Here is a 452,341-nt window from a genome sequence, read left to right on the forward strand (position 1 = left end):
CCCGAACTCAGCAGTGAAACGATGCATCGCCGATGGTAGTGTGGGGTTTCCCCATGTGAGAGTAGGTCATCGTCAAGATTAAATTCCGAAACCCCATTTGCGAGAGCAGATGGGGTTTTGTTTTGGGCGCTCGAAAAGTGCGCAAAGATGCACGACAAATTTGCACAGTTATTTCTGAACCAGACCACTAGAATAGGCACCTAACCTTTTTTAGAGTCAGAGCCCTATCTATGCCGGATCCGGTTGATGCCCTTGAGGTGTCGGATTTACCACTGGACAACTTGGTGGCATGCCATGAGTGCGACTTGCTGATGCGCAAACCCATGCTCGCCCTCGGTGAAAAAGCCCAATGCCCGCGTTGCGGTTATGAACTCTACGCTCACCGCCATAATGTCGTTGAGCGCAGCCTCGCCCTGGTACTCGCCGCGCTGTTGCTGTACGTCCCGGCGAACTTTCTGCCCATCATGCAGCTCAATCTGCTCGGGCAGTCCTCAGAGGACACTGTGTGGAGTGGCGTAGTCGGTCTATTCGATACCGGGATGCAAGGTGTCGCCGCCGTGGTGTTCCTATGCAGCATGGGTATTCCGCTGCTCAAGCTGCTTTGCCAACTGGTGGTGCTGCTCAGTATTCGTTGGAAGATCGGCCGTAGTTACGGCCTGCTGCTGTACCGCATTTACCACCATATGAAAGATTGGGGAATGTTGGAGGTCTACTTGATGGGCGTACTGGTGGCGATCGTGAAACTCGCCGACATGGCCTCAATCACCATCGGCCTGGGTCTGGTCTGCTTTGTCAGCCTATTAATGGTTCAGGTTCTGCTTGAGGTGGTGATGTCGCCGCACCAGATCTGGCAAGCACTGTCAGGAGAGGATGATCATGCGGGCGATTGATGCGGGCATTCTGATTTGTACTGAATGCCACGAGCTGAACAAACAAGAGCCTGACACCGATGAGCAAACCTGCACGCGATGCGGTGCGCTGATCCATGCCCGTCGCCCCAACAGCCTCACCCGTACCTGGGCCTTGCTGATCACGGCGGCCATTCTGTATATCCCCGCCAATCTGTTGCCGATCATGACCGTCAATTCCCTCGGCCAGGGCGAGCCCAGCACCATCATGGCCGGAGTCATCCAACTGGTGCAGCACGGCATGTTCCCGATTGCGGCTGTGGTGTTCATCGCCAGCATCCTGGTGCCGACGTTCAAGCTGGTGGGCATTGGCCTTTTACTGTTCTCGGTTCAGCGTCACCAACCGCTTTCCGCGCAGCAACGCATTATCATGTACCGCTTTATCGAATTCATTGGCCGCTGGTCCATGCTGGATATCTTCGTGATCGCCATCCTGGTGGCGGTCGTAAACTTCGGACGGCTTGCCAGCGTCGAGGCCAACCTTGGCGCCGCAGCGTTCGCCAGTGTGGTGATCCTTACGATGCTTGCCGCAGTAACTTTTGATCCCCGACTGATTTGGGATAACACGGAGTCGGACGACGACCATGAGTGATTTGCCTAAAGCTAAAACCCGCCCGGCCTCCAACTGGTCAGCCATTTGGGTTCTTCCCCTGATTGCCTTGATCATCGGCGGTTGGCTGGGGTGGCGTGCCTATTCCCAGCAGGGTATTGAGATCCAGGTGCGCTTTGAAAGCGGCGAAGGCATCCAGGCCAACAAAACCGAAGTGGTCTACAAAGGCATGTCCGTGGGTAAGGTAAAGACCCTTGCCCTTGACGACGAGGGCAATAATCGCGGGGTGATTGCCACCATCGAGATGAACAAGGATGTCGAGCAATACCTCAAGACCAACACGCGTTTCTGGCTGGTCAAGCCCAGTGTCAGCCTTGCCGGTATCACCGGCCTGGAAACCCTGGTCTCGGGTAACTACATCGCCGCCAGCCCCGGTGACGGTGAGCCCACACGCAAATTCAAGGCGCTCTCCGAAGAGCCGCCTTTGTCCGACGCCAAGCCTGGCCTGCACCTGACCATCAAGGCCGACCGCCTCGGCTCGCTCAACCGTGGCAGCCCGGTGTTCTATAAGCAGATACAGGTCGGCCAGGTCAAAAGCTACTTGCTCTCCGAGGACCAGAGCACCGTCGAGATCAAGGTCTACATCGAGCCGACCTACGCCAACCTTGTGCGCAAACACACCCGTTTCTGGAACGCCAGCGGCATCAGCATCGATGCCAATCTCTCCGGCGTGAAGGTGCGCAGCGAATCCCTCTCCAGTATCGTCGCCGGCGGCATTGCCTTCGCCACGCCGGAGAATCGCAAGGACAGCCCGCCGACCGATCCGAGCCTGCCGTTCCGCCTGTACGAAGACTTCGACGCAGCCGCTGCCGGTATCAAGGCCAAGGTCAAGCTCACGGACTTCGAAGGCCTGCAGGCCGGGCGTACACCGGTGATGTACAAAGGCATTCAGGTGGGCAGCCTGAAAACCTTGAAGATCGACCCGGACCTGTCCAGCGCCAACGCCGAGCTGACCCTCGACCCCTTGGCCGAAGACTACCTGGTTCAGGACACCCAGTTCTGGGTGGTCAAACCTTCCATCTCGCTGGCCGGCATTACCGGCCTGGAAGCCCTGGTCAAAGGTAATTACATCGCCATTCGTCCTGGTGACAAAGGCAGCGCCCCGCAGCGCGAATTCGTCGCCCGCGCAAAGGCGCCGCCGCTGGACCTGCGTTCCCCTGGCCTGCACATGGTGCTGTTCACCGACAACCTCGGCTCCCTGGATGTCGGCAGCCCGATCCTCTACAAACAGGTCAAGGTCGGCTCGGTGCAGAGCTACCAGTTCTCGCGCAAGAACAAGCAGTTGGTGATCGGCGTTCATATCGAGAAGGAATACGAAAACCTGGTTAACGGTTCGACACGTTTCTGGAATGCCAGCGGCGTGACCCTGACCGGCGGCCTTACCGGTGGTATCCAGGTGAAGAGTGAGTCCCTGGCCAGCCTGATGGCCGGCGGAATTGCCTTCGAAACGCCGCAGCCGAACGTACCGCTGAAAAAGCGCATTCCACGTTTCCGTTTGTTTGCCGACCGTGAGGCGGCCAATCAGCATGGCACCCTGGTGACCATCAAGGTCGAGCGTGCTGACGGTATGCGTCCAGGCACACCGGTACGTTTCAAAGGCCTGGATGTCGGTAAGATCGAGAGCGTGGACCTCAGTGCCGATATGCAATCGGTGTTGCTCAGTGCACGTATTACCCAAGTAGCGGACCGCATCGCGCGCGTCGGCAGCCAGTTCTGGGTGGTCAAGCCAGAGCTGGGCCTGATGAAAACCTCCAACCTGGAAACCCTGGTCACCGGGCAATACATCGAGGTGCAGCCGGCTGCGAAAAACGCCGGTCCGCAGAAGAGCTTCGTCGCACTGGGCCAACCCCCTGAAGCTGTCCGTCAGGAGGCTGGCCTGAGCCTGACACTCAGCGCCGCACGCCGTGGCTCGTTGAAAGAAGGTGTACCGGTGACCTACCGTGAAGTCACCGTGGGCAAAGTGACCAGCTACGAGTTGGGCCAGACCGCCGATCGGGTGCTGATCCACATCCTCATCGAGCCCAAGTACGCACCGCTGGTACGCAGTGGCAGCCGCTTCTGGAACACCAGCGGCTTTGGCCTCGACTTCGGTCTGTTCAAGGGCGCGACGGTGCGCACCGAATCCCTGGAGACGCTGGTGGCCGGCGGTATCGCCTTTGCCACGCCAGACGGCGAGCGCATGGGCAACGCCGCGCGGCCGCAGCAAACCTTCCCGCTGTTCGACAAATTCGAAGAGGAATGGCTGACCTGGGCACCGAAAATCCCACTCGGCAAATAAAGCTACAAAAAAAGGCCGCGATCCAATGGATCGCGGCCTTTTTGCATTTCAGCGCAAAACGTCAGACCTCATCCAGCTCCGGTTCATCCGCCTGCACATTCACTGTCGCCTTCACCACATCATGGCGACGGATGTACTTCCAGTCCGCCTCATCGATGTAGATCCCGTTCGGCCCGCTGCCGCCTTCCAGGTCGATTGCCACCTGGGCAGACACCTGCGGCTTCACACTGGCGAGGATCGGCACGAAGCCCAGCTGCAAACTGGTTTCCAGCAACGCCGCCTGGTTCTTCTCATCGATATCCGCTGCTTCGTCGAGGTAGTACGGCAAGCGCACACGCCCGGCCTGGTCACGGTCCATCAAGTGCAGCAACAAGTACATGTTGGTCAGCGCCTTGATGGTCATGGTGGTGCCGTTGGACGCCGCGCCATCGATGTCGGTGTGGATCACCGGCTGGCCGTGCACCTTGGTGATTTCGAAGGCCAGCTCGAACAGGTCCTTGAGGCCCAACTGGTTATGGTTGGCGGCCACCAGACGGGCCAGGTATTCCTTGGCCTCTTCGTTCTTGTTGTCCTGCTCGGCACTTTGGCTGAGGTCGAACACCGACAGGGTTTCGCCTTCTTCGTACTGGCCAGCACTGTGGATGATCTGGTCGATATGCTTGAGGGCTTCCTTGTTCGGCGCGAGTACGATGCGGAAGCTCTGCAGGTTGGACACCTGACGCTTGTTGATCTCGCGGTTGAACAGCGCCAGCTGGTGTTCCAGGCTGTCGTAGTCGCTGCGGATATTACGCAGGGTTCGCGCAATGTCAGTGACCGCCGCGCGGCGCGCCTTGCCCAGTGTCAGCGCCTCATCGGTGCGGTGCGCATAAGCGTTGATCAACAATTGCAGACGACGCTCTACATCATCCTCGCTGTCGAACTTGGCCACGCCCTTGAGGCGCACCTGAGCATACAGCGCCTCGATCTGGCCATCGGCACGCAGCAGGCCCTGCCAGCTGTCCTGATAGTCATTGAGCAGCGGCAGCAGGTTATCCATGGAGTCATCGACCGGGTCCATGAACGGCGTGCCGAACGGCAAGTCGGCCGGCAACAGCTGCCTGCGGCGCAAGGCGTCATCCAGCGTACGTTGCTTGGCTTCCATATCGCCGATCTGGCGGCCCACCAGTTGCAGCTTGGCGGACAGTTGCTGGACGCGCTCGGTGAACGCATCGCTGGAACGTTTCAATTCATCCTGGGCCGCTTCCATCTGTGCCAGGTTTTCCAGTTTTTCGCCTTCTTCGGCACTCAGGGTTTGCGCGCGACGGAAGTCTTCCAGCGCCTTTTGCGCGTCCAGCACCTGCTGGTACAGCGCTTCGGTCTGGGTCTTGCTCGCCGCGCGGTCGGAGGCCACGGCCTGCTGGGTTTTCAGCTGCTTGAGTTCTTTCTCCAGGCGTTCCTTTTGGTCGCGCAACGCCGCGCGATCCGCCAGGGCCTGCAGCGCCGGTGGTTCGATGTGGGAGATGTCGATGGACAGCCCCGGCACTTCAAAGCGCTCGCCCTTGAAGCCATCGAGGATCTGCTCCAGGGATTTGACCCACTGGCCGTCCTCGTCCAGGGTGATGCCGTGTTCACCTAATGGCAGGCTGAACAACGAGCTGTTGAACAGGCGCATCAGGCGCTCGACGTCCTGCTGCGAAAACTCTTCGCGCAGCTTGGCGTAGCTGTTGTTATCCGCGTGATCAAGCTGCTGCTTGACCGACTTCAAGCGTTTTTCCAGGTCACGCAGACGCTCATCCAGATCCTCGGCGCTGAACTGCCGCGACTGCGCCAGGGCGCCCGCCAGTTCATCGTGAGCATCCTTGGCCGCCAGCAGTTGCTGCTCCAGGACCTTGACGTCATCCACCAGGGCAAAGCGATGCTTGAGCACCGACAGCTCGCCCAGCCAACGCTGGATGCCGCTGATTTCCCGCTCCAGGCGCATCAGCTCCTGGGTGCCGCCACGCTGGTCGTTCTGCAGTGCGTCCTGCTCGTTGCGGTAGTGCTCGGCCTGGATGGTCAGCTCTTCCTTGCGCGCACTGGCATAGTCCGACCAGGTGCCGAGCAGCGAATCCAGCAGCGGCGACAGGCGATGCAGCTTGCCGCGCAGTACGTCGCGCTGGCGAACGCCGTTGGCCAGGGCTTCCACCAGCGGGCCGGCTGCGACCAGGGAATTGTAGTCCTGCTCCATACGTCGTACGTCGCGGAAGGCTTCTTCGCACGCTGCGATGTAATCCACACTGCCCGAACGCAGGCTGTGCTCGAACGCATCGAGGAACAGCTGCTTGAGCTTGGCCGCGGTGATTTCGCGCATGTGCAGCAGGTTGATAAACAACGCGCGGAAGGTTTTCAGGCTTTGCTCACTGGTGGAGCGCAGCGGGATCAGGGTCAGGTCCAGCGGGATCGACGTATGACCACCCACCAGCAAACGGCGCAGTTCATCCGGCTTGAGTTCGTAGGCTTTCAGGCCTTCGCGCTCAAGGTTGGTGAACAGCTCCTTCTGACGCAGGCAGGTGTCGTTTTTCTGATAGTGGGCCAGGTCCAGCTTGCCGGCGTAGGCAAAGAACTGGTGCCCGAAACCGCCGCCCGGGCCGCGCCCGACCACGCCGATTACGTGGGGGCCATGGGGCAGGGAGACTTCCACCAGGATGTAGCTGGTGTCGGTGGCGAAGTAGAAGCGTCGCGATTGCTCCAGGGTGTACTTGCCGAAACTCATGTCCGACATGCGCGCCAGGATCGGGAACTGCAAGGCGTTGATCGACGCGGATTTACCCAGGTTGTTGGCGCCATACACCGACAGCGGTTCTTCCAACGGGAACAAGCCCAAGCTGTAGCCGGCGGTGTTCAATAGGGCGAAGCGGCGGATGCCGTAGCGTTCCTTGCTCATGCGTCGGTCTCCTGTTCTTCGGCAATGGCGCGGGCCAGGGCGTCTTCTTCGCTTTCTTCCGCGAAGTCACTCAAGTCCAGCGGGTCATCGGTCTTCAGCAGCTTCTCATCGCTGTCTTCGTCGATGATCACCGGTGCCGGCAACGGCAACACGCTGTGCACGCTGGCCGCGAGGTCACGGTCTTGCTGCACCGACAGGCACACGTCGAGGAAGCGGTGCATCGGTGGCAGGAAGCGGTAGATGCCGTTGTCTTCGCTGGCAAAACCCAGCTGGGTCATGCGGCGCATGATCTTTTCTTCGAGTTCTTCCTGGGTCTGCACTTCGGCCTGGATAAACAGGTCGCGGTACTTTTCCAGCAGGGACGGCAGTTCATCGCGACCGAGGCTGCCACCGTCGAGCACGGCGATCGGGTCGCGGCCCTGGTCGGCCAGGTGCTCGACAATGATGAAGGTGAACAACGCCAGACGCTGGGCGGTCTTGTTGACCTGCGCACTGGCAATCGCGGAGTCCGGCACGAAGTAGTAGAAGCCACGGGTATCGCACACCAGCTCAAAGCCCAGGGCCTTGAACAGCGTGCGGTACTGGTCCTGGAAGTTCGACAGTTGCGCGTACAGCTCGGGGTCGCGGCGGCTGACGTGGTAACCCTTGAACAGCTCGCGAAAGATCGGCGCCAGCTGGGACAGTTCGGATAGATCAAGATGCATGAGGTGTACTCGCAGAATGCTCGGCGGCGTCGGTGCCGGCCGGGAGCAGGGCGAATGAGCGCAGGCTGACCTGGTGCTCGTGTGTGTGGTAGTCGCGGCGTTCCAGGCGCTCGCGCTTGAAGCGTTTCTCCCGCGAGAGCCGCGAGAACCAGTACAGCAATTCGTCGGTGGCACCGTCCGGTTCCTGCTCCAGCAGCCAGGTCATCAGGTCCGGCATCGGCAGCGCGTCTTCGCAGCGCTCGAGCATTTCCTTGACCGTCCGCGGTGCGCGCTGGGCTTCGCCCTTGTGGGACTTGTGCGCCTTGGGGAACCGGGCCGGTTTCGGCTCGAAGTTCGCCAGGGCATACACATAGGCCTCGACCTGGCTGGCACTGCCGAGGAAGGTGCTTTGCGGTCGGGTAAACATCGGCATCGCCGCCTGCGGCACCGCGTCCAGGCCTTTACGGCGGATGGCCGACAGCGCCAGCGCCGCACCGCGGGTCACGGCGTTGTGCCGACGCGCTTCTTCGCGCAGCGGCAACAGCAGCTCGCGGGCATGCCGCAAGGTCAACTGGGCGCTGGTCTGCATTTCGAGGATGCGCGCGTGGGTGCGCAGCAGCATGTCGTCGTCCACCAGGTGGCCGAGGCGCTGTTGCTCGGTGAGCATGCGCAGCAGCACGTTTTCCACTTTGCGCACGCCTTGCTCGAAGGCACCGTCGGCGTTCACCAGCTGGATCATCGGTTCGACGTACTCGTCCCAGGTCGCCAGGACTTCAGCATAACGCTGGCGCAGCGGGATCTGCCGGTCGCTGGTCTTGGCACGGTCGGCCACGGCCGCGAGGGCCTGTTCGTCGTTGGCGAGTTTTTTCAGTACGTCGCGTACGCGCATGTCCAGCAGGCGCAGTTGGCGGGCCAGGTCGTGGCCATCACGAATGTCGAAGGCATCCTGGATATAACCGGCCAGGCGCTCCAGATGGCGCAGGTAGGCTTCGATCTCCAGGCACAGGCCAAGCCGGTGCTCCTTGCGAAGATAAGCCAGGAAGTCGTGGATCTGCGCGTTGAGCTCGAAACGGTTCGGGCTCTTGGCGACAGGCACCAGGATATCCAGGCGAATCCACACGTCCAGCAGGCTGGTGATGTCCTGGGGCGTGCTGTCCAGTTGTTGGGCGGCCAGTTGTGCGCGCAGCTCGCCGAGGCTCAGGGTGCCTTGGTCGAAGTGTTCGCACAGTGGCTCAAGTAAGGCCCAGTGTTCGGCGAGGGCGCGCAGGACGCGCTTGGGTTCGATCATGGGAATGGCCGGCTGGTTGGCGATTAAAAGTCGCGATTGTACTGCATCAGGCGCGGGATTTATCCACAGCCGGTCAGTGCACAGTGGGCGATTGTTACCGAACAGCGGTAGAATCCCCGCTCTTTACTTATCCACAAGTGGCCGAGCTGTGCTTATCGAGTCCCGACGTCGCGCTTACTTGACCGCCATGCAGGTGGTCAACTGGCTGCCCCGCACCGAACTGCCGTTCGCCGCCCCGTCGCGGCCCGAGCTGTTAGCGGCGCTTGAGCCCTATGAGGCGTTCGAGGTTTCGGGGGAGGAGGCGGCTGCACCGGTGGCCGTGGTCAAACCCGTACTGGAAGCTCGTCCTGCGGTTGAACGCGTCAAGGTCGAGGTGCCGCGCCCGGGGCCAATGGCCAAGCCCGTGGTGGCCGAAGCGGCTGCGCCGGTTGCCAAGGCCCCCGTGGTGCCGCCGCCACGTTTTGCCCTGCAGTTATTGCGGGCCGGGCGTTGCCTGCTATTGGTGGAGTTACCCACCGGCGAGCGCTTCCAGACCCGCGACCCCGCCTACATGCTGCTCAAGGACATGCTGCGCGCCGCCGGCCTGCCCGACAGCCCGCAAATCGTCGGCGACCCGGTCCGTTGGCCGCTGCTGGTACGCGGCACCATGGACCAGGGCCCTGAAGCGGCGCGGGATTTCGTGCAAGGCTTCGTCTCGGCACGCCTGGAGGACGAGCCCTGCGTGTGCCTGTGGCTGATCGGCCTGCCCGCCGTACGATTTGCCGGTGAAGCGAACGCAGAAGCCTGGTACCGCGAACTGCAGGTCGAGGGCCTGGGTTCTGTATGGGCCCTGCCGGGCCTGGAATTATTAATGGAAGAGCCACAGCGTAAGGCTGATGTCTGGCAAGCCATGCGCCGGCTGATGGCGCGCTGGAAAACAACCGATGAGTGAGGCTTTATCCTTCCGCCCGATGACCGAGGCCGACCTCGACGCCGTGCTGAAAATCGAATACGCGGCGTTCAGCCATCCCTGGACCCGCGGGATCTTTCTCGACGGCCTGGGCAAGTACCAGATCTGGCTGATGTTCGAAGGCGAGCAGCAGGTAGGTCACGGCGTGGTACAGATCATCCTCGATGAAGCGCATTTGCTGAACATCACCGTCAAGCCGGAAAACCAGGGCCGTGGCCTGGGCCTGGCACTGCTGGAACACCTGATGTCCCGCGCCTATGCCGCCAACGCGCGGGAATGCTTCCTGGAAGTGCGCGACAGCAATACCGGCGCGTTCCGCCTGTATGAGCGCTATGGCTTCAACGAGATTGGGCGTCGTCGGGACTATTACCCAGCCGTGGGGGGGCGTGAGGATGCAGTCGTGATGGCCTGTACCCTGGTCGATTAAACACACAAGCCAACGTGGCAGGGGGCAGGTCGCCCCTCCCACATTTGGATTTGCGCAGTGTCAGCGGTTTCCGTCCACCGGGTCCAGATCAGCCAGTTCCGCTTCATCCAGGCCATTGCCGCCGCCAATGTCATCTTCATCGACAATGCTCAGGTCAAAATCCGCCGGGTTGTCTTCGCCCGCCTCCCGAGCATCCCGCGCACCGTCTTCATGGATCAGGGTTTCCGGGCTCATGTCATCATCGGTCGACTCATGATCCGCCGTTGAAGCCCCGGTCATTCCGGCCTCGCGCACCCGTTCGTCGGGCATCAGCTGTTCTCGCTCGCCACGGGGGATCTCATTGCCAATCTCCGCCGTCGGTTCTTCCTCGTCAAAATCCAGCTCGCGCATCGAGCCCATGCGGTCTTCGTTGTCGTCAATCGGTTCGGGCTGTGCAGCGCCGTAGGGACGTCGTGATTCAGTCATGGCCAATCCTCATACTGTGGGGCTTATAGTGTGTGGACAGGCATGGCCCCCCAAGATTCAAGTAATTGCCCGCCGGCTATCTTTATGATCGGCGTGACCCGGACGGGCGGTCGTCTGTCAAAGCTGCGCATCATTCCTGAGGCTTTCCCTGATGAACGAACTACAAGACCTGCTTGATAACAACGAACGCTGGGCGGATGCGATCAAACAGGAAGATCCCGAATTCTTCGCCAAGCTCGCCCGCCAGCAGACCCCTGAATACCTGTGGATCGGTTGTTCCGATGCGCGGGTACCGGCCAACGAGATCGTCGGCATGCTGCCCGGTGATCTGTTCGTACACCGCAACGTGGCCAACGTGGTGCTGCATACAGACCTCAATTGCCTGTCGGTGATCCAGTACGCGGTCGATGTGCTCAAGGTCAAACATATCCTTGTCACCGGCCACTATGGCTGCGGCGGCGTGCGCGCCTCGATGCAGGACCGCCAGTTCGGCCTGATCGACGGCTGGCTGCGCACCATCCGCGACCTCTACTACGAAAACCGTGACGTGCTGGCCCAACTGCCGACCGAAGAGGAGCGTGTGGACCGCATGTGCGAGCTGAACGTGATCCAGCAGGTGGCCAACGTCGGCCACACCAGCATTGTGCAAAATGCCTGGCACCGTGGGCAGAGCCTGTCGATCCACGGCTGCATCTACGGCATCAAGGACGGCCGTTGGAAGAGCTTGAACACCACCATCAGTGGCTTCGAGCAACTGCCGCCGCAGTATCGCCTGCGTCCGCTGAGCGAAGCCTAAGGCCGTTTGCGTTCGCGCCAATGGGTCATGAACGCCTGGCCCTCGGCGTTCAAACACTCTGTGCTGCCGGTGATCCAGCCCCGGCAGTTCAGCTCGCCGCATTGGCAGGCGAACTGTCGGAACAAGGTGTCCTCGGTACTGGCGTAGTCCAGGGTCAGCGGGGCGCCGGCGGGGATGGGCTGTACGGTCCAGAGTTCCAGGTAAGTGGTGTCGAAAAACACATTCGGGTTGCAGGAGTGTCGCAGCAGGCCGCAGAACCAGCTGTCATACAGGTGGATGCGGGCCGACAGCTGCAGCGTACGTGGGCGTCGCTCGTTCACGGCGTAACCGGACACCCGGGCAATGCGCACGCGGCCGTCAAAACCCACGCGAGCCCTGACGCCGCCGCCGTCGCGCTCAACCTTAAAGTGCTTGGCCGAAGGGTAGCCCTGTTCAACGAGCAGTGTCTTGAACGGGTACAAACCATCACCCACAACGGTTTTAGCCTGGTCCATGGCTTGAGTTTTCATAACTCTCCTTGGTTAGGCTGCATCGACCTGCGGGTGGTGGCTGACTACCAGTCTTGCAGCGGATGGGCCCGGCTCAAGACTCGCTGAACGTGGAGCCGATTTCTACTGTCAACTTTGACAGTAGAAATCGGATTTTTTTGCTGTCTACAGCGCAGGCGCCGTGATGCTGGGGGCGGGTGCTGCGTTTTTCAGCTGCTTGAGCTGCGTCTTGATCGAAGGCGTGGCGCATTTGGCGTTCGCCTGTTCCGGGGTCAGGTTGCGCACCGAGGTGTAGAACAATTCGCAGGTCTGCTCTTTGCGCGTGACCTGCCAGGTGTTCATGCAGGCCTTGAGCAGTACATTCGGATCGCTCGCGGGCTTCTGGCCCATTCCGGCCTGCCAGCAGGCGGCGCTCAAGTCCTGGCCCATCACTTTCAAGCCGGCTTCGTCGGCTTTCTGCTCGTTACCGTCATAGGTGTCCGGGCTGGCCGCGTACCAGATGTAGCTGGGGTGGTTGGCGCCCAGCACCGAGACGGTCCTGCCCGCGGCAGGGCTGATCTGCGCCAGGCCCAGCACACCCACGGTCTGCCCGTATTGCTGCTTGATCCAACTGCGCACCGGCGCGCCGAACGCGACCATTGGCAGCGAGCCGTTGGGGTGCAGGCTCAGTTCGCTGACCATGCGGGTCTGGTAGTCGGTGAAGTAGCCGTAGACGTTCTCCAGGTCCTTGCCCGCATTGGAAGGGGCGGCGATGGGGGCGATATCGATGATGGTCTGGTAGGCCGGGGTTTCGGTGGCCGGCACGCCGTTATCGGTGAGCAGGCTGGCCCAGCGGTCGGTGGTGGCCGACTCCAGGTAATCCTGGGCCTGGGTCAGCGAATAATCCGGCGGGAAATGCAGCAACTCGATGCTCTTGCGGTTTTCCAGGGCCATGCCCAGTGGCAGGAACAGGTACCAGTTGTACGCCCACTTGCCGTCGCTGTTGAGTCTGCTCGCGCCCTGGTAGGCCAGGTCAGCGGTATTGAGCAGCGCGGTCAGGGGCTGGCCGTAACTGTCGGGTACACCGCTGAAGGTCGCGGCGAGCTGCCCTTCATGGTTCTTGACGCTGACCTTGGCTCGGCTGTAGCCATCGCGCTGCAGGCTTTGGTTCAGGTAGTGCTCGGCGGTCTGCTCCAGCGTCCATGGCCGAAAGCAGATCACATTGCAGTTATTGGGGTAGGCGAACAACTGGGTCACCCGTTGAGTGCTGCCCAACGGTACTTCGATGTCGGCGTGTACGACCGCACTGGCCATCAGTGCGGCCAGGGTGAAGGATAACCTGGTCGGTTTGAACATACTTGATTCCTTGTCAGCGAAAGCCCGTCTGCGCGGGGTGAAAGCCCACCTCCTCACAGTAGCGGTTGGCCAGGAAAACCGCGTGCTAAATCGCCAGGCATGTCGCTATTGGATATGCGTCCTACACGCTGAACTGCAACGCGTTGCTCAAATCCCCCATGGGTTTCTGACCCCGGGCAATCATGGCGTCATCGCGTTGCTTGAGCCCGTCCAGGGTCTCCAGCTGGAAGACCCGCGTAATCAAGCGCAGGATCGACGCGGTGTCGTACACCGTATGGTCCACGGTGCCTTTACGCGCGAAGGGCGAGACCACCAGCGCCGGGACCCGCGTGCCTGGGCCCCAGCGGTCGCCTTTGGGCGGGGCGACGTGGTCCCACCAGCCGCCGTTTTCATCGACGGTCACCACCACCACCATGTTTTTCCACTGCGGGCTTTCCTGCAGCACCTTCAAGGCGCGGACGATGTGGCGGTCGCCCGACGCCACGTCAGCGTAACCGGCGTGCATATTCAGGTTGCCCTGGGGCTTGTAGAAACTCACCGCCGGCAGCTTGCCGGCCTGGGCATCGGCGAAGAATTTATTGGTGCTCGCCTCATCGCCCAAACCGCCATCGCGCAGGCGCTTGTCACGCTCGGCACGGTTCTCGGGGCCCTGCTGCTTGAAATAGTTGAACGGCTGGTGGTGGTACTGGAAGTTGGGGATCTTCGGAATGCCGCCCGAATCCTTGAACTGGTCCAGCGTCGCCTGCCACGCCCCGGCGTACCACGCCCAGTCGACGTTCTTTTTCGACAACTTGTCGCCGATATGTTCGTGGGTTTGCGGCACCAGCACGTTGGGCAGGTCGGCTTTTGCGTAGTCCGGGTTTTCCGGGTCACGAATCCAGGTCGGCCAATACGGCGGCGCCAGGGTGTTCACGCCGTAGCCGTCCGGGGTCAGCGCGCTGGGGCCGAACTGTGGCGGGCCGGTCATGGCGCTCGCCGGGGATTTATCCAGCGGTTTGAGACGCGGGTCGGTGGGGTCATCGCTTTGCAGCGTGGCGATCTGCGCCTTGGCCACCGACTGCGCGGCATTCGGGTAGAACGGCGCGGTGGCGCTGATCAGGTATTGATGGTTGAGGAACGAGCCACCAAACGCGCCCTGGAAGAAGTTATCGCAGAGCACAAACTCCTTGGCGACATCCCACAGGCGCAGGGAATAACGGCTCTGGGCGTAATGGCCCATGACCAGGCCGCCGGCGTCGGCCCAGGCGACGAAACCGTCGTTCTTGCCGCCGTTGATCTGCATCTGGTTCTGGTAGAACACGTGCCACAAGTCGCGGGTGACCAGGCTCAACGGCAGGTCTTCGGCGTTCGGGCCCTTGAGGGCGAACGGGGCGTTGGGCAGGTTTTCCTGGAATTGCACTTCGCTGGGGTAAGTCACCCCGTCCACGCTTTGCGGGCCCACTTGCAGCACACCGCCCCAGGCCGGGGGCAGGGTGGTCAACAGGCTGCCGTCGCGGTCGCGTTGCTGTGTGTCGGCGGCGGAAAGCGCCGACAGCGGTTTCTCAACGCCTGGGAAGTCCGCAAACAGATTGTTGAAGCTGCGGTTCTCGGCATAGATCACCACCACGGTCTTCACCTGGTCGTGCAAGGCCTTGTCCAGCTCCTGGGGCGTGAGTGGCCGCGCCACCGGCTTGCCCGGCGCCTCACCGCCATTGCCGCAGGCACTCAAGGTCGCGCCAACCCCCAACACCGCCGCGCCCCCCAGGAAGCGCCGACGGCCGGTGTCTACCGGCGGTTGGGCCATGGCATCAGGGGAAGGGCGGTCTTCGTGATCATCACTCATTGCGGGGAGTCCTTGCTGGCGAGATGTTGCAAGATATTTCGCAGGACGGTAGCAATGCAATGTGACGGAATTAAGGCAGCTGCAAGCTATGAGCCTCAAGCTTCAAGCTTGAGGCTTGCAACTGATCCTACGGCATGACGGGCGGCAAATACTTCAATGTCGTCCCCAGCGCCCACAGCAGGAACAGCACCAACGGTGTGTGTACCAGCAACTGCACAAACGAAAACCCGATCAAATCCCGCGCCTTCAACCCCAGCACTCCCAGCAACGGCAGCATGTAGAACGGGTTGATCAGGTTCGGCAGCGCCTCGGCCGCGTTGTAGATCTGCACCGCCCAGCCCAGGTGGTATTGCAGGTCATTGGCCACTTGCATCACATAAGGCGCTTCGATGATCCACTTGCCGCCGCCAGACGGGATAAAGAAGCCCAGCACCGCCGAGTACACGCCCATCAGCAGTGCATACGTGTCGTGGGAGGCGATGGACGTGAAGAAGGTCGAGATATGGTGCGCCAGGGTCTGGCCGTCGCCGCCCTTGACCACGGTCATCAGCGCCGCAATCGAGCCGTACAGCGGGAACTGGATCAACACGCCGGTGGTGGTCGGCACTGCACGGGCCACCGCATCGAGGAAACTGCGCGGGCGCCAGTGGAGCAGGGCACCGACCATGATGAACAGGAAGTTGTAGGTATTCAGCCCCGAAATCGCGCTGATCGCCGGCTTGGTCGAGAACTCATGGAACAACCAGCCCGCCGCCAGCAATGCCAGCAGAATGGTCAGCAACGGGCTGTGTTCCAACCATTCGCCGGGGCGGCCCGGTGGTTGCAGCTTGGGCAGGTTGAAGGCCGGGTCGACGCCACAGGCCTTGGCGTCACGGGCGCTGTTGGGGCCGGGCGCGGTGGCGTAGGCGATGATCAGCGACACCACGATCAGTGCCAGCAACAGCACACCGGATTGCCACAGGAAGATGGTGTCGGTAAACGGGATCACCCCGGTGATCGACAGGATCGACGGCGGCAAGCTGGCCGGGTTGGCCTGCAATTGTGCGGCTGACGACGACAGCCCCAGCGCCCACACCGCGCCCAACCCAAGATAGGCCGCCGCACCTGCAGCACGGTAGTCCATGCGCAAATCCGTACGGCGGGCCAGCGCACGCACCAGCAAGCCACCGAACACCAGGGACAGGCCCCAGTTGAGCAATGACGCCACCATAGAGATCAACGCGACCCACGCCACGGCGGAGCGGCCGTTCTTCGGGATGCGTGCCAGGCGGTCGATCAGCTTGACCGCCGGTGGCGAGCTGGCGACCACGTAGCCACCGATCACCACGAAGGCCATCTGCATGGTGAACGGGATCAGGCTCCAGAACCCGTCGCCAAAGGCCTTGGCGGCTTCGGTCGGCGCGGCGCCCATGCCCAGAGTCGCCACGGCGACGATGATCACGGCGAGGGCGGCGAACACCCAGGAGTCCGGAAACCAGCGCTCGGCAAAGTTCGAGCAGCGCAGGGCAAAGCGGGCATAGCGGCTTTCTTCGATAGCATCGGCCACGAGTCTTTCCTCTTGTAGTTATTATGGTGTCGGCAATTTTTCGGCATGTTCCTCCACGGCCATTGATATGGGAATGCAGTTATCTTCATCGATCCATGAGGAAAACAAATATATCTGCCGCGATTGCCATCAACCGGCTCAGCTCATAACCTGCACGCCATTTTGTTTGTCTGCCGAGCCTCAACATGACTGCCACCTCTGTGCCACAGGCGCAGCGTTTTTCCCGCTCCGACTACAAAACCCTGGGCCTGGCCGCCCTGGGTGGCGCCTTGGAAATCTACGACTTCATTATCTTCGTGTTCTTTGCGCTGACCCTCAGCCAACTGTTCTTCCCGCCGGAAATGCCCGAGTGGCTGCGCCTGCTGCAAAGCTTCGGCATCTTCGTCACCGGTTACCTGGCGCGCCCGTTGGGCGGCATCCTGATGGCGCACTTCGCCGATCACCTGGGGCGCAAGCGTGTGTTCAGCCTGAGCATCCTGATGATGGCGTTGCCGTGCCTGCTGATCGGGATCATGCCCACCTACGCACAGATCGGCTACTTCGCACCGCTGATCCTGCTGGTGCTGCGCGTGCTGCAAGGTGCGGCGGTGGGCGGTGAAGTACCCAGCGCCTGGACCTTCGTCGCCGAACACGCACCGCGCAACCATCGTGGCTATGCCCTGGGCTTCCTGCAAGCCGGCCTGACCTTCGGCTACCTGCTCGGTGCGCTGACTGCCACGCTGCTGGCACAGGTCTTCACCCCGGCCGAAATCCTCGACTATGCCTGGCGCTTCCCCTTCCTGCTTGGCGGTGTGTTCGGCGTGATCGGCGTGTGGCTGCGGCGCTGGCTCAGCGAAACCCCGGTCTTCCTCGAAATGCAGGCCCGCCGCCAGGCCGCTGCCGAGCTGCCGCTGCGCACCGTACTGCGTGACCATCGCGCCGTACTGTTGCCGGCGATGATCCTCACCTGCGTGCTCACCTCCGCCGTAGTGGTATTGGTGGTCATCACCCCGACCATGATGCAGAAAACCTTCGGCATGAGCCCCAGCCACACCTTTGCCTTGAGCGCCCTGGGCATCGTCTTCCTGAACATCGGCTGCGTCCTCGCCGGCCTGCTGGTGGACCGCATCGGTGCCTGGCGCGCGGTGCTGGTCTACAGCCTGCTGCTGCCGGTGGGTATTTTCCTGCTGTACGCCAGCCTGATCAGCGGCGGCATCTGGCTTGGCGCGGCGTACGCGCTGGCGGGCTTGAGTTGCGGGGTGGTGGGTGCGGTGCCGTCGGTGATGGTCGGCCTGTTTCCGGCGCAGGTGCGGGTGTCGGGAATTTCCTTCACCTACAACATCGCTTACGCACTGTGGGCGAGTACCACGCCGCTGATGCTGATCGCGCTGATGCCGACCAGCCCGTGGATTTGCGTGGGGTATTGCGTGGTAATGGGCGCGGTGGGGGTGGTGTGTGTGGTGCTGTTTGGTAAGCGCCACACCTTGGCGGCCTGAAGGTCAGGTCAAGAAGTGCCACAGCACCAGCGTACCCACCAAGCCGACCACCGAAACAATCGTCTGCAATACCGACCACACCCAAATCGTCTGTTTCAGCTGCAAGCCAAAGTACTCGCGCACCATCCAGAACCCGGCATCGTTGACGTGGCAGAAGAACACCGAGCCGGCGCCGATCGCCAGTGCCACCAGTGAACTTTGTGTCGCCGCCAACCCGGCCATCATCGGCGCGAGGATGCCGGCGGTCGTGGTGGTGGCGACCGTGGCCGAGCCGGTGGCCTGGCGCAGTGCCACGGCGATCAACCAGGCCAGCAGCAGGTACGGCATGTGCGCGCCTTCGGCGACTTTGCTGATGGTCTGGCTGACGCCGGCGTCGAGCAGGGTTTGCTTGAGGCCGCCGCCGGCGCCGATGGTCAGCAGCAACACGGCGATGGGCGCGAGGGCCTTGCGCAGGGTGTTGCCGACCTCAGCGCGCGGCATCCCGGCGGCCCAGCCCAGGCAGATCACGGCGGCGATCACCGCCAGGCCCAGGGCGATCAGCGGCTCGCCGAGGAATTTCAGAGTCAGGCCCACGCTGCTTTCCGCTGGCAGCGCGACTTTGGCCAGGGTACTGCCGAGCATCAGAATCACCGGCAACAGAATGATCAGCAATGACACGCCAAAGCTCGGCTGGCGCGGGGCCTTGGGCGGGGCGCTGAACAGCGCGCCGATGTCGGCCGGCTCATCCACATGCAGGCGTTTGGACAGCCAGTTGCCATAGAGCGGCCCGGCGAGGATCACCGCCGGCACCGCCAGGCAAAAGCCCATCAACATGGTCAGGCCCAGGTCGGCGTGCAACGCGCCCACCGCAATCAGCGGCCCCGGGTGCGGTGGCATCAAGGCGTGCAAGGTGGTCATGCCCGCCAGCGCCGGGATGGCGATTTTCAACAGCGGCTGGTTCGAACGTTTGGCCATCACAAAGATGATTGGCACCATCATCACCAGGCCTACTTCGAAGAACAGCGGCAGGCCGATCACCATCGCCACCAGCGCCATCACCCATGGCAACGACTTGCCCTTGCCCAGCCCGAGCAGGGTGGTGGCGATGCGGTCGGCCGCGCCGGATTCCGCCATCAGCGCACCCAGCATCGAGCCCAGGGCAATGATGATCCCGGCCTCACCGAGGATCGCCCCGGCGCCCTTGCTGAAGGCCCTGGCCACCTCTTCCGCTGGCAGCCCGGCGCCGACCCCGGCGATAAAGGTGCCGATCAGGATCGACAGGAACGGCGGCAACTTGGTCGCGCTGATCAGCACGATGATGCTGGCGATGGCCAGCAGTACGCAGAGCATGAGACGGGTGTCGTGAACCATCCACGCGGCAGTCGATAACGCCAAGGCGGGACTCCTTATCGAACAGGTTGGGAAAATTGTTTCTTTTTATTTCCTGCCCCAAAAGCATACCTGATAACGCCCGCCGTAGAGCCATTGCTGTCGGATTTGTAATCTTTGCTCCACCGCTCTGATAAGTCGCGAACGCTACATTCTCCCGGCTTTTACTTTATGGGCGTGGAACTCTCGTTATGGCAATTTCCGTTAGAAAGCTGGTGGGGGCGACGCTGTTGTGGGGCGCTGCCAGCATTGCCCAGGCACAAACCCTCACCCTCGACGCGGCCCTGCAAACCGCCTTCGCCAACAACCCCGACCTGGCGGCCGCGCAATGGGACATCGAGATCGCCGCGGGCGGTCGCCAGCAGGCCGGGCTGATCCCCAATCCGGTGGCGTCCTGGGATGCCGAAGACACTCGTCGCGATACGCGCACCACCACCCTCAAGCTCAGCCAAACCCTGGAACTGGGCGGCAAGCGCGGTGCCCGCATTGACGTGGCGGCGCGTGCCCAGGACGCCGCCGCACTGGCCTTGGAACAGCGCCGCAATACGTTGCGCGCCGAGGTGATCGAGGGCTATTACGGTGCCCTGCGCGCCCAGGAACGTCTCGACCTGGCCCAGCGTTCCCTGGCCTTGGCCGAGCGCGGGCTGGTGGTCGCCAACGGCCGCGTGACTGCCGGCAAATCCTCACCGGTGGAAGCCACGCGTGCCCAGGTGCAGTTGTCGGAGATTCGCCTCGAACTCAACCGCGCACACATGGGCCTCACCGACGCCTATCGTCGCCTGGCCGCCAGTACCGGCAGCGCGGCGACCGACTTCCAGGCCGTCGCCACGCCAAGCCACTCCACACCGCCGTTGCCGTCCGCCACGCACCTGTTGGCGCGCCTTGAACAGACCGCCGAACTGCGCCTGGCCGAACTGCAGATTGTGCAGAACGAAGCCAGCGTGGGCCTGGAAAAAGCCCAGCGTATTCCCGACCTGGATGTGTCCATTGGCAGTCAGTACGACGCCAGTGTGCGCGAGCGGGTGAACCTGGTCGGCGTGTCGATGCCGATTCCGTTGTTCAACCGCAACCAGGGCAACGTGCTCGCCGCCACGCGCCGTGCCGATCAGGCCCGCGACCTGCGCAACGCTGCCGAATTGCGCCTGCGTACCGAAACGCGCCAGGCCCTGGACCTGTGGCAAACCGCGAACAGCGAAGTGCGCGCATTCAACCAGCAGATTCTGCCCGCCGCCCAACGCGCGGTGGACAGCGCCACCCGCGGCTTCGAGATGGGCAAGTTCAACTTCCTCGACGTGCTCGACGCCCAGCGCACCCTGATCGCGGCGCGCACCCAATACCTTGCGGCCACCGCCCAGGCCACCGATGCCTGGCTGCGCATCGAACGGATTTACGGCGACCTCGCCCGGTTTTGATTTTTTCTGGAGTGCCTTATGAATAAACGACACGGCGTGGCGCTTGCCGTCGCCTTGGGCCTGATGCTGTCCGGCGTGGCCAACGCCGAGGAAGAAGAAGGCACCCTCGAGCTGACTGAACAACAAATCCAGGCCGCCGGCATCGAGCTCGCCGAGGCCCGACCCCGGTCGATCAGCACATTGCTTACGCTGCCAGGGGAGGTGCGTTTCGACGAAGACCGTACCTCGCATATCGTCCCCCGCGCGGCCGGTGTGGTGGAGTCGGTGAAGGTCAATCTTGGCCAGGCGGTGAATAAGGGCGAGCTGCTCGCGGTGATCGCCAGCCAGCAGATTTCCGACCAGCGCAGTGAGCTGGCGGCCAGCGAGCGTCGGGTTGAACTGGCGCGTATCACCTTCCAGCGTGAACGCCAGTTGTGGCAGGACAAAATCTCCGCCGAGCAGGATTACCTGCTGGCGCGCCAAACCCTGCAAGAAGCCGAAATCGCGCTGAACAATGCCCGCCAAAAAATGACCGCGCTCAGCGGCAACACCGTGCTGGCCGGCGGCAATCGTTACGAACTGCGTGCGCCGTTCACAGGCGTGGTGGTGGAAAAGCACCTCGGTGTCGGCGAAGTGGTGAGCGAGACCAGCAACGCCTTCACGCTGTCTGACCTGTCCCAGGTGTGGGTCACCTTCGGCGTATTTCCCAAGGATTTGAACAAGGTCCGGCTCGGCAAACCGGTGAAGGTCAGCTCCACGGAAATGGGCACCGACGTGCAGGGCACCGTGGCCTATGTCGGCAATTTGCTCGGCGAGCAAACGCGCACCGCCACCGTACGTGTGACGGTGCCCAACCCCGACGACGCCTGGCGCCCTGGACTGTTCGTCACCGTGCAACTGGCCACCGACACTTACCAGGCCAAGGTCACCGTGCCGCAAACGGCGATCCAGACCGTCGAGGAAAAACCCTCGGTCTTCGTACGCACCCCAGACGGTTTTATCACCCGCCATCTTGAGCTTGGCGCCAGTGAAAACGGCTACGTCGAAGTGCGCCAGGGCCTGGAGGCCGGAGCCCAGGTGGCCACCACCGGCAGCTTCATCCTCAAGTCCGAATTGGGCAAGGGCTCGGCCGAGCACGCCCATTGATCCTGCGAGTGATTTCCCATGTTTGAGCGCCTTATCCAATTCGCCATCGAGCAGCGCATCATCGTGCTGCTGGCGGTGCTGTTGATGGCCGGTGTCGGCATTGCCAGCTATCAGAAACTGCCCATCGACGCGGTGCCCGACATCACCAATGTGCAGGTGCAGATCAACTCGGCGGCGGCCGGTTTTTCGCCGCTGGAGACCGAGCAGCGCATTACCTTTCCCATCGAAACCGCGATGGCCGGCTTGCCGGGCCTGCAGCAGACCCGTTCGCTGTCACGCTCCGGTTTGTCCCAGGTGACGGTGATCTTCAAGGACGGCACCGACCTGTTCTTCGCCCGCCAGTTGGTCAACGAGCGCCTGCAGGTTGCCCGCGAGCAATTGCCTGTGGGGATTGAAACGGCGATGGGGCCGATTTCCACCGGCCTCGGGGAGATTTTCCTGTGGACCGTGGAGGCTGAAGAGGGCGCCCGCAAGGACGACGGCACGCCCTACACGCCGACCGACCTGCGGGTGATCCAGGACTGGATCATCAAGCCGCAACTGCGCAACGTGCCCGGTGTGGCCGAGATCAACACCATCGGCGGCTTCGCCAAGGAATACCAGATCGCCCCCGACCCCAAGCGCCTGGCGGCCTACAACCTGACCTTGAACGATCTGGTCACGGCACTGGAGCGCAACAACGCCAACGTCGGCGCCGGGTACATCGAGCGCAGCGGCGAGCAATTGTTGATCCGCGCGCCGGGGCAGGTGGCGTCCATCGACGACATCGCCAATATCGTCATCACCACGTCCGATGGCACGCCGATCCGCGTGCGCAATGTCGCCCAGGTCGAGATCGGCCGTGAACTGCGGACCGGCGCCGCCACGGAAAACGGCCGTGAAGTGGTGCTGGGCACGGTGTTTATGTTGATCGGAGAAAACAGCCGCACGGTGTCCCAGGCGGTGGCTTCCAGGCTCGAACAAATCAACCGTTCGCTGCCCGAAGGCGTGGTGGCGGTGACCGTCTACGACCGCACCAACCTTGTCGAAAAAGCCATTGCCACGGTGAAGAAAAACCTCTTCGAGGGTGCGCTGCTGGTGGTCGCGGTGCTGTTCCTGTTCCTCGGCAATATCCGCGCGGCGCTGATCACCGCGATGGTGATTCCCCTGGCGATGTTGTTCACCTTTACCGGCATGTTCACCCACAAAGTCAGCGCCAACCTAATGAGCCTCGGCGCGCTGGACTTCGGCATTATCGTCGACGGCGCGGTGGTGATCGTCGAGAACGCTATCCGCCGCCTGGCCCATGCGCAGCAGCGCCATGGCCGCCTGCTGACCCGCAGCGAGCGCCTGCACGAGGTGTTCGCGGCGGCCAAGGAAGCGCGGCGTGCACTGATCTTCGGGCAGCTGATCATCATGGTCGTTTACCTGCCGATCTTCGCCCTCACCGGTGTGGCCGGGAAGATGTTCCACCCCATGGCGTTCACCGTGGTGATCGCGCTGCTGGGGGCGATGATTTTGTCAGTGACCTTCGTACCGGCGGCGATTGCGCTGTTCGTCACCGGCAAGGTCAAGGAAGAAGAAAACCTGGTGATGCGTACCGCGCGCCGGGCCTATGGGCCGGTGTTGGATTGGGTGATGGCGCGCCGGCCACTGGTGTTCGGCCTGGCCGTGCTGACCATTGTTGCGTCGGGCGTGGTGGCCAGCCGCATGGGCAGTGAGTTTATCCCCAGCCTCAGCGAGGGCGACTTCGCCCAACAGGCCCTGCGCGTGCCCGGCACCAGCCTGACGCAATCGGTGCAGATGCAGCAGCAGCTGGAAAAAACCTTGATGGCCCAGGTGCCGGAAATCGAGCGGGTATTCGCCCGTACCGGTACGGCGGAAATCGCCTCCGACCCGATGCCGCCGAATATTTCCGACAGCTACGTGATGCTTAAACCGAAGGCGCAATGGCCGGACCCGAATAAATCCCGCGACACCCTGATCGCCGATATCCAGCGCGCCAGTGCGATTGTGCCGGGCAGTGCGTACGAGTTGTCGCAACCGATCCAGCTGCGTTTCAACGAGCTGATTTCCGGGGTGCGCAGTGATGTGGCGGTGAAGGTATTCGGCGACGACATGGCGGTGCTCAACACCACCGCCGCAGACATTGCCGAGACCCTGCAAGGCCTCGATGGCGCTTCGGAAGTGAAGGTCGAACAGACGTCCGGCCTGCCGGTGCTGACCATCAATATCGACCGTGACAAGGCCGCGCGCTTTGGCCTGAATGTCGGCGATGTGCAGGACACCATTGCCGTCGCCGTCGGTGGGCGCCAGGCCGGTACCCTGTATGAAGGTGACCGGCGTTTCGACATGGTTGTGCGCTTGTCCGACGCGCTGCGTACTGATATCGACGGCTTGTCGCGGCTGCTGATTCCGGTGCCGGCGCTGGCCGGGAATGCGGCGGGGCAGTTGGGGTTCATTGCGTTGTCCCAGGTCGCCAGCCTGGACCTGGTGCTCGGCCCGAACCAGATCAGCCGCGAGAACGGCAAGCGTCTGGTGATCGTCAGTGCCAACGTGCGCGGGCGGGATATGGGATCGTTCGTGGAAGAGGCCGAGGCGGCGATCACGGCGCAGGTGAAAGTGCCAGCGGGTTACTGGACCACCTGGGGCGGCCAGTTCGAACAGTTGAAGGAAGCCGCCGAGCGTTTGCAGATCGTGGTGCCGGTGGCGTTGCTGCTGGTGTTCGGGTTGCTGTTCATGATGTTCAACAACCTCAAGGACGGGCTGCTGGTGTTTACCGGGATTCCGTTCGCGTTGACCGGCGGGATCATGGCGCTGTGGATGCGCGATATTCCGCTGTCGATCTCGGCAGGCGTGGGCTTTATCGCCTTGTCCGGCGTGGCGGTGCTCAACGGCCTGGTGATGATTGCCTTCATCCGCAACCTGCGCGAGGAAGGACGCTCGCTGTCGGTGGCTATCCACGAGGGCGCGCTGACCCGCCTGCGCCCGGTATTGATGACCGCGCTGGTGGCCTCCCTGGGGTTTATCCCCATGGCCCTGGCCACCGGCACCGGCGCCGAAGTGCAGCGTCCGTTGGCGACGGTGGTGATCGGCGGGATCATTTCTTCTACCTTGCTGACCTTGCTGGTGCTGCCGGCGTTGTACCAGTGGGCCCATCGCCGTGAAGAGGAGGCTGCCTGAGTTCTTTAAAAACACCGCAAAACAATGTGGGAGGGGGCTTGCCCCCGATAGCGGTGGGTCAGTTGATACATGTGTCAGCTGACACACTGCTATCGGGGGCAAGCCCCCTCCCACCCTAGACCTGCGTTGTTTTCAGGCGCAGAGGAAACACCAGGCTGAACCGTGTAAACCGGCCTGGCTGGCTGCTGACGTCGGTGTGCCCCTGATGCAGCTGCATGATCGACTGCACAATGGCCAGCCCCAGCCCCGTGCCACCTTCGGCGCGGGTACGGCTGCTGTCGGCGCGGTAGAAGCGTTCGAACAGATGCGGCAGGTGGTGCGCTTCGATGCCACGCCCGGGGTTGCCCACCGACAACGCCACGCTCTGGTCGTAGGTCTCCACCAGCAGCAGCACGCTGGAGCCTTCGGGCGTATGGCGGATGGCATTGGACAGCAGGTTGGAAATCGCCCGCTGGATCATCAGGCGATCGCCCGTCACCCAGGCGTCGCCGCGCAGGTTGAGGGTCACGTGTTTGTCTTCGGCGCTGAGGGCGAACAGCGCCATCACCCGTTGTGCTTCTTCACCCAATGACACCGGGCCAAACCCGGCCCGCGCCGCCGGATGGCTGACCTGGGCCAGGAACAGCATGTCGGAGACGATGCGCGACAGGCGTTCCATTTCCTCGGTGCAGGATTCCAGCCCCGCCTTGTATTCCTCCGAGGGCCGTTCGCGGGACAGGGTCACCTGGGCCTTGCCCATCAGGTTGGTCAGCGGCGCACGCAGCTCGTGGGCGAGGTCGTCGGAGAACTGCGACAACTGCTGCACACCGGCGTCCAGGCGACGCAGCATTACGTTGATGCTTTGCGCCAACTCGCCCAGCTCCTGAGGCAGGTTGTCGATGGATAAACGGTGGGTCAGGTCCTGGGTCGTCACCTGGGCCGCGACATGGCTGAACTGCTTCAACGGCGCCAACCCACGCTGCACCAGCCACCAGGCGCCCATGCCGATCAGGACCAGCAGCATCGGCAGGGCGATGAGGGTGGCGCGCAGGTAGGCACTGAGCAGGGCCTGGTCATCCCTGCGGTCCAGCGACAGCAACACCCGTACGCGCTCGCCGCTGGCCAGGCGCATCAGGCTGGAGGCACTGAGTACCTGGTTGCCGTCCTGGTCTTGCCAGTTGAGGTAACCGAGGGTTTCCCGAGGGGAGAAGTCGGTCAGCAACGGTTCCTGGGGTTTGGCGCCGACACTGAGCAGCACCGCGTTATCGGGTGCGGTGCCGACGATGGTCAGGTAGAAATTGTCATGGCCCATCACCAGGTCCAGCAACGAGTGGGGGCGGGCTTTGATTGCGTGGGTGTCCAGGCCCAGCGCGAGGCTGTGCTGGAGCTGTTCCATCTTGCTTTCCAGGCCCTTGCGCGCGAGCTTTTCCAGCTCATGGGTCAAGGCCAGGTAGGCCAGGGTCGCCAACAGCACCACCAGCCCGGCGCCCATGAGGCTGACCGTCAGCCCCAGGCGCATCGACAGGCTGCTGGTCCTCATTGGCGCGCCTCCAGCACATAACCCACGCCGCGAATGGTGTGGATCAATTTGACCTCGCTCTGGTCATCGACCTTGCCGCGCAGGCGGCTGATGGAGACCTCGACCACGTTGGTGTCGCAGTCGAAGTTCATGTCCCACACCAGCGAGATGATCTGCGTGCGGGTCATTACCTCGCCGGCCTGGCGCATCAACACATGCAGCAGGGCGAATTCCTTGGTGGTCAGGTCGATGCGCCGGCTGCCGCGATAGGCGCGATGGCGACGCGGGTCCAGCTCCAGGTCCGCGACGCGCAGCACATCCGGCAGCGGGATATGTTCGCTGCGGCGCAGCAAGGTGCGCACACGGGCCAGCAGTTCGGGGAACTCGAAGGGTTTGACCAGGTAATCGTCGGCGCCCATGTCCAGGCCCTTGATCTTGTCGGCCAGGCGGCCGCGCGCGGTCAGCATCATCACGCGCTGGTTGCCGTCCCGGCGCAGTTGTTCCAGTACCTCCCAGCCGTCGGTGTTGGGCAGGTTCACGTCGAGGATCACCAGTTCGTAGGTGTGCTGCCGGGCCAGGTGCAGGCCGTCGATGCCGCTGGCGGCGCAATCGACGACGTAGCCACTTTCGGTCAGGCCTTGCTGCAAGTAATCGGCGGTTTTCTGCTCGTCCTCAACCACAAGGATACGCATGGGGATTTACCTTCAAGGAAAACGAAAGGAGATGGCCTCATAGAGGCTTGAATGGGCTGTAGGAAAACTCTGAAGCCTAAAGTAGCTTTAGGGTCAAGCCGCGTCAGGCCGGTGCGACGATTCGTCACTGACCGGGCACGCAAAAAAAACGCCCCGGCTGGGGCGTATAAAATTCATCTCTGTTCCAAAGGAGCTACACAAAAGCCGCAGAGATGAGAGGTGTTCGATGCGCAGTATAAAAAGTGCAACTTAACGAGAAGGTGAGGCCGATATTACAGTTCTGACAGACTTCAACCTGTGAACAGATGTAGGGCATCGGCAAGTGAATGTAAGCGCGTCTTAAAGCACCGCCAGTGGGTATTCGATAATGACGCGGACTTCTTCAAGGTCGGACTCGAATGAACTTGAGCGCACGGTGGCCTGGCGCAGTCGCAGCGATAAGTCCTTCAAGTTGCCGCTTTGCACCACGTACTTGGCTTCGATATCCCGCTCCCAGCGGCGTTGGTCGGTGAGCGGATCGCCGGCGGCATCGCGGCGCATATACACCGCGTTGGCGTTGCTGTAGTCGGCGCCGGTGCCCTTGCCGTAGCGGGTCATGAACGACAGGCCGGGAATGCCGAATGGCTGCATGTCCAGGTCGTAGCGCAGCATCCACGAGCGCTCCTTGGGCGAGTTGAAGTCGCTGTACTGGATCGAGTTGTTGAGGAAGATCGAGTCCGACTGGCGCAGGTAATCGAAGTCGTCATCGCCGTTGTTGCGCTGGTGCGAAACGGCCAGGCTGTGGGCGCCCACCTTCACGCCGAGCCGGGCGCTCCAGATGCTGTTATCGAATTCACCCAGCAGCTTTTTGCCTTCGTCCACGGCCTTGTAGTAGTTGATGTCGCCGAACAGCGAAACGTCTTCGTTCAGCGGGTAACTGGCGGCGCTGCCCACGTAGTACTGGTCCCAGGCGTCCTTCAGGCGGCTGCTGTACAGGCTCAGGCTCAGGTGTTTGTTGAGTTGGTAATCACCACCGGCATAGCCGATCCAGGGCGAGTCCACGGGGCCTGCGTAAAACGTCGCAAAGCCCTTGTTCATGCCGCTTTCGTTGGGTTGGCTCATGCCGCTCAGACGCCCGCCCTGCAAGGTCAGGCCTTCCAGGCTGGTGTTCTGCAGGGTCACGCCACGGAAGCTTTCCGGCAACACCCGCGAATCGCCGTAGGCCACCACGGGGGTCAGCGGGAACACGTCGCCGGCCTTGATCACCGTGTCCAATACCCGCAGTTTCGCCGCGCCGCCGACCTTGCTGTAGTTGTCTTCAGGATGGTTGTTGCTGTCCACCGGCAGCACGCCGAACGAGCCCTTGCCGCCGCTGCGGCCGGTGCCCGAGTCGAGCTTCACGCCGACCATGGCGAAGGCGTCCAGGCCAAACCCCACGGTGCCCTGGGTAAAACCGGATTCGAATTGACCGATCAGTCCCTGGGCCCAGGCTTCGGAATAGCCATTACCGGTGGGGCTGGATTGGCCCTTGCGGTCATCGCGGTTGAAGTAAAAATTGCGCGCCAGCACGTTCACGCTGCTGCCTTCGATAAACCCTTCAGGTTTGTCTTCTGCGGCCACGGCTGCCAGGGGCAATGTGGCGATCAGTGAAAGGGGAAGGGTGTAATAACGGATCCGCATGTTTCGCTCCTCGGTGTTGGCAGTTATCAGCTTCTTATGGAGGCGGGCGTTCTTATTGATCTGGCCCGGGCTGATAGTTGCAAACCGTGGATAACGATTGGGTGGCGTGAACATTACAATTCTGGAAGCTCGTCGCCACCTAACAAATAAGTAATGTTCTGGTGAACATCGCGTCAGGGTTCGTTCGTTAGTCTCGGCACTGAACTTTCAGTCGAGGAACAGGTGATGAACTTTTCTACCGCAGGCGTGGGTGTACTAACGGCCGTCCTGTCATTCGGCGCATTGGCCGAAGGCGGGGGGGACCGGACCTTTGCCCTGATGATGGAACGCAATGAAAAAGCCATGGCCGCCTACGCCGAGAGAAACGGTAAGCCGGCGCCCCAGGTCCAGGTGTATCGCTATGGCATGGACCTGGACATTGCCAAGGTGGTCAACGTGACGCCGCCGATCCGCGCGTGCAATACCGTGCCTTCGCGCATGACCTATGAAGACTCCAGCGGCAAGCTCACCACGTTGGAGTACCAAGTCATGGGCGTGTGCCGAAATAACGGCAGTTAATGGCGTCAAAAAAAGAGTGGGGTGTAGCGCCTGAGTTCGCTTCAGAAACAGCCCATAGGGCCGATGCAGATCTGATACTTCTCTCCCATCGACCTCGGTGCCCTATGTTTAACACCCGCTTGAAGCAGGAGCTGTCCGCTCTTCGCGAAGAACTGTCCAGCTTGCAACAGGTCAGGGAGAGCCTGGAAAGCGAAATGCTCTGCCTGACGCTGGACGCAGAAGGTCGGGTTGAATGGGCCAATGCCAACTTTCTGCAGGAACTGGTCTACCAGAGTTCCACGCTGCTGGGGCGCCCCATCGAAGACCTGGTGCCCGCCCATGTGCGCCAGGACGAATTCCAGCAGCGCTTCAAGAACGCCCTGCTGCGCGGTGAGCATTTCGCCGGCGCCGTACGCCTGATGCGCGGTAACGGGCAGGAAGCCTGGTTGCGCTCGATTGTGCAGCCGGTGCGCAGTTCCGATGGGCGCATCAAGCATTTTTCGATTTACTCCAGCGACCTCACCCGCACCATCGAAGCGTCGCGCGAGCATGAAAACCTGATCACCGCGCTGGTGCGTTCCACCGCCGTGATCGAGTTTGACCTGGATGGGCACGTGCTGACCGCGAACGACCGTTTCCTCAGCGGCATGGGCTACAGCCTGGCGCAGATCCAGGGCAAGCATCACCGTATCTTCTGTGAGCCGCAGGAGTACAACAGCGCCGAGTACCAGCATTTCTGGAAACGCCTGAACGCCGGAGAATTCGTCGCAGCGCGCTTCAAGCGTGTGGACAGCCATGGCCGCGTGGTGTGGCTGGAAGCCACCTACAATCCGGTGCTGGACGCCAATGATCGTTTGTACAAAGTGGTCAAGTTCGCCACGGTGATTACCGATCAGGTCAATCGGGAGCAAGCCGTCGCCGAGGCCGCGAACATTGCCTACAGCACCTCGTTGCATACCGACGACAGCGCCCAGCGCGGTACCACCGTGGTGACGCAGGCGGTGGAGGTGATGCGCGACCTGGCCACGCACATGCAGGCGGCGGGTGAAGGCATCGAGGCACTGAACGCGCAATCCCAAGTGATCGGCACCATCGTCAAGACCATCAGCGGCATTGCCGAACAGACCAATTTGCTGGCGCTCAACGCGGCCATCGAAGCGGCACGTGCCGGCGAGCAAGGCCGGGGCTTTGCGGTGGTGGCCGATGAGGTGCGCCAGTTGGCATCACGGACCAGCAAAGCCACCGAGGAAATTGTTGGTGTGGTGCGTCAGAACCAGGATATGGCCCGCGACGCGGTGGCCCTGATGACCGACGGCCGCCTGCAAGCCGAGCAAGGCCTGGCCCTGGCGGCGGAAGCGGGCACGGTGATCGTGGAGATCCAGGACGGCGCACAGAAGGTGGTCAGCGCCGTAGGACAATTCGCTAACCAACTGTCGAGCTGATCCATAGGGCTGATGCTTGAGGTATCGTAGGTTTTTTCGTTTGAAGAGCCGATCCTCCATGAGCCCTACCCACTGCCGCCCCGTTCCGTTGCCCAAGGCCTATCGTTTGCTCAACCACGGGCCAACCGTGCTGGTGAGTGCGGCCCACAACGGCCAGCGCAATATCATGGCGGCCGCCTGGGCCATGCCGCTGGATTTCGAACCGCCGAAAGTCGCCGTGGTGCTGGACAAGGCCACCTGGACTCGCCAATTGCTGGAAGGTGCCGGCAGCTTCGTGCTGCAGGTGCCCTGTGTGGCCCAGGTCGACCTCGTGCAGACGGTCGGCAATACCACCGGCACCGAGCGTGACAAGTTCGCCGCTTATGGCCTGCAAACCTTCAACGGTGAACACACTGAGGCGCCGTTGCTGGAAGGCTGTGTAGCCTGGCTGGAATGCCGCTTGCTCCCCGAGCCCCACAACCAGCAGGCCTATGACCTGTTCCTCGGCGAAGTGGTCGCAGCCTATGCCGACGAACGTGTGTTCAGCGAAGGCCGCTGGCACTTTGAAGGGCATGATCAGTTACGCACCTTGCACCATGTAGCGGGTGGTCATTTCCTGAGCATCGGCGAGCCCATCGATGGGCATTCGCTATAAGCGTACTCAACGCCCGAGCATCTTCACCCATCGCGACGGCGGCATACCGTAGGTGCTGCGAAATTGCCGGGTCATGTGGCTCTGGTCGGTGAAGCCGGCGGTCAGCGCCGCGTCCACCAGCGACTGCCCCTGTGCCAGCAGACTGCGCACCAGGTCCAGACGGCGCATCGTCAGGTAGCGATAGGGGCTGGTGCCGAACAGCACGCGAAAGTCCCGCGACAATGCCCAGCGGTCGCGGCCGGCGTGGTCGGCCATTTCGTCCAGGGTGATGCTGCGGCCCAGGGCGCTGTGGATAAACTCCCGGGCGCGCTCGGCGGCGACGTAATCGAACGCCTTGCGGCTGACGATGGCGCCCGCGGCGTTGCTCAGCGCGTGGGCCAGGTCGAACATCGCGTCCTGTTCCTGCAATGGGTCGATGGGGTTATCCAGGTTTTGCAGCAGCACATCGCTGGCGCGGAACAGCCTGGGGTCAGTGGACAAGCCGCCGGGGATAAACGGCAACGGCTTGCCGCCAAGTATCTGCTGGATCAGCGACGGCTCCACGTAAATCATCCGGTACTTGAAACCTTCCTCACTGCCGGCGTGGCCGTCGTGGGTCTCATCGGGATGAAGCACCATGGTCGTGCCGGGCAGGCTGTGGATCATGTCGCCGCGGTAGTGAAAACTCTGTACGCCAGACAAGGTACGCCCGATGGCATAGGTGTCATGGCGATGGGGGTCGAAGGCGAAACCGGCGAAGTACGCCTCGATACGGTCCAGGCCGCTGGCGTGGGGGGCACGGTGCAGCCAGTCGAAGTTGCGGGTCGGTTTGCCCATGGTGGCTTGTCACAAAAAGAGGTGGAAACACGTTAACCCAGTCTGCATCCCTTGTCTGCCGGGGTCTTGTACGATTGTGCAGGCGGCGGGCGAGGTCTATGCTCCCTGCTCGTGCCCTGCGCTGATGGAGCCGCCCCATGGAATTTATCAACCCCACCTATGTGGCGCCTCTGGTCTCGCTGGCCCTGCTGTGGACGGTGGCGGTGGTGACGCCGGGTCCCAACTTCTTCAACACCGCACAGTTGGCCGCCAGTTGTTCGCGCCGTCATGGCGTGGTGGCGTCGGCGGGCGTGGCCACCGGCACGATCATGTGGGGGCTGGCGGGTGGGCTGGGCATCAAGTCGCTGTTTACCGCCGCCCCCATGTTGTACCTGGCGTTCAAGATCATCGGCGGCTGCTACCTGATTTACCTGGGGCTGAAACTGTTCAAGCGCTCGGCACCGACGATGGGCCAGAGCCTGTTGCCGGACGAAGCGCGCCGCTCGTTGTTTTCCGCCTGGCGCCTGGGGTTGCTGGGCAACCTGTCCAACCCCAAGGCCGCGTTGTTCGTCGCCACCATCTTCGCCTCCACCATGCCGCCGTCGCCATCCCCCGCGCTGCTGGCCCTGGCGGTGATCACCATGGCCAGCTTGTCGTTCAGCTGGTATGCCTGCGTGGCGCTGGTGTTTTCCAGCGAGCGCATGGCCAACCTCTACAGCCGTTCGCGCAAGTGGCTCGACCGTTTTGCCGGCGGGTGCTACGTGTTGTTCGGCGCCCATCTGGTAGCGAATCGCTGACCGTCCGTGGTAAGAAGCCTTACTTTCAACAGTGAGGCCGGGTCATGAGCAAGGTGCGGGTAGGGATTATTTTTGGTGGCCGTTCGGCCGAGCACGAAGTCTCGTTGCAGTCGGCGCGCAATATTGTCGATGCACTCGACCGCACCCGCTTCGAGCCGGTTTTGATCGGCATCGACAAGGCCGGCCACTGGCACCTCAACGACACCTCGAACTTCCTGATCAACCAGGAAAACCCGGCGCTCATCGCCCTCAACCAATCCAACCGCGAACTGGCGGTGGTGCCCGGCAAGGCCAGCCAGCAGGTGGTGGAAACCTCCGGCAACGGCCTGCTGGCACACATCGACGTGATCTTCCCCATCGTCCACGGCACCCTCGGCGAAGACGGCTGCCTGCAAGGCCTGCTGCGCCTGGCTGACCTGCCTTTCGTTGGCTCCGACGTGCTCGGCTCGGCGGTGTGCATGGACAAGGACATCAGCAAACGCCTGCTGCGCGATGCCGGCATTGCTGTGACGCCGTTCATCACCCTGACCCGCAGCAACGCCGGGCGTACTTCCTTTGAAACAGCGGTGAATAAACTCGGCCTGCCGATGTTCGTCAAACCGGCCAACCAGGGTTCTTCGGTGGGCGTGAGCAAGGTTGGCAACGAGGCTGAGTACCACGCCGCCGTTGAACTGGCCCTGGGTTTTGATCAAAAGGTGCTGGTGGAGTCGGCGGTCCAGGGCCGCGAAATCGAATGCGCCGTGCTGGGCAACGAAAACCCTGTGGCCAGCGGCTGCGGCGAGATCGTGGTGAACAGCGGTTTCTACTCCTACGACAGTAAATACATCGACGGCCAGGCGGCCCAGGTGGTGGTGCCGGCGGACATCAGCCATGCAGCCAGTGAGCGGATTCGCCGCTTGGCCCTTGAGGCATTTGAGGTGTTGGGCTGCGCGGGGTTGGCGCGGGTCGATGTGTTCCTGACCGACGACGGCGAAGTGCTGATCAACGAAATCAACTCACTGCCCGGCTTCACCCGCATCAGCATGTACCCCAAGCTGTGGCAGGCGGCGGGGATGAGCTACAGCGAGCTGGTGAGCCGGTTGATCGAGCTGGCGTTGGAGCGGCATGCGGGGCGGAAGGGGTTGAAGATCAGCCGTTGATCCTCAGGGAGTGGCCAGTAACGCCATCAGGCGTTACTGAGGACTTCCCGAAAAACGTCTGGTCTTATGGCCGCAATATGCAGCAGTGAGCGTGCTGCGCCGGAGGGGGAACGACGCCCCTGTTCCCACTCCTGAAGGGTCCTTACCGAAACCCCCAAAAGCTCGGCAAATTTGGGTTGCGACAGTCCTGTCTTGCTTCTTGCTTCGGCAGCTTGAGTGATTTCGACCTGGTGCATGGCGCCGTAGCGTCCTGCTTTAACATCCTAAACAGCGCTCAGTAATTCTTCGCCGATATTGCGTTTGGCGTCACGTTCCTGCAGTTGTTTATCAGTGAGAGGCATGGTTCATCTCCTTCGCAATTTTGTACAGGATGTGCGCTGGAATATTCTCCGTAGCGCCCTTGCCGTAAATCTCTGAAGACATGTAGAGGATTTGAGAAAGAGTGTTGTAGGCCTTCTCCTATCAGTCTGTCCGAGCAATCCACGAATAAATCAATGTCTTCGCTTCCTCCGGCTGATGCGTCCTTCTGCGGTAGCTGGCAAACGTCGGCGACGTGCAGTAGGTACACACCTCGCTCACGTCGATCTGCTCACGCTTGACACCCGCCGCTTGCAGCAGCAACAACCCATACCCGCTCAAGTCAAACCACGCACTGCCTGCTTGCCTTGCATGGGGCGGACTGATTTGCGGGGACCGCAGCGGTGCCGGTTGCACGTAGCTCCACGGCGCCTGGGCGTGTTGCCACAGGTGCCCTTGGTCACTCTGGAACTCGGCGATAAAGCCTTCGCTCACTTCATAACAGCACGGCTTGATCGAGGGGCCGATAGCTACTTGCAGCTGGTCGGCTGCAATCCCTTCGGCGGCAAAGCGCTGCATGACGTTGGCAATAATCCCGCGTTGCAGCCCCTTCCAGCCGCCATGGACTGCGGCCACCCGTTCGCCGGTTTTCGACGCGAACAGAATGGGCAGGCAATCGGCGGTGATCACCGCGATCGGGTGAGCGTGGTGCGTCAACACACCATCGGCCTCGATCGTATTGGCCACCTGGCCGGCCTGCCATTCAATCACCGAGGCGCTGTGCACTTGCTTGCAGATGAACACTTCATCCGGGCGCCGTGGGTCATCGATCGAACAGAAACCGTGGTCGATGCCAGGGATGGCAGCGAGATTTTCAGCCTGATGCAAGGGCTTACCTCCGTTCAATAAAGTCAGTCGCCGAGCGCCTCGCCTTCGCGCCGAGGGTCGGCGCCGCCGCTGAGCGACACCTTACCCTGGGCGTCCCGCTTGAGCACGATGGCCTGGATGCCGCTGGTCATGTCGATCTCGCTCAGCTCATGGCCCTTGTCCTTCAATACCTGCTTCAGGCCTGGGCTGAACAACCCGGCCTCCAGCTCGGTTGCCCCATTGCGGCTGCCGAAGTTGGGCAGGCCGATGGCGGCTTGCGGGTCGAGGTTCCAGTCGAGCAGCGCCACCAGGGATTTGCTCACGTACTCGATGATTTGCGAGCCGCCCGGCGAACCGAGCGTAGCCAGCAATTCACCGCTCTTGCGGTCGAACACCAGGGTCGGCGCCATCGCCGAGCGCGGGCGTTTGCCGGGTTGCACGCGGTTGGCGACCGGCTGGCCGTTTTCTTCGGGGATGAATGAGAAGTCGGTCATCTGGTTATTGAGCAAAAAGCCCTGGACCATTACATGGGAGCCAAACGCTGCTTCCACCGTGGTGGTCATCGACACGGCGCCGCCCAGGTCATCTACGGCGACGACTTGTGACGTGGAGATGCGCAGCGGCGAACGGTCCGGTGCATACGCGACTTGAATACCGGCCGGTCGGCCTGGCTTGGCGATGCCCATGCTGCGCTCGCCGATCAGCGTGGCACGCTGTGCCAGGTAGTTCGGGGCCACGAGGCCGGCCACCGGCACCGGTGTGAAGTCCGCATCGGCCACGTACAGCGCGCGGTCGGCAAAGGCCAGGCGACCGGCTTCGGCGATCAGGTGCACGGCCTCGGGCGTGGGCTCAAGCCCGGCAGGCGAAGCGCTTTTTATCGGTGTCATCGGCGCGATGGCCAGGCGCGGGTCGCGGGCTTCCAGGGCCTGCAATGTGCCGAGCATCTGCGCGACCGCAATCCCGCCTGAGGACGGCGGCGGCATTCCGCAGACTTTCCAGCGTTTGTAATCGGTGCACAACGGCGCGCGTTCCTTGGCGACGTAGCCCTTGAGGTCGGCTTGAGTCAGGCTGCCGGCATTACGGTTGCCCTGCACCTTGCGCGCAATCTCATCGGCAATCGGCCCGTGGTACAAGGCGTCCGGTCCTTCCTTGGCGATGCGCTTGAACACAGCGGCCAGCGCCGGGTTTTTCAGCCGTGTACCGGCGGCTTTTGGCGTGCCGTCGGCATTCAGAAAGTAGGCCGCCATCTCCGGCGATTGCGGGATAAAGCGGTCTGCGGCGATCAGGCTGTGCAAGCGCGGTGAAATCGCGAAGCCCTGCTCTGACAAGCGAATCGCCGGCTCGAACAGCTTGGCCCATTGCAGGCGGCCGGTCTTCCTATGGGCCATTTCCAGGGCCCGCAGCACCCCGGGCGTGCCCACCGAACGCCCGCCGATCTGTGCGTCGGTGAAGGCCATCGGCGTGCCGTCGGCGTTCAGGAACAACCGCTCGGTCGCCCCGGCCGGAGCCGTTTCCCGGCCGTCATAGGCGTGCACGTTTTTCCCGTCCCACAGCATGATGAACGCACCGCCGCCAATGCCGGAGGATTGTGGTTCCACCAGGGTCAACACCGCCTGCATCGCAATGGCGGCGTCAATGGCCGAGCCGCCCTGGCGCAACATCTCGCGGCCGGCCTCGGCCGCCAGCGGGTTGGCGGCGGCGGCCATATGGCGCTCGGCATGGCGGGTGCTGAGGTCGGTGCGATAGCCCGAGCCCAACTCCGGTGCCGGTGGCTGGTCGTTGACCGGGGTGTGGCAGGCAGCCAGGGTCAGGGCTGCGGCCATGAGTGACAGTTGGCGGCGGGAAATCGAAAACACGTGCTGAACTCCGTTCATTGTGCGAATGATCTGTTGTCCGTGGGGCGCTGCGGTTTACAGGTAAATCGTGCCTTGCATGTACAACACTGCCTTGCCGGAAATAATCACGCGGTCGCCCTGCAGCTCGCAGTGCAACTGGCCCTTGCGCTGGCCCCCTTGCTCGGCCGTCAAGTGCGACTTGCCCAGGCGCTCGGCCCAGAACGGTGCCAGCGAGGTGTGTGCCGAACCGGTGACCGGGTCTTCATCGATCCCCACATTCGGCCCGAACCAGCGCGAAATGAAATCAAACCGGGTGCTCTTGGCGGTGACTGCAATCCCGCGCTTGGGCAGGCCCTTGAGCCGCGAAAAGTCAGGCGTCAGCGCGGCGACCTGGGCTTCGTCGTCCACCAGCACGATGTAGTCATCGGTGCTGAACACGTCGGCACTCTCGATCCCCAGGGCACTCAACATTCCAGCGGGCGGTTCGCAACGCTGTGGTTGCCGGGCGGGGAAATCCATCGCCAGCTCATCACCCTTGCGCGTCACCCGTAGCTCGCCGCTGCGGGTGGCAAAGCGCAGCATCTGGGGTGCATCCGCCAGCGCGTGAATCAACACCCACGCTGTCGCCAGCGTGGCATGGCCGCACAGGTCGACTTCGACTTGCGGGGTAAACCAGCGCAACTCATAGAACCCATCGCGGGGCACGAAGTAGGCGGTTTCGGAGAGGTTGTTTTCGGCGGCGATATGCTGCAGTTGCTCATCGGGCAGCCACTCGGTGAGCGGGCACACCGCGGCAGGGTTGCCGCCGAAGGCATGTTGGCTGAAGGCGTCGACTTGGTAGATGTCCAGTTTCACCGTGAAGCACTCCGTGCGTGGGGGAGGCTGGACACTAACAGTGGTAAGTGAGTGCGTCAAAAGCGGCCTACCCTCGGGATAGGCCGTGTGGCTCAGGCAATCAGAAGTCCCAGCGCGTGGTCAGCATGAAGTGACGTGGTGCGCCGTAGATGGCGGAGTTGTAGAAGCCTACGTTGGTGTAATACGGCTTATCGAACACGTTATTGAGGTTCAGCGTGGTCGACAGGTTTTTCGTGAATTGGTAGCGCGTCATCAGGTCCACCACCCAGTAGGACTCCTGGGAAAATTTCTCGGTGGTGTCTTTGGGGCTGTTGTAGATGTCCTGCCACACCGTATTCTGCCAGCGCAGGCCACCGCCGACGCTGACTTTGTCCAGCTCGCCCTTGAGCTTGTAGATCGTGAACATGCTCACTTGATCCTCGGGCTCGAAGGTCGAGATTTTTTTGCCGGCGTCGTCGCGTACCACCTTGTGGGTGTAGCCACCCTGCAACTGCCAGCCTGGAGCGATTTCGCCGGACAGTTCCAGTTCGTAGCCCTTGGTCGTCGCGTCGGTGCCCTTGAAGGCAAAGTTGGGCGGTGTCGGGGTCTGGTTGTTGTACGCATCGTCGGGCAGCGAGCGGTTGCTTTCCTTCACCTCGAAGTACGCCAGGCTGGCGTTCAGGCGACCGTCGAGGAACTCACCCTTGAGGCCCACTTCATAGTTCTCGCCTTCGTCCGGGTCAATCAACTTGCGGTTACGGTCGAGGTTGTAGCTTTCCTGGGGCATGAAGACATCGGTGTAGCTGACATAGGCCGACAGGTTGTCCGTGAGGTCATAGATGGCCCCGGCATAGGGAATGAAACGTCCGGTTTCACGGTAGGTATCGGTGCTGCCGGTCAGGGTGTAGTCGACCACGCGCCCGCCGAGCAACAGTTTCAGGTCGTTGCTGAGGTTCCAGCGGGTGGTGAGGTACATGCCGGTCTGGCGAATGGTGTCGTCGGTGACTTGGGAGGCCACGCCCCAGTCGGGCTTGGCCAGGTTGCCATGCCAGTTGACGTAGTCGACCAGGTTGGCGGTGGGGAAGGTTTCGTCCCAATAGCCCTTGCCCTTCCAGTGGGCGGTGCTGATGGATCCACCGATCACCAGATCATGTTCACGCCCGAGGAAATTGAACGGGCCGCTGATATACAGGTCGGCCGAGTCGCTGGTGGTTTCGCCCTTGTAGCGCTGGGCGTTGATATTGGCGGTGCCGTCCGCCGCCGGCTGGTAGAACTGGATCGCACCCATCTGGGCGTCGTAGCCGTTGAGCTTGTGGTCCAGTTGCAGTTTGGTCACCCAGCCGTCGCCGAGGTCGTGTTCCAGGTTCGCGAACACCGTGCGGGTGTATTGCTGCCAACTGCTCCAATCAGTGGCATTGCTGAAGGAGCGCTTGGCATTGTTCAACTCGCCGGCATGGTTGAACAGCGGGAAGCTGCCGGACCAGGTGGAGCCTTTGGGTTTGCTGTCCTGATAATCGGCGCCCACGGTGAGCAAGGTGTCGGGTGACAGGTCGAATTCGAGAATGCCGTAGAACACCGAGCTTTTGTTCGAGTAGCGGTCGATCCACGACTTGTTGTCCTGATAGGCCGCCACGGCACGCCCACGCACATTGCCGGTTTCGGTCAGCGGGCCGCTGACGTCCACTTCCGTGCGGTAGTGATCCCAGGTGCCCGCCGCCGTGGTGATGTGGCCGAGAAATTCCGCCGTAGGTTTCTTGCGCACCAGGTTGATGGTGCCGCCCAGGGAACCGGCGCCGCTGAGCAGGCCGGAGGCGCCCTTGAGCACTTCGACCCGGTCATAGATCGCCATGTCGCTCAGGGTGTTGCCCGCCGAATAGGCCACGTTGCGCACGGCCGAAGGGATACCGTCGTACTGGAAATTGTTGATCGAAAAACCGCGTGAGTAGTAATTGCTACGGTCGGTGTCGTAGGCCGACACGGTAATGCCAGGTGTATGGCGCATCACGTCGTCGACACTGTCGAGGGCGAAGTCATCCATGTGCTGGCGGGTGACGACACTGATGGACTGCGGCGTTTCACGCGGGGTCAGCACCAGGCGCGTGGCCGTGGCGATGGTGCCCGGGGTGTAGGAGCCGGTGCCTTCGGTGACGGTGCCCAGTTGGTTGCTGATCACGGTGGTGGTGCCCAGTTGCAGGGCCGCGCCGGGTTGTGCGGTGCGGGTCAGTATGACCGCGTTGGGACCATTGAGCTCGAAGCTCAGGGGCGTGCCTTTGAGTAACTGGGCCAGCGCCTCCAGGGCGGTCATGCGGCCGCTGACGCCAGGCGACTCGACGCCTTGGGCCAAGTCCGCCGCATAGGCAATTTGCAGCCCGCTCTGCACACTCAATTGATCCAGGGCATTGACCAGCGACTGACGCGCTATGGCAAAGCTGCGGGTATCTGCTGCTTCACGAATGGCCGGCTTGCCCGCCGGTTCCACGGCAACCGCAGTGCTGCACGCCAGGCAGACGGCAAGCGCAAGGATGCTACGGGCGTGGGTCGGATTGAGTGCTGGAAAGTACATGTGAGCCCCGTTAGAAATAGGAATGATTTGCAAAGGCAAAGTTCTTGACGGGTTGAAGCTTCGAAAGCCGTAAAACTTTTTGCGACGGTGTCAGGGGCTCTGTATCAGCGAATAATCAGGATGCCACCCGGCAGGCGCTGGATGTGGGTGGAAGTGACTTTACTCAACGCCTGCACGATCGCCTGGGGGTCATCCAATTGGTAATTGCCGCTGACCCGCTCACCGGCAGCGGTATCGTTCAATAGCAGGATCGGTGAGGGGTAATAGCGACGGATCTCTGACAACACCTGTGCCAGCGGCGCGTTCTGGAACGACAGCCGTCCGTTGATCCAGGCCATCTGCTGTTCGCCACCTTCCAGGGACAGCGGTTGCAGGTGCCCACCCAGCAACTGTTGCCAGTTGCCCGCCTGCAACAGGCTCTGTTCGCCCTTGCGGTTGGCGAAGCGCACGCGGCCTTGTCGCACGGCGACGGTGACGCCCGCGTCGCGCTGGCTGACGCTGAATTGCGTGCCGACTACGGTCACGCTGGCCTCGGCGGTTTCGATGCTGAGAGGGCGCTCTGAGTCATGTGCGGCTTCGACGTAGAGCTCGCCGCGCAGCAGCTTGATGCGGCGATGGGCGCCGTCGAAGGCGATGCTGATTGCGCTGTGGCTGCCCAGCACGATGTGCGAGCCGTCCTCCAGGTCAAAGCGTTCCAACTGCGCAACGTCGGTCATGTGGTCAGCCTGCAGGCGCATCGGCACATCGGTCATCCAACCGATGCCCAGCGTGATCAATACGGCAGCGGCGGTAGCCATGAAGCGTGTCTTGCGGTGCGTGGCAGCTTGCGGGGCAGGGGGCAATTCCAGGTCGCCGGCGAGGTTTTTCAAGGCTTGCTCGAAGGCGCGGCTTTCCCACATCGCGGCCAATTCCGCATACGCCGTGGCGTGCCGGGGATCCGCATCGCGCCACTGCTCAAAGCGCTGGCGGGTGATGGGGTTGCGCACCGTCTCATCGCGCTGGGCGAACCAGTCGGTCGCCTGCTTACGTATGGCATCGGGGGTGTCGGTGCGATCAATCATGGTCGGTCGTTTGCTTGACGCAGGCAATGAGGGCTTGGCGCAGATCTTTTTCCACCGTGCTCAACGACACCTGCAGGCGTTGGGCGATCTCGCTTTGGGACAGGTCATGCAATCGATGCAATACCAGGATTTGTTGCTGGCGTTTGGGCAAGGTAGCGAGCACCTGTTGAAACTGCAGCAGTTGTTGTTGGCCCTGGGCCTGGCTCTCCGGACCGGGTGCCGTGGTGGGCACCTCGACAACCAGGCTTTCGGCCAGATGGCACTCATAGCGCCTTTTACTGCGCACACTGCGCAGATGATCAAAAGCCAGGTACTGCGCAGTTTGATAAAGAAACGGCTTCAAGTGTTCGATAGGGCGAGCGTACAGCGCTTTCGCCACCTTCAGGTAGGTTTCCTGGGCCAGGTCCTCCGCCTGGCTCGAACAGCCGACGACGCGCGACAGCATACGGATTAACGCACTGCGCTGCCCGATAAAAACGGCGCTGAGTTTTTCCTGATCTCCTGGCGTCCCTGTCTCCATGGCCCCGATACCCTGATGCGGCGTTGCGCGAATAGCAGGCATACTAATGAGAAGTGGTCTCATTTGATAGGGTGGCGGGTGATTTGTTTGGAGAGCAGTCCTGCCGGGCATGTCATGGGTTCGACCGGCGCGTCAGCCCAGTCGCAACACCATCGCCCCGCCGGCAATGATGCACGCAGCCATGATGCGGCGGCGGGTCAGTTGCTCTTTGAGCACCAGTGCCGAGATCACCACGCCAAACAGGATCGACGTCTCCCTGAGCGCCGAAACCGTGGCGATCGGTGCCGCCGTCATTGCCCAAAGTGCCAGGCCGTAGGACACGACGGTGCCGAAGCCACCGATAACACCTGGGCGCCAGTGGCGCGCCAGATAGCGGCAGAATTCGCGCCGCCTGACGGCAAATGCCCATACGGCAAGCGCGAGGCCGGTGAGCAGGAATATCCACAGCGTATAGGCCGCCGGGGCGCCGGATTTGCGCACACCCACACCGTCGATAAGGGTGTAGCTGGCGATGACTGCCGCGTTGACCAGCGCCAGGAGCATGCCTTTTCGCTGACCGATGCTGGGGGCGGCAGCCATGCTCAAAATGCCGATGCAGATGATGGCAATACCGAGCCAGGCAAATGAGGACAAGGATTCGGACAACAGCCCTACGCCCGCTGTCGCCACCAGCAACGGCGCGGTGCCGCGCATGATCGGGTAGGTCTGGCTCATGTCGGCAATGCGGTAAGTCGAGGCGACCAGCACGAAATACACCACCTGCAAAATCACCGACGCACCGATGAAGGGCCAGCTTTCCTTGGCCGGCAACTCCAGAAACGGAATGACCGTCGCTGCGATCAGCGATGCAATGGACGCGATCATGCAGGTGGTCAGCAGCTTGTTGTCACCGCCCTTGACCACGGCATTCCAAGTCGCGTGCAACGCAGCGCCCAGCATGATGATTGCGAACACATCAAGGCTCATGAAGGGGCATCCTATTGGCTCAGTTCTGTATCCAGGAGGGGGCTGCGAGTATGCCCCAGGCACTTTCTTCAAGGCATAAAAAACGGTCTACCTTTCGGTAAGCCGTTATCAGTACCGGGTTACGCGTCAATTGAGGGCAACTGCTGTTCGATTACACCTGGCCACCTCATGCCCGGCGTTGTTTCAACGCCAGGCGTTATCGAGTAGCCCTGAATGAGATTTTTGCTCAGAACACCTGCAACAGTCGAACGTTGATGCGGGCGCTTTCCTTGAAGCCATTTTCCACCTCAAGATCGCGCCCGAGCGCCACCAGCACCTGCGTCTTCGGGCGGATGAAGTAACTGCCACCCACGCTGATTTTTCGTTGCCGAGCTTCGTCGTCGCTGTCAACGCCATTGACTCGGGTCTCACCGCCCCAGGTCTGTGACAGGCCGACGAAAGCGTTGGCGCCGGGGGTGAACTGGTAACGCAAATATCCCTGCCCCTGGTAGAGCTGTTTCTGCTTGAGCGTGTCGCCGGCAGCGCCGTAGTTGTCGTTCTTGCCGTGGAACATGACGTCGCCGGTCAAGTCGACATACCAATTGTCGGTCAGCCCTTTGACGAAACCTACCTGTAAATCAAACTTCCAGCGGTTTTCACCCAGATTGAGCGGGCGGTCGTGGCTATAGCTACCCGTTGGAAGGTACAGATAGGGCGCTATGGCTAGATAGGTGCGAGACGCTGCGTCGTTGATCAACCAGACTGGTGCGGCCAGGATAACGTCACCTACCCCGCTGGTCTTGCCCAGTGCACTCGTGTCGCGCCCGGCATCCAGCCGGCCAAACGGTACCAGGATCTGGGGGCCTACCGTCAGCCCGCCAATCGTGGTGTAGTGCACCAGCCTCCCGATGCCGACATCCGAGACCAGCCGAGGATCCCGCGCCGTCTGCCGTCCCTGGGCATAGAGTTTGTTGCGCTCGGCATGCTGCAGGTACAGCAACCCCGCCGTCGTACCCTCCGGCGCCGGGACGAAATCACCGATGTCCACATCGATGGCGCGCGCGGTCATCGGCACCATCGTGACCATCGGTAGACAGGCCAAGGCCAATACCTTGTTCATGCTGCTCAGGGGCGAGTGGGTACCGGCCTTTGACACGTGGCCGGTCCTGCGGGCGACGCTGGAGAATGCTTGGGTCATTACGGAAGTCCTCTCTCGAGTAGTCATCTGTCATTGATCGGTCGGCGAAGTGCGGCGACACAGGACAACGCGGCAGTGCGCATGACAAAGATAGGGGGGACGCGCCCCAAGTCGCTTTGTTGGGGCGGTCATTCGTTGTGCTGGGAAGGACAGCTGCTCGGCGCTTACGCCTCGTGGCACGGCGGCCGCTTCAACTGCGTGCCTCTGCACCGGCCATGGCGTCGTAGGCCGGCGAGCGCAGCAGCGCATGGAGTTGCCGGCGACGGACCCCCATGTTGCCGCCGTCGTACAGGGGAAAACACAGCGCGTCCTGCATCAGGCCGGCCAACGGGTAGAGGTCGGTATAGGCATCGACACCGACAACGCGCATGGCATCGTAGACAGCCTGAACGCACAGTTCCGAACAGTGAACCTTGGTGATGATGGCCAGTTCGCGGCTGCGTCCCTGGGTGATATCGAGCTGGTGACAGGCTTTCCAGGTCAGGTAGCGCGCGGCCTCGATGCGCATCTTGATATCGGCCAGCATGAAGCCAACGTTCTGGTGCTCAATCACAGGCACCGTGCCGGAGCGCTTGTCGGTGCGGGCAAACTTCAAGGCGACGTCGAAGGCCGCGCGCATCACACCTACGCAGGCCGCGCCGATGAGCGCCGCAGTCCAGGAGAAGGCATCTTCCACCATGGCAATGCCATCGCCCGGCTTGCCCACAATATTGGCCGCCGGCACGCGCACATTGTTGAAGTGGATGCGCGGCGAGATCGTCGCGCGATGGCCGACGGTATCGAGAAAGCCCGCGATCTCGATGCCCTGGGCGCTGCCGGGCACCATGATGACCGCCAGCGATTGCTGCGGCGGCAGGGTCGCATCGGTGCGGCATATGACGCTGTACAGGTGCGCGCCCTTGCCGTCCCAACCGGTGCCGTTGGTGGTGTAGTGCTTTGCGCCGTTGATGACCCATTCGTCGCCTTCGAGGCGGGCGAATGTCTGCACGCCGGCGGAGGGGTCGGGGTTGTCGTAGTTAGCGCCTCCGGTGACCTCAGTGAAGGCCAGGGCGGCCAGGCGCGAGCCATCTTCGACGAAGTCCGGCAGGAAGCGGCGCTTCTGCTCCTCGGTGCCGTGGTGCAGCACCGCGTGCAAACCCAGGCCGGTGCCCAGCAAGGCCGAAGGCAAGTTGACGTCGGCGGCGGCGAGTTCTTCGGCTGCCAAGGCAAAATCCAGCGTGGTCAGGGCGCTGCCGCCGCACGAGACGGGCAGCAACGCCTTGATGAAGCCGGCGTCGACCATTGCATCGTAGAACGGCCGCGTGGCGTAGAACCGGTCTTCCGGTCGCGCGATTGGGGCGATAGTGGGGGCGACCTTGCTGAGGACTTCGGCGGCGAAGGTTCGCGCGCTTGCCTGTAAAGCCTTCTGTGATTCGGTGAGCTGGAAATCGATAGCCATGGGAAGCGACCTTTCTTGCGGTGGGTTAGGTAACGGACAACCCATCGTAGGCAGCCGGACTGCCTCGGTCTCGCCGGAGCGTGCAAGCCCAATTGACGATTTGCGCAAGGGCACAGGGCTTTCCCGACTGAGGTCGTGCCTTCTGCAGAAAGAGCCTGTGGCGGGTGAATGCCCCCTTGGTTCTGGCGCGGACTTTGCGTCTTCCTGCCGCAGGTCACATGGGTTCAGTCCTGCGCCTGTTTATCCGGCGAAAACTGCACCGGCATGACGCATTCGCATTCCCGCCGTGCACAGCGCAGGCACAAACGAAAATGCCGTGCCAGGGTGCCTGAACGCCCATCAACCGACGACTTGCCTTTGCGTGCAAGACCAGTTGACGATCTGTGCAACAGGAGGACCACATGACACGTCTGAGCGGCCCGCCATACCGTGACATTGGCTCAGAAATCAGTCGCTGGCTTGCGCTCGCGATGATTGTCTTTTGCGCCACTGAGGGGTGACCGCAGGATGCAAATCTGGACTACCGAAGCGTGCGTGCAGCGCGAAAGATTCAGCTACTGGCGTGAGGTCCTCTGCGAAGCCTTCGTTTCGCTCAATCCCATCCTCAAGCAAGAGCCAGCAGGATCGGACTTCACGGGCGAGGTGAGCTCCCGGCCCCTCTCCATGAGCGCGCAGACCCGCGTGTTTTCCCGTGCGCAGTTCGTCCAACGACGCTGGGATGAAATCCGCCGCAACCCGGTCGAGTTCTGCTTCGCGAACTTCCAGTTGGAAGGGGCATGCGTGGTACGTCAGGATGAGCAGGAGACACTGGTGTTGCCCGGTGACTTCTCCGTCGTGGACTCCACGCGTCCCTACTTTCTCGATTTCAGGGAAGATTGGCGCGTGCTGTCATTCCGTATACCCAGGGAGCAACTGGTGTCCAGGCTCGCGGCACCGCGCCAGGCGACAGCGCGCTGCGTCAGCGGACAAGCGGGACTTGGACTGGTCGCGGCTCGCTTCGCCCGCTCACTTGAACAGATGGACGCCAGCGTCGGCCTACAGGCGCAGCACGGGCTCAGCGCCGCGCTCAACGGTGTCATCGCCGTCGCGCTGGGCGCCACGCTGGAGGCGCAGGAACAGGACCGGGTGCCGATGCGGACAGCCTTCCGCCAGGCGGTCGAGACCTATATAGCCGATCATTTATCTGAACCCGGGCTCGGGCCGGACCTGCTTGCGGCGCGATTCAAGGTCTCGCGCCGGACACTCTATGGCCTGTTCGAGGAAGAGCCATTTTCCGTCAGTGGCCTGATCCGGGAGCTGCGCTTGCGGCACAGCGCGCGCGATCTCTGCAGTTCCGGCCATCCTGGCGTGCTCGCCGTAGCGCTGCGCTGGGGATTTAACGATGCCTCGCATTTCTCCCGGTTGTTCAAGCAGCGGTTCGGGATTTCCCCAAGGGGGCTTGCAGCCAGCGTAGAGGGTGAAGCCAAGCCAGGAACGAACAGTTGTGGATCGGTCCAGGATCTTCTGATCAGGTGAAGACAAGGTTCAGGAACTACAAAGGCGATCAAGGTGCGAGGTGCCGGGACGGGATGCGGCGCAGGGTGACCTGGGGTCATCTGTTGGTAGTCCCCGTTCATCACGGCGCGTTTCGCCATGAATATGGAGCCAGCGGTACTCCCCGGACTGACTTGCGGGGGCTATTTCTGAAAAGCATCAACTACCTCCAGTTTTGCTCACGAGGTGTTGAGGTCGTTCTCGCTCTTGATGCCCCGAGCATTGCGGTCTTCGAATGCCCGGGGACAGTCTGGCTTGGACTGGCGTCTGTCGACTCAGGCGGCCTGGTACAGACGGCGCTCGACCAGCCGGCTGTTACGCAGGCGATGCGTTGCCTTGGCACCGGCCAGCACGGCCAGGTCCAACAGCGGCTCGAGGATGACGACGGTCATGTAGGCACTGCCGAAGGTCAGGACTGACAGTGCGTTCTCTGCCGTGAAGCCCTTCCCGTAGAAGGCCCAGAAGGCAACCCAGGCGACGATGCCTGACTGGAAGGCCGTCGACAGGCCCAGTGCCTGGCGATAGCCCAGATCAACATAGGGCGTGTTTGGCGCGATGATACGCCGCGCCAGGGCAGCAACTGCCAACAACGGTACCAAAAGGGTGGTGACGTTCATGCCGTACTGCGGCAGGTCGAATGGGGCGAAGAACAGACCCTGGATTAACAGCCCCAAAGCGAGACCTACTGCGGCAGGTGCTGCACCGAACAACAGGAACAGCGTCGAACCGAGTATGAGATGCACCTCCGAGACGCCAACCGGATGATGCGGTAGCAGTTCAAAGAAGCCAAACACCAGCGCCGTGGCGGCGACGGCGCGAACCACCAGCGAGACGGCACCGCGTTCGCCAATGGCGTCCGCAACGAGTTTGACGGTGTAGGTGCCGACGCTTGCGGCGGTAACATAGCTCAGCCAGAGTTTTCCGGCTTCCACGAGGCCAGGTTCGATATGCATGACGATGACTCCTTGGCCGCCTCTGCGGCTTGCTAGGTAAAAAAGGACAACAAAAAACTGCTCCGCCCTCAGTGAGAGGCTCGGCTGATCGCCACGGGCTCGCGATGCGGCAGATGCTCACCGGTGTGCCCGTGGGCCGGTGGACAGCTTGCATTGAGCAAAACCACCGGTTGTCCATGGGGAGTATTCAGGTAGGCCTGCCTCCATTCCTCGCCCCGCTGGACGATGTCCTCCATCCCGGTCAGGCCGAGGGTGGTGACCATTCTTTCCATGGCCGTGATCCATTGCCGGTAATAGGCGTCATTGACGCTTTCTCCGGGTTGCGCCGGGGCAGCCTTGATCTCTTCGCTGAATACCTGCACCCAGTCCTTCCAGGGGAACACGCCGGCTTGGTGCAAGTGCACCAGCAGGGAAAAAGCCTGAGCCTGCCAAGGCTTGTCGAACACCGGGCCTTCATCGTCGAGAGGGAGGCCGACGGCCTTGTAGTCGTGGCGCATGCTCGTGTTCATACGGCCTCCAGGTAGTTGTCCCATAGGTCGATGCACACACTGTCTGGTCGCCGTACTCCCCACAATTCCTCGGCACTGAAGCGTACGGCATAGACCTGCTGCGGCTGTTCGCCCAAACCGTGGGCCATCGTGTCCGGGGTAGCGAACGCGCCATGTGCAATCACGATTGTGCCGACCTTACCGCGCGCGTAGCGTGGCAGCCGGGTGTGATTGGTTGGGTTGAGGCACTTCGTCCGCACCCGGTCACCGACTTGGAATTGGCCGGGGACATCTTCTTTTGCCCGCGACGAGGCGCCGCCGAGCACGACGGCGTCGACGATATCCGGAGTTAAAACCGTGACGGGCTGTGTCGGTGGGGTTGGTTTGGCCGTACCCTGCAGTTCGGCGGCGCTAATGACGCCCTTTTCTGTCAGCAGGGTCTCGAAGGCGTGCAGCCAGTGCTCGTAGTAGCTCGACTGCAGGTATTCGGCCGGCTTCATGCGTTCGATGGCGTGGCGGAATTCGTCGACATTGAAGTACCCGCCGACGAAGAGCGAGGCGAAGAGCGGAAAAACCCTGCGCTCCCAATCATGATGGAAGATGGGTTCGTGCTCTTCCGTGAGCACTGGGCCGAAACCATGCATGCCGCCCAGGTCGTGTATACCATTCATGGGTTTTCTCCTTTTCAGGTTCAGGCTACTTGATCCGGATTCTTAGGCAGTCCGGTACCGATCATGGCGTCGCGAGTCACGAGTTCGACCAGTTGTTCCTCGTTCCAGCCATCAGTACCCGCCGGACGTTCCGGCAATACCAGATAGCGCAGCTCAGCGCTGCTGTCCCAGACGCGAACTTCCTTGTCATCAGGAATCGTCAGACCGAACTCCGCCAGCACGCCGCGCGGGTCAATGACTATCCTCGAGCGATAAGGTGCGGACTTGTACCAGACCGGTGGCAGGCCCAGGGTCGGCCACGGGTAGCAGGAGCACAGTGTGCATACCGTCACGTTGTGCACGGTCTGGCTGTTCTCCACGACCACCATGTCTTCACCCTGAACACCAGAAAAGCCCAGCTCGGCGATGGCTGCAGTGCCATCTTCCAGCAGCCTGTGTTTGTACAGAGGGTCGAACCAGGCTTTCGCTATGACCTGGGCGCCGTTTCTCGGGCCGACCTTGTGTTGGTAGGTGTCCACCAAAGCATCCATGGCGACGGGATCGACCAGGCCCTTTTCCGTCAGCAGGGACTCGAGCGCTTTGACGCGTAGCGCTATGGCCTCCGGTGGCTCAGTGTGGTCGTGATCGTGATGATGTTCGTGCGTATGGCTCATGTCTTTGCCCCCTCTGAAGTTGGTGAAATCGCTCCCTGCATTACTCGACGAGTGCAGCAATACCCGTATCCGGCGCCAGCTTTTTCACAGGTTACTTTCCTCGTTTCGGCCAAATTACCCCAACGCTTTTCATTCCTTTGGCGGGGTCCATTTCGGGGTGTGCGAGTACTACGTCGCGGTAGGAGGGGCTACCAATCACGGCGGGTTTAAACTTGATCAGAAAGTCATTGACCTCTTTGCGCAGGTCCGGTGCCAGATCGTAGTCGTTGTAGCATTCCTCAAGACAATCGAGCACGGCTTGCCAGTGCACCTCGGTAAGACCCATTCCGCGATGCGCGGTGACCATGTCCCTGCCCCGGTATTTGGCGCTGCCACCCCAATGTTCAGAAAGGAAATCGACAAAGTTGATGTGTTCCTTCTGGAATGTTGATTCGGACATGTGGGCCCAGATATGGCCGATAGCGGGATGTCCCATGGTCTTCCTCAAAACTGCACCTGCGAACTGATAAATGACGTCGTAGCCCCCAAGACGCGCATAGAGGGAGGGCTGTTGTTCCACGGATGGTTGCTGGTCGGTCATGATGCGGTTTCTCCGTTTCGGCTGGGGACGATCTGATTCGCTCAATGTCGTGTTCCGCACGGTTGATAAAGGGCGCGAGAACGTGCGACGAATACAAAATTAGAGCTGCTGTCGAGCGCACGCTTTGCTGGCAAGGACAATCGTTTGGTCTAGACGGACAACGGCTTAGGAAAACCGTGCTTGCAGCCGACGCAGAATGCTGACATCGGAACTGGTCCTGCGGCCATGGGGGGAGATATGGTCCGTGACTGGGGTTCCTTTATTTCTGTCTTGACCGGACGGTTCGCTGTTCTAGATCGCCGTGGACGTTGGTGTTTTACGATTGCTCCCATTCCATCGGCGTTGCAGCACCAAGGTCCCGAGTTGCAGCAGGTAAGTGGCAAACTCTTCGGGTGCCATGTCCCATCTGTGTAAAAACCAGGATGAATCGGATAGTCGCTGCTGTTCTCGTAGATGCATGAGACACCTCGTCATTTGTGTTTTTAGGGACACGGCGTGGAGTGAACATTATCTAGGGGAGATGAAGTGTGCTTGGCTCGAATGGACAACCGTTTGGTTAAAAAGGACAGGTATAGATGCCCGGCATGCCAGTGGGCAGCGATGGTGCGGGGTGGGGAGGGATAGACAGGGATAAACGGCCAGATACAAGAAAGCCCGCACGAGGCGGGCTTCTTGAGGTGATTCATAGACTGCTGTAGACATCTATGGATCGGTACTTGGTGGTACACAGTCATTTGAATTGGGTAGATAAGATATTGATTTTATTTGTTTTGTTTATATGTTGTGTGGTTAGGGATACATGTGGGGATACACGCGGCGCCCGATTGAACGCCGTAACGAAGTCTAAACATAAGAAATCTGCGTTGTACGCAACCAGTTGTGCTGATTTTTAATGTCTGCTTAGAGATCTGCTAAGCGAGCTAGCAGTGTTGGTTCAGCGCGTTGGGTTACGCGTCAATTGTGGGCAAATGTTGTTCGATGACGCCTAGCCATCCCATACCGGCATAGGTTTCAAACCCAGGCGTTATCGAGTAACCCTGGATGAGGTTTTTACTCAAGATGCTGTAACCACTCGTTTGGGCGGCTTTAGTTTGCAACTCAATTCGCTCGCCCAGCTGATTCTGTGTATCAGAGCTGGCAATTATCTTGTGATTGCCGTCGATGATCATCAATCGACTTCGCGAGCGTTCATCCTCGCTCAAGCGCACGCCTTTGAGCACCGAGTCAGCTTGATTTTTCCAGTCGAAAAAAATTCCGATAACGCCAATCACCGGGGTCTGTTTACCTGCCTTGCTGCGCACAGCCGCACTGAATGTGCAGGTTTGCGAGTCGTTCAACAGCGGTTCGGCCGTTATTTCTCCAGCGAAATACTGGTCACCTGAAGCGTGCTGCATTGCTTTCTTGAACCAAGGCTCCTTCGCAACATTGGCTCCGATCACTTTGCCAAAGGTTCCCGGTCGGCCCGAGGCCAAGATTCGCCCACTGTTGTCAGCGACCCAGATGTCCAGGTACACGGTGTAACTGTCGAGAATGATCCCAAGACGCTCGCTGGCGTGGGCGCAGCCTTCCGGGGAGTGACTCGTCAGCGCGTCTACCAGGGATGCATCAGTTGCCCACCAGCGCACGTCGCATGTGCGCTCGTAAAGGTTTCGATCGATGATCTCGATCATGTTAAGCGACAGATCAGCCAATCGCTGTCCGCGCACGTCAAAGCACATGCCACGACCGAGTGCCGTCAGTTCATTGACCGAAACCTGCAAGTCCTCGGTCAGCCCGCTGGCAATTTTCGAGATACGCTCGGAGATATTTTTGACTTCTTCCGCCACAACCGAGAACCCCATCCCGGCCTTGCCTGCATGCGCGGCTTCAATGAGTGCATTGATTGCCAGCAATCGAGTTTGGCGAGTGATCGCATGTATATCACTGACACCACGATTCGCCAGAGACTCCACTTCCCGTGAGAGGGAGACGATCCGTTCGGGTTCGATCATTTTCTTTCTGCTTCTACGAGTTATTGATGGCGGCAGTGGGTTGCTGATCAATGAACGAAGAAAATACAAAACTGGGCTATAGCTGCCCTCTAACGAATGAAGGTTAGGACCCCTCTAACAATAAGGTCGGCTGATTTCACTGGGCCATTAGGTGAATCCGAAAAATTAATTCAAATGTTCGAGGCCCGGATCCCTCTTGGCTTGGGTCGTAAGGAATGGGACACCAATGAGCGCTGGCAAGAGAGCCTAGAGACTCAGCAGTTTGATGCGGCTCATTGACAATACGGCATTCATGACGTAGTCAGGCTTAGGAGGGCAGGGCGATCGTAGTGGTTGTCATTGCCACACAGGGTCAACCCTGTACGCATCAAGGCGCCGAACCTAGACGGTTTCATTCAGAAAACTCAGCGCAGTAATGGGTGTTGCTTCGGTTGGGCAATCACATGAGCATCGTTCAGATCGTATAGATAGCTCTGGTTCTGGTTGTCAGTTGTATTGCTACCCTGAAATCCACGAAGGGCCGGTTTGGGTCCAGGCTGTGTGAAAACATTGCCGATGAATCAATAGCATTAGACAAACAACCTCAGGTCTTTCACATTCCATCTAAAGCGGGTCAGGAAAAAGACATGCCTTCACGTTTGGCATCCAGCTACCCAGATATTCAACATGCATTGGACGCGATCATTCCAAGCAAAAAATTGGACGTGGCTACTCGTATTGTCCTATGGGCGGCGAGTGACGCTGGGCTAGACCCAGCCGAAATTATGGTCACGCTGTCAAAACTAGATCCAGTGCTGTTCGACAACCTTTGTTCTGAAATGGAGGCGCAGTATTTCCGACTGTTCGAGCGCGGAGATGAGATGCATCTATCGTTTTTTTGCAAGGCTCGAGCCTACAGCGCCAGCGCTTGGTTGGCTCGTGAGGCACCCTACGAAGCAATTTACGAGTCAATCTTTGCCACAGAGAAACCCCTTGTGATTGCTGATTTTTTGTAGGTAAAAGAACCTCCCGAACAACATTACTTAGCTCTGAGGCCGCAACTTTCGGGGCTTTGAAGCCTACTATTGTGTGGGGCCGCTGAGTTTCAGCTGTAGCCTGATGACTCGCCCATCGACCTTGGCTGTGTGAAGCGCTAATGATTGTCTAACCTTCTGATCGTTGAGATCGTATCGGGGGCGATCATGAAGCGATTTATTGAAGGTGAGGCTCGCACGCAAGTGACGCTGCTGCCGGAGTGCCTGGACGATTACGTAACCGAAGAAAATCCAGTCCGAGTGGTCGACGTTTTCGTCGATGAACTCGACTTGGGGGCACTTGGGTTTGAAGGTGTTGATCCTGCTGCAACGGGTCGTCCGGCCTATCATCCAGCGGTCTTGCTAAAGATCTATATCTACGGCTATTTCAATCGGATTCAGTCCAGCCGCCGACTTGAGCGTGAGGCCGAGCGCAACGTCGAGTTGATGTGGCTAACGGGGCGTTTGGCTCCGGACTTCAAAACCATTGCCGACTTTCGCAAAGACAACGGCAAAGCCATTCGCAGCGTATGCCGCCAGTTCGTAGTTCTTTGCCGCAACCTCAATCTCTTCTCCCAGTCGATCATCGCCATCGACGGCAGCAAATTCAAAGCCGTCAATAATCGCGACCGCAACTTCACTCAGGGCAAGGTGAAGGCCCGTATGCAGCAGATTGAGCAGAGCATTGATCGCTATCTGGCGGCGATGGATTCGGCGGATCGGGCAACGCCCGTAGTGGCCGAGGCCAAAGCAGAGCGGCTTAAGGAAAAGATAGAAACACTGAAAAAGCAGATGCAGAAACTCAAGGACATCGAGGCGCAGCTTCACGAAAGTCCAGACCAGCAGATCTCCCTCACAGACCCAGATGCACGCTCAATGGCCACGAGCGGCCGAGGCACCGGAACGGTTGGCTACAACGTACAAACAGCTGTCGACGACAAACACCATCTGATCGTTGCCCATGAGGTGACCAACGTTGGTAATGATCGTGGGCAACTGAGCAATATGGCGAACCAAGCGCGTGAAGAAATCGAGGCTGAATTGCTAACGGTGGTGGCCGACCGAGGCTATTACAAAGGTCTGGAAATCCTTGCTTGCGAGCAAGCCGGCATCACTACCTTCGTACCGAAACCCCTCACATCTGGCAGCAAAGCCGAAGGCAGATTCTGCAAGCAGGATTTCATTTATCTTATTGCGTCGGACGAGTATCGATGCCCTGCGGGGCAGTTACTAACCAGGCGACATTCGTCGATGGAAGACGGCATGTTATTGCATTGTTACTACTTCTCGGGCTGTCAGTCCTGCGCAATGCACAAGCAATGTACGACGGGTAAGGAGCGCCGAGTGAAGCGCTGGGAACATGAGGCGGTAATCGACGCGATGCAGGTTCGGCTGGAACATGACCCGGGGAAGATGAAGGTTCGCCGCCAGACTGTTGAGCATCCTTTTGGAACGCTCAAATATTGGATGGGAGCCACCCACTTCCTGACCAAAACACTTCCGCGAGTAAGTACCGAAATGAGCCTTCATGTACTCGCCTACAACCTCAAACGAATGATGAGCATCTTCGGCATTGCAGGACTGCTTGAGGCGATCAGGGCGTGAATCCAGCCGCTTGGCTCGCCAGTTAGCGGCTGTTTGGGCCGCTAACGCGGCCTAAGCAGCATTACGAACGTCTATGTAGCTGACTAGTGCTATTCGCGCTTCCGTCTGCTGGTTTCGCAGACAACGCCCGTCGTTCTCAACTTTCGACGTATTTAGTGCGTTTTCACACAGCCTGGGTCGGAAGCCGCCGGTGACAACCGACCGCTTTCGGCCGAGGCTGTGTAAAAACAGTTTTGAGCGCGACAGCTACTCAAAACCGGACTGAAAATCGCGTTTCTACGCGAAATCCATATCTTCTGACGTGCCGATAAATTTCAGATTTAACGTAGACGCGCACACTTCAATTTTGGCGAAGCGTTTTTACACACTCTGGGCCAGAAGCGGGCGTTCGGTAATGGCTACTTTCGACCAAAGCGTTCATGATGGATAAATAACCTACTAACGACCCAGCTGTGTAAACGCAGGCACTATTTGGAAGTCTGCGTTGCTAGAAAATCTGTTAGCAATTGGCTACTATCGGCCAGACTAGAATGCTTGCTCGTCAGCAACCTATATACCTGTTGAGATAAACGTGGCTAGTGTGTAGGGAGCGGGCAAGGTAGAGATTGCCGGGACTAAACTAACATACCCTTAGGTAGAGTGTCGCCAGCAATCTCCGCATACTATATCGCACTCATGCTAACCAAGCGTCTTCGCACTTTCGTATTCTTCAATCTGAGAAACCCTTTCAAATATCGACCCGAAGTTTGAGAAATCAAAATCTTTTGCGAATTCTAAATTTCCCTCAACCAAATCTGCAAACCTTGCCTTGGAATGCGCTCCGGCCAACTCAGAAATATTGCTGTCGAAAATTTTTTTTATAGACTCCTCGGTTCCGTCGGGACTCTCTCTGAGCTGAGGTACAGGTTTACCTCTATTGGCAGAGGCAGACTGAAAGTAAAATATTTCATTATCGAAATGCAATCGCTTTCCATCATGACTTTTTTTAAGCTCATCATCTGTATAAAAAAATTCAATAGAAATATTCGAATATGTCTCTCGACCAGGAGGTACGGGCAAGCAAAAACCATAAACATTGTTACCATAATTTTTGAACGTTCTGCCATCGACTTCAATACCAGCAACGATTTTTTCTACGTCTCGATCAAATACCCCAATAACTGTGCAGCGTTGTTTAAGTTTAGACAATTGCTCCAAGAGTCTTTCAAGCTTCGAATCTCCCCAGTCTGCGGGCACATCAAAGTAGCTTAGTGAGCCTCCACACCCTAAAGACTTAGCAGCCGCCCTTAAGTGTTGGATATCAGTTTTACCTTCCGTTACTATTAGAGTTTTCTCGCTTTCCTCGCTCTTCGCCTTTAGCTTTAGGAATTGCTCTCGAAAACCTAAGCTATCACCAATCATCATATCGTAAACTTCAGTATAAAGATCGCTATTATAAGGATCCTTTGTAATTCCAAAGTTATCCAAATCAATAATTTTTGTGCGCTTTTTTGCTTCGTCGGCCAACCCCATCGCCATAAATGGCGAGTGTGAACTCGCTATAAACTGTACATTTGGAAAGAGCGAAAACAATTTTGGCATAACTTCTTTTTGAAGTCGAATGTGAAGATGTTTATCTGCTTCGTCAATGAGCACAATACCGGACACGCTCGATATTGGATTTTCACCAACAATAACATCGGCTTGCCGTATGATTTCTCCGGCCAAGCACAACGCTGAAGCCTCGCCTGCAGAAATATGAAATATCGCAGGGTAAAGACATTTTCCGGTTTCAGAATTTATTATTTGAATTCGCGTATTACCAAACCCTCGCGGACCAACGCCGAAACGAAATTTAGCTGGAATTTTTCCTTGCAAGATCAATGTGATTACCTGATCGAGCAATAACTTTATATTAGCTACGCCAGATTGTTGATACTGCATATCCAACACAATATCCATCAACCAGTTTGAAAAAGTTTGCAGTCCAGAAACCACCTCCAGCGGATTTGGAAGCCTCCCCTTGAAATTATTTCCCTTACGGAATGATAAATTTACCTCGTAAGGTTGATTGATATACCCAGGGGTTTCGTATCTGTATGAAGGAAAGTAGGTAATGAGGTTCGATTCGAAGATTGATAGCGCCTGAGTTTTTTCGATCTTCCAGTGCTTGATTTGATTGTTCTCACTAAGACCATGAGACAACGCATCGAAGCTTATTTTGTTCTCGATCATTAATTCTTGATATTCTGCCTCGCTCATGGCGCCGATAATATCCACATAATCAATTGTTTCGCCATTCATATTTAAGCGCATATAAAATATGGAGGGCCGGCTCTGGTCTAGATTATTCAAGCCGGATGTTACTCGGTAGTATTTATTTTCCTTTCCTTCAAAGGAGCCAGGAAACCAATTTTTTGCCAGTTCGTGAAAAGCGTCTACTATATGGGAAATTACAGTAGTTTTACCACGACCATTTGCTGCGACCAGTACTGCAATTTCGTTTTCTGACAAGCTAATATCTAGGTAGTCAAACGGTGATCTATTTTGAAATAGTAGCTTTTCTATAAATACTTTCATCGGTCCATTCCCTTAGCAGGTTGATATTGTTTTTAGCTTTCTGTTTACTGTCATCTGCTTAAGCTTTCCAGTAAATTTCCTAGGCCCTAAGCCCGAACTGTCGTTTGGAAAGCAGTAGTAGGACAGTTCTCAAGCTTTCCTCAGATACCAGCGGAAAACCACTAGATAGAGCGGCAATTGGCCATCCTCTATATCACAGGTCGCACACATCCATCGCAGAATTCGAGCCAGTTCGCAGTGACACACGAAGGCTGGAAATGAACGTGAATGGCAGAACTGTATACAAACATCTAGGGAGCTTGTGAGCGTCCCTATCTGGCCGACTGCCGCCCTTCGCAAAGGGCAGCTTAGGGTCGATGCTGCTTTTCGCGAAGGGCAGCTTTTGGCCGGTATCTGCCCTTCTTGAAGGGTAACTGTGTGGCTGTGGGTGAGCTTGATGGGACGAGCCTAAGGGGGGGCATGTTCCCCTTTCCTGCAACACGCTTAGCTGCTGGAATACGAGGTGTTCCGACTATTTCTATTCGGTGTAAAGCTCCTGAAAACCATATATTCCGTGGCCTTCAGCGTTTATGGTGCACCGGGAGCATGTGGAGCACCGGATTGAGGAGGGGTGAGTTATTCATTCATCCCGCCGCCCTTTATCTGGGGTACCAACAGCGGGTAATGGTGGTGACCACAGGGGCACCTCTTCCCCTGACACCTCAACAGCTTCAATGATAGCTGGGCAAGGGCTGGGGGGGGGCTGGCCGTCTACTGACCTACTACCCAACCGGAGACGGAACCCCCTATAGCCACTTGAATCTGCAAAAACATCGGGGTTCGAATTACCCCAATCCAAATAACCTCCCAAAGGACCCATGAACAGCGCGGAAAGGTGTTGTTTTGCCTGCTGTCTAGACGCTTGGCGGCAGGCGTGTGGCGACCCTCTGATGCTCGCTGAAGGCGCGCAATGCGATGGGGTGATGGGGGTTAAAAACCGATACCTTTCAAAAAACGGTGTTCCAGGTGTTCCAGGTGTTCCACTAAGGCTGAAAGCCACGAGTTACGGGGCTTGCAGAGTGGAACACCTTTTTATTTGAGCTGGAACACTAGGTGTTCCAGCGGCAAAAGGTGTTCCACGTTGATAGTCTGTTGATTCAGTCCGAGAGCCGCTCCTCAACGGTCGGCAAGGTTGCGTCAGGAGTGATTTGTGTGAGGATAGATGTAGTAGATTCGGTCTGGCATGTGCGTGGTAAACCCCGCTGCTGCCCACGTTGTATACGGCAATACTTTTCGTACAAAACCTAAAGAATATTGGCAGTGGCGTGTAAAAAACAGTGAGGTTGGTATGTCAAGCTTAGAGATGGTAAGGAGTCGATTTGAGTCGTTGAATGGTATTCGCGCAGTGGCCCCGGATTTTATTGAAAAGCTGGAGCATGAGTTGAAAGTATCACTTCCCAGTAGCTTCAAATTGGTGGGGGAGTTTTTTGACGGAAGTGGTATTTATGTTTTACCGCTGCACCAGATCGGTTGGGAATCTCCAACTAATGTTCTTGTTGAAACGAAGCGCTTGAGAAGCAGTGGCCCACTTTCTTCAAATTATCTTGTGTTGGGGGAGCCTGCTGAAGGTCTAATCGTGATGGACTGCAACTCCCAGTTGGGGCAGGTGTTCTGGTGTGATGCGATTGATGTTAACCGCATTGGTAAAGAAGCATTGATGACAGCACCTGAAGTATGGGGTTCCTACTTGGATTTTGTTGAGTATTTGGTGTCGGAGGAAGAGTCTGATCGGCTGTAAGCAGCGCGTAAAGGCGTGTTCGATGTCGACCCATCCTCTGCTCGGGAGAAACCAGATCCTTGATCAATTCCCAAGATGCATCGGAGAGTTCGTAACGCTTTGACATGCGGGCCTCCAGCCAATCATGGCGCGATTCTAACCATACGGACTTTTCGTACAGAACCTCGCTGACGGCGCCGAATGAGACGGGGTGACGGAGGTTAAAAACCAATACCCCTCAAAAAACGGTGTTCCAGGTGTTCCAGGTGTTCCACTAAAGCTGAAAGCCACGGAGTACGTGGCTTTCAGGGCGGAACACCTTTTTATTTGAGCTGGAACACCACGTGTTCCAGGGGAAAAAGGTGTTCCACGTTGATGGTGTGTCAATTCAGTCCAACAGCAGTTCCTCAACTGTCGGTCTCGTTGGGCCTGTCCTGATTGTATGAGGGCCGACGTAGTCAAACCGGTCCTCCCGGTGAGTGGGAGGTAAGGGAATCCGAATGTCCTGCAAAGAGCCTTGCAGCCCCATGAGATGCGCGACCTGCTGATACTGTTTGGCTACTGCCACCAACTCATTAGCGCTGCTTCTTATTTGCTCCGCTCGTTTGTACAGAATTGCTCTCAAGAGCTCCTTGTGTGAAGTCTCCAACGCTTGGTTACCCTGTTCAAGTCGTTGGTCGATCTCAGTGACTTCCTGTTCAAGTTTAGCGATGGCAGCAGTTCGAGCCAGGTGCTTGCCACGGCTTCTGTCCGACTCGCCAAGGATTGATTGCAGAGCTGTGTCTGCTTCGGCTTCAGCAGCTGTATCGCCAGCAGCAATGGCCGCACTGTAGGCTTTGAGCGCTTTGTCATGCGCAGATGCTTTGGCTTCCTTGTCCGTAGCGTCCTCAGCGACCAGGGACTTTAATTTGTGGGTTAGCTGTTCCTTGGTCCTTTCCAGTTCTTGGAGCGTTTTTTGGTGAGCTGCGTGTTTGGTTTGAGCCGCTTTGATTTCAGGGGTTGAAAGCGTGTTTCTTTTAAACATGGGGGTATCTCCATTTACATATGGTGCTGCGAAAGGCTTGCCGGAATGGCAGGCCGAAATGGATAACTAATTTATGCGGCCTCGATGGAGTGTCCGCTGTCATCCGCCATGAGTGCAGATGAGTTAAAAACGTAGGCACGGGCTTTAGGCATGCCTGGCAGTCTTACCGATTGAGCCGCTTTGCCATCGCTGCCAGGCTCTAAAATGGCGCGGCTCAATAGCTCTTTGTTAACGGCGTTCAGGTTCATGCCTTTGAAGACTTCGGAACACCAAGCCTCGGGCAGTACGTAGTAGGTAGTGGTGGTGTGCAACGCATCACCCAGGCCATGCTCCAGCGTTTTGCGAAAGCCCAGCCGGTCAATGGTGCGAGGGCCGTGCTCATCGATCTTGGCGGCGGCGGATTCCCAGCGGGTGAAACGGCTCTCTCCGAAACGCTCGATCACTTGGCGAAGGCGCGCGACGATGGCGTCACTTTCGAAGTTTCCGGCGCCGCCGCGCTCATTCAGCCAGGCATTGAGGCAGACCTTTGCCGCCGTGGTCGCTCCACCCTCAGGCCAGCCAGTTATCCCCAGGGCGGTGGCCAGCTCCCCAGCGGCAGCGGCCAATCCAAAACGAGTGGCGGCACGTTGGGCCTGTCCGCTTGCTGATTTAGGTAGTGACGTCGAGACAAACCGTTCAATGGTGTGGCGCAAAATGGTCGACCACCCCAGCGTCTTTCCGGGCTCACACAGGGCCGACAGGAGGGCGGTTAGCGGGGTGCCGTAGTACTTGGTCACCCGCGCTTTTAGAGCGTCTGAAAGCGCAGCCGCGTCCTCAAAGCCGTTGAGGGCGTCGAACATTCCAAGCCCTTTGCTGGCATCGGCAGGTACTGCGAGCATGCGCACTTCCATGCCCGCTTTAAGATCCTTGTTGGCCTCTGCCATGTGCTGCGCTAACGTCTTTTCCCCGGTCGAGAGAAACAACAAACGCCATTCCTGAACGTGCCGACCGGCCTGGCCTCGATCATTGGCGCGTGCTTTGCCACTGCCATTACCCAGCATGTAAACCGTTTCGCCAATGATGCGCGGATCACACATGCCGATTTCATCGAGCACCAATAAGCCATCTGAGTGCGCGGCGGCGATGGACTCGAGGGCGTTGTCAGTAGAGCGCCAGGAGCGTACGCAACGGGGACTCCCGTAGACCGATGCGGCCACCTGTAAATGGGTGGTCTTCCCGCCGGAGCTGTCACCGTAAAGGTGAAAGCCCCCTGACTCATGGCCCAGCATGTGCAGTAGTGGCCCCGCGAAAGCGGCACATACAACGAACGTCAGGCGGTGGTTGCCAACGCATAGGGAACCGATATGGCGTTGCCATTGTGCGAGTGTTCCGGCCTGACTGATGGGTGGAAGTTGAGCACCCGCATCGTAGAAATGCAGCTGCTCTTTGCTTACACCAATCTGTTGCTCCGGGAGTAGGTAGGCATCGTCATGCCAACCGAGTCTGTTAACCACTCGGGCGCGTTTGTCACTGTCATAACTTTGCAAGTAGCCCTGCAAATCGTTGCGAGCATTACGCCCTGAGCGACTTCCCGCCAGGCGCAAGCCCATGTCCACCAGCGGCCCCAACACTTCCTTGCCGAAGTCACCGGCCATGTTGCGAGCGGGGATGTTCCAGCGTTTTTTATCCCCGTCGGGATCATCCAGTTCAACCAGTAAGCCCCAGTTATTGCCCTTTTCGTCTCGGGTGCGGGCAAGGATTTCCAGGCGAGAACACACTGGCCTGGATTCACCGTCATCGCCGGCATAAAACACGCCTTCGGATGTGAGCCGAAAGCCACCGGGCAGCGTATTTGTTTTGGATTTCCTAGCGGGTTGTTTACTGGTGGTTTGCTTGGCTTTGGAGGGCTTGGCGGGCGGTGTTGAGAGGGGCAGAGAGAAAAGCTCTCCGGTGCGCTCTAGCTCGGCAAAGTGGGCGGGCGTCCAGCCCTTTGCCTGTGCATCGGCAGCATCATCGCCGTCGGCCCACACACCGCCCTTGGCAAAGGTCGGTGCTTCTCCATCAAGGCCGGGACGCTGACTGAACACAGCGAGCGCCAGAACGCGCACAGAGGCCGCTCCCAGCGTGCGCAGGTGCTCGGCCAGCTCATCCATGCACTTGAGTCCCGGCGCATCGTTATCAGGCCATAGCAGCACATCGCGCCCAATCAACGGACTAAAATCAGACTTGCGCCAAGAGTTCGTTCCGTTGAGCCAGCAGGTGGCCACGTACCCCGGCATTAGCAGTGCGGCGGCGTCGGCAGATTTCTCGCCCTCGGTCACCACGACGGGGGCTACGTCACGTTGCTTGAGGTGGTCGAGGTGCAACAGCGGACGCGGTTCCGGCAAACCTTGCCAGCGCCACTGGAGGACACCATTTTTGCCTTTGCACCAGGTCAGAGGAGCAAACACTTTGCGCGGATTTCCGCTGTCATCTGGGGACAGGTCAAAGCGGTAGAGCACCATCAAAGGTTGGGCGTCAGCGTCTCGATAGACCCACACTTTTGAGGGTATTCCGTGCTGGCGATGCTTGACCAAAATTTTCGCCATGGCCTCATCAGGAATGGGGCGGATCGCCACCCAATCCGGTGTTTTGCTTTGCGCCGATTTCGCAGCTGTTGAGACGCTATTTGAGTCGTTGGCCACACCCAGAAAATCGGCGAGTTTGTTGCACGCCTCGACCTCTGTTCCACCGTCCAGATAACGGATCAAATCAATCAGGTCGCCGCCCTTGTCGCCGGTGGCAAAATCTGCCCAGGTGCCCTTGGCTAAGTTCACCTTGAACGATCCGGCGTGTTTGTCGGCGCGAGTTGGATTCGGCGCTGAATACTCCTTGCCGCCGTCTTCACGTTTCCCGCTGGGTAGCCAGTGAGCCAATACTCGGTCAATAGCCTTAAGGGAGGCCGCTTTTACCTGGGCGAAGCTGGGGCGTTTGCCTGTTTTAGCGGGGCGCTCGGTCATTGGTCGGGCCTCGCAAGAAATAGCCCGTCCGTGGCGTCATCGATAAGTGCTTTCGCCATTTCGCCCAGGTAATAAGACGCCCAACTTAACCGCTCGCAGTTATCAGTCATGGCTGCATCGAGCGCGAATTGATTGGCGAAAAATTGCAGGTGGGATGCAGCCTCTAATGCCTCATCGATTGATATGCCTGGATTGACGCAAAACAGCTTCCTGCCCTCTTTATCGATCTTGGTGAACTGGGTATGGCCCGGTGTTCTTTTTCCGGCTGGCGAGGTCATTGGGCACCTCCATCGCGAGGCATTTTGCGAGTGGAATCATGGCCGTGTTCGGCCAGTGTTTTTATGAGAGCCAGTGCGCCGCGTACATCCCAAAGGGTGCCCGCCACTATCGCTGATGGAAGCGGCGGTCTGCCCTCTATGAAGTGTTCCTCAAGCAAGGCCAAGACCGAGTCGGCGCGAATGATGGCGCAGCTGATCGCATCGATCGGTATGCCTGCTTCGACGTCGCCGGAGACGGTCAAAAGCTCTTCTGGCAGAGCAAGGCATTTCGATTTCATTTCACACCCCCTGTGGCTTCCAGGGCGCGTGCTTTTTCCATGTGAGAGTTGTAACGGGCGAGGCGAGAACGGAGGCTGGAGTTTGCGTGTAGAGCGGCGCGAGCCATTGCCCGGTGGGCAGCAGCACGGATTTTGGACGGATTTAGGGCGTGCATGGTGGAGCTCCTTCTTAAGTGGAAGCTGCCACGGAACGTCGCCAAACGAATAAAGGTGGCAGCTGTACGCAGGTTGGCGAACCGGGTAAGAAGGAACCCGGCAGACCCGAAGGTCTCCCGCGCACAGCCGCCATAAAGCAGGAATGCGGGCACAAAAAAAGCGCCTGCAATCGATATGGTGGCGCCTGTGCGCCTTCTTAAACTCGGGTCGCCAAACCCGGTCGCTGAATTTGCAGCGACGGCCAGAGCATAGCGCTCAGTTTTCCGACGTGCAACCACAAGCGAAGCTTGAAGATTTGCCGGGGGCGAAATACATTGATTGGGCATCTAGATTTACCTCCAACGCCCCCGGTTGCAGCCGGGGGCGTTTTCATTTCAGGCATGAAATTCCCAGCGCAGGTTAAGCAGCGGTAGATAACCGTCCTCATTCATCGAGCGAGCATCCTCATAGGCCGCTGCTTTTTGGTCACTGTCGATAGCGACGAGGCTGAACTTCTCGGTGTGCATAGCGAGTACGCCCCAAGTGCCGTCAGGCCAGGTCATGACGACGACAGCCCGGCCCAGGCTTTCGTGCTTATTTCGATACCGGATGAGGCGTTGCATGGTCGCCGGAGATAGGCCGATTTGCCGGAGTAGGGAGAATGGATGTAACGCCGCCTTTTGGGCTACAGACGCTCTCATGCGGCCTCCTTGGCGCGTAGCGCGATGCGTGCTCGCACCCAGCTTTGAACCTCACTCAAAACCCAGGCTACCGGCGCTCCACGGGCGGTGCTTTCGCTGAGTTTGACGGGGAGAGGAAAGCCGCTTTCCGGTTGGCGCATAAGTTTGTAAATCGTGGGCCTTGCCAAGCCCACCATTGCTACGACTTCATTTATTCGAATCAACGTCGTGAGTGGGTCTAGTCTGCAAGGCGTTGCAACAACGTGGCTGTCTTGAGCTTTGGTCATTTGCCTGCCCTCACATCGTCGAGCTCCAATTGCTCAAGCGCCAAGACATCACGCCTTCTCATTTCGAGCCAGGCCAACACTTTTTTACGGCTATAAAGTGGACGACCCTCAACCCTAGTAAAGGGAATCCAGTGTTCGCGATGTCGCCACTCTGCGAGGGTACGACCAGGTATACGGAGGGCATATGCCAATTGGCCCGCCGAGAGAAGGTCGTCAGAAGCACTTGTTAAGTGCGAAGGGGGGAGCTCGGTTTTGGTAGTTACGGTAATTGAAACATGTGCGACACGGGTGTTCATGGCTGACTCCTGTTGTCTCTGTGATCAACAGGAGCGAATCTATTTACTCAATAGGAAGTGTGCACCGCTCACTTCCCGTTTTTTTTCTTCCGAGTCAGGACGCCGCCGGCGACCAAGATATTTCTGATTTGCTTTTCCTTCAGGCCAGCGCCTATTGCTGTGCCGACTATGCGCCCTGCAACACCGCGCTCCGTTCCGTTCCTAGATTTTAGCTCCTCCCCTTTTCTGCAAATAGCTGCGTCCCGATCTACGTGCAGGCCTTTTCTGACCTCGGCAGATTTAAGAATGCCTTTTCGCGATCTGGCATAGCGATCCGCAGTCACCGCGCCGCGACTAACTGCCACCCTTTCCTCTTCGGTGAGGTCCGGGTTCAGATATGCGATTGCGATAGTCATGTAGTTCCGAGCGTCACCCATGTAAATGGCGGCGGACTCTCTAGCTTCAATCTCTAAATGGGGGCAGCTCTGCCGATGATCGTTGACCGCTTCCAGGTAAATATGTGGCCATCTCATCAACTGTCGAGCGGCATGCGCCGGATCTCTCCTGCGTACATCGTCTTCAATCCGGTTAATCCATTCCCAAAGGATTTGGATTGATCGACAAGCGCGATCTATCGCGAGGGCGGCCACAAGCTGGGTGTCGGAAAAGCCCTTAGTATCGACACCGAGGCGGCTATCCCTTATAGCTTTCGCCAATCCATGGCTGGGATAGCTGTTGAAGCTCTGTCGGATGTTGAAAGCCATGTAGCTCACTCTAGAGGCAACCAGGCTCGCAACTGGATGCCAGCCTTGATCACTGACGTAAAATTCTTTCCAGAGATACCGCCCCTCATCGATCAGATCAAAAGCATCTGCGAAGCGCTCCGCGAACTCTGGATACAGAGCGCACTCCGTAAGTCGACTTGGAAGGTCGTCAGGATCTATCTCCAACGGATGCCCAAGAAGCTCCCTATAAGGCACTGATCACCCCCGCACCCCTCAGATAACTTGATGACCGCGCGATACACAAATCCCTCAAGAACCGCAGTGCAAGCGGCCTACAGCCGGGTATGGTGTGTGTGAGGTGTTCCATTTTTGGCGCTTTATGGGTGGAACACCTTTTTTGTGTGGAACACCAGGTGTTCCAGCTAAAACAAAAAGGTGTTCCACGTCTGTAGGCCACGTAATACGTGGCTTTCAGCGTTTGTGGAACACCTGGAACACCTGGAACACCGTTTTTTGAGGGGGTACGGAAATGCATCATTATTCAACCCCGCCAAAATGCCCTTCGATCACGTTACCTTTCTCTAGTCCATCGAGGTAATCGGCGTACCACTGCATCATCGTTGTACGCGGCGCCAGGTACTGGGCCTTGTTGTAAATTCCGCGCACGCCTGGTGCCTTGTGACTGAGTTGGGCCTCGATGTGGTCAGCATCAAATCGGTGTTCATTCAGGGCGGTGCTAGCGATGTGCCGAAACCCGTGGCCTGTCTGCCGACCTTCATAACCGAGACGGCGTAGAGCCATTAGAAATACCGTGTCGCTTCGAGGTTTGGTGCGGTCGCTTCTGCCAGGAAAGAGTAATGGGTAAGCGCCGGTCAGGACGTGCAGCTCTTTGAGGGCTTCAACGGCCTGACGGCTAAGTGGTACTAAGTGCTCGAGGCCTTTCTTACGGCCTTTGCGTTCCACTGGGATTGTCCAAAGTTTTTTATCAAGGTCGAACTCGTCCCAGCACGCTTCACGTAGTTCACTGGGGCGAACAGCGAGGAGTGTCAGCAAGCGCAAGCCCAGTTGCACATCTTTGGCGTGAGGGTAGGAGCGAATGGCGCGGAGGAGGGCGGGTAGTTCCTCAATGCTGACGTGGGCATAGTTTTCGGGCTTACCTGCCGAAAGGAATTTATGCACGCCATCAAGTGGGTTGTTTATCGCTCGGCCGGTTACCCGAGCCAGGTCATAGATGTCTTTGCAGTAGGCTCTGACTCGGCTCATCTGCTCAAGGATGCCTTGTCGTTCCATTCCGCGTAGCAGTTCCATCCACTCCATCGACAGAATGCCTGTGTATGGGCGATTGCCGAAGGTGGGGAACACATGGCGCTCCAACGCACCTAAGACCCGTTTGGCGGTACCGGTATCCCAGGAGTTGAGCCGCGAGCTATGCCACTCCCGTGCGAGTGGCTCGAACGTATTGTCATTTGCCGCTAGCTCAGCAGCTCGGCGAGCCTGTTTAGTCGCCATTGGGTTCTTGCCGTCGGCTGCGTCACTGCGCAGTACGGAAGCCTTCTGCCTTGCAAATGCGCCACTGACCTCTGGATAACCCCCGAGACCTAACCAGCTCCATTTACCAGCTGGCGTTTTGTAGCGCAGTTGCCAGGACTTTTGACCGTCGGGTTTTACGCGGAAGTACAGACCGTTGCCGTCCTGTTCCCGGTATTCCTTGGTGTCGGGCTCCAGGCTTGCCAGGACGGTGTCAGACAAGGGGCGGCGCTTGATTTCAGAACGCTTCATGGGCATGTATCCCCTGAGTTCTATTTTTTACCAAGGATACACAGGGGGATACACGGTGGGAAGGTATAGGGGTAGACAGAGGTGAACAGCCAGAAACAAGAAAGCCCGCACTAGGCGGGCTTCTTGAGGTGATTCATAGACTGCTGTAGACATCTATGGATCGGTACTTGGTGGCTACACAGGGACTTGAACCCCGGACCCCAGCATTATGAATGCTATGCTCTAACCAACTGAGCTATGTAGCCAAGTGGCGCGCATTATTCGCGTAGAACGGGAATGCGTCAAGCATTTATTTTGAATTTTTATCTACGCTTTCAATTGTTTATCGGAAATGAGCGAGTTGGGCGACGAGTGGTTGCTGATTCGCTTCTCCCGTGAAGAGACACCGATGACGCCGAGCAATCCTCGACCGCCGCGCAAACCTGCCTGCTGCTCCTGCTGGCAGCTGGACTGATCGCCCGAGAGGCGTGGGGCTGATGTTCGGTGTTGGTGGGATCGGTGCGGTACTGTCCGGAGGCTGGGCGATCTGCCTGGCACGTACGAAAGAGGTCTGGTTCGGTTGGGCAGATATCCCTGTCGCCCAACGCTTGGCCAGTCAACCGGATTTACGATTGAAACGGATTCTGGGTGGCGCGCTTGAGCTGTTCTCGTGCGCGCGACAGTCGCGAGCGAACGGTGCCGATGGGGATGTCCAATACGTCGGCTGTGTCCTGATAGCTGCCGTCGGTTTCCAGGGAGGCGTACATCGTCTTGCGCATTTCCGCCGGCAGGTGATCAATGGCGCTCAGGGTGTTCTCCAGGCGGCGGTTGATCTCAAACTCCCAATCCAGGTTGTTGTTTTCTTCCTGTCCATGCCACAACGATTCATCAAATTCGCAATGCACGGGTTTGGCATACATGCGCCTGAAGTGGTTGCGAATCAGGTTTTGCGCGATGCCGCACATCCAGGTGCTGAGCGAGGCGTTACCGCAGAAGCGCTCGCGGTTGCGCCAGGCCTCCAGGTACGTCAGTTGCAGAAGATCATCCGCATCTTCGGGGTTAAGTACGCGCTTGTGAATGAAGCGCCTGAGTTTTTTCTGCTGGTCGTCTGTCAGGTGATGCATGAATTGAGGCGAGCTGCCAACGAGGTGAGCTAAAGCTTCAATGGGGAGATTCATGTTTTTTTTCCTTAGGGTAGACGCAGTCGAGCGGGTGTCGACAGGTCCCCTTAGCACTCCCTGTGCCAATCGAAAAAAACACATAACTATATGATTTACATATATAAATATTTTTATTTGGTGGGTTTTTATGCAGTGATTTGCATGGGGCGCCTAAGGCTTTTGCAAGTTTTTTCAAATTCCTAGTGAGCACGGATTTTGATGGAACTGCATGGGGAGACGTTGCCACACAGGGAAACACTCTTCCTGTACTGGCGTGTCCATGGAACAAGTATCCAGTAAAACAACTGACCCTCGTAACGATGTGCGCACCCACCCCTCTGAGGGTGAAGCGGTTGTCAGCCATGCCTCAGCGCAAGTGCACACATCCGCGAAGGGCATCGATGAGCTTGCACATCTGTTTGGTCAGGAGGTGGAGCTCAACAGCCGGGCGCTGAACGAACGAAAGATGGTGGTACGCGTGCTCCCGGCCGAGCAGCTTGCGCAACTTTATGATCAGTTGGGCCATCCGGCCAAGAAAACCCTGGCTTTCCTCTCACTGCTCTTCAGGCAGCAATTGCAGGACAGACCGACTGTCGAAAAATTGCTGAAGCTTGCGGACGGGGACCCGGCGCGCGCGTTCGTGGTGCTCAAGCATGTGGTGGCCAAGGCAGACAGCGAGGGCCGCCCGTCCGACACTACGTTGGCGCGCGATGCAATTGCCAAGCTTGAGGCTCGTTTCAAAGGGGAGATCCAGGCCGGCCTGAACATTGCCTTGGCATTGCAGTCGGCCGGGGTCGACCCGCAGGAGCGCCAGGCACTGCGTGTGCTCTACTATGCCAGTGTGGTCACGCGCCAGTCCCTGTCGACGATGATGCAGGCTTTGCTGGGTGTATATGGTGGTGAGCAGTTCCACGTCGGGCTCAAGGTGATGCGTAAGGCTTTGGCGGATGACATCGCGGCCGCGGTGTCGTCAATGCCCACACCCCTGTTGCGCACTTTGCTGATGGGCCTGCGGGACTGCGGGCAACTGAGCAGCGTATTGGGCGGTTGTCACAAGCTGATCCAGCGCTTGAGTATCGAGCATAACGCCGTGAGCTTGTTGCAACGCCTGCTGGGGTATGCCGGCGCCGGTATCGCTGTCGATGAATTGCTGCGGTTGGGGGACGAACTGGGAGGCGGTCCGCTTGACCGTCAACTGATGTCCCTCAATGCCCTTTACCCTCTTTTTCAGCAATTTCCCCTGGCATTGTGGTCCGAAAAGCGAATACGTCTGGAAACCCTGCAGATCCTGCTGACGGTGATCGATGAACTGGACCGCGCCTTGCGTGGACCCACACGGTATGCCGGTGAACCGAGGCTGATGACGTGACCGCTCTGTCGGCCATCAACCGTGGGTTGCTCAAGGTGGCACAACGCGCCGAGGTGCTGGGCGCTGTGGTGGTCATGGCCATCGTATTCATCTTTATCGTGCCGTTACCCACCTGGCTGGTGGATATTCTGATCGCCCTCAATATTTGCATTTCGTGCCTGTTGATCGTGCTTGCGCTTTACCTGCCGGGCCCCCTGGCGTTTTCTTCGTTCCCCTCGATCCTGCTGTTGACCACCATGTTTCGACTGGCCCTGTCGATTGCAACCACGCGTCTGATCCTGCTGGAGCAAGACGCCGGCGATATCGTCGAGGCCTTCGGTAATTTCGTGGTGGGGGGCAACCTGGCGGTGGGAATGGTGATTTTCCTGATCCTGACCCTGGTTAACTTCCTGGTGATCACCAAGGGCTCGGAACGGGTGGCCGAGGTCGCGGCGCGGTTCAGCCTGGACGCCATGCCGGGCAAGCAGATGTCCATCGACAGTGACTTGCGTGCCGGCCTGATCGACGGCACGCAAGCGCGGGACAAGCGCGAGCAGTTGTCCCGTGAGAGCCAGTTGTTCGGTGCGATGGATGGGGCCATGAAGTTCGTCAAGGGCGACGCTATCGCGGGGTTGATCATCGTCGTGGTCAACCTGCTGGGTGGCTTCTCTACGGGCATGTTCCAGCACGGCTTGAGCGCCGCTGATTCAATGGCGTTGTATTCGGTGCTGACTATCGGTGATGGCCTGATTGCACAGATTCCGGCGCTGCTGATCTCCCTGACCGCCGGCATGATCATCACCCGGGTGGCGCCGGAGGGGCGCAAGGGCATCAGTAACATGGGGGCCGAAATTGCCCGGCAAATGACCAGCGAGCCCAAGAGCTGGATAATCGCTTCGGTGGGCATGCTCGCCTTTGCGATAGTGCCCGGTATGCCGACCGGGGTATTTATCCTTATTTCGCTGATAACCGGCACATTGGGGTATTACCTGATGCGCCAGCGTCAGCGAGAGGCAGCGCCCGCGGCCGAAGCCTCCGAAGCCGTGCGTCCCGAAGAGAACGGAAAAGAGGACTTGCGCGGGTTCGATCCGTCGCGCCCCTACCTGTTGCAGTTTCCCCCGGTTTTGCGTGGGACGCCTGAGGTGACGGAGCTTATTCATGGGATTCGCCAGTCCCGAAATGCACTGGTTGCCAATATCGGCCTGACCCTGCCGCCATTCGAGGTCGAGCTCGATGACTCGCTGGCCGCCGACGAAATGCGTTTCTGTGTGCATGAAGTGCCGATGGTCAAGGCCTCGGTTGTCAACTATCTGGCCGTTGAGCGTAACGCCTTGACGGTCGAGCCCGAGCATGGAATACCCGGGCTGGCCGAGCGTGATGAACAGGACTGGGTCTGGCTGGCACCGGATGATCCACTGCTCGACGATCCGCAACTGGAGCGCTTCACCGCGACCAGTCTGATCATCGAACGCATGAAGCAGGCCATGATGCTCAGCGGCCCGCAGTTCCTGGGGATCCAGGAGAGCAAGTCGATCCTCAGCTGGCTGGAGCACAACCAGCCGGAGCTGGTGCAGGAACTGCAGCGAATCATGCCGCTGTCGCGCTTTTCGTCGGTGTTGCAACGCCTGGCCAGCGAAGGTGTGCCGCTGCGGGCCGTACGGCTGATTGTCGAATCGTTGATCGAGTATGGCCAGCATGAGCGTGAACCGGAAGCATTGGCCGACTACGCGCGTATTGCGCTCAAGGCGCAGATTTTCCACCAGTACAGCGAGGCCGACGGCCTGCATGCCTGGCTGCTTTCACCGCATACGGAAAACATCCTGCGCGAGGCATTGCGACAGACCCAGACCGGGGTGTTTTTCGCGCTTGACGATGAGCACAGCGCTGCGTTGATCAGCCTGCTCAACCAGGCCTTTACCTTAAGGGCCAAGAGTAAAAGTGTGCTGTTGGTGGCGCAGGACCTGCGAAGCCCCTTGCGTACCTTGCTGCTGGAAGAGTTCAACCATGTCCCGGTGCTGTCGTTTGCCGAGTTGGGGAGCTCCTCCAAGGTCAAGGTGCTGGGGCGCATTGACCTGGGCCAGGACGAGCTGATGCGTGGTGCGGTGGCATGAGTATTCGGCCATGGCCAGCGTGGAGGTTGCGATGATGTTTGAGTTAAGGGTGCTTGATGGGCTGCGCCAGGGCGCTGCGTTGCCGTTATTTGGGGAGCGATGGAGTATTGGTGCGCACGCGGACGCTGACCTGATGCTGAACGATCCGGGAGTCGTCGAGCAGCATGCGTGCCTGCGGTTTATCGACGCCAACTGGTTGGTGCAGGCCGAAGCCGGACTGTTGCGAGACCCCGAAGGCCAGGTACTGGCGCAGATCGCCAAACTGGAACTGAATGTGCCGTTTACAGTGGGAGGGGTGCGGCTGTGCGTGACCTTGGCCGAGCAACCCTGGCCTCAACCCGCAGCCCCTGCTCCGGTAGCGCCGGTAGCGCCGGTAGCGCCGGTAGTGCCGCTAGCGGCCGATGTGCCTGCGCAGGTGATGACGTTATCGTCAATCTCGCCCTCCCAGCAGAAGCGCCTGATCAGCCTGGTGCTGGTGGTGACGGTAATCATTGTGGCAGTGGGCATGGTTTCCACTGGGGAGCGTGAGGCGCAGGCTTCGCTGATGCCGCCCGCGGTGCAGAAACAGGAATTGGCTTCGTCTTTTGAAGTACGCCAGCAGTTGTTGAAGATGCTCAGCGAGCGTGAGTTGAGTCAGCGGGTTACCTTGCAAGTGATCAATGACCAGGTGGCGCTCAATGGAGAGGTCTCACAGGACGAGGTGGAGCTGGTAGCACGCATGCTCAGCCGTTTTGGTGAGCAATTCGACAGCTCGGTGCCGGTGATCAGCCGTGTGCGTGTGCGCGACGGCACACTGCCATTCAGGATTGTGCAAATCGTCGGCGGGCCGAATGGTCACGTGGTCCTGGAAGAAGGCAGCCGACTGTTTGTGGGCGACGAAGTGGAAGGGCTGCGGCTGGTGCTGATCGACAACGGCAAAGTGGTTTTTGATGGTGCGCAGCGTTACGAGGTGCGCTGGTGAGTGCGGAACTGCAAGCTCGTCTGGACGCCTGGCAACAGCGTCAGGCCCAGTCACTGAGCACCTTTGCACCGGTGACGATGCGTGGCCGAATCCAGCGCGTCAACGGCATGCTGCTGCAGTGCCGGCTACCCCAGGCGCGTATCGGCGATTTGTGCCAGGTGGAAAAAAGTCCGGGCGACTACATGCTCGCCGAGATCATCGGCTTCGATCAGCAGGACGCGGTGCTCAGCGCCTTGGGTAATTTGGAAGGCGTGCGGGTAGGTGCTGGAGTGGAGCGCCTTGGGGTATCGCATCGAGTCCAGGTCAGCGAGGCCCTGTTGGGCCAGGTGCTGGATGGTTTTGGGCGGCCGATTACGGGGCAGGGCGTGAGTGCGTTTGTCGAGGCTGACTTACCGGATACCAGTGCGGTGTTGTGTGAAGCGCCGTTGCCCACTGAGCGGCCGAGGATTAACCGTGCACTGGCCACCGGCGTGCGTTCGATCGATGGCCTGATGACGATTGGCGAGGGGCAGCGTGTAGGCCTGTTCGCCGGGGCCGGTTGTGGCAAGACCACCCTGCTGGCCGAGATCGCGCGTAACGTCGAGTGCGATGTCATCGTGTTCGGCCTGATCGGCGAGCGGGGGCGGGAGCTGCGTGAATTTCTCGACCATGAGCTCGATGACCAGCTGCGCGCCAAGGCGGTACTGGTGTGCGCCACCTCCGATCGCTCCAGCATGGAGCGCGCCCGCGCCGCGTTCACGGCCACGGCATTGGCCGAAGGTTTTCGGCGCAAGGGGCAGCGGGTATTGCTGCTGATTGACTCCTTGACCCGTTTCGCCCGGGCCCAGCGTGAGATCGGCCTGGCTGCCGGCGAACCCCTGGGGCGCGGAGGTTTGCCTCCTTCGGTATACAGCCTGCTGCCACGACTGGTGGAGCGTGCCGGGTTGACGCGTGACGGTGTGATCACCGCGATCTATACGGTGCTGATTGAGCAGGACTCCATGAACGATCCGGTGGCCGACGAAGTTCGCTCGCTGCTCGATGGGCATATCGTGCTGTCCCGCAAGCTTGCCGAGCGTGGGCACTACCCGGCGGTGGATGTGTTGGCAAGCCTTTCACGGATCTTGAGCAACGTCGCGGAGCCGGAGGACATCCAGGCGGGTACGGCATTGCGACGGTTGTTGTCGGCGTACCAACAGATCGAGCTGATGCTCAAGCTGGGAGAGTATCAACCCGGCAGCGATGCCCTGACCGATCTGGCGGTGGACAGCCGTCAGGCGGTCGACGGGTTCCTGCGCCAGGACTTGCGTGTGCCTACGCCGATGGTGGCGACGCTGGAGCAACTTAAGGATCTGACCGCCCATGTCCCATTCTGATGTGCTTCTCGGTGAAGTCGAGACGTTGCGGCGCCTGCGCAGGCACAGGGCTGACCGCGCCGAGCGCGCCCTGCGTGAAGCCAGGCGCGCCCAGCAGGCCCTGCTTGCACATATCCAGCAGGCTAAGGATGCGCTTGAGCAGACTCGGCAGGAGGAGGCCCGGCAAAGTGCTGAATTGCTCAGTCAGCATCAGGGTCAGGTGCTGAGCCTCAAGGCCTTGAAATCCTGGGGCGCGCAGGAGCGCTCCCTATCTGCCAGTACTCAGCGGGAGATAGGCCAGTTGGAGGCGTTGCGGGGCCAGCAGGGGGAAAGCGAAAGTCGGGTTGGCAGCGCCCAGAAACACGTCACGGAGTGCCTGCGGCAGGTGGAAAAACTTCAGGAGTTATCCCTCTTACTGGCTCAGGAGCCGACATGACCCAGGTTTCAAATAAACCCACTGAGCGTCCGAGCCATCGCGAGCCGCGGGAGGAGCGTGAGCCGGGGGCCATGACAGCCGTGTCCATGGAACTCGGGCGATTATTCACTCAATTTTTTACTGGAGACGATGGCGGCGCTGGTGTGGGGACTGCCTTATCGGGCAAACAGGCGTCTACCGGTATAGCCCTGATCGAGGCGCTTGCCGAGCAACTGGCGCCTCGTGTGCAGGCTGCGTCGCAGTGGCCGTTGCAGGCGGTGCTGTACTTGCCTCGCCTGGGGCGGATCAACGCCAGCGTGCGCCGCGAGCAGGGCGCCTGGACGATCGAGCTGGAGGCGGAGCAGGACGCTACGGCGCGCTGGCTTTGCGGTGTACGCCAACAGTGCGAGGGTCGATTCGCGGGAGCGCTGGGGCTGCCGGTGAACTTGCTGATGCCCAGCGTCGGTTGCGCATGCTGATGCCGGCGCTGACCTTTCCCTTGATTAATAGCGATACGGTTGCCGCGCGCCGTCGATTGGGGCGCGGCCTGCGCCTGCCGTTCAAGGTGGCCGGGCAGGCCGGCGAGTTGCTGATTGAGCCCGGGCGTGCCCCAGCTGGCGGCAAGGCTTTGTGCTTTGAGACGGTGTGTGGCGTGCTGGCGCTTGTAGAAGCAGGGCCGTTGCTCAGTCTGCTGGGTGAGTGCCCGGTGACCCTGTCCCAGGTTGGCAACGATCCGGACTCCTGGTTCTGGGCCTTGTACCAGTACCACATGAGTCCCCAGGTGCGGGCGCTGCTGGGTTATGTGCGCTTGCTGGAAACGGATCGACCCAAGGGGTTTGGCTGCCGGCTCAGTGTGACCCAGGGGGCGTCCCGGGTTGAAGGCTACCTATGGTTGACCCCCCAGAGTTTCCTGGCCTTGTGTGAGGCAGGGCCTTGGCGCGCCACTGCGGCAGCTTTGCCGGCGCCGTTTCAACTGGCAATCGCCGTGACCCTGGGCCGCGTGCAGTTACCGATTGCGCAGGTGCGCAGCCTGCGTACCGGTGATGTGCTGGTGCTCGGCCCGTATTTTTTTTCCGCCCAAGGCAGCGGCTACGTGCAGGTTGGCAGGCAACGTTTGCATGGCCGCATTGACGATGACACCGGGCCGTTGTGCCTGACGCTTACTTCTATCGAGGACTCGTCTGTGGACGAACATTTTGCAGCGCCCCATTACTCGGCGCATGAGGATGATGAACCGGTCGTGGATGTATTTGGCCACGAACCATTCGATGAGTTGAGCATGGCGCTGAATGTGCGCTGTGGAACGCTGAACCTTACCTTGGGCGAACTGCGTAACCTCGCGCCCGGTTCGGTATTGGGCATTAGCGGTTACGCTCCCGGCATGGCCGGCCTGTATTACGGCGATCGGCCGATTGGCCAGGGGCAGTTGGTGGAAGTCGATGGGCGCCTGGGGTTGCAGTTGTCTCGCGTGATGTTCGGCCGATGAGTTTGCAGGGGATAGACCCCCTCATTCTGGCGGTATTCCTGGGGGCATTAACGCTGATGCCCATGCTGTTGATCGTCTGCACATCGTTCTTGAAGATCGTCATCGTGCTGATGATCACCCGCAATGCCATCGGTGTGCAGCAGGTACCGCCCAGCATGGCCATCAATGGCATCGCGTTGGCGGCCACGCTGTTCATCATGGCACCAGTGGGTTATGAGATCGCCGAGAGCGTCAAGGCATCGCCCCTGGACATGAGTAACGTGCAAACGTTTCTGCAGACGGGCAATGAGGCCATCACACCGTTACGCGCATTCATGCTGCGCAATGTGGACCCGGATATATTGACGCACCTGCTGGAAAACACCACGCGCCTCTGGCCTGCACAAATGGCGCAGGAGGTGCAACGCGAAGATCTGATCCTGGTGATTCCGGCTTTCGTGTTGTCGCAGCTGCAGGCAGGGTTCGAGATAGGCTTCTTGATCTATATCCCCTTCATCGTGATCGACCTGATTGTTTCCAACCTGCTGCTGGCGCTGGGCATGCAAATGGTCTCGCCGATGACCATTTCCCTGCCGCTCAAATTGCTGTTGTTCGTGTTGGTGTCGGGTTGGTCACGGTTGCTCGACAGCTTGTTCCTCTCCTATCTCTGAGTGGCGTATGGACCCGATTGTGCTGTTCAAGCAGGGCATGTTGCTGGTGGTGGTGCTGTCTGCCCCCCCATTGATTGTGGCGGTGGTGGTGGGGGTGCTGGTGTCTCTGGTGCAAGCATTGATGCAGATACAGGACCAGACGCTGCCTTTTGGCATCAAGCTGGTGGCTGTAGGGGTTACGTTGATCCTGACGGGGCGCTGGATTGGCGTGGAGTTGATCCAACTGATCAACTTGACCTTCGAAATGATTGGCCGCTCGGCCCGGAACTGAGGCCTCGCCCGTGTTGGCTTATCTTGATTTCCTTCCCAGTCTGATGATCGGCATGGCGCGAATCTACCCGTGCGGAATACTGGTGGCGGCGTTCTGTTTCCAGCATATACGCGGCATGCTCCGGCACATCCTTGTGATGGTCATGGCGCTGATGCCCGCGCCGGGTATTCATGCTGTGTTGACGGAGCATGATTACTCAGCGTTTGTGCTCGCTGCATTGGCGCTCAAGGAGCTGGCGCTGGGGGTGTTGCTGGGGATGTTGCTTGCGATGCCGTTCTGGCTGTTCGAGTCGGTGGGGGCTTTGCTCGATAACCAGCGCGGAGCCTTGGCCGGTGGTCAGCTCAATCCTTCACTGGGGCCGGATGCGACGCCGATAGGGCATTTGTTCAAGCAATTGGCGATTTTTCTATTGATGGCCACCCTGGGGTTAGGCGCGTTGACTCAGGTGATCTGGGACAGTTACCTGATTTGGCCACCCACCGTATGGTTCCCACTCCCGGCGCCTGATGGCATGAGCGTATTTGTCGGCCTGCTGGGCGACACCTTCACCCATATGATGCTCTACGCTGCTCCCTTTATCGCGGTGCTGCTGTTGCTGGAGTTCGGCATCGCACTGCTGGGGGTCTACAGTCAGCAGCTACAGGTGAGTACGCTGGCGCCACCGGTCAAGTGCCTGGCGGGGATCGGTATTCTGCTGTTGTATTTTGCGCTGCTGCAGGACTTGATCGTGGGGAGTATGAGCCAACTGAGTGACCTGAAGCACTCGCTGGGCCTTTTATTCAAGGCCCCGATGCCATGAGTGACTCGGGGGAAAAAAAGCACCCGGCGTCAGCCAAGAAGCTGCGTGACCAGCGCCAGAAAGGCCAGGTCGCTCAAAGTCAGGATGTGGCCAAGTTGATGGTGCTGGCGGCCATCAGCGAGATCGCCTTGTTCACCGCCGATACCAGCTTGCAACGTTTCCAGCAATTGATGGTGTTGCCGATCTCACGCCTGGACCAGCCCTTTGTACGGGCGTTGGAAGAAGTGCTGATTGAAGGCCTGGTGGTGTTCTTCTCATTCGGCCTGCTGATGGCCGGCGTGGCGATTGCCACGAAGCTGATCGCCAGTTGGATGCAGTTCGGATTGCTGTTTGCACCCGAGGCACTGAAGCTCGATTTCAATCGTCTCAACCCGATCAGCCAAGTTAAACAATTCTTTTCTGCCCAGTCGCTGATGAATCTGTTGATGAGCATCGCCAAGGCGTTTCTTTTGGGGCTGATCGTATTCCTGGTGGTCTGGCCCTCTCTTGGGACGTTGATCAACCTGGCCAACAGCGATCTGCAAAGTTACCTGCTGGCGTTGATCGCCCTGTTCCGCTATCTGCTGCATGCCTGTCTTGCATTGTTACTGGTACTGGCAGTTATCGATTTCACCTTGCAGAAGTACTTCTTCGCCAAGCGCATGCGCATGACCCAGGTCGAGGTCGTCAAAGAGTACAAGGATATGGAAGGCGACCCGCATGTGAAGGGCCAGCGCCGCGCGCTGGCGCAGCAATTGGCCCAGGAGGAACCGAAGGTCAAGCTGCCCAAGCTGGAGGAAGCCGACATGCTGGTGGTCAACCCGACCCACTTTGCTGTCGCCCTGTATTACCGCCCGGGCAAGACACCGCTTCCGCTGCTGGTCAGCAAAGGTACGGATGCCGTCGCCCGCCAGTTGATTGCGCAGGCGAAGGCTGCCGAGGTGCCGGTCATCCAATGCGTATGGCTGGCGCGCTTGCTCTATACCAAAGCGTTGGGAGCAAGCATTCCCCGCGAATCCTTGCAGGCTGTGGCACTGATCTATCGCACCTTGCGTGAGCTTGATGATGAAGCCAAGCGCGAAACGCTGGAATTGCCTGAGTTGGAACGTCGCTGATCAGCAGGTGGAGCGTGTGTCCAGGGCTTGGAGATTGGCCAGGGAAAGCATCCGGCTGAGGAGTCCGTCGAGCGCATCGTTTGCAGCCGGCAGCGCGTGCCAGATTACCAAGGCATCCTGCGCGTCCAGGTAGATAAAACAACCATCGAACACCACGGCAAGCTCAAAGCGCCGCTCCAATACCTGCTGCAACTGCCCTGCCTGTAATGCTGAACGAGCGACTTGCAAGGCCATGCCCGGGCGTTTGCCGGCGTGCAGTGCACATGCTTTGATACCGGGAGCGAGCATCAGGTGAGCGGCAGCGCCACTCACCAGATTGTCCAGAAATACCTGGCGTTGATTGTCGGGCATTTCCTGGCGGCTCATCGTTCCAGCGAGATAGTCTGGTAATCCGCACGTTCCCCGGCGGGACCAGGCTCGGCACGCATCTGCGGTGGCCACCAGATCACCATCTTGTCCTTGCTCGATTGCGGGCGTGAGCAGGAGTCCCCCTTGCAGGTGGGCGTGCAGCCGGCGACAAGCAGTGCCGTTGCGATCAGGGTGACGCACAATAAGCGGTGTTTCATGGCGTGGCCTTCTGAGCAGGAGTAATCAAGGAGGGGCGGGGCACGCTGAGGTGTTCATCCTTCACCACCGGGCGCATGGCGATAAACACCTCGGCTTCCTCACCCGGCTTGAGCCAGGCGCGCGGCCATACGCTGACGGCCAGGGTCTGCGAGTTGCTGCATTCCTTTTCGTCGATACGCACGTGGCGTTTGACCTGGTTACGCAGGACCACTACCGCCACGTTGTAGTCCGGTCCCGCATACCATTGGCTGCGTTCGGTGTTCAGCGCGAGCAAGTCGCGGGTGCTGCACAAACTGTTCAGCCCCAGGGGCATTGGTGCCGCCTTGAAGGCCTTGGGCACTTTCCCGCTGACCATGTGCGCCAGGGTACTGATGATGTCGCTGCGCTTGATTACCGGCTGGTGAGGGCTGTAGCGCCGCGCCAACGGTGCGAGGGCTGCCTGCAATTCGACCTGGTCGGCCTGGGGCAGGTAGCGCGACGGATCGGCCTGGTCACCGATGACGCGCGGGGTGAGGATGAACAGGCGTTCACGTCGATTATTCTGCCGTTCTGTCGAGGAAAACAGCGCCTTGCCCAGTAGCGGGATATCACCCAATAGGGGGACTTTGTTGCGCTTGTCGCTGCTTTCGGTGACGTGGAAACCACCGACCACCAGTGAGCGCTTTTCCGCCATGACGGCCTGGGTGCTGACCTTGCCTCGGCGTACATCGAGGTTGCCGGGAGTGGGGTTGGTTTCGTTGAAGTTGCCATCTTCGATATCCACCGCCAAATGGATCTGGTGGCTGCCACGGCTGGTGATGACACGGGGGACCACCTGGAAGCTGGTGCCCACGGTGACCGGTAAAATGGTTGCATTCTCCCGGCCGGGGGTCAGGTACTGGGTGCGGTTGAAGTCGATGACCGCCGGTTGGTTTTCCAGGGTGAGCACCGAGGGGTTGGAGACCATGCTTGCCAGCCCCTTGGCTTCCAGCGCGCGTATATCTGCGTAGAAGCGCTCGCGGTTCTCAATCGACACCTGTGAAGAGGTGCCCGGTGCCATATTGACGCCGCCACGGAATCGGCTGTTCTGAAACCCCCAGTTCACCCCGAACTCTCGCAATTGGGTGCGCTCGATATCGAGAATGATCGCGTCGATTTCCACCAGTTTGCGCGCGACATCGAGTTGAGTGATCAACTCTCGGTACATGCCCTGCCGCTCAGGCAGGTCATAGATCAGCACAGCGTTATTGCGTACATCGGCTTCGACGCGAATCCTGCTGGGTGAGACCGGGGCTCGCGAGGTGAGTGTCGGGAGCGGATCCACCTGCCCGGTGTTAACGTTTGTACCCAGCATCTGCCCCAGTAAAGGGTTGTTCAATCGGGGAATGTTCGGTACGAGCGGCGCTGGCTGTGACGGGGAGGGTTGGTTCAGCCTGTTGAGGGTCGAATTGGAGCGCGGCTCCAGCAATCCACGCAGAATGCTGGCCACTCCCGGAATAGTGAGCTTCTCGCCGCGGTAATCCACTTGACGATCCGTCGCATTGGCGAATTTAAGCGGGAAACTCAGCACACTCTGCTTTTCATCGGGAGAGCGGCGCTGGGTACTGAACTGTTTGATCTGCTCGATATAGCGTCGAGGGCCCGAAACCAGTACCACGCCGTCTTCGGGCAACTCGCCCCAACCGAAACGGCTATCGAGCAGGCCAATATCGGTGAGCGCTTGCTTAAGGTCGGCAATGGTCTCGGAAGAAACCTCCAGGCGCGCCGAGTCTTGCTGGTCCAGCGTGCTGATATAGAGGGTGTTGTTGTACAGGTACCACTGGAAACGGTGTTCTACCCCCAGACGGTCGAGCATCGACTGCGGGGTATTGGCGCGAATCTTGCCATTTACGTTGCCTTCCAGCAGGCCCTCGACATGTAGTTGTGTCCCAAAGGTCTGGGCGAAATCCTCCAGCACTTCCCGGAGTGGCTTATGTTCAGCTTCATAAGCGTATGCGGTGTTTTTCCACTCGGGGGGTATGGCCGCCAGTGTGTTCCCTGCTGGGATCAGCAGCCAGGGAAGCAGGATCATGTTGCGCCAATGGAATCTTTTAAGGGAATCGGCAGGCGAGTCTGGACGCAAGCGACTGCGCTTGTGAGGCTTGTTAGACATTCACAGTTCTCTGTTCAGTAGGATAGTGAGCGTAGCGAAGTGGGTTTGAGGTTTCGGGCCGGCTGAGCGAGACGTGTCACCGTTGAGCGCCATGTGTCACGTTGGTTAAGCAGGGCTTCGAGACAGCCGAGCACAGCCCTCTTTTCCTGCCCGCTGCGCAGACTTTGAACCAGCCATAGCGCGCCGCTTTCAGTTTTGAGGGCCAGTGCGCCTTGGAAATGATTCAGGCTGGCGGCGCCCAGTCGCATCCAATTCTGCAGGATTGCATTATCGGGACGAACTGAAGTTAGTTGAGCACCCAGTAATAGCACTTCCCCTTGACGTTTAAGAATGATTTCATCGTCGCCTTCGAACAAACTGATCTGTTCGTTATGGCTGTTTAACCATTCATTGATCAACTCGTGCATATCAGGTGAAACTCTCAAACGTCGATTTGTACATAAGATGGATCGCCCGCTTGTGCTCGTGATAAGCCATATCGCTCGCAGAGCGTCTTAGCGCGAGGTTGTAGAATAGTTCGGCAGACTCTTCATCCTCTTCTTCCATCTCCACTAAAGCCCTAAGACGTTTATCGCTGACAGCGTTATTCTTCAAAAGTTGGCGTGACAACTTATCGAAAAAGTCCATATGGTTTTCCTTATTGTGGAGAGGACTCGTTTGCGTAACTGCCGTTGAAAAAAGCTTCGATCATCGAATTCCAACTGATGCGAAAATCGCCCTCGTCTGTTTTCAGTACCAGTGTCTGCAGGGGGGTTGTGTCATCAGCCTGAAGTTTCCAGCGTGTGGAGGTGTGACGAACAAAAAACTGTTTCACCTCCTCCAGGTCATGGGGGTGACAGAGTAGTGTGGCGTTGACCTCTTGAATCTGGTTCGCCATCAAATGCTTGAGAAGGGCTCCAAGCCTTTGTTGGGCTACCGTCTCGTCAAGCAGGCAGCGAATTGCCTGGTTGGTGATCGATGTTGCGTAGTGCTCCAGGCTGTCGTACATCGCTTGACGGTCGTGCTCCCATCGCTTGAATTGGGCATCCGCGCGCTGCCAGACCTCCAGGGATACTTTTTCCAGCAAGGCTTCGCATTTTTCCTCTGCCAGGCTTATCAGCTCATCGGCCTGTGCATGGGCCCGGTTCAAGAGTTGGTCGGCCTGCTTCCAGTTGGCAAGCTCTTCCCGCAGGATCAGGCTGCTCTGTACGTGCGTAGCGTCCTTGAGCAACTCAATGGTGTATCGACATAACATCGCTGATTTCCTTACCCCTTCGATTCAGGGGGGCGTGGGGTCGCTTGCCAAATTCGTCACGCGCCAGACCACGGCTTGCCACAGTGTGTTCAGGCGGCTGCTGGCGTTCTCGAATGAGATATTTCTTTTTTCGACATCACCTACACGCTCACGTGGGAAGCGCAACCGAAGACGTTGCCAAGTCGCCGGTTCCACCCAGCTATGGAGCAATTGCAATGGATCAGCGTCGCAAGGCAGCATGGCTGGGGGCAGCGCCTTGGACAGACGCATGCACCACAGATGATGGCTGTTGCTCAAGGGGGCTGCTGCCTCAGGATTAAAGGTGTCGTGAATCAGTGTCATCGCCAGGTCGAGTTGCTCCGTTGAGGCGAGGGCCAGGCGAAGCACGGTAGGGTGAGGGGCAGCAGGCAAGCAGGTTGCAACCCCCGTGAGGTTGCCCGGCGCCAACCGTCCAAGGTGATATAGCGTGCTGATCGCTGGGTATTTTTCGCCTCTCCAGTCCTCGTGGGCATACTTCCATGGGAATGCCCACCATTGAGCCCAGGCCAGATGTTCGCTCATTGGATTGACGGGTCTAGGCGTCATGGGAGAGGCCAGTCGATTCGCCTGCCACGGACGCACCTTTTACAAGACGCTGACGCCGATTGCGTAGGAATAGTCCGGTGCTCACGACGGCAACCATGGCTAGCAGAGTGAAGACTGTGCTGTTGCGCCAAAACCCCAGGTCATCGCTGGGTACCAGGAAAGGGCCAAAATACACGAGGCGCTGCTGTTCCTGGTAAGCGGTGGCAGGTACAAATACCACGGTCAGTTTTTGCGGATTTTCCACTGCTGTGGTCATGCCAGGGATGCTGCTTGCCACCATTCTGCGAATGCGTGCTTGGATGTTATCGGGATCCAGGCGCGGATCATGCTTGATGAATACTGACGCGGATGCGGGTTGGACAGGTTCCCCAGGTGCGATGCGTTCGGGCAACACTACGTGTACCCGCGCAACGATAACGCCGTCGATGTTAGAGAAGGTCGCCTCAAGCTCTTGGGACAAGGCATAGATGTAACGTGCGCGCTCCTCCAATGGCGTGGAAATAACGCCTTCCTTGCGAAAGGTATCGCCCAATGTTGCCCGGGCCATTCTCGGTAGACCGGCGGCTTCCAAGGTACGTACGGCGCGTCCGATATCGATTGCGTTAACCGCCACGACGACACCATCTTTGGCCGGGATTTTTAAGGCTCGAATATGTTTATCTGCCAATTCTGCTATGACCTCATTGGCCTCTTGTTCAGAGAGCTGACGATGAAGTTCAACGCGGTCACCGCAACCGCTTAATATCAACGTAATAAAAAAAATCAGCGCGGCGGATAACAATCTATTCATGTTCACTATTGCATATTGCAAATCTTGTCGATGCCTTGAGTTGTCTTGCCAAGGGTTTTTACCAGTAGTTGAGACGTGAGAACCGCACCGGAAAGCTCTCCCGGAAATTTTTTAAGTTCTTGGATATTTATCTGCTTGTTTGTGGATTTCAGTGCTCGCGCAAGACGCGCTCTTGTGATATTGAGCGGCTCAATCGCTTCTATCAGCGCCGTCGGCAGGCCTCTTTTTCCTGAGGCGGAGGTAGCCGGGAATGAGTGTTCGAGCATTGAGCTGAAAAAGTTGACATCCGTATCCAGCGCCAAAAATTCAGACGTCTTGTCGTTCCTCTCGACAGTCTCGTCAGATACTGAAGACTCAATATTTTCTATCCACATGTGAAGTCTACTGTGTGGGGGCGATAGTTTTTTGTCGCTGACGTTAACGATTGAATCATTCAAGCAGTACAAGCACCTCTCCAATCATCAGCTCGGAGAGGTGCTTTTATTATTGGACTGCTTTAGCGGCCGAGGTGACGTTGTTAAACGCTTTCATATCAAGCATTTTCATCGCACCGTCCCTGCCGACAGCTTTTGCTTGGGCTATCAGATCATCGTCGCCTCCGCCCATTGCTCCGGACAAATCCGATGACGTTGGTGAAGCGTAATTATTTGTGGCGTAGCCAGAAGAAACAGGGCTTGAAGCGGAAATTGCGCTCATAATAACTTCCTATCTTAAGGTATTTAAGTGGTACTAACCGTCAGTAAAGCAAATTGTATTGAGTCTGTGACATGTTTCTCCACAACTTGAATCTGACGATGAGTGTGTGGTTGCTAGAAGAAAATGGTTCCGAATATTGCTCGGTATAGATGTTCCTAAATGTGTTTTTTTAGATGCGCTGGTGTCTAGTTAGGCGAGGCACTTAGCTGGAACAGTTTTTCTACATTAATGATATATTTAATTGTTTCATCCTGTAGTACAGCGTGCGCTTGGCAACACCCAGTTCAAGCGCGACGGTTTCTACACAGTGGTGATGCCTGCGCAACGACTCCTCAATAAACGCTTTTTCAACGTGTTGTAGGCGTGCCTTCAGGCCCATCTGGATTTTCTGTTGGTCGCTCACCGAGGTAGAAAACGGTGGCAGGCCCAGCACGAACCTCTTGGCCGTAGAACGTAACTCCCGAACATTACCCTGCCAGGTGTGGCACAGCAGTTGTTGCAGCAGCCCGTCAGTGGGCGGCGGGGCAGTGCGTTTGAACCGGTGGGCTTCCTGCTGAATCATCTCCAGGAACAACGGGATGATGTGCTCTCGCCGATCACGCAAGGCTGGAAGCTGGATGTTGACGACATTCAGACGGAAGTACAGATCGCGCCTGAAGGTTCCGAGTTCGACCATCTGGTGGAGCGATTGTTGGGCAGACGCGATCACACGCATGTCCACCGGGATGAAGCGGGTTGAGCCCAGGCGCTCCACCCCCCGCGACTCCAGCGCGCGCAGCAGTTTGGCTTGCAGGTTCAACGGCATGCTATCGATCTCATCGAGGTACAGGGTGCCGAGATGGGCTGCCTCGATAAAACCGGCACGGGATTGGATGGCGCCGGTATAGGCACCGCTGTTGACGCCGAACAATTGGCTTTCGGCGAGGCTATCAGGAATAGCCGCACAATTGACCGCGACAAAATTGCCCCGCCGTGTCGATAGGCGGTGAACCCGCTGCGCCAGGGTATCTTTGCCAGTGCCGGTTTCTCCCAGCAACAGTATGTCTATGTTGAGGGGGGCCGTGCTGCTCAGTGTGTTTTCAATATCCGTGTCTTCGAAGAGTGAAGTATCTTTTTCATTTTCTCCAAGGGTGGAGACCGACATCGAAGAGTTCTCCATTATCGCTCGACTTCAGTGTTGAGAGGACAGTCTATGCTCGTCAATCAGGAATGAGGGTATAGAACTTGTACGGGGATATTGACGTAAGTGTGGGCCGGAATAATGTAGGAAAACCCCGGCATTATTGAGGTTAAATTGTGCAACTGCCTGGCTGCATTAAAGGCGGAGGGGGTAAGTAGGGGAAGTCTGGTAGTGAAGTGTGAACGATGCTTGTCCTATGTTAGGAAGTTTCACCTACAAAAAAGCCGATGCAGTGCATCGGCTTTTTTATTTGTCGTAGACTTCGCAGGTAGCGTTTACACGTTAAAGCGGAAGTGCATCACATCGCCATCTTTAACAATGTATTCCTTACCTTCCAAACGCCATTTACCCGCTTCCTTGGCACCGGCCTCACCCTTGAACTGGATAAAGTCGTTGTAGGCGATCACTTCCGCGCGGATAAAGCCTTTTTCAAAGTCGGTGTGGATCACACCGGCAGCCTGTGGCGCAGTGGCGCCGACTTTTACGGTCCAGGCGCGGACTTCCTCGACACCGGCGGTGAAGTAGGTCTGCAGGTTGAGCATTTCGTAGCCGGCGCGGATCACGCGGTTCAGGCCAGGTTCTTCCAGGCCCAGGGCCTCAAGGAACATGTCTTTCTCTTCGCCGTCATCCAGTTCGGCGATTTCCGCTTCGATCTTGTTGCACACCGGCACCACGATGGCGCCTTCTTCGTCGGCGATGGCCTTGACCACTTCGAGCAAAGGGTTGTTCTCGAAGCCGTCTTCAGCGACGTTGGCGATGTACATCACAGGCTTGGTGGTCAGCAGGTGGAAACCCTTGACCACGGCCTTCTCGTCAGCGCCCATGGTCTTCATCAGGCTGCGTGCTGGCTTGCCCAGGGTGAAGTGCGCGATCAACTGTTCCAGCAGGCCTTTCTGGACCACTGCGTCCTTGTCGCCGCCTTTGGCGTTGCGCGCGACTTTCTGCAGTTGCTTCTCGCAGCTGTCGAGGTCGGCGAAGATCAGTTCCAGGTCGATGATCTCGATGTCGCGTTTCGGGTCGACGCTGTTGGAGACGTGAATCACGTTCTCGTCTTCAAAGCAGCGGACCACGTGGGCGATGGCATCGGTTTCACGGATGTTGGCCAGGAACTTGTTGCCCAGGCCTTCACCTTTCGACGCGCCGGCTACCAGGCCTGCGATGTCGACGAACTCCATGGTGGTCGGCAGGATGCGCTTGGGATTGACGATGGCCGCCAGTGCGTCCAGGCGCGGATCGGGCATCGGCACGATGCCGCTGTTGGGTTCGATGGTGCAGAAGGGGAAGTTCTCCGCCGCAATACCGGACTTGGTCAAAGCGTTGAACAAGGTGGATTTGCCGACGTTGGGCAGGCCGACGATGCCGCAATTGAATCCCATGGTGTTTCCCCTCGGAAAAAAGTCAGGCCTTCTGGCTGTGCAGGTTTTTCATCGCGCGGTTCCATTCACCGGCGAAGATATCCGGCAGCACGCCGAGGGCAAAGTCGATGCTGGCATCGAGTTTTTCCTGTTCGGCGCGTGGCGCACGACCCAGGACGAAATTTGAAACCATACTGGCGACGCCTGGGTGGCCAATGCCGAGCCGCAGGCGGTAAAAATTATTCTGATTGCCCAACTGCGCGATGATGTCGCGCAGGCCATTGTGCCCGCCGTGCCCGCCGCCGAGCTTGAGCTTGGCAACGCCGGGTGGCAGGTCCAGTTCGTCATGGGCCACCAGGATTTCTTCGGGTTTGATCCTGAAGAAGCCCGCAAGCGCCGCTACAGCCTGGCCGCTGCGGTTCATGTAGGTGGTGGGAATCAACAGACGAACATCCTGACCCTGATGCGAGAAGCGTCCGGTCAGGCCAAAATATTTGCGATCGGCCACCAGGTTTACACCTTGGGCGTGGGCGATGCGCTCAACAAAAAGGGCCCCCGCGTTATGCCGGGTCTGTTCGTATTCGGCGCCTGGATTTCCCAGGCCAACGATCAGTTTAATGGCAGTCACGACAGGGGCCCTTCCTTTGGAGTTGTGGATAACATCGCTACACCTGCGTGCGGCGAAAGTGGACGACAAGAGATCATTTACTCAAGAGTAAACGCCGCGTTATCGCCCGCTTTCTCGCTACGTTTCGGTCCGCGATGTTTCCTCAAGCTCCGGCAATACAGAGTGAATTACTCTGCAGCGCCTTCTTCAGCTTCTGGAGCAACGCGTGGAGCGTGTACGTTTGCAACAGCTTTGTCATCGCCGTGAGCCAGTGCGACAAACTCAACGCCTTTAGGAGCCTTGAGGTCGGACAGGTGGATGATTGCGCCGATTTCCAGAGCCGACAGGTCGACTTCGATGAACTCAGGCAGGTCTTTCGGCAGGCAGGTCACTTCGATTTCGTTCAGGACGTGAGAGATCTCGCCGCCTTTCTTGACCGGAGCTTCTTCACCAACAAAGTGCACAGGCACGATAGCGGTCAGTTTCTGGCCGGCTACGACGCGTACGAAGTCAGCGTGCAGAACGTGACCCTTGGATGGGTGACGTTGCAGGGCTTTGATGATGACGTTTTGCTTTTTGCCGCCAACGTTCAGTTCGATAACGTGGCTGTAGGCCGCATCGTTTTCGAGCAGTTTGGCAACTTCTTTAGCCAGCATGCTGATGGATTCAGGGGCTTTGTCGCCACCGTAAACTACAGCTGGAACCAGGCTTGCGAGACGACGCAGGCGGCGGCTCGCACCTTTCCCCAGGTCGGAACGCACTTCAGCATTCAGAGTAAAATCGTTCATGTTGTATCTCCAAAATAACCACATTCGCCCCAGCGTTTGCGACCAGCGCTAAAGGCGATATGGGCAAAAAAGCCCCGCCCCAACAGTATGCTGGGGCGGGGCGCTTTTCGTCAGTGAGGTGTTCCGAAGGTTTGACCCTTAGCGGAACATCGCGCTGATCGATTCTTCATTGCTGATGCGGCGAACCGCTTCGGCAACTACCGGTGCGATATCCAGTTGACGGATACGCGCACAGGCTTGAGCAGCGGCGGACAACGGGATGGTGTTGGTCACCACCAGTTCGTCCAGCACGGAGTTCTCGATGTTCTCGATCGCTCGGCCCGACAGCACAGGGTGTGTGCAGTAGGCGAAGACTTTAGCTGCACCGTGCTCTTTCAAGGCTTTGGCCGCGTGGCACAGGGTGCCGGCGGTGTCGACCATGTCATCAACCAGAATACAGGTACGCCCTTCGACATCACCGATGATATGCATCACTTCAGAGTGATTGGCTTTCTCACGGCGTTTGTCGATGATCCCGAGGTCCACGCCCAGGGATTTGGCAACAGCCCGTGCACGCACGACGCCACCAATGTCCGGGGACACGATCATCAGGTTTTCAAAGCGCTGGTCTTCGATGTCATCCACCAAGACGGGGGAGCCGTAGATGTTATCTACCGGAATATCGAAGAACCCCTGGATTTGGTCAGCGTGCAGGTCAACCGTGAGCACACGGTCGATACCTACCACGGTCAGCATGTCAGCAACGACTTTAGCGCTGATAGCCACACGTGCGGAACGCGGACGGCGATCCTGGCGGGCATAACCAAAGTAAGGGATTACAGCTGTGATTCGAGTCGCTGAGGAGCGGCGGAAGGCATCAGCCATCACGACGAGTTCCATCAGGTTATCGTTGGTCGGAGCGCAGGTCGGCTGGATAATGAAGACGTCTTTACCGCGGACGTTTTCATTGATCTCGGCTGTAATTTCGCCGTCGGAGAATTTACCGACAGAGATGTCACCGAGAGGGATATGCAGCTGACGTACGACACGTCGAGCCAGATCGGGGTTGGCGTTCCCCGTAAAGACCATCATCTTGGACACGCGCAGTACCTAGAGGCTGAGGGTAACCTGGATGAGTATTAGAAAATGGCAGGGGCGGCTGGATTCGAACCAACGCATGGCAGGATCAAAACCTGCTGCCTTACCGCTTGGCGACGCCCCTGTATCTGTTGCAACGAGTACCCAGTACTCGATTCCTTTTAGAGCAGACTTTGCAGCTTGCGATGCAACATCGAAACGTTGCTTCCCTTTGCTACAAACCCTGTAAGGGTCTCTGTAAGAAGGGCCGAGACTTTATCAGCTTCAGCTTTGCTTGGGAAGCCCCCAAACACACAACTTCCAGTTCCGGTTAATTTTGCTTCGGTAAATTTACCTAACAAATTCAAAGCGTTACGTACCTCTGGATAACGCCTTGCTACAACCGGTAAGCAGTCATTTCGACTGTTTCCCTTGGGAACGGGGCGCACTTTAATGGGAGGAGAGTTACGTGTCAACAGCGGATCTGAAAAAATTTCTGCTGTACTTACAGATACTTGCGGGACAAGCACGACATACCACGGCTCTTCGGGGTATTCCGGGGTGAGTTTTTCCCCCACGCCCTCAGCAAAAGCGGCGTGTCCACGCACGAAAACCGGGACGTCGGCGCCCAGCGTGAGGCCCAGCGCAGCCAGGCGATCATGGTCCCAGCCCAGTTGCCACAAATGGTTCAGACCCAGCAGTGTGGTCGCGGCATTCGAGCTGCCACCACCGATTCCGCCACCCATGGGCAGAATCTTATCGATCCATATATCGATGCCCTGGGAACAGCCGGACTGCTCCTGGAGTTTTTTCGCGGCCCTCACGATCAGGTTGCTGTCGTGGGGCACGCCTTCGAATTCAGTGTGCAGCTGGATCACGCCATCGTCGCGCAGGGCGAAGGTGAGCTCATCGCCGTAGTCGAGAAATTGAAACAGTGTCTGCAGCTCGTGGTAGCCGTCTTCACGGCGACCGAGAATGTGCAGCATCAGATTGAGTTTGGCAGGAGAGGGCAGGGTCAGTTTTTGTACGGCCACGTTATTGCCCCAGCTTGCGCGGTTGCCAGTCCTTGATCACCAGCGTGACGTCAAGGTCGGTGCCATGCAGCTTGATGCGCTCTGGCAGCCAATAACCGCCCTGTTCCACGTAGCTGAGGTATTCGACCTGCCAGCCATCCTGTTCCAGGGTGGCCAGGCGACTGTCACCGTTGAGGCTCAGGCGGCTCTTGCTGTCCGGCGCGGGCAAGCCGCGGACCCACCACACCAGGTGCGAGACAGGCAGTTTCCAGCCAATCTGCTCTTCCAGCAGCGCTTCGGGCGAGGTGGCCTCGTAGCGACCCTGGTTGGCGACTTCGAGGCTGACTTGTCCCGGGCGGCCGGTCAGGCGCGCGGCGCCACGCCCCAAGGGGCCGGACAAGCGAATGTCGTAGTAATCCTGGCGTTGCAGCCAGAACAAGGTGCCGCTGCCGGAATCTTTCGGTGCGCGAACCCCGACTTTGCCTTCGATCTGCCAGCCGTCGATGCTGCCGAGCTGATCCTTGTGCTGCTTCCATTGCGCCGGGTTGCCCTGGCCCTCAACGGATTCGCGGGCACCGAAGCCCGCGCAACCGGCGAGCAGGGCGATGAAGCTGAAAACGATAACGTGGCGCAAGAACATAAGCTTAAAGGGTCTCGGATCCGGTCAGGCGCTTGATGGTGCCGCGCAGGATGGGGCTTTCGGGTTGTTCCTTGAGGAATTTTTCCCAGATTTGGCGGGCTTCGCGCTGCTTGCCATTGGCCCACAGCACCTCGCCCAGGTGTGCAGCGACTTCCTGGTCGGGGAAGCGCTCCAGGGCCTGGCGCAGCAAGCGTTCGGCTTCGTCGAGGTTACCCAGGCGATAGTTCACCCAGCCCAGGCTGTCGAGTACGGCCGGGTCTTCCGGGTTGAGCTTGTGCGCCTGCTCGATCAACGCCTTGGCTTCGTCGTAACGCGTGGTGCGGTCGGACAAGGTGTAGCCCAGGGCATTCAGGGCCATGGCGTTGTCCGGGTCGCGCTTGATGATCAGGCGCAGGTCTTTTTCCATCTGCGCCAGGTCATTGCGTTTTTCCGCCTGCATGGCACGGGTGTACAGCAGGTTCAAATCGTCGGGGAATTGCAGCAAGGCCTGTTGCAGCACCTTCCAGGCGCGCTCGCCCTGATTATTGGCTGACAAGGTCTCGGCCTGGATCAGGTAAAGCTGGATCCCGTAGTCCGGTTCGGCATCCCGTGCAGCGGCCAGGCGTTTTTCTGCCTCATCGGTACGCCCGTTGCTCATCAGGATGTCGGCCTGGCGCAGTTGGGCCGGCAGGTAGTCGTTGCCTGGGCCGACCTGTGCGTATTCGAGCAGGGCGGCCTGCGGGTCGCTGCGCTCTTCAGCGATGCGACCCAGGTTCAGGTGCGCCGAGTCGACATGACTTTCGCGCTCGATCAGCTCTTCCAGATACCCCTTGGCCTCGTCCCAGGCCTTGGCTTCCAGGCACACCAGCGCCAGGGAGTAACGCAGTTCATCGTCATCCGGGTATTGCTGGAGCAGGTTGGCGAACTGCACTTTGGCGTCCTCCATGCGGTCCTGCTCCACCAGCGTGCGTGCGTAAGTCAGGCGCAGGCGCTTGTCGTCCGGGTATTTCTTGATGCTTTTTTCCAGCAGTGGAATCGCTTCCTTGCCGCGGTTGAGGTTCTGCAGCAGGCGCGCGCGCAGCAGAATCGGCGCGATCTCGCCGTCTTCCGGCGGGTTCTGTTCCAGCAGCTTCAATGCGGCTTCGGCTTCATCATCCTGTTGCAGCAGCAGGGCCTTGCCGAACACCAGTTGACTGTTCTTCGGGTGTTTTTGCAGCAGGCGGTCGAAACTCTTCATCAGGCCATTGCGGGTGTCCTGGTCGGTGTCGGCAGCCGACAGCGCGAGGAAGTCGAAATGGGTGTCGCCCTTGCCTTGCAGGACTTTCTCCATATAGACCATGGAGTCGTCATAGCGCCCGGCCCGCGCCAATTGAATGGCGGCTGCCCGTTGGGCTTCCAGATCGTCCGGCGCGTTCTTTGCCCAGATCAACGAAGTATCCAGCGCGGCCTGATCGGCCCCGAGGTACTCGGCAATGCGGAACGCCCGCTCGGAAATTCCCGGATCCTGGGTGTTGATGGCCTGGGTCACGTAGTTATCCAGCGCAATATCGAAGCGATTGCGCTGGCCGGCCAGTTCCGCACTGAGCAGGCTGAACACCGTTTCTTCACTGAACGAGGAATAAACCTTGGGCTTTTCAGGGGCGGGTGTGCTGTCTTCCACCGGCGGTGTACCGTCCGGCGACACGGGTGCCATGGCCTGGCAGCCGCTGAGGAAGACAAAAGCAAGGAGCAACGCGGAAGATCTATTCATATAGGAAGAGGACGACTAACCTGCGGTCGGATCATCATGACACAAGCCTTCGGCCAAACATAACCGAGTCTCAGTTGATGCCTTTATAGACACAAGGCATTAGGACAATAGACGACGGTGGTTGTTCTGAATCTTTCGAAGTAGGACAATTGTCGGCTTCCCGACATCATCAGCGATATTGAATGGCCTTCCTCGCACTCGGTATTAACCACAAGACTGCTTCCGTAGACGTGCGCGAGCGCGTGGCGTTTACGCCAGAGCAGTTGGTTGAGGCCTTGCAGCAGCTCTGCCGTCTCACCGACAGCCGCGAAGCTGCGATCCTTTCGACCTGCAATCGCAGTGAGCTTTATATAGAGCAGGAACATCTCTCGGCGGATGTGGTACTGCGCTGGCTGGCCGATTATCACCATTTGAGCCTCGACGACCTGCGCGCGAGCGCCTATGTGCACGAAGACGATGCGGCAGTTCGTCACATGATGCGCGTGGCATCCGGTCTCGATTCGCTGGTGTTGGGCGAGCCGCAGATCCTGGGCCAGATGAAATCCGCCTATGCCGTGGCGCGCGAGGCCGGTACCGTCGGTCCGCTGCTGGGGCGTCTGTTCCAGGCCACCTTCAATTCCGCCAAGCAGGTGCGCACCGACACCGCCATCGGTGAAAACCCGGTGTCCGTGGCGTTTGCCGCCGTCAGCCTGGCCAAGCAGATCTTCAGCGACCTGCAGCGCAGCCAGGCGCTGTTGATCGGCGCCGGTGAGACCATCACCCTGGTTGCCCGCCACCTGCATGACCTGGGCGTAAAGCGCATCGTGGTCGCCAACCGTACCCTGGAGCGCGCCAGCATTCTCGCCGAGCAGTTCGGCGCCCATGCGGTGCTGCTGTCGGACATCCCGGCCGAACTGGTGCGCAGCGATATCGTCATCAGCTCCACCGCCAGCCAGCTACCGATCCTCGGCAAGGGCGCGGTGGAAAGCGCGCTGAAACTGCGCAAGCACAAGCCGATCTTCATGGTGGACATTGCCGTTCCCCGGGATATCGAGCCCGAAGTCGGCGAGTTGGACGACGTTTACCTCTATAGCGTCGACGATCTCCATGAAGTGGTCGCCGAAAACCTCAAGAGTCGCCAGGGCGCTGCCCAGGCGGCTGAAGAGATGGTCAGCGTCGGTGCCGAAGAGTTCATGGTGCGCCTGCGTGAGCTGGCGGCGGTGGACGTGCTCAAGGCGTATCGTCAGCAGGGCGAACGCCTGCGTGATGAAGAGTTGATCAAGGCCCAGCGCCTGCTCGCCAACGGCAGCAGCGCCGAGGAGGTGCTGATGCAACTGGCCCGCGGCCTGACCAACAAGTTGCTGCATGCGCCCAGCGTACAATTAAAAAAACTGACTGCCGAAGGCCGCCTCGATGCGCTGGCCATGGCCCAGGAACTCTTTGCCCTCGGTGAGGGCGCGCCCAGCTCTTCGGATAAAAAATCGCAATGAAAGCGTCACTGCTCAATAAACTGGACGTGCTCCAGGACCGTTTCGAAGAACTGACCGCCTTGCTCGGCGACGGCGAAGTCATTTCCGATCAAACCAAGTTCCGCGCCTATTCCAAGGAATACGCCGAAGTTGAGCCCATTGTGGCCACGTACAAGAATCTCACCAAAGTGCAGGCCGACCTTGAAGGCGCCCAGGCGCTGCTCAAGGACAGCGACCCGGAAATGCGTGAAATGGCCGTGGAAGAAGTCCGCGAGGCCAAGGAAAAGTTGGCCGAGCTGGAAGGTGACCTGCAGCGCATGCTGCTGCCCAAGGACCCCAACGACGGGCGCAATGTGTTTCTTGAAATCCGTGCCGGCACCGGCGGTGATGAAGCGGCGATTTTCTCCGGCGACCTGTTCCGCATGTATTCGCGTTATGCCGAGCGTCGCGGTTGGCGGGTCGAGATCCTGTCCGAGAACGAAGGTGAGCACGGCGGCTATAAAGAAGTCATCGCGCGGGTCGAAGGCGACAATGTCTATGGCAAGCTGAAGTTCGAGTCCGGTGCCCACCGTGTGCAGCGGGTTCCCGCAACGGAATCCCAAGGTCGCATCCACACCTCGGCCTGCACCGTGGCCGTGTTGCCCGAGCCGGACGAGCAGGAAGCCATCGAGATCAACCCGGCCGACCTTCGGGTCGATACCTACCGCTCGTCGGGCGCCGGTGGCCAGCACGTCAACAAGACGGACTCGGCGATTCGTATCACCCACTTGCCGTCGGGCATCGTGGTGGAGTGCCAGGAAGAACGTTCCCAGCATAAGAACCGTGCACGGGCCATGTCCTGGCTCTCGGCCAAGCTCAATGACCAGCAGACCAGCGCCGCCGCCAACGCGATTGCCAGCGAGCGCAAATTGCTGGTGGGCTCGGGCGACCGCTCCGAGCGCATCCGTACCTACAACTTTGCCCAGGGCCGGGTCACCGACCACCGGGTCAACCTCACCCTTTATTCCCTGGACGAGATTCTCGCCGGTGGCGTGGATGCGGTGATCGAGCCACTGCTCGCCGAATACCAGGCCGATCAGCTGGCGGCGATAGGTGAATAAATGACCATTATCGCCAGCCTGTTGCGCGCCGCCGACCTGCCCGACTCGCCCACGGCGCGCCTGGATGCCGAGTTATTGCTGGCGGCGGCCTTGGGCAAGTCCCGCAGCTACCTGCACACCTGGCCGGAAAAAATCGTCAGCAGCGAACACGCCCTGGCGTTTGCCGGCTACCTGCAACGCCGCCGCGCCGGCGAGCCGGTCGCCTATATCCTCGGTCAGCAAGGTTTCTGGAAGCTGGACCTGGAGGTCGCGCCCCACACGCTGATCCCGCGTCCGGACACCGAGCTGCTGGTGGAAGCGGCCCTGGAATTGTTACCGGCCACACCGGTCAAGGTCCTCGACCTCGGTACTGGCAGCGGCGCCATCGCCCTGGCCCTTGCCAGCGAGCGTCCGGCCTGGCACGTCACGGCCGTCGATCGCGTGCTGGAAGCCGTGGCGCTGGCCGAGCGCAATCGCCAGCGCCTGCACCTCCATAACGCCACGGTGATCAACAGTCATTGGTTCAGCGCCCTGGCAGGCCACGCCTACGACCTGATCATCAGCAACCCGCCCTACATCGCCGCCAACGATCCGCACCTGGTGGCGGGCGATGTGCGTTTCGAGCCGGCCAGCGCCTTGGTGGCGGGCCATGATGGCCTGGATGACCTGCGGTTGATCATCGCCCAGGCCCCGGCCCACCTGAACGCGGCGGGTTGGCTGCTGCTGGAGCACGGTTACGACCAGGCTGGCGCGGTGCGCGACCTGTTGCTGAGCCAAGGCTTCGAGCAGGTGCACAGCCGCATCGACCTTGGCGGTCACGAACGCATCTCCCTGGGACGCCGGCCGTGCTGACCGATCAGGAGCTGTTGCGCTACAGCCGACAGATTCTGTTGCAGCATGTCGACATCGACGGCCAATTGCGCCTGAAAAACGGCCGCGCGTTGATCGTCGGCCTCGGTGGCCTGGGTGCCCCGGTGGCGATGTACCTGGCCGCCGCGGGTGTCGGTGAGTTGCACCTGGCGGATTTCGACACCGTCGACCTCACCAACCTGCAACGCCAGATCATCCATGACACCGACAGCGTCGGGCAGGCCAAGGTCCATTCGGCCATGCGCCGCCTGAGTGCCCTCAACCCCGAAATCACTTTGGTCGCCCATCCCATCGCGCTGGATGCCGATACCTTGGCGGCGGCGGTGGCGGGTGTGGACGTAGTGCTCGATTGCAGCGACAACTTCTCCACCCGCGAGGCCGTCAATGCTGCCTGTGTGGCGGCGGCCAGGCCATTGATCAGCGGCGCGGCGATCCGGCTTGAAGGGCAACTGTCGGTGTTCGATCCACGTCGTGCCGAAAGCCCGTGCTATCACTGTTTATACGGGCATGGCAGCGACACTGAACTGACCTGCAGCGAAGCGGGTGTGGTCGGCCCACTGGTGGGCCTGGTCGGTAGCCTGCAAGCCCTGGAGGCCTTGAAGTTGCTGGCGGGTTTCGGCGAGCCGTTGGTGGGCCGCTTGCTGCTGATCGATGCGTTGACCACGCGTTTTCGCGAACTGCGGGTCAAGCGTGATCCCGCTTGCAGTGTCTGCGGGACACAACATGGGTAAGGACGCGCCAATCGGTGTGTTCGATTCCGGCGTCGGCGGCTTGTCGGTGCTGGCTGAGATTCAGCAATTGCTGCCCCATGAGTCCCTGTTGTACGTGGCCGATTGCGGGCATATCCCCTACGGCGAGAAAACCCCGGCGTTCATTCTTGAGCGTTCCCGGTCTGTCGCCGAATTTTTCCGCGAGCAGGGCGCCAAGGCTTTTGTGATCGCCTGCAACACCGCAACCGTGGCGGCCGTCGCGGATTTGCGCCAGGACTACCCCGATTGGCCCCTGGTGGGCATGGAGCCCGCGGTCAAACCCGCCGCGGCGGCCACGCGCAGTGGCGTGGTCGGGGTGCTCGCCACCACCGGCACCCTGCAAAGCGCCAAGTTCGCCGCGTTGCTCGATCGGTTTGCCACCGATGTGCGGGTGATCACCCAGCCGTGCCCGGGCCTGGTGGAGCTGATTGAAACCGGTGATCTGGACAGCCCGGCCCTGCGTCAGTTGTTGCAGGGCTATATCGACCCGCTGCTCAGCGCCGGCTGCGACACCATCATCCTCGGCTGTACCCACTATCCCTTCCTCAAGCCGCTGCTGGCGCAGATGCTGCCCGCCAGCATCATCCTCATCGACACCGGCGCTGCTGTCGCGCGACAGCTCAAGCGTTTGCTGGGTGAACGCGAACTGCTGGCCCTCGGCGATCCTGAGCCTGCACAGTTCTGGACCAGTGGTGATGTGTATCACCTAAGAAATATCCTACCGACACTATGGAAACATTCTGCAGTTGTGCGAAGCTTCGGGTCGTGAAAATTTCGTGAAATGTCGCTGAACTTCTGAGTGTGCGTCAGCTTCTATAGCGAGATGGCCTGTAAAAATTCATACAAACTTTGTTTTCAAAGGACTGTTTCTTATGAAGCGCTTGTTCTGTTTGGCCGCGATTGCGGCCGTAGTGGTGGGACACTCTGTTTCGGCCCAGGCTGCAGGCCTGGAGTTTGGGGTGGGCAGTACCAGCGATTCGACGTTGACCTATCGGCTGGGCCTGACCTCGGATTGGGATAAAAGCTGGATGCAGAGCGACGTCGGTCGCCTGACCGGCTATTGGAGCGGCGCCTATACCTATTGGGAGGGTGATGACCGTGCAGGTGCCAGCAGCCTGTCGTTCTCGCCGGTATTTGTGTATGAGTTTGCCGGGCAGTCGGTCAAGCCCTACATCGAAGCCGGGATTGGCGTGGCGGTGTTCTCGCGTACCAAGCTGGAAGACAACAACATCGGCCAGGCTTTCCAGTTCGAAGACCGCCTGGGCTTTGGCCTGCGCTTCACCGGTGGGCATGAAGTCGGCATTCGCGCCACGCACTACTCCAATGCCGGGATCAGCAGCAATAACGATGGTGTAGAAAGCTACTCGCTGCACTACACCATGCCGCTGTAATTCCCAGGAACGCTGCAAGACAGTGTGGGAGGGGGCAAGCCCCCTCCCACATTAAGGTCCTCACTGGCCTGAGATCAGCGGTAGGCCGTGGCGATGCCTTCGCGTTCGGTCAGGCACTCCGGTGCACCCATCTCGAACTCCCGGCAAATCAACGGCCGACGTTCGTAAATCGTGCACATCATCGTGTCCCGATCCAGCGCCGCGCACCAGCCGTCATCCAGGCGCAGCATCACTTCACCGCCCCAATCGTCAGTGTCGATATAGCGCTCCGGCACGCCGGTGTCGGTGATCAGCATCACTTCCAGCTGGCAGCAGCAGGCCGCGCAGGTCGAGCAGGTGACGGCGGGTTCGGTGATCTGGGTGTGGGGGATGTTGGTCATAGGCGCGCAGTGTAAGGCAAGCGGATGCTATGCGTGTGAATGCTCTGACAGACGTCAGCGCGCCAGCCGGTGCAGTCCGACGAACACCGCCGCCCAAAGCAGCGCCAGCCCCGCCATGGTGGATAGCAGTGGGTAGCCAAAATGCACGCCCGCCAACTGGCTCCCGGCGTAATACGAAAACGGCCCCCCGATCGCCCCCAATGCGGCCGCACGCCACCAGGGCCGTGCACTCCAGGCCAGGCAATGGCGCAGGGTGGTGGCCAGCTCCGCCCACAGCAGGATCAGCCAAAAGGGAATCAGCGGTCCGGGCTCGCTGAAGTGAAACACCCCCAGGTTGCGCAGCAATGTATCCAGTACCGTGCCCAGCAGCGTCACGCGGATAATCAGCGCGCCGTCGGTGGCCCACGAACTTATCCACAGCAGGTGGATTGCCAGCACCGCCAGCCCCATCAGCAACCAAGGGCTATCGCCACCGAGTACGCAGGCAAACCACCCGCACTGGAACAGCACGGCATTGGCCAGTGGTTTAAGCACTGAAGCGCCCGAGCAACGGAGGGTTGATGGCCGACGGTTTGGCCAACAGCAATTGCGCCGTGCCAATGGTGCGCTCCATAAAGCCGCCCTCGCAGTAGCACAGGTAAAACTCCCACAGTCGCAGGAAATATTCGTCGTAGCCCAACTCCGTCAGGCGGCCGTGGGCGTGGCGAAAGTTCTCGTGCCACAGGCGCAGGGTTCGCGCGTAGTGCAGGCCGAAGTCCTCCATGTGCAACAGGTTCATGTCGGTGTCGCGGCTGACGATATGCAGCATGTTCTGCACACTGGGCAAGGCGCCGCCGGGGAAGATATAGCGCTGGATAAAGTCGACGCTGTTCTTCGCCTGCTCAAAGCGTTGCTCACGGATGGTGATGGCTTGCAGCAACATCAGGCCATCACGCTTGAGCAGGTGCGCGCACTGCTTGAAGTAGGTCGGCAGGAAACGATGGCCCACCGCTTCGATCATTTCGATGGACACCAGCTTGTCGTACTCGCCGGTCAGGTCGCGGTAGTCCTGCAGCAATAACGTGACCTGGTCTTGCAGGCCCAAGGCGGCGATGCGTTTTTCGGTGTAGGCGAACTGCTCTTTGGACAAGGTCGTGGTGGTGACTTTGCAGCCGTACTGCTGCGCCGCATACAGCGCCATGCTGCCCCAGCCGGTGCCGATTTCCAGCAGATGATCGGTGGGCTTGAGCGCGAGCTTCTGGCAGATGCGTTGCAGTTTGTTCCGTTGCGCCTGTTCCAGGCTGTCGTCGGGCGTCAGGAACTGCGCGGCCGAATACATCATGGTCGGGTCGAGGAATTCTTCGAACAGCTCATTGCCGAGGTCGTAGTGGGCGGCGATGTTTTTCTGCGAGCCCTTGCGCGTGTTGCGGTTGAGCCAGTGCAGGCCTTGGGTGAACGGCCGTGCCAATCTGGCCAGGCCACCCTCCATTGCATCGAGCACATCCAGGTTACTCACCATCACCCGCACCACCGCCGTCAGGTCCGGGCTGGTCCAATAGCCGTGGATAAAGGCCTCGCCCGCACCGATGGAACCGTTGGCCGCCACCAGCCCCCAGACCGCCGAATCGACAATCTGGATTTCCCCCAGCAGGTGCGCTTCCCGTGCGCCGAATACCTGGCGCTCGCCGTCCTCGATCACCACCAACTGGCCATGGCGCAGTTGGCTGAGTTGGCGCAGCACGCCCTTGCGCAGCAGCGCACCGGTCATGCCGTTGACGTTCAGGCGGTGGGTCTTGACCGATAAGCTAGGGGATTTCATGGCGGCGATCCTTGGTGTACCCGACAGCTGTGCGAGAGGCGCCGTCGGCGGCCTGATGGGAAAAAATCGGTGTGCGCTTGAGCAACAGGCGCAGGGCCTGCCAATAAATGGCCAGGCAGGTCTTGGCGGTCATCCACGGAAAGCGCCACATGTAACGGTGCAGGCTGGCGCGGTTCAGCGTTTCCCTGTGCAGGCTCAAGGTGGCGTCGAAGACTTTCACCTCGCCCTGCCAATCGGCCATGTGCACGCCGAGCCTGGTGGCGGGCGGGCTGAAGCTCATGCGGTATTCCAGGTCGCGCGGCAAAAACGGCGACACGTGAAACGCCTTGGCCACGGCGAAGTGCTGGTGTTCATCCGCGCCGAGGGCCTGGGCCGGCAGCACGTAGTGATAGCGCTCGCGCCATGGGGTGTTGGTCACTTCGCACAGGATCGCGGCCAGTTGCCCATCGGCCTCGAAGCAGTAGAAGAAACTCACCGGGTTAAAAGCCAGGCCCCAACTGCGGGCCTGGGTCAGCAGGCAGATAACGCCCAGGGGTGTATGCCCCAGGGCCTTGCCGACTTCCTGGCGCACGGCATCGGTCAAACTCATGCCGTGGCGCGTGAATTCACGCAGGTAGTCCTGCTCGCGAAAGCCGAAGGGCGCCAGGCGACTTGCACCGGCCAGGGGCGACAGCCCGAGCACTTCGTCTTGTTCGCTGAGGTCCAGATACAGCAGGCCGATGCGGTAGCGAAAGGCATGAGCCTTGGGGGCAAACCGCCGATGGGCGATCCAGCCGCTGTACAGGGCGCTGTTCACAGGCTTTCCCCGAAGGCTTCGGCTACGCGCAGGGCGCTGACGACGCCGTCTTCATGGAAGCCGTTGGCCCAATAGGCGCCGCAGTACCAGGTATGGCGGGTGCCGTTCAGTTCTTCCCAGCGTGCTTGTGCGGCCACGGCGGCCAGGCTGTATTGCGGGTGGGCGTAGGTATAGCGCGCGAGGATCTTCAGCGGGTTGATCATCGAGGTCTGGTTGAGGCTGACGCAAAAGGTGGTGGCGCTGTCGATGCCTTGCAGGATGTTCATGTCATAGGTGACAGCGGCCTGGGTCTGCGTGTCGCCGCTCAGCCGGTAGTTCCAGCTGGCCCAGGCCAGTTTGCGCTCGGGCAGCAGGCGCGTGTCGGTGTGCAGCACCACGTCATTGTCGGCGTAGGGCAGGGCGCCGAGGATCTCCTGCTCGGCCTGGCTTGGGTCGCCGAGCAGGGCCAGTGCCTGGTCGCTGTGGCAGGCGAACACCACCTTGTCGAAGGCTTCGGTGCCGGCGGCGCTGTAAATGATTACGCCCTCTGCGTCACGCTCGACCAGATGCACCGGGCAGTCGAGGCGGATCTGCTCGCGAAAGCTGCGGGTCAACGGTTCGATATAACGGCTGGAGCCACCTTCGATCACGCACCACTGCGGCCGATTGTTCACCGAGAGCAAACCGTGGTTCTTGAAGAAACGCACAAAGAACTGCAACGGGAAATCCAGCATGTCCGCCAGGGACATCGACCAGATCGCCGCGCCCATCGGTACGATGTAATGCCGGATAAACCGTGGCCCGTAGCCCCCGGCTTCGAGGTAGTCACCCAAGGTCATCTCGGCGCTGATGCGCTGCTCTTGCAGGTCCAGCGGCGCCTGGCGATTGAAGCGCAGGATGTCACGCAGCATGCCCCAGAAGCCCGGCGAGAGGATATTGCGGCGCTGGGCAAACAGGCTGTTGAGGTTGTTGCCGTTGTACTCGAAGCCGCTGCCCTGATCGCACACCGAAAAGCTCATCTCGGTGGGTTTGAAGGTCACGCCGATCTGCCCCAGCAAGCGGATGAAGTTGGGGTAGGTCCAGTCGTTGAACACGATGAAGCCGGTGTCCACGGCATAGGGTTTGCCCTCGACGGTGACGTTGACCGTGTGGGTGTGCCCGCCGATACGGTCGCCGGCCTCGAACAGGGTGATGTCGTGGCGGCGGCTGAGCAGGTAGGCACTGGTCAGCCCGGCGATGCCGCTGCCGATAATGGCGATCTTCACAGGTCGTCCTTTTTCGGTGGCGGGCTGCGCAACATGCGTTTGCCGATGATCAATTGCGCGCGGTTCGGCAGTTTCGACAGCGGCCACAGCGTGGCGATAAACAGTGCGGGGAAGGCGATCTCCAGCGGGCGTTTTTCCAGCTTGGCGAAGATATGCCGCGCGGCCTTGTCGGCTGGCCAGCTCAGGGGCATCGGGAAGTCATTGCGCTCGGTGAGTGGGGTGTCGACGAAGCCCGGGCTGATCACCGTGACATCAATGTTTTCGGTCGACAGGCTGATGCGCAGGGATTCGAACAGGTAGCGCAGCCCGGCCTTGGACGCGCCATACGCTTCGGCCCGTGGCATCGGCAGGTAGGTTACGGCGCTGGCGACGCCCACCAGGTGTGGCGTGCGCCCGGCGCGCAACAACGGCAGCGCCGCTTCAATGCAGTAACTGCTGGCCAGCAGGTTGGTGCGCACCACGTGTTCGATAATCGAGGCATCGAATTGCCTGGCGTCGACATATTCACAGGTGCCGGCGTTGAGGATGACGGTGTCGACCGAACCCCAGGTCGCGCCGATGTGTTCACCGATCTCGCGCACGGTCTGACTGTTGGTCAGGTCGCCGGCCACCACCAGCACTTGGCCGGGGTAACGTTGGGCGAGTGCTTCCAGCGGGCCTTTGGTGCGTGAACTGAGGGCCACGTGGGCGCCGCTGTTGAGCAGCTCCACGGCCAGCGCAGCACCGATGCCACTGCTGGCACCGGTCAGCCAATAACGACGGGGCGGCAGTGCGTTCATCCCACTCTCCTTTTCAACCAACTGACGACCCCACCCAACACGGGAAGGTGTTCGTACAACAGGGCGCCGGCGTCGAAGTAATCGCGGTGGCGGTACACCTTGTCACGCCACATCAAATGCGAGCAGCCCTCCACGCGGATGACCTTGCCTTTGCCCAGGCGCGGGTGGCAGAAACTCATGTTCCAGCGCAGGTAACCTTCGCCTTCGGCCACCTGGTCGAAACCATGGAAGTCGAAGCGCAGCTGGCTGACGTTGCTGTACAACTCGGCGAAATACGTGTGCAGCGCGGTCAGTCCATGGACTTCATGCAGTGGGTCAGTGAACGCGATGTCCTGGCTGTAGAGGCTGTCGAGCAGCTGCAGATTGTGCTTGTCCAGCGAGGCAAAGGCCTGGGCGAAGCGGCGCAGGAAGTCACTCATGTTCGGCGACCTCCTGGCGTGAAGGCAGGTTGCGAAAGGCCGCCAGGGCGCGTTCGCGGGATTTTTTCAGGTCGACAATCGCGCGCGGGTAATCCGCCACGCCAAACAGGCCGCCGAGCGCTTGCGGGTTGTGCACTTCCTTCTTGTTCAGCGTGGCCAGCTCCGGCAGCCAGCGCTTGATAAACACGCCGTCGCCGTCGAATTTTTCCGACTGGCTCAGCGGGCTGAAAATCCGGAAATACGGCGCCGAATCGGTGCCGGTGGATGAACTCCATTGCCAGCCGCCGTTGTTGGCGGCGAGGTCACCGTCGATCAGGTGGCGCATGAAGAAGCGCTCGCCTTCGCGCCAGTCGATCAACAGGTTCTTGGTCAGGAACATCGCCACTACCATGCGCAGGCGGTTATGCATCCAGCCGGTTTCCAGCAACTGGCGCATCGCGGCATCGATGATCGGCAGGCCGGTGCGCGCCTGTTGCCAGGCGGCGAGGTCCTCGGGCGCATCGCGCCAGGCCAGGGCTTCGGTCTCGGGACGGAAAGCGCGGTGACGGGAGACCCGCGGGTAGCCGACCAGAATGTGCTTGTAGAACTCACGCCATAGCAGTTCGTTGATCCAGGTGATGGCGCCGATGTCGCCGCTTTCGAACTCGCCCTGGTTGGTTTGCAGGGCGGCGTGCAGGCATTGGCGCGGCGAAACCACACCGGCGGCCAGGTAGGCGGAGAGCTGGCTGGTGCCGGGCTTGGCCGGAAAGTCCCGTTCGTCTTTGTAGTAGCTGATCTGCTGGTCGGCAAAGGCGTCGAGGCGGCGGCGGGCTTCGTCTTCGCCGGCGGGCCAGAGGGCGCGCAAGGTGTCGCTGGGCGGTTCGAAGCCGTCGACCTGTTCGGGAATCGGATCGCTCTTGAGCGTGAGCGCGGCTTGGGCCTTGGGCGTTGCGACCCGACGCGGCAGGGCGCTGTGCAGGCGCGCGTAGCAGACCTTGCGGAACTGGCTGAACACCTGGAAGTAGGTGCCGGTCTTGGTCAGCACGCTGCCCGGTTGGAAAAGCAGTTGGTCCAGGTAGCTGTGGAACGTCACGCCGACGGCCTCCAGGGCCTTGGCAACGGCGGCATCGCGACGGCTTTCATGGATGCCGTATTCCTCGTTGACGTGCACCGACTCTACGGCCAGTTCCCGGCACAGTTGACTCAACACGGCGGGAACCTGATCCCAGTCAGCGGCATGGCGGATCAGCAAGGGAATGTTCAGGGCGCCCAGGGCCTGGCTCAAGTGCTGCAGGTTGCGCAGCCAGAAATCCACTTTGCAGGGGGCATCGTCATGGGCCAGCCATTGCTCGGGCGTGACCAGGTACACGGCCGCCACCGGGCCTCGCTGGCAGGCCGCGGCCAGGGCGGTGTTGTCGTGAAGGCGCAAGTCGGTGCGCAGCCAGATCAAGTGCATTTAGATAAGTCCACGCTGGATCAGGAGCTGATGGGCCGACAACGGGTCTTCGGCCACGAACAATTGCGCAATGTCTTGGGTTAATACGGACAGCTCGGTCTGGTGGATGCAGACCGTGGGTCCGACGAGCAGTTTTGCGCAATTGACGCCAGCCAGCAGCTTGCTCAGTGCCGGCAATTGCAGGGCCTTGCTCGAATACAGGAGCACGGCGCGCGGTTGCAGGTGTTCCACCGCCAGGGCCAGCTCGCCGGTGGGCAACGGCCAGTCGAAGACTTCCACCGGGCAATCGGCGCTGCTGGCCAGCCAGGCGCTGAGCCACAGGTGCGGCTCCAGGGGCAGGTCGGAGTGGTTGACCAGCAGCAGCGGCGCGCCGTGCAACTGCCGGTTGTTGTGGTAGATGCGTGCACCGAACTTGCTGCGCAGCCAGGACAGGAAAAACACCCGCTCCATCTGTGCGCCAAACTGGCCTTGCCAGCGCTGTTCCAGCTCCTGCAGCAACGGCAGCAGCAATTGCTCGCACAGGGTGCGCGGCGGGTACAGCGCCATCGCCTGGTTAAACACATCGTCCACCCGGCGTTCGGCCAGTTCGCTGACGGCCTGTACCAGGTTCTGGCGCAAGGCGTGCCACTCGTTCTCGACGGCATCGGGAAGGGCCTGGGCGGAATCGATCAGGCCTTTGACCTGGCTGACCGGCACGCCGCGATTGAGCCAGGTGAGGATGGTGTGGATGCGTTGGACATGGTCGGCATTGAACAGCCGATGGCCCTTGGGGGTGCGCTGGGGCACGATCAGGCCATAACGGCGTTCCCAGGCGCGCAGGGTCACGGCGTTGACGCCGGTCTGGCGCGCCACTTCACGAATCGGCAGCCAGCCGTCTTCGAGGGCTTGGGCGATGTCTGCGCCGGGTTCGTCTTGCAAGATAGCGGTCATGACGCTTTTCATGGTTTAGATCGCATTACGCAGGCTGAGATTTTCCGGGTGCGGCTGCAAGTAGGCCTGCTGCGCGATGTAGCGGTCCGGGTGTTGGCGAAAGTGATGCTTGAGCAGGGTCAACGGCACCACCAGCGGCACGATGCCCTGGTGATACTGGCTGATGACCGTCTGCATTTCCTGTTTGTCATCGGCGCTGATGGCCTGCTTGAGGTAGCCGCTGATGTGTTGCAGCACGTTGGTGTGGGTGCCGCGGGTGGCGCACTTTTTCAGACCGGTCATCAAGTCGCTGAAATAGCAGGCGGCCACCTCGTCGAGGTTGACGTCCCTGGCCATGCTGCCGAGGCGGTGGCCAAGGCTCTTGTAGTGCATCAGGCTGTGGGCCATCAGCAAATACTTGTAGCGCGCGTGAAACGCCAGCAGGCGGTGGCGGGTCAGGCCCTCGGCCAGCAGTTGCTGCCAACTGGCGTAGACGAAGACGCGGGTCAGGAAGTTTTCCCGCAGTACCGGGTCATTCAGGCGGCCGTCTTCTTCCACAGGCAGGTTCGGGTGGCGCGCGCAGAACGCCTGGGCGTAGATGCCACGCCCGCCACCCTCCACCGGCGCTCCGTTTTCACGGTAGACCTTGACGCGTTCCAGGCCGCAGGACGGCGACTTCTGCATGAAGATGTAGCCGCACAGGTCAGTGTGTTCGGCGGCCATTTTGCGGCCGTATGCGTCCAGCGGCGCGGTGACATTCAGCTCGTGGTGTACGGTGCCGACGGCCTGGGGCTGTTCGGCATCGCCCACCAGGCGAATGGTTTCACGGGGGATACCCAGGCCGATCGCCACTTCCGGGCACAGCGGCACAAAGTCGAAGTACTCGGCGAGGACCTCGCTGCATAGCTGGGACTGCTTGTGACCGCCATTGAAACGCACGTTCTCGCCCAGCAGGCAGGCGCTGATGCCAATCTTCGGCTTGATGGACGGTGTGCTGGGCATGGCCAAACCTCTGCAAGATTCCTGTACAAGATCTGAAATCTGTACAACTAAATCTCATCATAGGTTTGATGCTGTACAAGTCAAATACTTTGTACAAGTATTTGCGCGGGGCTATTTCCAGCCGATTTGCCAAGCCTCGGCATTTTGCAGGGTTTGCCAGGCCAGGCGCTCAGCGCGCAGGGTCATCACGGCTTGCAACTCGATTTCCAGCACTGTGCCGTCCTCGTCACGAAACAGTTCGGTGACCAGGAAGTGTTTTTCCTTGTTGCGGGGCCGGGCTGCCGTCCACTTCGACAGCAGCAATTTGGCCGGGTTGATGCGGTTCATTGCAGGTGCTCGATCAACCGTCGCGCGGCTTCCTGGCCACTGAGCCACGCCCCTTCCACGCGCCCCGAGAGGCACCAGTCGCCACACACGTACAGGCCCAGGTCGGCGTCGGCCAGCACCCCGAACTCATGGGCGGCTGATGGCCGTGCGTAGAGCCAGCGGTGGGCCAGGCTGAAGGACGGTGCGGGCATGGCGCTGTGCAGCAATTCGGCGAAGGCGCCGTGCAGGTGTTCGATCACCGCGTCCTTGGACAGGTCCAGGTGGGCCTTGCTCCAGGTGCTGGTGGCATGCAGCACCCAGGTGTCGAGGGTCGTATCGCGCCCGGGCTTGCTGCGGTTGCGCGCCAGCCAGTCCAGCGGGCTGTCTTGCACGAAGCAGCCTTCCATGGGGGTATCCAGGGGCTTGTCGAAGGCCAGGGCAATGGCCCAGGTCGGGTCCATCTTCACGCCGGCGGCGGCACTCGCCAATTTGGGCGCTGCCGCCAGCAGGGCCGTGGCCTGGGGCGCAGGCGTGGCGATGATCACATGGCTGAACGGGCCGTGGTTTTCGCCGTCGGCATCCAGCAGGTTCCAGTGTTGCTTGCCTTGGAACACTTCGGTGATCCGGCAACCGAACTCCACCGGCAGGTCATCGAGCAGGGCGCGGGTAATGGCGCTCATGCGCGGCGTGCCGACCCAGCGGATCTGTTCATCGGGGGAGGGCGTGAGTTGGCCGGACTTGAAGTTGTACAGCTGGGGCTTCCACTGCTCGGCCCAGCCGTTGCTTTGCCAGCGCTGCACTTCGTTGACGAAGCGTCGGTCGCGGGCGGTGAAGTATTGGGCGCCCATGTCCAATGCGCCGGCGTCGCTGCGCTTGCTGGACATGCGGCCGCCGCTGCCGCGGCTTTTATCGAAGAGTTGTACAACGTGCCCGGCGTCTTGTAACGCTCGGGCGGCGGAGAGACCGGCGATGCCGGTGCCGATGATCGCGATGGGGACAGTCATGGGAGGCCTCGTTTTACCGTTGGGTACAGGCTACGCCGACACCAATAGCTGTACAATATTATTTTTTGGTATAAGTTTTGGCGTACCTGATCGCTTGGCGTGACCTATGGTTAAGCATGAGGCTTAAACAAAAGTCACGCTCGATTACAAATTGATCCCTGCTTATAAAATAGACTAGTGATCGGCGGCGAACGTTACATGAGGAGCGTCCCATGCATATTTTGCTGACCGGCGGTACCGGCCTGATCGGTCGCCAACTCTGCCAACACTGGATTGCCCAAGGTCATCGCCTGACGGTGTGGAGCCGCCATCCTGAAGACGTCGCCCGGTTATGCGGTGCAACGGTGCTCGGGGTGGCTCGTCTGGAGGAGGTGATTGGCGCGGTGGACGCGGTGGTCAACCTGGCAGGCGCGCCGATAGCTGACCGTCCCTGGACCCACAAACGCAAGGCGCTGCTCTGGAGCAGCCGCATCGGCTTGACCGAAACCCTGCTGGCCTGGCTCGAAAGCCAGGCGCAGAAGCCGGCGGTGCTGGTTTCCGGTTCGGCGGTGGGCTGGTACGGCGACGGCGGCGAGCGCGAACTGACCGAGGCGAGTGGGCCGGTACAGGACGATTTCCCCAGCCAACTGTGCATCGCCTGGGAAGAAACCGCCCAACGTGCCGAAGCGATGGGCATCCGCGTGGTGCTGGTGCGCACCGGCCTGGTACTGGCGGCCGAGGGCGGCTTTTTGTCGCGCCTGTTGCTGCCGTTCAAACTCGGGCTGGGCGGGCCTATCGGCAACGGGCGGCAGTGGATGCCGTGGGTGCATATCAAGGATCAAATCGCCTTGATTGATTTTCTTCTGCACAAGGATGACGCCAGCGGTCCTTATAATGCCTGCGCGCCGCACCCGGTGCGTAACCGCGAGTTCGCCAGGACATTGGGCCAGGCGCTGCACCGCCCGGCGTTCATGCCGATGCCGGCCTTTGTGTTGAAGGTGGGTTTGGGCGAGTTGTCCGGCTTGTTGCTGGGCGGCCAGAAAGCATTGCCCGAACGCCTGCTGGCGGCCGGTTTCACTTTTCAGTTCACTGAGTTGCGTGCGGCCTTGGACGACGTTTCCAGCCGCCGCTAAGAGATAGGATGTTGCATGACGGATCACGCGTTGTTACTGGTCAACCTGGGTTCACCGGCGTCCACTTCGGTGGCCGATGTGCGCAGCTACCTCAATCAGTTCCTGATGGACCCTTATGTCATCGATCTGCCGTGGCCGGTGCGGCGCTTGCTGGTGTCGCTGATCCTGATCAAGCGCCCCGAGCAATCGGCCCATGCCTACGCCTCGATCTGGTGGGACGAGGGCTCGCCGCTGGTGGTGCTCAGCCGTCGCCTGCAACAGCAGATGACCGCGCAGTGGACCCAGGGGCCAGTGGAGTTGGCGATGCGTTATGGCGAGCCTTCCCTGGAAACGACGCTCACGCGGTTGGCCGCCCAAGGTATTCAAAAAGTCACCTTGGCGCCCTTGTACCCGCAATTTGCCGACAGCACCGTGACCACAGTGATTGAAGAAGCCAAGCGGGTAGTGCGTGACAAAAAGCTCAACGTACAGTTCTCGATCCTGCAGCCATTCTACGATCAGGCGGAATACCTCGACGCGTTGGCAGCCAGCGCCCGACCTTATATAGACGCGCATTACGACCACTTGCTGCTGAGCTTCCACGGCTTGCCCGAGCGCCATCTGAAAAAGCTCGACCCGACCGGCCAGCATTGCTTCAAGGATGCGGACTGCTGCAGGAACGCCTCGCCTGAGGTGCTCGCGACCTGCTACCGCGCGCAATGCTTCAGCGTTGCCCGCGACGTCGCCGCGCGCCTGGGTTTGCCTGACGACAAATGGTCGGTGGCGTTCCAGTCGCGCCTGGGCCGTGCGAAGTGGATCGAACCCTACACCGAGGCACGCCTGGAAGCGCTGGCCCGGCAAGGGGTGAAAAAGCTGCTGGTGATGTGCCCCGCGTTTGTTGCCGACTGCATCGAGACCCTGGAAGAGATCGGTGATCGTGGTCGGGAGCAATTCCGCGAGGCGGGCGGTGAGGAGTTGGTGCTGGTGCCGTGTTTGAATGACGATCCGCAGTGGGCGGCAGCGCTCAATACCTTGTGTGAAAGAGCCCCGCTTTCGCTGTAATCACGTCATCCAAATGTGAGGGGCTTAACCCCTCTCACGTTTTTGATTGTGTTACAGGTTGAGGGTCAGGCTGACGGTGAGATTGCGCGGCTCGCCGGGATTGACCCAGTAATTGCTGTAGGACCGCTCGTAGTACTTTTCATCGAACAAGTTGTTGAGGTTCAGGCCCACGGTGACGCTCTGCGTGGCCTTGTAATGGGCCAGCAAATCGACGGTGTGGTAGGCGGGCAGTTCAAAGCGGCTGCCCGCTTCACCCGAGCGATCCCCTACATAGGTGAACGCCGCGCCCAGGTCTGAACCGCGCAGCGCGCCGTCCTGGAATTCATACACCCCCAACAGGCTGCCACTGTGCTTGGCTACGCCGAGGATGCGGCTGCCCGCAGGAATGGCTTTATCACCCTTGGTCACTTCGGCGTCGATGTAGGCAAAGGCGCCGATCACGCGTACCGCATCAGTCAGTTGTCCTGTCAGTTGCAGGTCGAAGCCCTGGCTGCGTGCCTTGCCCATGGCGCGGTTGGTATTGGTGGCCGGGTCCAGGGCCAGCACGTTTTCCTTTTCGATATGGAAGGCGGCGAGGGTGGCGCTGAGGCGGTCGTCGAACAGCTCGCTCTTGATCCCCACCTCATAGCCCACGCCTTCTTCGGGCTTGAAGGTCTTACCGCTGGCGTCCAGGCCGCTGTTGGGCTTGAACGAGGTGGAAGCGTTGGCGAATACGCCGACCTCTGGCGTCAGTTGATACAGCAGACCGGCGCGCTGGGTAAGTGCGTCGTGGGTTTGCCGACTCTTGGCGTGGTTGCGGGTGAAGTCGTCGGTGCTTTGTTCGAAATGCTCGAAGCGAGCGCCGACCATGCCGCGCAAGCGGTCGGTGAAGATGATCTGGTCTTGCAGGTTCAGTGCCTGGCTTTTGGTCTGTTCGAAGAAGTCGGTGCCGGAGCGTGCGCCATTGGGTTTGGGCTGGCCGTAGACCGGGTTGTAGAGGTCGATGGCGTAGGGGCTGCCGGCAATGGCGGTGACGCGCTCCTTCTTGCGGTAGTCCTCGTATTCGGTGCCGACCAGCAATTCATGCTGCCAACTGCCAAGGTCGAACAGACCGCGCAGTTCCAGTTGGGTGATGCTGTCGTGCCAACCCATGGAACGTTCGCGGTAACGGCGGTTGAGGGTGTGGCCGTCGGCGTTCAGCGCGCGGTTTTCCGAGGCGTCGCCCCACAGGCTGCCTTGCTTGTAGTGGCTGGCCAGGCGCAGTTTCCAGGCGTCGTTGAGATGATGCTCGAGGGTCGCCTGGATGCGGTTGTTGTGGTTGTCGATATCGCCGTCGTTGGGTTCGCCGAGGAAGGTGGAGCGTGATACGCCTGGGGCATCGACGATGCCCCGGTCGAAGGTGGAGCTGTGGCGTACGAATTCGCTTTTTACCAGCAGGTGGGTGTCCGGGTCCAGCTGCCAGCTGAATGAGGGCGCGACGAATACGCGCTTGCTCTCGACGTGATCGCGGAAACTGTTGTTGTCTTCCACTGCCAGGTTGACCCGCGACAGCAGGTCGCCCTCGCTGTCCAGCGGCGTATTGATATCGACGGCAGTGCGATAACGGTCCCAACTGCCCGCGCTGGTTTGCACGGTGGTGAAGGCTTCGGGCTGGGGTTTTTTGGTGACGATATTCACCGTGCCACCGGGATCACCGCGGCCATACAGGCTGGCTGCGGGGCCCTTGAGCACTTCGATGCGTTCGATATTGGCCGCGTCCGGTGTGCTCGGGTACCCGCGGTTGGCGCTGAAACCGTCCTGGTAGAACTCCGAGGTGGTGAAGCCGCGCACGCTGTATTCGTAGAGCGTGAGGCCGCCAAAGTTGTTCTGCTTGGACACCCCGCCGGCAAACTCCAGGGCGCGTTCCACGTTAGTGCTGCCCAGGTCCGTGAGTACCGAGGCGGGAATCACGCTGATGGACTGTGGGATGTCGCGCAGGGCGGTGTCGGTTTTAGTCGCGCTGGCAGAGCGGGTGGCACGGTAGCCTTTGACCGGGCCGGTGGCGGATTCATAGGCGTCGGTAGTGACGCTGATGGTATCCAGCTCAACGGTGTTTTCTTCGGCAAACGCGGGATCCAGCAGCAGACCCAAGGCCAGGCCAGCCAGGGGGGCAAACTTTCGAGACGGCATGATAGAGCGTTCCAATAGCGATATTGAAACAATATAACATGTCTAATGAGAATGCTTTTGCTTTGAAATATATGCTTACAGGTACCCGCGAACGGGTACCTGTGGAGGCGGTTTATTCCTCTTCTTTGACCGGCGCAGGCGGTGGGCGCAGGCCGATTTCCGCCAGCAGCTTGATCTCTTTACCGTTGCGCATAACCTGGATCGCCACCTTGTCGGTCGGCTTGATCCGCGCGACCTGGTTCATCGACTTGCGCCCATCACCGGCCGGTTCGCCGTTGATGCTGAGGATCACATCCCCCAGCTGCAGGCCGGCTTTCTGCGCCGGGCCATCGCGGAAAATCCCGGCAACCACGATGCCTGGGCGCCCGGTCAGGCCAAACGACTCGGCCAGCTCCTTGGTCAGCGGCTGTACTTCGATCCCCAGCCAGCCGCGAATCACCTGGCCGTGCTCGATGATCGACTTCATCACTTCCATCGCCAGCTTCACCGGGATCGCAAAGCCGATGCCCTGGGAACCGCCGGACTTGGAGAAAATCGCCGTGTTGATGCCGGTCAGGTTGCCATTGGCATCCACCAGTGCGCCGCCGGAGTTGCCCGGGTTGATCGCCGCGTCGGTCTGGATGAAATCCTCGTAGCTGTTCAGCCCCAGCTGGTTTCGCCCGGTGGCGCTGATGATGCCCATGGTCACCGTCTGGCCCACTCCGAACGGGTTGCCGATAGCCAGTGCCACATCACCCACCCGCAGCCCATCGGAGCGGCCGAGGGTGATGGACGGCAGGCTTTTCAGATCGATCTTCAGGACCGCGAGGTCGGTTTCCGGGTCGCTGCCAACCACGCGGGCCAGGGTTTCACGGCCGTCACGCAGGGCCACCACAATCTGGTCGGCGCCGGTGGTCACGTGGTTATTGGTGAGGATGTAGCCTTCGGGGCTCATGATCACCCCGGAACCCAGACTGGACTCCATGCGGCGCTGCTTGGGCCCGTTGTCACCGAAATAACGGCGGAACTGCGGGTCTTCAAACAACGGATGGGCCGGCTTGTTGATGACCTTGGTGGTGTACAGGTTGACCACCGCAGGAGCGGCGATGACCACCGCGTCCGCGTAAGTCACCGGGCCTTGCACCACCGAGCTGGTCTGGGGCGCCTGTTGCAGGTTGACATCAAGGCTGGGTAAGCCCACCCACTGGGGATAACGCTGAATAATCAGCATCGCGATCAGCACGCCAGCCAGCAATGGCCATCCAAAAAAACGCAGTGCCTTGAGCATCAAGTAAGTCCTGACAGGTTGCAGGGGGCGGGAGAGCGCCCATAATGTCGCGCATTATACGAGGCTGCGAGCGCCTCGGAACGGGATATTTAGGAGTCTTTTATGGCCGTCCCCCTTACCACCCTCGTCGAGGAAGCGGACCTCTACCTCGGCAGCGCAAAGATTGCCGATTACTGCCCCAATGGCCTGCAGGTCGAGGGGCGGCCGCAAGTGATGCGCATCGTCAGCGGCGTGACCGCCAGCCAGGCCCTGCTGGACGCGGCCGTCGAAGCCCAGGCCGATTTGATCCTGGTGCACCACGGTTATTTCTGGAAAGGCGAAAACCCCTGTATCACCGGCATGAAGCAACGCCGCCTGAAAACCCTGCTCAAACACGACATCAGCCTGCTGGCCTACCACCTGCCGCTGGACCTGCACCCCGACGTTGGCAATAACGTGCAACTCGCCCGCCAGTTGGATATCACCGTCGAAGGCCCACTGGACCCGAGCAACCCCAGGGTCGTCGGCCTGGTCGGCTCGCTCGCCGAACCGCTGTCGCCCCGCGACTTCGCCCGGCGTGTGCAGGACGTGATGGGCCGCGAGCCGCTGCTGATCGAAGGCAGCCAGATGATCCGCCGCGTCGGCTGGTGCACCGGTGGCGGCCAGGGTTACATCGACAACGCCATCGCCGCGGGCGTCGATCTGTTCCTGAGCGGCGAAGCTTCCGAGCAAACCTTCCACAGTGCCCGGGAAAACGACATCAGCTTTATCGCCGCCGGCCACCACGCCACCGAGCGTTATGGCGTACAGGCGCTGGGCGATTACCTGGCGCGGCGCTTCGCCCTGGAGCATCTGTTCATCGATTGCCCCAACCCGATTTGACTGCCAAACCTTGGGGCATATTGATATACCGTTTCGATCTAGCTGGCGCCCTGAATAGAAGAAGGTGCTGTGCTAGCATGCCCCGCTCGAACACGGCCCGCTGGCCGTCCATAAGATCGTTTTTCCGTGAGTAACCATGGTCGACAAACTGACGCATCTGAAACAGCTGGAGGCGGAAAGCATCCACATCATCCGCGAGGTCGCCGCCGAGTTCGATAACCCGGTGATGCTCTACTCGATCGGTAAAGACTCCGCCGTGATGCTGCACCTGGCGCGCAAGGCCTTCTTCCCGGGCAAGCTGCCGTTCCCGGTGATGCACGTCGACACCCGCTGGAAATTCCAGGAGATGTACAAGTTCCGCGACAAAATGGTCGAGGAACTGGGCCTGGACCTGATCACCCATGTCAACCCGGATGGCGTGGCGCAGGGCATCAACCCGTTCACCCACGGCAGCGCCAAGCACACCGACATCATGAAGACCGAAGGCCTCAAGCAGGCCTTGGACAAGCATGGTTTCGACGCGGCCTTCGGCGGTGCCCGTCGCGATGAAGAGAAATCCCGTGCCAAAGAGCGCGTGTACTCGTTCCGCGACAGCAAGCACCGGTGGGACCCGAAGAACCAGCGCCCGGAGCTGTGGAACGTCTACAACGGCAACGTCAACAAGGGTGAGTCGATCCGTGTGTTCCCGCTGTCCAACTGGACCGAGCTGGATATCTGGCAGTACATCTACCTGGAAGGCATCCCGATCGTGCCGCTGTACTTCGCCGCCGAGCGCGATGTCATCGAGAAGAACGGCACGTTGATCATGATCGACGACGACCGCATCCTCGAGCACCTGTCCGACGAAGACAAAGCCCGAATCGTCAAAAAGAAAGTACGTTTCCGTACCCTTGGCTGCTACCCGTTGACGGGCGCGGTGGAGTCCGAAGCCGAGACGCTGACGGACATCATTCAGGAAATGCTCCTGACGCGAACTTCCGAGCGCCAGGGCCGTGTCATCGACCACGATGGTGCCGGCTCGATGGAAGATAAAAAACGTCAAGGCTATTTCTAAGGGGCTGTCATGTCGCATCAATCTGATTTGATCAGCGAGGACATCCTCGCCTACCTGGGCCAGCACGAGCGCAAGGAAATGTTGCGCTTCCTGACCTGTGGCAACGTCGACGACGGCAAGAGCACCCTGATCGGGCGCCTGCTGCACGACTCCAAGATGATCTACGAAGATCACCTGGAAGCCATCACCCGTGACTCGAAAAAGTCCGGCACCACCGGTGACGACATCGACCTGGCGTTGCTGGTCGACGGCCTGCAGGCCGAGCGTGAGCAGGGCATCACCATCGATGTCGCCTACCGCTACTTCTCTACCGCCAAGCGCAAATTCATCATCGCCGACACCCCCGGCCATGAGCAGTACACCCGCAACATGGCCACCGGTGCATCCACCTGTGACCTGGCGATCATCCTGATCGACGCACGCTACGGCGTGCAGACCCAGACCCGTCGCCACAGCTATATCGCTTCGCTGCTGGGCATCAAGCACATCGTGATCGCCGTCAACAAGATGGACATCAATGGCTTTGACCAAGGCGTGTTCGAGTCGATCAAGGCCGATTACCTGAAGTTCGCCGAGGGCATCGCCTTCAAGCCGAGCACCATGGCATTCGTGCCGATGTCGGCGCTCAAGGGCGACAACGTGGTGAACAAGAGCGAGCACTCGCCCTGGTACACCGGCCAGTCGCTGATGGAGATCCTCGAGACCGTCGAGATCGCCAACGACCGCAACTACACCGACCTGCGTTTCCCGGTGCAGTACGTCAACCGTCCGAACCTGAACTTCCGTGGGTTCGCCGGCACCCTGGCCAGCGGCATCGTGCACAAGGGCGACGAAGTCGTGGTGCTGCCGTCGGGCAAGAGCAGCCGTGTCAAATCCATCGTCACCTTCGAAGGTGAGCTGGAACACGCCGGCCCAGGCCAGGCCGTGACCCTGACCATGGAAGACGAGATCGACATCTCCCGTGGCGACCTGCTGGTGCATGCCGACAACGTGCCGCAAGTGACCGACGCCTTCGACGCCATGCTGGTGTGGATGGCCGAAGAACCGATGCTGCCGGGCAAGAAATACGACATCAAGCGCGCCACCAGCTACGTGCCGGGTTCCATCACCAGCATCGTGCACCGTGTGGACGTGAACACCCTGGCCGAAGGCCCTGCGAGTTCGCTGCAACTGAACGAAATCGGCCGGGTCAAGGTCAGCCTCGACGCCGCCATCGCGTTGGATGGCTATGACAGCAACCGCACCACCGGTGCGTTTATCGTCATCGACCGCCTGACCAACGGCACCGTGGGCGCCGGCATGATCATCGCGCCGCCGGTCACCCACGGCAGTGCGGCGCATCACGGCAAGTTGGCCCATGTCGCCACCGAGGAGCGCGCCCAGCGTTTCGGCCAGCAACCGGCTACCGTGTTGTTCAGCGGTCTGTCAGGCGCGGGCAAGAGCACCCTGGCCTATGCGGTCGAGCGCAAGCTGTTCGACATGGGCCGTGCGGTGTTCGTGCTGGATGGCCAGAACCTGCGTCACGACCTGAACAAGGGCTTGCCCCAGGACCGTGCCGGGCGTACCGAAAACTGGCGCCGTGCCGCTCACGTGGCGCGTCAGTTCAACGAAGCCGGCCTGCTGACCCTGGCCGCATTCGTTGCCCCGGATGCCGAAGGCCGTGAACAGGCCAAGGCGCTGATTGGCAGCGACCGCCTGTTGACCGTGTACGTGCAGGCCTCCCCGCAGGTGTGCGCCGAGCGTGATCCGCAGGGCTTGTACGCGGCGGGTGGGGATAACATCCCTGGCGAATCCTTCCCGTACGACGTGCCGTTGAATGCCGACCTGGTAATCGACACCCAGGCCTTGTCGCTGGAAGACAGCGTCAAGCAAGTGCTGGAGCTGTTGCGTCAGCGCGGCGCGATCTAAACCTCGCGGCCACAAAAAAGCCCGCCACCGAGTGATCAGTGGCGGGCTTTTTTACATCTTCAAGATCGAGCACGGTCAAATGTGGGAGGGGGCTTGCCCCCGATAGCAGTGTGTCAGTCAGTACATCTGTCACTGATCCACCGCTATCGGGGGCAAGCCCCCTCCCACATTTTGTTCATCATTTGTCTGGAAAGTCTTTGTGAAGTCGGTCCAGCAACGCATCCTTGGTTTCCCACAGTTGGTTGATCCACCCCTGGAACGCCAACCGATACTCCCCATCCTGCTCATAATTCCTGCCGATAAACTCTGCCGGAATCTGCACCTCTTCAAACTGCACCACAACGTCCTTCACATTCCCGCACAGCAAGTCCCAATACCCCGGGCGCCCGCCAGGGTAGTGAATGGTCACATTGACCAGTGATTTCAGCTGTTCTCCCATGGCATCCAGCACAAACGCGATACCACCCGCCTTGGGCTTGAGCAGGTAGCGAAACGGCGACTTCTGCTGCGCATGCTTGCCCGGTGTAAAACGCGTGCCTTCGGCAAAGTTGAAAATACCCACCGGGTTGTCGCGAAACTTCGCACAGGTCTTGCGAGTGGTTTCCAGGTCCTTGCCTTTCTTCTCCGGGTGTTTTTCCAGGTAGGCCTTGGTGTAGCGCTTCATGAAGGGAAAGCCCAGTGCCCACCACGCCAGGCCAATCACCGGCACCCAGATCAACTCCTGCTTGAGGAAGAACTTCAGCGGGCGAATCCGACGATTGAGCACATATTGCAGGACCATGATGTCGACCCAGCTCTGATGGTTGCTGGTCACCAGGTACGAGTGCTGGTAGTCCAGGCCTTCAAGACCTTTAAGGTGCCAACGGGTATGGCGCACCAGGTTCATCCAGCCCTTGTTGTTGGTGACCCAGGCTTCGTGGGTGTGGTTCATCAGCCATTCGCTGAAGCCCTTGGCGAAGGGCAGTGCCTTGAACAGCGCCACGATAAAAAGGAACGAACACAGCAGGATCGTATTCAGCGCCAACAGCAGCGAAGCGATCACCCCGCGTACGGCGGCAGGTAGAAAATCCAGCATTTAGATATCCATAGGTCGGTTGGCGGCTTGGATCGCAGTCAGCGCGATGGTGTACACGATGTCGTCGACCTGGGCACCCCGTGGCAGGTCGTTGACCGGTTTGCGCAGGCCTTGGAGCATCGGCCCCAGGCTGACGCAATCGGCACTGCGTTGCACGGCCTTGTGCGTGGTGTTGCCGGTGTTCAGGTCCGGAAACACGAACACGGTGGCTTTGCCGGCGACCAGGCTGTCCGGGGCCAGTTGGCGAGCGACGGTTTCGTTGGCGGCGGCGTCGTATTGCAGCGGGCCGTCGATCAGCAGTGAGCTTTGCTGTTCATGGGCGAGCAGGGTGGCTTCGCGGACTTTCTCCACTTCCTCACCGCTGGCCGAGTCGCCGCTGGAGTAGCTGATCATCGCCACACGCGGGGTGATACCGAAGGCAGCGGCCGAGTCGGCGCTTTGCAAGGCGATTTCCGCCAGCTCGGCGGCACTGGGGTGCGGGTTCATCACACAGTCGCCGTAGACCAGCACCTGCTCGGGAAACAGCATGAAGAACACCGACGACACCAGGGTGCAGCCCGGTGCGGTCTTGATCAGCTGCAGAGCCGGGCGAATGGTGTTGGCGGTGGAGTGGATAACCCCGGAAACCAGGCCGTCCACTTCATCCAGTGCGAGCATCATGGTGGCGATCACCACGGTGTCTTCCAGTTGCTGCTCGGCCATCGGCGCATTCAGGCTCTTGCTCTTGCGCAGGGCAACCATGGGCTCGACGTAGCGCTGGCGGATCAGGTCCGGGTCGAGAATCTCCAGGCCTTCGGGCAATTCGATGCCTTGCGCGCGCGCGACCGCTTCTACGTCAGCCGGCTTGGCCAGCAGCACGCAGCGCGCGATGCCCCGGGCCTGGCAGATGGCGGCGGCTTGCACGGTCAGCGGTTCGCTGCCCTCGGGCAGCACGATGCGTTTGTTGGCCGCCTGGGCGCGCTGGATCAGCTGGTAGCGGAACACCGCCGGCGACAGGCGCATCTCCCGTGGCGTGCCGCAACGCTGGTGCAGCCAGCGCGCATCGAGGTGGCTGGCGACGAAATCGGTGATGATCTCCGCGCGCTCGCGGTCATCGATGGGGATTTCCTTGTTGAGGTTGTTGAGCAGGTTGGCGGTCTCGTAGGAACCGGTACTCACCGACAGCACCGGCAACCCGGCCTGGAATGCGCCGCGGCACAGCTCCATGATGCGCGGGTCGGGCAGGGTGTCGCTGGTCAGCAGCAGGCCGGCCAGGGGCACGCCGTTGATCGCGGCCAGGCTGACGGCGAGGATGATGTCGTCACGGTCGCCGGGGGTCACCACCAGCACGCCGGGCTTGAGCAGCTCCACGGTGTTACGCATGGTGCGAGCGCAGATGATGATCTTGGTCATGCGTCGGGTTTCGTAGTCGCCGGCGTTGAGGATCTGCGCGCCCATCAGGTCGGCCACGTCGCGGGTGCGCGGCGCGTTGAGTTCCGGCTGGTAAGGAATGCAGCCGAGCAGGCGGAAATCACCGCTGCGCAGCAAGGGCGAATGCTCCTTGAGGCGCGCCGAGAAGGCTTCCATGCTTTCGTCGGTGCGCACCTTGTTCAGGATCACGCCGAGCACTTTCGGGTCTTTCGGGCCGCCGAACAACTGGGCCTGCAGTTCCACGCGGCCGGAGAGTTCGGTGAGCACTTCGTTTTCCGGGGCCGAGACCAGGATCACTTCCGCATCCAGGCTCTTGGCCAGGTGCAGGTTGACCCGGGCCGCATAGCTGGCGCTGCGGGTCGGTACCATGCCTTCGACGATCAGCACGTCCTTGCCCACGGCGGCCTGCTGATAAAGGGTGATGATTTCTTCGAGCAGCTCGTCGAGCTGGCCGTCGCCGAGCATGCGTTCCACGTGAGCCAGGCCTAGCGGTTGTGGCGGCTTGAGGCCATGGGTGCGAGCCACCAGCTCGGTGGAGCGTTCGGGGCCGGTATCGCCGGGATGTGGCTGGGCAATCGGCTTGAAAAAACCGACTTTCAGGCCGGCTCGCTCAAGGGTACGCACCAGCCCAAGGCTGATGGAGGTCAGACCCACACCAAAATCGGTGGGCGCGATAAAAAAAGTCTGCATGCGAATTCTCTGGAGGTGCATGGCTTCGGTGGCGCCCTATGGTTGAGTGCCTACCGGGAATCAGGCGCCAAGGTTATCGTTATTCGGGCGCTTGCGCACACCAGCCGCAGGCAAAGGGCTGGCCTATTTTTTCCAGGCGCTGCGCGGCGTCGAGTACCCAGGCGCGAGACTGCCATGGCGGCTGGTGGCGCAGGTGCTGGGTGTGGCCGCAGGACAGCCCGGCAACCCAGTGACCCTCCTCGTCCTGATGGAAACCGATGACCAAGGATGCCGTTGATCGGCCCCGTCCGTCCGGGTTCTGTTCGCTTTCGGGCAAATCCTTGTTTAGACTTGTCCGTTCTTCATTCTTATGCAAAAGGTCTCGCCCCATGACGATCGCCGCTAACAAGGCTGTCTCCATCGACTATACCCTGACCAACGACGCTGGTGAGGTCATCGACAGCTCAGCCGGCGGCGCGCCGCTGGTCTACCTGCAAGGCGCAGGTAACATCATCCCAGGCCTGGAAAAGGCTCTGGAAGGCAAGAGCGTTGGTGATGAGCTGAGCGTTGCCGTAGAACCTGAAGATGCCTACGGCGAATACTCCGCCGAACTGGTCAGCACCCTGAGCCGCAGCATGTTCGAAGGTGTTGATGAGTTGGAAGTGGGCATGCAGTTCCACGCATCCGCGCCGGACGGTCAAATGCAGATCGTCACCATTCGTGACCTGGACGGCGACGACGTCACCGTCGACGGCAACCATCCTCTGGCTGGCCAGCGCCTGAACTTCCAAGTGAAGATCGTTGCCATCCGCGACGCTTCCCAGGAAGAAGTGGCCCACGGTCACGTCCACGGTGAAGGCGGTCATCACCATTGATTGATGTTTTGATCAAGTGGTAGCAAAAACGCCCCGACTGGTTCGGGGCGTTTTTTTGTGCGCTTGAAAATCTCTACCGGATACCCCCGCCACATTTTGATCGTGGTGTATTTTCAGGCACAAACAAAAATGCCCCAGACCTTTCGGTACGGGGCATTTCTTAACTGTTTCGCAACCGGGGTTGCGTTGCAGTTGCTACCACTTAGGCTGCAGCAGGAACGCTCAGAGCCTTGATGTGGCCATTCAGGCGGCTCTTATGACGAGCGGCCTTGTTCTTGTGGATGATGCCTTTATCGGCCATACGGTCGATAACTGGCACAGCCAGAACGTAAGCTGCTTGAGCTTTTTCAGCGTCTTTGGTGTCGATGGCTTTAACTACATTCTTGATGTAGGTACGAACCATGGAACGCAGGCTGGCGTTGTGGCTGCGACGCTTCTCAGCCTGTTTTGCACGTTTTTTGGCGGAAGGTGTGTTGGCCACCGTCGAGCTCCTCGAAAGACTTTTTAGGAAATAGCAAACAAAATAGGCCGCGAATCATGCCGATGACTTGATGTGTTGTCAAGGCCGGCTGATGCGAACTGCTGAGTGGTCGATCTGAAGAGGCGGGTGATTTATTTCCGGCGCTTGACCTGTAAACTCGCGAGCTTTGGCGCTGTGCTGTTGCAGGCGCGCAGTATCGCATAAGTAGGCGCTTAGTTCGCCTGCTCTTTATCTATAGGCGCAAACTCTTTCAATGAATCTGCTCAAATCGTTGGCCGCCGTCAGCTCTATCACGATGATCTCCCGGATTTTGGGGTTTGTGCGTGACACCCTGCTGGCGCGTATCTTCGGCGCCAGCATGGCCACGGATGCGTTCTTTATTGCCTTCAAACTGCCCAACCTGCTGCGACGGATCTTTGCCGAGGGCGCGTTTTCCCAGGCGTTCGTGCCGATTCTGGCCGAATACAAGACTCAACAGGGTGAGGAGGCGACCCGGACCTTTATCGCCTACGTTTCGGGCCTGCTGACCCTGGTGTTGATGCTGGTGACCCTCGTCGGCATGCTCGCCGCGCCCTGGGTGATCTGGGCCACGGCGCCGGGTTTTGCCAATACGCCGGAAAAATTCGCGCTGACCACTGATCTGTTGCGGGTGACCTTTCCTTATATATTGCTGATCTCACTGTCATCCCTGGCCGGTGCGATCCTCAACACCTGGAACCGTTTCTCGGTACCGGCGTTCGTGCCGACGCTGCTTAACGTCAGCATGATTATCTTTGCGCTGTTCCTGACACCTTACTTCGATCCGCCGGTCATGGCCCTTGGCTGGGCCGTGCTGGCCGGTGGCCTGGCGCAGTTGCTCTACCAGCTGCCGCACCTGAAAAAGATCGGCATGCTCGTATTACCGCGACTGAACCTCAAGGACACCGGCGTCTGGCGCGTGATGCGCAATATGTTGCCGGCGATCCTTGGGGTGTCGGTGAGCCAGATTTCCCTGATCATCAACACCGCGTTCGCCTCGCTGCTGGTATCCGGCTCGGTGTCATGGATGTATTACGCCGACCGCCTCATGGAACTGCCGTCCGGCGTGCTGGGCGTAGCCCTCGGCACCATTTTGCTGCCGACGCTGGCACGCACCTATGCCAGCAAGGATCGCCAGGAATACTCGCGCATCCTCGATTGGGGACTGCGCCTGTGTTTCGTGCTGGTGCTGCCGTGCGCACTGGCGTTGGGGATCCTGGCCGAGCCGCTGACGGTGTCGCTGTTCCAATACGGGCAATTCGATGCCCATGACGCGTTGATGACCCAGCATGCGCTGGTGGCTTATTCCGTCGGGCTGCTCGGCATCATCGTGATCAAGGTGCTGGCGCCTGGCTTCTATGCCCAGCAGAACATCCGCACGCCGGTAAAGATTGCGATCTTCACCCTGATCGTCACGCAACTGCTCAACCTGGTGTTTATCGGTCCGCTGGCCCACGCCGGCCTGGCCCTGGCCATCAGTGCCGGTGCGTGCATCAATGCCGGCCTGCTGTTTTATCAGCTGCGCAAACAACAGATGTTCCAGCCTCAGCCTGGCTGGGGCATGTTCGCCCTCAAGTTGTTGGTGGCCGTTGCGATGATGTCGGCGGTATTGCTCGGCCTGATGCACTTCATGCCGGCCTGGGATGAGGGGCATATGCTGGAGCGCTTCATGCGCCTGGGCGTGCTGGTCGTGGCCGGCGTGGTGGTGTACTTCGGGATGTTGCTGCTGCAAGGCTTCCGCCTGCGGGATTTCAATCGCAAGTCGTTGAGCTAGAGAGTTTGCCGCGATAAAACGGTTGTTTTATCGATTCGATCCATTTGCCCTGCGCTGTTGCCTGTCGTCCGGGGCCGGGTGTGGTTATAATCGACCACTTTATGAGCAAGAAGCGCGTTATGCAGCTGGTTCGAGGTCTCCACAACCTGCGCCCTGAGCATCGGGGCTGCGTCGCCACTATTGGCAACTTTGACGGTGTTCACCGTGGCCACCAGGCTATCCTGGCCCGGCTGCGCGAGCGTGCGGTCGAGTTGGGCGTACCCAGCTGCGTGGTGATTTTCGAGCCGCAGCCGCGGGAATATTTCACCCCGGAAACGGCACCGGCACGTCTGGCCCGTCTGCGGGACAAGCTGCAACTGCTGGCCGAAGAAGGCGTGGACCGCGTCCTCTGCCTGGCTTTCAACCAACGTTTGCAAAGTCTCAGCGCTGCCGAGTTCGTCGACCGCATACTGGTAGACGGCCTGGGCGTACAGCATTTGGAGGTTGGCGACGACTTCCGTTTTGGCTGCGACCGGGTCGGGGATTTCGAGTTCCTGCAACACGCCGGTATCACCCAGGGCTTTACCGTCGAAGCCGCGCAAACCGTCGAACTGGACGGCCTGCGCGTGAGCAGCACCCAGGTGCGGAACGCCCTGGCCGCTGCCGACTTCGCCTTGGCCGAGCGTTTGCTCGGTCGCCCGTTCCGCATTGCCGGGCGGGTACTGCACGGCCAGAAGCTGGCGCGCCAACTGGGCACGCCAACCGCCAACGTGCAACTCAAGCGCCGCCGTGTGCCGCTCACCGGGGTTTACCTGGTCAGCGTCGACATCGACGGCCAGCCGTGGCCGGGAGTCGCCAACATAGGCGTCAGGCCCACGGTTGCAGGTGATGGCAAGGCCCACCTGGAAGTTCACCTTTTGGATTTTGCCGGTGATCTGTATGACCGGCGTTTGACGGTGGTTTTCCACCAGAAGCTGCGTGAAGAGCAGCGTTTCGCCTCGCTTGAGGCGTTGAAAACGGCGATCAATGCGGATGTCGCCGCCGCCCGTGCACTAGCCGCACCTAGCGCCCATCGCTAACCGAAGAGCCTTAAATGACCGACTATAAAGCCACGTTAAACCTTCCGGACACCGCCTTCCCAATGAAGGCCGGCCTGCCACAGCGCGAACCGCAGATCCTGCAGCGCTGGGACAGTATTGGCCTGTACGGAAAGTTGCGCGAAATTGGCAAGGATCGTCCGAAATTCGTCCTGCACGACGGCCCTCCTTATGCCAACGGCACGATTCACATCGGTCATGCGCTGAACAAGATTCTCAAGGACATGATCCTGCGCTCGAAAACCCTGGCGGGTTTTGACGCGCCGTATGTCCCGGGTTGGGACTGCCACGGCCTGCCGATCGAACACAAGGTCGAAGTGACCCACGGCAAGAACCTGGGCGCGGATAAAACCCGCGAACTGTGCCGTGCCTACGCTGCCGAGCAGATCGAAGGGCAGAAGTCCGAGTTCATCCGCCTGGGTGTGCTGGGCGAGTGGGACAACCCGTACAAAACCATGAACTTCAAGAACGAGGCCGGTGAAATCCGTGCCTTGGCCGAAATCGTCAAGGGCGGTTTCGTGTTCAAGGGCCTCAAGCCCGTGAACTGGTGCTTCGATTGCGGCTCGGCCCTGGCTGAAGCGGAAGTCGAATACGAAGACAAGAAGTCCTCGACCATCGACGTGGCCTTCCCGATCGCCGACGACGCCAAGCTGGCCGAGGCCTTTGGCCTGGCAAGCCTGAGCAAGCCGGCTGCCATCGTGATCTGGACCACCACCCCGTGGACCATTCCCGCCAACCAGGCGCTGAACGTGCACCCGGAATTCACCTACGCCTTGGTGGACGTCGGTGATCGCCTGCTGGTGCTGGCCGAGGAAATGGTCGAAGCGTGCCTGGCTCGCTACGAGCTGCAAGGTTCGGTGATTGCCACCACTACCGGTTCCGCGCTGGAGCTGATCAACTTCCGTCACCCGTTCTATGACCGTCTGTCGCCGGTGTACCTGGCTGACTACGTCGAGCTGGGTTCGGGTACGGGCATTGTTCACTGCTCGCCTGCCTATGGCGTGGACGACTTCGTGATCTGCAAGAAGTACGGCATGGTCAACGATGAGATCATCAACCCGGTGCAAAGCAACGGTGTTTATGTGCCTTCGCTGGAGTTCTTCGGCGGCCAGTTCATCTTCAAGGCCGACCAGCCGATCATCGACAAGCTGCGTGAAGTCGGTGCGCTGATGCAAACCGACACCATCAAGCACAGCTACATGCACTGCTGGCGCCACAAGACCCCGCTGATCTACCGCGCCACCGCGCAATGGTTTATCGGCATGGACAAAGAGCCGACCAGCGGCGACACCCTGCGTGTGCGCTCGCTCAAGGCTATCGAAGACACCAAGTTCGTCCCGGCCTGGGGCCAGGCGCGCCTGCACTCGATGATCGCCAACCGTCCGGACTGGTGCATCTCCCGTCAGCGTAACTGGGGCGTGCCGATCCCGTTCTTCCTCAACAAGGAAAGCGGCGAGCTGCACCCACGCACCGTCGAACTGATGGAAGTGGTGGCCCAGCGTGTCGAACAGGAAGGCATCGAAGCCTGGTTCAAGCTGGACGCCGCCGAGTTGCTGGGTGACGAAGCGCCGCTGTACGACAAGATCAGCGACACCCTCGACGTGTGGTTCGACTCCGGTACCACCCACTGGCACGTGCTGCGCGGCTCGCACCCGATGGGTCACGAGACCGGCCCGCGTGCCGACCTGTACCTGGAGGGCTCCGACCAACACCGGGGCTGGTTCCACTCGTCGCTGCTGACCGGTTGCGCCATCGACAACCACGCGCCATACCGCGAGCTGCTGACCCACGGGTTCACCGTCGACGAGACGGGCCGCAAGATGTCCAAGTCGCTGAAGAACGTGATCGAGCCGAAAAAGATCAACGACACCTTGGGCGCCGACATCATGCGCCTGTGGGTGGCGTCGACCGATTACTCCGGCGAGATCGCCGTGTCGGACCAGATCCTGGCCCGCAGCGCCGATGCCTACCGCCGTATCCGTAATACCGCGCGCTTCCTGCTGTCGAACCTGACCGGTTTCAACCCGGCCACCGACATCCTGCCGGCCGAGGACATGCTCGCCCTGGACCGTTGGGCCGTGGACCGTACCCTGTTGCTGCAGCGCGAGTTGCAGGAGCACTACGGCGAATACCGCTTCTGGAACGTGTACTCGAAGATCCACAACTTCTGCGTGCAGGAGCTGGGTGGTTTCTACCTCGACATCATCAAGGACCGCCAGTACACCACCGGTGCCAACAGCAAGGCCCGCCGTTCGGCGCAGACCGCGCTGTACCACATCTCCGAAGCGCTGGTGCGCTGGATCGCACCGATCCTGGCCTTCACCGCCGACGAACTGTGGGAATACCTGCCGGGCGAGCGTAACGAGTCCGTCATGCTCAACACCTGGTACGAAGGCTTGACCGAACTGCCGGCCGACTTCGAACTGGGCCGCGACTACTGGGAAGGCGTAATGGCCGTCAAGGTTGCGGTGAACAAGGAGCTGGAGGTTCAGCGTGCGGCCAAGGCCGTCGGTGGCAACCTCCAGGCCGAAGTCACCTTGTTTGCCGAGGAAGGCCTGACTGCCGACCTGGCCAAGCTGAGTAACGAACTGCGCTTCGTGTTGATCACTTCCACTGCGAGCCTGGCACCGTTTGCCCTGGCACCGGCGGACGCCGTGGCCACCGAAGTGCCGGGCCTCAAGCTCAAGGTTGTCAAGTCGGCCTTCCCTAAGTGCGCCCGTTGCTGGCACTGTCGTGAAGACGTCGGGGTGAACCCTGAGCATCCGGAAATCTGCGGTCGTTGCGTCGACAACATTTCCGGTGAAGGCGAGGTTCGCCACTATGCCTAATGCAGCCAGTCGTTTCGGACGTCTGGGCTGGCTCGTACTGAGTGTGCTGGTCCTGGTCATCGACCAGGTCAGCAAGGCTCATTTCGAGGGCTCCCTGGAAATGTTCCAGCAAATCGTGGTGATCCCGGATTACTTCAGCTGGACCCTGGCCTACAACACTGGCGCCGCTTTCAGCTTCCTGGCTGACGGTGGCGGCTGGCAGCGCTGGCTGTTCGCCCTGATCGCGGTGGTGGTCAGTGCGGTGCTCGTGGTCTGGCTCAAGCGCCTGGGGCGCGATGACACCTGGCTGGCCATCGCCTTGGCCCTGGTGTTGGGCGGCGCCCTGGGCAACCTGTACGACCGTATAGCCCTGGGCCATGTGATCGACTTCATCCTGGTGCATTGGCAGAACCGCCATTACTTCCCGGCGTTCAATTTTGCCGACAGCGCCATCACCGTCGGTGCAATCATGCTGGCGCTGGACATGTTCAAAAGTAAGAAAACCGGAGAGACCGTCAATGACTGATCAGGTATTGGCTGAGCAACGCATCGGCCAGAACACGGAAGTCACCTTGCATTTCGCACTGCGCCTGGAGAATGGCGACACGGTCGACAGCACGTTCGACAAAGCCCCGGCGACCTTCAAGGTCGGCGACGGCAACCTGTTACCGGGTTTTGAAGCGGCCCTGTTCGGTTTCAAGGCCGGCGACAAGCGCACCCTGCAGATCCTGCCGGAAAACGCCTTTGGCCAGCCCAACCCGCAAAACCTGCAGATCATCCCGCGTTCGCAGTTCCAGGACATGGATCTGTCGGAAGGCTTGCTGGTGATCTTCAACGATGCGGCGAATACCGAGCTGCCCGGTGTGGTCAAAACCTTCGATGACGCGCAGGTAACTATCGACTTCAACCACCCGTTGGCCGGTAAAACCTTGACGTTCGACGTTGAAATCATCGACGTTAAAGCTCTTTGATCAACGCCCCGATCTAAAATGTGGGAGGGGGCAAGCCCGCTCCCGCCTTTGGTCGCCATTGTCAGTTCAGTAGCATCAACTCTGGCCCAAGCGCCAGACACGAGGCACAGCATGCAAATCAAACTCGCCAACCCCCGTGGCTTCTGCGCCGGCGTGGACCGGGCGATCGAAATCGTCAACCGCGCCCTGGAAGTCTTCGGGCCGCCGATCTATGTGCGCCATGAGGTCGTCCATAACAAGTTCGTGGTCGAAGACCTGCGCGCACGTGGCGCCATCTTTGTCGAAGAACTGGAGCAGGTGCCGGACGACGTTATCGTTATCTTCAGCGCCCACGGTGTTTCCCAGGCCGTACGTACCGAAGCGGCTGGCCGTGGCCTGAAAGTATTCGACGCCACCTGTCCGCTGGTCACCAAGGTGCATATCGAAGTCGCGCGCTACAGCCGTGATGGTCGCGAATGCATCCTGATTGGCCATGCCGGCCACCCGGAAGTCGAAGGCACCATGGGCCAATACGACGGCAGCAATGGTGGCGCCATCTACCTTGTAGAAGACGAAAAAGACGTCGCCAGCTTGCAGGTTCACAACCCTGAGCGTTTGGCGTTCGTGACCCAGACCACCTTGTCCATGGACGACACCAGCCGCGTCATCGACGCGCTGCGCAGCCGCTTCCCGGCCATTGGTGGGCCACGCAAGGACGACATCTGCTACGCCACCCAAAACCGCCAGGATGCAGTCAAACAGTTGGCCGATGAATGCGATGTAGTGCTGGTGGTCGGCAGCCCTAACAGCTCCAATTCCAACCGCCTGCGCGAATTGGCCGAACGCATGGCGACACCGGCGTACCTGATCGACGGTGCTGAAGATATGCAGCGCAGCTGGTTCGATGGTGTCGAGCGTATTGGCATCACGGCGGGCGCTTCGGCCCCGGAAGTCCTGGTGCGCGGCGTCATCCAGCAGTTGCATGCATGGGGGGCTACGGGCGCCGATGAGTTGGCCGGTCGTGAAGAGAACATCACTTTCTCCATGCCCAAGGAGCTGCGGGTTCGCTCGCTGCTCTGAATGCCAGGGTGCCGGAGTAACTTCGGCACAACGCCTGTTCGGCTCTATCGCTGCGCAGGCTGATGCGCCCACTGGGCGCCAGCACTACCTGGTACAGGCTCTGTACCGAGTCCGTGGCGCATATATGTACAGTGCCGGCACGAAAACCTCCCCCAGCAAATACCGGCTCGCCCAATCCGCTGAAGCGGACCTGGTTTTTGACCGGTCCATTCCCGACGATCGGCACCCGTCCACTGCCCTGGCGCTCCAGTAACACCGGGTTGTCGTCGTCCAGATGGCCACGCCCGCTTACATCCAGCACGACCCGCCAACCCCGGCTCCAGTCATCGTCCAGTGCGTGGATGACCACCGCGCGGTTACGCGTGATGGCTTCAGTGCGTGCGAAGCGAAATCCGTTTGTCAGTGATTGCGCCGCGCTTTGTCGCTGCTGTGATTCCAGCAGGCTGGTGAAACTGGGCGTAGCCAGATGCGCCAGGATGCCGCTCACGATCAGTCCGAGCAGCAGTTCGATCAGGGTGAAACCTCGTTGCTCCATAGGCCGTCCCTCCGTGGGCGTGTGTACATACAGGGTTGAGACATAGGTATAGCGTCCGGCTCGGAGTGTCGAATGATGGCCTTTATGTCCAAAGTATTTCCCTTTGTTCCGTAGCCAGCGCCGGCGAAAAACCGACGCTAGTCTTGGGGGGCACAGCAGGGTTTTCCTGCTTTTTTCGGCCCTCGACACGGATGACGACGGTAATGCCTGCCTGCCTGAAAACCTGTTTCTTCCTGACTTTTCCTCGGTGCCAAATCGGCATGACATTGATTGAAGTGCTGGTGGCGGTGCTGATTCTCGCCGTCGGGCTGTTAGGTGCAGTGATGCTCCAGCTCAACGCCCTCAAGTACACCGACAGTTCGAGGATGACCAGCCAGGCCAGTTTCATCGCCTACGATATGCTCGACCGAATCCGTGCCAATTCCGGTGCCGACTATTCGTTGCGTCGTGGCGCTCGAGCGCCGGCCAGTACCGCGACCACCAGCGTGCGTGACGTGGACCTGCATGATTTCGAGGCCAATATTCGCGGTTTTGCCGGGGAGAGCGGCAAAGGCTCCGTGGCGGTCAGTGCAGATGAAGTGACTGTCAGTATCAGTTGGGATGACAGCCGGGGTGCAAACACGCCTGGCGCGCGGGAAACCTTCACCCTGACCAGTCGCATCGACAATGAGCCGGGGGTGATGCAATGAGGCATCGGGTTAGAGGTTTCAGCCTGGTGGAATTGTTGCTGGCCCTGGCCGTCGGTTTGGTGCTGGTGCTTGGCGGGAGCCAGGTGCTGATCAATTTCCGAGCGACCCACGCCAGCCAGCAGGCGGCCATGTTGCTGCAGGATGATGCGCGGTTTGTGCTCGGCAAGATGATCCGGGACATTCGCCAGGCGGGCATGTTTGGCTGTTTGGCGCCGGCCTTTATCGAGAATGCCCCGCCAGCCTTTGAAAGGCCGGTCAGCTGGAATGCCGGGGGCAGTTCAAAGTCGCTGACGCTGGTCACTGCCGATGTGGGCGGCGGCAGGCCTGACTGGACGGTGCTCTCCGACTGCACTGCTGGCGCCCAAGCCTATTCAGGCAGCTCACCTGCGCCTGCTCCCGGGCAGATTCGTTTTGCGATTCGGCAACTGACCTACACCTTCGAGGTGGGCCAGTTGAAGGTCAGCACGCTTTCCTCGCCGGCCAGGGCTGTGTTGGTGGATAACGTACGGGCTTTCGATGTCAGTTTCGGCGTGGCTGCCAGCCCGGCGTCAGTTCGGGTTGTGCGTTATGACGCTATCCCGACCGATGAATCCTTGATCCGCAGTGTGCGCATCCGCATGACGCTGCAAGACCCGACGGGGCGGGTAAAAGATCAAACCTACAGCGTCGTGGCGGCGCTGCGAAACCGTGTGGGCTAGGGCGACCATGGTGTTTGCTGGGGGTGTTTCTTCGCGGCAGGGGGGGATGGTTCTGCTGATAAGCCTGGTATTTTTGCTGCTGTTGTCGTTGATCGGCCTGTCTTCGATACAGGGGGCGGTCACCCAGCAAAAGATCACCGGTAGCCTGTGGCACCGCAACCAGTCGCTGCAAACCGCAGAAAGTGGTTTGAGGCTGGGCGAGCAAGGTGTGAGGCGAAAGGGCGCGGCCTTGCCGCAGTGCCAGTCGATCGCTGCCTGCGGGCCACCGGATGAAGCGTTTTCGGTGGTGGGTGCCGGTCCCCATCCTGTGTCATCGGTTAACTGGGTTGCCATCAAGGGTGGGCTGTACGGTATTCAGTCCCTGGGGCCTGGTTCAGGGCTGCCGCATGTGCCGCCGCAAGCCCTGGCGACGTTGTACCGGGTAACAGCGGTCGGGCTCAGTGGTCAATCGCGCACCGTATTGGAGAGCGTATATGCGCGGGTGGAGGACGAGAGCGGCTCGCGGTTTCGGCGGGTTTCGTGGCGGCAACTTCAATAAGGAGCAATGGAATGGGCATGGACAGCCAGGGTTTTACCCTGATCGAGCTATTGATCGCCGTGGCGATCATCGCGTTTCTGGCCGGAATCGCTTACCCCGGGTACACCGGCCATGTGAAAAAGGTCTATCGCGCGGAAATCGTCGCGCTGTTGACCGAGCAGGCTCAGCACCTGGAGCGGTTTCATATGAGGAACGGCACTTTTATTGACGCAAGCGGCGTCAGTACGGGCAATGATCGCTATAGAATCACCGCAGCGTTGAACCCTCAGGATTTCTACCTGGTTGCTACACCGGGCGCCGATTCGTTGATGGCCGGCGACCCTTGCGGTGACTTCAGCCTGGACAGCAGCGGTGCGCGTGGCAATCCGGGGGCGGCACCTGAAATGTCGCGCCAGACATGCTGGGGGCAATGATGAGGGTGCTGGATGATTGGGCGCCGGGCGCGTTTATTCCTATTTATCGACTGGATCAAATGATGGCTAAGCAACAGCAAGTGGTGATTGTCGGTGGCGGAGTCATCGGCTTGTTGACGGCGTTCAATCTGGCAACCCAGGGGCAGGCTGTGATCCTGCTGGAGCGTGCCGGTGTGGGGCAGGAGTCGTCATGGGCGGGCGGAGGCATTGTTTCGCCACTGTATCCGTGGCGCTATAGCCCGGCGGTCACAGCGTTGGCCCATTGGTCCCAGGATTTTTATCCGCAACTGGCTGAGCGGCTGTTTGCTGCTACCGGTGTCGATCCGGAGGTCCATACCACGGGGTTGTACTGGCTGGACCTGGACGATGAAGCCGAGGCGCTGGACTGGGCTGCTCGTGAAGGGCGGCCTTTGAGCAAGGTCGATGTGTCTGCCGCCCATGATGCGGTTCCTGTCTTGGGTGGCGGGTATTCCCAGGCGATCTATATGGCCAACGTGGCCAACGTGCGCAACCCGCGCCTGGTCAAATCCCTGAAGGCCGCGCTATTGGCCCTGCCTGCCGTGACCGTTCACGAACAGTGCACAGTGACTGGTTTTGTTCTGGATGGCGGCAACGTAGTGGGCGTGGATACGGCAGAGGGGCCGATTCTGGGGAATCAGGTGGTGCTTGCAGCGGGGGCGTGGAGCGGCGAGTTGCTCGGCACACTGGGCTTGGCGCTGCCGGTAGAGCCGGTCAAGGGGCAGATGATTTTGTACAAATGCGCGTCGGACTTCCTGTCGAGCATGGTCCTGGCCAAAGGGCGTTATGCGATCCCTCGGCGCGATGGGCACATCCTCATCGGCAGCACGCTGGAACATGAGGGGTTCGACAAGACGCCAACCGACACCGCGCTGGAAAGCCTCAAGGCTTCGGCTGTGGAACTGATTCCCGCCCTGGCCGACGCCGAAGTGGTGGGGCATTGGGCCGGCTTGCGGCCCGGCTCGCCGGAGGGCATCCCCTATATCGGTCGGGTACCCGGCTTCAATGGGCTGTGGCTCAACTGCGGGCATTACCGCAACGGGTTGGTCCTGGCGCCGGCATCGTGCCAGTTATTTGTTGATTTGCTACTGGAGCGTGCGCCGATCATCGATCCGGCACCCTATGCCCCCGAAGGTCGGATCAACGCTGGATAGACTTCGGTCCTTGCTCCAGATGCGCCTGGGTGCAATACCACTCCTGGCGCGAACTCAGGGCGCGATCCTGTGGCAAGTGCACGCCGCAGTGTGCGCAGCGCACCATCAACGCAGCGCCGGGCTCGCTGGTGCGTTGCTGCCTGGCGGTCGGGCTTTTGAATTTGCGCCAGAACCATACCGCGGCAGCAATAACGGCAATCCAGAACAGAAGACGAAGCATGATGGGCGGTTTCTCGATAAGGAATGCGCCAGTTTAGCCAAGGACGTGGCAGGCGCACAGCGCAATAATCCTTGCCCATAAAAAAGGAGCCCCGAAAGGCTCCTTTTTGCGTTGCGTCGACAGGCTCAGTCGAACACACCGAAGGTCATGTAGCTGAACCACGAGCGGTCCTGGTTGTTGCCCAGGGCCTGCGGCTCTTCTTCTTCGATCACATCGCCGTTCTCGTCGTGCGGCTTGAGGTCCGAAGGAATGGCGTCCTTGGCGTCCTGGAACTGCTTGATCACGTCCTGGTTGGCGCGGGTTTCGCCCGGCGGCAACGGCGGACGCGACTCGATCAGGCCCAGGGTGTACTTGCTCAGCCACGAGCGGTTGTCCGCTTCGGCCACCTGAGGCACGAATTGGCCGTCTTTCAGGCTCGGGTGATCAGGGTAGTTGAGCTTGAGGGTTTCCAGGCTGGTGCTGGCCAGCTCGTCCAGGTGCAGGCGCTGGTAAGCCTCGGTCATCACCGCCAGGCCGTCACCCACGGAAGGGGTTTCCTGGAAGTTTTCCACCACATAACGACCACGGTTGGCGGCAGCTACATACGCCTGGCGGGTCAGGTAGTAGTGGGCCACGTGGATTTCGTAGGAGGCCAGCAGGTTACGCAGGTAGATCATGCGCTGCTTGGCGTCCGGCGCGTAGCGGCTGTTTGGGTAGCGGCTGGTCAACTGGGCGAACTCGTTGTAGGAGTCGCGAGCGGCGCCTGGGTCTCGCTTGGTCATGTCCAGCGGCAGGAAGCGCGCCAGCAGGCCAACATCCTGGTCGAACGAGGTCAGGCCCTTCATGTAGTAGGCGTAGTCCACGTTCGGGTGTTGCGGGTGCAGGCGGATGAAGCGCTCGGCGGCGGACTTCGCAGCCTCCGGCTCGGCGTTCTTGTAGTTGGCGTAGATCAGCTCAAGCTGGGCCTGGTCGGCGTAGCGCCCGAACGGATAGCGCGACTCCAGGGCCTTCAGCTTCGCTGTGGCGCTGGTGTAGCTATTATTGTCCAAGTCTTTCTGTGCCAGTTGGTACAGCTCGACTTCGCTCAGGTTTTCGTCGACGACTTCCTTTGTTGACGAGCAAGCAGCAGTCATGGCGAGGATGGCGATCAGCAGCAGGTGTTTCACTTGCATGGCGGCTTGCGTCCCTATGACGGCCGCTGTCTTGGGCGGGGCCGTCCTGTTATGATGAGCGCCCCGTTGAAAGCCTCGGGGCAAAAGACGCCGTATTTAACCACAAGCGCGCAGCCGAAACCAAAGGCTGTGCCACGCCTAGTCTGAGCATGTCCGATAAAATTGAACTTCGCGCAGAGGTGCCGTCCGAATTGGGCGGCCAACGCCTCGATCAAGTCGCCGCACAATTATTCGCTGAGCACTCGCGCTCGCGCCTTTCCGCCTGGATCAAAGACGGCCGCCTGACTGTGGATGGAGCGGTTATCCGCCCGCGAGACATAGTCCATGGCGGTGCGATTCTTGAGCTGACTGCCGAGCAGGAAGCCCAGGGAGAATGGGTCGCCCAGGACATCGAGCTGGATATCGTCTATGAAGACGACGACATCCTGGTCATCAACAAACCCGCAGGCCTGGTGGTTCACCCGGCGGCCGGGCACGCTGATGGCACCTTGCTCAATGCCCTGTTGCACCACATCCCCGACATCGTCAACGTGCCGCGTTGCGGCATCGTGCACCGTCTGGACAAGGACACCACTGGCTTGATGGTGGTGGCCAAGACCATTCAGGCGCAGACGCAACTGGTTACGCAATTGCAGAGCCGTAGCGTCAGTCGTATCTACGAATGCATCGTGATCGGTGTGGTCGTGGCTGGCGGCAAGATCAATGCCCCGATCGGTCGCCACGGCCAGCAGCGCCAGCGTATGGCGGTGATGGAAGGCGGCAAGCAGGCGGTGAGCCACTACCGCGTGCTCGAGCGTTTCCGTTCCCACACCCATGTGCGGGTCAAGCTGGAAACCGGTCGTACCCACCAGATTCGCGTGCATATGGCCCACATCAACTTCCCGTTGGTGGGCGATCCGGCCTATGGCGGCCGCTTCCGCATTCCGCCTGCGGCGAGCCAGACCATGGTCGAATCGCTCAAGACGTTCCCGCGCCAGGCCTTGCATGCACGTTTCCTGGAGCTGGACCATCCGACGAGCGGTAAGCGCATGAGCTGGGAATCGCCACTTCCAGACGATTTTGTCTGGTTGCTGTCGCTGCTCAAGCAGGATCGCGAGGCGTTTGTCGGATGAATGACTGGCTGATTCCTGACTGGCCCGCGCCTGCCGGGGTGAAAGCCTGTGTGACTACCCGAACGGGCGGCGTCAGCCAGGCGCCGTTCGACAGCCTTAACCTGGGCGATCACGTTGAGGACAGTCTTGAGGCCGTCCTTGAGAATCGCCGTCGCCTTACCGAAGCCTTTGATATTCAGCCGGCCTGGCTGCGCCAGGTCCATGGCGTGGATGTGGTCGAGGCCGATCCTGGCCGCACCGCCGAAGCCGACGGCAGTTGGAGCAGCACCCCCGGCATCGCCTGCACCGCGATGACCGCCGATTGCCTGCCTGCGTTGTTCTGCAACCGTGCCGGCACTCGTGTGGCTGCGGCTCATGCCGGTTGGCGTGGGCTGGCGGCGGGCGTGCTGGAGGCAGCCTTCGAAAGCCTTGACGCAGAGCCTTCGGACATCCTGGTATGGCTGGGCCCGGCGATTGGCCCGCAAGCCTTTGAGGTTGGCCCTGAAGTGCGTGAAGCCTTCATGCAGCACCTGCCGACAACTGCCGAAGCCTTTGTACCAAGCCGCAATCCCGGCAAATTCATGGCCGACATCTATCAGTTGGCCCGCCTGCGCCTTGCTGCGCGGGGCGTCACCGCGGTTTATGGTGGTGGCTTCTGCACCGTGACCGACCCGCGCTTCTTTTCGTACCGGCGCAGCCCCCGCACCGGACGTTTTGCCTCCCTTATCTGGCTTGAGCGCTAGACTCTGCTGATCTGGGTCAACGCTGATCCATATCAACCGCCGCTCGCTTGAATCTTCCAGAATCCACCCCATCTATAAGGGTATCTGGCAGGTTTCTTCATTCAGGATGTTTTATAGCTCCGGCCTGCTCAAAAGGAAGGTGACTAATGCGTATTGATCGTTTAACCAGCAAATTGCAGTTGGCCTTATCGGACTCCCAATCCTTGGCGGTGGGTCTTGACCACCCGGCCATCGAGCCTGCGCACTTGATGCAGGCACTCCTGGAACAGCAAGGTGGTTCTATCAAGCCCTTGCTGATGCAGGTGGGCTTTGATGTCAACAGCCTGCGCAAGGAGTTGAGCAAAGAGCTCGACCAACTGCCGAAAATCCAAAACCCTACCGGCGACGTGAATATGTCGCAGGATCTGGCGCGCCTGCTTAACCAGGCTGACCGCTTGGCCCAGCAGAAGGGTGACCAGTTCATCTCCAGCGAACTGGTGCTGCTCGCCGCCATGGACGAGAACAGCAAGCTTGGCAAGTTGTTGCTTGGCCAGGGTGTCAGCAAGAAAGCCCTGGAAAACGCCATCAACAACCTGCGTGGCGGTGATGCGGTTAATGACCCTAACCACGAGGAGTCGCGCCAGGCCCTGGACAAGTACACCGTCGACCTGACCAAGCGTGCCGAAGAGGGCAAGCTTGACCCGGTGATCGGCCGTGACGATGAAATTCGTCGCACCATCCAGGTTCTGCAGCGTCGCACCAAGAACAACCCGGTGTTGATCGGTGAACCTGGCGTGGGTAAAACCGCGATTGCCGAAGGCCTGGCCCAACGCATCATCAATGGTGAAGTGCCGGACGGCCTTAAAGGCAAGCGCCTGCTGTCCCTGGATATGGGGTCATTGATCGCCGGTGCCAAGTTCCGCGGTGAATTCGAAGAGCGCCTGAAATCCCTGCTTAATGAACTGTCGAAGCAGGAAGGGCAGATCATTCTGTTTATCGACGAACTGCACACCATGGTCGGCGCCGGTAAAGGCGAGGGCTCCATGGATGCTGGCAACATGCTCAAGCCCGCCTTGGCGCGGGGTGAGTTGCATTGTGTCGGTGCTACTACGCTTAACGAATATCGCCAGTACATTGAGAAAGATGCGGCCCTTGAGCGGCGTTTCCAGAAAGTCCTGGTGGAAGAACCGAGCGAAGAGGACACCATCGCGATCCTGCGGGGCCTGAAAGAGCGCTACGAGGTCCACCATAAAGTGGCGATCACCGACGGTGCGATCATTGCGGCGGCCAAGTTGAGCCATCGCTACATTACCGACCGTCAATTGCCGGACAAGGCCATCGACTTGATCGACGAAGCGGCCAGCCGCATTCGCATGGAGATCGACTCCAAGCCGGAAGTGCTCGACCGCCTGGATCGTCGCCTGATTCAACTGAAAGTCGAATCCCAGGCACTTAAGAAAGAAGAGGACGACGCGGCCAAGAAACGCCTGGAGAAACTTCAGGAAGAAATCGTCCGTCTGGAGCGCGAGTATTCTGACCTCGAAGAAATCTGGACCTCGGAAAAAGCCGAAGTACAGGGCTCTGCGCAGATCCAGCAAAAAATCGAGCAGTCGCGCCAGGAGCTGGAAGCCGCACGTCGTAAAGGCGACCTGAACCGCATGGCCGAGTTGCAGTACGGGGTGATCCCGGACCTGGAACGCAGCCTGCAAATGGTCGACCAGCACGGTAAGGCTGAAAATCAGCTGTTGCGCAGCAAGGTGACCGAGGAAGAAATCGCCGAAGTCGTGTCCAAGTGGACCGGCATCCCGGTGTCGAAAATGCTTGAAGGCGAGCGTGACAAGCTGCTGAAGATGGAGCACCTGTTGCACCAGCGCGTGATCGGCCAGGAAGAGGCGGTCGTGGCGGTGTCCAACGCGGTACGGCGTTCCCGTGCCGGCTTGTCCGACCCGAACCGTCCGAGCGGCTCGTTCATGTTCCTCGGCCCGACCGGTGTGGGTAAGACCGAGCTGTGCAAGGCCCTGGCCGAGTTCCTCTTTGATACTGAAGAGGCCATGGTACGGATCGACATGTCCGAATTCATGGAGAAACATTCGGTGGCTCGCCTGATCGGGGCTCCACCAGGCTATGTGGGCTACGAGGAGGGCGGTTACCTGACCGAGGCCGTGCGGCGTAAGCCTTACTCGGTGATCCTGCTGGATGAGGTCGAGAAGGCTCACCCGGACGTGTTCAACATCTTGCTGCAAGTGCTGGAAGATGGACGACTCACGGACAGCCACGGGCGCACTGTGGACTTCCGCAACACGGTGATCGTCATGACCTCCAACCTGGGCTCGGCGCAGATCCAGGAACTGGTAGGTGATCGTGAGGCCCAGCGCGCTGCTGTAATGGATGCGTTGACCACGCACTTCCGTCCGGAATTCATCAACCGGGTCGACGAAGTGGTGATCTTCGAGCCATTGGCGCGGGATCAGATCGCGGGCATCACCGAGATCCAGCTGGGGCGTCTGCGCGGTCGCCTGGCGGAACGCGAGTTGTCGCTGGAACTGAGCCGCGAGGCGTTGGACAAGCTGATCGCGGTCGGTTACGACCCGGTGTATGGTGCACGGCCTTTGAAACGTGCGATCCAGCGCTGGATCGAGAACCCGCTGGCGCAGTTGATCCTGTCGGGCAGCTTTATGCCGGGCACCAGCGTCGAGGCGACTGTGGAGAACGACGAAATCGTCTTCCACTGAGCCCGGATTGCACTGCAATAAGAGAAGGCCCTGCATCCCAGGGCCTTTTTTTTCGATAGGGCGTTGAACTGTAAGGCAAAGGCTTGTAAAGTGCGCCCCGCAGCAACGTCAGCCCACGGGTTTCTTCTCCCCAAGAAGAAATCAGAAAGAAGCGCAAATCATTGTCTTAAAAGCAATTTAAAGGGTTGACAGGGGTTTTTAAGATTGTAGAATAGCGCGCCTCAGAGACGCTAACGTAGCGATACGGACAGGGTCGAAGAGAAGGTTACACAGCAGTAAAAGTTGTACTTTGAAATATGTAGTTCCGTGATAGCTCAGTCGGTAGAGCAAATGACTGTTAATCATTGGGTCCCAGGTTCGAGTCCTGGTCACGGAGCCAATTTCAAACCGGGGTATAGCGCAGTCCGGTAGCGCGCCTGCTTTGGGAGCAGGATGTCGGGAGTTCGAATCCCCCTACCCCGACCATATTTGGGTCGTTAGCTCAGTTGGTAGAGCAGTTGGCTTTTAACCAATTGGTCGTAGGTTCGAATCCCACACGACCCACCATTTTTGAGACCAGTTAACGCTGGAATCGAATCTTAAGATCAGAGGCCAAAAGCGCTGATCGAAGAAGGCGACTGAAAGGTCGCCTTTTTTTTACCGGGGTATAGCGCAGTCCGGTAGCGCGCCTGCTTTGGGAGCAGGATGTCAGGAGTTCGAATCCCCTTACCCCGACCATATTAAAAATCCTCGTATCGAAAGATACGGGGATTTTTTTTGCCTGGAATTATCTCAAGTCCAACACACAACCAATGTGGGAGGGAGCAAGCCTCCCACATTGGCCAGTCCCGCAAGGGACCCTGTTGTTAGTGAAGCTTCAGGCGCGGTTCAGTCCCGCGTCCAATCTTGCTGCCCAGCATCAGCATCGCCGTGCGGAAGAAGCCATACAGCGCCATCTGGTGCATGCGGTACAGCGACACATAGAACATCCGCGCCAGCCAACCCTCCAGCATCACGCTGCCGGTCAGGTTGCCCATCAGGTTACCCACCGCCGAGAACCGCGACAGCGAGATCAGCGACCCATAGTCGGTGTACTTGTACGCCGGCAGGTCTTTGCCCTCGATACGCAGTCTCAATGACTTGGCCAGCAACGAGGCCTGTTGGTGCGCGGCCTGGGCCCGTGGCGGCACATTGCGGTCGGTGCCCGGTTGCGGGCAGGCGGCGCAGTCGCCAAAGGCGAAGATGTTTTCATCGCGGGTGGTTTGCAGCGTCGGCAGCACTTGCAGTTGATTGATGCGGTTGGTTTCCAGGCCATCGATGTCCTTGAGGAAAGCCGGGGCACGAATCCCGGCGGCCCATACCTTGAGGCTGGCAGGGATCATCTGGCCACTGCTGGTGATCAATGCGTCGGCGGTCACTTCGCTGACCGCTGAGTTAGTCAGCACCGTCACCCCGAGCTTCTCCAGGGTTTTATGCACAGGCCCGCCAATCCGCTCCGGCAAGGCAGGCAGTACACGAGGGCCGGCTTCGATCAGGGTAATGTGCATGTTTTCCGGCTTGATGCGGTCCAGGCCGTACGCAGCCAGCTCGTGGGCCGCATTATGCAGTTCTGCGGCCAGCTCGACGCCCGTTGCACCCGCACCGACGATGGCGACGCTGATCTTTTCCACCACATCGGTCTGCCCGGCATGGGCGCGCAGATAGTGGTTGAGCAGCTGTTGGTGGAAACGCTCGGCCTGCTTGCGGGTATCGAGGAACAGGCAGTGCTGCGCCGCGCCCTCGGTGCCGAAATCATTGGTGGTGCTGCCCACCGCAATCACCAGGCTGTCATAGCCCAGCACGCGCGCGGGCACCAGCTCGCGGCCTTCTTCGTCGAGGGTGGCGGCCAGCTGGATTTTCTTCTGCTCACGGTCGAGCCCGCTCATGCGCCCCAGTTGGAACTCGAAGTGGTTCCATTTGGCCTGGGCGACGTAATTGAGTTCGTCTTCCGAAGAGTTGAGTGAGCCGGCTGCGACTTCGTGCAACAGAGGCTTCCAGATATGGGTGAGGTTGGCGTCCACCAGCGTGATGCTGGCGGTGCCGCGCTTGCCCAGAGTCTTACCCAGGCGGGTAGCCAACTCCAGGCCGCCGGCGCCGCCGCCGACGATAATAATACGATGGGTCATGGGGGGATCTCGCAAGGCTAAAGGAAATCGGAGCAGTTACCCTCGCGAGCGCAAGGCAGCTCATAGCGTCAGGTAACTCAAAAGGCGGCTGAGCAGGCCGAGCCCGATCACCACCACCAGCACCACACCAAGGAGCAGCCACGGCCGGAAAGGCCTGCGCTCGACTCGGTTCTGGGAGAGTTGCAGGTACTCTTCGACATGCTGTTGGTCGTCGGGGTTCAGGCGGCTGGTCATATAAGGCCTCGTCAGGTAGACGTTGCAAAAGGGCGCCACGTTACAGTGGGGGATCAGAGGCTGATGCCCACATCGAACACTATGCTGCGCCCCAGGTTGTTGCGCAAGAAATCCGGCGCGTCCGGGTGGGCGAACAGCACCCGGGCGAACGTCGGCCCCACCAGCGACAGCGAGCGCCAGCCCTGGCGCAAGTATTCGGTGGGTGGGGGGAAGTGGCTGTTGAGGTCGAGCACTTCGCGCTTGAGGCTGGTGAACGCGACGATATCCAATTCGCCCAGGTCCATCCCGCGCTCTTTGTAGTTGTGGGCCTTCTTGCGCAACGTGGGCGCCAGGCGCAGCAGGAATTCATGGGCGGGGATGCGCCGCGGCTTGGCTTCGCGCCGCACCAGCTGGCTCAGGGAGAATGCACTGCGTCGACGCAACAGCTCGTCACGCCATTCGTCGTTCAGGCGGCGCCCTTCATCGAGTACGAAAAACACCTCGAAACTGGCATCGCGAAACAGCACGTCGGGTGGTTCTTGCCCGGCGGGGTGAAACTCTTCGGCGCGGTAGGGCACATTCAAGCCTTGCAACAGGCGCTGGCAGACCCAACGCTCACGCTCCCATTTGCGGGCATTGGACAGGAACGCATTGGCTTGTTCGGCTGCTACGGTGAGCAGGCGCAAATAATCTGAGTCATCCATGCCTGCAGCTTAGCGTCCAAATGATGACCGCAGGAAGTCCTGCTGCAAAAGCCAGGGTGTAGACTGGCCTTTCAAGCGTAATTACCCCCTTATGAGGAGCGTGCGGTGAAGTGTCTGGTGGTGATGTTGCTGAGTCTTTTGCCGGTATGGGCACAGGCTGTTGAAGTGGGCGAACGCCTCGCTCCCTGGACCTTGCTCGATCAATTCGACCAAGCCTATACCCTCGATAACCAGGCACGGATTCTGTTGGTGGTGCGCAGCATGGACGCGGCCAAGCTGGTCGACGCGGCGCTGCAAGGCCAACCTGCAGGCTACCTCGAAGCGCGGCATGCGGTGTTCGTCGCTGACATTCAGCGCATGCCTCGACTGATCGCCAAACTGTTCGCGGTACCGGCCATGCAATCCTACAACTACCGCGTCATGCTGGACCGTGACGCACGTATCGCCCCGCGTTATTCCGCGGCGGCGGATAAAGTGCTGTGGCTGCAGTTGGATAACGGTAAGTTGGTTTCCCAACATGAATACGGCACCGCTGTCGAATTGCGCCAGGCCCTGGAGCAGGTGAAGCCGTGATCAGTGCCGCAGTGCTGGCGCCCACAACCCTCGGCATCGGCTGGCTGTTGTATGCACCGGTACTGCTGTGGGCGATCCTGCGTTCGCCCTGGGTCGAGTTGTTTGCCGACCGGCGGCGCCAGCATTTGCTGTTCGGTACGGTGTTCGCGCTGTTCATGTTGTGGCTGGTAAGACGGGATTTCGACACCGGTGTGTCCTACCACTTTATCGGTATGACCGCCGTAACCCTGCTGTTGGATTGGCCCCTGGCCATCGTTGGTGGTTTTGCCGCCCAGTTCGGGTTAATGCTGCTTGGGCGCCAGGACCTGGCAGTCCTTGGCGTCAACGGCCTGCTGCTGATCGTGCTGCCGGTGCTGGTCACCGAAGGCTGTGCGCTTGTGGTCGAGCGAGCGCAGCCGCGCAATCCCTTCGTGTATATCTTCTGCTCCGGTTTTTTTGCTGCCGCGTTGTCGGCCTTGTTTTGCCTGCTGCTGGGGCTGGGGTTGCTGTGGTTCGACGGTCGTTTTGCCATGCCTGAATGGCTGGAGGATTTCGTCGGCTACCTGTGGCTGATCATCTTCCCCGAAGCCTTTATCAACGGCATGGTGATCAGCGCCCTGGTGGTGTTTTGTCCGGAATGGCTGGAGACATTCAACCGCACACGCTACCTCTCGGCGCCCTGGAAGGATGACGAATCGCAGCGTTGACCCAGATCAAATCCCGCGCAGCCGAGCAGGCCCATGCTCTGCGAAATTTTCCTAGGCAAGGCGGGAGCACGAATCATGAGTGTGTACGAGTGGGCACGGCAGGAGTTGCGCAGGAGCCAGGATGCGGCACAGGAAATCGGTTTCGACCCGGGCTTGACCCTGCGCGCCATGCTCAGCGCGGTGGTGCAGCAGAGCAAGGGCGTACGCAGCTTCGAAGACCTGGCCGACGAGCTGCAATACCTCGCAGAAAACCTCGACGACCAGCAGGAATACGCCTTTATGCGGCCTTAGTGGCGCGGCGGCAAGTCTTCGGAAAACAGCTCGTCTTCGGCATCCGGCGCCACGGGAATCTTGTGTTCCTCGGCGGCCCACGCGCCCAGGTCGATGAGTTTGCAACGGTCCGAGCAGAACGGCCGGTTGGGGTTGGCTGCATTCCATTCCACGGGTGCACCGCAGGTTGGGCAGTCGACGGTCAAGGGTTGGCTCATGATCGGCCTCCACGCAAAGTAAGGTAAAAGTGGTGCAGTCGCTCGACCTCGCTGTGCAGCCAGGCGAGATCCTGGTCATTGACCAGCACGTCATCGGCATGGTTCAGGCGGTCTTCACGGCTGGACTGTGCCTTGAGAATTGCCTGAACCTGTTGTTCGCTGATGCCGTCGCGCTGCAGGGTACGCTGAATCTGCAGCGATTGCGGCACGTCGATCACCAGGATGCGCTGGGTCATGCTGTACTGGCCGGATTCGATCAGCAGCGGGGACACCAGGATCGCGTAAGGCGAGCGGGCGCGAGCCAGGTGACTGCGAATCTCCTCGCCAATCAACGGGTGCAGCAAGGCTTCCAGCCAGCGGCGCTCTTCGGGCACCTCAAAGATCAGCTTGCGCAACGCGGCGCGGTCCAACTGGCCGTCAGGCTGCAATACGCCGGCACCAAAATGCTCGGCGATGCGGGCCAGCGCCGGCCGGCCGGGTTCGACCACCCAGCGCGCGGCGTGATCGGCGTCCACCAGGTCAATGCCCAGGTCGATAAAGTGCTGGGCTGCCGCACTTTTACCGCTGCCGATGCCACCGGTGAGGCCGAGAATCCAAGGTGTTGCAACAGGAGTGGTCATCTGAAACCGACAGACTGCAAATAGAAGTCGGTTATTTGACCACCCCAGAGCAATGCAATCCAGCCGGCAATTGCCAGATACGGACCAAACGGCATCGGCGTGGACGCCAGGGTCTTGCGCAGGCGCATCAGGATCAACCCGACAAACACCCCCACCAGCGACGACATCAACAGTGTCATCGGCAATATCTGCCAGCCGCCCCAGGCGCCGAGCAAGGCCAGTAACTTGAAATCACCGTGGCCCATGCCGTCTTTGCCGGTGACCAGCTTGAACAGCCAGAACACGCTCCACAGGCTCATGTAGCCGATCACGGTGCCCCATAGTGCGTCGGGTAATGTCGTCAGTAATCCAAAGCTGTTGACGATCAGCCCCAGCCACAGCAATGGCAGCACCAGCACATCAGGCAGCAACTGGTGGTCTGCGTCGATCAGGCTCATTGCCAGCAACCCCCAACTCAACACCAGCACCGCTGCGGCCTGCCAGCCAAAGCCGAAATGCCAGGCAACCCAGGCTGAGATCAACCCACAGGCGAGTTCCGTGAAAGGGTAGCGGGGGCTGATGGCTCCCTGGCAATGGGCGCAGCGCCCCCTGAGCATCAGGTAGCTGAGCAGTGGGATATTTTCCCACGGCCGGATGGGATGGTCACAGTGTGGGCAGCATGAGTTGGGGTGCATCAGGTTGTAGGTCGGCCCGCCAGGTTCGGCAGGCAAGCCGAGCACTTCATGGGCCTGGGCACGCCATTCCCGTTCGAGCATTTTTGGCAGGCGCCAGACCAGCACGTTGAGGAAGCTGCCGACGATCAGCCCCAGTAACAGCGCGATGGTGACAAAGGCCAATGGGTGCTCGTTCAGCAGCAGGCTCAAAATGCACTCCCCAGCTGGAAGACCGGCAGGTACATGGCGATGACCAGCGCGCCGACGATGCCCCCCAGCACCACCATGATCAGTGGCTCCATCAGGCTGGTGAGGTTGTCGACCAGGTTGTCCACGTCAGCCTCATAGTGGCTGGCGACCTTTTCCAGCATGTGTTCCAGGGTGCCCGACTCTTCGCCGATCGCTGTCAGTTGGATCGCCATGCCGGGAAACAGGCCGCTGTTGAGCATGGATTGATTCAGTTGCATGCCGTTGGATACATCGTGACGCATATGTTCGATTGCCTGTTTGAACGGGTCGTTTCCCACGGCGCCGGCGACTGAATCCAATGCCTGGACCAGTGGAACACCGGCGGCGAAGGTCGTGGAGAGCGTGCGGGCGTAGCGGGCCACGGCGGATTTTGTCAGCAGTTTGCCTGCCAGGGGCGCTTTCAACAAACCTGTGTCCAGCCAGTAGCGAAAGCCCGACGAAGCCCGATAGGCCTGGCGCAGCCCAGCGGCTCCCGCGACTATGCCCAATACCAGCATCCACCATGCGTGCTGCATGAACGCCGACAGGGCGATCACGTGCAAGGTAAATGCCGGCAGTTTGCCGTCGACTCCGGCGAACAGGGCCTGGAACTGCGGTACCACGTGGACCAGCAGTATGCCGGTGACCAGGCTGGCAACCACCAGGACAGCAATGGGGTAGGTCATGGCCTTTTTGATCCTGGCCTTGAGCTGTTCACTCTTTTCCCGGTGGATCGCCACCCTTTCCAGCAGTGTCTCAAGCGCCCCGGCCTGTTCGCCGGCGGCCACCAGGTTGCAGTACAGCTCATCGAAATAACGCGGTTGTTTGCGAAATGCCTCAGCCAGGCTGCTGCCGGCGGCGATCGCCTGTTTAAGTCCCAGCACCTGCTCACGCACAGCGCGATTGTCGACGCCTTCGCTGATGATGTCGAAGGCTTGCAGGAGTGGAACCCCAGCCTTCAGCAGCGTCGCCAGTTGGCGCGTGAACAGCGTGATGTCAGCCGCTTTGACTGATGGGGTGAGGCTTGGCAGCAGCGGGGATTGCTTGCGCACACGACCGGGGCTGATCCCTTGCTGGCGCAGTTGTGCCTTGACCAAGGCTGCGTTGTGCCCCTTGGTTTGCCCGGACACCCTGCGCCCTTTGCGGTTGATGCCTTCCCAGGCGTAAGTCGTTGAAGCGTTGTCCATGTCGCGGTTCCGCATACAGGCTGTCGAAGATTTATAGCTTAGTCAGGTGACGGATTCGGGCATGCCGATGGCGCAGGATAAAAATGTCAGAATGTGCGTCTTGAGCGCGATTGGCCGCTTGCGGGTGAGTACACTGGCGCCGTTGCAAAAACGGGGTGCGGGACGCGCCTTGTCATGAGTTCTATTCGGGAGAGTGAATGTGATACGTCAGAAAGGCTTTACCTTGATCGAGTTGTTGATCGTCGTGGCAATCATCGGCATTTTGGCCACCATCGGCCTGCCCATGTACACCACCCACCAGGCCAAGGCCAAGTTCACTGCCGGCCTGGCTGAAATTGCCGCGTTGAAGGCCGGTTACGAAGACACCATCAACCAGGGCACCGTACCTACCGTGGCCTTGATCGGCGGCACCAGCCCTACGGCCAACTGCAAGATCGATGTGGCAGGCGATGTGGCCACGGGGGCGGGCTCCATCAGCTGCGAAATACTCGACGCACCGGCACCGGTGCTGGGCAAGACCATCACCCTGGTCCGCAGCGCCGCCGGCTGGAAGTGCGCGACGACCGCTGAAGCGAAATATGCCAGCAAGGGCTGCGGCGCCGACGGCGCATAACTGCTAAACCATCCACAGGGAAGTAGAGGTGGCCGATGGTGTTATCCGTACAGCAGCGAGGCGGTGTTTTCCTGGTAGCAGCGGTGTGCCTGTTGAGTGTCGGCATCTGTGCACCGTTCGGCGGGCATGATCTACAGCGTGTCATGCAAATTGCCATCGGGTTTTGCGCGGTGCTGTATGGGTTATCGGTTACCTCCACTGAACCTTGGGTAGACAGGCCCACTGCCTGGGGCGTTGTGCTGGTTGTGGTGCTGGGCCTGCTGTCCTCGGCGCTGGCCCATCAGCCGCTGTGGGCACTCACCGAAGTGGCGCTGTTTGTCAGCTGCGCGGCGATTGCCGTCGCCTTTGCCCTGCTTCGTCGTCACGGCGGCGAGCCTCTGGATCGCGTGCTGATCCTGGTTGTGGTGTTGCTGTGCCTGATCAAGTCGCTCCAGTATCTGTATGCCGGTACGCTGGCGTTCACCAGCGGCGAGCGCATGCTGGATCCTGACCGACTGCTCTCCGGCTTTTCCAACAAGCGTTTCTACGGACAGTTTCAGACATTTACCTTGCCATTGCTGGCGCTGCCTTTGCTGATGCCCAATGTCTCCCGCGCCTTGCGGGGGATGGTGTTTGCGTTGCTGTGTGTCTGGTGGCTGATAGCAATCAGCGGCGGTACGCGGGGTACCTGGCTTGGCATGGGCGTGGCGGGCGTGGTGTTGGCGCTGCTTGGGCCATGGGGGCGTCGCTGGCTGGGCTGGCAATTGGTCGCGGTGTCGGTTGGGCTGTTGCTGTATTGGCTGATATTCACGGGGCTGGCGGGTTACCTGGGGATTGAACTCACCAGTGATGCCGCAGATCGCCTCACCACCTCGCTGTCGGGACGGGGCCCGATCTGGTGGCAGGCGTGGCATATGCTTGTCGAGCGCCCGTGGCTTGGTTTTGGGCCGATGCATTTTGCCGATATTGCCAACAGGATTGCCGCTCATCCCCATCAGGCGATTCTGCAATGGGCCAGCGAATGGGGTGTGCCCTCGGCGCTGTGCGTGGCGGTGTTGGCATGGCGAGGCGGCTGGACCACCTTGGCTGTGCTGCGCGAGCGAGCGCTGTCCGCCGCGCGGGTTGACCTGCTGCGCTTGTGCCTGTTTGCGGCGTTGGTGGGGACGCTGGTGCAGTCCATGGTCGATGGCGTGATCGTGATGCCCAACTCCCAGGTCTGGTTGGCGCTGGTGGTGGGCTGGCTGATGGCGCTGCATGAGTTGCGCGTGCCAGCAAGCGCTGTGCTGCCGTTGGCGCGGAACCTATGGAAAGCCTTGGGTGTGTTGGCCGTTGGTCTGTTGGTATTTATCGCGGTGCGCGATGTGCCTCACCTCCAACAAGCCCAGCAGCAGTACCAGGACCGCAAAGGTAACTACCTGCAACCACGCTTCTGGGCTCAGGGGGTCATTGCCCGTTGAAGGGCGTAAGTTGCCGGACGCCCGATGCGGTGCTAGCTTTAGCCCACCGCCCGTGTAGCTCAGTTGGTAGAGCAGCGCACTCGTAACGCGAAGGTCGCAGGTTCGATTCCTGTCTCGGGCAAAAAGGCAATACTGCTTCAAAGGCAATGTTTTCAGATGATCCCAGAATGGTTCTGAAGGCCAGACGAGTTGGCACGTGTGCCGGCTCTTTTGTATCTGCGCAACCTTGATGACCCAGATGCATCCCCATTCCTCGATCTAAGAGAACGACATGACCACGACTGAAATGACCCAGGAAGTTCGGCATCAAGCAGCCCTCGAAAAATACCTTGAGGAGTCGCCGCAGCTTAAAGAAGAGATCAAGGACCTGAGCGCCGATGATCAGCGCGACCAGATCCAGTGGGCGTTTGAGGACGAGGCCGAGAGCCAGGGCTTCCAGCCTTGGGAACTGACCCTCAAGTACACCTCGACGCCGGAAGAGTTCGAAGCGGCACGGCTGGCCTTGCACAAAGAGGCGGCCGAGGTGCTGGGTGTCGAATGGGAAGAGTATTGCGAGATGAATGACCTGGTCGTTTAGACGCTGCTGCAAGTTTCAAGCTGCAAGCTGCAAGTTGGAACGCAGCCCTCTTGCAGCTTGAAGCTCACCGCTTGCCCTCTCCTCAGATACTGAGGCGCATCGACAAATCCACCGCCTTCACATCCTTGGTCATCGCACCAATGGAGATGTAGTCCACCCCCGTCTCCGCGATAGGCAGCAGGGTGCTTTCATTGATCCCGCCGCTGGCTTCCAGCTTGGCCTTGCCGCCATTCAGGCGCACGGCTTCACGCATATCTTCCAGGCTCAACTCATCAAGCATGACGATGTCGGCGCCCGCCGCCAGCGCTTCGCGCAGTTCGTCCAGGCTCTCCACTTCGATTTCCACCGGCTTGCCGGGTGCAATCTTGTGGGCGGCGCTGATGGCTTGGGCAATCCCGCCGCTGGCAGCGATGTGGTTTTCCTTGATCAGGAACGCGTCATACAAACCGATACGGTGGTTGTGGCAGCCACCGCAGGTCACCGCGTATTTCTGCGCCAGGCGCAGGCCGGGCAGGGTTTTTCGAGTGTCCAGCAGCTTGACCTGGGTGCTGGCGACAAAATCCGCCAGGAACCGGGCGCGGGTGGCGACTCCGGACAGCAACTGCAGGAAGTTCAGGGCAGAGCGCTCGCCACTGAGCAGCGAGCGCGCCGGCCCCTCCAGGTGGAACAGTGCCTGGTTGGGGCTGACACGTTCGCCGTCGGCCACCTGCCAGTGCACGGCGACCCGTGGGTCCAGTTGGCGGAATACGGCATCCACCCACGCAGTGCCGGCGATGACGGCGGCATCGCGGGTAATGATGGTGGCCGTGGCCAGCCGTTCGGCCGGAATCAACTGTGCGGTGATGTCGCCGCTGCCGATGTCTTCCAGGAGCGCGCGGCGCACGTTGGCTTCGATTTCGGCGGTGAGGTCGGCAAGACGGAGGTTCGGCATAACAGGCTCCACAAACAAAGTGTCCCGATTATAGGGGCAGCGTGCGTTTGAACCCAGGCTCACCACTCATTTACAGCGCAATGTCAGAGTTTGCTGGCGCAACGGCACTCATTTGCAAGATAATCTCGCGCCTTGCAATTGGCGTCATAGCTTTGACGTCCTGGTGATAACCGGTTATCCACAGCCTTATTGGGCCTGTACCCGATCTTTCCCCAACGCTTTACCGCCGTTTCAGGAGGCCAGGATGCACAATGACGGAAAGGTGGTGCCAATCAACAAGGCACAAGCCACGCCATCGCCGCTCGCGCGCCTGCCGGTGGTGCTGCTGCAGGTTCGCGATAAGGCGGCGCAGCAGTTACAGCAGGGTTTACAGGAACTGTTCGATAACGCCGACGACACCTTGTTCGAAATGGCCGACAAGGCCCGCAACAACGTGGACCACCATATCTTCTTTGAAGCCATGCGCGACCTGCGCCTCAAGCGCAAGAATTTCGAGCGCGTGTTCATGGAGCGGCTGTTCGAAGCCTTTGGCAACCTGGGGCTGGCGGGCCGTGGTGAACTTCAGTTGGTGCCGGTGGTGTCCTATGACGCGGCCTCAGGCACGTCCAAGGATGACCTGGAAAAAGCCGTCGCGCTTGAGGCCATGCTGGGCCGGGTGCGCCACCGCGACGGCCTGGCGCTGTCGCAACTCACGGCACGCTTGAGTGCCTTGCTCGGCAATCGCCTGGACGACAGTGAGAACCCCCTGGGTCCGGCGCTGCTGTGCGAGTTTTTCCTGCGTGCCGGGCGTAGCCTGGGCGTGGAGATCCGCGTCAAGCTGATCATGCTCAAGCTGTTTGAAAAGTACGTACTCAGTGATGCTGACCAACTGTACGGTGAAGCCAATCAGCTGCTGGTCGCGACCGGCGTGTTGCCGGAACTCAAGGCCGCGCCGTCCCGCCGCCCCTGTGGCCGTGCCGCCCGTGATCATCAGCGTGAAGAGGTATTGCCGAGCACCGACCAACACGTCGACGAAAATGGCCAGCAAGCCTTCAGCGCCTTGCAGGCGTTGTTGACCGTCGTGCGCGGTAGCGTGTCGCCTACCCTTGAAGCCAGTGCCGAACCCCAGCCCATCGCCACCCGCGACCTGTTGCGGCTGTTATCCCATTTGCAGCAGTACGTCCCGGAGCCGGAAGCCGAGGATGATTTCGACCTGCGTAACCAGCTCGAGCAGTTGCTTACCCGCGTCAGCGTCAAGAGTGGCAAGTCGCGGGTGGTGGAGGATGCGGATGAAGATGTGATCAACCTGATCGCCCTGCTGTTCGAATTCATCCTCAATGACCGCGCAGTGCCGGACGCCTTCAAGGCCTTGATCGGCCGCCTGCAGATCCCGATGCTGAAAGTGGCGGTGCTGGACAAGAGTTTTTTCAGTCGCCCCGGTCATCCGGCGCGGCGCCTGTTGAATGAAATCGCTACCACCGCCATGGGCTGGAGCCCGGTCGATGACTTCCAGCGCGACAGCCTGTACCTGCGCATAGAGCAGGTGGTTCAGCGTTTACTCAATGAGTTTGTTGAAGATCCGGCGATTTTTTCCCAATTGCTGACTGAATTCACCGCGTTCACTGCCGATGAGCGTCGTCGCAGCGAATTGCTTGAACAGCACACCCGCCATGCTGAAGAAGGGCGCGTGCGTACAGAAGCGGCGCGGGCACGGGTGGCCGAGGTACTGAATCGACGGATGCTGGGCAAGGTTTTGCCGCAGGCGGTGGTGCAGTTCCTGCAACAGGCCTGGAGCCAGGTGCTGTTGCTGGCCAGCCTCAAGCACGGCGAGCAGTCGGTGCAATGGCAAGCAGGGCTGCGCACCATGGATGAGCTGATCTGGAGTGTCAGCCTGCCGGCAGACACTGAAGCCGGGGTGCACTTGCTGGAGCAGTTGCCCGGGTTGCTCAAGGCACTGCGCGACGGGTTGACCAGCGCTGCATTCGACCCCTTCAGCACCCGTGATTTTTTTGTGCGCTTGCAGACCCTGCATGTCCGACCGCCCGAGGGTGGCGATGGATGGCTCGAAGTGCGTGAACCCTTTGTGTTCAGCGTACTGCCGCTCGATCCCGTCGAGGGCCTGCCGGAGGATGATCCGGACCTGGCCAAGGTGCACCAATTGCGCGTCGGTGACTGGGTCGTGTTCCAGCAGGGCCAGGCAGGCACCCTGCGGTGCAAGCTGACGGCGATCATGGCGCCGGCCAACACCTATATTTTCGTCGGCCGTACCGGGCTCAAGGTCCTGGAGAAGAGTGCCGGCCAACTGGCGATGGCATTCAAGCGTGGCGCGCTGCATAACCTCGACGATGAGCCGCTGTTCGAGCGGGCGCTGGCGGCGGTGGTGGGCAAGCTGCGTCAACTCAATCGCGGCAAGTGATCGCAACCACGGGGTCGAACGCGGCATACTGGTCACACTTAGTCACGTTCAAGGATCCTGTATGCAGTTGGACCCCGCCAGCGGCTGGTGCCAGGGCATTCGCCATTGCCCTTCACCCAACTTCAACGAGCGCCCGGCAGGCGAAATCTCACTGTTGGTGGTGCATAACATCAGCCTGCCACCCGCACAGTTCGCTACCGGCAAAGTGCAGGAATTTTTCCAGAATCGCCTGGACGTCACGGAACATCCCTACTTTGAAGGGATTGCCGACCTACGGGTGTCTGCGCATTTTCTGATTGAGCGCGATGGCACCGTGACGCAGTTTGTATCCTGCATAGACCGGGCCTGGCATGCCGGGGTCTCGTGTTTCGAAGGGCGTGAGACGTGCAATGACTTTTCCCTGGGCATAGAGCTTGAAGGTACGGATGATTTGCCGTTCACCAACCCCCAGTATGTGTCGCTGGTCGACCTGACACGGCAGTTGCTGGCAGCCTATCCAGGTATTACGCCGCAGCGTATCTGCGGCCATAGCGATATCGCTCCGGGGCGCAAGACCGATCCCGGCCCCGCTTTTGATTGGGTGCGCTTTCGCAGCGCCCTGCAGGATGGAGGACACGCACGATGAGTTTTCTGGTGTTGGTGCTGGCCGTGTGGATCGAGAAGTTCTCGGCCCTGCGCCAGCGGTTGCAGCGTGATGGCGGCTGGTTGCGCGAATTGGCCAAGTTGGAGTCGAGCCCGCGCATGGGCAAGCAGCCGTGGCTGATTCTGCTCCTGCTGGTGTTGCTGCCGGTGGCGTTGCTGGCGTTGTTGTTGCTGGTGCTGGAGCCGGTGGCCTATGGTTTGTTGGCGCTGCCGGTGCACTTGCTGGTGGTGATCTACAGCCTGGGCCGTGGCGATCTATTGGCTGGGCTGGGGCCATTTCGCGATGCATGGCGCCGTGGTGACCTGCAGGCGGCCGAACATGTGGCCGAGCGCGACCTGAAGCTGGGCGCCGACAGCGGCGAGCAACTGCTGGAGCGGGTCCAGGGCCATCTGTTGTGGCAGGCCTACCAGAGCTTCTTTGCCGTGATTTTCTGGTACTTCCTGTTGGGGCCGGTCGCCGCGCTGGCCTATCGACTGCTGGCGCTCGCCAGTGAGCACAGCCACAACCCTCTGGTGGCCGAGCGCGCCGGGCAATTGCGTCACGCGTTCGACTGGCTGCCGGTGCGCCTGCTGGCGGCCAGTTTTGCCCTGGTGGGCAATTTCGTCGCGGTCAGCCGTGTCATGCTTCACGAGTTGCTGAGCTGGGACATCAGCGCGGCGCAACTGGTGGAAAAAGTTGGCCTGGTCGCGGCTGAAATCCCGCCTCCGGCCGTGGGTGCCGATGGCATCAACAGCCTGGATCGCCTGTGGGAACTGCTGCTGCGTGCGGCGGTGCTGTGGTATGCCGGTTTCGCCATTTGGACCGTGTTGCCCTGACTCCTGTGATAAGCGGGCTTGTCGAATCGTCGCACCGCCCGCGCCGGGCTGCGCAGCAGCCCGCTGCAATCCTCGTCCGTTAACTTTACGTTACAAAACTCCCTTTCAAATTGAGCTATACAGACAGAGCGCCAAATAGTGGCTTTCTGCCGCCGCCCTGCGCCTGAATAAAAATAAAACAAAGGGGAGGTCACCTGTGAAGAGCTTGCTCTATCCCGCCGTCGCGCTGATGAACCGTCTTAGCTTCGGCATGAAGTTCAGCCTGATCAGCGTGCTGTTCCTGCTGCCGATGCTGGCCACCAACTATTACCTGGTGCGCGATTCCTGGCGCGAATTCCAGGGCACCCGTGTCGAGCTGCAAAGCCTGGATTTGCTCGGCAGCAGCCTGGTCCTGCGCCGTGACCTGGAAACCCTCAATAACCAGGTGCAGATCAACGCAATACTTGGCCAGTCCGGCAAGGCCGCTGACCTTGAGGGCAAGATCAGCGCCCTGGAGCAGAGCGTGCTCGCCCGTCTGCAAGGCCTCACCCCGATGGCTGCCGAACCTGAGCAAATCGCCGCCTTTGAAGGTAAGCGTGACGAACTGATCACCGCCTTCCAGGCCCAGCAACAGGAAAGCTCGCTGCAGAGCAAAAGTGCGTTGATCGGCAAGTTGCTCAACAAGGCCCAGATGCTCAGCCAGATCATTGCCAGCCAGTCCGGCTTGAGCCGCGACCCCCAGAGTGACTTGCGCCAGCTCAGCGAGCTGATCACCAGTGTCACCCCGCAGGTCACCCAGACCCTGGGAGAAGGCCGGGCGATGGGGGCCTACTCCCTGGGCCAGGGTTTTCTCAACTCATCTTCCAGTACCCGCTTCGACGAACTGCTGCAACAGTTGGAAAAGCTCCAGGCCGAATACGCCTTGAAATTGCAGGACGTCCTGGGCTCCAGCAACGCCGCGCACGCGGCGCTCGACAGCCTGGCGAAGGCCAGCAATGCCAGCCTCAAGCACGGCAGTGAATTGTTTGAAGAGCAGGTGGTGATGGCCGAAACCCTTGACGCGCCGTGGCAGGGTTTCTATGACAGCGTCAGCCAATTGATGGAGCACACCTATCAGCTCGATGACGCCACCCTGACGTTCCTCGGGCAGCAGCTGGAGCAGCGCCTGGCGCAGAACCGTACGCACATGGTGGTGCTGGTCTCGGCGCTGACGGCGGTGTTTTTGCTGATCTTCTACCTGTATGCAGGGTTCTACGCGTCTACGCGCACCACGTTACGGCGCCTGGGGGCGATGATGGACAAGGTGGCCGCCGGCGACATGACCGTTACCTTTGTTGCCCAAAGCCGCGATGAGTTGGGCGACCTGGGCCAAGTGTTCAACGGCACCGTGGCGAAAATCCATGATTTGATCGAGCGCGTCGGGCATACCGTCAGCCAGGTCGAGTTGCAGGCCGGCCAAGTGGAAACGGTCTCGGCCCGGAGCAATCAGGCGGTCTCTGGCCAGCGCATGCAGATTGAGCAGGTGGCGACGGCCATGAACCAAATGTCTTCCACCGCCCAGGAAGTGGCGCGCAGTGCCGCGGCGGCGGTCAGCAGTGCCCACAGCGTCAACGATGAAACCGTCAATGGCCGCGGCCTGGTGCAATCCCAGCAGGGCAGCATTGCGCGGCTGGCCTCGGAGATCGACCAGTCGGTTAGGGTGATCAACCAGTTGGCCACCGACAGCCAGTCCATCAGCAGCGTCCTGGAGGTGATCAAAAGTATCGCCGAGCAAACCAACCTGCTGGCACTCAATGCGGCCATCGAGGCCGCACGGGCCGGTGAGCAGGGACGCGGCTTTGCCGTGGTGGCCGACGAGGTGCGAACCCTGGCCCGGCGTACCCAGCATTCCACCGAAGAAATCGAGCAAATGATCAGCCGCCTGCACAGCGGTGTGGCAGCGGCCGTGAAGGCCATGGGCACCAGCCATGAAATGGCCAGCGGCACCGTGGAACAGTCGGACAAGGTCCAGCAAGCCCTGGAAAATATCCTCGGTGCCGTGGGCATGATCGTCGATCAGAATCAGCAGATCGCCGCAGCGGTGGAGCAGCAGACCGCCGTCGCCCATGACATCGACCAGAATATCGTCGAAATCAATCGTGCCGGCGAGCATGCAGCCCAAGGCGCGCATCAGACTGAAGCGGCGAGCCGGCAGCTGTCGATACAGGTGATCGAGTTGAAGCAACTGATCGGGGCCTTTCGTGTGTAAGGCGGTGGCGTAGGATTGGTCTTTGGTTGGTGTAGTGCCTGTCCTGATTTCCTGGAGTGCCTTTTTTGCGCGGGTGAATGAGTGAAGATTTGTGTCACTCAATCAAGGTCCAAGGGAGGCATGACAATGACCACTGCAGTCGGCGTCAAGGGGCACTGCGCCCATTGCGACATCACGTTTGAACTCAAGCCTTGGCAGTTGAACGCCATCGCCATTGAAGAACCCTTTGATTGCCCGTATTGCCAGCGCGTCCTGGAGCTGAACTGCCCCCGGCAGTTGCGACATTTCAAGGCGCTGGACCATTGGGCGCTGGTATGCCCGAGCATGGCCGTGCTGACGTGCGTGGTGCTGATCGTGGCGCTGGTGACGGAGTGGATTGGCCTGATCAGTGTGGTCGGGCAGCTCAACGTGTCATTGATGGTGCTGCTGGTGCACTTCCTGGTGCTGCGCTATGTCCGTCATCGGCAGCGAATGACCTTGAACCTGCAAGCGGTGACCCCGGTATTACCAATTGAACAGCTCGCACGCATTGCGTGTGCTCGCCTCGGCCAGCGCTAGGGGGCTGGTGCCCATACGCTCGGCCAGGGCGGTGCAGATCGCCGGCAGGTGCTGCGGGCTGTTGCGCTGGCCCGGGTACATGGCCGGCGCCATGTCGGGGGCGTCGGTTTCCAGTACGACCGCGTTCAGCGGCAGCTGTGCCAGCACCTTATGCATGCGCAGGGCCTGGGGCCATGTGGCTGCGCCGCCCAGGCCGAGCTTGAACCCGAGCTTGATGTATTCATGGGCTTCTTCCCGGCTGCCGGCAAACGCGTGGATGATGCCGCCCCGTGGCAGGCGGATGCGCTTGAGCGTGGCGATCACGGCCGCGTGGCTGCGGCGTACGTGGAGCAGCGCCGGCAGCTGGAAGTCCACCGCCAGTTTGAGCTGGGCTTCGAACAGGCCTTGCTGGCCCTCGCGATCCAGCTGTTCAACAAAGTAATCCAGGCCGATCTCACCTACCGCGCAGAGCTGTCGATGGCCGTGCAGGCGGGTCAACCAGTCGCCCAACTCCGTCAGGTCGGCGGGCTTGTGCTCATCGAGGTACACCGGATGCAGGCCAAAGGCCGCGAACAAACCGGCATCCGCCTGCACCAGATCCCACAGCCGCTGCCAGTTCTGCTGATACACCCCCAGCACCACCATGCGCCGCACGCCCAACTCACGGCTGTGGGCGAGGACTTCCCGGCGATCGCTGTCGAAGTCCGGGAAGTCCAGGTGGGTGTGGGTGTCGATCAGCTCCACGCTCAGGCCTCGTGGATACGCTGCTTGAAGGTCCGGCCGATGGCGTGCACGCCCGGTTGGTATTGTTCTTCTTCAATGGCGGCCAGGGCCAGGCGCAGGGCGGTGTCGGCAATCAGCTGATGTTGCTGGGCCATGGCGTTGACCGGCAGCGGCAGGAAGTCCAGCAACTGGGTGTCACCAAACGTGCCCAGGCGCAGCGGGCGTGACTTGAGCGGGAAGTCATGCAGTGCGTCGAACACGCCTTGCAGCAGCACGTAGGACGTGGTCACCAAGGCGTCAGGCAAGTGCCCCAGTTGATGCAGAAGTTGCTCCATCAGCTGTCGGCCACAGTCGCGGCTGAAGGCTTCGCCGTGTTCGACGATGACCTCGCCGGTGAAACCGCCGAGCGCTTCACGGAAACCGGCCGCACGCTCCTGGCTGATGCTCAGCTCGGGCCGCGCGCCAATCAGCACGATCTGCTTGGGCAGCGGTTGCAGCAAGCTGCTGGTCAATTGCTGGCAGGCCTGGCGGTCGTCGCTGACCACCGAGCAGAACTGGTCCGCCCCCATCACCCGGTCGATGGCAATCACCGGCAAACCCTTGGCTTGCAGCTCGCGGTAACTGTCATCGCTGGCCGGCAGGCAACTGGCGACGAACAGCGCGTCGCAACGGCGGGCGCGGAACAGTTGCAGCAGTTGGCGCTCGCTGTCGGCTTCATCGTCTGAGCTGGCGATCAGCAACTGATAGCCGCGGGCCCGTGCACCTTGCTCCAGCAGCTTGGCGATGCGTGCGTAACTGGGGTTTTCCAGATCCGGGAGGATGAACCCCAGGGTACGGGTATGCCGGCTGCGCAGCCCGGCGGCCTGGGGGTTGGGCGTAAAGCCATGGGCTTCAACCACGGCACGCACGCGCTCGACGGTCGCGCTGCTGATGCGTTGCTGTGCGGCTTTGCCATTGATGACATAGCTGGCGGTGGTCACGGACACACCGGCCAGACGTGCGATATCACTGAGTTTCAAACCGGGATTTCCTTGTTTTTTGGAGCTCGCCCCGACATTTTGTCCAATCGTAACCGATTCCTGCACACGACTAATGTCTCAGCTCAAGTGCCGAGTGGTCCTTCAAGGATGCGCAATTAACGCGTAACCTGCCATAAATTCTAGATTAAACGTTTCAGCCAGCGTATTTTTACGACGTTAGCCACTGAGTGCCTACTGCCAATTGACTACTCGGTCAGCTGTCCCGGAACACCATTACACTGTTTTATTCAAAACAATACCTAGTGCGTCCATCGCACTAACTAGGAGAACGGCATGCTTGAGCTCACTGTAGAGCAGATTTCCATGGGCCAGGTGGCTGTGGATAAATCTGCTGCCCTGCACCTGCTCGCTGACAAACTGGTGGCCGATGGCCTGGTCGCCGAGGGATATCTCAGCGGCTTGCAAGCCCGTGAAGCCCAAGGCTCGACCTTTCTTGGCCAAGGTATTGCCATCCCCCATGGCACCCCCGAAACCCGCGACCAGGTGTTTTCCACCGGCGTGCGCCTGTTGCAGTTCCCCGAAGGGGTGGACTGGGGCGATGGGCAGATTGTGTACCTGGCCATTGGTATTGCCGCCAAATCCGACGAACACCTGCGCCTGCTGCAACTGCTCACCCGCGCCCTCGGTGAAACCGACCTGGGCCAGGCGTTGCGCCGCGCCGGCACGGCTGAAGCCTTGCTGAAACTGCTGCAGGGCGCACCCCAGGAGCTGGCGCTGGACGCGCAGATGATCAGCCTGGGCGTGTCTGCCGATGACTTCGAAGAGCTTGTCTGGAGAGGCGCACGCCTGCTGCGCCAGGCCGATTGCGTCAGCAATGGGTTTGCCGCAGTGCTGCAGCAGGTCGATGCGCTGCCCCTGGGTGATGGCCTGTGGTGGCTGCACAGCGAGCAGACGGTCAAGCGCCCGGGCCTGGCGTTTGTTACGCCCGACAAGCCCATGCGCTATCTCGGCCAGCCCCTAAACGGTCTGTTCTGCCTGGCCAGCCTGGGTGAAGCCCATCAGGCCTTGCTTGAACGCTTGTGCGCCTTGTTGATTGAAGGCCGTGGCCAGGAATTGGGCCGCGCCACCAGCAGCCGCGCGGTGCTCGAAGTGCTTGGCGGCGAGCTGCCAGCTGACTGGCCCAGCGCCCGCATCACCCTGGCTAACGCCCACGGCCTGCACGCACGGCCGGCGAAGATCCTCGCGCAATTGGCCAAAAGTTTTGAAGGCGACATCCGCGTGCGCATCGTTGACGGCCCGGTAGGCGCCGTGTCGGTGAAGAGCCTGAGCAAGCTGCTGAGCCTTGGCGCCCGGCGTGGCCAGGTGCTGGAATTTGTTGCTGAACCGACGATTGCCGGCGATGCGTTGCCCGCGCTGCTGGCCGCTGTCGAAGAGGGCCTGGGCGAAGAGGTCGAGCCACTGCCGACCGTGAGCGCACAGCCTGAAGCCCTTGATATTGCGCCAGTGATCAGCGCGCCACAGGCCGGCAGCCAGCTCCAGGCCATCGCTGCGGCGCCGGGCATTGCCATTGGTCCTGCACATATCCAGATTCAACAGGTGTTCGATTACCCCTTGCGCGGTGAGTCCTCGGCCATTGAGCGCCAGCGCCTGCAGGATGCCCTGGCCGATGTGCGCCGGGATATCCAGGGCCTGATCGAACGCAGCCAGGCCAAAGCCATCCGCGAGATTTTCATCACCCACCAGGAAATGCTCGACGACCCGGAACTCACCGACGAAGTCGACACCCGTCTCAAGCAAGGTGAAAGCGCACAAGCGGCGTGGATGAGCGTGATCGAAGCCGCCGCCAGGCAGCAGGAATCGTTGCAGGACGCGTTGCTTGCCGAGCGCGCCGCCGACCTGCGCGACATCGGTCGCCGGGTGCTGGCGCAATTGTGCGGCGTTGAAACCGCCCAGGAGCCGAGCGAACCCTACATCCTGGTAATGGACGAAGTCGGCCCTTCCGACGTCGCACGCCTGGACCCGGCCCGTGTCGCCGGCATCCTCACCGCCCGTGGCGGCGCAACCGCCCACAGCGCCATTGTCGCGCGGGCCCTCGGTATTCCCGCGTTGGTCGGTGCCGGCCCGGCGGTATTGCTGCTGGCCGCCGGCACGCCGTTGTTGCTGGATGGCCAGCGCGGTCGCCTGCATGTAGACCCCGATGCAGCCACCCTGCAACGTGCCACCGTCGAGCGCGATACCCGTGAGCAACGCTTGCAGGCCGCCTCGGCCCAGCGCCACGAGCCGGCGCTGACCCGCGATGGTCACGCCGTGGAGGTGTTCGCCAATATCGGCGAAAGCGCCGGTGTGGCCAGCGCCGTGGAGCAGGGCGCCGAAGGCATTGGTTTGCTGCGCACCGAACTGATTTTCATGGCCCACCCCCAAGCCCCGGACGAAGCCACCCAGGAAGCCGAGTACCGCCGTGTGCTCGACGGCCTCGGTGGCCGCCCGCTGGTGGTGCGCACCCTCGATGTGGGCGGCGACAAACCGCTGCCGTATTGGCCGATTGCCGAGGAAGAAAACCCCTTCCTCGGCGTACGCGGTATTCGCCTGACCCTGCAACGCCCGCAGATCATGGAAGCGCAATTACGCGCACTGCTGCGCTCGGCGGATAACCGCCCGTTGCGCATCATGTTCCCCATGGTCGGCAGCGTGGATGAATGGCGTGCGGCCCGCGACATGACCGAACGCCTGCGCCTGGAAATCCCGGTGGCCGACCTGCAACTGGGGATCATGATCGAAATCCCGTCCGCCGCGCTGTTGGCGCCGGTGCTGGCCAAGGAAGTGGACTTCTTCAGTGTCGGCACGAACGACCTGACCCAGTACACCCTCGCCATCGACCGTGGCCACCCGACCTTGTCGGCCCAGGCCGATGGCCTGCACCCGGCGGTGCTGCAACTGATCGACATCACCGTGCGTGCGGCCCATGCCCATGGCAAATGGGTCGGGGTGTGCGGCGAACTGGCGGCGGACCCGCTGGCGGTGCCGGTGCTGGTCGGCCTGGGTGTGGATGAGTTGAGCGTGTCGGCCCGCAGCATTCCCGAAGTGAAGGCGCGGGTGCGTGAATTCAGTCTGAGCGAGGCCCAGGGCCTGGCGCAAAAAGCACTGGCGGTGGGTTCGCCCGCCGAGGTGCGTGCCCTTGTGGAGGCCGTGTAGATGGCAAGGATTCTGACCCTGACGCTGAACCCGGCGTTGGACCTGACGGTACGCCTGGCGCACCTGGAGCCGGGTGAAGTCAACCGCAGCGAAACCCTGCTCACCCATGCCGCCGGCAAGGGCGTGAATGTGGCGCAAGTCCTGGCCGACCTGGGCCATCAAGTGACCGTGGGCGGTTTTCTCGGCGAGGACAATCCCCAAGCCTTCGAGGCGCTGATTGCACAACGTGGTTTTGCCGACGCGTTTATCCGCGTGCCCGGCGAAACCCGCAGCAATATCAAGATTGCCGAGCAGGACGGCCGGGTCACCGATATCAATGCGCCGGGGCCGTTGGTCAGTGAGCAGGCGCAGCAGGCGTTGCTCGACCAATTGACGCGCATTGCGCCGGGCCATGATGCGGTGGTCGTCGCCGGCAGCTTGCCGTGTGGCGTCAGCCCACAGTGGTTGCAGGGGCTGTTGGAACACCTGAAGCGTCTGGGCTTGAAAGTCGCCCTGGACACCAGCGGCGAGGCGCTGCGTGCCGGTCTCAAGGCGGCCCCGTGGTTGATCAAACCCAATACCGAAGAGCTCGCCGATGCCCTGGGCGATGCCACCAACGTCATCAGCCAACTGCATCAGCAGGGTGTTGAGCATGTGGTCGTCTCCGACGGTGCCGCGGGCGTGAGCTGGTACAGCCGGGCCACCACCCTGCATGCCACGCCGCCCAAGGTGACGGTGGCCAGTACGGTAGGTGCCGGCGATTCGCTGCTGGCCGGGATGCTCCATGGTTTGCTTGAGTCTGAAGCGCCTGAACAAACCCTGCGTCGCGCCACGGCAATTGCCGCCATGGCGGTGACACAGATCGGTTTCGGCATCCGCGACGCCGCGCAGCTGGCGCGTCTTGAAAGCGGCGTCGCTGTACGCCCGCTGACAGAACAATAAGAGGGATTGTCATGAAGTTAGCCATTGTTACCGCCTGCCCCAACGGCATGGTCACCAGTGTGCTGTGCGCCCGCTTGTTGGACGCCGCCGCGCAACGCCAGGGCTGGAGCACCAGCGTCGAGGTGGTGGATGTACAGCGCCCGGAGCGCCAGTTGTCCCAGGCCACCATCGACGCTGCCGAATGGGTGTTGCTGGTCAGCAGCACGGCGGTGGATATGCAGCGGTTTGTCGGCAAGCGGGTGTTCCAGAGCACACCGGCCCAGGCGCTGGCGGATGTCGAAGCGGTGTTGCGCCGGGGCGCTGAAGAAGCCCAGGAGTATGTCGTCAGCCAGGCAGCGGCTGCGTCGAAGCATGCGCCGCGTATCGTCGCGATTACCGCCTGCCCGACCGGCGTGGCGCATACCTTCATGGCCGCCGAAGCCTTGCAGCAGACGGCCAAGCGCCTGGGCTATGACTTGCAGGTCGAGACCCAGGGCTCGGTCGGTGCGCGTACGCCGTTGAGCCCCGAGGCCATCGCGAATGCCGACGTAGTGCTGCTGGCGGCCGACATTGAAGTGGCCACCGAGCGTTTCGCCGGCAAGAAGATCTACCGTTGCGGCACCGGTATTGCGCTCAAGCAATCCGAGGCGACCCTCAACAAAGCCCTGGCCGAAGGCGCGGTGGAAAGTGCCGCCAGCGGTACTGTGGCCAAGAAAGAAAAAACCGGCGTCTACAAACACCTGCTGACCGGTGTGTCGTTCATGTTGCCGATGGTGGTGGCGGGCGGTTTGCTGATCGCCTTGTCATTCGTGTTCGGCATCCATGCGTTTGAGCAGGAAGGCACGTTGGCGGCCGCGCTGAAAACCGTCGGCGACCGCGCCTTTATGCTGATGGTGCCGCTGCTGGCGGGTTACATCGCTTACTCGATTGCCGACCGCCCGGGCATTGCCCCCGGCATGATCGGTGGCCTGTTGGCGGGCACTTTGGGAGCCGGTTTTATCGGCGGGATTTTCGCCGGGTTTCTCGCCGGTTATTGCGTCAAGCTGATCACCCGTGCGGTGAAGTTGCCGCAGAGCCTGGAAGCACTCAAGCCGATCCTGATCATCCCGTTGCTGGCGAGCCTGTTCACGGGCCTGGCGATGATCTACCTGGTGGGGCCGCCGGTGGCGCGCATGCTCACGGGCCTGACCGATTTTCTCGCGACCATGGGCACCACCAATGCGGTGCTGCTGGGCATCCTGTTGGGCGGCATGATGTGTGTCGACCTGGGCGGGCCGATCAACAAGGCGGCGTATGCGTTTTCCGTCGGCTTGCTGGCGGCACAGAGCGGTGCACCGATGGCCGCGACCATGGCCGCCGGCATGGTGCCGCCAATCGGCATGGGCATCGCCACGTTCCTGGCGCGACGCAAGTTCGCCCAGACCGAACGCGAGGCCGGCAAGGCCGCGATGATCCTGGGCATGTGCTTTATCTCCGAAGGCGCGATCCCGTTTGCCGCCAAGGACCCATTGCGCGTGATCCCCGCCAGCATCGCCGGTGGCGCGTTGACCGGGGCGCTGTCGATGTACTTCGGCTGCAAACTGGCGGCGCCCCACGGCGGCCTGTTTGTGCTGGTGATCCCGAATGCGATGAACCATGCGCTGCTGTACCTGCTGGCAATCGTTGCCGGCAGCCTGCTGACCGGTTTGGTGTATGCGCTGATTAAGCGTCCGGAAGCGGTGGAGCTGGCTGTCGCACCGGTGTCATAAGCGCATGCTTTAGTGGCCCTTTTGATACTCAAGAGGGCACCTGCATGAGCCACTTCGATCTCGGCCGTCGCCGCGTGATGCAAGTCGTCGGCGCCGGCCTGTTGCTGCCGGGCCTGGCCCCGGCGGTGATCGCGTCGGTCAAGGACCGGCCGCAACTCACCGACGGCGTGCAGTCCGGCGACCTGCTCGGTGATCGCGCGATGATCTGGAGCCGCAGCGACCGCCCGGCGAAGATGGTGGTGGAGTGGGACACCCGCAGCGTATTCAGCAACCCGCGTCGATTTGTTTCGCCCCTGGCCGACAACCGCACCGACTTTACCGCCCGCGTCGAACTCACCGGACTGCCCGCCGACCAGGCGATTTTCTACCGCGTGCACTTTGAAGACGCCCAGACCGGCGTCGCCAGCGAGCCGTGGTTCGGCCACCTGCGCAGCGTGCCGCACCAACGCCGCGACATCCGTTTTGTGTGGAGCGGCGACACCGTCGGCCAAGGCTTTGGCATCAACCCTGACATCGGCGGTATGCGCATCTACGAAGCCATGCGCCTGCGCCTGCCGGACTTCTTTATCCACAGCGGCGACACCATCTACGCCGATGGCCCGGTGCCCGCGCAATTGCCCACCGAAGGCGGGCGCATCTGGCGCAATATCACCACCGAAGCCAAGAGCAAGGTCGCCGAAACCCTCGACGAGTATCGCGGCAACTACCGCTACAACCTGCTGGACGAAAACGTGCGCCGCTTCAATGCCGAAGTGCCGCAGATCTGGCAGTGGGATGACCATGAAGTGGTGAATAACTGGTCGCCCGGCAAGCAACTCGACGAGCGCTACCAGACCAAGGACATCAACACCTTGGTGAGCCGCGCACGCCAGGCCTGGCTGGAGTATTCACCCATGCGCCGGCAAAGCGCGGACGGCGGCGGGCGGATTTATCGCAAGCTCAGTTATGGCCCGCTGCTGGATGTATTCGTGCTCGACATGCGCAGCTATCGCGGTCCCAACGATGACAACCTGGGTGGTGAAAAACCCTTCCTCGGCCGCGAGCAGTTGGACTGGCTCAAGCGCGAACTCAAGGCCTCCCAGGCCCAGTGGAAGGTGATCGCCGCCGACATGCCCATCGGCCTCGGCGTGCCCGACGGCGAAGTCAGCCCCGGCGTACCGCGCTGGGAAGCCATTGCCAACAATGACCCAGGCCCGGCGCAGGGCCGCGAGCTGGAAATCGCCGAATTACTCGGCTTTCTGCGCGCGCAGAAAGTGCGCAACCATGTGTGGCTGACGGCGGATGTGCATTACTGCGCGGCCCATCACTACCACCCGGATCGGGCGGCGTTCCAGGATTTCGAGCCGTTCTGGGAGTTTGTCGCCGGGCCTCTGAATGCGGGCAGCTTCGGTCCGAATCCCTTGGATAAAACCTTTGGCCCTGAGGTGGTGTTCGAGAAGGCCCCGCCGGCGCAGAACACCTCGCCGTTTGCCGGGTTTCAGTTTTTTGGCGAAGTGCAGATTGACGGGCAGACAGCGGAGTTGACCGTGATTTTGCGCGACCTGGATGGGGTCTCGGTATTCGAACAGAAGCTGCAACCGGTCTGACCTGAAATGCAATCTAAATGTGGGAGGGGGCAAGCCCCCTCTCACATTGGATCACATCAGTAGACATCCCGGCGGTAGCGCCCTTGTTCGATCAAGCGCTCCACTGTCTCATTCCCGAGGATGTCGACCAGCGCCTGGTCCACGCCCGTCGCCATCCCCTGCAAGCTGCCACACACATAAATCGCCGCGCCGTCCGCGAGCCATTTACGCAGGACATCGGCGGATTCGCGCAGGCGGTCCTGCACGTAGATTTTCTCCTCCTGATCCCGGGAAAACGCCAGGTCCAGCAGGGCCAGGTCACCACTGGCCAGCCAGCCTTGCAGCTCGTCCCGGCACAGGTAGTCGTGGGCGATGGAGCGTTCGCCGAACAGCAGCCAGTTGCGCTGCTGGCCATCGGCAATGCGCGCCTTGAGCAGGCTGCGCAAACCGGCCAGGCCGGTGCCGTTACCCAGCAGGATCAATGGCACCGGCGCCTCCGGCAGGTGGAAGCCACTGTTGCGGCGCAGGCGCAGGCTGATTGCCGAGCCAATGGCCGCATGTTCGGTGAGCCAGCCCGAGCCCACACCCAGGCTGCCGTCGGGGTGGCGTTCCTGGCGCACGATCAATTCCAGCACGCCGTCGCTGGCGATCGAGGCGATGGAGTATTCGCGCATGCCCAGGGGTGCGAGCGCGTTCACCAGCGCTTGAGCGTGCAGGCCGACCAGGTGCGCCCGGTTGTCCGGCAGTTGGCGGGTCGCAAGGGCCTGGTTGAGGGTGTGTGGCAGGCCGTCGATCAGCACGCCATCAGTGCCGATCAGCCCCAGGCCTTCGAGGAAGTGCTCGATGGCCCACGGGCAATTGCGCGGCAGGATTTCCACCAGGTCGCCGGCCAGCCAGTTTTGTTTCGATGGCGATGTGAGGCCCAGCAGGTAGACGTCCGAGCTGGCGCTGCCGGGGTTGAGCAGGGTGCGCTGGCTCAGCGTCCAGTTTTCATACTGGGCGGTCGGCCAGGCGGCGACGGGTGCCTGGCCCGTCAGCTGTCCAAGCTGTTGTTGCCAGTGCAGCAGGGCGGCGCTGTCGCCGCTGTCCACTTCCACCGGGGCGAACAGTGGGTTACCGCCCTGGTGGGTCAGCCAGAAATGCAGGCGCCGGGCAAAGCCACAGAAGTGTTGGTACTGGCGATCACCCAGGGCCAGCACCGAGTAGTTCAGGCCTTTGAGTGACAGATCCTGGCCGAGCACGCTGCGCTCGAAACCGCGGGCGCTGTCGGGGGCTTCGCCGTCGCCGAAGGTGCTGACTACGAACAGCGCATTTTCCGACTGGCGCAAGTCGTCCTGGCTGACACTGCCCAGAGGCTGCACCTTCACCGGCAGGCCAGCCGCCTGCAATTGTCCGGCGGTCTGCCAGGCCAGTTGCTCGGCAAACCCGCTCTGGCTGGCAAAACCGATCAGCCAGGCCGGGGCATCACTGTGGTTGGCACTGAGGCCTTTGCGTGCGTCGCGTACCTGGCGTTTTTTGCGCCGACGGTCCAGGTACAGCAGCCAGCCGGTGATGAAGAACAACGGCATGAGCAGCGAGCTGACGGTGAGGATAATGCGCCCCGCCAGGCCGAAATAACTGCCGGTGTGCAGCGCGTAGATGCTGGTGAGTAACTGCGACTTGAAGGTTTTGCCGGCGTACGTGTCATGGGATTTGACCTCGCCGGTGGCCGGGTCCAGGTTGATCTGGTTCAGTGCGCGGTCGTGGGGGGAGTCTTTGAGCAGGTAATAGACAATGGCGGGTTGCCCGGCGACGGCTGGCATGCGGATGTTATAGGCACTCAAGCCTGGGCCGGCGTTGCTGTAGATGCTGCTCCAGATCGCGTCGTAGTTGGCCACTGGTGCCGGGCCTGCGGGCGGTGGGCCGCGCTTGCGCATCCGTTCATTCTGCGGCGCGTCGGACAGCAGTTTGGTCAGGCCCTGGCTGTACCAGTCGTAGGACCAGGACAGGCCGGTCAGTGCCGCCAGCAGGTAGGCCAGCAGGCACCAGGTGCCGAACACCGAATGCAAATCCCAGTTGAAGCTGCGGCCCTTTTTGCGCCAGTCCAGCGTCAGCCAGGCACGCCAGTTGGCAACCTGGCGCGGCCAGCGCAGGTACAGGCCGGACAGGCAGAAGAACACCAGGATCAGCGTGCAGGCGCCGGTGATCTGCCGGCCGGTTTCGCCCATGGCCAGGAAGCGGTGCAGTTGCAGGATAAAGCCGAGTACATCCTGGCCGACCGCATCGCCCATGTAGTCGCCGGTGTAGGGGTCGAAATAGCGCATCTGGCCACGGCGCTCACCCGGCGGCGGGGTGAAGAACACGCGGGCGGCGTTGCCGCTTTCGCTTTCCACCCACAGCATGGACACGGTCTTGCCTTCGGTGGCTTCCAGCTTGCGCACCAGCTCGGCGGGCGGCAGCACGCCGGCTTCGCGTTTCTCCACGCTCAACACGCTTGGGTTGAGCGCCCGCAGGATCTCATCCTGAAACGAGACCGCAGCCCCGGTGATCCCCATCAAGGCCAGCACCAGCCCGGCAGTGATGCCGAAGAACCAGTGCAACTGGAACAGGGTTTTCTTCAACACGTCGGACCGCCTCGTCTATCTGAATATGTAGGGCACGGCGCGCATTATGCCGTGGGTTGTCGAGAAACATTCTGTTTGACACGCAAAAGCCCCACGCATCCGATGCGTGGGGCTTTGTGGGCTGCTGACCGTTTAGAAGTGGAAGCTTGTGGACAGCAGCGCCGTGCGGCCCGCCGCCTGGTTGGCGAAGTGCGAGGCGTAGGCTTTGTCGTAATAGGTCTTGTCAGTCAGGTTCTGCACGTTCAATTGCAGGTCGACGTTTTTGCTCAGCTTATAGCTGGCCATGGCGTCGTAGCGGGTGTAGGAGGGCACATACACGGTGTTGGCCGCATCGCCGTAAACCTGATCGACGTAGAACGCGCCACCGCCGATGGTCAGCTTCGGGGTCACGTTATAGGTGGTCCACAGGCTGAACGAGTGCTCCGGCGTGTTGGGCATTTGGTTGCCTTTGTTGGAACCGGCCTGGACGACGCCCTGGCGGTTGCCGTTTTTGCCTGGGTCAACCAGCTCGGCTTTCAGGTAGCTGTAGCCGGCGAAGACTTGCCACTGTTCGGTGATCTTGCCGCTGGCGGACAGTTCCAGGCCATCGACCCGCGACTCGCCTGCCGTTTCGTAGGTGTTGGAGTCCACCAGGATGCGGGTGTTTTTCTTCTCGGTACGGAACACTGCGGCAGACAGGGACAGGCGGTTGTGGAACAGGTCCCACTTGGTGCCCAGCTCGTAGTTGACGGTTTCTTCGGGCTTGAGGTCGCTGGTGTTGATGCCGGTAGGAATCGCATTGCTGTCGACCCCTTCGCCCACCAGTCCACCTGCCGGTGAGGCCGAGGTCGCGTAGGAGGTGTAGATGCTGCCGTTCTCCAAAGGCTTCCAGACCAGGCCGGCCTGCCAGTTGAAGAACTGGCTGTCGTCCTTGACCTTGCTGCGCGCCCTGACCGTCGAGGTCGGTACGGCGTTGGTGTTGGCTTCGGTGTCGAAGGTGTCGTAGCGCAGGCCGACGTTCAGCAGCCATTTCGGATCGAGTTCGATGGTGTCGAACACATAGGCGGCACGGCTGGTGGCCTTGGTGTTGGTGCCGTTGTAATTGCGCGCGATGCTGCCGGTCCAGGCGTCGTCCGGATTCGGGTTGCTCAGCGAGGTGCACTGTCCACCCCGGCCGCCGCCGGCCACGGTGCACGTCGGGTTGCTGTTCGGTGTGACGGTGTAACCGCTGACGCGGGTTTCTTCGCCGGTGAATTCCAGGCCGGTGGAGTAGCTGTGCTTGAAGCCAAGCGCCTGGAAATTGCCGAACAGATCTGTCTGGTTGGTGGTGGTCGTGGTGGTGGAGACGCGAGTGTTCGCGCGACGCCACACCGTGCCGAAACGGTTGACGTTGCGTTGGCTATCGTCCGGCTGCGTGAGCACGTAGTCCTGACCGGTGCTGCCATGGCGCAGGGTGTTTTTCAGCGTCATGTCGTCGTTCAGGTCGTGCTCGATGGAGAACGTGCTGATGTCCGCGCGGGTCTTGCGGAAGTCACGGTCCTTGAGACCGTAGAAGTTATTGCTGTCGCCGCCGTCGGTGGGTTTGTCGTGCGCATGAGTGGTGGCGGTCGAAGAGCTGTAGCCATACGGAATGCCCGAATCCGGCAGGTCATTGCTTTCCATATGGTAGTAGCTGAGGTTGACGCGGGTCGGCGTGCCCAGGCCGAAGGTCAGCGATGGGGCCACGCCCCAGCGGTCGTAATTGACCGCGTCACGGCCGGCCACGTTCTGTTCGTGGCTCATCAGGTTCAGGCGGAACGCGGCGCTGTCGTCGAGGAACTGACGGTTCACATCGAGTACATAGCGGCGGGTCTGGTCGGAACCGTAAGTGAAGCCGCCGTTGGTGAAGTCCCGGGCTTGCGGAGTCTTGCTCACCAGGTTGAGGCTGCCACCGGCCGAGCCACGACCGCCGAAGGAGGAGTTCGGGCCTTTGCTGACTTCGATGGACTCGATATCGAAAATTTCACGGCTCTGGCCGCCGGTGTCGCGCACGCCGTCCAGGTAGGTGTCGCCCTGGGCGTCGAAACCACGGATGAATGGACGGTCGCCCTGGGGGTTGCCGCCCTCGCCGGCGCCGAAGGTAATCCCCGGTACGGTGCGCAGGGCATCCTGCAACGAGGTGGCGGCGGTGTCCTTGAGGACTTGTTGTGGCACCACGGTCACCGAGCGCGGCGTGTCCACCAGCGGCGCGGTGTATTTTTGCGAAGAGGCTTTTTCGACCTGGTACGCGGTGTTGTCCTGTTCTTCGCCGGTGATGCTGGTGGCGCCGAGGGCGATGCTGTTGCGCTGGCCTTTTTGTTCAGTGTCTTCGGCCGCCTGCGCCAGATGGGCGACAGAGCTGGCGCTGAGCGCAACGCCGATGGCCGAAGCCAGCATGCGGGGTGAGCCAACAGGTGTTTTTGTGGTGGTGCGCGACATGACGTGTCCTTTCCCCAAGGAGGTGAGGCCGCGGAATATAGGGTGAACAAGACTTTCTATCAATTGCGATACATTACTATTCGCGCTGAATTTACATTCTTTACACTTTTGCCTTACGGTTTTTACGCTCTCGTTCGTCTCCGGCGTTTTACAGGGCGGATAAGAATCAATACCATTGGCGCCTCTTTGCCTACAGGTATTGCCCCATGCTGCTGCACATTCCCGGCCTGTTCTCTCGCGAGGAAGTGCAGCGCATCCGCCACGCCCTGGAAACCGCCGATTGGGCCGATGGCAAAATCACCGCCGGGCACCAGTCCGCCAAAGCCAAGCACAACCTGCAATTGCCCGAAGGCCACCCGCTGGCCAAGGAGATCGGCGCGGCAATGCTCGAACGGTTGTGGAAAAATCCTCTGTTTATGTCAGCGGCGTTACCGCACAAGGTCTTCCCGCCGCTGCTCAATTGCTACACGGCCGGTGGCAGCTTCGACTTCCATATCGACAATGCCGTGCGCCAGGCCAGGGGCAGCCATGAACGGGTGCGCACGGACCTGTCGTCTACGCTGTTCTTCAGCGATCCGGATGACTATGACGGCGGCGAACTGGAGATCCAGGACACTTTCGGCCTGCAGCGCGTGAAGTTGCCGGCCGGCGATATGGTGCTGTACCCAGGCTCCAGCCTGCACAAAGTCAACGCCGTGTCCCGAGGTGCGCGGTATGCCGCGTTTTTCTGGACCCAAAGCCTGGTGCGCGAAGACAGCCAGCGCACCCTGCTGTTCGAGATGGACGGCGCCATCCAGCAATTGAGCCGTGATGTACCCGACCACCCTGGGTTGATCCAGCTCACCGGCACCTATCACAACCTGTTGCGTCGCTGGGTCGAGGTCTGACATGGGCTTTTTATTGCGCCGCGAAGAAGTGCTCAACGTTGAGCAATTGCAGGGCATGCTCGACGACTCGCCGGTGCGCGCGGCCCAGGCGATTCTGATCGCGGCCAAGGAGGGCGTGGTGGATGCCCAGGCCTTGCTCGGGCAAATCCTGCTGGAAGGCCGCGGTATTGCGCGCGACGAAGCGCTGGCGCTGCGGTGGTTCCAGATTGCGGCGCAGGGCGGGCATTTAATGGCGCGCAATATGGCCGGGCGTTGCCTGGAGCATGGCTGGGGGTGTGCCATCGACGAAGCGGCGGCTGCGCGGGAATACCGTTTGGCGGCAGACGCGGGATTGGATTGGGGCCAGTACAACTATGCCAATCTGCTGGCGACGGGCCGGGGTGTTGCCGAGAACCCGCAGCACGCGCTGGCCCTGTATCGGCAAGCCGCAGAACAGGGGCATGCCAAGTCGATGAACCTGCTGGGGCGCTACCTGGAAGACGCTCAGGTTTGCCCGAGGGACCTGGAGGCGGCTGTGGAGTGGTATCGACGCTCAGCCGAGGCCGGGGATTTTCGCGGGCAGTTCAGTTACGCGGCGGTGTTGGCCGACAGGGGCCAGGTCGAGGCGGCGCTGGAGTGGTTGCGCAAGGCGCTGGCGGGCGGAAATCTGAAGTTCCTGCGAACAGCCCACACGGCCTTGGCGGCGGCGAGTGATCCGCGGGTTCGAGCGCTGGCCGAGGCCTTCCACCAACGGGCCGTGAGCCTTGCCTGAGGCATAAAAAAACCCATGACATGTCATGGGTTTTTTGTGCGCGGGCGTCTTACACGTAGAACGACTTCAACGGCGGAAAGCCATTGAACTCAACCGCGCTGTAGCTGGTGGTGTAGGCACCGGTCGACAGCCAGTACAAGCGATCACCGATCGCCAGGTTCAGCGGCAGGCCGTACTTGTAGTTTTCGTACATGATGTCGGCGCTGTCGCAGGTCGGGCCGGCGATGACCACTTCTTCCATCTCGCCTTTCTTCTCGGTCCAGATCGGGAACTTGATGGCTTCGTCCATGGTTTCGATCAGGCCGGAGAACTTGCCCACATCCGTGTACACCCAGCGCTCGACGGCGGTACGGGATTTACGGGCAACCAATACCACTTCACTGACCAGGATGCCGGCGTTGGCGATCAGCGAACGGCCTGGTTCGAGGATGATTTCCGGCAGGTCATCGCCGAAGTCTTCCTTGAGGAAGCGGATGATTTCTTCGGCGTAGGTTTCCAGGCTGTTGGTGCGGGTGATGTAGTTGGCCGGGAAGCCGCCGCCCATGTTGATCAGCTTGAGGTGGATGCCGTCTTCTTCCTTCAGGCGTTCGAAGATCACCTTGACCTTGGCGATTGCCGCGTCCCACACGCTGATGTCGCGTTGCTGCGAGCCAACGTGGAACGAAATGCCGTAGGGCACCAGGCCCAGGTCACGAGCGAGGATCAGCAGGTCCATGGCCATGTCGGTCTGGCAGCCGAATTTGCGCGACAGAGGCCAGTCGGCCGTGGTCGAGCCTTCGGTGAGGATACGTACATACACTTTCGAACCCGGCGCGGCCTTGGCGATGTTGCGCAGGTCGGCTTCGGAGTCGGTGGAGAACAGGCGTACGCCCTTCTCGTAGAAGTAGCGGATGTCCCTGGATTTCTTGATGGTGTTGCCGTAGCTGATACGGTCGGCGCTGACGCCGCGGTCCATGACCTTGTCCAGCTCGTAGATCGAGGCGATGTCGAAGCTCGAGCCCTTGTCTTTCAGCAGGTCGATGATCTCCACGGCCGGGTTGGCCTTGACCGCGTAATACACCTTGGCGAATTCGAAACCGGCGCGCAGGTCATCGTAGGCCTGGCTGATCATCGCGGTGTCGATCACCACGAACGGGGTTTCCTGTTTGTCGGCGAACGCCTTCATTTTGTCAAAAGTGGCGCGCGCGAAATAATCTTCGACGTTGATCGACATGCTGGGAACTCCTAAGGGCAAACTAAATTGATCAATGGGTGCAAATGAACGTCCTCCGTATCCCCACTTTGGTTCGCCTACTTCCCAAGGCATGTCGCCGAAAGCAAAAAGGCCATGGGAATAGTCGCTTCCCTTGGCCTTGCTGTCTCGTCGTCAGTACTTGAGCCGGATGGATCGTTTCCAGCATGGACGTTCGGCGCGAACTTTAGGACGTGAGGGGCCATAGATCAACTAAAAATGTCGCGTTTTTGCACGCGTTCGTCGCGGGACCGCGCGCAGCTACTTATGTAACCGACACGTGTGACGGAATGATGTTCCCCGGATGGGGATAATTGAAGGTGTTTCCCTGACAGATCGCGGGACCAAATGTGGGAGGGAGCAAGCCCCCTCCCACATAAGATCAGGCCAGGGCGGTCTCGGCGGGGGAGACAATGCTGGTCTTGCCCCCACGGGACTTACCGGAACTCAGGTACTCGGCAATCGACTCCTGGGTCACTTCACCCAGGAACACCCGCTCCGCATCCATCACCGGCAACCACGAGCGGTTGAACTCGTACATGCGCGACAACAGGATGCGCAAATGCTCGTCATACGCCGCCGTGGCGTTGAACTCGCGCAGGTACTGGCCGCAGGTACCGGTCTGACGGTGCAGGTCGCGACGGCGTACATAGCCGAGCGCCTTGTTCTCGGCGCACGTGACTACCACATAGCGGCGGTCAGTTTCGTCCATCAGCTCCAGGGCATCGGCCACCGGGGTTTCCGGGCTCACCGATGGGGCGTTGTCCGCCGCATCTTCAGCCTTCACCAGCAACAGGCGCTTGAGGGTGCTGTCCTGGCCCACGAAGTTGCTGACGAACTCGTCGGCCGGATGGGCCAGCAGGGTGTCCGGATGATCGATCTGCAGCAGCTTGCCGGCGCGGAAGATGGCGATCTTGTCACCCAGCTTGATGGCTTCGTCGATGTCGTGGCTGACCATGATCACGGTCTTGTTCAGCGCCCGTTGCATCTCGAAGAACTCGTTCTGGATCATCTCGCGGTTGATCGGGTCGACCGCGCCGAACGGCTCATCCATCAGCAGCAGCGGCGCGTCCGCCGCCAGTGCACGAATCACGCCGATACGCTGTTGCTGGCCGCCCGACAGTTCACGCGGGTAGCGATGCAGGTACTGCTTGGGTTCCAGCTTGATCATGCTCATCAACTCGCGGGCGCGGTCGTGGCATTTCTGCTTGTCCCAGCCCAGCAGCTTGGGCACGACCACGATGTTTTCCTCGATGGTCATGTTCGGGAACAGGCCGATCTGCTGGATCACGTAGCCGATGTTGCGACGCAGGGTCACTTCATCGAGGTCGGTGGTGTCTTCGCCGTTGATCAGGATCTTGCCCGAGGTCGGCTTGATCAGGCGGTTGATCATTTTCAGCGTGGTGCTCTTGCCGCAGCCCGAAGGGCCGAGGAACACGCAAATCTCGCCTTCGTTGACGGTCAGGCTTACGTCGTTCACGGCCGAAACAGTTTTGCCGTTGCTTTGAAAAGTCTTGGTCAGGTTTTGAAGTTCGATCATTTGAGCAGTCCTTTTGGAGTCAGCGAGCGTTGCAGCCATTGCAGAAGCAGGTCGGCGAAGATGGCCAGGAGACTGACCAGCACGGCGCCGACGATCAGCATCGACATGTCGCTGCGGCTGATGGAAGCCAGAATAAGTACACCCAGGCCACCGGCGCCGATGGTGGCGGCGATGGTCATGACGCCAATGTTCATCACCACGGCGGTACGCACGCCGGCGAGGATCACCGGCACGGCGATGGGCAGTTCGACCATGCGCAGGCGCTGGCCGAAGGTCATGCCGATGCCTTTGGCGGCTTCGCGGATGCCCGGTTCGACGCCGGTGAGGGCCAGGTAAGTGTTACGCATGATCGGCAGCAGGGAGTAGAGGAACACGGCGGTGATCGCCGGCATCGGCCCCAGGCCCTGGCCGAATTTGGAGTAGAACGGCAGCAGCAGGCCGAACAGGGCGATGGACGGCACGGTCAGCAGCACCGTGGCGCTGGCTTGCAACGGGCCGGCGAGGGTCGGGAAGCGGGTCATCAGCACGCCGAGGGGCACGCCGACGACAATCGCCAGGATCACCGCGATACCGACCAGGGTGATGTGCTGCCAGGTCAGGTGCAGGACCTGGGCCCAATCAAGATGGGAAAAGGCGTTCAGGAATTCCATGTCTTCTCCTTCTTAGTTGATCGGATGTTGGCGCAGGAAATCGGCGGCAACAGCGGATGGGCTTTCATGGTCGACGTCGACCCGCGCGTTCAACTCGCGCATGGTCTTGTCGTCGAACAGCGCGGCCAGTGGCGCAAGGTCTGCGGCCAGCTGCGGGTGCGCGTCCAGGTAAACCTGGCGCACCACGGGGGCGGCGGTGTAGTCCGGGAAATAGTGCTTGTCGTCGGCCAGCAGCTTCAATTTGAACGCGTTGAGGCGACCGTCGGTGGTGTAGACCAGGCCGGCAAACACCTGGCCGTTACGCAGGGCGGTGTAGACCAGGCCCGCGTCCATCTGCCGGGTGTTTTTGCGCGTCAGGTTCATGTCATACAGCTTGACCATGCCGGCGAGGCCGTCGGAGCGGTTGGCGAACTCGGTGTCCAGGGCCACGAGGCGGTGTTCCTTGGTGTCTTCTGCCATGGCGTTGGTGAGGTCGCTGATGCTGTTGATCTCTGGATGCTCCTCGGCCACTTTCTCGGGCAGTGCCAGGGCGTAGGTGTTGCTGAAGCGCGACGGCGACAGCCAGACCAGGCCTTTTTTCGCGTCGAGCTCTTTCACTCGGGCGTAGGACTGTTCGCTGTCGAGCTTCTCGTCCACATGGTTATAGGCCACGAGCGACACGCCGGTGTATTCCCAGATCAGGTCCAGTTGCCCGCTTTCCTGGGCACTGCGCGCCAGGTTGCTGCCCAGGCCGCCGGTCACGCGGGCGTCATAGCCCTTGGTGCGCAGGTACTGGGAGGTGATTTCGGCCAGCAGGGTCTGTTCGGTGAACACCCGCGCGCCAATGCGGATCACGGGTTTTTCGGCAGCTTGCGCAAGACCTGCAAACAGCAGGACGCAGCTCAGTATCAAGGTGATTTTTTTCATGTGTATTCCTTTGCCAAGCCTTAAGACGGACGCAACCCGCGTTCCAGCCAGAGGCGGCTGGCCATGGTTACCAGGCCGTCGAGCAGCAACGCCAGCAACGCGGTGCACGCGGCGCCGAGCAGCAGTTGCGGCTGGTTGTTCAGGGCGATGCCGGGGAAAATCAGGCTGCCCAGGCTATTGGCACCAATCAGGAACGCCAGCGGCGCGGTACCGACGTTGATCGCCAGGGCCACGCGCACACCGCCGATGATGATCGGCACGGCGTTCGGCAATTCGACGCGAAACAGCACCTGGCGCGGGGTCATGCCGATGCCGGTGGCGGCTTCTTTCAGCGAGCCTTGAACGTTTTTGAGGCCTTCGTAGGTGTTGCGCACGATGGGCAGCAAGGAGGCGAGGAACAGCGCGAAGATGGCCGGGCCGCTGCCGATGCCGAGGACGCCGAGGGCGATGGCCAGTACGGCCAGGGGGGGGACGGTGTTGCCGATGTTGAAGATCTGCATGAAGCGTTCTGCGCGCCCGACCATGTTCGGTCGGCTGAGCAGGATACCGGCGGGGATGCCCACAACGAGGGCGGCCAGCATGGAGACTAGAACCAGGATCAAATGAGCTTGCAGGTAAAACAACAAATCGTCGCGGTACAGTTCGATCGTGTTGATGCCGATCCAGTGGACCAGCAGGGCCAGGAGAGCGACGACAACCACTCCTCCTATCAGCCCTTTGCCATAGCGAATAGCCACAGGCGGACTCCTTTTTTCTTTTGTCGGCGACCACATTTCCGAGCGGCAATGCCATTCCTGGCTGTCGGCGAATAGGGTCGCGAAAAGCAGCTCGCCAATACCGGCAACGCGGTATCAAATCGAGCCATGAGCGCAGCCTCGTCAGGCTAACTTGCTGATTTTTCAGCCCCTGTTACGAGTGCGGTAGCAGGGGAGTGGACGTCTCTACCTTTTAAAAGGTTCCATACTTGGCAGCATTTAGCCACCCCCAATGGGGTGAACGGTGGTCCGGCACCTGCGGTTTGCGCTATACTCGCCGCCCTTTTTTGACTCACCTGCCAGGCGATTTCCCATGACCCACCAGGCCGCCGAAGTCGCGAAACGCCGCACTTTCGCCATTATTTCCCACCCCGATGCCGGTAAAACCACCATCACCGAGAAGCTCCTGCTGATGGGCAAGGCGATCGCAGTGGCCGGCACGGTGAAATCGCGCAAATCCGACCGCCATGCCACCTCCGACTGGATGGAAATGGAAAAACAACGGGGTATTTCCATTACCACGTCGGTCATGCAGTTCCCGTATCGAGACCACATGGTCAACCTGCTCGACACCCCGGGCCACGAAGACTTCTCCGAAGACACCTACCGCACCCTGACCGCGGTGGACTCGGCATTGATGGTCCTCGACGGCGGTAAGGGCGTCGAGCCGCGTACCATCGCGCTGATGGACGTATGCCGGCTGCGTGATACGCCGATTGTCAGCTTCATCAACAAACTCGACCGTGATATCCGCGACCCGATCGAATTGCTGGATGAAATCGAAGCCGTCCTGAAGATCAAGGCTGCGCCGATCACCTGGCCGATCGGTTGCTACCGCGACTTCAAGGGCGTGTACCACCTGGCCGACGACTACATCATTGTCTACACCGCCGGCCATGGCCACGAGCGCACCGATGTGAAAATCATCGAAAAGCTCGACTCCGACGAAGCCCGCGCCCACCTGGGTGACGAGTACGACCGCTTTGTCGATCAGTTGGAACTGGTTCAGGGCGCCTGCCACGAGTTCAACCAGCAGGAATTCCTCGACGGCCAGCTGACCCCGGTGTTCTTCGGGACCGCCCTGGGCAACTTCGGCGTCGACCACGTGCTCGACGCTGTCGTGAACTGGGCACCGAAGCCGCTGGCCCGTGTCGCCAACGAGCGCACCGTGGAACCGGTGGAAGAGAAATTCACCGGCTTCGTGTTCAAGATCCAGGCGAACATGGACCCCAAGCACCGCGACCGTATTGCCTTCATGCGCATCTGCTCGGGCAAGTACGAAAAAGGCATGAAGATGCGCCATGTGCGCACCGGCAAGGACGTGCGCATCGGCGACGCCCTGACGTTCTTCTCCTCCGAGCGTGAACAGCTCGAAGAGGCCTACGCCGGCGACATCATAGGCCTGCATAACCACGGCACCATCCAGATCGGCGACACCTTCACCGAAGGTGAAACGCTGGGCTTCACCGGTATCCCGCACTTCGCCCCGGAACTGTTCCGTCGCGTGCGCCTGCGCGATCCGCTGAAATCCAAGCAACTGCGCCAAGGCCTGCAGCAACTGGCGGAAGAGGGCGCTACCCAGGTGTTCTTCCCCGAGCGCAGCAACGACATCATCCTCGGCGCCGTGGGTGTGCTGCAGTTCGATGTGGTCGCCAGCCGCTTGAAAGAGGAATACAAGGTTGAATGCTCCTACGAGCCGATCACCGTGTACTCCGCGCGCTGGATCGAATGCGCCGATAAGAAGAAGCTGGAAGAGTTCTCCAACAAGGCCGTGGAAAACCTCGCGCTCGACGGCGGTGGTCACCTGACCTACCTGGCCCCGACCCGGGTCAACCTGGCGCTGATGGAAGAGCGCTGGCCTGATGTGAAATTCCGCGCGACCCGCGAGCACCACTAAGGTCTGAGCGCCGCAAAACAAAATGTGGGAGGGGGCAAGCCCCCTCCCACATTTTTTTCTCCTCCAGGCATGGGATTGGCGAGAATCCGGCATCGGGTCTAGCGTTTAACCACCGACTGCAAAGGAGATCACCGTGCGAAATGCTCAACGCGCCATTCCCCTGGTGTTGCTGGCCGTCCTGGGGCTGGCGCCCCTTCCGGCACTGGCGGGCGCAGGAGCGCCGCAATGGAAAGACACGGGGCCGGTCACCAAGAAAAAGCAGAACGAGGTCAACTCCGGCAGTTGGCAACCCCAGGCCCAGCCTGCGCCAAAAGAGGACGCAGAAAACCCCTACAACGAAGGGGAAGACAGCGAAACCTACGATGACGGCGACAGTTAATTGCATCCAAAAGAAAGCCCCTCCCACCAGGCTGATGCGCAACCTGACGGGAAGGGCTGTAGAACGCTGTATCACTGCTTACACATTTTTAATCTGATGTTCCGTAGCAGCTGTTTTACTTAGGCAACGAACTGCTCCGCGTAGTGGCAAGCCACCTGGCGGTTATCCAAGGCGCGCAGTTGCGGCTCCTCGCTGCTGCAACGTGCCGTCGCATACGGGCAGCGCTTGTGGAACGCGCAGCCCGGCGGCGGGTTCAGTGGATTGGGCAACTCGCCAACGATTTTGATCTTCGGTTTGTTCGGATCCGGATGAATGGTCGGGGTGGCCGAGAGGAGCGCCTGGGTGTACGGATGCAGGGGGCGCGCGTAGATGTCTTCCTTGGGGCCCACCTCCACCGGGCGACCGAGGTACATCACCATCACATCGTCGGCAACGTGCTGCACCACCGCCAGGTTGTGGGAGATGAACACGTAGGCCGTGTTGAATTCCTGCTGCAGGTCCATGAACAGGTTGAGCACCTGGGCCTGGATCGACACGTCCAGCGCCGAGGTGGGTTCATCCGCCACCAGCACTTTCGGTTGCAGCATCATCGCGCGGGCCAGGGCGATCCGCTGGCGCTGGCCACCGGAGAACATGTGCGGGTAACGCTGGTAATGCTCAGGGCGCAGGCCCACTTGCTTCATCATCGCCTGCACTTTCTCGCGGCGTTCGGCGGCGGACAGGTTGGTGTTGATCAGCAGCGGCTCGCCCAGTTGATCACCGACCTTCTGGCGTGGGTTCAACGAGGCATACGGGCTCTGGAACACCATCTGCACATCTTTGCGCAATTGCTTGCGCTGGGCCTTGTCGGCACCGGCGACTTCCTGGCCGGCGATTTTCAACGAGCCCGAGGATGGCTCTTCAATCAGCGTCAGCGCACGGGCCAGGGTGGATTTGCCGCAACCTGACTCGCCTACAACCGCGAGGGTCTTGCCGGCTTCCAGTTCAAACGACACACCATTAAGCGCGCGTACCAGCGCATGGCCCTTGAACAGGCCACGGGACACTTCGTAATGACGGGTCAGGTCGCGGGCAGTAAGAACGACGGCCATTACGCCACCTCCTGGTTCAAGGGGTAGAAGCAGCGCGCAAGGCTGTTGCTTTTCGGATCAAGGCCGGGCCGCTGGGCACGGCAGCTTTCCTGCACATACGGGCAGCGTGGCGACAGCAGGCAACCCTGCGGGCGGTCATAGCGGCCGGGCACGATACCCGGCAGCGTGGCCAGGCGCGTGGCGCCGAGGCTGTGCTCGGGGATCGCCTTGAGCAGCGCTTCGCTGTACGGGTGCGCCGGGATATCGAACAACTGCGGCACCTGGCCGACTTCCACGGCTTGGCCGGCGTACATCACGCACACGCGCTGGGCGGTTTCTGCCACGACCGCGAGGTCATGGGTGATCAGTACCAGGCCCATGTTCTGCTCTTTCTGCAGGGCCAGCAGCAGTTCCATGATCTGCGCCTGGATGGTCACGTCCAACGCGGTGGTCGGCTCATCCGCGATCAGCAGTTTCGGCTCGCCGGCAATCGCCATGGCGATGGCCACACGCTGGCTCATACCGCCGGACAACTGGTGCGGGTAGGCGTCCATACGGCTGGCGGCGCCCGGGATCTCGACTTTTTCCAACAACTCGATGGCGCGCTTGCGGGCTTGCTTGCCGGACATTTTCAGGTGCAGGCGCAGCACTTCTTCGATCTGGAAACCCACGGTGTAGCTGGGGTTCAGCGCGGTCATCGGGTCCTGGAACACCATCGCCAGGTCTTTGCCGACGATCTGGCGGCGCTGGCGGTTGCTCAGCTTGAGCATGTCCTTGCCGTCGAAGTTCAGGGCGTCGGCGGTGACGATGCCAGGGTGCTCGATCAGCCCCATCAGCGCCATCATGGTCACGGATTTACCCGAGCCCGACTCGCCAACAATGGCCAGGACTTCGCCCTTGTCGACGGCAATGTCGAGGCCATCGACCACCGGCACGGCGGTCTTGTCGCCGAAGCGCACATTGAGATTCTTGATTTCTAACAGTGACATGGGAATCTCCTCAGGCGGCGTTCTTGAGTTTCGGGTCCAGCGCATCGCGCAGGCCGTCACCCATCAAGTTGATTGCCAGCACGCTGAGCAAAATGGTCAGGCCAGGCAGGCTCACCACCCACCAGGCGCGTTCGATGTAGTCACGGGCCGAAGCCAGCATGGTGCCCCACTCCGGGGTTGGCGGTTGTACGCCAAGGCCAAGGAAGCCCAGGGCCGCGGCATCGAGGATCGCCGAAGAGAAACTCAGGGTCGCCTGCACGATCAGCGGTGCCATGCAGTTAGGCAGCACGGTGATGAACATCAGGCGGGGCAGGCCGGCGCCGGCGAGGCGGGCGGCAGTCACGTAGTCACGGTTCAGCTCGCCCATCACCGCAGCGCGGGTCAGACGTACGTAGGACGGCAGCGACACGATGGCGATGGCGATCACGGTGTTGATCAGGCCAGGGCCGAGGATCGCGACAATCGCAACCGCCAGCAGCAGCGAGGGCAGGGCCAGCATGATGTCCATCAGGCGCATGATGGTCGGGCCGAGCAGGCGCGGGAAGAAACCGGCGAACAGACCCAGCAGGATGCCCGGGATCAGCGACATCACCACCGACGACAAGCCGATCAGCAAGGACAGGCGTGAGCCCTGGATCAGGCGCGAGAGCAGGTCGCGGCCCAGTTCGTCGGTGCCGAGCAGGAACTGGATCTGCCCGCCTTCCAGCCACGACGGTGGGGTGAGCAGGAAATCGCGGTATTGCTCGCTGGGGTTATGCGGCGCTACCCAGGGGGCGAAGATCGCGCAGAACACGATCAGCAACATGAACAGCAGGCCGGCAACCGCGCCCTTGTTCTTGGAGAAGGCTTGCCAGAATTCTTTGTACGGCGACGGGTACAGCAGGCTTTGATCGACTGCTGACACTTGAGTAGGTGTGGTCATGGTCATGATCTCAGCGCTGGTGACGGATGCGTGGGTTGGCGAAGCCGTAGAGGATGTCCACCACGAAGTTCACCAGGATCACCAGACATGCGATCAGCAGGATGCCGTTTTGCACCACCGGGTAGTCCCGTGCGCCAATGGCTTCGATCAGCCATTTGCCGATGCCGGGCCACGAGAAGATGGTTTCGGTCAGCACCGCACCGGCCAGCAGGGTGCCGACTTGCAGGCCGACCACGGTGAGTACCGGGATCAGTGCGTTACGCAGGCCGTGCACGAACACCACGCGCGCCGGCGACAGGCCCTTGGCCTTGGCGGTGCGGATGTAGTCTTCACGCAGCACTTCGAGCATGGATGAACGGGTCATCCGCGCGATCACTGCCAACGGAATGGTGCCGAGCACGATGGCCGGCAGGATCAGGTGGTGCAGCGCATCCCAGAATGCGTCCGGCTCGTCAGCCAGCAGGGTGTCGATCAGCATGAAGCCGGTGCGCGGCTCGATGTCGTAGAGCAGGTCGATACGTCCGGACACCGGGGTCCAGCCCAGGCTCACGGAGAAGAACATGATCAGGATCAGGCCCCACCAGAAGATCGGCATCGAATAGCCCGCCAGGGAGATGCCCATCACCCCGTGGTCGAACAGGGATCCTCGCTTGAGTGCCGCGATCACCCCGGCCAACAGGCCCAGGATGCCGGCGAACAACAGGGCGGCCATGGACAGTTCCAGGGTCGCCGGGAAGAGGGCGGTGAACTCGGTCCACACGCTGGTACGGGTACGCAGGGATTCGCCAAGGTCGCCGTGGGCGAGCTTGCCGACGTAGTCCAGGTATTGCGCGTACAGCGGCTTGTTAAGGCCAAGGCGTTCCATTGCCTGTGCGTGCATCTCGGGGTCGACGCGCCGCTCGCCCATCATGACTTCGACAGGGTCGCCAGGGATCATGCGTATCAACGCAAACGTGAGCAACGTGATGCCGAAAAACGTGGGGATCAATAACCCCAGTCGGCGGGCAATAAAACTAAACATCTTGTGGTGTACCTCAATCAGCCGGTTAGGCAGGTTCGGCACCGTCCTGGTGGGCGGCGCCGAGCGTTTCTCTTATTTACTTCACCTGGGTGGTGGCGAAGTTATTGTTCGTCAGAGGGCTTTGGGTATAACCCTCGACGTTCTTGCGCATGGCGGTGAACATTTTCGGGTACGCCATGGGAATCCACGGTTGGTCCTTGTCGAAAACCTCCAGGGCTTGTTGATAGAGTGCGGCCCGCTGCTGGGGTTCAGCGTCGGCGCGGGCCTTATCGATCAAGTCCTGAAACTCTTTGTTACACCAGCGGGCGTAGTTTTCGCCGTTTTTCGCTGCATCGCAACTCAGGTTCGGCGTAAGGAAGTTATCCGGATCGCCGTTGTCACCGGCCCAGCCGGCGGAAACCATGTCGTGCTCGCCGGCTTTGGCGCGCTTGAGCATTTCGCCCCATTCCATGACCTTGATATTGACCTTCAGGCCGATCTGCGCCAGATCTGCCTGCATGCGCTGGGCGCCCAGCATCGGGTTCGGGTTGGTCGGGCCGCCGCCGTTACGGGTGAACAGGGTGAACTCGGTGCCTTCCGGCACACCGGCTTCCTTGAGCAGGGCACGGGCCTTGTCCAGGTCGCGTTCAGGGTTTTTCAGCTTATCGTTGAAGCCCAGCAGGGTCGGCGGATACGGCCCGGTGGCATCCACGGCGTTGCCTTTGCCATACAGGGATTCGTTGTAGCCTTTCTTGTCGAACGCGATGTTGATCGCGTGACGCACCCGCGCGTCGCTCATGTATTTGTGGGTGGTGTTCAGGGCGGTGTATGCGGTGGTCATCGCCGCCAGTTCGGCGACCTTCAGGTTCGGGTCTTTCTTGATGCTGGGAAGGTCGTCGGGCTTGGGATACAGCGCGATCTGGCATTCGTTGGCCTTGAGCTTCTGCAGGCGCACGTTGTTGTCCACCGCAATGGCCAGGATCAACGGATCGGCCGGAGGCTTGCCACGGAAGTACTCCGGGTTGGCCTTGAAGCGCACCTGAGCGTCCTTCTGGTAGCGTGTGAAAATGAACGGGCCGGTGCCGATCGGCTTGCTGTTGAGCTCTTCGGTCTTGCCGGCGGCAAGTAGCTTGTCGGCGTACTCGGCGGAGTGGATGGCGGTGAACGGCATCGCGACATCGGCCAGGAACGGTGCCTCAGGGCGGGTCAGGGTGAAGACCACGGTATGGTCATCGGTCTTCTCTACGCTCTTGAGCAGTTCCTTGAAGCCCATGCTTTCAAAGTACGGGTAGCCCACGCTGGATTTGTTGTGCCACGGGTGTTTCGGGTCCAGTTGACGCTGGAAGCTCCAGAGCACGTCGTCGGCATTCATGTTGCGCGTGGGTTTGAAGTAGTCGGTGGTGTGGAACTTGACGTCGTCGCGCAGATGAAAGGTATAGGTCAGGCCGTCGTCACTGATTTCCCAGGAAGTGGCGAGCGCTGGCACGATCTCGGTGGTGCCGGGCTTGAAGTCCACCAGGCGGTTGAACATGGTTTCGGCGGCGGCATCGGCGGTGACGGCCGTGGTGTACAGGACCGGGTCAAAACCCTCCGGGCTGGCTTCGGTGCAGACCACCAGGGGTTTGGCCGATACGCCGATAGCCACGCTTAACAGCGCAGCGGCAACGGCAGCTTGTAGCGGGAGCATTTTCATTCAGAGCCCTCTGCAATCGATGGGACCAGACAAGCGTAGACGGCAGGCTCGTCCTGAGCCTGCCGTCTACCTGGTGCTAGTTAAAGAATGTTGAACGGGATGGTGGTGACCAGGCGGAACTCTTTGATGTTGCCGTCAGCCTGTTGTGCGCTGGCGCGGTGAGTCACGTAGGTGCCACGGATGGTGGTGGCCTTGAGTGGGCCGCTCTGAATCGCGTAGGACGTGCCAACCCCGTATTCCTGGTGTTTCTCGCCGTCCATCAGGCGCAGGTCGCTACGCGAAGCGCCGGCTTCACCGTAGGCGGTACCGTTGTAGTGAGTACCGTCGATGCCCCAGCCGCGCGCCGAGTAGACGTTGAACTTCAGGCCCGGCACGCCGTATTCGGCCATGTTGATGCCGTAGGCGATCTGGAAGGACTTCTCGTTCGGGCTGTTGAAGTCGGAGGTCAGGGAGTTGGCCAGGTAGATGCCGTTGGTTTCGTGCAGGTAGTCGAAGTACTCGTCACCGTTAACTTCCTGGTACGAGAAGGTCAGGCTGTGGGCCTGGTGGGTCAGCCCCAGGGACAACGAGTAAGTGTCGTTGTCGATGTTGCCCATCTTCTTGCTGCCGGTGTCGGTGGTTTTGTAGTAGTTCAGGCCGGTGGTCAGTGCCAGGGTCTGTGCATCACCCAATTCGTGGGTGGCACCGAAGTAGTACTGGTTCCAGAAGTCTTCGACGTTAGCGGCGAACACGCTGGTTTTCAGGCTCTTGAACGGCTGGTAGTTGAAGCCCAGGGTCTTGACCTTGTCGGTTTCCTGGCCATTGCCGTACTCGGAACGGAATTTCGACAGGCTTTGTTCGGTACGCGGCGAAACGCGATCAAAGATGCCGCCCTGGAACGACAAGTTGCTGAACTCTTCGCTGTTGAAGCTCACACCCTCGAAGCTCGAAGGCAGGGCACGGTTGCCGATGGTATCGACGATTCCGCTGCTGAAGTTCTGGCGACCGGCGGTCAAGGTGGTGTTGGACACGCGGAACTTGACGTTCGCCAGGCCCAGTTTGCTCCACTGGCCTACTGCATCGCCGTCGGAGTCAGCCAGGGTACGGTTGGAACCGCCCTTGATATCACGCTTGCTGCGGTCCAGGACCACGGCGTTGTAAGCCGCGACTTCGGTCGCCACCCCCACGGTGCCTTGGGTGAAGCCCGAGGAGTAATTGAGGATGGTGCCTTGTACCCAGTTTGTGCGGTTTGCGTCGGTGCGCGTCTGATTGTGTTTCTCATAGGAGAAACGCTGGCCACGGAATTTCTTCTCGCTGGAGTACCAGTTACGGGTTGTACCGCCCAGGCTTTGACCGTCAATAAAGCCTTTGGCCTCGCTTTGGGCGCTGGCGCCGGCCAATGTGGTCGGGACGAAGTCCTGGCTGGCGGGTTCAGCATAGGCGGTGGCCGTGATGCTGCTGATGGCCAAGGCCAGAAGCGCTTTGCTGCTCAGTTTCATGGGTTGAAGCTCCTTTGGTTCTCTTTTTAATGCCGGTCTTTTTTGGTGATCCGGCTATTGGGTGTGTAACTCGATCAAGCTGTTGCAAACGTTTGCCGTAGGAAATTTCCCAATAAAAGGCTGAACGTTTGCGGGAGAGCCAACTTCGCTCCCTGCAATCCGGTTATTTTCTTATGGGTTAATGCTGACGCCCGAGAACACGTTGCGGCCGAAGGGACTTACTTTGAAGCCTTCGACTTTGGCGCTTAACGGCTGGTTGACCGTCGAGTGGGCGACGGGTGTGATCGGCACCTGCTGCTTGAGCAGTTGCTGTGCCTGTTTGTACAGAACAGTCCTTTGTTCGCGGTCGGTCACGACCTTGGCTTGCTTGATCAGCTTGTCGTACGCCGGGTCACACCACATGGAGTAGTTGTTCCCGCCGATGGCGTCGCAGCTGTAGAGGGTGCCCAGCCAGTTGTCCGGATCGCCGTTGTCGCCGGTCCACCCGATCAGGCTGACATCGTGCTCACCGTTCTTGGTGCGCTTGATGTATTCGCCCCACTCGTAGCTGACGATCTTGACCTTCAGTCCGATCCTGGCCCAGTCGCTTTGCAGCATCTCGGCCATCAGCTTGGCGTTGGGGTTGTACGGCCGTTGCACCGGCATCGCCCACAGGGTGATCTCGGTACCTTCCTTCACGCCGGCGGCCTTGAGCAGTTCCTTGGCTTTTTCCGGGTTGTAGGCGGCGTCCTTGATGCTGTCGTCGTAGGACCATTGGGTCGGCGGCATGGCATTGACTGCCAACTGCCCCGCGCCCTGGTACACGGCGTTGAGGATGCTCTGCTTGTTCACCGCCATGTCCAGCGCCTGGCGCACTTCGAGCTGGTCGAACGGCTTGTGGCGCACGTTGTAGGCGATGTAGCCCAAGTTGAAGCCCGGCTTGGTCAGCAGTTGCAGGTTCGGGTCGGCCTTGAGCGCGTCGACGTCGGCCGGGCGCGGGTGCAGGGTGACCTGGCATTCGCCGGCCTTGAGTTTTTGCACGCGCACCGAGGCGTCGGTGTTGATGGCAAAAATCAGCTGGTCCAGCTTGACCTTGCTCGGGTCCCAGTACTGTTTGTTGCCCACATAACGGATCTGCGAGTCTTTCTGATAGCGCTGGAAGACAAAGGGGCCAGTGCCGATCGGCTTCTGGTTGATGTCGCTGGGCTTGCCTTCCTTGAGCAACTGCTCGGCGTATTCGGCCGACAGGATGGCGGCAAAGCTCATGGCGATGTTCTGCACGAACGCAGCGTCGACCGAGTTCAGCGTCATCACCACGGTATGCGGGTCGGTTTTCTCGACCTTGGCGATGTTCTTGTTCAGGCTCATCCCGTTGAAGTACGGAAACTCGGTGGGGTAGGCCTTGCGAAACGGGTGGTCGGGGTCAAGCATGCGGTTGAAGGTGAACAGCACGTCGTCGGCGTTGAAATCCCGCGTCGGCTTGAATTCCTTGTTGCTGTGGAACTTCACGCCTTCACGCAGGTGAAAGGTGTAGGTCAGGCCGTCTTCGGAAATGTCCCACTTGGTCGCCAGTCCAGGTACGACGTTGGTCGCTCCCTTTTCAAACTCAACCAGGCGGTTGTACAGCGGCTCGGCCACATCGTTATCGGTAGCGGTGGTGTACTGCGCGGTGTCGAACCCTGCCGGGCTGCCTTCGGAGCAGAACACCAGGCTCTTCTTGTCGGCCGCCTGGCCCATCGTGGCTACGGCCAGCAGGCTGGTGCCAAAAATTGCGGATAGAACGGTGGTATGGCGCATGACGATCCCGATCCTTGTTTGTAGTTGTCATCAGCAAGCAATCACCCAGGCGTACGGCCAGGGGGACATTACTGATCCCACACACAGCAAGTGCCTTTCCCAGGTTGGAGCCTCTGCTGTCCTACGACGGTATGGGCCGCGGACTGCGCAGTAAATGCGCCAAATTGGACTGACCTTGTAGGCAAAAGAGCTACTTGTCGCAGTTCGCAGCTGTAGGACGCGGCGATTACGAGCGTGGTCTATTGCCTACGGTCCAGGTGGATGCAATAACGGCGACGTTATTAAACGTCGCCGTCATTGGTCCTTACTTGCCGCTTACGCTCACGCCATAGAAGGAGTTCAGGCCAAACGGGCTGATCTTGAAGTCCTGTACGGTGTTGCGCATGGGTTGATACACCGTCGAGTGCGCGATAGGTGTCATCGGGACTGCATCTTTGAGGATATGTTGCGCCTGCTTATACAGCTCGGTGCGTTTGGCGACGTCCGATGTAGCCTTGGCTTCTTTCACGACGCCGTCGAATTTCTTGTCGCACCACTTGGAGAAGTTGTTACCGGCCAGGGAGTCGCAACCGAACAGCACGTTCAGCCAGTTGTCCGGGTCACCATTGTCGCCGCTCCAGCCAATGATCATGGCCTGGTTCTCGCCGCCTTTGGAGCGCTTGATGTACTCGCCCCACTCGTAGCTGGTGATCTTGACCTTCAGGCCGATCTTGGACCAGTCGTTTTGCAGCATTTCGGCCATCAGCTTGGCGTTCGGGTTGTACGGACGCTGAACCGGCATCGCCCACAGAACGATCTCGGTACCTTCCTTGACACCCGCTTCCTTGAGCAGCGCCTTGGCTTTCTCGGGATCGTACTTGGCGTCCTTGATGGTGGTGTCGTAGGACCATTGGGTTGGCGGCATGGCGTTGACCGCCAGTTGGCCTGCGCCCTGGTAGACGGAATCGATGATCTGCTGTTTATTCACCGACATGTCCAGCGCCTGGCGCACGCGCAGGTCGGCCAGTGGGTTGGGCTGGTCGCTGCCCTTGACCTTATCCATGACGTTGTAGGCGACATAGCCCAGGTTGAAACCGGCCTGGTGCGGCAGTTTCAGGTCCTTGTCTTCACCCAGCGCCTTGAGGTCGGCCGGACGTGGGAACAGGGTGATCTGGCACTCGTTTTTCTTCAGCTTCTGGATACGCACCGACGGATCGGTGGTGATGGCGAAGATCAGGTTATCGATCTTCACGTCCTCAGGTTTCCAGTAGTCCTTGTTGCCGGTGTAGCGAATGTTCGAGTCTTTCTGGTAGCTCTTGAATACGAACGGGCCAGTGCCGATTGGCTTCTGGTTGATGTCCTGAGGCGTGCCATTCTTCAGCAACTGGGCGGCATATTCGGCCGACTGGATCGACGCGAAGCTCATCGCCAGGTTCTGGATGAACGCGGCGTCCACGGTGCCAAGGGTGAACTTGACGGTGTGGGCATCGACCTTCTCGATGTTCTTGATGTTGGTGTCCATCCCCATGTCCGTGAAGTACGGGAACTCGGTGGGGTAGGCCTTACGAAATGGATCGTCTTTGTTGATCATCCGGTTGAAGGTGAACAGGACGTCGTCAGCCGAGAATTCACGAGTCGGCTTGAAGTATGGGGTGGTATGGAACTTGACGCCTTCGCGCAGGTGGAAGGTGTAGGTCAGGCCATCCGGGGACACGTCCCAGCTGGTGGCCAGGCCAGGAACAACGGCGGTGCCGCCTCGTTCGAACTGGCTCAGGCGGTTGAACATGGTTTCGGCCGAGGCATCGAAGTCTGTTCCGGTGGTGTACTGGCCTGGGTCGAAACCGGCCGGGCTCCCTTCGGAGCAGAACACCAGGTTAGTCGCCGCTTGGGCGAATGGGGCCGCGGCCATAAGGCCAGCGCTCACTAATAACGGAAGGACTGCGTGTTTAAGCATGTTGGCCTCATGATTTGTTGTCATTTTTGGTGGTGAGGGCGACCTCGTGAGTCGGCCTGCGGATACTTATGCAGGCGCCATACCCATTGCAAGATGCTGAACCGTCGCAAGGCGGAAAGAGTGGTACGAACGTACAGGAATGTCGCAATTATGAAAGTTTTGACATATTTGAACGTATTTATGGGTTTTTTTCGGTGCATAAGGTGCACCAGAGAGGGTCAACCGAGGCGTCTGGCGCACTCGGTTGGGGCATTGCTGTTACTTATCTAGACTCACGCCGTAGAACGGTGTCAGCCCAAAGGGGCTGATCTTGAAGTCCTTCACTTCCTTGCGCAGGGGTTGGAAAACCGTCGAGTTTGCAATGGGCGTTATAGGTACTTGTTCTTTAAGAATTTTTTGTGCCTGTTGATACCACTTGATGCGCTGCTCGCGGTCACTGCTGACCTTGGCCTGCTGCACCAGGTTGTCGTAGGCCGGGTTACACCATTTGGCGTAGTTGCTGCCCTTGACCGCGGCACAACTGTAGAGCACGCCGAGCCAGTTATCCGGGTCGCCGTTGTCGCCGGTCCAGCCATAAATCATCGCATCGTGCTCGCCATTTTTGGCGCGCTTGATGTACTCGCCCCATTCATAGCTGACGATATTGGCCTTTATGCCGACTTTTTCCCAATCCTGCTGGATCATCTGGGCCGACATGCGCGCGTTCGGGTTGGAAGCGCGCTGGACGGTCATTGCCCACAGGTTGATGGTAGTGCCCGGTGCAACCCCTGCTTCTTTTAGTAGCGCGCGGGCCTTGGTCGGATCGTGCGGGGCATCCTTGATGGAGGGGTCATAAGACCACTGCGCCGGTGGCAGTGCATTCTGCGCCAATTGTCCGGCGCCCTGGTAAACCGCCTTGATGATCGCCGGCTTGTCGATGGCCATGTCCAGGGCCTGGCGGACCTTGAGCTGGTCCAGCGGTGGGTGGGTCACGTTGTAGGCCAGGAAGCCCAGGTTGAAACCCGCTTGCTGCAGCACGCGCAGGTTGGGGTCCTGTTTCATCACCTCGATGTCCGACGGGCGCGGGTAGCCGCTGACCTGGCATTCGCCGGCCTTGAGCTTTTGCAGGCGCGACGCGGCGTCCGGGGTGATGGCGAACACCAGGTTGTCGAGTTTCACATCCTCGGGTTTCCAGTACTGCTTATTGGCCACGTAGCGAATCTGCGAGTCCTTCTGGTAGCGCTTGAACACAAACGGCCCGGTGCCCACCGGTTTCTGGTTGATGTCTTCGGCCTTGCCCTCCTTCAATAGCTGGGCGGCGTACTCGGCCGATTGCACGGAGGCGAAACTCATGGCCAGGTTCTGCACGAACGAGGCATCGACGTTGTTCAGGTTGAAACGCACGGTGTGCTCGTCGAGTTTGTCGACGCTCTTGATCGTGGTGTTCAGGCCCATGTCGGTGAAGTACGGCGATTCGGAAGGGTAGGCCTTGCGAAACGGACTCTCGGCATCCAGCAGGCGATTGAAGGTAAACAGCACGTCATCCGCATTGAAATCGCGGCTGGGTTTGAAGAAATCAGTGGTGTGGAACTTGACGCCTTCGCGCAGATGGAAGGTGTAGGCCAGGCCATCCTCGGACACCTCCCAGCGTGTGGCCAGGCCCGGTTCGACTTCGGTGCCGCCACGCTTGAATTGGGTCAAGCGGTTGAACACGGTTTCGGCGGACGCATCGAAATCGGTGCCGCTGGTGTACTGGCTGGGGTCGAACCCGGCGGGGCTGGCTTCGGAGCAGTAGACCAGGGTACTGGCTGCGTGGGCCATCGGCATAAAAGCCAGCAGGCCTGCGGCAAGGAGTAGCGGTTTGAAGGTGGTTCTTTCCATGGAGACCCCTAGAAGTGGCAGGCATATAAACGCTGCCCAAACGAAAACGGCGGTCACCGAGGTTACCGCCGTTCAGGTTTGCCGGGTAGGGGTTACGGCATCTGCACTTCGATCACTCCATCGGCGCTCATGCTGACCTGGCTGGTACCTGCCTCCACTTCCGGCGTCGGTGCTGAATCCATCATGGCCGCCTTCATCATCATTCCGCCACGGGCATAAGGTTGTGGGTAGCCATTGGTGTTGAAGTTCAAGTTGACGATCTTGTAGCCCTTGCCGCCCAGCGCATCGGTGGCCAGTTGCGCGCGTGCTTTAAACGCGGCGACCGCGTCCTTGAGCAGGGCGTCTTCGCTGGTCTTGCGCGTGGTGTCGGCGATGGCGAAGTCCATGTTTTCCATTTTCAGGGTGTTGAGCAGTTCGCCGGTGAGTTTGGACAGCGCCGGGAAGTCCGCGCTTTCCAGGCGCAGTTCGGCGCGCTCGCGCCAGCCGGTGATCTTCTGGTTCTTGTTGTCGTAGATCGGGTAGCTGTTACGGCTGCCCTGGCGCAAGGTCACGCCCTGGACTTCGCGCGCCTGGCCCAGGGCCTTGTTCATGGTGGTGGTGATTTCGGCGGCGAGCTTGGCCGGGTCGGCGTTCTGGGACTCGGTGTAGAGGGTGACGATCATCTTGTCGCGGGCCACTTCCTGGCTGACCTCGGCGCGCAGGGAAATCTGGTTGTAATTCAGTGCATCGGCGGCCAGTGCCGGAAGGCTGGCCAGGGCGCTGGCGCTGAGGGTGAGAACAACTGCACTGCGAGTGAAACGAGACATGGAAGCTCCTTAGGGTGTTCGTATCGGTATGACTGTAGACGGTGGTGTCGGGTTCTTCGGGTTTACATATTCGCTACACATTGTGCGGCCGCCGACGAACGGTCGTTCGCCCGGCCTGCGGCAAAGAGCCACACGCGCCATGCCAGCGTGCCCGCTTCGTTTATACTCCTGCCGATCCGCCTGCAGCGCTCATCGGGAGAGCTCATGCTCGCCGCCGTAAAACTGACTTCCGCCACCCGCCAGAACCTCTGGCGCCTGACGTTCATTCGTACCCTGGTACTGGCCGCGCAGGCTGGTTCGGTCGGGCTCGCCTATTGGTTCGACCTGCTGCCGCTGCCGTGGCTGCAATTGGGCGTGACCCTGGGTTTCTCCATCGTGCTGTGTGTGTTTACCGCCATTCGGTTGCGCACCACCTGGCCGGTGACCGAGCTGGAATACGCCCTGCAATTGGCCTGCGACCTGTTTATCCACAGTGTGTTGCTGTATTTCTCCGGCGGTTCCACCAACCCGTTCGTGTCTTATTACCTGGTGCCACTGACCATCGCTGCGGTGACCTTGCCGTGGCGCTACTCGGTGGTGCTGTCGGGTATCGCCCTGACCCTGTACACCCTGCTGCTGGCGCGGTTCTATCCGCTGCAGACATTCCCCATCGCCCGCGAAAACCTGCAGATCTACGGGATGTGGCTGAGCTTTGCCCTGTCTGCCGCCGTGATCACTTTTTTTGCTGCGCGCATGGCCGAAGAGCTGCGCCGCCAGGAAGAACTGCGCGCCATTCGCCGCGAAGAAGGCCTGCGTGACCAGCAACTGCTCGCCGTCGCCACCCAGGCCGCCGGCGCGGCTCACGAATTGGGCACGCCGCTGGCGACCATGAGCGTGCTGCTCAACGAAATGACCCAGGACCATCACGACCCGGCGCTGCAAGAGGATCTCGGCGTGCTGCGCGAACAGGTCAAGCAATGCAAGCAAACCTTGCAGCAACTGGTACGCGCGGCTGAAGCCAATCGCCGCCTGGCGGTCGAGATGCAGGACGTGACCCAGTGGCTCGACGAAGCCCTGAACCGCTGGCACCTGATGCGCCCCGAAGCCAGCTACCGTTTCCATCTGCTGGGGCAGGGGACCGTGCCGCGCCTGGCGCCACCGCCGGACCTGACCCAAGCCTTGCTCAACCTGCTGAACAACGCCGCCGACGCCTGCCCCGAAGGCCTGGAAGTCCGGCTGGATTGGGATGTGGATGACCTGACGATCAGCATTCGCGACCATGGTGCAGGCGTGCCGCTGGCCATCGCCGAGCAGATCGGCAAACCGTTCTTTACCACCAAGGGCAAAGGCTTCGGCCTGGGCCTGTTTTTGAGCAAGGCCAGCGTGACCCGCGCGGGCGGCTCAGTGAAGCTCTATAGTCATGAGGAAGGCGGTACGCTCACCGAGCTGCGCCTGCCCCGTGTCGCACGAGGAGATATCGATGAGTGACGAGATCCAAGTCGAAGGCGAAGAACTGCCGCACCTGTTGCTGGTAGATGATGACGCCACGTTTACCCGCGTGATGGCGCGCGCCATGAGCCGTCGCGGTTTTCGCGTGAGCACCGCCGGCTCCGCCGAAGAGGGCCTGGCCATCGCCCAGGCCGACCTGCCGGACTATGCCGCGCTCGACCTGAAGATGGACGGCGATTCCGGCCTGGTGCTGTTGCCCAAGCTGCTGGAACTCGACCCGGAAATGCGCGTGGTGATCCTCACCGGTTACTCCAGCATTGCCACGGCCGTCGAGGCCATCAAGCGCGGCGCCTGCAACTACTTGTGCAAGCCGGCGGATGCCGATGATGTGCTGGCCGCATTGCTGTCCGAGCACGCCGACCTCGACACCCTGGTGCCGGAAAACCCGATGTCGGTGGACCGCCTGCAGTGGGAACACATCCAGCGCGTCCTCACCGAACACGAAGGCAATATCTCCGCCACTGCCCGCGCCCTGGGCATGCACCGTCGCACCCTGCAACGCAAGCTGCAGAAGCGTCCGGTACGCCGCTGAACCTAAGCTGAACAGCCTGCTTCAGGCCGCACGGAACCCTGAACCGATCACCTATGATCGGTTCAAACGCCTGCCTTCCTCCCTACGAGCCTGAACGATGAATCAGAACGCTGAGTACTCCGCGGTCAATGACGCTGTGCGTGGGCAATTTTTTCGCCGAACCTGGGCGATGATCACGCCTTATTGGCGAAGTGAAGAGAAGGGCAAGGCCTGGTTGTTGCTCGCCGTGGTGATTGGCCTGTCGCTGTTCAGCGTGGCCATTTCCGTGTGGCTCAACCACTGGTACAAGGACTTCTACAACGCCCTGGAAAACAAGGACACCGCCGCCTTCTGGCAACAGATCGGTTATTTCTGCGGTATCGCCACGGTGGCGATTCTCGGCGCGGTCTACCGTCTCTACCTCACCCAGATGCTGACCATTCGCTGGCGTGCATGGCTCACCGAAAAGTATTTCGCCCGCTGGCTTGGCGACAAGAACTACTACCAGCTGGAGCAGGGCGGCTACACCGATAACCCGGACCAGCGGATTTCCGAAGACCTCAACAGCTTTACCCTGAACACCCTGAGTCTTGGCCTTGGGCTGTTGCGCAATGTGGTCAGCCTGGTGTCGTTCTCCATTATCCTATGGGGCGTGTCCGGCAGTATTGAAGTGTTCGGTATCACCATCCCCGGCTACATGTTCTGGTGTGCATTGGTCTATGCCGGTGTCGGCAGTTGGCTGACCCATCTGATCGGTCGTCGTTTGATCGGCTTGAGCAACCAGCAGCAACGCTTCGAAGCGGACTTGCGTTTCTCCATGGTGCGGGTGCGGGAGAATGCCGAGAGCATCGCCCTGTACAACGGCGAACCCAATGAGCATCAGCGTTTGAACGCGCGGTTCGGGAAGGTCTGGCATAACTACTGGGACATCATGAAGGTGTCCAAGCGCCTGACGTTCTTCACTGCCGGCTATGAACAGATTGCGATCGTCTTTGCGTTTATCGTGGCTGCCCCGCGCTACTTTTCCGGCAAGATCGAACTGGGCGAGCTGATGCAAATCAACTCGGCGTTCGGCAACGTGCAGGGCAACTTCAGCTGGTTTATCAGCGCGTACGCCGACCTGGCCGGCTGGCGCGCGACCAGCGACCGTCTACTGAGTTTTCAGCAGGCCATGCGTGAGAACGAGCAGCGCCCAGCTGCCATCGACGTCAGCGCTGAAGGCGAGCGTCTTGTGGTGCAAGGGCTGGGCTTGAACCTGGTGGATGGTCGCCACCTGCTGACCGACGCCAACATGATCGTTGAACCGGGCCAGCGCGTCATGCTCAGCGGCCGTTCCGGCAGCGGCAAAAGTACCTTGCTGCGCGCCATGGGGCATCTCTGGCCGGCTGGTCACGGCAGCATTCGCCTGCCGGCCAGGCGTTACCTGTTCCTGCCGCAGAAGCCTTACCTGCCGATCGGCACGCTCAAGGCGGTGTTGAGTTACCCACAGGACGACAGCGTCTATTCGGCAGAACGTTATGCACAGGTCCTGGAAACCTGTCGCCTGCCGCACCTGGTGGAGCGCCTGGACGAAGCCAACCATTGGCAACGCATGCTCTCGCCCGGCGAGCAACAGCGCCTGGCCTTTGCCCGTGCCTTGTTGTTCGCGCCGCAATGGCTGTACATGGACGAAGCGACGTCGGCCATGGATGAAGAGGATGAGGCGACGTTGTATCAGGCGTTGATTGATGAATTGCCGGGGTTGAGCATTGTCAGCGTCGGTCATCGCAGCAGCCTCAAGCGCTTCCATGGGCGGCATGTGCGGATCGAGGGTGGGTGGCTTCAAGAGCAACCTGTGGCCTGAGGCCCCTTGTTCTGGAGAATGGTGCCCAACAAAAAGCCCGGTTGATCAGCGATCAACCGGGCTTTTCTATTGCTTGAAAATAACTTACTTCTTCAAGCCGTAATGCTCATCCAGCATGCCTGGGGCGTTTGGCGTTTTTGGCGCGTAGTCCCGTGGCGGTTCCTGGTTCTCCCGGGGCGGAGTCAGGCGTTCCCGTGGAGTTTGCGGTGCATCGGAATGCAGCGCGGCCAGCAGGCGCTGGCGGGTGATGTCGTCGAGGGCCAGGCGGTTTGCCCCATCGGCGAGGTGATCCTGTACTTCCTGGTAGCTCTGGGTGAGTTTCTTGACCAGGGTCGCGGTGCTGTTGAAGTGGGTAACAACCTCGTTCTGATAACTGTCAAAACGTTCCTGAATGTCATCCAACTGACGCTGCGTGCGGTTAGGCGCGGCATTCGGCAGCAGGCGGGCAACCAGGAATCCAATGGCGACACCGGCAACCAAGGCGAGAGTCGGCAACAACCAAACTAAGAGCGAGTGTTCCACGAGTCCTTCCTCTATAAACGGCTTTGCTTTACGTTAACGGCTCAAACCTGCGCTGTATACCGCGATTAAGCTCGCAATGATGCCATGCACAGACTTTTAGCTAGACGAGTCGACCCTTTGAGAGGTCACGGAGTTCATTCCTTGCTCATGCGTGAAACCCCCGTTTTGATCGATGGCCCGGTAGGCCAATTGGAAGCCCTGTACCTGGATCACCCCGAGCCACGTGGCCTGGCGCTGATCTGCCACCCTAATCCGGTGCAGGGCGGGACCATGCTCAATAAAGTCGTTTCGACCCTGCAACGCACGGCTCGCGATGCCGGGTTGATTACTTTGCGTTTCAATTACCGTGGCGTCGGTGCGAGTGCCGGCACCCACGACATGAGCACCGGTGAAGTGGACGATGCCGAAGCGGCTGCCACCTGGCTGCGTGAAAAGCACCCCGACCTGCCGATCACCCTGCTCGGTTTTTCCTTTGGCGGCTACGTGGCGGCCAGCCTCGGCGGCCGCCTGGAAGCCAAAGGCGAAAAGCTCGCGCACCTGTTCATGGTCGCCGCGGCGGTGATGCGCCTGCGCGATACCGATGTGCTGCCCCACAGCTGCCCGTTGACCCTGATCCAGCCGGAAACCGACGAAGTGGTCGACCCGCAAACCGTCTACGACTGGTCCGCCGCCTTGAAACGCCCCCATGAGCTGCTGAAAGTGGCAGAATGCGGGCACTTTTTTCATGGCAAGCTCACCGATCTCAAGGATCTGGTGCTGCCGCGCCTCTCGAATTGATAGCAGTCTGATAAGCGATTACCCATGACGACTCGTACCCGTATCCTCACCGGCATCACCACCACCGGCACGCCGCACCTGGGCAACTACGCCGGTGCGATCCGCCCGGCGATCCTGGCCAGCCAGGATGCCAATGCCGATTCCTTCTACTTCCTGGCCGACTACCACGCCCTGATCAAATGCGATGACCCGCAGCGCATCCAGCGCTCGCGTATGGAAATCGCCGCGACCTGGCTGGCCGGTGGCCTGGATGTGAACCGGGTGACCTTCTATCGTCAGTCCGACATCCCGGAAATCCCCGAGCTGACCTGGCTGCTGACCTGCGTCGCCGCCAAGGGCCTGCTCAACCGCGCCCATGCGTACAAGGCCTCGGTGGACAAGAACGTGGAGACCGGCGAAGACCCGGATGCGGGCATCACCATGGGCCTGTACAGCTACCCGGTGCTGATGGCGGCGGACATCCTGATGTTCAACGCGCACAAGGTGCCGGTGGGCCGCGACCAGATCCAGCACGTGGAAATGGCCCGCGACATCGGCCAGCGCTTCAACCACCTGTTCGGCAACGGTAAAGAATTCTTCACCATGCCCGAGGCGTTGATCGAGGAAAGCGTTGCCACCTTGCCGGGCCTGGATGGCCGTAAGATGTCCAAGAGCTACGACAACACCATCCCGTTGTTCACCAGTGCCAAGGACATGAAAGACGCCATCTCGCGGATCGTCACCGACTCCCGCGCGCCCGGCGAAGCCAAGGATCCGGACAACTCGCACCTGTTCACCCTCTACCAGGCGTTTGCCAGCAAGGCCCAGGAAGAAGCGTTCCGCGGCGAGCTGCTGCAAGGCCTGGGCTGGGGCGAGGCGAAGAGTCGTCTGTTCCAACTGCTGGACAGCCAACTGGGCGAAGCGCGCGAGCGTTACCACCAGTTGATGTCGCGCCCGTCGGACATGGAAGACCTGTTGCTGGTCGGCGCCAGGAAAGCCCGTGCCGTAGCCGCGCCATTCCTGGCCGAGTTGCGTGAAGCGGTGGGCCTGCGTTCGTTCGTCAACCAGGCTGCGGCGCCGGTCGCGACCAAGAAGAAAGCCGCGAAAGCCGCGCGTTTCGTGAGCTTCCGTGAAGACGACGGCAGCTTCCGCTTCCGCCTGTTGGCCGCCGATGGCGAGCAATTGCTGCTGTCGCGCAACTTTGCCGATGGCAAGGCGGCCGGCGCAGTCACCAAGCAACTGCAAAGTGGCGCTGCGCTGGACGTACGCAGCGAAGCCCTGAGCTTCAGCGTATGGCTGGACGGTACCGCAGTCGCCGACAGCGCCGAGTTCGCCGATGCCGCATCCCGTGATGCCGCCATTGCAGCCCTGCGCATTGCGTTGACCCCAATCGAGGATTAACCCGACCAAGGGTTGATTGCCATTATCCAGGGCCGTCGTTACAGTGACGGCCCGTTTTTGTTGCCTTGCTAACGAAATTATGACGCCCCTAGAACGATACCAAGCTGATCTGAAACGCCCTGAATTCTTCCATGACGCGGCCCAGGAAACGGCGGTGCGTCATTTGCAGCGCCTGTACGACGACCTGGTTGCGGCCTCGCAAAGCAAGCCGGGGATGCTCAGCAAGCTGTTCGGCAAGAAAGACCACGTGCCGGTCAAGGGCCTGTATTTCTGGGGTGGCGTGGGCCGGGGCAAGACCTACCTGGTCGATACATTCTTTGAAGCGCTGCCGTTCAAGGAAAAGGTACGGACACACTTCCACCGCTTCATGAAGCGCGTGCACGAAGAGATGAAGACCCTGCCGGGTGAGAAAAACCCGCTGACCATCATCGCCAAGCGTTTCTCCGATGAAGCGCGGGTCATCTGCTTCGATGAATTCTTCGTCTCCGATATCACCGATGCCATGATCCTCGGCACCCTGATGGAAGAGTTGTTCAAGAACGGCGTGACCCTGGTCGCCACCTCGAACATCGTGCCCGACGGCTTGTACAAGGACGGCCTGCAACGCGCGCGCTTCCTGCCGGCCATTGCGCTGATCAAGCAGAACACCGAGATCGTCAACGTCGACAGCGGCGTCGACTACCGTCTGCGTCACCTCGAACAGGCGGAGTTGTTCCATTTTCCGCTGAACGAAGCGGCGCACGAAAGCCTGCGCAAAAGCTTCCGCGCCCTCACGCCGGAATGCACCCAGGCGGTGGAAAACGACAAGCTGATGATCGAGAACCGCGAAATCATCGCCCTGCGTACCTGCGATGACGTGGCCTGGTTCGAATTCCGCCAACTGTGCGACGGCCCACGCAGCCAGAACGACTACATCGAACTGGGCAAGATCTTCCACGCAGTGATCCTCAGCGGCGTGGAGCAGATGAGCGTCACCACCGACGACATCGCCCGACGGTTTATCAACATGGTCGACGAGTTCTACGACCGTAACGTCAAGTTGATCATCTCGGCGGAAGTTGAGCTCAAGGACCTGTACACCGGCGGGCGCTTGAACTTCGAATTCCAACGGACATTGAGCCGCTTGCTCGAAATGCAGTCCCACGAGTTCCTGTCGCGCGGGCACAAACCCTAAGACCGACACAGTAAAAAATGTGGGAGGGGGCTTGCCCTGATAGCGGTCTTTCAGTAACAGATGCACTGACTGATCCACCGCTATCGGGAGCAAGCCCCCTCCCACATTTGCTTACGCAGCCTGTTGGAATTGCTGGCGGTATTGGTTCGGCGATAACTCGGTGTGTTGGCGAAACAACCGCGCAAAGAAACTCGCATCGTCGTAACCCACCTCATAACTGATGGTCTTGATGCTCTTGCGGCTGCCCGAGAGCAGGCCCTTGGCCGTCTCGATACGCAGCCGTTGCAGGTAGTGCAGCGGCTTGTCGCCGGTGGCGGTCTGGAAGCGGCGCATGAAGTTGCGGATGCTCATGCCGTGTTCCCGGGCGACGTCTTCGAAGCGGAATTTGTCGGCGAAGTGCTCCTCGAGCCAATGCTGGATCTGCAGGATGATCACGTCCTGATGCAGCTTCTGCCCGCCAAAACCGATACGTCCCGGCGAGTAGCTGCGCTGCACTTCGTAGAGGATGTCGCGGGCCACGGCCTGGGCGATGTTGGCGCCGCAGAAGCGTTCGATCAGGTAGATATACAGGTCGCACGCCGAGGTGGTGCCGCCGGCGCAATACAGGTTGTCGGCGTCGGTGAGGTGCTTGTCCTGGTTGAGCTGGACCTTGGGGAAGCGTTCGCCGAACGCGTTGAAGAAACGCCAGTAGGTGGTCGCCTCCTTGCCATCGAGCAGGCCGGCTTCGGCCAGCCAGAACACCCCGGTGGCTTCGCCGCAGAGTACCGCGCCCCGTGCATGCTGTTCGCGCAGCCACGGCAGCACTTGCGGGTAGCGCGCGCACAGGGCATCGAAGTCATCCCAGAAGGCCGGTAGCACGATGATGTCGGCGTCTTCCAGGCCGCCGTCCACCGGCATGATCACGTCACTGAAACTGCGCACCGATTTTCCGTCGGGGCTCACCAGGCGTGTTTCGAACGCTGGGGTCAGGCCCAGGCCTTGCTGTTTGCCATAACGCAGGCTGGCGAGATGGAAGAAATCCTTGGCTTGCATCAGGGTTGAAGCGAATACCCGATCAATGGCCAAAATGCTGACGCGCCGCAACGGCGTGGAGATTTGGTTAGACATAATTTCATTTATTCTTATAGGGGAAAGTGGTCACCAGACGGCTGGATCGTCTTATTTTTTGTCGCATGTGTCCAGTGTCCTGTGACGCCATCGGGGCATAGGCTCTGTGGGTTCCTCCTTGTCCGACAATCCACGCAGGTGACCCATGATTCCGAGAACCTTGTTCAGCCCGGAGCACGAACTCTTCCGCCAGAGCGTGCGCACCTTTCTTGAAAAAGACGCTGCACCGTTTCACGGGCAATGGGAGAAGCAGGGCTACATCGACCGTAACCTGTGGAACAAGGCGGGGGAGGCGGGGATGTTGTGTTCCCATCTGCCGGAGGAGTACGGCGGGCTGGGCGCGGACTTTCTCTACAGCGCGGTAGTGATCGAAGAGATCAGTCGCCTGGGCCTGACTGGCATCGGCTTTTCCCTGCATTCGGACATTGTCGCGCCCTACATCCTGCATTACGGCAGTGAAGCGCTGAAGCACAAGTACCTGCCCAAGTTGATCTCTGGCGAGACAGTCACGGCCATCGCCATGACCGAGCCGGGTGCCGGGTCCGACTTGCAAGGGGTCAAGACCACCGCCGTGCTGGACGGTGATGAGTACGTGATCAATGGCTCCAAGACCTTTATCACCAACGGGTTCCTGGCTGAGCTGGTGATCGTGGTCGCCAAGACCGATCCCAAGGCCGGTGCCAAGGGCACCAGCCTGTTTCTGGTGGAGGCTGATACGCCCGGCTTCGCCAAGGGCAAGCGCCTGGAGAAGGTCGGCATGAAGGCCCAGGACACCTCGGAGCTGTTCTTCCAGGACGTGCGGGTGCCCAAGGAAAACCTGCTGGGCCAGGCCGGCATGGGCTTCGCCTACCTGATGCAGGAATTGCCCCAGGAGCGTCTGACTGTCGCGATTGGCGCGCTGTCGTCTGCCGAGGCGGCGTTGCAGTGGACCCTGGAATACACCCGTGAGCGCAAGGCGTTCGGCAAGGCGATTGCCGACTTCCAGAACACCCGTTTCAAGCTGGCGGAGATGGCCACGGAGATTCAGATCGGCCGCGTATTCGTCGACAAATGCATGGCGCTGCACCTGGAAGGCAAGCTGGATGTGCCCACTGCCGCGATGGCCAAGTACTGGGCCACGGACCTGCAATGCAAGGTGCTGGATGAGTGCGTGCAGTTGCACGGCGGCTACGGCTTCATGTGGGAATACCCGATTGCGCGGGCGTGGGCGGATGCGCGGGTGCAGCGGATTTATGCGGGGACCAACGAGATCATGAAGGAGATCATTGCGCGGGCGCTTTGATTTTTGCTGGTCTTGAGTGCGTCATCGGGGGCAAGCCCCCGATAGCGGTCTACAGATCAATCAAGGCGCCGGATTCGGATGATCCTTCTGAATCGCCTCAATCCCTTCCAGCACCTCTTTCGACAGTTTCAGATCAGCACTGGCGATGTTGCTGTCCAGTTGCTCCAGGTTCGTGGCGCCAATAATGTTGCTGGTCACGAACGGTTGTTGGGTCACAAACGCCAACGCCATCTGCGCCGGATCCAGGCCATGCTCCCGCGCCAGTGCCACGTAACGGCTGCACGCCGCCTCCGACTGCGGGTTGAAGTAGCGGCTGAAACGGCTGTACTCGGTCAGGCGCGCCTTGGCCGGGCGTGCGCCACCTTCGTACTTGCCGCTGAGCATGCCGAACGCCAGGGGCGAGTAAGCCAGCAGGCCGCATTGCTCACGGATGGCCACTTCGGCCAGGCCCACTTCAAAGCTGCGGTTGAGCAGGTTGTAGGGGTTCTGGATCGATACCGCGCGGGGCCAGCCACGGGCTTCGGCCAGGGCCAGGAATTTCATGGTGCCCCACGGGGTTTCATTGGACAGGCCGATATGGCGGATCTTGCCGGCCTTGACCTGCTCGTCCAGGGCTTCGAGGGTTTCCTCCAGCGGGGTCAGGTCGTCTTCGTCCTTGTGCTTGTAGCTCAGTTGGCCGAAGAAGTTGGTGCTGCGCTCCGGCCAGTGCAACTGGTAGAGGTCGATCCAGTCGGTTTGCAGGCGCTTGAGGCTGGCGTCCAGTGCCTCGACGATGTGCTTGCGGTTGTGGCGCAGGTGGCCGTCGCGGATGTAGTCGATGGTGTTGCCGGGGCCGGCGATCTTGCTGGCGAGGATCCAGTCGCCACGGTCGCCGCGGCTTTTGAAGTAATTACCGATGTAACGCTCGGTGGTGGCATAGGTGTCGGCCTTGGGCGGCACCGGGTACATTTCTGCGGTGTCGAGGAAGTTGATCCCCGCCGCCTTGGCCCGTTCGATCTGCGCGAAGGCCTCTGCCTCGCTGTTCTGCTCGCCCCAGGTCATGGTGCCCAGGGCTATCGCGCTCACGTTCAGATCCGTTCGGCCCAGCTGTCGATAATCCATCGGGTACTCCTTCAGGGAAAACAATCATAAAAGCAGGTTGAATTTTTTTTCGCAATCTGCATAATTGCCCACCTCTTTCTGCAGTGGAAGTGATGCGCCGCCTGCCGAAGAATCTTGCCGTTGAACGGACGCGCCGACCCGAGCCCCCGATAGCGTCTGTATCCGGCTGCCTTTGACTTGTCAAAGTAAGCACTATTCAGTAAGATCCGCCGTCTAATTTACAGGGCGGCCCCTGAGGCTATTAAAGAATGACAACTTTTACTGCAAAACCGGAAACAGTTCAGCGCGACTGGTTTGTCGTCGACGCCGCTGGTCAGACCCTGGGTCGTCTGGCCACTGAAGTCGCCAGCCGTCTGCGTGGCAAGCACAAGCCTGAGTACACCCCTCACGTTGACACCGGTGACTACATCGTGATCATCAACGCTGAGCAGGTACGTGTTACCGGCAACAAAGCGCAAGACAAAATGTACTACCGTCACTCCGGTTTCCCAGGCGGTATCAAGTCTTCCAACTTTGAAGGCCTGATCTCCAAGAAGCCTGAAGCCCCGATCGAAATCGCGGTCAAAGGCATGCTGCCGAAGGGCCCACTGGGTCGCGATATGTTTCGCAAGCTGAAAGTCTATGCGGGCGCTGTACACCCTCATGCTGCTCAGCAGCCCCAAGAACTGAAGTTTTAACGGAATAGTTCATTATGTCGGCGACTCAAAATTACGGCACTGGCCGTCGCAAAACCGCAACCGCACGCGTTTTCCTGCGTCCGGGCACTGGTAACATCTCGATCAACAACCGCACTCTGGATAACTTCTTCGGTCGCGAAACTGCCCGCATGGTAGTTCGTCAGCCGCTGGAATTGACCGAGACTGTTGAAAAGTTCGACATCTACGTCACCGTTATCGGTGGCGGTGTAAGTGGTCAAGCTGGCGCAATCCGCCACGGTATCACTCGCGCTCTGATGCAGTACGACGAAACCCTGCGTGGCGCTCTGCGCAAAGCTGGCTTCGTGACTCGTGATGCCCGTGAAGTTGAACGTAAGAAAGTCGGTCTGCGTAAAGCGCGTAAGCGTCCGCAGTACTCGAAGCGTTAATTCGCTTTACGTTCCACAAAAACGCCCAGCCTCCTTACGGAGCTGGGCGTTTTTTATTGCCTGCGATTTATGCACATTTTTCACCGTGACAACTTGCCACATCCGTAGACCCCCTATACTACAAGGCCTGGAGGCGGAGCCCCGGGCAATTCCCTTGTCAGACGTGGGGCTTTTCATTACCATTCGGCAAAATTTTTATAAGTTCAGATTTAATACTTAGTAGACGCCTGATTTAACAGGCCAAAAAGCTGATGGGAGAGGACTGAATGAGCAATGACGGCGTGAATGCAGGCCGGCGTCGCTTCTTGGTAGCAGCCACATCCGTGGTGGGTGCTGCAGGAGCGGTGGGGGCTGCGGTCCCGTTCGTGGGGTCATGGTTTCCCAGTGCCAAGGCGAAAGCCGCAGGTGCACCGGTGAAGGTGAATATCAGCAAGATCGAACCAGGCCAGCAGATGATTGCTGAGTGGCGCGGCCAGCCGGTATTCATTGTTCGTCGTACGGAGGAAATCCTGGGAAATCTGAAAAAGATCGAAGGCCAGTTGTCTGACCCCAAATCTGAGAAATCCGACCAACCCGCCTACGCCAAAAACGAAGCACGTTCGATCAAGCCAGAGATTCTGCTGCTGGTCGGCCTGTGTACCCACTTGGGATGCTCACCCACTTTCCGCCCGGAAGTTGCCCCAGTCGATCTGGGGAAAGACTGGGTCGGTGGTTATTTCTGCCCCTGCCACGGCTCCCACTACGATCTGGCGGGTCGCGTCTACAAGTCCCAGCCCGCTCCCTTGAACCTGCCCGTGCCTCCGCATACCTACGAAACTGACGACCTCATTGTCATTGGCCTCGATAAGGAGAACGCGTGATGAGCAAGTTCATGGATTGGGTCGATGCACGCTTCCCCGCTACTAAAATGTGGGAAGACCATCTCAGCAAGTATTACGCCCCGAAGAACTTCAACTTCTTCTACTTCTTTGGCTCCCTGGCACTGCTGGTGCTGGTCAACCAGATCGTCACCGGTGTCTGGCTGACGATGAGCTACACCCCGTCGGCGGAGGAGGCGTTTGCTTCCGTCGAATACATCATGCGTGACGTCGAGTACGGCTCGATCCTGCGTCTGCTGCACTCCACCGGCGCTTCAGCGTTCTTTATCGTGGTCTACCTGCACATGTTCCGTGGTTTGCTCTACGGTTCGTACCAGAAGCCCCGCGAGCTGGTGTGGGTGTTCGGCATGCTGATCTACCTGGCGCTGATGGCAGAAGCCTTCATGGGCTACCTGCTGCCATGGGGCCAGATGTCGTACTGGGGCGCCCAGGTGATCATCTCGCTGTTCGGTGCGATCCCGGTCATCGGCAACGACCTGACCCAGTGGATCCGCGGTGACTACCTGATCTCCGGTATCACCCTGAACCGCTTCTTCGCCCTGCATGTCGTGGCGCTGCCCATCGTGATCCTGGGCCTTGTGGTGCTGCACATCCTGGCGCTGCACGAAGTGGGTTCCAACAACCCGGATGGCGTGGACATCAAGAAGCACAAGGACGAGAACGGCATCCCGCTGGATGGCATCCCGTTCCACCCGTACTACACCGTGAAAGACATTGTCGGCGTGGTCGTGTTCCTCTTCGTGTTCTGCTCGATCGTGTTCTTTTTCCCGGAGATGGGTGGTTATTTCCTCGAGAAGCCTAACTTCGAACAGGCGAACGCCTTCAAGACACCTGAGCACATTGCCCCGGTCTGGTACTTCACGCCGTTCTACGCGATCTTGCGGGCGATCCCCGACAAACTCATGGGCGTCATCGCCATGGGCGCGGCCATTGCGGTGCTGTTCGTGTTGCCGTGGCTCGACCGAAGCCCGGTCAAGTCCATGCGCTACAAAGGCTGGCTGAGCAAAATCTGGCTGTGGGTGTTCTGCATTGCATTCGTGATTCTGGGCGTGTTGGGCGTATTGGCGCCGACCCCGGAGCGTACGCTGCTGTCGCAGGTCTGCACCTTCCTGTACTTCGCCTACTTCATTCTGATGCCGTTCTACACCCGGCTCGAGAAGACCAAACCGGTTCCGGAAAGGGTGACTGGCTGATGAAAAAATTATTCGTTGCATTGATGCTTGCGGCGCTGCCGCTACTGTCCTTCGCTGCCGAGCACGGCGGCCCGGAACTGGAAAAAGTCGATATCGACGTGTCTGACAAGGCGGCTATGCAAGACGGCGCGCGTACGTTCGCCAACTACTGCATGGGCTGCCACAGCGCCAAGTTCCAGCGTTACGAGCGGGTGGCCGATGACCTCGGTATCCCCCATGAAATGATGCTGGAGAAGCTGGTGTTCACCGGTGCCAAGATCGGCGACCACATGAATATCGGCATGAAGCCTGCCGACGCCAAGACCTGGTTCGGTGCAGCACCGCCTGACCTGACTCTGGTGGCACGTGTACGCGGCACCGACTGGCTCTACGGCTACCTGAAATCCTTCTACGAGGACCCGGCGCGCCCTTATGGCGTGAACAACCGTGTGTTCCCGAACGTCGGCATGCCTAACGTTCTGGTCGGCCTGCAAGGCAAGCAAGTGGTAGGATGCAAGCAGGTTCAGGTCGTCGAAGACGGCAAGAAGCAATATGATCCGTTGACCGGTACGCCTTTGACCCATGAAGCGTGCGATCAACTGAAGATAGAAACCCCTGGTTCGTTGACTGACGAGCAGTTTGACGAGAAGGTCAAGAATCTGGTGACCTTCCTGGCCTATTCGGCCAACCCGGTCAAACTGCAACACCAGCGCATCGGGACGTATGTCTTGCTGTACCTGGCTTTCTTCTTCGTATTCGCTTATCTGCTTAAACGCGAATACTGGAAGGATGTGCATTGATCCAACCGTAAGCAATTGCTGTTAATCTTGCGCGCCCAGCGGCATCTCTAACCCGTAGCGACCTGGACTTTCCAGAGGCTGCAGAGATGCTTTCTGGGCGCGCTCGTTTTTGAGCTTTCCATAATTTCAACAAGCGAGGAGGACCGCCATGGGCGTGACCAATCGGTTGGCCTGTTACTCCGACCCCGCCGACCACTATTCCCACCGAGTACGCATCGTACTCGCAGAGAAGGGTGTCAGCGCCGAGATCATCAGTGTGGAGGTGGGTCGTCATCCGCCGAAACTGATCGAAGTGAACCCTTACGGCAGCTTGCCCACCCTGGTCGATCGTGACCTGGCGTTGTGGGAGTCAACCGTGGTGATGGAATATCTGGATGAGCGTTACCCGCATCCGCCTTTGCTGCCGGTGTATCCGGTGGCCCGTGCCAACAGCCGCCTGCTGATCCATCGGATCCAGCGAGATTGGTGCGGGCTGGTGGATTTGATCCTGGATACCCGCAGCAAAGAAGCCGCTCGGGTGCAGGCGCGCAAGGAATTGCGCGAGAGCCTGACCGGTGTTTCGCCGTTGTTCGCCGATAAACCTTTTTTCCTCAGCGAGGAACAAAGCTTGGTGGATTGCTGCCTATTACCCATACTCTGGCGCTTGCCGATTCTGGGCATTGAACTGCCACGGCCGGCCAAGCCGTTGCTTGATTACATGGAGCGCCAGTTTGCGCGTGAGGCTTTCCAGGCAAGTCTGTCTGGTGTCGAACGCGATATGCGCTAAGGCTTAAGGAGCCGTTGATGAACTCCAGTCGACCTTACCTGGTCCGCGCGCTCTATGAGTGGATTGTGGATAACGATTGCACCCCGCACATGCTGGTCAATTCCGAATTTCCTGCGGTTCAGGTACCGCAGGGTTTTGCCAGTGACGGGCAGATTGTGTTGAACGTATCACCCAGCGCCGTGCGCCACCTGCACATGGACAATGAAGCGGTCAGCTTCGAAGGGCGCTTCGGTGGTGTGCCGCATACGCTGTTCGTGCCGATTGGCGCTATCCTCGGCATCTATGCCCGGGAGAACGGCCAAGGCATGGTGTTCGATCTGGAGTCGCCTTTCGAGGACGACGAAGTGATTGAAGAGGAAGATGGCGATGATGTGCCGCCACCGGATACCGAGCCACCGCGTCCAAGCGGTCGGCCGAGCCTGAAAGTGGTGAAGTAAAGTGCGTAAGTCTTCGGGCCTGCGTTAAAAAATGCCTCGGCTCTGCCGGGGCATTTTTTTGTCAAAAACTCCCCGCTGTTTCGCTGGCGGCTCCCGTGGTGAACTGATTGTCGACGCCGCCTTGCCAGTAGACCTCGTTGACATTGCTCAGGCTGCGGATCAGGCATTTCCATTTGATGTGTTGCTGTGTGGGCCACACGACAGTGCCGCTCCAGCGATTGGATGCGCCGGATTGCAGTGCGATAGCGTGGGCCGGGTCCCAGGCGCCGAGTTCGATAGGCGACCCCACTGCGTAGACTGCCTGGCCGAGCTCCGGCCTGGCGTTGTCGCAGTGCAGGGTGGTCGTGGTGTCGGAAGGTGCCGGGGCGGCCTGCCACGAGCGGATGCGCTGCCCGTCCGCAAACAGGGCAGGGCTGAAGCCGTCAGGCACCTTGGAGAGGTCGGAGTCCAAGGCGATCAGCAGGCGCTTGCGGCTGCCTTGGATGGCGGCCACCAATCCGGAATAGTGGGTCTGGAAACTGATGGGTGAATCGGCCCTGATGCCGGCGTCCTTGCGCAGGCTGATCAGCTCGCGGATCAGGTCGCCCCGGCCCCAGTCGTACATGTCGGGCCAATAAACAGTCGGCGTACCCGGGCTCAGCAGGATATAGGCATAGGCGATATTGCGTTGCGGGTCGGCAAGGGGCCAATGATGCTGCCCGCCGTATTGCCCTGGCGAATAACCGGTGTCGTGGTTGTCGACAAAGGTCACCGCGACCTGCCGCCATGCCGGTTCGGGATTGCCATTCAAGCCATGACGCCACTCGGCCAAGCTGCCATTTTGCATGCGCTCCTTGAGGGCAAAATCGAACACGCTGCAGTGGGACCGATCCGACCAGTCCTTCAACGCATCCTGCCAACTGGCCTGGCTGCGCCAGTCGTTCGCCGGATACTCGCCGGGGCCTTTCCACAACTCGCCGACGCAGAACGCTTGGTCACCCAAGTTTTTCATCCACACATCGACCCGCTCCGGCGCGTAGCCGCGCACAAAATCGAAGCGCAAGCCTTTGGCGCTGTAGTTGTCCCGCAGGTTCCTGAATTCCTGCATGAAGCGCTGCGAGACTTCCGAGTTGCTTGTGTTGAGGTCGGCCGAACCGCTCATGAACGCATCGCCCTCATCACAGGCGACGGGGGCGGTGCAGTCATCGCGCCACAGCTTGAGCCCCCTGGGAAAGCGTATCTGTTTACTTGGCAGCTTGTCGTTCATATGGTTGGGCACCACGTCGTATATCGCTTGCACGCCGGCACCTGCCAGGGCGGCGACCGCCTGTTTGAGCTGGCTGTCGCTGCCGTACTGGCTGTTCTTGTCGAAGTCGCTCCAGAAGTAGCCTTCACCGCCGCCCGACGTTCCCGACGTCGCGTCGCTCCAACTGGATTGATCGCTCCAGGCGGGCGGCAGCCAGACTTTGGTGAAGCCGTCCTGGCCGATAGTGGGGGCCATTTGTGCCAGCACCTCATACCATTTCTGCGGGGCATTGCGGCTGGAGTTCCAGTGGAAACCCTGCAGCAGGATGTCTTCTCCACCGCCATTGCGCACGCTCGGCGGTGCAGCGTGGACGGCGCATGCCAGCAGCCAGACAATCGTTGTGCAATACCAGCCTGTGCGTTTCATCACCCGGCACCTGTTTGCTGGAACAGGCTTTACTCTGCTACGGGGATGGAAAACCGTCTGCTGTCATAATTGCCAGGTGCGCGAGAACGTTTGGCACTAAGACCCAGGCGTGAAGTAGCCACGCGTTATGTTCGAATTTGAACCCCCTTTTCACGGGAGCCCTATACAGCCGGAGCTGAAAGCTGCCCGCTTGTACATGAAAGTGCGGTACAAACGGTGATCGTACAACCGCCATGGGCTATGATGCTGTTTTAGTCCGCCGAGATAGATGATTCCACATGGAAAACGCCAGCACCGCCCCTCGTCTTCCCCGCAAGCGCCGCAGCCTTGCCCAGGAATTGGTCACGGTGCTGTCCGAGCAGATCCGTGATGGTCAACTCAAACGTGGCGACAAGCTGCCCACCGAATCGGCGATCATGGACGCCCATGGCGTCAGCCGCACCGTGGTCCGCGAGGCCATCTCCCGCTTGCAGGCGGCGGGGCAGGTGGAAACCCGTCATGGTATCGGCACCTTTGTGCTCGACACGCCGAGCCCGAGCGGCTTTCGCATCGATCCGGCTACGGTAGTCACTTTGCGTGACGTGCTGGCGATTCTCGAACTGCGTATCAGCCTGGAAGTGGAATCCGCCGGGCTGGCCGCACTGCGCCGTAGCGATGAACAGCTGGCCGCCATGCGCGCGGCCCTCGATGCCCTGAATGAAAGCGCGGCGCACGCCGGTGATGCGGTGGCCTCGGACTTCGCGTTCCACCTGGAAATTGCGTTGTCCACCGGCAACCGCTACTTCACCGACATCATGACCCACCTGGGCACCAGCATCATCCCGCGTACGCGCCTGAACTCGGCACGCCTGGCTCATGATGACCACCAGCACTACATGGGGCGCCTGAGCCGCGAACACGAAGAGATTTATGAGGCGATTGCCCGCCAGGATTCGGATGCGGCGCGGGCGGCGATGCGCTTGCACCTGACCAATAGCCGTGAGCGGCTGCGCCATGCCCATGAAGAGGCTGAAAGGGCAGGCTGATCGTCAGCAGGTGGCTCATGTGCTGTCCAGCGTTTTTCTATGACGTTTGCATTGATTGGATGTAGGACGCTAACGAGTCCAGTGTTCGCCTCAGGAGCCAATGCCTAAGCCCCTGAGGTGTGTTATCCGCCCTTGATGAACGGTACATAACTGTTAGAGCTCACAGTATCGACAGGCGGTACCGCTCAAGCCGGGGTATTCGGCTTGTAATCCTTAAGCAACAAATACGTACTCCACCCCCACCAATCATTGGTCCAGTGCTTGTCGTTGAGGTCATTCACGTCCTTGCGTCGCAGCACCTTGTCGCCCTCCATCTTGAACAATGGCGAGAAGTTATTCGCCGGGTTCTGCGCGGCATTCAGATCCGGCACATACAGCGGTGCCTTGAAGTTGGCCGGGGAGGGCGCAACGCCACTGATGAAGGTTTCGAAGATCTCATCAGCGGATGCCTGAACGGCGCGTTTGACCTGTACCCGATTGGCTGCGTCGAGACTGTCGAAATAGCGTTTGTCGCCATAGGCATGCCACTCGTCACCCATGGCATTGCGCACCTTGAGCCCGAACTTGCTGTCTTCATCGTGCATGAAGCGGCTGATCAGCGAGCCCAGTTCGCCCGGAGTGACGACCGCCGCCAGCTGTTTGCGCGGCACGCGCAGGTGGCCGGCAGAAAATAGATCGGTCAAGAAGTGATCGGCAAAGCCGTTCATGGCGTAGGCCAGCTCCAATGCCTGATCGGTACCGGTCTGGTGGGCCACCACGGCCTGTTGCAAGGCGGCTGCATGCCCCGCCAGATAGGCCGCCAGCGCCCATTCGCCGAAGTGGTCGGCGTTGTCCGCCGCCAGTTTCAGGTAACGCCCCAGTGGGATCAGTGCCGACACCGCGCTGCCGCCACCGGTGATGCGGTTCCATTCCTCGGACAACGTATCACCCAGAGCATCATAGGCTTCATGGGCTTGCTTGCCGTCCTTGATCGCCTGGTTGACCGCGTTGATCTCTTTTTGCATCACCGCCAGGATCTTCGGCGCTTCGTCCCGCGAGGCCGGCAGCACGGCCAGTGAGTTGAACGCGGCGCTGAAACGCTGCATACGATCGGCAGGTGAGGTGCCTTCGTTGATGGGCTGGCCGGGGATGCCATAAAAATCACCGCCCAGGGCGATCACTTGGCCGTAGGTGAGTGCCAGCCCGTTGGGCAGGTGCAGTTCGACTTGCCGCGCGGGGATTGCCGGGGCGTCCTTGCTGAAGCGCAACAGCGTATCGTCGCCGATGGCGGTGTGTTCACCGCCTTCGAAGCGCAGGGTAGGCGGTTTTTTTGCGGGTGCTGCGAGTTCAGGACCTGACATGTTAGCTCCTTGCTATGTCGTAGGAATCTTCCTTGAATGCTGTATGTATATACAGCAATGCAGAGCATAGAGGAATAATTTCCTACGTCAAGAACAGCGCTGCCCAAGCCTTTCAACGCCCTCAAGTGCACAACGCCGATGAATTGCAGTTGACGAAATTATTTATAGTTGTACGATGACGTACGACATCAACAAAACCAACAACCTTTCAATAGAAAGTCTTCGCCCAGGGTGTTCGAATAATGAATCCACAAGAACTGAAGTCCATCCTCTCCCACGGTCTGCTGTCTTTCCCGGTGACCGATTTCAATGCCCAGGGTGACTTCCACCAGGCGGGCTACATCAAGCGCCTGGAATGGCTGGCCCCTTACGGCGCCACTGCTTTGTTCGCAGCGGGCGGCACTGGTGAGTTTTTCTCCCTCGCCGCCAGCGAATATTCCCAAGTGATCAAGACCGCCGTGGATACCTGCGCCACCAGCGTGCCGATCCTCGCCGGTGTCGGTGGTTCGACCCGCCAGGCCATCGAGTACGCGCAAGAAGCCGAGCGCCTGGGCGCCAAAGGCCTGTTGCTGCTGCCGCACTACCTCACCGAAGCCAGCCAGGACGGGGTTGCCGCCCACGTTGAAGCGGTGTGCAAATCGGTCAAGATCGGCGTGGTGGTCTACAACCGCAACGTGTGCCGCCTGACCGCTCCGCTGCTGGAACGCCTGGCCGAGCGCTGCCCGAACCTGATCGGCTACAAGGATGGCCTGGGTGACATCGAGTTGATGGTGTCGATCCGCCGCCGTCTGGGTGATCGTTTCAGCTACCTCGGCGGCCTGCCGACCGCAGAGGTCTACGCCGCTGCCTACAAGGCCCTGGGCGTACCGGTGTACTCCTCGGCGGTGTTCAACTTCATCCCGAAGACCGCGATGGATTTCTACCACGCCATTGCCAAGGACGATCACGCCACCGTCGCCAAGATCATCGACGACTTCTTCCTGCCGTACCTGGACATCCGTAACCGCAAGGCCGGTTATGCCGTGAGCATCGTCAAGGCGGGTGCAAAAATCGTCGGCTATGACGCAGGCCCTGTGCGCACGCCGCTGACCGATCTGCTGCCGGAAGAATACGAAGCCCTGGCCGCGCTGATCGACAAGCAAGGTCCGCAATAAATTATCCACAAGGCCGCTGAGCAATCAGCGGCCTTTTGCGTCAGGAGAAGATTCGTGTCCCAAGTAAAGCGTTTTGAGAACTACATCAACGGTGAATGGGTTGCCGGCGCCGACTACTGCGTCAACCTCAACCCGTCGGAGTTGTCCGATGTCATTGGTGAATACGCCAAGGCCGACGTCACCCAGGTCAACGCCGCCATCGACGCCGCCCGCGCCGCATTCCCGGCCTGGTCCACTTCCGGGATCCAGGCTCGCCACGATGCCCTGGATAAAGTCGGCAGTGAAATCCTCGCCCGTCGCGAAGAACTCGGCACCCTGTTGGCCCGGGAAGAAGGCAAGACCCTGCCGGAAGCCATCGGCGAAGTGACCCGCGCCGGTAACATCTTCAAGTTCTTCGCCGGTGAATGCCTGCGGTTGTCCGGCGACTACGTGCCGTCGGTACGCCCGGGCGTCAATGTGGAAGTCACCCGTGAAGCCCTTGGCGTGGTCGGCCTGATCACCCCGTGGAACTTTCCGATCGCGATTCCCGCCTGGAAAATCGCCCCGGCCCTGGCCTACGGCAACTGCGTGGTGATCAAACCGGCTGAACTGGTACCGGGCTGCGCCTGGGCCCTGGCGGAGATCATCTCCCGCGCCGGTTTCCCTGCCGGCGTGTTCAACCTGGTAATGGGCAGCGGCCGTGTGGTGGGCGATGTGCTGGTCAACAGCCCGAAAGTCGACGGCATCAGCTTCACCGGTTCCGTCGGTGTGGGTCGCCAGATCGCTGTCAGCTGCGTATCGCGCCAAGCCAAAGTGCAGTTGGAAATGGGCGGCAAGAACCCGCAGATCATTCTCGACGACGCCGATCTCAAGCAGGCCGTCGAGCTGTCGGTACAGAGCGCGTTCTACTCCACCGGCCAGCGTTGCACGGCGTCCAGCCGCCTGATCGTCACCGCCGGTATCCACGACCAGTTCGTCGCGGCCATGGCCGAGCGCATGAAGTCGATCAAGGTCGGCCACGCGCTCAAAAGCGGCACCGACATCGGCCCGGTGGTTTCCCAGGCCCAACTGGACCAGGACATGAAGTACATCGACATCGGCCAAAGCGAAGGTGCGCGGCTGGTGAGCGGTGGCGGCCTGGTCACCTGCGACACCGAAGGCTACTACCTGGCGCCGACGCTGTTTGCCGACAGCGAAGCCGCCATGCGTATCAGCCGTGAAGAGATCTTCGGCCCGGTCGCCAACGTCGTGCGCGTGGCGGACTACGAGGCGGCACTGGCCATGGCCAACGACACCGAGTTCGGTTTGTCGGCGGGCATTGCCACCACGTCGTTGAAGTACGCCAACCACTTCAAGCGCCACTCCCAGGCGGGGATGGTGATGGTCAACCTGCCGACCGCAGGTGTGGATTACCACGTTCCATTCGGTGGCCGTAAAGGCTCGTCCTATGGCTCGCGGGAGCAAGGTCGCTATGCGCAGGAGTTCTACACCGTGGTGAAAACCAGCTACATCGGTTCGTAATACGCAACACCCAGTGGGGGCCGGAGGCCTGCCGGTCCCCACGACAAAAACAGAAAACCATTACCCGCAAAAAAAATAATTAGTGGGAGTACTTCTACATGCAAGCGACCAAGCCGACCCATGTCCGCTATTTGATCCTGCTCATGCTGTTCCTGGTGACCACGATCAACTACGCCGACCGGGCCACCATCGCCATCGCGGGCTCCAGCCTGCAAAAAGACCTCGGCATTGACGCGGTCACCCTCGGTTATATCTTCTCCGCATTCGGTTGGGCCTACGTGGCCGGGCAAATCCCCGGTGGCTGGCTGCTGGACCGATTCGGCTCGAAAAAAGTCTACGCCCTGAGCATCTTCACCTGGTCACTGTTCACCGTGCTGCAAGGCTACGTCGGTGAGTTCGGTGTCGCCACCGCAGTGGTTGCGCTGTTCATGCTGCGCTTCATGGTGGGCCTGGCCGAGGCGCCGTCCTTCCCCGGTAACGCGCGCATTGTCGCCGCCTGGTTCCCGACCGCCGAGCGCGGTACGGCCTCGGCGATCTTCAACTCGGCGCAGTACTTCGCCACGGTGTTGTTCGCGCCGCTGATGGGCTGGATCGTCTACCGCTTCGGCTGGCAGCACGTGTTTATCGTGATGGGCGTGATCGGCATCGTGTTCTCGCTGATCTGGCTGAAAGTTATCCACAGCCCGCGCCAGCACCCGATGATCAACGAAGCCGAGCTCAATCACATCGCCGCCAATGGCGCGATGGTCGATATGGACCAGGACAAGGGCAAGGGTAAGAAAACCGACGGTCCGAAGTGGGATTACATCCGTCAGTTGCTGACCAACCGCATGATGCTTGGCGTGTACTTGGGCCAGTACTGCATCAACGGCATCACCTACTTCTTCCTGACCTGGTTCCCGGTTTACCTGGTGCAGGACCGCGGCATGACCATCCTCAAGGCCGGTTTCATCGCCTCGTTGCCGGCGATCTGCGGGTTTATCGGTGGCGTGCTGGGCGGGGTGATTTCCGACTACCTGCTGCGCAAAGGCCATTCGCTGACGTTCGCCCGCAAGGCGCCGATCATTGCCGGCCTGCTGGTCTCCAGCAGCATCATCGCGTGCAACTATGTAGACGTTGAATGGATGGTGGTGGGCTTCATGGCCTTGGCTTTCTTCGGCAAGGGTGTTGGCGCATTGGGCTGGGCGGTGGTGTCCGACACCTCGCCGAAACAAATCGCCGGTCTCAGTGGCGGCTTGTTCAACACCTTCGGTAACCTCGCGTCGATCACCACGCCGATTGTCATCGGCTACATCATCAGCACCACCGGCTCGTTCAAGTGGGCCCTGGTGTTTGTCGGCGCCAACGCGCTGGTGGCGGTGTTCAGCTATCTGGTCATCGTCGGCCCGATCAAGCGTGTAGTACTCAAAGAGCCGCCAAGCAAGGGGCCTGAGTTGACCAACCTAACCGAAGCGCATTCCTGAGAGGCCCCGTGATGCAGTTGATTGAACATGCCGACTCGCCGCGCTCCATCCGCCTGCACGAGCGCGACAACGTAGTGATCGTGGTCAACGACCAGGGCGTACCGGCCGGGACCGAGTTCCCGGACGGCCTGGTGACCGTGGATTTCATCCCCCAGAGCCACAAAGTGACCCTGGAAGACATCCCTGAAGGCGGTCAGATTATTCGCTACGGACAGACCATCGGTTACGCCCTGGCGCCGATTCCGCGCGGCAGTTGGGTCCAGGAAGATCAACTGCGCATGCCCACCGCGCCACCGCTGGACAGCTTGCCGCTGTCCACCGAGGTGCCTGAAACCCAGGCACCGTTGGAGGGGTTTACCTTCGAGGGCTATCGCAACGCCGACGGTACCGTGGGCACGCGCAATATCCTCGGCATCACCACCACGGTGCAGTGCGTGACGGGCGTGCTGGACCATGCGGTCAAGCGCATCAAGGACGAATTGCTGCCCAAGTACCCTCACGTCGATGACGTGGTGGCGCTGACCCACAGCTACGGCTGCGGGGTGGCGATCACCGCGACGGATGCCTACATCCCGATCCGTACCGTGCGTAACCTGGCGCGCAACCCGAACCTGGGCGGCGAAGCCCTGGTGATCAGCCTGGGCTGCGAGAAATTGCAGGCCGGGCAGGTGATGCATGACAACGACAGCTCCGTCGACCTCAGCGAGCCGTGGCTGTATCGGTTGCAGGATTCCAGCCACGGCTTTACCGAAATGATCGAACAGATCATGGACCTGGCCGAAGTGCGCCTGAAGAAGCTCGACCAGCGTCGCCGGGAAACCGTGCCGGCGTCCGAGTTGATCCTGGGCATGCAGTGCGGCGGCAGTGATGCGTTTTCCGGCATCACCGCCAACCCGGCGCTGGGCTATGCCTCGGATCTGTTGCTGCGGGCCGGGGCAACGGTGATGTTTTCCGAAGTCACCGAAGTGCGGGATGCCATTTACCTGCTGACTTCGCGCGCAGAGACGAAGGAAGTTGCCGAAGAGTTGGTCAGGGAAATGGACTGGTACGACCGCTACCTGGCCAAGGGTGAGGCCGATCGCAGCGCCAACACCACGCCAGGCAACAAGAAGGGCGGGCTGTCGAACATTGTCGAGAAGTCCCTGGGCTCCATCGTCAAGTCCGGCAGCAGTGCGATCAACGGCGTGCTGGGCCCTGGCGAGCGCTTCAAAAGCAAGGGCCTGATCTTTTGCGCCACGCCGGCCAGTGACTTTGTCTGCGGTACCCTGCAACTGGCGGCGGGGATGAACATGCATGTGTTCACCACCGGGCGTGGCACCCCTTACGGGCTGGCGATGGCGCCGGTGGTGAAGGTCTCGACGCGTACGGAGCTGGCGCAGCGCTGGCCGGACCTCATCGATATCGACGCCGGGCGCATTGCCACCGGGCGCGCGACCATCGAGGAGTTGGGCTGGGAGTTGTTCCACTTCTACCTGGACGTGGCCAGCGGTAAGAAGCAGACCTGGGCGGAGCATCACAAGCTGCATAACGACATCACCTTGTTCAACCCGGCGCCGATTACCTGAGACCGCGTCGCCTGCCATCGGGGGCAAGCCCCTCCCACAGTTTGAATTGTGAATACTTTCAAGTGTGGGAGGGGGCTTGCTCCCGATAGCGGTCTATCAGGCGCCGTTGGGCTGTATGGCTTATCATTAGCCACCTGACGACGCTCACCAAGGTTCTCCCCGGCATGCTGGCAATTTTCCTCACCACCCTCACCATCACTGCGCCGGTATTCGCCATGCTGTTCCTGGGTGTGCTGCTCAAGCGCATCAACTGGATCAACGACAACTTTATCCACACGGCTTCGTCCCTGGTGTTCAACGTCACCATGCCGGCGCTGCTGTTCCTCGGCATCCTCCACGCCGACCTGCACTCGGCGCTCAAGCCGGGGTTGCTGATCTATTTTGCCGTGGCCACGCTGCTGAGCTTTGCCCTGGCCTGGGGCTGGGCGATTTTTCGCTGCAAGCGTGAAGACCGGGGCATCTACACCCAGGGCGCGTTTCGCGGCAACAACGGGGTGATCGGCCTGGCCCTGGCGGCCAGCATGTATGGCGACTACGGCATTTCCCTCGGCGCGATCCTCGCGGCGCTGGTGATCCTGTTCTACAACACGCTGTCGACCATTGTGCTGGCGGTGTACAGCCCGGTGATCAAGTCCGACCCATGGAGCATCTGCAAAAGTGTGGTAGCCAATCCGCTGATCATCAGCGTCATCGTGGCGGCGCCGTTCGCGTATTTTCAGATTGGCCTGCCGGGTTGGCTGGAAAAATCCATGCAGTACCTGGCGGACACCACCTTGCCGCTGGCATTGATCTGCATTGGCGGCACCCTGTCCCTGGCGGCGTTGCGCAAGAGCGGCAATATGGCGCTGAGCGCGAGCTTGATGAAGATGGTCTGGCTGCCGGTGGTCGCGACCTTGGGCGCGTGGCTGCTGGGCTTTCGCGGGCCGGAGTTGGGGATCCTGTTCCTGTACTTCGGTGCGCCGACCGCTGCGGCGAGCTTCGTGATGGCCAGGGCGGCCGAGGGCAATCATGAACTGGCGGCGGCGATTATCGTGATCACCACGCTGATGGCGGCAGTGACCACGAACATCGGGATTTTCGTGTTGCAGGCGGGGGGCTGGATCTAGCCTTCTTTCTGATAGGTGTCGATGACTTCCTGTGCCGCCCGAAACGCATCAATCGCCGCCGGTACGCCGGCATACACCGCGCAATGCAGCAGCGCTTCGCGAATTTCCTCCACAGTACAGCCGTTGTTCAACGCGCCACGCACGTGGCCCTTGAGCTCCTGGGGGCACTTGAGCGCGGTGAGGGCGGCCAGGGTGATCAGGCTGCGCGTCTTCAGCGGCAAGCCTTCGCGGCTCCACACGCTGCCCCAGGCATGTTCGTTGACGAAGTCCTGCAGCGGCTGGGTGAATTCGGTGGCGTTGCCCAGGGCACGATCGACGAACACATCGCCCATCACCTGGCGACGCATTTCAACCCCGGGCTTTTTCTGATCGGTCATTGCGATTCCCTCTTGTGTTGGCGGCGCCAGGCTCGCAGCGTGCTGAACAACAGGAAAGCCACCAGCGCTGGCAGGACGTAATACAGCATCAGTTGTTCAAGCTTGTTGGCCAGGGGCATGCCGGTGGTGAACGACATCACGTGCAGCCCATACGCCAGGTACAGGCCCAGCAGCACCAAGCCTTCGGCGCGGGTGACGCGGTAGCCGGTATAAAACACCGGCAGGCACAGCACCACCACGCCGAGCATCACCGGCAGGTCGAAGTCCAGGGCGTTGGGCGACACCGACAGCGGCGAAGGCGCGAGCAGCGCGGTCAGCCCCAATACCCCCAGCAGGTTGAACAGGTTGCTGCCGATCACGTTGCCCACGGCAATTTCCCGCTGGCCGCGCAGGGCGGCAATCAGGGAGGTGGCCAGGCAGGGCAGCGACGTGCCGACGCCGATCAGCGTAAGGCCGATGATGCGCTCCGAGAGGCCCAGGTCCGCCGCCACATCCACCGCCGCGCCGAGCAGCAAGTGCCCGGCCAGCACCAGGATCAACAGCCCGCCCAGCATCTGCAGCACACTGCTCAGCCAGGGCGCCCGGGCGACGGTATCCAGGGTGCGCGGGCGGCGCGAATGGCGGGTCTGGTAATGCAGCACGCCGAGGTAGGCCAGCAGGGCAATCAGCAGCAGCAGGCCATCGACCGGCGTCAGTTCTTCATTGGCCGCCAGGGTAAACACCAGCAGCCCGGCGAGGATCATCACCGGAATATCCAGGCGCACCAGCTGCCGCGAGACGCGCAGGGGGATGATCAGCGCCGACAGGCCCAGGGTCACGAGAATGTTGAAGATGCTGCTGCCGATCACGCTGCCCACGGCAATGTCGGTATTGCCGGCCAGGGTGGCCTGCAGGCTGACGGTCATCTGCGGCGCGCTGCTGCCGAAGGCGACGATCGTAAGGCCGATGATCAGCGGCCGCACCTTGAGGCTGGCGGCCAGGCGCACGGCGGCGCGCACCAGGATTTCGGCGCCGAGGATCAGCAGCACCAGGCCGCTGACCAGTTCGAGCAGGCTCCAGGGCGAGAGGGCGGTTAATCCGAAAATGGCCAGGGCTCCGTCTTCAATTGCTCAAGGCTTGCACGCGAACCCGCGCAGTGCCGCTGCTCAGCATGCCCAGTTGCTCGGCCGCCTTGCGTGATAGATCGATCAAGCGCCCACGGGTATGCGGGCCGCGATCGTTGATGCGGACCACGACGGATTTGTCGTTGTCGAGATTGGTGACCTTGACCTGGGTGCCGAAGGGCAGTCGCCGGTGGGCGGCGGTCAGGGCGTTCTGGTTGAAGGGTTCACCGCTGGCGGTTTTCTTGCCATGGTGCCTGGCGCCGTAATAAGAGGCGGTGCCGGTTTCGTCGTAGCCGTTGGGGTCGATGAGGCCGCTGGCGCAGCCGGCCAGCAGTGAGAATAGAGCCCATAGACCTAATAGACGCTTCATTATCAAGGTGCCCCCCATCACAAATGTGGGAGGGGGCTTGCCCCCGATAGCGGTGATTCAGTCAAAACAGCAGTGACTGACACTCTGCTATCGGGGGCAAGCCCCCTCCCACAGGAGGTCCGAGTCAGGCATGAAGTCTCGCCCGGACCATTCATCGCAATCAGCCTTCGAGCTTGCTTTTGAGCAGTTCGTTCACCTGTTGCGGGTTGGCCTTGCCTTTGGAGGCTTTCATCGCCTGGCCGACAAAGAAGCCGAACATCTTGCCGCGCTTGGCTTCGTCTGCCGCACGGTACTGTTCGACCTGCTCGGCGTTGGCCGCCAGCATTTCATCCAGCACGGCCGAGATGGCGCCGCTGTCGGTGACTTGCTTGAGGCCGCGTTTCTCGATGATCTCGTCGGCGCTGCCTTCACCGCTGGCCATGGCTTCGAACACGGTCTTGGCGATTTTGCCGGAGATGGTGTTGTCCTTGATGCGCAGCAGCATGCCGCCCAATTGCTCGGCCGACACCGGCGCTTCGTCGATCTCCAGGCCCTGTTTGTTCAACAGGCTGCCCAGCTCGACCATCACCCAGTTGGCTGCCAGCTTGGCGTCACCGGCAATGCTCACGACCTTTTCGAAGTAGTCGGCTTGCTCACGGCTCGAAGCCAGTACGCTGGCATCGTAGACCGACAGGCCGAACTGCGCCTGGAAGCGCTCGCGTTTTTGCGGCGGCAATTCCGGCAGGGTGGCGCGGATCTCATTGAGGAACGAGTCCTCAAGCACCACCGGCAACAGGTCCGGATCGGGGAAGTAACGGTAGTCGTTGGCTTCCTCTTTGCTGCGCATGGCGCGGGTTTCGTCTTTGTTCGGGTCGTACAGGCGCGTTTGCTGGATCACCTTGCCGCCGTCCTCGATCAATTCGATCTGGCGCCGCACTTCGGTGTTGATCGCCTTCTCGATAAAGCGGAACGAGTTGACGTTCTTGATCTCGCAGCGAGTGCCGTACTCGGCCTGGCCTTTTGGCCGCACCGACACGTTGCAGTCGCAACGCAGCGAGCCCTCGGCCATGTTGCCGTCACAGATGCCCAGGTAACGCACCAGCGCGTGGATGGTCTTGACGTAGGCCACGGCTTCCTTGGCGCTGCGCATGTCCGGCTCGGACACGATCTCCAGCAGCGGCGTGCCGGCACGGTTCAGGTCGATACCAGTGGCACCGTTGAACTCTTCGTGAAGGCTCTTGCCGGCGTCTTCTTCCAGGTGCGCACGGGTGACGCCGACACGCTTGATGGTGCCGTCTTCCAGCGGGATGTCCAGGTAGCCCTTGCCGACGATCGGCAATTCCATCTGGCTGATCTGGTAGCCCTTGGGCAGGTCCGGGTAGAAGTAGTTCTTGCGCGCGAACACGTTGTGCTGGCCGATCTCGGCGTCAATCGCCAGGCCGAACATCACCGCCATACGCACGGCTTCCTGGTTCAGCACCGGCAGTACGCCGGGCATGCCCAGGTCTACCAGGCTGGCCTGGGTGTTGGGCTCGGAGCCGAACGTGGTGGCGCTACCGGAGAAAATCTTCGATTGGGTGGCGAGCTGGGTATGAATCTCCAGCCCGATCACAACTTCCCATTGCATAGTGTTCTCCTCAGAAGCCGGTAGGGGTGCGAGTGTGCCAGTCGGTGTTCAACTGGTACAGGTGCGCCACATTGAGCAGGCGGCCTTCCTGGAAATACGGGGCGAGCAATTGCACGCCCACCGGCAGGCCATCGACGAAACCGGCAGGCATGGACAAGCCCGGCAGGCCCGCGAGGTTGGCGGTGATGGTGTAGAGGTCTTCCAGGTACTCGGCAATCGGGTCGCCGGTCTTGGCGCCGATCTTCCAGGCCGGGTTCGGCGTGGTTGGGCCGAGGATCACGTCGACTTCTTCAAAGGCAGCCATGAAGTCGTTCTTGATCAGGCGTCGGATCTTTTGCGCCTTGAGGTAGTACGCGTCGTAATAGCCGGCGGACAGGGCGTAGGCACCGACCATGATCCGGCGTTGCACTTCGGCGCCGAAGCCTTCGCCACGGGAGCGTTTGTACAGGTCGGTCAGGTCCTTCGGGTTCTCGCAGCGGTAGCCGAAGCGCACGCCGTCGAAACGCGACAGGTTGGAAGAGGCTTCTGCCGGCGCGATCACGTAGTAGGCAGGAATCGCATGCTGGTTGTTCGGCAGGCTGATTTCCTTGATCACCGCGCCGAGCTTTTCCAGCTCCTTGACGCTGTTGTGCACCAATTCGGCAATGCGCGGGTCGAGACCGGCGCTGAAGTATTCCTTCGGCACGCCGATGCGCAGGCCCTTGAGCGAAGTGTTGAGGCTGGCGCTGTAGTCCGGCACCGGTTCATCGATGCTGGTGGAGTCCTGGGCGTCGAAGCCTGCCATGCCTTGTAACAAAATCGCGCAGTCTTCGGCCGTGCGGGCCAGGGGCCCGCCCTGATCGAGGCTGGAGGCGTAGGCGATCATGCCCCAGCGGGAAACGCGACCGTAGGTCGGCTTCAGGCCGGTGAGGTTGGTGAAGGCCGCTGGTTGGCGGATCGAGCCGCCGGTGTCGGTGGCCGTGGCGGCTGGCAGGAAGCGCGCGGCAACGGCCGCAGCCGAGCCACCGGACGAACCGCCAGGCACGTGTTCCAGGTTCCATGGGTTTTTCACTGCGCCGTAGTAGCTCGACTCGTTGGCCGACCCCATGGCGAATTCGTCCATGTTGGTCTTGCCCAGGGTCACGGCTCCGGCAGCGGCCAGCTTGGCGACCACGGTGGCGTCGTAGGGCGCCTTGAAGTTGTCGAGCATCTTCGAGCCGCAGCTGGTGCGAATGCCTTGGGTGCAGAACAGGTCCTTGTGGGCGATCGGTGCGCCCAGCAGGGCGCCGGTTTCACCGTTGGCGCGGCGTACATCCGCGGCCTTGGCCTGGCTCAGGGCCAGCTCTTCGGTGAGGCTGATGAAGCTGTTGACCTTGGGGTCCAGCTCGGCGATGCGCGCAAGCAGGGTCTTGGTCAGCTCTTCGGAGGAAAACTTTTTGTCGGCGAGACCGCGGGCGATCTCGGCCAGAGTCATGTGATGCATGAAAGGCTCTTTCCCTTTAGTCGATGACTTTCGGAACCAGGTACAGGCCGTTTTCGACCGCTGGCGCGATGGACTGGTAGGCCTCGCGATTATTGCGCTCGGTCACGACGTCTGCGCGCAGGCGCTGGCTGGCTTCCAGCGGGTGAGCCAGGGGCTCGATGCCGTCGGTATTCACGGCCTGCATTTGGTCAACCAGCCCGAGAATGCTATTCAGGGCTGCGGTGGTCTGTGGAAGATCGGCTTCATTCAGGCCAAGCGAGGCCAGATGAGCGATTTTTTCCACGTCGGAGCGTTCAAGCGCCATGGGAATCTCCAGTGGAAAACAGAACGGAGGCTGTCCGTGTGTTAGATTGTCGGAACACTACCGCATTTCTACGGTCTTACGGCCGCGATTGTGGGGGTTGGTGCACAGAAAGTCGGCCAATTTAGCACATTGGCGCCTTGCCCAAAATCCCTGTCGTTGTTAGAGTTTGCCGCACTTTTTTACCCACGCGTTGCCTAGGGTCCTTTCCCCATGTTCAAGAAACTGCGTGGCATGTTTTCCAGCGATCTTTCCATTGACCTGGGCACTGCCAACACCCTTATTTACGTGCGCGAGCGCGGTATCGTTCTGAATGAGCCATCGGTTGTGGCCATTCGGACCCATGGTAATCAGAAAAGTGTCGTTGCCGTCGGCACCGAGGCCAAGCGCATGCTCGGCCGAACACCAGGCAATATTGCTGCCATTCGTCCGATGAAAGACGGCGTGATCGCCGACTTCAGCGTCTGCGAAAAGATGCTGCAGTACTTCATCAACAAGGTTCACGAAAACAGCTTCCTGCAGCCCAGCCCTCGTGTGCTGATCTGCGTTCCGTGCAAATCCACCCAGGTGGAGCGTCGTGCCATCCGTGAGTCGGCCCTTGGCGCCGGTGCCCGCGAAGTGTTCCTGATCGAAGAGCCGATGGCTGCTGCGATCGGTGCCGGCCTGCCGGTTGAAGAAGCGCGCGGTTCGATGGTGGTGGATATCGGTGGTGGTACCACTGAAATCGCCCTGATCTCCCTGAACGGTGTGGTGTATGCCGAATCCGTACGGGTAGGCGGCGACCGTTTCGACGAAGCGATCATCACTTATGTACGTCGCAACTACGGCAGCCTGATCGGCGAATCCACCGCCGAGCGCATCAAGCAGGAAATCGGTACCGCTTACCCGGGCGGCGAAGTTCGCGAAGTCGATGTTCGCGGTCGCAACCTGGCCGAAGGCGTTCCACGTGCCTTCACCCTGAACTCCAATGAAGTGCTGGAAGCTCTGCAAGAGTCCCTGGCCACCATCGTTCAGGCTGTGAAGAGCGCCCTGGAGCAATCGCCGCCGGAGCTGGCTTCCGACATCGCCGAGCGAGGCCTGGTGCTGACCGGTGGTGGCGCCCTGTTGCGCGACCTCGACAAGCTGCTGGCCCAGGAAACCGGCCTGCCGGTGATCGTCGCCGAAGACCCGCTGACCTGCGTTGCCCGTGGCGGTGGTCGTGCACTGGAAATGATGGATAAACACACCATGGACCTGCTCTCCAGCGAATAAGATCGTTGGTTGCACCATGCTTCGCCCGCAGGCAGCACTTTGCAGTGCTGCCTGTTGGCGTTTATCTTCTTCAATCTGCATCCAGGCCGGTTAGATGCCGTATGAATAAAGAGAACATTTGCCTGGGAGGAGCGGCCTATTAAACCGCTTTTCGCCAAAGGCCCCTCATTGGGCGTGCGCTTATTGGTGCTGGTCGTGCTTTCGGTCGCATTGATGGTGGTCGATGCCCGCTTTGCGCTGCTCAAGCCGGTGCGTAGCCAAATGTCGCTGGTGTTGATGCAGACCTACTGGATCACCGACCTGCCGCAACGTCTCTACCAGGGCGTGGCCAGCCAATTTGGCAGCCGTACCGAACTGGTTGCCGAGAACGAAAAACTCAAGACCGAAAACCTGCTGTTGCAGGGGCGCATGCAAAAGCTGGCGGCCCTCACCGAGCAGAACGTTCGGCTGCGCGAGTTGCTTAACTCTTCTGCGTTGGTCAACGAAAAGGTCGAAGTGGCCGAGTTGATCGGCATGGACCCCAACCCCTTTACCCATCGCATCATTATCAACAAGGGTGAGCGCGACGGTGTGGTGCTTGGTCAGCCGGTACTGGATGCTCGGGGACTGATGGGGCAGGTAGTCGAGCTGATGCCCTACACCTCGCGGGTCCTGCTGCTGACGGACACCACCCACAGCATTCCGGTGCAGGTCAACCGTAACGGCTTGCGCGCGATTGCCAGCGGGACCGGTAACCCTGAGCGCCTGGAATTGCGTCATGTGGCGGACACGGCCGACATCAAGGAAGGCGACCTGTTGGTCAGCTCCGGCCTGGGCCAGCGGTTCCCGGCAGGCTATCCGGTGGCAACGGTCAAGGAAGTGATCCACGATTCCGGCCAGCCCTTCGCCATTGTGCGTGCCGTACCCACTGCCGCCCTGAACCGCAGCCGCTACCTGTTGCTGGTGTTCAGCGACAACCGTACTCCGGAAGAACGCGCCAACGACGCCGCCCAGGCCCAGGAAGCGGAAGACAAGAAGAACGGCACTGCGCCGATCATTCCTGCGACCGTGCCCAAGCCTCAGTCGACTCCCCCCGTTGTACCGGCGGCAACTCCGGCAGCTACTGCGCCTGTGGCCACACCGGTCAAGCCTGCGGCCCATAGCGTGCACCCGGTGAAACCGACTGCAGCGAAACCGCCGGCCACCACGCCTGCCACTACGACGCCCGCTGCGAAGCCTCCAGCCGCAGCCCCGGCCACCACACGGCAGAGGGAGGAATAATGGCCGGTACTCATTCGAGCAATGGCTGGATCGTCTGGCTGACATTCGCTATCGGCTTGCTGCTCAGCGTTTCGCCGCTGCCGCAGTTCATGGAGATCCTGCGTCCGCTGTGGCTGGCATTGCTGCTGGCATTCTGGTCGCTGAACCTGCCCCATAAAGTGGGCATGGTGACGGCGATGTTCCTGGGCTTGGCGGAAGATGTGCTGTATGGCACCTTGCTGGGCCAGAACGCGTTGATCCTGACCCTGATTACCTTCCTGGTGCTGTCGTTGCAGCAGCGCCTGCGCATGTTCCCGATGTGGCAGCAATGCCTGGTGATCCTGGTGATCTTCGGCCTGGCGCAGTTGGTACAGTTGTGGCTCAGTGCCCTGACCGGCAACCGCCAGCCAACCCTGGCGCTGGTGTTGCCGGCCCTGGTCAGTGCGCTGCTGTGGCCGTGGATCAGCTTCGGCCTGCGTGGGTTACGTCGTCGCTATAAAATCAATTGAATGGATTGCGAGGCTCTGCCTGGTTATCGAACCCCACAGGGAGAGTCTGCAATGAATTCGCTATATCTGGCCTCGGGCTCCCCGAGGCGGCGTGAACTGCTGACCCAGATCGGTGTGCCTTTCACCGTGGTCAGCGCCGCCATTGATGAAACCCCTCTTACAAACGAAACCCCTGTTTCCTACGTCGAGCGTCTCGCTCGCGGTAAGGCCGCAGCGGGTTTTGCTGCGCTCGGGCAACGCTCGGCCGCCTGCGTCCTGGGCGCCGATACCGCAGTGATCGTGGACGGCAAGATCCTCGGCAAGCCCGTAGACCAAGCCGATGCGTTGGCGATGTTGATGGCACTGGCGGGGCGTGAACATGAAGTTCTGACTGCGATTGCCCTGACTGACGGCCAGCGCTGTGAAACCCGATGTGTAAGCAATCGTGTACTTTTCCGTGGGATTTCTGTCGAGGAGGCTACAAGCTACTGGCACAGCGGCGAACCCCAGGACAAGGCGGGCGGCTATGCTATCCAAGGGCTTGGCTCGGTGTTTGTGGCCGGGCTCAATGGCAGCTATTCCGCGGTGGTAGGTCTGCCGGTGTGCGAAACCGCGCAACTGCTTGCACAATTCGGCATACCCTGTTGGCAAAACCTTACCGCGCGCTGAACGCGTTACTCCAGCGCCCAGCCTTACAGCGATCGGTCACTATTGTGAAAACGCCTGAACGAGACCCAGCCATGAGTGAAGAGATTCTGATCAATATCACGCCGATGGAATCGCGCGTGGCGGTGGTAGAGAACGGTGTTCTGCAAGAAGTGCATGTCGAGCGCACCCAGAAACGCGGGATCGTCGGCAATATCTACAAGGGCAAGGTGGTGCGGGTGTTGCCGGGGATGCAGGCGGCATTTGTCGATATCGGCCTGGACCGGGCGGCATTTATCCATGCCTCGGAGATCTCCCTGCGCGAAGGGCCGGCGGTGGAAAGCATCAGCGCCTTGGTGCACGAAGGGCAGAGCCTGGTGGTGCAAGTCACCAAGGACCCCATCGGCTCCAAGGGCGCACGCCTGACCACTCAACTGTCGATTCCGTCGCGCTACCTGGTTTACATGCCGCGCACCGCCCATGTCGGCATTTCCCTGAAGATTGAAGACGAAGCCGAGCGCGAGCGCCTGAAAAAGGTGGTCAGCGACTGCGTGGCCGCCGAAGGTATCAAGGAAGCGGGCGGTTTTATCCTGCGCACCGCCGCCGAGGGCGCAGGTGCCGACGAAATCCTCATGGACATTCGCTATCTGCGGCGCCTGTGGGACCAGATCGGCGCACAGATCAAGACCATCGGCGCGCCGAGTGTGATCTACGAAGACCTGGGCCTGGCCCTGCGTACCTTGCGCGACCTGGTCAGCCCCAAGATCGAGAAAATTCGCATCGACTCGCGGGAAACCTTCCAGCGCACCACGCAATTTGTTGCCGAGCTGATGCCGGAAATTGCCGATCGCCTGGAGCATTACCCTGGCGAACGGCCGATCTTCGACCTGTATGGCGTCGAGGACGAAATCCAGAAAGCCCTGGAGCGCAAGGTGCCGCTCAAGTCCGGTGGCTACCTGGTGGTGGACCCGGCGGAAGCGATGACCACCATCGACGTCAACACCGGCGCGTTCGTAGGTCATCGCAACCTTGAAGAGACCATCTTCAAGACCAATCTCGAAGCGGCCACGGCGATTGCTCGTCAACTGCGCCTGCGTAACCTGGGCGGCATCATCATCATCGACTTCATCGACATGGAAGATGAAGAGCACCAGCGCCAGGTGCTGCGCACGCTCGAAAAACAGCTGGAGCGCGATCACGCCAAGACCAATATCATCGGCATCACCGAGCTGGGCCTGGTGCAGATGACCCGCAAGCGCACCCGCGAGAGCCTGGAGCAGGTGCTGTGCGAGCCCTGCAGCAGTTGCCAGGGCCGCGGTAAGTTGAAGACTCCGGAAACGGTTTGCTACGAGATTTTCCGGGAAATCCTCCGAGAGGCACGGGCCTACCAGGCCGAAGGTTATAGAGTGCTTGCCAACCAGAAAGTGGTCGACCGCCTGCTGGATGAAGAGTCCGGTAACGTGGCTGAGCTGGAGGGGTTTATCGGGCGTACGATTCGCTTCCAGGTCGAAACCATGTATTCCCAGGAACAATATGACGTGGTGCTGCTCTGATCCCCATTCGCTTTCTTTTTACGCGACTCGCAGACCTTGATCTGCAGTCCGACTACTGCCTTGAGGGTCGCCTGACATGGAGCGTCTGACACGCTTTTTTGCCGCTTTGACCCGTTGGGGCCTTGGGCTGTGCGCCTTGCTGCTGGTGTTGGCGGCGGTGTACGTGAGCCTGGGGCGCGAATTGACCCCGCTGGTGGCCGAATACCGCGCGGAAATCGAAGCCAAGGCCCAGGCTGCGGTGGACATGCCTGTGCACATCGGCAGCCTTGAAGGCCGCTGGAGCGGTTTTGCGCCCGTGTTGCTGGCCCACGACGTAATGGTCGGCGAGGGCAGCAGTGCCTTGCGCCTGGATCAGGTCGAAGTGGTGCCGGACATGTGGGCCAGCCTGATGGCGCGCGAAGTGCGTATTGCGCACCTGGAAGTCAGTGGCCTGCAACTGAGCGCCAAGGAAGACAAGGACGGCCATTGGGCGCTGCAAGGCTTGCCGATACAGGACGACCAGCCGCTGGACCCGGAGCAATTGCTCAAGCGCATGCAGATGGTCAAGCGCGTATCGCTGCTCGACAGCCAGGTCACCCTGCAACCGTTCGACCAGGCGCCGCTGACCCTGACCTATGTGGGCTTGAGCCTGCACACGGGCGTCACCCGCCAGCGCCTGGACGCCCGCCTGACCTTGCCCGACGGCCAGCCCCTTGCCCTGAGCCTGCGCAGCCGCATTCGCGCGAGCCAGTGGAAGGATGCTGAAGTCGAGGCCTACCTGAGTCTGCCCCAAAGCGACTGGGCCAAGTGGATCCCCGCCAGGCTGACCCAGCAGTGGAAACTCACGCAGTTCAAGGCCGGCGGTGAGTTCTGGCTGAACTGGGGTAAAGGCACGGTGCAAAGTGCGGTCGTGCGCCTCAACTCGCCGCAGGTGAAGGGCAGCTACGCCGAGCGCAAGCCGGTGCATATCGAAAACCTTGCACTTACGGCCTATCTGCAACGCAGCGATACGGGCTTGAAGGTGTTGTTCGATTCCCTGGCGATGAACCTGGGCGAGACCCGATGGGAATCGCGCCTGCAATTGCAGCAGACCCTGGCGACCGACACGGCCCTGGAAGTCTGGAAGCTGCAGGCTGACCGCCTCGACCTGACCCCCATCACACCGTTGCTCAACGCCCTGGCGCCGCTGTCGGAAGGCGTCGCCAAGACCGTCGAGCACCTGAAGGCCACCGGTCTGCTGCGCAATGTACTGGTGGATTTCCGTCCTCAAGACACCACCGATCAAAAAGTCAGCTTTGCCGCCAACCTGGAACGGGTCGGGTTTGACGCCTACTTCGGTGCGCCGGCCGCACGCAACGTTTCCGGCAGCATCAGCGGCGACCTTGGCCAGGGCGAGTTGCGCATGGACAGCAAGGATTTTTCCCTGCACCTCGATCCGATCTTCGCCAAGCCCTGGCAGTACCTCCAGGCCAATGCACGCCTGACGTGGAAGCTGGATAAACAAGGCTTCACCCTGATCGCCCCGTATATCAAGGTGCTGGGGGAAGAGGGCAAGATCGCTGCCGATTTCCTGATTCGCCTGCATTTCGACCACAGCCAGGAAGACTATATGGACCTGCGGGTCGGTATGGTCGATGGCGATGGACGCTTTACCCCTAAATACCTGCCGGCCGTGTTGAGTCCCGCGTTGGATGAGTGGCTGCGCACGGCAATTCTCAAGGGTGCGGTGGACCAGGGGTTCTTCCAGTACCAGGGCTCGCTGAACCACGATGCGTTGCCCGCCGCGCGCAATATCAGCCTGTTCTTCAAGGTGCATGACGCCGAACTGGCGTTCCAGCCGGGTTGGCCCCATGTGAACAAGGTCAATGGCGAAGTGTTTGTCGAAGAGACGGGCGTACGCATCCTGGCCAGCAAGGGGCAGTTGCTCGACACCAAGGTCAAGGACGTCTACGTCAATATTCCCCACGCGCCGTCCGGCAAGGAAAGCCATCTGCTGCTTACCGGTGGTTTTGCCGGTGGCCTGGGTGATGGGCTGAAGATCCTCCAGGAAGCGCCAATCGGCACGGCCTCCACCTTCGCCGGCTGGAAAGGCGAAGGAGACCTGCAAGGCATGCTGGATCTGGATGTTCCGCTGGTCAAGGGCATCGAGCCCAGGATCGTGGTGGATTTCCAGACTGACAAGGCACGCCTGCAATTGGCGGAACCGCCTCTGGACCTGACGCAGCTCAAGGGCAATTTCCGCTTCGACAGCGCCAAGGGCTTGAGCGGCGAAAAGATTACCGCCCAGGCATTTGACCGGCCGATCACCGCGCAGATCTTTGCCGATGGCAAGCCGGGTAATATCAGCACCCGTGTCGCTGCCAAGGGGCAGGTGACGGTCAAGCGTCTGACGGATTGGTTGAAAGTCAGTCAGCCGTTGCCGGTGTCCGGTGATCTTTCGTATCAGTTGCAGCTCAACCTGGACGGTGCCGACAGCCAACTGATGGTCAGCTCCAACCTCAAGGGTGTTGTGGTGGACTTGCCGGCGCCGTTCGGCATGCCGGCCAGCCAGGGACGTGACAGCGTATTCCGCATGACCTTGCAGGGGGCTGAGCGCCGATATTGGTTTGATTACGGTGAGTTGGCCAACTTCACCTTTGCCGCGCCGCCGGACAAGCTCAATGACGGCCGTGGCGAGTTGTTCCTCGGCGATGGTGATGCCGTGCTGCCAGGCGCCAAGGGCTTGCGCATCCGTGGCGTGCTCTCGGAGCTGGATATCGACCCGTGGAAAAAACTGGTGAACCAGTATGCTGGCAATGACCCAGGTGGCAGTGCCAAGCAGCTGCTGAGCGGTGCCGAATTCAAGATTGGCAAGCTCACCGGCCTGGGTACCCAGTTCGATCAGGTCAACCTGCAGTTGGATCGCAAGCCCGCTGCCTGGGGTTTACGCTTTGACAGCCAGCAAGCCAAGGGCGCCGTGAACCTGCCGGATGCCAAGGGCGCGCCGATTGCGGTCAACCTGCAATACGTGAAGCTGCCGGCGGTGGACCCGACGGTACAGGCTGATGAAAACGCACCGGACCCGTTGGCCAGTATCGATCCCAAGGATATTCCGGCGTTGGATATCGCCATTGACCAGCTGTTCCAGGGGCCGGACCTGATTGGCGCCTGGTCACTCAAGATCCGGCCAACGGCCAAAGGCCTGGCTTTCAATACGCTGGACCTGGGCCTCAAGGGCATGCAACTCAAGGGCGCCGGCGGATGGGAAGGTGTCCCGGGTGACAGCAGCAGTTGGTACAAGGGGCGCCTGGACGGCAAGAACATCGCCGACGTACTCAAAGGCTGGGGCTATGCGCCCACGGTCACCAGCGAGGACTTCCACCTGGATGTAGATGGGCGGTGGCCGGGTTCGCCGGCCTGGGTCGGGCCTAAACGGTTCTCCGGCAGCCTGGATGCGACGTTCCGTAAAGGTCAGTTTGTCGAGGTGGAAGGTGGTGCCCAGGCGCTGCGGGTGTTCGGTCTGCTCAACTTCAACTCCATCGGGCGCCGCCTGCGCCTGGACTTCTCCGACCTGCTGGGCAAGGGCTTGAGTTATGACCGGGTCAAGGGCCAATTGGTCGCCAGCAATGGCGTGTTCGTGACGCGCGAGCCGATCACCATGACCGGCCCGTCGAGCAACCTGGAGCTCAATGGCACCCTGGACCTAGTGGCTGACCGTGTCGATGCGAAGTTGCTGGTGACGTTGCCGGTGACCAACAACCTGCCGATTGCCGCGCTGATCGTGGGCGCGCCGGCGATTGGTGGCGCACTGTTCCTGATCGACAAGCTGATCGGTGACCGTGTTTCGCGTTTCGCCAGCGTGCAATACAAGGTGGAAGGCCCATGGAAGGATCCAAAAATCACCTTCGACAAGCCCTTTGAAAAACCAAACTGAGAGCCTGTGGAGTAGCATGGCCCCATGCCTTTTACGGAGTATCGGCCCATGTCCTTTGCAGTAATCCAAATGGTCAGTCAGAGCGATGTGCTGGCCAACCTGGTCCAGGCCCGGCGCTTGTTGGAACAAGCGGCGGCCGGCGGTGCGAAGCTGGCGGTGCTGCCGGAAAACTTTGCCGCCATGGGCCGCCGCGACGTGGCGGATATCGGCCGCGCCGAGGCGCTGGGTGAAGGTCCGATCCTGCCATGGTTGAAACAGACCGCCCGCGACCTCACCTTATGGATAGTGGCTGGCACGCTGCCGTTGCCGCCCAAGGATCAACCGCACGCCAAATCCAATGCCTGCTCGCTGCTGGTCGATGATCGCGGCGAAGTCGTCGCTCGTTACGACAAGCTGCATTTGTTTGATGTGGACGTGGCGGACGCCCGGGGTCGCTATCGGGAGTCCGATGACTATGCTTTCGGGAGCAACGTGGTGGTGGCGGATACGCCGGTTGGCCGTTTGGGCCTGACGGTCTGTTACGACCTGCGCTTCCCCGAGCTATACAGCGAGCTGCGCGCGGCGGGGGCTGAATTGATTACCGCGCCCTCGGCCTTTACCGCCGTGACCGGTGCCGCCCACTGGGATGTGCTGATTCGTGCACGGGCCATCGAGACCCAGTGTTACCTGCTGGCGGCCGCCCAGGGCGGTGTGCATCCAGGGCCACGGGAAACTTATGGTCATGCGGCGATCGTCGACCCATGGGGCCGGGTGCTGGCACAACAGGATCAAGGCGAAGCGGTGTTGCTGGCCGAACGCGATAGCAGTGAACAGGCGTCGATACGGGCGCGCATGCCGGTGGTCAACCATCGGCGCTTTTTCTCGCAGGGCGCCCAGCGGCCTGCTTCAGAACGATGAATTTAAGGCCAAACCTATGAGCGAGTTGTTGTCCTCAGTCAGTGAACACCTCCTGGCACCCGGTGGCGTGACCATCGAAAGTTTGCAAACCGTGCTCGGCGATCTGGCCGGGCCAGGCATCGATGCCGCCGACCTGTATTTCCAGGGGCAGATCTCCGAGTCCTGGGCCCTGGAAGATGGCATCGTCAAGGAAGGCAGTTTCAATCTTGACCAAGGTGTAGGCGTTCGTGCGCAATCCGGTGAAAAGACCGGTTTTGCCTACAGTAACGCGATCACCCTGGAGGCGTTGGGCCTGGCCGCACGTGCTGCGCGTTCGATCTCCCGTGCCGGCCAACATGGCACGGTACAGGCGTTCAGTACCCAGGACGTGGCGCAGTTGTATGCGCCGGACAACCCCCTGGAAGTGATCAGCCGCGCGGAAAAGGTCGAGTTGCTCAAGCGTATCGATGCGGCCACCCGCGCCCTGGACCCGCGTATCCAGCAGGTCTCGGTGAGCATGGCCGGTGTGTGGGAACGCATCCTGGTGGCGTCCACCGACGGGGGGCTGGCGGCGGACGTGCGGCCGCTGGTGCGTTTCAATGTCAGCGTGATCGTCGAGCAGAACGGCCGCCGCGAGCGTGGCGGCCACGGCGGCGGCGGGCGTACCGACTACCGTTACTTCCTCACCGACGACCGTGCCATGGGCTATGCCCGTGAGGCTTTGCGCCAGGCGTTGGTGAACCTGGAAGCCATTCCTGCGCCGGCCGGCACGTTGCCGGTGGTGTTGGGCCCGGGCTGGTCCGGCGTATTGCTGCACGAGGCCGTGGGCCATGGCCTGGAAGGCGATTTCAACCGCAAAGGCAGTTCCGCCTACAGCGGGCGCATGGGCGAGATGGTTGCGTCCAAGCTGTGCACCATTGTCGATGATGGCACCCTGGCCGGTCGCCGCGGCTCGTTGAGCGTCGATGATGAAGGCACGCCGACCGAATGCACCACCTTGATTGAAAACGGTGTGCTCAAGGGCTACATGCAGGACAAGCTCAATGCCCGCCTGATGGGCGTTGCGCGCACCGGTAACGGCCGTCGCGAATCTTATGCGCACCTGCCGATGCCCCGCATGACCAACACCTACATGCTCGGTGGCGAAAGCGACCCGGCGGAGATCATCGCCTCGGTGAAGCGCGGCATCTACTGCGCCAACCTTGGCGGCGGCCAGGTGGATATCACCAGCGGCAAGTTCGTGTTCTCTACCAGCGAGGCGTACCTGATCGAAGACGGCAGGATTACCGCGCCGGTCAAAGGGGCAACGTTGATTGGCAATGGCCCGGAAGCCATGAGCAAGGTGTCGATGGTCGGCAACGACCTGGCCCTGGACAGTGGCGTGGGCATGTGCGGGAAGGACGGGCAGTCGGTGCCGGTAGGGGTCGGCCAGCCAACGCTGAAAATTGATGCGATCACCGTGGGTGGCACGGGGTCGTAAGGGGTGGAGCTTCGGGTGGCGAAGATCGCCACCCGGGGAAGGGCATCAACGCAGGCCGCGTTGAGTCTCGTCCAGCTCACGGATGTATTTGAAGATTTTACGGCTGGTGGCCGGCGCCTTGTTATGCGCCTGCTCGTGCTGGGCCTGACGGATCAGGGAGCGCAGTTGCTGGCGGTCCGCGTCCGGGTAGTCCAGCACGAATTTCTCCAGCACCGCGTCATCGCCCGAGATCAGGCGGTCACGCCAACGTTCCAGGTTGTGGAAACGTTCGTTGTACTGGCGAGTGGAGGCATCGGTTTGATCAAGCAAGGCGAGAATGGCGTCAGTGTCCTGATCGCGCATCAGCTTGCCGATAAACATGATGTGCCGTTTACGCGCGATATTCGCGGTGTGCTTGGGTGCGTCCGCAAGCGCCCGGCGCATTTCGTCGGTCAGTGGCAGTTTTGCAATCAAGTCTTTCTTGAGCGTTGTAAGGCGCTCGCCCAGGTCAACCAGAGCATGCAGCTCACGTTTGACCTGGGTTTTGCTTTTCTCCCCATCGAGGGAGTCGTCGTAAGAATCAACCATGGTGGCAGTCCGCAAAGAAACGCCGCCATGATAACCAGTCGGGGGCCGCTTGTCCGGCCCGGTCGCTCGATGGCCTTAGCCGAAAGCAGAATTTGAGTGGAGAAAACCATGAGTGCAGCCCAAAGCGTCGGTCCGCAAGCGTTACCGGCCCTGCAGGAACAAGTCGAGCAGATCCTTGCCGAGGCCAAGCGCCAGGGGGCCAGTGCCTGTGAAGTGGCGGTGTCGCTGGAGCAGGGGTTGTCGACGTCGGTACGTCAACGGGAAGTGGAAACCGTCGAATTCAACCGTGACCAGGGCTTTGGCATCACCTTGTATGTGGGGCAGCGCAAAGGTTCGGCCAGTACGTCGGCCAGCGGTCCGGAGGCCATACGCGAAACGGTTGCCGCCGCGTTGGCGATTGCCCAGCACACCTCTGAGGATGAAAGCTCGGGCTTGGCCGATAAGGCGCTGATGGCCAAGGACTTGAAGGATTTCGATCTGTTCCATGCCTGGGACATCACGCCCGAGCGGGCCATCGAGCTGGCGCTGACCTGCGAAGCGGCGGCGTTCGATGCCGATACCCGCATCAAGAACGCCGATGGCACCACGTTGAACACGCATCAGGGCTGTCGCGTCTACGGCAACAGCCACGGGTTTATCGGCGGGTATGCGTCCACGCGCCATAGTCTGAGCTGCGTGATGATCGCCGAGGCCAATGGCCAGATGCAGCGTGATTACTGGTACGACGTAAGTCGTCAGGGTGAATTGCTGGCAGATCCGGCCAGCATTGGTCAACGTGCCGCACAACGTGCCGCGAGCCGCCTGGGCGCGCGTCCGGTGCCGACCTGTGAAGTGCCTGTACTGTTTTCGGCGGAGCTGGCAGGCGGTTTGTTCGGCAGTTTCCTGAGTGCCATTTCCGGCGGCAACCTGTATCGCAAGTCTTCGTTCCTTGAAGGGGCGATCGGCCAGACGTTGTTTCCCGAGTGGCTGACCATCGATGAGCGTCCGCACTTGATGCGGGCCATGGGCAGTTCGGCGTTCGATGGGGACGGCCTGGCCACGTATGCCAAGCCGTTCGTCGAAAACGGGGAGCTGGTGTCTTACGTACTCGGCACCTACTCAGGCCGCAAACTCGGCCTGCCAAGCACCGCCAACGCCGGTGGCGTGCATAACCTTTTCGTGACCCATGGCGACGAAGACCAGGCGGCGCTGTTGCGTCGCATGGGACGTGGCCTGCTGGTAACCGAATTGATGGGCCATGGCCTGAATATGGTCACTGGGGATTATTCCCGTGGCGCGGCGGGCTTCTGGGTGGAAAACGGTGAGATTCAGTTCGCCGTCCAGGAAGTGACCATCGCCGGCAACATGCGCGATATGTTCAAGCAGATCGTTGCCGTGGGAAATGACCTGGAACTGCGCAGCAATATTCGCACAGGCTCGGTGCTGATCGAGCGGATGACTGTCGCAGGCAGCTAATCCCGCTACAGCGGCACAAAAAGGCGCGCCCTCTTACGGATGGCGCGCCTTTTTTGTGGGCGTGTGTCAGGGGGATTGAGGTGTTACTCTTGTTTTGATTCTCAATATCATTTAATAATAAATATCATTAACGGATGAGTGTGGATCATGAGTTCTGTCCTGCATGAGGATCCTTACCTGGAAAGCTGGCGCTGGATGAGTCGCCAGATTCGCTGTGGTCTGGATCCCAATGAGCCTCGCCTGATCGAACATTACCTCAACGAGGGCCGATACCTGGCGTGTTGTACCGCGACCCATCCGTGGACCATCGCTGAAACCTCATTCCGCCTGCTGATCGACACCGCCAGCGATATTGCACTGCCGTGGCATTGGCGATCCCTGTGTCTGGATCAAGCCTGGCGCCCACTGCGCGACCTGGAAAAACTCTCTCACTGTGCCTGCCGCCTCAAGCGCTGGCAGACCTTTGCCTGGCAATTGGCGACCTGCGAATTGCTTCCCTCCATTTCCGTTTCTGACCTGGTGCAAGGATCTTCCGATGAGTAACACCCGTATCGAACGCGACAGCATGGGCGAACTGCAAGTCCCCGCCGAGGCCTTGTACGGTGCGCAGACCCAGCGCGCGGTGAACAACTTTCCGATCAGCCACCAACGCATGCCGGCGCAATTCATTCGCGCACTGATCCTGGCCAAGGCCGCAGCCGCCAAGGTCAACGTCGACCTCAAGCAGATCAGCGAAGGGCAGGGCAAAGCCATTGTCGATGCCGCCCAAGGCTTGCTTGAAGGCGATTACATGCGGCATTTCCCGGTGGATATCTTCCAGACCGGTTCCGGCACCAGTTCGAATATGAATGCCAACGAAGTGATTGCGACGCTCGCCAGCCGCTTGCTCGGCGAAGCGGTCAATCCCAACGATCATGTGAACTGCGGTCAAAGCAGCAACGACATCATTCCGACCACCATCCATGTCAGTGCTGCGCTGGTGCTGCACGAGCACACGCTGCCGGCCCTGCTGCACCTGGTGCAGGTGATCGAGCAGAAAGCCGAAGAGGTTCACCCATTCATCAAGACCGGCCGCACGCACCTGATGGACGCCATGCCCGTGCGCATGAGCCAGGTCCTCAATGGCTGGGCGCAGCAACTCAAGGCCAATATCGGTCACCTGCAGGATTTATTACCGGCCCTGCAGGCTCTGGCCCAGGGCGGTACGGCGGTGGGCACCGGGATTAATGCGCACCCGGAATTCGCCGTGCGTTTCAGTCAACAGCTCAGCAGCCTGGCAGGCGTGAAATTCACGCCGGGCAAGAATCTGTTCGCGCTGATCGGCTCCCAGGACACTGCCGTCGCCGTCTCCGGCCAGTTGAAAGCTACCGCCGTGTCGCTGATGAAAATCGCCAATGACCTGCGCTGGATGAACTCCGGCCCGCTGGCCGGCCTGGGGGAAATCGAACTGGAGGGCCTGCAGCCGGGCTCCTCGATCATGCCAGGCAAGGTCAACCCGGTGATTCCGGAGGCCACGGCCATGGTGGCTGCGCAAGTCATCGGCAATGACACGGTGATCACCGTCGCTGGCCAATCCGGCAACTTCGAGCTGAATGTGATGCTGCCGATCATTGCCCAGAACCTGCTCAGCAGCCTCGAGTTGCTGGCCAATGCCAGCCGTCTGCTGGCAGACAAGGCGATCGCCAGCTTCAAGGTCAACGAAGCCAAGCTCAAGGAAGCGCTGTCGCGCAACCCGATCCTGGTCACCGCACTCAACCCGATCATTGGTTACCAAAAGGCCGCTGAGATTGCCAAGAAGGCCTATCAGCAGGGCCGCCCGGTGATTGATGTGGCCCTTGAGCACACCGACCTGCCCCGTAGCCAACTGGAAGTCCTGTTGGATCCGGAGAAGCTCACGGCCGGCGGCGTGTAATCACCGACCCTGCTTTGGAGGCTCACCATGGAGCACTGGAAACGCACGATCGAACGCGCCAATCGCTGCTTTATGCAGGGCGAATTGGTTGACGCTCGCGAGGCCTATCTGCAAGCCCTGGCCCTGGCTCAAGTGTTGTTCGAGCGCTGGGCGAATGCCGACGAAGCAGTAGCGGCTTGCGTCATTTCCCATCACAACCTGGCGGATTTGCACCTGCGCCTGAATCAGCCCGAGGAAAGCGCCGAATACCTCTGCGCTATTCACCAGCGCTTGCTCCAGGCCATGCAGGACGTGCGCCTGAGCCCGCAGCTGCGGGAAGCGGCGCTGCGCCAGAGCAGCAAGACTTACGTCGAACTGTTGAATTTCATCAGCGATCACGGTGAGTACCCGCGCACCCATCGCTTGCTGGGCGGTACTGCGGTGCAGCCGACCCCGTCTCAATACGGAGCACATTGATATGACCTACACCTTGCCTGCCTTGCCCTATGCCTACGATGCCCTGGAACCGCATATCGATGCGCAAACCATGGAGATTCACTACACCAAGCACCACCAGACCTACATCAATAACCTCAATGCGGCGGTCGAGGGCACCGAGTTTGCGGGCTGGCCTGTAGAAAAACTGGTGTCCAGCGTGCAGCAACTGCCGGAAAAACTGCGTGCGGCCGTCATCAACCAAGGCGGCGGCCATGCCAACCACTCGCTGTTCTGGGCGGTGATGTCGCCTAAAGGTGGCGGCAAGCCCGACGGCGCATTGGGAAAAGCTGTAGAAGAGCAACTCGGCGGTTTCGACAGTTTCAAGGAAGCCTTCACCAAGGCCGCCTTGACCCGTTTCGGCAGCGGCTGGGCGTGGTTGAGTGTCACTCCGCAAAAGACGCTGATAGTGGAAAGCAGCGGCAACCAGGACAGCCCGTTGATGAATGGCAACACGCCGATCCTCGGCCTGGACGTCTGGGAGCATGCTTACTACCTGCGCTACCAGAACCGTCGACCTGAATACATCAACGCCTTCTACAGTGTTATCAACTGGCCGGAAGTCGCCGCACGCTATCAGGCCGCGTTGGCCTGACATTCACTTCCATAACAAGATCTAAGGCCGACTATGGGCACTGAAACACTGGCGATCAGCAGCGTGCGAATGTTTCGTTATGCGTTTGGTTCGCTGCTGCTGTTGGCAGGTACTGCATTGCTGGTGGCCCACGGGCTGGCCTGGCTGGATCTGGCACCGCGCATCATGCGCGCCCTGCAGGGCGGGGCGATTTGCGCGCTTGGCACGGCGCTGGGGGCGGTTCCGGTCTTGGTGATTCGGCGGATGCCGGTGGCGTTGAGCGATACCTTGTTGGGCTTCGGTGCCGGTGTGATGCTGGCGGCGACCGCGTTTTCGCTGGTCGTGCCGGGAATTGCTGCGGCCGAAGCCCTTGGTCTTTCGCCCTGGGGGGCAGGTGGGCTGATCAGCTTCGGCATCATGCTGGGGGCATTCGGTCTGTATCTGGTGGACCGCAAGGTCTCCGGCGCCAGCCCGGAGATGTTGGTGGGCACACCGGATAAACCGGTGATTCCACCGCGTATCTGGCTGTTCGTGTTTGCCATCATCGCCCACAATATCCCCGAAGGCATGGCCGTTGGCGTCTCAGCCGGCGGCGGCATGCCGGATGCCGACAGCTTGGCCATGGGCATTGCTTTGCAGGATGTGCCCGAAGGCCTGGTCATTGCGCTGGTATTGGCTGGGGCAGGGATGTCGCGGATCAGGGCGTTCCTGATCGGCGCCGCGTCAGGCTTGGTAGAGCCGGTGTTCGCCGTGCTTTGCGCCTGGCTGGTGACCCTGGCCGAGGTGCTGTTACCGTTGGGCCTGGCACTGGCCGCTGGCGCGATGCTGTTGGTGGTCACCCACGAAGTGATCCCGGAGTCGCGCCGCAACGGTCACGAAAAACTCGCGAGCCTGGGGTTGTGCATGGGGTTCTGCTTGATGATGGTGATGGATACCGCCTTGGGGTGAGGCCTCAGCGGGGGGAGGGGTTACTCACCCTCATCAAAGAAGTTGTTGATCAGCGCCACCAGGGCGTCCATTGCTTCCTGCTCTTGCTCGCCCTCGGTGCTCAAATGAATCTTGGTGCCCTTGCCGGCCGCCAACATCATCATCGCCATGATGCTTTTGCCATCGACCATGCTCTCAGGTGTACGCCCGGCGCGGATCTGGCAAGGGAACTGCCCGGCAATACCGACGAATTTGGCCGAGGCGCGGGCATGCAGGCCCAGCTTGTTGATGATTTCAATTTCCAGAGCGGGCATCGCGGGGGTGTTCCTTTCAGCTAAGGTCGCGGTGGCGAACCTGGACGTTCTTGAGGGTTTGTTGCAGCACCTGGCCCAGGCGCTCGGTCAGGTAGACAGAGCGGTGGTGACCGCCGGTGCAGCCGATGGCAATGGTGACATAGGCTCGGTTGCTCGCGGCAAAGCGCGGCAACCATTTGAGCAGGTAGCTGGAAATGTCCTGGAACATCTCCTCCACATCCGGTTGCGCGGCCAGGTAATCGGCCACAGGCTGATCCAGCCCCGACTGGTCGCGCAGTTCCGGCTTCCAATAAGGATTGGGCAGGCAGCGCACGTCGAACACCAGGTCGGCATCCACCGGCATGCCACGCTTGAAACCAAAGGACTCGACCAGAAATGCCGTGCCAGGCTCCGGCTGGTTCAGCAGGCGGAGCTTGATGGCATCGCGCAACTGGTACAGGTTGAGGCTGGTGGTGTTGATCTTGAGGTCGGCGAGGTCAATGATCGGCCCCAGCAGCTTGGTTTCGTCCTCGATGGCTTCGGCCAGGGAACGGTGCGGGCTGCTGAGGGGGTGACGTCGGCGGGTCTCTGAGAAGCGCTTGAGCAGGGTTTCTTCGTCGGCGTCCAGATACAGCACATCGCAATGAATGTGCTTGGCGCGCACCTCTTCGAGCAATTCCGGAAAGCGCGTGAGGTGGCTCGGCAGGTTGCGGGCGTCAATCGAAACGGCGACCAGGGGTTGTGCCAATTCGGTATGGATCAGTGCCCGCTCCGCCAATTCCGGGAGCAGGCCGGCGGGCAGGTTGTCGATGCAATAGAAGCCGTTGTCCTCAAGGACGTTGAGGGCGGTACTTTTACCCGAGCCGGAGCGGCCGCTGACGATGATCAAACGCATGATTACTGCCCGTTTTGCTCATCCAGGACAACTTGATACAGCGCCTCGTTGCTACTGGCACTGCGCAGTTTGTCGCGTACTTCCTTGCGGTCGAGCATGCTTGCGATCTGCCTAAGCAGTTCCAGGTGTGCGTCGGTGGCGGCCTGTGGGACCAGCAGAACAAACAGCAGGTCTACCGGGGCGCCGTCGATCGCGTCGAAATCGATAGGTGCGTCCAGGTGCAGCAGGGCGCTGACAGGTGTCTCGCAGCCTTTGAGGCGGCAGTGGGGAATGGCGATGCCGTTGCCAAAACCGGTGGAGCCGAGTTTTTCACGGGCAATCAGAGCCTCAAAGACATCTTGCATCTCCAGCTCAGGCACTTGGCTGCTGATCAGGTTGGCAATTTGTTCGAGGGCTTTCTTCTTGCTGCCGCCCGGCACGTTCACGAGGGAACGGCCGGGGGTCAGGATGGTTTCAAGTCGGATCATGGGGGGAGAGTTAACGACCTGTGCCCTGGAGCAGGCTCAGATTCTTTTCCTTATGCTTTTTGAGTTGGCGGTCAAGCTTGTCGGTGAGCAAGTCGATTGATGCATACATGTCTTCATGTTCGGCATTGGCGACCACTTCTCCACCGGGTATCTGAAGAGTCGCTTCGATTTTCTGCTGAAGCTTGTCGACCTTCATGATGACCTGCACGTTGGTGATCTTGTCGAAATGACCCTCAAGCTTCCTCAGCTTCTGCTCGACGTAGTCGCGTAGTGGAGGGGTGACTTCTACATGGTGTCCACTGATGTTGACTTGCATACAGCTTCTCCTTCGTTGCCAGTGCATAAAGCGGCGGGTAGGAATACCCGCCACTGGAACGCTGTGGCCCGCCCGTCACATCAAACGCTTACGCTCGCTGGAAGGCGCGATCCCAAGGGACTCGCGGTACTTGGCGACGGTTCGACGGGCGACCTGAATGCCTTGTGCCTCCAGTAAACCAGCGATCTTGCTGTCACTCAACGGCTTTTTCTGATTTTCCGCAGCAACCAGTTTTTTGATGATTGCGCGGATCGCCGTGGACGAGCATTCGCCGCCTTCGGATGTGCTGACATGACTGGAGAAAAAGTATTTCAGCTCATATATGCCCCGTGGGGTATGCATGAATTTTTGTGTGGTCACCCGGGAAATCGTCGATTCGTGCATGCCCACCGCTTCTGCGATGTCGTGCAGGACCAGCGGTTTCATCGCCTCGTCACCATATTCCAGGAAGCCGCGCTGATGCTCGACGATCTGGGTGGCCACTTTCATCAGGGTTTCGTTGCGGCTCTGCAGGCTCTTGATGAACCAGCGCGCTTCCTGCAACTGGTTGCGCATGAAGGTGTTATCGGCGCTGGTGTCGGCACGGCGCACAAAACCGGCATATTGCGGGTTGACCCGCAGGCGCGGCACCGACTCCTGGTTCAGTTCCACCAACCAGCGCTCGTTGTCCTTGCGCACGATCACGTCGGGAACGACGTATTCGGCTTCGCTGGACTCGATCTGCGAGCCTGGACGCGGGTTGAGGCTTTGCACCAGCTCGATGACCTGGCGCAGGTCGTCTTCCTTGAGCTTCATGCGCCGCATCAACTGGCTATAGTCGCGGCTGCCCAGCAGGTCGATATAGTCGGTGACCAGGCGCTGGGCCTCGGCGAGCCATGGGGTCTTGGCGGGCAGCTGGCGCAGTTGCAGCAGCAGGCATTCGCTCAGGTTGCGGGCACCGATGCCGGCGGGCTCGAACTGTTGGATGCGGTGCAGGACCGCTTCGATTTCGTCCAGCTCGATGTCCAGTTCCGGGTCGAAGGCCTCGAGAATCTCTTCGAGGGTCTCGTCCAGGTAACCCTGGTTATTGATGCAGTCGATCAGGGTCACGGCGATCAGGCGATCGGTGTCCGACATCGGCGCGAGGTTCAGTTGCCACAGCAGATGGCTCTGCAGGCTCTCGCCGGCGGAAGTGCGGGTGGTGAAGTCCCACTCGTCATCGTCATTGCTGGGCAGGCTGCTGGCGCTGGTCTGGTAGACGTCCTCCCAGGCGGTGTCCACCGGGAGTTCGTTGGGAATGCGTTCGTTCCAATCGCCTTCCTCAAGGTTATCCACCGTGGGGGCGGTTTCCTGGTAGGAGGGTTCCTGTACGTCGGAATTGGGTTTTTGCTCGATGTTGTCGGCCAATGGGTCTGCATTATCGAAGTCGTCGCCTTCTTCCTGGCGTTCGAGCATCGGATTGGACTCCAGGGCCTCCTGGATTTCCTGTTGCAGGTCCAGGGTCGACAATTGGAGCAGGCGGATGGCCTGTTGCAGCTGCGGTGTCATCGTCAGCTGCTGGCCCATTCTCAGGACTAGCGATGGTTTCATGGCAGGGGCTTAACACCTTATTCGCCGGCGCAATGCGCCATCCACGACAGGGCGCGTGAGCGCCAAACATAAGCAAATTATATGCCTGATATCGGGGGCTTTGCCTAGAGCGCGGTAACAATAAAAATCCGGAGGTTTTCATTGACTCCCGCGCATCGGGCAAACGACCTGCCACCGCCTTGTTTTTGCAGGCGGCCTTACAGGCGGAACTCGTGACCCAGGTACACTTCCTTGACCAGTTCGTTGGCCAGGATGGTGGCAGAGTCGCCCTCGGCGATCAGCTGGCCATCGTTGACGATATACGCGGTTTCGCAGATATCGAGGGTCTCACGCACGTTGTGGTCGGTGATCAGTACACCGATCCCCTTGGCCTTGAGGTGGTGGATGATCTGCTTGATGTCGCCGACCGAGATAGGGTCGACGCCGGCAAACGGTTCGTCCAGCAGGATGAACTTGGGGGCAGTGGCCAGGGCGCGGGCGATTTCCACGCGACGACGCTCACCACCGGACAGGCTCATGCCAAGGTTGTCGCGAATGTGGTTGATGTGGAATTCCTGCAGCAGGCTTTCCAATTCTTTGCGGCGGCCTTCACGGTCGAGTTCCTTGCGGGTTTCAAGGATGGCCATGATGTTGTCGGATACCGACAGCTTGCGGAAGATCGACGCTTCCTGCGGAAGATAGCCGATACCTGCGCGGGCACGGCCGTGCATTGGCTGGTGGCTCACATCCAGGTCGTCGATCAGTACGCGACCTTGGTCCGCCTGGACCAGGCCGACGATCATGTAGAAGCAGGTGGTCTTGCCGGCGCCGTTAGGGCCAAGCAAGCCGACGATCTGGCCGCTGTCGATCGACAGGCTGACGTCGCGCACGACCTGACGGCTTTTATAGGCCTTGGCCAGATGCTGGGCTTTCAGGGTTGCCATTACTCGGCCTTCTTCTTCGGCTGGATAACCATGTCGATACGTGGGCGTGGCGCGGTGACCTTGCTGCCGTTGGCGCGACCGGCGTTGGCGATCTGCTTCACGGTGTCATAGGTGATCTTCTCGCCTTCCGTGGAGTTGCCATCGGGGCTGAGTACCTTGGCCTGGTCGATCAGCACGATGCGATTCTGCTGGGCGTGATACTGGATGGTCTTGCCGTAGCCCTTCATCGGGCCGGTGTCGGTAGCCGACTGCTTCTGTTCGAAGTACGCCAGGTTGCCCACCGAAGTCACCACGTCGATATCGCCCGCCTGGGTGCGCGTCAGTGTCACCGTGTTGCCGGTGATCTTCATCGAGCCCTGGGTGATGATCACGCCGCCGGTATAGGTGGCGACGCCTTGCTTGTCATCCAGTTGCGCATCGTCAGCCGAGATGTGGATCGGTTGCTGGCTATCGTTCGGCAGAGCCCAGGCGCTCACGCTTCCCAGTGCTGCGCCCAGACCGAGCAAAATAGGGAGAGTTTTAACGAGCCTCATACTGTCCTCTTACGTTCGATAGCAGGTGTATCCTGCTTTCTTTCAAATACGCTTTCATTCCCTTGCCAGTCGATACACCGCCAGCGCCGTCGATTCTAACGTCTTGCTCGGTCTGCGCATATTGCTTCTGTGGGAATACGGTCATGCGACTGCTGGTAATCACGGTGTCACGTTTTTTGGCGTCAGTACGCGCAACGCGTACCGAGTCAATCAGTTCTACCTCGGTGCCGTCCGGGTTCACCTCGCCACGCTTGCTCGTGACATGCCATGGGAACTCGGTGCCGCGGTACAGGTTCAGGTCCGGGTTAGTCAGCAGGGTGACTTCGGTGGCCTTCAAATGCTCGACTTTGTCCGAGGTCATTTCGTACTGCACCTTGCCGTCAGGCAGGAACTGCACGCTGTAGGCATTGGTTGCGTAATAGTCGATAGCCCCTTCTTCAACCTGCGCTGCAGGCTGGTCGAGGAAGCGCCCCGGGCTGATATTCCAGTAGCCCACCGCGAGGAACAGCGCGGCGATGACTCCGAATAGCAGGAAGTTGCGAATCTTTTTACTCAGCATAAAACGCTCTATAGGTAGGCGGCGTGGGCCGCTTCAAGACTGCCCTGGGCTCGCAGGATCAGTTCACAGAACTCGCGGGCGGCACCTTCGCCGCCACGGGCGGTGGTGACGCCATGGGCGTGCTCGCGAACAAACGTCGCCGCATTGGCGACAGCCATTCCCAGGCCCACTCGGCGAATGACCGGCAAGTCGGGCAGATCATCGCCCAGATAGGCGACCTGCTCATAGCTTAGGTTGAGTTGGCCAAGAAGCTCGTCCAGAACCACCAGTTTATCCTCGCGGCCCTGATACAGGTGAGGAATACCGAGGTTTTGTGCGCGGCGTTCCACAACGGGGGTTTTTCTGCCGCTGATAATCGCCGTTTGCACGCCCGAAGCCATCAGCATCTTGATGCCCTGGCCGTCGAGGGTATTGAACGTCTTGAATTCGCTGCCGTCTTCGAGAAAGTACAGGCGGCCATCGGTCAGCACGCCGTCAACGTCGAAAATCGCCAGTTTGATGTGTTTGCCGCGTTGCAACAGGTCGCTGGTCATTTACATCACTCCCGCACGCAGCAAGTCGTGCATGTTCAGGGCGCCCACCGGGTGGTCGTCGCTATCGACCACCACCAGCGCGCCGATCTTGTGGTCTTCCATGATCTTCAATGCTTCGGCTGCCAGCATTTCAGGGCGTGCAGTCTTGCCATGGGGGGTCATCACGGCGTCGATGGTCGCGGTACGGATATCGATGGTGCGGTCCAGGGTGCGGCGCAGGTCACCGTCAGTGAATACCCCGGCCAGGCGCCCGTCGGCTTCCAGGATCACGGTCATGCCCAGGCCCTTGCGGGTCATTTCCATCAGCGCGTCCTTCAGCAGAGTGCCGCGCTGGACGTGGGGCAATTCCTCGCCCGAATGCATGACGTTTTCCACTTTCAGCAGCAGGCGGCGGCCCAGGGCGCCACCCGGGTGGGAAAATGCGAAGTCTTCAGCGGTGAATCCACGGGCTTCCAGCAGCGCCACGGCCAGGGCGTCGCCCATGACCAGGGCGGCGGTGGTGGAGGAGGTCGGCGCCAGGTTCAGCGGGCAGGCCTCGTGGTCCACGTGAACATTCAGGTTCACGTCGGCGGCCTTGGCCAGGGTGGATTCCGGGTTGCCGGTGAGGCTGATCATCTTGATGCCCAGGCGCTTGATCAGCGGCAGCAGGGTCACGATTTCGTTGGTGGTGCCGGAGTTGGACAGCGCCAGGATGATGTCATCCTTGGTGATCATGCCCATGTCGCCGTGACTGGCTTCGGCCGGATGCACGAAAAATGCGGTGGTCCCGGTGCTGGCCAGGGTGGCGGCGATCTTGTTGCCGACGTGGCCCGATTTGCCCATGCCGACCACGACAACACGGCCCTTGCTGGCCAGGATCATCTCGCAGGCGCGTACGAAATCTGCGTCGATATGGGCCAGCAAGCCTTCTACGGCTTCAACTTCGAGGCGGATGGTGCGTTGCGCGGATTGAATAAGGTCGCTGGATTGGCTCATGTCTGAAGTCGTATAGCCTGACGAAAAGTCGGCGATTATAGCGGTAATGATCAATTCCCTCACGCAAGTTCGTCAGGCTTTATTCAACGAATGCCTGAGATCGATCCTCAGTAACATAGCCAGCAACGTTTTTTCCCTGTCCTTAAACTGAACTAGCGCAGTTCCGGCCTTGGGCGCCCTGTACCAGCAGTGATATAGTTCGCCGCCAGTTCGGTCCGCCCAGCCCATGTGGCTATCTATATGCGTCACCGTTGCAAACGTTTGTCGCATGCATGGTGTCTGAGTGAGAGGCTGCATCCCAAGGAGTTTAGATGAGTGCCGATAACGCCTACGCGGTCGAGCTGAAGGGACTGACCTTCAAGCGCGGGACGCGCAGCATCTTCAATAACGTCGATATTCGCATTCCCCGCGGCAAGGTCACGGGCATCATGGGGCCGTCCGGTTGCGGCAAGACCACGCTGCTGCGTCTGATGGGCATGCAATTGCGCCCCAGCGCCGGTGAAGTATGGGTCAACGGCCAGAACCTGCCGACACTGTCGCGCAGCGATCTGTTCGATGCGCGCAAGCATATGGGGGTGCTGTTCCAGAGCGGCGCGCTGTTTACCGACCTGGATGTGTTCGAGAACGTGGCGTTTCCGTTGCGGGTGCATACCCAGCTGTCCGATGAAATGATTCGTGACATTGTGTTGCTGAAATTGCAGGCCGTGGGCCTTCGCGGCGCCATCGACCTGATGCCCGACGAACTGTCCGGCGGCATGAAGCGCCGCGTGGCCCTGGCGCGCGCCATTGCCCTCGACCCGCAGATCCTCATGTACGACGAGCCCTTCGTCGGCCAGGATCCGATTGCCATGGGCGTGCTGGTACGCCTGATCCGTCTGCTCAACGATGCGCTGGGTATCACCAGCATCGTGGTCTCCCACGACCTTGCAGAAACCGCGAGCATTGCCGATTACCTTTATGTAGTCGGCGATGGCCAGGTGCTGGGGCAGGGTACGCCTGAAGAACTGATGAACGCCGACAACCCGCGTATTCGCCAATTCATGACCGGCGATCCCGATGGCCCTGTGCCTTTTCACTTTCCGGCAGCGGATTACCGCTCAGACCTTCTGGGGAAGCGCTGATGCGCAAGACATCTCTCATCGAGAAGGTTCGCCTTTTCGGTCGATCCGGTATCGACATCGTCGAAGTGCTGGGCCGCTCGACGATTTTCCTGTTTCACGCGTTGCTCGGCCGCGGTGGCATTGGTGGCGGCTTCGGCCTGTTGATCAAGCAACTGCATTCGGTGGGCGTGATGTCCCTGGTGATCATTGTCGTCTCCGGGGTGTTCATCGGGATGGTGCTGGCGTTGCAGGGCTTCAATATCCTGTCCAGCTACGGTTCGGAGCAGGCGGTGGGGCAGATGGTTGCCCTGACGCTGCTGCGTGAACTGGGGCCGGTCGTGACCGCGTTGCTGTTCGCCGGGCGTGCGGGTTCCGCGTTGACCGCCGAAATCGGCAACATGAAGTCCACCGAGCAGTTGTCCAGCCTGGAAATGATCGGCGTGGACCCGCTCAAGTACATTGTTGCCCCGCGCCTGTGGGCCGGCTTTATTTCCCTGCCGTTGCTGGCGATGATCTTCAGCGTGGTTGGTATCTGGGGCGGCTCGTGGGTGGCGGTGGACTGGCTGGGCGTCTATGACGGCTCCTACTGGGCCAACATGCAAAACAGCGTGACCTTCAGCGGTGACGTGCTCAACGGCATCATAAAGAGCATCGTCTTCGCCTTTGTAGTGACCTGGATCGCCGTATTCCAAGGCTACGACTGTGAGCCCACTTCAGAAGGGATCAGTCGCGCCACCACCAAGACCGTTGTGTACGCCTCGTTGGCAGTACTGGGCCTTGACTTCATTTTGACCGCCTTGATGTTTGGAGATTTCTGATGCAAAACCGCACTGTGGAAATCGGTGTCGGCCTTTTCTTGCTGGCTGGCATCCTGGCTTTACTGTTGCTGGCCCTGCGAGTCAGCGGCCTTTCGGCCAGCCCCACCGCCGATACTTATAAACTTTACGCGTACTTCGACAATATCGCCGGTTTGACTGTCAGAGCTAAAGTGACCATGGCCGGTGTGACCATCGGCAAGGTCACGGCAATCGATCTGGATCGCGACAGCTTCACCGGTCGAGTGACGATGCAACTGGACAAGAAGGTAGATAATCTGCCGACCGACTCCACTGCATCTATCCTCACTGCGGGCCTGCTGGGCGAGAAGTACATCGGTGTCAGCGTGGGCGGGGAAACAGCCCTGCTCAAGGATGGCTCGACCATCCACGACACGCAGTCGTCGCTGGTACTTGAAGACCTGATCGGTAAATTCCTGCTCAATACGGTCAATAAAGACGCCAAATGAGGAATCTGTACATGATCTCTACCTTGCGACGTGGCCTCCTGGTACTGCTGGCAGCGCTGCCGTTGATGGCCAACGCAGCGGGTTCTGCGCACGAACTGGTGCAGGACACTACCAACAGGATGTTGGCTGACCTGACTGCCAATAAAGAGCAGTACAAGCAAGACCCGAGCAAATTCTACGAGGCGCTGAACAGCATCGTGGGCCCGGTCGTCGATGCTGAAGGCATTTCTCGCAGCATCATGACGGTCAAATATTCGCGCAAGGCCACCCCTGCGCAAATGCAGACGTTCCAGGAGAACTTCAAGCGCGGCCTGTTCCAGTTCTATGGCAACGCTTTGCTCGAGTACAACAACCAGGGCATTACCGTCGCTCCCGCCGGGGATGAGTCGGGTGACCGCACCAGTGTCAACATGAGCGTCAAGGGCAACAATGGTGCCGTCTACCCTGTGCAGTACACGCTGGAGAAGATCAATGGCGAGTGGAAACTGCGCAATGTGATCATCAACGGCATCAACATCGGCAAGCTGTTCCGTGACCAGTTCGCCGACGCCATGCAGCGCAATGGCAACGACCTGGACAAAACCATCAATGGTTGGGCCGGTGAAGTCGCCAAGGCCAAGGAAGAGACCGATAAAGCCGCCGGGAAACCTGCGCAATGACCGAGTCGGCTGTTCGTCTCGGCGACGCGGGCGAGCTGTTCCTCAGCGGCGTGCTCGATTACCGCACCGGGCCTGACCTGCGCAAGCAGGGCCAGGCGCTGATCAAGACCAGCACGGCCCCTGCGCTGGTGCTGGATTGCTCGGCGGTAACCAAGTCCAGCAGTGTCGGCTTGTCGTTGCTGCTGTGTTTCATGCGCGATGCCGAAGCGGCCAAAAAGCCGGTCACCCTTCGTGCATTGCCCGAAGACATGCGTGAAATCGCCGAAGTTTCCGGTTTGACCGAGCTGTTGGCGCATCCTTAATACACATTATCGATAAAGCCCCCCGTCAGAGTCCTGCTATGCGGGGTTCGCAGGCGCGGGGCTTTTTTGTATGATGTGCGACCCGTGCGCACTGGGCGCCGATAGAGGTTGATCATGCAGGCCCTAGAAGTTAAAAGCTTTCTCGAAGGAAAGCTGCCGGATACGAACGTAGAAGTTGAAGGCGAAGGCTGCAACTTCCAGCTGAACGTGATTAGCGATGAACTGGCGGCACTCAGCCCGGTCAAGCGTCAGCAGCAGATCTATGCCCATTTGAACCCGTGGATCACCGATGGCAGCATCCACGCGGTCACTATGAAATTTTTCAGCCGCGCGGCCTGGGCCGAGCGCACCTGAGCCCCCAAGGCGTCGAGATTCTTATGGATAAATTGATTATTACCGGCGGTGCCCGCCTTGATGGCGAGATTCGCATTTCCGGTGCGAAAAACTCTGCCTTGCCGATCCTGGCTGCGACCCTGCTGTGCGATGGCCCTGTGACCGTGGCCAACCTGCCGCACCTGCACGACATCACCACCATGATCGAGCTGTTTGGTCGCATGGGTATCGAGCCGGTAATCGACGAGAAGCTGTCCGTCGAAATCGACCCGCGCACCATCAAGACCCTGATCGCCCCGTACGAACTGGTGAAGACCATGCGTGCGTCGATCCTGGTACTGGGCCCGATGGTCGCTCGTTTCGGCGAAGCCGAAGTCGCATTGCCTGGCGGTTGCGCCATTGGCTCGCGTCCGGTGGACCTGCACATCCGTGGCCTTGAGGCCATGGGCGCGACCATCGACGTCGAAGGCGGCTACATCAAGGCCAAGGCGCCGGAAGGCGGCCTGCGTGGTGCCAACTTCTTCTTTGATACCGTCAGTGTGACCGGTACCGAGAACATCATGATGGCTGCTGCTTTGGCCAACGGCCGCAGTGTGCTGCAAAACGCTGCGCGCGAGCCTGAAGTGGTCGACCTGGCCAACTTCCTGATCGCCATGGGTGCCAACATCACCGGCGCCGGCACCGACACCATCACCATCGACGGTGTGAAACGCCTGCACCCGGCCACCTACAAAGTGATGCCGGACCGTATCGAGACCGGTACCTACCTGGTTGCTGCCGCCGTCACCGGTGGTCGCGTCAAGGTCAAGGACACCGATCCGACCATCCTGGAAGCGGTCCTGGAAAAACTGCGCGAAGCCGGTGCCGAAATCACCACCGGTGAAGACTGGATCGAGCTGAACATGCACGGCAAGCGGCCAAAAGCCGTCAACGTGCGTACCGCTCCGTACCCAGCGTTCCCGACCGACATGCAGGCGCAGTTCATCTCCTTGAACGCCATTGCCGAAGGCACGGGTGCCGTGATCGAGACCATCTTCGAAAACCGCTTCATGCACGTGTACGAACTGCACCGCATGGGCGCGAAGATCCAGGTCGAAGGCAACACTGCCATCGTGACCGGCACCGAGAAGCTCAAGGGCGCGCCAGTCATGGCCACCGACCTGCGCGCTTCGGCCAGCCTGGTGATCTCGGCGCTGATCGCCGAAGGCGATACCCTGATCGACCGCATCTACCACATCGACCGTGGTTACGAGTGCATCGAAGAAAAACTGCAGATGCTCGGCGCGAAAATCCGCCGCGTACCGGGCTAGTCCCACTGCATTGTAGGAGCGAGCTTGCTCGCGAAGAACTCGTGGGCACCGCGTTGAGTCTGAATAAACGCGTTATCGTTGACGTTTTTCGCGAGCAAGCTCGCTCCTACAGACACTGGTTTGTTTCAAATCGAGGCTGTCATGGTCTCGATCTGTGTCTGGCGCCGTTTGCGACCGGACAGCAATAGCCTGATGAAGGACTGACGTTTCCCATGTTGACCATTGCACTGTCCAAGGGCCGCATCCTTGACGACACTTTGCCGCTTCTGGCTGAAGCGGGCATCGTGCCGACCGAGAATCCGGACAAGAGCCGCAAGCTGATCATCCCGACGACCCAGGACGACGTTCGCCTGCTGATCGTACGGGCTACCGACGTGCCGACCTATGTTGAACATGGCGCGGCCGACCTCGGTGTCGCCGGTAAAGACGTGTTGATGGAATACGGCGGCCAAGGCCTGTACGAGCCGCTGGACCTGCGCATTGCCCTGTGCAAGCTGATGACCGCCGGCCGTGTCGGTGATGTCGAGCCTAAAGGCCGCCTGCGCGTGGCCACCAAGTTCGTCAACGTCGCCAAGCGCTACTACGCCGAGCAAGGCCGCCAGGTCGACATCATCAAGCTCTACGGCTCGATGGAGCTGGCGCCGCTTATCGGCCTGGCCGACAAGATCATCGACGTGGTCGACACCGGCAACACCCTGCGTGCCAACGGTCTCGAACCACAGGACTTTATCGCCGACATCAGCTCTCGGCTGATCGTCAACAAAGCGTCGATGAAGATGCAGCACGCCCGTATCCAGGCGTTGATCGACACCCTGCGCCAGGCAGTGGAGTCTCGACACCGCGGTTGACTCACCCGCGTAGCTGAAAAGCTGCGCCCGTCTATCCGCCTCATAGCCAGAATTCTCAGGTGCCCAAGCGGAAACGACTGCTAGTTTAGGGCGCCTGAGTTTTTGCCAATTCTATTGAGGCCCTCGCTATGACCACGTCCACTGCAATTGCCCGACTCAACGCTGCCGACCCGGATTTCGCCCATCATCTGGATCATCTGCTGAGCTGGGAAAGCGTGTCCGACGACTCGGTCAACCAGCGGGTCCTCGACATTATCAAGGCCGTGCGCGAGCGCGGTGATGCGGCCCTGGTGGATTTCACCCGGCAGTTCGACGGTCTGGACGTCAAGTCCATGTCCGACCTGATCCTGCCCCGCGAACGCCTGGAACTGGCCCTGACGCGCATCACCGCGCCCCAGCGCCAGGCCCTCGAAGTCGCCGCGACCCGAGTGCGCAGCTACCACGAAAAACAGAAGCAGGATTCCTGGAGCTACACCGAGGCCGACGGCACCGTACTGGGCCAGAAGGTCACACCGCTTGACCGTGCCGGCTTGTACGTGCCGGGTGGTAAAGCCTCGTACCCCTCGTCGGTATTGATGAACGCGATTCCCGCCAAGGTGGCCGGCGTGACCGAAGTGGTCATGGTGGTACCGACCCCGCGCGGTGAAATCAACGAACTGGTACTGGCTGCCGCCTGCATTGCCGGTGTCGACCGCGTGTTCACCATCGGCGGTGCCCAAGCGGTTGCCGCCCTGGCTTATGGCACTGAAAGCGTGCCGAAGGTCGACAAGGTGGTCGGCCCCGGCAACATCTACGTGGCCACTGCCAAGCGCCACGTGTTCGGCCAGGTCGGTATCGACATGATCGCCGGCCCGTCGGAAATTCTCGTGGTGTGCGACGGCCAGACCGATCCGGACTGGATCGCCATGGACCTGTTCTCCCAGGCCGAGCACGACGAGGACGCCCAGGCGATCCTGGTCAGCCCGGACGCCGAGTTCCTCGACAAGGTCGCCGCCAGCATCAATAAGCTGCTGCCGACCATGGACCGCGCCGAGATCATCGAGAAGTCGATCAATGGCCGTGGCGCGCTGATCCTGGTGCGTGACATGGAACAGGCCATCGAAGTGACCAACCGTATCGCGCCGGAGCACCTGGAGCTGTCCGTGGCCGATCCACAGGCCTGGCTGCCGTCGATTCGCCATGCGGGTGCGATCTTCATGGGCCGCCACACCAGCGAAGCCCTGGGCGACTACTGCGCCGGCCCCAACCACGTGCTGCCGACGTCCGGCACCGCGCGCTTCTCGTCGCCGCTGGGGGTGTATGACTTCCAGAAGCGTTCGTCGATCATCTTCTGCTCGCCACAAGGCGCTTCCGAATTGGGCAAGACCGCTTCGGTGCTGGCCCGTGGTGAATCCTTGAGCGCCCACGCCCGTAGCGCTGAGTATCGAATCCTGGAAGAGGGGAAATAACACATGAGCAAATTCTGGAGCCCCTTCGTCAAGGACCTCGTGCCTTACGTGCCCGGCGAGCAACCGAAGCTGACCAGACTGGTCAAGCTCAACACCAATGAAAACCCCTACGGCCCGTCGCCCAAGGCGCTGGCTGCGATGCAGGCCGAGTTGAACGACAACCTGCGCCTGTACCCGGACCCCAACAGCGACCTGCTCAAGCAGGCCGTGGCCAAGTACTACGGGATCGACGCCGGCAAGGTGTTCCTCGGTAACGGCTCCGACGAAGTCCTGGCGCACATCTTCCACGGCCTGTTCCAGCACGAGCTGCCGTTGCTGTTCCCGGATATCAGCTACAGCTTCTATCCGGTGTACTGCGGCCTCTACGGCATCAAGTCCGACCCGGTGCCGTTGGACGAGCAGTTCCAGATCCGCGTAGCGGACTATGCCAGGCCCAACGGCGGGATCATCTTCCCCAACCCGAACGCGCCCACCGGCTGCGTGCTGGCGCTGGACGCCGTAGAGCAGATCCTCAAGGCCAGCCCGGATTCGGTGGTGGTGGTCGATGAAGCCTATATCGACTTTGGCGGCGAAACAGCCATCAGCCTGGTGGACCGTTACCCGAACCTGCTGGTGACCCAGACCCTGTCCAAATCGCGCTCACTGGCCGGTTTGCGCGTGGGCCTGGCCGTGGGCCACCCGGACCTCATCGAAGCGCTGGAGCGGGTCAAGAACAGCTTCAACTCCTACCCGCTGGATCGCCTGGCGATTGTCGGCGCGGCGGCGGCGTTCGAGGACCGGGCGTACTTCGACAAGACGTGCCAACTGGTCATCGACAACCGCAACAAGGTGGTCGCGCAACTGGAAGGTAAAGGCTTTGAAGTGTTGCCGTCAGCGGCCAACTTCATCTTTGCCCGCCACCCACGGCACGACGCAGCCGGCCTGGCGGCCAAGCTGCGTGAGCAAGGGGTGATCGTGCGGCACTTCAAGCAGGAGCGGATTGCCCAGTTCCTGCGGATCAGCATCGGTACGCCGGAGCAGAACCAGGCGCTGATCGATGGGTTGGGTGAGCTCTAAGCCAAACTGAAGATCAAAAAATGTGGGAGGGGGCTTGCCCCCGATAGCGGTGTGTCAGTCAGCTAATGAATTGACTGACACACTGCCATCGGGAGCAAGCCCCCTCCCACATTAGGTTCTGCCATATGTGTTAGATCAGCGGCTCATCCGGCTTCTTGTTCTTCCAGCCATCATTGCCCGGCAGCAACAGGTTCAGGCCAATCGCTACCACCGCACACAGGGCAATGCCCTTCAGGCCGAAGTCATCCGGACCGGTCCCGGTCCCCACCAGCACCCCGCCAATCCCGAACACCAGGGTTACCGACACAATCACCAGATTGCGCGCCTCACCCAGGTCAATCCTGTGGCGGATCAAGGTGTTCATCCCCACCGCGGCAATCGAGCCGAACAGCAGGCACAGGATCCCGCCCATAACCGGTACCGGGATGCTTTGCAGCAGTGCACCGAATTTGCCGATGAACGCCAGGCTGATGGCAAACACTGCCGCCCAGGTCATGATCTTCGGGTTGTAGTTCTTGGTCAGCATCACCGCGCCCGTCACTTCGGCGTAGGTGGTGTTCGGCGGGCCGCCAAACAGGCCGGCGGCCGTGGTGGCGATCCCGTCACCGAGCAGGGTGCGGTGCAGGCCAGGTTTCTTCAGGTAGTCGCGACCGGTCACGCTGCCCACCGCAATCACGCCGCCGATATGTTCGATCGCCGGGGCCAGGGCCACCGGGACGATAAACAGGATCGCCTGCCAGTTGAACTCCGGCGCGGTGAAGTGGGGCAGGGCGAACCACGGTGCTGCGGCGATCTTCGCCGTGTCGACCACGCCGAAGTAGAGCGCCATGGCAAAGCCCACCAGCACGCCGGAGATGATCGGCACCAGGCGGAAAATGCCCTTGCCGAACACCGCGACGATCAACGTGGTCAGCAGCGCCGGCATCGAGATCATCATCGCCGTCTGGTAATGAATCAACTCGGCGCCATCGCCGGATTTACCCATCGCCATGTTCGCGGCAATCGGTGCCATGGCCAGGCCGATGGAAATGATCACCGGGCCGATCACCACAGGTGGCAACAGGCGGTCGATGAAACCGGTGCCTTTGATCTTCACGGCCAGGCCGAGGAAGGTATAGACAAAACCGGCCGCCATCACCCCGCCCATGGTCGCCGCGAGGCCGAACTGGCCCTTGGCAAGAATGATCGGGGTAATGAAGGCAAAGCTCGACGCCAGGAAGACCGGCACCTGCCGTCCTGTCACCAGCTGGAACAACAACGTGCCCAGGCCGGCGGTGAACAGGGCGACGTTTGGATCAAGACCTGTGATCAGTGGCATCAACACCAGCGCGCCAAATGCTACGAAGAGCATCTGTGCGCCAGACAGGATCTGGCGCCAAAGCGGGTCGTTGAACTCATCCTGCATGCTCACGCGTCCTTCTGCTTGGTGCCGAAGATCTTGTCACCGGCATCGCCCAGGCCTGGGATGATGTAACCGTGTTCGTTCAGGCGCTCATCGATGGAGGCGGTGTAGATCTGCACGTCCGGGTGGGCTTTCTCGACGGCGGCGATGCCTTCGGGCGCGGCCACCAGCACCATGGCACGGATGTCCCGGCAACCGGCTTTTTTCAGCAGGTCGATGGTGGCAACCATGGAGCTGCCGGTAGCGAGCATCGGGTCGATGATCATGGCCAGGCGCTCGTTGATTTCCGGTACGAGTTTTTCCAGGTAGGTGTGGGCCTGCAGGGTTTCTTCGTTGCGGGCGACGCCGACGGCGCTGACCTTGGCGCCCGGGATCAGGCTGAGCACGCCTTCGAGCATGCCGATACCGGCACGCAGGATCGGCACCACGGTAATTTTCTTACCGGCGATTTTCTCGACCTGGACGGTGCCAGCCCAACCTTCGATGTCGTAGGTTTCCAGGGGCAAATCTTTGGTGGCTTCGTAAGTGAGCAGCGCTCCGACTTCCTGAGCAAGCTCACGGAAATTCTTCGTGCTGATGTCGGCACGGCGCATAAGGCCGAGTTTGTGTCGGATCAGCGGGTGGCGGATCTCGCGAGTGGGCATGGGAAAGGCTCCGGCGGCGGGCAAAAAAACCGGCCTAGATTAATCTATCCGAGGGTGTTGTCCTATAGACATCTAGTACGTTAGTCCATTAAGGCTTGCTCGGAGCGCATGAGAAGCGTACCTTCGCCCGCTTTTCTTGCCACAGCACCCCTTGGAGAGCGCCATGTCCGCTGATCTCGAGCATATCCGTCAAATCATGCGCGAGGCTGACTGCCTGTACACCGAAGCGCAAGTCGAAGCAGCGATCGCCAAGGTCGGCGCACACATCACTCGCGAGATGGCCGACACCAACCCGGTGGTCTTCTGCGTGATGAACGGTGGCCTGATCTTCGCCGGCAAATTGCTGACTCACCTGCAGTTCCCGTTGGAAGCGTCCTACCTGCACGCCACTCGTTATCGCAACGAAACCAGCGGCGGCGACCTGTTCTGGAAAGCCAAGCCGGAAGTTTCGTTCATCGACCGCGACGTGCTGATCATCGACGACATCCTCGATGAGGGCCACACCCTGGGCGCGATCATCGACTTCTGCAAACACGCTGGCGCACGTAAGGTGCACACCGCCGTGCTGATCGACAAAGACCACGACCGCAAGGCCCGTCCCGAGTTGAAAGCCGATTTCGTCGGCCTGCCGTGCATCGATCGCTACATCTTCGGTTACGGTATGGATTACAAGGGCTACTGGCGCAACGCCAATGGAATCTACGCCGTCAAAGGTATGTAACCCATGACTCGCTTTCTTGATCAGACGCTGTTTGCCGAGTTGGCCGAGAAAGCGGGCGCCAGCCTCCGTGGCCGGCATCATCACAACTTTCATCAGATGGAAGAGCCGTGCCATCGCCTGGCCGTGGGCCTGCAGCCCAGCACCTACGTGCCGCCTCATCGGCACTTGAGCGCGGACAAGGCGGAAACCTTGCTGGTCCTCCAGGGGCGCTTGGGCTTGCTGGTGTTCAGCGACACCGGCGAGGTGCTTGCCAAGCGCGTGATGCAGGCCGGCGGCGAATGCTCGGGCGTCGACCTGCCGCCCGGCGTGTTCCATGGCCTGGTGGTGCTCGCGCCCGACACGGTGATGTTCGAGTGCAAGGCCGGGCCTTATCGGCCGGTGGGCGAAGGCGAACTGGCCGATTGGGCGCCCCGTGAAGGCGACGCCAACGTGGCCGAGTATCAACGCTGGATGCTTGCCCAGTTCGATTGAGCTACAGTGCTGGGCCACCTCTTGCGGAGCGGCCCATGAGCCTGTTGATACGCACCTGCGCCGCCCTGGCGTTGACCCTCAGTCTGCCGCTGGCTGCGGCGCCTGCGCCGATGCATGCGCAGTTCCTGCCGCCGGACGATCTGACCCTGCGCGCCGAAACCCCTGACCAGCAGCAACTGCTGCAAGTCACCGAGTATGCGGTGGTGGTGGGCAACCAGCGTCAATCCACGCAACAGCCGATCCCGGTGACCTCGCCGCTGATGATCCGTCTCAAGGGCAAGTCCCTGAACAAAGGCGCGACTATCAGCCAGGTGGTGCTCAACTTCGATGCCGAAAGCAAAAGCCTGAAAAAGCCGGTATACGATGACAAGAGCAAAACCTTGACCCTGTCCTACCCGGTGGCCCAGTACCGAGTGATTGTCGACCTGCTGCGCAATGACACGGTGTATGTGCAGTTCCTCAGTTACGCCAACGGGCATGTCTGGGCGGATGTGCATACCGGTGCTGTTCGTAGCAAATAGCAAAAACACTGAAGAACCAATGTGGGAAGGGCTTGCCCCCGGCCGCATTGGTTCTTCACCGCTTTCGAAGCCTGCGCCTCGCAGGTAGACTTCAAATCCCGTGTAAATGTCTGCTGGCTGGAGTCGGTAATGCGTAAAGATAAGAAACAGGTGATTGGTGACGAGATCGGCGACGACCAGATCAAGTTGTTCCTGGACTTCGAGCCGGTTGACGCGACGTCCCCGTCCCTGCACAAACTGATCAAGGCCTACCGTGGCCTGCGTATCGACGACTTCGAACGCTTCCTGGTTTTCTTCAAGGCGGCCGGTTTGGACCTGGATGGCAAGGATGAGCACGGCCAGACGTTTGTCGACCTGATCAAGGACCAGCGCAACGCCGCCGACTATATCGAGCTGATCGACAACGCCCGCGGCTGATTATTCCTGGGCATAAAAAAACGCCCCGTTCTCATCGCGAGAACGGGGCGTTTTTCATGGCCGCAATGCCTTAGGCGTAGCTCTCGGCCTCGTTGCTCTGCTCAACCAGTTCGAGGCTGATGTTGTTCTGCGCGTTGATCTTGCGATACAGCTCGGCATCAGTCTCCAGGACCTTCTCCCGCGCCGGGAAGATCTCGTGCAGCTTGGTCGCCCATTCACCGGCAGCTTTCTGCGGGAAGCAACGCTCGATCAATTCCAGCATGATCGACACCGTCACCGAGGCGCCCGGCGAGGCACCCAGCAGCGCAGCCAGCGAACCGTCCTTGGCCGCGACCAGCTCGGTGCCAAATTGCAGCACGCCGCCTTTCTTCGGGTCTTTCTTGATGATCTGCACCCGTTGGCCGGCCACTTCCAGGCGCCAGTCTTCGGCTTTCGCTTCAGGGTAGAAGCGACGCAGGGATTCCAGGCGCTGCTCCATGGACTGCATCACTTCGCTGACCAGGTACTTGGTCAGGTCCATGTTGTCGCGGGCCACGGCCAGCATCGGGCCAATGTTGCCGGCGCGAACCGACAGCGGCAGGTCGAGGAACGAGCCGTGCTTGAGGAACTTGGTGGTGAAGCCGGCGTAGGGCCCGAACAGCAGGGATTTCTTGCCGTCGACTACGCGGGTGTCCAGGTGCGGCACGGACATCGGCGGCGAGCCCACGGCAGCCTGGCTGTAGACCTTGGCCTGGTGGTGCTTGACCACTTCCGGGTTGTCGCAACGCAGCCACTGGCCGCTGACCGGGAAACCGCCAAACCCTTTGCTTTCTTCGATACCCGAGGCCTGCAGCAGCGGCAGGGCCGCGCCACCGGCGCCGAGGAACACGAACTTGGCGTCCACTTCGCGGCTGTTGCCGCTGTTGACGTCCTTGATGCTCACGGTCCAGCCCGCGCCGTTACGCTTGAGGCCGGTCACGCGCTTGCTGTACTTGACCTGGGCGTCCGGTGAGCTGGTCAGGTGAGTGAGCAACTGGTTGGTCAGGGCGCCGAAGTTGACGTCGGTGCCGTTCATCACGCGGGTGGCCGCGATTTTTTCGTCGAGCGGGCGCCCCGGCATCATCAGCGGCATCCACTCGGCCATTTCGCTGCGGTCTTCGGTGTAGTGCATGTCCGAGAACGCATGGTGCTGGCTGAGGGTTTCAAAGCGCTTCCTGAGGAACTCCACGCCTTTTTCGCCCTGCACGAAGCTCAGGTGCGGCACCGGGCTGATAAAGGACTTGGACGAGCCAAAGGTGCCCTTCCTGGTCAGGTAGGCCCAGAACTGCTTCGACACCTCGAACTGGGTGTTGATGTGCACGGCTTTCTTGATGTCGATGGAGCCATCGGCGGCCTGGGGCGTGTAGTTCAGCTCACACAGCCCGGCGTGGCCGGTACCGGCGTTGTTCCACGGGTTGGAACTTTCCGCGGCACCCGAGTCCATCAGCTCAACGACTTCCAGCTTGAGGCCGGGGTCGAGCTCTTTAAGCAGTACGGCCAGGGTGGCACTCATGATGCCGGCCCCTACCAGTACTACGTCGACTGCTTCGTTATGCGCCATTTAACGCGTCTCCAAAATCTGCAGCACCAAATTGACGGCATGGCTGCCAGGAGTGACGGGGCGTTTCACGTGTTGCCCCAGGTCACCCATGGCCAGGATCGCCATGTCCGTTTCGCAATTCCTTGCACATTCAGCACACGCTTCCTGCCCGGCCTGATCTGCCTATGAACGCATTCATGGGCGCCTGTGGCAATTCGACTTATGGTCAAAGCGTGGGATTCGTGCAATCAATCCGTAGCGGACAGGCTCAAGCTCCGGTGTTTGCGGAGTACTCGGTCCTGTGTGGTTGGGCTGTTCCAGACGCTGATGGTGCTTGTACAAACGCCAAACTATTCATTTGCTCGCCACACTCTTGTGAAGTTGTGAAAACCCGTTTTTTTCACGCTCTTTTGAAGACGTGAACCTCAAAAAAGGGCTGCCCCGGCCTGGCACCTGGCCCGCAAACCTCTGCCGACACGCGGCAAAACGGGCAAACAACTCAAGTGGCCGAGCGCAATGGCAGCTCTGGCAGATTCGGCAAAGGCGGGTGGTTTGCAAAGGAAACAGCAAGCTCGCCAGCTTCACTCGATCTGTGTGGGCGGCTCTCTGTGGGCGATTCTTGGGGTTAATACCGAGGCATTAACGATGCTGCGAGGCCCGATCAGGAGACGTCCTTATAATCGGGGGGAGATTGTAGCGAAGAACGCCGGGGAAATGGGCGGGTTTTATGACTTTTATTAGGCGTTCGGTCAGGCGGCCAACGCCTGGTGACGTGGCGACCGCGCAGGGCGTGGGTTTACACGGGCGCGGGCCGGCAACGGATGATGCATCCAGCTCAGGCGAATTTCTTCGATTTCCACCCAGCCTTCGCCGACGGGAGGCTGGCAGCACGCCTTGAACGCCTGGCAACGGCCTTGCGCATCGAGCAGGGCGAACTGGCGAAGGGCGGGCTTGCGCGTAAACAGCGACCAGAGAAAATGCATGGCGATCAACCTCCTGAGATTGAGGCCAAGCATGCCTGCTTCGGATGACGAGCCCATGTAACGGCTATGACATATCGGTGACATCGAACCGCAGGCGAAGCCCCGGGTCACAGGTTGTAACTGACGCTAGTTCCCTGCAGGGGCGCCCCGCTATACTGCCGGCCTGTCGGTACCTGATTTCTGGAGAGAAGCGCATGTTGCAACGCCTGTTGTTCGGTTTGATCACTGTGACCAGCTTGACCCTGGTTGGCTGCGCCAACAGCCCGCAGCAACTGACCCCAGAACCGAAAATCACCACGCAGCTGGCCCCGGTGGGCCACGGCCAGCCGGTGTCGGTACGGGTGGTGGACGGTCGTCCGTCGCCGACACTCGGTTCGCGCGGTGGCCTGTACCCGGAAACCGCCCTGGTGTCGGTGAACGCTCAAGACGTGCTGCCCAAGCTGCAGGCCCAGGCCGAAGCGGCGGTGCGGCTGCTGGGTTTCACCCCCAGCCCCAACGCGCCGGGCGCTCCGCAGTTGACGATCACCTTGGCCGAGTTGAAGTATCAGTCGCCTAAAGACGGTCTTTACGTGACCGAGGCGTCCATTGGTGCCACCTTCAAGTCCGACGTCACCGCCGGCACCCGTCGCTACAGCGGCCGTTACGGTGCGTCGCTGAACCAGCGCTTCGGCATGTCGCCTAACCAGGAAACCAACACCAGGCTGGTCAGCGACGTCCTGAGCGACGCCTTGACCCGCCTGTTCAAGGACCCAAGCATCGGTTCATTGCTCAGCGCGCAGTAATCGCTCAAACAAAAAACCGGGCTCAGCGATGAGCCCGGTTTTTTTATGCCTTCAGTTTCACGCGGCCGTGTCGATACAAAAGTCCAGCATGCTCACCCCCGTCAACAGATCGGCCTCGGGCAAGTCCGCATGCTGGTGCCCGCCAAGGGCGCAATACACCAGCCAGTGGCGGTCCTGCACGTTGAACGCCAGGCCGCCGATCAGCGCCTCCTGCTCGTCGCTTTGGGCAATCAGATACAGCCGATCCTGGTTGTGCGCGTGCAGCATGACAAGCTCCTGAATGTTCGAAGGGCAACAGAGTGGCTTGTTAAGGTGACGTTCAGGTGACGGCGTAAATTACTGGATACATTAATCGTCCATGGGAGGCGGAGCGGTTTTGGCGCTCGAGGCCACTACGGTTCAGGTTTCTATCTGAACCGATACCCAGACACTGTTTCATCGAGGTTTGCGATGGCGCTGCCCGCACTATTGATCAATTCCGTGGCTTTATCAGTGGCCTGCCCAGGCGCTGCGCTGCTGTTCATCACCCGCCTGCGCGAGCAACGCGCCATGGCTGAACTGACGGCGCAAAGTGAAGATCGCGCAATCGACCAGCCCATGCTGTTCCTGGATGTGCGCACCGAGCGGGCGCACCGTGTGGCTTACCGCATCGGGTTCGCCTGCCTTGGGCTGGCGCTGGCTATTTCCTGGCTCAGCACCCGAATCTAAAAAACCGCAGAACCCATCATATGGGAGGGAGCTTGGCCCCTCCCATATTTTCTTGATCGGTGGTTACAGCGGGATCCCGGCCTTGACCCGATACTGATTGCGCACTGGCGTCGCGTATTGCACCACCAGGAACGGACGGTGCTCGGCCGGGCATTCGTTCAGGCGCCGCTCCCACTCCGCCTGTGCCTTGGCCAGTTCGTCCGCCGGGAACACGTCGGCCGCCTTCGGCACCTGCAACTGCGGGTCGGCATCGCTCCACTGGGCGTACGCCAGGTAGTGCACCGGGAACAGCCGGTAGCCGCCGAGAATCTGCCGATCCATTTCCACGGCCAGGACCTTGGTGTCTTCGAAACGCTCGGTAATCGGCGGCGCGAAGTTGATATGTACGCGGCCTTTGTAGCCGGTGATGCCCAGGGCAATGCTGACGTCATCCTCGCCTTGCGCCTTGACGTAGGTGCCGGTGGTGGCGCGGATATACAGTTCGCGGGCCTTGGCGGCATCGCACGGGTCGTACTCGTAGCTGATGGACACCGGCGTCAGGTTGAGTGACTGGATCACTTCGGCAAACGGCTCGTCCTTGCGGCTGACATGGAACATCTTGAGGATCGCCGACTCGGTACGGTCATCCCCGTCCTTGGCGCGGCCTTCGGCCTGGGCGATCCAGATCGACTGGCAGTCGTTGCGGATCGAATGGTTGATATAGGCCGACAGCAGGTTGAACGCCGCCATCTTCTCCTTTCGCCCGGTGATCGAACGGTGCACGATGAAGCTCTTGTTCAGACGCATCAGGTCACTGACAAACGGCTTTTGCAGCAGGTTGTCGCCGATGGCGATGCGTGGCGTCGGCAGGCCGGCGTGGTACACGGCATAGTTGACGAAGGCCGGGTCCATCACGATGTCGCGGTGGTTGGCCAGGAACAGGTAGGCGGTGCCGGATTTGAGCTGTTCGACGCCGGTGTAGGTCACGCCGTCGGTCGCCCGGTCAATGGTGTGGTCGACGTAATACTCGACTTTGTCCTGCAGCGTAGCCACGGTGGTGACACCGGCGAACTCGCGACGCAGTTTGCGCGCGATCATCGGCTTGAGCAGCCAGCCCAGGGCGCCGGCAAAGCGCGGGAAGCGGAAGTGGGTCAGGATGTCCAGAAAGGCCTTGTCACTGAACAGCCGGGCCAGCACTGCCGGGACTTCGCTGTCGTTGTAAGGTCGGATGGTATCGAATTCGCCCATCATGCTCTCTTGTTAGAAACGGCTAGGGTAAGTAAAGGAAATACCAGGGTGCGGTCCGGGGAATTGGCCCGGCCGGAAAATAGCCCTGTAAATAGACCGGCGATTATACGCACAAGTCACCTGGGAGACTGCGATGCTGGAAACTGCGCTGTACGATTGTCCTTATTGTGGTGAAGCGGTAGAGACCGCGGTGGATTTATCCGGCGGTGATCAGACCTACATCGAGGACTGTCAGGTGTGTTGCCGACCGATCATTTTCAACCTGCAGGTCCATGGTGAAGAGTGGATGCTCGAAACCCGCAGTGAAAACGAATAACAGGTACGCCCATGCAGCGAATCTACGAACCGGAAAACCTGATGGAAGGCGAGTTGCTGCAGCAAATGCTCGCCAGCGAGGGCATCGAGGCGCACCTGGTAGGACGCCATTTGCTCGGCGGCACGGGGGAGTTGCCGATCTTCGGCCTGCTGGGGCTGGAAGTGGACAACGACCGGGCGGCTGAAGCCCGCGAGCTGATTACCGCCTATATCGGTGCGCAACCCCTGCCCGGCGATGAACCCGACAGCTTTCCCGACGTATTGGTCTGTTAGGCTGTCGGTCGGTTTACCCAAGAGTCGTGTTGCCCCATGTGTGGACGTTATGCCCTGTTTCGCTGGAACCCTACTTTTGCTGCCCTGCCGGGTTTTCCGGCCGACCAGCAGGCCCAGTGGAACATTTCCCCGAATGATTCGGTGCTGATCCAGCGCCTCAATGACGGCCAGCGCACCCTGGCACGGGCGCGCTGGGGCCTGACGCCGCCCTGGCTGACTGACCTTTCCCGCACCCCGGCCCATGCCCGTGCCGAAACCCTGGCCGAGCAACCGATGTTTCGCGAAGCGTTTCGCCAGCGTCGTTGCCTGCTGCCCGCCAACGGCTTTTACGAATGGCGCGGCACCCAGCGCAAGCGTCCGTACTGGCTGACGCCGGGGGAGGGCTCGACCCTGTTTTTTGCCGCGATCTGGGAAGCGTACCCGGTGCAGGAGCAGGTGTGGCTGAGTACGGCAGTGGTGACCCAGGCCGCCCAGAGTCAGCGCCGGCCGTTGATTCTGGACGCGGCGGGGCAGGCCGCCTGGCTCGATCCCGAGACGCCCTTGCATGTGTTGCAAGGCTTGCTGGCCAGTGAGCCGGCCCCATTGCGTGAGCGAGTCCTGGCCAACATGGTCAATGATCCCAAGCTCAACGGGCCGGAGTGCCTGACCCCGGCCTGAGCCTGAGGCCGGTTGCTCACTGACGTTGCCGGGCGTGTGAGATGTGTCCGAAATTCATCGGTTACACGTCTGTTGTATCTGGCGCCGATACAAATGAGCGCCTACGATACGCGCCATGTTTTCAGGGCGTCTTTTCAGGGAGAGTGTATTGATGAAGAAATCATTGGCCGTAAGTGTATTGGCGGCAGGCGTGTTGCTGGCCGGGTGTCAGTCGGTCAACACCACCAGCGGCGGCGCCGTCGGGGTTGAGCGCAAGCAATATATGTTCAGCATGCTGTCGAGCCAGGAAGTCGACCAGATGTACGCCCAGTCCTACCAGCAGACCCTGGGCGAGGCCAGCAGCAAAGGCCAGTTGGACAAGACCAGTGCCAATGCCAAGCGCGTGCAGGCGATCGCCAATCGCCTGATCGCCCAGGCGCCGACCTTCCGCCCGGATGCGGCGCAGTGGAAGTGGGAAGTGAACCTGATCAAGAGCGATGAGATGAACGCCAACTGCGGGCCTGGCGGCAAGATCTTCGTGTACAGCGCGTTGATCGACAACCTCAAGCTCACCGACGATGAACTCGCCGCGGTGATGGGCCATGAAATCGCCCACGCCTTGCGTGAGCACGGCCGCGAAGCCATGTCCAAGGCCTACGGCATCGAGATGGCCAAGCAGGGCGCCGGTGCGTTGTTCGGCCTGGGTCAGGACAGCCTGGCGCTGGCCGATACCGTGGCCAACTACGGCATGACCTTGCCCAACAGCCGCAGCAATGAAAACGAAGCTGACCTGATCGGCCTGGAACTGGCGGCCCGCGCCGGCTACAACCCGAACGCGGCGATCACGCTGTGGAACAAGATGGCCAAGGCTTCGGAAGGCGCACCGCCGGAGTTCATGAGCACTCACCCGGCCTCCGACAGCCGGATCGCCTCGTTGCAGGCGGCGATTCCGAAGGTGATGCCGCTCTACCAGCAGGCCAAGAAGTCCTAAGACTTCAACGACAAGTGGCAAGCTTCAAGCTGCAGGAAAAAGCACTGCTTATTCCTGCAACTTGAGGCTTGAAGCTTGCAGCTAGATCCAGCCACTGCTTTGCATGGCCTTGTACACCGCCACAATTGCCAGGACAAAGAACGCCGTTGCCGCCAGTCGACGAATCAACGTCAGTGGCAGTTTCTCCGCCGCGAAATTCCCCGCCAGAACCACCGGTACGTTGGCAATCAACATGCCCAGGGTGGTGCCGATAATCACTAGCCACAGTTCCGGGTATTGCGCTGCGAGCATCACCGTGGCGATCTGGGTCTTGTCCCCGATTTCCGCGAGGAAGAAAGCAATCAGCGTGGTCAGGAACGGCCCGAACTTGCGCGTGGTGCTGGCTTCGTCATCGTCGAGTTTGTCAGGCACCAGGGTCCACAGCGCGGTGGCGCAGAAGCTGGCCGCGAGAATCCAGTGCAATACCGCATCCGAGAAGAAACTCCCGAACCAGGCCCCCACGGCACCGGCGGCCGCATGGTTGGCCAGGGTCGCAGCGACGATGCCGGCGATGATCGGCCAGGGTTTGCGAAAGCGTGCGGCAAGGATGAGCGCGAGCAGTTGCGTCTTGTCGCCGATTTCGGCCAAGGCAACGATTGCGGTAGGAACGAGCAATGAATCCAGCATCAGGTAGGTTTCCAGGGGGCGGGTCGACACGGCTATGACACGTACAGCCTTCCCGCCCCGGGTAAGGTGTGCGTGTCATAGGTCTTGTCAAACCCCGGTCCGTCTGTGCGGACTCCTGGGTCGCATACGCCATGGCCTGTTGACCAAGTATGTTGACGTATGCCGGACGAGCGTGGCGCTCGTGGGAGACTACTCCCCTAGGACGGAGCGGATTCTGCCTAGGCAAAATCCATTCGGCAAGCGTTCTTTTTCAAACGGCCATCAGCCGCGCTTGGCACGGTAGATGCGAAAACCATTGCCTTCGGCCTTGACCGCACACACGCCCAGATGCTCTTCGATCAACGGCTGGTACTTCAGGAAGCTGTTAGCCACCAGGCGAAGTTCGCCACCTTTTGCCAGGTGTTTCGCTGCTTTTCGCAGCAGGTTCTCTGTGGCGAAATAATCGGTGTGCACGCCGACATGGAACGGCGGGTTGCTCAAAATCGCGTTCAAACCCATCGGCGCGGCGTCGATGCCGTCACCGGTCAGTACCTCGGCTTCCAGCCCGTTGGCGGCCAGGGTCAGGCGACTGCTGGCGGCGGCGAAAGCATCCACGTCCAGCATCGTTACGCTGTTGTGCGGGTAGCGACGTTTGACCGCCGCCCCCAACACACCGGCGCCGCAACCGAAGTCGAGCAAATGGCCGCTCGGCAATTTGTCCAAGTGCTCCAGCAACAGCTCGGTACCGCGATCCAGACGGCCGTGGCTGAATACACCCGGCAGGCTCACCACCTTGAGCGGGCCTTCGGCCAGCGGCACATCGAACACCTGCGCCAGGCTTTCCAGCTCGACCGCTTGCGGGGCGTTGGCCACGGTGATTTGCCACAGTTGGCAATGCCGCGCGTTGTCGAGCTTGCGCAGTTTGCCATACGGCGCCATCTGCTTGGCGGCGCTTTCGATACCGCCTTTTTTCTCCCCTACCAGGAACAGCTCGGCGCCGGGCAGTCGCGCTGCCACGGCGTTGAGCAGGTAATCGGTGAGGTCCTTGGATTTGGGCAGGAAGATCACCGCCGCCTCGAACCCGCGCTCGGGCGCATTTACCCCAAACTGGCTGCGCTCCGGGAAACGCGCGTCGAGCGCCGCCTGGTCGCCGGCATGCCAGCACCAGCCGTGGGCGTTGGGCAGGCGACCCAGCAGGTCGTCGGCGGGCAAACCCACCAGCAGCAGGTTGCCTTGAAAAAGTTCGGCCTGACGAAGCAGTACTTCACTGCGCGGATCCATGGTCTGCTCCTTGAAAAGGGGCGCAGTTTATCAACTGACGACGCGCAGCGGGGCGCCGCTGAAAAAGCCCCGGGCGTTTTCCGCCAGTTGGCCGACGATACGCTGCCGCGCTTCGCGACTGCCCCAGGCATTGTGGGGCGTGACGATCAGTCGAGGAATATCGCCGGCCAGCAATGGGTTGCCATTGACCGGGGGCTCAACACTCAGCACATCGGTCGCCGCGCCGCCCAGGTGGCCGCCGCGCAGGGCATCGGCCAGGGCCTGCTCATTGATCAAGCCACCGCGCGCGGTGTTGACGATAAACGCGCCGGGCTTGAGCCGCGCCAATTCACGGGCGCCGATAAAGTCCCGGGTGTGTTCATTGAGCGGGCAGTGCAAGGTGAGTGCGTCCACCTGCGTCAGCAGTTCATCCAGGGGCACGCGGTCGGCACGGGCAGGGCGCCCGGGGATGGCGCCGAGTAGCACGCGCATCCCGAAGGCTTCGGCCAGGCGGGCCACGGCACTGCCCAGTTCGCCATGGCCCAGCAGGCCGAGGGTCTTGCCTTCCAGCTCGACAATCGGGTGGTCCAGCAGGCAGAACTGCTTGGCCTCCTGCCATTTGCCGGCGCTCACATCGCGCTGATAGTCCTGCAGCCGCGTCGCCAGGTTGAGCAATAGCATGATCGTGTGTTGCGCCACCGACGGTGTGCCGTAGCCCTGGCAGTTGCTCACGGTGATGCCGTGGGCGCGGGCGGCTTCCAGGTCAATGTTGTTGGTGCCGGTCGCCGAAACCAGGATCAACTTGAGTTCCGGGCAGGCCGCCAGGGTTTCGCGGTTGAGCGGGATTTTGTTACTGATCGCCACCTGCGCGCCTTGCAGGCGCTCGACCACATTTTGCGGCGTGGTGCCCGTCAACAACTGCAAGTCGCTGAAGCGGGCGTGCAACTCGCTGAGGTCGAGGTCGCCCAGATCCAGGGACGGGTGATCAAGGAAGACGGCGTGGCGATTGTTCGTCATCAACTGTACCTTTTGCGACAGGGTTCGAAGGCGTAATCTGCCGAGCCTATCAGATGAAATAATCCGTTACTTAATGGAGTGAGTATGTACGCCGCCGAGTTTTTGACCGTAGCCCTGATTCACTTGTTGGCGGTGGCCAGCCCCGGCCCGGATTTCGCGGTGGTGGTGCGTGAGAGCGTGACCCACGGCCGCCGCGCTGGAACCTGGACCGCGTTGGGCGTGGGCTCGGCGATTTTCCTGCACGTGGGCTATTCGTTGCTCGGCATCGGCCTGATCGTGTCCCAGTCCATCGTGTTGTTCAACGCACTGAAATGGGCCGCCGCCGCCTACCTGCTGTACATCGGCTTCAAGGCCCTGCGCGCCAAACCGGCCAAGCCTGCCGTCGAGGGCGAGTTGCACCGCGAAGCGGGCGAGCGCACCCCGCGCGGCGCGTTTACCGCAGGCTTCGTCACCAACGGCCTGAACCCCAAGGCGACGTTGTTCTTCCTGTCGCTGTTCACCGTGGTGATCAACCCGCACACACCGCTGGCGATCCAGGCCGGCTACGGCGTGTACCTGGCGGTGGCGACGGCGTTGTGGTTCTGCCTGGTGGCGATGTTGTTCAGCCAGCAGCGCGTGCGCGCCGGGTTTGCGCGGATGGGGCATTGGTTTGATCGGACCATGGGAGCGGTGTTGATTGCGATTGGGGTGAAGTTGGCGTTTACCAGCGCGAAATAAACGCTGTTCTCAAGTAAACACAATCCAGTGTGGGAGGGGGCTTGCTCCCGATGGCGGTGCTTCAGTCGACACGTGTATTGACTGATTCACCGCCATCGGGAGCAAGCCCCCTCCCACATTTGACCTCCATTGTCCCTGAATAATGGCTCAAAGCTAGCATTCCCCAGCCTCTGCAAATCATTCCTTTGGCTGATTTGTCTGACACATAACGTCTCTACAGTGCAGGTCTTCAAGCCAAGACCGTGCAGTCATAAAAGGGATTCGTATGTTGCAGACCCGTGTTATTCCGCCCGCCGAAGGTGCGTATCAATACCCGCTGTTGATCAAGCGCCTGTTGATGTCCGGTACCCGTTACGAGAAGACCCGGGAAATCGTCTACCGCGACAAGCTGCGCTACACCTACCCGACCTTGATCGAGCGCGTCGCGCGCCTGGCCAACGTGCTCACCGCAGCCGGGGTCAAGGCCGGTGACACCGTGGCGGTGATGGATTGGGACAGTCATCGTTACCTGGAATGCATGTTCGCCATCCCGATGATCGGCGCGGTGATCCATACCATCAATGTGCGCCTGTCGCCGGAACAGATTCTCTACACCATGAACCACGCCGAAGACCGCTTCGTGCTGGTCAACAGCGAGTTCGTGGGGCTCTACCAGGCCATTGCCGGGCAGCTCACCACCGTCGACAGGACGCTGCTGCTCACCGACGGCGAAGCCAAGACCGCCGAGTTGCCCAACCTGGTCGGTGAGTATGAAACCCTGCTGGCCGCCGCCAGCCCGAAGTACGATTTCCAGGACTTCGACGAACACTCCGTCGCCACCACCTTCTACACCACCGGCACCACCGGCAACCCCAAGGGCGTGTACTTCACCCATCGCCAACTGGTGCTGCACACCATCGGCGTGGCGACCATCATGGGCAGCGTCGACAGTGTGCGCCTGCTGGGCACCAACGACGTGTACATGCCGATCACGCCGATGTTCCACGTGCATGCCTGGGGCCTGCCGTATGTGGCGACCATGCTTGGCCTGAAGCAGGTCTACCCCGGCCGCTACGACCCGGAATACCTGGTGGAGCTGTGGCGCAAGGAGAAGGTCACCTTTTCCCACTGCGTGCCGACCATCCTGCAAATGGTGCTCAACGCCAAGGCTGCCCAAGGCGTCGATTTTGGCGGCTGGAAAATCGTCATCGGCGGCAGTGCGCTCAACCGCACGCTGTATGAGGCGGCGAAGGCCCGTGGGATTCAGCTGACCGCCGCGTACGGCATGTCCGAGACCGGCCCGCTGGTGTCCTGCGCCCACCTCAACGAAGAACTGATGGCCGGCACCGAGGACGAGCGCATCAGCTATCGCATCAAGGCCGGCGTGCCCGGGCCGTTGGTGGAAGCGGCGATCATGGACACTGAGGGGAATTTCCTGCCCGCCGACGGCGAGTCCCAGGGTGAGTTGGTGCTGCGCGCGCCGTGGCTGACCGAGGGGTATTACAACGAGCCGCAGAAGGGCGCCGAGCTGTGGGCGGGTGGCTGGATGCACACCGGCGACGTGGCCACCCTCGATGCATTTGGGGTGATCGATATCCGCGACCGCATCAAGGACGTGATCAAGACCGGCGGCGAGTGGATCTCCTCCCTGGCCCTCGAAGACCTGGTCAGCCGTCACCCGGCGGTACGCGAAGTAGCGGTGGTGGGCATCGCCGACCCGCAGTGGGGCGAGCGCCCGTTTGCGTTGCTGGTGGTGCGTGATGGCCATGAGATTGGGGCCCGCGAGCTCAAGGAACACCTCAAGCCTTTTGTCGAACTGGGCCATCTGAGCAAGTGGGCGATTCCGAGCCAGATCGCCGTTGTTACGGAAATTCCCAAGACCAGTGTCGGCAAGCTCGACAAAAAACGTATCCGTATTGACATCATTGAATGGCAGGCCAACAACAGCACCTTCCTGTCCACCCTCTGAGCCGATTTGCCGTGCCCTTGTGGCACGGCGATGCTCTATCTCGCGCCTTCACTTGTGATTTGCCAATTTTCAGCCATCCTTGCCGCGTCGGCCTTCGCCGACATGGCGAAAGGGCTGTGGCAGACGGGTTGGTGATGCAAATCACACTTTAGAGGGATCAAGCGGTACCCCCTGCTGGCTATAGTCCCACCCAGAGTTTTTCAAGGATGCATCGCTTCGGGCCATGGAGGTTCAGTTGCCAGGCGGCATTGGAATCGTTGTATTCCGGCCGTTACAAGCATCACAGAACAAACTCACTGCCATAACAATAATGCACATGGAGTAGCGTCGATGACCTCAGTAAACCAGTTCTGGCGCCGGGCAAGACTGCCCCTGGCCGTCAGTCTCGCCTCTACGCTCGCCGGGCCCGCATTCGGCGTCAGTTTCAATATCGGTGAAATCGAAGGGAGTTTTGACTCGTCGCTGTCTGTGGGGGCGAGCTGGTCGACGGCCAAGCCGAACCAGGATCTGATCGGTGCCAACAACGGTGGCAAAGGTCTGTCCCAGACCTCCGATGATGGGCACTTGAACTTCAAGCGCGGTGAAACGTTCTCGAAGATCTTCAAGGGCATCCATGACCTGGAATTGAAATACGGCGATACCGGCGTATTTGTGCGCGGCAAGTACTGGTATGACTTCGAACTCAAGGACGAAAGCCGTGAGTTCAAGGACATCAGCGACAACAACCGCAAGGAGGGCGCCAAGTCCTCCGGTGGGCAGATTCTCGACGCCTTCGTCTATCACAACTATGCCATTGCCGATCAGCCGGGCAGCGTGCGGTTCGGTAAGCAGGTGGTGAGTTGGGGCGAAAGTACCTTCATCGGCGGTGGTATCAACTCCATCAACCCGATCGACGTGTCTGCGTTCCGTCGTCCGGGGGCCGAAATCAAGGAAGGCTTGATTCCGGTCAACATGTTCTATGTGTCGCAAACGCTGACCGATAACTTGTCGGCGGAAGCCTTTTATCAGTTGGAGTGGGACCAGACGGTTACCGATAATTGCGGGACGTTCTTTTCGCAGCCGGACGTTATCTCTGATGGCTGCGATAACAACCTGCGGGTCTTGAGCAAGCGCTCGCGCATTTCGCCTCTGGCGTATCCAACCCTCAACGCTGCTGGTGTTGATGTGAATGAGGAGGGCGTATTGGTGCGCCGTGGTCCTGACCGCGATGCTCGTGACAGTGGCCAGTTTGGCGTGGCGATGCACTACAACTTTGAGCCGCTGGACACCGAATTCGGCGCGTACTTCATGAACTATCACAGCCGTGCGCCGATTTTCAGTGCACAAGGTGCGCCAGCTTCGGCATACACGCGGCCTCTGGGGCCCTTGGCGGCATTGCGTCCAGTGATTGTGGCGGGTAGCTCTAACTACTTCGTCGAATACCCAGAAGATATCCGCCTCTACGGCTTGAGCTTTTCCACCACCCTGCCTACGGGGACCGCCTGGAGCGGTGAGTTGAGCTATCGGCCAAATGCGCCCGTGCAGTTAAGTACCACCGACATCCTTTACGCCGGCGTTACGCCCATTATTGGTTTTGGCAATGCCTCTGTGCTCAAGGGCTCGGCTGGTCAAGACTTGCATGGTTACAACCGTAAGGAGGTCACGCAGTTCCAGACCACGTTCACGCACTTCTTTGATCAGGTAATGGGCGCAAGCCGCTTGACTACGGTGGGTGAGATCGGTGTGACTCACGTGGGCGGCCTGGAAAGCAAATCCGAGGCGCGTTATGGGCGCGACCCGGTGTTTGGTCCAGGCACATTGCCCGGTGGTTTCTGTAACACGCTCAATAACTCGACCGCTGTGGGCGCCGGCCTGGGTAACGCCAACGGGCTGAATACCAACTGCAACAATGATGGCTTTACCACGGCTACTTCCTGGGGTTATCGCGCCCGTGCTATCTGGGAATATCCGGACGTTTTCGCCGGCGTAAACCTTAAGCCAAACGTGGCATGGTCCCATGACGTCAAGGGGTACTCCCCAGGTCCTGGCGCCAACTTCGAAGAGGGCCGCAAAGCCGTCAGCCTGGGCCTGGATGCCGAGTACCAGAACACCTACACCGCCAGCCTCAACTACACCAACTTTTTCGGTGGTGATTTCAGCACGGTGAATGACCGCGACTTCGTCGCCCTGAGCTTCGGCGCCAACTTCTAAGCACACTGTATTTTCAGGAAGACCAGAACATGAAAATAACCAAAAGTCTGTTGCACGTGGGTGTGCTTGGGCTGTCGATCCTGGCGAGCAATGTCATGGCGGCAGTGTCGGCGGATGAAGCCGCCAAGCTGGGCACGACCCTGACGCCGATGGGCGCGGAAATGGCCGGTAACGCGGCCGGCACCATCCCGAAATGGTCGCCGATGCCGACCAACGCCGGCGCTGTGGATGCCAAAGGTTTCCTCGCCAACCCGTACGCCAGTGAGCAACCGCAGTTCACCATCACCGCGCAGAACGTCGAGCAGTACAAGGACAAGCTGGCACCGGGGCAGTACGCGATGTTCAAGCGTTACCCGGAGACCTTCAAGATGCCGGTCTACCCGACCCATCGCGGCGCTACCGTGCCGGCCGATGTGTTCGCCTCCATCAAGAAGAACGCCACTACCACCAACCTGGTGTCTGGCGGCAACGGCCTGGAGAACTTCGAAACCGCCATACCGTTCCCGATCCCGAAAAGCGGCGTGGAAGTCATCTGGAACCACATCACCCGTTATCGCGGCGGTAGCGTGACCCGCCTGGTGACCCAGGCCACGCCGCAAACCAACGGCTCCTACAGCCTGGTGTACTTCCGCGACCAGTTCGTGTTCCGCGACAAGATGAAGGACTTCGACCCGAAAAACCCGGGCAACATCCTGTTCTACTTCAAGCAGCAAGTGACCGCGCCGGCACGTCTGGCCGGTGGTGTGCTGCTGGTGCACGAAACCCTGGACCAGGTGAAGGAACCGCGTTCGGCGTGGGTCTACAACGCCGGCCAGCGCCGCGTGCGCCGGGCGCCGCAAGTGTCCTATGACGGGCCGGGTACCGCCGCCGACGGCTTGCGTACCTCCGACAACCTTGACATGTACAACGGTGCGCCGGACCGCTACGACTGGAAACTGGAAGGCAAGAAGGAAATCTACATCGCCTCCAACAGCTACAAGATCGACGATCCGAAGCTCAAGTACGCCGACATCATCAAGGCCGGCCACATCAACCAGGACCTGGCACGCTACGAGCTGCGCCGTGTCTGGCACGTGGTCGCGACCTTGAAGGAAGGCCAGCGCCACATCTATGCCAAGCGTGACTTCTACATCGACGAAGACACCTGGCAAGCCGCAGTGATCGACCACTACGACGGCCGTGGCCAACTGTGGCGTGTCGCCGAAGCCCATGCCGAGAACTACTACGACAAGCAAGTGCCGTGGTACGCCCTGGAAACCCTCTACGACCTGCAGTCCGGCCGCTACCTGGCCCTGGGCATGAAGAACGAAGAGAAGCAGGCCTATGACTTCGGCTTCACCGCCACCACCAGCGACTTCACCCCGGCGGCCCTGCGCCAGGACGGTGTTCGCTAAGCTGCACGAGTAACTCAAGGTGGGAGGGGGCTTGCCCCGATAGCGATGTGACAGTCAGCGCAGCATTGACTGATCCGCCTCTATCGGGAGCAAGCCCCCTTCCACTTTTTGTTTGCGGTGATATTTCTTGTCTCAGTTCTTTTTCAGGCAAATGTTGCAAAGATCTACAAACCCGCCGCTTTTACCGCTAGTCTGCGGACATCTGCAATGCCGACAACAGCCTTCTACAAGAGCCCGGCGATGACTGATCTGTCCCGAATCCAAGGGCCTGCCAGCCGGATAATCCCGACCCTGGAAGGTCGCTTCTACAGGCCCCCGCTGCCTGATGGCTACGTGCTGCGCCCGCGCCTGTGTGAACGGCTGGGCACCGGCCTGGAGGGGCGGTTGCTGCTGGTCTGCGCACCGGCCGGGTTCGGCAAGAGTTCGTTGGCGGTGGAGTTCTGCCAGGGCCTGCCGGCTCACTGGCACAGCCTGTGGCTAGGCCTGAGCCCACGGGACAACGACCCGGGGCGTTTTCTTGAGCGCCTGCTCGAAGGGTTGCAGCACTACTTCCCGGCACTCGGCACCCAATCCCTGGGCTTGCTGAAAATGCGCCAGCGTCACCAACCCTTTGCGTTTGAAGAGTGGCTCGACGGCCTGCTCGATGAGCTGACCGTGCACCTGTCCACCCGTGCGCCATTATTGCTGGTGCTGGATGACTACCATCTGGCCCAGGGGCCGGTGCTGGACCGTTGCCTGCAATTCTTTCTCAACCATTTGCCCGATGGCCTGGTGGTGCTGGTCACCAGTCGCCAGCGCCCGGACTGGCATCTGGCGCGATTGCGGTTGTCACGGCATTTGCTGGAGTTGCACGAGCAAGACCTGCGCCTGACCCATGCCGAATCCCAGGCGTTGCTGGATCGCCACAGCAGCTCCTTGAGTGGTGAAGCCCTCGACAATCTCATTCGCCGCAGCGAAGGCTGGGTGGCCGGCCTGCGCTTTTGGCTGCTGGCGGCTTCCGAAGCCGGCAGCGAGGACGCCTTGCCACAAAGCCTGCACGGTGGGGAAGGGCTGATCCGCGACTACCTGCTGGAAGAAGTGATCGACTGCCTGCCACCCGAAGTGCAGGCGTTCCTGTTCGACACCGCGCCCCAGGAGCGTTTTTGCAGCGAGTTGTGCGATGCCGTGCGCGAAGCCCATGACAGCGCCGAGATCCTGCGTTACCTGCAAGCCCACCAGGTGTTCCTGGTGCCCCTGGACGAGCAGGGGCACTGGTACCGTTATCACCATTTGTTCTCCGACCTACTGCGCACCCGTCGCGCGAGCAGCAATGTCTTGCCGGCCGCCAGCCTGCATCTGCGCGCGTGCCGCTGGTTCAACGCCCAGGGCTTGATCGACGAGGCGGTGGAGCAGGCGTTGCGTGCCGGGCACCTCGACGTGGCGGCCAACCTGGTGCAGAACCTGTCTGAAGAACAACTGCTGGCCGAGCAGAATGTCGGCATGTTGCTGCGCTGGAAAATGGACTTGCCCGACAGCCTGCTGATCAGCACGCCGCGCCTGATTGTGCTGTACAGCTGGGCGTTGGCACTGGCCTGCCAGTTGGATGCGGCGCAGGAGCTGTCCGCGTACCTCAGTCGCTTCCTGCCGGCGCCCTCGGCCACCGCACAGCGCTCGATGCTGGCCCAGTGGCTGGCGCTGAGCGGGATTATCGCCCGCGGTCGAGGTGACCGTGAATTGACGCAGCGCTATTGCAGCGAGGCGTTGGACAGCCTGCCGCAACGGCGTTACGGCCAGCGCCTGGTGTGCCTGTCGACCCTGTCCAACCTGGCCATTGCCGACGGCGATTTGTGGCGCGCCCGTGGCCTGAACCGCGAATCCCTGGAACTGGCGCAGCGCGTCGGCAACCCGCTGTTCGAAGCCCTGGCCCATTACGACCGTGCACGGGTGCTGCAGGCCCGTGGCGAAATCCTGCGCGCCCTCGACGAGGTGCGCCAGGGCCTGCAGCGCCTACACGGCCTGGCACCGCAGCGACTGTATGCGGTGCGTGCGCGGCTGTCGCTCTACGAAGGCTATTTGCTGTTGGTGCGCAACCAGCCCGAAACCGGCATTGCCCTCCTGCGCGCAGGCCTGGCCGAGGCGCGGGCCTGTCGCGATATCAGCGTGCTGATCGGCCATTGCGTGATCGCCAGCTTCGAAGGGCGGCGCCATGACTTTCCCAAAGCCTTCGCCGAACTCGCCGAAGCCGAGCGCCTGATGCATATCTGGGATGTGCCGCCGATCTACTACCTGGCGATGATTACCCTGATCAAGTGCGAACTGTGGCTGGCCCAGGGGCGCACCGATCTGGCGGATGCCTGGCTGACGCGGCTGGGGCAGACTTACCACGGCGAACAGGCCGCCGCTGCACCGGAATTCCATCCGCACTTGCCGCAGCATATCGGGCTGCAACAAGCCGCCCTCGATGCCGTGCGCCATCAGCCCCTGGCGGCGCTGGAGCGGCTCGAAGCACTGGCGCAACAGGCCCACGACAGTGGGCGCCAGATGATTGCCCTGATGGCGCTGACCCAGCAGGCGCAGTTGCTGCTGGAGTGCGGTCAGGAAGCCAGGGCGCGGCCGGTGCTGGCCCAGGCGCTTGAGGCGGGCGCCGGGGGCGCGTTACAGCCGTTCCAGCGTTTGTTGGACGGGTATCCGGACTGGATGCGCGAGCAATTGGGTAAAGACCCCCAAGGTGTGCTGCACCAGAGCCTGCTCGCGCTTCTCCCGGCGGTCGTGACGCCCGAGGTCACGACCGGCCACGAAACCCTGAGCACGCGCGAGCTGGCGGTCCTGCAACTGATCGCCCAAGGCTGCTCCAACCAGGAAATCAGCAACCAGCTGTTTATCTCCCTGCACACCGTCAAGACCCACGCCAGCCACATCAACAGCAAACTTGGCGTGGAGCGACGCACCCAGGCCGTGGCGCGAGCCAAGGCGATGGGCTTGCTGGCGTGAGTGCCGGGCGGTTTACGGTGCCGTCGGGCACTGGCCGGCTGACCTGTCGACCGCCTGGCTGACCTGCGCGGCAAAGCGCTTGAGATTGTTTTGATGGGCGAGCACCACGTTGTCGATGCTCGGCCCGGCGGGCGACTGCAACGTGGTCCGGCAGGTCAGCGGTGGGCGCTCGGTGCCCCCGGCCGGGCGCAGGCGCCATTTGACGTCGAGCAGCGCGTACTGGCCGGGCACTGAGTCAAAGCGCTGCACTTCAAGACGCAACAACATCGATTGCCGAGGGTTGCTGTTGGCCAGTTGGTCCACCAGCGCACTCCTCAGCTCATCCGCGAGGCTCGCGGCCCACCACTGGGTTTCCAGGATCGCCACGCCGCTGTCGCCCTGGCGAATCACGATCTGCGGTCGGTCGACCTGGGGGGGAACGGTGATGCTTTCGATCCGGATGCTGCCTGCGTCGGCTCCCGTGGCCGTATTCCAGTGCGCCGGTGTCAGCGTATGAAAGGTAATCGGCGTACTGCTGCACGCCGCCAGCAACAGCAGCATGCCGACCACTGTGATTTTCAACGGAAACGTCATGGCGCTTGCTCCAGGGGTCATTTGCGTGGAGGTCCTTGCAGGTCCAGGGGCGCGGCGTTGTCGGGACGGCCGCGAATCAGCGATTCCGGGTGACGGCCCAGGTAGTCCGACAGTTCGCGCAGGGAACGCGACATGCGCCCCAGTTCATCCAGGGTCTGGGTCAGCTGCTCACGCTGCGGTGAGTCCTCGGCCAGGGTCGAACTGGCCGATTGCAGCGTCTTGCTCACGTCAGCCAGGGTGCTCTGCACGCCGGGCAGGGTCTTGGCATTGAATTGGGTCAGGCCTTTGCGCAGCTCGACCAGGTTGCTGTCGAGGTTGCCGGCAATGCGTTCGATCGGCAGTTGGTTGATCTTGTTGACGATGCTCTCGAGTTTTTCCTGCAGTTGCTCGAGGTTGCCGGGAATGGTTGGAATGCTGACAGGGCGCAGGCTGGGGTCAAATTTGACCTTCTCGGCTTTCGGGTAGAAGTCCAGCGCGATGTATAACTGGCCGGTCAACAGGTTGCCGCTGCGCGCCTGGGCGCGCAGGCCATTTTCGATGAACGAGCCGATCAGCCGTACGCCGGCGGCCTCATCGTTGGGGTCATGGTTCATGACCTTGAGCAGTTTGGTGTGGGCCTGCCCGAGCAACTGTGGATAGATCACGATACCGACGTTGAGTGGGAAGCTGCGTTTACTGGCATCGAAGTCCAGGTTGATCGACACCACCTTGCCAAACTCGACGCCGAGGAACTCCACCGGCGCCCCGACCTTGAGCCCGCGCAATGCCTGGTCGAAGCGCAGGGCCATGTATTGCCCCTCGCCATTGGGTGGGGCGAGGGCGCTGTCCTGGTCGTCGAAGAGCTCAAAGGTACGTGCCTCGTCGGCCGGTTTGTCGTTGGGGCTGTACGGCGGTGCCCGAAAGGCGATGCCGCCGACCAGCATGGACGAAAGCGATTCGGTCTTCAGCGCGAAGCCATTGGCGCCGACGCTCAGGTCAACCCCGCTGGCGTTCCAGAAACGCGTGTTTTCGGTGACATAGGCATCATTGGGCGCATGCACGAACACCTCGACGTTGACACCCTTGCCTTCGGCATCCAACTCGTAGGCCACCACCTGGCCGACCTCGATTTTGCGGTAGTACACCGGTGAGCCGATATCCAGCGAACCAAGGGTCTGCGTGTGCAGCGTGAAACGCTTGCCCGGTTCGCCGTAGGTGATGGGCGGCGGGTTTTCCAGGCCTTTGAACTGCTTGGCACGGGTCTCCGATTGGCCGATGTCGGCACCGATGTAGTCGCCGGAGAGCAGGGTGTCGATGCCGGATACGCCGCCGGCGCCGATACGCGGGCGCACCACCCAGAACTGCGAATCGGCGCGGGTGAAGCTTTCGGCCTGCTTGGCCAGTTGAACCGTGGCGTTGACGCTTTTCTGGTCGTCGCTCAAGGCGACGTCGGTCACCTGGCCGATCACCACGTTGCGGTACTTGACCTCGGTTTTGTTCGCGGTCAGACCGCTGCCGGTCTTGAAATTGAGGGTGATGGTCGGGCCCTGCTGGAGGACGCTGTGTACCACCAGCGAAATCCCCACCAGCACCGCGACGATCGGCACGATCCACACCAGCGAAACGCTGAAGCGCCGTGTCTTGATCGCAGGCGATCCTGGGGCTTGCGGGGTGTCAGTGGGATGTGACGTCATCCGCGGTCTCCTTGTTGTGTGGGGTTTCCCAGATCAGCCTCGGGTCGAAGCTCATGGCGGCCAGCATGGTAAACACCACCACCAGGCCGAAAAACAGGATACCCAGGCGCGGCTCGATGGTGCCCAGGGCCTGGAACTTCACCAGTGCGGCCACCAGCGCGACCACGATGACATCCAGCATGGACCAGTAGCCAATCAGTTCGACGAAGCGGAACAGCTTCGAACGTTCCTTGCGTGCCCAACGGCTATTGCGCTGCACGGTGACCAGCAGCAGGGCCAGGGACACAAACTTGATGCCGGGCACTGCGATGCTGGCGATGAAAATAATCAGCGCGATGTCCCACGCGCCGTGCTGCCAGAACTCCAGCACCCCGCTCATGATGGTGCTGTCCGCCCCCGAGCCGAGCATGCTGGTGTTCATCACGGGCAGGAGATTGGCCGGCACATAGAACGCCAGCGCGGTGAGCATGTAGGCCCAGGTGCGCGTCAGGGAATTGACCTTGCGCCGGTGCAAGGGCGCGCCGCAGCGCTCGCATTCGGTCGGCCCGGCGCGCAGGTCGCAGGACAATCCGCAGCTGTGACAGAGGCACAGGCCGAGCTCGCTGGCCGTCGGCGGTGTGCTCATACGCTGTCCCACAGGTCGCGCACATCACGCCCGGCAATGCGGATCAGCAACAGGCTGAGCACGGCCAGGGCAAACAGGCCGGTGCCGGGGATCACATCAAGCATGCCGGCCAGCTTGAACACCGCCACCATTGCCCCGAGCAGGCACACCTCCAGCATGCTCCAGGGCCTGAGTGCCTCCAGCCAACGCATGCACAATCGGAACGCCGGTGAGCGCTTGCCCGCGAGGGCGAAACTCAAGACCCACATCAGCAGCAGCAACTGGAACACCGGCGCGATGATGATGGAAATGGCCGCCACCAAGGCGATAAACGTGATCGGCCCCAGGCTCAGCGCTACCACCGAATCCCATAGCGTGGCGCTGCTTTTCAGGCCTTGCAGGCTGATACTCATCACGGGATAGAAATTGGCGAACGTCCACAGCACCGCAGCCGTCAGCGTCAGGGCGAGACGCTGTTGCACGGTCAGGCCGTTGTAGCGCTGGAGCACGCCTGCGCAACGTATGCAGTGGGCTTTTTGATGTTTGGCGAGCGTGACTTTTTCGTACACACAGTCGCAGTGCTCGCAGATGATCAGTTGATTCGCCATGGGGATCGCTCCAACGCGGCACGGTGGCGGGGGCCTGGGTTGTTTTTCGATGGCGTGGGCAAGCTTAGCAGTCGCTGCTCTTCAGGTCTGGCAGCGCGTCAACCATACTGTGCGGAATATGCCATAGCGCCCGCAGGAGCATCGATGAATATTGAAAAAGCCGCGCTGATCCGCGAAACCTTCCCGGTCGGCCCGTTGCAGTGCAACTGCACGATCATTGGCGACCCCATTACCAAGAAGGCCATCGTGGTCGACCCGGGTGGCAATCATGAACTGATCCTGGCGCGCCTCGATGCCCTGGGCCTGAAAGTGGTGAGCATCATCCACACCCATGCCCATCTCGATCACTTCCTGGCCTCGGGGCAATTGAAGGAAAAGACCGGTGCAACCCTGCACCTGCACAAGGAAGACCAGTTTCTCTGGGACAACCTGGAGATGCAGTGCCAGATGTTTGGTGTGCCCTACACGCCGGTGCCGTCGCCGGATCGCTGGCTGGCCGATGATGAGGAGTTGGCCTGCGGGTGCGGTGTGGCGCTGCATACACCGGGGCACACGCCCGGCTCGATGAGCTTCTGGTTTGCCGATGCCAAGCTGCTGATTGCCGGGGACACGCTGTTTCGGCGCGGTGTTGGGCGTACGGATTTGTGGGGGGGGGACCAGGCGACGATCGTGCGTTCGATCAAGCAACGGCTCTACACGCTGGACGAGGGCGCTACGGTGGTGACCGGCCATGGCCCGGACACGCGCCTGGGTGACGAGATGCGTGAGAACCCATTTGTGCGGGCGTGAAGCAATGGTTCGAACGGCAATCCGCTGTAGCAAAAACTCAGGCCGCGTTCAGCATGTGTCTGCTACGGTTTCTGTAGCAACGCAAGCCCCGAATGTTTTGTTACAGCTCGGGGCGTGCACACGGAATTTTTACCGTTTGTCGCGTTCCAAACTCGGCACGGGTCCATTGCCAATGTCCTTTGCACCACAGAATGCAAAAGTAGGAGCTCCCTTCATGTTCACTCCGCGTCGTCTGCTTGTTGTCGCTACCGCCGTAGCCCTGTTGTCCGGCTGCGCTTCACCTAATCCTTATGGCGGTGGCAGCCAGGGACAGGCGAATAATGAATCCAGCGGTATGAGCAAGACCGCCAAGTACGGTGGCCTGGGTGCCCTGGCCGGTGCACTGGCGGGTGCTGCCATCGACCATAACAACCGTGGCAAGGGCGCGCTGATCGGTGCCGTGGTTGCAGGTGCCGGCGCCGCGGGTTACGGCTACTACGCTGACCAGCAGGAAAAGAAACTGCGTGAGAGCATGGCCAATACCGGGGTTGAAGTTCAGCGCCAGGGCGACCAGATCAAGCTGATCATGCCGGGTAACATCACCTTCGCCACCAACTCGGACGCGATCTCCAGCAGCTTCTACCAGCCGCTGAACAACCTGGCCAACTCCCTCAAGCAGTTCAACCAGAACACCATCCAGATCGTCGGTTACACCGACAGCACCGGCAGCCGCCAACTGAACATGGACCTGTCCCAGCGCCGTGCCCAGAGCGTGGCCAACTACCTGACGTCCCAAGGCGTCAATGGTGCCAACCTCAGTGCACGCGGTGCCGGCCCGGATAACCCGATAGCCAGCAACGCCGACGTGAACGGTCGTGCGCAGAACCGTCGTGTAGAAGTGAACCTCGGCCCGATCCCCGGCCAGCAGTACGGCCAGCCTGGCGCGCAGCAACAAGCGCCGCAGCAGAACAACCAGTTCCAGGGCAACCCGTACCAGCAATACCAATAATCGCTGGTCACTAAAAAGGGCGCCATGCAGTGAATGCATGGCGCCCTTTTTATGGCCGCTTACATCAATCGATGTACTCGAACACCTTGACGATCTTCTGCACGCCGGATACGCCCTGCACCAGGTTGGCTGCGCGCGTGGCTTCCGCCTGGGTCAGCAGGCCCATCAGGTAGACGATGCCGTTATCGGTGACCACTTTGATCCGCGAGCCGGGAATCGCGTTGTCGGTCAGCATCTGCGCCTTGATCTTGGTTGTCAGCAGGGCATCGTTGCTGATGGCCAGCAGGGTGATCGGGTCCATGACCTGCAATTCGTTGTGGACCTTCTTGACCCGCTGTACGGCCGAGGCCGCCTGTTCGGCCTGGGCCTTGAGGTCGGCGCGTGGCGTTTGGCCTGCGAGCAGTACCACGCCGTTGAAGCTGGTCACGACGATGCGTGAAGCACCGTTGCCCAGGTCCGTGGCGGCTTTGGCAATGTTGACTTCGACCTTGGTTTCGATCAGCGAGTCATCAATCTTGCTGCCGAAGGTGCGGGTGCCCTTGTCATCCTGAATAGGGGTGTCACGTGTCGCAGTGATTGCCGTGCTGCAGCCGCTGATGCCGAGGCACAACGTAATGGCCAAAAGGCCGAGGCGGTTAACGGTCATTCTTCACTCCCAAACAGTTGGCTGTCGATCAGATCGCACAGGCAATGGATCGCCAGCAGGTGGACTTCCTGAATACGTGCGGTGACATTGGCCGGGACGCGAATCTCCACATCTTCGGGCAGCAGCAGCGAGGCCATGCCGCCGCCGTCGCGTCCGGTCAATGCTACGACAATCATTTCGCGATCATGTGCGGCCTGGATCGCTTGAATAATATTCGCCGAGTTGCCGCTGGTGGAGATCGCCAGCAGCACATCGCCTGGTTGGCCCAGGGCGCGGATCTGCTTGGAGAAGATTTCGTTGTAGCTGTAGTCGTTGGCGATCGAGGTGATCGTCGACGAATCGGTGGTCAAGGCGATGGCCGGCAGGCTCGGGCGCTCACGTTCGAAGCGGTTGAGCAGTTCGGACGAAAAATGCTGGGCATCGCCGGCCGAACCGCCGTTGCCGCACGAAAGCATTTTGCCTTCGTTGAGCAAGGCATTGACCATGACCTGACTGGCTTGCTCGATGTGCGGTGCAAGTACGTCCATCGCCTGTTGCTTGGTGTCGATGCTGGCCTGGAAAAGCTGGCGAATTCTGGATTGCATGTCCATCTGTGTGACCTTAAGTAGCGCGGCTGTTTGGCACAGGAATGTGCAGCCCGCAAAGCAAAGAGCAAAAGTGTGTGGTGAAGATGTCCGGTGAATCAGCTGTCGAAGGCATTTTGCAGCCAGTTCAGATCAACCTGACCAGACGGGGTGCTTTCCATGGCAACCACATCGAAACGGCAGGGGGCGTCGGCCCAGCGATGCTCTTGTTGCAGGAAAAACTGCGCAGCGAGTATCAGCTTCTGACGCTTGCGCCCGTCGATACTGGCGAGCGCGCCACCCCATTGTGCGTGTTTTCTGTAGCGGACTTCGACGAATACTACTGTATCGCCGTCAAGCATGACCAGATCAAGCTCGCCGCGTTTACACAACCAGTTCTGCGCCAGCAGGCGCAGACCCTGTTGTTGCAAGTGTTTCAATGCTTGAAGTTCGGCATCCTTGCCGCTTTGTGCAGTAGACCGCTCCGGCATCAGCGCGGGGTGTCCGGCAGGCGCTGGATCTCGCCGCCGACGAACTTCGCCCATGGCATCTGGCGATCGACGCGCTGGTTGGTGCTGATGCCCAGGTTGCCCGAGAGGCCGTCAATGCGTGTATCCGGCAGTGCCTTCAACTGGCCCAGGCGCGGGGCCAGGCGGTAGGCGTCGACGCCCATCGCATACAGGCGGCCAAGGCTGCCATTGGCTTGCGGCCATTGTGCGGCAACCTGGTTACGCAGCGGGTCGGTGGTGTTGAGCAGCCAAGGGGTTTCGCAGAACATCACGTTGGTCATGTCCAGGTACTGGTTCTTGTCACCGCTGGCGCTGAATACGTGGGACGTGGCGTACACCGGCACATCACCGGCGTACTGGAAGTTCAGGGTCGGCTTGATCTGCTGGGCCAGTTGCGGGGTAACGGCCAGGAAGATGAACTCGATGTCCTGGCGACGTGACGGCTGTGCCGCTACGTCTGTGCCCACTGTGCTTTGCAGGCTCTTGGCGCGACCTTCGCTTTTACGCAGTTGGAACAGGTCGGCAATTTGCTGGGCGAGGGCGACCGGCTGGTCGACATACTCGACACCGACAACCGTGCCACCGTTGGCTTCCCAATCCTGGCGGAAGGCCTTGTAGACACGCTCGCCCCACTCGCCACGGGGCACCATGGCAGCGGCGCGGTGCAGGCCATCGGCACGGGCGCGGCGCGACACCTCGCGGGCTTCGTCTTCAGCGGCCAGGCCGAACTGGAACAATTGCGCCGGGCCCTGATCGGTCTCGCTGTAGTTCAACGCCAGCGTGGTGATCGGTAGCTGAGGGCGCGTGCTGAGCTGCTTGACCAATGGCTTCTCCAGCGGACCAACTACCAATTGCACGCCTGCAGCCTGGGCCTTGGCATAGAAGTCGTCGATGGAGGCCAGGCGCGAGCTGTCATAGAACTCGATGACCGGTGGCTTCTGCCCGGCTTGTTCAGCCTGGTAGTGCGCCGCCATGAAACCTTCGCGCAGGGCCTTGCCGACGGAGGCCAGCGGGCCTTCCTGGGGCAGCAGCAGGGCGATCTTGTTCAAGGGCTGGCTGGCCAGCTCCTTGAGCTTGGTCAGCGGGGTTGGCAGTTGCACGGCGGCCGGGTGGCCCGGGTTTTGTGCGCGCCAAGTGTCGATAGCGGCCTGCTGTTGCTCAAGCGTACCGGCGCCCTTGACGGCTTGGGCCAGGGTGATCCAGCCGTCCAGGGTCGGGTTGCCGCTGGCTTGCAGTTGTTCCGCAGGCAGTGCGGCAATCAAGGTCCAGATGGCTTCGTGATTGCTTTTGGCGGCATCGCCGCTGAGCAATGGCGCCATGGCAACGCGCTCGCGGGCAGCGGCCAGGGTCTGGCCATCGGCTTCATAAGCGCGGGCGTGCACGGTGCCGGTGCGGATCTGCTGTTCGGTCGGCAGCTCCTTCAGGCTTTGCAGGCTCGGATGGTTCAAGGCGGTCAACGCGGCCTTGGGCTGGTTGCGCGTCATGGCCAATTCGGCAGCCAGGGTGCTGGCAAAGACTTGCGCGGCTGGCTTGAGGACATCCAGGGACACTTGCGCAAGAATCTGCGACGAGCGGCCAGGGTTGTTCTGGCGGTAGGCCATGTCTGCCGCACTCAGGCGCAGCAACGCGGCCTTTTCTGGCGTCTTGGCGGTGGTGGCCTGTTCGAGCAGTTGCTCGATACTGGCGTCCGGGGTCCGTGGAAGGTCGCCAAGGCTGGACGAGGGCGAGCTGGCGCAAGCGGCCAGTAAGGCAGCGAGGCAGAGGGCGGAGAGCAGCCGCAGGCAAGCGATCATGTAAGTGTTCCTGATACCGATCAAATTAGCGTGGAATTGTACCCAAGCACTGGCCCAGGCGCGATGTTACTGGCGTGAAACCGTCGATTTAGGTCGTGCAAGTGGTGCGATCAGCCATGCACGGCTGAAAAGCCATCGGCCGTGATGGCATATTTTCAAGGCGCCTACGCGCTACAATATGGCTTTTGCCAACCATCGAGGTGTGCGCTTTGACTGCTCCAGGTCCTTTGAATTCCACTGCAGGCTCGCTTTTTGTCGTGGCGACGCCCATTGGCAACCTGGACGACATCAGTGCCCGGGCGCTGAAAGTGTTGCGCGAGGTTAAATTGATTGCGGCGGAAGACACTCGACACTCCCAGCGTTTGATGCAGCATTTTGGTATCAGCACGCCATTGGCGGCTTGTCACGAGCATAACGAGCGCGAAGAAGGCAGTCGCTTTATCGTGCGGTTGTTGGCGGGCGACGATGTGGCGCTGATCTCGGACGCGGGTACGCCGCTGATCTCCGACCCTGGGTACCATCTGGTCCGCCAGGCGCGTGCCGCAGGTATCAATGTAGTGCCTGTTCCAGGCGCGTGCGCGCTGATCGCTGCATTGTCGGCGGCAGGCCTGCCGTCGGACCGTTTTATTTTCGAAGGTTTCCTGCCGGCCAAGGCCGTGGGGCGTCGTGCGCGTCTACAGGCATTGAAAGAAGAGCCGCGCACGCTGATCTTCTACGAAGCGCCTCATCGTATTCTTGAATGCCTGCAGGATATGGAACTGGTGTTCGGCGGCGAGCGCCTGGCCCTGCTGGCCCGTGAGCTGACCAAAACCTTCGAAACCCTCAAGGGCCTGCCGCTGGAAGCGCTGCGCGCGTTCGTCGAGGGCGACAGTAATCAGCAGCGCGGCGAGTGCGTGGTGTTGGTGGCGGGCTGGACCGCGCCGGAAAATGAAGAGGCCGTCGGCAGCGAGGCCATGCGTATCCTCGACCTGCTGCTCAAGGAGATGCCGCTCAAGCGCGCTGCGGCGTTGGCGGCGGAAATTACCGGCGTGCGCAAGAATGTGTTGTATCAAGTCGCGCTGGATAAACAGAAAGCCGAATAGTTCCGGGGGTAAACCGGTATTCCGTCCGAACGTGATGGCAATGCTGCACTTTTAATACTTGTCCTGAAGCCGTCGTGCCGTTAACCTGCGCGGCGGAGAGTCGATTGGACAGTCGCTGCCCTCTATGAAAATTAGGGGGGGGAGGAAAGTCCGGGCTCCATAGGGCGAAGTGCCAGGTAATGCCTGGGAGGCGTGAGCCTACGGAAAGTGCCACAGAAAATAACCGCCTAAGCACTTCGGTGCCGGTAAGGGTGAAAAGGTGCGGTAAGAGCGCACCGCACGACTGGCAACAGTTCGTGGCTAGGTAAACCCCACTTGGAGCAAGACCAAATAGGGTCCCAAGGCGTGGCCCGCGCTGGGACCGGGTAGGTTGCTAAAGATGTCCAGTGATGGCCATCGTAGACGAATGACTGTTCAAGACAGAACCCGGCTTACAGATCGACTCTCCACCTTTTTCCTTCTGTCCGAATCTCGGGCAGAAAACCGGTAGTAGCGCAAGAATCCCTCCCTGCCAAATCATTGGCAGATGCATCTTCGTAATACCAAAAAAATCTTACTCTTAATAAATCACTTTAACTTTGATCTGTAGCTCTTTGAGCTATCTGTGCTTGTCGAGCCAAAAACACCGCCGAACTCTGGTTTCTCCTCCTTTTACGCTCCTAAATCTCCGATCTGTAAGGCTTTTCCTTGAATCCGCGCCTTGACGGTGTGGTGGGCGCATTCCTATAGTGTGCGCAAGTGGCGGAAAGTGGCACAAAGTGGGTTTTTTGAACGTAAAACGCTAAAATTTGGAGAAGCGCATCTGTGTTTCGCGGAGCTAACGCTATCAGTCTCGATGCAAAAGGCCGTCTCGCCATGCCGAGCCGGTATCGTGACGAGCTGATTTCGCGAAGTTCCGGACAGTTGATCATCACAATCGATGCCGTTGACCCTTGTTTATGTGTTTACCCCCTCGATGAGTGGGAGTTGATTGAGACCAAGTTGCGTGCCTTGCCTTCATTGCGTGAAGAAAACCGCCGTCTGCAGCGTTTGCTGATTGGTAATGCCGTCGACCTCGAACTCGATGGCAGTGGTCGTTTCCTGGTGCCCCCGCGTTTGCGCGAGTACGCCAAGCTGGATAAGCGCGCAATGCTGGTCGGCCAACTGAACAAGTTCCAATTGTGGGACGAAGATGCCTGGGATGCTGTTTCTGCAGCTGACCTGGCTGCTATTCAACAACCGGGCGCCATGCCTGATGAACTGCGTGATTTGATCCTGTGACTATTGATAGCGGCTTTAACCACATCACCGTACTGCTTGACGAAGCCGTTGAGGCTCTCGCCGTACGCGCGGATGGCTGCTATCTGGACGGTACCTTTGGCAGGGGCGGGCATAGCCGGTTGATCCTCAGCCAGCTCGGGCCCGACGGCAAACTCCTCGGGTTCGACAAAGACCCCCAAGCGATTGCCACCGGGCAAGCGCTAGCGGCCGAAGACGGCCGCTTTGTCGTTGTGCAGCGCAGCTTTGCCGAGCTGGGTGCCGAAGTCGCCGAGCGTGGCATGGCGGGCAAGGTGGCCGGGGTTTTGCTCGACCTGGGCGTGTCTTCGCCGCAGCTCGATGACCCGGAGCGCGGCTTCAGCTTCATGAACGACGGCCCCCTCGACATGCGCATGGACCCTACCCGTGGCGTCAGTGCCGCGCAGTTCATTGCCACTGCGCCGGTGGAAGAAATCGCCCGTGTGTTCAAGGAATACGGTGAAGAGCGCTTCGCCGGCCGCATGGCCCGTGCCGTGGTGGAGCGCCGCGAAATCCAGCCGTTCGAGCGCACCGCCGACTTGGCCGAAGTGCTGAAAGTCGCCAACCCCGCGTGGGAAAAGGGCAAGAACCCGGCGACCCGCGCGTTCCAGGGCCTGCGTATCCACGTCAACAACGAATTGGGCGACCTGGAGGCTGGCCTCGAGGCCGCCCTCGAGGCGCTGGAAGTAGGCGGTCGCCTGGTGGTGATCAGTTTCCACTCCCTGGAAGACCGCATCGTCAAGCTGTTCATGCGCCGCCTGGTCAAGGGCGAGTCCGACAACCTGCCGCGCAACCTGCCGGTACGTTTCGAAGCCTTTGTGCCGAAAATCAAAATCCATGGCAAAGCGCAGTTCGCTTCCGAAGCCGAACTCAAGGCCAACCCACGTTCCCGTAGCGCCGTCATGCGCGTCGCGGAGAAGCTGCGGTGAGCAAGCTTTTCGCCAAGCCCCTCCCGGGCGGCAGCTTCTTTATATTGCTGCTGTTTGTCGGCGTGCTGGTGTCCGCAATTGCGGTGTCCTACAGCGCCCATTACAACCGCCAACTGCTCAACACCCTCTATGGGGAATTGAGCGTGCGTGACAAGGCGCAGGCGGAGTGGGGCCGTTTGATCCTCGAGCAAAGCACCTGGACGGCCCATAGCCGTATCGAAGTGCTGGCCACCGAACAGCTGAAAATGCACATCCCGGGCGCGGCCGAAGTGCGCATGGTGGCGCCATGATGAAGCTTGAAGGCGCACTCTACCCATGGCGCTTTCGCCTGATGCTCGGCTTGCTGGCATTGATGGTGGGTGCGATTGCCTGGCGGATCATCGACCTGCAAGTGGTCGACCGTGACTTCCTGATCGGCCAGGGCGATGCCCGTAGCCTGCGTCATATCCAGATCCCTGCGCACCGTGGCCTGATCACCGACCGTAACGGCGAGCCGTTGGCGGTGAGTACCCCGGTGACCACCCTGTGGGCCAACGCCAAGGAATTGCAGGTTGCCAAGGACAAGTGGCCGCAACTGGCTGCCGCCCTGGGCCAGGATCCGAAAGCCTTGGCTGAGCGCCTCGAGGCCCAGGCAAATAAAGAATTTATCTACCTCGTTCGCGGCCTTACCCCCGAACAAGGGCAGCAGGTGCTCGACCTTAAAGTCCCCGGTGTCTACGGCATCGAGGAGTTCCGTCGTTTCTACCCGGCCGGTGAAACCACTGCCCATATGGTCGGCTTTACCGACATTGACGATCATGGTCGTGAAGGTGTGGAACTCGCCTACGATGAATGGCTGGCTGGGGTGCCGGGGAAACGACAGGTCATCAAGGATCGGCGCGGCAGGTTGATCAAGGATGTCCAAGTCACCAAAAACGCCAAGGCCGGAAAGCCCTTGGCGTTGTCGATTGACCTGCGCCTGCAATACCTGGCCAACCGTGAGCTGCGTAACGCGATCATCGAGAACGGCGCCAAGGCCGGCAGCCTGGTGATCATGGACGTGAAGACCGGCGAGATCCTCGCCATGGTCAACCAGCCGACCTACAACCCGAACAACCGTCGCAACCTGCAACCGGCGATGATGCGTAACCGCGCGATGATCGACGTGTTCGAGCCGGGCTCGACCATGAAAGCCATCTCCATGAGTGCCGCCCTGGAAACCGGACGCTGGAAACCCAGCGACAAGGTCGAGGTGTATCCGGGTACGTTGCAGCTGGGTAAATACACCATTCGCGACGTGTCCCGTACTGAAGGTCCGGTGCTGGATTTGACAGGTATCCTGATCAACTCCAGTAACGTGGGCATGAGTAAGGTCGCCTTCGATATCGGTGGTGAAACCATCTACCACCTGGCGCAGAAGATCGGCCTGGGGCAACCCACCGGCCTGGATTTCCCGGGTGAGCGCGTCGGCAACCTGCCCAACTACCGCGACTGGAAAAAAGCCGAGACCGCCACGCTTTCCTACGGCTACGGCCTGTCGGTGACCGCCATCCAGCTGGCCCATGCCTTCTCCGTGCTGGCCAATAACGGACGCATGGTGCCGCTGAGCCTGATCCACGTCGACGAAGCGCCGAAAGCCACCCAGGTGATCCCGGAAAACGTCGCCAAGACCATGCAGGGCATGCTGCAACAAGTGATCGAAGCACCGCGCGGCGTATTCCGTGCCCAGGTGCCGGCGTATCACGTGGCCGGCAAGTCCGGTACCGCGCGTAAGACGTCGGTGGGCACCAAGGGCTACGCCGAAAACTCCTACCGCTCGCTGTTCGCCGGCTTCGGCCCGATGAGCGATCCGCGCTACGCCATCGTCGTTGTGATCGATGAGCCGAGCAAAGCCGGTTACTTCGGTGGCCTGGTATCGGCGCCGGTGTTCAGCAAAGTGATGTCCGGCACCCTGCGCCTGATGAACATCACCCCGGATAACCTGCCGCCGACCCAACAAGCGAATGCCGGACCACCGGCCGCTGCAGTAAAAGCCAATGGAGGGCGCGGCTGATGTCTCTTAGCCTGAACAAGATTTTTGCCCACGCCGGCCGCGATCTGCTGATTCGCGAGTTGACCCTGGACAGCCGTAACGTGCGCGCTGGCGACCTGTTCCTGGCGGTGCCGGGCGGCAAGTACGATGGCCGTGCGCACATCGCCGACGCTCTGCAGCGCGGCGCGGCTGCCGTGGCCTATGAAGTCGAAGGCGCCACGGTGCTGCCGATCACCGACGTGCCGCTGATCCCGGTCAAGGGGCTGGCCAAGCAACTGTCCGATATTGCCGGGCGTTTTTACGGCGACCCGAGCCGCCACCTCAATCTGGTGGGCGTGACGGGTACCAACGGCAAGACCAGCGTGACCCAATTGGTCGCCCAGGCCCTTGACCTGCTGGGCCAGCACTGCGGCATCGTCGGCACCCTGGGTACCGGTTTTTATGGCGCGCTGCAAAGCGGCCTGCATACCACGCCGAACCCCATCGCCGTGCAAGCGACCCTGGCCGACCTGAAAAAGGCCGGTGCCAAGGCGATTGCCATGGAAGTGTCGTCCCACGGTCTGGACCAGGGCCGCGTCACCGCCCTGGCCTTTGATGTGGCAGTGATGACCAACCTGTCCCGCGATCACCTTGATTATCACGGCACCATGGAGGCGTACGCCGCCGCCAAGGCCAAGCTGTTTGCCTGGAATGACCTCAAGTGCCGGGTGATCAACCTGGACGACGCTTTTGGTCGCCAACTGGCGGCCCAAGACAGCGAAGCGCGCCTGATCACCTACAGCCTGGAAGACGCCGGCGCGTACCTGTATTGCCGCGAAGCCCAATTCAATGACGAAGGCGTGCGCGCCACACTGGTCACGCCTCAGGGCGAGCACCACTTGCGCAGCAGCCTGCTCGGGCGTTTCAACCTGAGCAATGTGCTTGCCGCCATCGGCGCGCTGCTCGGCCTGGATTACGCACTGGACGAGATTCTCAAGGTGCTGCCGAAGCTGGAAGGCCCGGCCGGTCGCATGCAGCGCCTGGGGGGCGGTACGCAGCCGCTGGTGGTGGTTGACTACGCCCATACCCCGGATGCGCTGGAAAAAGTCCTCGAAGCCCTGCGCCCTCACGCCAAGGGCAAGTTGCTCTGCCTGTTCGGCTGTGGCGGTGATCGTGATCGCGGCAAGCGGCCGTTGATGGCCGAGATCGTCGAACGCCTGGCCGATGGTGTGCTCGTCACCGACGACAACCCGCGCAGCGAAGACCCAGGCCGGATTTTCGATGACATTCGCACCGGCTTCAAAGATGCATCCAAGGCCACTTTCGTCGCCGGTCGCGGCGCGGCAATCGCCCGGTTGATCGCCAGCGCCAGTGCTGACGACGTGGTCGTGCTGGCCGGTAAGGGGCACGAGGATTACCAGGAAATCAATGGCGAGCGTCATGCCTTCTCCGATCTGGTCGAGGCCGATCATGCCTTGACCGCCTGGGAGGTTGCCCATGCTTAAGGCGATGACGTTCAGCGAACTGACCCAGGCCCTGTCGGCACGCGTACTGTCGAGCGATTGCAGCTTCAGCGGCGTGAGCATCGACAGCCGCGCGATCCAGCCGGGGCAACTGTTTGTCGCCCTGGCCGGCCCGCGTTTCGACGGTCACGACTACCTGAACGAAGTCGCCGCCAAAGGCGCCGCAGGTGCCTTGGTGCAGCGCGAAGTGGCTGATTCCACCTTGCCGCAACTGCTGGTCGCCGACACCCGCCTGGCCCTCGGCCAATTGGGGGCGCTGAACCGTGCCGCTTTCGATAAGCCCGTTGCCGCCATCACCGGCTCCAGCGGCAAGACCACGGTCAAGGAACTGCTCGCCGGTATCCTGCGTACGCGCGGCCCCGTGCTGGCCACCCGTGGCAACCTGAACAATGATTTCGGCGCTCCGCTGACCCTGCTCGAACTCGCCCCGGAACACACGGCGGCGGTGATCGAACTGGGTGCCTCGCGCATCGGCGAAATTGCCTACACCGTGGCGCTGACCAAGCCCCACGTCGCCATTATCAATAACGCCGGTACGGCCCACGTCGGCGAGTTCGGTGGCCCGGAAAAAATCGTCGAGGCCAAGGGGGAAATCCTCGAGGGCCTCGCTGCATCGGGCACCGCAGTCTTGAACCTGGACGACAAGGCCTTCGAGACCTGGCGTGTACGCGCCGCCGGTCGCAAGGTCCTGACGTTTGCCGTGCTTAACGCCGCGGCTGATTTCCATGCCTCCGACATCACCGTCGATGCCCGTGGCTGCCCGTCCTTCACGTTGCACACCCCGCAAGGTAGCGAGCACGTGCAACTGAATTTGCTCGGCAACCATAACGTCGCCAATGCCCTGGCCGCTGCGGCTGCGGCTGGCGCCTTGGGCGTGTCGCTGTTCGGTATCGCCACGGGCCTGGGCGCGGTGCAGCCGGTCAAGGGCCGCACTGTTGCGCAACTGGCGAGCAACGGCATGCGTGTGATCGATGACACCTATAACGCCAACCCATCGTCCGTCAACGCCGCTGTCGACCTGCTCAAAGGTTTCGATGGGCGCAAGGTACTGGTGTTGGGCGATATCGGCGAGTTGGGCGACTGGGCTGAACAAGGTCATCGTGAAGTCGGGGCCTATGCCACCGGTAAAGTCGACGCCCTCTACGCCGTCGGCCCGAACATGGCCCATGCCGTGGCTGCCTTCGGCCCCGGTGCGCGACATTTCGCCACCCAGGCCGAGTTGATCCAGGCACTGGGCGTGGCAGAACAAGACAAACACACAACCATTTTGATCAAGGGATCGCGCAGCGCGGTGATGGAAAACGTCGTCGCGGCCTTGTGTGGCTCAAGTACGGAGAAACATTAATGCTGCTGCTGCTGGCTGAGTATCTGCAACAGTTCCACAAAGGCTTCGCGGTCTTTCAGTACCTGACCCTGCGCGGGATCCTGGGTGTGCTGACCGCGCTGTCTTTGTCGCTGTTTTTAGGGCCGTGGATGATCCGCACCCTGCAGAACCTGCAAATTGGTCAATCGGTTCGTAATGACGGCCCGCAGTCGCACCTGTCCAAGTCCGGCACCCCCACCATGGGCGGCGCGCTGATCCTGTCGTCCATCGGTATCAGCACCTTGCTGTGGGCCGACCTGCACAACCGCTACGTATGGGTGGTGCTGCTGGTGACCCTGCTGTTCGGCGCCATCGGCTGGGTCGATGACTACCGCAAAGTGATCGAGAAAAACTCCAAGGGGCTGCCAAGCCGCTGGAAGTATTTCTGGCAGTCGGTGTTCGGCCTTGCCGCCGCGATCTTCCTCTACACCACGGCGCCAAGCGCGGTGGAAACCACCTTGATCATCCCGATGCTCAAGGATGCCAGCATCCCGTTGGGCATCGGCTTCGTGGTGCTGACCTACTTCGTGATCGTCGGCTCCAGCAACGCGGTGAACCTGACCGACGGCCTCGACGGCCTGGCGATCATGCCGACGGTGATGGTAGGCGGCGCCCTGGGTATCTTCTGCTACCTGTCGGGTAACGTGAAATTCGCTGAATACCTGCTGATCCCCTACGTACCGGGCGCGGGTGAGCTGATCGTGTTCTGCGGTGCCTTGATCGGTGCCGGCCTGGGGTTCCTGTGGTTCAACACCTACCCCGCGCAAGTCTTCATGGGCGACGTCGGCGCACTGGCGCTGGGCGCGGCACTGGGCACCATCGCGGTGATCGTTCGCCAGGAAATCGTGTTGTTCATCATGGGCGGCGTGTTCGTGATGGAAACCCTGTCGGTGGTCATCCAGGTGGCGTCCTTCAAGTTGACCGGGCGCCGCGTGTTCCGCATGGCGCCGATTCACCACCACTTTGAACTCAAGGGCTGGCCTGAGCCGCGTGTGATTGTCCGTTTCTGGATCATCACCGTGATTCTGGTCCTGGTCGGCCTTGCCACCCTGAAACTGAGGTAGAAACGAGTGTCCCTGATCGCTTCAGACCACTTCCGCATCGTTGTCGGCCTCGGCAAGAGCGGCATGTCCCTGGTTCGCTTCCTGGCGAACCGGGGCACGTCGTTTGCCGTGGCCGATACGCGGGAAAATCCACCGGAGCTGGTCACGCTGCGCCGTGACTACCCGCACGTGGAAGTGCGTTGTGGCGAGCTGGATGTCGAGTTTCTGTGCCGCGCCGATGAGCTCTACGTGAGCCCCGGCCTGGCCCTGGCGACACCGGCCCTGCAAGCCGCAGCGGCCCGTGGCGTGAAGCTGTCCGGCGACATCGACCTGTTTGCACGCAATGCGAAGGCGCCGATCGTGGCCATCAGCGGTTCCAACGCGAAAAGCACCGTGACCACCCTGGTCGGCGAGATGGCCATGGCGGCCGGCAAGCGCGTGGCCGTGGGCGGCAACCTCGGCACGCCGGCGCTGGACCTGCTCAGCGACGACGTCGAGCTGTACGTGATGGAACTGTCGAGCTTCCAGCTGGAAACCACCCACGACCTGGGTGCTGAAGTGGCCACCGTGTTGAACGTCAGCGAAGACCACATGGACCGCTACAGCGGCCTGCCGGCGTACCACCTGGCCAAGCACCGGATCTTCCGCGGTGCCAGGCAATTTGTGGTCAATCGCCAGGATGCGCTGAGCCGTCCGCTGATGGGCGAGGGCATGCCGTGCTGGACCTTCGGCCTGGGCAAACCCGACTTCAAGGCCTTCGGCATTCGTGAAGGGAATGGCGAGAAATACCTGGCCTTCGAATTCCAGAACCTGATGCCGGTGCGCGAGCTGAAAATCCGTGGCGCCCATAACCAGTCCAACGCGTTGGCCGCGTTGGCGTTGGGACACGCCGTGGGTTTGCCGTTCGACGCGATGCTGTCGAGCCTGCGCACCTTCGGCGGCCTTGAGCATCGCTGCCAGTGGGTCCGCGACCTTAATGGTGTCAGTTACTACAACGACTCCAAGGCCACCAACGTGGGGGCCGCATTGGCCGCCATCGAAGGCCTGGGCGCCGATATCGAAGGCAAGCTGGTGCTGATCGCCGGTGGCGACGGCAAGGGTGCAGATTTCAAGGACCTCAAGGCACCGGTGGCTGCTCATTGCCGCGCCGTGGTGTTGATGGGCCGCGACGCCGATTTGATCGCCGCCGCGCTTGGCGATGCCGTGCCACAGGTGCGTGCCACCTCCCTGGACGACGCCATTGCCCAGTGCCAAGCCCTGGCCCAACCAGGCGATGCGGTACTGCTGTCGCCGGCGTGCGCCAGTTTCGACATGTTCAAGAACTACGAAGAGCGCGGCCAGTTGTTCGCCCGCGCCGTGGAGGGCTTGGCATGAGCATCGATTTCAGAAACATCATCAAGCCGTACCCGTCGCCGATCATCACCGGGCGTGGCATCGACCTTGATTTCCCAATGCTCGCCGGTTGCCTCGCGCTGCTGGGCCTGGGCCTGGTGATGATCACCTCGGCTTCTTCCGAAGTGGCCGCCGTGCAGTCGGGCAATACCCTGTACATGATGATCCGTCACCTGGTGTACCTGATCATCGGCCTGGGCGCGTGCATCGTCACCATGATGATCCCCATCGCCACCTGGCAGCGCCTGGGCTGGCTGATGCTGATCGGCGCGTTCGGCTTGCTGATCATGGTGATCCTGCCCGGCATCGGCCGCGAGGTGAACGGCTCGATGCGCTGGATCGGCTTCGGTGCGTTCAACGTACAGCCGTCGGAAATCGCCAAGGTGTTCGTGGTGATCTACCTGGCCGGTTACCTGGTGCGTCGCCAGAAGGAAGTGCGCGAAAGCTGGATGGGCTTCTTCAAGCCATTCATCGTGCTGTTGCCGATGGCCGGCCTGTTGCTGATGGAACCTGACTTCGGCGCCACCGTGGTGATGATGGGCGCGGCTGCGGCGATGCTGTTCCTCGGCGGCGTGGGCTTGTTCCGCTTCAGCTTGATGGTGGTGCTGGCGGTGGCTGCGGTGACCATCCTGGTACAGGCGCAACCGTACCGGATGGCGCGTCTGATCACCTTTACCGACCCCTGGTCCGACCAGTTCGGTTCCGGCTACCAATTGACCCAGGCCTTGATCGCCTTCGGTCGTGGCGAATGGCTGGGCGTGGGCCTGGGCAACAGCGTGCAGAAGCAGTTCTACCTGCCGGAAGCGCACACCGACTTCGTGTTCTCCGTACTCGCCGAAGAACTCGGCGTGGTCGGCTCGCTGTGTACCGTCGCCCTGTTCGTGTTCGTGTGTGTCCGCGGCATGTACATCGGCCTGTGGGCCGAGAAGGCCAAACAGTATTTCGCCGCCTATGTGGCCTACGGCTTGTCGTTCCTGTGGATCGGCCAGTTCCTGATCAACATCGGGGTGAACGTCGGCCTGCTGCCGACCAAGGGCCTGACCTTGCCGTTCCTCAGCTATGGCGGCAGTTCGTTGGTGATCTGCTGCGCCTGTCTTGGCTTGTTGCTGCGCATCGAGTGGGAGAGTCGAACCCACCTGGGCAGCGAAGAGATGGAGTTCAGCGAAAGCGACTTCGCCGAGGAGCCGACCCATGGGCGCTAACGTGCTGATCATGGCCGGCGGCACCGGGGGCCATGTGTTCCCGGCCCTGGCGTGCGCGCGGGAATTCCAGAACCGTGGCTACACCGTGCACTGGCTGGGTACACCGCGCGGCATCGAAAACGAGTTGGTGCCGAATGCGGGATTGCCGTTGCACCTGATCAACGTCACGGGCCTGCGCGGCAAGGGCACGTTGTCCCTGCTCAAGGCACCGTTCGTGTTGCTCAAGGCGGTGTGGCAGGCGCGCAAGGTCATCCGTGAATTGCAGCCGGTGTGTGTGCTCGGCTTCGGTGGTTATGTGACCGGCCCCGGTGGCGTCGCCGCCAGACTTGCCGGCGTGCCGGTGATCGTGCACGAGCAGAACGCCGTGGCCGGTACCGCCAACCGTTTGCTGGTGCCGTTGGCTGCGCGGGTGTGCGAGGCGTTCCCCAACACCTTCAGTTTGTCGGATAAGCGCCGTACCACCGGCAACCCGGTGCGCACCGAGCTGTTTATGGATATCGCCCGCGAAGCACTGGCGGGGCGCAAGGCGCACCTGCTGATCCTGGGCGGAAGCCTGGGTGCCGAGCCGCTGAATAAATTGCTGCCGGAAGCCGTGGCGCAACTCCCCGTGGAATTGCGCCCGGAGATCTTCCACCAGGCCGGCAAGAACCACGATGAAGTCACCGCCACGCGTTATCGCGAAGCCGGTGTGGCGGCCAATGTGCAGCCCTTTATCAAAGACATGGCCCATGCCTATGGCTGGGCCGACCTGGTGGTCTGTCGCGCGGGTGCGCTGACCGTCAGTGAACTGGCTGCTGCCGGTCTGCCGTCCTTGCTGGTGCCCTTGCCCCACGCCATCGACGATCACCAGACCCGCAACGCCGAATATTTGGCCGGGGAGGGCGCTGCCTTCCTGCTGCCGCAAAGAACGACTGGCGCCGCCGATTTGGCCGCACGCCTGACCGAGGTTTTGATGCAACCGGAACGACTCAACAACATGGCGAGCACCGCAAGCCGCCTGGCCAAACCTGACGCAACCCGCACCGTGGTCGATATCTGCCTGGAGGTGGCCCATGGTTGAGAATCAGAAAGCCATGCCACAACCGGAAATGCGCCGCATCCGTCGCATCCACTTCGTCGGTATCGGCGGCGTGGGCATGTGCGGCATCGCCGAAGTGTTGCTGAACCTGGGCTACCAGGTGTCCGGCTCGGATTTGAAAGAGTCGCCGGTTACCGAGCGCCTGAAGTCCTTTGGCGCGCAGATCTTTATCGGTCACCGCGCCGAGAACGCTGCCGAGGCTGACGTGCTGGTGGTGTCCAGCGCCGTGAACACCTCCAACCCGGAAGTGGCCACTGCTCTTGAGCGCCGCATTCCCGTGGTGCCACGCGCCGAGATGCTCGCCGAGCTGATGCGCTATCGCCACGGCATCGCCGTCGCCGGTACCCATGGCAAGACCACCACCACCAGCCTGATCGCCTCGGTGTTCGCCGCCGGTGGCCTGGACCCGACCTTCGTCATCGGTGGCCGCCTGAATGCAGCCGGTACCAATGCCCAACTCGGTACCAGCCGCTACCTGATCGCCGAAGCCGATGAAAGCGACGCCAGTTTCCTGCACCTGCAACCGCTGGTCGCTGTGGTCACCAACATCGACGAAGATCACATGGCCACCTACGACGGTGACTTCAACAAGTTGAAGAAAACCTTCGTCGAGTTCCTGCACAACCTGCCGTTCTACGGTCTGGCCGTGCTTTGCCTGGACGACCCGGTGGTGCGTGAAATCCTGCCCCAGGTCAAGCGTCCGACCGTGACCTACGGCTTCAGCGAAGACGCCGACGTGCGCGCGATCAATGTGCGCCAGGAAGGCATGCAGACCTACTTCACCGTGCTGCGTCCCGACCGCGAGCCGCTGGATGTGTCGGTGAACATGCCGGGCAACCACAACGTATTGAATTCCCTGGCGACCATCTGCATCGCCTCCGACGAGGGCGTCAGCGATGAAGCCATCGTCGAGGGCCTGTCGCGCTTTGCCGGTGTCGGCCGACGCTTCCAGGTCTACGGCCAACTGCCGGTGGAAGGCGGTGACGTGATGCTGGTGGATGACTATGGTCACCACCCGACCGAAGTTGCCGCGGTGATCAAGGCCGTGCGCGGTGGCTGGCCGGAGCGTCGCCTGGTGATGGTCTACCAGCCGCACCGCTATAGCCGCACCCGCGATTTGTACGACGATTTCGTCAATGTATTGGCCGATGCCAACGTGCTGCTGCTGATGGAAGTCTACCCGGCCGGTGAAGAACCGATCCCCGGCGCCGACAGCCGCAAGCTGTGCAACAGCATCCGCCAGCGCGGCCAGTTGGACCCGATCTACATCGAGCGCGGTGTGGACCTGGCGCCGATCGTCAAGCCGCTGCTGCGCGCCGGCGACATCCTGCTGTGCCAGGGTGCCGGTGATATCGGTGGCCTTGCGCCCAAGTTGCTGGCGAGCCCGCTGTTTGCGGCCGCCAAGAAGGGGGCGTCGAAATGACTGCTGACTACGGCTCCCTGTTTTCGACAATCGCGCCAGCCGACTTCGGCCGCGTGGCCGTGCTGTTCGGCGGCAAGAGCGCCGAGCGCGAAGTGTCGCTCAAGTCCGGCAACGCCGTGCTCGATGCGCTGCAAAGTGCCGGCGTGAATGCGTTCGGGATCGACGTGGGCGATGACTTCCTCGCCCGCCTGCAGGCCGAGAAGATCGACCGTGCCTTCATCATCCTGCACGGCCGTGGCGGTGAAGACGGCAGCATGCAGGGCCTGTTGGAGTGTGCCGGTATCCCTTACACCGGCAGCGGCATCCTCGCTTCGGCACTGGCCATGGACAAGTTGCGCACCAAGCAGGTGTGGCACAGCCTGGGTATTCCGACCCCGCGTCACAGTGTTCTGTGCAGCGAAGACGATTGTATTTCTGCAGCCAAGGAACTGGGCCTGCCTTTGATCGTCAAACCTGCCCATGAAGGCTCCAGTATCGGCATGGCTAAAGTGAACTCGGCCGCCGAATTGATCGACGCATGGAAAGCGGCAAGTACCTACGATTCGCAAGTGTTGGTGGAACAGTGGATCCAGGGTCCCGAGTACACCATCGCCACCCTGCGTGGCCAGGTATTGCCGCCCATCGCATTGGGCACGCCCCACACCTTTTACGACTACGACGCCAAGTACCTGGCCTCCGATACCCAGTACCGGATCCCGTGCGGCCTTGACGCAACCAAAGAACAGGAATTGATGGACCTCACGGCGAAAGCCTGTGAGGCGTTGGGTATTGCCGGTTGGGCACGGGCAGACGTGATGCAGGATGACCAAGGGAATTTCTGGTTCCTGGAAGTCAACACCGCACCGGGCATGACCGACCACAGCCTGGTACCGATGGCCGCTCGCGCAGCCGGCCTGGATTTCCAGCAGTTAGTGCTGGCGATTCTGGCCGCCAGCATCGAGCCAAGAGGCTAAGGACATGAAAGGCGCATCGCTTCGTCATCAGCCCCCACAAGCACCGAGCCGCAAGCCGGTGCCACGGGGTGCCAGTCGAATGGTGGCTAAAGAGCCGATGTCGGCGCGCCTGCCGAAAGCCAACTTTGGTTTCCTCAAGGCGCTGTTCTGGCCGGTGATGCTGGTGGTGTTGGGCTTCGGCACTTACGAGGGCGCGCAGCGTCTATTGCCGTACGCCGACCGGCCGATCACCAAGATCAGCGTGCAGGGCGACCTGAGCTACATCAGCCAGCAAGCGGTGCAGCAGCGTATCGGCCCGTTCCTGGCCGCGAGCTTCTTCACCATTGACCTGGCCGGTATGCGTCGGGAGCTGGAGCAGATGCCGTGGATCGCCCACGCCGAAGTCCGCCGCGTCTGGCCGGACCAGGTGACGATCCGCCTGGAAGAGCAACTGCCCGTGGCCCGTTGGGGCGATGAGGCGCTGTTGAACAACCAGGGCCAGGCGTTCACTCCGCGTGAGCTGGCCAACTACGAGCACCTGCCGCAGCTGTTCGGGCCGCAGCGGGCGCAGCAGCAAGTGATGCAGCAGTACCAGGCCCTGAGCCAGATGCTGCGGCCAATGGGCTTCTCCATTGCACGCCTGGAACTGCGTGAACGGGGCAGCTGGTTTTTGACGACCGGGGCAGGCAGTTCCGGCCCGGGCATCCAGTTGTTGCTGGGACGCGACCGCCTGGTGGAAAAGATGCGCCGTTTCATCGCCATCTATGACAAGACCTTGAAAGAACAGATTACGAACATTGCGAGCGTCGACCTGCGTTACGCCAACGGCCTTGCCGTCGGCTGGCGTGAACCGGCTGCGCCCACGGCAGCGCAACCCGCTGTCGCGAAGAATTAAGAAGAGGCAGGACCCATGGCAAACGTGCAAAGCGGCAAAATGATCGTCGGTCTCGATATCGGCACCTCCAAGGTGGTGGCGCTGGTGGGCGAGGTCGGGGAAGACGGCACGATCGAAATCGTCGGTATTGGCACGCATCCGTCCCGTGGCCTGAAGAAGGGCGTGGTGGTCAACATCGAGTCCACCGTGCAATCGATCCAGCGCGCCATCGAAGAAGCGCAGCTGATGGCCGGTTGCCGGATTCACTCGGCGTTCGTCGGCGTGGCGGGCAACCATATCCGCAGCCTGAACTCCCACGGCATCGTGGCGATTCGCGACCGTGAAGTCAGCGCCGCCGACCTTGAGCGCGTCCTCGACGCCGCCCAGGCCGTGGCGATCCCGGCTGACCAGCGCGTGCTGCACACCCTGCCGCAGGACTACGTGATCGATAACCAGGAAGGCGTCCGCGAGCCCCTGGGCATGTCGGGCGTACGTCTGGAAGCCAAGGTCCACGTGGTGACCTGTGCCGTCAACGCCGCGCAGAACATTGAAAAATGCGTGCGCCGCTGCGGCCTGGAAATCGACGACATCATTCTCGAGCAGCTTGCCTCCGCGTATTCGGTACTGACCGACGACGAAAAAGAACTGGGCGTATGCCTGGTAGACATCGGCGGCGGCACCACCGACATCGCGATCTTCACCGAGGGTGCGATCCGTCACACCGCCGTGATCCCGATTGCCGGCGACCAGGTGACCAACGACATCGCCATGGCGCTGCGTACACCGACCCAGTACGCCGAAGAAATCAAGATCCGCTACGCCTGCGCCCTGGCCAAGCTGGCCGGTGCCGGTGAAACCATCAAGGTGCCAAGCGTGGGCGACCGTCCACCGCGTGAGTTGTCGCGCCAGGCCCTGGCCGAAGTGGTCGAGCCGCGCTACGACGAGCTGTTCACCCTGATCCAGGCTGAACTGCGCCGCAGCGGCTACGAAGATTTGATCCCGGCCGGCATTGTGCTGACCGGTGGCACCTCGAAGATGGAAGGCGCGGTCGAACTGGCCGAGGAAATCTTCCACATGCCGGTCCGCCTGGGTGTTCCCCATGGCGTCAAAGGCCTGGGCGACGTGGTGCGCAACCCGATTTATTCCACCGGTGTGGGCTTGCTGTTGTACGGGCTGCAAAAGCAGACCGACGGCATTTCCCTGTCGGGCCCGAGCAACCGTGACAGCTACCGCAGCGACGACGAGGCCAAGGCGCCGTTGTTCGAGCGGCTGCAGGCGTGGGTCAAGGGCAATTTCTAAAGATTTACCGCAACACCGCAGCACCGAAACAAGCAGTAGGCGAAAAAACTAGAGAAAACGAAAGGAGAGGGAACATGTTCGAACTCGTAGACAACATCCCCGCCAGCCCGGTCATCAAAGTGATCGGTGTCGGCGGTGGCGGCGGCAACGCTGTCAACCATATGGTCAAGAGCAACATTGAAGGCGTTGAATTCATCTGCGCCAACACTGATGCCCAGGCGCTGAAAAGCATCGGCGCGCGGACCATCCTGCAATTGGGCACAGCCGTGACCAAGGGCCTCGGCGCCGGCGCCAATCCGGAAGTCGGCCGTCAAGCCGCCCTGGAAGACCGCGAGCGTATTGCCGAAGTGCTGCAGGGCACCAACATGGTGTTCATCACCACGGGCATGGGCGGCGGTACCGGTACCGGTGCAGCGCCGATCATTGCCGAAGTGGCCAAGGAAATGGGGATTCTGACGGTCGCGGTCGTGACCCGTCCGTTCCCGTTCGAAGGCCGCAAGCGCATGCAGATCGCCGACGAAGGTATCCGTCTGCTGTCTGAAAGCGTCGACTCGTTGATCACCATTCCCAACGAGAAGCTGCTGACCATCCTGGGCAAGGACGCGAGCCTGCTGTCCGCGTTCGCCAAGGCTGACGATGTACTGGCCGGTGCCGTTCGCGGTATCTCCGACATCATCAAGCGCCCGGGCATGATCAACGTCGACTTTGCCGACGTCCGTACTGTCATGAGCGAAATGGGCATGGCGATGATGGGCACTGGCTGCGCCAGCGGTCCGAACCGTGCACGCGAAGCCACCGAAGCGGCCATCCGCAACCCGTTGCTGGAAGACGTGAACCTGCAAGGCGCACGCGGCATCCTGGTGAATATCACCGCCGGTCCTGACCTGTCCCTGGGTGAGTACTCCGATGTGGGTAGCATCATCGAAGCCTTCGCTTCCGAGCACGCCATGGTCAAGGTCGGTACCGTTATCGATCCGGACATGCGCGACGAGCTGCACGTGACCGTGGTTGCCACCGGCCTGGGCGCGAAAATCGAGAAGCCTGTGAAGGTCATCGACAACACCCTGCATAACAGCCAGGCCAGCCACGCGAGCCAAGCGGCTGCCGCTCCAGCGCCTTCGCGCCAGGAACTGCCGTCGGTGAACTACCGTGACCTGGATCGTCCGACCGTGATGCGCAACCAGGCTCAGGCCGGTGCTGCGGCGTCCCGTAGCCCGAATCCGCAAGATGATCTGGACTACCTGGACATCCCGGCATTCCTGCGTCGTCAGGCCGATTAATGGAATGTATCAGGGCTATGAAGGTGATTGGTGTTCAGCAAAGGTCTGGTCTGCTATTATCGCCAGCCTTTGTTGATACCAGTTCGCAATTTGCGCTGAAGCGGTCCAAGCCATGATTAAACAACGCACCCTGAAGAATATTATTCGTGCCACAGGTGTAGGTCTGCACTCCGGGGAGAAGGTATACCTGACCCTCAAGCCTGCACCTGTCGACACCGGCATCGTGTTTGTGCGTGCCGACCTGGACCCTGTGGTGCAGATTCCTGCTCGCGCGGAAAATGTTGGCGAAACCACGATGTCGACCACGTTGGTCAACGGTGACGTCAAAGTGGACACGGTGGAGCACTTGCTCTCGGCCATGGCCGGTTTGGGCATCGATAACGCCTACGTCGAGCTCTCCGCGTCCGAAGTCCCGATCATGGATGGCAGCGCTGGACCCTTCGTATTCTTGATTCAATCTGCCGGCCTGGAAGAACAGGACGCAGCCAAGAAGTTCATACGCATTCTGCGGGAAGTGACAGTAGAAGACGGCGACAAGCGCGCCACCTTCGTCCCGTTCGAAGGCTTTAAAGTGAGCTTTGAGATCGATTTCGATCACCCGGTATTCCGTGACCGCACCCAGAGTGCAAGCGTGGATTTTTCCAGCACTTCGTTCGTAAAAGAAGTCAGCCGCGCCCGTACCTTTGGTTTCATGAGTGACATCGAGTACCTGCGCAAGCACAACCTCGCACTCGGCGGCAGCGTTGAAAACGCCATTGTGGTCGACGCGGATGGTGTACTGAACGAAGACGGCCTTCGCTATGAAGACGAATTCGTGAAGCACAAGATCCTCGATGCAATCGGTGACCTCTACCTGCTGGGCAATAGCCTGATAGGCGAGTTCAAAGGCTTCAAGTCGGGCCACGCCCTTAACAACCAGCTGCTGCGCAAGTTGATTGAGCAGACAGACGCTTGGGAAGTCGTGACCTTCGAAGATGCCAGCACCGCACCGATCTCTTACATGCGTCCCGTTGCGGCGGTGTAAGTAACAACTCTCTTTCTTTAGTTTTTAAAGGCTGCCTTCGGGTGGCCTTTTTTTATGTGCCTGTGACGCGCCTCCCTCGTTCCCATGCGCAGCGTGGTGGCGATCATCACCCCTCACTGGCATCCACAATCCGATTGCGCCCCGTGTGCTTGGCCTCATACAACGCCCGGTCCGCACTGAGCAGCAAGCCCTCCAGGGACATCCGGCTGCGCTTGTCCCGGGTGCTCATGCCGATGCTCGCCGTGATCGGCTGCTCATCCCCCGCCACCCGCGGCAAATGTTCGATGCTGCTGCGGATATGCTCGGCGATGACCCACGCGCCCTTGGCGTCCGTATTGGGCAGCACCACCGCGAACTCCTCGCCGCCGTAACGCGCTGCGAGGTCGGCAGGGCGGCGGATATTGGCGCTGATAACCTGGGCCACCGTGCGCAGTGCTGCATCGCCACCATGATGGCCGTGGCGGTCGTTGAAGGCCTTGAAGTGGTCCACGTCGATCATCAGCACAGTCAGTGGTTCGAGCGAACGTTGCGCCCGGTCCCATTCAAGGCGCAGGCGTTCGTCGAGGATGCGGCGGTTGGCCAGGCCGGTCAGGGCGTCGGTGGCTGCCAGTTCTGACAGGACGCGCTCTGCGCGATAACGGCGGCGCAGTTCCCGGCGCAGCATCCAGGTCAGCCATAACAAGCCGATACACAGGATGCCCGTGGCGCCACTGGTCAGCAGTGCGGCGCGCTTCCAGGGGGCGAATACATCTTCACTGGACAGGGCCACCACCACAATCAGCGGCAGGTCTCCGACATTGGTGAAGGTGTACAGGCGCTCCTTGCCGCTGATGGCAGAGATGGCCTGGAAGCTGCCACTGCCTTCGCGCAGCATGCGCTTGAAGTTGGGACGTTCGCTCAGGTCCTTGTCGATCATGTCGCGCTCCAGCAGCGGTTGCTGGGCGAGCAAAATGCCTCGGTTGCTCAGCAGGTTGACGCTGCTGCCGTTGCCGATGGTGAGCGTACTGAAAAGCTGATCGAAGTACGCCAGGCGCATGGTTGCGACGGCAACGCCGGCAAATTCACCATTGGGGCCTGATACGCGCCGACTGAACGCCATGCGCCAGACCTGGTCGCAATCGCAGTGGATCTTGAACGGTCGGCTGATGAACAAACCGGCCTGGGCGTCTTTGGCATGCACCTGGAAGTAATCGCGGCTGGCAAAGTTGCGCGGGGTGGGCTGCAGGGTGGAAGAGTCCGCGATCACCGCGCCGTCGGCGTCCAACAACAACACTTCACCCTTGAAAGGTGCGGCAGTGGACAAGTCAAACTGCACCAGGTGCTGGATATTCGCCGTAACCTGGGACAGGTCTTCGCGTTGTTTGGCGGCAATCAACCCTTTGAGTGCCAGGTCGTAGAGCTCGACGTTCCGTAGCACGTCGGCGTTGATCAACTGGGCGATATTGGTGGTTGAGCGCGTAGCGGCCTGCAGGGTGCTGGCGTGTTCGCGGATCAGCAACGCGGCGACGATGACCACGATCAAGACAACAGTGATACCGCTGCCCAGAACCATTAACAGTTCTGGGCGTGCGGCCAGGGTACGGACACGGCGTTGACTCATCGGGCAGACTTCAGCGATGTGGATGCTGGCAGTTTAGTTCTACCCGATGAAAATTAAATACTCGGTTAAAAAGAAAGATCTGCGCGTTAGAACACGTTGATCGGGTAGTCGACGATCACTCGGTACTCATCCACATCCCGGTCCACCGCCGAGTAGCCATGACTGCCACGATTGGTTGCCCATTGCAGGCGCATCGCCAGATCCTTGGCCTTGCCGCCCTGCACCACATACTTCACATCGATATCCCGTTCCCAGTGTCTGGCGTCCTTGCCATCGGCGCTGTACCAGGCACTGTAGCCACGGCTTTGCGGGTCGACCTTGGTCAGGTCGGTCTTACCGCTGATGTAGGACACCGCCGAGGTCAGGCCAGGCATGCCGAGGCCCGCGAAGTCGTAGGCGTACTTGAGCTTCCATGAGCGCTCATTGGGGCCGTTGAAGTCCGAGTATTGCTGGGAGTTGTCCAGGTACACGCTGTCGCCCTGGCTGATGTAGTCGAACGGCGTGTTGCCGTTGACCCGCTGGTAGGCGGCGGTGACGCTGTGGTGGCCCACGCCGACGGTGAAGTGCAGGCTGTAGGTGTTGTTGTCGATATCCCCGAGCAGCGACTGGCCGGTGTCCTGGGTGTGGTAGTAGTGCAGGCCCGGGTTGAGGCTGACCAGGTCGTTCAGCGCGTAGGTGTAGTCCAGGTCGTAGTAGTACTGGTGCCACACGTCCTTGAGTTCGGAAGCGTACAGGTTGCTGGTCACTCCCGGGATGCCGCTGAACGACACGCCCGCCCAATTCATGTGCTGGCTGTCAGCGTTGCTGGGCAATGCGCCATAGCTGGTGCCGATGCGTCGGTGACCACTCTGGTTGTAGAGCTTGGTGAAGCTGGCCTGGCCGCCTTCGAGCATCCAGCCGTCGAAACTGTGGTTGCTCAGGCTCACGCCACGGAAAGTCTGCGGCAGCATGCGCGTCATGCCGCCGGCGATCACCGGGTTGTTGAGGAACAGGTCACCGGCCTTCAGCTCGGTGTCGAAGGCGCGCATCTTCAAGGTGCCCCCTGCGGTGGAGAACGCACCGGGCGCTTTGCCGCTGCCGTCAGCACTGCCGTAGGGAAGGATGCTGGAACCGTCGGTGCCGCCACCGCCGTCGAGCTTGAGGCCAAGCATGGCGTGGGCGTCCAGGCCGAAGCCGACGGTGCCCTGGGTGTAGCCGGATTCGAAGGTGCCAATAAAACCTTGGCCCCATTCCTTGCTGTCATCGGTGTGGAGGTCGCGACGGTCGCGGTTCATGTAGTAGTTGCGGGTGTTGATGTCGAGGTGCGAGCCTTCGACGAATCCGTCGGCGGGGGTGGTGTCTGCCGCGTGGGCAAGGGGAACGATCGTTGCTGCAATCGCGAGGAATAACGGGGTGAACGTCAGCGAGTTCTTCACCGGTGGAGCTCCTTTGGTCAATCGAAAACGGCCAGTGTCGTGGGGGTGTGCCTGGCCTTTTTTTACCGCAAAAAAAAGCCGCTGAAGTCAGCGGCTTTAAGACAGATTCCCAGTGTAGAGCCCTGGAAATAAGTCGAGGGAAATTCGGGTAAGCGGGTCAGCTGCCTTTGCCGTCGCGCTCATCGATGCGTCAAATTAACGCAGGCGAGCGCTGCGATACAGAGTGTAACAAGATAATGACTGTTGCCAAAACAGCAACAGTGATGCTGAGGGCCATGGGGGAGATGTCTAGACCGGCAGGGTAATGCCAAAGGTATTGCCGCTGACATCGCTGCGCACGAACACATCACCGCCGTGCATCAAGGCAATCGCCTTGACGATGGCCAGCCCCAAGCCGTGATTCGCCCCGCTGTTGCTGCGCGACGCGTCCACCCGATAGAAGCGTTCGAACAGCCGGGGCAGGTGTTCGCTGGCAATCACGTCACCAGGGTTGGTCACGCCGATTGCCACCTGATGCTCCAGCACGTCGATGTTCACGTCGATCACCTGCCCGGGCGCGGTGTGCTGCACCGCATTGCTCAGCAGGTTGATCAGGGCGCGGCGCAGGTGGGCTTTTTCGATCTGCACCCGGGCGTCGCCATGCACGCGTACCTGAACCTGGGCGTCTTCAAGGATGAAGTCCAGGTAGTCGAGAGTGGTCGCCACTTCATCGGCCAGGGAGCTTTCGCTCAGCTTGGTGGCCTTGCTGCCCTGGTCGGCGCTGGCGAGGAACAGCATGTCGTTGATGATCGAACGCAGGCGTTCCAATTCCTCGAGATTGGATTGCAGCACCTCGAAGTAGTGCTCGGCCGAGCGCCCGCGTGTCAGGGCAACCTGGGTCTGGCCGATCAGGTTGGTCAGCGGCGAGCGCAGTTCGTGGGCGACGTCGGCGTTGAACGACTCCAGGCGCGAGTAGGCCTGTTCCACGCGGTCCAGAGTGGCGTTGAACGAGTTGACGAACTGACTCAGCTCCGGCGGCAGCGGCGACAGTTGCAGGCGCCCGGAGAGCTTCGGTGGCGCCAGTTTCTGTGCTTCATCCGAGAGTTTGCCCAGCGGCTTGAGGCCAATGCGCGACACCCAGAACCCCAGCAGCGCGGCCAGCACCACGCCGACCAGCGCCAGGCTGACCAGCGCCACCAGCAGGTGGTGCTGGGTGGCGCGGAAGTTTTCGGTGTCGATGGCAATCATGAAGCGCAGCGGCGGGCGTTGGTCCTTGGCCGGGAACTGGCTCACCAGCACCTTGAACGGGTACTCGCGCCCCGGCAGGCGCAGATCCCGCTTGCCGGTCGGGCCCTCGGCGAAGGCGCGGATCTGCGCATCGGGGTTGCCATACTCGTAGGTCGGATCGCTGCTGACGACCCAGAAGCGGATGCGCTTGTCTTCCTCGCCGAGTAATTTGAGCTTGGCTTGAATCTTCACCCAATGGTCCGGCGTGCCGAAGCGGTTCACAGAGGATTCCAACACGCTGTAGCGCGCGTCCAGCTCCGCCCCTGGCAGCAAGCCCAGGCTGCGGTCCACCTGCTGATACAGCGCGCCGCCGATCAACAGGAATATCAGCGCCGCCACCAGGGTGAACATGCTGCTGAGGCGCAGGGCAATGGAGTTAGCCGACACTGCGATTCTCCAGCACATAACCCATGCCGCGAATGGTGTGCAGCAGCTTGTGTTCGAACGGCCCGTCAAGCTTGGCGCGCAGGCGCTTGATGGCCACCTCGACCACGTTGGCGTCGCTGTCGAAATTGATGTCCCAGACCATTTCCGCAATCGAGGTCTTGGAGAGGATTTCGCCCTGGCGCCGCGCCAATACGCTGAGCAGCGAGAACTCCTTGGCGGTCAGGTCCAGGCGCACGCCATTGCGGCTGGCCTTGCGGCTGATCAGGTCGATCCACAGGTCGGCGACCGTGACCTGCACCGGTTCATGGCCGCCGCTGCGGCGGGTCAGGGCTTGCAGGCGCGCCACCAGTTCGAGGAAGGAAAACGGTTTGCCGAGGTAATCGTCGGCGCCTTCGCGCAGGCCGCGGATACGGTCTTCCACGCGCTCGCGGGCGGTGAGCATGATCACCGGCGTCTGCTTGCGCGCGCGTAATGCACGCAGCACGCCAAAGCCATCGAGGCCGGGCAGCATCACGTCGAGCACGATCACCGCGTAATCGTTCTCCAGCGCCAGGTGCAGGCCCTCGACACCCTCGCGCGCCACATCGACGGCGTAGCCTTGCTCCGTCAGGCCGCGGTGCAGGTAATCGGCGGTTTTTTCTTCATCTTCAACAATCAGTACGCGCATGAGCCTTTTGCTCCAGGACGGTGCCTTGGCCTCAATGTGTGGTTGCCAGCTCAGCCGCTGGTTTGGGCCGGTGGAAAAATTTCTCAAGGTACAAGTATATGACCGGTGTGGTGAACAGCGTCAGCGCCTGGCTCACCAGCAAGCCGCCGACTACCGCGATGCCCAGGGGCTGGCGCATTTCCGCGCCAGGGCCGGCGCCGAGCATCAGCGGTACCGCGCCCAGCAGGGCGGCGAGTGTGGTCATGATGATCGGCCGGAACCGCGTGATGCAGGCTTCATAGATCGCCTCCTCCGGCGGTAGCCCGCGCACCCGCTGGGCGTCCAGGGCAAAGTCGATCATCAGGATGCCGTTCTTCTTCACGATGCCGATCAGCAACACCAGGCCGATCAGCGCCATGATCGAAAAGTCCTGGCCCATCAGCGACAGCATGATCAGCGCGCCCAGCCCCGCCGAGGGCAAGGTGGAGATAATCGTCAGCGGGTGCACGAAGCTCTCATACAACACACCCAGAATGATGTAGACCGCCACCAGCGCCGCGAGGATCAGCCACGGCTGGCTGGCCAGCGAACTCTGGAACGCCTGGGCCGCGCCCTGGAAGTTGCCGATGATGGTGGTCGGCATGCCGATTTCATTCTTGGCCTGGTTGAGCATGATCACCGCGTCACCCAGCGCCACACCGGGTGCCAGGTTGAACGACAGGTTGGCGGCGGGGAACATGCCGTCATGGCTGATGGACAGAGGCCCCACGGTCGGTGGGTCGACCTTGGCCACTGCCGACAACGGCACCATCTCATTGGTCAGCTTTGATCGCAGGTAGAAGTAGTTCAGGCTTTCGGCCTTGCCGCGCTGTTGGCTGTCCAGCTCCAGCACCACCTGGTACTGGTTGATCTCGGTCTGGAACTCGTTGATCTGGCGCTGGCCGAAGGCGTCGTAGAGCGCCTGGTCGACATCGGTGGCGGTCAGGCCAAAGCGCGCGGCGGCCTGGCGATCAATGCTGATATGGGTGATGCTGCCGCCCAGTTGCAGGTCGTTGGACAGGTCGCGAAACGCCGGGTTGGCGCGCAGTTTTTCGGTCAGGCGCTGGGTCCAGGTGTTGAGTGTCGGGCCGTCGTTGCTCTTGAGCACGTACTGGTACTGGGCACGGCTGGGGCCGGAGCTGAGGTTGATGTCCTGGCCCGCGCGCAGGTACAGCACGATGCCCGGCACTTTCGCGAGCTTGGGCCGGATGCGGTCGATGAACTGGCTGGCGGACACGTCGCGATCACCGCGGTCTTTCAAGGCGATCCAGAAGCGCCCGTTGGCGATGGTCTGGTTGCTGCCGGTCACCCCCACCGAATGGGAAAAAGCCTGCACCGCCGGGTCATCCTTGACGATCTCGGCCAGGGCCTTGTGCTTGGCGACCATGTCCGGGTACGACACATCCGCCGCCGCCTCACTGGTGCCGAGCACAAAACCGGTGTCTTGTACCGGAAAGAAGCCCTTGGGGATAAACACGTAGCCGGCCACGGCCAGGGCCAGGGTCACCACGAATAGCGCGGCCATGCTGCGCTGATGGGCCAGCGCGCGACGCAGGTTGCGCGCGTAGCCGGCCAGCAGGCGTTCGCTGAAGCCGGGTTTGTCGTGGGCCGGATGGGTCGGGGCGCGCATGAACAGCGCGGCCAATGTCGGTGCCAGGGTCAAGGAGACCACCACCGAAATCAGGATGGTCGAAGTGGCCGTCAGCGCGAACTCCTTGAACAACCGTCCGACCACACCGCCCATGAACAGCAGCGGAATAAACGCCGCCACCAGCGAGAAGCTGATGGACACCACGGTAAAGCCAATCTCGCCGGCGCCCTTGATCGCCGCTTCGCGCTTGTCGAGCCCCGCTTCGAGGTGGCGGTGAATGTTCTCCACCACCACGATGGCATCGTCGACCACAAAGCCCACGGCGATCACGATCGCCACCAGTGTGAGGTTGTTCAGGCTGAAGCCCATCAGGTACATCAGGGCAAAACTGGCGACCAGCGACACGCCGAGCACGCTGGACACAATCAGCGTCGCCGACAACTGGCGCAGGAACAGCGCCATCACCGCCACCACCAGCAGGATGGCGATCAGCAGGGTGACTTCCACTTCATGCAGGGACGCGCGGATGGTCTTGGTGCGGTCGGTCAATACGCTGACCTGCACCGAAGCCGGCAGCATGCCTTGCAGGCGCGGCAGTTCGGCCTGGATGCGGTCCACCGTCTCGACAATGTTGGCGCCGGGCTGGCGCGAGATCACCAGGTTGACCCCCGGTGTGTCGCCGGACCAGGCCTGCACGTAGGCGTTTTCCGAACCGTTGATGACTTTGGCGATATCGCGCAGTTGAACGGGGGCGCCATCCTTGTAGGACACGATCAGTCGGGCGTAGTCCTCCGGGTGAAACAGCTGGTCGTTGGTCGACAGGGTCGACACGCTGTTCTCGCCGTAGATCGCACCCTTGGCCAGGTTGAGGCTCGATTGCTGGATGGCCAGGCGAATATCGGCCAGGGTCAGGCCGATGGCCGCGAGTTTGTCGGGGGACGCCTGCACGCGGATCGCCGGGCGCTGCTGGCCGGTAATGTTGATCTGGCCGACGCCGTCGATCTGGCTGATCTGCCGCGCCAGCAGGGTTTCCACATAGTCGCTCAACTCGGTGCTGGGCATGCTGTCGGAGCTGACACTGAGGATCAGTACCGGGCTGTCCGCCGGGTTGACCTTCTTCCAGGTGGGCAGGCTCGGCATGTCGCTGGGCAGCTTGCCGGATGCGGTGTTGATCGCTGCCTGCACTTCCTGCGCGGCGGTGTCGATGCTCTTGTCGAGGGTGAATTGCAGGGTCAACAGGCTTGAGCCCAAGGCACTGCTGGAGGTCATCTGGGTCATGCCGGGAATGGCGCTGAACTGCACTTCCAGCGGCGTCGCCACCGAAGACGCCATGGTGTCCGGGCTGGCGCCAGGCAGTTGTGCGGTGACCTGGATCGTCGGAAATTCCGCCTCCGGCAGTGGCGCGATGGCCAGGCGCGGGAAGGCAATGATCCCGAGCAGCACCAGGGCAAACGTCAGCAGCAGGGTGGCGACCGGGTGGTCGACGCACCAGGCCGAGGGTGAACGGCTGCCGTTCATGGCTGCACCTTGGTATCGACGGTCTGGATCACCTGCGGGGGTTCCTTGAGCACCTCCACCTGGGCACCGGCCTTGAGCCGCGACTGGCCATCACTGACCAGTAGATCACCGGCCTGCACGCCCTTGATGATGTTGATATCGCTGTTTTGATAGGTGACTTGCACCGGCACCACGTCGACCTTGTCACCGTTGACCCGGTACACGAAGTGCGAATCCAGGCCGCGTTGCACCACGGTCGGCGGCACCACCAAGGCATTTTTGTCGAGGGCGGTCTGGATCTTGATGGTCACCAGCTGCCCCGGCCACAGGCGTTGCGAGGCGTTGTTGAACTCGGCCTTGGCGCGCACGGTGCCGGTGGTGGAGCTGATCTGGTTGTCGATCAGGCTCAAGTGGCCTTCGCCGAGCAAGTCGCCGGTCTGGCCGTCGGTGTCGGCACCCAGGTAGGCGTCGACGCTGGCCTTGGCAGGCGCGGCGATCAGGCCTTGCAGGGTCGGCAGCATCTGTTGCGGCAAAGAGAACTCAACGGCAATCGGGTCGATCTGGGTCACGGAGAACAGGCCCTGGGTATCGCTGGTGCGCAGGAAGTTGCCTTCATCCACATTGCGAATACCGACGCGGCCACTGACCGGTGAGCGAATCTGGGTGTAGGACAGCTGGACCTGGGCTGCATCGATGGCGGCCTGGTTACCTTGGACGGTGGCCTTGAGCTGGTTGACCAGGGCTTGTTGCTGGTCGTAGGTCTGCTTGGATACGCCGTCGTCGACGCTCAATTCCTTGTAGCGCTTGAGGTTGACCAGCGCCACCTGCAACTGCGCCTGGCTTTCGCCCAGTTGCGCCCTGGCCTGGTCGAGACTGGCGCGGATCGAGCGATCATCGATTCTGGCCAGTAGGTCACCGGCCTTGACCCACTGGCCTTCCTTGACCGGCAATTGGGTGAGAATGCCGTCGACCTGCGGGCGAATGACCACACTGTGCAGGGACAACACCGTACCGATGCCGCTGACAAAGCGTGGAATGTCCTGCTGCGCTACGCTCACCACCCGCACCGGGATCGCGGTGGGTGCTGCCAGTCTGGCCTTGGCTGGGCGGGTCAGCGCCCAGGCTGCAACCGCCACGACCACGAGGACACCCACGATCAGGGCAGTTTTTCGTTGAATGTGCATGGGTGAGGCGCCGGGGCAAAGGATGGGGAGAGTGAGCGGTCTTTATAGCCCTTCAACCCGGTCAGCACGGTGACGGCTAACTGACAGCGCTGTCAGCAAACTCCGACCATTCGTACCGGTGGTGGTTAAAGATCTGAAGCTCGCAGGTATACTGCGCGCCAGTGTGGCCCGCAAGCCGGCCCCGCATCATTTTCTGCACGCCCCGGAGCTTTCATGACTTCCCCGACACAACCCCCTGTTGAAGCGACCGACAACGTCGATCCGGCCAGCGCCGAAGGCGTTGAAAAAGCCGAGATCCCGGCGTTCAAGTTTCCGTTCAAGCCGGGTGAGTTGGCTGGGGCCAGGAATGCGGCCCAACCGTGGTACAAAAACGGCGCCAAGAACGGCCATACCAAGTCGCCAGGCATGGCACCGCCGGGTACTCGTCGTTCGATGGGTAAACGCTGAGATTAACAAGTCGCACATCGTGTCGATTATTGCCTACAGCCTCTGCTGAAATTTCTGATTGTAGGCCTACGACCGTTTCTTGAAAGCTTGCACAGCCTTTGCTCTGCCCCTGTGATTTCAGGGGGAAGCAGGGCGATGCTGGTCTTTCCGGAAAAGGACGTCTCCCTTGGCTCTGATACACATCTGTGTAGTGTTTGCCCTGTTGCTTGCGGCGGATGCCTCTGCGGCCGATGATCCACCGCTGCGTGAAATCCGTTTCGCCGTTGCTGCACAGTTCCCCCCGTTCCAGAGCCGCGACCCGCAAGGGCAGTTGGTCGGCTTGAATATCGAGTTGGGCAACGCCCTGTGCGTGCAGTTGAATGCACGCTGCATCTGGGTCGACCAGGTGCTTGCCGAAGATTTCATCTCCCTTGAAGCCAGGAAATTCGACGCGATCATGGGGATGGCGCCGACGTCGCAACGACAACGCTGGGTGGGCTTCACCGATAACCTCTACCCCTTCACCACGCGCCTGGTGGCGCGCCGCATGTCCAACTTGCAGCCGCGGGTAAAGTCGCTCAAGGGCAAGCGTATCGGCGTGTTGCTGGGAAGTAGCCGTGAGGCGTTTGCCCGCTCGATGTGGGCGCCGAATGGCGTCATCGTCAAGAGTTTCTGGCTCAACAATGAATTGGTCAGCAGCCTTAAAACCGGCGAGATTGATGCGACCCTGCAAGGCACGGTAGAAATTCGTGAAGCCTTGCTCGACACCGAAGACGGCCACGATTTCGACTTCGTCGGCCCTGCCATTTCGTCCGAGCTTTTGGGCGATGGTGTGGCCATCGCGGTGCGCAAACCTGACACCGCATTGCGCAACGAACTCAACTGCGCCCTTGAACAACTGAAGCAGAGCGGCGAGTACCAGCGGATCATCCAGCCCTACCGCCTTGACGCCGTTCCTGCAGAGCACTGATCGGCGGCCTTCAAGGTCTACGCCGCCCGCAGCGAGATAAACGCATAGTTGGCCGGCACCTCGGTGGCAATCTGCGCGCCGGCATCCAGCAACTGTTCGGCGATATCCATCCCCGATACATGAAACACCCACTCATTGGCCACGGCCGGCCGGTCCACCGCCAGCTCAATCGCCTGGGCAAACGCGCCCATGTCCGGCAGGTACGCGGTAAACCCATCACCCTTGAGGGCCGTGGTGCGGATGCCCAGCAAGGCGCACACCGCCTCCTTGGTCTGCACATCGTCTCGGTCGGCCTGGCGCGAGCGTTGGATCAGTTCCACCAGCTCCGGGTCCATCAATTCACCCCCGACGATCAACGCCGGGCCCTGTTCCCAGGATTCCGGCGGGCAATCCTTGGCGGCGGGGTTGAGCGGGATATGGGGGTTGATCTCCATCGGGTAGATGCGGCACACCAACGGGCGGCGCTCGTAGATGCGGCATCGGTTGTCTGCGTCAAGATTCCGGCAGCGCCCGGCGTTGTAGGCGGCAAAGGTGATTGCCACAAACGCCTCGGTGTTGCCGCTGGGCACCACCACCGAACGGCGCTCGGCATGTTCGCGCTGCAGTTGAGGCAGGCCCAGGCCATTGCTCAGGAAACCCTCCACCAGAACGATGACGTTACCGCCGTCAGCCGCCCATTGGCGGGCTTCCTGCAGGGTCAGGGGGACGTGATGATCGCTGCAGCATTTGCCGCAACCGACGCAGGAAAAATGGGTGTTCATGGCGGATCTGTCACCAGGCTAGGTCAGAGGGCACGCAGGAACAGTGACGGGTTTTTACCTCTATCCACCGTTGTGCTGCTCTGGAAGCAAGTTATGCGCCAGCGCCTGTCAGTCGTCGGCGACCACATCCCGCAGCACAAAGACCATGCCCGCGCTTTCGTACAGTTGTCGGGCGCGCCGGTTGCTCTCCAGCACCTTGAGGTCGACATAGGGTTCGCCACGCTGCTTGAACACCTGGAAGCAGTGCAGCAGCAACGCGCGACCCAGGCCTTGGCCTTGAGCGCAAGGATGCACGGACAGGTTCTTGATAAACGCGCTGGTCCAGCACTGCGCCACGCCGAGAATGCCATCGCCATTGCTGGCCACCAGGCACAGCGTGGGGTCGAATTCGGCGTCGCTGACGAACAGATGCTGCCAGGCGTGCAGATGGGGAACGCGGCCACCCCCTTGCTCCTGGGTCATGCGCAGCACCGCATGGATCGCCGGGGCCAGCTCGTCGCGGTAGTGATCCAACTGTGTATGGGCCGGCCATTGCGGTGCAGGCAGGCTGCCGGTGAGGTCGCGGCGCAGCAGTTGGAAATACTCCGCCACCGGTTACAGCCCCTGTTGCGCCACGGTCTGGGCGGCGACCACCAGGCACTTGGTCAGTTCGGGCGAGGAGAACTTGGTCAGCACCGCGTTGGCACCGGCCAGGCGCGCCTTTTCGCTGTTCATCGCGCTGTCCAGGGAGGTATGCAGCAGTACGTAGAGATCCTGGAAGTCCGGGGTTTCACGCAGGGTGCGGGTCAGGGCATAACCGTCCATTTCGGACATCTCGATGTCCGACACCACCACATTGATCTGCGCGGCCGTGCCTTGCAGTTCCAGCAGCACATCGATGGCTTCCTTGGCGCTGCGCGCGGTGTGGCAGGTCAGGCCGAGGTTGCGCAGGGTGTGTACCGACTGCTGCAGGGCGACCTGGCTGTCATCCACCACCAGGATCCGCGCATTGCCGAGCACTTCCGCCTCTTCCATGGTCAGGTCGGTAGGCGCCGCTTCAATCGGCGCCGGGGCGATGCCGTGGATGACTTTTTCGATGTCCAGCACCTGCACCAGGCCGCCTTCCACCTGGGTCACCCCGGTGATGAACGCACGGTTGCCGCCGGAGCCGTAGGGCGGTGGACGAATATCGGTGGTCAGGCAGTGCACGATCTTGCTCACGGCCTGCACATGCAGACCCTGCTTGGAACGGCTCACGTCGGTGACGATCAGGCAGCCGCCGTTCGGGTCTTCCAGGGGCATTTCCCCCAGGGCGCGACTCAGGTCGATCACCGCCAACGAATTGCCACGCAGGGTGGCGATGCCTTTGACGTGGGGATGGGACTCCGGCAGCTTGGTCAGCGGCGGGCAAGGGATGATCTCGCTGACTTTCAGCAGGTTGATGGCCATCAGCTTGCCGCTGCGCAAGGTAAAGAGCAGAAGCGAGAGTGAGTCTGCGCGGGCTTTGGTGGTGGACATAAAAACCTTCTGTGGATCAGGGATGACGAACTTCTATTGAAGGTTATCGACTCGGGAGAGCCAGGCTTTAACCCGATTTTGTGTCGGGCTGGGCCCGTGTCAGCCCTTCCACACCTGCGGGTTCACCAGGTCCTGCGGGCGCTGGCCGAGCAGGGCGCTGCGCAGGTTGTCCAACGCGCGGTTGGCCATGGCTTCGCGGGTTTCATGGGTCGCCGAGCCGATGTGCGGCAGGGTCACCGCGTTGCTCAACTGGAACAGCGGCGACTCGGCCAACGGCTCCTGCTCATACACATCCAGGCCGGCACCGCGAATGGTGTGGTTTTGCAGGGCCTGGATCAACGCCGGTTCGTCCACCACCGGGCCACGGGAGATATTGATCAGGATCGCGCTGGACTTCATCAGCCCCAACTCGCGGGCGCTGATCAGGTGACGGGTCTTGTCGCTCAACGGCACCACCAGGCAGACGAAATCCGCCTCGGCCAGCAGTTGGTCCAGGCTGCGGAACTGCGCGCCCAGTTCCTGTTCCAGCGCGGCCTTGCGGCTGTTGCCGCTGTACAGGATCGGCATATTGAAGCCCAGGCGCCCACGCCGGGCCACGGCCGCGCCGATATTGCCCATGCCAACGATACCGAGGGTCTTGCCATGCACGTCACAGCCAAACAGCGGCGCGCCGACGCTGGCTTTCCACTGGCCGGCCTTGGTCCAGGCGTCCAGCTCGGCCACTCGGCGCGCGCTGCTCATCAGCAGGGCGAAGGCCAGGTCGGCGGTGCTTTCGGTCAGTACGTCCGGGGTGTTGGTGAGCATGATCCCGCGCTCGTTGAAGTACGGCACATCGTAGTTGTCGTAGCCCACCGACACGCTGGACACCACCTCCAGCTTGCTCGCGCCTTCGAGCTGCGCGCGGCCCAGCTTGCGACCCACGCCGATCAAACCGTGGGCGTGGGGCAGGGCTTCATTGAATTGAGCGTTGATATCGCCCAGCTTGGGGTTGGGCGCAATCACGTCGAAATCCTGTTGCAGGCGTTCGATCATTTGCGGGGTGACACGGCTGAAGGCGAGGACGGTCTTTTTCATTGCAGGCGGGCTCATCGACTACGGAAGAATGCCAAGCACGCTAACATCCCTGCCGGCAATTGTCAGGACACCGCCCCTCCCACATTTAAAGACTTGTATCGCCTGGTAGAAATCAGTTCGCCAGCCGTGCACCGCTGAGGCTGCCGCTCAACTCATACGCCACCAGCTCCGCCTGGTGCGCCGCCAGGATCTCCGGCAACGAGCCGCGCAGGTATTCCACCCAGGTCTTGATCTTCGCATCCAGGTACTGGCGCGACGGGTAGATGGCGTACAGGTTCAACTCCTGGGAACGATAGGTGGGCATGACCCGCACCAATGTGCCGTTGCGCAGGCCTTCGATGGCCGCATACACCGGCAACAGGCCGACGCCCATGCCGCTGGTGATCGCGGTTTTCATCGCGTCGGCGGAGTTGACCAGGAACGGCGACGTATTGATCGCCACGCTTTCCTGGCCTTCGGGGCCGTTGAAGGTCCACTTGTCCAACTGGATCACCGGGCTGACCAGGCGCAGGCAGGCGTGGTTGAGCAAATCCTGGGGCCGTTGCGCGCAGCCCTTGGCCTTGACGTAGTCCGGCGAGGCGCAGGCGATGCTGTAGGTGATGCCCAGGCGCTGGGAGACGAAGCCCGAGTCCGGCAGCTCGCTGGCCAGCACGATGGATACGTCGTAGCCCTCGTCCAACAGGTCCGGCACGCGGTTGGCCAGGGTCAGGTCGAAGGTCACGTCCGGGTGGGTGCGGCGGTAGCGGGCGATCGCGTCGATGACGAAGTGCTGGCCGATGCCGGTCATGGTGTGCACTTTCAGCTGTCCGGCGGGGCGGGCGTGGGCGTCGCTGGCTTCGGCCTCGGCTTCTTCGACGTAGGCCAGGATCTGCTCGCAACGCAGCAGGTAGCGTTTACCAGCCTCGGTGAGGGCAATGCGGCGGGTGGTGCGGTTGAGCAAGCGGGTTTGCAGGTGGGCCTCAAGATTGGAGACCGCGCGCGAGACGTTGGCGGTGGTTGTATCCAGTTGCGCGGCGGCGGCGGTGAAGCTGCCGGCTTCGGCCACGCAACTGAAGGCGCGCATGTTTTGCAAAGTGTCCATGGAGAGTTCTCAGGGGAGATGCCAAATTGTGACAGAAAGTTACGCCGTCCAGTGATCCCTACCAACGGATTATCGCTTGAACGGTAACAAAGATTCACAGGAATGCCAGCTTATCGCCCTCCATGGCGCCGCCTAGAATTGCGCCACCTCTCCCCGCAATACCACCTCAGGAATTCGTTCGCCGTGCCGCGTCGCATCAGCAGAGAGCTGAAGACTCTCATTAACCGAGCGCTGAAGGCTCTCAGTGTTTGCGCTTTATCGTTAGCAATCAGCGGCTGCATCGGAACCGGAGGAATCGCCCCCCAAGGCCAGCCCCTAAACGCCACTACCCTGGCCACCGACGAAGCGATCCGCAGCGCCGCCCAGGACGCCCATTGGCCCACCGCACAATGGTGGCAGGCCTACGGCGACCCCCAGCTCAACCGCTGGGTCGAACTCGCCACCCAAAACAGCCCGAGCATGGCCATGGCGGCCGCGCGGGTGCGGGAAGCGCGGGCCATGGCCGGGGTTGCCGAGTCGGCCGAGTCACTGCAGATCAACGCTGATACCACCCTCAAACGCCACAATTGGCCCAAGGATCAGTTCTACGGCCCGGGGGAATTGAGCGGTGCCAACACCTGGGACAACAATGCGTCCCTGGGGTTGAGCTACGCCCTCGACCTGTGGGGTCGCGAAAGCAACGCCACCGAGCGTGCCGTCGACCTGGCCCACATGAGCGCCGCCGAAGCCCGCCAGGCCCAGCTTGAACTGCAGAACAACGTGGTGCGCGCCTATATCCAGCTGTCGTTGCATTACGCCAACCGCGATATCGTCGTGGCGACCCTGGCCCAGCAACAGCAGATCCTCGACCTGGCCAACAAACGCCTGGACGCCGGGATCGGCACCCATTTCGACGTGAGCCAGGCCGAAACGCCGCTGCCGGAAACCCATCGCCAGTTGGATGCCCTGGACGAGGAAATCGCCCTGAGTCGCAACCAGTTGGCGGCGCTCGCCGGTAAAGGCCCGGGGGAGGGGGCCACGTTGCAGCGTCCGACGCTGTCCCTTGCCGCACCACTGAAACTGCCCTCGAGCCTGCCCGCGCAATTGCTCGGCCAGCGCCCGGATGTGGTTGCCAGCCGTTGGCAGGTCGCGGCGCAAGCCCGTGGCATCGATGTTGCCCACGCCGGTTTCTACCCCAACGTCGACCTGTTCGGCAGCCTCGGCTACATGGCCACCGGCGGCGGCATGCTGGCGTTTCTCGCCGGCAAGAAATTCAACTACAACGTCGGCCCGGCCATCACCTTGCCGATCTTCGACGGCGGCCGCCTGCGTGCCGAGCTGGGGGAAGCCAGCGCCGGCTATGACATCGCCGTGGCGCGCTACAACCAGACCCTGGTCAATGCGCTCAAGGGCATCAGCGACCAGTTGATCCGCCGCGAGTCCATGGACAAGCAAGCCTCATTTGCGGTGCAGTCGGTGGCCTCGGCGCAGAAGACCTACGATATCGCGATGATCGCCTACCAGCGCGGCCTCACCGATTACCTCAATGTGCTCAACGCCCAGACCCTGCTGTTTCGCCAGCAACAGGTCGAGCAGCAGGTCCAGGCCGCGCGGCTTGGCGCCCATGCCGAACTGGTGACCGCACTGGGTGGCGGCCTCGACGCCGGCAAAGACGTACCGCAGGACGCCAAGACCCTCCCGAGCAAGGCCCCGGCGGCGCTTGCCGTGTTTGATCACTGAGTAGGATTTGATGACTCCCTTGCCTGCACCGCTGCGCTGGCTGCATTCCCTTGAGTGGCGCCGTGGTTTTTTCGACTGGGCACGCAGCGACGGCGTGACCTGGGTGTACATCTTCAAGGTGCTGATCGCCGCGTTCCTCACGCTGTGGCTGGCCATGCGCCTGGAACTGCCGCAACCACGTACCGCGATGATCACCGTATTTATCGTGATGCAACCCCAGAGCGGCCAGGTGTTCGCCAAGAGCTTCTATCGCTTCCTCGGCACCCTGGCGGGGTCGGCGGTGATGGTGGTGTTGATCGCGTTATTTGCGCAGAACACCGAGTTGTTCCTCGGGGCGCTGGCGATCTGGGTCGGCATTTGCACCGCTGGCGCGACACGCAACCGTAACTTTCGCGCCTACGGGTTTGTACTCGCGGGTTATACGGCGGCGATGGTCGGCCTGCCGGCCCTGGCCCATCCGGACGGCGCCTTTATGGCGGCGGTGTGGCGGGTGCTGGAAATCTCCCTGGGGATCCTGTGTTCCACCCTGGTCAGCGCGGCGATCCTGCCGCAGACCTCCAGCGCCGCGATGCGCAACGCGCTCTATCAGCGCTTTGGCGTGTTCGCGCTGTTCGTCACCGACGGCCTGCGCGGGCGTAGCCAGCGCGAAGGGTTCGAGGCCAGCAATGTGCGCTTTATCGCCGAGGCCGTGGGCCTGGAAGGTCTGCGCAGCCTCACGGTGTTCGAAGACCCGCATATGCGCCGGCGCAACGGTCGGCTCAGCCGCCTCAACAGCGAGTTCATGAGCATCACCACCCGCTTCAATGCCTTGCACCAGTTGCTCGAACGCCTGCGCACGGACGCCGCGGATCACGTGGTGGCGGCGATCAAGCCGGGCCTGCAGGACCTCGCCGAAGTCCTCGACGGCTTCTCCGGCCGCGCCCTCACCAGCCCCGACGCCGCGCGCCTGGTCAACCAGCTCAGCGCCTACAAGGACAGCCTGCCCGCCAAAGTCCGCAGCCTGCGTGCGACCTTCCAGGAGGGCAACCCGAGTGAGGCCGAACAGCTGGATTTTCACACCGCTTATGAACTGCTCTACCGCTTCGTCGATGACCTGCACAACTACGCGCAAACCCATGCGTCCCTGGCCGATCACAGCCATGCACGGGAGCAATGGGACGAAGCCTTCAGCCCCAAGACCAACTGGCTGGCCTGTGCCGCCTCGGGGATTCGCGCGTCGTTCATCCTGATTGTGCTGGGCAGTTACTGGGTGGCCACGGCCTGGCCCAGCGGCGCCACCATGACCCTGATCGCCGCTGCCACCGTCGGCCTGTCCGCCGCCACGCCCAATCCCAAGCGCATGGCGTTCCAGATGGCCTGCGGCACCTTGATCGGCGCGTTGGTGGGCTTTGTGGAAATGTTCTTCGTGTTCCCGTGGATCGACGGCTTCCCGCTGCTATGCGTGATGCTCGCCCCGGTGATCATCCTCGGCGCGTTCCTCGCCTCACGCCCGCAATACGCCGGTGTGGGCGTGGGCCTGCTGATTTTCTTCAGCACCGGTTCGGTGCCGGACAACCTCACGGTCTACAACCCCTACACCTTTATCAACGACTACATCGCCATGATCATTGGCATGCTGGTGTGCGCGGCGGCAGGGGCGATCATCCTGCCGCCCAACAGCCGCTGGCTGTGGCGCCGCCTGGAGCAGGACCTGCGCGAGCAGGTGGTGTATGCCATCAGCGGCAAGCTCAAGGGGCTGGCATCGAGTTTCGAAAGTCGCACCCGAGACCTGCTGCACCAGGCCTATGGCCTCGCTGTCGGCCAGCCGCAAGTGCAACGCGACCTGCTGCGCTGGATGTTCGTGGTGCTGGAAGTCGGCCACGCGATCATCGAGTTGCGCAAGGAACAGGCGATCCTGCCGGTACACCCGGCCTATGCCGAGTCCCAGCCGTGGCGCCAGGCGATCCGGGTCATGGGCCGCTCGTTGGTGCGCCTGTTCCTGCAACCCAGCGCCAGCAACCTGGAGCGTGGCCTGATCGCCGTCGACCACGCGATCAGCCGCGTGCAGGCCACCGACGAACCCTTCGCCCCGCACTTCGATACCTCGGCCCTGCGCCGGGTGAAAAGCTACCTGCACTTTATCCGCACCTCGTTGCTGGACCCGCAATCACCGCTGGCGGCCCTCAAAGGAACCCCGAATGCCTCGTGAAATCGCATTCCACGGCATCTATATGCCGACCATGACCCTGATGTTCCTGATCGCGGCCGCGTTGGCCTGGGCCCTGGACCGCTTCCTGGCCGGCTTCGACCTGTACCGGTTTTTCTGGCACCCGGCGCTGCTGCGCCTGAGCCTGTTCGTTTGCCTGTTCGGCGCCCTGGCGCTGACCGTCTACCGTTGAGAATGCCCCGATGAAAAAGTTTTTCAGCCTGCTCGCGACCTTGCTGGTACTGGCCTTGGCGATCTGGATTGGCCGCACGTTGTGGGTGCACTACATGGAAACGCCGTGGACCCGCGACGGCCGCGTGCGCGCCGACATCATCAACGTGGCCGCCGACGTCACCGGTGAAGTGGTCGACGTGCCCGTGCGCGATAACCAGTTGGTGAAAAAGGGCGACCTGCTGATGCAGATCGACCCCGAGCACTACCGCATCGCCGTCAAACAGGCGCAATCCCTGGTCGCCTCGCGCAAAGCCACCTGGGAAATGCGCAAGGTCAACGCCCACCGCCGCGCCGACCTCGACGCCCTGGTGATCTCCAGGGAAAACCGCGACGACGCCAGCAACATCGCCGACTCGGCCCTGGCGGATTACCAGCACGCACTGGCACAACTCGAAGCGGCCGAACTCAACTTGAAACGCACCCAGGTCGTGGCGGCAGTGGACGGCTACGTCACCAACCTCAACGTGCATCGCGGCGACTACGCACGCATCGGCGAAGCCAAGATGGCCGTGGTGGATATGAACTCGTTCTGGGTCTATGGCTTCTTCGAAGAAACCAAGCTGCCCCATGTGAAAGTCGGTGACAAAGCCGACATGCAGCTGATGAGCGGCGAGACGTTGAAGGGGCACGTAGAAAGCATCTCGCGCGGCATCTACGACCGCGACAACCCCGAGAGCCGCGAACTGATCGCCGATGTGAACCCGACTTTCAACTGGGTGCGCCTGGCCCAGCGCGTACCGGTGCGGATTCATATTGATGAAGTGCCGGAGGGGGTGTTATTGGCGGCGGGGATTACCTGCACGGTGATTGTCGATAGCGTGCCCCTGGCCGAATAAGCACCTTAGCTGGCCTACACCCTTATCATCGATACCCGAGACGTTCGCACCGGCAATGATTCGCTGGTCACCCCGTTCGGTCAGCAGCACAGGGGGGGATCTGGGTTCGGACTGCATGTCGTTGTAACCCTGGTTGTTGAAGGCCAGATCCAGCACGCCGTGGGTTTTGAATTGAGCGATGTAGATCCAGTTGCCGGTTGACGCCGTCACCAGGTTGCCTGTGCGGGTTTGCATGATGCATTGCCAGCCATTGTCGTGGTTGCTGTCGAATTGGCTGACCAGGGGTTTACCGTTGTTGAACAGTTGGTGCACGGCGCCGTTTGGGGTAATGGCCTGCATGAGACCTTTTGTGCTTTTGGCGCCGCCCTGCCCAATTTGACCGGCGCCAACAAGGCTGTTGTCCTCCTCGCGCTTGATCAGAGCGTTGAAGGTGGTGTGATCCTTGATCCTGTCCATGAGATGAAACCCCGGCGTCTTGGGACTGCCAAAGCCGGCGTCCGGGCTGCCGTCGGGGTTGAGGCGGGCAAACAGGGCGGTCTTGAGGGTGGGAATAAACCGGGCATGTCCAACAAACACTATTTTGTGATCACTGCCCTGGCTGATACACGCGTTGATCGCAGTGGCCACATTGGAGCCGGCAAGTTTGAACTCCAGCCTGCCAGTTTTGTTGAAGCTTTCGTCCAGTGCACCATTGGGCTGCAGGCGAAACAGCACTCCCATGGTCTGGTCCGGATTGCCGCGGGTTGCATAGTTGGCGCTCACTAAAATACGTCCGTTGCTCTGGACGTGTACTGTCGCTGATTCTCCTATGAGTTCTTCGTAGTCCTTGGTAGGCAGAATGCGCCGTCCTTGCTCGGCAAAATTCGTGTCGGGCTTACCTTCGCTGTTGAAACGTGCAATCACCAAGTCCGCCCAGCCATTGGATGCACTGCGCCATGTCCAGCCCAGCATCAGGATGTTGCCGGCCGATTGTACGGTCAGCCTTGAACCACCGGCCGGTAGCGAGGGTAAAAAATCACCGGTGACCAGCCCGTTCGTTCCAAACGATCTATCCAGGCTGCCGTCGGCGCTCAGGCGGCCCAAGCCGTATAGGTATTGGTCGTCGTGGTTTCTATACACGCTGGCGCTGAACAAAAGCTTGCCATCCTTCGCGGTTGCAAGTCCTCCGAAGCGAAAGCGAACGTTCAGATCACCATGATCTTCGAGAATTTTTTCCAGGGCTTGCACCCCTCCAATACCGAAGTCGGGATCCAGCGTGCCGGGTTGCGTCTTTGAGGGTTTTTTGGACTTACGCATCAACGCATCCCTTCGTTGGTTGGAGAGGAAAGTCTGCCGCGTGGATACCACGTGTGCTCAAACCCGGCGACGTTTTCAGTCTGTTCCTGGGACACCCCCTCGTCTACTGTCAGATCTGACAGGTGCTAACTGGCCATTAGTTGTTGCGCGCCTGAGGCACAAACGTCTCATGCAAATGCCGCCATAACAGCGCACCACTGGCCTGCTTCTCGAACACTACGGTGGCGCGGCGATCGGTCTGTGTGCCGCTGGCATCGATCTGATGCTCGCGATAAGTCACCGTTGCGCCGCGCGCATGCCGGTCAATCCCAGCCATTTCACTCAAGGTGATCTTCAACCCCGGGCGCATACCACCCAGGCGAGTGAACAGGGCGTTGACCCCGGCTGCATTGACGCGTGTGCCGGTGGCGGGGGCGATCATGCTGAACTCCGGGGAGAAGCGCGCAAGCAGGCTTTGCAGGGTGCCTTCCGGCGCAACCCCGGCAAACCATTGCTCGATCTCGACGTGGGTCTGGATCACTTCTTCAAAAAAATCGCTGTAGTCGATCATTTACAAACTCCCATTCAAACCAAAGCGTTTTTTCAACACGGCTTCCAATAATCCCTTGGGCAACAACGCGGCCATCAACGGCAACGCCCGGCTGCCATTGCCCGAGCGCAACAGGCGCGGCGGCTGTGGTTGTTGCACCGCCTTGAGCACATCCGCTGCAAACACGCCGGCCGGGGTGGGCTTGTCCTGAGAGGCCTGGCTGCGTGCGCGAATGCCCTCGCGCAACGGCCACCACGGCGATTTTTCGTTGATTAACAGCTCGGCCTGGGCGCCGGCGTTTTTGGCAAAACTCGTATTGATGGCGCCGGGCTGGACTTCCATCACCCTCACCCCAAATGGTGCCAGCTCCATGCGCAGTGCATCACTCAATGCATGCACCGCCGCCTTGGACGCGCAGTAGGCGCCGGCAAACGGCGTGACCAGCACGCCGGAAACGCTGCCGATATTCACCACCAGCCCTTTGCGCTTGCGCAGGGCCGGGAACAGCGCCTGGGTCACGCCGACGATGGAAAATACGTTGGTCTCGAACTGGCGCTGCATCGCCTCGGTGCCGCCATCGAGCAGCGGGCCCATGGCGCCGTAGCCGGCGTTGTTGATCAGTACATCCAGCTCTCCCAGTTGTTCGGCCAGGCGCTGTAAAGCGGCACTGTCGTTGACGTCGAGTTCGACGGCATTGAAACCCGCAGCCGCGAGGGCGGTGACGTCTTGCGGGCGGCGGGCGCTGGCCCACACGTCGAAACCGGCGGATTTGAAGGCCTCGGCCAGGGCGCGGCCAATACCGCTGGAGCAACCGGTGATGAGTACGTTGGGCATGGATCAGTCCTTTGTCAGTCCGAGAAGCTGCCTTGCAGATGCTCGGCGCGAAATTCCAGGGTTTGCGCGCGGTAGCCGGGGCGCAGGGGCGGGGTGGGCAGGCAGTCGTCCCAAGTGGCGCCGGCCTGCAACTCGCCGGGCCCACGATAGCGCGGGGCGGCGTAGACGTTGTCGGCCAGGTTGACCGTATCGCCCGGCGCATAGGCGGCGACGCGCCAGCGCAGTTCGGTGAGGGGGACGTCGTTGCCGTTGTTCAGGGTCAGCTTGAGCGGGCGGTCAGCCGGGCATTCCTGCGGGGCGTAGGTGATGCGCAGTTCAAGGCGCGCCAGTTGCGAGGCTTCGCGGTTGTCCAGCCACACCACCCACACCGCGACAAGACCCAGGCCGACGGCAGCGGCCAACGACACCGGCAATGCCTTGGCCGGGTAGCGCAGCAGGAGGATCAGCCAGGTGATGATCAGTAGAACGCCGAAGAACATGGAGACCACCTCGAGTAGGGAACGAGCATCCTAACTTAAGCGTAGGTGGGATTGGCTACCTTGAGTGCTGTGGTGGGTGTGCCGGCCTCATCGGGGGCAAGCCCCCTCCCACATTTGAATGTATTCGCAGATCAAAGGTGGGAGGGGGCTTGCCCCCGATGAGGCCCGCCCAGCCAGCGTAAATCCCAAACAAAAAGCCCCCACCCAACCCACTGCGGATAGGGGACGCAATGGGCTGGGCGAGGGCTTCTTGTACGACTGTTTTACTGCGCGATAGTTTTCACCGACACGCCACGTTCAACCGGCGTCGAGCGCCCGTAGATATCTTCGAAGCGCTCGATATCGTCTTCGCCCAGGTAGCTGCCCGATTGCACTTCGATGATCTCCAACGGGATCTTGCCCGGGTTGCGCAGGCGGTGCACCGAGGCGATCGGGATGTAGGTGGACTGGTTCTCGCAGAGCAGGAACACGTTCTCGTCACAGGTGACTTCGGCGGTGCCGCTGACCACGATCCAGTGTTCGGCGCGGTGGTGGTGCATCTGCAACGACAGGCACGCGCCCGGCTTGACCGAGATGTGCTTGACCTGGAAGCGACCGCCCATGTCCACCGAGTCGTAGGAGCCCCACGGACGATAGACTTCGCAGTGGTTCTGGGTTTCGCTGCGGCCCTGTTCGTTGAGGGTGTTGACCATCTGCTTGACGCCCTGGACCTTGTCCTTGTGGGCAATCATCATCGCGTCCTTGGTTTCCACCACCACGATGTTTTCCAGGCCGATTACCGACACCAGCTTGCCGTTGCCGTGGATCATGCAGTTCTTGCTGTCCTGGATCACCACGTCGCCCTTGGTGACGTTGCCGTTGGCGTCTTTATCGTTGACCGCCCACAGCGAAGCCCAGCAACCCACGTCGCTCCAGCCGGCGCTCAACGGCACCACGCAGGCGCGCTGGGTTTTTTCCATCACGGCGTAGTCGATGGAGTTGTCCGGGCAGCAGGCGAAAGTGGCTTCGTCGAAGGTCACGGTATCGGCGTCTTGCTGGCTGCGCTCCAGGGTCAGCACGCAGGTGTCGTAGATGTCCGGATCGTGCTTTTTCAGCTCTTCCAGGAAGCGGCTGGCGCGGAACAGGAACATGCCGCTGTTCCAGAAGTAACCGCCGCTTTTGACGAATTCGACGGCGCGTTTTTCATCGGGTTTTTCCACGAACTGCTGTACGCGGCTCACGCCTTCGGGCAGCAGCGAATCGTTGGTGGACTTGATGTAGCCGTAGCCGGTTTCCGGACGGGTCGCCGGCACGCCGAACAGCACCATCTCGCCACGCTCGGCGGCCACGGTGGCCAGGGCCAGGGCGCGTTGCAGGGCTTTCTGGTCGTCGATCACGTGGTCGGCCGGCAGCACCAGCATCAGTTCGTCACGGCCTTCGTTGACCAGCATCATCGCGGTGAGGGCCACGGCCGGCGCGGTGTTGCGGCCGAAGGGTTCCATCAGGATGCGTTGGCACTCCAGTTTACGGTTGGCCAGTTGCTCGTTGACGATGAAGCGATGGTCCTTGTTGCAGACCACGATCGGGGAGTCCATGCCTTCGAACACCAGGCGTTCCAGGGTTTGCTGGAACAGCGTGTGCTCGCCGGTCAGGGCCAGGAATTGTTTGGGGAACTGTTTGCGGGAAAGCGGCCAAAGACGTGAGCCGCTACCACCGGAAAGGATTACTGGGATCATGTGTTTCTCCTTGAATCAATTTGGGTCAGAGCTACGAAGGTTTGTCGTTTCACTCTTGTTTTTGTCTCGTGTCCGGGCCGGCCGCAGCCGACCCGGAAAATTCATTCAGCGGGTCGACACCGGGCGTTTTACCCAGACTGGCGAAATGCTCGAACCCGAACCGGTGACGTACAGCACCGCTGCTTCACCGCGCTCCAGGGCCACTGGCTTGACGTCGCCGACTTTCTTGTCGCCGTCATACAGCGCCAGGCTCACCTTCACCGGGTTGATCTCACGTTCGCCACGGCCTTTGGCGGCCACCGACTTGACCACGTCGGTCTTGCCGTCGGCGGTTTTCAGGGTCAGGGCCTTGTCGCTGAGGTTCTGCACGCGCACCAGGGATTTCTGCTTGTTCTTGAACGGTGGCTCTTCGATCAGCTGCGGCTGGCCGCTGTTGTTGTTGACCAGGGTGTAGTAGTGGTCCGGGGCGAGCTTGACCGGCACGGTCTGGCTGCCGACCTTGGCGCTGTAGTCGCCGCCGGGCATGAAGCTGAAGTCGCTGCTGGCCAGCGGGGCCACGTCGCTGAGGTTGGTGCTGCCGACAGTGGCGCTGACTTCCTGGTTGGAGGCGTTGTAGATCCGCACGAAGCTTGAGCCTTTCGGTGCAACTGGGCCGTACAAGGCAGCGTCACCGGCGAAGGCGGACAGGGATACCAAGCTCATACCGGCAGCCAGGGCCAGAGTCTTAGCGAGACGACGCGGAGTAGTAGTGAAAGTCATGTGAGTTACCTCTCTTTCAGTTTTGCGCCCGGTCGGGCGTCTCGGATTTTGGGTTTTTAGCTGGGGTGTTCAGTGCCATGTTTTGTTGGCGCGAACCGGCTTGTTTAAGTTGCGCAACCCACGATGGGTCGGCATCACCGATTTCGTTGTTCACGGGCAGATAGCGTTCAGGAAACTCCCAGATCAGCACCTGTGGCGGGCTGTTCTTGAAGTCGTCACTTTTCAGGTAGCTGAGCATCGGCAGGATCGGGCCATGGCCGTCTTCGGCGTAGCTGACCACGTCGCTGCCCAGGGCTTGCTTGAGGGCGCCGACGAAGTTCCAGTTGGGGTTGGCGCTGTAGCTGGTGCCCACCAGGGCCACCGGGGTTTCGCTGTCGCTGAACAGCGCGTCGTCGCCTTTGGTTTCGGCCAGGTGCGTGACGCGTTTTTCCAGCGGCTCTTTCGGTGGCATCAGGTTTTCGAACAGCGGGTCCAGGGGCAGGAACAGACGCAGGTCGCCTTTATGCGGCTCGGTCTTCTCGGCCTCGGTGACAAAACGCTGCGGCTCGCCGTGGAGCGGGGTCTTATCGGCGATGGTTTTAGCCAATTGCTTGGCAGCGATTTCGGCGCCGTCCGGGGTCCAGTGGGTGTCGGTGCGCAGGAACACCTGCTTGCCGCCCAGCTTGGCCTGTTGCAGCGGGCCGAGCAGGTCCGGGGCGATGATCTTGTCGGCGGCCACACGGGCGTGGAAGTCCTGGTACAGGTTGGCGTGGATGCTCGCCGGTTTCACTTCACCCAGGTGCTCCGGGTACAGGCGCACCTTGGCCGGCACGATCGCCATCACCAGTTGGATGCCCTGGGCCTTGAGCTTCTGGCGCACGCCTTCGACCAGCGCGTAGTTGCCTTGAAGGTTCTGGTCTTCGTTGACGGCGGGGTTGAACTCCTCGTCGCTGTACAACCAGTGATCGCGGCCCAGCACCACGCCAGGGCGGCCTTCATTGAACAGCTTGTAGTCCAGCGCGGCCCAGAGGTTGGTGCCCAATCGCTTGATCGGGAACTCCTCGTCGTAATGGGTCTCGACGGCCTTGGTCCAGCGACCGTTGAGCACGGTCGCGTCGGCGTTGGTACTGAAGCCCAGGAAGCTGCGCAGCGACCAGGCGCCCAGGGCCAGCAGCAGCACCAGGAACAGGCCGATATAGAGGACGCGTAATGAACGGGTCATGGTCGGCTCCCTCAGAATTGGAAGTAAAGGAACGGCGAGAAACTCTGCGCCGACAGTTTGAGAATCGACGCCACGAACAGCAGCAGCACCGCCGCGCGCATGGCGTAGCGTGGCCAGTCAGCGGTCCAGTAGGCCGGTTGCACGGCAGCGTCACGACCTACGGTGAAACCTGGCTCGTGGATGCTGCCCGGGTTGTCGCCCGGCACGGCCTTGATCAGGCTCGGGTCGGCCGGCTTGGTTTTCTCGGCAGGGCGGTTGGTGTAGAAGTCGCGCAGGCCGAAGAACGCCAATGTTGCGTACGCCACCACCAGGGTCGCGACTTGCAGGCCGGTGAGGCTGGCGCGGTTGAGTTCCGACAGCGACCACTCGCCGAAGCTGAACATCGCACCGTACATACGGCCCGCGACGTGGAGGTTTTCGGCGCGGAAGATCACCCAGCCCATCACCACCAGCAGGAAGGTGAAGGCCCAGCGCAGTACGTTGAAACTGCGCGGTGCGGTGTTGAGGCCGATGGCTTTTTCAATCGCCAGCCACATGCCGTGCCAGGCACCCCACACGATGTAGGTGATGTTCGCACCGTGCCACAGGCCACCGAGCAGCATGGTCAGGAACAGGTTGCGGTAGGTGGTCAGCGTGCCTTTACGGTTGCCGCCCAAGGTGATGTACAGGTAGTCACGCAGCCAGGTGGACAGGCTGATGTGCCAGCGCCGCCAGAACTCGGTGATCGACTGGCTGATGTACGGCTGCTTGAAGTTTTCCATGAAGCGGAAACCCATCATCAAGCCCAGGCCGATGGCCATGTCGCTGTAGCCGGAGAAGTCGAAGTACAACTGCGCGGTGTAGGCCAGCGCCCCCAGCCAGGCATCGCCGGTGGTGGGGTTTTGCAGGGCGAAGCAATGGTCGGCCACCACCGCCAGGGTGTCGGCGATGAAGACCTTCTTGATGAAACCCTGCATGAACCGCGTGCAGCCCTCGGAGAACTTGTCGAGGGTGTGGGTGCGGTTATTGAACTGGTCGGCCAGGTCGCGGAAACGCAGGACCGGGCCGGCGATCAGGTGCGGGAAGATCGCCACGAACGCCGCGAAGTCGATGAGATTGCGGGTCGCCGGGGTATCGCCACGGTACACGTCGATGATGTAGCTGATGGACTCGAAGATGTAGAACGAGATCCCGATCGGCAGCAGCACGTGGGTGAGGATGAAAGGCTCCAGGCCGGCCGACTTCATCATGACGTTGATGCTGTCGACGCCGAAGTTGGCGTACTTGAAGTAGCCGAGGATGCACAGGTCGACCGCCACGCCCAGCAGCAGCCAGCGTTGGGCCGGCTTGGTGCGCACGCCGGCGGCACCGACCTTGAGGCCGATCCAGTAGTTCCACAGCGTGACGGCGGCGAACAGCGCCAGGAAGTCCACTCGCCACCAGGCGTAGAACACGTAGCTGGCAATCAGCAGCAGCAGATTGCGATAGCGTTGCCCGCTCAAGTAGTACAAGCCGAGAAAGATCGGCAAGAACAGAAACAGGAACACATTGGACGAGAAAACCATCCCGATCTCTCCATGTTTAACCAACAGTCAAGGGCCAGAGCCCCCCCAAACCCCCCCACGAAAAGACGGGGAGGGCGGTACAACATTCCTACTGACGAAACTGGCTCAAAAATGTGGGAGGGGGCTTGCCCCCGATGGCGGTGTAACAGTCGCCATCTGTGTTGAATGACACCCTGCTATCGGGGGCAAGCCCCCTCCCACATTTTTTACCGAGTTCGCTCAGGAACCTTTGTTGCCTTTTTCATGCGTCGGGTCGTAGACCTTGGTCAGGTCACCCCCGAGGCGGAAGGTCTTGAACGGCTGCATGCCATGCTTGCGTTCGATCACATCCGGTGCGCAGGTGTAGAGGGTGCAGAAGGGTTCGAGCCAGGCGAATTTCATGTCCTGCTTCAGGTCCTTCATGTCCTGCTCCTTGCCGTTCTTCTGTTCGAAGATCTCCGGGTCCTTGACCCCGGCCAGCACTTTGTCGCCCAGGCGCTTGAGTGCGCTGTTGTTTTCCTGGCGCAGGTCGACACCGTTGACCAGGGCAAAACTGGCGATCATCGACAGCGGCGGCAACGCGTAGTTGTGGTACGACAAGGCACGCTGCTGACGCTTCAACTCGTTGGGCAGGAAGCCTTGGTCGTCGACCTGGTTGACGCCAACCTTGTATTCCTTGACGGCCCAGTCAAACAGGTCGCGACGGTTGGTGGCGACGGACGTTGCCATCACCGACCAGGCGGCCCAGTAGGAGTGGTTGTTGGTTTTTTCCAGCGGCAGGTTGTCCCAGTCGCTGACCACCTGATCGGCCAGTTTGTTGAACCAGGCTTCGATCAGTTGCGACTCCTGCTGGTGGTTGGCCAACGGGTGCGAGTCGGAGAACTTCAGGCGCACATAGGCCGACGCCATGCTGCCCAGGGCCCATTTGCGCATGGACTTGCCGGTGTGGTTGAAGTCCTTGGACATCAACGCATCGGCCTTGGCCCACGACACCAGCCAGTTCAGGGTGCATTCGAGCTGCTCCGGGCGACCGTCGCGCATGAATTGCATCACGCGCTTGCTGGTGTCTTTTTCCAGCTTGGTGATATCGGCGGTGCTGTCGCGAAAGGCTTTTTCCGACTGCACGTTCAGGGTCGAACGGGCTTTGTCGGAACCTTCGTACTTGCTGCGAAATTGCAGAGGCCCGGTGTAGGGCGTCGGCATGGTGTCGCAGTTTTCCTTGAAGTCGCCGGTCTTGAACGCTTCAATCGGTGCGAAGTAGCCCTGGGGCGGACGCAGCGGGGCGGCGGCGTTGACCGAACCGGCGAAGATCGCCAGGCCCAGTAACGATGGAATCCATAACTTCTGCATAAGTAACCTCATTGCCCTGTCGAGGCAGTCTGTTGACCGCCCGCTGGGAATACGTTGCGTGTGCAAATTTTCGCTTCGACCTTCTGCGCGGCAGCGCCCGCTTCGGGGCCCTGCACTTCCACGGCCAGCAAGTTCTGCGAGGCCCAGTCTTCATCGGTGCGCAGTTCAAAGGCGAAACGCCCGTCTGTTTCGGATGTTTCGGGTTTCTCGATCTTGATGTCCTCGTGGCGCCCGTTCATGTACCAGAGGGTGGCTTGCAAGGTTTTCACCGACGGGTCGGCGAAGCGGATATCAACCTGGTGATTGGCATTACGCAGGTCTTTGTTCGAACTGTTAACCAGCAATTCGTTCTTGCCCGGTTTCAATGTAGTGCTCGCGCTCATCTGGGCGGTCTTGCCTTCGCAGCCGTTGTCGAGCAGCGCCATCATCTGGCGGTAGATGGTCTCCTGGTCCAGGCGATACAGCGGCGAGAACTCCCAGATCAGGATTTTCGGCGGGCTCTTCTGGAATTCGTCGCTGCCCAGGTACTGGATCATCGAGCCTTCCAGGCCACCGCCGGGGAAGGCGACGTTGAGGATGTCGGCACCGATTTCCTGTTCCAGGAAACCGGCAAAGTTGTAGTTCTTGCCACTGTGGCTGGTGCCCACCAGGGTGATCTGCGGGTTGCCCGAATCGCCGAACAGGTCGCCGTCGCCGGCTTCGCCTTTCGGCTCGGTGGTGAACTGGTCCATGTACTGGATCGCGTAGCTGGTGCCGCACAATTGCCCGGCCATGTTGTGCAGGGTGCCGGTCTTGCCCATGCGTCCGGAGCGCTTGGTCTCGAATTCGCGCTTGGGAATATCGGCGAACTCAGGCATTGCACGCACCTTGGCGCCGACGATTTTCGCCGTGCGCTGGGCGCCGTATGGAGTCCAGTGCTGGTCGCCGCGGAAGTAGAAGTCGTGGGCCGGCAGTTCGTCCGGCAGTTGCTCGTTGGTCAACGGCGACAGGTCCGGCACCACGTAGCCCATCTTGGCGAAACGGCCGAGCATGGTCTTGTAGTTGCCCAGGGCCTTGTCGAAATCGAACGAGGCTTTTTCCGCGGGGTTGAGCTTGTTGCGGTTCACCAGGCCACGGGTCGGCTGGTAGACCACTACCAGTTCCACGCCCTTGGCCTTGAACGCGTCGTGCAGTTGTTGCATGCGCTTGTAGCCGGCCGGGCTGGTGTCGAACTCGGTGCGCAGGTCTTCCTGGGTACGGAACAGCCAGTCGCCCTGGGCTTGCACCAGGGTGGTGAAGTTCTGCTGGTAGCGCGTGGTGTAGTTCTTCGCGTCATGGGCGGCCGGGCACAGGCTGCAGCAGGGTTCGGCGGTGAAGGTCGGCGCCTTGATTTCGTCGGCGCGCACGCCCTGGCTGGCCGCGAGCAGGCCGAGGGCCAGACCCGAGAGGCTCAGCAGTTTGATCATGTGTGGGTGCATAAGGGTCATCCTCAGTCCTGCATTTCGGTCTGGCGTTCGACAGGGTCGATCAGCACGGCTTTCTGCTGGCGCACCAGCAGGTCGAGAATTTCTTCCTGGCGATCGCCCAGCACGCCGGAAAAGCTGATGCCGCTGGATTTGGTCGGCGCCAGCATCGACACGCGGTACAGCTCGATACTCAGTGGCGAGTCGATGGACAACGGCCCGCTGCCGTTACCCGCCAGTTCACCGCCGACCACGATCAGCGAGACCTTGGCGTCGAACGGGTCGAGGGCGATGTCGCGGTCGGTGTCGGTCAAATCCTTGATGTGGCCGTACACGCCGGTCAGGCCGTTGGCCATCGAGGTGTTTTCGTACAGCTTGATATTCACGCTGTTACGCACGCGGATGCCGTGGCGACGGTTGCTGATCACCTTGTTGCCCCACAGCAGGTTGTCGCCGCTCTCATAGAGGGTGATGCCGTCGGTGTGGTTGCGGTAGATCTCGTTGTCGGCGATCAGGTTGTTCACGCTGTTACGGTCGATCACCAGGCCCGAAAGCTTGTTGTCGTAGCTGCGGTTGTTGAAGATGAAGCTGTCGTTTACCTCACGGGAAATGATGATGCCGTGCTTCTTCTTGGTGCCGTAGACGGTGTTGTCCGCGATGATCAGGCCGTGGGAACGGTCATGGGGGTCAATGCCGTAGACGATGTTGTCTTTGTAGGTATTGCCCTTGATCACGAAGCCCGTGGTCTCGTAGCAGTAGAAGCCGTACCACATGTCCGAGAACTCGGAATCGATGATCCAGCCGGTCGGCTCGGGGCGCTTGAGCACCTTGGCCATGTTCGGCGTGTACTGGGAAATACTCACCCCGTACGACTTACTGTTGGCATAGCCGAAACTGGCCATCTTGGTCTTGGAAACGTAGGTCTCGGTGCCGCCCCAGGCCAGCAGGAACGGGCGGAATTCCTTGGGCGACTTGAACAGCGCCGGGCCATTGGCCTTTTCGCTCCAACCGGTGATCTTGGTGTCACGCACGAACAGCTGACCGTCGTTGATCAGGAACGAACCGCCTTCCTGGGACAGCCGCAGCTCCTGGGTGTTTTTATCGATGTCCAGGATGCCCTTGCGCCCGACCACGATCGGCAACTTGGCCAGGAACACGCCCGGCGAGGTTTCGCTGAAGTACTGCTTGGGCACTTTGCCCAGCAGGTCCTTGAGGTTCATGTAGCCGTCGTCGACAAAGATCGCCTGGGGAATGCCGTGCTGGCGCACCACCCATTCGGCCATCTTGTTGTCGCCGCCGATAAAGTCCTTGAGGGCGTCTTCCTGCATCATGCGGCGGATGCTGATCTTGCCGGGCTTGGTGCGTACGATCTTCTTTTCCATCGCTGCGGCGGTATAACCCGACAGGTCAGGCAGGGCTGGCTTGGCCATTTCCAGCGGCGCGGTCGGCGGGCTGGAAATGGTGTAGGTCTTGGCCTGTTGCAGTTCCTTGGCGATGGTCGGCGCCTTGGCCGCCGTATCGGCAAACGCTGTGGCACTGGCCATCAGCATTGCCGCGACGAGTAGGCTTTGAGCATTCATTGCGCAGGCTCCCATCAGAATTTCCAGATCACGTCGACAAACGCGCGATGCATGTACGAGTCGACCTGGCTGCCATAGGCATCACCTGGCTTGAACACACCGGCACGGAACCGCACCAGGGCTGATGGCTCGTCAACCGACTGGCTGAGCGCGGCCGGCAGCAGGCCGGTCTTGAAGTACTTGGTGACGACAAGGTCCATCTCCTGGCCCAGGTCTTTCTTGCCGTCTTCAAGGGGCAGGGAAGTGCTGGACAGGATCGCGCCGGTGACGTCATCGGTGTTGTTCTGCACGGCGTCGATGCCGTTGCTGCCGACTGGCTTGTTGCCGTCGACGCGCCAGAACTTGTGGTACACCAGGCTGGCGTCGTAGTCCTCACGCAGCTGCCAGGAACCGAACAGGCTCATGGACTGCATGTTGTTCATCTCGCCACGAAACGCTTCGCCGAAACGGTGCACGCGGGACTGGGTACCGGTCCAGTTCGAACGGTTGCTTTGCAGGCCGTTCTGCTCGTACTCGGCACTGGCGCGGGCATAGGCCGCACCCACTTGCCATTGCGGGTCCAGACGCAGGCGGATACCCAGGTCGGTCGCCCAGCCACTCACGTCATCGCTGCGCTTGGCCTCTGTCGGGCGGGTGCCGTCGGCGTTCAAGGCATTGACCGAGTCGCGGTCGCCTTTCATGCCGGTGATGCTGGCCCAGTAGTTGACGGTGTTGGTGTTGCGCCAGTTGTAGGCGTCGCTGTTGGCTTCGATGCCGAGCCAGGTCAGGTCGCCGTTCTCGCGCTTGTCCAGGGAGTCGGTGGCGACGCCCGGTTCCGGGTAGTCGAGCTTGCCGTTGTCATGGGTGTGGTGGCCACGCAGGCCGATCCACTGGCCTGGCGTCCACTGGTAGGACGCGTCGGCGTAGAGGTGCTGACGGTCCTTATCCTTGGGCGACAGTTCCTTGAGGTCGGTACGGTATTCGCTGAAACGTTCGGCGACGCCGACGTTGGCCTTGAGCAGGGTGGTGTCGAAGGTCCAGTTCAGCGCTTCGATGTTGGTGTCGCGCCATTGGCCGTCGTCGTTGCGCAGGCGTTGGCGACCAAGTTTGAGGATCTCGCCGGGGTAGGGCGTGAAGCCGCTGTAGCCGACCCAGAACTCGCGCATGGCCAGGTAGTTTTTCTTGGTCTTGCGGTCGTTGTTGGTGGTTTGCTGGTTTTCGTCATCCGCCGACTGTTGCAGGGTGTCGGTCTCGATGATGTCGCTCGAAGCAACCGCCTGGCCCATGGCGTAGGCGCTCCAGTTGCCGCTTTCGCCGTAGATCCACGGGCGCAGGTCGAGGCCGATGCCGTTGACGTCGCCGCCTTTCTGGGTGCCGAGGTCGCGGTCATCTTCGGACTGGCCGGTGACTTTGACTTCCAGGCCGAAATTCTTGGCTTCGGTCAGCGCGGCCAGGGTCGGGCACGACCACAGCAGGGCGAAGGTCAGGCCGATGCCGGCCTGCACGAATGGATTGAGCTTCATAGGGATTCCTCGCCGTCTTCTTCTTCCAGGGCGTGCAGTTGCAGCGTGCTCTGGGCCAGGGTGCCGCGGGCGGCCAGTTCCTGTTGCACCAGGCGTTGGCCTTGGGCGCGTTGTTCCGGTGTAAGCGGGGCTTCGAGCTGCGTGGCCAGGTCGTTGGCCTCTGGCGTGCCCTGGGCTTTGGCCAATTGGCTGAAGACATAGGCATTCAATGGGTCGGGCTTGGTGCCCTTGCCTTGGGAAAACAATTGGGCGATGGCGAAGTCGGCGCTGTTCTGGCCGTTGCGCGCAGCGGTCAGCAGGTGGTCCAGGGCTTTTTGCGAATAGACCTGGCCCAGGTAACCACGGCGGTAGATCTGACCGAGGTAGTAGTCGGCAGCCACTTCGCGGCCCACGGCTTTCTGGAAGTGCGCTTCAGCCGCCTTGGCGTCCGCCGGCACCCACTTGCCTTCGTAGTAGAGCTTGCCCAGCAACAGCTCGGCGCGCGGCTGGTCGGCGGCGCGGCCGTTGTCCAGGTACTTCATCATCTGGTCGACGTCGCCCAGTTCGGGGAAGTCGTAGAGCAGTTGCGCCAGGCTGACCCAGGAAGCCGGGTAGCCGGGGGCGATTTTTTCCAGCAGGGCCTGGGCGGTTTTCTCCTCGGTCTTGCCCAGCGTGGCGTCGCCCAATACGCGGGCGACGCTGTCGACGCGTTGGGCGGTGACGGTGCCGCGGCTGTAGCCGGCTTCCATCTGCTTGAGCAGTTCGGCCTGTTTTTCCGGCTGGGCTTTTTTCTGGTAGACCGTGGCCAGCTCGACATAGCAGATATCGGTGGTGTTCAGCGCGGCCTTGCAGATGCGCTCCACATCATCCAGATGCTGGTCGTAGGTGTCCTGGGTGCGATACAGCAGGACCTGGGCCAGGCCGGCTTCCGGGTAACCGGCGGCCTGCCACTTGCTGATCTGCTGCTGGGCATTCACGTTGGGAAAGCTGTGGGGGTATTGCAGGTACAGCATCGCCAGCGGGATCAGGGTGTTGCCTTCGCCATTGGCAAAGGCTTTTTTCAGCAGGCCTTCGGCTTCATGGTGTTCGGCTTCGGTGGAGCCTGGCTTGGCCACCAGCAGGCGACCGAGGCGGGCCTGGGCGCGCGGCGAGGTATCCGCCGCAGCGCGGTAGGTGGCCTCGGCCTGTTTGATTTGCGCCGGATCGCGGGTGCCTACCTGGATATCGGCCAGGCCCACCTGGGCCTCGCTGTAACCCAGTTCTGCCAGTTGCTGGTAATTCTGCTGCGCGGTGACGGTGTCGCCACGCTTGAGCGCTTCATTGGCCAGGCGTTGGTCGGGCAGGCCGGCGCAACCGGCGAGGGCGATGGCCAGCGCCAGGGGCACCGGCAGGGTTCGAAGGGCGCTCATGATTAAAGACCCGCAGCCATGGCTTTATCGATCAGCCAGTTCAGGGATGGGCCACGGTCGCTGGTCACTTCCACCGGGCGGCCGGCGTAGGCGCTGTCCAGCGGGGCGTCAGGCTTGATCTGTACGCGGATGTCGGAGGACAGGTCGGCGCTGTTCAGGCTGGTGCTGCTGACGATGGTGCCGGTGCGGGTCTGTTCTTCGTCGGCCACCTGGAAGCTCACCGGGGTGCCTGGGCGCACGTCACCGAACTGGCGATAGGTAAAGCGAGCTTCGACGTTAGCCTGGCTGCCGCGTGGCACCAGTTGGAAGATCACGTCGCCTTTGCTGGCGTACTGGCCGTCGGCGACCAGTTGCTGGGCGACCACGCAATCGCATGGCGAGGTGAGGGTGCCGGTCATTTGCTTGCCGAACAGCTCTTCGACCTTGGCCGGCTGCAGCTGGTCTTCGTCCAGGTGGCCCTTGAGCACATCCAGCATGCTGGTGCTGAAGGTCGCCAGTGGCGCACCTTTGGCCGCCACCGCGTCACCTTTGAGCAGGCTTTGCACGGTGCCGTCGCGGGGCATGGTCACGTTCATGCCGGGCACGCTGACCAGGCCCGCCTGGGCGTGGCTGACGAAGTACATGCCGTACACCGATTTGAACACGAAGCCGAAGGCTGCCAGGCCGACGAGGAAGATCGCCAGGCTGAACGTCACGGCGCGCAGGCGACCGAAGGCGCTCATGTTGCTGCCGCTGTCCTTGACCTTGCGCGCCTTGGTGAAGTTGTCGCGTTGCAGGGTCGCCAGCACGTCACCCATGGTCACGATGTCGCCGGACAGGTGCGAGGTGATCAGGTGGCGCAGGGTGGAAATATCCTGGGCGTCGAGGTTCTGGAACTGGCAACCGGTGCGGCCGGTCTGGCGGTCGTAGGAGCGGATCTGCAGCTCCACATCCATGGCCAGGCCGAGGTTATCGATGACGAACTGCAGGCGACCCTTGTGCACTTCACCCACGGTCAACGGCTGGGTGGCGGTGAACGCCAGGCCGCCGGCGGACAGGTCGATCACCCGCGCTTCGGTCTGGGTGCGGTCAGTGTTGAAGAAGCGCAGCTTGGCCGGGATTTTGACCCGGGCATGTTGACGCTGGGCTTCGGACTCGTGGACAACGTTGGCATTTACTTGGCTGTTCATGACGGTGTAATTCCTTGGTTAATTCAGGCTTGGCAGGGTCAGACCATCATCAGCAACACGGCAACGAAGATGCTGCCGGCGGAGAAGGTCATGGTCCGAGACGACCAGGTGTTGAACCAACGTTGAAAGCTGGCCAAATCGCGGGTCAGTTTGGTGTCCTGGCGGGTCCAGGACTGTTGATCAAGGCGGAAGAACACGTAGATCTTCACCAACGCGCCCATGATCTGGTTGTAATAGAGAATCGCCGGGTAAGCCGGGCCGATCTTGTGGCCGGAGCACGACAGCAGCAGGGTCAGGATCAGGCGGGTGATGCCGATCCACAGCAGGTACGCGAGGATGAACGCGCCGCCGTACTTGAAGGTGGCGATGATTGCCACGGTCAGGCCGAGCAGGGAGGTCCACATCGACACACGCTGGTCGAACAACACGATGCTGGTGAACAGGCCCAGCCGACGCACACCCAGGCCCAGGGCTCGGGAGTTCTGGCGCAGGTTGTTGCCGTACCAGCGGAACATCAGCTTGCGGCTGGCTTTGATAAAGCTCTTTTCCGGCGGGTGTTCCACGGTGTGGATCGCGGCGTCCGGCACGTAGAAGGTGTCGTAGCCCAGGCGCATCAGGCTGAACCAGCTGGACTTGTCGTCACCGGTGAGGAACTTGAAGCGGCCCAGGCGCCAGTGCTGCAGCGAGTCGCTTTCCACGTCGGCGATAAAGCCCGGGTCCGTCACGACGTTGGCGCGGAACACCGACATACGGCCGGTCATGGTCAGCACGCGCTTGGACAGGGCCATGGAGCACATGTTGATGTGGCGCTGGGCGAAGCGCAGTTTGTGCCACTCGCTCATGATGTAGCCGCCGCGCACTTCACAGAATTCGTTGGTGGTCAGGCCGCCGACGTTGCCGAACAGCTGGAACCACGGCACGGTCTTGCGCACCACGCCTTCGGCGAGCACGGTGTCGCCATCGATCACGGCAACCACGGCGCGGTCGTCCGGCAGGTGGCGAGAGATGGCGCGGAAACCGAAGGCCAGGCCGTCGCGCTTGCCGGTACCGGCGATACGCACGAAGTCGAGCTTGACGTGATCCGGCGGGTTCATGCGTTCCCAGAGGCTCTTGACCAGCAGCTCATCGGACATTTCCACCAGCGAGCAGACCACGGTGGTGGGGAAGCCGCATTCGATGGCCTCGCGAATCACCGAGCTGTAGACCTGCGCGGTGGTCAGCGCATCGATACGGAAGCTGGTGACCATCAGGAACACGTGGGACGGGTCGGCAGCCTTGCCCAGCTTGCGCACTTTACGGCGCAGGTGCGGGTAGACCACGTACAGGAACAGCATGCCGCGAAAGAAATGCGTAGCACCCATCGAGTAGCGCCAGATACCGACAGCGCCAATCAGGAAAATAAAATTCTTCGACTCGGAGTCGAACGTACTCGCCGGCAACAGCAGGGCGAGACCCATCAGCAGGCTCAGAAAGAACAGCCAGCCGGCGGATTGGAGCAGTACGTGTTTTAACTTGGACATAAGCGTCATCCGAAGGTGAAGAAGGCTTCGAGCTGCAAGCGCTGGGGATTGGTACGCCTGCAGCTCGAAACTTACCGTTGCTGTTACCAGCAAATGCCTTCGGTACGGCCTGTCGTACTGGTGGCCTTGGACATGAAGCCCACCAGGTCGATCACTTGCTTGCCGTGCGGTGCGTTCTGCGCCAGGGCGCGGAACTTCTCGTCGCGGTTACCGAGGATGATCACGTCGGAGTTGTTGATCACATCATCGAAGTCCGAGTTGAGCAGGGACGACACGTGGGGGATCTTGCCTTCGATGTAGTCCTTATTGGCACCGTGGACACGGGCGTACTCGACGTTGCTGTCGTAGATGCTCAGGTCGTAGCCCTTGCCGATCAGCATTTCCGCCAGCTCGACCAGCGGGCTTTCGCGCAGGTCGTCGGTACCGGCCTTGAAGCTCAGGCCCAGCAGGGCGACTTTGCGTTTGTCGTGGCCGGCGACGATGTCGAAGGCGTTCTGCACCTGGGACTCGTTGCTGCGCATCAGCGAGTTGAGCAGCGGCGCTTCCACGTCCAGGGAACTGGCGCGGTAGGTCAGGGCGCGCACGTCTTTAGGCAGGCAGGAGCCGCCGAACGCGAAGCCTGGGCGCATGTAGTACTGGGACAGGTTGAGGGTCTTGTCCTGGCAGACCACTTCCATCACTTCGCGACCGTCGACGCCGACCGCCTTGGCGATGTTGCCGATCTCGTTGGCGAAGGTGACCTTGGTGGCGTGCCACACGTTGCAGGTGTACTTGATCATCTCGGCTACGGCGATGTCCTTGCGGATGATCGGTGCGTCGAGTTCTTCGTACAGCGACTGCAGGACATCGCCGGAGGCTTTGTCGAATTCGCCGATAACGGTCATCGGTGGCAGGTCGTAGTCGGCGATGGCGGTGGATTCGCGCAGGAATTCCGGGTTGACCGCAACACCGAAGTCGACGCCGGCTTTCTTGCCGGAGCAGTCTTCGAGGATTGGGATCACCACGTTGGCGACGGTGCCCGGCAACACGGTGCTGCGTACCACGATGGTGTGGCGGGTGGTCTTGTCACGCAGGACAAAACCGATCTCGCGGCATACCGATTCGATGTAGTTGAGTTCCAGGTCGCCGTTCTTCTTGCTCGGCGTACCGACGCAAATCATCGACAGGTCAGTATCACGGATGGCGTCGGCGAAGTTGGTGGTGCCGCGCAGTCGACCGTTTGCGATGCCCTGGCTCAACAGTTCGCCCAGACCCGGCTCGACGATCGGCGATTTGCCGGCGTTGATCAGGTCGATCTTTTCCTTGGAGATGTCTACGCCGACCACTTCGTGGCCACGGGCAGACAGGCAACCGGCACACACTGCGCCAACGTAACCCAAACCAAATATGCTGATGCGCATCGCAATTACCTCTGTATTTAAATCATGCCATTAGATGGCCGGAGTTCATGTTTGCAAACGTCACAAATGCCGCGAAAGTTGGGCGAATAGACGCCGACTTGCCGCGTACAGGCATGTTGAATAACGAGTGACTAACTATTGCACTCAAGTTGTGCGCAACTTGGCCTTGTTATTGGGGCCTGCCCTGAAATGCAGCCAGCCTTCCTGGGAGAAGGGCCTGGCGCCAGTGCCGCAGGGCCTTGATAGAGGCTGTAAGCCTTTACATATCAATGCCTTGGGTTGTCTCACTGACCCATTAGGGTAAGCACAGCCTTGGCCTTATAGTTCGTGGCAATGGATCCTTATCGCCGCTCTCAACTAATCGGTTGGTAATGTGACCACTGAGTCAAAGTTGAATATGACAACTTCGCTACTTCCGTTGGTCCGCCTTGTAAGTCATCTCCTACAGAAACAGAGAATTTCGTTACCGGTGGTATGAGCGGCGCTTCAGGACGAAGTTCCTGGCCGCTCATCCTGTTTCCCGAAATTTCTTGAAATATAGGTAAAGATGGCACTGGTACTATATTGATAGCACTTGCTATCTGGGCCAGTAGTTACGGGTAGTTGGCGCGAAGGGATAGTTTTGTGCCACTAGTGTTTTAAAAAAGTGGTGCCACTACGAAAAAAAATCGGAAAAGTCGAGTGAAAGAAATGTTAGGGATGTGTCGGGATATTTTTTGACGTCAAATAAATGACGATTCTTGGTGTGAAGCGCGGATAAAAATGTGGGAGGAGGCTTGGCCCCGATGGCAGTGCATCAGTCGATAGATTCGTGACTGAACCACCGCAATCGGGGCAAGCCCCTCCCACATTTGGATGTCATTGTCTGAAAGAGGCTGGTACGGCCTTATTCCGGTGCGTGATCGCGCAGGAACACCAGATTGTCCGGCTTGGACTGCTCCGCATTGAAGCGGTAACCCTGCACATCGAACTGCTTGAGCCTGGCCGGATCGTTGATGCGCTCTTCGATCACGAAGCGGCTCATCATGCCCCGGGCCTTTTTCGCGTAGAAGCTGATGATCTTGTACTGGCCGTTCTTCAGGTCCTTGAACTCGGTGTTGATGATCCGAGCGTTCAGGGCCGTGCGCTTGACCGCCGAGAAGTACTCGTTGGAGGCCAGGTTGAGCAGCACGTCGTCGCCTTGTTCGGCCAGGGCTTCGTTCAGCCATTCGCTGATGCGCGTGCCCCAGAAGGCGTACAGGTCCTTGCCACGGGCGTTGGCGAGTTTGGTGCCCATCTCCAGGCGGTACGGCATCATCAGGTCCAGGGGGCGCAGCAGGCCGTACAGGCCCGAGAGCATGCGCAGGTGGTCCTGGGCGTAGCTGAAGTCGGCATCGCTGAAGGTCTCGGCGTTCAGGCCGGTGTACACGTCGCCCTTGAACGCCAGCAAGGCCTGCTTGGCATTCTCGGGGGTGAAGGCCGGGGTCCAGCTGCCGAAGCGGGCGGCATTGAGGCCACCGATCTTGTCGGACACGTGCATCAATTCGCTGATCTGCGCCGGGCTCAGCTCGCGCAGTTGCTCGATCAGCACCTGGGAATGGTCCAGGTACTGTGGCTGGGTAAAGCGCTGGGTCACCGCTGGGGTCTCGAAATCGAGGGTCTTGGCGGGGGAAATCACCATCAGCATGAAGTCGTCTCCTGTAAATCGTGCGGGGATTCTAGGGGGTTGGGCGTTTTGACTCCACCTATGATGGCGATAGGCGCGATCCGCTATGATGGCCGGTGACTCTGGAGAGGGAGACCCTGCGTGCGAATAGCGCTTTTATTGTCGGCGTGCCTGCTGTGCCTGAATGCCCAGGCGGCGCCGGTGGATGTAGCCAGCCTGGACCGTGGCACCTGGCCGGAAAAACTCAGCAGTCCTGCCCTGTTCGACGTGGCTTCGCGTGCGGAAATCCTGATGTTCGCCCACAGCCTGCTGGCCAGTGAATCCCAGGATGAAACCGCACTCAAGCAGCGCCTGGGCTTGAAGATCATCAACCTGGCCGCCATCGACGATCTGCGTCGCGAGCTTTGGCAGCGCCTGCTGGAGAACTACACGTTCGCCCAGCAGAGCTGCGAAGTCGACGCCTCGTTCTGCTACCTGGTGGAGAACATGGACGACCTGCGCGAGCAGGCCGGCAAGCTGGCGATCAGCGAAGACTCCTTCTATATAGGCTGGGCCGCCCCCAGCCATGCTTTCCACGAGCGTTATCTGGACGAACTGCTGCGCAAGGCCGCGCTGTTTCCGCAGATCAGCAGCGAAGTCGCGCGCTTTGGCGACCATGAACGCAATGGCGATGAGTTCAACGACCGCCTGTTCCTGCTGACCTTCGACGGCGGTCCGGCACCGGTCAGCGGCAACACCGACTGGCTCGCCGACTACCTGCGCAAGCAGAATATGAACGCCACCTTCTTTGTCCTCGGCAGCAGCCTGCAAAACCGTGTGGAGCGCAGTTCTGCCGCTGAGGTGGAGGCGTTGTACCAGGGACAGTGCGTCGGTACCGAGGGCTGGCAGTACCGTTCCCACAGCCATTGGGTGGACTGGCAGAGTTCCATCACCCGCAGCGCGCAGTTGGTGCAGAACCTGATGCCGGAAAACTACGTGCCGCTGTTCCGCCCGCCTTACGGGCAGCGGCGCGCGGACAGCCAGGGGTTCTTCCAGTCCCAGGGCTTGCAGGTGGCGTTATGGGACATCGATTCCCAGGACGAGCCGGGCAAGCTCAAGGCCGATGAGTCGGCGCAACGGGTGCTGACGTTGATGCTGTTGTGGCGCAAAGGCGTGATTGTGTTTCACGACACCCAGGACAAGGCGCGGGTAGCACTGCCGATGTTGCTGCAGGCAACGGCGCAGAGTGGGCTGGGTTGGCAGGACTGCCGGGAGGCGTTTCGTTAAAAGGATGAAGTGCCCGGCCCTGTTGGGTTGGAGGCATTTTGGCGCTGATTTTGTGCGACATTTCGATGCAGGCGGACTTCCGACTTTAACGGTGCGTCGGGCACTCGGCTAGTGCTATTCGTCATCCTGAAAAATAAACTTCAAAAAAGCGTCAAAGTACTTTTTCCTGTCATGGGTTTTGCGGTATTACGAAGTCAGATCGCCGAAACCTGCAACACAGGTGGCGTCTTCCAAGACTCCTCATGTGGGCACTGCGCTTGACGTCACTCAGGTGCAGTCGGTGGTCGAATCGAGGCGCAGCACTGTTGTGGTATTGCGTCGACTGGCTCCCACAAAGGTGACCGAGTATGGATGATCATGGACGTAACCCTTCTTCCGACCAGCCAATCCTTTATGTGCTTGATACCAATGTACTGATCCACGATCCAAACGCACTGCTTAACTTCGAAGAACACCACGTCGCCATCCCGATGATCGTGCTTGAGGAGCTCGACAAACTCAAAAGCGGGCACCACAGCGTGGCTGCCGAATGCCGCCAGGCCATCCGCCTGATCGACAAGACCCTGGGCGAAGCGTCACCCGAGGACGTTGAGGTCGGCGTGCCGATCCAGCGCGGCAAAAGCGGGCCCAAGGGCTTGCTGTCGATCCTGATGAGCAAGCGCAGCGAGCCCAACAGCCTGCTGCCGGAAAACCTGAACGACAACAAAATCATCAACCAATTGATCGACCTGCACGCTCGTGACAAGGACCTGCGCGTGGTGCTGGTGACCAAAGACATCAATATGCGCCTCAAGGCACGAGCGTGTGGGATCGCTGCCGAGGACTACAGTACCGACCAACTGGTCGACGACGTGTCGATGCTGTCCCGTGGTTATCACATGATGACCGGCTCGTTCTGGGACCGTGTCAGCAAGGTCGAAACCCGTCAGGACCATGGCCGTACCTGGCACCAGGTACAACTGATCGACAACCTGCCGGCCGTGCATATCAATGAATTCATTGTCGACGAACAGGGCTTCGTGGGCTGGATCAAAGAGATCCAGGTCGACAAGCTGCTGATCCTCGACCTGCATCAGGAACCCCTGTTGCACCAGGAAGCCTGGGGCCTGAAACCGCGTGACATCTACCAGAGCCTGGCGCTGTATGCGCTGCTCGACCCGGACATCCACCTGGTCAACCTGACGGGCGCTGCCGGTTCCGGTAAAACCATCCTCGCCCTGGCTGCCGCCATCGAGCAGACCATGGTGACCAAGCGCTATCGCCGCATCATCGCCACCCGCTCCGTGCAGGGCCTGGACCAGGAAATCGGCTTTTTGCCCGGTACCGAGGCGGAAAAAATGGAGCCGTGGCTGGGGGCGATCACCGACAACCTCGAAGCCTTGCACATGGATGACGAAAACACCCATGGCAGCGTCGACTACATCCTCAGCAAAGTGCCGTTGCAGTTCAAATCCCTCAACTACATCCGAGGTCGCAGCTTCCAGCAGAGCCTGATTTTGATCGATGAATGCCAGAACCTGACCCCGCACCAGATGAAAACCATCATCACCCGTGCCGGCGCCGGTTCCAAAGTGGTGTGCCTGGGCAACCTGGCACAGATCGACACCCCTTACCTGTCCGCGACCAGCTCCGGGCTGACCTACCTGACGGAACGCTTCAAGGACTTCCCGAACGGCGTGCATATCGCGCTGCAAGGGGTGCCTCGCTCGATTCTGGCTGAATACGCAGAGTCGCACCTGTAACCGTTGGAGCGGCGGTGCGTCGCACCGCTGCTCCCACATTTATTGCGTGTTGGGTTTACAATCGCCGCTCCTGATCAGGAGTATCCCTGTGCTGACTCATCTCGATTCCCAAGGTCGCGCCCATATGGTCGACGTCACCGACAAGTCCGTGACGTTCCGGGAGGCGGTGGCCGAAGCGCGGGTGCGCATGCTGCCCGAGACCCTGCAAATGATCGTCGACGGCGCCCATCCCAAGGGCGACGTGTTTGCCGTGGCCCGCATCGCCGGGATCCAGGCGGCGAAAAAAACCAGTGATCTGATTCCCCTGTGTCACCCGCTGATGTTGACCGGAGTCAAGGTCGAACTGAGTGCCGATGGCGCAGACTCGGTACACATCGTCGCGCGCTGCAAGCTGTCCGGGCAGACCGGCGTAGAGATGGAAGCGTTGACGGCGGCCAGCGTCGCGGCGCTGACGATCTACGACATGTGCAAGGCCGTGGATCGCGGCATGACCATCGAAAACATTCGCCTGCTGGAAAAGCTTGGCGGTAAGAGCGGGCATTTCAAGGCGGATGGACAATGAGCATCAACGTACTGTTTTTCGCGCGTTACAGCGAAAAAATAGGCCTGGATTCACTTGAGATGGAAGGCGAATTCGCCACGGTCGATGCTGTGCGCCAGGCGCTGGCCGCTGATCCGGGCTTTGAAGTGCTCAACGAAACCAGCTTGATGTGTGCTCGCAACCAGGAGTTGTGTGCTCTCGACGAGCCGTTGCAGGCCGGTGATGAAGTTGCGTTCTTCCCGCCCGTGACCGGAGGCTGAACATGGCCATTCGTGTACAGGTCGAACCGTTTGACCCCGGTGCCGAGGTCAACGCGATGCACGCGGCGAATGTGGGCGTGGGCGCGGTGGTGAGTTTCGTCGGCTATGTGCGCGATTTCAACGAGGGCCGAGAGGTGTCCGGGATGTTTCTCGAACACTATCCGGGCATGACTGAAAAAGCCTTGGCCAAGATCGCCGTCGAAGCCGAGCAACGCTGGCCGCTGCTCAAGCTCGAAGTGCTGCATCGTATCGGTGCGCTGGAGCCTGGCGAGCCGATAGTGTTCGTGGCCGCCGCCAGTGCCCATCGCCAGGCCGCGTTCGATGCCTGTGCGTTTGTGATGGATTACCTGAAAACCCGTGCGCCTTTCTGGAAGAAGGAAAACACCCGTGAGGGTGCGCGCTGGGTGGAAGGGCGGGACAGCGACCACGCTGCGGCGGATCGCTGGAAATAACCAGCCGAACACTTAACCAAATGTGGGAGGGGGCAAGTCGAATCGTCGCACCGCCCCTCCCACATTTTTATCGCTTTTCAGCTTACGGGCGTTTGCGTTCTACAGCCCGCAGCAAGTGCGTCGGCGGAGTCTCGCAACTGATCTTGCGGCCCAGCAAGGTCTCGATCGACGGCAACTGATACGAGTCATCCTCCCCGGCAAAGCTGATCGACACGCCCGCAGCCCCCGCCCGGCCGGTACGGCCGATGCGGTGCACGTAGTCGTCCGGCACTTCCGGCAGGGTGAAGTTGATCACGTGGCTGATGCCGTCGATGTGAATCCCGCGCCCGGCCACGTCGGTGGCCACCAGCACGCGGATCTTGCCTTCGCGGAAGCCTTCCAGGGTCTTGATGCGCTTGTGTTGCGGCACATCGCCCGACAGTTGCGCGGCATTCACGCCATCGCGCACCAGGCGTTCCTCGATGCGGCGCACTTCGTCCTTGCGGTTGGCGAACACCATCACGCGTTCCCAGCCGTTGTCGTTGACCAGGTTGTAGAGCAGCTTGTACTTGTCGGCACCGGCCACGGCATAGATGTGCTGTTCGACGTTTTCGCTGGCGACGTTCAGCGCTTCGATCTCGACGATGGACGGCTCGGTGGTCCACTGCTTGGCGAGGTTCATCACGTCTTCGGTGAAGGTCGCGGAGAACAGCAGGGTTTGGCGCTCGTTTTTCGGCGGGGTCTGGCGAATGATCTGGCGCACTTGTGGGATGAAACCCATGTCGAGCATGCGGTCGGCTTCGTCCAGCACCATCACTTCGACCATGTCCAGGTGCACGTCGCCGCGCTGGTTGAAGTCCAGCAGGCGGCCGGGGGTTGCCACCAGGATGTCGCAGTGGCGGGCTTCGAGGTGCTTGAGCTGCTTGTCGAAGTCCATGCCGCCGACGAACGTCATGACGTTGAGGCCGGTGTACTTGGTCAGGTCGGCGGCGTCCTTGGCGATCTGCACCACCAGTTCACGGGTAGGCGCGATGATCAGCGCACGCGGTTCACCCATGTAGCGTTCTTTCGGCGGCGGCGTTTGCAGCAGCTGGGTGATGATCGAGATCAGGAACGCGGCGGTCTTGCCGGTACCGGTCTGGGCACGACCGATGGCATCTTTGCCGGCGAGGGTAAAGCCCAGTACCTGCGCCTGGATCGGCGTGCAGTACGGGAACCCCAGGTCCTGGATGGCGTGCATCAGTTCCGGGGCCAGTTTGAAATCATGGAAGCGGGTCTTGCCTTCCTGGGGCTCGACGACGAAATCCTCGAGTTTCCACGGGATCACCGGCGGTTTGGGCGCGCGTTCCCGGCGAGGCTTGGGGGCGGGTGCGGCTTGGGTCTCGGGTTTTGCCTGTTCGGGCGGTGTCACCGTCGGCGTCTTCGGCTGGGCGACAGGTGCAGTCCGGCCTGGCTGTTGACCGTCATTGCGGCTGCCGGAGGAGGGGACAGGAGCACTGGGAACAGGCGCGAGCGGCTCAGCCTCGCTTTTGCCGAACATCTTCTTGAGTGCTTTGAGCACGGTGATCTCATTAATTGGTTAAGGAATGTACGCCGGCCAGTGTAATGCAAGAATCGGGCGCGGCGTAGTGCGTCTGTCATACGGCTACATAAACGTGGGGTTCAGCCCAGGCGAGCGGTCAACCAAGTCCCTATATCGTGAATCTCCTGGGGTAACACTTCGTGGCCCATTGGGTATTCCTGCCATGTCACGGTGACACCACGGGTTTTCAGGTGCTCGTAGGCGCTGCGGCCCATGGCGTTCTGTACCACCTCGTCGTACTGGCCGTGCAGGCACAGCGTTGGAATGCGTTGTTGGCTGGCCGACAATTCAAGCTCATCGCTGAAGGTGGGCGCGTAGGTGGAGAGGGCGATGACGCCGCCCAATGGCCCCTCCCAATTCAGGAACGCGGTGTGGAATACCACGGCGCCACCTTGGGAAAAGCCCGCGAGGAAAATCCGCGAAGCGTCTATTCCGGTTCTCTTCTGTGCTTCGATCAGATCGGTCAGCATTTTTGCTGACACTTCCAGCTCTTCCAGACTGATCGAGCGGGCCGGGCTCATGGCCTTGATGTCGTACCAGCTGGGCATCTCGTAGCCACCATTGATCGTCACCGGACGGGTCGGTGCCTGGGGCAAAACAAAGCGGGTGGACAGCAAGCTTTCCTGCAGCGCCTCGGCCACCGGCAGGAAGTCGTAGCGATCGGCACCCAGGCCATGCAACCAGATTACGCAGGCGTCTGCGGGCTTGGCGGGCTGAAGAATCAAGGGTTCGGTCATGTCTGCTCCATATATGTGCGTGCGCTCCGATTGGGTGCGTCGGAACGGTGCGCGACAGGTTGATCTGTTAAGAGAATGTCGCAAGGTTGAATCTTTTTCCATTGACGAGGGGCTGAAACGACTCAGCCGCCACTCTGGTACGCGCCTTGCTATGTGTAGGTCGATGTCAGAACTTTCCCTGGACGGTAACACTATCAGTGACTGCCGCTTCTGGGATAGCCGCTGGAATTACCGCGAAAGCCTCATGCCGCTTGACCCTAAAAAAAGCCAACACGGGTCGATATCGCCTCATAAGGGTGCGCTGAGGTTGGAGCTTCGACACAACAAGAGCAACTGGAGGTTTGAATGAAGGTATTGAAATCCACCCTGGCCATCGTTAGCGCGGCGGCTGTACTGGGTGTCAGTGGTTTCGCCCAGGCTGGCGCCACTCTGGACGCCGTGCAGAAGAAAGGCTTTGTGCAATGTGGCGTGAGTGACGGCTTGCCGGGCTTCTCGGTACCGGATGCCAGCGGCAAGATCCTCGGGATCGATGCTGACGTTTGCCGCGCCGTGGCCGCTGCCGTTTTCGGCGACGCCACCAAGGTCAAATTCAGCCAGTTGAACGCCAAGGAGCGTTTCACCGCGCTTCAATCCGGCGAAGTCGACATCCTGTCGCGCAACACCACCATGACCAGCTCCCGCGATGCGGGCATGGGCCTGAAATTCCCGGGCTTCATCACTTACTACGACGGCATCGGCTTCCTGGTTAACAACAAGCTGGGCGTCAAAAGTGCCAAGGAACTGGACGGTGCAACCATCTGCATCCAGGCCGGTACCACCACTGAGCTGAACGTTTCCGACTACTTCCGTGGCAACAACCTCAAATACACCCCGATCACCTTCGACACCTCCGATGAAAGCGCCAAGTCGCTGGAATCCGGTCGTTGCGACGTACTGACTTCCGACAAGTCCCAACTGTTCGCCCAGCGCAGCAAGCTGGCCTCGCCAAAAGACTACGTAGTTCTGCCGGAAACCATTTCCAAGGAACCGCTGGGCCCGGTCGTGCGTAACGGTGATGACGAGTGGCTGGCCATCGTGCGCTGGGTGGGCTACGCCATGCTCAACGCTGAAGAAGCCGGCATCACGTCCAAAAACGTTGAAGCTGAAGCCAAGTCCACCAAGAACCCGGACGTTGCGCGTCTGCTCGGTGCTGACGGCGAATACGGCAAAGACCTGAAAGTGAAGAAGGATTGGGTCGTACAGATCGTCAAGCAAGTCGGTAACTACGGTGAAGTGTTCGAGCGCAACCTGGGCAAGAGCACCCCGCTGGAAATCGACCGCGGCCTGAACGCGCTGTGGAACAACGGCGGCATTCAATACGCACCGCCTGTGCGCTGATCGCTGATGGTTCTGTCACCCGGTGGGCCAACCGCCGGGTGATGTTCTGTTCCATTCTTTCCGGGGCACTTCATGCAAAAACAAATCGGCGCACCAAATCGGAAGCTCAGCTTCAGCGATCCCAAAGTGCGTGCGTGGCTCTTCCAGATCATCACGATTGTGGCGGTGATCTCGCTGGGCTGGTACCTCTTCGACAATACCCAGACCAACCTTCAGCACCGGGGCATTACCTCGGGTTTCGACTTTCTTGAGCGCAGTGCCGGCTTCGGCATCGCGCAGCATTTGATCGACTACACCGAATCGGACAGCTATGCCCGTGTCTTTGTGATCGGGCTGCTCAACACTTTGCTGGTGACCTTTATCGGGGTGATCCTGGCGACCCTGCTGGGCTTCATCATCGGCGTGGCGCGCCTGTCACCGAACTGGATGATCAACAAGCTGGCGACCGTGTATGTGGAAGTGTTCCGCAACATTCCGCCGCTGCTGCAGATCCTGTTCTGGTACTTCGCGGTGTTCCTGACCATGCCGGGGCCGCGCAACAGCCATAACTTCGGTGACACCTTCTTTGTCAGCAGCCGTGGCCTGAACATGCCCGCAGCGCTGGCCGCTGACGGGTTCTGGCCGTTTGTGGCCAGCATCGTGGTTGCCATCGTGGCAATCGTGCTGATGGCGCGTTGGGCCAACAAGCGCTTTGAGGCGACCGGCGTACCCTTCCACAAGTTCTGGGCGGGCCTGGCGCTGTTTATCGTGATCCCGGCGTTGTGTGCCTTGATCTTCGGCGCGCCGCTGCACTGGGAAATGCCAAAGCTTTCAGGTTTTAACTTTGTCGGCGGCTGGGTACTGATCCCTGAACTGCTGGCCCTGACCCTGGCGCTTACCGTGTACACGGCAGCGTTTATCGCCGAGATCGTGCGTTCGGGCATCAAGTCCGTCAGCCACGGCCAGACCGAAGCTGCGCGCTCCCTGGGCCTGCGCCCTGGGCCGACGCTGCGCAAGGTCATCATCCCGCAAGCCCTGCGGGTGATCATTCCGCCGCTGACCAGCCAGTACCTGAACCTGGCGAAGAACTCGTCGCTGGCCGCCGGTATCGGTTACCCGGAAATGGTTTCGCTGTTTGCCGGCACGGTGCTCAACCAGACCGGCCAGGCCATCGAGGTTATTGCCATCACCATGAGCGTGTACCTGGCGATCAGCATCAGCATTTCCCTGCTGATGAACTGGTACAACAAGCGCATTGCGCTGATCGAGCGGTGAGGAAACGCACATGAGTTCGCATACTTTCAAACCTGATATGCCGCCGCCGAGCAAAGTCTTCGGACCGATGGCCTGGATGCGCGCCAACCTGTTCTCCAGTTGGCTCAATACCCTGCTGACGCTGTTGGCGTTCTACCTGATCTACCTGGTGGTGCCGCCGATCCTGCAGTGGGCCATCCTCGATGCCAACTGGGTCGGCACCACCCGCGCCGACTGCACCAAGGAAGGCGCGTGCTGGGTGTTTATCCAGCAGCGCTTCGGGCAGTTCATGTACGGCTACTACCCCGGCGACCTGCGCTGGCGTGTGGACCTGACCGTGTGGCTGGCCATCGTCGGCGTGGCGCCGTTGTTCATCTCGCGTTTCCCACGCAAGGCGGTCTATGGCCTGAGCTTCCTGGTGCTGTACCCGATCATCGCCTACTTCCTGCTCCACGGCGGGATCTTCGGGCTGACCAATGTGGCAACCAGCCAATGGGGCGGCCTGATGCTGACCCTGGTCATCGCCACTGTCGGCATCGCCGGTGCCTTGCCGCTGGGGATTGTGCTGGCCTTGGGGCGGCGCTCGAACATGCCGGCGATTCGTGTGGTCTGCGTGACCTTCATTGAGTTCTGGCGCGGCGTGCCGTTGATCACCGTGCTGTTCATGTCCTCGGTGATGCTGCCGTTGTTCCTGCCCGAAGGCATGGGCATCGACAAGCTGCTGCGGGCGTTGATCGGCGTGATCCTGTTCCAGTCGGCCTACGTGGCCGAGGTGGTGCGTGGCGGTTTGCAGGCGATCCCTAAAGGTCAGTACGAAGCGGCCGCGGCGATGGGCCTGGGTTACTGGCGCAGCATGGGCCTGGTGATTCTGCCGCAAGCCCTGAAGATGGTGATCCCGGGCATCGTCAACACGTTTATCGCCTTGTTCAAGGACACCAGCCTGGTGATCATCATCGGCCTGTTCGACCTGCTCAACAGCGTCAAGCAAGCCGCCGCCGACCCTAAATGGTTGGGCATGGCCACCGAAGGCTATGTGTTTGCCGCCCTGGTGTTCTGGATTTTCTGTTTTGGTATGTCGCGCTATTCCATTCATTTGGAACACAAGCTCGACACAGGCCACAAGCGTTAGGAGTTGATGTTATGAGCGAAGCGATCAAACAGCCTGTGAGCCCTGAAGGCATTATCCAGATGCAGGGCGTCAACAAGTGGTACGGCCAGTTCCATGTGTTGAAAGACATCAACCTCAACGTCAAGCAGGGCGAGCGTATCGTGCTGTGCGGCCCGTCGGGTTCGGGCAAGTCCACCACCATCCGTTGCCTCAACCGTCTGGAAGAGCACCAGCAGGGCCGCATCGTGGTCGATGGCGTGGAACTGACCAACGACCTCAAGCAGATCGAAGCGATCCGCCGTGAAGTCGGCATGGTGTTCCAGCACTTCAACCTGTTCCCGCACCTGACCATCCTGCAGAACTGCACGCTGGCGCCGATGTGGGTGCGCAAGATGCCCAAGCGCAAGGCCGAGGAAATCGCCATGCACTACCTGGAGCGTGTGCGCATCCCGGAGCAGGCCCACAAGTTTCCGGGGCAACTGTCCGGCGGCCAGCAACAGCGCGTTGCGATTGCCCGCGCCCTGTGCATGAAGCCGAAAATCATGCTGTTCGATGAGCCGACCTCGGCCCTCGATCCGGAAATGGTCAAGGAAGTACTCGACACCATGATCGGCCTGGCCGAAGACGGCATGACCATGTTGTGCGTGACCCACGAAATGGGTTTCGCGCGCACCGTGGCCAACCGTGTGATTTTCATGGACAAGGGCGAGATCGTCGAACAGGCGGCGCCGAATGACTTCTTCGACAACCCGCAGAATGACCGGACCAAGCTGTTCTTGAGCCAGATCCTGCATTGATCGATGCCTGAAAAAATAAACCCGGCCTGGCCGGGTTTATTTTTGTCTGTTCAGGAGGCCTTGAGCGCCTCCTGCCCTGTGTTCGCGGTATGGGTGAAGCCCCGCAGGTCAGCGCCTTCGGCCAAGACCCTGGCGTCGGCGAGCAGGTGAGGGTAACGGTCCAACAATCGCATCAATAGAACCAGTGGCTTCGGTGGCAGAAGCTCACCGCGTTCATAACGTGAAAAAGCGTTGTGACCGCCACCGGACAACAGTTGCACGGCTTCTTTCTGCGTAAGGTGCAGCTTGCGACGGATGCGTTTCATCTCGTTGCCGATCATTGTCCGCGCGGTACGGACCAGTTCATCGCTGGCGGCGCTATAGCGGTCGGAGCTGTCAGGGTCATGCATGCCGTCGCCGCACAGTTGGCATTCCCAGCCAGACAGGTCATCGACACGCCGTTCCATACCGTTGACACGGAGGGTTTCGCTGCGGCTTTCGAAGCGCCTCATGGCGTCGGGTGCACCGCAAATGAAGCAATGTTGAGTGTTCATGAGCTCTTCTTCTTGAAGGAGATCACTGGAGGGTTACCGGCTGTGCAGTAAGTGACCTTGATGTAAATCTCCAGACCGTGTGAATTGATGTGGTACACGTCCTGCCACACCCGGTGATCGGCATACGTGGTCATCGATTTGTACAACATCCTGTTTTGTAGTTCGAAAACGACCTCTTGCATCTCCTTGATACTCAGACCGAGCCGCGCGCCTGTTTGCTTTGCTGCGAGCGTAAATGCCCGGCCTCCAAGCCGCCTGACGTCCGCCTTGATCACCGCCAGATCGTAATGAGGTGTGTACTTTTCCATAAGACACCTGAGCCGAATAATTACCCTTTGAGGGTAATTTTACCAATCGAAAATACTGCTCCTTTTCCTGCCTAAGAACCCTAGTGCGTTGCCTTTGTAGGCAACTCTGAATAGGCTGTAGGAAAATTCATCCTATGATTGGACGAAAGCCTGCATTCCATGACAGACATCGCCCCCTTGATCAAACGCTCCCTGGTGGACCAGGCCCTTGAGCAATTGCGCTGGCGCATCAGCGAAGGCCGGTGGGCCATCGGCGAACGCCTGCCCACCGAGCCGGAGCTGGCCGCCGAGCTGGGCATCAGCCGCAACACCGTGCGCGAGGCCATGCGCGTGTTGGCGTTCTCCGGGTTGATCGAGATCCGCCAGGGCGACGGCAGTTACCTGCGCTCGATGACCGACCCGCTGGGGGCCATGCGCGCGTTATCCCACTGCACCCTGGAGCAGGCGCAGGAGACGCGGCAGATCCTGGAAGTGGAGGCCGTCGGGCTCGCGGCGGTGCGCCGTACCGACGCCGACCTCACCGCTTTGCATGAGGCACTCAAGGCCAGCGCGGTGCTGTACCACGGTGACCTCGAGGCCTATATCAGCGCCGACCTGCTGTTCCACAAACGCCTGGTGGACGCCGCGCACAACCCGGCGTTGAGCGAGCTGTACCAGTACTTTTCCGCCATCGTCGGCGCGCAGTTGCGCCAGACCCTGAACATTTCGCCGCGTCGCCAGGCGGTGTTCGACCTGCATATCGCCCTGCTCGCAGCCGTGGAACACCAGGACCCGGAACGCGCCAAATCCCTTTGCCGGCAGTTGATCAATGAACCCTGAAACCAAGCGTACGAGCGAGTTGGACGAACTGTTGATCGACGCCGAGGCCGACGACGACGTGGTGCAAAGCAGCCACCCGGTGGTGAGTCGCCCCTGGTTGCTGCTGCTGGGCCTGATCCTGGTGGCCTTGAACCTGCGTCCGGCGTTGTCGAGCGTGGCGCCATTGCTGGCCGACGTCTCCAGCGGCCTGGGGTTGTCGGCGGCCAAGGCCGGTTTGCTCACCACCCTGCCGGTGTTGTGCCTCGGCCTGTTCGCACCCACGGCGCCGATCCTGGCCCGGCGGTTTGGCGCCGAGCGGGTGGTGTTGGGGATTTTGCTGACCCTGGCTGCCGGCATCATCCTGCGCAGCGCTTTTGGCGAAGTGGGCTTGTTCGCCGGCAGCCTGATCGCCGGTGCGAGCATCGGCATCATCGGCGTCTTGCTGCCGGGCCTGATCAAGCGTGATTTCGCCAGGCAGGCCGGTGCCATGACCGGCGTCTACACCATGGCCCTGTGCCTGGGCGCGGCGTTGGCCGCCGGTGCCACGGTGCCGCTGAGTCATTACTTCGGTGACCGCTGGACCATTGGTCTGGGCTTCTGGATTCTGCCGGCGTTGGCGGCGGCGTTGTTCTGGTTACCGCAGGTCGGCCGCAGACACGCCACCCACCAGGTCGCCTACCGAGTGAAGGGCCTGCTGCGTGATCCGTTGGCCTGGCAGGTCACCTTGTACATGGGCCTGCAATCGTCCCTGTCGTACATCGTGTTTGGCTGGCTGCCGTCGATCCTGATCGGTCGTGGCCTGAGCGCCACCGAAGCCGGGCTGGCGTTGTCCGGCTCTATCGTCATGCAATTGTTCAGTTCCCTCGCCGCACCCTGGCTCGCCACCCGTGGCAAAGACCAGCGCCTGGCGATCGTACTGGTGATGCTGCTGACCCTCGGCGGTTTGTTCGGTTGCCTGTATGCACCGCTGGACGGCCTGTGGGGCTGGGCGATCCTGCTCGGCCTGGGCCAGGGCGGTACGTTCAGCCTGGCGCTGACCCTGATCGTGCTGCGCTCGCGCGACTCCCATGTGGCGGCCAACCTGTCGAGCATGGCCCAGGGCTTTGGCTACACCCTGGCGTCCATTGGCCCATTTGCGGTGGGCCTGGTGCACGACTGGACGGGCGGCTGGTCGGCCATCGGCTGGATTTTCGCGGTCACCGGCCTGGGCGCCATCATTGCCGGGCTGGGGGCGGGGCGGGCGCAGTATGTGCAGGTCAGCAGCGAGAAAGTCTAGAGGTACACCACCTCCAGCGTGGCAAGGCCGTCGAGTCGTGTGTCGCTGCTCAGGTCCAGGTTTTGCGTGGCATTGATCACGGCTTCGACCTTGACCGTGCTGATCAGCTCCTGGATTGCCGAGGGCCCGGCCGTGCTGCCGGCGATGTCGGTAAAGCCCAGGTAACTGTTGGCGCCGATATTGATCGGGTTGAGGTTGGCGGTGCGCCAGGCCACGCCGCCGGTGGTGGATTCGGTGCCGTACACCTGCGTGGTGCTGTCGACCAGGGTTTGCCTGGGGTCGAAGGTCATGGCGTACAGGCCGATGCGGTTGCCGCTGCTGTCCAGGCCCAGGCCGTAGTAAATCTCGCTGTTGACCATGGCCGAACCGTCGCGATTGTCGTGCATGCGCAAGGCAAAGCGGTTCGAGGCGTTGCAGGCGATGCTGACTTGCAGCAGCTTGACCGGCAGGCGCGTGTTTTTGTCCGTGTTCAGGTCCTGGTGGGAGATCTTGCCGTAGTCGATCAACGCGCCGTTGGACAACTGCGGGGTGCAGGCGGTGGGCGTGATGCGGCCCTTGACCGCCAGGTCCACGCGCGAGGCGGCCTGTGCGGGGAGCGCGCTCTCCAGTAACAGCAGGGAGAGCAGGGTGATGCCGGGGGTTTTCATGGGGCGGGTTCCAATGGGTTACAGGTAGATGATTTCGAGGGTGCCGGAGCCGTTGATGTACACCACGTTGCGCAAGTCCAGGGCCTGGGTCGGCGCCAGGTAGGCCTTGAGGCGCACCGTGCCGGCCAGGTGCTGGATCGGTACCGGCCCCAACGTGCTGGCGGCGCGGTCGGTGAACCCCATGAGGCTGTTGGCGGCGATGGGGATCTGCCGGGCACTGGAACTGCTCCAGGCCACCCCGCCGCTGGTGGAGTCGGTGCGATACAGCGTGCCGAGGGCATCGGCGCTGAACTCGGCCGGGTCGATGTTCAGGTAGTAGCGCCCGATCTTGTTCTGGCTGGCGTCCAGGTCCAGGCCGTAGGCGGTTTCGTCGATGCCTCCGGTCGCCGAGCCGTTGCGGTTGTCATGCATCTTCAAGGCGAAGGGGGTGGCGGCGTCGCAACTGACAGAGAACTGCAAGGTGCGGGTGGGCAGTGGGGTTTCGTGGGTGGCGTTCAGGTCTTTGGCCGCCAGCGTGCCGTAATCCACCAGCCCTCCGTTAGACAGCTGCGGTACACAGGCCACGGGAGCGAAATGCGCCTGCAGCGTCAGTTCGCGGTAGCGATCGCTGGGACGGTGGTAGACCGTGCCGGAAACTTCCCAGGTGGTGGCATCCCTGACGCGGGTGGCGGCGCTGTCGGCCCAGGCGTTGACGCTCAGTTGCAGCGAAAAGTGCTTGCCCCTCAGCAGCGTACCGTTCTGGACCGGCGCAATCCCGTGGCCCGGCCGCCAATCCAGGCTGTTGCCTGTGGCGACGGCAGGCTGGCCGCTGGCGGGCAGCAATCCCAGGGCCACCGCCTGGCCATCCAGTACAGCGTCGCTGGCGTTGAGGGTGTAGCTGCCCTGCTCGGTAAATTGCCAGCGCTCTGGGCTTGCCGCCAGGGCGCGATAGAACAGGCTCGGGTCGGTGGGGTGCGGGCACGTGAACGTCAGGCTCAGGCGCCGCTCGCCGAGCAAACGCTGTGGGGCGCTGTCGCGCTGGGCGGCGCGGTTCATCAGGCCAAAATCCAGCAACGCCTCGCTGACGTTCAGGCGGCATTCGTCCTGGGCCAGGGCGCTATTGAGCGCGCCCATCAGCACGCAGGCGATGCCTAGTCGTAGGGCTGTCATCGATCATCCTCGGGGGTATGGCAGAGGGCGGGGGCGGTTTCGTAATACACCGTCGGATTCGCCTTGGCCGGCAATTCAAAGCGCAATTCACAGCGTTGTTTGCCTGCGGTGCCGACCCACAGCGTGGTGTGCTCCAGCACATTGGGCAGGAACACCTGGCTGCCGTCCTGGACCAGGGTGACGAATTCACCCTCGGCGGTGCTCACCGTGGCCCCACGGGGCAACGGCTGGTCCTGGTCGGTGCGTACCGTCAGCAGCAAGCGGCGCGTCAGCGCTACGCCGAACTCGACGCGATCCACCGCACCACGCCCGGCCGAGATCATTGCCAGGCCATTGTGGATATCGGCGTTGCGTGGCAGCGAGCGGGTCTGTACCTCGACCGGGCTGCGTCCGTACGCATTGACCTGGGAAACCACCGCCTGGCCTTGCCAATCGGTCCAGACCGGGCCGCTGGGGGTGCTGAGCTTGATGCCGCTCATGTCGCCCACCGACACCAGGGCGAAGGTGTCGCGCACCGGGTACGGCGAGAACGTCATCCCGCCGCCATGCACCACCATCGCGCCACGGGCACCGCCCTGGTAACTCGAGCGTTCGGCGTCGCTGCGGCTGTAGCTCAGGTCCAACTGGCTGTAGCGCGGCAGGGCGGACAGGCCCACGCTGGTCTCCACCTGGCGGTCGCGGCTGTCGTACTCGGCGCTGACCCGGTAGTTGAGTTGGTCGTTGACCTGTTCGTTCAGGCCGAGCCCGGAACGGTGCTCGCCGCCCGAGTTGCGCACCCAGGCGCGGGCCCGGCGACTCTCGCCCAGGGGCAGGCTCAGGTTCAGGTACACCGCATTGTCCTGTTGCTGGCGCCCGCCCATCTGCCATTCGGCACTGGCCGACAGCGACACGCCGTTGACGCTCGTCCCCCAGGACGCCAGCGCGCGGCTGCTGTTGGCCCCGTCAAAATTGCTGGAGCGCGAGAGCCCGGCGCTGAATGCCCCGAGCCACGGGTGCGACCAGCCCAGGGTGGCGCTTTGTTGATCGCGATAGCGTGTGCTGCGGTGCCGGTCGGGTTGGGCTGCGTAGGTGGCTTCCTCCAGCTCGCGGTAGCCTGGGGTGCGCCAGGAGTTGGCGAGACTGAATGACCATTGTTCACCCAGGCGCTGGGCCCAGGAAAGATCGGTTTGTACACCCTGTGCCTTGTCGCGGGCCTGGGCATCGGAGAGTTGGCTGGCCAGCTGCAACTGGCTGTCCAGCCCGGGCAACCAGGCCATGCTTGCTCCCACTCCACGGTATTGGCTGGCGGCCAGCACGCCACCGCCCACGGACAATTGCGGATGCACGGCGCCGTTCCAGCCCGCACTGACCACCCACGGATCGTCACCTTGAGCGTTACCAATATTGCGCACGCGTCCTGATGCCACCGAGTAACCGGCTGCCGGCAGCCCCAGGCCAAGCATCGCCGCCGGGACGGTGAAGCGCCGTTCGCCGCCTGTGCTTTCCTTGACCGTTACCTCCACATCCGAGCGGGTGTTCAAGCGCCGTACATCGGTGAGGGCGAACGGGCCGGCGGGGACCACCGTCGAGTGGATCAGCGCGCCGTTCTGCCGCACCTCGACCTGTGCGGGGCTGTTGGCGATGCCCTCGATGGTCGCGCCCTGCTCCTGGTCTTGCAGGGCTTGTTCGGTAAATACCTGCACGCCGGTGATCTGGGCGCCGGACAACACCGGGTTGTAGAGGCTGACTTGCCCGGCCTGCAGCACCGTTTGATAACGGGCAAAGGTGCGTTGGGCATAGGCTTCCAGGTGGGTGCTGCGTGACAGGCCATCCTGCCAGGTCTGCACCTGGCGGCTGCGCACGATCCAGTCGCCCGCATTGAAGCCGACCTCGGTATTGGCCGAGCCGAAACGGCTGGCGTCGTCGCCGAAGCGGTTGTAGAACCCGCTGAGGTCGTAGTTGAGCAGGCCCGCGACGCCGCCGGCCTGGTACTCCGAGATGTCCTGCTGCAGGGGGCGCAAGGCTTCGCTTGGCACCACCAGCGATACGGTAAGGCTGGCCGGGTCCGGCTCGACCAGACTCTGCGGGAAGCGGGCGAGCACGTCATGGCACGGGCCGCTGTCCGCCGGGACCCGCAGATTGGCGGTGTCCAGCAGCGCGCGGTCAAAGCACAGGGCGCCGTGCTCATCGAAACGTGCCTGCAGGCGGCCGCGGCGTTGCCCGTTGACCCGCAAGGTCACGGCGTGTGTGCCTGCCGTGAAGCGCGGGGCATCCAGTAGCAGGCTCGCCAGGTGCGGGTCGATGCCGCGCTGGTCCAGGGTCTTGGTATCAAAGCCTGCGTACTCGTCGGCCCGCACCTCTTCGGGGAACAAGGCAAAGGTCAACAGCAGCACGGGTAAGGCAAGGCGGGGTGGGGCGGCGGGCACGGCGTTGCCGTCACGATCATTCACGACTGTTTTCACCAAGGCATTCGAATATTGGGCGGCTGCGCGTCTTAGCGGCGCTTGTCAGGCCGTCACGTCGTCTTGCGTCAGGGGAGGGTGAGCGGCGCGTCGTAGGCGGCGACGGCGAAACCATACAGGGTGGCCGGTTGCAGTCTTACCATGCGGGCGCCGGCGGCGGTTGCCGGCACACGCAGGCGCTCACCCGGCAACACGTAGGTGCGCGGCAGCATCGCCTTGCCGTCGCCGGGCAGCAGGCGCAGCTCCTGGGCCAGCCGCACCACATACGGCGTGTCATTGCTGACCAGCAATTGGTTGTTTTCCAGGGACCAGGTCAAGCCGGTCCAGGGCGTGCGATTGGGCGCCAGGCCCTTGGGATGAATGATCACCGGCAGGTTCTGGCGCACGGTGACACCCACCCGTGCATGTCCGGCCTCGGCTGCGGGGCGGCCCTTGGGCATGCCTTCGAAAATCACGCGTTTGAGGCGCTGGCTCTTGAGCGGCAAATGATCTTGCAGGATGAAACGCACCAGTTGCGATTTCGTCGGCTCCACCCGCGACAACGGCGGGGTGACCACCAGCAAGGGCTCGTTGTCTTCCGGGATATCTTCCAGGGTCACGTGCAGCAGGGCCAGCTGACTGTCGGTGTTGGTCACCGAAACGCTGGCTTCGCCGTCGCTTTCGTAGACGATCACCACGGAGGTGTCGGGGACCATGCCATCAGCCCGGGCATTCATGCTGAACAGCAATGCCAGGGCGGCAATATTCAAAAGTAGCGTCGTCATGACGAGAGTTCCGTTGGGCAGGAGAGGAGTCAGAGGTAGCGCAGATCCAGGACGATGGAGCCATCCAGCGGCACCTCTTGATCCAGGGTCAGGTAGTTGGAAAAGTTGATCGAGGTTTCGATGTGCAGTTGGGCGCTCAGATGCCTGATGAAGTCCGGCTGGCGATCCCCCGGCAGGGCAAAACCGGTGTAGGCCTTGGGCGCGGCGTTGGGGCGAGGCGTCCAGGTTTCACCGTTGTCGAGGGACATCAGCACCTGCATGGGTTGCGCGTCGCCCAGTGGGTTGCGATAGGACAGCGCCACGCCGCCGAGGCGTTCTTCGGGGGCATGGATGTTCCTGCCCAAGCCGAAGACCCCTGGGGCCAGCGCCGACTCCGCACGGTTGTCCAGGCCCACCAGCGCAAACAGCATGGGCCGGGCGCACTGTACGGACAGCTCCAGGAGTCGGCTCGGCATCAGGGTGAATTCATCACTGCTCAGCGTATGGGAGGGAATCTTGCCATGGTCAACCATACCGTCTTCCGACAGCTCGACGTGACAGGCGTCCGGGGTCAACCGGCCGGTCACGGTGATATCGACGATAGAGGCGGCCCACGCCGGGGCGGCGAAGGTCAGTGTCAGCAGGGCAGCGAAAAGCGTGGCGGGCGTGTTCATAGGGCATCACTGGCTGGGAGACGGTGGCCGATCTGTAAGGGAGGCCATGGCAGGACTGGCCTGGCATGGCATCCCCGGCATCACAGGTACTTCACTTCCAGGGTGGCCGACCCGTCGAGGGTGACCTCGTTGCTCAGGTCCAGGCTGTCCGTGCGGGCAATCGAGGTGCTGACCTCCATCTCCATGACCAATTCCTTCACGGGCACCGGCTGGGTGGTGTCATCCGTGGTGGCGACCGACATGTACAGGCCCGGGTCCCAGAACTTTTCCTTGTACCAGGTATTGCCCCCGTCGCCGGAAGCGATGGTTTCCACCTGTACGCCGTCGGCGACGGCGTTTTGCAACATCAGGTCGAACCAGCCCAGTTTTTGCGTACCGTTGATAAAGCCCAGTCCGAAGAGACTCGCCATTATTGCGGAGTCCGCGCGGTTATCGATCGCATTCAGGGCAAACGAGGTCGCACCATCACAGACCACCGCAATCGTCATGACGTTCTTACCGATGTGGGTAGGGTTGTCCGGGCGCAGGTCCTTGGCGGAAATCTTCCCGTGGTCGATGACGCCGCCGCCGGACAGGTTGGGGGTACAGGCGCTGGGCACGATCAGGCCCTTGACGGTCAGGTCCACGGTGGAGGCGGCATGGGCGGTGGCGCAGGTGAGCAGCATCAAGCTGGTGGCAGCGGCACTGAACAGGGTTTTCATGGTGAGCGAACTCCTTTCGATAGGCGGAATTACAGGTACTTGAGTTGAACGGTGGCGTGCCCGTCGATGGGGACTTCGTCCAGCAGGGTCAGGCGGTCGGCGGGGGCGACGTGGGTGTACAGGCGGATCTGCGCGTCAAAGTCGCGGACGGCGATGGGCACCAGGCCATTGCTGCTTGCAACGGCGGTCAGCCAGATATGGTTCAACTGGTTGGTGGGGGCCCAGCTCACCCCGCCATCGCTTGAGGTAATGATGCGTGCAGCCGCGCCGTCGGCCACGGGGGTGTAGAGGTGGAAGGTCGAGCCGCCGATCTTTTCATCGTTCGGGGTCATGCCCAGGCCATGCCAGTGATCATGGTTGGCCGAAGAACCGGCGCGGTTATCAATGGTGTTGAGGGTGAAAAATGTCGGCCCTTCGCAACGGACGCTCAATTGCATGTTCTGGTTGGGCAACACGGTGTGTTGCTCGGCATTGAGCGACTTGGCCGACATTTTCCCGAAGTCGACCACGCCGCCCCCGGAAATCAGCGGCGCGCAGGCGCTGGGCGTGATGCTGCCCTTGACGGTGAGGTCGGTATTGCTGGCGGCAAACACCGCTGGCGTAAACAACAGCAACAGTGCTGCGCGAGTGACAAATAGGTTCATAGGGGCAATCACCATTTGAGCAGGGTCGATGGACGCGGGGTAAGCACTACAGGTACTTCACTTCAAAGGTCGCAGAACCATCCAGTGCCACCTCGTTGGTCAGCGTCAGTGTGTTGGCCGGCGCGATCGCGGTGTTGAGCACAATCTCCACGCTCATGTCCTGCAGCGGGTGAGGCTGCCAGCCAATCGTTTCGTCCAGGCCTCCCAGTGCAATCAGGTAGTTGGGCTCAACGGTGTCGTCTTCTGCGAGCCACGTCCAACGGCCTTCGGTGTACGACACCAGCAAGGTCGACGGCTTGTCGGCGACGGGATTGCGCATGGTCAGGAAGTACCTGCCCAGTTTCTCCGTCTCGTTGATCAGGCCCAGTCCGAACGAGGCGGGGCGGGTAGAGGAGCCGGCACGGTTGTCGAAAGGCTTGATGGCAAACAGCGTCGATGCCTCGCAACTGACGGACAGTTGTACGGTTTGTGTGGGCAGCGGGGTCTGGCTGTCGAGGTTCAGGTCTTTCGCGGAAATTTTTCCGAAATCCACTGCGCCCGGCAGGTTGGGCGTACACGCACTGGGCGTGATCAAACCTTTGACCGTCAGATCCACCGTGCTGGCAGCCAAGACAGGCAAGGCACTGGTGAGCAACAGGGCGGCGCTGAACAGGGTGAGGGACTTGCTCATTTCTATAGGTTCCACTAAGGGGCTGGCTGATAAAGGCTTGCGCACGGCATCGTCCGAGCTTTTTGTGGAAGGCGGCGAGCAGGGCGGCGGGTGGTGTCTTGCTGGGATCGACGAAACGGGCCGATCCATCCCCTCTTTGGGGGTGGCGGCAATTTAGCCGGGGGGAGTGGCGGGGGAAATACAACTATTACGACAATCGGAGTAGTCAGTATTTGAGTGCAAGTTCGTGGGAATTAATGTTTTGGATTGTAGGAAAGTTGGGTTTTTCGTAGTTGTTGTATCGTCTTTTCCCTGTCCGCAAGGCTATTCATTGTTGCTTATGACAGTCACATGAGTGCCATGGGGATGTTGCACGCTGTTCGTTGATTTGGCTGTTGCAGCTTCCCGCTCCTGTTCAAGTGGATGTTGATGAACTCATGGGCTGAGCAATCAATGTAAGCACAGTGAGGTGACCATGGTGACAAGGGTATTTTCCAAGCGAGTACCTGTCCTGAAGTTGGCACCCTCACCCTTGCCACCGTTGGTGGAGGAGCCGGTTCGTCGTCCAGGCGCGATTGCATGGCCGACGCGAGCCAGCCTGATCGAGATTTTCGGCAGTGATGAGATGGTGAATCGGGCGGTGGCCAGCCTGATTGAGGAAGCACGGGAAGACGATGCCTGGCTGGACCTGGCGCAGGCCCGCGCCGATGGGCCCTTGCTGGTGGAGCGATTGCACCGTTTGGTGGGCAGCCTGGCCTTCGTCGGCGGAGTCGACCTGGAGCGTTGCGGCGAGCAGTTGATTGCGCGGGTCCAGGCCGATGGTGTGGTGGCGAATACGCCGCAGTTGCAAGCCTTCCAGCGCAACTTGCGGGGGTACATGGCTTATCTGAGCCGGTTATGAGTCTTCGGGACTCAAAGGTTTGTAGGAGGTTATTACTGTGGGTTGGAAGTTTTGGGTGTAGGTAATTTCTTTTTATTTTGTAGGCGTAAAGTTGCCATCTATCAAACGCTGGGCGCGGTCCGGAACCGGCTGCATCGAGTGGTTGTTGAGACAAGAGGACACAGGTATTTTTGCGCCAATTCCAAGTTGCCATCATTCGTGGGTATTTATGTTGCGTGTAATTATTGCCGACGATCATCCCATTGTGCGCATCGGGCAACGGGTGGTGATTGAGGCGGGCGGTAGATGCACAGTGGTCGGTGAGGCCGACGGTCCCGATGAATTGCTCAAGTTGCTGGGCAGCGTGGCGTGTGACGTGCTGGTGACTGACTTCGCCATGCCCGGCGGCCAGCAGGCCGACGGCTACGGACTGCTGGGGCTGTTGCGGCGCCAGTACCCGACTTTGCCGGTGATTCTGGTCACCATGTTCGCCAATGTGGCGACGCTGCGTGCGTCCTTTGCCCACGGGGCACGGGCGATTGTCGCCAAGAGCGCCTCGGCCCGGGAGCTGCCCACCGCTATCGCTACAGTGACCAGGGGCGAGACGTTTGTCAGTGAATGCCTGCGCGCGCAGTTGGTGGAGGCGGGCACCGGCGATCAGTTGCAACAGCCGCAGCTGTCCAGCAAGGAGCGCGAAGTGGTCAGGATGCTGGCCAGCGGCATGACCGTCAGCCAGATTGCGGCCCGGGTCAATCGCAGTATTTCCACGATCAGCAAGCAGAAAAGCACGGCCATGAGCCGGCTGTGCATCTCCACCGATGTGGACCTGTTTGCCTACGCCCGCAGCTGCGGCATGGTGCCGTAGCGCCGGGTGGGGCATTCCCGGTGTAAATGGCGATAGAGTTTTATCGGCGCCCGGACTATCTTGGACGGCTTACAACCCCTGGTCTGGAACCTGCCCATGAGCGACGCACACAACGCCCTGATCACCGAGTTCTACAGCGCTTTCCAGCGGCTGGATGCCGAGGCCATGGCGGCCTGCTACACCGAGGATGTGCTGTTCAGCGACCCGGCCTTCGGTGAGTTGCGCGGGCGTAACGCCGGCGATATGTGGCGCATGCTCACCACCCGGGCCAAGGATTTCTCCCTGACGTTCGACCATGTGCGCAGCGATGAAACCACCGGCAGCGCGCATTGGGTCGCGACCTACCTGTTCAGCGCCACCGGTAACACGGTGGTCAACGATATCGGCGCGCGGTTTGTGTTTCGTGATGGCAAGATCTGCGAACACCACGACCACTTCGATCTGTGGCGCTGGTCGCGCCAGGCCCTGGGCCTCAAGGGCCTGTTGCTGGGCTGGTCGCCGGCCCTGAAAAACGCCGTGCGTGCCCAGGCGCTCAAAGGCCTCAGGGCATTCCAGGCCGGTCGTTGATAAGCTTGGCGCTCTTCTGGTTTACCGAATCGACCCGTGACTGATCCTTCTGAACCCAAACCCTGGTTTGTGTACCTGGTACGCGCCGCCAATGGCGCGTTGTATTGCGGCATCAGCAATGACCCGGTGCGCCGTTTTGCCGCGCATCAGAGCGGCAAGGGCGCACGGTTTTTCCTGTCCAGCCCGGCGGTCGCGCTGGTGTACACGGAGCAATGCGCGAGCAAGGGCGAGGCGTTGCGCCAGGAGCGCTTGATCAAGAAGTTGAAGAAAAGCGCCAAGGAGTGCCTGGCCGCAAGTGGCTCATTGATTTGACTGATGGGTTCCCATCGTCCCCGCCCGGGGTTTTGCAGGCTAAGCTAGCCGCTCACCTATCGAGCGGAGCCTGGCATGTCTGAGTTGATTCTCCACCATTACCCGCAGTCCCCTTTTGCTGAAAAAGCCCGCCTGATGCTGGGCTTCAAGGGCTTGTCCTGGCATTCCGTGCGCATCTCGCCGGTGATGCCCAAGCCTGACCTCACCGCCTTGACCGGCGGCTATCGCAAGACGCCGGTGCTGCAAGTCGGTGCCGACATCTACTGCGACACCGCCTTGATCGCCCGACGCCTGGAGCAGGAAAAATCCGCCCCGACGCTGTTTCCCCAAGGCCTGGAACTGGTTACCCAAGGCTTCGCCGCCTGGGCCGACTCGGTAGTGTTTTCCCATGCCGTGGCGCTGGTGTTCCAGCCTGAATCCCTGGCCGTCAAATTTGCCAAGGTACCGCCGCAAATGCTCCAGGTGCTGGTGACTGACCGCAGCAAATTGTTCAGCGGTGGCACCGCCGCCCGCTTGCAACTGGACCAGGCCAAGCATCAATGGCCGGCGATCATCCATCGTATCGATCAGCAATTGCAGCACCCGACGGGGGACTTCCTGTTTGGTGAACCGTCGATTGCCGACTTTGCCCTGGCCCATCCGCTGTGGTTCCTCAAGGGCTCATCGGTGACTGCGCCGTTGGTGGATGCGTATCCCGCTGTGGCGGCGTGGCTGGACCGCGTACTGAGCTTTGGCCATGGCACTGCCAGTGAGATCAGCGCCGAGCAAGCGCTGGAAGTGGCGCGTAACGCTACGCCCACTGCGCTGTCCGATGAGGTTTTCGAGGACTTGAACGGCTTCAAACCCGGCCAGCAGGTGACCATCTCGGCCACTGACTACGGCACCGACCCCGTGGCCGGTGAACTGCTGTTTGCCGGGCGCGAAGAGCTGATCCTGCGTCGCACCGATGAACGCGCCGGCACCGTGCATGTGCATTTCCCACGCTTGGGTTTTTGCATTCAGGCGCAATAAATAAAAATATTTGCAAATAAAGGTGAGGTAAACCGTCAGTCCATCCGTGTAGTGCTTGAAACTGCGATCTATTCGCATTAACAGCGTTTTCTACACGGGTTCTCACAGCATGAAGTCGACGGCGGGCGGTTTGGTTAAACAGTGGCTGGGAGCCTCGGTATTGGCGGTGTCGGGGCTGGCATTGCTGCCCCTCGGCGTGGCGCAGGCGCAGGAGCAGCAAAGCGCCCGGTTCACCTTTGCCCTGGCTGCCAAACCGTTGCCCCAGGCCTTGAGCGATTTCAGCCGGGTCACCGGGATCAGCGTGATCTACACCGATGAAGCGCCTTACGGCCTCAGTGCGCCGGCGGTCAGCGGGCAAATGAGCGCGACCCAGGCCCTGCAACGTCTGCTGGGCAACTCCGGTTTCACTTTCCGCCAGATCGATGCCCGCACCCTGGCTCTGGAACCCGTGCCCACCGAGGGCGCGCTCAACCTCGGCGCGACCACCATCAGCGGTGTCGGCCAAACCGAGGACAGCACCAGCTACCAGCCCCCGCCCACCAGCTCGGTGATGCGTTCCCGCGCGTTGCTGCTGGAAACCCCGCAGACCGTCAACGTGGTCCCCGCCCAAGTGTTGCGCGACCAGACCCCGCGCAACCTGGATGACGCCCTGGCCAATATCAGCGGCATTACCCAGGCCAACACCCTGGCCAGCACCCAGGACGCGGTGATGCTGCGCGGCTTCGGCGATAACCGTAACGGCTCGATCATGCGCGATGGCATGCCGGTGGTGCAGGGCCGGGCGTTGAATTCAACCGCAGAACGGGTCGAAGTGCTCAAGGGCCCGTCGTCGCTGCTGTATGGCATCCAGGACCCGGGCGGCGTGGTCAATATCGTCAGCAAAAAACCGCAACTGACCCAGGCCACGTCCCTGACCGTGCGCGGCTCGACTTTCGGGGATGGCAAGAACGGCAGCGGCGGCAACCTCGACACCACCGGCCCCATCGGCGATTCGGGCCTGGCCTATCGCCTGATCGTCGACCATGAAGACGAAGACTACTGGCGCAATTTCGGCACCCACCGCGAGTCGCTGGTGGCGCCGTCCCTGGCCTGGTACGGCGATACCACCAAGTTGTTGTTCGCCTACGAACACCGCGAATTTCTCTCGCCGTTCGACCGCGGCACGGCCATCGACAAGTCCAACCACCCGCTGGACATCCCCGCCACTCGCCGTCTGGACGAGCCGTTCAATAACATGGAAGGCCGTTCCGACCTGTACCGCTTTGAAGCCGACCACGATTTGAACGACGACTGGAAAGCCCACTTCGGCTACAGCTGGAACCGTGAAACCTACGACGCCAGCCAGGTGCGCGTCAGTGCGGTGAACACCAACGGCACCCTGACCCGCAAGATGGACGGCACCAAAGGTGCGATCACCACCGACCGTTTCGCCACGGCCAGCCTGGAAGGCAAGGTCAATGTGCTGGGCATGCAGCATGACCTGGTGTTCGGCCTGGACGACGAGTACCGCAAGATCTACCGCGCCGACCTGATTCGCCAGAGCTCGCGCGGTACCTTCAACTACAACAACCCGGTGTACGGCAACGAAGTTGCGGGCACCACCGTCAGCGCCGCCGACAGCGCCCAGACCGACCTGCTGCGCAGCGATTCGCTGTTCTTCCAGGACGCGATTCACCTGACTGACCAGTGGATCTTCGTGGCCGGTGCGCGCTATCAGATGTATGACCAGTACGCCGGCAAGGGCGTGCCGTTCAAGGCCAACACCGACGGCAACGGCCAGGCCTGGGTGCCGCGTGCCGGCCTGGTGTACCGCTACACCGATGAGTTGTCGTTCTACGGCAGCTACACCGAGTCGTTCAAGCCCAACTCCACCATCGCCCCACTGCTTAATGGCAGCACGTTGACCGGCGACCTCACGCCGGAGGAGTCCAAGTCGTGGGAGCTGGGCGCCAAGCTCGACATCCCCGGGCGCATCACCGCCAGCGCGGCGTTGTTCACTATCGACAAACGCAATGTGCTGGTGTCGGTGGGCTCCGGCGCCAACACCATCTACAGCATCGCAGGGCAGGTGCGTTCCCGTGGCCTGGAACTGGACGCCAGCGGCCAGTTGACCGACAAGTGGAGCCTGATCGGCAGCTACGCTTTCACCGACGCCGAAGACATCAAGGACAACGACCCGACGCTGGAAGGCAACCGTCTGCAAAACGTGGCCAAGCACACCGGCTCACTGTCGGTGGCCTACGACTTCGGCAACATTTTCGGCGGCGATCAGTTACGCGTGGGCACCGGTGCGCGCTATGTCGGCGAGCGCGCAGGCGACGCCGCCAACGACTTCAACCTGCCGGGCTACACCGTGGCGGACGCCTTCGCCACGTACGACACCAGGATCGACGGGCAGAAGGTCAAGTTCCAGGTCAACGTGAAGAACCTGTTCGACCGCGTCTACTACACCTCGGCGGCCAGTCGCCTGTTTGTGTCCATGGGCGATGCGCGGCAGGTATCGGTGTCCAGCACCCTGGAGTTCTAAAACCTGGCGGGCTCCCTATGGCAAGTGTGCTCCTTGTGGTGGGCAGGCTTCCTCTGGTAAGCGGGCCTCCTGTGGTGAGCGGGCTTCCTCTGGTGAGTGGGCTTCCTGTGGTGAGCGGGCTTCCTCTGGTAAGTGGGCTTCCTGTGGTGAGCGGGCTTGCCCCGCGTTGGGCTGCGAAGCAGCCCCAAAACAGACTCTGCGGTGCTCCTGAAAAAACACGACGGCATCAGTAAGGGCGGCTTCGCCACCCAACGCGGGATAAGCCCGCTCGCCACAAAGGTACGGAGCTGTTAGCGTTGCGGCCACCCATGGCTTTGCGGAACACGTTACTGATGCATTTTGGAAGATGGCTGCACCTGCTGTGCCTGAGCGTTTTACTGGGCGGCTGCGCGAGTGTTTCGCAGCCATCCACGCCTTCAACCCTGGATCAGCTGCTGGCCGATCCTGTCCTCAACGGCGCCATGGTCTCCGTCATGGTGCGCGACGCCCGCAGCGGCAGTACCCTCTATCAGCACAACCCGCGCACCCGTCTGATTCCGGCTTCCAACCTCAAGTTGCTCACCACCGCTGCGGCGATGGATGTGCTGGGGCCGCACTACCGTTTTTCCACCCAGCTGTTGAGCAACGGCACCCAGCAAGGCGAGCGCCTGGCCGGTAACCTGTACCTGCGTGGCTTGGGCGACCCGACCACGCAATTCGCCGATTACCAGGCATTGGCGGCCCAGCTAGCGAGCCGGGGCGTGCGCCAGGTGCAAGGCGACCTGGTGTTCGACGACACCTGGTTCGATGCCGAGCGCCTGGGCGTGGATTGGGCGCAAGACGATGAGAGCACCTACTACGGCGCGCAGATTTCGGCGTTGACGGTGTCGCCGAATGCGGATTTTGACGCAGGCACCTTACTCGTCACGGCAAAGGCTCCCGTCGCCCTCGGCCAGCCAGTGAACGTGGTGGTGAGCCCGTCCACCGACTACGTGCAACTGAGCAACCGTGCCGTCAGCGGCCCCGGCAACAGCTACGCCATCACCCGCCAGCACGGCACTAACCTGCTGCAACTCAGCGGCGCGCTCGCCCCGGGCAAGCAAAGTCGGCAGTGGGTGAGTGTGTGGGAACCGACGCAACTGGTGGCCAATCTGTTTGAGCAGGCGCTGGCGCAGCAAGGTATCCAGGTGCTCGGGCGGCGCGTGATCGGGGGGGCCAGCCCTGGGACGGCGACGGTGTTGGTCGAGCATCAATCGGCGCCGTTGCAGGACTTGATCACACCGCTGCTCAAGCTCTCGAACAACAACATGTCCGAAGCCCTGCTCAAGGCCATGGGCCGCAAAACCGCCAACGCGGGCACTGCGACAGCGGGCGTGGCGGCGGTGGCGGCGTTCATGCAGCGCCAGGGCCTGGCCCCGGCGACGCTCAGCCAGGTAGATGGCTCAGGCTTGTCGCGACGCAACCTGGTGTCGGCGCAGAACCTGACGGACCTGCTGCTGGTCACCGCCAGGCAACCCTGGTTCGACGCCTGGTACAACGCCTTGCCGATTGCCGGCAATGCCGACCGTATGACCGGCGGCGGCCTGCGTTATCGCCTGCGCGGGACGGCTGCCGAAAACAACCTGCACGCTAAGACCGGCTCCATGGCCGGCGTATCATCGTTGAGCGGCTATATCACCGATGCCGAGGGGCGACGCCTGGTGTTTTCGATAATCAGCAATAACTACCTCAGTGACGCAGCCCCTGTCCGCGCCCTCGAGAACCGCCTGGCGCTTGCCCTGGCCCAGTGGCACGACTAGTTCAGGGCTGGTAACCCATCCGCCAACTCACGGCTCGGGTCGCCGCCAGCAAGCGTTGCGCCGCCGGGCCATCTTCGTCGGCGTGGAACAGCGAGGTGGGGCCGACCACGGTCATCACCGCCGCCACGTGCCCGACCGCGTTGAATACCGGTGCCGACAGCGCATCCACCCCCGGCATCAGCAGGCCATGCACAAAGTGCAGGCCACGGTTGCGGATTTGTTCGCAGGTGGTGGCGTAAGCCTGGTCGTCGGCGAGGGCATGGGCGGTGCCGGCCTGGATTTCACGCTCACGCAACTCGACGGTTTCCCGCGACGGCAGGAAGGCACTGAACACCAACCCGGTGGATGAACTGAGCAGGGGCAACACCGAACCCAATTGCGTCACCACTGTCACGGCGCGCACGGCCGGTTCGATCTGCACCACCGTCGCGCCCTGGTTGCCCCATACCGCCAGGAAGCAGGTTTCATTCAACTCGTCGCGCAGCTCTGCCAGGGGCATCGCGCCGACTTTCAGCACGTCCATGCTGCCCAGCGCGGCCAGGCCCACGCGCAACGCCTCGCGTCCCAGGCCGTAATGGTTGGTGGCGGCGTTCTGTTCGGCAAAACCCGAGGCGATCAGCGCCTGTAAATAACGGTGCACCTTGCTCGCCGGCATCTGCACGTGGTCGGCCAGCCGCGACAACGACGTGGAGGGCGACAGTTCGGCCAGGGCCTTGAGGATATCGGTGCCCACTTCGGCCGAGCGGACTTTCTGTTTACCGGTGTCGCGGGGCTTTTCCATGGAGGGGCGAGAATCCGAGAGATGAATGGGCGTCTTTATAGCTTGACGGTCGATAGTGATCAAATTACGTTATGCGTAACTGGATTACGATAAAAACAACTTCCGCCCTGAGGATGATCCATGAACCTCGAATACCTGTCGGGCTTCGGCAATGAATTCGCCAGCGAAGCCCTGCCCGGCGCCTTGCCGGTCGGCCAGAACTCCCCGCAAAAAGCCCCCTACGGGCTGTATACCGAGCTGTTTTCCGGCACCGCCTTCACCATGGTACGCAGCGAAGCCCGCCGCACCTGGCTGTACCGCATCCAGCCATCGGCCAATCACCCCGCGTTTATCAAGCTGGAGCGGCAGCTGGCCGGCGGTCCGTTGGGCGCGGTGACGCCCAATCGCTTGCGTTGGAACCCGTTGGATATTCCGAGTGAGCCGACAGACTTTATCGACGGCCTGGTCGGCATGGTAGCCAACGCCGGGTCGGAAAAACCCTCGGGCATCAGCATCTATAACTACTGCGCTAATCGCTCCATGGACCGCGTGTTCTTCAATGCCGACGGCGAGCTGTTGATCGTCCCCGAGCAGGGCCGCCTGCGCATCGCCACCGAACTGGGGGTGCTGGACGTCGAGCCGCTGGACATTGTGGTGTTGCCCCGTGGCCTCAAATTTCGTGTCGAGCTGCTGGATGCACAGGCGCGCGGTTACGTCGCCGAAAACCACGGCGCGCCCCTGCGCCTGCCGGACCTGGGGCCTATCGGCAGCAACGGCCTGGCCAATCCGCGTGACTTCCTCACCCCGGTGGCCCACTACGAAGACCTCAGGCAACCGACCACGCTGGTGCAGAAATTCCTCGGTGAACTGTGGGCCTGTGAGCTGGACCATTCACCGCTGAACGTGGTGGCCTGGCACGGCAATAACGTGCCGTACAAATACGACCTGCGCCGCTTCAACACCCTTGGCACCGTGAGCTTCGATCACCCCGATCCGTCGATCTTCACCGTATTGACCTCGCCCACCAGCGTGCACGGCCTGGCCAACCTCGACTTCGTGATCTTCCCGCCGCGCTGGATGGTGGCCGAGAACACTTTCCGTCCGCCGTGGTTCCACCGCAACCTGATGAACGAATACATGGGCCTGATCCAGGGCGCCTACGATGCCAAGGCCGAAGGCTTCCTGCCCGGCGGCGCGTCGCTGCACAGTTGCATGAGCGCCCACGGCCCGGACGGCGAGACCTGCACCAAGGCCATCAACGTCGACCTGGCACCGCACAAGATCGATAACACCATGGCCTTCATGTTCGAGACCAGCCAAGTGCTGCGTCCTACTCAGTTCGCCCTGGAGTGCCCGCAACTGCAACCTTCCTATGACGCGTGCTGGGCCTCGTTGCCCGTCACCTTCAACCCGAACCGGAGATAACCCATGACGCAGCCAACCCTTACCCGCAGTTGGGTAGCCTCCGCCAATGGTCACCGCGATTTCCCCCTGCAAAACCTGCCGCTGGGCGTGTTCAGCATCAACGGCTCGGCCCCGCGCAGTGGCGTGGCGATTGGCGACGCGATCCTCGACCTGCACGCCGCCCTGGATGAGTTTGAGGGCGAAGCCCGCCGCGCCGTTGACGCGACTGCGGGCGGCCAGCTGAACGCCTTTTTCGAGCTGGGCCGTGGCCCGCGCGTGGCCTTGCGCGAGCGCCTGCTGGAACTGCTTGCCGAGGGCAGCAGGCTGCAGGCCCGTGAAGCGCAGGTGCTGCACCGCGCCGCCGATTGCCAGATGCACCTGCCGGCGAAGATCAACGACTACACCGACTTCTACGTCGGCATCGAGCACGCGCAAAACGTCGGCAAACTGTTCCGCCCGGATAACCCGCTGCTGCCGAACTACAAGTACGTGCCGATCGGTTATCACGGCCGCGCCTCGACCATTCGCCCCTCGGGTGCCGACGTCCGTCGCCCCAAAGGCCAGACCTTGCCGGCTGGCCAGACCGAACCAACCTTCGGCCCCTGCGCACGCCTGGACTATGAGCTGGAACTGGGCATCTGGATCGGCCAGGGCAATGCCATGGGCGACTCGATTGCCATTGGCGATGCGGCCGAGCATATCGCCGGTTTCTGCCTGCTCAATGATTGGTCGGCGCGGGACATCCAGGCCTGGGAATACCAGCCGCTGGGGCCGTTCCTGTCGAAGAGCTTTATCACCAGCATTTCACCGTGGGTGGTCACGGCCGAAGCCCTGGAACCGTTCCGCAAAGCCCAGCCGGCGCGGCCCGAAGGCGATCCGCAGCCACTGCCGTACCTGCTGGATAAGCGTGACCAGGCCGCTGGCGCCTTGGATATCGAGCTTGAGGTGCTGTTGACCACCGCCGCCATGCGCGAACAGAACCTGCCGGCCCATCGCGTGGCCCTGAGCAACAGCCTGCATATGTACTGGACCGTCGCGCAATTGGTGGCGCACCACAGCGTCAACGGCTGCCAACTGCAGGCCGGTGACCTGTTTGGTTCGGGCACCTTGTCCGGCCCTGAAGCCGGGCAGTTCGGCAGCCTGCTGGAGATGACCGAAGGCGGCAAGAAGGTCATCGAACTGCCTTCCGGCGAAGTGCGCAGGTTCCTTGAGGACGGTGACGAGGTCATCCTGCGCGCCCGTTGCAACCGTGAAGGCTTCGCCTCCATCGGCTTCGGCGAATGCCGTGGCACCGTGGTCGCGGCGCGCTAGGAGGGCAGGGCGATGGAACTCTATACCTACTACCGCTCTACGGCGTCCTACCGGGTGCGCATCGCCCTTGCGCTCAAGGGCCTGGATTTCACTGCGGTGCCCGTCAACCTGCTGGTGCCGGCGGGTGGCGCCAATCGCCAGCCCGAATACCTGGCCATCAACCCCCAAGGTCGTGTGCCGGCCTTGCGCACCGATGACGGCGAGCTGCTGATTCAGTCCGCGGCGATCATTGAATACCTGGACGAACGTTATCCACAGGTGCCGCTGCTTTCCAAGGACATGGCCACCCGTGCCCATGAGCGCGCAGTGGCGTCGATCATCGGCTGCGATATTCACCCATTGCACAACTCCAGCACCCAGAACCTGTTGCGTCAGTGGGGACATGACGAGGCGCAGGTGCTGGAGTGGATCGGGCATTGGATCAGCCAGGGGCTGGGGGCGGTGGAACAGTTGATTGGCGATAAGGGCTATTGCTTCGGCGAGCAGCCGGGGATGGCCGATGCCTTCCTGATTCCCCAATTGTATGCGGCGGAGCGCTTCAAGGTGCCGTTGGGGGCGTATCCACGCATCGGCCGGGTGGCGGCGTTGGCGGCGCAGCATCCGGCATTTATCCAGGCCCATCCTGCCAATCAACCCGACACTCCTGAGTGATCGTGCCCGCGCAGAGCGTGAGCACAATAATAAAAACAGGTACCTTGCGATGCACAATCAGATTGCCAGCTTTCGCGCGGCACTCGATGCCCGTCCGGTGTCGCGCTACCAGTGGTTGATTCTCCTGTTGCTGGCCTTGTTGCTGGTAACCGATGGCTACGATGCCCAGGTGCTGGGTTATGTGGTACCGGCGCTGGCGTCGGATTGGGGGCTGGAAAAGGCCGCGTTCGGACCGGTGTTCAGTGCCAACCTGCTGGGGCTGACCTTGGGCTCGTTGCTGGTGACACCCCTGGCCGACCGCTTTGGCGTTCGCCGCATCCTGCTGGGCTGCGTGCTGATCTACGCCAGCCTCACGGTGTTGATGGTCTTCGCCAGCTCGCTGACCACGCTGATGGCGGCGCGCTTTATCTGCGGTATCGGCATGGGCGGCGCGATGCCCAGTGCCATGGCGTTGATGTCGGACTATTCCCCGCCACGCTTGCGCACCTTGATGGTGACGTTGGCGGCGTGCGGCTTTTCGTTCGGCGGCGCAGCCGGTGGGTTTGTGGCCGCAGGATTTATCGACGGCTTTGGCTGGCAGGCGGTGTTTCTTGCCGGCGGCGTGACGCCGTTGCTGCTGTTCCCTTTCCTGGTGTGGCTGCTGCCGGAATCCCTGCCGCGCCTGCTGCGCGATGCGCCGCCGTATGCACGCTTGCATAAGGTCACCGCGCGCATGTTGCCCGGGTGGCGTGCGCCGCTGGCGGGCGAGGACGAAAACCGCCGCGAGCAGGGCAGCCCGTTGACGGTGGTGGAGCTGTTTCGCCATGGCTATGCACGCCCGACCGTGCTGATCTGGGCGACCTTCTTTGTCAGCCTGATCCTGCTGTATTTCATGATCAGCTGGTTGCCGTCGCTGCTGCTGGAAAGTGGCCTGGCGTTGAGTGAAGCCAACCTGGTGACCTCAATGTTCCTGTTCGCCGGCACCTTGGGGGCCATCGGCATGGCCTGGTTTGCCGATCGATTGAAGCACAAGGTGCGGCTGTTGTCCGGCGTGCTGGCGGCAGCGGCGGTGTGTACCGTGCTGCTGGGGCTGAACCACGACAATCCGCGCTATCTGGTGGCCTGTGTGTTTGCCGCCGGGTTTTGCATCATCGGCGGGCAACTGACCCTTAATGCTTTCGCCAGCAATTTTTATCCGGCGCATGTACGCGCCACCGGTACGGGTTGGGCATTGGGTGTAGGGCGCTTCGGCTCAATCCTGGGCCCGTTGCTGGGCAGCATGCTGCTGGCGATGCATATTCCGGTGCAGCAGATTTTCTTCTTCTGCGCGATTCCGGCGGTGATCGCGGCGTTGTTGATCATTCAAGTGCGCTCGCCCGCGACTGACGCGCCGAAGAGCCCTTTGCATGGCGATATCCTCAAGGTGCCGGCCAATCACTGAAGATGTTGCATCTACATCGAGCAGGATCACCACATAAGCCCGCTTGCCACAGGGAAATAGGCGCTTGAGAGCAGTGGGTTCAATGCACCACGGAGTTGGGTGGCAGGTGCCCCAGGCGTTCAGTCAGGCGCAGGCGTTGGATCGGGTCTTCGCTGAGCATCAACGCGTGTTCCAGGTCGAAGCGCTCGGCGTTGGGGCAGTCCAGGCGTTGATACAGGCTGGCCCGCGCGAGGTAATCGGCAGCGCTGGCATTGCCCAGTTCCAGCACGCGTTCGGCGTCGATCAGCGCGGCCAGGGGGTTGTCATTGGCCAGGTGCAACTGGCGCAGGTTGCGGGACAACCGTTGCAGGATCGAACGGGGTTCGGCGGTGTGCAGGTGATCGGCCTGCAACTTGAGGTTGGGACCATACTGGCGTTGCAGCAGCTCGCGGCAGTCGTTGGGGTACAGGCGTCGCCCGCCGCAAGGGTCCAGCAAGTGATCGGCACCGGGCACCCGCAGCAGGAAGTGGCCGGGGAAGTTGACGCCGACCATGGGAATGCCCAGGCGTCGCGCCAGCTCCATGGCAATCAACCCCATGGCCAGGGGTTGCCCGCGTTTGCGTTGCAACACCTTGTCCAGCAGGGCGGCGGCGGGGCGCAGCGGGGTGAAATCATCCTGGGCGAAGCCGAGGTCATTCATACCTCGCAGCAAGGGTTGGCCCAGTTCATCCGCTGGCAGCAGGGGCATGCCCAGGCTGACCTGTTGCTCGAGCAATTTCAGGTCCTGCATGATCAACGCCGGTTGCACCGCCGGGTCATGCTCGGCGGCGATCCACAGCGCGGCTTCAAACAGCGCGGGGGGCGAACGTTCCAGGCAGGCGAAAAAAGCGTGACGGGGATTCATTGCATTCTCCGGCGAATGCCCCCGTTTTAGCCTTGCTGGGAATTTTCGTCCAGTGGCTTAAGAAATATCCTATCCGCTTATGTCACAAGACCTACAAAACCGGACGGCTTATTCCAGCGCACTTCGGCAGTTTTCTGCCGCAAGCCTATACTTGGCGACACAAGAAGTGATTCGGGAGCTCGACGATGTTTGCTCTCATGCACAGCACCCGCCTTGAATCGCTGCACCTGAGCATCGACCCGGTGACGGGGTTGAAGGCGGTCATAGCCATCCATAACAGCCGCCTGGGCCCTGCCCTGGGTGGTTGTCGCTACCTTGCCTACCCCGACGATGAAAGCGCCGTGGCGGACGCCGCGCGCCTGGCCCAAGGCATGAGCTACAAGGCCGCCCTGGCCGGGTTGCCGGTGGGGGGCGGGACGGCGGTGATCCTGCGCCCCGCCCATGTGGAAAACCGTGCGGCGCTGTTTGAAGCCTTTGGTCGTTGCATCGAGCAACTCGACGGTCGCTACATCACCGCCACCGACAGCGGTACCTCGGTCGCCGACATGGACTGCATCGCCCAGCACACTCGCTTCGTTACCAGCACCACCGCCGCCGGCGACCCCTCGCCCCATGCCGCCATGGGCGTGTTCGCGGGTATCCGCACCACCGCCATGGCCCGCCTGGGCAGCGACAACCTCGAAGGCTTGCGCGTAGCTATCCAGGGCCTGGGCAACGTGGGCTTCGCCCTGGCCGAACAACTGCACGCCGCCGGCGCCGAACTGTTGGTCAGCGACATCGACCACGGCAAGGTGCAGCTGGCCATGGAACAGCTCGGCGCGCACCCTATCGCCAACGACGCCTTGCTCAGCACCCCGTGCGACATCCTCGCGCCCTGCGGCCTGGGCGCAGTGTTCAACCGCCAGAGCGTCGGCCAGCTCCGCTGCGCCGCCGTCGCCGGTTCCGCCAGTGCGCAACTGACCAACCTGCAAGTGGCCGACCAACTCGAAGGCCGCGGCATCCTCTACGCCCCGGACTACGTGATCAACTCCGGCGGCCTGATCTACGTCGCCCTCAAGCACAGCGGTGCCGAACTGCCGACCATCACCGCGCACCTGTCCAACATCGGCACGCGCCTGACTGAAATCTTCGCCCACGCCCAGGCCGAAAAACGCTCACCCGCACGGGTCGCGGACGAACTGGCCGAGCGCCTGCTCTACAAATAGGCCAGGCATTAAAAAGGCCCTGAATCATCGACTCAGGGCCTGTTCAATTCGGGCTTATTCCGCCGGTGCGTTCAGCAACTCGGACAATGCATCCGGTTGGCTCTTGAACGCCTTGGCAAACACATCGCGATTCTTCGCCATGTAGATCCCGGCTTCCTCCACCTGCTGCTCGCTCAGGGACGGCACGGCTTTTTGCAACACTTCTGCGAGCAACTCAGCGAGTTCAAGCATCTTGTCATGACGGTCAGCTTCGGCTTTATCCATGAACAAACGCTCCAGATCTCGGCTGCTGCGGTATACCACTTCGACGGCCATTCACCACCTCACATGCCTTCACGATAGTTGTCTTTTGCGACTACTGTATTTATATACAGCGAAAAGGGTAAGCCAAACCGTGGGGTTTGGGTAGCAGTTTTTTAATGTAGCCCGTAAATACAGGCCAGGCGTGCCTCATGTCACCCCGCCATCATCTTATACCCGCCTCTGGCCTTTTTTCTGCATGCAGAACAACCGTCACGTCCAACCCGCATTATCCGGTCGAACCGACCTAAGGAAGCACCATCGTGAAATTTAATTGGGCCGAAAAGCTGCGCCATCAAGTCCATGGGCTGGCCGAGTCCCTGGGTAACCTGTTTGTCGAGTCGTTCCACTACCTGGCGTTGTTCGCCATCGGTGCGGTGACCGCCTGGGCAGCAGTGATGGAATTCCTGGGGATGCTGGAGAACGGGCACATCAAGATCGACGACATCCTGCTGCTGTTCATCTACCTGGAATTGGGCGCGATGGTCGGGATTTATTTCAAGACCAACCACATGCCGGTGCGCTTCCTGATCTACGTGGCGATCACCGCGCTGACGCGCCTGTTGATCTCCAACGTGTCCCACCACAATCCGCCCGACCTCGGCATCATCTACCTGTGCGGCGGGATTCTGCTGCTGGCGTTTGCGATTCTGGTGGTGCGCTACGCGTCGTCGGCGTTTCCGTCGGTGAAGGTCGAAGGCCCGCGTCGCAAGGGCGAGGCGAGCCTGGAGACCGAGAAGGGTGAGCTTTAAAGCCCGACGCTGAAGGGCAGGGCGCGGGCCGGTGGCCGCTGCAGCAGTTTGTGGCTGTCGCCGTCCGTCATCACCGCCAGAATCTCCATGGCGCTGTGGCCCTGCTCAATGGCGATGCCGAATTGAATGCTTTGCACCAGGCGTTTGAGCCGTTGCGGGTCGTTGCGTTGTTCGGCGCTGATCATGCGTTTGGCCACTACGCCCGTCTCGTCCGAGAGGGTGAGCATGATGCTGCCGTCGAGCCGTTGGATGCTCAGGTTGACACGGTATTTTGGGGTGAAGGTGTCGGTGATGATCTGAAAAGGATTGTCCATGATGCGTTACCGCCTGATAAGAACATGCAGTCATTGACGACCGGTGTCGTGATTAGTTCGCGTTGCCTGACCACCGGCCACTCCGTCGCTGAGGTGGTACAAATTCCGTTTACCTCATGGGCTGTACAGCAAAGGGCGTGCCGTACAGCGATCTGTCAAACAATGAGCTCCTTATGTGGGAGGGGGCTTGCTCCCGATAGCGGTGCATCAGTCAATGAATACTTGGCTGATGCACCGCTATCGGGAGCAAGCCCCCTCCCACATGGGTTTTATGTTGTTATTGAGGTTGGTGATCCGTTTCAGGGCAACACGGAAAAAACGATCGCAGACAGCGCAATCAGCCCGATCAGCACCACAAACACATTCGACACCTGGCCCGAATACTGGCGTAAAGCTGGCACGCGATGGATGGCGTACATCGGCATCAGGAACAGCAGGCAGGCGATGATCGGCCCGCCCAGGGTTTCGATCATGCCCAGGATACTCGGGTTGAAGGTGGCCACGGCCCAGCAGGTCAGCACCATGAACAGCGCGGTGCAGCGTTCCAGCCATTTGGATGACATCGAACGGTCACGCCCGCGCAGGGATTTGACGATCAGCCCCTGGAAGCCTTCGCTGGCGCCGATGTAGTGGCCGAGGAAGGACTTGGTAATCGCCACCAGCGCGATCAATGGCGCGGCGTAAGCGATCACCGGCGTCTGGAAATGGTTGGCCAGGTACGACAGGATCGAAATGTTCTGCGCCTTGGCCGCCGCCAGGTCAGCCGGCGACAGGGCCAGCACGCAGCTGAAGCAGAAGAACATCACCGTCAGCACCATCATGCCGTGGGCCGTGGCGAGGATGCCGCTGCTTTTGCGTTCGGCCAGCGGGCCGTACACGCGCTTCTGGTCGACGGCGAAGGCGGAGATAATCGGCGAGTGGTTGAATGAGAACACCATCACCGGGATCGCCAGCCATAGCGTGTTGAAAAACACTGGCAGGGGCATGCCTTCGCTGGCGGAGGCGAAGAAGGCGCCGTTCCAGTTGGGGATCAGGCTGAGCGCCAGCAACAGCAAGGCGGCGACGAACGGATAGACCAGCACGCTCATGGCCTTGACGATCACACCCTGGCCGCAGCGCACAATGGCCATCAGGCCGAGGATCAGTACCAGCGACAGGATCGCCCCGGGGCGGCGGCGCCAGGTGCAGTTGGTGCTCCATAAAGCTGCCCAGGGTGTTGGTCAGTGCCACGCTGTACACCAGCAGGATCGGGAAGATCGCAAAAAAATACAGCAGGGTGATCAGCTTGCCCGCACCGACGCCGAAGTGTTCTTCGACGACTTCGGTGATGTCGCCGGATTTGCCTGACAACACAAAGCGCGTCAGCCCACGGTGGGCAAAGAAGGTCATCGGGAAGGCCAGCAGCGCCAGCACGATCAACGGCCAGAAGCCGCCGACGCCGGCATTGATCGGCAGGAACAAGGTGCCGGCGCCGATGGCGGTGCCGTAGAGGCCGAGCATCCACGTGGTGTCGTGTTGGGTCCAGCCAGTGGTAACGGTAGTGTCTAAAGCAGGATTTTCAGCCGCAGGTGTACGTACATCGGTCATCGTTATTGCCTCGTTATTATTTTTGCGCGGGCTCACGTTGGGGCGGGACGAAGTGCTCCGATCAGCACTCCACCCAGCTGACCGCCAGGCCGCCCCGTGAAGTTTCTTTGTATTTGTCGTGCATGTCGGCGCCGGTATCGCGCATGGTGCGGATCACCCGGTCGAGGGAAATGAAGTGCTTGCCGTCACCGCGCAGGGCCATTTGCGTGGCGTTGATGGCCTTGACCGCGGCGATGGCATTGCGCTCGATGCACGGCACCTGCACCAGGCCGCCGACCGGGTCGCAGGTCAGGCCGAGGTTGTGTTCCAGGCCGATTTCGGCGGCGTTTTCCAGTTGCTCGGGGGTGGCGCCGAGGATGTCGGCCAAGCCGGCGGCGGCCATGGCGCAGGCTGAACCGACTTCGCCCTGGCAGCCGACTTCGGCACCGGAGATCGAGGCGTTTTTCTTACACAGAATGCCGACGGCTGCGGCGGCCAGGAAGAAATTGATCACATCGTCGTCAGACGCGTCGGCATTGAACTTCATGTAGTAGTGCAGCACCGCCGGGATGATCCCCGCTGCGCCATTGGTCGGCGCCGTGACCATGCGCCCGCCTGCGGCATTTTCTTCGTTGACGGCGAGGGCGAACAGGTTGACCCATTCCATGGCCGACAAGGTCGAGGTGATCACATTGGGTTTGCCGATTTCCAACAGGCTGCGGTGCAATTTCGCCGCACGCCGTGGCACGTCCAGGCCACCGGGCAGGATGCCTTCATCGCGCAAGCCTTGTTCCACACATTCGCGCATCACCGACCAGATATGCAGCAGGCCGCTGCGGATCTGTTCTTCGCTGCGCCAGGCGCGTTCGTTGGCCATCATCAATTCCGAAACCCGCAGGCCGTGCTGGTTGCACAGGGCCAGCAGCTCGACGGCGCTGGAGAAGTCGTAGGGCAATTGCACATCGTTGGCCGGCGCGATGCCCGAAGCCGCTTCAGCGGCTTCGATGATGAAACCGCCACCCACCGAATAATAGGTCTGCTCGCTGAGCAGGCCGTTGTCGCCGTAGGCGTGCAGGGACATGGCGTTGGGGTGGTAGGGCAGGCTTTCGTCCAGCAGCAGGAGGTCTCTTTGCCAGTTGAAGGCAATTTCCTGTTGACCGGCCAGCAACAACTGTCCGGACTCGCGCAGCTGTTGGATTCGCGTGTTGATCGAAGTGGGATCGACCTGATCCGGCCATTCGCCCATCAAGCCCATGACGCAGGCGCGGTCGGTGGCGTGGCCGACACCAGTGGCGGACAGCGAGCCATACAGGCGCACTTCGACCCGGCGCGTTTCACTCAGCAAGTGCTGGTCGTTCAAGGCCTGGGCGAAGGTCGCCGCCGCGCGCATGGGGCCGACGGTATGGGAGCTGGACGGGCCGATGCCCACTTTGAATAGGTCGAAAACGCTGATAGCCATGCTAAAGCCTTACAAGCAATGGAGTAGGAATCGCTGCCATGTTTTGTAGGACGAGCGCAATTGGCGCGATACTGAGCCTCTGGATCGGCACTGACCAACGAATTATCCTAAGACACTCTTTAGCAGGACTAAACCCTATGGCTCGCCCTCTCCATGGCCAGACTTACGTCTGGTTGCACGTGTTTTCCTGCGCTGCCCGGCATCTGTCGTTCACCCGCTGCGCCGAAGAACTGCACATCACGCCGGGGGCGGTGAGCCAGCAAATCCGCCAGTTGGAGGAGCGCCTCGGGTTTCGGCTGTTTCATCGACGGGCACGGGGGGTGGAGCTGAGTGCCGAGGGCCAGCGCCTGGCGGCAACGGTGGGGGAAGCCTACGGCAGCATCGACGCCGAGTTGCAGCGGTTGGATGCGGGAATGATCAGCGGCACGCTTCGCCTGCGCTCGATTCCATCATTTCTCGGCAAGTGGCTGACCCCACGCCTACCGCGCTTGCAGCAGCGCTTCCCGGATATCCAACTGCGCATGGTCGCCGAGGACAGCAGCATCGCCCTGCACGAAGGCGACTTTGACCTGGCCATCGACCTCAATGACGGCAGCTACCCTGGCCTGTTATCCACAGCCCTGCTGGATGAGCAGATTTTCCCGGTCTGCGCCCCCAGCCTGTTGCGGGGTCGACCGCCCTTGCACGGTCCGGCCGATCTCGCGCATTTCCCGCTGCTGCACGACATTACCGCCTGGCGTGGGAGTTATGAGTATGCGGAGTGGGAGTTCTACCTGAATGCCATCGGCTATCACGTCGCCGATGTACGCCGTGGCCACACCTTCAATCGCAACCACCTGACCATCGAAGCCGCCATCGCCGGCATGGGCGTGGCGATTGCGCGACGCACCTTGCTCAATGATGAGCTGGAACGTGGCACCTTGATCGTGCCGTTCGGCCTCGCGGTGCCCAACCACAAACGTTATGTGCTGCTGTATGCGCCGGGCGCCCTGAACCATCCGGGCGTGCGCGCGGTGCATGACTGGCTGGTGGAGGAAGCAGGCATTTTTCGCGCCTTGCACCCGCTGGGGGAAGGGCAATTGTGAGGGGCGCGGAGCGTAAGAAGATGTAACTAACTCCCTACCCTAACAGTGTTTCTGCTTGTCGTCAGGGTTAATTTGTAATGTGGGATTTATCTTTGCAAAGGGGTTGAAATGTTTCTCTGACTGCTCAATTGTGTAATCAAGAGGTCATGGTTTCACCACCCCGGTGTTGCAGTTTGTGACCTCTCGCGAGCTAGCTGAAATAAGGGAAGAACTATGCAAATCCAAGTCAATAGCGATAACCATATTGAAAGCAGCATCCGACTGGAGGAGTGGGTACGTACTACCATTGAGAGCACGCTCGAACGTTATGAAGAAGACCTGACCCGAGTGGAGGTCTACCTGCGGGATGAGAACGGCGACAAGCCCGGTCCCCACGATTTAAGTTGCCGACTGGAAGCGCGGCCAAAAGGCCATCAACCGCTGTCGGTGTCCGCCAAGGGCGATACCCTGGAACAAGCGATTGACAGCGCGGCCACCAAGCTGGATCACGCATTGGAACATCTGTTTGGTCGACTGCAAGGCAAGCCCCGCGCTGCCGCGAAAAACCAGCCCATTAACAAAGTGAATGAAGACGCGCTGGAACAGGAATTCCTGGAAAACGAAAACGCGGTCATCAACGGCTGACGTTCTTTTCACCCCCTGCAAACGGGCCTGCATCTGCAGGCCCGTTTTCGTTCAGGCGCCGCGTCGGAAAAAATACCGGCTCAACAGCGCCAGCCCCCCAGCGCCCAACCCGGCAAACAGCATCGCCCAACCGGCGCCGTGGCGCAGTGCCGCCTTAGCATCGTTGGCTGCCAGCCCCATCGACTCCAACTTTCCTGCGGCAATGTTCTGGCTGATGGCCGGCCACTCCATTGACGTGGTGGCGGGCAGCATCTCGGCCAGCTGATGGCTGATCCCCAACAACAGCACCAGCCCCATCAGGGCAATGTTGAGCGCCAGGGTGATCAGCCGCGCACTGAGGTCGATGCCGGAGGCCATGCCCGCGCGGTCGGCCGATACCGAGCCGGTGGTGGTATTGGTGGTGGGCGAGTTGGTCAGCGCCAGGCCTGCGCCGGCGATCACGCAGCTGAGCAGCACCAGCCCGATACGTGGGTGCTCGGCGCCGTTGACGGCGGCCATGGCGAGAAAGCCCGCGCCCATCAGGCCCAGGCCGAGGGGGATGATGCGTTCGGCGCCATAGCGCAGGGCCAGGCGCTCGGCCAGCGGCGGTACCAGCAAGGTCGGCAGGGTATAGGCGAGCAGCGCGGCGCCGGTGGTCAAGGTGTCGTAACCCAGGCCCGCCTGAAAGTACAACGGCAGGTAGATCATGAACGGCCAGAAGCTGAAGTTCATGCCGATCGAACCCATCAACGCACCGTTGAAACGCTGGATGCGGAACACCGAGAAGTCGAACATCGGGTGCGCACTGCGGAGCTCGACCGTGATGAACAGCAGCAGGCCGAGCCCCGACAACGCCGCCCAACCGAGCATGGCCGGTGTGCCGAAACCGTGCTCGCTGCCTTGGGTGATGAAGTACACCAGGGCAAACACCGACAGGGTCAAGGTGAGCATGCCGGCGATGTCCAGGCGATGGGCGGCCGGATCGCGGGATTCCTGCACGCTGATGCGCAGCAGCGCCAGGGTGAACAGGGTGAGCGGCACATGCACGAGGAACACCCAACGCCAATCCGCCACCGCCAGGATCAATGCGCCGATCATCGGACCGAAGCCCAGGCCCACGCCGGCAATCACGCCCCATATTGCAAACGCCCGCGCCCGCGCTGCCGGTTCGCGAAACAGGTGCGACAGGATGGCGAACTGGCAAATCATCATCGCCCCGGCGCCGATGCCCTGGACAAACCGCGCTGTGATCAGCAGCGAGGCATCCCCGGCCAGCCCGCAGGCCAGTGAAGCCAGGCCAAACACCCACAGGCACAACACCAGCATGCGGCGGCGACCAAAGCGATCCGCCAACGTGCCCGCCGCCATCAGCACGCTCGTGCAGGCCAGGGTGTAGGCGTTCATGATCCACTGGGCGTCCTGGAAGCCCGTGCCCAACTCCCGCTCGAGCGTCGGCAGGATCACCGGCACGCTGGAAATCTCCAGGCCGAACATCAGGGCGACAAGGCACACGGCCGTGAGGGCCAGCCCATTCCTGGCGGTACGCGGGGGGCTGGCGGTGGTTAGCGTGGCGGCGGGTGGCATGGGATTCTCCTGTGGATGAAGTGTCGCGTTATTTTCAGGGGAATCTGTTTCGTTATTCGTGATAAGTTTTCCGCTGATAAGGGAATTCAGGGCGACAATCGAGCCATGACGACACCGCGTTTTGATGGCGTTGAGCTGTTTCTGCACATCGTCGAAAGCGGCAACCTGACCGAGGCCGCCGAACGGCTGAACCTCACCCGTTCGGCGGTCGGCAAGGGCCTGGCGCGATTGGAAGCACGCCTGGGCACGTGCCTGTTGCAGCGCTCCACCCGCCGCCAGCGGCTGACCGAGGACGGCCAGGCGTACTACGAGCATTGCCTGCGCGCGTTGGCGGAACTCGAGGCGGCCGAATCGGTGCTGGAAAGCGGCCGGCAACAGCCACGCGGCCGTTTGCGGGCCAGCTTGCCACTGGCCTTCGGGCATCACTACGCAGCCCCGGCATTGTGGGGGTTGATGGCGCGCTATCCGGAATTGGAGATCGAGATCAGCTTCGCCGATCGGCTGGTGGACCTGGCAAAGGAAGGCTTCGACGTTGCCGTGCGGATCGGCCCCCTGCCCGACACCGACCGCCTCAGTGCACGTCGCCTGGGCGAACAGGCCGTGGAGCTGGCGGCGTCACCGGCGTACTTGCAGCGCGTCGGGCCGATTGAATGCATCGAAGACCTTGCCGGCCATCGCGGCATCGCCTATCGCAGCACGACCTCGCAGCGCAATCCCGTGGCCTCGCCGTTGATGATGGACGACCTCCAGGCCGTGGCCGATGCCGCCATCGCGGGCGTCGGCCTGGCCTGGTTGCCGAGTTGGTTGATTGCGCACTATGTGCTGCGTGGGCAGTTGGTCGCGGTGTTGCCCGGCTATCGCGAGCAACCCGCGCCGATCCATGTGATCTGGCCGACAGCCGTGCATATGCCGGCCAAGACCCGTTGTGCAATCGACGCACTGGTCGCCGCCACCCCCAGTTGCCTGGCGGGCAGTTAGAACGCGATGGAGGTCTGCACGTACAGCGTACGCGGCTCACCCACGTATTTGCCCTTGTTGTTGTCGTCGAACGAGCGGGTGAAGTACTGCGTGTTGAAGATGTTCTTCACGCCGACCGCCACATTCAGATCCGACAGTTGCGGGCCGAAGTCATAGGCTGCGCGGCTGCTGAACAGCATGTAGCCGGGGATTCGACCGTTGGCGCCGTCAGCACTTTCTGCCTGGGTGTTGGCGTTGTCGGCGAACTGGCTGCTCTGATAGCTGCTGTCCACATTGAGTTTCCAGCGCCCTTCGGTGTAACCCACGCCGAGGGTGCCCTTGTGCTTGGACGAGAAGGGCACGCGGTTGCCTTTGTTCGGGCCGTCTTCGCGGATGGTGGCGTCGACGTAGGCGTAGGTAGCGTACACATCGAAACCGGCCAGCGCCGGGCTCAAGCCATCGAGGGCGTAGTTGACGCTGGTTTCAATACCCTGGTGGCGCGTTTCGCCGCGGGCGATCACCGAATCGTTGGTCTGGTTGCTTTCATACTGGTTGTCGAAGTTGATCAGGAACGCGCCGATCTCTGCGCGCAAGGTGCCGTCGTCATAGCGGGTACCCAGTTCCCAGGTGCGGGCTTTTTCCGGTTTCACTTCACCGCTGGTCACACGGTTGGGCATCTGGCTGTACTGCACGCTGCCGAATGAACCTTCGGTGTTGGCGTACAGGTTCCAGTCGTCGGTCAGGTGATAGAGCACGTTCATCGCCGGCAGCGCGGTGTTGTAGTCGCCTTTGTATTTGACGTTGGTCAGGTTGTTGCTCTGCTGGGACTCGATCATCTCGTAGCGGATGCCCGGGGTGATGGTCCATTTGCCGATATCAATCCGGTCATCGACGAAGAACGCATTGGCTTCGGTGCCGCCACGGGTGTCGCGGTCGTTGCGGCTGTCGGTGCTGGGGATTTGCTGGTTGTTGGCGGAAATCGGCGTGCGGTAGCGCAACTCGTGGCCGGCTTCGTTGATGTAGCGGTAGCCGACGCCCACTTCATGGCTGGTCGGGCCGAGGTCAAAGCCCTGGGCGAAACGGGTTTCCACGCCGCGCACCCAATACTCACGCGGGGACAGCGACAGGAACGTGCCCTGGTCCAGGTAGCCGCTGCGCAGGGTCTTGGTGAAGAAGCTGTTGACGGTGAATTCGCGGCGGTCCTGCTCGTATCGATAGCCGACGTTGAACATCGTACGGCGGCCCCAGAATTTGTCGTAGGGGCGGGTGGACTGATACGGATCGGCCTTGTAGTCCGCGACGTTCAAGCCCCCAGGCATATCGGCCTGGCCTTCGTAGTACTGCGCCATGGCGTTGAAGCTGTTGGCGTCGTCGAGCTGGTATTTGCCTTTGAGGATCAGGTCGTCGATGCGCGTGTTGCTGTTTTCGCGCCAGTCGCCGCCACGGGTGCCGGAATACAAAATCGCGCCGCCCAGGCCATTCTCGGCAGTGCCGCCGGCCAGCAGGTTGCCGGTGGTCTTGAAGCCGTCATGGCTGGAAGACGGGCTGGTCTCGGTCTGCAAGCCACCTTTGACGGTGGGTGCATCCGGGATCGCGCGGGTCACGAAGTTGACCACGCCGCCGACGTTCTGCGGGCCGTAGCGCACTGCGCCGCCGCCACGCACCACGTCCACGGCGTCCATGTTGCCCATGCTGATCGGTGCGAACGACAGCTGCGGCTGGCCGTACGGCGCGAACGGCACCGGGATACCGTCCATCAGCACTGTTGAGCGCGAGGCCAGGCGCGGGTTGAGACCGCGAATGCCGAAGTTCAGCGCCATATCGTGGCTGCCGGTGCCGTTATTGTCCGGGGCGTTGACGCCGGGGATGCGGTTGAGCACGTCCTTGGCCTGGGTGGCGCCCTGGCGTTCGAACGCTTCGCGGCGGATCACGTCACGGGCGCCGGGGTGTTCGAAGACATTGGTTTGCGCCGCATCGCCGAGCCAGTCGCCGACCACGCTGGAGGTCGCCAACTCGACAGCCGCCGGCGCCGGCGCCGTTGCCGGTTGCAGGCTGTAGGCGTTGTCGCCTTCGGCACGGGCTTGCAGGCCAGTACCTTCCAGCAGCTTCTGCAGGCCTTCGGCGGCGCTGTAGCTGCCGGACAAACCACGGCTTTGCATGCCCGCCGTGACTTCGGAACCGAAGGAAATCAACACGCCGGCTTCACGGCCAAACTGGTTCAGGGCTGCTTCCAGCGAGCTGGGCGCGATGTGATACGGCTTGGCATCGGCCGCCATCACGCAAGGCAGTACGGTCAGGCTGAGGCTGGCGCCCAGCAGCAGTTGGCGCAAGGTGCGGGCGAGAAGGGTGGGGTGCTGGGGCATGAAGGGCGGTCCTGAGAAGGAAGGATCAAGGTGGCTTTCCTTCTCTGTCACGCGAGGTGCGGAAAACGGCTCACGGTGGCTGAAAATAATTTACGCACGGGCCTGGACGCTCACCCAATAGCGGGTAAAACGCCGCACCTTGACCGGCAGGCTGACCTCCAGCAGGTCGAGGATGCGTTCGCTGTCGTCCAGCGGGTAGCTGCCGGACAGCAGCAGGTTGGCGACCTGCGCATCGCAATGGAGCTGGCCACGGCGGTAGCGGCCCAGTTCGGCGAGAAAGTCCTCCAGGCGCATATGCGCGGCCACCAGCATGCCGTCGGCCCAGGCGCCGCTGTTGGCATCGGTAGCTCGCGGGGTGTCCCAGCCCTTGCGGGTGAAATTGACCTGGCGTGCCGCGTCGACCGTCAGGGGCAGGCCGCTGTAGGTATTGGGCATCACCTCGACGCGGCCGTCGAACACCGCCAGTTGGGTGTGGTCGTTGAACTGGCGCACATTCAGGCGCGCCGCCTGGCTGCTGAGCAGGCCCTGGCCGGTCAACACCTGCAGCGGCGTGCTGCCGGCATTGGCGGTGAGCAGGATCTCGCCTTCGAGCAGGCGGATCAGCCGTTGCCGACCGTCGAAGTGCACATCCACGGCGCTGCCGGTATTGAGTTGCAACTGGCTGCCGTCGGCCAGTTGCACCTTGCGCCGTTGGCCGACGGGGCTGCGGTAGTCGGCGCTCAGCGGCGGCAGGATATGCTGCTGGCGCAGGCTCCAGGCCGCGGCCGAACCGGCGCCGAGGATCAGCAACAACTTCAGCGCCTGGCGCCGGCTGCTGGACTTAGGTGCGTTCAAGGCCGCATGGGCCAGGGGCGAGGGCATGCCGCGCAGGCGCTGGTTGACGCGCTGGATATGGTCCCAGGCGCGCTGATGTTCGCTATGGGCATTCAGCCAGTGTTGCCAGGCCGCCTGCTGGCGTGGGTTGAGCGCGCCTTGCTGCATTTCCATCAGCCAGTGCACGGCCTGTTCGGCAACCTGGGTCGAGACATTCATAGGGCGAAATAGCAGCGCATGGCGGCTTTATTCAGGTGGCGTTTGACGGTGGCGATGGAGATGCCCAGTTCGGCACCGATCTGCGCATACGTCAGGCCGTCGAGTTGGGCCAGCAGGAACGCGCGCTTGACCAGCGTGGGTAAGCCGTCGAGCAACTGGTCCAGCTCCAGCAGGGTTTGCAGGATGATCGCGCGCTCTTCTTCGGATGGCGCTACCTGTTCAGGCATCTGCGCCAAGGCGTCGAGGTAGGCGCGTTCCAGGTCCTGGCGGCGGTAGAAGTTGAACAACACGCGCTTGGCGACCGTGGTGAGGAACGCGCGGGGCTCGACCAGCGTCGGCGCCTCCCGTGCGGTCAGGACCCGGATGAAGGTGTCCTGCGCCAGGTCTGCCGCACTTTCCGGGCAGCCGAGCTTGCGTCGCAACCAGCCGGTGAGCCAGTGGTGATGGTCGTTATAGAGCACTTCGACAGTGTTGGACGGCTGCAACGCGATCTCCCTTTTGTGCATGCCGGCAAAATCTCGGCATGCTTTAGAGAACAAGAATTGTTCGCATTGTAGGGGGCCGCCAACCGTTCGGCAATGTGCGAAGGCAGGTGTTTCATCCGTTCTGTTTTGCTTATGAGAATATTTATCATTAATATTGCGCGCTGATGAACCTGGCGCCTCCCGCATGAAAAGCAAAACCTCACTGCCTGCTTCCTATCGTCTCGCCGTTACGTCGCGCGTGCTGGCTGCTGTCGTCGGCGGTTACCTGATGGCGTCCCTGGCCAGCATCTGCCTGGCGCTGTGGATGCCAACGTCCCGCGCCGATGCGGTGATTACCGGGATGATGAGTTCGTTCGTGTTCTACCTGTTGGCAGTGCTGTGGTGTTTCGCCTGCCGTACGGCATGGCGCGCGTGGTGCGGCGTGATGCTGCCGAGTGCGGCGTTTGCCACCCTGGCGGGCGTGGGCTTGTGGATGGCACGCACATGAAAGAGGGCTTTCGCCAGGCCATGGCCTGGTTGCACACCTGGGCCGGGCTGATCTTTGGCTGGCTGCTGTTTGCGATTTTCCTGACGGGCACCCTGGCCTATTTCAAGGATGAGATCACTCACTGGATGCAACCCGAAGTGCAGGCCCATCCCCTGGATGATGCGCGCAGTCTGAGTGTCGCCCAGGACTACCTGCAGAAGGTCGCACCCACGGCCGCACGCTGGTTCATCACCTTGCCGGATAGCCGCGACCCTGGCCTGTCGGTGATGTGGCAAGACAAGGTCGACCCCGGCAAACGCGGCAATTTCATTCAGAAAACCCTCGACCCCGTGAGCGGTCAAGCCGTAGAGGCCCGGGAAAGCATGGGCGGGGATTTCTTCTACCGCTTCCACTTCCAGCTGCAAATGCCTTACCCATGGGGCCGCTGGCTGTCGACCATTGCAGCGATGGTGATGTTCGTGGCGTTGATCACGGGCATCATCACCCACAAGAAAATCTTCAAGGACTTCTTCACCTTCCGCCCCCGCAAAGGCCAGCGTTCCTGGCTCGACGGGCATAACGCGGTGGGTGTGCTGGTGCTGCCGTTCCACCTGATGATCACCTACAGCAGCCTGGTGATTTTCATGAGCATGGTGATGCCGGCGCCGATCGTGGCCTCCTATGGCAACGACACCCGGGCCTTCTTCAATGACGTGTTCCCCGCCACCAACAACGCGCCGGCGCTGGGCCAGCCCGGCCAATTGCTGTCATTGCTGCCGATGTACGAGCAGGCGAGGGCGCAGTGGGCGGGTGGGCATGTCGGGCGGTTGGCGGTGAACAACCCGAGTGATGTAAACGCTTCGGTGAACCTGTTCCGTGCCAGCTCCGACCGCGTGGTGCATGACTTCGGCAGTACCGTGTCGTTCAACGGCAACACCGGCGAGTTGTTGCGGGTCAGCGCTGAACAATCGCTGCCGGCGGCGATCGGCGGCAGCTTCTATGGCCTGCACATGGGCCATTTCGCCGGTCCGGTGCTGCGCTGGTTGTACTTTATCTGCGGCCTGGCGGGCACGGCGATGATCGGCACGGGGCTGGTGATCTGGCTCGGCAAGCGGCAACTCAAACATGCAAAAAGCGGCGTGATGCCGTTTGAACTGCGGCTGGTGGAAGTGCTGAACATCGCCAGCATGTCCGGGCTGTTGATCGCCATTGCAGCCTTCTTCTGGGCCAACCGTTTATTGCCGGTGGGCTTTGCCGAGCGCTCCGATTGGGAAGTGCAGGCCTTCTTTATCGCCTGGGGCCTGAGCCTGTTGCACGGGATCCTGCGCCGGGGCCGCCAGGGTTGGGTTGAGCAATTGAGCTTCGCAGCACTGCTGTTTGCTGCAATCCCGTTGCTCAATGCCCTGACCACATCGCAGCACTTGGGCGCTTCACTGGCGACGGGCGACTGGGCCATGGCCGGCTTCGACCTGACCTGCCTGGCCAGCGGCGTGTTCCTCGCCTGGGCAGCCTGGAAGATGCAGCACCGCAAGGCCCCGCAGCCCAAGACCGAACGGGCGCCGCCGCTGCGGCTCAAGCCGGAGGCGAACTGAATGCTTCTCGCGCTGCTGATGTGTTACGCCGGGTTCACCGCCTTGTGCCTGTCCACCGACCGTCACCACGGCGAACTGCTGCACAGCAAGCCATCGCCTCGGCGGCGTATTGCTTTGCGCGTCATCGGTTGGCTGCTGCTGACCGTGTCGATCTGGCCCGCCGTGGCTGTCGCCGGTTGGGGCCTGGGCCTGGTGGAGTGGTGCGCGGTGTTGATGCTCAGCGCCCTGTTGCTGGTGCTGTTGTTGCCGTATCGGCCAAGGCTGGCCTTGCTCCTGGCAGGCGTCGGCCTGCTGGCCAGCCCTGTTGCCGCCTTCGCAACGTTCTGAGCCGCGGCCATGATGATCAGCACCCCACCCGATTCCCAGGACAGCCCGCAGGCTGACGCGGCGGGTGGGCGTGCGCATTTCCTGCAGGTGTTCCTGTCCCAGCGTTCGCAGATGGAAGCGTTGGTGAGCCGACGTGTCGGGTGCCGCGCCACGGCGGCCGACCTGGTGCAGGACCTGTTCCTGCGGTTTTGGCGTCGGCCATTGGTGCAGGTCGAAGAACTCAGCACCTACCTGTTGCGCTGCGCCGGCAATATCGCCATCGACCACCTGCGCAGCGAAGGCGCGCGGGTGCGCAGCAGTGAAGGCTGGCTGCCGGAGCAGCAGGATAACCAGGGCTCAGAGCCCCAGGCGGCGCTCGAGGCGGGCAACGACCTGCGGCATGTCGAAGCCGCCCTGCGCAGCCTGCCGGAGCGCACCCGGCAGATCTTCCTGCTCAACCGCATTCACGGGCGCAAGTACGCACAAATCGCCAAGGCCATGGGCCTGTCCCAAAGCGCCGTGGAAAAACATATGATGCGTGCCCTCGAAGCCTGCAAAGCCAGCCTTCGCGAACCATCGCCATCGCGCACGCCAGGGAAAGCACCGTGAATCCGACCCCCACGCCAGACCAGGAACAAGCCGCACTGGCCTGGCTGAGCCTGTTGCACGACCAGCCCAGCAGTGGCGACCAGGCCACGTTCAGCCGCTGGCTACGGGCCGATCCTGCGCACGTCGAAGCCTATGCCCAGGCCCAGGTGCTTTGGGAGTTGAGCGAAGTGCCGGCACGCCAACTGGCGGATGAGGATGCGCTGGCATTGCAGGGCTACCTTAATGCGATGAACACCCCTGGGCGCTCGCGGGTGGTGCGCTGGTCCGGCGCACTGGCCATGGCGGCGTGCCTGGTGTTGATGGTGTCCATGGGCGCCGGTTGGCAGCCTTCGCGGTGGATCGATGATTTCGGCGCCGATTACGTGAGCGCACCGGGAGAAGTGAAGACCGTCACCCTGGCTGATCAATCCCAGGTCACGCTGGATGCGGACAGCGCCATTGCCGTGGACTTCAGCCACGGTGAGCGGCATATCCAATTACGTCGCGGTGCAGGTTTTTTCAGCGTCACCCACACCGGCGAGTCCTTTGTGGTCGAGGCGGGCGGCGGCGAAGCGCGGGTGCTGGGGACGCAGTTCGAAGTGCGCCTGCAACCGGCAGGGGCCGAGGTGACGGTGTTGTCGGGGCGGGTCGGCGTGACCGCGTCGAAACAGGGCCCACAGCAAATTCTGACGGCGGGCCAGCAAGTGGCCTACGCCGATGGCAGCGCCGATCCCTTGCACGCGGTCGACAGCGAATCCCGCCTGGCCTGGCGGGATGGCTGGCTCAACTACTACAAGGCACCGCTGGCCGATGTGGTCAAGGACCTGGGGCGTTACTACCCTGGCCGCATCCTGCTGCTCAGCGAAGAGATGGGTGCCAGGCGCGTCAGCGGCAGCTTCCCGAGCAAGGACCCGCAGGCGGTACTCAACGCCTTGCAAGCGGTGCTGGGGTTCGAGCAGCACAGCCTGTTGGGGCGGGTGATCGTGGTCCGCTGATTACTTCAGCGCGGCCATGATCGCGTCAGGGTTGTAGTCGCGAATCAGCGTCCCGTTGACGTCCACAAACGGAATCCCGCCACCGCCCAGTGCTTCATACGCCTTGCGCGCCTGGGCGTCCTTCTCGATATCGACGGCCTGGTACGGAATGCTCTTCTGGTCGAGGAAGCGGCGGATCTGCTTGCAGTAGCCGCACCACTCGGTGGCATACAGCACCACCCGCGCCGAGGCCCGCGTCTGCTCCGGCACCACCTGGGAAGGGTTGAGCAGCCGCTCGACCTTGCCCCAGTTCTGGATAACCACCACCACCAGCAACACCAGCAGGACTTTCTTGAGGACCCCGCCGAGCATCAGTTACGGCGCTTGAGCTGGTCGGTCAATTGGGTCGGCAGGCCCTTGATGATCAGGGTGCCGGCGGCTTCGTCGTACTCGATCTTGTCGCCCAGCAAGTGTGCTTCAAAACTGATGGACAAGCCCTCGGCGCGCCCGGTGAAGCGGCGGAACTGGTTGAGGGTGCGTTTATCCGCCGGGATTTCCGGCGACAGGCCGTAGTCCTTGTTGCGGATATGGTCGTAGAACGCCTTGGGCCGATCTTCATCGATCAAGCCCGACAGCTCTTCAAGGCCCATGGGCTCGCCGAGCTTGGCCTGGCTGCTGGCGTAATCGACCAGGGTCTTGGTTTTTTCGCGGGCGGATTCGTCCGGCAGGTCTTCGCTTTCGACGAAGTCGCTGAAGGCCTTGAGCAGGGTGCGCGTCTCGCCCGGGCCGTCGACGCCTTCCTGGCAGCCGATGAAGTCGCGGAAGTATTCCGAGACCTTCTTGCCGTTCTTGCCTTTGATAAACGAGATGTACTGCTTGGACTGCTTGTTGTTCTGCCACTCGGACACGTTGATACGCGCTGCCAGGTGCAGTTGGCCCAGGTCCAGGTGGCGCGACGGGGTCACGTCCAGCTCGTCGGTCACCGCCACGCCTTCGCTGTGGTGCAGCAGGGCGATGGCCAGGTAGTCGGTCATGCCTTGCTGGTAGTGGGCAAACAGCACGTGGCCGCCGGTGGAGAGGTTGGACTCTTCCATCAGTTTTTGCAGATGTTCGACGGCGGTGCGGCTGAACGTGGTGAAATCCTGGCCACCCTCGAAATATTCCTTCAACCAGCCGCTGAACGGGTGCGCGCCGGATTCGGCATGGAAGAAACCCCAGGCCTTGCCTTGTTTGGCGTTGTAGCTCTCGTTGAGGTCGGCAAGCATGTTCTCGATGGCGGCCGACTCGGCGAGCTCGGAGTCGCGGGCGTGGAGAACTGCGGGTGTGCCGTCGGGTTTTTTGTCGATCAGGTGGACGATGCAATGACGGATCGGCATGGGCTTCTCGGCTGGTTGAAGGGGAGCGGTCGGCCTCCCCGAAAAGTCGCCCAGTGTACCGCACCCATTGGTCAAGACACGCGTCTAAGGGCATTTTGGATGCTCTCGGACGAGGCATATGCCTTTTTTTCACGGTTTAGAGCGATAAAGCTGACCAAATGGGTAGGTAGAAGCGGATATTTCCCCGTCTCTGTGCTAGTTTTGCCCCGTCTTACGCCAAGTCTCGGCGATAAGCGTGCATTCAGCATCTGTCAGGTCGAACCAATCCCCGTTTCAAGCATCTATAACCCCGATCTCCGTGGTTATAGCCGGGGGTGCCAGGCCATGACGGTCGGGCTCGACGGCTGACACTGCACTCTGCAATCCATATGAATTTGATAGGGAAGGAACACCACAATGGCTATTACTAAAGACCAACTGATCGCTGACCTGGCTGAAGCAGTAGACGCACCGAAAACCACCGTGCGCGCTCTGCTGGACCAACTGAGCCAAGTTGTTGCTGACCAGCTGGAAAACGGCGGCGAAATCACTCTGCCAGGCGTTGGCAAACTGAAAGTGACCGAGCGTCCTGCCCGTACTGGCCGTAACCCTTCGACTGGCGCTGCCATCGAAATCGCTGCCAAGAAAGTTATCAAGCTGGTTGTGGCCAAAGGCCTGACCGACGCTGTTAACAAGTAAGACGCAGCAAAAAAAACCGTGCTCCGGAGCGATCCGGGCACGGTTTTTTGTTGCCTGGGATTTGTCTCTATCGCACCCAGCGCTGGCGCCAGATCTGCTGTTCGTTCTTGGTCTGGAAGGTCCAGGCCACGAAACGGCTCTGCTTCTGGCCCTGGGACATTTCCACCACCTGGCTTTCCAGCACGCCGGCTTTTTTCAGGGCGGTCTCGATCGCGGGCAAGTTTGACGCTTTTGACACCAGGGTGCTGAACCACAACACCTTGTGGGCAAAGTGCGCACTCTCGGCGATCAACTGCGTCACGAAGCGCGCTTCACCGCCTTCACACCACAACTCGGCCGATTGGCCGCCGAAGTTGAGCACCGGCAATTTGCGCTTGGGATCGGCCCGGCCCAGGGCGCGCCACTTGCGCTCGCTGCCCTTGGTGGCTTCGTCCATGGACGCATGGAACGGTGGGTTGCACATGGTCAGGTCAAAACGCTCACCCGGCTCCAGCAGGCCCAGCAGGATGTGCTTGGGGTTTTCCTGCTGGCGCAACTGGATGACCTTGCTCAGGTCGTTGGACTGCACGATGGCCTTGGCGGCGGCCACGGCGATGGGGTCGACTTCCGAGCCGAGGAAGTTCCAGCGGTACTCCATATAGCCAATCAGTGGGTAGACGCAGTTGGCGCCCATGCCGATGTCCAGCACCTTGACGATTGAACCGCGCGGGATCTTGCCCTCGTTGACACTGGCCAGCAGGTCGGCGAGGAAGTGCACGTAGTCGGCACGTCCCGGTACCGGCGGGCACAGGTAATCGGCCGGGATGTCCCAATGCTGGATGCCATAGAAGGCCTTGAGCAACGCCCGGTTGAACACCCGCACCGCGTCCGGGCTGGCGAAGTCGATGCTCTCTTTGCCATAGGGGTTGATGATCACGAATTGCGCCAGTTCCGGCGTGGTCTTGATCAACGCCTGGAAGTCGTAACGGCCTGTGTGGCGGTTGCGTGGGTGCAGGGTAGCCTCTTTGCGCGGCGCGACGGGTTTGGCCGTGGCTGCGGTCTTAGGCTTCTTGCGTGGAGGTTTGGGCGTAGTGGGGGCGGTCATGATGATTCTGGTGTTGGCTCAAAGTGGCGGCCATTGTCACACATTCCCGAGGATAACTCGGTCAAATGTGGGAGGAGGCTTGCTCCCGATAGCGGTGGATCAGTCAAGACTAGCCTGGCTGACAGATCGCCATCGGGGGCAAGCCCCCTCCCACATTGACTGTATTGCCAGCAAGGGATTGGGAAACACCAGGCAAAAAAAGAGACCCGAAGGTCTCTTTTTTCACACGGATTGCCCCTTACAGGCTGGAAATCCGCGCATGTTGCTCCGCCAGCTTGCCCAAAGCCTGTTCGGCCTCGGCCAGCTTGGCGCGTTCCTTATCGATCACTTCAGCCGGTGCCTTGTCGACGAATGCCGCGTTGGACAGCTTGCCGCCCACCCGCGCCACTTCGCCTTGCAGGCGCAGGATTTCCTTGTCGAGACGGGCCAGTTCCGCGCCCTTGTCGATCAGGCCGGCCATCGGCACCAGCACTTCCATGTCGCCGACCAGCGCGGTCGCTGACAGTGGCGCTTCGGCGCCATCCGCCAATACAGTGATCGATTCCAGCTTCGCCAGCTTCTTGAGCAGCGCATCGTTCTCGGTGAGACGACGCTGGTCTTCGGCGCTGGCGTTCTTCACGAATACCGCCAGGGGCTTGCCCGGGCCGATGTTCATTTCGGCGCGGATGTTGCGCGTGCCGAGCATCAGGGTCTTGAGCCATTCGATGTCGCTTTCGGCCGCCTCATCGATACGTGCTTCGTTGGCCACCGGCCAAGGTTGCAGCATGATGGTCTTGCCGTCTTTGCCGGCCAGCGGCGCGAGGCGCTGCCAGATTTCTTCGGTGATGAACGGCATGAACGGATGCGCCAGGCGCAAGGCGACTTCGAGCACGCGTACCAGGGTGTGACGGGTGCCGCGCTGACGTTCGATCGGCGCGTTTTCGTCCCACAATACGGGCTTGGACAGTTCCAGGTACCAGTCGCAATACTGGTTCCAGATGAACTCGTACAAGGCCTGTGCGGCCAGGTCGAAACGGAACTGGTCGAGTTGACGGGTCACTTCGGCTTCGGTGCGCTGCAATTGCGAGATGATCCAGCGATCCGCCAGGGACAGCTCGATGGCCTCGCCGTTCTGGCCGCAGTCTTCGCCCTTGTCCAGCACGTAGCGCGCGGCGTTCCAGATCTTGTTGCAGAAGTTGCGATAGCCTTCGACGCGGCCCATGTCGAACTTGATGTCGCGACCGGTGGACGCCAGCGAGCAGAAGGTGAAGCGCAGCGCATCGGTGCCGTAGCTGGCAATGCCGTCGGCGAATTCGTCGCGGGTCTGCTTCTCGATCTTCTTCGCCAGTTTCGGCTGCATCAGGCCCGAGGTGCGTTTCTGTACCAGGGTTTCCAGGTCGATGCCGTCGATGATGTCCAGCGGGTCGAGGACGTTGCCCTTGGACTTGGACATCTTCTGGCCCTGGCCATCCCGCACCAGGCCGTGCACGTACACGGTCTTGAACGGTACCTGCGGGGTGCCGTCCTCGTTCTTCACCAAGTGCATGGTGAGCATGATCATCCGGGCAACCCAGAAGAAAATGATGTCGAAGCCGGTGACCAGCACGTCGGTGGAGTGGAATTTCTTCAGGAATTCGGTCTGCTGCGGCCAGCCCAGGGTGGAGAAGGTCCACAGGCCCGAGCTGAACCATGTGTCCAGTACGTCGTTGTCCTGTTGCAGTGCCACATCCGGACCGAGGTTGTGCTTGGCGCGTACTTCGGCTTCGTCGCGGCCCACGTAGACCTTGCCCGACTCGTCGTACCAGGCCGGAATGCGATGGCCCCACCACAGCTGGCGGCTGATGCACCAATCCTGGATATCGCGCATCCACGAGAAGTACATGTTTTCGTACTGCTTGGGCACGAACTGGATACGCCCGTCTTCCACGGCAGCAATCGCCGGCTCGGCCAGGGGCTTGGTGGACACGTACCATTGGTCGGTCAGCCACGGCTCGATCACGGTGCCGGAGCGGTCGCCCTTCGGCACTTTCAGGCCGTGGTCGTCGACGCTGACCAGCAGGCCGGCAGCGTCGAAGGCAGCAACGATCTGCTTGCGCGCTTCGAAACGGTCAAGGCCGGCGTATTCGGCCGGGATCTTGCCGTCGATGCTCTCGTTCAGCGTACCGTCCAGGTTGAACACCTGGCAGGCCGGCAGCACGGCGGCATTCTTGTCGAAGATATTCAACAGCGGCAGGTTGTGGCGCTTGCCGACTTCGTAGTCGTTGAAATCGTGGGCCGGGGTGATTTTCACACAGCCGGTGCCGAATTCAGGGTCGCAGTAATCGTCGGCGATGATCGGGATGCGGCGGCCTACCAGCGGCAACTCGACGAACTTGCCGATCAGTGCCTGGTAGCGCTCGTCGTTCGGGTTGACCGCGACCGCGGCGTCGCCAAGCATGGTTTCCGGACGGGTGGTGGCGACGATCAGGTAGTCGTTGCCCTCAGCGGTCCTGGCGCCGTCGGCCAGCGGGTACTTGAGGTTCCACAGGAAACCTTTCTCGTCGTGGTTTTCCACTTCAAGGTCGGAAATTGCCGTGTGCAACTTGGTGTCCCAGTTGACCAGGCGCTTGCCGCGGTAGATCAGACCGTCTTCATGCAGGCGCACGAAGGCTTCTTTCACCGATTCCGACAGGCCGTCATCCATGGTGAAGCGCTCGCGACTCCAATCGACGGACGAACCGAGGCGACGGATCTGACGGCTGATGTTGCCGCCGGACTGGTCTTTCCATTCCCAGATTTTTTCCAGGAATTTCTCGCGGCCCAGGTCGTGACGGTTCTGGCCGGTGGCTTCGAGTTGGCGCTCCACCAGCATCTGGGTGGCGATACCGGCGTGGTCGGTACCCGGTTGCCACAGGGTGTTGCGGCCCTGCATGCGGCGGAAACGGATCAACGCATCCATGATCGCATTGTTGAAGCCATGGCCCATGTGCAGGCTGCCAGTGACGTTCGGTGGCGGAATCATGATGGTGTAGGACTCGCCCGCGCCTTGCGGAGCGAAATAGTTCTCGGACTCCCAGGTGTTGTACCAGGAAGTTTCAATAGCGTGCGGCTGGTAGGTCTTATCCATGCGCGGCGGGACCCTAGTTGGCATATATTCAGGAAAGCCGGCAAGTATAACGGGGGATAGGGCGCAGGGCGAGGCGAAGGCGGGCTTAAGGTGCAGGCAATCAAATGTGGGAGGAGTTTGCCACCTCCCACAGGGGATCTATGGACGGTTCAAGACTGGTACTGGCTGAGCAGCCGCTCCATCCGTGCATCCATCCGGCGCTTGATCTCGGTTTCGATATGGGGGGCAAAGTCGTCGATCACATCTTGCATGATCAATTGCGCAGCGGCACGCAGTTCGTTGTCCAGGTGCAGCAGCAGGGCGTCGGGACCCTTTTCAGCCGCAGCAGGGGCAGCGTCCACCACAACGGGGGCTTCGACAACCGGTTCCGGAGCGACCTGCTTGCCGCCGACCATGTCGAACAACAGCGGAATCTGAACCTCGCCATCGGCCTGTTCGGTCAATAGTGGCGGTTGCAAGTCATCATCACCCAGCAACTGACGAATCGACTCGAGGTCGTCCAGCAGGTGGTCATCTTTTTTTGTCGGGTTGGGAGTGTCCATCATGTACTCAAAGTCGTTGTAGCCGGTGATCTTGCAAAGGATAGCCCTGTTCGCGGTAGAAACGGAAACTCTCCCGCGCGGCCTGACGAATAGCCGGATCTTCCACCACCACTTCCGCCACACGGGCGAAGGCCTTGGCAAAAGGCGGTACTTTCAGGTCCAGGTTGACCAGCAGGTCCTGGTGATTGCCGCAACTGTCTCCCAAACCCAGGGCAACCTGGCCTTCGGGTTCTGATTCTGCGGGGCCATGGGGCACGAAGCTTTCGCCCTTGAAGCGCCACAGGCGGGCGTCGAGCTCGTCGCGTTGGGCGGCATCGCTGCAATGCAGGTAGATGCGGTGGCCCATGCGCCAGGCTTTCTCGGTGAGCTTGCAGGCGAAGTCCAGGCGCGCGAGCGGATCGGCGCTGGGCAATATATAGAAGTCGACTTGGGTCATTGCGGTTCCTGAGGCCGGGGCGGCGAGATCACCGCCCCGGCATCTTCAGTGTCAGGCTTTGGCGCGGTCCAGCAGGTATTGGGTCAGCAATGGCACCGGACGGCCGGTGGCGCCCTTGTCCTTCCCGCCGCTGGTCCAGGCCGTGCCGGCGATGTCCAGGTGCGCCCAGTTGAAGTTCTTGGCGAAGCGCGACAGGAAGCACGCAGCCGTGATGGTGCCGGCTTTCGGGCCGCCGATGTTGGCGATGTCGGCGAACGGGCTGTCCAGCTGCTCCTGGTACTCATCGAACAGCGGCAGTTGCCAGGCGCGGTCGTCGGCGGCCTTGCCGGCGCTGAGCAGTTGCTCGATCAGCTCGTCGTTATTGCCCAGCAGGCCCGAGGTGTGGGAGCCCAGTGCCACGATGCAGGCGCCAGTCAGGGTGGCGATGTCGATCACGGCCTGTGGCTTGAAGCGCTCGGCGTAGGTCAGGGCATCGCACAGCACCAGGCGGCCTTCGGCGTCGGTGTTGAGGATTTCCACGGTCTGGCCGCTGAGGGTGGTGACGATGTCGCCCGGACGGGCCGCGCCGCCGCTGGGCATGTTCTCGGCGCAGGCCAGGATGCACACCAGGTTGATCGGCAGCTTCAGTTCCAGCACGGCGCGCAGGGTGCCGAATACGCTGGCGGCGCCGCCCATGTCGTACTTCATCTCGTCCATGCCCAGGCCCGGCTTGAGGCTGATGCCGCCGGTGTCGAAGGTGATGCCTTTGCCGACCAGGGCGTAAGGCTTCTCGGACTTCTTGCCGCCGTTGTATTGCATCACGATCAGGCGTGGCGGCTGGTCGCTGCCCTGGCCCACGGCATAGAACGAGCCCATGCCCAGTTCCTTGATCTTCTTCTCGTCCAGGACTTCGACTTTCAGGCCCTTGAACTCTTTACCCAACGCCTTGGCCTGTTCGCCCAGGTAGGTCGGGTGGCAGATGTTCGGCGGCAGGTTGCCCAGGTCGCGGGTGAACGACATGCCATTGGCGATGGCCTGGGCGTGGGTCACGGCGCGCTCGACTTCAGCCTGGGCGGCCTTGATGGTCAGCAGGGTGATTTTCTTCAGGGCGCGGGGTTCGGCTTTCTGGCTCTTGAACTGATCGAAAATGTAGCCGCCGTCCACCAGGGTTTCGGCCAGCAGGCGGGTCTTGCCGTAGCTGTCACGGCCCTTGACCACGATTTCATCGAGTGCCAGTGCGGCATCGCTGCCGCCCAGGCCCTTCAGGGTGTTGAGGATGCCGCTGATGATCTTGCGGAACGGACGGTCGCCCAGTTCAGCGTCCTTGCCCACGCCCACCAGCAATACGCGGTCGGCTTTCAGGTTGGGCAGGCTTTGCAGCAGCAGGCTCTGGCCGACTTTGCCGGCCAGGTCGCCGCGCTTGAGGACCGCGCTGATCGCGCCGCCGCTGAGTTCGTCGAGCTGCCTGGCGGCTACGCCGAGCTTGCGGCCTTCGCCGATGGCGACCACGAGGGTGGCGGTTTTCAACGTTTCGGGGCTAACGCTTTTTACAACCAATTCCATTTTCGGGTCCCTTATATAAGGTCTGAGAGCCTGGCGTCTGTACGCAGGCTTTAAAGCGTGGCGGCTGTGTAAACCACCAGCGACAAAGGCCGCAGTTTGAACCTCGCCGACGGAGCCTGACAACCCTTTGTGCCTGCGCATGAGGTTGCGCAGTGACAGGCGCGGTCAATCACAGGATAATGCGCCATCTTTTTAGCCGGCCCGGTGCAAACGGGCTGACTCGGTATGCTTGCTTGTTTGGCCGCCTTAGCCTGACAACCCTGGAGTGTCTGGTTTGATCGTCTTCCGTTATCTGTCCCGCGAAGTCCTGTTGACCCTGAGTGCCGTGAGTGCGGTCCTGCTGGTCATCATCATGAGTGGTCGTTTCGTCAAATACCTGGCCCAGGCTGCCTCCGGCGCCCTGGACCCAGGCTCGCTGTTCCTGATCATGGGCTTTCGCCTGCCGGGATTCTTGCAACTGATCCTGCCGCTGGGCCTGTTCCTCGGCATCCTGCTGGCCTACGGCCGCTTGTACCTTGAAAGTGAAATGACCGTGCTCTCGGCCACCGGCATGAGCCAGCAGCGCCTGCTGGGCATGACCATGATTCCGGCGGCCGGTGTTGCGCTGATCGTGGCCTGGCTGAGCCTGAGCCTGGCTCCCCAGGGCGCCATGCAGTTCCAGCTGGTGCTGAACAAGCAGGATGCGATGACCGAGTTCGATACCCTCGAGCCGGGCCGTTTCCAGGCACTCAATGACGGCTCGCGGGTGACTTACACGGAAACCTTGACCGACGACCGCGCCAACCTGGGCGGTGTGTTCATCTCCGAGAAACGGTTTGGCCAGGACAAGAAAGACCGGGGCATTTCCGTACTGGTGGCCGATTCGGGCCGCCAGGAAGTGCGTCCTGACGGCAGCCGCTACCTGATCCTGGAAAATGGCTATCGCTACGATGGCAGTCCAGGCATGGCCGACTATCGCGCGATCAAGTACGACACCTATGGCGTGATGCTGGCCCGCCCGGATATCAGCGACGAAGTCACCGACCGCGACGCCATCCCCACGGCGGACCTGCTCGGCAGCAAGGAACTGCGTTCCATCGCCGAGCTGCAATGGCGGATTTCCCTGCCGCTGCTGGTGTTTATCGTGACCCTGATGGCCGTGCCGCTGTCGCGCGTCAACCCGCGCCAGGGCCGTTTCCTCAAGCTGTTGCCGGCGATCCTGCTGTACATGGCTTACCTCACCATCCTGATTTCCGCCCGTGGCTCCCTGGAGAAAGGCAAGCTGTCGCCGGTCCTGGGCCTGTGGTGGGTGCACGGCATGTTCCTGGTGATCGGCCTGGGGCTGCTGTATTGGGAGCCTATTCGTTTGAAAATGATGAGCCGTCGTGGCCAGAAGGAGTTGGCTCGTGGCTAAGCTCGATCGCTACATTGGTAGCAGCGTCCTGATCGCCATCCTGGCGGTACTGGGCATTATCCTGGGCCTGGCCTCGTTGTTCGCCTTCATCGATGAAGTCGGCAACGTCAGCGACACCTATACCGTATGGGACGTGCTCGGCTACGTGGCACTGACCGCGCCGCGTCGTCTCTACGACATGATGCCGATGGCCGCGCTGATCGGTTGCCTGATCGGCCTGGGCAGCCTGGCCAGCAACAGCGAACTGACCATCATGCGCGCCGCCGGGGTGTCCATCGGGCGTATCGTCTGGGCGGTCATGAAGCCAATGTTGCTGCTGATGCTGTGCAGCGTGCTGATCGGTGAATACGTAGCGCCGCCGGCCGAAACCACCGCCCAGGCCAATCGCGCCCTGGCCCAGGGCTCGGGCGATGCACAAAGCGCCAAGCATGGCCTGTGGCACCGCCAGGGTGATGAGTTCATCCACATCAACGCCGTGCAACCGGGCGGGTTGTTGATCGGTGTGACGCGCTACACGTTCGACAAGGAACGTCACATGCTGTCGTCCAGTTTCGCCAAACGCGCGCAGTACGGCGACGAAAAGTGGCAATTGACCGACGTCACCACGACTTACTTCCGCAATGTCGGCCAAGGCACCAAGGCCAGCACCGAAGTGATCAATGTGCCGAGTGAAGAGTGGGATATCGCCCTCAAGCCGGAACTGCTCAATACGGTGGTGATGATCCCCGAAAGCCTGCCGATCTCCGGGTTGTGGGGCTATATCCACTACCTGAAGGATCAAGGCTTGAATAACGGTCGTTACTGGCTGGCATTTTGGGTCAAGGTGTTGCAACCGGTGGTGACCGCCGCACTGGTGTTGATGGCGATCTCGTTCATCTTCGGTCCGTTGCGCTCCGTGACCCTCGGTCAGCGGGTATTCACGGGCGTGCTGGTCGGTTTCACCTTCCGCATCGCCCAGGACCTGCTCGGCCCGTCGAGCCTGGTGTTCGGGTTCTCGCCACTGTTTGCAGTGCTGGTGCCGACGGCCATCTGCGCCCTGGCCGGGTTCTGGCTGCTGCGCCGGGCCGGCTGATACCGCGCCGTTGGATAAAAAATGCCCCGCTCGGATGAGCGGGGCATTTTTGTTCTGGTCAGCAAAGATGACGCCCGGCCTGAGCATCAGGTACAATTCCCGGCTATTTTTCAGCGGGCAATCTGCCTGCAGCCTTTTTGAGTGTTGATCCGTGAGTGATTTGAGTCATATCCGCAATTTCTCCATCATCGCCCACATTGACCATGGTAAGTCGACGCTGGCCGATCGATTCATCCAGATGTGCGGCGGCCTTGCCGAGCGTGAAATGGAAGCCCAGGTGCTGGACTCCATGGACCTCGAACGCGAGCGCGGGATCACCATCAAGGCCCACAGCGTTACCCTGTACTACACCGCCAAAGACGGTATCAAGTACCAGTTGAACTTCATTGACACCCCCGGCCACGTGGACTTCACCTATGAAGTCAGCCGCTCCCTGGCGGCCTGCGAAGGTGCGCTGCTGGTGGTGGACGCGGGCCAGGGCGTTGAAGCCCAGTCCGTGGCCAACTGCTACACCGCCATCGAGCAAGGCCTGGAAGTCATGCCGGTGCTGAACAAGATCGACCTGCCGCAGGCCGATCCGGACCGCGTAAAAGAAGAAATCGAAAAAATCATCGGCATTGACGCCACCGACGCCGTCGAGTGCAGCGCCAAGACCGGCCTGGGCGTCGATGAAGTGCTCGAGCGCCTGGTCAAGACCATTCCAGCCCCCACCGGCAACTACGAAGATCCGCTGCAAGCGTTGATCATCGACTCCTGGTTCGACAACTACCTGGGGGTTGTCTCCCTGGTACGCGTGCGCCACGGCCGTGTGAAGAAGGGCGACAAGATCCTGGTCAAGTCCACCGGCAAGATCCACCTGGTGGACAGCGTCGGTGTATTCAACCCCAAGCACACCGCGACCACTGATCTGAAAGCCGGTGAAGTAGGCTTCATCATCGCCGGTATCAAGGACATCCACGGTGCGCCGGTGGGTGACACCCTGACCTTGAGCTCCACCCCTGACGTCGACGTGCTGCCGGGCTTCAAACGCATCCAGCCGCAGGTCTACGCCGGCCTGTTCCCGGTCAGCTCCGACGACTTCGAAGACTTCCGCGAAGCCCTGCAAAAGCTGACCCTCAACGACTCGTCGTTGCAGTACACCCCGGAAAGCTCCGACGCCCTGGGCTTCGGCTTCCGCTGCGGCTTCCTCGGCATGCTGCACATGGAAATCATCCAGGAGCGCCTTGAGCGCGAATACGACCTGGACCTGATCACCACGGCGCCGACGGTTATTTTCGAGCTGCTGCTCAAAAACGGTGAAACGATTTACGTCGACAACCCGTCCAAGCTTCCAGACCTGTCTTCCATCGAAGACATGCGCGAACCGATCGTGCGGGCCAATATCCTTGTGCCGCAGGAACACCTGGGCAACGTCATTACCCTGTGTATCGAAAAGCGTGGCGTGCAGCACGACATGCTGTTCCTCGGTACCCAGGTGCAAGTGACCTACGATTTGCCGATGAACGAAGTGGTCCTGGACTTCTTTGACCGTCTCAAATCCACCAGTCGCGGCTATGCTTCGCTGGATTACCATTTCGACCGTTACCAATCGGCTAATCTGGTGAAACTGGATGTGCTGATCAACGGCGACAAGGTCGATGCCCTGGCACTGATCGTTCACAAGGACAATGCGCACTACAAAGGTCGCCAGTTGACCGAGAAGATGAAAGAACTGATTCCGCGCCAGATGTTCGACGTCGCGATCCAGGCCGCCATTGGCGGGCAGATCATTGCGCGAACCTCCGTCAAGGCACTCAGAAAGAACGTACTGGCCAAATGCTACGGCGGTGACGTAAGCCGTAAGCGCAAGCTGCTTGAGAAGCAAAAGGCCGGTAAAAAACGCATGAAGCAAGTGGGCAACGTGGAAATTCCACAAGAAGCCTTCCTTGCGGTGCTCAGGTTGGATAGTTAGGTCCTATGTCGCTAAATTTCCCGCTGTTGCTGGTCATCGCCGTTGCCGTTTGCGGTCTCCTGGCGTTGCTCGATCTGGTGTTCTTCGCCCCGCGTCGGCGGGCGGCTATCGCGTCCTATCAGGGCAGCGTCAGCCAGCCCGATGGCATGGTGATCGAGAAGCTGAACAAAGAGCCCTTGCTGGTTGAATACGGCAAGTCGTTCTTCCCGGTGTTGTTCATCGTGCTGGTGCTGCGCTCGTTCCTGGTGGAACCGTTTCAGATCCCGTCGGGGTCGATGAAACCTACCCTGGACGTGGGCGATTTCATCCTGGTGAACAAGTTCTCCTACGGGATTCGCCTGCCGGTGATCGACAAGAAGGTCATCGAAGTCGGTGATCCGCAGCGCGGCGATGTGATGGTGTTCCGCTACCCGAGCGACCCGAACGTCAACTACATCAAGCGTGTGGTAGGCCTGCCGGGCGACGTGATTCGCTACACCAGCGACAAGCGCCTGTTCATCAACGGCGAGTCGGTGGCCGAGAAGCTGATCGGTTCCGAACCGAACAGCCTGGGCAGTGCCGAGCTGTACCAGGAAAAACTCGGTGCGGTAGAGCATGAAATCCGCAAGGAAATGAGCCGCTACCGTGCCATGCCTGACGGCGAGTGGAAAGTGCCGGCCGGGCACTACTTCATGATGGGCGACAACCGCGACAACTCCAATGACAGCCGTTACTGGGATGACCCCAGCATTCCCAAGGACCTGCTGGGCATGGTTCCCGACCAGAATATCGTCGGCAAGGCCTTTGCGGTCTGGATGAGCTGGCCGGAACCCAAGCTCAGCCACCTGCCGAACTTCTCGCGGGTCGGGCTGATCAAGTAATACAAGCGGCGCTGTGCACACAGCGCCGAATGCTTTTCTGGGGCTTGGACATTTCCCGTCCCCGTGCAATACCAACCAGGATTTGAATTTGAACACTGCGTCAATCGTCGATGGCCGCCGGTGCCACCACACAGATATGGGTAAACCGTGACCGTTTCTCTAAGTCGTCTCGAGCGCCAGCTCGGCTACACCTTCAAGGATCAGGAATTGATGGTCCTTGCCCTCACACACCGCAGCTTTGCAGGGCGTAATAACGAACGCCTGGAATTCCTCGGTGATGCCATCCTCAATTTCGTCGCCGGTGAAGCACTGTTCGAGCGCTTCCCCCAAGCCCGTGAAGGTCAGCTGTCGCGTTTACGCGCACGCCTGGTAAAGGGCGAGACCCTGGCCGTACTGGCCCGTGGTTTTGGCCTGGGTGAGTACCTGCGCCTGGGTTCCGGCGAGTTGAAGAGCGGCGGGTTCCGCCGTGAGTCGATCCTGGCCGATGCGCTTGAGGCGTTGATCGGCGCGATCTACCTCGATGCCGGCATGGAAGCGGCCAAGGAGCGCGTCACCGCGTGGCTGACCTCCGAGATCGAAAGCCTCACGCTGGTCGACACCAACAAGGATCCAAAGACCCGCTTGCAGGAGTTCCTGCAATCGCGCGGTTGCGACCTGCCACGCTACGAAGTGGTGGATATCCAGGGTGAACCCCATTGCCGCGTGTTCTTCGTGGAATGTGAAATCACCTTACTGAATGAAAAAAGCCGAGGTCAGGGTGTGAGCCGTCGTATTGCCGAACAGGTAGCGGCCGCTGCAGCACTGATTGCCCTGGGCGTGGAGAATGGCCATGACTGATTCAACCGCAACACGCTGTGGCTATGTTGCCATCGTCGGCCGCCCGAACGTGGGCAAGTCCACGCTGCTGAACCATATCCTCGGCCAGAAGCTTGCAATCACCTCGCGCAAGCCGCAGACCACCCGCCACAACATGCTGGGCATCAAGACCGAAGGCAGCGTGCAAGCGGTCTACGTCGACACCCCGGGCATGCACAAGGGCGGCGAGAAAGCCCTTAACCGCTACATGAACAAGACGGCCTCGGCGGCGTTGAAAGACGTGGACGTGGTGATCTTCGTGGTCGACCGCACCAAGTGGACCGACGAAGACCAGATGGTCCTCGAGCGCGTGCAGTACGTCACTGGCCCTTTGATCGTCGCGTTGAACAAGACCGACCGCATCGAAGACAAAGCCGAGCTGATGCCGCACCTGAGCTGGCTGCAGGAGCAACTGCCGAACGCCCAGATCATGCCGATCTCGGCCCAGCACGGGCACAACCTCGAAGCCCTGGAGCGCGTGATCGCCGGTTACCTGCCGGAGAACGAGCACTTCTTCCCGGAAGACCAGATCACCGACCGCAGCAGCCGTTTCCTCGCCGCCGAACTGGTGCGTGAGAAAATCATGCGCCAGATGGGCGCCGAGCTGCCGTACCAGATCACCGTCGAAATCGAAGAGTTCAAGCAGCAGGGCAAGACCCTGCATATCCATGCGCTGATCCTCGTCGAACGTGACGGCCAGAAGAAAATCATCATCGGCGACAAGGGCGAGCGCATCAAGCGCATCGGCACCGAAGCGCGCAAGGACATGGAATTGCTGTTCGATTCCAAGATCATGCTTAACCTGTGGGTGAAGGTTAAAGGCGGCTGGTCCGATGATGAGCGCGCACTGCGCTCCCTCGGCTACGGCGACCTGTAAGGACACCGCAGGGCAAAAAATGTGGGAGGGGGCTTGCCCCCGATAGCGGTGGATCAGTTAATAAATAAGTGACTGAGCCACCGCCATCGGGGGCAAGCCCCCTCCCACATTAGGTTTTTGTTGTTTTCAAGATAGAGAACCCATGTCCCAATCCCCACCCACCAGCCAACTCGCCTACGTGCTGCACAGCCGCGCCTACCGCGAGACCAGCGCGCTGGTGGATTTCCTCACGCCCCAAGGCCGTCTGCGCGCGGTATTGCGTAGCGCGCGGGGCAAGGCGGGGACATTGGCGCGACCTTTCGTGGCGTTGGACGTGGAGTTTCGCGGCAAGGGCGAGCTGAAAAACGTCGGCCGCCTGGAAAGCGTCGGCACGTCCGCCTGGCTCAATGGCGATGCACTGTTCAGCGGCCTCTACCTCAATGAACTGCTGATCCGCCTGTTGCCCGCCGAAGACCCGCACCCGGCGGTCTTCGATCACTATGCCGCCACCTTGCTGGCCCTGGCCGAGGGCCGCCCCCTGGAGCCGCTGTTGCGCGCCTTCGAATGGCGCCTGCTTGACGACCTGGGCTACGGCTTCGAACTGCACAACGACCTGCACGGCGACCCCATCGCCGCCGACGGCATGTATCGCCTGCAGGTGGATGCGGGTCTGGAGCGTGTGTACCTGCTGCAACCGGGGCTGTTCCAGGGCACCGAGCTGCTGGCCATGAGTGAAGCCGACTGGACTGCACCGGGCGCCTTGTCCGCCGCCAAGCGCTTGATGCGCCAGGCGCTGGCCGTGCACTTGGGTGGACGGCCGCTGGTCAGTCGCGAGTTGTTTCGAAAGCCCTGACATCCCCGTGTATGCTGTGCAGCGTTTCTTTCCCCTTTTCAGGAGCGCTTCCGTGACCACCAGCAATCGCATTCTTCTTGGCGTCAACATCGACCACGTCGCTACCCTGCGCCAGGCCCGGGGCACCCGTTACCCTGACCCGGTCAAGGCCGCGCTGGACGCCGAAGAAGCGGGCGCCGACGGCATCACCGTGCACCTGCGCGAAGACCGCCGCCACATCCAGGAGCGCGATGTGCTGCTGCTCAAGGACGTGCTGCAAACCCGCATGAACTTCGAGATGGGCGTCACCGAAGAAATGATGGCCTTCGCCGAGCGCATCCGTCCGGCGCACATCTGCCTGGTCCCGGAAACCCGCCAGGAACTGACCACCGAAGGCGGCCTCGACGTGGCCGGCCAGGAAGCGCGGATCAAGGCCGCCGTGGAGCGCCTGTCGAAGATCGGCAGCGAAGTCTCGCTGTTCATCGACGCCGACGAGCGCCAGATCGAAGCGTCCCGCCGTGTCGGCGCGCCGGCCATCGAACTGCACACCGGCCGGTACGCCGACGCCACCACACCGACCGAAGTGGCGGATGAACTGCAGCGCATCATTGACGGTGTGAACTGCGGCCTTAATGAAGGCCTGATCGTCAATGCCGGCCACGGCCTGCACTACCACAACGTCGAAGCCGTGGCCGCGATCAAGGGCATCAACGAGCTGAACATCGGCCACGCGCTGGTGGCCCACGCGCTGTTTGTCGGTTTCAAAGGCGCGGTGGCCGAGATGAAAGCCCTGATCCTGGCGGCCGCCAAGCGCTGATCGCAGATCCGCGGCAATGCGAAGCCTTACTGTTTAGCCAATGCAGGTGTATCGTATCCGCCCTTTGCAGGCCCTGCGCCTGCGGCAGATACGTGAGGTTGTTGTGTCCCGATCCTTTTCCCGTCGACAAATCCTGGGTGGTCTTGCCGGCCTGGCCGTAGTGGGCGTCGGTGCCGGTGGCGCCTACCGCTACTGGCTGGGGAAAGTCGCCGAAGCCGAAGCGGGGCACGATTACGAACTGATCGCCGCGCCGCTCGACGTAGAACTGGTGCCGGGGCACAAGACCCAGGCCTGGGCCTTCGGCCCTTCGGCACCGGGCACCGAGTTGCGCGTGCGCCAGGGTGAGTGGCTGCGGGTGCGCTTTATCAACCACCTGCCGGTCGCTACCACGATCCACTGGCACGGCATTCGCCTGCCGCTGGAAATGGACGGCGTGCCCTACGTCTCGCAATTGCCGGTGCTGCCCGGCGAATACTTCGACTACACATTCCGCGTGCCCGACGCCGGCAGCTACTGGTATCACCCCCATGTGAACAGCAGCGAAGAACTCGGCCGCGGCCTGGTCGGCCCGCTGATCATCGAAGAACGCGAACCCACCGGGTTCAAGCACGAGCGCACCCTGAGCCTGAAGAGCTGGCATGTGGACGAAGAGGGCGCCTTTGTCGCCTTCAGCATTCCCCGTGAGGCCGCGCGCGGCGGTACGGCCGGGCGGTTGTCGACCATCAATGGCGTATCCCAGGCGGTGATCGACCTGCCTGCCGGGCAGATCACCCGTGTGCGCCTGCTCAACCTCGACAACACCCTGACCTATCGCATCAACATCCCCGACGTCGAAGCGCAGATCTACGCCCTGGACGGCAACCCCGTCGAACCACGCCCGCTGGGCAAGGAATACTGGCTGGGTCCGGGCATGCGCATCTGCCTGGCAATCAAGGCGCCGCCGGCGGGTGAAGAACTGTCGATCCGTAACGGCCCGGTGCGCCTGGGCACTTTCCGCTCAGTCGCCAACACCGACGCACCGACCGAATGGCCGCCGGCATTGCCCGCCAACCCGATTGCCGAGCCGGACCTGGCCAATGCGGAGAAACTCAACTTCAATTTCGAGTGGGTCGGTTCAGTGTCGGTGAATGTCGATAATGGCAAGCCGCCGAGCCTCTGGCAGATCAACGGCCAGGCCTGGGACATCACCGACAAGACCTGCGCCGATCGCCCGATTGCCAAGCTGGAAAAAGGCAAGAGCTACATTTTCGAATTGAAGAACATGACCCAGTACCAGCACCCGATCCACCTGCACGGCATGAGCTTCAAGGTGATCGCCTCGAACCGCCACAAGGTGATCCCGTATTTCACCGACACTTACCTGCTGGGCAAGAACGAACGCGCCCGCGTGGCATTGGTGGCGGATAACCCCGGGGTGTGGATGTTCCACTGCCACGTGATCGACCATATGGAAACCGGCCTGATGGCCGCCATCGAGGTGGCGTGATGCGCCAGTTTCGCCCCACGGCGATCATCGACCGCAGCCGCGACCAGGATTTCATGCGCGAAGCCCTGGCCCTTGCCGCCCAAGGCGCGGCGCTGGGGGAAGTGCCGGTGGGCGCGGTGCTGGTGCAGGACGGTGAAATCATCGGTCGCGGCTTCAACTGCCCGATCAGTGGCAATGACCCCAGTGCCCACGCCGAAATGGTCGCCATCCGCGCCGCCGCGCAGGCTGTCAGCAACTACCGCCTGCCGGGCAGTACGCTGTACGTGACCCTGGAACCGTGCAGCATGTGCGCCGGGCTGATCGTGCATTCACGCATCGCGCGGGTGGTGTATGGCGCGTTGGAGCCGAAGGCGGGGATTGTGCAAAGCCAGGGGCAGTTCTTTACCCAGGGCTTTCTGAACCATCGGGTGTTGTTTGAAGGCGGTGTGCTGGCCGAGGAGTGCGGCACGGTGTTGAGCGAATTCTTCAAGGCCCGCCGAGCCAAGCCCCCGCTCTAAAGAACGCTTCATTTTTTCAGGGAGCTTGGGGGCTTACTTTTTAGCGATGATGACCGCCCGCATCGGCGCCGGCAGCCCTTCAATCGTCTTGCTGTGATCCTGCGGATCGAGGAAGTCGCTGAGGGATTGATACTTCATCCACTCCGTTCCGCGCTGTTCCTCCACCGTGGTCACGCTCACATCCACGCACCTCACATCACTGAACCCGGCACGCCGCAGCCACAGCATCAGTGCCGGCACCGACGGCAGGAACCACACGTTGCGCATCTGCGCATAACGGTCTTCCGGCACCAGCACCTGTTGCTGGTCGCCTTCCACCACCAGGGTTTCCAGGACCAGTTCGCCGCCCTTGACCAGGGTGTCCTTCAGCGCCAGCAGATGCTCGATCGGCGAGCGGCGGTGATAGAACACCCCCATGGAAAACACCGTGTCGAAGCCTTCCAGGTTCGCCGGCAGGTCTTCAAACGGGAACGGCAGGTGCCAGGCCTTGGGTTCGGACAGGTAACGCTGTACGGCCTGGAACTGGCAGAAGAACAGCCAGTTCGGGTCGACGCCAATCACGCTGTCGGCCCTGGCGCCGAGCATGCGCCACATGTAGTAACCGTTGCCGCAACCGACATCGAGAATACGCTTGCCCTTCAGGTCCAGGTGCGGGGCCACACGCGACCATTTCCAGTCCGAGCGCCATTCGGTGTCCACATGCACGCCGAACAGGTGGAACGGGCCCTTGCGCCACGGGCTCAAGCCCATCAGCGCGGTGTGCATCTGCGCGCGGGTGGCGTCGTCGCAATCGGTGTCCAGCACCAGGCCATTGAGCAAGTCGACTTTGCTGGGCTGGATCCTTGGCAGCGCGTCCAGGGCACTCTGCCAACGCTCCAGGTCGCCATGACCCTTTTCCATCTTGCTATCGAGCTGCGCTTGCAGGCCTTGGGCCCATACGGCCAGCGGGGTGCCGACCAGATGGCGGGCGAGGGGGGACAGATCAATCATGGCAAGGCAATCAACGAGGCAAAGTTAAGACACTGGAACCACGGCACGACTTTCGAGAACCCGGCCGCCAGCAGGCGTTCGCGGTGTTCTTCGAGGCTGTCGGGCTTCATGACGTTTTCGATGGCGCTGCGCTTCTGGGCGATTTCCAGTTCGCTGTAGCCGTTGGCGCGTTTGAACGCGATATGCAGGTCGGTGAGCAGCGCATGCTCTTCCAGGTCATTGAAGCGCAGCTTTTCCGAAAGGATCAGTGCGCCGCCGGGCAATAACGACTGGCGGATACGCCCGAGCAACGCCAGGCGCTCATCCGGGGCGATGAATTGCAGGGTGAAGTTCAACGCCACCACCGAGGCCGGCTGGAACTGCAGCGCGAGGATGTCGCCCTCGATCACCTCCACCGGCAGCAGCTCCTGGAACATCGAGTCCTGGCCATTGAGGTATTCGCGGCAGCGCTCGACCATGGCCGCCGAGTTATCCACCGCGATCACGCGGCAACCGTCGGTGCGCACATGACGGCGCAAGGCCTGGGTCACCGCACCCAGGGACGAGCCCAGGTCGTAGAGCACGCTGTGCGGTTGGGCAAACTGCGCCGCAAGCACGCCGAGGTTTTCGACAATCGTCGGGTAACCGGGCACCGAACGCTTGATCATGTCCGGGAACACCCGCACCACGTCCTCGTTAAAGGCGAAGTCCGGCACCTGGGGCAGGGGCTGGGCGAATAGGCGATCGGGTTCTTTGCTCACGGTTGTTCCGGCGACGAAGGGGAAAGGCCGGCATTTTAGCCAAGTTGGCCCTCGTGTGCGCGGGTTGTCTGATGGAAAGCCGAGGCGGTGATGCCCCACTGTCCGAGCCAGTAGGTGACGATCAACAAATACGGCGCGGCGTCGAACGACAGCACAAACCGGTTGATACCGATCAGCGTGTCGGAAAACACAAACGACACCGCGCCCGCCGCCGCCAGCAGCGCCGAGCGTTTCGGCACATCGCTGCCCACGCGTGCCAGCGCACGCCAGAGCATGGCGCTGATCACCAGTGCGTAAACCACCACCGGTATCAGCAGTTCACCGAGGCCATGGGAGATCAGGATGCTCAGCAGGGCCGCGCCCACGCCCAGCGCCAACGCCAACGGCAGCAGCGCCAGGCGGCAGTCGCTGCAATAGGCTTTGAGGTAGGCCAGGTGGGCAAACAGGAAGGCGCCGAGGCCGAAGATAAACAGGTCGCCCGGCCAGGCCAGCAATACATCGCCGACCAGGGAGAAAATCAGCCCGAGGCTGATCCAGCGTCGATACTCGGTCGGCGGCGCGTCATGCAGCCAGCCCAGCAGCGCCAGGACCGGCAGCGGCTTGACCAGCAGGCACAGCAACGTGGCATGGGTGCTCAGGCCGTAGATAAAGGTGCCGGCGCCCATCAACGCAAGAATCAGCCATGGCATATCAGTTCACCGTAATGGCGCAGTCGAAGGTCTCGGCGGGCTCGGCTTCCGGTTCCCAGGGTTGCTGGGAGGTCAGGCGCAACCGCCCCTGGCCGGCTGCGAATGCCTGGAAGCGCCAGGTGGACTGGCCACCGCCGCCGATCACACCGGATTCCGAGCTGCTGTACACCTCGGGGCCCAGGGCCCGCAATACGCCGCCGGCGGAATCCTGGATGGCCCAGCGGTAGCCGGTGGTGGGGTTACTCGGCAGGGTGAGGATCAGGTTTTGCCCGGTCTTGAGTTGCAGCGGGCAGGCGCTCTGGTTGTCCACGGTGACGTTTTGCTTCGGCGCACTGGCACAGGCGGCGAGCAGGCAAAGGCTCAGGGGGAGAAGCAGGCGGGCAGCGGTCATGGGGGCTCCGTTGTTTGGCGACGAAGACCGAGCATAACCGAAGATAAGACAGGGTGTTACAAGCAGGATACAGGTTGCGGCCACTCACGCCATCGGGGGCAAGCCCCCTCCCACATGTTGATGTGTGAACACATTCAAGTGTGGGAGGGGGGGGGCCTGATGAGGCCAGTTCAGGCGCTAGCGTTCTATCAGAACAACACCTTCGCCACATCCGCAAAGCGCTTGGCAAAGTGCACCGTCATGCCTTCCTTCAGGTACTCCGGCAACTCTTCAAAACTGCCACGGTTCGGCTCCGGCAGAATCAGCTCGTGGATCTTCTGGCGCCGCGCCGCAATCACCTTCTCGCGCACGCCGCCAATTGGCAGCACATGCCCGGTCAACGTCAGTTCACCGGTCATGGCCACGCCTTTTTTCGGCGCCTGGTTGCGCGCCAGGGACAGCAGCGCGCTGGCCATGGTCACCCCGGCGCTCGGGCCGTCCTTCGGCGTGGCGCCTTCCGGTACGTGCAAGTGCACAAAGGCTTCGTCGAAGAACTTCGGATCGCCACCAAACGACTTCAGGTTGGAGCTGATGTAGCTGTAGGCGATTTCGGCGGACTCTTTCATCACCTCACCCAACTGCCCGGTGAGCTTGAAGCCGCGATTGAGGGTGTGGATACGGGTCGCCTCGATCGGCAGGGTCGCGCCACCCATGCTGGTCCAGGCCAGGCCGGTGATCACGCCGGTACCCGACAGTACCTGCTCGTTGCGGAACACCGGCATGCCGAGGGAGCTTTCCAGGTCCTTGTTGCCGATCTTGATCACCGAGTTCGGCTCATCCAGCAGCTTGACCACCGCCTTGCGCACCAGTTTGCCCAGCTGTTTCTCCAGCTGGCGCACTCCGGCTTCACGGGCGTACCCGTCGATCAGTGCACGCAGGGCGCCGTCACTGATGCTCAGGCTGTTTTTCGATACGCCGGCTTTTTCCAGCTGTTTTGGCCACAGGTGGCGTTTGGCGATGGCGACTTTTTCTTCGGTGATATAGCCCGACAGACGAATCACTTCCATACGGTCCAGCAGCGGGCCGGGGATCGAGTCCAGGGTGTTGGCGGTGCACACGAACAGCACCTTGGACAGGTCCAGGCGCAGGTCCAGGTAGTGGTCGAGGAATTCGACGTTCTGCTCCGGGTCGAGGGTTTCCAGGAGTGCCGAAGCCGGGTCGCCCTGGAAGCTCTGGCCCATCTTGTCGATCTCGTCGAGCATGATCACCGGGTTCATCACTTCGACATCTTTAAGCGCCTGCACCAGCTTGCCCGGCAGGGCGCCGATGTAGGTGCGGCGATGGCCCTTGATCTCGGCCTCGTCGCGCATGCCGCCGACGCTGAAGCGATAGAACGGCCGCCCGAGGGACTCGGCGATGGACTTGCCCACGCTGGTCTTGCCCACGCCCGGCGGGCCCACCAGCAGCACGATGGAGCCGGCGACCTCGCCTTTATAGGCGCCCACCGCGAGGAACTCGAGGATGCGGCTCTTGATGTCATCCAGGCCGGCATGGTGCTTGTCCAGCACCTTGCGTGCGTGTTTGAGGTCGAGTTTGTCCTCGCCATACACGCCCCAGGGCACCGAGGTGGCCCAGTCCAGGTAATTGCGCGTGACGGCGTATTCCGGCGAGCCGGTTTCGAGGATCGACAGTTTGTTCAGTTCTTCATCGATACGTTTTTTCGCCTGGGCCGGCAGCACCTTGCCTTCCAGGCGTTGCTCGAACTGCTCGACGTCGGCGCTGCGGTCGTCCTTGGTCAGGCCCAGTTCCTGCTGGATGACCTTGAGCTGTTCCTTGAGGAAGAACTCGCGCTGGTGCTCGCCGATCTTGCGGTTCACCTCGGCGGAGAGTTCTTTTTGCAGGCGCGCGACTTCCACCTCCTTGCGCAGCATCGGCAGGACTTTTTCCATGCGCTTGAGCATCGGCACGCAGTCCAGCACTTCCTGCAGCTCGTTCCCGGTGGCCGAGGTCAGCGCGGCGGCGAAGTCGGTGAGGGGCGACGGGTCGTTGGGGCTGAAGCGGTTGAGGTAGTTCTTCAGCTCTTCGCTGTACAGCGGGTTGAGCGGCAGCAGTTCCTTGATCGCATTGATCAGCGCCATGCCGTAGGCCTTGACCTCGTCGGTCGGCTCGCTCGGCTGGTGCGGGTATTCCACTTCGACCAGGTACGGTGGGCGGTGGTGCTTGAGCCAGGTCTTGATGCGCACGCGGGTCAGGCCCTGGGCGACGAATTGCAGCTTGCCGTTCTCGCGGCTGGCGTGGTGCACCTTCACCAGGGTGCCGTACAGCGGCAGGCTCGAGGTGTCGAAATGGCGCGGGTCTTCGGGCGGCGTGTCCATGAAGAACAAGGCCAGGGAGTGATGGTCGGATTTGCTCACCAGCTCCAGGGTCTCGGCCCACGGCTCTTCGTTGACGATCACCGGCAGCACTTGCGCCGGGAAGAACGGCCGATTGTGGATCGGGATGATGTAGACCTTGTCCGGCAGGTTTTGCCCAGGCAGGGCCAGGCCGGTATTGGACGAAGGGGTTTCAGCGTTTTCGGGGTCGGCGTAATCGTTGAGGTCGTAATCAGGGAATTCTTGCTGGTCGCTCATGGGGCACCTGCATAAGGAAGTATGCAGCTTAGATGGGGCGGGGCAGCAGTGGTTTCAATGGTGGGGGTGAGATAGCAACATATTGCAGGAAATTACTGCGGCGACCCTCCCGCATGGGATCAGCTGATTTTGTGAAGGTAGGCGGGGAGTGGCTGCTCTGGCAGCACCGACAGGACTTTCAAGCGCTGCAACATCCGCTGCCGCGCCCGTTGCAAGTGCTCGCGCAGGTTCAACGCCGCCGCATCGAATGCGCCATGCAGCAGCAGCTCCAGAATCAAGCGATGTTCGGCAAGCATCGCCGGATCAGCGCCGATCCCCAGCAATCGGTAAAAAATCCGGCTGATGATCATCGGGCTCTGGCCCTGGCGAATCAGCGCGGCAATCTTGCGGTTCTGCAGGCCGGCCAGGCAGCGCTGGTGCAAATCCTCTTCGATCTGCTCGATGGCTTCCAGGCTGCACTGGGGGCTGTCCTGGGCATCCAGCACGCGCTGCAGCATGGCTTCCAGCATGTCGCGGTCGAGGTTCGGGGCACTCTGGCGCAGGGCTTCGGGTTCCAGGCAGGCGCGCAGTTCGTAATCTTCGGTGACTTCCCGCGCGGTAAGGGGCCCCGCCAGCCATTGGGAATAGGGCTCTTTTTCCACCAGGCCACGGTCGCGCAGGCGCATCAGCGCTTCACGCACCACCGCGCGGCTGACGCCGTAGTGGTCGGCGGCGGCCTGCTCATCCAGGCGGTAATGGCCGAAGGCGATACAGGTGGACAGCGCCGCGCCGATTTCCTCGACGATGCGCTCGCCCAACGGCCGGGTGTCCACCAGTTCGGCCTCGCCATTGAGGCCCAGGTGCGCATGGCTCAGGGGCAGGCGCAGCGGCTCCATGGCCAGGCCTTCTGGGTTGATCAGGTAACCCCGGCCGTTGAAGCGGCAGATCAAGCCCTCAGCGTGCAGCAGGTCCAGCGCCTTGCGCACCGGCACGCGGCTGGTGCCGAACAGCTCGGCCAGGGGCGCTTCGAGCAATACCAGGCCATGGCGCGCGGTGCCATTGACGATCGCGTCGCGCAACACCTGGTGAATCATCGCGTAACGGGAGGCCGAGGCGGACACTGCTTTCATCGATTTCTCAAAGGCATGTAGGACGATGGCCGGGGATTCTCTCATAAGTTGCGCCTGTCACTCTGCGCCACGTCGGTGGCACTTTTTTGGGGCCTTGAACGTAGGAATGTTACTTTTCTGCACCAAAATGTACTTATTAATAAAAGATACATTATTTCATTGAAGGCGCTTCGCAAGCGTGGCGCACGATTTTTTTCCATCGATCAACACCATCTATCCCGTAGCTATGGGTAAGAATGCGTAATCGCGCCAAGAGCGCTACGCAGAGACTGGCACGAAAGCTGCCTTTATAAAATGTACATTTTATTAATATGTACGTTTTATGAGGTTTCCCCTGATGTCAGACGCCACTTCACTGGCCGAGGATTTCGCCAGCGGTCGCAGCGACCCGGTGCAAGCCCTTGAGCAGGCACTCGATCAAGCGAGCCGCTCGACCAGCGTATTTATTGCCCTGACCGCCGAACGCGCCCGCCGTGAAGCCGAAGCGTCCGCCGCCCGGTGGCGTGCCGGCCAGCCCTTGAGCCTGTTCGATGGCGTGCCCCTGGCCTGGAAAGACCTGTTCGATGTGGCCGGCAGCATCACCACCGCTGGTGCCGCCTACCGCCGCACTGCGCCCGCCGCGTTGCTGGACGCCCCCAGCGTGGGCCTGTTGTGCCGTGCCGGGATGGTCAGTGTCGGCAAGACCAACCTCAGCGAACTCGCCTATTCCGGTTTGGGCCTGAACCCGCATTTCGGCACGCCGCACAATCCCCATGGCACCGACCAGGCGCGTATTCCCGGCGGCTCGTCGTCCGGTTCGGCGGTGGCGGTCGCGGCCGGTATCGTGCCGATCGCCATGGGCACCGACACTGCAGGCTCCATCCGCATTCCGGCAGCGCTCAACGGCCTGGTGGGGTACCGCAGCAGCAGCCGACGCTACAGCCGCGACGGTGTGTTTCCCCTGGCCCGTTCCCTCGACAGCCTTGGCCCGTTGACCCGCAGCGTGCGCGATGCCTTGGCCATCGACGACCTGCTCCATGGCCGTGCCCGGCAGCACAGTGCCCGCCGTCTGAAAGGGCAGCGTTTTGTGTTGGAACAGGGGGTGCTGGCCGACGTGGAGCCTGCGGTGCGCAACAACCTGCTGCGTGCCGTTGAGCGACTGAAGGCCGAAGGTGCGCTGATTGAAGAGCGTGACAGCACCCCGTTCCAGGCCACCCTGGAGCTGATCAAGCACCAAGGCTGGCTCGGCGCGTTCGAAGCCTTCGCCCTGCACCAGGCCCTGCTCGACAGTGCTGACGCCGAGCACCTCGACCCCCGCGTGCGCCGCCGCCTTGAAGCCGCGCGCACATTGCCGGCCAGCCAGTTGATCCACCTGACCGACGCACGCCGCCGCCTGCAACAGCAACTGCTCGATGACCTCGACGGCGCGATCCTGATCACCCCCACCGTCGCCCATGTCGCCCCGGCATTGGCACCGCTTGAAGCCGACGACGAACTGTTCGTCAAAACCAACCTCGCCACCCTGCGCCTGACCATGCCCGGCAGTTTTCTCGACATGCCGGGCATCAGCTTACCCAGCGGCCGCGATGCCCAGGGCCTGCCCACCGGGCTGCTGCTCAGCGCCCCGAGCGGAGAAGATGCGCGGCTGTTGCGCGCGGCCTTGTCCGTCGAATCCGTCCTCAACCTTTAAGGAGAAACACCATGGCTAAAGACATCCTCTGTGCATTTGGCGTCGACGTCGACGCCGTCGCCGGCTGGCTCGGTTCCTACGGCGGCGAAGACTCGCCCGACGACATCTCCCGCGGCCTGTTCGCCGGTGAAGTCGGCGCGCCGCGCCTGCTCAAACTGTTCGAACGCTACGGCCTGCGCACCACCTGGTTTATCCCCGGCCACTCGATGGAAACCTTCCCCGAGCAGATGAAGGCCGTGGCCGACGCCGGCCACGAAATCGGCGTGCATGGCTACAGCCACGAAAACCCGATTGCGATGACCGCCGAGCAGGAAGAAATCGTTCTCGATAAATCCATCGAGTTGATCACCCAAGTCACCGGCAAACGCCCCACCGGCTACGTCGCGCCGTGGTGGGAATTCAGCAAGGTCACCAACGAGCTGTTGCTGAAAAAAGGCATCAAGTACGACCACAGCCTGATGCACAACGACTTCCACCCCTACTACGTACGCAAGGGCGACAGCTGGACCAAGATCGACTACAGCCAGCACCCCGACACCTGGATGAAACCCCTGGTGCGCGGCGAAGAAACCGATCTGGTGGAGATCCCGGCCAACTGGTACCTCGACGACCTGCCGCCGATGATGTTCATCAAGAAAGCCCCCAACAGCCACGGCTTCGTCAACCCGCGCCACCTCGAGGAGATGTGGCGCGACCAGTTCGACTGGGTCTACCGCGAGCACGAACACGCGGTGTTCACCATGACCATCCACCCCGACGTGTCCGGCCGCCCGCAAGTGCTGCTGATGCTCGAGCGCTTGATCGAACACATCCAGAGCCATGCCGGCGTGCGTTTTGTCACCTTCGACGAAATCGCCGACGACTTTATCCGCCGCCAACCGCGTACCTGATCCCAACCCAAGCAGCCCCCACCTCCCGAGGCGCGATTATGTCCATCTACAACAAGCTTGACCTGACTGGCTGGAAACCCCGGCAACTGACGTCCCAGGAAGTGCGCTTCGCCACCTGGATCGCGTTTTTCGCCTGGGTGTTTGCGGTGTACGACTTCATCCTGTTCGGCACCTTGCTGCCGGAGATCGGCCGACACTTCGGCTGGGGTGAAGTGGAGCAGGCTGAAATCGCGACCTGGGTGGCGGTGGGTACCGCCGTGGTCGCCTTGGCCATCGGGCCGATCGTCGACAAGCTGGGGCGGCGCAAAGGGATTATTTTCACCGTGGCCGGTTCCGCCCTGTGCTCGGCGCTGACCGCCATTGGCGGCGCGTGGGGCAAGTCGCCGCTGATCCTGATCCGTTCGCTGGGCGGCCTGGGGTATGCCGAAGAAACCGTCAACGCCACCTATTTGACCGAGCTGTATGGCGCCTCGGAAGACCCGCGCCTGACCAAGCGCCGCGGCTTCATCTACAGCCTGGTGCAGGGCGGCTGGCCGGTCGGTGCGTTGATCGCCGCCGGCTTGACCGCGCTGTTGCTGCCGATCATCGGCTGGCAGGGTTGCTTTATCTTCGCCGCGATCCCGGCCATCGTCATCGCGATCATGGCGCGCAAGCTCAAGGAGAGCCCGCAGTTCCAGATCCACCAGCGCATCAGCCAACTGCGTAAAAGCGGCGCGGTGAAAGAAGCACAAAACGTTGCCGTGACCTACGGCGTGGACTACGACGAACACAGCAAGGCCGGCCTCAAGGCGGCCTTCCGTGGCCCGGCCCGTCGCGCCACCCTGGTGATCGGCGCTGCGCTGCTGCTCAACTGGGCAGCGATCCAGGTGTTCAGTGTGCTCGGCACCTCGGTGATCGTCAGCGTGCACCACATCTCGTTCGAGAACTCGCTGATCATCCTCGTGCTGTCCAACCTGGTGGGTTACTGCGGCTACCTCAGCCACGGCTGGATGGGCGACAAGATCGGCCGCCGCAATGTGATCGGCCTGGGTTGGATGCTTGGCGGCCTGGCGTTTGCCGGCATGCTGTTTGGCCCGAGCAATATGCCGATGGTGGTCGGGCTGTACAGCCTGGGCCTGTTCTTCCTGATCGGGCCGTACTCGGCGGCACTGTTCTTTATCAGTGAAAGCTTTCCCACCAGCATCCGCGCCACCGGCGGCGCGATCATCCATGCCATGGGCCCGATTGGTGCCGTGGTCGCGGGCTTTGGTGCGACCCAGGTGTTGTCCGCCGGCAGTGACTGGCAGACCGCCGCGCTGTGGTTCGGCGCGCTGCCATGCTTCTTGTCCGGCGCCCTGATGTTTGCCGCCCGCCATGTGCGTCCGGAAACCGTTCAGTAAGGAGAATGTGATGAGCCGTAAAGTTGCCCTGATTACCGGTGCCGCCAGTGGCATCGGCCAAGCCCTCGCCGTGGCCTATGCCCGCAGCGGCGTGGCGGTGGTGGGCGGGTATTACCCGGCCGATCCCCACGACCCGGGCACCACCGTGTCGTGGGTGGAAGAGGCGGGGGGCGAGTGCCTGATGTTGCCGCTGGACGTGGGCGATACCGACTCGGTGGACGCCCTCGCCGAGCAGGCGGTACAGCATTTCGGCCGGCTGGATTACGCGGTGGCCAACGCCGGTTTGCTGCGCCGTGCGCCGCTGCTGGAAATGACCGACGAGCTATGGAACGAGATGCTCAATGTCGACCTGACCGGGGTGATGCGCACCTTCCGCGCGGCGACGCGGCATATGAACGAAGGCGGCGCGCTGGTGGCGATCTCCTCGATTGCCGGCGGCGTGTATGGCTGGCAGGACCACAGCCATTACGCGGCGGCCAAGGCCGGTGTGCCGGGGTTGTGCCGTTCGCTGGCGGTGGAACTGGCGCCCCTGGGCATCCGCTGCAATGCGGTAATCCCGGGGTTGATCGAGACGCCGCAGTCGCTGGATGCGAAGAACTCGCTGGGGCCGGAAGGTCTGGCAAAAGCGGCGCGAGCGATTCCGTTGGGGCGGGTAGGGCGCGCGGATGAAGTGGCGTCGCTGGTGCAGTTCTTGACCAGTGAAGCGTCGAGTTATTTGACCGGGCAGAGCATCGTCATCGACGGCGGCCTCACCGTGCGCTGGCCTGACTGACTGATGTACTCAATCCAAATGTGGGAGGGGGCAAGCCCCCTCCCACATTGGAAGTAAAATTTTTCAGGAGTTTTTGCATGAACCAACTGACCAACCGCCGGGCCGTGATCACCGGCGCCGGCAGCGGCATCGGTGCCGCCATCGCCCGCGCCTATGCCGTTGAAGGCGCGCGTCTGCTATTGGCCGACCGCCACGCCGCCAGCCTCGCCGAAACTGCGACCGCCTGCCGCCACCTGGGCGCCGAAGTGGTCGAGTGCGTGGCCGATGTGGGCACGGTCGAAGGCGCCCAGGCCAGTGTCGACCGTTGCGTCGAACATTTCGGCGGCATCGATATCCTGGTCAACAATGCCGGGATGCTCACCCAGGCGCGTTGCGTCGACCTGTCCATCGAGATGTGGAACGACATGCTGCGCGTCGACCTCACCAGTGTGTTCGTCGCCAGCCAGCGCGCCTTGCCGCATATGTTGGCGCAGCGTTGGGGGCGGATCATCAACGTGGCGTCGCAACTGGGCATCAAGGGCGGCGCCGAACTCACCCACTACGCGGCCGCCAAGGCCGGGGTCATCGGTTTTACCAAGTCCCTGGCCCTGGAAGTGGCCAAGGACAATGTGCTGGTCAACGCCATCGCCCCCGGGCCGATCGAGACGCCGTTAGTGGGCGGTATCAGCGACGATTGGAAGCGCGCCAAGGCCGCTGAATTGCCCTTGGGACGCTTCGGCCTGGCGGACGAGGTGGCGCCCACCGCCGTGCTGCTGGCCAGTGAACCGGGCGGCAACCTGTTCGTCGGCCAGACGCTGGGCCCGAACTCCGGCGATGTCATGCCATGAGCGGGGTGTAGCCATGTGCGGACTCTGCGGATTGCTCGGCGAAGACCTGCACTGGAGCGACCCCTTGGGTGATGAACTGCCCCGGCGCCGCGAACGCCTGCGCCGTATCGCCGCGATCAACCAGGTGCTGGCGGTGTTCCGGCTCAAGGTCGAAGACTTCCAGGGTGCGTCTTATCTGCTGGTGGGCGCCACCGGTAAACAGGCACTGGCGAGCGGCTTGGATCAACTGTGGCAGGCAGCTGAAACCATGCTCGGCCGGCCGCTGGACCCCCTTGATCCGCGTCTGCTCGATCACTTGGAGTCAGCGCCATGAGCATGCCCCTGAATGTCATCACCGGCTTCCTCGGCAGCGGCAAGACCACCTTGCTCCAGCGCCTGCTGCAAGGCGAAAGCCTGGGCGACACCGCGTTGCTGATCAACGAGTTCGGCGATATCGGCATCGACCATCTGCTGGTGGAAGAGGTCGCGCCGGACACTGTGCTGCTGCCCAGCGGCTGCATTTGCTGCTCCATCCGTGGCGAGCTCAAGGACGCGTTGCTCGGCCTCTTGCAACGCCGCGAGCGTGGCGAAATTCCTGCGTTCAAACGGGTGATCCTCGAGACCACCGGCCTGGCCGACCCGGCCCCGATCCTCGCCACCTTGAACAACGACGTGCAACTGCGCGGGCGTTTTCATATCGGCCTGGTGGTGACGCTGGTCGACGCCAGCCACGCCGCGTTGCAGGAACGCCTGCACCCGGAATGGCTGGCCCAGGTCGCGGCGGCAGACCGTTTGCTGCTGAGCAAGACTGATCTTGTGGATGACTGCGAACCGCTGCGTGCGCACCTGCAAGCGCTCAACGCCGGTACGCCGGTCCTCGATACCCACGCCATCCACAGTGGCGACCAACTGTTGCTCGGCGAAGGCCTGCGCAGTGCCGAACCCGCCCTGGAAGTCAGCCGCTGGCAATTGCACCAGACCACCAGCGCCACCCACGGTACGGCCCAGGTGTGCAGTATGACCTTCGACCGGCCGCTGGACTGGGTCGGCTTCGGGGTGTGGTTGTCGATGCTGTTAAGATGCCACGGCGAACGAATCCTTCGCGTCAAAGGACTGCTCAACGTGAACGCCAGTAACGCCCCCATCGTCATTCATGGCGTGCAGCATTGCCTGCATGCCCCGGTCCATCTGCCTGCGTGGCCAGGCACCGAGCGGCAATCGCGCCTGGTGTTTATCCTGCGCGGTCTCGACCCAACGTTGCTGCGGCGTTCCTTTGAGGTGTTCTCACGGCGGTTCGCCGGATGATCACCTTACGGGTGCTCGGCACCTCGGTCACTTTGCTCGAATGCCTGCGGGTGCGCGCCGAACAGGAACTGGGGATTCGCCTGGTGTACCAGGTGCACGATGTGGAGCAGGCCCAGCGCATCGCAGTGATGCAGCCCGACAGCTATGACCTGTACGACCAATGGTTTCACAACGTCGACTTCGTGTGGCCGGCCCGGGCGATCCAGCCCATCGACACGCGGCGCATCGCGCTGTGGCACGAGATCAACGACCTGCCCAAGCGTGGTCGGCTGTCGCCCAACGACCGCCTGGGCAGCGGCAGCGTGCCCAGCGAGCGCCTGTTCGTGCAGCACGACGGCAGCCTCGGCAGCACCGTCACCGAGCGCATCAGCATGCTGCCCCTGACCCACAATGCCGACAGCTTCGCCTACCGCCCCGAGCGCCTGCCCGAGGGTTTTTGCCACGGTAACGAAAGCTGGGGCTGGCTGCTGGACCCGGCCTGGCGCGCCCGCACGGCGCTGCAGAGCGATGCTGCCATCGGCGCGCTGGATGCTGCGCTGGCGGTGCAGGGCGCGGGGCTGGCGCGCTTCAACGACATCGGCAATATGAGCATCGAAGAGATCGACGTGCTCGCCGATATTCTGGTGCGCAAGCAGAAGGAAGGGCATTTCGCCGCGTTCTGGTCCGACGATGAAGAGGCCGCGCAACTGATGCTCAGCCCGAGCATCGATATTCAGAGCCTGTGGTCGCCAACCCTGATGCGCCTGCACCGCGCCGGGGTGAAATACCGCCTGGCGGTCCCCCGCGAAGGCTATCGCGCCTGGTTCGGCGGCTTGTCATTGTCGCGCCATGCCCAGGGGCCGGTGCTGGACGCGGCCTACGCGTACCTCAATTGGTGGTTGTCCGGCTGGCCGGGCGCGGTGATGGCGCGCCAGGGTTACTACATCGGCAACCCGGCGCGCAGCCGTGATCACCTGAGCAGTGCCGAGTGGGATTACTGGTACGCCGGCAAGCCTGCACGGGAGGAGCTGCTCGGCAGTGATGGGTTGCCGTTGATCGATATCGGCGAGGTGCGCGATGGCGGCTCCTATGAGCAGCGCATGGGGCATATTGCGGTGTGGAACTCGGTCATGGATGAGCACAACTATCTGGTGCGGCGTTGGGGGGACTTCATGCGCGCGCGCAGCTGACAGGGAGGTATGGTCAAGCGGTTGTCGCCAATAAAATGACAGTAAAATCCCCGGTTTTATTCGGTGCGCTTCTGCTCTGTCCCAGCTAATCTGCTAAAACCAAATTTCCAGTCTGAATGGATGTTTTTTTGACGGCGGGTCAGAGCGCAAGGAATGCACATGACTAAGGGACGCAGCGGCAGCGAGCGGCGAACGCTGCCGGAGGGCACTGCCATGACATGGCGCCATACCTTTCAAACCCGCATTGCCGGGGTGTTGGCGCTGTTGCTGCTGGTGGTGGTCGCCGCGACCTATTTCGCCGTCAAGAGCGCCACCCGCCGTGCCGTGGAGAACCAGGCACAAGTCCAACTGAAAACCGGAACCCAGGTATTCGAGCGTCTGCTGGACCTGCGCGGGCGGCGCCTGCAATACGGGCTCGACTGGCTCGCCGGCGATGGTCCGTTCAAGCTGGCCGTGGCCGAGGGCAAGCCTGCGCCGATCCTGGCGGCACTGCGGCGCCACGGCACCGGCATCCGTTCCAGCGAAGTGTTTGTGCTGGGCCTGGATGGCAAGGTCATGGTCAGCACACTTCCTATCCTCACCCGCGGCCAGCCGTTCCCCTATGACGCCGCCTTGCGCCATGCGCGGCGCAATGGCCTGCACATGGTGATCGTGGCCCTGGACGGGCGGCCTTACCTGCTGGTGCAGGATGAAGTGCGCGACCCGTTGCCCATCGCGCGCATCGTGATGGGCTTTGCCATGGACCAACTGTTCGCCTATGAACTGCGCTCCATGAGCAACCTGGAAGTGTCGTTTCTCTGTGTGCAGGACGGCACGCCCGGCCCGCTGTTCAGCACCCAGCCCGACGCGTACCGGGCCACCGCCCTCAGCCTGCTGCACGACGCTCCGCTCAACCCTGAGGCACAGATCCATGGGTTCCACGGTCAGCGCGTGCTCAGCCGCGTGCTTCCATTGGCCAATACCGGCGACGGCGATGACGTGCGCGTATTGCTGCAAAGCCCGCTGGACCATGCGCTGGAATCCTTTGCGCCGCTGGACCGGCAGTTTCTCGGGATTGCCCTGGCGGTGCTGCTGGTGTCGTTGGCCGGCGCGTTGTTCCTGGCGCGGCGGGTGTCGCGCCCGCTCAACGCCCTCGTGGAGGCGGCGGGGCGCATCGGCGCCGGTGATTACCGCACGCCGGTGCGGGTGCGCAGCCACGATGAGTTCGGTTTGCTGGCCCGCGCCTTCAACGCCATGCAAAGCGGCATCGCCGTGCGCGAACGGCAACTGGCCCATAACGCCCTGCATGATCCGCTCACTGGCCTGCCTAACCGAGCCCTGGCCATGGAACGCCTGGGCAGTGCGATCAGTGCCCGGCGGCCGGTAGTGCTGCTGTACCTGGGCATCGAGAACTACCGGGTGATCAACGAGGGCTTCGGTCCCGAGGGCGTGGATGAAATGCTGCGCGAAGCCAGCCGCTGCCTGTCCATGAGCCTGCTGGCCAGCGACACGGCGGCGCGCATCACCGGCAGCGAGTTCTTGCTGTTGCTGGAAAACACCGAGATCGACCGCGCCGTGGCCCGTGCCGACCGCCTCTACGCGCTGCTTACCGAGCCCCAGCGCATCGGCAATGATGAAGTGCGCCACGAGGTCAGCATCGGCATCGCCGCCTACCCCGCCGATGGCCAGCAGGTGGAAGAGTTGATCAGTCGCGCCGCCATCGCACGCCACGATGCGGCGACGCTGCCGGGCTATCTGCAGATCTACCAGCAGGACCGCGACCTCGCCCACCAGCGCCAGATCACCCTGATCCGCGACCTGCGCCGGGCCGTCGTCGAAGGCGAATTGTACCTGTGCTACCAGCCCAAGCTCGACCTCAAGCATGGCGAGGTGTGCCAGGCCGAAGCCCTGCTGCGCTGGCAGCATCCCACCCTGGGGCTGGTGTCGCCCGCCGAGTTCATCCCCCTGGCCGAGCGCACCGGCAGCATGGGCGGCCTGACCCTGTGGGTGATCGAAGAAGCCATCCGCCAGATCGGCGAGTGGTCGCAGCGCGGCATGCACATTCAGTTGTCGGTGAACATCTCGGTGGATGACCTGGCCGATGACGACCTGGCGATCCGCGTCAGCACCTTGCTGATGCAGTACGGCGTGGCGGCCCGGCAACTGATTTTCGAAATCACCGAAAGCGCGATCATGCACAACCCGCAGCAAGCCTTGAGCGTGCTGGAGCAACTGCGCGGCTGCGGCATCAGCCTGTCGGTGGATGACTTCGGCACCGGCTATTCCTCCCTGGCGCAACTGCAGCGCCTGCCGGTGCAGGAGTTGAAGATCGACCAATCCTTCGTGCGCAACCTCGACAGCACCAGCGGCGACGGCGTGATCGTGCGTTCGACCATCGAAATGAGCCACAACCTGGGGCTCAAGGTGGTGGCCGAAGGCGTGGAATTCGAGCCCAGCCTCAAGCTGCTCAAGCAGTGGAACTGCGATACGGCCCAGGGCTACCTGATCAGCCGGCCGCTCAATGCCATGGCGTTCGAGATGTGGATGCGGCGGGAACGCAAGCCGCTCTGAAGCACCGCATAATCCAACACCGCGCAAATCCGCAGCTGCTATGGAAGGCACAAAAAAGGCGGCTACCTGTGAGGGTAGCCGCCTTGGTTTTGCCGCCGATACAGCTTAATCCGGCAGTTTGAACGCCATCACGTAGTCACCCTGCTTGGTCCCCAGGGAACCATGACCACCCGCCATGACCAGCACGTACTGCTTGCCGTCCTTGCCGGTGTAGGTCATCGGGGTGGTTTGCGCGCCGGCGGGCAGGCGGCCTTCCCACAACTGCTTGCCGTTTTTCACGTCATAGGCCCGCAGGTACTGGTCGAGGGTACCGCTGAGGAACGACACGCCACCGGCGGTGGTGAAGGTGCCGCCCAGGCTCGGTACGCCCATGGTCAGGGGAACCGGCACCGGCGAGCTGTCACGCACGGTACCGTTCTTGTGCATCCAGATAGTCTGGTGGGTGGTCAGGTCGACCGCGGCCACGTAACCCCACGCCGGTGCCTGGCACGGCAGGCCCAGGGGCGACAGCAGTGCTTCGAGGATCACGCCGTACGGCGCGCCTTTGTTCGGCTGCACGCCCTGGGTTTCGCTGACACGAGGGCCTTGCTTGGCGATATCGGCCGCCGGGATCAGCTTGGATTTGAACGCCATGTAGCTCGGGTTCACGAAGGCGATCTGGCGTACCGGGTCGACGGAAATGCCACCCCAGTCGAACACGCCGAAGTTACCTGGGTAGACGATCGAACCTTGCAGCGATGGCGGGGTGAACGGGCCGTCGTAGCGCATGGATTTGAAATCGATGCGGCACAGCATCTGGTCGAACGGCGTCACGCCCCACATGTCACGCTCCTTGAGGGGCGGTGGCATGAAGTTCAGCTCGGACTTCGGCTGGGTCGGGGAAGTACGGTCGCCCGCGACAGCGCCCTGGGGCACGGCCACTTCGTGGATCGGCACCACCGGCTGGCCGGTGGCGCGGTCCAGCACGTAGATGCTGCCTTGCTTGGTCGACGCCATCACCGCTTGCTTCACGCCGGCTTCGGTCTTGATGTCGATCAGCGACGGCTGGCCGCCGACGTCCATGTCCCACAGGTCATGGTGAGTGAACTGGAAGGTCCACTTCACGTGGCCGCTGTCGATGTCCAGGGCAGTCAGGCCCGCAGCGTATTTCTCGGAATCGTCGGTACGGTCGCCGCCGTACTGGTCGGGCATCTGGTTGCCCATCGGCAGGTAGAGCATGCCGAGTTTTTCATCCACGGCGAACATGGACCACATGTTCGGCGAGTTGCGGGTGTAGGTCTTGCCTTCGGCCAACGGGGTGGTGTCGTCCGGGTTGCCGCTGTCCCAGTTCCACACCAGCTTGCCGGTGTGCACGTCGAACGCGCGGATCACGCCGCTGGGCTCGTCGGTGGAGACGTTATCGGTGACGTGGCCACCGATCACCACCAGGTTTTTGGTCACGGCCGGTGGCGAAGTGGAGTAGTAACCGCCTGGGGCGAAGCTGCCGATGTTGGCACGCAGGTCGACCTGGCCTTTGTCACCGAAGTCTTCGCACATCTTGCCGGTGTCGGCGTTCAGGGCGATCAGGCGGGTGTCGGCGGTCGGCACGAAGATGCGTTTCGGGCAGGCATTCGGCGCGGCGGCCGGGCTGGCGCTGCCGGTCGGGCTCTGCTCGGAAGCGTAGGCGGCGTCATCGTGATACGACACGCCACGGCAGGTCATGTGCGCCCAACCCTTGAAGTTCTCGGCACCCTGGCTGCTGATCTTCGGATCGAAGCGCCAGATTTCCTTGCCGGTGTCCGGGTCCAGCGCAATCACCTGGCTGTGGGGCGTGCACACGTAGAGCATGCCGTTGACTTTCAGCGGGGTGTTTTCCGCGGTGGTTTCGCCTGGATCGTTCGGGCCGGGGATGTCGCCGGTGCGATAGGTCCACGCCGGTACCAGCTTGTGCGCGTTTTCCGGAGTGATCTGCGCCAACGGCGAGTAACGATCACCGTAGGCCGAGCGGCCGTAGGAGTTCCAGTCGCCATCGGCCTGGGACGGTGCAGCGCTGGCCATGCCCGGTACCGCGTCGCGGTCCAGTTGGCCGGTCTTGACCATTTCACCGGGGTTGGTGAATTGGCTGGCCAGGGCGGTTGCACCGGCCAGCACCACGGCCACGCTCAGCGCGCCAGTGCCCAGCGGGGCAGGTTGGCCGCGCAGCAACGGACGGCGAAACCACGGGAGCAGCATGACGATGCCCAGGGCGAACAGCAGCGCCAGGCGCGGCACCAGCTGCCACCAATCCAGGCCGACTTCCCACAGGGCCCATACGGTGCTGGCGAACAGCACCAGCGCGTACAGGCCCAGCGCGGCGCGGCGGGTGGCCAGCAGCAGCAGGCCGGTCAGGGTGATGCCGATACCGGCCAGCAGGTAGTACAGCGACCCGCCGAGCAGGCTCAGCTTGACGCCGCCGGCCAGCAAGGCCAGGCCCATGATCAGCAGCAAGACGCCTAGCAGCCTCGGCAGCAGGCGGCTCGGACGTGAAGCACCGTCAGTGCTCATAGTTGTGTTTCTCCGTTACGTTGGAATTATGTATCCCCGTGTTTCTTCACTGTAGATGACGATTCGACACGGGCTTGGTTCAGCGTTAATTACGTTTTTCTGTGGATAACGGACTTATCCACAGGTGGGAGATTTATTCCCGTGCGCAGGTCGGCGTAAGACAGCGCTGTCTTGGCGGGTAGGAATAATCAGCAAAGTGGGGTCGGCCGGGGGAGTGAAACGTTTCAGGTTATTGCCGACAAGGATAAAGCGCTGGCGCACCAAGAGAAAGCACGAATCGCAAGATGCATCATTTCAGATTTGGTAACAGTGACAGATCGTCGCTGCCCAATAACGGTGGGAGGGGGTAAGCCTCCTCCCACAGGGGCATTTCAGTGTGTTTAGAAGGTGGTGCGGATGCCCAATTGCACGCTGCGCCCCGGTGCCGGCGCGATATCGCGCAGGATCGAGCTGGCGTAGCGCACGGTCTGGTTGGTCAGGTTTTCACCGTTCACAAACGCCAGCCATTGGCTGCCGCCGACGTTGAAGCGATAGCCCGCGCTCGCGCCCAGGGTGGTGTAGCCATCGGTACCGCTCTCGTTATCCGGCACACGCCCTTGCCCGGCCGCGTGCTCGACGTCGATGCGCGCCTGCCAGCGGTCCAGTTCCCACAGCAGGCCGCTGTTCAAGCGCAGCGGCGCGATGCGTGGCAAGGCTTCGCCGGTGTCCAGGTTGGTGGCGCGGGTGTAGTCGCCTGACAGCTCCAGCGCGAACTTGCCGTAGGCGCCTTCGCCGAGCTTCCAGTGATCCTGGGCCTCGAAGCCGGCGAAACGTGCGCGCACACCGGAGTATTCGTACTCGGGGATTCCGCCAGCGTCTTCTTCGCCTTCGTCGTTCAGCGTACGACCGGTGCCCAGCAAACCGATGTAATTGGAGAAGTGGCTGTAGAACACGCCGAAGCTGCCCTTGTGGGTGCCGGTGTCAAAGCGCAGGGCCAGGTCGCTGGACACGGCTTTCTCTTTCTTCAGGTTGGCGTCGCCCAACTCATAGGTGCCGGTGGCGACGTGGGCACCGTTGGCGTACAGCTCGTAGAAGGTCGGTGCGCGCTCGGTGTAGCCCAGGGTCGCGGCCACGGACCAGATCGGCGTGAGGGTATACACCGCGCCCGACGACAGGCTGCCGGCGGTGAAGTGGTTGCTCCTGTCGGCGCCGGCGAAGCGTTCGTTGCCCTTGGCGTCGGGGTCGACGCGGGTGTGTTCCAGGCGCCCGCCGAGGCTGAGTTTCAGGCGGTCGGTGGCTTGCATTTCTTCGAGGATAAACAGCGCGCCGGCGTTGGTATCGGTCTGCGGCACGAAGGCCTCTTCGCCGAGGGCCGAGAACTCGTTGCGCGTCACCTGCGCACCGACCACGCCGTCGAATGGGCCGAGCGGCTGGTGACGGGCTTCGACGCGGGCTTCGTAGCCCTTGTTCTTGAAGACCGTACCGGTTTCGCCGCCTTCGATTTCGCGGTGCTCGTAGTCGGTGTAGCCGGCGTCGACCTTGACCGAGGTAAACGGGCCTTGCAGGTTGCGGATTTCGGACGCGAACCCGTAGTGATCCTGCTGCATGCGGATGCGCACATCCTGCTCGGCCGGGGAGCCGTAGTTGCTGTCGTAGTTGCTGTAGGACAGCCCGGCGTAACCGTCGTCCCAGGTGTAGGAGCCGCCTACCGCGCCGCCGTCCTGGCGCCCGTCGCTGTTGCCCAGGCGGCCGTTCCTGCCGGGTGCGTCATCGCTGTCCGGGGCGTGGCGGCTGCGGGCCTGGCCGGGGATTTTCAGGTCGTTGAATTCCCGCGCGTTGGCATCCAGGTGCAAGGCGAAGGTGCCATTGCCGGCTTCCAGCTTGCCCGCACTGCTGCGCGTGGTGTCGGCGCCGCCGTAACGCAGTTCACCGGCGCCGTGGATGCCCTCGATGGCTTCGGTGGGGATGCGGTTGTCGAAGGTGTTGACCACGCCACCGATGGCGCTGCCGCCATACAACAGCGCTGCCGGGCCGCGTACGATTTCAATGCGTTCGACATTCACCGGGTCCAGCGGTACCGCATGGTCGTAGGACAGTGACGAGGCATCCAACGCCCCCACGCCATTGCGCAGGATACGAATGCGGTCGCCGTCCTGGCCACGGATGATCGGCCGGCTGGCGCCCGGGCCAAAGTACGAAGACGACACGCCCGGCTGCTTGTTCAGGGTTTCGCCGAGGCTGCCTTTTTGTTGCAGGGTCAGCTCATCACCCTCCAGCACGGTGGTCGGCGAGGCGAGTTGCTCGCTGCCCAGCGGGTTGCCGGTGATGACTTGGGGTTGCAGTTCCAGGGCGTGGGCTTCCGAGCTGATCAGCAGGGCGGCGGCGAGCGGCGACAAGCGCCACAGGGAGGAGAGGGACATCGGACATTCCTTGGCAAAACGACGAAAAGACTTGAGACGTATAGTTACAATATAACATCTCTTTTTCGCCGAGGGCGGGAACTTTTTTTACCTGCCAGGGCGGAGTGATAAGGTGTGCGCCTTCGTGAACACTTTTTCATAGGCCCGGCATGACCGCGACAAACAACGACCCCCTCCACGGCGTGACCCTGCAACACGTCCTCACCACCCTGGTGGAACACTACGAATGGGCAGGCCTGGCCGAACGCATTGATATCCGTTGCTTCAAGAGCGACCCGAGCATCAAGTCGAGCCTGACCTTCCTGCGCAAGACCCCATGGGCGCGGGAGAAGGTCGAAGGCTTGTACGTCAAGCTGATGCGCACCAAACGCCCGGTGGATTGACCTCATGAAGCGGTATGTGGCGGCAGCGGCGCTGGCCGGTTGGGTGGGCCTGGCGATTCAGCAATACCTGATTTTCTATTCGCGCTGGGAGTCCGGCGCCAGCCTGCTCGGTGGGTTGATCAACTTCTTCAGTTTCTTCACGGTGCTGACCAATACCCTGGCAGCGGTGGTGCTGAGCTATGCGTGGGTGAAGCGCGATTCTGCAGCCAGGCGGTTTTTCCTCACCCCCGGTGTCAGCAGCGGCATCGCCGTCAGCATCGTGGTGGTGGGCCTGGCCTACAGCCTGTTGCTGCGGCATCTGTGGCAGCCCGAAGGTTTTCAATGGATCGCTGATGAGCTGCTGCACGACGTGATGCCGCTGCTGTTCGTGCTGTACTGGTGGCGCTGCGTGCCCAAGGGCCAGTTGCGCCTCAAGCACATTGGCCTGTGGGTCATCTACCCGTTGGTGTACTTCGGCTATGTGCTGCTGCGTGGGGATTTGCTCGGGCAGTACCAGTACCCGTTCATCGATGTCGGCACCCTGGGTTATCCACATGTGTTTGTGAATGCCGGGGGGATCCTGCTGGGGTTCGTGCTGGTTGCCCTGGCGGCGGTCGGCCTGGACAGGACCTTGAAATCATCCCGAATTTAACCTGCACGATCAACATAACAACCCGATCGATATCAACATTCGGCAATGTGCACCAAAGAGCAATAGGTACCGATCCGCCGACACGATCCACCGCAGCAACCGCCGGCTCACCTATTCATGCCCGGACGGTGGGATCACCATCACCTGCAAAGGTACTGCCTCGTCGTTCGATACGCGCCTGCCGCTGGGGTTGTCAGCGGCAGCGGTGTCCTTGTTGAGGCTTACTCCTCTTCGCTGCCTTCCGCACGCCAGTAACCCACCGCCTTGAGGAACGCCTCATTGACCTTGTGGGTGTCCAGCAGCACCCGGCGTACCTGGCGCGACAGCCTGGTTTCGGTGGCGACAAAGCTGTACAACGAACCGCTCGGCAGCGTCAGTTTTTGCACGGTGTCGAGCAGGTCGTCCTGGCCGCGCACGACCCATTTCACCTCCACATCGGCAGCACTTGCCAGTGCCTGCCGTTCCGCCGCATTGGCGATTTCGATCACCGCCAGCACCTTGCGCCCGGCCGGCAATTCTTCCAGGCGCCGAGCAATGGCCGGGATCGCCGTCTCATCGCCGATCAGCAAATAGCTGTCGAACATATCCGGCACGATCATCGAGCCCCGTGGCCCGCCGATGTACAGGTGCTGGCCGACCGTGGCCTGTTCTGCCCAGGTGGAGGCGGGGCCGTCGCCGTGCAGCACGAAGTCGATGTCCAGCTCGCCGATGTCCAGGTCGAAGCGCCGTGGCGTGTAGTCGCGCATCGCCGGTTGCGGGCCGTCGCCCTTGATGTTGAAGGTCGGGCTTTCCAGCGCCGCTTGTTCGGCAGCGTTCTGCGGGAACAGCAGCTTGATGTGATCGTCACTGCCCAGGCTGATAAAGCCCGCCAGTTCCGGGCCGCCCAGGGTGATGCGGCGCATGCGCGGGGTGAGGTCGACTACCCGCACGACTTCGAGGCGGCGGCGTTTGATTTCGTGGGTCACGCGGTGGATGGCTTGCGTATTCATTGAGCTGTCCCGTCGGCAATGGCTTGGGCGGCGCCGTTGAGCAGCGCCGCGACACGAACGATTTCTTCCGGGCTCCAGCGCCCGTGGTGCGAATGCAAGGCATGGCGCAGGTTATGCACGGCCTCGTGGATTTCCGCTGGGCGGTCATGGCCGCGCAGCGAGCGTTTGCTCACGTCCATGCGCAGGCGAATGCCGTCGAGAGCCACTGCCTGTTCGCTTAGGAAGAGACGACCGGCCTCGGTGATTGTGTAGCGTTTTTTTCCACCTTCGGCGTCGCCGGCGATCAATTCGCTTTCTTCCAGGAAGGTCAGCGTGGGGTAGATCACCCCGGGGCTGGGGCTGTAGGCGCCGTCGAACAGGGTTTCGATGCGGCGGATCAAGTCATAGCCGTGGCACGGCTGCTCGGCAATCAGCGCCGGCAGCAGCAGTTTCAGGTCACCCGGTGCGAAGACACGCGGGCCACGCCCACCGCGTTCGCGGCCGGCGCGCTTTTCAAAGCCATCGTGGCGCTCACCGTGGTCTCGGTGGTGATGAGGGTCTCTCATGGTGATGTTCTCTTGTCTGATTTCGATACAACTTAAGATATATCTTGTGAGAGATGCAAAATCTTCTGACGAGCGGTGCCGGCAGGCGAGAGCTGCTTCTGAAGGAGCGTCACGACCCACAATCCGTTCCGGCGCTACCATCCTTTATTTGACCGTTAAATGGCGATTTCATGAATGGGGAATAAACTTATTAAGTACGTCTTTAGGCGAA

423 protein-coding genes, 7 tRNA genes, 1 other RNA gene, 7 pseudogenes and 1 riboswitch are annotated in these 452,341 nt (G+C 61.1%); of the genes and pseudogenes, 224 read left to right on the forward strand and 214 right to left on the reverse strand.

Annotated elements, in window-relative coordinates:
- Window positions 1–230: 230 nt before the first annotated feature.
- From C8K58_RS13680 to C8K58_RS13690, 3 genes are read left to right on the forward strand one after another with little or no spacing between them, the layout of a single operon-like run.
- A complete protein-coding gene (locus tag C8K58_RS13680; protein WP_027606960.1) occupies window positions 231–890 on the forward strand; it encodes a paraquat-inducible protein A in 660 nt (219 codons plus the stop codon).
- Window positions 877–1,500, forward strand: coding sequence for a paraquat-inducible protein A (locus tag C8K58_RS13685; protein WP_027606959.1), 624 nt, complete (start codon window positions 877–879; stop codon window positions 1,498–1,500). Before C8K58_RS13680 ends, C8K58_RS13685 begins: the two co-directional genes overlap by 14 nt.
- Window positions 1,493–3,796, forward strand: coding sequence for a PqiB family protein (locus C8K58_RS13690; RefSeq protein ID WP_108573833.1), 2,304 nt, complete (start codon window positions 1,493–1,495; stop codon window positions 3,794–3,796). The genes C8K58_RS13685 and C8K58_RS13690 overlap by 8 nt, the downstream gene beginning before the upstream one ends.
- A 61-nt stretch (window positions 3,797–3,857) precedes the next feature.
- On the opposite strand, the gene mksF is transcribed toward C8K58_RS13690, so the two are convergent.
- From mksF to mksB, 3 genes are read right to left on the reverse strand one after another with little or no spacing between them, the layout of a single operon-like run.
- The gene (gene mksF / locus C8K58_RS13695; RefSeq protein ID WP_027606957.1) at window positions 3,858–6,698 is read right to left on the reverse strand and encodes an Mks condensin complex protein MksF; all 2,841 of its coding nucleotides are present in this window, start codon (window positions 6,696–6,698) and stop codon (window positions 3,858–3,860) included.
- Entirely contained in the window at window positions 6,695–7,402 is a 708-nt protein-coding gene (gene mksE / locus C8K58_RS13700; RefSeq protein ID WP_027606956.1) for an Mks condensin complex protein MksE, read from the reverse strand. Before mksE ends, mksF begins: the two co-directional genes overlap by 4 nt.
- Complete coding sequence (gene mksB / locus C8K58_RS13705; protein ID WP_027606955.1) at window positions 7,392–8,669, reverse strand: Mks condensin complex protein MksB; 1,278 nt, start codon at window positions 8,667–8,669, stop codon at window positions 7,392–7,394. Before mksB ends, mksE begins: the two co-directional genes overlap by 11 nt.
- 187 nt (window positions 8,670–8,856) lie before the next feature.
- On the opposite strand from mksB, the gene C8K58_RS13710 reads away from it, so the two are divergent.
- A complete protein-coding gene (locus tag C8K58_RS13710; protein WP_051429386.1) occupies window positions 8,857–9,600 on the forward strand; it encodes a hypothetical protein in 744 nt (247 codons plus the stop codon).
- The gene (gene rimI, locus C8K58_RS13715; protein ID WP_003188286.1) at window positions 9,593–10,045 is read left to right on the forward strand and encodes a ribosomal protein S18-alanine N-acetyltransferase; all 453 of its coding nucleotides are present in this window, start codon (window positions 9,593–9,595) and stop codon (window positions 10,043–10,045) included. Before C8K58_RS13710 ends, rimI begins: the two co-directional genes overlap by 8 nt.
- Window positions 10,046–10,105: 60 nt before the next feature.
- Here rimI and C8K58_RS13720 read toward each other — a convergent pair whose 3' ends face one another.
- A complete protein-coding gene (locus tag C8K58_RS13720; protein WP_027606953.1) occupies window positions 10,106–10,510 on the reverse strand; it encodes a hypothetical protein in 405 nt (134 codons plus the stop codon).
- A 151-nt stretch (window positions 10,511–10,661) separates the two neighbouring features.
- Here C8K58_RS13720 and can point away from each other — a divergent pair, with 151 nt between their 5' ends.
- Window positions 10,662–11,306 (forward strand): carbonate dehydratase, encoded by a 645-nt coding sequence (can, locus tag C8K58_RS13725; protein ID WP_108573834.1) that lies wholly within the window; start codon window positions 10,662–10,664, stop codon window positions 11,304–11,306.
- On the opposite strand, the gene C8K58_RS13730 is transcribed toward can, so the two are convergent.
- The 4 genes from C8K58_RS13730 to C8K58_RS13745 form a co-directional block, all read right to left on the reverse strand.
- Window positions 11,303–11,815 (reverse strand): SET domain-containing protein-lysine N-methyltransferase, encoded by a 513-nt coding sequence (locus C8K58_RS13730; RefSeq protein WP_108573835.1) that lies wholly within the window; start codon window positions 11,813–11,815, stop codon window positions 11,303–11,305. The genes can and C8K58_RS13730 overlap by 4 nt on opposite strands.
- 144 nt (window positions 11,816–11,959) lie before the next feature.
- Window positions 11,960–13,129 (reverse strand): hypothetical protein, encoded by a 1,170-nt coding sequence (locus C8K58_RS13735; RefSeq protein ID WP_027606951.1) that lies wholly within the window; start codon window positions 13,127–13,129, stop codon window positions 11,960–11,962.
- 121 nt (window positions 13,130–13,250) lie between these two features.
- Window positions 13,251–14,951, reverse strand: coding sequence for an acid phosphatase (locus C8K58_RS13740; RefSeq protein WP_027606950.1), 1,701 nt, complete (start codon window positions 14,949–14,951; stop codon window positions 13,251–13,253).
- Between the two features lie 127 nt (window positions 14,952–15,078).
- Window positions 15,079–16,497, reverse strand: coding sequence for a short-chain fatty acid transporter (locus C8K58_RS13745; RefSeq protein ID WP_027606949.1), 1,419 nt, complete (start codon window positions 16,495–16,497; stop codon window positions 15,079–15,081).
- Window positions 16,498–16,682: 185 nt separating this feature from the next.
- Between C8K58_RS13745 and C8K58_RS13750 the strand changes: the two genes are divergently transcribed.
- On the forward strand, window positions 16,683–17,972 hold the full coding sequence (locus tag C8K58_RS13750) for an MFS transporter (protein ID WP_108573836.1): 1,290 nt from the start codon (window positions 16,683–16,685) through the stop codon (window positions 17,970–17,972).
- A 3-nt stretch (window positions 17,973–17,975) separates the two neighbouring features.
- Here C8K58_RS13750 and C8K58_RS13755 read toward each other — a convergent pair whose 3' ends face one another.
- On the reverse strand, window positions 17,976–19,346 hold the full coding sequence (locus tag C8K58_RS13755; RefSeq protein ID WP_108573837.1) for a gluconate:H+ symporter: 1,371 nt from the start codon (window positions 19,344–19,346) through the stop codon (window positions 17,976–17,978).
- A 185-nt stretch (window positions 19,347–19,531) separates the two neighbouring features.
- Between C8K58_RS13755 and C8K58_RS13760 the strand changes: the two genes are divergently transcribed.
- The 3 genes from C8K58_RS13760 to C8K58_RS13770 are packed head-to-tail and all read left to right on the forward strand — an operon-like array spanning window position 19,532 to window position 25,039.
- The gene (locus tag C8K58_RS13760; RefSeq protein ID WP_108573838.1) at window positions 19,532–20,752 is read left to right on the forward strand and encodes a TolC family protein; all 1,221 of its coding nucleotides are present in this window, start codon (window positions 19,532–19,534) and stop codon (window positions 20,750–20,752) included.
- Window positions 20,753–20,770: 18 nt separating this feature from the next.
- Window positions 20,771–21,877, forward strand: coding sequence for an efflux RND transporter periplasmic adaptor subunit (locus tag C8K58_RS13765; protein ID WP_108573839.1), 1,107 nt, complete (start codon window positions 20,771–20,773; stop codon window positions 21,875–21,877).
- Window positions 21,878–21,895: 18 nt separating this feature from the next.
- On the forward strand, window positions 21,896–25,039 hold the full coding sequence (locus C8K58_RS13770; RefSeq protein WP_098480418.1) for a CusA/CzcA family heavy metal efflux RND transporter: 3,144 nt from the start codon (window positions 21,896–21,898) through the stop codon (window positions 25,037–25,039).
- A gap of 115 nt (window positions 25,040–25,154) precedes the next feature.
- On the opposite strand, the gene C8K58_RS13775 is transcribed toward C8K58_RS13770, so the two are convergent.
- The 3 genes from C8K58_RS13775 to C8K58_RS13785 all read right to left on the reverse strand — a co-directional run bounded on the left by C8K58_RS13775 (window position 25,155) and on the right by C8K58_RS13785 (window position 28,888).
- Window positions 25,155–26,558, reverse strand: a complete 1,404-nt coding sequence (locus tag C8K58_RS13775; protein ID WP_098480416.1) for a heavy metal sensor histidine kinase — start codon at window positions 26,556–26,558, stop codon at window positions 25,155–25,157.
- Window positions 26,555–27,229 carry a heavy metal response regulator transcription factor gene (locus C8K58_RS13780; protein WP_027606942.1) on the reverse strand — a complete coding sequence of 225 codons (675 nt, stop codon included), beginning with the start codon at window positions 27,227–27,229 and terminating at the stop codon, window positions 26,555–26,557. The genes C8K58_RS13775 and C8K58_RS13780 overlap by 4 nt, the downstream gene beginning before the upstream one ends.
- 339 nt (window positions 27,230–27,568) lie before the next feature.
- The gene (locus C8K58_RS13785; protein ID WP_027606941.1) at window positions 27,569–28,888 is read right to left on the reverse strand and encodes an OprD family porin; all 1,320 of its coding nucleotides are present in this window, start codon (window positions 28,886–28,888) and stop codon (window positions 27,569–27,571) included.
- A gap of 225 nt (window positions 28,889–29,113) precedes the next feature.
- On the opposite strand from C8K58_RS13785, the gene C8K58_RS13790 reads away from it, so the two are divergent.
- The 4 genes and pseudogenes from C8K58_RS13790 to C8K58_RS13800 all read left to right on the forward strand — a co-directional run bounded on the left by C8K58_RS13790 (window position 29,114) and on the right by C8K58_RS13800 (window position 31,501).
- Complete coding sequence (locus C8K58_RS13790; protein WP_092359791.1) at window positions 29,114–29,446, forward strand: DUF2790 domain-containing protein; 333 nt, start codon at window positions 29,114–29,116, stop codon at window positions 29,444–29,446.
- Between the two features lie 194 nt (window positions 29,447–29,640).
- Window positions 29,641–30,327 (forward strand): annotated as a pseudogene (locus C8K58_RS33095) (PAS domain-containing protein); the annotation flags it as partial.
- 111 nt (window positions 30,328–30,438) lie between these two features.
- Window positions 30,439–30,867, forward strand: a pseudogene (locus tag C8K58_RS33100) (methyl-accepting chemotaxis protein); the annotation flags it as partial.
- 58 nt (window positions 30,868–30,925) lie between these two features.
- Window positions 30,926–31,501, forward strand: a complete 576-nt coding sequence (locus C8K58_RS13800; protein ID WP_092359793.1) for a flavin reductase family protein — start codon at window positions 30,926–30,928, stop codon at window positions 31,499–31,501.
- 6 nt (window positions 31,502–31,507) lie between these two features.
- Here the strand turns inward: C8K58_RS13800 and C8K58_RS13805 are convergent, their stop codons facing one another.
- The gene (locus C8K58_RS13805) at window positions 31,508–32,317 is read right to left on the reverse strand and encodes an AraC family transcriptional regulator (RefSeq protein WP_027606937.1); all 810 of its coding nucleotides are present in this window, start codon (window positions 32,315–32,317) and stop codon (window positions 31,508–31,510) included.
- A gap of 137 nt (window positions 32,318–32,454) precedes the next feature.
- Here C8K58_RS13805 and C8K58_RS13810 point away from each other — a divergent pair, with 137 nt between their 5' ends.
- Window positions 32,455–33,093 carry a LysE family transporter gene (locus C8K58_RS13810; RefSeq protein ID WP_108573840.1) on the forward strand — a complete coding sequence of 213 codons (639 nt, stop codon included), beginning with the start codon at window positions 32,455–32,457 and terminating at the stop codon, window positions 33,091–33,093.
- A 44-nt stretch (window positions 33,094–33,137) separates the two neighbouring features.
- The gene (gene ddlA / locus C8K58_RS13815) at window positions 33,138–34,232 is read left to right on the forward strand and encodes a D-alanine--D-alanine ligase (protein ID WP_108573841.1); all 1,095 of its coding nucleotides are present in this window, start codon (window positions 33,138–33,140) and stop codon (window positions 34,230–34,232) included.
- A gap of 26 nt (window positions 34,233–34,258) precedes the next feature.
- Here ddlA and C8K58_RS13820 read toward each other — a convergent pair.
- The 10 genes and pseudogenes from C8K58_RS13820 to C8K58_RS13865 all read right to left on the reverse strand — a co-directional run bounded on the left by C8K58_RS13820 (window position 34,259) and on the right by C8K58_RS13865 (window position 45,790).
- Window positions 34,259–34,573, reverse strand: a pseudogene (locus C8K58_RS13820) (helix-turn-helix domain-containing protein).
- Between the two features lie 121 nt (window positions 34,574–34,694).
- Window positions 34,695–35,417 (reverse strand): peptidoglycan editing factor PgeF, encoded by a 723-nt coding sequence (gene pgeF, locus C8K58_RS13825; RefSeq protein WP_108573842.1) that lies wholly within the window; start codon window positions 35,415–35,417, stop codon window positions 34,695–34,697.
- Window positions 35,418–35,440: 23 nt separating this feature from the next.
- Window positions 35,441–37,270, reverse strand: a complete 1,830-nt coding sequence (gene ggt, locus C8K58_RS13830; protein ID WP_108573843.1) for a gamma-glutamyltransferase — start codon at window positions 37,268–37,270, stop codon at window positions 35,441–35,443.
- A 36-nt stretch (window positions 37,271–37,306) separates the two neighbouring features.
- Window positions 37,307–38,086 carry a PhzF family phenazine biosynthesis protein gene (locus C8K58_RS13835; RefSeq protein ID WP_108573844.1) on the reverse strand — a complete coding sequence of 260 codons (780 nt, stop codon included), beginning with the start codon at window positions 38,084–38,086 and terminating at the stop codon, window positions 37,307–37,309.
- Between the two features lie 100 nt (window positions 38,087–38,186).
- The gene (locus C8K58_RS13840) at window positions 38,187–40,628 is read right to left on the reverse strand and encodes a TonB-dependent siderophore receptor (RefSeq protein ID WP_092359795.1); all 2,442 of its coding nucleotides are present in this window, start codon (window positions 40,626–40,628) and stop codon (window positions 38,187–38,189) included.
- Between the two features lie 104 nt (window positions 40,629–40,732).
- Entirely contained in the window at window positions 40,733–41,689 is a 957-nt protein-coding gene (locus tag C8K58_RS13845; RefSeq protein ID WP_092359797.1) for a FecR family protein, read from the reverse strand.
- Entirely contained in the window at window positions 41,682–42,209 is a 528-nt protein-coding gene (locus C8K58_RS13850; protein ID WP_092359799.1) for an RNA polymerase sigma factor, read from the reverse strand. Before C8K58_RS13850 ends, C8K58_RS13845 begins: the two co-directional genes overlap by 8 nt.
- Before the next feature lie 132 nt (window positions 42,210–42,341).
- The gene (locus C8K58_RS13855) at window positions 42,342–43,175 is read right to left on the reverse strand and encodes an EamA family transporter (RefSeq protein ID WP_027606930.1); all 834 of its coding nucleotides are present in this window, start codon (window positions 43,173–43,175) and stop codon (window positions 42,342–42,344) included.
- Window positions 43,176–43,401: 226 nt separating this feature from the next.
- The gene (locus tag C8K58_RS13860; RefSeq protein WP_223841665.1) at window positions 43,402–44,352 is read right to left on the reverse strand and encodes a transporter; all 951 of its coding nucleotides are present in this window, start codon (window positions 44,350–44,352) and stop codon (window positions 43,402–43,404) included.
- 190 nt (window positions 44,353–44,542) lie between these two features.
- Window positions 44,543–45,790, reverse strand: coding sequence for an acyl-CoA dehydrogenase family protein (locus C8K58_RS13865; RefSeq protein WP_098480409.1), 1,248 nt, complete (start codon window positions 45,788–45,790; stop codon window positions 44,543–44,545).
- 507 nt (window positions 45,791–46,297) lie between these two features.
- Here C8K58_RS13865 and C8K58_RS13870 point away from each other — a divergent pair.
- Window positions 46,298–47,305: a helix-turn-helix domain-containing protein gene (locus C8K58_RS13870; RefSeq protein ID WP_108573845.1), complete on the forward strand. Its 1,008-nt coding sequence runs from the start codon at window positions 46,298–46,300 to the stop codon at window positions 47,303–47,305.
- Window positions 47,306–47,598: 293 nt separating this feature from the next.
- Here the strand turns inward: C8K58_RS13870 and C8K58_RS13875 are convergent, their stop codons facing one another.
- The 6 genes from C8K58_RS13875 to C8K58_RS13900 all read right to left on the reverse strand — a co-directional run bounded on the left by C8K58_RS13875 (window position 47,599) and on the right by C8K58_RS13900 (window position 52,659).
- Complete coding sequence (locus C8K58_RS13875; RefSeq protein WP_098480407.1) at window positions 47,599–48,276, reverse strand: energy-coupling factor ABC transporter permease; 678 nt, start codon at window positions 48,274–48,276, stop codon at window positions 47,599–47,601.
- A 68-nt stretch (window positions 48,277–48,344) separates the two neighbouring features.
- A complete protein-coding gene (locus tag C8K58_RS13880) occupies window positions 48,345–48,785 on the reverse strand; it encodes a nitrile hydratase accessory protein (protein ID WP_098480406.1) in 441 nt (146 codons plus the stop codon).
- Window positions 48,782–49,435, reverse strand: coding sequence for a nitrile hydratase subunit beta (nthB, locus tag C8K58_RS13885; protein WP_027606925.1), 654 nt, complete (start codon window positions 49,433–49,435; stop codon window positions 48,782–48,784). The genes C8K58_RS13880 and nthB overlap by 4 nt, the downstream gene beginning before the upstream one ends.
- A 20-nt stretch (window positions 49,436–49,455) precedes the next feature.
- A complete protein-coding gene (nthA, locus tag C8K58_RS13890; protein WP_027606924.1) occupies window positions 49,456–50,088 on the reverse strand; it encodes a nitrile hydratase subunit alpha in 633 nt (210 codons plus the stop codon).
- A gap of 91 nt (window positions 50,089–50,179) precedes the next feature.
- Entirely contained in the window at window positions 50,180–50,668 is a 489-nt protein-coding gene (locus tag C8K58_RS13895; protein WP_027606923.1) for a group 1 truncated hemoglobin, read from the reverse strand.
- 947 nt (window positions 50,669–51,615) lie between these two features.
- Window positions 51,616–52,659 carry a methyl-accepting chemotaxis protein gene (locus C8K58_RS13900; RefSeq protein WP_108573846.1) on the reverse strand — a complete coding sequence of 348 codons (1,044 nt, stop codon included), beginning with the start codon at window positions 52,657–52,659 and terminating at the stop codon, window positions 51,616–51,618.
- Between the two features lie 626 nt (window positions 52,660–53,285).
- On the opposite strand from C8K58_RS13900, the gene C8K58_RS13905 reads away from it, so the two are divergent.
- Window positions 53,286–53,654 carry a hypothetical protein gene (locus tag C8K58_RS13905; RefSeq protein WP_076030829.1) on the forward strand — a complete coding sequence of 123 codons (369 nt, stop codon included), beginning with the start codon at window positions 53,286–53,288 and terminating at the stop codon, window positions 53,652–53,654.
- Window positions 53,655–53,840: 186 nt separating this feature from the next.
- Window positions 53,841–55,277: an IS1182 family transposase gene (locus C8K58_RS13910; protein WP_108573927.1), complete on the forward strand. Its 1,437-nt coding sequence runs from the start codon at window positions 53,841–53,843 to the stop codon at window positions 55,275–55,277.
- Window positions 55,278–55,955: 678 nt separating this feature from the next.
- Here the strand turns inward: C8K58_RS13910 and C8K58_RS13915 are convergent.
- On the reverse strand, window positions 55,956–57,836 hold the full coding sequence (locus tag C8K58_RS13915) for an AAA family ATPase (protein ID WP_227432293.1): 1,881 nt from the start codon (window positions 57,834–57,836) through the stop codon (window positions 55,956–55,958).
- 1,228 nt (window positions 57,837–59,064) lie between these two features.
- On the opposite strand from C8K58_RS13915, the gene C8K58_RS13920 reads away from it, so the two are divergent.
- Complete coding sequence (locus C8K58_RS13920; RefSeq protein WP_256592524.1) at window positions 59,065–59,613, forward strand: SMI1/KNR4 family protein; 549 nt, start codon at window positions 59,065–59,067, stop codon at window positions 59,611–59,613.
- 16 nt (window positions 59,614–59,629) lie between these two features.
- Here the strand turns inward: C8K58_RS13920 and C8K58_RS33105 are convergent.
- The 10 genes and pseudogenes from C8K58_RS33105 to C8K58_RS13965 form a co-directional block, all read right to left on the reverse strand.
- A pseudogene (locus tag C8K58_RS33105) lies at window positions 59,630–59,719 on the reverse strand (IS5/IS1182 family transposase); the annotation flags it as partial.
- A gap of 261 nt (window positions 59,720–59,980) precedes the next feature.
- Complete coding sequence (locus C8K58_RS13925; protein WP_108573848.1) at window positions 59,981–60,616, reverse strand: hypothetical protein; 636 nt, start codon at window positions 60,614–60,616, stop codon at window positions 59,981–59,983.
- A gap of 71 nt (window positions 60,617–60,687) precedes the next feature.
- The gene (locus C8K58_RS13930; RefSeq protein WP_108573849.1) at window positions 60,688–63,594 is read right to left on the reverse strand and encodes a DUF927 domain-containing protein; all 2,907 of its coding nucleotides are present in this window, start codon (window positions 63,592–63,594) and stop codon (window positions 60,688–60,690) included.
- A complete protein-coding gene (locus tag C8K58_RS13935; protein ID WP_108573850.1) occupies window positions 63,591–63,872 on the reverse strand; it encodes a DUF3077 domain-containing protein in 282 nt (93 codons plus the stop codon). Before C8K58_RS13935 ends, C8K58_RS13930 begins: the two co-directional genes overlap by 4 nt.
- On the reverse strand, window positions 63,869–64,150 hold the full coding sequence (locus C8K58_RS13940) for a hypothetical protein (protein ID WP_092358861.1): 282 nt from the start codon (window positions 64,148–64,150) through the stop codon (window positions 63,869–63,871). The genes C8K58_RS13935 and C8K58_RS13940 overlap by 4 nt, the downstream gene beginning before the upstream one ends.
- A gap of 530 nt (window positions 64,151–64,680) precedes the next feature.
- Window positions 64,681–64,986, reverse strand: coding sequence for a hypothetical protein (locus C8K58_RS13945; RefSeq protein ID WP_108573851.1), 306 nt, complete (start codon window positions 64,984–64,986; stop codon window positions 64,681–64,683).
- Window positions 64,983–65,252: an AlpA family transcriptional regulator gene (locus tag C8K58_RS13950; RefSeq protein ID WP_108573852.1), complete on the reverse strand. Its 270-nt coding sequence runs from the start codon at window positions 65,250–65,252 to the stop codon at window positions 64,983–64,985. Before C8K58_RS13950 ends, C8K58_RS13945 begins: the two co-directional genes overlap by 4 nt.
- A 364-nt stretch (window positions 65,253–65,616) precedes the next feature.
- Complete coding sequence (locus tag C8K58_RS13955; protein ID WP_108573853.1) at window positions 65,617–66,291, reverse strand: hypothetical protein; 675 nt, start codon at window positions 66,289–66,291, stop codon at window positions 65,617–65,619.
- 498 nt (window positions 66,292–66,789) lie between these two features.
- Window positions 66,790–68,031: a tyrosine-type recombinase/integrase gene (locus tag C8K58_RS13960; protein WP_108573928.1), complete on the reverse strand. Its 1,242-nt coding sequence runs from the start codon at window positions 68,029–68,031 to the stop codon at window positions 66,790–66,792.
- A gap of 168 nt (window positions 68,032–68,199) precedes the next feature.
- Window positions 68,200–68,276 (reverse strand) — tRNA-Met (locus C8K58_RS13965).
- 86 nt (window positions 68,277–68,362) lie between these two features.
- Between C8K58_RS13965 and C8K58_RS32715 the strand changes: the two genes are divergently transcribed.
- Window positions 68,363–68,485, forward strand: coding sequence for a hypothetical protein (locus tag C8K58_RS32715; RefSeq protein ID WP_256592525.1), 123 nt, complete (start codon window positions 68,363–68,365; stop codon window positions 68,483–68,485).
- A gap of 151 nt (window positions 68,486–68,636) precedes the next feature.
- Here the strand turns inward: C8K58_RS32715 and C8K58_RS13970 are convergent, their stop codons facing one another.
- Window positions 68,637–69,188, reverse strand: coding sequence for an RNA polymerase sigma factor (locus tag C8K58_RS13970; RefSeq protein ID WP_065924015.1), 552 nt, complete (start codon window positions 69,186–69,188; stop codon window positions 68,637–68,639).
- Between the two features lie 262 nt (window positions 69,189–69,450).
- Here C8K58_RS13970 and sctW point away from each other — a divergent pair, with 262 nt between their 5' ends.
- From sctW to sctU, 11 genes are read left to right on the forward strand one after another with little or no spacing between them, the layout of a single operon-like run.
- The gene (sctW, locus tag C8K58_RS13975) at window positions 69,451–70,539 is read left to right on the forward strand and encodes a type III secretion system gatekeeper subunit SctW (protein ID WP_166655307.1); all 1,089 of its coding nucleotides are present in this window, start codon (window positions 69,451–69,453) and stop codon (window positions 70,537–70,539) included.
- Window positions 70,536–72,629 (forward strand): type III secretion system export apparatus subunit SctV, encoded by a 2,094-nt coding sequence (sctV, locus tag C8K58_RS13980; RefSeq protein ID WP_027606910.1) that lies wholly within the window; start codon window positions 70,536–70,538, stop codon window positions 72,627–72,629. The genes sctW and sctV overlap by 4 nt, the downstream gene beginning before the upstream one ends.
- Window positions 72,630–72,663: 34 nt before the next feature.
- Window positions 72,664–73,590 carry an FHA domain-containing protein gene (locus tag C8K58_RS13985; protein ID WP_108573929.1) on the forward strand — a complete coding sequence of 309 codons (927 nt, stop codon included), beginning with the start codon at window positions 72,664–72,666 and terminating at the stop codon, window positions 73,588–73,590.
- On the forward strand, window positions 73,587–74,945 hold the full coding sequence (locus C8K58_RS13990) for a FliI/YscN family ATPase (RefSeq protein WP_027606908.1): 1,359 nt from the start codon (window positions 73,587–73,589) through the stop codon (window positions 74,943–74,945). Before C8K58_RS13985 ends, C8K58_RS13990 begins: the two co-directional genes overlap by 4 nt.
- Window positions 74,932–75,360, forward strand: a complete 429-nt coding sequence (locus C8K58_RS13995; RefSeq protein ID WP_027606907.1) for a YscO family type III secretion system apparatus protein — start codon at window positions 74,932–74,934, stop codon at window positions 75,358–75,360. Before C8K58_RS13990 ends, C8K58_RS13995 begins: the two co-directional genes overlap by 14 nt.
- Window positions 75,357–75,818, forward strand: a complete 462-nt coding sequence (locus tag C8K58_RS14000; protein WP_108573855.1) for a type III secretion system HrpP C-terminal domain-containing protein — start codon at window positions 75,357–75,359, stop codon at window positions 75,816–75,818. The genes C8K58_RS13995 and C8K58_RS14000 overlap by 4 nt, the downstream gene beginning before the upstream one ends.
- Entirely contained in the window at window positions 75,812–76,825 is a 1,014-nt protein-coding gene (locus tag C8K58_RS14005; RefSeq protein ID WP_098480402.1) for a FliM/FliN family flagellar motor switch protein, read from the forward strand. The genes C8K58_RS14000 and C8K58_RS14005 overlap by 7 nt, the downstream gene beginning before the upstream one ends.
- Complete coding sequence (sctR, locus tag C8K58_RS14010) at window positions 76,822–77,475, forward strand: type III secretion system export apparatus subunit SctR (protein WP_027606904.1); 654 nt, start codon at window positions 76,822–76,824, stop codon at window positions 77,473–77,475. Before C8K58_RS14005 ends, sctR begins: the two co-directional genes overlap by 4 nt.
- Window positions 77,476–77,482: 7 nt before the next feature.
- Window positions 77,483–77,746 (forward strand): type III secretion system export apparatus subunit SctS, encoded by a 264-nt coding sequence (sctS, locus tag C8K58_RS14015; protein WP_027606903.1) that lies wholly within the window; start codon window positions 77,483–77,485, stop codon window positions 77,744–77,746.
- Between the two features lie 10 nt (window positions 77,747–77,756).
- On the forward strand, window positions 77,757–78,545 hold the full coding sequence (gene sctT, locus C8K58_RS14020; protein ID WP_027606902.1) for a type III secretion system export apparatus subunit SctT: 789 nt from the start codon (window positions 77,757–77,759) through the stop codon (window positions 78,543–78,545).
- Entirely contained in the window at window positions 78,542–79,639 is a 1,098-nt protein-coding gene (sctU, locus tag C8K58_RS14025; protein WP_027606901.1) for a type III secretion system export apparatus subunit SctU, read from the forward strand. Before sctT ends, sctU begins: the two co-directional genes overlap by 4 nt.
- Here sctU and C8K58_RS14030 read toward each other — a convergent pair whose 3' ends face one another.
- The 19 genes from C8K58_RS14030 to C8K58_RS14115 form a co-directional block, all read right to left on the reverse strand.
- The gene (locus C8K58_RS14030; protein ID WP_108573930.1) at window positions 79,640–79,990 is read right to left on the reverse strand and encodes a transcriptional regulator; all 351 of its coding nucleotides are present in this window, start codon (window positions 79,988–79,990) and stop codon (window positions 79,640–79,642) included.
- An 11-nt stretch (window positions 79,991–80,001) separates the two neighbouring features.
- Entirely contained in the window at window positions 80,002–80,205 is a 204-nt protein-coding gene (gene hrpT, locus C8K58_RS14035) for an HrpT family type III secretion system protein (protein ID WP_065924022.1), read from the reverse strand.
- Window positions 80,202–82,337 (reverse strand): type III secretion system outer membrane ring subunit SctC, encoded by a 2,136-nt coding sequence (sctC, locus tag C8K58_RS14040; protein WP_108573856.1) that lies wholly within the window; start codon window positions 82,335–82,337, stop codon window positions 80,202–80,204. Before sctC ends, hrpT begins: the two co-directional genes overlap by 4 nt.
- Before the next feature lie 14 nt (window positions 82,338–82,351).
- A complete protein-coding gene (locus C8K58_RS14045; protein ID WP_027606897.1) occupies window positions 82,352–82,744 on the reverse strand; it encodes a hypothetical protein in 393 nt (130 codons plus the stop codon).
- Between the two features lies 1 nt (window position 82,745).
- Complete coding sequence (locus C8K58_RS14050) at window positions 82,746–82,964, reverse strand: hypothetical protein (protein WP_108573857.1); 219 nt, start codon at window positions 82,962–82,964, stop codon at window positions 82,746–82,748.
- Window positions 82,965–82,974: 10 nt separating this feature from the next.
- Complete coding sequence (gene sctL, locus C8K58_RS14055) at window positions 82,975–83,571, reverse strand: type III secretion system stator protein SctL (protein WP_098480399.1); 597 nt, start codon at window positions 83,569–83,571, stop codon at window positions 82,975–82,977.
- Window positions 83,572–83,595: 24 nt separating this feature from the next.
- Entirely contained in the window at window positions 83,596–84,132 is a 537-nt protein-coding gene (locus C8K58_RS14060; protein ID WP_027606894.1) for a hypothetical protein, read from the reverse strand.
- A 13-nt stretch (window positions 84,133–84,145) separates the two neighbouring features.
- A complete protein-coding gene (gene sctJ, locus C8K58_RS14065; RefSeq protein WP_027606893.1) occupies window positions 84,146–84,946 on the reverse strand; it encodes a type III secretion system inner membrane ring lipoprotein SctJ in 801 nt (266 codons plus the stop codon).
- A gap of 5 nt (window positions 84,947–84,951) precedes the next feature.
- Window positions 84,952–85,383 carry an EscI/YscI/HrpB family type III secretion system inner rod protein gene (locus tag C8K58_RS14070; protein WP_256221293.1) on the reverse strand — a complete coding sequence of 144 codons (432 nt, stop codon included), beginning with the start codon at window positions 85,381–85,383 and terminating at the stop codon, window positions 84,952–84,954.
- 46 nt (window positions 85,384–85,429) lie between these two features.
- Window positions 85,430–85,642 (reverse strand): hypothetical protein, encoded by a 213-nt coding sequence (locus tag C8K58_RS32265; protein ID WP_133822121.1) that lies wholly within the window; start codon window positions 85,640–85,642, stop codon window positions 85,430–85,432.
- 220 nt (window positions 85,643–85,862) lie between these two features.
- Entirely contained in the window at window positions 85,863–86,786 is a 924-nt protein-coding gene (locus tag C8K58_RS14075) for a sigma 54-interacting transcriptional regulator (protein ID WP_027606891.1), read from the reverse strand.
- 311 nt (window positions 86,787–87,097) lie between these two features.
- Window positions 87,098–88,198: a redox-regulated ATPase YchF gene (gene ychF / locus C8K58_RS14080; protein ID WP_108573858.1), complete on the reverse strand. Its 1,101-nt coding sequence runs from the start codon at window positions 88,196–88,198 to the stop codon at window positions 87,098–87,100.
- 22 nt (window positions 88,199–88,220) lie between these two features.
- Complete coding sequence (gene pth / locus C8K58_RS14085) at window positions 88,221–88,805, reverse strand: aminoacyl-tRNA hydrolase (protein ID WP_010213318.1); 585 nt, start codon at window positions 88,803–88,805, stop codon at window positions 88,221–88,223.
- A gap of 167 nt (window positions 88,806–88,972) precedes the next feature.
- Window positions 88,973–89,572: a 50S ribosomal protein L25/general stress protein Ctc gene (locus tag C8K58_RS14090; RefSeq protein WP_027606889.1), complete on the reverse strand. Its 600-nt coding sequence runs from the start codon at window positions 89,570–89,572 to the stop codon at window positions 88,973–88,975.
- Between the two features lie 138 nt (window positions 89,573–89,710).
- Window positions 89,711–90,652, reverse strand: coding sequence for a ribose-phosphate pyrophosphokinase (locus C8K58_RS14095; RefSeq protein WP_003171603.1), 942 nt, complete (start codon window positions 90,650–90,652; stop codon window positions 89,711–89,713).
- A gap of 46 nt (window positions 90,653–90,698) precedes the next feature.
- Window positions 90,699–90,773 (reverse strand) — tRNA-Gln (locus C8K58_RS14100).
- Window positions 90,774–90,810: 37 nt separating this feature from the next.
- Window positions 90,811–91,614, reverse strand: coding sequence for a 4-(cytidine 5'-diphospho)-2-C-methyl-D-erythritol kinase (gene ispE, locus C8K58_RS14105; RefSeq protein ID WP_205885421.1), 804 nt, complete (start codon window positions 91,612–91,614; stop codon window positions 90,811–90,813).
- A 49-nt stretch (window positions 91,615–91,663) separates the two neighbouring features.
- Window positions 91,664–92,281 (reverse strand): lipoprotein insertase outer membrane protein LolB, encoded by a 618-nt coding sequence (gene lolB / locus C8K58_RS14110; RefSeq protein ID WP_027606887.1) that lies wholly within the window; start codon window positions 92,279–92,281, stop codon window positions 91,664–91,666.
- A gap of 4 nt (window positions 92,282–92,285) precedes the next feature.
- Window positions 92,286–94,010, reverse strand: a complete 1,725-nt coding sequence (locus tag C8K58_RS14115; RefSeq protein WP_027606886.1) for a tetratricopeptide repeat protein — start codon at window positions 94,008–94,010, stop codon at window positions 92,286–92,288.
- 182 nt (window positions 94,011–94,192) lie between these two features.
- On the opposite strand from C8K58_RS14115, the gene hemA reads away from it, so the two are divergent.
- The 6 genes from hemA (at window position 94,193) to C8K58_RS14145 (ending at window position 99,547) form a co-directional block, all read left to right on the forward strand.
- The gene (gene hemA / locus C8K58_RS14120; RefSeq protein ID WP_027606885.1) at window positions 94,193–95,479 is read left to right on the forward strand and encodes a glutamyl-tRNA reductase; all 1,287 of its coding nucleotides are present in this window, start codon (window positions 94,193–94,195) and stop codon (window positions 95,477–95,479) included.
- Complete coding sequence (gene prfA, locus C8K58_RS14125) at window positions 95,476–96,558, forward strand: peptide chain release factor 1 (RefSeq protein WP_108573859.1); 1,083 nt, start codon at window positions 95,476–95,478, stop codon at window positions 96,556–96,558. Before hemA ends, prfA begins: the two co-directional genes overlap by 4 nt.
- Window positions 96,559–97,389, forward strand: a complete 831-nt coding sequence (prmC, locus tag C8K58_RS14130) for a peptide chain release factor N(5)-glutamine methyltransferase (RefSeq protein ID WP_027606883.1) — start codon at window positions 96,559–96,561, stop codon at window positions 97,387–97,389. It abuts the gene before it with no gap.
- A complete protein-coding gene (locus tag C8K58_RS14135; protein WP_027606882.1) occupies window positions 97,383–98,138 on the forward strand; it encodes a molybdopterin-synthase adenylyltransferase MoeB in 756 nt (251 codons plus the stop codon). The genes prmC and C8K58_RS14135 overlap by 7 nt, the downstream gene beginning before the upstream one ends.
- Window positions 98,131–98,925, forward strand: coding sequence for a glutamate racemase (murI, locus tag C8K58_RS14140; RefSeq protein WP_027606881.1), 795 nt, complete (start codon window positions 98,131–98,133; stop codon window positions 98,923–98,925). The genes C8K58_RS14135 and murI overlap by 8 nt, the downstream gene beginning before the upstream one ends.
- 103 nt (window positions 98,926–99,028) lie before the next feature.
- Window positions 99,029–99,547, forward strand: a complete 519-nt coding sequence (locus tag C8K58_RS14145) for an acyloxyacyl hydrolase (protein ID WP_027606880.1) — start codon at window positions 99,029–99,031, stop codon at window positions 99,545–99,547.
- A 74-nt stretch (window positions 99,548–99,621) separates the two neighbouring features.
- On the opposite strand, the gene C8K58_RS14150 is transcribed toward C8K58_RS14145, so the two are convergent.
- The 12 genes from C8K58_RS14150 to C8K58_RS14205 form a co-directional block, all read right to left on the reverse strand.
- Complete coding sequence (locus tag C8K58_RS14150; RefSeq protein WP_016977069.1) at window positions 99,622–99,927, reverse strand: YkgJ family cysteine cluster protein; 306 nt, start codon at window positions 99,925–99,927, stop codon at window positions 99,622–99,624.
- Window positions 99,928–99,981: 54 nt separating this feature from the next.
- The gene (locus tag C8K58_RS14155) at window positions 99,982–100,461 is read right to left on the reverse strand and encodes a DUF2878 domain-containing protein (RefSeq protein ID WP_108573860.1); all 480 of its coding nucleotides are present in this window, start codon (window positions 100,459–100,461) and stop codon (window positions 99,982–99,984) included.
- Window positions 100,454–101,725: a cyclopropane-fatty-acyl-phospholipid synthase family protein gene (locus C8K58_RS14160; RefSeq protein ID WP_108573861.1), complete on the reverse strand. Its 1,272-nt coding sequence runs from the start codon at window positions 101,723–101,725 to the stop codon at window positions 100,454–100,456. The genes C8K58_RS14155 and C8K58_RS14160 overlap by 8 nt, the downstream gene beginning before the upstream one ends.
- The gene (locus C8K58_RS14165; RefSeq protein WP_108573862.1) at window positions 101,712–102,521 is read right to left on the reverse strand and encodes a DUF1365 domain-containing protein; all 810 of its coding nucleotides are present in this window, start codon (window positions 102,519–102,521) and stop codon (window positions 101,712–101,714) included. The genes C8K58_RS14160 and C8K58_RS14165 overlap by 14 nt, the downstream gene beginning before the upstream one ends.
- Window positions 102,518–103,765 carry an NAD(P)/FAD-dependent oxidoreductase gene (locus tag C8K58_RS14170; RefSeq protein ID WP_108573863.1) on the reverse strand — a complete coding sequence of 416 codons (1,248 nt, stop codon included), beginning with the start codon at window positions 103,763–103,765 and terminating at the stop codon, window positions 102,518–102,520. The genes C8K58_RS14165 and C8K58_RS14170 overlap by 4 nt, the downstream gene beginning before the upstream one ends.
- A complete protein-coding gene (locus C8K58_RS14175) occupies window positions 103,762–104,544 on the reverse strand; it encodes an SDR family oxidoreductase (protein ID WP_027606874.1) in 783 nt (260 codons plus the stop codon). The genes C8K58_RS14170 and C8K58_RS14175 overlap by 4 nt, the downstream gene beginning before the upstream one ends.
- Window positions 104,541–104,963: a nuclear transport factor 2 family protein gene (locus tag C8K58_RS14180; protein WP_027606873.1), complete on the reverse strand. Its 423-nt coding sequence runs from the start codon at window positions 104,961–104,963 to the stop codon at window positions 104,541–104,543. Before C8K58_RS14180 ends, C8K58_RS14175 begins: the two co-directional genes overlap by 4 nt.
- A complete protein-coding gene (gene phrB / locus C8K58_RS14185) occupies window positions 104,956–106,398 on the reverse strand; it encodes a deoxyribodipyrimidine photo-lyase (protein WP_108573864.1) in 1,443 nt (480 codons plus the stop codon). Before phrB ends, C8K58_RS14180 begins: the two co-directional genes overlap by 8 nt.
- Complete coding sequence (locus tag C8K58_RS14190; RefSeq protein WP_108573865.1) at window positions 106,399–107,328, reverse strand: MerR family transcriptional regulator; 930 nt, start codon at window positions 107,326–107,328, stop codon at window positions 106,399–106,401.
- 15 nt (window positions 107,329–107,343) lie between these two features.
- Entirely contained in the window at window positions 107,344–108,309 is a 966-nt protein-coding gene (locus C8K58_RS14195) for a DUF523 and DUF1722 domain-containing protein (protein ID WP_065924059.1), read from the reverse strand.
- Window positions 108,310–108,420: 111 nt separating this feature from the next.
- A complete protein-coding gene (locus C8K58_RS14200) occupies window positions 108,421–108,636 on the reverse strand; it encodes a TIGR02450 family Trp-rich protein (protein WP_065924060.1) in 216 nt (71 codons plus the stop codon).
- Window positions 108,633–109,619, reverse strand: a complete 987-nt coding sequence (locus C8K58_RS14205) for an NAD(P)/FAD-dependent oxidoreductase (RefSeq protein ID WP_027606868.1) — start codon at window positions 109,617–109,619, stop codon at window positions 108,633–108,635. The genes C8K58_RS14200 and C8K58_RS14205 overlap by 4 nt, the downstream gene beginning before the upstream one ends.
- A 212-nt stretch (window positions 109,620–109,831) precedes the next feature.
- Between C8K58_RS14205 and C8K58_RS14210 the strand changes: the two genes are divergently transcribed.
- Both C8K58_RS14210 and hemH read left to right on the forward strand, forming a co-directional pair.
- On the forward strand, window positions 109,832–110,731 hold the full coding sequence (locus C8K58_RS14210) for a TIGR01777 family oxidoreductase (protein WP_027606867.1): 900 nt from the start codon (window positions 109,832–109,834) through the stop codon (window positions 110,729–110,731).
- A gap of 15 nt (window positions 110,732–110,746) precedes the next feature.
- Entirely contained in the window at window positions 110,747–111,772 is a 1,026-nt protein-coding gene (hemH, locus tag C8K58_RS14215; RefSeq protein WP_108573866.1) for a ferrochelatase, read from the forward strand.
- 51 nt (window positions 111,773–111,823) lie between these two features.
- Here the strand turns inward: hemH and C8K58_RS14220 are convergent, their stop codons facing one another.
- A complete protein-coding gene (locus C8K58_RS14220; protein WP_108573867.1) occupies window positions 111,824–113,920 on the reverse strand; it encodes a TonB-dependent siderophore receptor in 2,097 nt (698 codons plus the stop codon).
- A 112-nt stretch (window positions 113,921–114,032) separates the two neighbouring features.
- The gene (algW, locus tag C8K58_RS14225) at window positions 114,033–115,187 is read right to left on the reverse strand and encodes a Do family serine endopeptidase AlgW (protein WP_027606864.1); all 1,155 of its coding nucleotides are present in this window, start codon (window positions 115,185–115,187) and stop codon (window positions 114,033–114,035) included.
- Between the two features lie 102 nt (window positions 115,188–115,289).
- Here algW and C8K58_RS14230 point away from each other — a divergent pair, with 102 nt between their 5' ends.
- The 3 genes from C8K58_RS14230 (at window position 115,290) to cysN (ending at window position 119,010) form a co-directional block, all read left to right on the forward strand.
- On the forward strand, window positions 115,290–116,048 hold the full coding sequence (locus C8K58_RS14230) for a Nif3-like dinuclear metal center hexameric protein (RefSeq protein WP_108573868.1): 759 nt from the start codon (window positions 115,290–115,292) through the stop codon (window positions 116,046–116,048).
- A gap of 136 nt (window positions 116,049–116,184) precedes the next feature.
- Complete coding sequence (gene cysD / locus C8K58_RS14235; protein ID WP_017137614.1) at window positions 116,185–117,102, forward strand: sulfate adenylyltransferase subunit CysD; 918 nt, start codon at window positions 116,185–116,187, stop codon at window positions 117,100–117,102.
- 9 nt (window positions 117,103–117,111) lie between these two features.
- Window positions 117,112–119,010, forward strand: a complete 1,899-nt coding sequence (gene cysN, locus C8K58_RS14240; protein ID WP_027606862.1) for a sulfate adenylyltransferase subunit CysN — start codon at window positions 117,112–117,114, stop codon at window positions 119,008–119,010.
- A 178-nt stretch (window positions 119,011–119,188) separates the two neighbouring features.
- Here the strand turns inward: cysN and C8K58_RS14245 are convergent, their stop codons facing one another.
- The 3 genes from C8K58_RS14245 to C8K58_RS14255 all read right to left on the reverse strand — a co-directional run bounded on the left by C8K58_RS14245 (window position 119,189) and on the right by C8K58_RS14255 (window position 122,555).
- Window positions 119,189–120,085, reverse strand: coding sequence for an acyltransferase (locus C8K58_RS14245; RefSeq protein ID WP_108573869.1), 897 nt, complete (start codon window positions 120,083–120,085; stop codon window positions 119,189–119,191).
- Window positions 120,086–122,185, reverse strand: a complete 2,100-nt coding sequence (gene pta, locus C8K58_RS14250; RefSeq protein WP_027606860.1) for a phosphate acetyltransferase — start codon at window positions 122,183–122,185, stop codon at window positions 120,086–120,088.
- A 79-nt stretch (window positions 122,186–122,264) separates the two neighbouring features.
- On the reverse strand, window positions 122,265–122,555 hold the full coding sequence (locus C8K58_RS14255; protein ID WP_313904232.1) for a DUF3565 domain-containing protein: 291 nt from the start codon (window positions 122,553–122,555) through the stop codon (window positions 122,265–122,267).
- On the opposite strand from C8K58_RS14255, the gene C8K58_RS14260 reads away from it, so the two are divergent.
- Entirely contained in the window at window positions 122,554–123,039 is a 486-nt protein-coding gene (locus tag C8K58_RS14260; RefSeq protein WP_010213275.1) for a peptidylprolyl isomerase, read from the forward strand. The two genes, C8K58_RS14255 and C8K58_RS14260, sit on opposite strands and share 2 nt — an antisense overlap.
- A 202-nt stretch (window positions 123,040–123,241) precedes the next feature.
- Here the strand turns inward: C8K58_RS14260 and rpsT are convergent, their stop codons facing one another.
- The gene (rpsT, locus tag C8K58_RS14265; RefSeq protein WP_003188401.1) at window positions 123,242–123,520 is read right to left on the reverse strand and encodes a 30S ribosomal protein S20; all 279 of its coding nucleotides are present in this window, start codon (window positions 123,518–123,520) and stop codon (window positions 123,242–123,244) included.
- Between the two features lie 253 nt (window positions 123,521–123,773).
- Between rpsT and murJ the strand changes: the two genes are divergently transcribed.
- The 6 genes from murJ to ispH all read left to right on the forward strand — a co-directional run bounded on the left by murJ (window position 123,774) and on the right by ispH (window position 131,225).
- On the forward strand, window positions 123,774–125,312 hold the full coding sequence (gene murJ, locus C8K58_RS14270; RefSeq protein ID WP_027606857.1) for a murein biosynthesis integral membrane protein MurJ: 1,539 nt from the start codon (window positions 123,774–123,776) through the stop codon (window positions 125,310–125,312).
- 119 nt (window positions 125,313–125,431) lie between these two features.
- Window positions 125,432–126,370 carry a bifunctional riboflavin kinase/FAD synthetase gene (gene ribF / locus C8K58_RS14275; protein WP_027606856.1) on the forward strand — a complete coding sequence of 313 codons (939 nt, stop codon included), beginning with the start codon at window positions 125,432–125,434 and terminating at the stop codon, window positions 126,368–126,370.
- Window positions 126,371–126,384: 14 nt separating this feature from the next.
- Entirely contained in the window at window positions 126,385–129,216 is a 2,832-nt protein-coding gene (gene ileS, locus C8K58_RS14280) for an isoleucine--tRNA ligase (protein WP_027606855.1), read from the forward strand.
- Window positions 129,209–129,721, forward strand: coding sequence for a signal peptidase II (lspA, locus tag C8K58_RS14285; protein WP_027606854.1), 513 nt, complete (start codon window positions 129,209–129,211; stop codon window positions 129,719–129,721). Before ileS ends, lspA begins: the two co-directional genes overlap by 8 nt.
- Window positions 129,722–129,728: 7 nt before the next feature.
- Window positions 129,729–130,166 carry an FKBP-type peptidyl-prolyl cis-trans isomerase gene (gene fkpB, locus C8K58_RS14290; RefSeq protein ID WP_175472328.1) on the forward strand — a complete coding sequence of 146 codons (438 nt, stop codon included), beginning with the start codon at window positions 129,729–129,731 and terminating at the stop codon, window positions 130,164–130,166.
- A 111-nt stretch (window positions 130,167–130,277) separates the two neighbouring features.
- Entirely contained in the window at window positions 130,278–131,225 is a 948-nt protein-coding gene (ispH, locus tag C8K58_RS14295) for a 4-hydroxy-3-methylbut-2-enyl diphosphate reductase (RefSeq protein ID WP_027606852.1), read from the forward strand.
- On the opposite strand, the gene C8K58_RS14300 is transcribed toward ispH, so the two are convergent.
- The gene (locus C8K58_RS14300) at window positions 131,179–131,760 is read right to left on the reverse strand and encodes a GspH/FimT family pseudopilin (protein WP_108573870.1); all 582 of its coding nucleotides are present in this window, start codon (window positions 131,758–131,760) and stop codon (window positions 131,179–131,181) included. The genes ispH and C8K58_RS14300 overlap by 47 nt on opposite strands.
- Before the next feature lie 203 nt (window positions 131,761–131,963).
- On the opposite strand from C8K58_RS14300, the gene pilV reads away from it, so the two are divergent.
- From pilV to thiO, 5 genes are all read left to right on the forward strand, one after another.
- A complete protein-coding gene (gene pilV / locus C8K58_RS14305) occupies window positions 131,964–132,449 on the forward strand; it encodes a type IV pilus modification protein PilV (protein ID WP_092358824.1) in 486 nt (161 codons plus the stop codon).
- Window positions 132,446–133,147 carry a prepilin-type N-terminal cleavage/methylation domain-containing protein gene (locus C8K58_RS14310; RefSeq protein WP_108573871.1) on the forward strand — a complete coding sequence of 234 codons (702 nt, stop codon included), beginning with the start codon at window positions 132,446–132,448 and terminating at the stop codon, window positions 133,145–133,147. The genes pilV and C8K58_RS14310 overlap by 4 nt, the downstream gene beginning before the upstream one ends.
- A gap of 7 nt (window positions 133,148–133,154) precedes the next feature.
- On the forward strand, window positions 133,155–133,685 hold the full coding sequence (locus C8K58_RS14315; protein ID WP_108573931.1) for a PilX N-terminal domain-containing pilus assembly protein: 531 nt from the start codon (window positions 133,155–133,157) through the stop codon (window positions 133,683–133,685).
- An 11-nt stretch (window positions 133,686–133,696) separates the two neighbouring features.
- A complete protein-coding gene (locus C8K58_RS14320) occupies window positions 133,697–134,098 on the forward strand; it encodes a type IV pilin protein (protein WP_092358820.1) in 402 nt (133 codons plus the stop codon).
- Window positions 134,099–134,160: 62 nt separating this feature from the next.
- Entirely contained in the window at window positions 134,161–135,270 is a 1,110-nt protein-coding gene (gene thiO, locus C8K58_RS14325) for a glycine oxidase ThiO (protein WP_027606846.1), read from the forward strand.
- Here thiO and C8K58_RS14330 read toward each other — a convergent pair.
- Both C8K58_RS14330 and C8K58_RS14335 read right to left on the reverse strand, forming a co-directional pair.
- Window positions 135,257–135,490 carry a PP0621 family protein gene (locus tag C8K58_RS14330; protein WP_027606845.1) on the reverse strand — a complete coding sequence of 78 codons (234 nt, stop codon included), beginning with the start codon at window positions 135,488–135,490 and terminating at the stop codon, window positions 135,257–135,259. The two genes, thiO and C8K58_RS14330, sit on opposite strands and share 14 nt — an antisense overlap.
- 125 nt (window positions 135,491–135,615) lie before the next feature.
- The gene (locus C8K58_RS14335) at window positions 135,616–136,641 is read right to left on the reverse strand and encodes an outer membrane protein assembly factor BamD (protein WP_108573872.1); all 1,026 of its coding nucleotides are present in this window, start codon (window positions 136,639–136,641) and stop codon (window positions 135,616–135,618) included.
- Window positions 136,642–136,790: 149 nt separating this feature from the next.
- On the opposite strand from C8K58_RS14335, the gene rluD reads away from it, so the two are divergent.
- The 7 genes from rluD (at window position 136,791) to C8K58_RS14370 (ending at window position 141,903) form a co-directional block, all read left to right on the forward strand.
- Window positions 136,791–137,753 carry a 23S rRNA pseudouridine(1911/1915/1917) synthase RluD gene (gene rluD / locus C8K58_RS14340; protein WP_027606843.1) on the forward strand — a complete coding sequence of 321 codons (963 nt, stop codon included), beginning with the start codon at window positions 136,791–136,793 and terminating at the stop codon, window positions 137,751–137,753.
- Window positions 137,750–138,475, forward strand: a complete 726-nt coding sequence (gene pgeF, locus C8K58_RS14345) for a peptidoglycan editing factor PgeF (protein ID WP_108573873.1) — start codon at window positions 137,750–137,752, stop codon at window positions 138,473–138,475. Before rluD ends, pgeF (C8K58_RS14345) begins: the two co-directional genes overlap by 4 nt.
- Window positions 138,476–138,621: 146 nt before the next feature.
- Window positions 138,622–141,186 (forward strand): ATP-dependent chaperone ClpB, encoded by a 2,565-nt coding sequence (clpB, locus tag C8K58_RS14350; protein ID WP_027606841.1) that lies wholly within the window; start codon window positions 138,622–138,624, stop codon window positions 141,184–141,186.
- A gap of 303 nt (window positions 141,187–141,489) precedes the next feature.
- Window positions 141,490–141,565, forward strand: a tRNA-Asn gene (locus C8K58_RS14355).
- A gap of 9 nt (window positions 141,566–141,574) precedes the next feature.
- Window positions 141,575–141,651 (forward strand) — tRNA-Pro (locus tag C8K58_RS14360).
- Window positions 141,652–141,656: 5 nt separating this feature from the next.
- Window positions 141,657–141,732, forward strand: a tRNA-Lys gene (locus C8K58_RS14365).
- 94 nt (window positions 141,733–141,826) lie between these two features.
- Window positions 141,827–141,903: transfer RNA gene (locus C8K58_RS14370), tRNA-Pro, on the forward strand.
- Between the two features lie 128 nt (window positions 141,904–142,031).
- On the opposite strand, the gene C8K58_RS14375 is transcribed toward C8K58_RS14370, so the two are convergent.
- From C8K58_RS14375 to C8K58_RS14385, 3 genes are read right to left on the reverse strand one after another with little or no spacing between them, the layout of a single operon-like run.
- Window positions 142,032–143,330 carry an NAD(P)/FAD-dependent oxidoreductase gene (locus C8K58_RS14375; RefSeq protein WP_098480392.1) on the reverse strand — a complete coding sequence of 433 codons (1,299 nt, stop codon included), beginning with the start codon at window positions 143,328–143,330 and terminating at the stop codon, window positions 142,032–142,034.
- A 60-nt stretch (window positions 143,331–143,390) separates the two neighbouring features.
- On the reverse strand, window positions 143,391–143,564 hold the full coding sequence (locus C8K58_RS14380) for a DUF3094 family protein (RefSeq protein ID WP_043293437.1): 174 nt from the start codon (window positions 143,562–143,564) through the stop codon (window positions 143,391–143,393).
- A gap of 53 nt (window positions 143,565–143,617) precedes the next feature.
- Window positions 143,618–144,247 carry a DUF1780 domain-containing protein gene (locus C8K58_RS14385; protein ID WP_027604891.1) on the reverse strand — a complete coding sequence of 210 codons (630 nt, stop codon included), beginning with the start codon at window positions 144,245–144,247 and terminating at the stop codon, window positions 143,618–143,620.
- Window positions 144,248–144,352: 105 nt separating this feature from the next.
- Between C8K58_RS14385 and C8K58_RS14390 the strand changes: the two genes are divergently transcribed.
- The 3 genes from C8K58_RS14390 (at window position 144,353) to C8K58_RS14400 (ending at window position 145,797) form a co-directional block, all read left to right on the forward strand.
- Window positions 144,353–144,820: an FAD/FMN-containing dehydrogenase gene (locus C8K58_RS14390; RefSeq protein WP_108573874.1), complete on the forward strand. Its 468-nt coding sequence runs from the start codon at window positions 144,353–144,355 to the stop codon at window positions 144,818–144,820.
- Window positions 144,817–145,506: an energy-coupling factor ABC transporter permease gene (locus tag C8K58_RS14395; RefSeq protein WP_108573875.1), complete on the forward strand. Its 690-nt coding sequence runs from the start codon at window positions 144,817–144,819 to the stop codon at window positions 145,504–145,506. The genes C8K58_RS14390 and C8K58_RS14395 overlap by 4 nt, the downstream gene beginning before the upstream one ends.
- A 75-nt stretch (window positions 145,507–145,581) precedes the next feature.
- Entirely contained in the window at window positions 145,582–145,797 is a 216-nt protein-coding gene (locus C8K58_RS14400; protein WP_003171680.1) for a hypothetical protein, read from the forward strand.
- Here the strand turns inward: C8K58_RS14400 and yacG are convergent.
- Genes yacG through C8K58_RS14420 form a run of 4 tightly spaced genes read right to left on the reverse strand, consistent with a single transcriptional unit; the run spans window position 145,794 to window position 148,682 of the window.
- Entirely contained in the window at window positions 145,794–145,994 is a 201-nt protein-coding gene (gene yacG, locus C8K58_RS14405; protein WP_027604888.1) for a DNA gyrase inhibitor YacG, read from the reverse strand. The genes C8K58_RS14400 and yacG overlap by 4 nt on opposite strands.
- Window positions 145,991–146,614 (reverse strand): dephospho-CoA kinase, encoded by a 624-nt coding sequence (gene coaE, locus C8K58_RS14410; protein ID WP_027604887.1) that lies wholly within the window; start codon window positions 146,612–146,614, stop codon window positions 145,991–145,993. Before coaE ends, yacG begins: the two co-directional genes overlap by 4 nt.
- The gene (locus tag C8K58_RS14415; RefSeq protein WP_027604886.1) at window positions 146,611–147,477 is read right to left on the reverse strand and encodes an A24 family peptidase; all 867 of its coding nucleotides are present in this window, start codon (window positions 147,475–147,477) and stop codon (window positions 146,611–146,613) included. Before C8K58_RS14415 ends, coaE begins: the two co-directional genes overlap by 4 nt.
- On the reverse strand, window positions 147,474–148,682 hold the full coding sequence (locus C8K58_RS14420) for a type II secretion system F family protein (protein ID WP_108573876.1): 1,209 nt from the start codon (window positions 148,680–148,682) through the stop codon (window positions 147,474–147,476). The genes C8K58_RS14415 and C8K58_RS14420 overlap by 4 nt, the downstream gene beginning before the upstream one ends.
- A 202-nt stretch (window positions 148,683–148,884) precedes the next feature.
- Here C8K58_RS14420 and C8K58_RS14425 point away from each other — a divergent pair, with 202 nt between their 5' ends.
- From C8K58_RS14425 to C8K58_RS14440, 4 genes are all read left to right on the forward strand, one after another.
- Window positions 148,885–149,295 carry a pilin gene (locus C8K58_RS14425; protein ID WP_027604884.1) on the forward strand — a complete coding sequence of 137 codons (411 nt, stop codon included), beginning with the start codon at window positions 148,885–148,887 and terminating at the stop codon, window positions 149,293–149,295.
- Window positions 149,296–149,330: 35 nt separating this feature from the next.
- Complete coding sequence (locus C8K58_RS14430; protein WP_027604883.1) at window positions 149,331–150,731, forward strand: O-antigen ligase; 1,401 nt, start codon at window positions 149,331–149,333, stop codon at window positions 150,729–150,731.
- Window positions 150,732–150,779: 48 nt separating this feature from the next.
- Window positions 150,780–150,852 (forward strand) — tRNA-Thr (locus C8K58_RS14435).
- Window positions 150,853–151,002: 150 nt separating this feature from the next.
- Window positions 151,003–151,308, forward strand: a complete 306-nt coding sequence (locus tag C8K58_RS14440; protein WP_027604882.1) for a DUF6388 family protein — start codon at window positions 151,003–151,005, stop codon at window positions 151,306–151,308.
- 82 nt (window positions 151,309–151,390) lie between these two features.
- Here C8K58_RS14440 and nadC read toward each other — a convergent pair whose 3' ends face one another.
- On the reverse strand, window positions 151,391–152,239 hold the full coding sequence (nadC, locus tag C8K58_RS14445; RefSeq protein ID WP_027604881.1) for a carboxylating nicotinate-nucleotide diphosphorylase: 849 nt from the start codon (window positions 152,237–152,239) through the stop codon (window positions 151,391–151,393).
- A gap of 244 nt (window positions 152,240–152,483) precedes the next feature.
- On the opposite strand from nadC, the gene C8K58_RS14450 reads away from it, so the two are divergent.
- The 6 genes and pseudogenes from C8K58_RS14450 to C8K58_RS14470 all read left to right on the forward strand — a co-directional run bounded on the left by C8K58_RS14450 (window position 152,484) and on the right by C8K58_RS14470 (window position 158,877).
- Window positions 152,484–154,634 carry a DUF1631 domain-containing protein gene (locus C8K58_RS14450; RefSeq protein ID WP_108573877.1) on the forward strand — a complete coding sequence of 717 codons (2,151 nt, stop codon included), beginning with the start codon at window positions 152,484–152,486 and terminating at the stop codon, window positions 154,632–154,634.
- Window positions 154,635–154,695: 61 nt separating this feature from the next.
- On the forward strand, window positions 154,696–155,259 hold the full coding sequence (ampD, locus tag C8K58_RS14455) for a 1,6-anhydro-N-acetylmuramyl-L-alanine amidase AmpD (protein ID WP_027604879.1): 564 nt from the start codon (window positions 154,696–154,698) through the stop codon (window positions 155,257–155,259).
- Window positions 155,256–156,092 carry a regulatory signaling modulator protein AmpE gene (ampE, locus tag C8K58_RS14460; RefSeq protein ID WP_098480387.1) on the forward strand — a complete coding sequence of 279 codons (837 nt, stop codon included), beginning with the start codon at window positions 155,256–155,258 and terminating at the stop codon, window positions 156,090–156,092. The genes ampD and ampE overlap by 4 nt, the downstream gene beginning before the upstream one ends.
- Before the next feature lie 1,165 nt (window positions 156,093–157,257).
- A pseudogene (locus C8K58_RS33110) lies at window positions 157,258–157,461 on the forward strand (HAMP domain-containing protein); the annotation flags it as partial.
- A gap of 153 nt (window positions 157,462–157,614) precedes the next feature.
- Complete coding sequence (locus C8K58_RS33115) at window positions 157,615–158,319, forward strand: methyl-accepting chemotaxis protein (RefSeq protein WP_370671242.1); 705 nt, start codon at window positions 157,615–157,617, stop codon at window positions 158,317–158,319.
- Window positions 158,320–158,445: 126 nt separating this feature from the next.
- A complete protein-coding gene (locus tag C8K58_RS14470) occupies window positions 158,446–158,877 on the forward strand; it encodes a hypothetical protein (protein ID WP_092358798.1) in 432 nt (143 codons plus the stop codon).
- Here C8K58_RS14470 and C8K58_RS14475 read toward each other — a convergent pair.
- Both C8K58_RS14475 and cra read right to left on the reverse strand, forming a co-directional pair.
- Window positions 158,824–159,600: a TatD family hydrolase gene (locus tag C8K58_RS14475; protein ID WP_065924092.1), complete on the reverse strand. Its 777-nt coding sequence runs from the start codon at window positions 159,598–159,600 to the stop codon at window positions 158,824–158,826. The genes C8K58_RS14470 and C8K58_RS14475 overlap by 54 nt on opposite strands.
- Before the next feature lie 2 nt (window positions 159,601–159,602).
- Window positions 159,603–160,598 carry a catabolite repressor/activator gene (gene cra, locus C8K58_RS14480; RefSeq protein ID WP_027604874.1) on the reverse strand — a complete coding sequence of 332 codons (996 nt, stop codon included), beginning with the start codon at window positions 160,596–160,598 and terminating at the stop codon, window positions 159,603–159,605.
- A gap of 294 nt (window positions 160,599–160,892) precedes the next feature.
- Here cra and ptsP point away from each other — a divergent pair, with 294 nt between their 5' ends.
- The 4 genes from ptsP to C8K58_RS14500 are packed head-to-tail and all read left to right on the forward strand — an operon-like array spanning window position 160,893 to window position 167,985.
- The gene (gene ptsP / locus C8K58_RS14485) at window positions 160,893–163,751 is read left to right on the forward strand and encodes a phosphoenolpyruvate--protein phosphotransferase (protein ID WP_108573878.1); all 2,859 of its coding nucleotides are present in this window, start codon (window positions 160,893–160,895) and stop codon (window positions 163,749–163,751) included.
- Window positions 163,752–164,672 carry a 1-phosphofructokinase gene (gene pfkB, locus C8K58_RS14490; RefSeq protein WP_027604872.1) on the forward strand — a complete coding sequence of 307 codons (921 nt, stop codon included), beginning with the start codon at window positions 163,752–163,754 and terminating at the stop codon, window positions 164,670–164,672.
- 11 nt (window positions 164,673–164,683) lie between these two features.
- Window positions 164,684–166,399, forward strand: coding sequence for a PTS fructose-like transporter subunit IIB (locus C8K58_RS14495; protein ID WP_108573879.1), 1,716 nt, complete (start codon window positions 164,684–164,686; stop codon window positions 166,397–166,399).
- Between the two features lie 44 nt (window positions 166,400–166,443).
- Entirely contained in the window at window positions 166,444–167,985 is a 1,542-nt protein-coding gene (locus C8K58_RS14500) for an alkaline phosphatase (RefSeq protein ID WP_108573880.1), read from the forward strand.
- A 56-nt stretch (window positions 167,986–168,041) separates the two neighbouring features.
- Here C8K58_RS14500 and C8K58_RS14505 read toward each other — a convergent pair whose 3' ends face one another.
- Both C8K58_RS14505 and C8K58_RS14510 read right to left on the reverse strand, forming a co-directional pair.
- Complete coding sequence (locus C8K58_RS14505) at window positions 168,042–170,567, reverse strand: sulfite reductase flavoprotein subunit alpha (protein ID WP_108573881.1); 2,526 nt, start codon at window positions 170,565–170,567, stop codon at window positions 168,042–168,044.
- A 132-nt stretch (window positions 170,568–170,699) separates the two neighbouring features.
- On the reverse strand, window positions 170,700–173,003 hold the full coding sequence (locus tag C8K58_RS14510) for a TonB-dependent siderophore receptor (RefSeq protein ID WP_108573882.1): 2,304 nt from the start codon (window positions 173,001–173,003) through the stop codon (window positions 170,700–170,702).
- 206 nt (window positions 173,004–173,209) lie between these two features.
- Here C8K58_RS14510 and C8K58_RS14515 point away from each other — a divergent pair, with 206 nt between their 5' ends.
- Entirely contained in the window at window positions 173,210–173,890 is a 681-nt protein-coding gene (locus tag C8K58_RS14515; RefSeq protein WP_027604867.1) for a Fe2+-dependent dioxygenase, read from the forward strand.
- A gap of 1 nt (window position 173,891) precedes the next feature.
- Window positions 173,892–174,641, forward strand: a complete 750-nt coding sequence (locus C8K58_RS14520; protein ID WP_027604866.1) for a tetratricopeptide repeat protein — start codon at window positions 173,892–173,894, stop codon at window positions 174,639–174,641.
- Window positions 174,642–174,690: 49 nt separating this feature from the next.
- On the opposite strand, the gene C8K58_RS14525 is transcribed toward C8K58_RS14520, so the two are convergent.
- The 5 genes from C8K58_RS14525 to C8K58_RS14545 all read right to left on the reverse strand — a co-directional run bounded on the left by C8K58_RS14525 (window position 174,691) and on the right by C8K58_RS14545 (window position 179,705).
- Entirely contained in the window at window positions 174,691–175,854 is a 1,164-nt protein-coding gene (locus C8K58_RS14525; RefSeq protein WP_108573883.1) for a type III PLP-dependent enzyme, read from the reverse strand.
- Window positions 175,855–176,254: 400 nt separating this feature from the next.
- Window positions 176,255–177,412 (reverse strand): betaine/proline/choline family ABC transporter ATP-binding protein, encoded by a 1,158-nt coding sequence (locus C8K58_RS14530; protein WP_017138294.1) that lies wholly within the window; start codon window positions 177,410–177,412, stop codon window positions 176,255–176,257.
- Complete coding sequence (locus C8K58_RS14535; RefSeq protein ID WP_027604864.1) at window positions 177,409–178,062, reverse strand: ABC transporter permease; 654 nt, start codon at window positions 178,060–178,062, stop codon at window positions 177,409–177,411. Before C8K58_RS14535 ends, C8K58_RS14530 begins: the two co-directional genes overlap by 4 nt.
- 12 nt (window positions 178,063–178,074) lie before the next feature.
- A complete protein-coding gene (locus C8K58_RS14540; protein WP_098480379.1) occupies window positions 178,075–178,968 on the reverse strand; it encodes a glycine betaine ABC transporter substrate-binding protein in 894 nt (297 codons plus the stop codon).
- A gap of 20 nt (window positions 178,969–178,988) precedes the next feature.
- A complete protein-coding gene (locus C8K58_RS14545; RefSeq protein ID WP_027604862.1) occupies window positions 178,989–179,705 on the reverse strand; it encodes an ABC transporter permease in 717 nt (238 codons plus the stop codon).
- Between the two features lie 331 nt (window positions 179,706–180,036).
- Between C8K58_RS14545 and C8K58_RS14550 the strand changes: the two genes are divergently transcribed.
- Window positions 180,037–181,620, forward strand: coding sequence for a peptide chain release factor 3 (locus C8K58_RS14550; protein WP_027604861.1), 1,584 nt, complete (start codon window positions 180,037–180,039; stop codon window positions 181,618–181,620).
- A 133-nt stretch (window positions 181,621–181,753) separates the two neighbouring features.
- Window positions 181,754–181,999 carry a hypothetical protein gene (locus tag C8K58_RS14555; RefSeq protein ID WP_027604860.1) on the forward strand — a complete coding sequence of 82 codons (246 nt, stop codon included), beginning with the start codon at window positions 181,754–181,756 and terminating at the stop codon, window positions 181,997–181,999.
- A 119-nt stretch (window positions 182,000–182,118) separates the two neighbouring features.
- Here C8K58_RS14555 and C8K58_RS14560 read toward each other — a convergent pair whose 3' ends face one another.
- The 10 genes from C8K58_RS14560 to C8K58_RS14605 form a co-directional block, all read right to left on the reverse strand.
- The gene (locus C8K58_RS14560) at window positions 182,119–183,090 is read right to left on the reverse strand and encodes a peptide ABC transporter ATP-binding protein (RefSeq protein WP_017138288.1); all 972 of its coding nucleotides are present in this window, start codon (window positions 183,088–183,090) and stop codon (window positions 182,119–182,121) included.
- Window positions 183,090–184,058, reverse strand: coding sequence for an ABC transporter ATP-binding protein (locus tag C8K58_RS14565; RefSeq protein WP_027604859.1), 969 nt, complete (start codon window positions 184,056–184,058; stop codon window positions 183,090–183,092). The genes C8K58_RS14560 and C8K58_RS14565 overlap by 1 nt, the downstream gene beginning before the upstream one ends.
- Before the next feature lie 10 nt (window positions 184,059–184,068).
- Complete coding sequence (locus tag C8K58_RS14570; RefSeq protein ID WP_027604858.1) at window positions 184,069–184,980, reverse strand: ABC transporter permease subunit; 912 nt, start codon at window positions 184,978–184,980, stop codon at window positions 184,069–184,071.
- 10 nt (window positions 184,981–184,990) lie between these two features.
- The gene (locus C8K58_RS14575; protein WP_003215992.1) at window positions 184,991–186,001 is read right to left on the reverse strand and encodes an ABC transporter permease subunit; all 1,011 of its coding nucleotides are present in this window, start codon (window positions 185,999–186,001) and stop codon (window positions 184,991–184,993) included.
- A 76-nt stretch (window positions 186,002–186,077) separates the two neighbouring features.
- Window positions 186,078–187,673 (reverse strand): ABC transporter substrate-binding protein, encoded by a 1,596-nt coding sequence (locus C8K58_RS14580; protein ID WP_027604857.1) that lies wholly within the window; start codon window positions 187,671–187,673, stop codon window positions 186,078–186,080.
- A gap of 80 nt (window positions 187,674–187,753) precedes the next feature.
- Window positions 187,754–189,151, reverse strand: coding sequence for an OprD family porin (locus C8K58_RS14585; RefSeq protein WP_027604856.1), 1,398 nt, complete (start codon window positions 189,149–189,151; stop codon window positions 187,754–187,756).
- A gap of 171 nt (window positions 189,152–189,322) precedes the next feature.
- Entirely contained in the window at window positions 189,323–190,867 is a 1,545-nt protein-coding gene (locus C8K58_RS14590; RefSeq protein WP_371914549.1) for an ABC transporter substrate-binding protein, read from the reverse strand.
- Window positions 190,868–191,231: 364 nt separating this feature from the next.
- Entirely contained in the window at window positions 191,232–192,860 is a 1,629-nt protein-coding gene (locus C8K58_RS14595) for an ABC transporter substrate-binding protein (RefSeq protein ID WP_027604854.1), read from the reverse strand.
- 258 nt (window positions 192,861–193,118) lie between these two features.
- Complete coding sequence (locus tag C8K58_RS14600) at window positions 193,119–194,720, reverse strand: ABC transporter substrate-binding protein (protein WP_092358784.1); 1,602 nt, start codon at window positions 194,718–194,720, stop codon at window positions 193,119–193,121.
- 92 nt (window positions 194,721–194,812) lie between these two features.
- Entirely contained in the window at window positions 194,813–195,526 is a 714-nt protein-coding gene (locus C8K58_RS14605; RefSeq protein WP_027604852.1) for an SIMPL domain-containing protein, read from the reverse strand.
- A 204-nt stretch (window positions 195,527–195,730) separates the two neighbouring features.
- Between C8K58_RS14605 and C8K58_RS14610 the strand changes: the two genes are divergently transcribed.
- The 3 genes from C8K58_RS14610 to C8K58_RS14620 all read left to right on the forward strand — a co-directional run bounded on the left by C8K58_RS14610 (window position 195,731) and on the right by C8K58_RS14620 (window position 199,368).
- Window positions 195,731–196,993 (forward strand): ATP-binding protein, encoded by a 1,263-nt coding sequence (locus C8K58_RS14610; protein ID WP_027604851.1) that lies wholly within the window; start codon window positions 195,731–195,733, stop codon window positions 196,991–196,993.
- Window positions 196,986–197,546: a response regulator transcription factor gene (locus C8K58_RS14615; protein ID WP_010565532.1), complete on the forward strand. Its 561-nt coding sequence runs from the start codon at window positions 196,986–196,988 to the stop codon at window positions 197,544–197,546. The genes C8K58_RS14610 and C8K58_RS14615 overlap by 8 nt, the downstream gene beginning before the upstream one ends.
- Window positions 197,547–197,643: 97 nt before the next feature.
- Window positions 197,644–199,368 (forward strand): ABC transporter ATP-binding protein/permease, encoded by a 1,725-nt coding sequence (locus tag C8K58_RS14620; RefSeq protein WP_027604850.1) that lies wholly within the window; start codon window positions 197,644–197,646, stop codon window positions 199,366–199,368.
- An 84-nt stretch (window positions 199,369–199,452) separates the two neighbouring features.
- Here the strand turns inward: C8K58_RS14620 and C8K58_RS14625 are convergent, their stop codons facing one another.
- The gene (locus C8K58_RS14625) at window positions 199,453–199,890 is read right to left on the reverse strand and encodes a YhcB family protein (protein WP_003171734.1); all 438 of its coding nucleotides are present in this window, start codon (window positions 199,888–199,890) and stop codon (window positions 199,453–199,455) included.
- A gap of 147 nt (window positions 199,891–200,037) precedes the next feature.
- Here C8K58_RS14625 and C8K58_RS14630 point away from each other — a divergent pair, with 147 nt between their 5' ends.
- From C8K58_RS14630 to zapE, 3 genes are all read left to right on the forward strand, one after another.
- Window positions 200,038–200,667 (forward strand): alpha/beta hydrolase, encoded by a 630-nt coding sequence (locus C8K58_RS14630; RefSeq protein WP_065924314.1) that lies wholly within the window; start codon window positions 200,038–200,040, stop codon window positions 200,665–200,667.
- 24 nt (window positions 200,668–200,691) lie between these two features.
- Window positions 200,692–202,047 (forward strand): tryptophan--tRNA ligase, encoded by a 1,356-nt coding sequence (locus C8K58_RS14635; RefSeq protein ID WP_108573884.1) that lies wholly within the window; start codon window positions 200,692–200,694, stop codon window positions 202,045–202,047.
- Window positions 202,048–202,126: 79 nt separating this feature from the next.
- The gene (gene zapE, locus C8K58_RS14640) at window positions 202,127–203,221 is read left to right on the forward strand and encodes a cell division protein ZapE (RefSeq protein WP_027604847.1); all 1,095 of its coding nucleotides are present in this window, start codon (window positions 202,127–202,129) and stop codon (window positions 203,219–203,221) included.
- A 111-nt stretch (window positions 203,222–203,332) separates the two neighbouring features.
- Here zapE and C8K58_RS14645 read toward each other — a convergent pair whose 3' ends face one another.
- Window positions 203,333–204,253: a GlxA family transcriptional regulator gene (locus C8K58_RS14645; RefSeq protein WP_169899207.1), complete on the reverse strand. Its 921-nt coding sequence runs from the start codon at window positions 204,251–204,253 to the stop codon at window positions 203,333–203,335.
- A gap of 220 nt (window positions 204,254–204,473) precedes the next feature.
- Here C8K58_RS14645 and C8K58_RS14650 point away from each other — a divergent pair, with 220 nt between their 5' ends.
- Complete coding sequence (locus C8K58_RS14650) at window positions 204,474–205,610, forward strand: acyl-CoA dehydrogenase family protein (RefSeq protein WP_027604845.1); 1,137 nt, start codon at window positions 204,474–204,476, stop codon at window positions 205,608–205,610.
- Window positions 205,611–205,670: 60 nt separating this feature from the next.
- Here the strand turns inward: C8K58_RS14650 and C8K58_RS14655 are convergent, their stop codons facing one another.
- On the reverse strand, window positions 205,671–206,711 hold the full coding sequence (locus tag C8K58_RS14655; RefSeq protein ID WP_027604844.1) for an NADP(H)-dependent aldo-keto reductase: 1,041 nt from the start codon (window positions 206,709–206,711) through the stop codon (window positions 205,671–205,673).
- A gap of 248 nt (window positions 206,712–206,959) precedes the next feature.
- Between C8K58_RS14655 and rplM the strand changes: the two genes are divergently transcribed.
- The 7 genes from rplM to C8K58_RS14690 all read left to right on the forward strand — a co-directional run bounded on the left by rplM (window position 206,960) and on the right by C8K58_RS14690 (window position 211,848).
- Window positions 206,960–207,388 carry a 50S ribosomal protein L13 gene (rplM, locus tag C8K58_RS14660; RefSeq protein ID WP_003171742.1) on the forward strand — a complete coding sequence of 143 codons (429 nt, stop codon included), beginning with the start codon at window positions 206,960–206,962 and terminating at the stop codon, window positions 207,386–207,388.
- A 14-nt stretch (window positions 207,389–207,402) separates the two neighbouring features.
- Entirely contained in the window at window positions 207,403–207,795 is a 393-nt protein-coding gene (rpsI, locus tag C8K58_RS14665) for a 30S ribosomal protein S9 (RefSeq protein ID WP_003171743.1), read from the forward strand.
- Between the two features lie 266 nt (window positions 207,796–208,061).
- Window positions 208,062–208,655, forward strand: coding sequence for a ubiquinol-cytochrome c reductase iron-sulfur subunit (gene petA, locus C8K58_RS14670; RefSeq protein WP_027604843.1), 594 nt, complete (start codon window positions 208,062–208,064; stop codon window positions 208,653–208,655).
- Window positions 208,655–209,866 (forward strand): cytochrome bc complex cytochrome b subunit, encoded by a 1,212-nt coding sequence (locus C8K58_RS14675; protein ID WP_003171746.1) that lies wholly within the window; start codon window positions 208,655–208,657, stop codon window positions 209,864–209,866. Before petA ends, C8K58_RS14675 begins: the two co-directional genes overlap by 1 nt.
- On the forward strand, window positions 209,866–210,645 hold the full coding sequence (locus C8K58_RS14680; RefSeq protein WP_027604842.1) for a cytochrome c1: 780 nt from the start codon (window positions 209,866–209,868) through the stop codon (window positions 210,643–210,645). The genes C8K58_RS14675 and C8K58_RS14680 overlap by 1 nt, the downstream gene beginning before the upstream one ends.
- A 148-nt stretch (window positions 210,646–210,793) precedes the next feature.
- Complete coding sequence (locus tag C8K58_RS14685; protein ID WP_027604841.1) at window positions 210,794–211,411, forward strand: glutathione S-transferase N-terminal domain-containing protein; 618 nt, start codon at window positions 210,794–210,796, stop codon at window positions 211,409–211,411.
- 17 nt (window positions 211,412–211,428) lie between these two features.
- Window positions 211,429–211,848, forward strand: a complete 420-nt coding sequence (locus C8K58_RS14690) for a ClpXP protease specificity-enhancing factor (RefSeq protein ID WP_027604840.1) — start codon at window positions 211,429–211,431, stop codon at window positions 211,846–211,848.
- Window positions 211,849–211,909: 61 nt separating this feature from the next.
- Here C8K58_RS14690 and C8K58_RS14695 read toward each other — a convergent pair whose 3' ends face one another.
- A complete protein-coding gene (locus C8K58_RS14695; RefSeq protein ID WP_098480376.1) occupies window positions 211,910–213,499 on the reverse strand; it encodes a glucan 1,4-alpha-maltotetraohydrolase domain-containing protein in 1,590 nt (529 codons plus the stop codon).
- A gap of 278 nt (window positions 213,500–213,777) precedes the next feature.
- On the opposite strand from C8K58_RS14695, the gene C8K58_RS14700 reads away from it, so the two are divergent.
- On the forward strand, window positions 213,778–214,524 hold the full coding sequence (locus C8K58_RS14700) for a FadR/GntR family transcriptional regulator (protein ID WP_027604839.1): 747 nt from the start codon (window positions 213,778–213,780) through the stop codon (window positions 214,522–214,524).
- A 185-nt stretch (window positions 214,525–214,709) separates the two neighbouring features.
- Here the strand turns inward: C8K58_RS14700 and C8K58_RS14705 are convergent, their stop codons facing one another.
- Entirely contained in the window at window positions 214,710–215,864 is a 1,155-nt protein-coding gene (locus C8K58_RS14705) for a phospholipase (RefSeq protein WP_108573885.1), read from the reverse strand.
- A gap of 242 nt (window positions 215,865–216,106) precedes the next feature.
- Between C8K58_RS14705 and kdgD the strand changes: the two genes are divergently transcribed.
- The 5 genes from kdgD to C8K58_RS14730 all read left to right on the forward strand — a co-directional run bounded on the left by kdgD (window position 216,107) and on the right by C8K58_RS14730 (window position 222,652).
- Window positions 216,107–217,018, forward strand: a complete 912-nt coding sequence (gene kdgD, locus C8K58_RS14710; RefSeq protein WP_027604837.1) for a 5-dehydro-4-deoxyglucarate dehydratase — start codon at window positions 216,107–216,109, stop codon at window positions 217,016–217,018.
- 54 nt (window positions 217,019–217,072) lie between these two features.
- A complete protein-coding gene (locus C8K58_RS14715; protein WP_027604836.1) occupies window positions 217,073–218,518 on the forward strand; it encodes an aldehyde dehydrogenase family protein in 1,446 nt (481 codons plus the stop codon).
- Between the two features lie 98 nt (window positions 218,519–218,616).
- Window positions 218,617–219,981, forward strand: a complete 1,365-nt coding sequence (locus tag C8K58_RS14720) for an MFS transporter (RefSeq protein ID WP_108573886.1) — start codon at window positions 218,617–218,619, stop codon at window positions 219,979–219,981.
- Between the two features lie 11 nt (window positions 219,982–219,992).
- The gene (garD, locus tag C8K58_RS14725) at window positions 219,993–221,546 is read left to right on the forward strand and encodes a galactarate dehydratase (RefSeq protein WP_108573887.1); all 1,554 of its coding nucleotides are present in this window, start codon (window positions 219,993–219,995) and stop codon (window positions 221,544–221,546) included.
- Between the two features lie 164 nt (window positions 221,547–221,710).
- Window positions 221,711–222,652: an AEC family transporter gene (locus tag C8K58_RS14730; protein WP_027604833.1), complete on the forward strand. Its 942-nt coding sequence runs from the start codon at window positions 221,711–221,713 to the stop codon at window positions 222,650–222,652.
- Here the strand turns inward: C8K58_RS14730 and C8K58_RS14735 are convergent.
- The 6 genes from C8K58_RS14735 to gatC form a co-directional block, all read right to left on the reverse strand.
- Window positions 222,649–223,029, reverse strand: a complete 381-nt coding sequence (locus tag C8K58_RS14735; RefSeq protein WP_027604832.1) for a carboxymuconolactone decarboxylase family protein — start codon at window positions 223,027–223,029, stop codon at window positions 222,649–222,651. The genes C8K58_RS14730 and C8K58_RS14735 overlap by 4 nt on opposite strands.
- The gene (locus C8K58_RS14740) at window positions 223,026–224,072 is read right to left on the reverse strand and encodes a calcium/sodium antiporter (RefSeq protein ID WP_108573888.1); all 1,047 of its coding nucleotides are present in this window, start codon (window positions 224,070–224,072) and stop codon (window positions 223,026–223,028) included. Before C8K58_RS14740 ends, C8K58_RS14735 begins: the two co-directional genes overlap by 4 nt.
- A gap of 58 nt (window positions 224,073–224,130) precedes the next feature.
- Entirely contained in the window at window positions 224,131–224,502 is a 372-nt protein-coding gene (locus tag C8K58_RS14745) for a septal ring lytic transglycosylase RlpA family protein (protein ID WP_027604830.1), read from the reverse strand.
- 160 nt (window positions 224,503–224,662) lie between these two features.
- Entirely contained in the window at window positions 224,663–226,108 is a 1,446-nt protein-coding gene (gene gatB, locus C8K58_RS14750; RefSeq protein ID WP_108573889.1) for an Asp-tRNA(Asn)/Glu-tRNA(Gln) amidotransferase subunit GatB, read from the reverse strand.
- Between the two features lie 10 nt (window positions 226,109–226,118).
- Window positions 226,119–227,570, reverse strand: coding sequence for an Asp-tRNA(Asn)/Glu-tRNA(Gln) amidotransferase subunit GatA (gatA, locus tag C8K58_RS14755; protein WP_108573890.1), 1,452 nt, complete (start codon window positions 227,568–227,570; stop codon window positions 226,119–226,121).
- A gap of 16 nt (window positions 227,571–227,586) precedes the next feature.
- Window positions 227,587–227,874 carry an Asp-tRNA(Asn)/Glu-tRNA(Gln) amidotransferase subunit GatC gene (gene gatC, locus C8K58_RS14760; protein WP_003171764.1) on the reverse strand — a complete coding sequence of 96 codons (288 nt, stop codon included), beginning with the start codon at window positions 227,872–227,874 and terminating at the stop codon, window positions 227,587–227,589.
- A gap of 210 nt (window positions 227,875–228,084) precedes the next feature.
- On the opposite strand from gatC, the gene mreB reads away from it, so the two are divergent.
- The 8 genes from mreB (at window position 228,085) to tldD (ending at window position 239,295) form a co-directional block, all read left to right on the forward strand.
- The gene (gene mreB / locus C8K58_RS14765) at window positions 228,085–229,122 is read left to right on the forward strand and encodes a rod shape-determining protein MreB (RefSeq protein ID WP_002555108.1); all 1,038 of its coding nucleotides are present in this window, start codon (window positions 228,085–228,087) and stop codon (window positions 229,120–229,122) included.
- Window positions 229,123–229,260: 138 nt separating this feature from the next.
- The gene (mreC, locus tag C8K58_RS14770) at window positions 229,261–230,382 is read left to right on the forward strand and encodes a rod shape-determining protein MreC (protein WP_081744405.1); all 1,122 of its coding nucleotides are present in this window, start codon (window positions 229,261–229,263) and stop codon (window positions 230,380–230,382) included.
- Complete coding sequence (mreD, locus tag C8K58_RS14775) at window positions 230,382–230,870, forward strand: rod shape-determining protein MreD (protein ID WP_027604826.1); 489 nt, start codon at window positions 230,382–230,384, stop codon at window positions 230,868–230,870. Before mreC ends, mreD begins: the two co-directional genes overlap by 1 nt.
- Before the next feature lie 51 nt (window positions 230,871–230,921).
- Window positions 230,922–231,518, forward strand: coding sequence for a nucleoside triphosphate pyrophosphatase (locus tag C8K58_RS14780; protein ID WP_108573891.1), 597 nt, complete (start codon window positions 230,922–230,924; stop codon window positions 231,516–231,518).
- A gap of 71 nt (window positions 231,519–231,589) precedes the next feature.
- Window positions 231,590–233,047, forward strand: a complete 1,458-nt coding sequence (rng, locus tag C8K58_RS14785) for a ribonuclease G (RefSeq protein WP_010213134.1) — start codon at window positions 231,590–231,592, stop codon at window positions 233,045–233,047.
- 76 nt (window positions 233,048–233,123) lie between these two features.
- Complete coding sequence (locus C8K58_RS14790) at window positions 233,124–236,939, forward strand: YhdP family protein (protein ID WP_108573892.1); 3,816 nt, start codon at window positions 233,124–233,126, stop codon at window positions 236,937–236,939.
- Window positions 236,940–236,987: 48 nt separating this feature from the next.
- The gene (locus C8K58_RS14795) at window positions 236,988–237,836 is read left to right on the forward strand and encodes a carbon-nitrogen hydrolase family protein (RefSeq protein WP_027604823.1); all 849 of its coding nucleotides are present in this window, start codon (window positions 236,988–236,990) and stop codon (window positions 237,834–237,836) included.
- 16 nt (window positions 237,837–237,852) lie between these two features.
- Window positions 237,853–239,295, forward strand: coding sequence for a metalloprotease TldD (gene tldD, locus C8K58_RS14800; protein ID WP_027604822.1), 1,443 nt, complete (start codon window positions 237,853–237,855; stop codon window positions 239,293–239,295).
- A 45-nt stretch (window positions 239,296–239,340) separates the two neighbouring features.
- Here tldD and yjgA read toward each other — a convergent pair whose 3' ends face one another.
- A complete protein-coding gene (gene yjgA / locus C8K58_RS14805; RefSeq protein WP_017138246.1) occupies window positions 239,341–239,862 on the reverse strand; it encodes a ribosome biogenesis factor YjgA in 522 nt (173 codons plus the stop codon).
- Window positions 239,863–239,970: 108 nt separating this feature from the next.
- On the opposite strand from yjgA, the gene pmbA reads away from it, so the two are divergent.
- The 6 genes from pmbA (at window position 239,971) to C8K58_RS14835 (ending at window position 245,225) form a co-directional block, all read left to right on the forward strand.
- Complete coding sequence (gene pmbA / locus C8K58_RS14810; RefSeq protein ID WP_027604821.1) at window positions 239,971–241,317, forward strand: metalloprotease PmbA; 1,347 nt, start codon at window positions 239,971–239,973, stop codon at window positions 241,315–241,317.
- A 147-nt stretch (window positions 241,318–241,464) separates the two neighbouring features.
- On the forward strand, window positions 241,465–241,860 hold the full coding sequence (locus tag C8K58_RS14815; RefSeq protein ID WP_027604820.1) for a hypothetical protein: 396 nt from the start codon (window positions 241,465–241,467) through the stop codon (window positions 241,858–241,860).
- Window positions 241,853–243,229, forward strand: coding sequence for a lyase family protein (locus C8K58_RS14820; RefSeq protein ID WP_027604819.1), 1,377 nt, complete (start codon window positions 241,853–241,855; stop codon window positions 243,227–243,229). The genes C8K58_RS14815 and C8K58_RS14820 overlap by 8 nt, the downstream gene beginning before the upstream one ends.
- Before the next feature lie 27 nt (window positions 243,230–243,256).
- The gene (locus tag C8K58_RS14825) at window positions 243,257–243,685 is read left to right on the forward strand and encodes a hypothetical protein (protein ID WP_027604818.1); all 429 of its coding nucleotides are present in this window, start codon (window positions 243,257–243,259) and stop codon (window positions 243,683–243,685) included.
- A 1-nt stretch (window position 243,686) separates the two neighbouring features.
- Window positions 243,687–244,298 (forward strand): superoxide dismutase, encoded by a 612-nt coding sequence (locus tag C8K58_RS14830; RefSeq protein WP_027604817.1) that lies wholly within the window; start codon window positions 243,687–243,689, stop codon window positions 244,296–244,298.
- 33 nt (window positions 244,299–244,331) lie between these two features.
- Window positions 244,332–245,225 (forward strand): ZIP family metal transporter, encoded by an 894-nt coding sequence (locus C8K58_RS14835; protein ID WP_027604816.1) that lies wholly within the window; start codon window positions 244,332–244,334, stop codon window positions 245,223–245,225.
- A gap of 20 nt (window positions 245,226–245,245) precedes the next feature.
- Here C8K58_RS14835 and C8K58_RS14840 read toward each other — a convergent pair whose 3' ends face one another.
- From C8K58_RS14840 to C8K58_RS14885, 10 genes are all read right to left on the reverse strand, one after another.
- Window positions 245,246–245,518, reverse strand: coding sequence for an HPr family phosphocarrier protein (locus C8K58_RS14840; protein ID WP_027604815.1), 273 nt, complete (start codon window positions 245,516–245,518; stop codon window positions 245,246–245,248).
- Window positions 245,519–245,534: 16 nt separating this feature from the next.
- Window positions 245,535–246,392, reverse strand: a complete 858-nt coding sequence (gene rapZ / locus C8K58_RS14845) for an RNase adapter RapZ (RefSeq protein ID WP_027604814.1) — start codon at window positions 246,390–246,392, stop codon at window positions 245,535–245,537.
- A gap of 2 nt (window positions 246,393–246,394) precedes the next feature.
- A complete protein-coding gene (ptsN, locus tag C8K58_RS14850; RefSeq protein ID WP_027604813.1) occupies window positions 246,395–246,859 on the reverse strand; it encodes a PTS IIA-like nitrogen regulatory protein PtsN in 465 nt (154 codons plus the stop codon).
- Between the two features lie 10 nt (window positions 246,860–246,869).
- Window positions 246,870–247,175 carry a ribosome hibernation-promoting factor, HPF/YfiA family gene (gene hpf / locus C8K58_RS14855; protein ID WP_027604812.1) on the reverse strand — a complete coding sequence of 102 codons (306 nt, stop codon included), beginning with the start codon at window positions 247,173–247,175 and terminating at the stop codon, window positions 246,870–246,872.
- A 75-nt stretch (window positions 247,176–247,250) separates the two neighbouring features.
- Window positions 247,251–248,744 (reverse strand): RNA polymerase factor sigma-54, encoded by a 1,494-nt coding sequence (locus C8K58_RS14860; protein WP_027604811.1) that lies wholly within the window; start codon window positions 248,742–248,744, stop codon window positions 247,251–247,253.
- A gap of 197 nt (window positions 248,745–248,941) precedes the next feature.
- Complete coding sequence (gene lptB, locus C8K58_RS14865; RefSeq protein WP_027604810.1) at window positions 248,942–249,667, reverse strand: LPS export ABC transporter ATP-binding protein; 726 nt, start codon at window positions 249,665–249,667, stop codon at window positions 248,942–248,944.
- The gene (gene lptA / locus C8K58_RS14870; protein WP_027604809.1) at window positions 249,667–250,200 is read right to left on the reverse strand and encodes a lipopolysaccharide transport periplasmic protein LptA; all 534 of its coding nucleotides are present in this window, start codon (window positions 250,198–250,200) and stop codon (window positions 249,667–249,669) included. Before lptA ends, lptB begins: the two co-directional genes overlap by 1 nt.
- On the reverse strand, window positions 250,187–250,759 hold the full coding sequence (lptC, locus tag C8K58_RS14875; RefSeq protein ID WP_027604808.1) for an LPS export ABC transporter periplasmic protein LptC: 573 nt from the start codon (window positions 250,757–250,759) through the stop codon (window positions 250,187–250,189). The genes lptA and lptC overlap by 14 nt, the downstream gene beginning before the upstream one ends.
- 8 nt (window positions 250,760–250,767) lie before the next feature.
- Entirely contained in the window at window positions 250,768–251,292 is a 525-nt protein-coding gene (locus tag C8K58_RS14880) for an HAD family hydrolase (protein ID WP_027604807.1), read from the reverse strand.
- Window positions 251,293–252,267 carry a KpsF/GutQ family sugar-phosphate isomerase gene (locus tag C8K58_RS14885; RefSeq protein ID WP_027604806.1) on the reverse strand — a complete coding sequence of 325 codons (975 nt, stop codon included), beginning with the start codon at window positions 252,265–252,267 and terminating at the stop codon, window positions 251,293–251,295. It abuts the gene before it with no gap.
- Between the two features lie 311 nt (window positions 252,268–252,578).
- Here C8K58_RS14885 and C8K58_RS14890 point away from each other — a divergent pair, with 311 nt between their 5' ends.
- The 10 genes from C8K58_RS14890 (at window position 252,579) to hisC (ending at window position 260,608) form a co-directional block, all read left to right on the forward strand.
- Entirely contained in the window at window positions 252,579–253,388 is an 810-nt protein-coding gene (locus C8K58_RS14890; protein WP_003171811.1) for an ATP-binding cassette domain-containing protein, read from the forward strand.
- The gene (gene mlaE / locus C8K58_RS14895; protein ID WP_010213107.1) at window positions 253,388–254,185 is read left to right on the forward strand and encodes a lipid asymmetry maintenance ABC transporter permease subunit MlaE; all 798 of its coding nucleotides are present in this window, start codon (window positions 253,388–253,390) and stop codon (window positions 254,183–254,185) included. The genes C8K58_RS14890 and mlaE overlap by 1 nt, the downstream gene beginning before the upstream one ends.
- Complete coding sequence (gene mlaD, locus C8K58_RS14900) at window positions 254,185–254,652, forward strand: outer membrane lipid asymmetry maintenance protein MlaD (RefSeq protein WP_003171814.1); 468 nt, start codon at window positions 254,185–254,187, stop codon at window positions 254,650–254,652. Before mlaE ends, mlaD begins: the two co-directional genes overlap by 1 nt.
- An 11-nt stretch (window positions 254,653–254,663) precedes the next feature.
- Window positions 254,664–255,311 (forward strand): phospholipid-binding protein MlaC, encoded by a 648-nt coding sequence (locus C8K58_RS14905; RefSeq protein WP_027604805.1) that lies wholly within the window; start codon window positions 254,664–254,666, stop codon window positions 255,309–255,311.
- Window positions 255,308–255,613, forward strand: a complete 306-nt coding sequence (locus C8K58_RS14910; RefSeq protein ID WP_027604804.1) for a lipid asymmetry maintenance protein MlaB — start codon at window positions 255,308–255,310, stop codon at window positions 255,611–255,613. The genes C8K58_RS14905 and C8K58_RS14910 overlap by 4 nt, the downstream gene beginning before the upstream one ends.
- Window positions 255,614–255,727: 114 nt before the next feature.
- Window positions 255,728–255,967 (forward strand): BolA family protein, encoded by a 240-nt coding sequence (locus C8K58_RS14915; RefSeq protein ID WP_027604803.1) that lies wholly within the window; start codon window positions 255,728–255,730, stop codon window positions 255,965–255,967.
- Window positions 255,968–255,990: 23 nt separating this feature from the next.
- Window positions 255,991–257,256 carry a UDP-N-acetylglucosamine 1-carboxyvinyltransferase gene (gene murA, locus C8K58_RS14920; protein ID WP_024073479.1) on the forward strand — a complete coding sequence of 422 codons (1,266 nt, stop codon included), beginning with the start codon at window positions 255,991–255,993 and terminating at the stop codon, window positions 257,254–257,256.
- Between the two features lie 212 nt (window positions 257,257–257,468).
- A complete protein-coding gene (hisG, locus tag C8K58_RS14925) occupies window positions 257,469–258,104 on the forward strand; it encodes an ATP phosphoribosyltransferase (RefSeq protein WP_027604802.1) in 636 nt (211 codons plus the stop codon).
- A 128-nt stretch (window positions 258,105–258,232) separates the two neighbouring features.
- Window positions 258,233–259,552, forward strand: a complete 1,320-nt coding sequence (gene hisD / locus C8K58_RS14930) for a histidinol dehydrogenase (RefSeq protein ID WP_027604801.1) — start codon at window positions 258,233–258,235, stop codon at window positions 259,550–259,552.
- 3 nt (window positions 259,553–259,555) lie between these two features.
- Window positions 259,556–260,608 carry a histidinol-phosphate transaminase gene (hisC, locus tag C8K58_RS14935; protein ID WP_027604800.1) on the forward strand — a complete coding sequence of 351 codons (1,053 nt, stop codon included), beginning with the start codon at window positions 259,556–259,558 and terminating at the stop codon, window positions 260,606–260,608.
- 130 nt (window positions 260,609–260,738) lie between these two features.
- Here hisC and C8K58_RS14940 read toward each other — a convergent pair whose 3' ends face one another.
- Complete coding sequence (locus tag C8K58_RS14940; RefSeq protein ID WP_108573893.1) at window positions 260,739–262,013, reverse strand: uracil-xanthine permease family protein; 1,275 nt, start codon at window positions 262,011–262,013, stop codon at window positions 260,739–260,741.
- 2 nt (window positions 262,014–262,015) lie between these two features.
- Entirely contained in the window at window positions 262,016–262,654 is a 639-nt protein-coding gene (upp, locus tag C8K58_RS14945; RefSeq protein WP_027604798.1) for a uracil phosphoribosyltransferase, read from the reverse strand.
- A 163-nt stretch (window positions 262,655–262,817) separates the two neighbouring features.
- On the opposite strand from upp, the gene C8K58_RS14950 reads away from it, so the two are divergent.
- The 4 genes from C8K58_RS14950 (at window position 262,818) to C8K58_RS14965 (ending at window position 264,784) form a co-directional block, all read left to right on the forward strand.
- Window positions 262,818–263,375: a hypoxanthine-guanine phosphoribosyltransferase gene (locus C8K58_RS14950; protein WP_027604797.1), complete on the forward strand. Its 558-nt coding sequence runs from the start codon at window positions 262,818–262,820 to the stop codon at window positions 263,373–263,375.
- A 3-nt stretch (window positions 263,376–263,378) separates the two neighbouring features.
- Entirely contained in the window at window positions 263,379–263,846 is a 468-nt protein-coding gene (locus C8K58_RS14955; RefSeq protein ID WP_065938539.1) for a WbuC family cupin fold metalloprotein, read from the forward strand.
- A gap of 35 nt (window positions 263,847–263,881) precedes the next feature.
- Window positions 263,882–264,367 carry a hypothetical protein gene (locus C8K58_RS14960; RefSeq protein ID WP_027604795.1) on the forward strand — a complete coding sequence of 162 codons (486 nt, stop codon included), beginning with the start codon at window positions 263,882–263,884 and terminating at the stop codon, window positions 264,365–264,367.
- Window positions 264,368–264,496: 129 nt separating this feature from the next.
- Window positions 264,497–264,784 carry a PA4642 family protein gene (locus C8K58_RS14965; protein WP_027604794.1) on the forward strand — a complete coding sequence of 96 codons (288 nt, stop codon included), beginning with the start codon at window positions 264,497–264,499 and terminating at the stop codon, window positions 264,782–264,784.
- Window positions 264,785–264,854: 70 nt separating this feature from the next.
- Here C8K58_RS14965 and mqo read toward each other — a convergent pair whose 3' ends face one another.
- On the reverse strand, window positions 264,855–266,363 hold the full coding sequence (gene mqo, locus C8K58_RS14970) for a malate dehydrogenase (quinone) (RefSeq protein WP_027604793.1): 1,509 nt from the start codon (window positions 266,361–266,363) through the stop codon (window positions 264,855–264,857).
- A 728-nt stretch (window positions 266,364–267,091) separates the two neighbouring features.
- Window positions 267,092–267,325 (reverse strand): hypothetical protein, encoded by a 234-nt coding sequence (locus tag C8K58_RS14975; protein ID WP_027604792.1) that lies wholly within the window; start codon window positions 267,323–267,325, stop codon window positions 267,092–267,094.
- A gap of 194 nt (window positions 267,326–267,519) precedes the next feature.
- Between C8K58_RS14975 and C8K58_RS14980 the strand changes: the two genes are divergently transcribed.
- Window positions 267,520–268,107, forward strand: a complete 588-nt coding sequence (locus tag C8K58_RS14980) for a YajG family lipoprotein (protein WP_027604791.1) — start codon at window positions 267,520–267,522, stop codon at window positions 268,105–268,107.
- A gap of 57 nt (window positions 268,108–268,164) precedes the next feature.
- Here C8K58_RS14980 and C8K58_RS14985 read toward each other — a convergent pair whose 3' ends face one another.
- On the reverse strand, window positions 268,165–268,374 hold the full coding sequence (locus C8K58_RS14985; protein ID WP_027604790.1) for a hypothetical protein: 210 nt from the start codon (window positions 268,372–268,374) through the stop codon (window positions 268,165–268,167).
- A gap of 183 nt (window positions 268,375–268,557) precedes the next feature.
- On the opposite strand from C8K58_RS14985, the gene C8K58_RS14990 reads away from it, so the two are divergent.
- A complete protein-coding gene (locus C8K58_RS14990) occupies window positions 268,558–268,815 on the forward strand; it encodes a hypothetical protein (protein WP_108573894.1) in 258 nt (85 codons plus the stop codon).
- Window positions 268,816–268,878: 63 nt separating this feature from the next.
- Here C8K58_RS14990 and C8K58_RS14995 read toward each other — a convergent pair whose 3' ends face one another.
- Window positions 268,879–270,042 carry a 1-acyl-sn-glycerol-3-phosphate acyltransferase gene (locus C8K58_RS14995; protein ID WP_027604788.1) on the reverse strand — a complete coding sequence of 388 codons (1,164 nt, stop codon included), beginning with the start codon at window positions 270,040–270,042 and terminating at the stop codon, window positions 268,879–268,881.
- Between the two features lie 133 nt (window positions 270,043–270,175).
- Here C8K58_RS14995 and C8K58_RS15000 point away from each other — a divergent pair, with 133 nt between their 5' ends.
- The 4 genes from C8K58_RS15000 (at window position 270,176) to C8K58_RS15015 (ending at window position 272,257) form a co-directional block, all read left to right on the forward strand.
- Window positions 270,176–270,358: a CPXCG motif-containing cysteine-rich protein gene (locus tag C8K58_RS15000; protein WP_027604787.1), complete on the forward strand. Its 183-nt coding sequence runs from the start codon at window positions 270,176–270,178 to the stop codon at window positions 270,356–270,358.
- Window positions 270,359–270,369: 11 nt separating this feature from the next.
- Window positions 270,370–270,630, forward strand: coding sequence for a putative signal transducing protein (locus tag C8K58_RS15005; protein WP_027604786.1), 261 nt, complete (start codon window positions 270,370–270,372; stop codon window positions 270,628–270,630).
- Window positions 270,631–270,666: 36 nt separating this feature from the next.
- Entirely contained in the window at window positions 270,667–271,287 is a 621-nt protein-coding gene (locus C8K58_RS15010; RefSeq protein WP_027604785.1) for an SOS response-associated peptidase, read from the forward strand.
- Window positions 271,288–271,438: 151 nt separating this feature from the next.
- Window positions 271,439–272,257 carry a M48 family metallopeptidase gene (locus tag C8K58_RS15015; protein ID WP_027604784.1) on the forward strand — a complete coding sequence of 273 codons (819 nt, stop codon included), beginning with the start codon at window positions 271,439–271,441 and terminating at the stop codon, window positions 272,255–272,257.
- A gap of 81 nt (window positions 272,258–272,338) precedes the next feature.
- Here C8K58_RS15015 and C8K58_RS15020 read toward each other — a convergent pair whose 3' ends face one another.
- The 3 genes from C8K58_RS15020 to C8K58_RS15030 all read right to left on the reverse strand — a co-directional run bounded on the left by C8K58_RS15020 (window position 272,339) and on the right by C8K58_RS15030 (window position 275,179).
- The gene (locus tag C8K58_RS15020; protein WP_005784895.1) at window positions 272,339–272,923 is read right to left on the reverse strand and encodes a TMEM165/GDT1 family protein; all 585 of its coding nucleotides are present in this window, start codon (window positions 272,921–272,923) and stop codon (window positions 272,339–272,341) included.
- 90 nt (window positions 272,924–273,013) lie between these two features.
- A riboswitch (yybP-ykoY riboswitch) is annotated at window positions 273,014–273,133 on the reverse strand.
- Window positions 273,134–273,184: 51 nt separating this feature from the next.
- Complete coding sequence (locus tag C8K58_RS15025; protein ID WP_108573895.1) at window positions 273,185–274,183, reverse strand: class I SAM-dependent methyltransferase; 999 nt, start codon at window positions 274,181–274,183, stop codon at window positions 273,185–273,187.
- Window positions 274,184–274,213: 30 nt separating this feature from the next.
- On the reverse strand, window positions 274,214–275,179 hold the full coding sequence (locus C8K58_RS15030; protein ID WP_108573896.1) for a 2-hydroxyacid dehydrogenase: 966 nt from the start codon (window positions 275,177–275,179) through the stop codon (window positions 274,214–274,216).
- An 84-nt stretch (window positions 275,180–275,263) separates the two neighbouring features.
- Between C8K58_RS15030 and C8K58_RS15035 the strand changes: the two genes are divergently transcribed.
- The 5 genes from C8K58_RS15035 to C8K58_RS15055 all read left to right on the forward strand — a co-directional run bounded on the left by C8K58_RS15035 (window position 275,264) and on the right by C8K58_RS15055 (window position 284,398).
- The gene (locus tag C8K58_RS15035; RefSeq protein ID WP_065924273.1) at window positions 275,264–275,896 is read left to right on the forward strand and encodes a LysE family translocator; all 633 of its coding nucleotides are present in this window, start codon (window positions 275,264–275,266) and stop codon (window positions 275,894–275,896) included.
- Between the two features lie 265 nt (window positions 275,897–276,161).
- Window positions 276,162–277,844, forward strand: a complete 1,683-nt coding sequence (locus C8K58_RS15040; RefSeq protein ID WP_027604780.1) for a fatty acid--CoA ligase — start codon at window positions 276,162–276,164, stop codon at window positions 277,842–277,844.
- A gap of 330 nt (window positions 277,845–278,174) precedes the next feature.
- The gene (locus C8K58_RS15045) at window positions 278,175–280,034 is read left to right on the forward strand and encodes a DUF1302 domain-containing protein (protein ID WP_092356148.1); all 1,860 of its coding nucleotides are present in this window, start codon (window positions 278,175–278,177) and stop codon (window positions 280,032–280,034) included.
- A 29-nt stretch (window positions 280,035–280,063) separates the two neighbouring features.
- A complete protein-coding gene (locus tag C8K58_RS15050) occupies window positions 280,064–281,428 on the forward strand; it encodes a DUF1329 domain-containing protein (protein WP_027604778.1) in 1,365 nt (454 codons plus the stop codon).
- 240 nt (window positions 281,429–281,668) lie between these two features.
- Window positions 281,669–284,398, forward strand: coding sequence for a LuxR C-terminal-related transcriptional regulator (locus C8K58_RS15055; protein WP_108573897.1), 2,730 nt, complete (start codon window positions 281,669–281,671; stop codon window positions 284,396–284,398).
- A gap of 12 nt (window positions 284,399–284,410) precedes the next feature.
- Here the strand turns inward: C8K58_RS15055 and C8K58_RS15060 are convergent, their stop codons facing one another.
- The 4 genes from C8K58_RS15060 to C8K58_RS15075 are packed head-to-tail and all read right to left on the reverse strand — an operon-like array spanning window position 284,411 to window position 287,856.
- Window positions 284,411–284,971, reverse strand: coding sequence for a membrane integrity-associated transporter subunit PqiC (locus C8K58_RS15060; RefSeq protein ID WP_108573898.1), 561 nt, complete (start codon window positions 284,969–284,971; stop codon window positions 284,411–284,413).
- Window positions 284,972–284,988: 17 nt separating this feature from the next.
- Entirely contained in the window at window positions 284,989–286,644 is a 1,656-nt protein-coding gene (locus tag C8K58_RS15065) for an intermembrane transport protein PqiB (protein WP_108573899.1), read from the reverse strand.
- Window positions 286,625–287,269 (reverse strand): paraquat-inducible protein A, encoded by a 645-nt coding sequence (locus tag C8K58_RS15070; RefSeq protein WP_108573900.1) that lies wholly within the window; start codon window positions 287,267–287,269, stop codon window positions 286,625–286,627. Before C8K58_RS15070 ends, C8K58_RS15065 begins: the two co-directional genes overlap by 20 nt.
- Window positions 287,266–287,856, reverse strand: a complete 591-nt coding sequence (locus tag C8K58_RS15075; RefSeq protein WP_027604773.1) for a paraquat-inducible protein A — start codon at window positions 287,854–287,856, stop codon at window positions 287,266–287,268. Before C8K58_RS15075 ends, C8K58_RS15070 begins: the two co-directional genes overlap by 4 nt.
- A 144-nt stretch (window positions 287,857–288,000) precedes the next feature.
- Here C8K58_RS15075 and C8K58_RS15080 point away from each other — a divergent pair, with 144 nt between their 5' ends.
- Both C8K58_RS15080 and C8K58_RS15085 read left to right on the forward strand, forming a co-directional pair.
- Complete coding sequence (locus C8K58_RS15080; protein WP_092356165.1) at window positions 288,001–288,645, forward strand: MBL fold metallo-hydrolase; 645 nt, start codon at window positions 288,001–288,003, stop codon at window positions 288,643–288,645.
- 214 nt (window positions 288,646–288,859) lie between these two features.
- Window positions 288,860–289,633, forward strand: coding sequence for an OmpA family lipoprotein (locus C8K58_RS15085; RefSeq protein ID WP_027604771.1), 774 nt, complete (start codon window positions 288,860–288,862; stop codon window positions 289,631–289,633).
- Between the two features lie 64 nt (window positions 289,634–289,697).
- Here C8K58_RS15085 and C8K58_RS15090 read toward each other — a convergent pair whose 3' ends face one another.
- From C8K58_RS15090 to C8K58_RS15105, 4 genes are all read right to left on the reverse strand, one after another.
- A complete protein-coding gene (locus C8K58_RS15090) occupies window positions 289,698–290,279 on the reverse strand; it encodes a BON domain-containing protein (RefSeq protein WP_027604770.1) in 582 nt (193 codons plus the stop codon).
- Window positions 290,276–290,869 (reverse strand): phosphoheptose isomerase, encoded by a 594-nt coding sequence (locus C8K58_RS15095; RefSeq protein WP_007904374.1) that lies wholly within the window; start codon window positions 290,867–290,869, stop codon window positions 290,276–290,278. The genes C8K58_RS15090 and C8K58_RS15095 overlap by 4 nt, the downstream gene beginning before the upstream one ends.
- 92 nt (window positions 290,870–290,961) lie before the next feature.
- Window positions 290,962–291,333 (reverse strand): YraN family protein, encoded by a 372-nt coding sequence (locus C8K58_RS15100; protein ID WP_027604769.1) that lies wholly within the window; start codon window positions 291,331–291,333, stop codon window positions 290,962–290,964.
- Complete coding sequence (locus tag C8K58_RS15105) at window positions 291,333–293,144, reverse strand: penicillin-binding protein activator (RefSeq protein WP_027604768.1); 1,812 nt, start codon at window positions 293,142–293,144, stop codon at window positions 291,333–291,335. The genes C8K58_RS15100 and C8K58_RS15105 overlap by 1 nt, the downstream gene beginning before the upstream one ends.
- A 209-nt stretch (window positions 293,145–293,353) precedes the next feature.
- Between C8K58_RS15105 and rsmI the strand changes: the two genes are divergently transcribed.
- The 18 genes from rsmI (at window position 293,354) to lpxC (ending at window position 312,853) form a co-directional block, all read left to right on the forward strand.
- Complete coding sequence (gene rsmI / locus C8K58_RS15110; protein ID WP_027604767.1) at window positions 293,354–294,226, forward strand: 16S rRNA (cytidine(1402)-2'-O)-methyltransferase; 873 nt, start codon at window positions 293,354–293,356, stop codon at window positions 294,224–294,226.
- A 96-nt stretch (window positions 294,227–294,322) separates the two neighbouring features.
- Window positions 294,323–294,676: RNase P RNA component class A (gene rnpB, locus C8K58_RS15115), an RNA gene on the forward strand.
- 354 nt (window positions 294,677–295,030) lie between these two features.
- A complete protein-coding gene (gene mraZ / locus C8K58_RS15120; protein WP_003171868.1) occupies window positions 295,031–295,486 on the forward strand; it encodes a division/cell wall cluster transcriptional repressor MraZ in 456 nt (151 codons plus the stop codon).
- The gene (rsmH, locus tag C8K58_RS15125) at window positions 295,483–296,430 is read left to right on the forward strand and encodes a 16S rRNA (cytosine(1402)-N(4))-methyltransferase RsmH (RefSeq protein WP_010213048.1); all 948 of its coding nucleotides are present in this window, start codon (window positions 295,483–295,485) and stop codon (window positions 296,428–296,430) included. Before mraZ ends, rsmH begins: the two co-directional genes overlap by 4 nt.
- Window positions 296,427–296,720 carry a cell division protein FtsL gene (gene ftsL, locus C8K58_RS15130; protein ID WP_093205264.1) on the forward strand — a complete coding sequence of 98 codons (294 nt, stop codon included), beginning with the start codon at window positions 296,427–296,429 and terminating at the stop codon, window positions 296,718–296,720. The genes rsmH and ftsL overlap by 4 nt, the downstream gene beginning before the upstream one ends.
- Window positions 296,720–298,462, forward strand: coding sequence for a penicillin-binding protein 2 (locus C8K58_RS15135; protein WP_162844256.1), 1,743 nt, complete (start codon window positions 296,720–296,722; stop codon window positions 298,460–298,462). The genes ftsL and C8K58_RS15135 overlap by 1 nt, the downstream gene beginning before the upstream one ends.
- Window positions 298,462–299,925, forward strand: coding sequence for a UDP-N-acetylmuramoyl-L-alanyl-D-glutamate--2,6-diaminopimelate ligase (locus tag C8K58_RS15140; protein ID WP_108573901.1), 1,464 nt, complete (start codon window positions 298,462–298,464; stop codon window positions 299,923–299,925). Before C8K58_RS15135 ends, C8K58_RS15140 begins: the two co-directional genes overlap by 1 nt.
- Window positions 299,918–301,288, forward strand: coding sequence for a UDP-N-acetylmuramoyl-tripeptide--D-alanyl-D-alanine ligase (gene murF, locus C8K58_RS15145; RefSeq protein WP_098480360.1), 1,371 nt, complete (start codon window positions 299,918–299,920; stop codon window positions 301,286–301,288). Before C8K58_RS15140 ends, murF begins: the two co-directional genes overlap by 8 nt.
- Window positions 301,288–302,370, forward strand: a complete 1,083-nt coding sequence (gene mraY / locus C8K58_RS15150) for a phospho-N-acetylmuramoyl-pentapeptide-transferase (RefSeq protein WP_003171875.1) — start codon at window positions 301,288–301,290, stop codon at window positions 302,368–302,370. The genes murF and mraY overlap by 1 nt, the downstream gene beginning before the upstream one ends.
- Before the next feature lie 6 nt (window positions 302,371–302,376).
- Window positions 302,377–303,723, forward strand: coding sequence for a UDP-N-acetylmuramoyl-L-alanine--D-glutamate ligase (gene murD, locus C8K58_RS15155; RefSeq protein WP_108573902.1), 1,347 nt, complete (start codon window positions 302,377–302,379; stop codon window positions 303,721–303,723).
- Window positions 303,720–304,943, forward strand: a complete 1,224-nt coding sequence (gene ftsW / locus C8K58_RS15160; protein ID WP_065924256.1) for a putative lipid II flippase FtsW — start codon at window positions 303,720–303,722, stop codon at window positions 304,941–304,943. The genes murD and ftsW overlap by 4 nt, the downstream gene beginning before the upstream one ends.
- Window positions 304,933–306,003: an undecaprenyldiphospho-muramoylpentapeptide beta-N-acetylglucosaminyltransferase gene (murG, locus tag C8K58_RS15165; protein WP_108573903.1), complete on the forward strand. Its 1,071-nt coding sequence runs from the start codon at window positions 304,933–304,935 to the stop codon at window positions 306,001–306,003. The genes ftsW and murG overlap by 11 nt, the downstream gene beginning before the upstream one ends.
- Window positions 305,996–307,444 (forward strand): UDP-N-acetylmuramate--L-alanine ligase, encoded by a 1,449-nt coding sequence (gene murC, locus C8K58_RS15170; RefSeq protein ID WP_027604760.1) that lies wholly within the window; start codon window positions 305,996–305,998, stop codon window positions 307,442–307,444. The genes murG and murC overlap by 8 nt, the downstream gene beginning before the upstream one ends.
- On the forward strand, window positions 307,441–308,397 hold the full coding sequence (locus tag C8K58_RS15175) for a D-alanine--D-alanine ligase (protein WP_027604759.1): 957 nt from the start codon (window positions 307,441–307,443) through the stop codon (window positions 308,395–308,397). Before murC ends, C8K58_RS15175 begins: the two co-directional genes overlap by 4 nt.
- Before the next feature lie 4 nt (window positions 308,398–308,401).
- Window positions 308,402–309,271 (forward strand): cell division protein FtsQ/DivIB, encoded by an 870-nt coding sequence (locus tag C8K58_RS15180; RefSeq protein ID WP_027604758.1) that lies wholly within the window; start codon window positions 308,402–308,404, stop codon window positions 309,269–309,271.
- 15 nt (window positions 309,272–309,286) lie between these two features.
- Window positions 309,287–310,549: a cell division protein FtsA gene (gene ftsA, locus C8K58_RS15185; RefSeq protein WP_027604757.1), complete on the forward strand. Its 1,263-nt coding sequence runs from the start codon at window positions 309,287–309,289 to the stop codon at window positions 310,547–310,549.
- Window positions 310,550–310,623: 74 nt separating this feature from the next.
- Window positions 310,624–311,829, forward strand: a complete 1,206-nt coding sequence (gene ftsZ / locus C8K58_RS15190) for a cell division protein FtsZ (RefSeq protein ID WP_017526184.1) — start codon at window positions 310,624–310,626, stop codon at window positions 311,827–311,829.
- Window positions 311,830–311,941: 112 nt separating this feature from the next.
- On the forward strand, window positions 311,942–312,853 hold the full coding sequence (lpxC, locus tag C8K58_RS15195) for a UDP-3-O-acyl-N-acetylglucosamine deacetylase (RefSeq protein ID WP_003171886.1): 912 nt from the start codon (window positions 311,942–311,944) through the stop codon (window positions 312,851–312,853).
- A 106-nt stretch (window positions 312,854–312,959) separates the two neighbouring features.
- On the opposite strand, the gene C8K58_RS15200 is transcribed toward lpxC, so the two are convergent.
- The 6 genes from C8K58_RS15200 to C8K58_RS15225 all read right to left on the reverse strand — a co-directional run bounded on the left by C8K58_RS15200 (window position 312,960) and on the right by C8K58_RS15225 (window position 322,478).
- The gene (locus C8K58_RS15200; protein WP_027604756.1) at window positions 312,960–314,453 is read right to left on the reverse strand and encodes a sensor domain-containing diguanylate cyclase; all 1,494 of its coding nucleotides are present in this window, start codon (window positions 314,451–314,453) and stop codon (window positions 312,960–312,962) included.
- Window positions 314,454–314,539: 86 nt separating this feature from the next.
- Complete coding sequence (locus C8K58_RS15205; RefSeq protein ID WP_027604755.1) at window positions 314,540–315,868, reverse strand: OprD family porin; 1,329 nt, start codon at window positions 315,866–315,868, stop codon at window positions 314,540–314,542.
- A 288-nt stretch (window positions 315,869–316,156) separates the two neighbouring features.
- On the reverse strand, window positions 316,157–317,521 hold the full coding sequence (locus C8K58_RS15210; protein ID WP_027604754.1) for a heavy metal sensor histidine kinase: 1,365 nt from the start codon (window positions 317,519–317,521) through the stop codon (window positions 316,157–316,159).
- Entirely contained in the window at window positions 317,511–318,188 is a 678-nt protein-coding gene (locus tag C8K58_RS15215; protein WP_027604753.1) for a heavy metal response regulator transcription factor, read from the reverse strand. The genes C8K58_RS15210 and C8K58_RS15215 overlap by 11 nt, the downstream gene beginning before the upstream one ends.
- A gap of 31 nt (window positions 318,189–318,219) precedes the next feature.
- Window positions 318,220–321,315: a multidrug efflux RND transporter permease subunit gene (locus C8K58_RS15220; RefSeq protein WP_027604752.1), complete on the reverse strand. Its 3,096-nt coding sequence runs from the start codon at window positions 321,313–321,315 to the stop codon at window positions 318,220–318,222.
- Complete coding sequence (locus tag C8K58_RS15225) at window positions 321,312–322,478, reverse strand: efflux RND transporter periplasmic adaptor subunit (RefSeq protein ID WP_092356171.1); 1,167 nt, start codon at window positions 322,476–322,478, stop codon at window positions 321,312–321,314. The genes C8K58_RS15220 and C8K58_RS15225 overlap by 4 nt, the downstream gene beginning before the upstream one ends.
- Before the next feature lie 213 nt (window positions 322,479–322,691).
- Here C8K58_RS15225 and C8K58_RS15230 point away from each other — a divergent pair, with 213 nt between their 5' ends.
- Together C8K58_RS15230 and C8K58_RS15235 are read left to right on the forward strand one after the other, a co-directional pair.
- Window positions 322,692–322,925, forward strand: a complete 234-nt coding sequence (locus tag C8K58_RS15230) for a hypothetical protein (protein WP_092356174.1) — start codon at window positions 322,692–322,694, stop codon at window positions 322,923–322,925.
- A 166-nt stretch (window positions 322,926–323,091) separates the two neighbouring features.
- Window positions 323,092–323,874 carry a transporter substrate-binding domain-containing protein gene (locus tag C8K58_RS15235; RefSeq protein ID WP_027604749.1) on the forward strand — a complete coding sequence of 261 codons (783 nt, stop codon included), beginning with the start codon at window positions 323,092–323,094 and terminating at the stop codon, window positions 323,872–323,874.
- A 17-nt stretch (window positions 323,875–323,891) separates the two neighbouring features.
- Here C8K58_RS15235 and C8K58_RS15240 read toward each other — a convergent pair whose 3' ends face one another.
- From C8K58_RS15240 to C8K58_RS15260, 5 genes are all read right to left on the reverse strand, one after another.
- The gene (locus C8K58_RS15240; RefSeq protein WP_027604748.1) at window positions 323,892–324,635 is read right to left on the reverse strand and encodes a YkgJ family cysteine cluster protein; all 744 of its coding nucleotides are present in this window, start codon (window positions 324,633–324,635) and stop codon (window positions 323,892–323,894) included.
- A gap of 108 nt (window positions 324,636–324,743) precedes the next feature.
- Entirely contained in the window at window positions 324,744–325,226 is a 483-nt protein-coding gene (locus C8K58_RS15245; RefSeq protein WP_065938570.1) for an N-acetyltransferase, read from the reverse strand.
- A 3-nt stretch (window positions 325,227–325,229) separates the two neighbouring features.
- A complete protein-coding gene (locus C8K58_RS15250) occupies window positions 325,230–326,132 on the reverse strand; it encodes a chemotaxis protein CheV (RefSeq protein WP_027604746.1) in 903 nt (300 codons plus the stop codon).
- Between the two features lie 99 nt (window positions 326,133–326,231).
- Entirely contained in the window at window positions 326,232–327,206 is a 975-nt protein-coding gene (locus tag C8K58_RS15255) for a D-glycerate dehydrogenase (protein WP_092356177.1), read from the reverse strand.
- 112 nt (window positions 327,207–327,318) lie between these two features.
- The gene (locus C8K58_RS15260; protein WP_027604744.1) at window positions 327,319–328,287 is read right to left on the reverse strand and encodes a LysR family transcriptional regulator; all 969 of its coding nucleotides are present in this window, start codon (window positions 328,285–328,287) and stop codon (window positions 327,319–327,321) included.
- Between the two features lie 183 nt (window positions 328,288–328,470).
- On the opposite strand from C8K58_RS15260, the gene C8K58_RS15265 reads away from it, so the two are divergent.
- Genes C8K58_RS15265 through C8K58_RS15280 form a run of 4 tightly spaced genes read left to right on the forward strand, consistent with a single transcriptional unit; the run spans window position 328,471 to window position 333,261 of the window.
- On the forward strand, window positions 328,471–330,006 hold the full coding sequence (locus C8K58_RS15265; RefSeq protein WP_092356180.1) for an efflux transporter outer membrane subunit: 1,536 nt from the start codon (window positions 328,471–328,473) through the stop codon (window positions 330,004–330,006).
- A 10-nt stretch (window positions 330,007–330,016) separates the two neighbouring features.
- The gene (locus tag C8K58_RS15270) at window positions 330,017–332,194 is read left to right on the forward strand and encodes an FUSC family protein (protein WP_027604742.1); all 2,178 of its coding nucleotides are present in this window, start codon (window positions 330,017–330,019) and stop codon (window positions 332,192–332,194) included.
- Window positions 332,184–332,384: a DUF1656 domain-containing protein gene (locus tag C8K58_RS15275; protein ID WP_027604741.1), complete on the forward strand. Its 201-nt coding sequence runs from the start codon at window positions 332,184–332,186 to the stop codon at window positions 332,382–332,384. Before C8K58_RS15270 ends, C8K58_RS15275 begins: the two co-directional genes overlap by 11 nt.
- Window positions 332,385–332,394: 10 nt before the next feature.
- Window positions 332,395–333,261, forward strand: coding sequence for an HlyD family secretion protein (locus C8K58_RS15280; RefSeq protein WP_092356183.1), 867 nt, complete (start codon window positions 332,395–332,397; stop codon window positions 333,259–333,261).
- On the opposite strand, the gene C8K58_RS15285 is transcribed toward C8K58_RS15280, so the two are convergent.
- The 17 genes from C8K58_RS15285 to yaaA all read right to left on the reverse strand — a co-directional run bounded on the left by C8K58_RS15285 (window position 333,202) and on the right by yaaA (window position 354,614).
- Window positions 333,202–334,557: a hypothetical protein gene (locus C8K58_RS15285; RefSeq protein ID WP_092356186.1), complete on the reverse strand. Its 1,356-nt coding sequence runs from the start codon at window positions 334,555–334,557 to the stop codon at window positions 333,202–333,204. The genes C8K58_RS15280 and C8K58_RS15285 overlap by 60 nt on opposite strands.
- 136 nt (window positions 334,558–334,693) lie before the next feature.
- Window positions 334,694–335,107, reverse strand: coding sequence for a hypothetical protein (locus C8K58_RS15290; RefSeq protein WP_027604738.1), 414 nt, complete (start codon window positions 335,105–335,107; stop codon window positions 334,694–334,696).
- The gene (locus C8K58_RS15295; RefSeq protein WP_092356189.1) at window positions 335,108–335,920 is read right to left on the reverse strand and encodes an SDR family oxidoreductase; all 813 of its coding nucleotides are present in this window, start codon (window positions 335,918–335,920) and stop codon (window positions 335,108–335,110) included. It lies immediately after the preceding gene.
- Between the two features lie 14 nt (window positions 335,921–335,934).
- Window positions 335,935–336,399 carry a hypothetical protein gene (locus tag C8K58_RS15300; protein ID WP_027604736.1) on the reverse strand — a complete coding sequence of 155 codons (465 nt, stop codon included), beginning with the start codon at window positions 336,397–336,399 and terminating at the stop codon, window positions 335,935–335,937.
- A gap of 263 nt (window positions 336,400–336,662) precedes the next feature.
- Complete coding sequence (locus tag C8K58_RS15305) at window positions 336,663–338,114, reverse strand: mannose-1-phosphate guanylyltransferase/mannose-6-phosphate isomerase (RefSeq protein WP_027604735.1); 1,452 nt, start codon at window positions 338,112–338,114, stop codon at window positions 336,663–336,665.
- Between the two features lie 105 nt (window positions 338,115–338,219).
- A complete protein-coding gene (locus C8K58_RS15310) occupies window positions 338,220–338,873 on the reverse strand; it encodes an alginate O-acetyltransferase AlgF (RefSeq protein ID WP_027604734.1) in 654 nt (217 codons plus the stop codon).
- Window positions 338,874–338,889: 16 nt separating this feature from the next.
- The gene (locus C8K58_RS15315; RefSeq protein WP_027604733.1) at window positions 338,890–340,074 is read right to left on the reverse strand and encodes an alginate O-acetyltransferase; all 1,185 of its coding nucleotides are present in this window, start codon (window positions 340,072–340,074) and stop codon (window positions 338,890–338,892) included.
- Between the two features lie 11 nt (window positions 340,075–340,085).
- Entirely contained in the window at window positions 340,086–341,618 is a 1,533-nt protein-coding gene (locus tag C8K58_RS15320) for an MBOAT family protein (protein ID WP_027604732.1), read from the reverse strand.
- A 219-nt stretch (window positions 341,619–341,837) separates the two neighbouring features.
- The gene (locus tag C8K58_RS15325) at window positions 341,838–342,947 is read right to left on the reverse strand and encodes a mannuronate-specific alginate lyase (RefSeq protein WP_083236343.1); all 1,110 of its coding nucleotides are present in this window, start codon (window positions 342,945–342,947) and stop codon (window positions 341,838–341,840) included.
- 8 nt (window positions 342,948–342,955) lie between these two features.
- Window positions 342,956–344,404 carry an alginate O-acetyltransferase gene (locus C8K58_RS15330; protein ID WP_027604730.1) on the reverse strand — a complete coding sequence of 483 codons (1,449 nt, stop codon included), beginning with the start codon at window positions 344,402–344,404 and terminating at the stop codon, window positions 342,956–342,958.
- 11 nt (window positions 344,405–344,415) lie between these two features.
- Entirely contained in the window at window positions 344,416–345,984 is a 1,569-nt protein-coding gene (algG, locus tag C8K58_RS15335) for a mannuronan 5-epimerase AlgG (protein ID WP_027604729.1), read from the reverse strand.
- Window positions 345,984–347,471 carry an alginate export family protein gene (locus C8K58_RS15340; protein WP_027604728.1) on the reverse strand — a complete coding sequence of 496 codons (1,488 nt, stop codon included), beginning with the start codon at window positions 347,469–347,471 and terminating at the stop codon, window positions 345,984–345,986. The genes algG and C8K58_RS15340 overlap by 1 nt, the downstream gene beginning before the upstream one ends.
- Entirely contained in the window at window positions 347,468–348,859 is a 1,392-nt protein-coding gene (gene algK, locus C8K58_RS15345; protein WP_092356192.1) for an alginate biosynthesis TPR repeat lipoprotein AlgK, read from the reverse strand. The genes C8K58_RS15340 and algK overlap by 4 nt, the downstream gene beginning before the upstream one ends.
- A gap of 2 nt (window positions 348,860–348,861) precedes the next feature.
- On the reverse strand, window positions 348,862–350,028 hold the full coding sequence (locus C8K58_RS15350) for an alginate biosynthesis protein Alg44 (protein WP_027604726.1): 1,167 nt from the start codon (window positions 350,026–350,028) through the stop codon (window positions 348,862–348,864).
- A 38-nt stretch (window positions 350,029–350,066) separates the two neighbouring features.
- Window positions 350,067–351,548, reverse strand: coding sequence for a mannuronan synthase (alg8, locus tag C8K58_RS15360; RefSeq protein WP_161985711.1), 1,482 nt, complete (start codon window positions 351,546–351,548; stop codon window positions 350,067–350,069).
- An 83-nt stretch (window positions 351,549–351,631) separates the two neighbouring features.
- The gene (locus C8K58_RS15365; protein ID WP_027604724.1) at window positions 351,632–352,948 is read right to left on the reverse strand and encodes a nucleotide sugar dehydrogenase; all 1,317 of its coding nucleotides are present in this window, start codon (window positions 352,946–352,948) and stop codon (window positions 351,632–351,634) included.
- Window positions 352,949–353,834: 886 nt separating this feature from the next.
- On the reverse strand, window positions 353,835–354,614 hold the full coding sequence (gene yaaA, locus C8K58_RS15370) for a peroxide stress protein YaaA (RefSeq protein ID WP_027604723.1): 780 nt from the start codon (window positions 354,612–354,614) through the stop codon (window positions 353,835–353,837).
- A 120-nt stretch (window positions 354,615–354,734) separates the two neighbouring features.
- Between yaaA and C8K58_RS15375 the strand changes: the two genes are divergently transcribed.
- The 5 genes from C8K58_RS15375 (at window position 354,735) to moaE (ending at window position 358,854) form a co-directional block, all read left to right on the forward strand.
- Entirely contained in the window at window positions 354,735–355,859 is a 1,125-nt protein-coding gene (locus tag C8K58_RS15375; protein WP_092356195.1) for a polysaccharide deacetylase family protein, read from the forward strand.
- Between the two features lie 347 nt (window positions 355,860–356,206).
- Window positions 356,207–357,601: a PhoH family protein gene (locus tag C8K58_RS15380; protein ID WP_005785025.1), complete on the forward strand. Its 1,395-nt coding sequence runs from the start codon at window positions 356,207–356,209 to the stop codon at window positions 357,599–357,601.
- A gap of 88 nt (window positions 357,602–357,689) precedes the next feature.
- Entirely contained in the window at window positions 357,690–358,163 is a 474-nt protein-coding gene (gene moaC / locus C8K58_RS15385; RefSeq protein WP_027604721.1) for a cyclic pyranopterin monophosphate synthase MoaC, read from the forward strand.
- Window positions 358,160–358,402 carry a molybdopterin converting factor subunit 1 gene (moaD, locus tag C8K58_RS15390; RefSeq protein WP_027604720.1) on the forward strand — a complete coding sequence of 81 codons (243 nt, stop codon included), beginning with the start codon at window positions 358,160–358,162 and terminating at the stop codon, window positions 358,400–358,402. Before moaC ends, moaD begins: the two co-directional genes overlap by 4 nt.
- A 2-nt stretch (window positions 358,403–358,404) precedes the next feature.
- Entirely contained in the window at window positions 358,405–358,854 is a 450-nt protein-coding gene (moaE, locus tag C8K58_RS15395; RefSeq protein ID WP_027604719.1) for a molybdopterin synthase catalytic subunit MoaE, read from the forward strand.
- 82 nt (window positions 358,855–358,936) lie between these two features.
- Here the strand turns inward: moaE and rhlB are convergent, their stop codons facing one another.
- Entirely contained in the window at window positions 358,937–360,400 is a 1,464-nt protein-coding gene (rhlB, locus tag C8K58_RS15400) for an ATP-dependent RNA helicase RhlB (protein WP_166655309.1), read from the reverse strand.
- A gap of 95 nt (window positions 360,401–360,495) precedes the next feature.
- Window positions 360,496–361,152, reverse strand: coding sequence for an alpha/beta hydrolase (locus C8K58_RS15405; RefSeq protein ID WP_027604717.1), 657 nt, complete (start codon window positions 361,150–361,152; stop codon window positions 360,496–360,498).
- 345 nt (window positions 361,153–361,497) lie between these two features.
- On the opposite strand from C8K58_RS15405, the gene C8K58_RS15410 reads away from it, so the two are divergent.
- From C8K58_RS15410 to C8K58_RS15425, 4 genes are all read left to right on the forward strand, one after another.
- Window positions 361,498–362,529, forward strand: coding sequence for an amino acid ABC transporter substrate-binding protein (locus C8K58_RS15410; protein ID WP_027604716.1), 1,032 nt, complete (start codon window positions 361,498–361,500; stop codon window positions 362,527–362,529).
- Window positions 362,530–362,601: 72 nt separating this feature from the next.
- A complete protein-coding gene (locus C8K58_RS15415) occupies window positions 362,602–363,783 on the forward strand; it encodes an amino acid ABC transporter permease (protein ID WP_027604715.1) in 1,182 nt (393 codons plus the stop codon).
- Window positions 363,784–363,793: 10 nt separating this feature from the next.
- The gene (locus C8K58_RS15420; protein ID WP_027604714.1) at window positions 363,794–364,891 is read left to right on the forward strand and encodes an amino acid ABC transporter permease; all 1,098 of its coding nucleotides are present in this window, start codon (window positions 363,794–363,796) and stop codon (window positions 364,889–364,891) included.
- 11 nt (window positions 364,892–364,902) lie between these two features.
- Entirely contained in the window at window positions 364,903–365,667 is a 765-nt protein-coding gene (locus tag C8K58_RS15425; protein ID WP_003171943.1) for an amino acid ABC transporter ATP-binding protein, read from the forward strand.
- 50 nt (window positions 365,668–365,717) lie between these two features.
- On the opposite strand, the gene C8K58_RS15430 is transcribed toward C8K58_RS15425, so the two are convergent.
- Both C8K58_RS15430 and C8K58_RS15435 read right to left on the reverse strand, forming a co-directional pair.
- Complete coding sequence (locus C8K58_RS15430) at window positions 365,718–366,200, reverse strand: type II toxin-antitoxin system MqsA family antitoxin (RefSeq protein ID WP_098480346.1); 483 nt, start codon at window positions 366,198–366,200, stop codon at window positions 365,718–365,720.
- Window positions 366,197–366,508: a type II toxin-antitoxin system MqsR family toxin gene (locus C8K58_RS15435; RefSeq protein ID WP_092356204.1), complete on the reverse strand. Its 312-nt coding sequence runs from the start codon at window positions 366,506–366,508 to the stop codon at window positions 366,197–366,199. Before C8K58_RS15435 ends, C8K58_RS15430 begins: the two co-directional genes overlap by 4 nt.
- A 159-nt stretch (window positions 366,509–366,667) precedes the next feature.
- Here C8K58_RS15435 and C8K58_RS15440 point away from each other — a divergent pair, with 159 nt between their 5' ends.
- Together C8K58_RS15440 and C8K58_RS15445 are read left to right on the forward strand one after the other, a co-directional pair.
- A complete protein-coding gene (locus C8K58_RS15440; protein WP_092356653.1) occupies window positions 366,668–367,327 on the forward strand; it encodes a FadR/GntR family transcriptional regulator in 660 nt (219 codons plus the stop codon).
- Window positions 367,317–368,582: a CynX/NimT family MFS transporter gene (locus C8K58_RS15445; protein WP_108573904.1), complete on the forward strand. Its 1,266-nt coding sequence runs from the start codon at window positions 367,317–367,319 to the stop codon at window positions 368,580–368,582. Before C8K58_RS15440 ends, C8K58_RS15445 begins: the two co-directional genes overlap by 11 nt.
- Here the strand turns inward: C8K58_RS15445 and C8K58_RS15450 are convergent.
- The 8 genes from C8K58_RS15450 to C8K58_RS15485 all read right to left on the reverse strand — a co-directional run bounded on the left by C8K58_RS15450 (window position 368,579) and on the right by C8K58_RS15485 (window position 376,251).
- Entirely contained in the window at window positions 368,579–369,229 is a 651-nt protein-coding gene (locus C8K58_RS15450) for a DUF1120 domain-containing protein (protein ID WP_108573905.1), read from the reverse strand. The genes C8K58_RS15445 and C8K58_RS15450 overlap by 4 nt on opposite strands.
- Window positions 369,230–369,247: 18 nt before the next feature.
- The gene (locus C8K58_RS15455; RefSeq protein ID WP_098480344.1) at window positions 369,248–370,378 is read right to left on the reverse strand and encodes a DUF1120 domain-containing protein; all 1,131 of its coding nucleotides are present in this window, start codon (window positions 370,376–370,378) and stop codon (window positions 369,248–369,250) included.
- On the reverse strand, window positions 370,375–372,807 hold the full coding sequence (locus C8K58_RS15460) for a fimbria/pilus outer membrane usher protein (RefSeq protein ID WP_092356217.1): 2,433 nt from the start codon (window positions 372,805–372,807) through the stop codon (window positions 370,375–370,377). Before C8K58_RS15460 ends, C8K58_RS15455 begins: the two co-directional genes overlap by 4 nt.
- A gap of 80 nt (window positions 372,808–372,887) precedes the next feature.
- Complete coding sequence (locus tag C8K58_RS15465) at window positions 372,888–373,583, reverse strand: fimbria/pilus chaperone family protein (RefSeq protein ID WP_092356220.1); 696 nt, start codon at window positions 373,581–373,583, stop codon at window positions 372,888–372,890.
- Window positions 373,584–373,612: 29 nt separating this feature from the next.
- The gene (locus C8K58_RS15470; RefSeq protein ID WP_027604705.1) at window positions 373,613–374,236 is read right to left on the reverse strand and encodes a DUF1120 domain-containing protein; all 624 of its coding nucleotides are present in this window, start codon (window positions 374,234–374,236) and stop codon (window positions 373,613–373,615) included.
- A gap of 80 nt (window positions 374,237–374,316) precedes the next feature.
- Complete coding sequence (locus C8K58_RS15475; RefSeq protein WP_027604704.1) at window positions 374,317–374,937, reverse strand: DUF1120 domain-containing protein; 621 nt, start codon at window positions 374,935–374,937, stop codon at window positions 374,317–374,319.
- A 29-nt stretch (window positions 374,938–374,966) separates the two neighbouring features.
- On the reverse strand, window positions 374,967–375,581 hold the full coding sequence (locus C8K58_RS15480; protein ID WP_027604703.1) for a DUF1120 domain-containing protein: 615 nt from the start codon (window positions 375,579–375,581) through the stop codon (window positions 374,967–374,969).
- 46 nt (window positions 375,582–375,627) lie between these two features.
- Window positions 375,628–376,251 carry a DUF1120 domain-containing protein gene (locus C8K58_RS15485; RefSeq protein ID WP_027604702.1) on the reverse strand — a complete coding sequence of 208 codons (624 nt, stop codon included), beginning with the start codon at window positions 376,249–376,251 and terminating at the stop codon, window positions 375,628–375,630.
- Between the two features lie 454 nt (window positions 376,252–376,705).
- On the opposite strand from C8K58_RS15485, the gene C8K58_RS15490 reads away from it, so the two are divergent.
- The 7 genes from C8K58_RS15490 (at window position 376,706) to dacB (ending at window position 384,170) form a co-directional block, all read left to right on the forward strand.
- Complete coding sequence (locus tag C8K58_RS15490) at window positions 376,706–377,131, forward strand: hypothetical protein (RefSeq protein ID WP_133822123.1); 426 nt, start codon at window positions 376,706–376,708, stop codon at window positions 377,129–377,131.
- 208 nt (window positions 377,132–377,339) lie between these two features.
- Window positions 377,340–377,975: a response regulator transcription factor gene (locus tag C8K58_RS15495; protein ID WP_027604701.1), complete on the forward strand. Its 636-nt coding sequence runs from the start codon at window positions 377,340–377,342 to the stop codon at window positions 377,973–377,975.
- A gap of 96 nt (window positions 377,976–378,071) precedes the next feature.
- Window positions 378,072–378,542 carry a nuclear transport factor 2 family protein gene (locus tag C8K58_RS15500; RefSeq protein ID WP_027604700.1) on the forward strand — a complete coding sequence of 157 codons (471 nt, stop codon included), beginning with the start codon at window positions 378,072–378,074 and terminating at the stop codon, window positions 378,540–378,542.
- Between the two features lie 36 nt (window positions 378,543–378,578).
- Entirely contained in the window at window positions 378,579–378,854 is a 276-nt protein-coding gene (locus tag C8K58_RS15505; RefSeq protein ID WP_027604699.1) for a GIY-YIG nuclease family protein, read from the forward strand.
- A 75-nt stretch (window positions 378,855–378,929) separates the two neighbouring features.
- Entirely contained in the window at window positions 378,930–379,865 is a 936-nt protein-coding gene (locus C8K58_RS15510) for a glutathione S-transferase family protein (protein WP_027604698.1), read from the forward strand.
- A gap of 109 nt (window positions 379,866–379,974) precedes the next feature.
- On the forward strand, window positions 379,975–382,392 hold the full coding sequence (locus tag C8K58_RS15515; protein WP_027604697.1) for a TonB-dependent receptor: 2,418 nt from the start codon (window positions 379,975–379,977) through the stop codon (window positions 382,390–382,392).
- 332 nt (window positions 382,393–382,724) lie between these two features.
- Window positions 382,725–384,170 carry a D-alanyl-D-alanine carboxypeptidase/D-alanyl-D-alanine-endopeptidase gene (gene dacB / locus C8K58_RS15520; RefSeq protein ID WP_027604696.1) on the forward strand — a complete coding sequence of 482 codons (1,446 nt, stop codon included), beginning with the start codon at window positions 382,725–382,727 and terminating at the stop codon, window positions 384,168–384,170.
- Window position 384,171: 1 nt separating this feature from the next.
- Here dacB and C8K58_RS15525 read toward each other — a convergent pair whose 3' ends face one another.
- A complete protein-coding gene (locus C8K58_RS15525) occupies window positions 384,172–384,951 on the reverse strand; it encodes an IclR family transcriptional regulator (RefSeq protein WP_027604695.1) in 780 nt (259 codons plus the stop codon).
- Window positions 384,952–385,071: 120 nt separating this feature from the next.
- Between C8K58_RS15525 and hmgA the strand changes: the two genes are divergently transcribed.
- The 4 genes from hmgA to C8K58_RS15545 are packed head-to-tail and all read left to right on the forward strand — an operon-like array spanning window position 385,072 to window position 389,716.
- Entirely contained in the window at window positions 385,072–386,355 is a 1,284-nt protein-coding gene (gene hmgA / locus C8K58_RS15530) for a homogentisate 1,2-dioxygenase (RefSeq protein WP_027604694.1), read from the forward strand.
- Between the two features lie 3 nt (window positions 386,356–386,358).
- Complete coding sequence (gene fahA, locus C8K58_RS15535) at window positions 386,359–387,645, forward strand: fumarylacetoacetase (protein ID WP_027604693.1); 1,287 nt, start codon at window positions 386,359–386,361, stop codon at window positions 387,643–387,645.
- A gap of 12 nt (window positions 387,646–387,657) precedes the next feature.
- Window positions 387,658–388,296, forward strand: a complete 639-nt coding sequence (gene maiA / locus C8K58_RS15540; protein ID WP_027604692.1) for a maleylacetoacetate isomerase — start codon at window positions 387,658–387,660, stop codon at window positions 388,294–388,296.
- 49 nt (window positions 388,297–388,345) lie between these two features.
- The gene (locus C8K58_RS15545) at window positions 388,346–389,716 is read left to right on the forward strand and encodes an aromatic acid/H+ symport family MFS transporter (RefSeq protein ID WP_027604691.1); all 1,371 of its coding nucleotides are present in this window, start codon (window positions 388,346–388,348) and stop codon (window positions 389,714–389,716) included.
- A 79-nt stretch (window positions 389,717–389,795) separates the two neighbouring features.
- Here the strand turns inward: C8K58_RS15545 and C8K58_RS15550 are convergent, their stop codons facing one another.
- On the reverse strand, window positions 389,796–390,599 hold the full coding sequence (locus C8K58_RS15550; RefSeq protein WP_027604690.1) for a SirB1 family protein: 804 nt from the start codon (window positions 390,597–390,599) through the stop codon (window positions 389,796–389,798).
- A 185-nt stretch (window positions 390,600–390,784) separates the two neighbouring features.
- Between C8K58_RS15550 and C8K58_RS15555 the strand changes: the two genes are divergently transcribed.
- A complete protein-coding gene (locus tag C8K58_RS15555; RefSeq protein ID WP_027604689.1) occupies window positions 390,785–391,804 on the forward strand; it encodes a Glu/Leu/Phe/Val dehydrogenase dimerization domain-containing protein in 1,020 nt (339 codons plus the stop codon).
- A 54-nt stretch (window positions 391,805–391,858) separates the two neighbouring features.
- Here C8K58_RS15555 and C8K58_RS15560 read toward each other — a convergent pair whose 3' ends face one another.
- Window positions 391,859–392,119 (reverse strand): YebG family protein, encoded by a 261-nt coding sequence (locus tag C8K58_RS15560; protein ID WP_012722374.1) that lies wholly within the window; start codon window positions 392,117–392,119, stop codon window positions 391,859–391,861.
- A gap of 248 nt (window positions 392,120–392,367) precedes the next feature.
- Here C8K58_RS15560 and C8K58_RS15565 point away from each other — a divergent pair, with 248 nt between their 5' ends.
- On the forward strand, window positions 392,368–392,856 hold the full coding sequence (locus tag C8K58_RS15565) for a phosphate-starvation-inducible protein PsiE (protein ID WP_027604688.1): 489 nt from the start codon (window positions 392,368–392,370) through the stop codon (window positions 392,854–392,856).
- On the opposite strand, the gene C8K58_RS15570 is transcribed toward C8K58_RS15565, so the two are convergent.
- Window positions 392,853–393,170: a DUF3509 domain-containing protein gene (locus C8K58_RS15570; protein WP_027604687.1), complete on the reverse strand. Its 318-nt coding sequence runs from the start codon at window positions 393,168–393,170 to the stop codon at window positions 392,853–392,855. The genes C8K58_RS15565 and C8K58_RS15570 overlap by 4 nt on opposite strands.
- Before the next feature lie 299 nt (window positions 393,171–393,469).
- Window positions 393,470–394,625: pseudogene (locus C8K58_RS15575) on the reverse strand (HAAAP family serine/threonine permease).
- Between C8K58_RS15575 and C8K58_RS32895 the strand changes: the two are divergent.
- Window positions 394,542–394,718 (forward strand): hypothetical protein, encoded by a 177-nt coding sequence (locus C8K58_RS32895; RefSeq protein WP_305890774.1) that lies wholly within the window; start codon window positions 394,542–394,544, stop codon window positions 394,716–394,718. The pseudogene C8K58_RS15575 and the gene C8K58_RS32895 sit on opposite strands and share 84 nt — an antisense overlap.
- A 100-nt stretch (window positions 394,719–394,818) precedes the next feature.
- Here C8K58_RS32895 and C8K58_RS15580 read toward each other — a convergent pair whose 3' ends face one another.
- Entirely contained in the window at window positions 394,819–396,195 is a 1,377-nt protein-coding gene (locus C8K58_RS15580; RefSeq protein WP_092356229.1) for an L-serine ammonia-lyase, read from the reverse strand.
- Between the two features lie 137 nt (window positions 396,196–396,332).
- Here C8K58_RS15580 and C8K58_RS15585 point away from each other — a divergent pair, with 137 nt between their 5' ends.
- Both C8K58_RS15585 and C8K58_RS15590 read left to right on the forward strand, forming a co-directional pair.
- Complete coding sequence (locus C8K58_RS15585) at window positions 396,333–397,280, forward strand: LysR substrate-binding domain-containing protein (protein ID WP_027604684.1); 948 nt, start codon at window positions 396,333–396,335, stop codon at window positions 397,278–397,280.
- 213 nt (window positions 397,281–397,493) lie between these two features.
- A complete protein-coding gene (locus C8K58_RS15590; protein ID WP_027604683.1) occupies window positions 397,494–397,904 on the forward strand; it encodes an HPF/RaiA family ribosome-associated protein in 411 nt (136 codons plus the stop codon).
- 51 nt (window positions 397,905–397,955) lie between these two features.
- Here the strand turns inward: C8K58_RS15590 and C8K58_RS15595 are convergent, their stop codons facing one another.
- The gene (locus C8K58_RS15595; protein ID WP_027604682.1) at window positions 397,956–399,467 is read right to left on the reverse strand and encodes an MFS transporter; all 1,512 of its coding nucleotides are present in this window, start codon (window positions 399,465–399,467) and stop codon (window positions 397,956–397,958) included.
- A 105-nt stretch (window positions 399,468–399,572) separates the two neighbouring features.
- Between C8K58_RS15595 and C8K58_RS15600 the strand changes: the two genes are divergently transcribed.
- Complete coding sequence (locus C8K58_RS15600; RefSeq protein WP_098480332.1) at window positions 399,573–400,445, forward strand: LysR family transcriptional regulator; 873 nt, start codon at window positions 399,573–399,575, stop codon at window positions 400,443–400,445.
- Here C8K58_RS15600 and fecA read toward each other — a convergent pair.
- The 3 genes from fecA to C8K58_RS15615 form a co-directional block, all read right to left on the reverse strand.
- Complete coding sequence (gene fecA, locus C8K58_RS15605; protein WP_108573906.1) at window positions 400,442–402,787, reverse strand: TonB-dependent Fe(3+) dicitrate receptor FecA; 2,346 nt, start codon at window positions 402,785–402,787, stop codon at window positions 400,442–400,444. The genes C8K58_RS15600 and fecA overlap by 4 nt on opposite strands.
- A 90-nt stretch (window positions 402,788–402,877) precedes the next feature.
- On the reverse strand, window positions 402,878–403,819 hold the full coding sequence (locus C8K58_RS15610) for a FecR domain-containing protein (RefSeq protein ID WP_027604679.1): 942 nt from the start codon (window positions 403,817–403,819) through the stop codon (window positions 402,878–402,880).
- Window positions 403,816–404,304, reverse strand: coding sequence for a sigma-70 family RNA polymerase sigma factor (locus tag C8K58_RS15615; RefSeq protein ID WP_027604678.1), 489 nt, complete (start codon window positions 404,302–404,304; stop codon window positions 403,816–403,818). Before C8K58_RS15615 ends, C8K58_RS15610 begins: the two co-directional genes overlap by 4 nt.
- A 184-nt stretch (window positions 404,305–404,488) precedes the next feature.
- On the opposite strand from C8K58_RS15615, the gene C8K58_RS15620 reads away from it, so the two are divergent.
- The 5 genes from C8K58_RS15620 to C8K58_RS15640 are packed head-to-tail and all read left to right on the forward strand — an operon-like array spanning window position 404,489 to window position 408,251.
- Window positions 404,489–404,791, forward strand: a complete 303-nt coding sequence (locus tag C8K58_RS15620; protein WP_027604677.1) for a DUF3649 domain-containing protein — start codon at window positions 404,489–404,491, stop codon at window positions 404,789–404,791.
- Entirely contained in the window at window positions 404,788–406,362 is a 1,575-nt protein-coding gene (locus tag C8K58_RS15625; protein WP_108573907.1) for a PepSY domain-containing protein, read from the forward strand. The genes C8K58_RS15620 and C8K58_RS15625 overlap by 4 nt, the downstream gene beginning before the upstream one ends.
- Window positions 406,363–406,689: a DUF3325 domain-containing protein gene (locus tag C8K58_RS15630; RefSeq protein WP_027604675.1), complete on the forward strand. Its 327-nt coding sequence runs from the start codon at window positions 406,363–406,365 to the stop codon at window positions 406,687–406,689.
- Window positions 406,690–406,698: 9 nt separating this feature from the next.
- On the forward strand, window positions 406,699–407,277 hold the full coding sequence (locus C8K58_RS15635; RefSeq protein WP_027604674.1) for an RNA polymerase sigma factor: 579 nt from the start codon (window positions 406,699–406,701) through the stop codon (window positions 407,275–407,277).
- Entirely contained in the window at window positions 407,274–408,251 is a 978-nt protein-coding gene (locus C8K58_RS15640) for a FecR family protein (RefSeq protein WP_092356238.1), read from the forward strand. Before C8K58_RS15635 ends, C8K58_RS15640 begins: the two co-directional genes overlap by 4 nt.
- Here C8K58_RS15640 and C8K58_RS15645 read toward each other — a convergent pair whose 3' ends face one another.
- Both C8K58_RS15645 and yejK read right to left on the reverse strand, forming a co-directional pair.
- Complete coding sequence (locus tag C8K58_RS15645) at window positions 408,252–408,602, reverse strand: glutaredoxin family protein (RefSeq protein WP_108573908.1); 351 nt, start codon at window positions 408,600–408,602, stop codon at window positions 408,252–408,254. It lies immediately after the preceding gene.
- Window positions 408,602–409,606: a nucleoid-associated protein YejK gene (yejK, locus tag C8K58_RS15650; protein ID WP_012722392.1), complete on the reverse strand. Its 1,005-nt coding sequence runs from the start codon at window positions 409,604–409,606 to the stop codon at window positions 408,602–408,604. The genes C8K58_RS15645 and yejK overlap by 1 nt, the downstream gene beginning before the upstream one ends.
- A 396-nt stretch (window positions 409,607–410,002) precedes the next feature.
- On the opposite strand from yejK, the gene C8K58_RS15655 reads away from it, so the two are divergent.
- Window positions 410,003–410,284, forward strand: a complete 282-nt coding sequence (locus C8K58_RS15655) for an HU family DNA-binding protein (RefSeq protein WP_003188840.1) — start codon at window positions 410,003–410,005, stop codon at window positions 410,282–410,284.
- A 67-nt stretch (window positions 410,285–410,351) separates the two neighbouring features.
- Here the strand turns inward: C8K58_RS15655 and rlmF are convergent, their stop codons facing one another.
- The 5 genes from rlmF to C8K58_RS15680 all read right to left on the reverse strand — a co-directional run bounded on the left by rlmF (window position 410,352) and on the right by C8K58_RS15680 (window position 416,973).
- On the reverse strand, window positions 410,352–411,368 hold the full coding sequence (rlmF, locus tag C8K58_RS15660) for a 23S rRNA (adenine(1618)-N(6))-methyltransferase RlmF (protein ID WP_027604671.1): 1,017 nt from the start codon (window positions 411,366–411,368) through the stop codon (window positions 410,352–410,354).
- A gap of 238 nt (window positions 411,369–411,606) precedes the next feature.
- Complete coding sequence (locus C8K58_RS15665; protein WP_108573909.1) at window positions 411,607–414,453, reverse strand: valine--tRNA ligase; 2,847 nt, start codon at window positions 414,451–414,453, stop codon at window positions 411,607–411,609.
- A gap of 149 nt (window positions 414,454–414,602) precedes the next feature.
- Window positions 414,603–414,995 (reverse strand): DNA polymerase III subunit chi, encoded by a 393-nt coding sequence (locus C8K58_RS15670; protein ID WP_065924183.1) that lies wholly within the window; start codon window positions 414,993–414,995, stop codon window positions 414,603–414,605.
- Window positions 414,996–415,002: 7 nt separating this feature from the next.
- Window positions 415,003–415,431 (reverse strand): DNA polymerase III subunit chi, encoded by a 429-nt coding sequence (locus C8K58_RS15675; protein WP_092356241.1) that lies wholly within the window; start codon window positions 415,429–415,431, stop codon window positions 415,003–415,005.
- A gap of 51 nt (window positions 415,432–415,482) precedes the next feature.
- Window positions 415,483–416,973, reverse strand: a complete 1,491-nt coding sequence (locus C8K58_RS15680) for a leucyl aminopeptidase (protein WP_027604667.1) — start codon at window positions 416,971–416,973, stop codon at window positions 415,483–415,485.
- Between the two features lie 274 nt (window positions 416,974–417,247).
- Between C8K58_RS15680 and lptF the strand changes: the two genes are divergently transcribed.
- From lptF to tadA, 10 genes are all read left to right on the forward strand, one after another.
- Window positions 417,248–418,366 carry an LPS export ABC transporter permease LptF gene (gene lptF, locus C8K58_RS15685; protein ID WP_027604666.1) on the forward strand — a complete coding sequence of 373 codons (1,119 nt, stop codon included), beginning with the start codon at window positions 417,248–417,250 and terminating at the stop codon, window positions 418,364–418,366.
- Window positions 418,359–419,438 (forward strand): LPS export ABC transporter permease LptG, encoded by a 1,080-nt coding sequence (gene lptG, locus C8K58_RS15690; protein WP_065924180.1) that lies wholly within the window; start codon window positions 418,359–418,361, stop codon window positions 419,436–419,438. The genes lptF and lptG overlap by 8 nt, the downstream gene beginning before the upstream one ends.
- Window positions 419,439–419,589: 151 nt before the next feature.
- Window positions 419,590–421,389 carry a translation elongation factor 4 gene (gene lepA, locus C8K58_RS15695; RefSeq protein ID WP_027604664.1) on the forward strand — a complete coding sequence of 600 codons (1,800 nt, stop codon included), beginning with the start codon at window positions 419,590–419,592 and terminating at the stop codon, window positions 421,387–421,389.
- A gap of 5 nt (window positions 421,390–421,394) precedes the next feature.
- Window positions 421,395–422,249 carry a signal peptidase I gene (gene lepB, locus C8K58_RS15700; RefSeq protein ID WP_027604663.1) on the forward strand — a complete coding sequence of 285 codons (855 nt, stop codon included), beginning with the start codon at window positions 421,395–421,397 and terminating at the stop codon, window positions 422,247–422,249.
- Between the two features lie 147 nt (window positions 422,250–422,396).
- Window positions 422,397–423,086, forward strand: a complete 690-nt coding sequence (gene rnc / locus C8K58_RS15705; RefSeq protein WP_027604662.1) for a ribonuclease III — start codon at window positions 422,397–422,399, stop codon at window positions 423,084–423,086.
- A complete protein-coding gene (gene era, locus C8K58_RS15710) occupies window positions 423,079–423,981 on the forward strand; it encodes a GTPase Era (protein WP_027604661.1) in 903 nt (300 codons plus the stop codon). The genes rnc and era overlap by 8 nt, the downstream gene beginning before the upstream one ends.
- A gap of 142 nt (window positions 423,982–424,123) precedes the next feature.
- Entirely contained in the window at window positions 424,124–424,813 is a 690-nt protein-coding gene (gene recO / locus C8K58_RS15715) for a DNA repair protein RecO (RefSeq protein WP_092356244.1), read from the forward strand.
- A gap of 52 nt (window positions 424,814–424,865) precedes the next feature.
- The gene (gene pdxJ, locus C8K58_RS15720; RefSeq protein ID WP_027604659.1) at window positions 424,866–425,609 is read left to right on the forward strand and encodes a pyridoxine 5'-phosphate synthase; all 744 of its coding nucleotides are present in this window, start codon (window positions 424,866–424,868) and stop codon (window positions 425,607–425,609) included.
- Window positions 425,610–425,712: 103 nt separating this feature from the next.
- A complete protein-coding gene (locus C8K58_RS15725) occupies window positions 425,713–427,095 on the forward strand; it encodes a multicopper oxidase family protein (RefSeq protein WP_027604658.1) in 1,383 nt (460 codons plus the stop codon).
- Complete coding sequence (gene tadA / locus C8K58_RS15730) at window positions 427,095–427,592, forward strand: tRNA adenosine(34) deaminase TadA (protein ID WP_053133694.1); 498 nt, start codon at window positions 427,095–427,097, stop codon at window positions 427,590–427,592. Before C8K58_RS15725 ends, tadA begins: the two co-directional genes overlap by 1 nt.
- Window positions 427,593–427,625: 33 nt before the next feature.
- On the opposite strand, the gene cmoB is transcribed toward tadA, so the two are convergent.
- The 6 genes from cmoB to C8K58_RS15760 form a co-directional block, all read right to left on the reverse strand.
- The gene (gene cmoB, locus C8K58_RS15735) at window positions 427,626–428,582 is read right to left on the reverse strand and encodes a tRNA 5-methoxyuridine(34)/uridine 5-oxyacetic acid(34) synthase CmoB (protein ID WP_108573910.1); all 957 of its coding nucleotides are present in this window, start codon (window positions 428,580–428,582) and stop codon (window positions 427,626–427,628) included.
- The gene (cmoA, locus tag C8K58_RS15740; RefSeq protein WP_027604655.1) at window positions 428,579–429,322 is read right to left on the reverse strand and encodes a carboxy-S-adenosyl-L-methionine synthase CmoA; all 744 of its coding nucleotides are present in this window, start codon (window positions 429,320–429,322) and stop codon (window positions 428,579–428,581) included. The genes cmoB and cmoA overlap by 4 nt, the downstream gene beginning before the upstream one ends.
- A 35-nt stretch (window positions 429,323–429,357) precedes the next feature.
- The gene (locus tag C8K58_RS15745) at window positions 429,358–430,011 is read right to left on the reverse strand and encodes a lysoplasmalogenase (protein ID WP_108573911.1); all 654 of its coding nucleotides are present in this window, start codon (window positions 430,009–430,011) and stop codon (window positions 429,358–429,360) included.
- Window position 430,012: 1 nt separating this feature from the next.
- Window positions 430,013–430,402 carry a protease inhibitor I42 family protein gene (locus C8K58_RS15750; protein WP_092356250.1) on the reverse strand — a complete coding sequence of 130 codons (390 nt, stop codon included), beginning with the start codon at window positions 430,400–430,402 and terminating at the stop codon, window positions 430,013–430,015.
- A gap of 188 nt (window positions 430,403–430,590) precedes the next feature.
- The gene (gene lon, locus C8K58_RS15755; RefSeq protein ID WP_027604652.1) at window positions 430,591–433,011 is read right to left on the reverse strand and encodes an endopeptidase La; all 2,421 of its coding nucleotides are present in this window, start codon (window positions 433,009–433,011) and stop codon (window positions 430,591–430,593) included.
- A 119-nt stretch (window positions 433,012–433,130) separates the two neighbouring features.
- Window positions 433,131–434,120: a GntR family transcriptional regulator gene (locus C8K58_RS15760; RefSeq protein WP_027604651.1), complete on the reverse strand. Its 990-nt coding sequence runs from the start codon at window positions 434,118–434,120 to the stop codon at window positions 433,131–433,133.
- A gap of 337 nt (window positions 434,121–434,457) precedes the next feature.
- Here C8K58_RS15760 and C8K58_RS15765 point away from each other — a divergent pair, with 337 nt between their 5' ends.
- From C8K58_RS15765 to C8K58_RS15805, 9 genes are all read left to right on the forward strand, one after another.
- Window positions 434,458–435,789: an amidase gene (locus C8K58_RS15765; protein WP_092356253.1), complete on the forward strand. Its 1,332-nt coding sequence runs from the start codon at window positions 434,458–434,460 to the stop codon at window positions 435,787–435,789.
- Between the two features lie 11 nt (window positions 435,790–435,800).
- Window positions 435,801–436,679 carry a polysaccharide deacetylase gene (locus tag C8K58_RS15770; protein WP_010212857.1) on the forward strand — a complete coding sequence of 293 codons (879 nt, stop codon included), beginning with the start codon at window positions 435,801–435,803 and terminating at the stop codon, window positions 436,677–436,679.
- Window positions 436,680–436,717: 38 nt separating this feature from the next.
- Entirely contained in the window at window positions 436,718–438,058 is a 1,341-nt protein-coding gene (locus C8K58_RS15775; protein ID WP_027604649.1) for an MFS transporter, read from the forward strand.
- 10 nt (window positions 438,059–438,068) lie between these two features.
- Entirely contained in the window at window positions 438,069–438,830 is a 762-nt protein-coding gene (locus C8K58_RS15780; protein WP_027604648.1) for an SDR family NAD(P)-dependent oxidoreductase, read from the forward strand.
- Window positions 438,831–438,907: 77 nt separating this feature from the next.
- The gene (locus tag C8K58_RS15785; RefSeq protein WP_027604647.1) at window positions 438,908–439,657 is read left to right on the forward strand and encodes an SDR family NAD(P)-dependent oxidoreductase; all 750 of its coding nucleotides are present in this window, start codon (window positions 438,908–438,910) and stop codon (window positions 439,655–439,657) included.
- A 13-nt stretch (window positions 439,658–439,670) separates the two neighbouring features.
- On the forward strand, window positions 439,671–439,970 hold the full coding sequence (locus C8K58_RS15790; RefSeq protein ID WP_092356256.1) for a hypothetical protein: 300 nt from the start codon (window positions 439,671–439,673) through the stop codon (window positions 439,968–439,970).
- The gene (locus tag C8K58_RS15795) at window positions 439,967–440,941 is read left to right on the forward strand and encodes a GTP-binding protein (RefSeq protein WP_092356258.1); all 975 of its coding nucleotides are present in this window, start codon (window positions 439,967–439,969) and stop codon (window positions 440,939–440,941) included. The genes C8K58_RS15790 and C8K58_RS15795 overlap by 4 nt, the downstream gene beginning before the upstream one ends.
- The gene (locus tag C8K58_RS15800) at window positions 440,938–442,110 is read left to right on the forward strand and encodes a PotD/PotF family extracellular solute-binding protein (protein ID WP_065926582.1); all 1,173 of its coding nucleotides are present in this window, start codon (window positions 440,938–440,940) and stop codon (window positions 442,108–442,110) included. The genes C8K58_RS15795 and C8K58_RS15800 overlap by 4 nt, the downstream gene beginning before the upstream one ends.
- Window positions 442,111–442,323: 213 nt before the next feature.
- Window positions 442,324–444,660: a bifunctional diguanylate cyclase/phosphodiesterase gene (locus C8K58_RS15805; protein ID WP_092356261.1), complete on the forward strand. Its 2,337-nt coding sequence runs from the start codon at window positions 442,324–442,326 to the stop codon at window positions 444,658–444,660.
- A gap of 105 nt (window positions 444,661–444,765) precedes the next feature.
- On the opposite strand, the gene C8K58_RS15810 is transcribed toward C8K58_RS15805, so the two are convergent.
- Together C8K58_RS15810 and C8K58_RS15815 are read right to left on the reverse strand one after the other, a co-directional pair.
- Entirely contained in the window at window positions 444,766–447,183 is a 2,418-nt protein-coding gene (locus C8K58_RS15810) for a glucose/quinate/shikimate family membrane-bound PQQ-dependent dehydrogenase (RefSeq protein WP_092356264.1), read from the reverse strand.
- A 380-nt stretch (window positions 447,184–447,563) separates the two neighbouring features.
- Complete coding sequence (locus tag C8K58_RS15815; protein WP_027604641.1) at window positions 447,564–449,582, reverse strand: TonB-dependent receptor; 2,019 nt, start codon at window positions 449,580–449,582, stop codon at window positions 447,564–447,566.
- Window positions 449,583–449,731: 149 nt separating this feature from the next.
- On the opposite strand from C8K58_RS15815, the gene C8K58_RS15820 reads away from it, so the two are divergent.
- The 3 genes and pseudogenes from C8K58_RS15820 to C8K58_RS32720 all read left to right on the forward strand — a co-directional run.
- Window positions 449,732–449,965, forward strand: coding sequence for a VF530 family DNA-binding protein (locus tag C8K58_RS15820; RefSeq protein ID WP_108573912.1), 234 nt, complete (start codon window positions 449,732–449,734; stop codon window positions 449,963–449,965).
- 4 nt (window positions 449,966–449,969) lie between these two features.
- Entirely contained in the window at window positions 449,970–450,596 is a 627-nt protein-coding gene (locus C8K58_RS15825) for a Pr6Pr family membrane protein (protein WP_108573913.1), read from the forward strand.
- Window positions 450,596–450,777, forward strand: a pseudogene (locus C8K58_RS32720) (fimbrial protein); the annotation flags it as partial. The gene C8K58_RS15825 and the pseudogene C8K58_RS32720, both read left to right, overlap by 1 nt.
- 40 nt (window positions 450,778–450,817) lie before the next feature.
- Here the strand turns inward: C8K58_RS32720 and C8K58_RS15830 are convergent.
- Entirely contained in the window at window positions 450,818–451,585 is a 768-nt protein-coding gene (locus C8K58_RS15830) for a siderophore-interacting protein (RefSeq protein WP_092356270.1), read from the reverse strand.
- The gene (locus C8K58_RS15835) at window positions 451,582–452,130 is read right to left on the reverse strand and encodes a PadR family transcriptional regulator (RefSeq protein WP_027604637.1); all 549 of its coding nucleotides are present in this window, start codon (window positions 452,128–452,130) and stop codon (window positions 451,582–451,584) included. Before C8K58_RS15835 ends, C8K58_RS15830 begins: the two co-directional genes overlap by 4 nt.
- Between the last annotated feature and the right edge of the window lie 211 nt (window positions 452,131–452,341).

This window comes from Pseudomonas sp. GV047 (genome assembly GCF_003058245.1).
Lineage (GTDB): Bacteria > Pseudomonadota > Gammaproteobacteria > Pseudomonadales > Pseudomonadaceae > Aquipseudomonas > Aquipseudomonas marginalis.

What these genes read in the sequence shown, in the direction of transcription:
- C8K58_RS13680 (WP_027606960.1), top strand. Translation starts at nt 231, where the DNA reads ATGCCGGATCCGGTTGATGCCCTTGAGGTGTCGGATTTACCACTGGAC.
- C8K58_RS13685 (WP_027606959.1), top strand. Translation starts at nt 877, where the DNA reads ATGCGGGCGATTGATGCGGGCATTCTGATTTGTACTGAATGCCACGAG.
- C8K58_RS13690 (WP_108573833.1), top strand. Translation starts at nt 1,493, where the DNA reads ATGAGTGATTTGCCTAAAGCTAAAACCCGCCCGGCCTCCAACTGGTCA.
- mksF (WP_027606957.1), bottom strand. Translation starts at nt 6,698, where the DNA reads ATGAGCAAGGAACGCTACGGCATCCGCCGCTTCGCCCTATTGAACACC.
- mksE (WP_027606956.1), bottom strand. Translation starts at nt 7,402, where the DNA reads ATGCATCTTGATCTATCCGAACTGTCCCAGCTGGCGCCGATCTTTCGC.
- mksB (WP_027606955.1), bottom strand. Translation starts at nt 8,669, where the DNA reads ATGATCGAACCCAAGCGCGTCCTGCGCGCCCTCGCCGAACACTGGGCC.
- C8K58_RS13710 (WP_051429386.1), top strand. Translation starts at nt 8,857, where the DNA reads ATGCAGGTGGTCAACTGGCTGCCCCGCACCGAACTGCCGTTCGCCGCC.
- rimI (WP_003188286.1), top strand. Translation starts at nt 9,593, where the DNA reads ATGAGTGAGGCTTTATCCTTCCGCCCGATGACCGAGGCCGACCTCGAC.
- C8K58_RS13720 (WP_027606953.1), bottom strand. Translation starts at nt 10,510, where the DNA reads ATGACTGAATCACGACGTCCCTACGGCGCTGCACAGCCCGAACCGATT.
- can (WP_108573834.1), top strand. Translation starts at nt 10,662, where the DNA reads ATGAACGAACTACAAGACCTGCTTGATAACAACGAACGCTGGGCGGAT.
- C8K58_RS13730 (WP_108573835.1), bottom strand. Translation starts at nt 11,815, where the DNA reads ATGAAAACTCAAGCCATGGACCAGGCTAAAACCGTTGTGGGTGATGGT.
- C8K58_RS13735 (WP_027606951.1), bottom strand. Translation starts at nt 13,129, where the DNA reads ATGTTCAAACCGACCAGGTTATCCTTCACCCTGGCCGCACTGATGGCC.
- C8K58_RS13740 (WP_027606950.1), bottom strand. Translation starts at nt 14,951, where the DNA reads ATGAGTGATGATCACGAAGACCGCCCTTCCCCTGATGCCATGGCCCAA.
- C8K58_RS13750 (WP_108573836.1), top strand. Translation starts at nt 16,683, where the DNA reads ATGACTGCCACCTCTGTGCCACAGGCGCAGCGTTTTTCCCGCTCCGAC.
- C8K58_RS13760 (WP_108573838.1), top strand. Translation starts at nt 19,532, where the DNA reads ATGGCAATTTCCGTTAGAAAGCTGGTGGGGGCGACGCTGTTGTGGGGC.
- C8K58_RS13765 (WP_108573839.1), top strand. Translation starts at nt 20,771, where the DNA reads ATGAATAAACGACACGGCGTGGCGCTTGCCGTCGCCTTGGGCCTGATG.
- C8K58_RS13770 (WP_098480418.1), top strand. Translation starts at nt 21,896, where the DNA reads ATGTTTGAGCGCCTTATCCAATTCGCCATCGAGCAGCGCATCATCGTG.
- C8K58_RS13775 (WP_098480416.1), bottom strand. Translation starts at nt 26,558, where the DNA reads ATGAGGACCAGCAGCCTGTCGATGCGCCTGGGGCTGACGGTCAGCCTC.
- C8K58_RS13780 (WP_027606942.1), bottom strand. Translation starts at nt 27,229, where the DNA reads ATGCGTATCCTTGTGGTTGAGGACGAGCAGAAAACCGCCGATTACTTG.
- C8K58_RS13785 (WP_027606941.1), bottom strand. Translation starts at nt 28,888, where the DNA reads ATGCGGATCCGTTATTACACCCTTCCCCTTTCACTGATCGCCACATTG.
- C8K58_RS13790 (WP_092359791.1), top strand. Translation starts at nt 29,114, where the DNA reads ATGAACTTTTCTACCGCAGGCGTGGGTGTACTAACGGCCGTCCTGTCA.
- C8K58_RS13800 (WP_092359793.1), top strand. Translation starts at nt 30,926, where the DNA reads ATGAGCCCTACCCACTGCCGCCCCGTTCCGTTGCCCAAGGCCTATCGT.
- C8K58_RS13805 (WP_027606937.1), bottom strand. Translation starts at nt 32,317, where the DNA reads ATGGGCAAACCGACCCGCAACTTCGACTGGCTGCACCGTGCCCCCCAC.
- C8K58_RS13810 (WP_108573840.1), top strand. Translation starts at nt 32,455, where the DNA reads ATGGAATTTATCAACCCCACCTATGTGGCGCCTCTGGTCTCGCTGGCC.
- ddlA (WP_108573841.1), top strand. Translation starts at nt 33,138, where the DNA reads ATGAGCAAGGTGCGGGTAGGGATTATTTTTGGTGGCCGTTCGGCCGAG.
- ggt (WP_108573843.1), bottom strand. Translation starts at nt 37,270, where the DNA reads ATGAACGGAGTTCAGCACGTGTTTTCGATTTCCCGCCGCCAACTGTCA.
- C8K58_RS13840 (WP_092359795.1), bottom strand. Translation starts at nt 40,628, where the DNA reads ATGTACTTTCCAGCACTCAATCCGACCCACGCCCGTAGCATCCTTGCG.
- C8K58_RS13845 (WP_092359797.1), bottom strand. Translation starts at nt 41,689, where the DNA reads ATGATTGATCGCACCGACACCCCCGATGCCATACGTAAGCAGGCGACC.
- C8K58_RS13850 (WP_092359799.1), bottom strand. Translation starts at nt 42,209, where the DNA reads ATGGAGACAGGGACGCCAGGAGATCAGGAAAAACTCAGCGCCGTTTTT.
- C8K58_RS13855 (WP_027606930.1), bottom strand. Translation starts at nt 43,175, where the DNA reads ATGAGCCTTGATGTGTTCGCAATCATCATGCTGGGCGCTGCGTTGCAC.
- C8K58_RS13860 (WP_223841665.1), bottom strand. Translation starts at nt 44,352, where the DNA reads ATGACCCAAGCATTCTCCAGCGTCGCCCGCAGGACCGGCCACGTGTCA.
- C8K58_RS13865 (WP_098480409.1), bottom strand. Translation starts at nt 45,790, where the DNA reads ATGGCTATCGATTTCCAGCTCACCGAATCACAGAAGGCTTTACAGGCA.
- C8K58_RS13870 (WP_108573845.1), top strand. Translation starts at nt 46,298, where the DNA reads ATGCAAATCTGGACTACCGAAGCGTGCGTGCAGCGCGAAAGATTCAGC.
- C8K58_RS13875 (WP_098480407.1), bottom strand. Translation starts at nt 48,276, where the DNA reads ATGCATATCGAACCTGGCCTCGTGGAAGCCGGAAAACTCTGGCTGAGC.
- C8K58_RS13880 (WP_098480406.1), bottom strand. Translation starts at nt 48,785, where the DNA reads ATGAACACGAGCATGCGCCACGACTACAAGGCCGTCGGCCTCCCTCTC.
- nthB (WP_027606925.1), bottom strand. Translation starts at nt 49,435, where the DNA reads ATGAATGGTATACACGACCTGGGCGGCATGCATGGTTTCGGCCCAGTG.
- nthA (WP_027606924.1), bottom strand. Translation starts at nt 50,088, where the DNA reads ATGAGCCATACGCACGAACATCATCACGATCACGACCACACTGAGCCA.
- C8K58_RS13895 (WP_027606923.1), bottom strand. Translation starts at nt 50,668, where the DNA reads ATGACCGACCAGCAACCATCCGTGGAACAACAGCCCTCCCTCTATGCG.
- C8K58_RS13900 (WP_108573846.1), bottom strand. Translation starts at nt 52,659, where the DNA reads ATGATCGAACCCGAACGGATCGTCTCCCTCTCACGGGAAGTGGAGTCT.
- C8K58_RS13905 (WP_076030829.1), top strand. Translation starts at nt 53,286, where the DNA reads ATGCCTTCACGTTTGGCATCCAGCTACCCAGATATTCAACATGCATTG.
- C8K58_RS13910 (WP_108573927.1), top strand. Translation starts at nt 53,841, where the DNA reads ATGAAGCGATTTATTGAAGGTGAGGCTCGCACGCAAGTGACGCTGCTG.
- C8K58_RS13915 (WP_227432293.1), bottom strand. Translation starts at nt 57,836, where the DNA reads ATGAAAGTATTTATAGAAAAGCTACTATTTCAAAATAGATCACCGTTT.
- C8K58_RS13925 (WP_108573848.1), bottom strand. Translation starts at nt 60,616, where the DNA reads ATGTTTAAAAGAAACACGCTTTCAACCCCTGAAATCAAAGCGGCTCAA.
- C8K58_RS13930 (WP_108573849.1), bottom strand. Translation starts at nt 63,594, where the DNA reads ATGACCGAGCGCCCCGCTAAAACAGGCAAACGCCCCAGCTTCGCCCAG.
- C8K58_RS13935 (WP_108573850.1), bottom strand. Translation starts at nt 63,872, where the DNA reads ATGACCTCGCCAGCCGGAAAAAGAACACCGGGCCATACCCAGTTCACC.
- C8K58_RS13940 (WP_092358861.1), bottom strand. Translation starts at nt 64,150, where the DNA reads ATGAAATCGAAATGCCTTGCTCTGCCAGAAGAGCTTTTGACCGTCTCC.
- C8K58_RS13945 (WP_108573851.1), bottom strand. Translation starts at nt 64,986, where the DNA reads ATGAGAGCGTCTGTAGCCCAAAAGGCGGCGTTACATCCATTCTCCCTA.
- C8K58_RS13950 (WP_108573852.1), bottom strand. Translation starts at nt 65,252, where the DNA reads ATGACCAAAGCTCAAGACAGCCACGTTGTTGCAACGCCTTGCAGACTA.
- C8K58_RS13955 (WP_108573853.1), bottom strand. Translation starts at nt 66,291, where the DNA reads ATGGCTTTCAACATCCGACAGAGCTTCAACAGCTATCCCAGCCATGGA.
- C8K58_RS13960 (WP_108573928.1), bottom strand. Translation starts at nt 68,031, where the DNA reads ATGAAGCGTTCTGAAATCAAGCGCCGCCCCTTGTCTGACACCGTCCTG.
- C8K58_RS32715 (WP_256592525.1), top strand. Translation starts at nt 68,363, where the DNA reads ATGAGCGAGTTGGGCGACGAGTGGTTGCTGATTCGCTTCTCCCGTGAA.
- C8K58_RS13970 (WP_065924015.1), bottom strand. Translation starts at nt 69,188, where the DNA reads ATGAATCTCCCCATTGAAGCTTTAGCTCACCTCGTTGGCAGCTCGCCT.
- sctW (WP_166655307.1), top strand. Translation starts at nt 69,451, where the DNA reads ATGGAACAAGTATCCAGTAAAACAACTGACCCTCGTAACGATGTGCGC.
- C8K58_RS13985 (WP_108573929.1), top strand. Translation starts at nt 72,664, where the DNA reads ATGTTTGAGTTAAGGGTGCTTGATGGGCTGCGCCAGGGCGCTGCGTTG.
- C8K58_RS13995 (WP_027606907.1), top strand. Translation starts at nt 74,932, where the DNA reads ATGTCCCATTCTGATGTGCTTCTCGGTGAAGTCGAGACGTTGCGGCGC.
- C8K58_RS14000 (WP_108573855.1), top strand. Translation starts at nt 75,357, where the DNA reads ATGACCCAGGTTTCAAATAAACCCACTGAGCGTCCGAGCCATCGCGAG.
- C8K58_RS14005 (WP_098480402.1), top strand. Translation starts at nt 75,812, where the DNA reads ATGCTGATGCCGGCGCTGACCTTTCCCTTGATTAATAGCGATACGGTT.
- sctR (WP_027606904.1), top strand. Translation starts at nt 76,822, where the DNA reads ATGAGTTTGCAGGGGATAGACCCCCTCATTCTGGCGGTATTCCTGGGG.
- sctS (WP_027606903.1), top strand. Translation starts at nt 77,483, where the DNA reads ATGGACCCGATTGTGCTGTTCAAGCAGGGCATGTTGCTGGTGGTGGTG.
- sctU (WP_027606901.1), top strand. Translation starts at nt 78,542, where the DNA reads ATGAGTGACTCGGGGGAAAAAAAGCACCCGGCGTCAGCCAAGAAGCTG.
- C8K58_RS14030 (WP_108573930.1), bottom strand. Translation starts at nt 79,990, where the DNA reads ATGCCCGACAATCAACGCCAGGTATTTCTGGACAATCTGGTGAGTGGC.
- hrpT (WP_065924022.1), bottom strand. Translation starts at nt 80,205, where the DNA reads ATGAAACACCGCTTATTGTGCGTCACCCTGATCGCAACGGCACTGCTT.
- sctC (WP_108573856.1), bottom strand. Translation starts at nt 82,337, where the DNA reads ATGTCTAACAAGCCTCACAAGCGCAGTCGCTTGCGTCCAGACTCGCCT.
- C8K58_RS14045 (WP_027606897.1), bottom strand. Translation starts at nt 82,744, where the DNA reads ATGCACGAGTTGATCAATGAATGGTTAAACAGCCATAACGAACAGATC.
- C8K58_RS14050 (WP_108573857.1), bottom strand. Translation starts at nt 82,964, where the DNA reads ATGGACTTTTTCGATAAGTTGTCACGCCAACTTTTGAAGAATAACGCT.
- sctL (WP_098480399.1), bottom strand. Translation starts at nt 83,571, where the DNA reads ATGTTATGTCGATACACCATTGAGTTGCTCAAGGACGCTACGCACGTA.
- C8K58_RS14060 (WP_027606894.1), bottom strand. Translation starts at nt 84,132, where the DNA reads ATGAGCGAACATCTGGCCTGGGCTCAATGGTGGGCATTCCCATGGAAG.
- sctJ (WP_027606893.1), bottom strand. Translation starts at nt 84,946, where the DNA reads ATGAATAGATTGTTATCCGCCGCGCTGATTTTTTTTATTACGTTGATA.
- C8K58_RS32265 (WP_133822121.1), bottom strand. Translation starts at nt 85,642, where the DNA reads ATGAGCGCAATTTCCGCTTCAAGCCCTGTTTCTTCTGGCTACGCCACA.
- C8K58_RS14075 (WP_027606891.1), bottom strand. Translation starts at nt 86,786, where the DNA reads ATGTCGGTCTCCACCCTTGGAGAAAATGAAAAAGATACTTCACTCTTC.
- ychF (WP_108573858.1), bottom strand. Translation starts at nt 88,198, where the DNA reads ATGGGATTCAATTGCGGCATCGTCGGCCTGCCCAACGTCGGCAAATCC.
- C8K58_RS14090 (WP_027606889.1), bottom strand. Translation starts at nt 89,572, where the DNA reads ATGAACGATTTTACTCTGAATGCTGAAGTGCGTTCCGACCTGGGGAAA.
- ispE (WP_205885421.1), bottom strand. Translation starts at nt 91,614, where the DNA reads ATGCTGCACATTCTCGGTCGCCGTGAAGACGGCTACCACGAGCTGCAG.
- lolB (WP_027606887.1), bottom strand. Translation starts at nt 92,281, where the DNA reads ATGTTCTTGCGCCACGTTATCGTTTTCAGCTTCATCGCCCTGCTCGCC.
- C8K58_RS14115 (WP_027606886.1), bottom strand. Translation starts at nt 94,010, where the DNA reads ATGAATAGATCTTCCGCGTTGCTCCTTGCTTTTGTCTTCCTCAGCGGC.
- hemA (WP_027606885.1), top strand. Translation starts at nt 94,193, where the DNA reads ATGGCCTTCCTCGCACTCGGTATTAACCACAAGACTGCTTCCGTAGAC.
- prfA (WP_108573859.1), top strand. Translation starts at nt 95,476, where the DNA reads ATGAAAGCGTCACTGCTCAATAAACTGGACGTGCTCCAGGACCGTTTC.
- prmC (WP_027606883.1), top strand. Translation starts at nt 96,559, where the DNA reads ATGACCATTATCGCCAGCCTGTTGCGCGCCGCCGACCTGCCCGACTCG.
- murI (WP_027606881.1), top strand. Translation starts at nt 98,131, where the DNA reads ATGGGTAAGGACGCGCCAATCGGTGTGTTCGATTCCGGCGTCGGCGGC.
- C8K58_RS14145 (WP_027606880.1), top strand. Translation starts at nt 99,029, where the DNA reads ATGAAGCGCTTGTTCTGTTTGGCCGCGATTGCGGCCGTAGTGGTGGGA.
- C8K58_RS14150 (WP_016977069.1), bottom strand. Translation starts at nt 99,927, where the DNA reads ATGACCAACATCCCCCACACCCAGATCACCGAACCCGCCGTCACCTGC.
- C8K58_RS14160 (WP_108573861.1), bottom strand. Translation starts at nt 101,725, where the DNA reads ATGAAATCCCCTAGCTTATCGGTCAAGACCCACCGCCTGAACGTCAAC.
- C8K58_RS14175 (WP_027606874.1), bottom strand. Translation starts at nt 104,544, where the DNA reads ATGAACGCACTGCCGCCCCGTCGTTATTGGCTGACCGGTGCCAGCAGT.
- C8K58_RS14180 (WP_027606873.1), bottom strand. Translation starts at nt 104,963, where the DNA reads ATGAGTGACTTCCTGCGCCGCTTCGCCCAGGCCTTTGCCTCGCTGGAC.
- phrB (WP_108573864.1), bottom strand. Translation starts at nt 106,398, where the DNA reads ATGCACTTGATCTGGCTGCGCACCGACTTGCGCCTTCACGACAACACC.
- C8K58_RS14190 (WP_108573865.1), bottom strand. Translation starts at nt 107,328, where the DNA reads ATGACCGCTATCTTGCAAGACGAACCCGGCGCAGACATCGCCCAAGCC.
- C8K58_RS14195 (WP_065924059.1), bottom strand. Translation starts at nt 108,309, where the DNA reads ATGCCCAGCACACCGTCCATCAAGCCGAAGATTGGCATCAGCGCCTGC.
- C8K58_RS14200 (WP_065924060.1), bottom strand. Translation starts at nt 108,636, where the DNA reads ATGAACCGCATCAACCCGGCCAAATTGCTGCTGTCGAAGTGGACGGCA.
- C8K58_RS14205 (WP_027606868.1), bottom strand. Translation starts at nt 109,619, where the DNA reads ATGACTGTCCCCATCGCGATCATCGGCACCGGCATCGCCGGTCTCTCC.
- C8K58_RS14210 (WP_027606867.1), top strand. Translation starts at nt 109,832, where the DNA reads ATGCATATTTTGCTGACCGGCGGTACCGGCCTGATCGGTCGCCAACTC.
- hemH (WP_108573866.1), top strand. Translation starts at nt 110,747, where the DNA reads ATGACGGATCACGCGTTGTTACTGGTCAACCTGGGTTCACCGGCGTCC.
- C8K58_RS14220 (WP_108573867.1), bottom strand. Translation starts at nt 113,920, where the DNA reads ATGCCGTCTCGAAAGTTTGCCCCCCTGGCTGGCCTGGCCTTGGGTCTG.
- algW (WP_027606864.1), bottom strand. Translation starts at nt 115,187, where the DNA reads ATGCTCAAGGCACTGCGTTTTTTTGGATGGCCATTGCTGGCTGGCGTG.
- C8K58_RS14230 (WP_108573868.1), top strand. Translation starts at nt 115,290, where the DNA reads ATGGCCGTCCCCCTTACCACCCTCGTCGAGGAAGCGGACCTCTACCTC.
- cysD (WP_017137614.1), top strand. Translation starts at nt 116,185, where the DNA reads ATGGTCGACAAACTGACGCATCTGAAACAGCTGGAGGCGGAAAGCATC.
- cysN (WP_027606862.1), top strand. Translation starts at nt 117,112, where the DNA reads ATGTCGCATCAATCTGATTTGATCAGCGAGGACATCCTCGCCTACCTG.
- C8K58_RS14245 (WP_108573869.1), bottom strand. Translation starts at nt 120,085, where the DNA reads ATGCTGGATTTTCTACCTGCCGCCGTACGCGGGGTGATCGCTTCGCTG.
- pta (WP_027606860.1), bottom strand. Translation starts at nt 122,185, where the DNA reads ATGCAGACTTTTTTTATCGCGCCCACCGATTTTGGTGTGGGTCTGACC.
- C8K58_RS14260 (WP_010213275.1), top strand. Translation starts at nt 122,554, where the DNA reads ATGACGATCGCCGCTAACAAGGCTGTCTCCATCGACTATACCCTGACC.
- C8K58_RS14255 (WP_313904232.1), bottom strand. Translation starts at nt 122,555, where the DNA reads ATGGGGCGAGACCTTTTGCATAAGAATGAAGAACGGACAAGTCTAAAC.
- murJ (WP_027606857.1), top strand. Translation starts at nt 123,774, where the DNA reads ATGAATCTGCTCAAATCGTTGGCCGCCGTCAGCTCTATCACGATGATC.
- ribF (WP_027606856.1), top strand. Translation starts at nt 125,432, where the DNA reads ATGCAGCTGGTTCGAGGTCTCCACAACCTGCGCCCTGAGCATCGGGGC.
- ileS (WP_027606855.1), top strand. Translation starts at nt 126,385, where the DNA reads ATGACCGACTATAAAGCCACGTTAAACCTTCCGGACACCGCCTTCCCA.
- lspA (WP_027606854.1), top strand. Translation starts at nt 129,209, where the DNA reads ATGCCTAATGCAGCCAGTCGTTTCGGACGTCTGGGCTGGCTCGTACTG.
- ispH (WP_027606852.1), top strand. Translation starts at nt 130,278, where the DNA reads ATGCAAATCAAACTCGCCAACCCCCGTGGCTTCTGCGCCGGCGTGGAC.
- C8K58_RS14300 (WP_108573870.1), bottom strand. Translation starts at nt 131,760, where the DNA reads ATGGAGCAACGAGGTTTCACCCTGATCGAACTGCTGCTCGGACTGATC.
- pilV (WP_092358824.1), top strand. Translation starts at nt 131,964, where the DNA reads ATGCCTGCCTGCCTGAAAACCTGTTTCTTCCTGACTTTTCCTCGGTGC.
- C8K58_RS14310 (WP_108573871.1), top strand. Translation starts at nt 132,446, where the DNA reads ATGAGGCATCGGGTTAGAGGTTTCAGCCTGGTGGAATTGTTGCTGGCC.
- C8K58_RS14315 (WP_108573931.1), top strand. Translation starts at nt 133,155, where the DNA reads ATGGTGTTTGCTGGGGGTGTTTCTTCGCGGCAGGGGGGGATGGTTCTG.
- C8K58_RS14320 (WP_092358820.1), top strand. Translation starts at nt 133,697, where the DNA reads ATGGGCATGGACAGCCAGGGTTTTACCCTGATCGAGCTATTGATCGCC.
- thiO (WP_027606846.1), top strand. Translation starts at nt 134,161, where the DNA reads ATGGCTAAGCAACAGCAAGTGGTGATTGTCGGTGGCGGAGTCATCGGC.
- C8K58_RS14330 (WP_027606845.1), bottom strand. Translation starts at nt 135,490, where the DNA reads ATGCTTCGTCTTCTGTTCTGGATTGCCGTTATTGCTGCCGCGGTATGG.
- C8K58_RS14335 (WP_108573872.1), bottom strand. Translation starts at nt 136,641, where the DNA reads ATGCAAGTGAAACACCTGCTGCTGATCGCCATCCTCGCCATGACTGCT.
- rluD (WP_027606843.1), top strand. Translation starts at nt 136,791, where the DNA reads ATGTCCGATAAAATTGAACTTCGCGCAGAGGTGCCGTCCGAATTGGGC.
- pgeF (WP_108573873.1), top strand. Translation starts at nt 137,750, where the DNA reads ATGAATGACTGGCTGATTCCTGACTGGCCCGCGCCTGCCGGGGTGAAA.
- clpB (WP_027606841.1), top strand. Translation starts at nt 138,622, where the DNA reads ATGCGTATTGATCGTTTAACCAGCAAATTGCAGTTGGCCTTATCGGAC.
- C8K58_RS14375 (WP_098480392.1), bottom strand. Translation starts at nt 143,330, where the DNA reads ATGACCCATCGTATTATTATCGTCGGCGGCGGCGCCGGCGGCCTGGAG.
- C8K58_RS14380 (WP_043293437.1), bottom strand. Translation starts at nt 143,564, where the DNA reads ATGACCAGCCGCCTGAACCCCGACGACCAACAGCATGTCGAAGAGTAC.
- C8K58_RS14385 (WP_027604891.1), bottom strand. Translation starts at nt 144,247, where the DNA reads ATGGATGACTCAGATTATTTGCGCCTGCTCACCGTAGCAGCCGAACAA.
- C8K58_RS14400 (WP_003171680.1), top strand. Translation starts at nt 145,582, where the DNA reads ATGAGTGTGTACGAGTGGGCACGGCAGGAGTTGCGCAGGAGCCAGGAT.
- yacG (WP_027604888.1), bottom strand. Translation starts at nt 145,994, where the DNA reads ATGAGCCAACCCTTGACCGTCGACTGCCCAACCTGCGGTGCACCCGTG.
- coaE (WP_027604887.1), bottom strand. Translation starts at nt 146,614, where the DNA reads ATGACCACTCCTGTTGCAACACCTTGGATTCTCGGCCTCACCGGTGGC.
- C8K58_RS14420 (WP_108573876.1), bottom strand. Translation starts at nt 148,682, where the DNA reads ATGGACAACGCTTCAACGACTTACGCCTGGGAAGGCATCAACCGCAAA.
- C8K58_RS14430 (WP_027604883.1), top strand. Translation starts at nt 149,331, where the DNA reads ATGGTGTTATCCGTACAGCAGCGAGGCGGTGTTTTCCTGGTAGCAGCG.
- C8K58_RS14440 (WP_027604882.1), top strand. Translation starts at nt 151,003, where the DNA reads ATGACCACGACTGAAATGACCCAGGAAGTTCGGCATCAAGCAGCCCTC.
- nadC (WP_027604881.1), bottom strand. Translation starts at nt 152,239, where the DNA reads ATGCCGAACCTCCGTCTTGCCGACCTCACCGCCGAAATCGAAGCCAAC.
- C8K58_RS14450 (WP_108573877.1), top strand. Translation starts at nt 152,484, where the DNA reads ATGCACAATGACGGAAAGGTGGTGCCAATCAACAAGGCACAAGCCACG.
- ampD (WP_027604879.1), top strand. Translation starts at nt 154,696, where the DNA reads ATGCAGTTGGACCCCGCCAGCGGCTGGTGCCAGGGCATTCGCCATTGC.
- ampE (WP_098480387.1), top strand. Translation starts at nt 155,256, where the DNA reads ATGAGTTTTCTGGTGTTGGTGCTGGCCGTGTGGATCGAGAAGTTCTCG.
- C8K58_RS33115 (WP_370671242.1), top strand. Translation starts at nt 157,615, where the DNA reads ATGTCTTCCACCGCCCAGGAAGTGGCGCGCAGTGCCGCGGCGGCGGTC.
- C8K58_RS14470 (WP_092358798.1), top strand. Translation starts at nt 158,446, where the DNA reads ATGACCACTGCAGTCGGCGTCAAGGGGCACTGCGCCCATTGCGACATC.
- ptsP (WP_108573878.1), top strand. Translation starts at nt 160,893, where the DNA reads ATGCTTGAGCTCACTGTAGAGCAGATTTCCATGGGCCAGGTGGCTGTG.
- pfkB (WP_027604872.1), top strand. Translation starts at nt 163,752, where the DNA reads ATGGCAAGGATTCTGACCCTGACGCTGAACCCGGCGTTGGACCTGACG.
- C8K58_RS14495 (WP_108573879.1), top strand. Translation starts at nt 164,684, where the DNA reads ATGAAGTTAGCCATTGTTACCGCCTGCCCCAACGGCATGGTCACCAGT.
- C8K58_RS14500 (WP_108573880.1), top strand. Translation starts at nt 166,444, where the DNA reads ATGAGCCACTTCGATCTCGGCCGTCGCCGCGTGATGCAAGTCGTCGGC.
- C8K58_RS14510 (WP_108573882.1), bottom strand. Translation starts at nt 173,003, where the DNA reads ATGTCGCGCACCACCACAAAAACACCTGTTGGCTCACCCCGCATGCTG.
- C8K58_RS14515 (WP_027604867.1), top strand. Translation starts at nt 173,210, where the DNA reads ATGCTGCTGCACATTCCCGGCCTGTTCTCTCGCGAGGAAGTGCAGCGC.
- C8K58_RS14520 (WP_027604866.1), top strand. Translation starts at nt 173,892, where the DNA reads ATGGGCTTTTTATTGCGCCGCGAAGAAGTGCTCAACGTTGAGCAATTG.
- C8K58_RS14525 (WP_108573883.1), bottom strand. Translation starts at nt 175,854, where the DNA reads ATGTCGATCAACGTCGAAGATTATTTCGCGCGCGCCACTTTTGACAAA.
- C8K58_RS14530 (WP_017138294.1), bottom strand. Translation starts at nt 177,412, where the DNA reads ATGATCGAACTTCAAAACCTGACCAAGACTTTTCAAAGCAACGGCAAA.
- C8K58_RS14535 (WP_027604864.1), bottom strand. Translation starts at nt 178,062, where the DNA reads ATGGAATTCCTGAACGCCTTTTCCCATCTTGATTGGGCCCAGGTCCTG.
- C8K58_RS14540 (WP_098480379.1), bottom strand. Translation starts at nt 178,968, where the DNA reads ATGAAAAAAATCACCTTGATACTGAGCTGCGTCCTGCTGTTTGCAGGT.
- C8K58_RS14550 (WP_027604861.1), top strand. Translation starts at nt 180,037, where the DNA reads ATGACCCACCAGGCCGCCGAAGTCGCGAAACGCCGCACTTTCGCCATT.
- C8K58_RS14560 (WP_017138288.1), bottom strand. Translation starts at nt 183,090, where the DNA reads ATGGCCGTCGTTCTTACTGCCCGCGACCTGACCCGTCATTACGAAGTG.
- C8K58_RS14565 (WP_027604859.1), bottom strand. Translation starts at nt 184,058, where the DNA reads ATGTCACTGTTAGAAATCAAGAATCTCAATGTGCGCTTCGGCGACAAG.
- C8K58_RS14570 (WP_027604858.1), bottom strand. Translation starts at nt 184,980, where the DNA reads ATGACCACACCTACTCAAGTGTCAGCAGTCGATCAAAGCCTGCTGTAC.
- C8K58_RS14575 (WP_003215992.1), bottom strand. Translation starts at nt 186,001, where the DNA reads ATGTTTAGTTTTATTGCCCGCCGACTGGGGTTATTGATCCCCACGTTT.
- C8K58_RS14580 (WP_027604857.1), bottom strand. Translation starts at nt 187,673, where the DNA reads ATGAAAATGCTCCCGCTACAAGCTGCCGTTGCCGCTGCGCTGTTAAGC.
- C8K58_RS14585 (WP_027604856.1), bottom strand. Translation starts at nt 189,151, where the DNA reads ATGAAACTGAGCAGCAAAGCGCTTCTGGCCTTGGCCATCAGCAGCATC.
- C8K58_RS14590 (WP_371914549.1), bottom strand. Translation starts at nt 190,867, where the DNA reads ATGGGCCAGGCGGCCGACAAGAAGAGCCTGGTGTTCTGCTCCGAAGGC.
- C8K58_RS14595 (WP_027604854.1), bottom strand. Translation starts at nt 192,860, where the DNA reads ATGCTTAAACACGCAGTCCTTCCGTTATTAGTGAGCGCTGGCCTTATG.
- C8K58_RS14600 (WP_092358784.1), bottom strand. Translation starts at nt 194,720, where the DNA reads ATGGAAAGAACCACCTTCAAACCGCTACTCCTTGCCGCAGGCCTGCTG.
- C8K58_RS14605 (WP_027604852.1), bottom strand. Translation starts at nt 195,526, where the DNA reads ATGTCTCGTTTCACTCGCAGTGCAGTTGTTCTCACCCTCAGCGCCAGC.
- C8K58_RS14610 (WP_027604851.1), top strand. Translation starts at nt 195,731, where the DNA reads ATGCTCGCCGCCGTAAAACTGACTTCCGCCACCCGCCAGAACCTCTGG.
- C8K58_RS14615 (WP_010565532.1), top strand. Translation starts at nt 196,986, where the DNA reads ATGAGTGACGAGATCCAAGTCGAAGGCGAAGAACTGCCGCACCTGTTG.
- C8K58_RS14620 (WP_027604850.1), top strand. Translation starts at nt 197,644, where the DNA reads ATGAATCAGAACGCTGAGTACTCCGCGGTCAATGACGCTGTGCGTGGG.
- C8K58_RS14630 (WP_065924314.1), top strand. Translation starts at nt 200,038, where the DNA reads ATGCGTGAAACCCCCGTTTTGATCGATGGCCCGGTAGGCCAATTGGAA.
- C8K58_RS14635 (WP_108573884.1), top strand. Translation starts at nt 200,692, where the DNA reads ATGACGACTCGTACCCGTATCCTCACCGGCATCACCACCACCGGCACG.
- zapE (WP_027604847.1), top strand. Translation starts at nt 202,127, where the DNA reads ATGACGCCCCTAGAACGATACCAAGCTGATCTGAAACGCCCTGAATTC.
- C8K58_RS14645 (WP_169899207.1), bottom strand. Translation starts at nt 204,253, where the DNA reads ATGCAAGCCAAGGATTTCTTCCATCTCGCCAGCCTGCGTTATGGCAAA.
- C8K58_RS14650 (WP_027604845.1), top strand. Translation starts at nt 204,474, where the DNA reads ATGATTCCGAGAACCTTGTTCAGCCCGGAGCACGAACTCTTCCGCCAG.
- C8K58_RS14655 (WP_027604844.1), bottom strand. Translation starts at nt 206,711, where the DNA reads ATGGATTATCGACAGCTGGGCCGAACGGATCTGAACGTGAGCGCGATA.
- rplM (WP_003171742.1), top strand. Translation starts at nt 206,960, where the DNA reads ATGACAACTTTTACTGCAAAACCGGAAACAGTTCAGCGCGACTGGTTT.
- rpsI (WP_003171743.1), top strand. Translation starts at nt 207,403, where the DNA reads ATGTCGGCGACTCAAAATTACGGCACTGGCCGTCGCAAAACCGCAACC.
- petA (WP_027604843.1), top strand. Translation starts at nt 208,062, where the DNA reads ATGAGCAATGACGGCGTGAATGCAGGCCGGCGTCGCTTCTTGGTAGCA.
- C8K58_RS14675 (WP_003171746.1), top strand. Translation starts at nt 208,655, where the DNA reads ATGAGCAAGTTCATGGATTGGGTCGATGCACGCTTCCCCGCTACTAAA.
- C8K58_RS14680 (WP_027604842.1), top strand. Translation starts at nt 209,866, where the DNA reads ATGAAAAAATTATTCGTTGCATTGATGCTTGCGGCGCTGCCGCTACTG.
- C8K58_RS14685 (WP_027604841.1), top strand. Translation starts at nt 210,794, where the DNA reads ATGGGCGTGACCAATCGGTTGGCCTGTTACTCCGACCCCGCCGACCAC.
- C8K58_RS14690 (WP_027604840.1), top strand. Translation starts at nt 211,429, where the DNA reads ATGAACTCCAGTCGACCTTACCTGGTCCGCGCGCTCTATGAGTGGATT.
- C8K58_RS14695 (WP_098480376.1), bottom strand. Translation starts at nt 213,499, where the DNA reads ATGAAACGCACAGGCTGGTATTGCACAACGATTGTCTGGCTGCTGGCA.
- C8K58_RS14700 (WP_027604839.1), top strand. Translation starts at nt 213,778, where the DNA reads ATGGAAAACGCCAGCACCGCCCCTCGTCTTCCCCGCAAGCGCCGCAGC.
- C8K58_RS14705 (WP_108573885.1), bottom strand. Translation starts at nt 215,864, where the DNA reads ATGTCAGGTCCTGAACTCGCAGCACCCGCAAAAAAACCGCCTACCCTG.
- kdgD (WP_027604837.1), top strand. Translation starts at nt 216,107, where the DNA reads ATGAATCCACAAGAACTGAAGTCCATCCTCTCCCACGGTCTGCTGTCT.
- C8K58_RS14720 (WP_108573886.1), top strand. Translation starts at nt 218,617, where the DNA reads ATGCAAGCGACCAAGCCGACCCATGTCCGCTATTTGATCCTGCTCATG.
- garD (WP_108573887.1), top strand. Translation starts at nt 219,993, where the DNA reads ATGCAGTTGATTGAACATGCCGACTCGCCGCGCTCCATCCGCCTGCAC.
- C8K58_RS14730 (WP_027604833.1), top strand. Translation starts at nt 221,711, where the DNA reads ATGCTGGCAATTTTCCTCACCACCCTCACCATCACTGCGCCGGTATTC.
- C8K58_RS14735 (WP_027604832.1), bottom strand. Translation starts at nt 223,029, where the DNA reads ATGACCGATCAGAAAAAGCCCGGGGTTGAAATGCGTCGCCAGGTGATG.
- C8K58_RS14745 (WP_027604830.1), bottom strand. Translation starts at nt 224,502, where the DNA reads ATGAAGCGTCTATTAGGTCTATGGGCTCTATTCTCACTGCTGGCCGGC.
- gatB (WP_108573889.1), bottom strand. Translation starts at nt 226,108, where the DNA reads ATGCAATGGGAAGTTGTGATCGGGCTGGAGATTCATACCCAGCTCGCC.
- gatA (WP_108573890.1), bottom strand. Translation starts at nt 227,570, where the DNA reads ATGCATCACATGACTCTGGCCGAGATCGCCCGCGGTCTCGCCGACAAA.
- gatC (WP_003171764.1), bottom strand. Translation starts at nt 227,874, where the DNA reads ATGGCGCTTGAACGCTCCGACGTGGAAAAAATCGCTCATCTGGCCTCG.
- mreB (WP_002555108.1), top strand. Translation starts at nt 228,085, where the DNA reads ATGTTCAAGAAACTGCGTGGCATGTTTTCCAGCGATCTTTCCATTGAC.
- mreD (WP_027604826.1), top strand. Translation starts at nt 230,382, where the DNA reads ATGGCCGGTACTCATTCGAGCAATGGCTGGATCGTCTGGCTGACATTC.
- C8K58_RS14780 (WP_108573891.1), top strand. Translation starts at nt 230,922, where the DNA reads ATGAATTCGCTATATCTGGCCTCGGGCTCCCCGAGGCGGCGTGAACTG.
- rng (WP_010213134.1), top strand. Translation starts at nt 231,590, where the DNA reads ATGAGTGAAGAGATTCTGATCAATATCACGCCGATGGAATCGCGCGTG.
- C8K58_RS14790 (WP_108573892.1), top strand. Translation starts at nt 233,124, where the DNA reads ATGGAGCGTCTGACACGCTTTTTTGCCGCTTTGACCCGTTGGGGCCTT.
- C8K58_RS14795 (WP_027604823.1), top strand. Translation starts at nt 236,988, where the DNA reads ATGTCCTTTGCAGTAATCCAAATGGTCAGTCAGAGCGATGTGCTGGCC.
- tldD (WP_027604822.1), top strand. Translation starts at nt 237,853, where the DNA reads ATGAGCGAGTTGTTGTCCTCAGTCAGTGAACACCTCCTGGCACCCGGT.
- yjgA (WP_017138246.1), bottom strand. Translation starts at nt 239,862, where the DNA reads ATGGTTGATTCTTACGACGACTCCCTCGATGGGGAGAAAAGCAAAACC.
- pmbA (WP_027604821.1), top strand. Translation starts at nt 239,971, where the DNA reads ATGAGTGCAGCCCAAAGCGTCGGTCCGCAAGCGTTACCGGCCCTGCAG.
- C8K58_RS14815 (WP_027604820.1), top strand. Translation starts at nt 241,465, where the DNA reads ATGAGTTCTGTCCTGCATGAGGATCCTTACCTGGAAAGCTGGCGCTGG.
- C8K58_RS14820 (WP_027604819.1), top strand. Translation starts at nt 241,853, where the DNA reads ATGAGTAACACCCGTATCGAACGCGACAGCATGGGCGAACTGCAAGTC.
- C8K58_RS14825 (WP_027604818.1), top strand. Translation starts at nt 243,257, where the DNA reads ATGGAGCACTGGAAACGCACGATCGAACGCGCCAATCGCTGCTTTATG.
- C8K58_RS14830 (WP_027604817.1), top strand. Translation starts at nt 243,687, where the DNA reads ATGACCTACACCTTGCCTGCCTTGCCCTATGCCTACGATGCCCTGGAA.
- C8K58_RS14835 (WP_027604816.1), top strand. Translation starts at nt 244,332, where the DNA reads ATGGGCACTGAAACACTGGCGATCAGCAGCGTGCGAATGTTTCGTTAT.
- C8K58_RS14840 (WP_027604815.1), bottom strand. Translation starts at nt 245,518, where the DNA reads ATGCCCGCTCTGGAAATTGAAATCATCAACAAGCTGGGCCTGCATGCC.
- rapZ (WP_027604814.1), bottom strand. Translation starts at nt 246,392, where the DNA reads ATGCGTTTGATCATCGTCAGCGGCCGCTCCGGCTCGGGTAAAAGTACC.
- ptsN (WP_027604813.1), bottom strand. Translation starts at nt 246,859, where the DNA reads ATGATCCGACTTGAAACCATCCTGACCCCCGGCCGTTCCCTCGTGAAC.
- hpf (WP_027604812.1), bottom strand. Translation starts at nt 247,175, where the DNA reads ATGCAAGTCAACATCAGTGGACACCATGTAGAAGTCACCCCTCCACTA.
- C8K58_RS14860 (WP_027604811.1), bottom strand. Translation starts at nt 248,744, where the DNA reads ATGAAACCATCGCTAGTCCTGAGAATGGGCCAGCAGCTGACGATGACA.
- lptB (WP_027604810.1), bottom strand. Translation starts at nt 249,667, where the DNA reads ATGGCAACCCTGAAAGCCCAGCATCTGGCCAAGGCCTATAAAAGCCGT.
- lptA (WP_027604809.1), bottom strand. Translation starts at nt 250,200, where the DNA reads ATGAGGCTCGTTAAAACTCTCCCTATTTTGCTCGGTCTGGGCGCAGCA.
- lptC (WP_027604808.1), bottom strand. Translation starts at nt 250,759, where the DNA reads ATGCTGAGTAAAAAGATTCGCAACTTCCTGCTATTCGGAGTCATCGCC.
- C8K58_RS14880 (WP_027604807.1), bottom strand. Translation starts at nt 251,292, where the DNA reads ATGACCAGCGACCTGTTGCAACGCGGCAAACACATCAAACTGGCGATT.
- C8K58_RS14885 (WP_027604806.1), bottom strand. Translation starts at nt 252,267, where the DNA reads ATGAGCCAATCCAGCGACCTTATTCAATCCGCGCAACGCACCATCCGC.
- C8K58_RS14890 (WP_003171811.1), top strand. Translation starts at nt 252,579, where the DNA reads ATGAGTGCCGATAACGCCTACGCGGTCGAGCTGAAGGGACTGACCTTC.
- mlaE (WP_010213107.1), top strand. Translation starts at nt 253,388, where the DNA reads ATGCGCAAGACATCTCTCATCGAGAAGGTTCGCCTTTTCGGTCGATCC.
- mlaD (WP_003171814.1), top strand. Translation starts at nt 254,185, where the DNA reads ATGCAAAACCGCACTGTGGAAATCGGTGTCGGCCTTTTCTTGCTGGCT.
- C8K58_RS14905 (WP_027604805.1), top strand. Translation starts at nt 254,664, where the DNA reads ATGATCTCTACCTTGCGACGTGGCCTCCTGGTACTGCTGGCAGCGCTG.
- C8K58_RS14910 (WP_027604804.1), top strand. Translation starts at nt 255,308, where the DNA reads ATGACCGAGTCGGCTGTTCGTCTCGGCGACGCGGGCGAGCTGTTCCTC.
- C8K58_RS14915 (WP_027604803.1), top strand. Translation starts at nt 255,728, where the DNA reads ATGCAGGCCCTAGAAGTTAAAAGCTTTCTCGAAGGAAAGCTGCCGGAT.
- murA (WP_024073479.1), top strand. Translation starts at nt 255,991, where the DNA reads ATGGATAAATTGATTATTACCGGCGGTGCCCGCCTTGATGGCGAGATT.
- hisG (WP_027604802.1), top strand. Translation starts at nt 257,469, where the DNA reads ATGTTGACCATTGCACTGTCCAAGGGCCGCATCCTTGACGACACTTTG.
- hisD (WP_027604801.1), top strand. Translation starts at nt 258,233, where the DNA reads ATGACCACGTCCACTGCAATTGCCCGACTCAACGCTGCCGACCCGGAT.
- hisC (WP_027604800.1), top strand. Translation starts at nt 259,556, where the DNA reads ATGAGCAAATTCTGGAGCCCCTTCGTCAAGGACCTCGTGCCTTACGTG.
- C8K58_RS14940 (WP_108573893.1), bottom strand. Translation starts at nt 262,013, where the DNA reads ATGCAGGATGAGTTCAACGACCCGCTTTGGCGCCAGATCCTGTCTGGC.
- upp (WP_027604798.1), bottom strand. Translation starts at nt 262,654, where the DNA reads ATGCCCACTCGCGAGATCCGCCACCCGCTGATCCGACACAAACTCGGC.
- C8K58_RS14950 (WP_027604797.1), top strand. Translation starts at nt 262,818, where the DNA reads ATGTCCGCTGATCTCGAGCATATCCGTCAAATCATGCGCGAGGCTGAC.
- C8K58_RS14955 (WP_065938539.1), top strand. Translation starts at nt 263,379, where the DNA reads ATGACTCGCTTTCTTGATCAGACGCTGTTTGCCGAGTTGGCCGAGAAA.
- C8K58_RS14960 (WP_027604795.1), top strand. Translation starts at nt 263,882, where the DNA reads ATGAGCCTGTTGATACGCACCTGCGCCGCCCTGGCGTTGACCCTCAGT.
- C8K58_RS14965 (WP_027604794.1), top strand. Translation starts at nt 264,497, where the DNA reads ATGCGTAAAGATAAGAAACAGGTGATTGGTGACGAGATCGGCGACGAC.
- mqo (WP_027604793.1), bottom strand. Translation starts at nt 266,363, where the DNA reads ATGGCGCATAACGAAGCAGTCGACGTAGTACTGGTAGGGGCCGGCATC.
- C8K58_RS14975 (WP_027604792.1), bottom strand. Translation starts at nt 267,325, where the DNA reads ATGCATTTTCTCTGGTCGCTGTTTACGCGCAAGCCCGCCCTTCGCCAG.
- C8K58_RS14980 (WP_027604791.1), top strand. Translation starts at nt 267,520, where the DNA reads ATGTTGCAACGCCTGTTGTTCGGTTTGATCACTGTGACCAGCTTGACC.
- C8K58_RS14985 (WP_027604790.1), bottom strand. Translation starts at nt 268,374, where the DNA reads ATGCTGCACGCGCACAACCAGGATCGGCTGTATCTGATTGCCCAAAGC.
- C8K58_RS14990 (WP_108573894.1), top strand. Translation starts at nt 268,558, where the DNA reads ATGGCGCTGCCCGCACTATTGATCAATTCCGTGGCTTTATCAGTGGCC.
- C8K58_RS14995 (WP_027604788.1), bottom strand. Translation starts at nt 270,042, where the DNA reads ATGGGCGAATTCGATACCATCCGACCTTACAACGACAGCGAAGTCCCG.
- C8K58_RS15000 (WP_027604787.1), top strand. Translation starts at nt 270,176, where the DNA reads ATGCTGGAAACTGCGCTGTACGATTGTCCTTATTGTGGTGAAGCGGTA.
- C8K58_RS15005 (WP_027604786.1), top strand. Translation starts at nt 270,370, where the DNA reads ATGCAGCGAATCTACGAACCGGAAAACCTGATGGAAGGCGAGTTGCTG.
- C8K58_RS15010 (WP_027604785.1), top strand. Translation starts at nt 270,667, where the DNA reads ATGTGTGGACGTTATGCCCTGTTTCGCTGGAACCCTACTTTTGCTGCC.
- C8K58_RS15015 (WP_027604784.1), top strand. Translation starts at nt 271,439, where the DNA reads ATGAAGAAATCATTGGCCGTAAGTGTATTGGCGGCAGGCGTGTTGCTG.
- C8K58_RS15020 (WP_005784895.1), bottom strand. Translation starts at nt 272,923, where the DNA reads ATGCTGGATTCATTGCTCGTTCCTACCGCAATCGTTGCCTTGGCCGAA.
- C8K58_RS15025 (WP_108573895.1), bottom strand. Translation starts at nt 274,183, where the DNA reads ATGGATCCGCGCAGTGAAGTACTGCTTCGTCAGGCCGAACTTTTTCAA.
- C8K58_RS15030 (WP_108573896.1), bottom strand. Translation starts at nt 275,179, where the DNA reads ATGACGAACAATCGCCACGCCGTCTTCCTTGATCACCCGTCCCTGGAT.
- C8K58_RS15035 (WP_065924273.1), top strand. Translation starts at nt 275,264, where the DNA reads ATGTACGCCGCCGAGTTTTTGACCGTAGCCCTGATTCACTTGTTGGCG.
- C8K58_RS15040 (WP_027604780.1), top strand. Translation starts at nt 276,162, where the DNA reads ATGTTGCAGACCCGTGTTATTCCGCCCGCCGAAGGTGCGTATCAATAC.
- C8K58_RS15045 (WP_092356148.1), top strand. Translation starts at nt 278,175, where the DNA reads ATGACCTCAGTAAACCAGTTCTGGCGCCGGGCAAGACTGCCCCTGGCC.
- C8K58_RS15050 (WP_027604778.1), top strand. Translation starts at nt 280,064, where the DNA reads ATGAAAATAACCAAAAGTCTGTTGCACGTGGGTGTGCTTGGGCTGTCG.
- C8K58_RS15055 (WP_108573897.1), top strand. Translation starts at nt 281,669, where the DNA reads ATGACTGATCTGTCCCGAATCCAAGGGCCTGCCAGCCGGATAATCCCG.
- C8K58_RS15060 (WP_108573898.1), bottom strand. Translation starts at nt 284,971, where the DNA reads ATGACGTTTCCGTTGAAAATCACAGTGGTCGGCATGCTGCTGTTGCTG.
- C8K58_RS15065 (WP_108573899.1), bottom strand. Translation starts at nt 286,644, where the DNA reads ATGACGTCACATCCCACTGACACCCCGCAAGCCCCAGGATCGCCTGCG.
- C8K58_RS15070 (WP_108573900.1), bottom strand. Translation starts at nt 287,269, where the DNA reads ATGAGCACACCGCCGACGGCCAGCGAGCTCGGCCTGTGCCTCTGTCAC.
- C8K58_RS15075 (WP_027604773.1), bottom strand. Translation starts at nt 287,856, where the DNA reads ATGGCGAATCAACTGATCATCTGCGAGCACTGCGACTGTGTGTACGAA.
- C8K58_RS15080 (WP_092356165.1), top strand. Translation starts at nt 288,001, where the DNA reads ATGAATATTGAAAAAGCCGCGCTGATCCGCGAAACCTTCCCGGTCGGC.
- C8K58_RS15085 (WP_027604771.1), top strand. Translation starts at nt 288,860, where the DNA reads ATGTTCACTCCGCGTCGTCTGCTTGTTGTCGCTACCGCCGTAGCCCTG.
- C8K58_RS15090 (WP_027604770.1), bottom strand. Translation starts at nt 290,279, where the DNA reads ATGACCGTTAACCGCCTCGGCCTTTTGGCCATTACGTTGTGCCTCGGC.
- C8K58_RS15095 (WP_007904374.1), bottom strand. Translation starts at nt 290,869, where the DNA reads ATGGACATGCAATCCAGAATTCGCCAGCTTTTCCAGGCCAGCATCGAC.
- C8K58_RS15100 (WP_027604769.1), bottom strand. Translation starts at nt 291,333, where the DNA reads ATGCCGGAGCGGTCTACTGCACAAAGCGGCAAGGATGCCGAACTTCAA.
- C8K58_RS15105 (WP_027604768.1), bottom strand. Translation starts at nt 293,144, where the DNA reads ATGATCGCTTGCCTGCGGCTGCTCTCCGCCCTCTGCCTCGCTGCCTTA.
- C8K58_RS15135 (WP_162844256.1), top strand. Translation starts at nt 296,720, where the DNA reads ATGAAGCTTGAAGGCGCACTCTACCCATGGCGCTTTCGCCTGATGCTC.
- C8K58_RS15140 (WP_108573901.1), top strand. Translation starts at nt 298,462, where the DNA reads ATGTCTCTTAGCCTGAACAAGATTTTTGCCCACGCCGGCCGCGATCTG.
- murF (WP_098480360.1), top strand. Translation starts at nt 299,918, where the DNA reads ATGCTTAAGGCGATGACGTTCAGCGAACTGACCCAGGCCCTGTCGGCA.
- mraY (WP_003171875.1), top strand. Translation starts at nt 301,288, where the DNA reads ATGCTGCTGCTGCTGGCTGAGTATCTGCAACAGTTCCACAAAGGCTTC.
- ftsW (WP_065924256.1), top strand. Translation starts at nt 303,720, where the DNA reads ATGAGCATCGATTTCAGAAACATCATCAAGCCGTACCCGTCGCCGATC.
- murG (WP_108573903.1), top strand. Translation starts at nt 304,933, where the DNA reads ATGGGCGCTAACGTGCTGATCATGGCCGGCGGCACCGGGGGCCATGTG.
- murC (WP_027604760.1), top strand. Translation starts at nt 305,996, where the DNA reads ATGGTTGAGAATCAGAAAGCCATGCCACAACCGGAAATGCGCCGCATC.
- C8K58_RS15175 (WP_027604759.1), top strand. Translation starts at nt 307,441, where the DNA reads ATGACTGCTGACTACGGCTCCCTGTTTTCGACAATCGCGCCAGCCGAC.
- C8K58_RS15180 (WP_027604758.1), top strand. Translation starts at nt 308,402, where the DNA reads ATGAAAGGCGCATCGCTTCGTCATCAGCCCCCACAAGCACCGAGCCGC.
- ftsA (WP_027604757.1), top strand. Translation starts at nt 309,287, where the DNA reads ATGGCAAACGTGCAAAGCGGCAAAATGATCGTCGGTCTCGATATCGGC.
- ftsZ (WP_017526184.1), top strand. Translation starts at nt 310,624, where the DNA reads ATGTTCGAACTCGTAGACAACATCCCCGCCAGCCCGGTCATCAAAGTG.
- lpxC (WP_003171886.1), top strand. Translation starts at nt 311,942, where the DNA reads ATGATTAAACAACGCACCCTGAAGAATATTATTCGTGCCACAGGTGTA.
- C8K58_RS15200 (WP_027604756.1), bottom strand. Translation starts at nt 314,453, where the DNA reads ATGAGTCAACGCCGTGTCCGTACCCTGGCCGCACGCCCAGAACTGTTA.
- C8K58_RS15215 (WP_027604753.1), bottom strand. Translation starts at nt 318,188, where the DNA reads ATGCGCGTACTGATTGTTGAAGATGAAGAAAAAACCGCCGATTACCTG.
- C8K58_RS15220 (WP_027604752.1), bottom strand. Translation starts at nt 321,315, where the DNA reads ATGAACGGCAGCCGTTCACCCTCGGCCTGGTGCGTCGACCACCCGGTC.
- C8K58_RS15225 (WP_092356171.1), bottom strand. Translation starts at nt 322,478, where the DNA reads ATGCACATTCAACGAAAAACTGCCCTGATCGTGGGTGTCCTCGTGGTC.
- C8K58_RS15230 (WP_092356174.1), top strand. Translation starts at nt 322,692, where the DNA reads ATGACTTCCCCGACACAACCCCCTGTTGAAGCGACCGACAACGTCGAT.
- C8K58_RS15240 (WP_027604748.1), bottom strand. Translation starts at nt 324,635, where the DNA reads ATGAACACCCATTTTTCCTGCGTCGGTTGCGGCAAATGCTGCAGCGAT.
- C8K58_RS15250 (WP_027604746.1), bottom strand. Translation starts at nt 326,132, where the DNA reads ATGTCCACCACCAAAGCCCGCGCAGACTCACTCTCGCTTCTGCTCTTT.
- C8K58_RS15255 (WP_092356177.1), bottom strand. Translation starts at nt 327,206, where the DNA reads ATGAAAAAGACCGTCCTCGCCTTCAGCCGTGTCACCCCGCAAATGATC.
- C8K58_RS15260 (WP_027604744.1), bottom strand. Translation starts at nt 328,287, where the DNA reads ATGGACACTTTGCAAAACATGCGCGCCTTCAGTTGCGTGGCCGAAGCC.
- C8K58_RS15270 (WP_027604742.1), top strand. Translation starts at nt 330,017, where the DNA reads ATGACTCCCTTGCCTGCACCGCTGCGCTGGCTGCATTCCCTTGAGTGG.
- C8K58_RS15275 (WP_027604741.1), top strand. Translation starts at nt 332,184, where the DNA reads ATGCCTCGTGAAATCGCATTCCACGGCATCTATATGCCGACCATGACC.
- C8K58_RS15280 (WP_092356183.1), top strand. Translation starts at nt 332,395, where the DNA reads ATGAAAAAGTTTTTCAGCCTGCTCGCGACCTTGCTGGTACTGGCCTTG.
- C8K58_RS15285 (WP_092356186.1), bottom strand. Translation starts at nt 334,557, where the DNA reads ATGCGTAAGTCCAAAAAACCCTCAAAGACGCAACCCGGCACGCTGGAT.
- C8K58_RS15290 (WP_027604738.1), bottom strand. Translation starts at nt 335,107, where the DNA reads ATGATCGACTACAGCGATTTTTTTGAAGAAGTGATCCAGACCCACGTC.
- C8K58_RS15295 (WP_092356189.1), bottom strand. Translation starts at nt 335,920, where the DNA reads ATGCCCAACGTACTCATCACCGGTTGCTCCAGCGGTATTGGCCGCGCC.
- C8K58_RS15300 (WP_027604736.1), bottom strand. Translation starts at nt 336,399, where the DNA reads ATGTTCTTCGGCGTTCTACTGATCATCACCTGGCTGATCCTCCTGCTG.
- C8K58_RS15305 (WP_027604735.1), bottom strand. Translation starts at nt 338,114, where the DNA reads ATGATCCCAGTAATCCTTTCCGGTGGTAGCGGCTCACGTCTTTGGCCG.
- C8K58_RS15310 (WP_027604734.1), bottom strand. Translation starts at nt 338,873, where the DNA reads ATGACTTTCACTACTACTCCGCGTCGTCTCGCTAAGACTCTGGCCCTG.
- C8K58_RS15315 (WP_027604733.1), bottom strand. Translation starts at nt 340,074, where the DNA reads ATGACCCGTTCATTACGCGTCCTCTATATCGGCCTGTTCCTGGTGCTG.
- C8K58_RS15320 (WP_027604732.1), bottom strand. Translation starts at nt 341,618, where the DNA reads ATGGTTTTCTCGTCCAATGTGTTCCTGTTTCTGTTCTTGCCGATCTTT.
- C8K58_RS15325 (WP_083236343.1), bottom strand. Translation starts at nt 342,947, where the DNA reads ATGCAGAAGTTATGGATTCCATCGTTACTGGGCCTGGCGATCTTCGCC.
- C8K58_RS15330 (WP_027604730.1), bottom strand. Translation starts at nt 344,404, where the DNA reads ATGCACCCACACATGATCAAACTGCTGAGCCTCTCGGGTCTGGCCCTC.
- algG (WP_027604729.1), bottom strand. Translation starts at nt 345,984, where the DNA reads ATGGGAGCCTGCGCAATGAATGCTCAAAGCCTACTCGTCGCGGCAATG.
- C8K58_RS15340 (WP_027604728.1), bottom strand. Translation starts at nt 347,471, where the DNA reads ATGAAGCTCAATCCATTCGTGCAGGCCGGCATCGGCCTGACCTTCGCC.
- algK (WP_092356192.1), bottom strand. Translation starts at nt 348,859, where the DNA reads ATGAGCGCCCTTCGAACCCTGCCGGTGCCCCTGGCGCTGGCCATCGCC.
- C8K58_RS15350 (WP_027604726.1), bottom strand. Translation starts at nt 350,028, where the DNA reads ATGAACAGCCAAGTAAATGCCAACGTTGTCCACGAGTCCGAAGCCCAG.
- alg8 (WP_161985711.1), bottom strand. Translation starts at nt 351,548, where the DNA reads ATGTCCAAGTTAAAACACGTACTGCTCCAATCCGCCGGCTGGCTGTTC.
- C8K58_RS15365 (WP_027604724.1), bottom strand. Translation starts at nt 352,948, where the DNA reads ATGCGCATCAGCATATTTGGTTTGGGTTACGTTGGCGCAGTGTGTGCC.
- yaaA (WP_027604723.1), bottom strand. Translation starts at nt 354,614, where the DNA reads ATGCTGATGGTGATTTCCCCCGCCAAGACCCTCGATTTCGAGACCCCA.
- C8K58_RS15380 (WP_005785025.1), top strand. Translation starts at nt 356,207, where the DNA reads ATGGATGATCATGGACGTAACCCTTCTTCCGACCAGCCAATCCTTTAT.
- moaD (WP_027604720.1), top strand. Translation starts at nt 358,160, where the DNA reads ATGAGCATCAACGTACTGTTTTTCGCGCGTTACAGCGAAAAAATAGGC.
- moaE (WP_027604719.1), top strand. Translation starts at nt 358,405, where the DNA reads ATGGCCATTCGTGTACAGGTCGAACCGTTTGACCCCGGTGCCGAGGTC.
- C8K58_RS15405 (WP_027604717.1), bottom strand. Translation starts at nt 361,152, where the DNA reads ATGACCGAACCCTTGATTCTTCAGCCCGCCAAGCCCGCAGACGCCTGC.
- C8K58_RS15410 (WP_027604716.1), top strand. Translation starts at nt 361,498, where the DNA reads ATGAAGGTATTGAAATCCACCCTGGCCATCGTTAGCGCGGCGGCTGTA.
- C8K58_RS15415 (WP_027604715.1), top strand. Translation starts at nt 362,602, where the DNA reads ATGCAAAAACAAATCGGCGCACCAAATCGGAAGCTCAGCTTCAGCGAT.
- C8K58_RS15420 (WP_027604714.1), top strand. Translation starts at nt 363,794, where the DNA reads ATGAGTTCGCATACTTTCAAACCTGATATGCCGCCGCCGAGCAAAGTC.
- C8K58_RS15425 (WP_003171943.1), top strand. Translation starts at nt 364,903, where the DNA reads ATGAGCGAAGCGATCAAACAGCCTGTGAGCCCTGAAGGCATTATCCAG.
- C8K58_RS15430 (WP_098480346.1), bottom strand. Translation starts at nt 366,200, where the DNA reads ATGAACACTCAACATTGCTTCATTTGCGGTGCACCCGACGCCATGAGG.
- C8K58_RS15435 (WP_092356204.1), bottom strand. Translation starts at nt 366,508, where the DNA reads ATGGAAAAGTACACACCTCATTACGATCTGGCGGTGATCAAGGCGGAC.
- C8K58_RS15440 (WP_092356653.1), top strand. Translation starts at nt 366,668, where the DNA reads ATGACAGACATCGCCCCCTTGATCAAACGCTCCCTGGTGGACCAGGCC.
- C8K58_RS15445 (WP_108573904.1), top strand. Translation starts at nt 367,317, where the DNA reads ATGAACCCTGAAACCAAGCGTACGAGCGAGTTGGACGAACTGTTGATC.
- C8K58_RS15450 (WP_108573905.1), bottom strand. Translation starts at nt 369,229, where the DNA reads ATGAAAACCCCCGGCATCACCCTGCTCTCCCTGCTGTTACTGGAGAGC.
- C8K58_RS15455 (WP_098480344.1), bottom strand. Translation starts at nt 370,378, where the DNA reads ATGACAGCCCTACGACTAGGCATCGCCTGCGTGCTGATGGGCGCGCTC.
- C8K58_RS15465 (WP_092356220.1), bottom strand. Translation starts at nt 373,583, where the DNA reads ATGACGACGCTACTTTTGAATATTGCCGCCCTGGCATTGCTGTTCAGC.
- C8K58_RS15470 (WP_027604705.1), bottom strand. Translation starts at nt 374,236, where the DNA reads ATGAACACGCCCGCCACGCTTTTCGCTGCCCTGCTGACACTGACCTTC.
- C8K58_RS15475 (WP_027604704.1), bottom strand. Translation starts at nt 374,937, where the DNA reads ATGAAAACCCTGTTCAGTGCCGCTGCCACCAGCTTGATGCTGCTCACC.
- C8K58_RS15480 (WP_027604703.1), bottom strand. Translation starts at nt 375,581, where the DNA reads ATGAACCTATTTGTCACTCGCGCAGCACTGTTGCTGTTGTTTACGCCA.
- C8K58_RS15485 (WP_027604702.1), bottom strand. Translation starts at nt 376,251, where the DNA reads ATGAGCAAGTCCCTCACCCTGTTCAGCGCCGCCCTGTTGCTCACCAGT.
- C8K58_RS15490 (WP_133822123.1), top strand. Translation starts at nt 376,706, where the DNA reads ATGGTGACAAGGGTATTTTCCAAGCGAGTACCTGTCCTGAAGTTGGCA.
- C8K58_RS15495 (WP_027604701.1), top strand. Translation starts at nt 377,340, where the DNA reads ATGTTGCGTGTAATTATTGCCGACGATCATCCCATTGTGCGCATCGGG.
- C8K58_RS15500 (WP_027604700.1), top strand. Translation starts at nt 378,072, where the DNA reads ATGAGCGACGCACACAACGCCCTGATCACCGAGTTCTACAGCGCTTTC.
- C8K58_RS15510 (WP_027604698.1), top strand. Translation starts at nt 378,930, where the DNA reads ATGTCTGAGTTGATTCTCCACCATTACCCGCAGTCCCCTTTTGCTGAA.
- C8K58_RS15515 (WP_027604697.1), top strand. Translation starts at nt 379,975, where the DNA reads ATGAAGTCGACGGCGGGCGGTTTGGTTAAACAGTGGCTGGGAGCCTCG.
- dacB (WP_027604696.1), top strand. Translation starts at nt 382,725, where the DNA reads ATGCATTTTGGAAGATGGCTGCACCTGCTGTGCCTGAGCGTTTTACTG.
- C8K58_RS15525 (WP_027604695.1), bottom strand. Translation starts at nt 384,951, where the DNA reads ATGGAAAAGCCCCGCGACACCGGTAAACAGAAAGTCCGCTCGGCCGAA.
- hmgA (WP_027604694.1), top strand. Translation starts at nt 385,072, where the DNA reads ATGAACCTCGAATACCTGTCGGGCTTCGGCAATGAATTCGCCAGCGAA.
- fahA (WP_027604693.1), top strand. Translation starts at nt 386,359, where the DNA reads ATGACGCAGCCAACCCTTACCCGCAGTTGGGTAGCCTCCGCCAATGGT.
- maiA (WP_027604692.1), top strand. Translation starts at nt 387,658, where the DNA reads ATGGAACTCTATACCTACTACCGCTCTACGGCGTCCTACCGGGTGCGC.
- C8K58_RS15545 (WP_027604691.1), top strand. Translation starts at nt 388,346, where the DNA reads ATGCACAATCAGATTGCCAGCTTTCGCGCGGCACTCGATGCCCGTCCG.
- C8K58_RS15550 (WP_027604690.1), bottom strand. Translation starts at nt 390,599, where the DNA reads ATGAATCCCCGTCACGCTTTTTTCGCCTGCCTGGAACGTTCGCCCCCC.
- C8K58_RS15555 (WP_027604689.1), top strand. Translation starts at nt 390,785, where the DNA reads ATGTTTGCTCTCATGCACAGCACCCGCCTTGAATCGCTGCACCTGAGC.
- C8K58_RS15560 (WP_012722374.1), bottom strand. Translation starts at nt 392,119, where the DNA reads ATGGCCGTCGAAGTGGTATACCGCAGCAGCCGAGATCTGGAGCGTTTG.
- C8K58_RS15570 (WP_027604687.1), bottom strand. Translation starts at nt 393,170, where the DNA reads ATGGACAATCCTTTTCAGATCATCACCGACACCTTCACCCCAAAATAC.
- C8K58_RS15580 (WP_092356229.1), bottom strand. Translation starts at nt 396,195, where the DNA reads ATGGCTATCAGCGTTTTCGACCTATTCAAAGTGGGCATCGGCCCGTCC.
- C8K58_RS15585 (WP_027604684.1), top strand. Translation starts at nt 396,333, where the DNA reads ATGGCTCGCCCTCTCCATGGCCAGACTTACGTCTGGTTGCACGTGTTT.
- C8K58_RS15590 (WP_027604683.1), top strand. Translation starts at nt 397,494, where the DNA reads ATGCAAATCCAAGTCAATAGCGATAACCATATTGAAAGCAGCATCCGA.
- C8K58_RS15595 (WP_027604682.1), bottom strand. Translation starts at nt 399,467, where the DNA reads ATGCCACCCGCCGCCACGCTAACCACCGCCAGCCCCCCGCGTACCGCC.
- C8K58_RS15600 (WP_098480332.1), top strand. Translation starts at nt 399,573, where the DNA reads ATGACGACACCGCGTTTTGATGGCGTTGAGCTGTTTCTGCACATCGTC.
- fecA (WP_108573906.1), bottom strand. Translation starts at nt 402,787, where the DNA reads ATGCCCCAGCACCCCACCCTTCTCGCCCGCACCTTGCGCCAACTGCTG.
- C8K58_RS15610 (WP_027604679.1), bottom strand. Translation starts at nt 403,819, where the DNA reads ATGAATGTCTCGACCCAGGTTGCCGAACAGGCCGTGCACTGGCTGATG.
- C8K58_RS15620 (WP_027604677.1), top strand. Translation starts at nt 404,489, where the DNA reads ATGAAAAGCAAAACCTCACTGCCTGCTTCCTATCGTCTCGCCGTTACG.
- C8K58_RS15625 (WP_108573907.1), top strand. Translation starts at nt 404,788, where the DNA reads ATGAAAGAGGGCTTTCGCCAGGCCATGGCCTGGTTGCACACCTGGGCC.
- C8K58_RS15630 (WP_027604675.1), top strand. Translation starts at nt 406,363, where the DNA reads ATGCTTCTCGCGCTGCTGATGTGTTACGCCGGGTTCACCGCCTTGTGC.
- C8K58_RS15635 (WP_027604674.1), top strand. Translation starts at nt 406,699, where the DNA reads ATGATGATCAGCACCCCACCCGATTCCCAGGACAGCCCGCAGGCTGAC.
- C8K58_RS15645 (WP_108573908.1), bottom strand. Translation starts at nt 408,602, where the DNA reads ATGCTCGGCGGGGTCCTCAAGAAAGTCCTGCTGGTGTTGCTGGTGGTG.
- yejK (WP_012722392.1), bottom strand. Translation starts at nt 409,606, where the DNA reads ATGCCGATCCGTCATTGCATCGTCCACCTGATCGACAAAAAACCCGAC.
- C8K58_RS15655 (WP_003188840.1), top strand. Translation starts at nt 410,003, where the DNA reads ATGGCTATTACTAAAGACCAACTGATCGCTGACCTGGCTGAAGCAGTA.
- rlmF (WP_027604671.1), bottom strand. Translation starts at nt 411,368, where the DNA reads ATGACCGCCCCCACTACGCCCAAACCTCCACGCAAGAAGCCTAAGACC.
- C8K58_RS15665 (WP_108573909.1), bottom strand. Translation starts at nt 414,453, where the DNA reads ATGGATAAGACCTACCAGCCGCACGCTATTGAAACTTCCTGGTACAAC.
- C8K58_RS15670 (WP_065924183.1), bottom strand. Translation starts at nt 414,995, where the DNA reads ATGGACACTCCCAACCCGACAAAAAAAGATGACCACCTGCTGGACGAC.
- C8K58_RS15675 (WP_092356241.1), bottom strand. Translation starts at nt 415,431, where the DNA reads ATGACCCAAGTCGACTTCTATATATTGCCCAGCGCCGATCCGCTCGCG.
- C8K58_RS15680 (WP_027604667.1), bottom strand. Translation starts at nt 416,973, where the DNA reads ATGGAATTGGTTGTAAAAAGCGTTAGCCCCGAAACGTTGAAAACCGCC.
- lepB (WP_027604663.1), top strand. Translation starts at nt 421,395, where the DNA reads ATGTCGCTAAATTTCCCGCTGTTGCTGGTCATCGCCGTTGCCGTTTGC.
- era (WP_027604661.1), top strand. Translation starts at nt 423,079, where the DNA reads ATGACTGATTCAACCGCAACACGCTGTGGCTATGTTGCCATCGTCGGC.
- recO (WP_092356244.1), top strand. Translation starts at nt 424,124, where the DNA reads ATGTCCCAATCCCCACCCACCAGCCAACTCGCCTACGTGCTGCACAGC.
- tadA (WP_053133694.1), top strand. Translation starts at nt 427,095, where the DNA reads ATGCGCCAGTTTCGCCCCACGGCGATCATCGACCGCAGCCGCGACCAG.
- cmoB (WP_108573910.1), bottom strand. Translation starts at nt 428,582, where the DNA reads ATGATTGATCTGTCCCCCCTCGCCCGCCATCTGGTCGGCACCCCGCTG.
- C8K58_RS15745 (WP_108573911.1), bottom strand. Translation starts at nt 430,011, where the DNA reads ATGCCATGGCTGATTCTTGCGTTGATGGGCGCCGGCACCTTTATCTAC.
- C8K58_RS15750 (WP_092356250.1), bottom strand. Translation starts at nt 430,402, where the DNA reads ATGACCGCTGCCCGCCTGCTTCTCCCCCTGAGCCTTTGCCTGCTCGCC.
- lon (WP_027604652.1), bottom strand. Translation starts at nt 433,011, where the DNA reads ATGAGCGACCAGCAAGAATTCCCTGATTACGACCTCAACGATTACGCC.
- C8K58_RS15760 (WP_027604651.1), bottom strand. Translation starts at nt 434,120, where the DNA reads ATGAAAGCAGTGTCCGCCTCGGCCTCCCGTTACGCGATGATTCACCAG.
- C8K58_RS15765 (WP_092356253.1), top strand. Translation starts at nt 434,458, where the DNA reads ATGTCAGACGCCACTTCACTGGCCGAGGATTTCGCCAGCGGTCGCAGC.
- C8K58_RS15770 (WP_010212857.1), top strand. Translation starts at nt 435,801, where the DNA reads ATGGCTAAAGACATCCTCTGTGCATTTGGCGTCGACGTCGACGCCGTC.
- C8K58_RS15775 (WP_027604649.1), top strand. Translation starts at nt 436,718, where the DNA reads ATGTCCATCTACAACAAGCTTGACCTGACTGGCTGGAAACCCCGGCAA.
- C8K58_RS15780 (WP_027604648.1), top strand. Translation starts at nt 438,069, where the DNA reads ATGAGCCGTAAAGTTGCCCTGATTACCGGTGCCGCCAGTGGCATCGGC.
- C8K58_RS15785 (WP_027604647.1), top strand. Translation starts at nt 438,908, where the DNA reads ATGAACCAACTGACCAACCGCCGGGCCGTGATCACCGGCGCCGGCAGC.
- C8K58_RS15790 (WP_092356256.1), top strand. Translation starts at nt 439,671, where the DNA reads ATGTGCGGACTCTGCGGATTGCTCGGCGAAGACCTGCACTGGAGCGAC.
- C8K58_RS15795 (WP_092356258.1), top strand. Translation starts at nt 439,967, where the DNA reads ATGAGCATGCCCCTGAATGTCATCACCGGCTTCCTCGGCAGCGGCAAG.
- C8K58_RS15800 (WP_065926582.1), top strand. Translation starts at nt 440,938, where the DNA reads ATGATCACCTTACGGGTGCTCGGCACCTCGGTCACTTTGCTCGAATGC.
- C8K58_RS15805 (WP_092356261.1), top strand. Translation starts at nt 442,324, where the DNA reads ATGACATGGCGCCATACCTTTCAAACCCGCATTGCCGGGGTGTTGGCG.
- C8K58_RS15810 (WP_092356264.1), bottom strand. Translation starts at nt 447,183, where the DNA reads ATGAGCACTGACGGTGCTTCACGTCCGAGCCGCCTGCTGCCGAGGCTG.
- C8K58_RS15815 (WP_027604641.1), bottom strand. Translation starts at nt 449,582, where the DNA reads ATGTCCCTCTCCTCCCTGTGGCGCTTGTCGCCGCTCGCCGCCGCCCTG.
- C8K58_RS15820 (WP_108573912.1), top strand. Translation starts at nt 449,732, where the DNA reads ATGACCGCGACAAACAACGACCCCCTCCACGGCGTGACCCTGCAACAC.
- C8K58_RS15825 (WP_108573913.1), top strand. Translation starts at nt 449,970, where the DNA reads ATGAAGCGGTATGTGGCGGCAGCGGCGCTGGCCGGTTGGGTGGGCCTG.
- C8K58_RS15830 (WP_092356270.1), bottom strand. Translation starts at nt 451,585, where the DNA reads ATGAATACGCAAGCCATCCACCGCGTGACCCACGAAATCAAACGCCGC.
- C8K58_RS15835 (WP_027604637.1), bottom strand. Translation starts at nt 452,130, where the DNA reads ATGAGAGACCCTCATCACCACCGAGACCACGGTGAGCGCCACGATGGC.